Genomic DNA, 461373 nt, shown 5'->3' with positions numbered 1-461373 from the left:
GTCTATTTATCTGCTCTAGCGTGCCTTTTATATCCCTTGTCTTAGAAAATGTCATCGACTGCACCGAGATGGGAGCATCACCCCCTATTAAAACATCACGAATTTTTATCTGTTTAGTTGGATATCTTTGCAAAATTTGCCTTTTAATTTTTTTGGTAATTATAAGAAATTTTCACTTTCAAAAGGCTCAAATTTAAATTATAAACCAAATTAAATTTAAACTGACACAAAACATCTAAGCATACATGCAATTTAATACTTATTAAGCTTAAAGTATATAAAATTAACAGCTGTTTTACTATTTATAAAACTTGATCAGGAGCTTAATATGAACTCGAAATTAGCAAGAAGTGTTACGATTTTAATCTCATTTTTACTAGTAATAGCACTAAGTATATTCTCTTTTGTCTCGTTTAATATAACAAAACAAGAGACAAAGACACTTATATCCTCATCTCAATACAGTATAGTAAAAGATGCGATAGAGTATATGCAAAACTACATGGATTCAAAGCTAAGCATAGTAAAATCAGTAGCTTCTTATATAGAGAGTTCGGAGTATAACGAAGATAATTTTGAGCAGATATTAAAGGTAGGTAGCCAATCTGGTAAATTTGTATCTTTATATGCAGGTTTTGAAAAAGACGGCAGGATGCTACGATCAAATGGAAACCACCAATACCCAAGCCTAAATGGATACGACCCAAGAGCAAGAGGATGGTACAAGCAAGTCGTGTCAGCTAAAGATGCCGTTATCACAGATCCATATATCTCGACTAAAGATCAAAAACTAACTATATCATTCGCAGCCCCTATTAAAAAAGGCGGCAAACTATCAGGAGTTGTATCATCAGATATTACTCTTGAAAGATTGAGCGATGTCATATCAAATATGAAACACTATCAGGATGATTATATTCTTCTTATAGATAAAAATGCGAAAAGCATCATAAATCCAAACAAAGAGCTTCTCATGAAAGAGTCTGAGGTAAATAAAAATTTACTCAACTTCTTTAAGGATAGTTCTACAAAATCAATAACATACGCATTTAACGATAATAACAATGATATGGTTGCAGCGTGCCTAAAAGATGATATTACTGGTTGGTTACTATGCTCTGTCACCACAGCAAAAACATACAATCAAAGCATAGACAATCTATTCATCTATCAGCTGATTCTCTCAATATGCTCTATACTATTTATAGTTACGGCTTTGGTGGTAGTGCTAAATTTAAAACTAAAACCTCTATCCAAGATTAAAGAGGGGCTGTTTGAATTTTTTGCATATCTAAACGATAGCTCTAGGGAGTGCAAGCAAATAACAGTAAAATCAGACGATGAATTCAAACAAATGGCGGATCTTATCAACGAGAATATTAAAAATATAGCAGACGGTCTAAAAAAAGACACTAAAATGATAAATGATGCTAAGATGGTCTTTAAATCGGCATCTACAGGCGATCTGGGTCAAAATATAAATCAAACGCCTAATAATAGAAATTTGGAGGAGTTAAAAGACCTAATTAATAATTTTGTAAATACATTAAAAAACGATATTCACGGAGTAGTTGAAATTTTAGGGCTATATACGAATAATGATTTTACGGCAAGAATTGATATCGGAGACTCCAAAAGCGATAAAAGAAAGCTAGGAGAGGGTATAAATTTCTTAGGCGAAGAGATGAGCAATATCCTTAGAAATTCACTTGAACAAAACAAAATGCTAGAAGAGAAATCTCAGGTGCTAAATTCATTTGTTAACAACCTATCCGAAGGCACAAACAAGCAAGCGGAATCTGTCCAAGAGAGCGTGCTAGCTATCGAAGAGATCAATAATTCCATGCACTCGATAAATGATAAAGCTAACCAAATCATAAATCAAAGCAATGACATAAAAAATATCGTTGGTATCATAAGAGATATAGCCGATCAGACAAATTTACTAGCCCTTAATGCGGCGATCGAGGCGGCGCGTGCAGGAGAGCATGGGCGCGGATTTGCCGTAGTAGCGGACGAGGTAAGAAATCTAGCCGAAAGAACGCAAAAATCACTATCAGAGATCGAGGCAAATATCAATATGCTATCTCAAGGCATAAACGATATGAGCCATAGCATATTTGAGCAGACCAAAGGCATAGATCAGATCAATCAGGCCATAGTCGAGATAGATAATGTAACAAGAGAAAATATTAAGATAGCAAAAAATACTAACGAAATTGCCTCACAGGTAAACGAAGCGGCAAAAATCGCTACGCAGGATGTGCGTAAAAAGAAATTTTAATTTTATTTGCAGGATCCGATTAGGAGAAATTCATCGGATCCATATCCACATCAAAGCCGAAATTTGAGCAAATTTTACCCGCTTTAATAAGAGCTATATGAGAATTTGACCTTAGTAGTATCTCGTATCTATACTTGCCGGAAATCATCTCTATAGCGCATTTTCCATGTCCTACTATCTGCAAATTTGATTCCTCGCTAGCTAGATTATTTAGCTCTTTTAGACACTCATTTAGTCTATCTTTAGCTAAATTTTCATTTTTATCGCTTATAACCGCTCGCAAAAGTCTAGCAAAAGGTGGATATAAGCCATCTCTATAGGACATCTCGTCAACTAAAAACGAATCATAATCCTCTATATAACTTTGAAAAAATTCTTTTTGCAGACTTTGTATCACGACCCTGCCATGCCCTACTCTACCAGCCCTACCAGCAACCTGCATAGCCAGAGCCAAAGTCCTCTCGCGTGCTCTAAAATCAGGGAAATTTAAAAGCTCATCTACACCCATTATTACGGCTAAATCTACATTGTGATAGTCATGTCCTTTGCTTAGCATCTGAGTTCCGACTAAAATTTGCACTTCGCCGTCATTAAATGCTTTTAGACTCTTTTCTAGCTTATTTTGTGTGGTTATCTCATCTCTATCAAATTTAGCTATTTTAATACCTCCAAAAGCCTCCTGAAGCTTCGCCACAAGCTCATCCGTGCCAATCTTTTTGGCCTCTATCATCTCGCTTTCACACTTTTCGCAAGTTTTTAAAACAGGCATCGTAAAAGCGCAGTATTGGCACTTTAGCATATTATACTTTTTATAAAAGCTCATTCCCACACTACAAAACGGACACTTTATCGTATGTCCACAATCCCTGCAAACAAGATATTTAAAATTCGCTCTCGTAGGCACGAATACCACAGCTTGTTTGCCGGCATTTATACTTTTTTCAAGCTCTGATAAAATTATTTGACTTAAGCCGGTCTCACTCTCATCGTATATAAACTCTTTTTCACTCTTATAAAATGTTCCCTTTAGCCTAAAATTTGGCTGCTTAGAGTAAGTTACAAGACTTGGAGTTGCAGAGCCTAAAAGCACTTTTATGTCAAATTTATTAGCTAAAAACAGAGCCAAATCCCTAGCGTTGTAATGCGGATTTTGAGTCGATTTATAGCTCTCATCGTGCTCTTCATCTACTACTATCAAGCCTAAATTCGTAAATGGCAAAAATAGAGCCGATCTTGCACCGGCAATTAACTTTATCTCACCGCTTAAAAATTTAGCCAAAATTTCACTGCGTTTTTTTGAGGTAATCTTAGAATGCCAAAGACCGAATTTATCACCAAAATATCTCTTAAGCCGCTTTTGCATCTGAGGAGTGAGTGAAATTTCAGGCATTAGAAACAAAACTTGCTTGCCTTTATTTAAATACTCTTTGATCAAAGATATATACACTTCACTCTTACCGCTTCCAGTATCGCCAAAAAGCAGGCTAGTTTTATGCTCTTTGGCAAATTTAAGAGCTTCTTTTTGATTATCGCTTAAATTTGGCTCTTTATCAAATTTATTATCATCTAAAATAGGCTTTATGTTATCGTTAAAAGGAGTAAAAAGTCCTATGCTAACACATAAATTTGAAATATAGTAGTATGAGATGAAATTTAGAAGCGAAATTTGAATATCGGTTAGCTTAGCAGGTAAAACTTCTAAAATTTCAAGAGTTTTAAACTCTGGTTTTGATGTTTTTTTAAACACATAGCCAAAAGTTTTTTTGTTTTTTATATTTATAAGAACTTGCTGATAAGGAGCGATTTCATAGCTACTATGATATGTAAGTGGCCTATAGTTTAAGACACTTGGTATTATCTCGTAGTAATTCATTACTCCGTTAGTTGTTTGCAAAGGGAATTATTTGGCTCATTTTCAGCACATCCAAAATAGCCTGTTTTTTTATCATATGAAAATTTTGTAGTTTTTCCAGATAAAGTAAAAACATATTCAAGACCACTCTTGCTCCAACCGGAAGTATCTTTATCTCCCTTTTTCTTAATACCGCCTGATAAAACGTTATCGAATAGTTTAGTACTGGTAGCACTTTTTTCAAGATCAGGATATGTAAAAGTTCCGGATAGCATATTCGTATTTTTTATATTTACTATAGCGCTTCTAATAGATGAGATATCAGCTCTGGCTCTAACAAGTATAGCATCATCTCTTGAGGTAAAAAATCTAGGAACTGCAATAGCAGATAAAACACCTATAATAACTATAACTAACACAAGTTCAACCATTGTAAAAGCTCGCTTCATGGTAGTCCCTTTATAAAATTTATCATATTATATCATCTATAAGCTTATAAATTTAATGGTTTTAAGGGTAAAAAAGATATAAATTTAAAAAGCCCAAGACTTAAAGTCCTAGGCTTATAATATCAACTAATTTTAGTAATTAAAACTTAATTGTTGTAGTGCTTCCTATAGCAATACCTGCTTCTTGTGAAATTGTAGGAGTGCCTCCAGTAGTAGAAGAAGGTGTAACTTTTGAATATGTTCTAGTCATAAGCTCTTTTACAGCACCATTAGCAAGAACTCTTGGACATATATTGCTATCACCCTCTGCACCTTTTGAAAAAGTAATAACTGGTGGATTATCTGCAGTTCCTGCAGTAGCAGTAACTTGCACACATTGTGTGCCAGCGGTATCCATCTGTCCGGTTAATCCTGTTTGATTACCTACAAATTTAACTCCAGTCATATCTTTAAGATTTGTAGCTAGTGCGGCTTGAGAAACATAATATGAACTAATATCACTAACTAAAACACTCATAGCTCTAGCAGTCTTAACAGCCTCTGCATCATCTCTAGAAGCAGCAAGTCTTGGAATAGCTATAGCAGCCAAAATACCTAAAATAACGATCACGAAGATCAACTCAATCATTGTAAAACCTTTTCTCATGTGAGACTCCTTGAATGAATTATACATACATTTATGTATTTTTATGAAATTATAAGTATATAATGCTTAAATAAATATAAATTTTATAAAAATAAAAAGTAAAATTTTAGTTTATCTCTTGGCTGAGTTTTTTAGCAAGATTTTCCAGATCACGTTCTTGCTGGTAGTTTTCGTAGCATTTTTGCACAAAGGCGCTTAACAGCTCTTTCACATCAAGATATTTTTTGCCGCCTAAAAATACCTCCCAGTCGCGCTCAAAGCTCCTAGCAAAGTCATCTTCAAGGCTTATGGTATAGTCTCTTGATGCGATTGTAACTGTTATTTTTTTCATTATTTACCTAAAACGGCTTCGATTTTGCGGACTATATCGTCAGATTCTATATTTTTATTTTTGAGTTCATCTTCAAGGCGTAAAATCTGATTTGTTTTGGCTTCGTTTTGAGCTTTTAGCGCTATAAGCTCATTGCGTAGTGATTCGTTCTCATCGCAAATTTCATTATATTTTACAAGCAGGTCGTTTACTTTATCCGTAAGAGTATTTAATACTTTTTCGTTTTCAAACATAAGATCCCTTTATTTGGTATAATTTCCTCGAATTGTAACATAAAATAAGCTGTTTTTTAAAGAGGACAAATGAAAAATTTTGAAATTTCATCCAAATTTAGCCCAAGTCCCGATCAGGCAAACGCCATAGATGGTATAGTAGAGTCTATCAGATCAGGCTCTAGCTATCAGACCCTGCTTGGAGTTACGGGTTCGGGCAAGACCTTTACTATGGCAAATGTAATAGCAAAGCTAAATATGCCGACTCTCGTAATGACACATAATAAATCTCTTGCAGCGCAGCTTTATAGCGAATTTAAGGGCTTTTTCCCAAATAATCACGTGGAGTATTTTATAAGCTACTATGATTACTATCAGCCTGAGGCATACATACCAAGAAGCGACCTGTATATAGAGAAAGATAGTTCGGTAAATGAAGAGCTTGAGCGGCTTAGGCTCTCTGCTACGGCAAGCTTGCTAAGCTTTGACGATGTGATCACGATAGCTTCGGTATCTGCAAATTATGGCTTAGGAAATCCTAGCGAATATCAAGGGATGGTGCTATATCTAAAGGTAGGAGAAGCCTTAAATCAACGCAAACTGCTTAGTAAACTCGTGGATATGGGATACAAAAGAAACGATGCTTATTTCGATAGAGGAGATTTTCGCGTAAATGGCGATGTAGTAGATATATATCCTGCATATTATAACGACGAGGCACTTAGGATAGAGTTTTTCGGAGACGAGATAGATGAGATGTATCATTTTGATGTTTTGGACAATAAAAGGCTTAAAAGCATAAGCAAATTCACGCTTTACGCAACTAGTCAATTTATAGTCGGAGAGGATAGGCTAAAAATCGCGATTAAGCAGATTGAAGCGGAATTAGACGAGAGGCTAAAGGAATTTAACGAACAAGGCAAGCTTGTAGAGGCTCAGAGGCTAAAACAAAGGGTTGAATTTGATCTGGAGATGCTAAATTCTACCGGAATGTGCAAAGGTGTAGAAAACTATGCTAGACATTTAACGGGACAATCTCCGGGAGAGACGCCATACAGCCTATTTGACTACTACGAAATAAGCGGCAAGGACTATCTAGTGATAGTAGATGAGAGCCACGTGAGCCTGCCGCAGTTTCGCGGAATGTATGCAGGCGATAAAAGCCGTAAAGAGGTGCTGGTAGAGTATGGATTTCGTCTGCCGTCCGCACTTGATAACCGTCCTTTGAAATTTGATGAATTTATCAATAAAAGAGCTAAATTTCTCTTTGTATCGGCCACTCCAAACGAGCTTGAGCTTGAGCTCTCAAAGGGGCATGTGTATGAGCAAATTTTGCGCCCTACTGGACTTCTTGATCCGCAAATAGAAATAAAAGATAGCGACAATCAGGTTGAAATTTTGTTTGATGAGGCAAAGCGAGTGATAGAGCGTGGTGAGCGCGTTTTAGTAACGGTGCTAACTAAAAAAATGGCGGAGGAGCTAAGCAGATATTACACAGAACTTGGCATAAAAGTAAAGTATATGCACTCCGATATCGATGCAATAGAGCGAAACGAGATAATAAGAGGGCTTAGAGGCGGTGACTTTGATATGCTTATAGGCATAAACTTGCTTCGCGAGGGGCTTGATCTGCCGGAAGTCAGCCTAATAGCCATAATGGATGCCGATAAAGAGGGCTTTTTACGCTCTACTACAAGCTTAATTCAAACAATGGGGCGTGCTGCCAGAAACGTAAACGGCAAAGTGATGATGTTTGCCAAAAAGATCACCAAATCCATGCAAGAGGCGATGGATACGACAAATTCTCGTCGCAAACTACAAGAAGAGTACAATAAGGCTAATAATATCACTCCAAAGAGTGCAAGCAGAAATATCGAAGAGAGCCTTCACATAGAGGACGAGGGCGAACTATATAGAAAAAATAAGAATTTAGAAAAGATGCCGGCTGCAGAGCGCGCTAAAATCGTAAAAGAGCTAAGAAAACAGATGCTTGAGGCAGCCAGCAAGCTTGAATTTGAAAAAGCGGCAGCTTTGCGAGATGAGATAGCAAAGCTAAGAAAATTGTAAATTTAAATTTGGGCTTAAATTTAAGCCCAAATTTTAGCTCTCTTTGAGTAGTTTTGAAGCTATATGCTCTCTTTTTGCATTATCATTGTCTTTTTTGGTGGTTTTATAAATTTTGCTTACATACTCCTCAAAAATCTCTTGAGAATTTATGATATTTTCGCCCTCTTTTGCCTTTGTTTTATAATACTCTCCGTCCTTGTGAAGCTCGAATGCAAGCTCGTTATCGCTTAGTTGGATTCTTAAAAACTCTAGCAGTCTATCTTGTAAATTTTGCTCATAAATAGGTGTCATAAGCTCTAATCTGCGCTCCAAATTTCTAGGCATCCAATCCGCACTAGAGATATAAATCTGCGGTATAGCGTGCTTAAAGTATAAAATTCTAGCATGCTCTAAGTACTTGCCGATGATTGAGCGAACGCGGATATTTTCGCTAACACCATTTATGCCTGGTCTTATGCAGCAAATCCCTCTAACGATAAGATCTATACTAACCCCTGCAGCGCTAGCCTCGCTTAAGGCGTTTATAATATCGCTATCTACAAGCGCGTTCATTTTGGCTATTATCTGGCCATCTTTGCCTTTTTTGGTCTCATTTTTTATCATCTCCAAGACTCGCTCTTTAATCTGCATCGGAGACATCGAGAGAGTATTGAGTCTGCGATTTTTAGAAAATCCGGATAAGATATGAAAAAACGTAGTGCTATCGTGAGCAAACTCTGTTTTGCTTGTAAAATAGCTTACATCGGTATAAATTTTAGCCGAACCGCCGTTATAATTACCTGTGCCAAAGTGCATATAAAACTTAAGCTTGTCTCCTACTTGACGGATTACTTGGCTAACTTTGGCATGAACCTTAAAGCCTGCGATTCCATATATCACGTGAGCGCCGGCATCCTCAAGAGCCTTAGCCCAGTGAAGGTTGTTTTCTTCATCAAATCTAGCTTTAAGCTCTACCATCACAGTTACTTGCTTGCCGTCACTTGCGGCATCTATTAAAGACTGAATTATAGGTGAGTTTTTATCCACCCTATAAAGAGTCATTCGTATCGAAATAACCTTAGGATCCTTACTAGCCTCTTTTATAAATTTGACAACAGGATCAAAACTCTCATAAGGGTGCAAAATCAACACATCTTCTTTGTCTATCGCATCAAAAATAGGCATATGCTCACTAAAAGGCAAAAGAGTTCTAGGTGTATATGGCGGAAGTGCAAGATGAGAAAATTCCTTATTTCCCACTATCTGCCAGAGCGAATTTAACGTGAGTGGAACCGTGTACTCATAGATATCTTTGTAAAAAATCTTCATGTGAGTGTTTAGAAACTCGACTATATCGTTATCAGCATCTTTTTGAATCTGCATACGAACAAAGGCGCCTTTTCTGCGAAGTTTAAGCCCTTGCTCTAGTATCATCATAAAGTCGTCAGCCTCTTCTTCTTCGATTATAATGTCAGCATTTCTGGTGACTCTAAACGCCGCAGAGCTAATGAGTCTATACCCCGGGAAAATTTCTTCGGCATGCTCGTGGACTATAGTTTCAATAGGCACATAGACATTGTCCTGCGCTTGATAAAATCTTGGCAACACTCTAGAAATTCTTATCATTCCATATTTTAAAATCTCAGGATGTTCGCTGTCTGCAAGCTTAACAGCCAGCGAAAAGCTAAGATTATTTAAGTGAGGGAACGGATGGGTCGCATCTACTGCGATTGGGACTATTACGGGAAGAATATTTGAAAAGAAATAGTCATCGCATTTTTTTCTAAGAGACTCCGGAATTTCACTATAGTTTTTAATAAATAAATTTTGCTCTCCAAGCTCTTTTAAGGCATCTTTATAGTGTTTTTCCACTATATTAAGCTCATCTTTTATATTTTTTCTAATCTCTCTTAACTGCTCTAACGGTGTCATTTCATCACTTCCGCTTGCAACTATGCCTGCGGCAAAAAGCTGCTTAAGTCCGGCTATCCTGATCATATAAAATTCATCTAAATTTGTCATATAGATAGCTATAAATTTAAGCTTCTCAAGCGGTGGGATAGGTTTTTCACACTGAGCTAGAACACGAGAGTTAAAACGTAGCCAACTAAGCTCTCTATTTATAAAAATACTTTCTTTATCATTCATCATTAATCCTTTTGAATAATATTAATTTTATACAAATTTAATTTTATTCAAGCTTTAATACTAATATTTTTAATAATTTTATTTTTTATTGTGTATAATTATTTTGAGTCAAGTTACCACAAGGAATAAAGATGAACGAATATGTTCTGGCAATCGGACTTTTAATAGCTGTTATGATAGTTTTTTATATTCTCAAGAAGATATCGATAGATTAAAATTTAAAAACCCTGCCTCAAATTTAAACAATTAAGGCAGGGTTTGGTAGATTAGAGTCCTTTTTCTTTTTTATACTCCAAAATCATAGCATAGGCTTCATCTTTTAGTCTTAGTTTTTCGCGTTTCATCTCTTCAATGCGAATGTGATCCAAGTGACTTCTGCCCTCTTCGGCATCTATGATTTTTTGATCCAAATCATTATGCTTATCAAAAATCGAAGCAAATCTCGCATTTGAGACTTTTAGCTCAGTGATTATATCCCTGTATTCGTGTAACATCTACCCTCCTTGAAATATTTATATAATTTTAGCAACTTAACTCTAATAAATGGTTTAAGAGCGATAGTCTGCGTTAATACTTACGTATTTATGACTCAGATCGCAACCGTAAGCACTAAATTGTGCATTTCCAACATTTAGATTGCAACTTATCGTATAGCTTGGTTTTTTCATTACCTGATGAGCTGCGAGTTCTCTTTTTTCATCAAGCTCTTTATGAAATTTATCATAAACCAAGACATCATCGTAATAAATTTCAAGCTTATCTTCATCGCACTCTACTCCGCTTGCGCCTATAGTGGATGCGATTCTACCCCAGTTTGGATCCTCTCCGAAGATAGCGGTTTTAACCAAAAGTGAATTTGAAAGAGCCTTTGCGGCATGCTCCGCCTCTTTTAAATTAAGTGCACCGCTTATATTAAATTCGACCACCTTAGTAGCTCCTTCTCCATCTTTAACAAGCATTAAAGCCAGCTCTTTAGTAATTAGTTTTAAAGCCTCTTTAAAAGCCTCTTTATCATAGACCACGCTCTTTCTTGAGGTTAAAAGCATAACGGTATCATTAGTGGATGTATCGCCATCTACGCTTACGGCATTAAAACTACTCTCGCAAGCCTCTTTTAACAGCTCATCCATATCGGGTTTTGAGATATTGGCATCCGTTAAAATAAAACATAGCATAGTAGCAAGAGACGGATTTATCATACCTGCACCCTTACAGATAGCGGCGATTTTAAACTCTTTTTTATCATCAAATTTCACGCTTACGGCTATCTCTTTTTTAAAGCTATCCGTCGTCATTATGGCACCGACAACTCCATTGGAATCTCTTGAATCAAAATCGAATTTATCAAATGCGGATATAATTTTTTCTTTTTTAAGGCGATATCCTATGACTCCCGTAGAGCTCATAACGGGATTTACTAAATTTATATTTTTACTCAAATTTTTAAAAATTTCATCTATATCGTTTATGCCCGCCTCTCCTGTCATTGCATTTGCGTTTTTAGAGTTTAGCAAGATGAAATTTGTTCTAAAATTCTGCCTTTTTTTTAAAAAATGCCTAATCGGGGCGGCTTTAAATTTATTGTTTGTAAAAACAGCACTTATATCAACAGGCTCACTTGATCTTATAAATCCAAGATCATTACCCTCTTTTTTAAAGCCCGAATTTACCCCGCCAAAATAAAATCCATCTATATTCTCAAGTCCATTTTCAAGACGCTTTATCTCATACATATTTACACTCCTCAGGCTTATGCTTGCTTTTTACTACTTTTTTGGTCATTCGTATAGATTCTGCGGTGCCTATGACAAGCAGCTTCGTGCCTGTACCTATCAAGGTGTCTCCTCTTGGCATAGGAATAAATTTATTATTCATATCCCTTATGCCGACAACATCCGCATTTGTAATATTTCTTAAATTGGTCTCCTTAAGACGCTTAAATCTTATCCAAGAGTAATCAGGCACACTGATCTCTTCGATATCTATAGGGGAGTCCTTTTTGTATAAAAATTGCTCCAATAAATTTTCCATATCCGGGCGCACACTCATCGCACTTAAACGTTGTGCTACTAGTTTGGAAGGGCTTACGACATTATCTGCACCCAATTTTTTAAGGCGCTCTGTATCATCATCATTATCAGAATTTGTCATTATAAAATATGGTTTTTTTCTACCTATCTCTTTTTCATACAGTCTAACAGTGGCGATGAGAGCGATATTATCAGCGATATTTGGACTAAGAGTAATAAGCCCTTTGGCGCTTGAAAGATGAGTTTTTAAAAGTGCGATTTGAGTATGAGGCTGAGACATTATATAATAAGGATATTTATATTTTTCGGCTATCTCGTGCATATCTTCGCGCGGATCAACGACAACAAAAGGGATATGATTATCTCTAAACTGCTTACTAAGTTCTATCGTATATAGACTATGATAACAAATTACAAAGTGATTTTTGAGTCTAGCGATCTTATAGAGCATTCGCCTCTCCTTTAGAATATTTATCAAAGAGCCTTTTTTTAAAACTTCCACTAGAATACCGATAGAAAATGTAAAAACGCAAAATCCAAGCAGAATAAAAGTGATAGTAAAAAGGCGACCGGCGGGTGAAATTGGAGCAACTTCAGTAAAACCTACCGTAGTAAAGGTCATTCCGGCCTGATATATAGCATCAATAAGACTGAAATTATCTATAGCAACATAGCCCAAAGCACCGACCATCATCATTAAAACGACTAGGATAAGCGGTAGGCGAAATGGGCGAAGTTGTTCGTATAGTTCTGTATTTAAATTTATTTCCGGTTTAGAGAAGCTAGACCAGTTGAGGAATTTTTGGATCTTTTTTATAAAAGACATAATCCCTCTTTATTTATAAAGCTTGCAAATTATGAACGCGATTGCTTTCTCATGGTTCTAAGCGTAGAAGCGGCTACCTTAATTCTTCTCGTTGTTCCATCTTCGAGCATTACTCTAATAGTTCTAAGATTTGGCAAAAATCTTCTCTTGGTTCTATTTTTAGCGTGGCTTACATTGTTTCCAACCATAGGGCCTTTGCCTGTGATATCGCATATTTTTGACATATTTTTCCTTCAAAACAAAAATTTCTGCTGATTCTATCCAAAAAAAGCAAAATATTAACTTAAATAAATTTTAGAATATAGGTTATCTTAAAATTATTATATGCAATATTTAAACTCATTTTATGAATATAAAGGATAGAATATTAAAAGATTATTTTTACAAAATTGGCAGATAGATACGATAATGATAAAACAAGAAAGTATGGATGAGTTAATCGCTCAAATACCTGCGATTCCGGCTATTTTAAAATCATGTGAAAATACTCTTGCTTCCGGAGATTTAGCCAAAGCAGCTGCTATTGCCAAAAACGATTTGGCATTAGTAGAATATATGCGCTCTATCATCAACAAGCCGATTTTTGGATTCAAAAAAGAGATCGAAGATATATCTCAAATCTTTTCCGCTCTTGGCGCAGATAGAACTACCGATATTTTATACTCTTATTACGTATTACTAACAACACCTAAAAAATGGAAAATTTTCAATCTAGACACACAAAAATTTGCAAATTTGCAAGCCAATTTTATGATCGATTGGGGAAAGATATTAAAAGAAATAAAGGTAGATAATAAGGATATTTTTAAATCCATAACAATAATACCATCAAGCATATCCGTATGTGAAAAAATATTCTCGGAAAACGCAGAAAATTTAAAATACGTATTAAGAACTAGCGGACTTAGCTACAATACGATTTTAAAGAGAGAAATAGGTTTTGATATATTTGAAATATGTTGCAAGATAGCTGAAAAATGGCAATTAAGTAATATTGTCGTAGATATTTTTAAAAATTTATCCAAAAAAGATGAGCAAACAGCAATAACTAAATATATACATCTACTAATATCTTACGAGCTGTCAAAAACGGAATTTTCAAATTCTGGCTTCGCAGAGATGTTTGAGTTTAATTGCAACGCCTCTCCTGCAGAGCTTGCAACATTTATGAAAGCGATAGAATATGAAACCAAAAATTAAAGATAGTGTAGCAATATTCTATCCTCACGGCTTTTTAGACGGAGACGCATCAAAGTATGAAATATACTTGGCCACTAAGGAGTTAGTCCTTTCAAAAAAAATAGAATGCATACTAATATCCCTTAAAAAAGTTGTATATTTTAATAAAAGAGGCATCAATTCTATCTCTCTGGTAATGTCTGAAATAGCAAAAAAAGTAGACGCTAACGTAGCATTTTGTGACTATGACGAGACAAAATTTAAGGCGCTAAGAGAGATGTCACCTCAAAGCTTAAATTTATCATTTTTTGATAGCGAAGAGGTAGCTATGCTATTTTTTGGAAATACCGAAAAATCAACCAAAGAAAAAAAGATAATCCTATTTCACGAAAATCAAGAGCAAAAAAATCAAATTTCACTAAAGCTTGTCGGAAGAGGCTACATAGTCTATACAGCAAAAGATGTAAACGAGTTTAAAAACTCAGCTAAAAACTATAATATCAAAATTAATTTAACACATATCAATATAAATGAAAAAACCATAGCCGTACAAGTAAGAGAAAATGTCGTTATTTATAAACTTACGGGCTTTATAGACTCAAATTTTGCCGAAAATTTCGATATGTCAGCTCACAATAATTCTCTTAAGATAGGATTTAAATTTTTCGTATTTGACGCTACTAGAGCAAGATCTGCCAATATACACGGAGTTAGTTTTTTGGCTAGACTGTCTACATCAAGCGCGGAATATGGTGCCACTATTGCCATTTGCGGACTTAGCGGCTCAAATACATCCGAAACTCTTAGAAACGACTTAGAGGATTCTGGAATTTTACTATACAATAGCGTCGAAGATTTTTTCAATGATGACGGAAGTATAAGTGGCGGTCCTGGAATGAAAGAGTCAATGCCACATAACATCACTAGAAATTTGGTTCAATTCTTGCCTCTTATTTTAAAAACAACCATAGATACTTTATCCTCTATGGCAAAAATTAAAGTGGAGCGCGGTAAAATTTTTGTTAAAACATTTGACATGAACCAAAAAGTGCTGACAGGATGTATAGCTTTTTACGGAGATATTGACGCTAAAATTTTACTATCTCTTGATAAAAGTATAGTACAAAAGGCTTGTGCTATATTTCTACAAGATGATAAAGAGGCGTCGCTTAACAGCGCTTTTGGTAATTTTATGGTAATAATAGGAAACAAAATTTTATCCATATTAGAGTCAAAAAAGATAAAAGTTGATATAACGATGCCAAATGTTTTTGAAAACTATATTCAAGACGGTGATACCGTTAGTAAAGGCGCTTTTGTTGAGCTTGTTAGCAATGGGACAAAAGGCGCGCTATTTTTAAGTAGATAACAAAGGATTTATATGTACGTTGCTCCGAGTATTTTATCGGCTGATTTTGGAAATTTAAGGGCTGAGATAGAGGCGATCTGCGAGGCCGGGTGTGATCTTATACACATTGACGTTATGGACGGGCATTTTGTGCCAAATTTAACTATCGGACCGCTTGTAGTAAATGCCGTCGCAAAAGCTGCTACAAAGCCACTTGATATACATTTGATGGTACAAAACAATACGTTTTTTGCCGATCTTTTCTTGCCGCTTAAGCCGAAATTTTTAAGCTTTCATATCGAAGAAGAAAAGCACCCGTTAAGACTCATAGATCACATCAGAAAAAACGGCGTAGGACCTGCTATCACGCTAAATCCTCATACACCGATCGAAACTCTTGAGTACATCATAAACGAAGTTGATATGGTGCTTTTAATGAGTGTAAATCCAGGATTTGGCGGGCAAAAATTTATCCCTTCAGTGCTTGATAAAGCTCGCAAACTGCGCGAGATGATAGAGCGCAAAAACGCAAAATGCATGATAGAAGTTGACGGCGGAGTTACGGGACTAAATGTAGCTGAGCTTGACGAAGCGGGCGTTGATATCGTGGTTGCAGGCAATTATATATTTTCATCAAACTCTTATGCCGAGTCTATAAGAGCGCTAAAGCTTGAGTTTTGAACCAAAAGCTAGAAAATCTCATAAACCTACTCTGCAAGCAAAATTTAAGCTACTACGAATTCATAGCAAAAGCAAGCCAAATAGAGGAATTTAGCTCTATCTTTGACGTGCGAGATCTTGCTATGTGGCAAATTTTAGGGCTTGACATCAGACGAAACGGCTCAAACGAGATAGAGCTAAATACAAGAAAAAGAAACATAGACGAGCAGATATTTTGTATTGTGGATATCGAAACGAGCGGCGGCATAAACAGCGGACAGATCATAGAGATAGGCGCGCTTAAAATGCAAAACGGCGAAGAGATAGAGCGCTTTGAAACGCTTGTGCACGCTACCTTTATACCAGAAAACATCTCTGCGCTTACAGGTATACGAGTAGAGGATCTGCAGGGCGCTCCAAGTCTTGCAAGCGTGCTTGAAAAATTTAGACTTTTTCTTGCCGATAGTGTTTTTGTCGCGCATAATGTCAAATTTGACTATGGATTTGTTAGTGCTAGCTTTGAGAAATTCGGGCTTGGTGTTATGCTAAACCGCAAAATTTGCACCATAGATCTAGCGCGCCGAACTATCCCGTCGCTTAAATACGGACTTGGCGCGCTAAAAGAGGTTTTGGGCATACAAAACACTCATCATAGAGCGATGAACGACGCTATAGCCGCAGCTGAAATTTTTAAAGCCGCAGTTAAAAATACTCCAAGTGTAGTAAGATACACGGAAGATCTTATAGAGTTTAGCAAAACCGCAAATACGGTCAAAAGACCGACAGTTAGCGCTCAAACTGTGATAAATTTTGAAGAGTCAATTTTACAGCTCTACTCGCTTTGAATTAATTTAAAATTTATAGAAGAGTAAAATTTAGAGCTTGTAAAATTTAGCTCTCGATTCTCTCGCCGTTTATTCTCACAACTCTAGCAGGTATGCCAACAACGGTTGCGTTATCAGGCACATCTTTAAGCACGACTGAATTTGCACCGATTTTTGAATTTTCTCCTATCGTTATAGCTCCAAGCACCTTTGCACCTGCTGCTATGACAACACCGTTTTTAACGGTCGGGTGACGCTTGCCAACCTCTTTACCTGTACCTCCAAGTGTCACTTGATGATACATCGTAACATCATCTCCTATCTCAGCCGTTTCTCCGATAACTACCCCCATGCCGTGATCGATAAAGAGCCTTGAGCCGATCTTTGCACCCGGATGTATCTCAATGCCCGTTATAAATCTTGAAATTTGAGAGATAAATCGAGCAATAAAAAAGAATTTCTTCACGTATAAAAAATGCGAAAATCTATGAAAAACCACCGCATGAATGCCCGGAGTATTTATAAGCACCGCCCAAAAGCAGCATCCGTTTGCGGCGGGATCTTTCTCACCGACAGTGGCAACCAGCTCTTTTATCTCTTCAATTATCTTCAAATTTTAAGCCTCGTAAAGTGGCGTGCTTAAATATCTCTCACCATTATCAGGTGCGATAAAAAGCACCTTTTTGCCCTCGCCTAGTCTTTTTGCCGTGCGGATAGCTACTGCAAGAGCGGCACCTCCGGAGATCCCAAGCAAAATTCCCTCGCTTTTTGCCAAGACCCTAGCCACCTCAAAAGCCTCTTCATTACTAACTAGCTCTATTGTGTCGATTAAAGAGGTATCAAGTGTATCAGGGATAAATCCCGCTCCTATGCCTTGAATTTTATGTGCGCCTGCCGTATTTCCGGAAATCACGGCGGAATCCTTTGGCTCAACTGCGATTATCTGTGTGTTGTAGCCATTTTCTTTAAGCACCTTAGAAACGCCGCTTAGCGTCCCGCCCGTGCCGACACCGGCTACAAAAGCGTCAAGCTGCTTAAAATCACTCATTATCTCAACTGCGGTAGTCTTTACGTGAGCTTGCGGGTTATAGGCGTTTTCGAACTGACTTAGCATCATATATCCTGGCTGCTTTGCAAGCTCATTTGCCTTTTCGATGGCGCCTTTCATACCCTTTGTGCCCTCGGTTAGCACAAGTCTAGCCCCATAAGCGGCTAAAATTTTACGCCTTTCTATACTCATAGTTTCAGGCATGGTTAGCACGACCTCATACCCAAGCGCGCTTGCCGTCATGGCTATGCCGATGCCCGTGTTTCCGCTTGTGGGCTCTACTATGATATCACCATTTTTCAACGCACCGTCTTTTTGCATCTCAAGGATCATGTTTACAGCGATCCTATCCTTAACCGAACCGCCGGGGTTAAAAAACTCAAGCTTAGCGTAAATTTCAGCCACGCCTGGTTGTTTTAGGCTGTTTAATTTTACTACCGGCGTCTTTCCGATCGTTTGAATTATATTTTCGTATATCATTTAGACTTCCTTTTAAAAAAACATACAATAACAACTTCTTTTTCTATAAAATCCAAAAAAAATTATTATTTAAGTCTCAAATTTGCCCCATACTCTCTATAATTTTTAGTGTTTTTAGGCTATCATTCACATCTGCTCCAGTACTTTGTTCGCTATTCAATAAGCACAAAAAGTCTTCTATCTCGCTTGTTAGCGAGTCAGTTCTTTTGACAAAGATGTTTTGTGTTTTATAAGAGTTCATATTAAATTCACTAAATTTTACGAGGCTCTGATTTAGTAAATCAGCCTCATAAACAACCCCTTTACATGTAACCTCGACCGTTCTTTTTCGCCTATATGAAAGCCAACTGGTAGTGATTAGAGCCATTATATCTCCATCTAGCTCAAACGACAAAACCGCGTTATCTTCAAACTTATCATGGATTTTGCGAGAACTCTTTATATCGGCACTTTTTATCTCTTTACCACTTATAAATCTAATAAGATCAATATCATGTACGGCCAGATCTGTTAGTATGCCTACGTCTGCAATGCGCTGTGGAAATGGAGCATTTCTAGTTACTTGAATACTATAAATTTCCTCGTTTTCAAGCTCTTTTTTTAGCGCCACAATCGCTGGATTAAAGCGTTCAATGTACCCAACAGCTACTTTTATGTTTCGCTCAATAGCCTCCATAAGTAAAATTTTAGCGTCATTGACGTTTGAGCAAACTGGTTTTTCTATGAGTAAATTCAAACCCTTTTCCATGCATTTTAACGCAGCCTCTTTGTGCAAAGAAGTTGGGGTGGCAATGATAGCTGCGTCTAAATTTTCGCTTATTAGCATCTCATCAAGATCAGAATAAATTTTATGTGCAAAATTTTCCTTAATAAAAGGATCGCAAAGAGAGACTATTTTCACACCTGCAACATTTTTTATGGCGCGGTAGTGATTTTTACCCATCACACCGAGACCAACAATAGCAAATTTAAGCATTATTAATAACCTCTATGACATAGTCCTGCTCTTCTTCAGTAACGAATGCTGACATCGGCAATGCCATTATATCTTTCGCCACTGTCTCGCTCACGACAAAGTCACCAGGTTTATATCCAAGACCCATAAAGACTTCCTGCAAATGTAATGGTACGGGATAATAAACCCCTATTGGTACGCCTTTTTGCTCACAGATCTCTAGCATCTTCGCTCTATCTTTCACACGGATACAGTACTGTGCCCATGCCGAAACATTACCTTCTGCAATGCAAGGCACCACAACACCATTTAACTCGTCAAAGTATTTATTGGCAATCTCTTGACGTTTTGCAATTTCAGCATCAAGGTATTTTAGCTTGACATTTAAAATGCCAGCTTGAATAGCATCGAGTCTGCCGTTTATGCCGACGTATTTATGAATATATCGTTTTGATTGTCCATGATTTAATAGTATGCGCATCTTTTCGTTTAGGGCGTCGTCATTAGTAAATATCGCACCACCGTCACCATAGCAACCAAGTGGCTTAGCCGGAAAAAAAGAGGTCGTAGCTATATGAGACAAATTACAAGATTTTATACCGTTTTGACTCGCACCAAAGCTTTGTGCAGCGTCCTCAATAACAGCTATGCCATGCTTTTGTGCGATTGCATTTATTGCTGTCATATCAGCCACTTGCCCAAAAAGAGAAACAGGCACTATAGCTTTGGTTTTTGACGTAACCTTTGCCTCAATTAAATTTGGATCTATGTTATACGTTCTCTCGTCAATATCGACAAATACTGGCTTTGCGCCTAAAAAAGCTATCATCTCAGCTGTCGCGATAAAAGTAAAAGGTGTGGTAATAATCTCATCACCTGGCTTTATATCAAGTGCCATAAATGCAAGTAAAAGCGCGTCGGTGCCGCTACTGCAAGCAATTGCATGTTTAGCACCGCTAAATTTGGCTAAATTTTCTTCCAGCTCTCCAACCTTGCCACCAATATAAACCGAACTATCCAATACTTCTTTTATTTGCTCGTCAATCTCAATTTTGTATTTTTGATACTGAGCCTGTAAATTTATAAAATTTACTTTCATTTTTCCTCCTATTTTATGTATTTTAGTATTTCCTCACCAGCCTCGTCAAATCTTTTGCTATTCAAATGAGCTTTGCCAAACTCAACTATCTTGCCGTGATAGCGAGCAAAAATTTGACTCAGGCTAAGCTCTCTGCCATAAGCTTTACAAACCGCGCTTGTATCGATATCTTCAAACCACTCGCGCGCCTCTTCGTAGCTTTCAAATTCATATCCGAAATGAGCCAAAATCCTAAGCGCGTAGCTATCCACGCACATCACTTCGCGCTCACAAGCATAGCAAAGTATCGCGTCGCAAGTCTCGGCACCTATGCCTCTAATGCCAAGAAGCCACTCTCTGCTAACATCTTGCTTAAAGCTCTCAAAGCTGCCAAATTCCTCGTATATCGCCTTGCAAAGCGAACTTAATCTCTTTGCTTTAGTGTTGTAAAAGCCGCTTGGTTTAATCATAACAGCAATGCTTACCGTGTCTAAATTCGCTAAACGTTCAAGAGTTAAATTTCCGCTATTTTTTAGATTATCAAGCGCTTTTTGAGCGTTTTTCCATGCCGTATTTTGCACCAAAATCGCTCCGACAATCACTTCAAAGCTACGCGAATTTGGCCACCAAAGCTCATCTTGTAAATCCGCTTTAATTCCAGCGTTTAAAAACGTTATTAATAGTTCTTCGCTTCTCAAATTTTACCTACTTATCAAATTTAAGTGCGTTTTGCACCTGCATCTCATCTATGCCGTCTATGACTCTAACTTTAAAAGCGTCTATACACCTGCCCTCTTCGCACTCAAAAACTATCATCTGAAATATCCGCCTGCACCTTTCATTTACCTTAAAAGAGTGCTTAAAGCCCGTTAAAAACGTCTTAATAGGCGCTTCTTTGTCCATACCGATAACTCCGTCAAAGGCTCCGCTTAAACCCACATCGCTTGCATAAGCGGTATGATTTAAAATTTGCAAATCATCAGTGCCAACGTGAGTATGCGTGCCAAATATCGCGCTAACCTGTCCGTTTAGATAGCCAAATATCGCGTTTTTCTCGCTCGTGGCTTCCGCGTGAAAATCAATGAGCACGTTTTGGCTCTCGCACTCCTTTAGCGCGTTTTGCACCTCTAAAAAGGCGTTATTTGTATGAGGCATAGCGTAATGACCCATCAAATTTATGACACTCAAGCTTACTTCGCCTCTTTTTAAATTTATCACGCCTTTGCCAGCAGTTCCTGCGAAGTGATTATACGGACGAATGATCGGCAAGCTATCCATAAGCGAGCCGATCTCTTTTTTATCAAAGCTGTGATTGCCACCGGTTATAGCGTCTATACCGCACTCTAGCAGCTCGGCTGCGTTTTGAGCGCTTAGTCCAAAGCCTCCACTTGCATTTTCACAGTTTGCAATGACGAAATCAAGCCCAAATTTATCCCGCATCTTTTTAACGTTTTCAGAGACGATCTTACGACCGGCTCGCCCTACGATATCACCTATAAATCCCGCTCTCACAAAAGCTTCTCTTTATAAGATAGATAAAACTGCTTTGCGGTTCGGCCTGATCTGCTCGCTCTAAGCGCAGAGTAGTTTTTAGCAAGCTCGTGAAGCATCTGCCTATCGCCCGTGTAGTCTTTAAAATAAAAATCCACGATCTTAAGATACTCGGTAAAGCTTCCCTGATAGAAACTTATCCAAAGACCGAAGCGATCAGATAGCGAAATTTTCTCATCCACACTTTCTGCATAGTGGATCTCGTCGCTAGTTACGCTTGTGCCTTCGTTGTCGCTTTTTAGCTCGCTGATTAGATGTCGGCGGTTTGAAGTGGCGTAGATAAGTACGTTTTTAGGGGCTTTTTCTATCGAGCCTTCTAAAATCGGCTTTAAAAATTTATAGTTCGTATCTCCCGCTTCAAAGCTTAGATCATCGCAGTAGATGATGAATTTGTAATTCGTTCTTCTAACCTCATCGATGATATCAACGATAAATTCAAGTTCATCGCTTCTAAGCTCTATGAGTCTTAAGCTCTCGTTATGAAATTTAGTAAAAACAGCCTTTACCAAGCTGCTCTTGCCGCACCCTCTTGCACCCCACAAAATCGCATGATTAGCACTATTATTTTCAATAAAATTTCTTGTATTATTAACAAGCTGTTCTTTTTGTATATCAATGCCTATAAGCTCATCTATATTCACAAAATCCACATCCTCTACAGCTCTTAAGCTACCATTTTTGCGTCTAAAAACAGCTGCATAGGTTAAGTTCCAATCAATCATCACTTAATCTTTCTTAAAAACACTAAAATTTCCTCGATTATATCGTCATCATCTCTGCTCTTTGATTTAAGCACAGTTTTCTCATCTTTTAAATTTGTCAAAACTATATTTTGGCCGCTGTTTGAAATCAATTTAAAATCAGATTTTGCTGCTAAAATTTTAATAATAATTAACTCCAAAAACTGCTTTGTATATCTATCAATTTTACCAAATCTATCCTCAAGCTCACTCTCTATCTCATAAACTCCACTTACATCCTCGCACTTGCTAAGGCGGCGATAGAGCTCCAGTCTAAGCCTGTCTTCACTTATAAATTCAGGATTTAAAAAGGCATTTATACTAAGTTTTAGATCAACTTTTTTACTTTTAAAGCTTTCGTTGTTTAAAAGATTATTTATCTCCTCTTCAAGCATCTTAATATATAGCGAATATCCTATGGCTTCAATGTGACCACTTTGAGCCTCACCTATGAGATTTCCACCACCTCTAATCTCCAAATCATGATAGGCAAGAACTGCACCAGAGCCCAAAAACGAGTTGCTCTCAAGCGCTACAAGCCGCTTTAAGGCTTCTGGTGTAAGCTCATTTTTATCCTCGACCAAGAAGTAGCAATACGCCTGCTTATCACTTCTTCCAACTCTACCTCTTAACTGATGAAGGTCTGCCATACCGAATTTATTAGCACTTTCTACTATAATAGTATTTACATTTGGAAGATGTATTCCGCTTTCTACGATACTTGTGCATAAGAGTAGATCGTATTCGCCTCTTTCAAATTTCATCATCTCATCTTCGGTAGTCTTAGCATCTATCTTGGAGTGAAGAGTCAAAATTCTCAAATTTGAAAGAATGGATTTTAGCTCCTTTTTAGTCTGCTCCATAGTAGCTATATGATTATGAATATAAAATACCTGTCCGCCCCTTCTAAGCTCCCTTAAAATCGCTTCTTTAAGAGCTTTTTCATCCCACTCTCTTACACTTGTTCTGACATCCAGCCTTGAGCTAGGAGGAGTTTGCAAAACCGAATAGGTCTTTACCTTACTAAGCGCCATATTTAGGCTTCTTGGAATCGGCGTTGCGCTCATTGACAAGATATGAGAAGCGCTTGAAATTTCCTTTAGCTTCTCTTTTTGCTTGACGCCGAATTTATGCTCCTCATCTATTATGATAAGTCCCAAATTTGAAGCTTTCATGCTTAAAAGCGAGTGGGTTCCTACACATATGCAAGGCTCTCCATCATTTAAAGCCTTTGTTAAAACCGATTTTTCTTTTGTAGAAGTAAAGCGATCAAGCCTAAAAACTTTGATGTCAAATTTACTAAATCGCTCTTTTAGGCTCTTGTAATGCTGGGCTGAGAGCAAAGTCGTAGGAACGAAAAATAAAGCTTGAAAGCCTGATTTTACGCATTTAAATATAGCATTCATGGCAACTTCTGTTTTGCCAAATCCCACATCGCCACTTAAGAGTCTATCCATAACTTTTCCGCTTGCAAGATCGCTTGAGATATCGTTTACGGCGCGCTCTTGATCCTTTGTATATTCAAAACCGGCATTTTGCAAAAAAGTAAGATACTCCATATCATCTTTTTTAATGATTTCACCACGTATTAACTCTCTTTGGGCGGCTAAATTTATGATCTTTGATGCGATTACAAATAATTTTTGACGAACTTTTTCTTTGATCTTTGCGAAACTAGCCTTACCAAGCCTGTCAAGTACCGCAATTGAGCCATTTTGCGCTATATATCTATCTATAAGATTTAAATGCTCCACAGGCAAAAGAAGCTTATCCTCATTTTGATAGGCTATGACTACAAATTCCCTTGTAGCGCCTAAAACAGTGATCTTTTCAAGTCCTAGAAATCTACCTATTCCATACTCTTCATGAACTACATAATCATTTATCTTTAATTCGTCTATTACGATACTTGCACGTTTGGCACGCTTTTTTTTCTCAAATTTATTAAGTGAAATAATAATTTCATTGGCAGATGTTAAATTTAAAACCGCCTCACTTTTTATAAAATTTACATTTTTGTATTCGCTTAAATTTAAAGCGTTAAAAAGCCCTTCATTGCGCGCTAAAACCTTAATATTTTTATTAGAATTTAGATCAAAAAAATCTTTATTCGGAGTTACAAAAAGCTCTTTATATTTTTTTGCTTCCGGTAAAATAGGCAAATTTTGAAGCTTTGATGTGTCTCTTTCAAAAAGTTCAAAATCAAATTTTTTAACTAAAGCCGTTTTAAATTCGCTTACATAATCAATAAAATCATCTATCGCCCAAAATCCGAGAGAATTTAGACTGCCTATCAATACATCGGATTGCAAATTCTCTATTTTTTGGCTCACGCTTTCGAATTCACTCTTGCTAAGTCCTGCTATAAACGGCAAAATTTCAACACTATCAAGCTCTGTTTTGTTTGAAATTTGAGTTTGAGGCGAATAGTGGCGTATGCTTTCAATCTCTTGATCAAAAAGTAAAATTCTACAGGGCTCCTCACTACCAACGCAAAAAATATCTACTATTTCGCCTCTTATGCAAAACTCTCCTTCGCTCTCCACGATATCTACAGGCTCATATCCAAATCGTATAAGCTCGTCTGCAAATTCTTGCTGATTTAAAGTGTCGGCAAAATTTAATATACGTTTTTGAAGATGTTTTTTACCGGGCAATTTATTTAATATAGTTAAAATCGGACTTATTAAAACTTTTTTCTTGTTAAATTCATAAAATTTAGACAAAACCGAAGATATTTCAAAAAGTTCACTACTAAAAGAGCGAAGATCATCTCCAAAATTCGCCCTAAAATCAGGCAATCTAAAGGCCTTTATATCGGTGAAATTTAAAGCGTTCTCTATCATTAAAGCTTCTTTGTCATCCTCACATACAAGAAGCTCTATCTCACTTGGATTTAAAAAATACTCATAAATTTTTGCTTGCATTAAAACGCCTTAAAAAAGCTTCGACAAGATAAAAAGAGCCGAAAGCCAGATATAACTCATCTTTATTTTCGTGTAAATTGTCAATATTTGCTAAAAAATCTCTATGCTCTATATTTAACTCATTAAGAGTTTTTCTGATTTCATCGGTAGCTAGCTCACGTTCGCCGCTCTCATATTGATAAATTTCAACTCTTTTTATTATGGGTTTAAGAGTCTTTAATACCGATCTATAGTCCTTATCGGCAAAAGAGTTATATATCAAAACAAGCTTTTTGCCGATAAATTTTTGAGCTATGGCTAGTGCGGCAAGCTCGTTATGACCAACATCCACATATATATTTTCAGCTACTTTTTCGCATCTTCCGCGCAGATTCAGCTCGTCTAAATTTGTTATATCAATCTTATTAATAAGTCTTTTTGAGGCTGCGACTGCAAGAGATAAATTTGATATCAAAAAATATGGAAGCGAAAATTTAATAGCGTATTTTTTGATGTTTTCTATATCATCTTTCTCTAAAATTTCACTTGCAAAATTCACTCTTACTCTTTTAGAAGCTGCTATCAAAAATGCCACATGAGTACTTATGCTATTCATCTCGTCATTTAGTATAGCTTGGGAATTTTCTTGCATAGCTTTAAATTTAGTAGTTGAAATTTGCTCTATTGTGTCTCCTAAAACAGCAGTATGATCAAGCCCAATCGGAGTAAAAACACTTAAAATTTTATCAAAGACGTTTGTAGCATCAAGCTCTCCGCCCATACCGCATTCACAAACAAAATAGTCGCATTCGCTAAAAAGCACAGCCGCAAGTAAGGTAGCATACTCAAAATAGCTAGTTTTGACTTTCAATTCATCGCTAAGCATAGTTTGCAAACGCTCATGAGCCGACTCTAAAATTTGACTACCTACAACATCTCCATTTAGCCAAAATCTCTCACTAAATTCAAATATATGAGGGCTTGTATAGTGCCCAACGCTCTTACCACTTAATCTTAAAATTTGAGCTAAAAATCGTCCGGTTGAGCCTTTACCGTTAGTACCTATAATATGAATGATTTTAAAATGCTTTAAATTATTCTTTATACTATCCCAAGCCCTTGGCATACGAGTATAATCAATCTCTTTGTAAAAAAATGGTTTGTGGCTTAAAAATTCATCCAGCTTCATATCATATTTGGCACAACTTGATTTCTACCGTTTTGTTTAGCTATATAAAGCATCTTATCGGCATATTCAAGAGTTGAGGATGAACTTTTATTAGAGCTTCTTATGGTTACTCCACAACTTATAGTAACATCTATTCGCTCATCTTTATACATAAATTTTGAATTTTCTATAATATCGCGAATTTTGTTTGCAAAATTAACACTATCTACTAAAGAACTTTGAGGAAGTAACATTACAAACTCCTCTCCGCCATATCTTGCTACGAAATCAACTTTTCTTGAGTATTTTTTTAATATCTTTCCAATACTTGCTATTATAACATCTCCTGCGTCATGACCATATGTATCGTTAATCTTTTTAAAATAATCTATATCAAAGAAGCATAAAGAATAGTCGATATTGTATCTCCTATATTTATCTTCCATTCGATCCAACTCTTCCATCAAGGCTCTTTTTGTGGCAGTTTTTGTTAAAAAATCCTCCTTGCTCTCAGCCTTAACCATTGCCAATTCACCCTCAAGACTGCTAATTCTATCTTGAAGCTCTTTTATCCTTTTTTGATCGCTACTTACTTGTAAAGAAAATTGCTCTGTCTCATTGCCTAAAGATTCAGCTATGATAATAAGCTTATCTCTAATACTCTCAAAACCATCTTCTTTTAGATTGATGGAATTTAAATCTTTTTTAATATCTTGCATTTTAGCTCCACTAGTAGAAGAGCTACTCATCATATTTAAAAGCCTTGTATTTATGCCTTCAAGAACATCATTTAAAACAGAAACTTTGCTTGAAATTTCAGCCCTGTCAAGTTCTATACGTCTTTTGATAAGTTTTTGTATATTGTCCTGAGTCTCGTCAGCTTCTAGTAGCTTAGGGTCATTCTTTAAACTAAGTTCAAAACCTGCAATTTCAGCATTCATGCTTTCAGATATAGAAGGGGCAAGAGCACATACTATAATATGTACTATCTTCTGACACAGATGAATAGTGTCACCTGATCTTATAGAAGCATTATCAAGTTCTGTAACAGCCGCTTGTAAATCATCAAAACTTTTAACACCATAAAAACCAAGTCTTCTAATAAATAGATCATCATAATCCGTTAAAAACTCAAACCACTTATCTCTAATTAGATCAATAGATGATATATCAAGTTTTTTACTAAGAGTATCGATACTTAATTCTGCTAATTTTTTAGCTTCTTTATTATGAAGAACAGTCACTGCTTGAAGTATTCTTTTACTCATAAAAACAAGTGAGTGTATAAGCCTGGTTAATTCATTTATATTTGATGAGTTTAATTTAGCCGACATAAATGCAAATAATTCGTCTATATTTTTAACTCTTTTTTGTTTTAGTTGATCTACAAGATCTTCATTTAGCCTAGAAAGATACTTTTCAAGCTTTTGGCAATCAGGACTTACATAGCCATTTTTTTTCGCTACTTCACAAAAAACTTCTGTGTAGTTATCAGGAGTAAGTATTAAATTTCTCTCTTTAATCGTACTAATAGTATCTCTTATAATTTTAGTAATTGTTGATGACATTTTTAAACCCTTTTACTGCAAGCACCGCTAAATACTCTTCAAAAGCCTCCTTTGAAGCCTCCTTTATTGCATTATATCTATCTGTTTCACTGATTACGCTATCTGCATAGCGAATATCCTTTATTTTTTTAGAAATAGTAAAATCATACTCGCCAGTAGTTATACTCTTATGGCTTTTCCCATTTTCCAATTTAGTATCAAATTCCATTTTTAAAACAGCTTTATATAAGGATACATAACCATCTTCATCATAAAGAAGTGCTTGTAAATTTACAGATTTTACAGATGCTATTATCTTTGTTTTTGCATTTTTATCGCCACTAAGTTTTCTATTTAGTCTTGATACTATGCCCTCTTTTATGCTGTCTGCTATCCATACACTGCTTTTTGGATCGGCTCTGTCTATAACCACATGTACATAAACATCTTCGCCCATAATATCTTTTGTAATTTTTGAAAGAGGCTTATACCCGCACCCGATTAAAAAAACAGCGATAAAAATTGCGGCTACAAATCTCATATCTAACCTTTTACCACCAAATTTACAAGCTTTCCTTGCACATAAATTTCTTTTACGAGCTCTTTTCCTTCAAGCCATTTAGATACGGCTTCTTTGGCCGATTTTAAAATTTCAGCTTCGCTAGCGTCGCTTGGCACTTCAACCTCGCCTCTTCTTTTGCCATTTACCGTAATGGCTAAATTTAGGCTATCTTTTTCAAACACCTCTTCTTTTATCTCAATAGTGCCAAAATTTGCTCTGGTAAATAAATTTTCGCTTAACTCGTTTGCGATATGAGGCACGATCGGCTCAAGCAAATTTAGTATGATAAAAAACGCTTCAGTAGTTACATCTTCGTTGTTTTGCGCGTTTACCGCGTTTAAAGCCTCCATGCACGCAGCTATGAGAGTATTAAAAGTAAAGCTTTGAGTATATACCTCTTGAGATTTCTTAAGCGACTCATAGACTTTCGCGCGAGCATATTTTTCTTCTTTATTAAGTTCAGAGTGATTAATGTCAGGAATTTTAGAGCACTTTTTAACGCTTCCTGCTTTATCATAAAGCCTATTTAAAAATCTAAACGCACCTTCAACCGCGCTATCGTTCCATTCAAGCTCTTTTTGAGGAGGTGCAGCAAAGAGTATAAACAGCCTTGCAGTATCGGCTCCGTAGTTTTTAATGATATCGTCAGGATCTACGACATTGCCCTTACTCTTACTCATCTTTTTACCGTCTTTTAACACCATTCCTTGAGTAAGCAACCTCTCAAAAGGCTCATCATCACGCAAATACCCAAGATCTCTGAGCGCCTTTTGGAAAAATCTCGCATATAAAAGATGCAGTATCGCATGCTCTATTCCGCCGATATACTGATCGACGTTCATCCAGTAATTTACGCTCTTTTCATCAAAGGCTTTTTCATTCCAAGTCTTATGATCGCTTGCATATCTGGCGAAATACCAGCTACTCTCAAAAAACGTATCCATAGTATCGGTCTCACGAATTGCATCACCGCCACATTTTGGACACTTAGCATGCTTCCATCTTGGATGCTTATCAAGTGGATTTCCTTCGCCAGTTATCTCAACATCATCAGGTAAGGCTACGGGCAAATTTTTAATATCTTCACAAACTACCCCACACTTATCACAATGAATCATAGGAATAGGCGCACCCCAATATCTTTGGCGAGAAATTCCCCAGTCGCGAATTTTAAAATTTACAACTCTTTTTCCGATCTTTTCGCTTTCAAATTTTTCTATGATCTTAAGCTTTGCCTCTTCATTATTTAGCCCATTTATAAGTGGCGAATTTATACAAATTCCGCTTTCGGTAAATGCTTTTGAGCTGTCCGCTTCGCTATCAATAGGCTTAATTACCCATTTAATAGGCAAGCTAAATTTACTAGCGAATTCAAAATCCCTCTCATCATGCGCAGGAACCGCCATAACAGCCCCGCTTCCATAGTCGGCCAAAACAAAATTCGCCACCCAAACAGGCACTTTATCGCCCGTTAAAGGATGAATTACGTAAATTCCTAAAAAGACACCGTCTTTTTCGCTTGCTTGGCGCTCTCTTGGGCTTTGATTTAGCATAGCTTTTATTTTCTCATTTGCCTCATCGCTTAAATTTCCGCTCTCAAGCAGCTTTTTGACTATCTTGTGTTCAGGAGCAAGTGCAGTATAGCTAACTCCGTAAATCGTATCAGGACGAGTAGTAAAAACCTCAAATCCTTGAATTTCTCCGCCTAAAAGCTCTTTTGAAGCCTCATCAAGGCTAAATTTAAACTCAAGACCAAAGCTCTTGCCGATCCAGTTTTCCTGCATTGTGATTACTTGATTTGGCCACTTGTCTTTTAGCTTTTCAAGATCGGCCAAAAGCTCCTCGGCATAATCGGTTATCTTTAGATAATACCCCGGTAATTCGCGCTGGATCACGCTATTTCCGCATCTCCAGCAGCAGCCATCCTCAACCTGTTCGTTTGCAAGAACGGTTTGATCGTGCTCGCACCAATTTACCACAGCATTTTTGCGGTAAACAAGCCCTTTTTCATACATTTTGATGAAAAATTCCTGCTCAAATTTCGTATAAAGCGGATCGGATGTCGCAAATTCTCTATTTTTAGAAAATGAAAAACCGAGTGACAAAAGCTCAGCTCTCATATAATCGATATTTTCATAAGTCCAAATTTTAGGATGAATTTTATGTTGTATAGCCGCATTTTCGGCAGGCATGCCAAAGCTGTCAAATCCTATCGGATGAAGCACGTTATAGCCTTGCTTTCTGTAATATCTTGCCAGTACGTCGCCTATTGAGTAGTTTCTTACGTGTCCCATGTGGATACGTCCGCTCGGGTATGGAAACATGCTTAAGATATATTTTTTAGGCAGGTTATAATCATCTTTTGGTTCAAATTCTTCGTTTTTTAACCAAATTTCTTGCCATTTTTTCTCAATTTTTAAGGCATCATACTTCAAATTTTCAGCCATTTTATCTCCTAAAATTCTTCTTGGGTCTTACTTGCTTCAACTAAAACAAGCGAAAGTGAAAAAAAGTTTGCGATAGCAGCACCGATTGCAAGCGAGTAAACAACGGTCATATTTCCGGTTGTTTGAAGCACTACAAATGCAGGTATAAGGTGCAAATCAGCAACAAGTGAGCTAGCAAAAAGCTCGGCTGACAAAATATTTTTAACACCGATTTTAAGTAGCGTAGAGACTAAATTTACACTCGCAGCTACAAATAGCGCTATCTCATTTTTATCATACAAAAAACCCGCCGTAGTCGTTAGACTCATCAGCGCAAAAAAGATATAAACAACCTTACCCCAGTTCATAAATCCTCCTTACACCAAGCCTTTTTCAAACATAGCTCTTTGTCTTTCGCGCTCTTTTTTCGCTTTCATCTTTTCAGCCTCTTTTGCTCTATATTTCTCCACGCTAAATTTAAACCAAAGAAGCATCGGAGAAGCTATGTAGATAGAGCTTAGAGTTCCTCCGACTATACCCACTAAAAGCACCAAAGAAAAGCCGTGTATCATATCTCCACCATATAAAAATAGTGTCAAAACAACCATTAAAGTAGTTACAGATGTAAGAATAGTTCTTGAAAGTGTCGCGGAGACAGATTCGTTTATAATCATCTCAAGAGCCGAATTCTTACTTGTGTTTATGCTCTCTCTAATCCTATCAAAGATAATAATCTTATCATTTAAAGAATAGCCTATGATCGTTAAAACCGCAGCCAAAATATCCAAATTTACATCAATCCTAAATAAGCAAATGGCGCCCAAGGCTATTACAACATCATAAGCCTCAGCAAATATCGCAGCCATCGCGAACCTCCATTCAAATCTAAATGCGACATAAATTAAGATACCCAAAAGAGACATAGCTATCGCCATCATTCCTTTTTGTCTAAGCTCATCTCCTACTTTAGGTCCAACCACATCAACACGTCGAACCTCGAAACTACCGGTATCTTTCAACAGTTGAGACACGCTAGTGCCGATATCGCTACCCAAATTTGAGCTTGAGCCAGAAAAACGTATAGTTATCTCTTCTTCTGAGCCAAATTCAGTCACAGAGGCATTTTTTAAAGTCTCATCCTTATACAAAGCTTCTCTAATCTTATCAAGAGGTGCTTTTGTATCATACTTTATCTGAATAAGCGTTCCGCCCGAGAAATCAATACCGTAATTTAGCCCTTTAGTAGCAAGTAAGAATATCGAGCCAAAAAACAAAATAGCAGATATAGCAAGAGCGATATAGCGCTTACCCATAAAATCATAAACATGTGCTTTTGAAAAAATTTGCATTATTATCCTCTCTTGTATCCAAACCAAATTCTGGTATTGCCGCTCTTTTCTATCTTATCCATTATAGTGTCAAACATACCGCGAGTACCTAAAATAGCAGTTAGCATAGATGCTGCTATACCAATACTCATAGTCACGGCAAAACCCTTAACAGGACCTGTTCCATAAGCATAAAGAACAACAGAAGTAATAATAGAGGTTAAATTTGCATCCACAATCGCACTCATTGCGTTTTCGTAGCCTTTTCTCACGCTTAAGGCTACGCCCTGCCCATCTCTTAAAAACTCTCTTATACGTTCGTTTATAATTACGTTCGCATCCACGGCCATACCTACGGTAAGTACTATACCAGCCATTCCAGGCAGAGTTAAAGTAGCTCCAAACATAGCCATAACAGCTATAAGAATAAATATATTTGCCACAAGTGCAATATTTGCTAAAACTCCAGAAAATCCGTAATATGCAACCATAAACACGACAATTAAAATAGAAGCGCCAATAAGAGCCATCATACTCTTATTTATACTATCAGCACCAAGGCTTGGACCTATGCTTCTTTTTTCAAGCATCTTTACAGGTGCTAAAAGCGCACCGCTTCTAAGTGCGATAGCAAGGTCGTGAGCTTCTTCTACGCTAAAGCCTCCGCTTATCTGACCGCTTCCGCCACCTATACGCTCATTTATCACAGGTGCTGAATACACTCTACCATCAAGCACTATAGCAAGTCTTTTGCCTACATTTGCTCCTGTAAAATCTCCAAATATCCTAGCGCCTTCAGCATTTAAAGTAAAATTTATAATTGGAGCGTTGGTTCGCTGATCAAAGGCTACTCTAGCATCCGTTAGCATTGATCCGTCAAGTACCGGGATATTTTTTACAGCATATTTTTGTTGCTCATTTTTAACGTCTGGATATATGATCACTCCATAGCTCTCAGCCTCAGCTCTACTCATCGAATTTGCTTGAGATTGCCTTTTATCATCAAGCGCCATTAATTGCAGATGAGCCGCTTTTGCGATTAGCTCGCGAGCACGCTGCTCGTCAGCCTGAGTCTTTACTCCAGGAAGCTCAACCAGGATATTTTCTTTGCCTTGTCTTGCCACTGTTGGTTCAGCCAAACCAAACTGATCAAGCCTGTTTCTGATAGTCTCAACAGCTTGATTTATCGCATACTCAATAGTTTGCACTTGCTCTGCTTCGGTTAGCCTGATACTATATTTAAGTCCATCTTTTTGAATATCAAGCCCCTGAATCTCTTTTAGCATTCCATCTATCTTATTTTGATCATCGCTATCTAAAAGCTCAAAGCTAACATGCTCTTCTTTTATTTTAAAGTTATCTATCAAGATATCTTCTTTGCCAGCATAGTAATTTATACCTGATGCCACGGACTTTATCTTAGAATGTATAGCCTCTTGAGTTTCTACACCAAGAAGCATATATAAGCCACCTTGAAGGTCAAGTCCTAAATTGATCTTAGATCCGCCTTGTGTCTGCAAAAAAGATGGCATAGAAAACCCTATGCCAAAAATTAGAGCTATTAAAAAGATAACGAGTCTATATGTTACCTTAGCACTACGCATTGACTTTAGTCTCGATTTTTCTGGCAACAAAGTCACGGCTTATACGCACTATTACATCATCGTTAAGTTTAACTTTGATAAAATCATCTTCTGGTTTGATAACCTCGCAGTAAAGTCCGCCAGAAGTAATGATCTTATCACCTTTTTCTAGGGCTGCAAGCATCTTTTGATGCTCTTTTTGCTGTTTTTGCTGCGGTCTAATAACCAAAAAGTAAAAAATCGCGAAAAGCACGATCAGAGGTAGTAATGAAGCTAAAAAATTGCCTTCTTGCATTGTATTCCTTAATGAAAAAATTTTTAATTAAATATTTTAGCACTAAAATTATAAGAAAAGCCTTTTTTAGTGCTTTTTTGATATCAAATTTTATATTTGTATCGATTTTTGACTTAGCAATACTAAATTTCATATCCCCTTTTCTTGCCATTTACGGATTTTATACGCTTCTTAAATTTAACAAATATGAATTTTTTACGACAGGATTTTTTGTAGGAATTTTATGGTTTTATTGGATTAGTTTTAGCCTTGCGTATTACGGATTTGGCTATCTTATTCCGCTTGAAATTTTATTTATCGGCATTGTGTATGGATTTATGTTTTTTATCGCGGCAATTCCTCCTCAAATTTGGCTTAGAGCTATTTTGCTCATTTTAATTTCAAATTTGCATCCTTTTAATTTCAACTGGCTAAATTTTGAGGCGATATTTGTGGTTGGAATTTTTAAGCCAAATTTATACGGTTTTGTCTTTATTTTTGCTGCGATTTTATCGCTATTTTACATAAAAACAAAGCTTAAATTTTTAGCTTTTATCACACTTTTGCTTTTTGCGGTTCAGTATAACGATACTAAGGCTAAAATTTTGCCTTTTGAAGTTGCTCTTGCAAATACAAACGTACCTCAAGCTTTAAAGTGGGAAAAATCGCTTAAAAATGAGTTTATAAACCAAAATTTAAAGATGATAGATGAAGCGATAAACGAAGGCAAAAGAATTATAATCATGCCCGAAAGCGTATTTCCTACATTTATGACGCACGAGCGAAATTTAGTAGCCGAGCTTAAAGAAAAATCTCAAAAGATCGCTATCGTTGTAGGAGCTTTGGCTTATGAAAACGGGCAAAGTTACAACTCGACTTTTTTATTTGATAAAGGCGAGATGAAGCGATTTGATAAATTTGTGCTAGTACCATTCGGTGAAGAGATTCCACTTCCAAATTTGATGAAAAATTTGATAAACGAGCTATTTTTTGACGGTAGCAAGGATTTCAAAAAGGCAAATTCAGTTAGCGATTACGAGATAGACGGAGTTAAAATTCGCAATGCAATCTGCTATGAAGCTACGCGATACGAGCTATTTAAGGGCGAATTTGACGTGATGATAGCTATCACAAACAACGGTTGGTTTGTGCCCTCAACCGAGCCAAATTTACAACGCCTTTTGATTAAATATTACGCCACTAAATATAATAAAACAATTTACCACAGCGTAAACGGCTCAAAAAGCGAGATCATAACCCCAAAAGAAAGTTTGATAAAGAAAATTTTTAGAAGTGATTTATTAAAATTTCTTGCCCGTAGCTAGGACCAAGCAAGAAATTTTGTTTTAAATATTATTTATTTAGATACAAGTGATTTGAAAATTTCTACGGAGTCTAGCTTCTCCCACGGATATTTGGCATTTCCGACTTGACCTTTAGCGGCAACTTTTGCATATAAAAACGTATCCTTACCAGGCTTATCAAGTCCAAATTTTTGAGTTATCCATCTTGGAGTTAGAGGGAAATTTTCCATAACAAAATGCGATAAAACATCATCATTAATGCCATTTATATGTGTTCCCATGGTATCAACACTAACAGAAGTTGGTTTTGCAACACCTATAGCATAGCTTAGCTGCACAATGCACTTTTTAGCAAGTCCTGCTGCAACTATGTTTTTAGCTATATATCTAGCCGCATAAAGTCCGCTACGATCGACTTTAGTGTAGTCTTTTGAACTTTGAGCACCGCCACCTATAGGGGCATATCCGCCAAAACTATCTACTATTAGCTTGCGACCTGTTAATCCGCTGTCATGAAGAGAGCTGTGATTTACATATCTGCCGGTTGGGTTTATATAAATTATTGTCTTGTCTTTATTATATAGCTCTTTTGGAAGACCGGTATCGTCTATAAGCTCTTGAATAAGAGATCTAAGCTCCTCTATCTTCATACTCTCCACACAAGGAGCCGAAACAACAATAGTATGAATATTTTGCGGTCTGCAATTTTCAAAATTATCTTTCGTATCATAATCAATTGTAACTTGAGTCTTTATATCGACACCAAGCTTGTCTGGATTTACTTTAGCAAATTTATACACTTTATCGCAAAGCATTCTTGCGTAAGTAATGGCAGCTGGCATAAATTCCTTAGCTTCGCAACTAGCAAAACCAAACATTATACCTTGATCGCCTGCGCCTATTTCGCCATCAGCCTGATCTACACCTTGATTTATATCGCTACTTTGCTGATTGATACAAACTTTTACCTCTATATCATCAGGATGTAGGCACTGCTCTTTTGTAAAATTTGACTTGCCGTCATAACCGATTTTAGCCAAAGCATTTTTAACTATACCCTCATAATCTTTAAAGCTAAGCTTAACCTTCGAGTTTATCTCGCCACCGATTATAATGTTTTTACCGGCAACAAAAACCTCACTAGCAACCCTACCATTTGGATCCTGCATTAAAATACTATCTACTATACTATCAGCGATAATATCGGCACATTTATCGGGATGACCAGGACTTACTACTTCAGACGTAAATAGGTACATATTTTTCCTTAAATTTTATATTAAATTGCAAAATTGTAGCATTTCATAATAAAATTTATATTAATTTTTTGTTAAATTTTAAAATTTTTCAGAATCTTTTGGCTATACTTAAACCCAAATTTTCAATTTATAAAGGTGTAAAAATGAGTGGATTTAGCAAGATTGCTAAGCGTTTTGCCGATGGAAACCTGATTGTTCAAATCCTAATCGGTATCATTGTTGGTGCTATTTTTGGCTTTTGGGGAAATGCAAGCGGAAGCGAATTTGCAGACAAAATTCTAAACGGCATTTCCGTTCTTGGTAATTTATTCGTAGGTGCTTTAAAGGCTGTTGCTCCTATTTTGGTTTTTGTATTGGTTGCAACCTCGATCATTACTAAAGAATTCGGCGAAGCAAAAGGCATGTCAAAAGTCGTTACGCTATATCTAATTGGAACTTTTTTGGCAGCTGTAGTTGCAGTTGCGGCTAGCTTTATGTTTCCAGTTGAGCTCGTTTTAAAAGGTGTGGAAACAGCGACCATGAGTGCGCCTCAAAATGTAATAGATGTATTAAAAGATCTTATTTTTAAAATGGTTCAAAATCCTGTGCAAGCCCTAAGCACAGGCAACTATATAGGCATTATTACTTGGGCTGTAGGCGGTGGTATAGCCATGAGAGGCTGCTCGAGCGAGACCAAAAAAGTATTTGTGGACGTAAGTGAAGGTGTGACTAAAATAGTTAGATTTGTAATCCGCCTAGCTCCATTTGGAATTTTTGGCCTTGTTGCCATCAGTATCCACGAGACAGGATTTGCGGCTCTAGCTGGATATATGAAACTAATTGCGGTTTTAGTAGGCGCAATGCTATTTGTAGCATTTGTTGTAAACCCTATGATCGTATTTGTAGTAACTAAGAAAAACCCTTATGCACTCATAATGACTTGTGTAAGAGAGAGTGCCGTAACAGCGTTCTTTACAAGAAGTTCAGCTGCGAACATACCTGTAAATATGGCGCTTTGTAAAAAATTAGGGCTTAGAGAGGAACTTTATTCTATATCTATACCTTTAGGTGCTACTATAAATATGGCAGGAGCTGCCGTAACCATCAGCGTTTTAGCCCTTGCTGCAGTAAATTCTATAGATCATATAACTGTTACTTTTGCAGATGCCTTACTCCTTAGCTTTATCTCTGCCATAGGCGCTTGCGGAGCTTCAGGAGTTGCCGGTGGATCGCTGCTTTTAGTTCCTCTTGCTTGCGCTCTTTTTGGAATAAATAACGACATAGCCATGCAAGTTGTTGCAGTAGGTTTTATAATAGGCGTTATTCAAGACTCTGTAGAAACTGCGGTAAACAGCTCTTCAGACGTTGTATTTACAGCGATAGCTTCAGAAACAATGAAATAAAACATAAATTTAGTGTCCATTATTTGGACACTAAATTTGATAATCTCTTTCTAAAAATTTTAAATTTCATTATATTTTGTGTAAAATATCCTAAAAAATTTTAAGGATAAAAATGACAACATGGGATTTAACTCCGCTTTTTAAAAACGAAAAAGAGCTTGAAAAAAGTGCATTAAGCTTAAAAAATGAGTGTGAAAAATTTGAAAAAAAATATTTAGAAGATTTTTTAAATTTAAGCACAGATCAATTTTTAGCGGCATTTAATGAGTATGAACAGCTACTTTCTAAAATTTCAAAGGTTACAACTTATGCATTTTTAGTATTTGCAAAAGATACAAGCAAAGGTGCTTTTTATGCCAAATTTGAAGAGATTGCCACAAAAGCTCATGAAAATTTACTATTTTTTGAACTCAAATTTAATGAATTTGATGACAAAAAGCAAAAAGATATCATTAATACCTCTAAAAACAATGGATACTATCTAAGCAATGTAGCCAAAACTAAAGCACATCAACTAAGCCTAAAAGAGGAGCAAGTTTTACTTCGTACTGCAAACACTCGAGCGGATGGATTTGCAAGGCTATTTGATGAGACGATGAGTAATATGAAGTTTAAATTTCAAGGCAAGCTTTTAAGCGAGGAGGAAATTTTAAGCAAACTTCACGACAAAGATAGAAATATAAGAAAAGCAGCCGCCAAAAGCCTTAGCAGTGAGCTATCTCGTCACCAGCATCTGCTTGGATACATATACAATATGATAAAAACTGATCTAAAAACAAGTTGCGAGCTAAGAAATTTTAGCTCTCCTGAAGAGCCAAGACACGAAAGCAATCAGATCAGCAAAAAAAGTGTAGATGCACTTATTAAAACAACAGAGGCGAATTTCTCTTTAGTTAGTAAATTTTATGACAAAAAACGCAAAATTTTAGGCTTTAAAAAACTATATGACTATGATAGATATGCACCGCTTGATGAGGGTAGAAAATATGAATTTAACGAGTGTAAGGAGATAGTTTTAAAGGCATTTAACGATTTTAGTCCAAAATTTGGCAAAATAGCCCAAAAAGCTTTTGATGAAGGCTGGATAGATGCCTATCCTACGGCCAATAAAAGAGGCGGGGCATTTTCACACTCAGGCTCATTAGATGCTCATCCTTACGTGCTTTTAAACCATGCGGACGGAAGAAGAGACCTGTTTACTCTTGCTCACGAGCTAGGTCATGCGATGCATCAAAATTTGGCATATAGTGTAGGTTATCTTAATTCCGACACTCCGCTTACTACGGCTGAAACAGCTTCAGTATTTTGCGAGATGCTTGTATTTGACTACATTAAAAAAGATCTTTCAAACAAAGAGAAAATATCTTTATTGGCAGGCAAGATAGAAGATATTTTTGCGACTCTTTATAGGCAAATAAACTTCACTACATTTGAACGCCAAGTTCATGCTCACGACGGAGAGATATCGCTTGATGAACTAAACAAAATTTGGCTCAAAGAGAGCGTAAAGATGTTTGGAAAAAGCGTTACTCTAAATGATTATTATAAAATTTGGTGGAGCTACATCCCTCATTTTATCCATACTCCATTTTATTGCTACGCATACTCCTATGCTCAGCTTTTAGTATTGGCTCTTTTTGGGTTATACAAAAGCGGAAAATGTAAGGATTTTGTAAAAATTTACACCGAATTTCTAAGCCTTGGAGGAAGTAAATCGCCAAAGGATATGGTCGCAAAATTTGGGTTTGATATAGAGGACTCGAAATTTTGGAATATAGGCATAAACGAAGTTAAAAAATTAGTCAAAGAATTTGAGGAGTTATAATGCTTGATGAAATTTTAGACGATGAAAAATTCTCACTGCTGATGAAGATGCATGTTTACGAATGTATAGACTACCTGCTTCAAAACAGTCGTCCGTTTTCTGTAATGGCGAACTCGGACTTAGTAAAATTCGAGCCGGAGCTTCCAAAGAGTATAAGCTCTACCTTTACATCTCCGGTGATTCTTTTTACTCTTGATGGATATACATTCTCTAGTGCTAAATTGATGCAAGACAGTCTTAGTTTCGAGGCAGGATTTGGAAGTGATGATTTTGCTTCTCTTGTCAGCTTTCCGCTTGGAGCAGTAGTTCAAATTTTAGTAGAAAATAGCCCGATTTTGATCAATTTTTCTATTCACAAAGAAAAAGAGGCTAAAAGTAAAACTCAAAAATCAATGTCAATCTTTATGTCAAATCCAAAAAATAAAGATTTTTTCAATAAATAAAAACACTTTTGCAGACATAGAATCACTATGTCTGCTATAAAATTCTAGAAATTGAAGCTATTTTTTATCTTTAAAAAGCTATTTAATAGATCTTCATTCTCTTTAAGTGCCGCTACATAAACTGAACGAGTAAGCTTTATTCTATTGATTTTTATTTCAAAAAGTCTCTCATTTTTTAGATGATCTTCAATTAAAAATTTAGGTAAAAAGGCGACATAATCTTCGGCAAAATTATTTAAAATTGCTCTTTTTACCATTATTGAGCCCTCTAGCACATAAGCACTTTTTAAATCATTATAATTTATTCCATATTTTACGAAAATATCATTTAGATAGTACTTCGTGCGATCTTTTATCAATTTGTATTTATACAGATCTTCTGGCTTAATAGAATCGGCTAGTTTTTTATTAGAAACCAAAACAATCTCATAATCAAAAAGCTTTTTTACTATAAGATTTTCATCATAAGATTGATCTAAAACTATTGCAATATCACTTCTTCTATCCTTTAAGTGCGGGATTAGATCGTTTTGCTCTTTTATTCTTATATCAAGCTCCGCATTGGCAGTTTGTGAAATTTTATCAAGTAATAACGGCATAAAAGTTTCTCCGATAAGCTGAGTAGTTGATATTATAAGTGGGGCTTTATCGTTTTTGATATGAGAAATTTCATCTTTAAATCTAAACATTGCACTTTCAAATCTAAGGCAAAGCTTATAAAATTTTTCACCCTCTCTAGTTAAAATTATTCCATTTTTTTTACGCATTATCAGGGTTGCTTGTAAAATTTCTTCCAATTTTTTTATTTGAAGCGTAACAGCCGGCTGAGATATACCAAGAGTCTTTGAAGCCTTAGAAAAGCTTCTCTCTTTAACTATCTCCATAAAGGTGTAAATTTTGCTAAAGTCATTAATCATTTTTATTCTCTCCTTGATAAAGTAATCTATATATTACTTTAAGTTATAAATTATAGCGGACATAATTATATTAATATATACTAAAATTTCACTGAAAGCGAAACAGCGTTAGAAATTAATATAAGCGGCGATTTTTAAGCTTATTGTGTTAAAATCTATAAATAATATATTTTTGGAATTTTAATGCGAGATATCCTAGATAGTTTAAACGAAGAACAAAAAAAAGCCGCTACTCATTTAGATGGGGCAATGCTGATTTTAGCTGGTGCCGGAAGCGGAAAGACAAAGACAATAACTACAAGACTTGCCTATCTTATTAGTGAGGTTGGCATAGATCCTTCTAGTACACTTACTCTTACTTTTACAAATAAAGCCGCTAATGAAATGCGAACCAGAGCCATTAATATGCTATCTGAAAATAACAAAAATTTTACTCCACTGCTCTGCACTTTTCATAAATTTGGACTTTTGTTTTTAAAATTTTATATAGATAGACTCTCTCGTAAAAACAGCTTTGTCATAATCGACACCGATGATAAAAAAAGAATACTAAAAAGCTTTGAAAGCTCAATCGCTACGCCAATACTATCAAGTGAAATATCAAATTTCAAAAACTCCCTTTTAAGCGTAGAAGATGTTATCTCGAGCACCAATTTATTTGGCAATAACGAAAAACACAAAGATGGTTATTACACTAAAATAGCAAACATATACAAACAGTATGAAGAGTATTTAAGCGCAAATAATTTAGTGGATTTTGACGACCTCCTATCTCTGACTTATAAAATTTTGGATAAAAACGAAGGACTGGCAGATGAAATTTCACAAAGATATCGCTATATAATGGTAGATGAGTATCAAGACACCAATGATTTGCAATATAAACTCCTTAAAAAGCTTTGCAAAACCCATGAAAATATCTGCGTAGTAGGTGATGATGATCAGAGTATATATGGCTGGAGAGGCGCAAAGATAGAAAATATCTTAAATTTTAAAAATCAATTTAAAGATACAAAAATAATCAGACTGGAGCATAATTATCGCTCGACAAATTCTATCCTCAAAGCCGCAAATGAGCTGATAGATCACAATAGAAACCGCCTAGGCAAAAAGCTAATAGGCACCAAAGACGGCGGTGAGGATATAGTATTTATGGAGTCAGTTGACGAAACTATGGAGTCTGGCAAGATAGCAAAAAGCATCAAAGAGCTACTTGCAAAAGGCGTAGATGCAAGCCAAATAGCCATATTATACCGTATAAACGCACTCTCTCGCTCCCTTGAAGAGGGTCTTAATAAGGAAAAAATACCGTATAAGATGGTTGGCGGTGTAAAATTTTATGAAAGAGCGGAAGTAAAAGATGTTATTAGCTATCTTAGGCTAGTCGCCAACGAAAACGATGACTTTTCGTTAAAACGCATAATAAACCGTCCAAAACGCGGTCTTGGTAAAGTAAGCATAACCAAGATCGAGAAGATAGCTTATGAAAATAAAATTTCTCTATTTGAGTCAATATCTACTCTGGATGAAAAAGATGAAGCCTTTAGCAAAAAAACAATATCTGCTCTAAACGATTTTACAAGCGGTATAAAAGAGCTAAAGGAATGCGGCTCTTTATATGAACTAATTGATAAGCTAGAGTCTAAATTCGGTATTAAAAAATATTACGAGAGTCTTCCTGACGGTGCTGAAAGAGTAGCAAATATCGATGAATTTTACGCGATGATCAAAGATCAAATCAAGCAAAATCCGGAATTTGAACTAGAAGAGTTCTTAAACGAACTTGCTTTAGCCAGCGAACAAGACGCCATAAGCGATAAGGCTATCTCTATAATGAGTATTCACGCAAGCAAAGGGCTTGAATTTGATCATCTTTTTGTAATCGGGCTTGAAGAGGGATTTTTCCCGCTAATAGGAGACGGAAGCGATATAGAAGAGGAGAGAAGATTGGCTTACGTGGCAATAACAAGGGCTAAAAAAACTCTTGTTCTAAGCTACGTAAATTCAAGATTTTATAAAGGACAAAGAACAAGACTTGAAAGAAGCAGATTTTTAAGCGAGGCCGGAATATGCACGGGAAGCCTAATAATCCAACCTCAAACTACAAGCGAATACAAAAAAGGTGATTTGGTAAAACATAAGATATTTGGCATAGGACGAGTTACGGGCGTAAGTAAAATCAAAAAAGATCTAAAGCTAACTATAAATTTTGGCGGTATAGAGCGCGATATAATGTCAAATTTTGTAGAAAAAGTCGTATGAACGCTCTATTTGTAGCGAATAAACCGATCGCAATCAGCTCAAATCACTTTCTAAATCGTATCAAAAGAAAATATCCAACTAAAAAAGCAGGCTTTTCAGGCACTTTAGATCCTTTTGCCAGCGGTTGCCTGATAATAGCTCTTGGTAACTATACAAAGCTGTTTAATTACATCAGCAAATCTCCTAAAATTTATGAAGCCACGATGTGGATAGGGGCAAAAAGCGAGAGCGGGGACAATGAAAATATAAGCGAAATTGAAATTTTAAATCCTCTTGATTTAAAAACAATTGAGCTTGCTAAAAATTCCTTGCTTGGTAAAATAAGCTATACTCCGCCAAAATTTAGCGCAAAAAACATAGACGGAACAAGAGCTTACAAGCTAGCTAGAGCGGGAGTTGAATTCGAGCTTAAAAAAGAAGAAATGGAAATTTTTAGCTGCGAAATAATGCACTACCGTCATCCGTTTTTAACATTTAAAATTAGCGTAGATGAGGGATCATACATAAGGTCATACGCTCAAATTTTAGCCAAAAAACTGGGAGTAAATGCGACTCTTAGTTCGTTAAAAAGATTAAGCGAAGGCAAATTTAAATTTGAAAATGAAAAGTTTTTAAATCCGCTTGATTTTATAGATCTAAAAACTAATGAGTATTTGGGCGATTTAAAAGATATCGAATTTGGTAAAAAACTTGAATATACAAGTTTTAAAAAGTATGAAGATGGAATATATTTAATAAAATTTGATAAATTTTTTAGTATTATTGAGATAAAAGATCAAACGGTTTCGTACCGATTAAATAAGGTTGAATTATGCTGATACTTTCGCGTAAAGAGGGTGAGAGTATATTGCTTGGAAACAATATAAAAATCACTATCGCAGGGATTTCAAAAAGTGGAGTTAAAGTGGGCATAGATGCTCCTAAAAATATGATGATATTGCGCTCCGAGCTTGCAGAAGAAGTGGCCAACGAAAACAAACAGGCTATAAATTTAGCCGACGAGATAGAGCTTATCGAGCTTAGCCAAAAAATAAAAAAATGAAAAGCTTTGCAAAAATAAATATATTTCTTAAGATAGTCGGAACCCGCGCAAACTATCACGAGCTGATCTCGCGCTTTATTTTAGTAGATGAAATTTACGATGAAATTTGGTTTGAAAAGAGTGAAAAATTCAAGCTTGTTTGCGATAGTGTGGATATAAAAGACAATATTGTATTAAAGGCCAAAAAAGCACTTGAAGACGCTGGATTCAAAAATGAACTTGATAATTTTTTCAGATCGCATAAAATAGTTTTAAAGAAAAATATCCCTATGGGGGCGGGGCTTGGCGGAGGAAGCTCTAATGCGGCCGCTTTTTTAAATTTAGCAAATAGCGAGCTAAATTTAAAAATTTCAAAAGAACGCCTTTATAAGATAGCAAAGAGCATAGGTGCCGATGTGGCGTTTTTCGTAAGCAGATTTAAAAGTGCAAACGTGAGTGGTATAGGCGAGATTGTAAAAGAATTTGATGATGAAATTCCTAAAATTAAAATTTTTACGCCTGATGTTTTTTGCTCCACTCCAGAAGTTTATAAAGAATTTAGAAGAAATTTTATGGATAAAATAGATACAAATTTGGCAAATAAGATGCAACATATAAAAAGTAGCGAGTTGCTCGCAACTTACAAAAATGATGTGTTAAACGATCTTTATGCGCCTTGTTTTAAAATTTATAACGATATGAAAGAGTATAAAGATATGTTTTTAAGCGGAAGTGGAAGCACTGTTTTTAAGGTAATAAATGGGTAAAGATTTAGCAAAAAACAAAAAAGCTCTGCATGATTTTAGTATAATAGAAACTTACGAGGCTGGAGTTGTGCTAAAAGGAAGCGAAGTAAAGGCACTTCGTGCAGGACGGGCAAATTTAAAAGATAGCTTTGTGAGAATTATAAAAGGCGAGATGTTTTTACTAAATGCGCACATAAGCCATCTTAGTACGACACATTCGACATTTCGCCCTGATGAAAGAGCTCCAAGAAAACTACTTATGCACAGAAAGCAGATAGATAAACTCTTTGGAGCGGCAACACAAGAAGGTCTTACTTTAGTTGTGCTAGTGCTTTATCTAAACGATAAAAATATCGTAAAGGCTAAAATCGCACTGGCTAAGGGTAAGAATTTGCACGATAAACGCGAGAGTTTAAAGAAGCGAGAGGCTGACAAAGAGGCTCGCGTGGCAATGAAAAGATATATATAAATTTAAAGGAATAAGATGAAAAAAATATTTTTAGCAATTCTTTGTGTAATTTTTCTAGTTGGTTGCGGTAAAGAGGACGAGACTGCCAAAGCCCCTGCTAAGATAGAAGGATATAAAACAGGCGAAGAGATAAAGCTTGCAAGTGTTTTTGGCAAGGAGCTAACACTTCTTAGGACAGAGGGTGGATTTGTCATAAAGGGCGATGAGAGCAAGGTGATAATGTTTGATATCTTTGGTACATTTTGCCCTCCATGTCAAAAAGAGGCACCCGAGCTAATGGATTTTCAACTAAAAAATGATAAAGATTTTATAATAATTGCACTAACACATTTTGAAAATGTAACAAACCAGCACGTAATAGAAAATTTTGCACAAAAATATAATGCATATTATTTTATCTCAAATAATACTCCTGTAAACGATAAGCTTAGCGCTCAAATTCTAGAAGATATCAAATATCCGCATCTTGAGTCTGTGCCTATAAAAATGGTGCTTAAAAACGGAATCTATCAACCACTAACAGATATTGCCAGCGGAAAATTTGGAGTACATTACTATCTGGGCGGGATTCACTTAGACAAATTGACTCAGGATTTTGAGAGAATTAAAAATGTCAACTAAAACTAGCGAAAGAACGTTGGAAAATACGAGTCTAAAAGAAAAGATTAAATTTCCTAAGAAATTTAAAGTTATTTTATTAAACGATGATGTTACAAGCATGGATTTTGTTGTAGATGTTTTGACACAAATTTTTCATCATAGCGCACAAAGCGCTATTACGTTGATGTTAAAAGTACACAACGAAGGAAGTGCTGTATGTGGGGTTTATATCAAAGAAATTGCTCTTAGCAAACAAAATGAAGTTAGAAAAGTAGCTATCAGCGCTGGATATCCGCTAAGAGTAAATATAGAGGAGGAGTGATGCTGGATGCAAATTTAAGCTATTTTTTGGAAAAAGCAGGACAGTTCGCATACTCAAATTCGCACGAATATTTAACAAGTGAGCATATATTATTTGTATTAATAAATCTAAATGAAGAGAGTAGAGATATGCTTACTCGTGCAGGACTTAAAGATATTGAAGGATTAAGAAACGATCTTAAAAACTATCTTGCACAAAATAACGAACAAGTTACACAAAACAAACAACCTAAAATGACACTACTGCTTGAGCAAATTTTCAAAGAACTTACAGATGAAACAAAGGCGCAGAATAAAAATATAGGAATCAAAGAGCTTTTGTATAAAATTGCGGTCAGCAAAGATAGCTTTTGCTCACAAATTTTAGATTTTTATGGGGTAGATGCACAAAAGATAAAAGAGGAAACAACGGCTGAGAGCGATAAATTTGAAAATTTAAGTAAATTTTCAATAAATCTAACAGCTCTTGCAAAAGAGGGAAAGATTGATCCAATTATAGGCAGAACTCATGAGCTAGAAAGGCTTATGCAGACCCTAAGTCGCCGCAAGAAAAATAATCCTTTATTAGTCGGTGAGGCTGGAGTAGGAAAAACCGCAATAGTAGAAGGATTAGCGCTAAAAATTTCTCAAGATGAAGTGCCCGACAAACTCAAAGGGTCTCAAATTTTCGCCCTTGATCTAGGGGCTATGATAGCTGGCACAAAATATCGCGGTGATTTTGAAAAACGACTAAAAGATGTCATAGATGAGGCTAGTAATCACGAAAATGCGGTACTTTTCATAGATGAGATTCATACAATAATAGGAGCAGGTGCCACAAGTGGTGGAAGTCTTGATATGTCAAATTTACTAAAACCAGCCCTTTCCAACGGCTCACTTAGATGTATAGGCGCAACCACATATACTGAGTATAGAAATTTTTTTGAAAAGGAGAAGGCTCTATCAAGACGCTTTGCCAAAATAGACGTGGAGGAGCCAAGCATAGAGGATAGCTGTGAAATTTTAAAAGGACTTCGTACTAAATACGAGAAATTTCACAGCGTTAAATATAGTGACGAGATTTTAAAACTAAGTGTAGAGCTAGCTAAAAAATATATCAATGATCGCTTTTTGCCAGATAGTGCGATAGACCTTATAGATGAGGCAGGAGCAAGGTTGGCATTAAAAGAGAAAAAAAATGTAAAAGTTAAAAAAAGCGATATAAGCGAAGTTTTAAGCAAGATTGCAAATATTCCTAACACAACCGATGTAAAGACTAATGACATTTCATTTTTAAAAGATCTTGAGAAGAATTTAAAATATGAAATTTTCGGACAAGACGATGCCGTTAAAACTCTAGCCGATGCAATAAAGCGCTCGTATGCAGGACTTAAAAATCCTACTTCACCTATAGGAGTATTTTTATTTACAGGCTCAAGCGGTGTAGGTAAAAGCGAGCTGGCAATATCACTGGCTAGAAATTTAAACATCAATTTTGAGCGCTTCGACATGAGCGAATATATGGAAAAACATAGCGTATCGAGACTAATTGGAGCGCCTCCCGGATATGTGGGCTTTGAAGGTGGGGGTATGCTTACAAATGCGATCAAAAAGCATCCTTATAGCGTAATTTTGTTTGACGAGATAGAAAAAGCGAATGACGAGCTTGTGAATGTCTTTTTACAAATTTTTGATAGTGCTAGTTTAACTGACAACACCGGCGCAAAGAGTGATTTTAGAAATACTATCATCATAATGACATCAAATTTAGGCTCAAAAGAAGCTCCTAAAATGGGCTTTAGCAAAGATGAAAGCAGTCGAAGCGATAGTGCTGTAAAAAGTTTTTTTAGCCCTGAATTTAGAAATAGAATTGATGCAGTAGTTCATTTTAACGATCTTAACGAGGATATTTTAGTTCGAATAACCCAAAAAATAATAGATGAATTAAACCTCAACCTAAAAGAGAAAAAAGTTACAATCAAAGCCGATACAAAAGCCAAAGAATATCTTTACAAAAAAGGCTATAGCAACGAATTTGGAGCTAGAAATTTAAAACGCATAATACAAGATGAAATTTCAACTAAAATCAGTGATGAAATTTTATTTGGAACCCTTAAAAATGGAGGCGTAGTCAATATTGGCATAAAATATGACAAATTAGCGTTTAAATTTGAAAAAATGCAATAGATAATTGAGCCTGGCGAGATAAAGTTGCAAAATAATTTTAAAAGAATTTATCACTTCCCAAACACCCGCCTAGCTCCTGCAAATTTTCCTCTTTGTATGGGTGGTGATTTAAGCGTGGAAGCCTTAACTCAGGCATACGAAAAAGGAATTTTCCCTTGGTTTTTACCACACGAGCCAATTTATTGGTGGTGCCCGGATCCTCGTGCAGTTTTGTTTCCAAAAGAAGTTAGAATCCAAAAAAGCATAAGATCATCTCTTAAAAAATTTATCGTTAAATTTGACTATGACTTTGCAGGATTTTTAAAAATTTGCAAAAACGAACGAGCTGGCAAAGAAGAGACTTGGCTAAGCGACGATATTGTAAATGCTTATATTGCAATGTTTGAAGCGGGATTTGCTCATAGCGTTGAAGTATACGAAGATGGTGAGCTAATAGGAGGACTTTACGGACTCATTTTTGGCAAAGTTTTTTGCGGAGAGAGTATGATAAGCCTAAAAACAGGCGCTTCAAAAGTAGCTCTTATAAGACTTTGCGAAGTTTTGGCTAAATTTGATTTCTTAATAGATTGTCAGGTTATGAATGATCATCTGAAATTTATGGGTGCTGTTAATATGCCAAGAGATGAATTTTTAGATAAATTTGAAATATTAAAAAATAATGATTCCGGATTTAAAAACTTCAAAGATTTAGAGAAATTTTTATAATTTTAGGAACAATATTTGCTTATATCTATAGTGAATTTTAAATAAAAGGCTAAAGATGTTTGCAGGAATTTCAAGCTCTAAATCAAAACAACTTGTAGAAAGCGCACTGGGTAGTAGAAATTTACGCCAACAATTAATCTCAAGCAATATGGCAAATATCGATACTCCGTTTTATAAGGCCAGAGATATTGCATTTGAACAAGCGTTAAGCGAAAGAGCGGCTGAAATTTACGGAAACAAAAAAAATCAGATCTTGCAGCTTGCTCAAACAGATAAAGCACATCTACCAAGAGTTGAATTTCCTAGCTCAAATATGGCTAAAATTTTCTTAAGAGATGGTCATATGGCCAGAAACGACGCAAATACAGTTGATCTTGATGTAGAAACGACAGAGATTAGTAAAAACGCTCTAATGATAACAGCGCTTGATAATGCAATGAAAAGAGATAGCGCGAATTTTAAAAGCGTAATCGAAGCAAGTAGTAAAATTTAAAAGGTAAAAAGATGTCATACTTAAGCGATTTTGATATAAGTGGATACGGACTTAGTGCACAAAGATTCAGGATGAATGTCATTAGCTCAAATATAGCCAATGCACATACCACCAGAACTGCTGAAGGCGGACCGTATCGTCGCAGAGAAGTTATATTTAAGGCTGTGGATTTTGATAGCACACTAAACGAAGAAATAGCTAAAAAAAATAGTATGCTAGAGTATGAAAACCCGCTTGATGACAGCTTTTGGCAAAAAGAAGCAAAACCTGCTATAATGAGCGTTGTAGTTGATAAAGTAGTTCGTGATGATAAGGATTTCAAACTAAAATATGATCCATCTCATCCGGATGCCAATGCAAAAGGTTATGTAGCATATCCTAATATAAATCCAGTCATTGAAATGGCTGATCTAATTGAGGCTACAAGAGCCTATCAGGCAAATGTTTCTGCGTTTCAGAGTGCTAAAGCTATCGCTCAAAGTGCAATAGAACTATTAAGAGGTTGATAATGACAAATATAGATAAAATCGGCTCGGTTGCTTCACCTTTTAAAAAAGAAAGTCTTAATTCTACACAAAATATAGGTGAAAATGACTTTGCAGCCATGCTTGATAACTCACTTAAAGAGCTGAACGAGGTTCAAGTAAATGCCGATAAGGCTATTGCGGATTTAGCTACCGGAGAGGTAAAAGACCTGCATCAAGCTGCTATCGCTATCGGAAAAGCAGAGACCGGCATGAAGTTAATGCTAGAAATTCGCAATAAAGCTCTTAGTGCATACAAAGAGATATCAAGGACACAAATTTAGCCTTAAATGAACTCTAGAAAATCAAAAACTCTAATTTTATTTTCTCTAATCGTATTTGGCATTATCATATTTTTAATCGTAATATTTTATAGAGCCAACATAGAAAGACGCCTGCCAAAACTTGAAACAAGTGATATAAACACGGCTTTAAGAGGAAATATTATCACTAAAGATGGATTTAGTATAGCAAGTAGCCAAAAACTATATAAAGCTATGGTAGATACAAGAAATATCGATCCTGATAAGAAAGATATGTTTATCAAACTTTATTCTTTATATAGTGGCGACAATCCAAAAAGAGTTAAAAAGATACTAGACGGAGCAAAAGGCATAGTAACCTTATCTTACAAGATTGATGCTAAGGGTGCTGCTTACTTAAAAGAATTAACTAGAAAACTATATAGAAAAAAAATTTTTATCCCTTATGAAGATCCAAACACAGGCGTTGCCAGTCTAAGAGGCATGAGCATAATCGAAAGTGGCGAAAGCAGACAATACATTTCAAAAGACGCCCTAACCCCACTTATCGGATATGTTAGAAAAGTAGAAAAAGATAACATTACAAAAGTTGAAGGCGTAAAAGGAGTTGAAAAATCCTATGAATACTACATCTCAGCCATTCAAGATGCAAAACTAATAGGACCAAAAGATATAGGCAATAATATAATTTTGACAAGTGATTCAAATCTTGCAAATAGAGTCAATGGATACGATACGATCTTAAGTATATCGCTTAAATTTCAAACAATGCTTGAAAAAATCATTGACGAGAGGAAGGAATTTCTAAACGCAAAAGAGATAATAGTAGGCGTTATGGATTCAAAAACAGGAGAGATGTTAGCACTTGCTACAACTTCAAGATATGATCCGTCAAACATAAGAAAGCAAGATTATAAGGCACTAAATTCAAGTGCTACGGAATACGCATACGAGGCCGGTTCTGTCTTTAAACCTTTTATGTTCTCAGTTTTGCTAGCCAATAATAAAATAAATCCATTAGAAATGATAAACACATATAACGGAAAATACCAGCTAGGAAAACGAATAATAAGAGATACCCACCCGGAAGCCTATATGACGGCAGAGGATATTATAGTGCACTCATCAAACATAGGCATGATTCAGATCGCTCAAAGACTTGATGGGCATCAAATTTACTCAGGACTTTTAAAATTTGGCTTCACTCAAAAGACAGGAATTGACATGCCTTATGAGCAAACTGGAAATATGCCACCTGTAGCCAAGATGAATTCGCAAATTTATAAGGCTACTATCAGTTACGGATATGGTCTTCAGGCAACTTTTATACAGCTTTTAAAAGCCTATAATGTATTTAATAATAAAGGTATTATGGTAACCCCAAAAGTAGTTAGCTCACTTTATAAAAACGGTAAATTTTATATTGTCAATAAGCCTGAACCAGTAGAAGTTTTAACACAAGATGTGGCAAAAAGAATGAAGCGAATCCTAATAAAGGCCGTTGAAAACGGAACAGGGAAAAAGACAAAAACTGTCGGACTTGAAATAGGCGGCAAAACCGGAACGGCACATATCGCATCAAAAGATGGCGGATACGCCAATAACTACAACGGGTCTTTTTTCGGTTTTGTTAATGATTCGGAAGGAAACAGCTACACCATAGGAGTGCTAGCTAGAGAACCTAAAAAACCATACTACTACTTTGGTGCTCAAAGCGCACTTCCAGTATTCAAACAAACCGTTGATCTAATGGTGGATGAAGGATTTTTAAAGCCTAGCGATATAAACAGAACCAACGAAAATATCGTAAAATCCGCCACTCAAAAACAAAAATTATAATTTTTGCAGGATAGAGCTAAGAGGAGAACCGTTTTGGCTAGCCGATGATAATCTTTGTTGTTTTTGCAATAAAAAGTTATTTTGTAAACTTGCCAGCAGATCCTTTTTAAACTGCTCTAATAGATCTTCAAGTATATTTTTTAGTTCTAAAATTTCATCTTTGCCTTTATTTTTTAAGCCCTCTTCATCAAGCCCCAAGGTCTTTATCAGCTCCTCTTTTTTAGCAACTATTTTCTCTTCGATTTTTGATTGATTTAATTGACTTAAAAATGCCGCAGCGCCTAGATTTATCAAATTTTGTTTAAATTTGTCTAAATCCATACTAATTTTTGAATTTATATTGTCAAAATTTGAGTTGGTATCTTTTAAATACTTTTCAAAATCATCATTATGACTTGATGAGCTTTTGCCTAAATTTAAACGTTTTGCTAAATTTTTTAAAGATAAAAGATATGAATCTATATTTTTAGACTCCATTTGCTTTCCTTATAAATAATTTTATAAAGGGAAAGCAAATTTTATTCCGTTTAAGTTCTAGTTTACAGTGTTGTTGTTTATATAACTTAAGCCGGTTTGAAATATAAATTTGGCAAATTCTTCACTGTCATTAAGACAAGGAACTACGTCGTAATACTCGAATTTAAGCTCATTGGCAACATCCTTATACTCTTTTACGAGCTCAAAAACAGTCTCTGAGTTGTCGATGCAAAACGATATGGGATAAACTAAAGCCTTTTTGTTTTTAATGCCTGTTAAGGCATCGCCTAAAGAAGGCTCCAGCCATTTTACCGGTCCGAGTCTTGATTGATAAGCTAAGCTAATATCCGCGAATTTAATCTCTTTATTGATTAAATTTGAGAGTATTTCTACATGAGATCTTATATGTTTTTCGTAAAGATCACCATTATCTATTGTTTTTTGCGGAAGAGAGTGAGCTGAAAATATCAAGGTAATATCATCAGTGTTGATACCTTTTACACTATTTTTTATACTGTTTAAAACCGCATCATTATATGTTTGATTTTCAAAAAATGGCTCCACAATTTTTACTTTTGACTTCAAATTAAGCTCATTAAACGCCAGATTAAAGTCATCTATACTCGATGAAATAGTTGTCGCAGAGTGATGAGGATATAGTGGAAAAACTACAATTTCATCAAAATTTTCATATTTTTTTAACACTTCTTTGGCAAATGGAGGCGTGTAATTCATCGCGAAATCAACCGCATCAAACTCACTGCTCAAATTTGAAATTTTAGAGCATAAACTAGCTGTTATTTCACAAAGAGGTGACTTGCCTCCGATTTGATTATAGTTGCTTTTGGCAGCCTTTAGTCGTCCTTTTGCGATCATAAAACCAACAAATTTACGTAAAATTTTATTTTTGATACCAAGAATATACGGGTCATTAAACATATTTTTTAAAAAAACTTCAACCTCTTCTATATTGTTTGGGCCACCCATATTTAATAGCAAAAGCAATCTTTTCATACGCATATTTCATATACCTTCAAAGCATCATCAAGCGATGCCAAATTATTAATTTTATTATTTTTACAAAGTTCAAAAAATTCTAAATGAGCCTTTTTAATAGGCGAAATATCACTATCTACTTTTAAATTTTGCTGTCCATAATCAGTGTATTTATTTAATTTCATTCCTATTAAATCTCCAAAATATATCCCGCTATTTGCCGAAACTTCGATTATAAAACGATCTATAGGATAATTTATGGAGTTATGTATGCTCACTAAAGTTTGATTTTTCATTTTTAGCTGACAAAGAGTATTTGTTGGATTCTTTTTATCCTCTTTATGAACTTCAAATTTAGAAAATTGCGCTATATCACTAGCCGCTACAAATCTTGCTAGATCAATATTTTGCAAGATTTCTAAATTTAAATTCCTGCTTAAACAAAAGCCTCTTGTAATATTTATCGAATAAATCTTCTCTTCTCTCTCAAGAGATTTTTTTAAAGATACTATCACAGGATTAAACCTATCAAAAAATCCAGCGACACTCATAACTCCACTTAGATTAGAGTAATATTTCATCTCATGAATTGCACCTGTATTTTTAGCTATAGGATGATGGATAAATATATGTTTGCAGGTTTTCACACACTTTGAAAAAAGCTCAAGATACTGTATTCCATCTGTTATTATAATAGCTTCCGGATCTGCGGATTCAAACAGCTCGTTTAGATCGCTATAAATTTTTATACGCCCAAAAGATTCGCTATTTTTTTGACAATACACACCGACAAGATCGAATTCATCGGACCTTCTAAGTTCATTGCAATGAAACTTTCCGACATCATTAAACCCTATGATAGCAAGCCGTTTTTTCATAAAATTTTTCCGAATTTATCTTTTTTATAGCGATTATAATACAAATTGGTAATTATATAATTAACTTACTTGAAAATTACAAAACACTCTCAATTTAATATTATAATTTTCCACATATTGCACAGTATACAGGTGTCTTAGAATTTATAATTTTTATGCTAAAATCAGAACTATTTTATAAATTTTAAATAGGAAAATTAATGAAAAATTACGATACAAATATTTTTGATGTCAGAGAAGCTTTTTTAAATTTTTTCAGCTCAAAGGGACACGAAATAATACCTTCCGCTCCACTTGTTCCAAATGATGCAACACTGCTTTTTACAAACGCTGGAATGGTGCCTTTTAAAAATATTTTTACAGGTGAGATTCCACGCCCTACCCCGCCGATTCGCACAAGCTGTCAAACTTGCATAAGAGCGGGCGGTAAACATAACGATCTTGATAACGTGGGCTATACAGCACGCCACCACACTTTTTTTGAAATGCTTGGAAATTTTAGCTTCGGAGAATACTTTAAAAAAGATGCGATAGCTTACGGATGGGAATTTGTAACAGAGATATTGAAACTACCAAAAGATCGCCTTTACGTAACAGTTCACGAGAGTGATGATGAAGCGTATGAGATGTGGCAAGAGCATATAAGCAAGGATAGAATTTATAAATTTGGAGATAAAGACAACTTCTGGCAGATGGGTGATACAGGACCTTGCGGACCTTGTTCTGAGATATTTTATGATCAAGGAGCAGAAAATTTTAACTCCGATGAAGACTACATGGGTGGAGACGGAGATAGATTTCTTGAAATTTGGAATCTTGTATTTATGCAGTATGAAAGAGGCATGGACGGAAAGCTAAGCCCTCTTCCAAAACCTTCAATAGATACAGGCATGGGACTTGAACGTGTAACGGCAATAAAAGAGGGGAAATTTAGTAACTACGATAGCTCTCTTTTTATGCCTTATATAAATGAGGTTGCAAGGCTTTGTAAAAAACCTTACGAGTATTCAACCGGAGCAAGCTACCGCGTAATCAGCGATCATATTCGCTCGGTTACTTTTTTGTTAGCTCAAGGAGTAAATTTTGATAAAGAGGGTAGAGGATACGTTCTGCGACGAATTTTACGCCGCGCTGTTCGCCACGGATACTTACTGGGTATAAAAGAGCCTTTTATGTATAAGCTAGTTGATAAGGTATGCGAACTAATGGGCGGACACTACGCTTATCTAAATGATAAAAAAGAGGCGGTTAAAGAGCAGATTAGATTAGAAGAAGAGAGATTTTTTGCAACTATAGCATCGGGTCTTGAGCTATTTAACAGCGAGCTTAAAAATACTAAAGATGTCTTTAGTGGAGAGATCGCGTTTAAGCTTTATGATACTTACGGCTTCCCACTTGATCTTACAGCCGATATGCTAAGGGATAAAAATCTAAAAGTAGATGAAGCAAAATTTGAAGAGCTGATGAATGAGCAAAAAACTCGTGCAAAGGCCGCTTGGAAAGGAAGCGGAGATAAGAGTGCAAAAGGAGATTTTAAAGAGCTTTTAGAAGAATTTGGAGAGAATGAGTTTATAGGATATGAAATTTTGAGCTCAAAAAGCAAAATTTTAGCCTTGCTTGATGAGGATTTTAAAAGGGTTATGAGCTTAAAAGCCGGACAAAACGGTTGGGTAATGCTTAATAAAACTCCTTTTTATGCACAAAGCGGCGGACAATGCGGAGATACTGGAGATATTTTAAATTTTGCAAAAGTGGTTGATACGCAGAAATTTCACGGATTAAACCTATCATCTATAGAGCTAAAAGCAAATTTAAGCGCAGGAGATGAGGTTGAAGTAAAAGTAAGCGACGAAAGAAGCGAAATAGCTCGCCACCATAGTGCAACACACCTACTTCATTCGGCACTTAGAAGCATTCTTGGAACACATGTGGCACAAGCAGGATCAAGCGTAGAAGCTACCAAGCTTAGATTTGACTTCTCTCATCCTAAGGCTCTTACAAGCGAAGAGATAAACAAAATAGAAAATTTTGTAAATAACGCCATAGCCAACGGAGCCGCTGCAAAAACCGAGATAATGGATATAGAAAGCGCTAAAAACAGCGGTGCTATAGCTCTTTTTGGTGAAAAATACGACGATAATGTAAGAGTGCTAAGTTTTGGCGATGTTAGCAAAGAGCTTTGCGGAGGAACTCACGTAAAAAATATTAACGAAATTGGAGTGTTTTTTATAACAAAAGAGAGTGGCGTTAGCGCTGGAGTACGTAGAATAGAGGCAATATGCTCAAAGGCTGCTCTAAATTTCGCAAAAAATTTAAGAGAAGAACTTGAAGAGATAAGAACCGAGCTAAAAAGCATAGAGCCAATGAGTGCAATTAAAAAGCTAAAAAGCGAGATAAAAAATTTAAAAGATGAACTTAAAAACGCCGGCGGATCAAAGGCTATAAACCTAAGTGATATTAGCGGAGTAAAAGTCTGTGTAGAAATTTTAGAAAGCGGAAATATAAAAACTGCAATAGATGAGATAAAAAACTCAAACGAACGAGTTGCGGCTCTATTTATACAGGTTAAAGATGAAAAAATATCTATCGCGGCAGGTGTTAAAAACGCAAACATAAAGGCCGGAGAGTGGGTCAAAATGACGGCTCAAATTTTAGGTGGAAATGGCGGTGGCAAAGATGATTTTGCAACTGCAGGCGGAAAAGATATAAGTCAGTTAGATAGAGCCAAAAAAGAGGCTTTTGAATTTATTAAAGGAAAATTAGCTTAATGCCTGAATTTAACATAGCTTTTGCAAAACTTAGTCATATTTTGCCATTTTTGCATACGGTCGCTACTATAGTATTTGTAGGTTTTCAAGCCAGCTTTTGGTTTATGGCTAAATTTTTTATGAAAGATATTGCGAACAATCATAAAAGATATATTCTAGTAATTTCTGCGCTCAAATACCTCGGATGTGCAGTTTATATATCCTTAGCAGTGATTGTGGCAACTAGTATATTAATAGGCGAAGATGACTACTCTAAAGTTGCAGATCCTATGCTAAATACGATTCTAACTACTAAATGGACCGTGTTTAGCTTCTTGCTAATTAACGTAATATATGTGACTTATAGAATTAATAGAGCGGTAAAATCTATGAAAAAAGGCGAATATATAGAGCTTCACGAAAATTTGATAGTAGTTATATATTACTTTATACCGCTAAATGTCGTATTTGCGCTGTTTGCAACCTATCTTGGCATAGCCTACAGGGCGTTTTGATGATAAATCTAGCATCAAGCTCTATCACAAGAGCTAAAATTTTAGAAGAAAATGGAGTTAAATTCAAGCAATTTTCTTTTGATTTTGACGAAAGCGGAGTTGATAGAAATTTAAAACCCGCAAGTTATGTTTTAAAAGTAGTTCAAGCTAAAAAAGAGCAATTTTTAAAAGAGTATCCAAATTTAAAAAATCTCCTTTTTGCAGATAGTGCAGTCGTATGTAATGGTAAAATCTTAGGTAAGGCAAAAGATAAACAAGAGGCTTTATATATGCTAAATTTACAAAGCGACAATGAAGCTAAAATTATAACAGCCATGATATTTTTAGGTGAAGAATTTGAACTTATTAATATAAGCTCTACAATATATCAATTTGCCAAATTTAGCCAAGATGATTTAAACGAATACATAAAAAGTAACGAATGGCAAGGAAAAGCTGGCGCAATGATGATAGAGGGATTTAATAAAAAATATATATTAAAAAAGATAGGCAACGAAAGCACAGCTAGAGGCTTAAATGTCGAGCAATTAAAGGCCTTTTTATGATTAGATTTTTATCTTCGCTTTTTTTTATAATTTTTATCTCAAGCGGCGCAGCCTTTATATACCTATATTCTCAAATCCAGCCCGATATAAGTGGAATAATAGAATATAAACCAAAGCTTACTACACAAATTTATGACAAAAACGGAAATCTGATAGCAAATCTTTTTGAAGAAAATAGAATTTATGCCAATTACGATGAAATTCCATTTCGAGTAATAGAAGCTTTAGTAGCGATAGAAGATACTAGCTTCTTTGAACACGGCGGAGTAAATCCCGAAGCCATAACAAGAGCAATTATAAAAGATATAAAGGCTGGCAAACTTGTAGAGGGTGCTAGCACAATCACTCAACAACTAGTAAAAAATATGATCTTAACCAGAGAAAAAAAATTTACTAGAAAAATACAAGAGATGATTGTGGCAATGAAACTTGAAAAAGAGCTTACCAAGGAGCAAATTTTAGAAAGATACCTTAATCAAGTATATTTGGGCCACGGATATTACGGCATAAAAGCTGCGGCTAAAGGATATTTTAGAAAAGAACTAAACGAGCTAACCATGAAAGAGATAGCTATTTTAGTAGGCTTACCAAAGGCTCCAAGCGCCTACGATCCTACAAAACACCTTGACCTATCTCTTGGCAGGGCAAATAATGTAATTTGGCGTATGAATATGCTTGGTTGGATAAACGAGGATGAGTATAAAAAAGCCATAGCTGAACAACCTGTAGTATATGATGATACTTTAACTCAAAACGTCTCTCCTTATGTGGTAGATGAAGTTATTAAAGAGGCTTCAAAGATATTTAGTGATATTAGAGTTGGCGGATATACGATAGAGACCAATATCGACCTAAAAGTTCAAAAGATGGCAGAAGATGCACTAAAATTTGGCTATAGTGAAATTTTAAAGCGCGATAAAGACGCCAATGCCTCGGTTTTAAATGGAGCCATCGTAGTAACGGCACCAAAAAGCGGTGAAATTTTGGCCCTAGTTGGCGGAGTTGATTATGCCAAAAGCAGCTACAATAGAGCTACTCAGAGCATGAGGCAGCCGGGATCTAGCTTTAAACCATTTATATACCAAATTGCGCTTGATCTAGGCTATTCTCCGATGAGTAAAGTAGCCGACATATCAAGAGTTTTTAGTTCTGGAAATGAGCAAGACTGGAAGCCAAAAAATTATAGTGGCGGATTTCAAGGCTATATAACGCTAAAAAATGCATTAAGACAGTCAAGAAACCTCGCGACTATAAATTTGCTTAACGAAATTGGACTTGATACGACATATAAGTTCATTAGCGATATGGAATTTAAAAATATATCCAAAGATCTATCTATGGCGCTTGGAAGCTTTGGCATATCGCCTTTGGAATTTGCCAAATTTTACTCTATGTTTCCAAATAGCGGAGAGATAGTTGAACCTCAACTTATACGAAAGATTATAAATCCGCAAAATTTAGAGACAGTATTTGAGCCAAGGCGAATTCAAGCAACACAGCCAGAGCAAGCATATCTAATGGTAGATATACTAAAAACGGTTGTAAATAGCGGTACAGGACAAAACGCAAGAGTAAAAGGCATTCAAATAGCAGGCAAGACAGGCACTACAAACAACAACATAGACGCTTGGTTTTGCGGCTTTACTCCAGAAGTGGAAGTTGTGATATGGTATGGAAATGACAATAATACGCCTATGAGAAAAATAGAGGGCGGAGGAAGAACGGCTGCACCTGTATTTAAGGCTTTTATAGAAGAATATATAAAAGAATTTCCCGAAACAAAGAGAAATTTTATTGAGCCTGAAGGAATATTTCACACAATGTATGAAGGAAAAGATGAGCTATATACCAAAACTTCTCCGCTTCCTAAACAAGACGCACAGGATAATCTAATCAAGCAAGATAATGAAGGAATGATATTTTAGCCTACTCTACGAGCTTAATCTGCTCGGAGCATAGGCTTTTCCAAGAGCTTTCAAAATTTAGCCCGACGCACTCCTCTAGATATGGCTTAGCATCTTGTGGACGTTTTTGCTTAATGTAAATTTCTGAAATTTGTGCTAGTGCCCTTACTCTATCAACAGGCTCAAGCTTAGTTTCTAAAATACTTTTTAAATTATTAAGAGCCTCATCCAATCTATCAAGCCTATTAAGAGCGTTTATATAATCAAATTCCACTTTCGGACTAAAAGTATTGATATTTAGTCTTTTTTGCATATCTATTGCCTTCTTGGCATAGATTACAGTATTTAAAAAGTCTTTGTTCTTTTGTGTGATTTCAGACATCTTTGCATACACTTCAATAATCCTAAAGTCATTTTCCCTCAAATCCTCTATAGCCTTTATCGTGGCCATTGCATCAGGTATTCTATCCAGCTTTATAAGCGCATCAAAGCGGTCGAAAAATACAGGAGATACATCAGCATACTCCTCATTTGCAGCTATTGCCAAGGCTTCATCGGCAACACGAACCACATCTTTATATTTTTGCATTTTAAGCAATACAGAACTTAAATTTACAAGCCACTCAACCCTATCTAACATATCTGGCGATGCTATATTCTCTTTAGCTAGCTCATAAGCACTCTGATGTCTAGACATCCTCATAAAGCAGTTAAATAGCTTAAATTTAGCCTCTATATCAGCTCTTATCTCATAGCCTTCCACTAAATCCACTGCGGCCTTGCAGTTATCCTTTCTTATCATGTCATTCGCCAAAGCAAGAGCTGCGAGGTTTAAATTTTTATCATTTTCAGTGTCGTTTATATCTCTTACGACGTTTGTATATCGTAATACATCATTAAATTTTTTCTCTTTCAGGTATAGAGCAACTTGCTCTTTTAGAGCCTTTTGACCTATATCGTTTTTGCCGTATTTATCCATAAGCAGATCATAGTGTTGATGAAGCTTTGTGGAGTTTATTTCATTTAGCTCAAAAAATAGCCTATCCATACCCTGCTCGACTTGAGCTATATATCCACCCTCTCTAAACTCATTTTGATATTTTTGCAGATATTTATAAGCCTTCTCTACATCTTTTGTGCCGACAAGGCTAAGAGCTAAATTTTTAAGAGCTATCTCATATCTATCATCACTCTTTTTTAAATTTAAGACCAAAATTTCATATATCTTAGAGGCTACGTCATTGATATTTTTATCTCGAAAAATTCCAGCCAAATCCATTGATTTTGAGATATCGTTTAGCAAGTAATTTGGATTGGCGTTTAAAATTTTTAGCATATATCCTTTGGCAATCTCAAATTGAGAATCGTCTATGCTACTATTTACTAAGCTCAAAGACGCTCTACTTGCCACATCAATATTATTAGACGAATAGAGCACATCTTCGTACATCCTAATCGCATCTTGTCGCTTTCCTGTGTTATATATCCTGTCGGCAAACTCCAAGATCGCACTTTTAGTCCAGCTAGAGTCCTTATGCTCATTCATCAATATATCAAGTATATAGTTTGCATCACTTGTCATATCCTGCTTGAGATATGATTTCATGACTAAATAAAGCACTTCAGGATAGTTTTCATCTGAGGCGAATAGCTTCATCCAAGCCCTACCCTCATCTACCATATTTGCGGGCGATAAATTTTCATGGCTATCTTTTGTATCAAAAATTTTATCAAGCGCCCTTAATCTATATAGCATAAATTCGCTTGTAAAAATGCTGTTTTGATGCTTTCTAAGCGCGGATTCGCTGCTGATTATAACATAATCATAATGTTTGCTTTCATACTCTTTTTTAATGCTAAGATATGAATTTATATCGTGACCATCTGGATTTTCGATAGGTGCTTTATTTAGATCAAGAGCTCCTACACTCGGATATTTCATATCTTTAAATGTCGGAGCGAAATTTATTCCGTCTTTTTTTGTCTTATCAAATTCGCTAAAAAGTGGGTCTATGATGATAGAGTAGTGTTTGGATAAATTTTGATCCACCATTATTACACTATCTGTCTTAAATAGTGGTTCTTGATATGCGATTAGCCTTGAGTTGGCTCTTGGCACTATGGTTATCTTTGTTGAGTTTAAATCCTGAGTAAAGTTAATCTCGACCAAAGAGAGAATTTTATCGTCTATCTTTGGTATCGCTTTATCTTTTATCTCGCATGTATAAATTTTATTATCGTAGACTAAAATTTCCTCTTTGCAAGCAAATTCACTATCGTCTTTTAGGTGAAGAATGCTATATGTCACTCCGCCCTCTTTGCCGGAATTTAATACCAAAGAAAAGGCGAAAGCAAGTATCGGAGAAAATAAGAGTAAAAATGTTTTTTTCATATTGACATTATAAAATTTTTAAATTTAAAAACCACTTGCGATCACGAAACTTGCGATAAATTCAAGTAATGAGTCTATCATAAATATAGCTCCTATAGTAGTTATCGCAGCAAACCCTACAATAGCTTTAAGCGCGCCAGATGTATTTGCGATATATAGGTTTTTATCGCTTACAATAGGCTCTTTTAAAAACATCACGACAACCAGCTTTAAATAGTAATATATCGCTATAGCGCTATTTAAAGCCATTATAACAGCCAAAACTACATGATCTCCTGCAATAGCTGAAGAAATCAGATACATCTTGCCCCAAAATACGCTAAAGGGCGGAATTCCGGCTAAAGCAACCATAAAAATCGCCATTATCACCGCATAGTTTGGAAGTGTTTTAATAAGTCCTGCAAATTTCTCGTAAGGATGTTTAAACCTTTTATCCCAGCAGACCGTATCATCGCATCTTGCAACCCAAAGCATAGAAAATGCACCCAAATTTGCAAACAAAAACATAATCCAATAGAAAAATAAAGATACATTTGCTTGAGAAGTTCCTATGACTATGGCACAAAGCACAAATCCGGCATGCGCAATAGAGCTAAACGCAAGCATCCTCTTAACATCTCTTTGAACTAAAGCCATAATATTAGCAAGAGTCATTGTCAAAATGGCAGAAATATATAGCATATAATGCACCCAATATATATCCGAATGAGCAAGCGCCTCAAATAGCCTTAAAGCCACTATAAATCCAGCCACTTTTGGCACTACAGACATATATCCAGCCAAAGGCGAATTGGCACCCTCATAGACATCCGGAACCCATGTATGAAAAGGTATTAAAGAGAGTTTAAATCCAATAGCGCCAAACATAAATACACATCCAAGAGTTGCTATCATACTGCTTTGTAATCCGGACTGCTTTATCGCATCGGCTATTAAATTTATCTCGACACTTCCTGTTGCCATATAAAACATAGCAGCGCCAAATACAAAAAATCCGGAACCAAGCGCCCCCATAGTAAAGTACTTTATCGCAGCCTCTATTGACTTTATTTTATTGTGAAGCGCAATTAGCGTATAAAGCGCCAAAGAAGATGTTTCAAGTCCTATAAATATCAAAATAAGATTATTGCTGCTAACCATAAATTCAAATCCAGCTATCATAAATAAAAATAGCGCATAAAATTCACTTATCTCATATTCAAAAAATCTCTTCGTACTAAGCGAAAGCGGGATAAATAAAGATGAAGCTATCAGAATAATAATCTGAGACAAAACGGATATGCCATCAACTAATAACAGATCAAAAAAACCTTTTGATAGTATATTATGATCTATTACTATTCCGAGGTTTAGCATAATGGCTATCAGACAAAGCACTGTATAAAAGGTCTTTGATAGATCTTTTTTAAATGTGCTTATACATAAAATTAAAAGAGCAAAAAAGATCAAAGAGAGCATTGAGGCGACTGAGGATATATTTAGCCCTGCTAGGCTTATGAATGCCAGCTCATTCATTGTCCGCCTCCTATTCTATTGGAATTTGCAATAAACTCTTTAGTCTCACTTTTTAAGGATTTATTATACATCTTGACCATCATTTGATTTACGCTCATATCTATAGGCTTTAACATAATATTTGGACTAACCCCAAGATAGATAACAAGCAGACAAAGAGGTACAAGGGTGACAAGCTCTCTTAAATTTAGATCATTTAGCTTTAAATTTTCTTCTTTGTCGCATACTCCGTAAAAAACCTTTCTAAAGAGATTTAGCATATATATTGCACCGACTATTATGCCTATGCCGCCTAAGAGAGCGTATATGAAATTTGCTTTAAAAATTCCAACTAGACTTAGAAATTCGCCCACAAATCCTATTGTAAGTGGAAGCCCTATGCTGCCAAGCATAACTACACAAAAAATCAAAGCATATCTTGGCATAACATTAGCAAGCCCTCCAAATTCTGCTATCATCTTAGTATGCCTTCGCTCGTATATCACGCCAACTAGCAAAAACAAAGCTCCACTGACTATACCGTGGCTAATCATCATAAATATAGCTCCACCAATACCCTCTATGTTCATAGCAAAAATTCCAAGCACTATAATACCCATATGTGAAATAGAGCTATAGGCTATAACCTGCTTCATATCGTCTTGAACATAAGCTATTAAGGCTGTATAGATAACCATAACAATGGCCAAAATTGCTACTATATTAAATAGCTCAACACTAGCGTCCGGAAACATAGGAAGAGAAAACCTTACAAAGCCGTAAGTTCCCATCTTAAGCAAGACCGCAGCAAGTAAAACTGAACCTATGGTAGGAGCTTGACCGTGAGCGTAAGGAAGCCAGGTATGAAACGGAAACATAGGAGTTTTTACCGCAAAGGCAATAAAAAATGCTAAAAATAGCCAAATTTGAGTATTTAAAGGAAGTTTTAAATTTTGCCAATCAACTATAGAAAAGCTCCAAAATCCATTTGTCCTATAGTGCAGATATGCCATCGCCAAAATCGCTACAAGCATAAAAACAGAGCCAAAAAAGGTATATATGAAAAATTTAACCGCGGCATAAATTCTATTTCCGCTTCCCCAAGCGCCTATTATATATAACATAGGAAGCAGGCTAAGCTCCCAAAATATATAGAATAAAACCGCGTCAAGGGCCAAAAAGACTCCCATCATAGTCATCTCTAAAAATAGAATCGATATGACAAGGTGCTTTAAATTTCCCTTTAAATTTAAAGATATAAGCCCGATAAAAGTCGTAAATGAGCTTAAAATAACTAAAAATAGAGAAATTCCATCAACACCTACAGTATAGTTTACATTTAAAAACCCAACCAAAGAGAGATGATTTATAAGGCTAAATTCCTCAATGCTTCCACTAAAGCTAAACCACATAAAAAGAGTCAACAAAAACTCTATAAAGGCTATACAAACCCCATAAACCTTAATGCTCTTCTCGTCTATCAAAAAGCCAAGCATTGCAGCAAAAGCCGGAAAAAATATTATCAAACTAAGCATTTATGGCCTTTGTAAACAAAAATGCAAGGGTTAGCAAGATGGCAAATCCAAGCACCATCAATCTAAGCATGACACTTAGATCTCCGCTTTGCATATTGTCTGAAAATTTAGCAAAAGAGTGGATCGTTTTTGCGATAAAATCGACACTTCTATCTATTATGGCTTCATCAAAATTCCTACATATTTTTGCTACCGCCTTATACCCTCTTATAAAAATTCTCTCATAAATTTGAGGTATATAGTATTGTTGCTCTAAAATTTTATAAACCCAAAGCCCTCTAATTTCCTCTTTAAAAATTCCTCTTTTATAGGCAAATATAGCAAAGGCTGTTGAAGCAAATACTATTAAAAGAGTAAAAATCACCATTAAATTTCTAGTACTATCTTTAATATCAAATACATAATCTGGTAAAACTATGGTTGAAATAATCTCGAATTTATGTTCCAAAAAGCCCACCACAAAAGACATTATCACAAGAGGCGCAAGAGAGATTATGCCAGATCTACTTGCCTCATGCGGATGATGCTCAAATTTGCTATCCGTAAAAAACACAAGCATTATTAGTCTAAAGCTATAAAATGCCGTCATAGCAGCTCCTGCTAAAAGCATAGCGTATATGATAAAACTGCCTTCGTTAAATGCCACTTCTAAAATTTTATCCTTAGAGAAAAATCCTGCAAATGGATAAAATCCAGCCAATGCAACAGAGCCAATAACCATAAATATAGCGGTTATCTTCATAAATTTATAAAGTCCGCCCATCTTTTTGATATCAAGCTCATCATTCATCGCGTGCATTACGTTACCGGCGCATAAAAACAATAACGACTTAAAAAAAGCGTGAGTGGTAAGGTGAAATAGCGCTATCCAGTAAGCTCCAAGCCCTGCGGCTACAAACATATAACCAAGCTGAGATAGCGTAGAATAAGCTATTATCTTTTTTAGATCTCTATTTACAAGGGCCATCGATGCCGCAAATATCGCTACAAAAGCTCCAAGATAGGCTATAAAGCTACTAATCTCTGGAGTTATAGCAAAAATTTCATTGGCTCTAATGACAAGATAAACTCCGGCTGTTACCATCGTAGCGGCATGGATTAGAGCCGATACCGGAGTTGGTCCCTCCATAGCATCTGCAAGCCAGGTATGAAATGGAAATTGAGCACTCTTGCCCATCGCACCCACAAATAAACAAGCCGCAATTAGTATTATCAGATAAGAATCGGTACTTGAGACCATATTAAAAACCTCATCATATCTTATGCTTCCAAACTCTTGATATATCAGAAATATTCCTATTAGCATAGCCAGATCCGCTACCCTATTCATTATAAAGGCTTCATTTGCCGCCCAGCTTGCACTCTGCTTTTTATACCAAAAGCCAATTAGCAACCAAGAGCATAATCCTACGCACTCCCAGCCTATAAACAGTCCGATAAAATTATCGCTCATTACAAGTATTAGCATAGAGAAGACAAACAGCCCAAGATAGCTAAAAAATCTATTAAATCCGGCATCATTATGCATATAGCTTATAGAATATATATGCACTACACTTGCTACTATACCAACAACAGACATCATTATGACGCTTACTTCATCTATAATAAAGCTAAATTCGCTCTCGAATCCACCCGCTACGATAAAATCCTTAAGATAAATCTCAATCTCTCCGCCAACTATTACCAAATTTAAAAATATCAACGAAGATACCGTGCTTAAAGTTATAAGAGCAGAGCATATTACTCCCACAAAATTCATCTGTCTTGAGTGTGAAAAGACACCGGCAAATATTGCGGATACAAGCGGTAAAAATAGCGAAGCTAGAAATAAAACAGCTTGATTCACGACTCTCTCCTCATGCTCTTCATGCTTGAAATCTCTATAGAACCTGTCTTTTTATACCAAAGCACTAAGAGTCCAAGCCCTACCGCTACCTCGCTAGCGGCAACAGCTATAATAAAAAAGGCAAAAATTTGCCCTGTCATATCTCCGCTAAATTTAGATATCGCAGCCAAAGCTACATTTGCTGAGTTTAATAAAATTTCAGTAGAAAAAAATAGCATTATTAGGTTAGTTCTTTTTATGATGCCAAAAATACCGAGTCCAAACATAATCGCCGAAACTATCAAATAGTGACTAAGCGTTATCATCGCTATCTCCCATATCCATATCTTTGTGAGCGAGCACTATAGCGCTTACCATAGCAACAAGTAGCATTACAGCCGCCAATTCAAACACAATTAGATATTTTGTAAATAGCAAAATTCCTATCATCTCAACATTACCGACATTTTCTACGATAGGATATTGAGCGTTTAAATTTGATGAGACGATCGGAGCTGCAAATATAAGCACCAAAATAAGAGCAGATAATACGCTAAGAGTGTATATTAGCCTATTTGCTGCCTTGCTTCTATTTTCTACTACATCTTTGCTGACATCAAAAAACATCATCGAAAATGCATACAGAACCATTATTGCTCCAGTATAAACAATTATTTGTACAACTCCTAAAAATTCAGCCCCAAGCAAAAAGAAAAATCCGGAAATAAAGATCATTCCGCCAGCTAGTGCGCTCATAGCATAAAGAACATTTTTACTAAATACGCTTATACCAAAGCATGCTATAGAGGTAGCGGCGAAAAAATAAAAGGCTACTACTTCAAACATCTTTATTTTCCTTTGAAATTTCACTCTGTTTTTGTAGCTCACTAGAAATTTCATCTATATTTATATATGCATTTGGAGTTGCTTTGACAAATTTATCCGCATCCTCTCTTAAGCTACCATATCCAGGAAATTCCACCTGTTCACAAAGCTTATCTCTTGGAGTTAAAAGATCCTCTTTAAAGCCAAAATAAGCTCTTTGCTCGCTTGCGTTTTCATATTCGCTTCCATGCACTATGGCAATTTCCGGACAAACATCGGCGCAAAGCCCGCAATATACACACCGACCATAGTTTATAGAGTAGTTTACAACCCTCTTTCGTCCATTCTCATCAAGCTTAGTTTCCATAGCGATACAGTTACTGACACAAATTTTCTCACAGAGCCCGCATCCTATACATCGTTCGTTTTCACTCTCTACAAATTTCATAAGCTTATGCACGGCCCTATATCTAGGGCTAAGCTGCATCTTTTCAAGAGGATATAAAAGAGTATGCGACTTACCGTTAATCATCTCTTTTAGAACTATCCAAAGCCCCTTAAAAAGCTCAAGTTTAAAGGTTCGCCTTACTAGCCTTTTAAATTTATCAATATTAGAGATCGCTGCATCATCTGTTTTTATAAAAATATAATCTTTCATCTCACACCAACACTAAACCGGTTATCAGGATATTTAAGACAGCCAAAGGCATCAAAACCTTCCAACAAAGCCCCATAAGCTGATCAACTCTGACATGAGGCCATGCAGCCCTACTCCAAAGAAATAAGAAAAATATAAAACTAACCTTTAAAAGTATCATCAGTCCGCCAGGCAAAAACCAAACAGGATTAAATCCGCCTAAAAACACAAGACTTACTAAAAATGAAGCCGTTATCATATTAGCATACTCACCTATAAAAAACATAGCCCAGCGCATACCGGAATACTCTGTGCCATAGCCGGCGATTAGCTCCGTCTCATTCTCGGTCATACAAAACGGAGTTCTATTGGTCTCTACAAACGCCGATATCAAAAATAGTACAAAAGCTAGCGGCTGCTTAAAAATAAGCCAGCCTCCAAGACCTGTATTTTGGTAGTTGTTGATATCTATTAAAGACAAAGAGCCAACCATCATAATCACGCTTAAAAGAGAAAGTCCAGTTACCACTTCAAAGCTAATAAGCTGCATAGAAGCTCTTGCCGCGGCTATAAGCGCATATTTATTGTGGCTTGAAAGTCCAGCAAGAAGCGGGGATAGCACGCAAACCCCTCCAACTCCAAGCACATAAAGCACTCCGACGCCCACATCTGCTAAAATCGGCCTAATTGTGCGTCCAAAAAGTGTAAATTCCGGAAAAAACGGTACTACAGCAAGTGCTGCAAAGGCTCCAACAGCAGAAATAATAGGCGCTATCATAAAGATAGGCTTGTTTGCAAACTGAGGGATGATATCCTCTTTGGTAAAAAGCTTTATCATATCCGCAACAAGCTGTAAAATGCCTCCAGGACCTACCATACTTGGTCCTATTCTACGCTGCATATAGGCTAAAACCTTTCGCTCGGCATAAGTTCCAAGTCCAGCAAGAGTGGCAAAAACAGATATTACAATTAAAGATTTTACGATAGTTTCGACTATAAAAAACCCATCCATCTTATGCCCTCTCTATCTTTAAATTTGCGTATCTGCTGACAAAAAACGGCTCTATATCAATATGATCGTCAAAATCTCCAATATATGCAGCAACACCTTCTAAATCGCTATCCAGTTTTAGCCTAATAGCTAAAGTTAAATTTTCATTTTTTAAATTTACTATCTCGCTATCCTTAAAGCCGTTTTCGTCTAAAAATCCGCTTGATACATACAAGGCTCCAGCCTCATTAAGCTGCGAGGCTAGGTTTGTAAATTTTGAAAATTGATGAATAGGATTTGCTCTATAAATGTTAAATTCAACTTCTTCGCTCTTTAAATTTTTAATATCAAGCCTTGCTTCACTCTTTATTTTTTGAGATTTTAAAAGATATCCTCTTTTGCAGGCTCCCGAATTTTCATAAAAATTATCAAGCTCATCAAATTCCACACTCTCAAATTCAGCAATCTGACCAAGCTTTGGCGTATAGTCAATCGTCCATTTAGACCTGATTCCAAGCTCGTTTGCCAAATCGTTTAGAGTATAGCCTTCATATTTTAAGGCCGCATTTGTAGGTACAACTCGCTTATCATAATTGCTAAATGTCCCCTCCTGCTGGGTAAGTGCCGATGCATCTATATCTCCTTCAAATAGACTCATGCTAAAATCGGCCTTTTCGTTATAGCCAAAGCTAAATCCACTCTGTTCTTCTGATAGCCTACAAATTTTAGCAACCCCTAAAGAATTTGTTCTAGGCGGAATCAAAATCACCTTAAATTTAGTAAATTTGGCTATAAGACCTACAAGAGCTGCTAAAGCGGTGGCATTTTCGTGATAATAAAAATCTTCTCCGATAATTAGCGCAAAACTTTGCTTTTTATCGGTTAAAGACTTTGCCCTATCTTCATCAATTCCTAAATTTAGAGCAAATTTTGAAACCTCTACACTTATCTCCTGCTCTTTTTTCTCATTTATCTGCTTTTTAATAACCTCTTTAATCTCTTTTGTTTCGCCGTTTTCATAGGTAACTTTTTTAATCACCTCTTCTTCTATCTCTTTTGGCTCTAAGATTTCTACTATTTTTTTAGAAGTGATTAAATTTTCTCTCAAAAACCCATCAAGATCACTCTCTAAATTTTCTGCAAAATTTTGCAAAATCCAAAGCAGTATATCAGCTTCTAATCCCGCTTTATGGTGAATAAAAAGTAGATTTTTAGAGTAGTTTTTAATAACCCTATCTACTATAGGATGAAAATAGATTGCCGAGGATTTATTTATTTTAAGTGCGTTATTTAGAGCATAGCTTATATTGGGACTGTCATATCTTAAAAGAGTTCCTACACTTATAATAAAATCCGTTTTATTTAAGCTTTCTACATCGCCGTTATATAGGCTCTCGCCGCCAAACTTAGCAAATTCGTTTAAAAAGTCCTGATATTTTTTAGCCTCGCTATTTACTAAATTTAACCCGAATTTTCGCCTTAAATGCTCTAAAATTAAGGCCTCTTCATTTGTGATAAAGCTATTAAATTTTATATTTTTTACTTCACCGTTTTTAAATCTATCGGCTATCTCTTTAAATTTAATCTCGTCTTTTTTAGCATTTTCATTGGCAAAATCATATCCGTATCTAGCTGCCGTATTTAAAGTAGTAAATTGAAAGTCGTTACTAACTCTATAAATTCTTTTTTTGCGATTTTCTATCCCACTCTCTTTGATGTCGTAATACATCAATTCACAATCGCTTGAATGCGGATTTGAAGCAGGTATCCTGGTTAATTCCCATGTGTTTGAGCTGTATTGAAACTCACTTCCCACAAGAGCTCCGACAGGACATACACTAGTACACTCACCGCAAAACGAGCAGTCTAAATTTGCCGCCACACTAGGCGCTATAAGGCTCTTTTGGAATTTGTTCCAAACAGCAAAAGCATCTTTTGGCATACTGTCTTTTAACTCCTTGGCAGGTTGATCGCCACCTCTTGGAGTGGTTTTTAGCGCACTTTCGCCAATCTTATCAGAACATACGGTAACACACCTCTCGCAAACTATGCAAAGAGATGGATCGTAGTTTATCTTACCCCAATTTTTATGAGGTTTATGAGTATCTTTGATGGCGTATTTTTGACTGTTTACTCCCATGAGCGTAGTAAAATTTTGTAACTCGCATTCTCCGCTTTGATCGCATACTCCACACTCAAGAGGGTGATTTATACAATAAGTTTGCATAATAGCATTACGCTCTACGCTAATTTCATCGGTATTTGTAACTACATTCATACCCTCTTTGACTTTCGTATTGCAGGCATATACTCTCTTTCCATCAGCCTCCACCATACATAATCTGCAGGCTAAAGTCGCCGAACATCCGGTAAGATAGCAGATTGCAGGGATAAATATCCCGTTTTTTCTTGCGGTGCCAAGTATATACTCACCTTCATATGCTTTGCATTCTATGCCGTCTATAAAGAGGGTGATTTGCTCACTCATATTATAATCTCATCCTAAATTGCTAATTTTTGCTACTTTGAAGTTGTAGCCATTAATTTGACTATGTTTAAATATTGCCACAGTTCCTTTCATAGAACTATTTAGTCTAAATTTTCTCTCTATATCAAGTCCATTGGCCTTTATTTTAACCTCATCTCCATCTTTTATTTTGGCCGCAATAGCAAAGCTAGAAGATCCTACAAGCTCACGGCTATCTCCGACAAGCCCGAAGACAACGCTTCCATCAAAGCTCTCAAGTTCCTTTAACTCATCTAAATTTCCGTAAGTCTTAATTTCTTTAATCTTACTATCCGCGACAATAGTATTTAAATTTAGCAAATTTAAACATTCAAATATCATCTTGGAGTCTGGATGTGAGAAGAAAGTGCTGTCTATTATCATATTTTCGCAATCCTTCATAAAAATAGCCAGATCCTCAAACTCCTCTTCTCCGATATTGCACTCTCCGCTTAAAAAGCCTTCATCAAGCTCATCAAAATACTCTTTGACGTCGCTTTCAAATTTTGAAAAATCAAGGCAGTATTTGCAAAGAAGAGCCAAAACATAGCTAATAGATCCTATTTCGCAACGAATTAGATTTTCACTACCCAAAACTTCATCTTCAAAGCAAGAGATATATACAAAATCTTGATTTTTTAGCTCATTTGCCAAGGTCAAATTTTGCAAACTCAGCAAACTAGCAAGACTTAATGTTTTTGCGCCTTTAAACTCTTTAAATTTCATATCTGCCCTTTAATTTTCTTAACGACTATGGTCCAATCCACCTGATTAAATTTAAGCGAATTCATAAGCTCACAGCCCTCTTCTCGTATCAAATTTACGCTTTTTTCGATATTGTCAAACTCTACAGGCTCAAAGAGAAATATACAGACCTCACCGTCATTTAATCTCTTAGCCTGATTGCTTAACTCGCTTAAAAATTCACCCCTTAAATGTCTTAAATCAACTCTTTTCATCTATCGATTTCACCTAAAATTATATTGCTACTTCCTATTATAGTAACCACGTCAGCCACATATTGACCCACTAAAAGCTCTTCGTAAAGCGCACAGTGAAAAAAACTTGGAGCACGAATTTTCAAGCGATATGGACTACTCTCTGCAGTAGAGTAAATATAAAATCCAAGCTCTCCCTTTGGCGACTCGGTAGGATGATAAATCTCTCCGCGCTTTGCCTTAAGCCCTTGAGTAACCAGCACAAAATGCTGCATCAAAGAGTAGTTTTGTGTCATTATCTGCTCTTTGCTGGCACTTACAAATTGAGGCGAATTAGCTAAAATTTCAGGTCCTGAAGTGCTATAAAGCTTCTCGCATTGAAGCAGTATTTTTACACTCTGCCTCATCTCCTCCATATAAAGCTTATATCTTGCATAACAATCACCGGTATTTGAGTATGGCACTTCAAAATCAATCTCGTTATATACCAAATACGGCTCAGCCTTTCTAATATCAAATTCTACACCGCTAGCTCTTAGCATAACTCCTGAACATCCCCAGCTAAGAGCCTTTTCACGGCTTAAAACACCAACTCCCTCAAGTCTCATACGCCAAATTCTATTCTCGCTTAAAAGTCCCTCATAAGTGGCTATATCGCTTGGAAATTTATTACAAAACGCCAGCAGTTCCTCAGTCCAGCCGCTAGGTAGATCAAGAAATACTCCGCCTATCTTAATGCTTGAGTGCGTAAGTCTGGCGCCACAATATTTTTCAATCAAATCTAAAATATATTCACGCTCTCTAAAGGCGTATAAAAATACGGTCATTGCGCCTACATCAAGTGCGTGGGTGGCTAAAAATAAAAGATGCGAGCTTATACGGTTTAACTCCAAAAGCATAGTTCTTATTATCTGAGCTCTTCTTGGAACCTCGATATCACAAAGCTTCTCAACCGCCGCGCACAAGGCATAGTTATTAGCACTTGAAGCTATATAATCAATTCTATCAGTTACCGGCAAAAACTCTTGAAAGGTCATATTTTCAGCCATCTTTTCAACGCCTCTATGCATGAAGCCAATCTCAGGCATAGCGCGCACAACCTTTTCACCGTCAAGCTCAAGCACTAGCTTTAGTTGCCCGTGCGCAGAAGGGTGCTGAGGGCCGAAATTTAGTATCATTTTTCCATTGTTTTCTTCGAATTCTATATTTTCAAAAAACGGTCTAAGTTTGCTAGGATTTTGCATTCTAAGGTCTTTTTTCTAAAATTTTACTTTTATTGCGTTTTACGCGCTTAACAAAGGCTACGCCACCATCTTCTTGATACTCTTGTAAAATTTTCTCGTCTCTTGGCTCAGCTCCACGCTCAACCTCGTGATAAATTCGCCCAAAGTTAAAAGTATCTTTGCTGTCTATTTTGGCACTATCTCTATTCTCAGGACCTATTATCTCGCGATATTCACGACCGAAAATTTTATCAACCTCATACCATCTGGCATGCTCATCTCCATGCAACGGATAGCTCTTTAAAAGAGGGTGCGAATGCCAATCATCAGGCATTATAAGACGTTTTAAATTAGGATGGTTTTGTATAAAAATTCCAAACATATCATACATCTCTCGCTCCGACCAATTGGCACTTTTATAAATTTCAACCACACTTTTAAGCATCTCGCCCTTTTTTACAAAGCACTTTACTCGAGCTCTCTTTTTGTTTGATATCGATAAGAGCTGATAAAAAACCTCAAATCCACCCTTTTTAGATACAAAATCAACAGCCGAAATTTCAGATAAAACCTCGTATCCAAGAGATTTAAATATCCTAAGGGCTTTTAAATTTTCACTACTTTTTACATAGACTACAAATTGACCAAGTTCTATATATGAGTCTAAAATTTCTAAATTTTCAGAGTTTAAAGCCTCTAAATCCTCATTAAATTCACTCTCTTGCGCATTAAATTTCTTAGTTTGCTCGGCAACATAAAATGAATCCTTGTAGTAGTGCTTTTTCTGAGCATTCTTTCTATCTTGATACTCTCTCATCATACTAACCTTTTTGGAGCTTGAGCTCTAAACGAACTCTCTTTGCGAATCTTTTTTTGAAGTATCATTAACGCATATTGAAGAGTTTCTGGCCTAGGCGCACATCCTGGCAGATATATATCAACTGGAATTATACGGTCCACTCCTTGCACAGTTGAATAGGTATTAAACATGCCTCCTGTATTTGCGCAGCTTCCCATCGATATGACCCATTTTGGCTCAGCCATCTGATCGTATAGCCTACGTGTAAATTCGGCATGCTTTTTAGTAAGAGTTCCGGCTATTATCATTACCTCAGAGTGTCTAGGAGAGGCTCTAAAAATCGTTCCAAACCTATCAAAGTCATATCTACTGGCTCCACTTGCCATCATCTCTATCGCACAACACGCAAGCCCATAGCTAAGTGCCCAAAGCGAGTTGCTCCTACCCCATTGTACAAGCTTATCAACCGTAGTAAGCACTACCGGCAAACCGCCATTTTGTGCATAATTTATCTGATGTCTTGCCACGTAAACGCTCCTTTGCCCCACGCATAGATAAATCCTATCGATAAAAGTATGATGAAAAATGCCATCTCAATAAATCCAAATAATCCTAAAATTTTAAAATCCACAGCCCAAGGAAACATAAATATAACCTCAACATCGAAAAGCACAAACAAGATAGCGTATAAAAAGTAGTGAATATTTATCCTGTTTGGCTGCTTGACAACCTCTGGTCCGCACTCATAAATAGATAGTTTTAGACGCTCCGAGTTTTTATTTGCCATTCTGCTACCTATTTTGCTTGATAAAAACACAATTAAGCTAAATACTATAATTGACAAAATAAGTATTACAAAAGCACCAAAATACGAGCTTGCGAATTCAAAATGAGACATCTAATGCCTTTTAAAATTTGTATTAATATAGATTTTATAGAAATTTGTTTTAATAGGCGTTTAAATGTAGATGTTAAAAGCGGTAAGTAAGCTAGCTAGTATAAAATATCTATTTCTCAAGACTAAATTTCACTGCAGCCTTAGCAAGCTCAAGAGTCGCATCAACAAATTTATCTTTTTTCTTTGCATAAGGCAAAAACAGCGGTATTTCGGTACAAGCAGCTATATAAACATCGGCTTGAATTTGATCTATAGTGTCATTAAAAAGCTCGACATACTCTTTTAGCTTATTTGCTTTCGCGCCTTTATAGATACAATCCATTATATTTTCAAGTAAATTTTCTGGGATTTGCACACACTCAAAGCCGTTTTCTACAAGCTTGTTCTCGTAAATTTTAGCCTTTGTAGTTCCTGTTGTCGCTATAACGGCTATTTTTTTAGCATTTGGATACTCTTTTTTAATCGCATCTACGGCAATGCCTGCTATATGAAGTAGATTAATCCCCGTATCTTCTACAAGCCTATCTGCAAAATAGTGAGCCGTATTGCACGCCATGCAAACCGCTTCACATCCTGCGTTTTTAAGCCTTAAAGCAGCCTCTTTCATAAAAGGAAACGGATCTTGCCCACCGTGAAGTATATAGGCGGTTCTATCAGGAATTTGTGGATAATTATCGATGATTATAGGTATATTGTCTTGATCTTTTTTAGCATCTGTAAGTTCAACCATTTTAGCGTATAAATCTATTGTAGCAAGTGGTCCCATTCCGCCTAAAATTCCAACTCTTTTCATCTTATTATCCTTTTAAAATTTAAAAAAGCCAAGAGAGTGTCTCTTGGCTAAATTTATTTTGTTCTTATAGAAGAACAGGAGCTATTAAAAATCCTAGTGCAACAGAGATCGCAACCATGATTGTACCAGGAATAAAGAATGAATGGTTAAATACAAATTTACCAACTTTTGTAGTTCCTGTATCATCCATCGCGATAGCACCTAGTGTTGTAGGATATGTAGGTAGAACGAATAGTCCTGAAACGGCTGCAAATGAAGCAACTAGAATCCAAACGTTTTGTGAATTTTCAGGGCTTGTCATACCAAGAGCAACTGCAATAGCAGGCATCATAACACGAGTTGTAGCAGCTTGAGAGTATAGCAAGGAACTTAGGAAGTAAAGCGCCACAGCCAAAATAAATGGATACTGAGTAACCACGTTTTTAGCTACATCTTTAATGCCTTCAAGGTGACCGTTAACAAATGTTGTTCCAAGCCATGCGATACCGATAACGCAGATGATTGCGTTCATACCGCTTTGGAATGTGCTTGTTGAAAGTAGTTTACCTGTATCAACCTTGCAAAGTACAACAATCATAAAGCCTATTGTTAGCATAAAGCTGATAATTGCGTTATCTCTTGTTAGGATTGGGTTTTGAATCAGTCCTAAACTTTTTGAAATAAGCAATGCATAAGCAACAACTATTAAAACGCCTATACCAAATATTGCAACAGATTTCTTCGCATATGGTTTAAGCTCTTTATACTCAGCATCTTTAACCTCTTCTACTAGACCTTTTGCAAGTCTCTCTTGGTAGATTGGGTCTTTTGAAAGATCTAAATCGTAAAATTTATTTACAAAAAACGCAGTTGCAAGCATAGCAACAAATGTTGTAGAGACGCATATAAATAGTAGCATCGGATAGCTAACACCAAGTGGCTCGACAACACCTGTCATAGCAACGAAAGCAGCTGAAATCGGGCTGGCAGTAATCGCAACCTGAGATGAAACAACAGAAAGTGCAAGAGGTGCTGAGGGCTTAATGTTTTGTCCTTTGGCAACCTCTGTAATAACAGGAAGCATTGAAAAAGCTGTGTGACCTGTTCCTGCAAACATTGTTAGCATATAAGTAACAGTAGGGGCCAAGTAGTTGATTTGTTTTGGATTTTTGCGTAAAATTTTAGATGCAACCTGAACAAGATAGTCAAGACCACCGGCAACTTGCATAGCTGTAATAGCAGATATAACAGAAGCGATGATAAGGACAACATCAATAGGAATACCTTTCATCTCCACCTTCATACCAAGTATCGCTAAAACAACGACACCAAGACCACCTGCGTAGCCAACAGCCATACCACCTAGCTTAACACCTAGGTAGATACCTCCGAATAGGACTATAATCTGCAAAATCAGCATTATATCCATAAAAACTCCTTTATAAAGATTTATTTCAAAACACAAATTTTAAACATAACAAATTTATTTTGGTATGTTTAATGAAGTTTATTTACCCATATGAGGGTTTAGCATATTTTTAGGCTCTAAAATTTTATCGATCTCTTCTTTGCTTAGATAGCCTCTCTCCAAGCAGATATCGCCAACAGCTTTACCTGTTTGAAGAGCTTCTTTGGCAATACTTGCTGATTTTTCATATCCTATATAAGGATTAAATGCCGTAACTATACCGACTGATCCAAGAACTGATTTCAAGCAAGCTTCAGGATTTGCGGTTAGTTTTCTAATAGCTTTCTCAGCTAGAGTTTTCATAGCATTTTCTAGGATAAATATAGAGTTAAATAGCGCATAAGCGATTCCTGGTTCAAACGCATTTAGCTCAAATTCTCCTCTTTCTGAGCAAAGCATAATAGTAACGTCATTTCCGATTACCTCATAGCAAGCCTCACCTACAACTTCAGCTATAACAGGGTTTACTTTACCAGGCATAATTGAACTTCCTGGTTGCATTTGTGGTAAATTTATCTCACCTAAACCGCATCTTGGACCAGAGTTCATTAAGCGAAGGTCGTTTGCGATTTTGCTTAAGCGAACTGCAGCTGTTTTTAATGCGCCACTTACATGAACGAAATCCGCAGTATCTTGAGTAGCAGCTATGAAGTCGTCTGCTGGTTTAAAGTTTACACCTGTAATTTGGCTTAGAATTTTATGAACAGAAGCTTTATAATCTGGATGGCAGTTAATGCCTGTTCCGATAGCAGTAGCGCCCATATTTAGATATGTCATCGATTCACGAGCAGCTGTGATTTTTTCTATATCGCTTTTAATATAGCTCGCAAATGCATTAAATGTATTTCCAAGTGTTGTAGGAACAGCATCCTCAAGCTCAGTTCTACCCATTTTTATAATATCTTTAAAATCTTTTGCTTTTACTTCAAGTTCTGTTTTAAGAAGTTCCATAGCCTTTAAAAGATCTGTTAGTTTTGCATAAGCGGCTACTTTGATAGAGCTTGGGTATGTGTCGTTTGTACTTTGACCTAGGTTTGTATGGTCATTTGGATGAAGGTATTGATATTCGCCTTTTTTATGTCCCATGCTTTCAAGTGCAATATTTGTAATAACTTCGTTTGAATTCATATTTGTAGAAGTTCCAGCACCACCTTGAATCATATCAACAACGAATTGATCTTGAAATTCTCCTGCAATCAATCTATCGCAAGCTTTTGCTATAGCCTCGGCTTTAGCGCCATCAAGTACGCCAACTTCTTTATTGGCTAGCGCAGCAGCTTTTTTAATTTGAGCGAAAGCTTTTATAAAATAAGGATAGTCACTAAGTTTTCTTCCACTCATGTGGAAGTTCTCAAGTGCTCTGAAAGTTTGAACACCATAATAAACGTCGTTAGAGATCTCAAGCTCACCTATGAAATCATGTTCTTTTCTAAAACCCATAACGGTCTCCTTTAAAAAAATTTTGATTACTGAAACTATACTACAAATTTTATAATTTTTAAATTAAACTATTAATTTTTTCTTTATTTTTATTTTTAAAAATATTTATAATTATTAGAAAATAAGCTCATTAATATTAAATAAAGCTTTAAAAAGATTAAATATATTTTGGTTGATTATGACAAACAGACGCTGTGCTAACATTTTTTTGATAATTCATCTATATAATAGCATTTCATGGTAATTACACTTTGAAAATATTTTTAAAATATAATTAAAAATAAAGTATATTTACGTCAACATCGATAATATTATTAATATTAATTTAAAATAAAATATTAGTCTATTTAAAATAGAAATATATAATAATACTTCTTCAATTTGCGATACAATATCAAAATATATGAATATATTGTTAAGATTATTGCAAAGTAACGGATAAGTAACTCTATAAAAATGAAATTTTCATTTCAAAAATGATATAAAAAGTAACCTTTATAACAGTTAAAAATAAAATTTAAAAATTTGAATATTGGTAATTTCATAGTTATGTAGCATAATGAATAATATTTTTTGTAGCAAAAAACCAATATAAAATATTTTGTTTTATATTAATATAAAAAGTTCTTTTTATTAATTAAGTAGTTTAATTTAAAATATAAATAAAAGAGTAGAGGTGAAATTTATAAATTTCACCATTTTTCAAAAAACAATAAATTTTACTTTTTAAGCTCCCTAATACGTGCAGATTTACCGCGTCTATCGCGAAGGTAGAATAGTTTCGCACGTCTTACGCGACCGCGTCTTAACACAGTTATACTCTCAAGGCTGTCGCTGTAGATTGGGAAAATTCTCTCAACGCCAACACTGTTTGCACCGATTTTTCTGATCATAAATGTTTCACCGGTTCCCCTTCCGCGTCTAGCTATACAGACACCTTCAAAGTTTTGAACTCTAGTTTTATCGCCTTCTTTAATGCGAATAGCTACACGAAGTGTATCGCCGGCACGAAATTCAGGCACAGACTTGCTTGCTATTTGAGCATTTTCAAATGCTTCAATATACTTATTTCTCATCTTTTATCCTTCATCAGCGGCTTGTATTTTCGGTATAAATCAGGACGGAAAAACCTAGTTTTGAAGCACGCCATATCATTTTTTAAAGCCTTGATTTTAGCATGATTTCCCTTTAAAAAGTCTGAAACAACATTTAAATTTTCATATATATTTGGCCTGGTAAAAGCCGGAGATTCTAAAAGTCCTTGCTCAAAACTCTCTTCACTTAAACTCTCTTCATTGCCCAAAACTCCGCTTATATTCCTAGATATAGCATCACTCATACAAAGGGCCGGCAACTCTCCACCGGTAAGCACAAAATCGCCTATGCAAAAAACTTCATCTACGTATCTTTCGACAATTCTCTCATCAACCCCTTCGTATCTTCCGCAAATAAAGCAAATATGCTTTTTTTTAGACAGCCTTTTTGCATCTTCTTGTTCAAATTTCTTTGCGGCAGGAGTTAAAAAAACAATATGAGTATTTAAGTTTTTGTCTTTTACAGATTTTATCGCATCTTCAAGAGGCTGAACGCTCATAAGAAGTCCTGCTCCCCCTCCTATCATATAATCATCAACTTTTTTATGCTTATCTTTACTAAAATTTCTTGGATTTACAAACTCAAGCTTTATTAGTCCTTCGTTAGTTGCGCGACCTAAGATAGAGTCCGTAAAATAAGGCTTGATTAAATTTTCAAAAAGCGTGATAAATGTGAATTTAATCATGAATTTTCTAAGATCAAAAAAGCGTTTTTGGTATAAATTATCTTGTTTTGTATATCTATTTTTTCTACGTAGGCGCTTATATATGGTATGTAAAAATTCTTAGCAAGTCCTTTTTGCACAAGCTCATTATCAGTCTTAATATAAAAAAGATGATTTGCACTGCCGTCTTCTATATCCTCAACTACTCCTAAATTTTGCTCATTTTCGTAAATTTTACATCCCAAAATGTCAAAATAAAAAAACTCATCTTTTTTTAGCTTGCAAGTTTGACGAGTAAGTTCTTTAGTGGTATATATAGTGCGATTTGTAAGAGTTTTAGCTAAATCGACATCTTCAAAATCATAAAAAAGGATAGAGCTATTTGCGCTATTAAAGCTTTTTACAACTAGCTCGTTACCGTCTTTATCTATAAATTTCGCATCTTTTTTAAATTGCTTAGGAAAATCGCTTTTGTCGTGAAGCTTAAGAAACCCTTTTAAGCCGACGCTTTTACCAAGTATGCCGACTTCTACCAGATCACTCTTCAAGCGGCTTTACCGTAACCCTATATGAAGTCGCATCTTTTGCCTTGCAACCTATTATTACAGTTTTTATAGCATTTATCATTCTGCCGTCTTTTCCTATGAGTTTACCGGTATCTACCTTATCGGCATAGACTATCACTTCGGCGAAATTTTCTCCCAACTCTACTCTTTCGACTTTTACTTTGTCGGGAAAATCTGCTATAAGTTTTGCGTATTCGCGTAAAAAATCTTCAACCATTGTTATTATTTGCTAGTTATTTTTGCAACTCTATCGCTAAGTTGTGCACCAACACCCTTCCAATAAGCAAGGCGCTCAGCATCAAATTTAACAACTTCAGGCTCAACCATTGGATTATAATATCCTATAGACTCTATCCAGCCGCCGTCTCTTCTTTTTCTGCTGTCTGTTACAACTATACGATAAAATGGTCTTTTCTTGCGTCCCATTCTTGTTAGTCTTACTACTGTTGCCATATCTTGTTTCTCCTTCTAAATTTTTAAATAAGGCTTAAATTTAGGCACAATTATACCCAAATTTAAGCCCATTTTTAACTAGGGCGATTTATCTTGGCTTGAGAGAGTAAATTTCCAAGTCCTCTCATACCATCTTTTCCTGAAAATTTCTTAGCGATTTTTGAAGCGTTTGTAAATTGTTTAAGAAATCTATTAACTTCTACCTGACTAAGACCCGCGCCTTGCGCCAAACGTCTTTTTCTGCTATTGTTTAAAAGATCGGGGTTTTCACGCTCTTTTAAAGTCATAGAATTTATCATGGCTCTTATATGAATTATCTCTTTTGAGTTATCCAAATCTATATCTTTTATCTGATTTGCCACGCCTGAAAGGCCAGGGATCATGCCTATGAGCGATTTCATATTTCCAAGCTTTTTAACACTTTCCATCTGTTCCAAAAAGTCGTTAAAATTAAACTGTCCTTTTTTTATCTTTTTATTAAGTCTTTTTGCCTCTTTTTCATCGATAATAGCGCTTGTTTTTTCAGCCAAAGTCGCCAAGTCGCCCTCACCCATAATCCTGCTTACTATGCGATCAGGTATAAAACTCTCCAAATCAGCTGTTTTTTCGCCAATTCCAACGAATCTAAGCGGTATATTTAGCTGCTTTGCTATTCCTATAGCAACACCACCTTTGCTGTCTGAGTCAAATTTAGATAGCACTACGCCTGTTATCGACAAAGCGTCATTAAAACCCGCTGCGGATTTTATACCGTCCTGCCCGCTCATCGCATCGGCAACATAGAAAATTTCATGCGGATTAAGCTCTGCTTTTATACTTTTTATCTCGCTCATCAAAGCTTCATCTATCGCAAGACGTCCCGCGGTATCAACCAAAAGCACGTCATAAAGTCCGCTTTTTGCCTTTTCAAGTGCCGCTTTTGCTACTTTTATCGGGTTTGTTTCGTTTTCTATACTAAAAAGCTCTATCTCATTAGCTTCGCAAAGTTGGCGAAGTTGCTCAACGGCTGCAAGTCTTTGAAGGTCGCAGGCCGCCACTAAAACTTTCTTTTTTCTAAGCTTTAAATAGCTTGCAAGCTTTACTGTCGTGGTTGTCTTACCGCTACCTTGAAGTCCCGCCATCAAAACCACAGTTGGGGCGACAGGTGCATAGACAAATCCTTGATTTCCAGGAGCCGTTAAAATTTTAGTCAAATTTGATTTTATAGAGTCTAAAAACTGCTTTTGCCCTATACTGCTTTGTTTCAAATCAGCCTCAATCAGCGCCAGCAAATCTTTAGTAACTTTGTGATGAACGTCGGCTTTTAAAAGAGCCTTTTTAAGCACATCAAGAGCGTTTTTTAACGCTTTTTCATCATCAACAAATCTGATTTTACTAACGGCCAAACGAAAAGATTCACTGATTTGTTCAAACACAACTTTACCTTTTTAAATTTATTTGCTAGCCAAATATGGCTTTTGGCTTATCCTAGGCACTTTAAAACACCTAAAATTTTGCCTGTTTATAATTAATTTAAATACATAAGGGACGCATTTTACTAAATTTTAGCTTTATCACTCTTTAAACTTCAAAATTCTTGCCTATCTCAAAGCCAAAATCATTAAAATCACTTCCCAAATTAGCGCTGAATTTATATCCTAAAATTTCTATTTTATACGCATGCAAATACATTCGCTTTGATCTGTTTTTAGCATATTTTTCATCGCCGACTATACCAAATCCGATATGATTTAGGTGCACTCTTATCTGATGAGTTCTGCCTGTTGGGATTTCAACTCTCACCAAGCTTTTTTTGCCCGCCACCATGACAGGTGAAATTATAGAAACAGCCTCTTTCCCATCTTTTGAAATTTTCGAATACGCTCCGCCTTTATTTTTAAGAGTGATTATAGGTTCATCAACTCTCACATCTTCACTTAAAATTCCTTTAACCATCGCGATATACTCTTTTTTCACTCGGTGATGTTTAAATTCCTCAATGGCTTTTTTTTGAAATTCCTCATTTTTAACAAGCAAAAGCACTCCACTAGTCTCTTTATCAAGACGGTGTAAAAGCGGAAATTTGTAAATTTGACTTACTTTTTCGGATGTCAAAAACGCAGGCTTATTGATAGCGATTAAATTTTCATCTTCAAATATCACGCTAGGCTTTGGCATCTTCTGCACGCTAAATTTAGTAGTAACACTCATCATTGCTCTTGCAACTACGATTTTTTGACCCCTTGCGCTTACTAATCCGCTATCTATGAGCTCCTTTGCTTCGTTGTTTGAAATTCCCTCTTGCAAAGCAAGGAGTTTATAAGCTTTTTCCTCTTTCACAACTATCCTTAATGTCTTTTATGATTTCATCCGCACTTCCAAGCGAACGGATTTTACTCTTTTTCAGCTCTTTTTTAAGTAAATCGCCGATATACTCGGCTTTAGTAAATACCACATCATCAACCTGTTCAAAAAGAGCCTTTTGGTTAAATATAAACTCGCCCGTAATTATACTATTTTCAAACTGAACCGCCTCGATCGGATTGTGTCCGCCGACATTTGGCACAAAACTGCCACCCAAAATCACGATGTCTGATATCGCATAGATATTTACAAGCTCGCCCATGGTATCAACAAGAACGCATTTGGCGCTAAAATTTTGAGATTTTGAAAATCTCTCAAAACTAAAGCCGTGATTGCGGGCAAATTTAGCCAAAATTTCACCCGCTTCATCAAATCTCTCAGGGTGGCGCGGAACCAAAATAAGCTTATCGCTTTCTCTTAAATTTATATGATTTAAAAGCAGCTCTTCTTCCCCTTTATGAGTGCTTGCAAGCACTATAATGCGCTCTTTTGGCTTGGTGTAAGCTTTACTAATGCTAGGTAAAAAGGCCGATTTGATATTTCCGTTTATGACTACGTTTTTTGCGCCAAGACTGATTAATCTTTGTTTATCAAGCTCGCTTTGCGCATAAATTTTATCTATAAATTTAAAAAATTCATTATAAAAAAACTTAAATTTCAAGTATCTTTTATAGCTTCTATCTGAAATTCTAGCATTTATCAAAATAACTCTTGAGCCTTTAAATTTAGCCCAAAACACAAGCATAAGCCAAAGTTCTGCTTCAAAGATAACTAAAATTTTAGATCTTTTAAGCCAAAAAGGGATAAAAATTTCAAACGGCAAAAATCTTGTGTTTGGCGTTATCTTTTTAGCTTCGTCAAATCCTGTTTTTGTTATCACGCTTACGGCCATACTCTCAAATTTCTTTAAAAGTGGCGCAATAGAGCGAATTTCACCAAACGAGCAAGCATGAAAATGAATGTCTGCTTCATTAAATTTGGGATTGTTAAAAAGAAAAAATCTAGCGGGAATCGAGCGGTGATATTTTGTTTTAAAAGCGATAAAAAGAAGCGGTAAAGCCCCGATCGCAAATGCAATCAGAGCTAAAATATAATATATTATTACCAAATTTTAGGGCTATTCAGCCGTCTCTTTATATAAAATTCTTCCGCAATGTGGGCAAGTAACGACATCTTCGCCCTTTATAACCGCAGAATAAGTTTTATCATTTATCTGCATGAAACAGCCATAGCATGCTTGTTTTTTTACAGGTACTACGGCGGTGTTGTGAGCCCATTTGCGAATTTTCTCGTAAAATGTAAGAATTTTTTGATTCATATCGCCGATCAGCTTATCTTTTTTTGCATAAATTTCAGCTCTTTCTTTTTCTATCGCACTTACCTCTTGAGCGATGTCGGCTTCAATTTTTTGCAGGCTTGTTGTAAGCTCGGCACTTTTAGCTTCAAGCTCGGTTTTTAGATCGTTTTTATTTGCGATTATCTTTTCAAGCCTTTCAATCTCATCATTCGCAGCCTCAAGTTGCTCTCTGGCAAGCTCATCTTCAAGCTGAAGAGCCTTGATCTCTTTTTCGGTTTTTGCTGCCGAGCTTTTCTTTGAGACATCTTTAATCTTGGCAGAAAATTCAGCGATATGAGCGTTGGTTTGCGATTTTTGAAATTTTAACTCGGCTACGGCTTCGTCAATATTTGAAATTTGCTCGGCAATGCCTGCTTGCTCATCTTTTGTCGCTCTTAAAACACGCTCGACTTTTTCTAGTCTAGGTCCAAATCCGTCAATCTCTTTATCGATTTGGGCAAGATCGACAAGCTGCTCTAAATATTTATTCATAACTTTCCTTTTTGTTTAGCGGTATACAAATGGGTTTTTTGAGTTAGTTATTATAATGAAAACTCCCAAATTTTGCAAATATTTTGCCAAGGATTCCCCAAAATAGCGCTCTGTTTCAAAATGCCCTATGTCTATCAAATTTAATCCGTTCATCTTAGCTTCAAGCGCTTGATGATATTTAAAGTCCCCGCTCAAAAATGCGTCGGCTTTAACTTTTGATATAAGATCTCCGCCGCTTCCAGTGCAGAGTGCAAGACGGCGAATTCTATTTTCGTTAGTAGTTTTTGCAACTCTTAAAGTTTGCAGGCTAAATTTATCCTTTATAAAATCACAAAGCTCTTCAAAGCTAAAATTCACATCCATATAAAGCAAAAATTCATCTTTTTCATACTCTTTAAAACCCAAAATTTCGCTTGCTACATATTCGTTTAGATGGCTTAAATCGTAATTCGTATGAAGGCTTATTAATGAAATTTCTTTTTTTATCATTTGCGTTATGAGCGAGCTTGGATAAAGACTTGAATTTATGCTTTTTAGTCCTTTAAATATCAGCGGATGGTGAGTAATGATAAGCGAATTTGGCTTAACTTTGCTCAAAAGCTCAAAATCAATATCAAGGCTTAGATAAATTTGACTCACTTCATCGTGGGGCGAGCCGATTATAAGCCCGCTATTATCCCAGCTTTCTTGATTTTCAAATGGGCTTAGCTCATTTAAAAATTTATAAATTTCAGCTATTTTCATTTACGAATTCGCCTCTTGCTCATCTATGCTAGCCTTGTAAGTTAGCGCGCACTCTTTGGCCAGCTCGCGAATTTTCAGGATATAATCTTGTCTTTGAGTTACGGAAATCGCTCCACGCGCGTCAAGCACGTTAAAAGTATGTGCCGCAAGCATGCAATAATCATACGCAGGAAGTGAAATTTTAGCCTCTAAGCAGTTTTTGCACTCATTAAAGGCGTTTTCAAACTGATTAAAAAGCATCTTCGTATCGGCAACTTCGAAGTTATATTTACTCCACTCATACTCGCCTTGCTTATGCACATCGCCGTAAGTTACGACATTGCCGCCATTATCGTCCCAAACGATGTCATATACGCTATCAACATCTTGCAGATACATAGCAAGGCGCTCAAGCCCGTATGTTATCTCGGCACTTATTAGATCGCAAGTGATGCCGCCCACCTGCTGAAAATACGTAAATTGCGTCACTTCCATACCGTCAAGCCAAACTTCCCAACCAAGCCCCCATGCGCCAAGTGTTGGACTCTCCCAGTTATCCTCGACAAAGCGGATATCATGCTTTTTAAGATCAAAACCAAGTTTTTCAAGGCTTTTTAGATAAAGCTCTTGGATGTTTTCAGGGCTTGGTTTGATTAAAACTTGAAACTGATAATACGCTCCCAAGCGGTTTGGATTTTCTCCGTATCTACCGTCAGTCGGACGGCGAGATGGCGCTACATAAGCTGTCGCCCAAGGCTTTTTGCCAAGACTTCTTAAAAATGTCGCTTGATGGTATGTTCCTGCGCCTGCGGGCATATCGTATGGCTGAAGTATCACACAGCCAAGCTCTTGCCAGTAGTTTTGCAGTGTTAAAATAATTTGTGAAAATGTCATTTTTATCCTTAATTTGTAGATACATAAATTTCTATTTTGTCTTTTAAATACTTTTCAAAGTCCGTCACGTAGGCTCTTTTTAAATTCGAGTTTTCAAAAAACTCCCAAATTTCACGCCAAAGCTCTGTCACGGCTTTCTCATCGGTGCCTTCTTTGCTAAATACGGCATATTTGCCAACTTCTACGGTAACTTTTTCATAAACTCCGCGCGGCGAGCCTTTGGTGCCAACAAGTAAAGAGTAAGAGCCGTTTACGTCGCTTTCATACTCATGATAAACGGCATAAATTTCATCCGTTCCGTTATAGCTGGAGTTTAAAAATTCTCTCCATAAATCAGCTATTTTACCGCCGCCGTTCATTTCGCTAGCGTTATCCGTACGAATTTTTAGTCCGCAAATTTCAAAGCTTTCTTTTTGCTCTACAATTTGCACTAGCTATCCTTGAAATTTTCCACAGCTTTATTCCACATGAGCTTATATTTACGCTTTAAGAACTCTATCTCTTCGTTAGCCTTTTTAAGCTGTTCGTTAAGCGTATCTATAGTCTTTCTATCATCATCGTAAAGCTCTTGCATAGAAAAAAGCGCCTCTTTTAAAAATTTATTCTCATTTCTTAGAGCATCAAGCGTTTCGTCCTTAGCGTCAAGCACCTTTTCGTGCAAATTTAGGATGGTTCCTATCGTCTTTTCAACGAAGCTAAACCCTTCGCTTGGCTTGCTTGTTATGCTTAAATTTGCGCTTACGCTTGGAACTACGCTCATCGTGCCTTCGTTTGCCTCTATGTAAATTTTGCCGTCTTGCTCTTTTGTATTTAGCACTCCGCGCTTTATCATGCCTTCTATCACTTCACGATCCAAATGCACAAGCTTGCAAAATTCATCGATGCTTAAATAAGTCTGCATTTTTGCTCCTTTTACGCGAGTAAGACCTCCACTTTTTTCGAGTCTTCCTCGACCGCTTTTGCCTTAGCGTCTCTATCGGCTCTTAATCTCTCATCAAGCGAGCTATCATTAAGCGCTAAAATTTGAAGCGCAAGATAGGCCGCATTTACCGCTCCGGCCTTGCCGATGGCAACTGTTCCAACTGGCATGCCCGCAGGCATTTGCACCGTAGAATAAAGCGCATCAACGCCGCTTAATGAGCTTCCGCCCATCGGTATGCCGATAACGGGGCGAGTTGTATTTGCAGCGATCGCTCCTGCCAAGTGAGCCGCCATGCCTGCTGCTGCGATAAACACCTGAGCTCCTCTGCTTTCCGCGCTTGATACATATTCGCTGGTTCTCTTTGGGCTTCTATGCGCCGAAGAGATGATAAGCTCATAGCTTACTTCAAATTTTTCTAAAACTTTCGCCGCTTCGTTTACTATCTCGTAATCGCTCTTGCTTCCCATTATGATCGAAACAAATTTCATCTTATCTCCTCTCTTAAAAAGCTAAATTCAGGCAACTTCACGCCTAAATTCACCTCATTTTCATTTCCGCTATGAATTTCGCTCATCTCTTTGCCTTTTTTCGTGATGAGCTTCTTCAACTCTATAAATTTCTTGCCATCTTTGGAGTAAATTTTACAAATTTCATTTTCCGTTTCGCTTACGTCTTTGCCGATTGGCATTACAAGCTCGTAAGGTCTGTTTAAAACTATCTTAAATTTGCACTTAAAGAACTCTCCATCCTCGCTTATGGCGTTTACTTGATGAGTGCCCTCTTCTAGGCTACTGAAGTGATTTTGCGTACTTGGTCTTTCAAAGGGTCTATGCACTAAGTATCCATCGGTAAAGCCGCGATTTTTAAGCGTATTTAGCTCCGCGTCATAAATTTGCGCGTCAAATTTACCCGCCATAGCGTCATCTATCGCCATTTTATAAGCTCTTGCTGTGCAAGCTGCGTAGTATTCGCTTTTGGTGCGCCCTTCTATCTTAAAGCTATCAACTACGCCTGATTTTATGATATCTTCTATGTGAGCGGCGAGCTTTAAATCCTTTGAATTCATGATATGAGTGCCGTTTTCATCCTCTTCAAGGCGAAATAGCACTCCGCTTTCATCGTTTTTGGCGTAAAGCTCGTATTTAAAGCGACAGTCATTCGCACAGCTTCCGCGATTTGCCATACGACCGCTTTGAACGGAGCTTACCAAACACCGCCCCGAATACGCAAAACACATTGAGCCGTGTACGAAAATTTCGATATCGAGCGTAGGAATTGCCTCTTTTATCTTGATCACATCTTTTAAATTCATCTCGCGAGCCACGACTATACGCTTTGCACCCATATCGTGATAAATTTTAGCATCCAAGAAATTTAGCACGTTTGCTTGCGTAGAGAGGTGAACCTCTATCTCAGGCGCTATCTCTTTGGCTAGACCCATAACGCCCGGCGTTGCGATGATGAAAGCATCCGGCTTCATCGCCGAAATCGTCTTTAAATGGCGCTTTAAAGGCTCTATTTGCGAGTTAAAAGGAAAGGCATTGACGGTAGCGTAAAATTTCTTGCCCTTTGAATGAGTATAATCTATCGCCTCTTCAAAGGTTTGCAAGTTAAATTCTCTAGCCGAGCGGGTTCTAAGCGAGAAACTTGCTACACTTGCATATACGGCGTCCGCTCCGTATTCAAGCGCGATTTTTAGTTTGGTTAAATTTCCTGCAGGACTTAATAACTCGGGTCTTTTCACTTCTTACCCAAACTTTCGATCAAGGCTTCGATATCATCATTACTTACCAAATTTTCAGTAGTCGTATCGCCTGCAATATGTACCGCAGATCCTACGCGCTTTTCATCATCGATCTTGCCCTCAAACAGACTGCTCATATATTTGCTAAGCGCGCGCATCACGTTTATAACGCGCTCTATCTTTTGGCGGTGGATGTCTTGATACTGCATCATATCCATGGTCATCATCACTTCATCTTCGCCCATTTGGATATTTCCTATCACATCCTCAATAGAGTTTAAAAGCTCGGTATTTTTATCAATTGCCTCTTGGAAAGCTCTAATATTAGGGAATTTTTCATGAAGTTTGTTAAAAATTTCTATGTTGTATTTGATACCGTCTTTTACAGTATTGCATCCTCCCTCGGCAGCCATAAAAAAATTATTGATAGCATCAAGCTTATCAAGCATCTGAGTAGCCTTTTCTTCGCTATCTTTAGTTACGTCATCAAGTTGATGAACCATTTTGTGATCATCAGTTGGTGGAGGTGGAGGCCAAGCTATATTTGCCGATACACGGTAGTCTTTGGCGTAGTTTTCGTTACTAAATGAATCATTAATCTCTTGCTTTGTATCTTTGATTTCTATCTCTTTATCTTCTTCTGCTAAAATTTCATCACTATCGTCAAGTCCGCCTGCCATCAGGGCGTCTAACTCTGCTTGTGTCATAAAATCTCCTTAAAATTTAAGCTGATTATATTAAAATTTATCGAAATATTAGTTTAAAAAAGCCAAAATTAACTTTTAAATCATTTTTATCTTTTTTATTTTTAAGGAAATTTATGAAAGTCAATCTGCACAACCACACTCCGCTTTGCAAACACGCAGTTGATGAGCCAAGAGAGTACGTTTTAGAAGCTATCAAATCAGGAACTAAATTTTTCGGCTTTTCAGATCATGCTCCAATGAGATATGATGAAGCATATAGAATGGGCTTTGACGAGATGGATGCATATGAAAATATAGTCTTAAATTTACGTAGTGACTTTAGCAATGAAATTGAAATTTTGCTTGGTTATGAGGTTGATTTTTTAGAGGGCTTTATGGATGATAGAATTTTTACTAGAAAGGTTGATTATCTAATCGGTTCGGTGCATTTTTTGGGCGGCTGGGGATTTGATAATCCCGAATTCATAGGCGAATACAAAAATAAAGATATAGATAAAATTTGGGAAGACTATTTTTATTGCATAGAAAAAATGGCAAAGTGTGGGAAATTTGATATCGTGGGACATCTTGACTTGATAAAAGTCTTTAAATTTTTGCCTAAAAAAGATGTTAGATTAATAGCAAAAAATGCTATAAAAGAAATAAAAAAAGCAAATTTAACAGTAGAAATAAATGCGGCCGGATTTAGAAAACCTATCGGAGAACAATATCCGTCAAATTTGCTACTTGAAGAGATTGTAAGTAACGGCATTACACTTACTTTTGGCTCAGATGCTCACGCAAAAAATCAGGTTGGACTAAACGGACAAAAGTGTGAAGATATAGCTAAAAATTTAGGGATAAACAAATGTGCTTGTTTTAAAAATAGGGATAAATTTTTAGTAGAAATTTGATCATTTTTCAATAGGGTAAAGAATTAGTATTAAATTAAACTTAAATACAATTAAATATGATAAAATTACGAGATTAAATTTTAAGGAGATATAAAAATGGGTAAATTTGTAAAGAGTATCGATCACTTTTTTGAATTTTGCAAAGAAAATGAAGTCAAATTTATAGATTTTAGATACACCGACATAAACGGCGCATGGCACAGCCTAACTTATAATGTAAAGGCGGTTGAAAAAGATCATTTTATCAACGGAATTCCTTTTGACGCTAGCTCTACAGGCGGTTGGCAACCTATTGATAAATCGGATATGATTTTAAAACTTGAGGCAGAAAGTGCGTTTTTAGATCCATTTACAGCAGATATTACCGCTGTAGTATTTTGCGATGTATTTGATATTTATAAAGATCAAATGTATGAAAAATGTCCGCGTTCAATCGCAAAAAAAGCAATGTCATATGTAAAAGAAAGTGGCATGGGGGATGTGGCGTACTTTGGACCAGAAAATGAATTTTTCGTATTTGATAACGTTAAAATCATAGATCAGCCAAACTGTGCAATGTTTGAAGTGGACACTGAAGAGGGAGTCTGGAACGATGCAAGAGACTTTAAAGATAGCTATAATACAGGTCATCGTCCTCGCACAAAGGGAGGATATCTAGCAACCCAGCCTATAGACAGCATGGTAGATTTGCGTGCAGAGATGGTTCAGGTGCTTGAGCAAGTTGGACTTGAAACTTTTGTCGTACATCACGAAGTGGCTCAAGGACAAGGCGAGATAGGCGTGAAATTTGGCACTTTAGTTGAAGCTGCCGATAACGTGCAAATTTATAAATACGTAGTTAAAATGGTAGCCCACCTAAACGGAAAGACTGCTACATTTATGCCAAAACCGCTTTATGGCGATAACGGAAGCGGTATGCACGTACATCAATCAGTTTGGAAAGACGGCAAAAATTTATTTTATGGCAAAGGAAATTACGCAAATTTAAGTGATTTTGCACGCTGGTATATCGGTGGAATTTTACATCACGCAAGAAGCGTGGCGGCATTTACAAATCCAAGCACAAATAGCTATAAACGCTTAATTCCAGGCTTTGAAGCTCCTTCAATACTAACATACTCAAGCCAAAACCGCTCGGCTTCTGTTAGAATCCCTTACGGTTCTGGTGAAAAATCTGTTCGTGCAGAAATTCGCTTTCCAGATAGCACAGCAAATCCATATCTAGCATTTTCAGCTATGCTTATGGCAGGACTTGACGGAGTAAAAAATAAATTTGAGCCTGTTGGGCCTATGGATGAGAACTTATTTAAACTACATCTTGACGAAATTCGTGAAAAAGGTATAGAGCAGTTACCGCATACCCTAAGAGGAAGCCTTGAAGCTCTAATTCGCGACAATGAATACTTAAGTCCTATTATGACAGATGTATTTATAGATGCATTCCAGCACTATAAATTTGAGACGCAAGTTTGGCCTTATGAGGCAAGACCTACAGCATATGAGTTTAAAACTTGCTATTCTTGCTAGAACAAGGGGTAATTCCCTTGTTTAAATTTATAAAATTTAGTGTGTTTTTCGATATTTCTTCATATATTCTTGACAAATAAGTTGTTTTTGCGTATAATCACACTTCATTTTTAAAAAATTGTCTTGTTAGCTCAGTAGGTAGAGCATTTCACTTTTAATGAAGGGGTCGCTGGTTCGAATCCAGCACAGGACACCATTTTAGGTCGCTTAGCTCAGTTGGTAGAGCGCCACCCTTACAAGGTGGATGTCATAAGTTCGAGTCTTATAGCGACCACCATTTATTTTGGTTGCGGCGGTAGTTCAGCTGGTTAGAATATCGGCCTGTCACGCCGGAGGTCGCGGGTTCGAGCCCCGTCCGCCGCGCCATTTTCGTTTTTATTTTTAAGTCTTGTTAGCTCAGTAGGTAGAGCATTTCACTTTTAATGAAGGGGTCGCTGGTTCGAGTCCAGCACAGGACACCATTTTTATTAGGGTTATGACCCTTTCGTCTAGTGGCCCAGGACTCTACTCTCTCAGTGTAGCAACAGAGGTTCGAATCCTCTAAGGGTCGCCACCAAAGGCTAAATTTTAGCTTTTTGTTATTTAATTTAGGTCGCTTAGCTCAGTTGGTAGAGCGCCACCCTTACAAGGTGGATGTCATAAGTTCGAGTCTTATAGCGACCACCATTTATTTTGGTTGCGGCGGTAGTTCAGTTGGTTAGAATATCGGCCTGTCACGCCGGAGGTCGCGGGTTCGAGCCCCGTCCGCCGCGCCATTTTAAAATCTTAGTGTGTGCCTCGTTAGCTCAGCTGGTAGAGCATATCACTCTTAATGATGGGGTCGTAGGTTCGAACCCTACACGGGGCACCATTTTTCTACTGTTTATCCAATTTGGCCCATTCGTCTAGCGGTTAGGACACCAGCCTCTCACGTTGGTAACACGAGTTCGAGTCTCGTATGGGTCACCATTTGTTACTTTTTTAAAGTAACGTTATTAATACTATATATAAATAGTCCCAATTTGTCGGACTTTAGAAAAAATTATATCATAAAGACTTATCTACTTCGGTAGGATAAGTGTAATAATTTATGTAATAATTTTTTCGCTCGTAAAACATTATTACATTTTACGAGTTTGCATTAACATAACAAACCTAAATTTAATTTTTTAAATTAAATACAAAGGTAATGTTATGAAACATAATTCTAACACAAAAAGACCGTTAAACAAAGATCCTGAGGCTTTTTTGAACAATCTGGAATACTACGGTAATGGTAAAGCCGTTAGAGTCGTATTCCTAATAGTACAAATGGACTTTTGGTTGAGGTGCTACCTAGTGGCCGAAAAACTATAAAGTATAGATATACTTCTATAGGTGGCTACAATGTAATTCGTAGCATAGGAGAATGGGGTGTAATTACTCTTGCAGAAGCCGAAGAGAAATGTAGAACCCTAATTAATTCCCATAAGCGTGGCGAATTTGTCTCAAAAGCCCCTGATATATCATTCGCACAAGCTTGTGAAAAAGCATTGACGTGGTACTCATCGGTTAATAATGTCAAGCCTAAAACAGTTGAAACTCATAGAAAAAGACTTCGTGAAAACTCTATATCTCAATTAGGCAATAAAAAGCTATCCGAAATTAACGAAAAAGACATACATAATATATGTAAATCTTGAACATCAAAGAAAGCTAGCCACACTTAAGAGAATTCATCAGCTATTTCGCATGATCTTTGATTATGCCATCAAACACGAACTAATAGAAAATTCTCCTATGGATAAAGTTAGATATGATGACTTTTAATATTCACAAGCACTTTAAAACGCTCTTTCTAATTTTTTCATTGTTGTCATGGATATATTTCCTATCAAAGACTCTAGCTCCAAATAAGACAAAACAAGCTTATGGTTAGAATTTAACAGCTCATTTTGTATGCGAAAAACCTTTGCTTGAGCGTCAAAAAGATCAACTATATCCTTTAGTCCATCGCCGTATGCCTGCTGGACAAAATCTCTATAAACTAATGAATTTTCTAGAGAGGACTTGGTTAATTCTACCTCATCAATTAAATTTAAAAATTCGCTCACAGCTTTTTCTGAATCTACTTGTATCTTGTTTTGCGAATTTTTTGACGCTCTATATTTGACAAATTTAGTAAACGCGCCTCTTCTATTCTCTCAGCAGTCTGACCTCCGGTAAATAAAGGCAACACAAAGCTTATCGTGCTTTGCAATTTATTATTTTCATCTAGTGGGAATTTGCGATCCATGTATCTATCGTTGTAGTAACCCAAATTTAAATTTACGCTAGGCAGATGTTCGCTTTTACGTTTTTTAAGCTCTTCTTCTGATATTTGTGCTAGTATCTCGCTTTGTTTGTACTGCAAATTTTTTGTTATATCATTAAATTGCTCTAATGCGATATTTTTGAAAAAATTCAGATCTAAATTTGAGAGCTTCTCATTTACTTCGATCTGCTTGCCTATAATGCTTGCAAGCTCAAGGCTAGCTATTTGAATTTGTTGTTTGGTTTTATTTATATTTAGCTTTGCTTCATCAAGCCTTACTTTTGATTCCAGCATATCCATTTTATTGCTTAATCCAAATTCTAGCGACTTTTGAATTTTTTTAAACCTCACCTTAGTGACCTCTTCGTACTGCTTGGCAAATTCTAAAGAGCTTAGAGCGTAAGAGTAGTCAAAATATGCTTTTGCCACTTTCTTGGCTAGATCTTGCTCTACAGCCCCACATTTATGAGGTCGCTTCCAAATTCTCTTAGCTTGTCTTGATTAAGCTCATACCAACTAGCCGGCCTAAAAATGATTTGATTTACACTAAGTCCGTATCTTATATAGCTCTCATCTATCTTAAGGTGGTTTTTCTTGTACTTTTGTCCGTTGTAAGACATACCAAAGCTAAGGCTAGAAAAAAACGATGCCAATGTCTGCTTTGTTCTTTCTTTTGTAGCAAAGCCTTCGTATATGTTTTGTTTTAAAGTATGGTCATTACTAAGAGCCATTTCATAAGCTCGAGAGAGGCTAGTATCTTGCGCAAAAACGGTTAAATAACAAAATATAGATAATAGAATTTTACTCTTCATTAAAGACCTTAACAAACATTTCCGAAAAAGGTTTTATCATATAGCTTAGTATCGTTCTCTCGCCTGTTTTAGCAACTACTTCAGCAGGCATTCCAGGAAGCAAGAAGAAGTTATTATCTTCCATCGATTTAAGCCCCTCTGGAGTTATTTCGGCTTTTATCTCATAGTATGCAAAATCTCTTTTATCTACTAAGCTATCAGCTGAAATATATATGATTTTACCTTCCACAACTTTGCTTTGAGATGTGTGAAATGCGCTAAATCTGATATCGGCATTAAGCCCCACCGATACATTATCGATATCAGAAATTCCAAGCTTTGCATCTATGATATTGTCATCATTTTTATGTATTAATAAATATATGCAAAGCTATAGAGTATATTGTTAATATATTTGTTTCTAATAAATTGTGCTTTTACACTTAGTTGTCATAATGACCTTTACAAGCAATAATGCAAATATCGTTATCTTCCATTAAATAGACTAGACGATATTCGCTATCTATACGCCTACTCCAGAACCCTGATAAATTTCCTTTTAATCCTTCAGGTTTTCCAATTCCATCAAAAGGATTTCTGCTTATATCTTTTATAAGCATATTTATACGTTTTAATATACTCTTGTCTTCTTTTTGCCAATACAAATAATCGCTCCATGCATCAGCAGTCCATTTTATAGTTTTTGCCGGCATATTACTCTTCTATTAACTCGTTTTCTATAAATTTTAACTTCCCTGATTTATACTCAGCCATTTTTTCTTCTAAATAAAGCATATTACTTCTTGAGTAAAAAGGATCGGAAACTGATACTTCAAACGGTATCCTCTTTTCTGTTCCTAATTTTTTAAGAAATATATTAATTGCTGTGGACATAGATAGACCAATCTCTTCGCAAACTTTTTCAGCATTCTTTTTAACGTTATCATCTATTCTTAAGCTTATTTGAGCCATATTATTCCTTTTTTTGTTTTATTATAGCATAAGTATATTATTTGTAAAGCAAAAATACAAAATATATTGAGTAAATATATTTTATAATAGTAATTTTATAAAATCAATGCTATCATTTTAAGTGCTAATACATTATACGATAATTGCAATAGTTTTCTTTTCTATTGTATTTTATAGTAATATTAGGATGGCGCAGGAAAACTATTTGTACTCTTTTTTCAAGAGCCCATATCATCTAATAAAAGCTTACTATGCTATTTATTAATATTTTTTACAAATGCGACAAAGAAAATTCTTCTCTCAAGATCGTTTAAACAAACTAGGTTTTATTTTACAAGATACACTTTAAAGAGAATAACTGCTACTCTATGGATGTAGGAGCTGTATTATTTGACAACTTATCCATAATGGAGGTGAAGAGCAAGGAAGTGTTTGCTCTTGAATAAACGAGATTTATATGTTATGAATATCATCTATAGCTTTTCTAATAATATAGGTATAAATATTTATTTATAAAAACTAGAAAATTCATACTATAATTAATTTCTATATTAATAACATATAAAATTTAAGTTATTTTATTTAATAAATCACAAGAGAGTAGTAATGAAAAAAACGTTAATATTTTTTATGTTAATTGCAGTAAGCTTTGGTTATGCAAAAAATACAATTGAAGACAATAAACTTTATAAAGAAAAAATCAAAAGAGAAGAAGCAATAATATCATTCAAGAATCACTTACAAAAAGAGTATGGATTGGATAAAAATACTATATGGTTTGTAGATAACAATAGAAATGATTTGTATAAAAAATTTCCAAGCAAAAACTCTAAAATATCATTAGAGTACAATAAAGAGGAAAAAAATCTATTTGATATGCTAGAAGATGGAATTAGAAAAAGTGATAGCGAGATAGGATATATAGTATTTTACACTGAAGAATTTGATGGAGGGTGTTTGGTATATCCTTATAAATACTATGATGATGATTTAATTAAAGATATATATGAAGATATAACTCTTGATAAACATATAGAACCTAAGCCTAGTAAACCTATTCTATTTTTTAATGCAACTAAAACATCAGAGCGAAAGATAACAAACGAAAAAGAATTTGAAATTTTTTACTATCTTATAAATGTACTTGCTATAAATAGTGATGATAAGATAAGTAATCAAATATCAAAACTACCATTTATAAACCCTGTAACAATATCTAAAGCAGATGGTGAAGATTTAACAGAACAAGAAAAAACTATTTCAAAGAATACATAGAAAGTAGCTCCAAGATAATATCCCAATGAATACAAGAGCATAAAAAGGCTAGAGACATATAGTAATAGTAGCAATAATGTATTTAGTTTAATGTATAAATTAGTTTATATTAAAACAAGTTATTACTTAACGATTTTATTAATATTTTATATAAAAGTCTAAATTTGCCATACTTTTCAAATTTAAGATAATTGCAAAAAATATTAGTATAAAGCTTTTTCGGCAATTATTTTAATTTCAACACATTTAAAGTTAATTTTGTTTTTAGCAAAAGCAATTTTTGTATACAAAAATATATTATAAAAAATATTACACACTAAAATATTACAAAATAATATAAATTACTTATATTTTTTAATATTAATATAATATATTTAGATTATAATTTTATTTAAATTCAATCCAAAAAGGAGTTGACAATGAAAAATATAGGTAAGATATTTTTATCTTTAGTATTTTTATCTTCATGGGTGTTGGCTGCTATCAATCTAAATACAGCCACAAAAGAAGAATTGATGAGCTTAAAAGGTATAGGCGAGGCAAAAGCTGACGCTATCATAGAATACAGAAAAACAAATACTTTAAAAAGCATAGAAGATCTAAAAAATGTAAAAGGAATAGGCGATAGAACATTTGAAAATTTAAAGCAAGATATTTCTGTGTCAGGAAAAACCAAAACATCAGAAGATAAGCTAAATAATAAAATAAAAGAATCAAAAGATACAATTAATAAAAAAATAGATATCGCAAAAGAAAAGACTAAAAATCAAAAAGAAAATATAAAAGAAAAAGCTAAAGAATCAAAATCTATGACAAAAAAATCTAATAACAAAGAAGAGAAAAAACAGCAAGCTAAAGATAAAAAGAAGCTATAAAATAATTAAATATTAATTGTGTCTGTATAATCAGACACAATTATATGTCTTTTCATCTCTACTTCTTTATTCGTCATACCCTTTCATATAAATTTAATTCTTAGCCTATCCAAATTCATTTTAACAATAAGAATTTTATAAAGTAATCATTGAACTTTCTACTCTTATAATATACACATATCTTTTAAATTCCTTATTTATATACTACATATTTCCTAGTCTGAGCATCAGAAAACTCCAGTAGTATATAGTATAAATGCACAAGATTTTATATCTTAAATCAACTAAAATTATTTCATAAATCTTAACAAAAGGTTTAATTATGGCGCTTCTTTAAAGGCTAGTGTCGAAGTGAGTAGATGTTAATATTATTTCAGCTTTTTTATTTATAAAACATTCAAAGCCAATAGGTAATATCAAGCACTATCAATGTTACATAAAACTTCAAGATGAATTATCGATTATCAATAAAGCAATAATAATATTTAAACCAAATTATAAAATAAGCTCAATATTAGTTAAAACTATAAAAACTCATCTTATTTTTCAAGAGGTGAATTAAATATAAAATTTTATAGTGTGTAAAAATAAAATCTAATAATATCAATTAAATAATAGTCCATAAAATCGTAACATCTATACCACAAAAAACGGCGAAAAAAGACTATTTATAACTATTTTATGGATAGAATTATAAAAGATAAAAAATAGGCGATAAAATGGAGCTTAGGCACTTTAAAATCGCATTTTATCGATTAGAATAATAATATCGGTCTATATGGATACGATTAAGAAAGAGGCAACGGAATACATTAAAAACTCTTGTTGAGCCTACAACCATAATAAAAGATAAAAAATAGCTTATGTATTTGACATATTTACCCCCCCCAAGCGATAACGCAATAAATGAAATAAAAAATTAAAGAGTTTTCTAATAAGTGTAAAAGATGCTTTAAAAAAAGAGATCTTTGATAGAGCAAATAGAGACATAAGGGGTTAGGATGGTTTTAAATTTAGGAGGCTTTAAATTTGATTGGATGCAAACGGATAGTATCTCTAAAGAGAGCGAATTTGGTATAAGCTCAAATGATAGAATAAATAACTATCCTTTGCTGTTTCGTGCAAATTTAGGAAGCCAAACGATAACGATAAGCGGTAAAACACTCCCTTATAGCAAAGACAGGCAAACCGGACTTAAAAGACTTTACGAACTAGCAAACGAGGCAACAAGCTATCCTTTAACAAATGGAGCTGGAAAATATTTTGGAAGATTCGTGATTATCAAAATTAGCGAGACAAGATCTATCTTTACAAAAGAAGGTCTTTTTATATCTCAAAGCTTTAGCGTAGAACTTAGGAGAGATCATGACTATATATAGAGCAAAAGATAAAGATAGGCTTGATAAGATAGTCTATAGACATTACGGACATTTAAGATTTTTTGAGCAGGTTTTAGCCCTAAATCCAAAACTAGCCCCGATCTTAAAAACAGGCGATGAAATTTTACTTCCCGATACAAAAGACGAGAAAAAAGAGCAGGCAAAGCTATGGTAAGGGTACCTAATTTTAAACTTATTGCAAGCGGCAAAGATATTACAAATATAATTAAATTAAACCTGATTAGTTTAAGTTACGAAGATAAAGAGAGTAACGAGAGTGACGAGATAAGCTTTAAGGTAAGTGGAATTTATGCTAAGCTAGTATTTGGAGACTCTCTTAGGCTTTGGCTTGGCTATGATGAAAATTTATATCTTTGTGGCTCTTTTAGCGTTCAAACAGCCTCAAGAGACTATAAGGCAAACACAACTGAAGTTAGAGCGACAGCCGTAAATTTTGCAAGCCCTCAAAAGACAAAGAAGAGAAGAAGCTGGGAGAATACTACCATATTTGACATAGCTAAGAAAATTGCTAGTGAAAATTCTCTTAGTTCAAAGTTATTAGGCTCTGATCAAAACATAGCTTCAACTCTTCAAAATGATGTTAATGATATAGAGTATTTATATGGATTATGTTTTGAATACGGCTTTTTAATGGCTATCAAAAACGATACTATTATTATTGCCACCAAAGATGCAAAAGGTGATGATACAAAAACTTCAAATACTCCAAAAAATACTAGTTTGCCAAGTTTTAGCCTGAATTTAGATGAACTATATACCCTTGAGATAACAGAAGCAAACAGAAACTCTTATACGGCAGTAGTAGTTGAGTGGCAAGATATAAGTGAAGGCAAAACAAAAAGCATAAAAGTAGGTTCTGGAGAGCAAGTGTATAAAATGCAAATATCACAGCCAAAAACTGATAATGAAGCTTATAAGATAGCAGAAGCAAAGTTAAATGAGCTTCAACGTGGCGGAATAAACGGAAGATGCGCACTGCCCGGAGCTAATATAGTAGCAGGCGGAAAAATAAAATTTAAAGACGTTATAGGGCTAGAAAGTAGTGAGTTTAGTATAAAAAGCGTGAGCCATAGCCTAAGCAGCACAAACTATTCGATAGAAATTGAGTTTGAGGGATAATAAAAGCTATTAAACAGTCTTTAAAAAGCTTTTAAAGAATAATAAAATTTACGTTAGAAATCAAAGTGAGAAAAGAGCTAATTTTAACTCACTTTGATTTTAAGCGTAAATTCACTTTGATTTGAAAAGCGGTTTTACAATACTTTTTTATAAAACTTATCTTGTATAAATATATAAATTTTGATGTTAATATTTTTTGGCTCTTTTAAAATATAGTGTTGATTATGATATTTTAGATTCCAAAAAATGTAATTAAATATTGTATAAAAGATGATAATGTCCTAAATCAACAATCGATGTCAATAGCTTCTGGATAATTTGTAGTATATCTTTGGCTTTTTAAGGATATAACGATTTAGATTAGTATTTTTGTCAAAAAGTATCAATGAAGTATTTTATAGAGCCTATTTATATAAATATTTTAATGGCTATTTAGATTAGATACTTAATGGATGTTTCAGTAAATTGTAGTGATTTAAATAAGTAGTAGCTTTGTATAAATAACAAAGCCCGCAACGACCTACTTTTCCAACATCCCAGTAAGGGAGAGTATCATCAGCCAGGACGAGCTTAGCTTCTTGGTTCGAGATGGAGCAAGGCGTTTCCTCGTCTGTATAGTCACGGGCAGTGTTAAATAAAGCTTATTGTTATAAACCTTATTTAACACTGTTAAAGTCAGCAAGAGTTTAAATAAACACTGCTTTACTCTTGTAAGGTTTTACCCTTAACAAGGAAGTGATGCTTATTAAAAGATAAGCAGACGACCTATTAGTACTGGTCAGCTAAAGGACTTTCATCCATTACACACCCAGCCTATCAAACATATAGTCTTTATGAGGTCTTAAAAGAAGATTCATCTTGGAGTTGGCTTCGAGCTTAGATGCTTTCAGCTCTTATCACATCCCAACTTAGCTACCGAGCGGTGCCCTTGGCAGGACAACTCGTACACCAGTGGTTGGTTCAACCCGGTCCTCTCGTACTAGGGTCAACTCTCCTCAATCTTCTTACGCCCACGGCAGATAGGGACCGAACTGTCTCACGACGTTCTGAACCCAGCTCGCGTACCGCTTTAAATGGCGAACAGCCATACCCTTGGGACCTGCTCCAGCCCCAGGATGCGATGAGCCGACATCGAGGTGCCAAACCTCCCCGTCGATGTGAGCTCTTGGGGGAGATCAGCCTGTTATCCCCGGGGTACCTTTTATCCTTTGAGCGATGGCCCTTCCACACAGAACCACCGGATCACTAAGACCGACTTTCGTCTCTGCTTGACATGTACGTCTCGCAGTTAAGCTGGCTTATACCTTTATACTCTACGAACGATTTCCAACCGTTCTGAGCCAACCTTTGTAAGCCTCCGTTACATTTTGGGAGGCGACCGCCCCAGTCAAACTACCCACCAGACATTGTCCTGCATGAGGATAACTCATGCCAGTTAGCTATCAGAATAAAAAAGAGTGGTATCTCAACAATGGCTCACTATAAACTGGCGTCTATAGATCAAAGCCTCCCACCTATCCTGCACATCTTTATCCCGATAGCAGTGTCAAGCTGTAGTAAAGGTCCACGGGGTCTTTCCGTCTTGCCGCGGGTAGGAGGAATTTTCACCTCCACTACAATTTCACTGGATCCCTCTTCGAGACAGCTCCCATCTCGTTACGCCATTCATGCAGGTCGGTATTTAACCGACAAGGAATTTCGCTACCTTAGGACCGTTATAGTTACGGCCGCCGTTTACTCGGGCTTCGATCAAACGCTTCGCAGAGCTAACGTCATCAATTAACCTTCGAGCACCGGGCAGGCGTCACACCCTATACATCCTCTTACGAGTTAGCAGAGTGCTGTGTTTTTGGTAAACAGTCGGGAGGGACTCTTTGTTGTAACCTTCTTTGCTTACAGAGTAAATCCTTAACAAAGTTAGGCACACCTTATACCGAAGATACGGTGCTATTTTGCAGAGTTCCTTGAAGAGAGTTCTTCCACGCGCCTTAGAATACTCATCCCACCCACCTGTGTCGGTTTACGGTACGGGCAACTATTACTAAACTTAGAAACTTTTCTTGGCTCGACAGTATCAAGGATTCACACGCTGTTCCGAAGAACTTTGTGTGCCTGTGGGGTCTCGGCTTAAAAAGATCCGGATTTGCCTGGATCTTAACCTACACCTTTCGACCAGCACTACCATCCGCTGGCTCCTCTAACTCTAAGCGTCCTTCCATCGCACATAATAGTTGGCATTGGAATATTAACCAATTTTCCATCGCATACCCCTTTCGGACTTTGCTTAGGACCCGGCTAACCCTACGATGACGAGCATCGCGTAGGAAACCTTGGGTTTACGGCGTTGGGGATTCTCACCCCAATTATCGCTACTCATGCCTGCATGCTCACTTCTATCCGCTCCAGCGCTCCTTACCGGTACACCTTCAACGCTGAATAGAACGCTCTCCTACCACTTGCACTTAATTATTTATACTATCAAATTTATACTGTAAATTTTAGTGCTTAATCTGAAATTTAAAAGAACGGATTAAGCGAAGTATTTTGAGATGGATTTAAATGTTGTGAAGTATTTTTTGATTGAGACTAGCCATATAGGCTGTTGATTGAGAAAAATACAAACTCATTTAAATACGCTCAAAAGACGAGCTAGTATAAATGATTAAGTGCAAGTCTAAAGCTTCGGTACTCATTTTAGCCCCGTTATATTTTCCGCGCAGAATCACTAGACCAGTGAGCTATTACGCTTTCTTTAAAGGATGGCTGCTTCTAAGCCAACCTCCTGGTTGTTTCAGTAACTCCACATCGTTTTCCACTTAAATGAGATTTAGGGACCTTAGCTGTTAGTCTGGGTTGTTCCCCTCTCGACGACGGATTTTATCACTCGCCGCCTGACTGCCATGATTACACACTAGGTATTCGGAGTTTGATAGGGTTTGGTACATTGGTGTATGCCCTAGCCCATTCAGTGCTCTACCCCCTAGTGTTACTACATGACGCTATACCTAAATATATTTCGGAGAGAACCAGCTATCACGATGTTTGATTGGCCTTTCACCCCTATCCACAAGTCATCCCATAGCTTTTCAACGCTAGCGGGTTCGGTCCTCCACTGGCTCTTACACCAGTTTCAACCTGCTCATGGATAGATCACATCGTTTCGGGTCTGCAACATCTGACTAAACGCCCTATTAAGACTCGCTTTCGCTACGGCTCCGGGTTTCCTTAACCTCGCCAGACATCACAACTCGCAGGCTCATTATGCAAAAGGCAGTCCATCACCCTGATAAATCATAGGGCTCTGAATGATTGTAAGCAAATGGTTTCAGGTTCTATTTCACTCTGATCACCTCAGTTCTTTTCACCTTTCCCTCACGGTACTTGTGCACTATCGGTCTAGTAGTAGTATTTAGGGTTGGATAGTGGTCTACCCGGCTTCAGACAGAATATCACGTGTTCCGCCCTACTCAGGATACTGCTAAGTAAAACATCGCTTTCATATACGGGAGTATCACCCTCTATGCTCAACCTTTCCAGATTGTTCTATTAGCTTTGCTTAGTCTATGTTGCAGTCCTACAACCCCGTTAGTAAACTAACGGTTTGCCCTCTTACGCGTTCGCTCGCCGCTACTAGCGTAATCTCGTTTGATTTCTTTTCCTGTTGGTACTAAGATGTTTCAATTCCCAACGTTCGCTCCATATAGGTAGTTAAGTTTGCACTTAACTGGGTTGCCCCATTCGGAAATACCCGGATCAAAGCCCCTTGACGGCTCCCCGAGTCTTATCGCAGCCTGGCACGTCCTTCATCGCCTCTACTAGCCAAGGCATCCACCACTTGCTCTTAGTAGCTTACCTTTTATTATATTAGATTAATATATTCTAATTCGCATCACTTCCTTGTTAAAGGTAATTTATAATTACCAAATTTAAACTCTCATCCCCAAGACGGAAAGCATTAACTGATATATAGATAAGTTTTAAACTCCATATATCTTGTGACGTTAAACTTCTGAATACTGATTATATTCAAGAGATAAGATATTTAAATCTTTAACAAGTCCTGTAAAATTGTTTTATTTAAAAACTTGCTTGTGACTCTTAACAATGATAAATAAAAGAACATTTAGACTTCTCAGTCTGACAAAGTCAGACTTGCGACAAGGAGCTTTGCTCCCTTGACCCACCTAAAGCACACCAACGCTTTAGGCGTTGCCGTATTTAGAAGATAATTCTATTTTTCAAAGTCTAAAGCAAACATTCTTTTTAGAACACTTGATTTAAACCTTGATATCTGTTTAGTTAAACTAACTTTTATTTATTTGCTAATTAATGGTGGGCCTAACAAGACTTGAACTTGTGACCTCACCCTTATCAGGGGTGCACTCTAACCAGCTGAGCTATAGGCCCTCTTGCTTGCTCTTTTGCATTCTATACTGCGTCAAAGCTTGGTCATAACTTCGTCACGTAGTGTATCTACGCTCCTTGTTACTCGGTCACTTTTCCTTGTCTAGAATAAAAATAGCTTCGCACTTAAATTTGGTGGAGAATAGCGGGATCGAACCGCTGACCTCCTGCGTGCAAAGCAGGCGCTCTCCCAGCTGAGCTAATTCCCCTTAACATCCTTACTTCGCATACTAGCAAAGCTAGTATTTACGAGCAGGAGTTTCACTCCCTGCACCCACCTAAAGCTATTAAGGATTTATTCTAAACTTCATTTATCACAAATCGCAAATTTAGGTTTTTGTCTAGGCAATTAAGGAATTAGACAAATTTATTAGCTGTCAATCTTTCAAAACTAAACAAGGATGATTGAGTAGATTAGTTTAATAAGGCTAATCTAAATTTTCCTTTGATGAATATCTTGTGAGAGAATATTCATTGTACTCTAGAAAGGAGGTGATCCAACCGCAGGTTCTCCTACGGTTACCTTGTTACGACTTCACCCCAGTCGCTGATTCCACTGTGGGCGGTAGCTAGTTTAGCATTCCGACTTCGAGTGAAATCAACTCCCATGGTGTGACGGGCGGTGAGTACAAGACCCGGGAACGTATTCACCGTAGCATGGCTGATCTACGATTACTAGCGATTCCGGCTTCATGGAGTCGAGTTGCAGACTCCAATCCGAACTGGGACATATTTTATAGATTTGCTCCATCTCGCGATATTGCGTCTCATTGTATATGCCATTGTAGCACGTGTGTCGCCCCGGACATAAGGGCCATGATGACTTGACGTCGTCCACACCTTCCTCCTCCTTACGAAGGCAGTCTATTTAGAGTGCTCGGCCTAACCGTTAGCAACTAAATACGTGGGTTGCGCTCGTTGCGGGACTTAACCCAACATCTCACGACACGAGCTGACGACAGCCGTGCAGCACCTGTCTTAACATTTCTGCAAGCAGACACTCTTCTATCTCTAGATGATTTGTTAGATATCAAGTCCGGGTAAGGTTCTTCGCGTATCTTCGAATTAAACCACATGCTCCACCGCTTGTGCGGGTCCCCGTCTATTCCTTTGAGTTTTAATCTTGCGACCGTACTCCCCAGGCGGTATACTTAATCCGTTAGGTGCATTACTGCCAAGACTAGCTTGGCAACAACTAGTATACATCGTTTAGGGCGTGGACTACCAGGGTATCTAATCCTGTTTGCTCCCCACGCTTTCACACATTAGCGTCAGTTAAGTTCCAGCAGATCGCCTTCGCAATGGGTATTCTTCTTGATCTCTACGGATTTTACCCCTACACCAAGAATTCCATCTGCCTCTCCCTTACTCTAGATTATCAGTTTCTCAAGCAGTTTAACGGTTAAGCCGTTAGATTTCACTCAAGACTTGATAATCCGCCTACGCGTCCTTTACGCCCAGTGATTCCGAGTAACGCTTGCACCCTCCGTATTACCGCGGCTGCTGGCACGGAGTTAGCCGGTGCTTATTCCTTGGGTACCGTCATAATTCTTTCCCAAGAAAAGGAGTTTACGCTCCGAAAAGTGTCATCCTCCACGCGGCGTTGCTGCTTCAGGGTTTCCCCCATTGAGCAATATTCCCTACTGCTGCCTCCCGTAGGAGTCTGGACCGTGTCTCAGTTCCAGTGTGACTGATCATCCTCTCAGACCAGTTACGCGTCATAGCCTTGGTGAGCCATTACCTCACCAACTAGCTGATACGATATAGCCTCATCCTACACCGAAAAACTTTCCCGACTTAACTTATGTAAAGAAGGAGTATAGAGTATTAGCAGTCGTTTCCAACTGTTGTCCTCTAGTGTAGGGCAGATTAGCTATACATTACTCACCCGTGCGCCACTAAGATATAAGAGCAAGCCCTCATATCTCCGTTCGACTTGCATGTATTAGGCACGCCGCCAGCGTTCACTCTGAGCCAGGATCAAACTCTCCATATAATTTATATGAAGTTTTTAATCAAAAAACTTTTAATTTTATAATCTATTATCTTTTAAATTAGCAAGCTAATTTAAAAGATGATTGTTTTTTAGTTTTTCTACATTAATTACTTTCCAAAGAAAGCCTATTAAAGTAGATGGCTCAATCGATCACTTGTTTAGATTTCAAAGATTGACTAATTAGTTTAACATTGATAAAGTTATAGAACGTAACGATAAAAAAGAAAAAGCTTTATTAACTTGAAAGAAGAAGTTAAAGGTGGTTTCTTAATTCGTGAGCTGGAATTATATAAGAGGGAAGCTTAAAAAATGTTGAAAAAATACAGAATAAATTAAAAATTGTTAATTATATTTAACCGATACAAATCCAGTTTCTGGAGCTATAGTGATTTCTGCTGATTTTTTTTGTGTAGCAAAAGTTATTTTACAGATATCTCCAAATTTCAAAATCCTATCATATCCTCTTTCAGCACCTCCTACACCTCCTCCGGTTTTTGTAGTGCTTACGGATAGCATAGGTCTTCCGAATTCATCAAAAGATATAGTCTGAACATCCTTGCATGCATCAGAAAATTTAACCTCTTGTATACCAAAAGTTTTTCCTATATTAAATTTAGGAGTGATATTTTTACAATAAGATTCACCTCCACTCCAACCTGCGCTCATATATTTAATCGGATTCTGTGGATCTTTTGCAACTTCGTTTTCAGAATTCAAATTTCCACTTACACTTTTATCTATATATATACTATATCTCCATTCTTTAGAACCGCAAACATTTACTTCATTGAATGCTATACTCCATCTTTTTTTATGCCAATCTTTTTCGCTAGGATCAAATTTATTATCCTGCATAGCAAGATGTTGAGTGTATCTTATATGAGATACTATTTGATCAACGGCTTCGGCGAGATTGTCACGCTCAAGTCTTGGTATTGCCATAACAGCCAAAATTCCTATTACAATAATAACAATAACCAGCTCAAGCATAGTAAAAGCTTTTCTCATATATCTTCCTGAATGAGTTTAAATTTAGCAATAGGTTTGCCAAATTTTTCCATAGCTATATTAGCATAATTATCTTTTAAATCTAAATTTATAAGTTTTGTTTTACCATGTTCTATTCCATAAAATTTAAGCCTAAGTGCCAATTTTTCATCGGTTTGAACATTTTTAATATCCATTTCTTTGAGCTTTATTGAAAGTTCTTTTGCAATATGATACTTATAAGCAAAATGTTTTTTAGGATTTTTGGCATATATATAAAAAATTTCATTAAACAATACAAAAACAAAGCTCGCAATCAAAGAAAAAGCAACAAATGAGGTCATAAATTTATAGCTTTTTCTAAAAATTGGTAGCCTAACTCGATATGAGTTTAAAAAAACTCTTACCATAAGAGGAGTTGCTATTACACAAAAAGGTAAAAAATCTTCAATCTCAAGTCTTTGCCTTATAGATGCAACAAGACACAGACAAAAAGACGTTATCACAACAAACCAAAGCAAATTTTTTTGCTCTTTAACCCAAATTCTATACGTGCAATATACAAAATATATAAATACAAACGGCGAAAATACGGCAGCAAATATACTTATTGTATCTAGAAAATATCCTCTTGGCTTGCCACCTGTATCAAAGCCGTATATAGATAAACATACACTAAACAAAATAGCCGATAGCCACGCAATCTGGCCATCTTTTGTATAAATTCCATATATAAAAAGAGCAATAAAATATACAAGGAAAGAGTCGCTAGCAAAAGCAAGCAAAACCAAAACAAGATAAAACGCTACAGTTTGCTTGATCTGATAAAGATATATACCAAGCAATGCAAGCATTATAACTATGCCTGCATCATTTACAAGTATTGCGGATGCAGTTACTCCTGGTAAAAATATAAAGATCAAAACACTTATTACTCGATCAAATTTGCGTTTTAATATAGATTTTGAAATTTTATAAAGTAAAACTATACTGATTATATGAGAAATCAGAAAAGGCAATCTTAAGGCGTAGTCATTTTGACCAAAAACAGATACAAAAAATCTAGATAAAACTCCAGCCATTGAACCGGAGTTATAAAAAATCTCAGCCTCATAGTAGCTAATGCTAAGAGTTGAGACCGCAAAGAGTAAACAACATAGACTAAAACAGCATATAAGAGATATCAAGAAAGATTCTGAATATAAAAAACCTTGTTTTTGCACTATGTTTTACTTTAACAACAATTATATATGAACATCCCAGAAAAATTCAACCCACTCATGCGCCTCTTTTATCTTAAAATCAGGCAACAACAGAGCCTTTGTTTTATAAAACACTGATGCGATTTTAATATCTATATGAGGATAAATTTTTAAGAGCTGCCTCTTAATCTCAACTATACTCTCACCAGTATCTATAATATCGTCAACTAGCAAAATTTTAGTAAATTTAGAAAGGTCAGGGATATTGAAAATTTCAATCGTATCAAGCTTTTTCGTATCCTCGTAATGGATAGAATTTAAAGTGAAAAGATTGCGTTTATTAAGAGCAACAGCCAAAGAGTGTCCTAATGTAAGACCACCTCTAGCAATAGCCAAAATTACATCCGGATTAAATTCATCCCTTACCTCTTTTGCCAAAGCCTTAATATCTTTTTCAAATTCCTCATATCCGTAATATATCATACAAAAACTCCTTAATGAACTAAAAATACTATCAAACCAATAAGAGCAAGGACTATAACACCGAAGTTAATTTGATCAAACTCACGTCTTAAAAGCCTAACCATCAAATACGCTATAAATCCTGCAGATAAACCGCTTGTAATAGAATATGTAAGAGGCATTAAAATTACTATAAAAAATGCCGAAATACCGATTGCTGGATCTTTGAAATTGACATTAGCAAGTTCGCTAAACATAAGCACTCCAACCATTACAAGCACAGGATATACCGCGTTTGAAGGTATCGATTTAAAGAGAGGAAGCATAAATACTGTAAGCAAAAATAAACATCCGCAAAATACCGCCGTAAGGCCAGTTCTTCCGCCCTCTTCCACACCACTTGCGCTTTCTACAAAAGCCGTGGTGGTACTAACTCCTACCAAAGAGCCTGCAACTGTCGCTATAGCATCTGCCTCAAGAGTCTTTTCTAGTTTTCTCATACCTTGCCGATTACTTTCATCAAATATTCCAGCCCTATTACCAACTCCAGCCAATGTACCAACTGAGTCAAAAAGATCGGTAACGAAGAAAGTAACTATAACAGGTAATAAAGCCAATGAAAAAGCACCTACAATATCAAGTTCTAAAAACATCGGAGAAATAGATGCCGGAAGCGAAAAAAACTCGGTCGGATAAGGCGAAATATCAAATATCCAAGCAATAGCAGATGTGGCTATAATGGATAATATAAATGCTCCTTTAATCTTCCATATCCAAAAAGATACAACAAAAAGAAGTCCTATCAGTCCCAAAATTACATTCATATCTTTTAAATTTCCAAGCCCGACTAAGACAGCGTCATTTTTAACTATGATGCCCATCTGCTGAAGCCCGATAAAGCTTATAAAAGTTCCTATTCCGGCACTTATTGCACGTCTAAGATCAAGCGGAATAGACTTAATGACCCAGACTCTAAAATTTGAAAAAGATAGTATAAAAAATATAATTCCAGATATAAAAACCACACCAAGAGCCGTCTGCCACGGCATATTCATGCCAATAACAAGACCGAATGTAAAATAAGCATTTAATCCCATTCCCACACTCATTGCCACAGGTGTATTTGCCCATATTCCGTTAAATACAGTAGCAAAGAATGTAATAAGTGCAGTCGCAGTTATAAGCGCATCTATAGGCATACCAGCCTGACTCATAATAATAGCGTTTACAGGCACGATATACATCATCGTCAAAAATGTCGTAAGACCGGCGCTAAACTCTTTTTTAACGTCGGTATTATTTTCTTTTAACCTAAAATAATCCACCTTTCTCTCCTTAAATTTTTAATATACTTTTATCTCGTTATACATACTATCTCTCTCTACCGGAGTTAGTCCTGAGCTTCGGATAAGATCTATAAAGTTTGTCATGTCCATTCCGCTCGCACTTTTTGCTCCTGCAGCACTCTGAATGCTCTCTTTTTGTATAGTTCCGTCCAGATCATCAGCTCCAAATTCTTGAGCAACCATGGCTAAATTTATAGTAGAAGTCGCCCAGTATGCCTTAATATGAGGCACATTATCAAGAACCAAACGCGATATCGCCATAGTCTTTAAAATTTCGACAGAGCCCATAAATTTGCTAACTTTTATGAAATTATTATCCTTTTGATACACAAGCGGAATAAACGCATTAAATCCATTTGTCATATCTTGCAAATCACGAATTCTAAGCATATGATCTATCCTATGTTTAGGCTCTTCTATGTGGCCAAATAGCATAGTAGCGTTACTTAGCCTACCTCTTTCGTGCCACTTTTTATGAATTTCGAGCCAATTTTTAGAGCCTACCTTGCCTTTGCAAATTTTAGCCCGAATGTCCTCATCAAATATCTCAGCTCCACCGCCAGGCATGCTATCTACGCCGTACTCTATCATCTTGTCTATAACCTCATCGTAGCTTAGTCCATGATGACGAGACAAGAAATCAACCTCTGCGGCCGTTAAAGCCTTAACGTGCAAATTTGGATATATCTCTTTTATCTTTTTAAAAATTTCTAGATACCATTGCCAAGATGTATTTGGATTGTGAGCCGATACTATATGTATCTCTTTTGCTCCATTTTCTACGCTTTTTTCTACTATTTGCATAATCTCATCATGGCTCATTATATATGGATTTGGATTTTTCCTGTGAGATGAGAAAGCGCAAAATTTACATACATCCGCACAGATATTTGTCGGATTAATATGACGATTTAGATTAAAAAAGGCCTTTTTACCATGCAGTTTTTGGCGCTTTAAATTTGCAAATTTACCCAATATAAAAAGATCAAGGTCGTATAGCTTAAAGCATTCACTGGCTTCAAGCCTATCGCCACTTTGTAATTTTTCTATTAAATTTATCAATTTTATAGCCCGTTTTGAATTAGATATTGGCGATTATAGATAAAAAAAGCTTTGTTTTTGCAAAATTTTAGTATTATTTATAAATTTAACTTTTAAAAAGGTTGGCAGAAGGTGGCTTTAAGAAGAGAGAGAGTTAATTTTTTAGAGCTAGAAAACATACGCAAAAAACATCAAAAAAATCTAAAAACAGAAATTTTAAAATTGCAAGGAAAAGGGTTTGCAAATTTTATAGCCAAAGATAGCGATGAACTCATAAAACTATTTACAAATGCTGTGCTTAGCGATATTTTTAGAGATTTTTTACCGGACATAGATCATATCCCACTTTGCGTCATAGCAACCGAAAAATACGGACAAAGTCTCATAAGCCCAAATTCCGTCTTTGAAGTTTTAATCGTATATAAAAATATAGATGGATTTAACATACGCCAAATTTTAAAACTTTTACATCAGGCATTAGAAGACTGCGGGCTAAATTTAAACATAAAGACAATTCAGCTTAATGAAATTTTCGAAAATTTTAAAAACGACTTTAAGGCAAAGGCTTCAATTAGTAAAATTCGCTATATATCCGGCTCAAAAAATATGTACAAACTTGCCAGAAGCGAAATTTATAAAACTAGAGAATTTAATCAAAAAGAGAATTTAAAATACTACATAAAATCTCTTGGAGCTTTTAAGGATATTAAAAATTTAAAGCAAGAGCCGGATCTTAAGAGTGACTTTGGCGGAACAAACGATATTTACTATCTAAATTGCGCATTAAACGGCTTTGATAACGAAATAAGCTTTAGAACGCAGGCACTTAATTTTATAGATGAAAAAGAGCTAAGCGTATTAAATTTAGCGATAGATTTTATATTGTGTATAAAAACAGCTCAAAATTTATCCACGGGCTCTGATATATTTAGCTCCGCTTATATCGACGAAATCACCAATCTAATGCAAACAAAGTCTAAAAAAACTCAAGAAACAGACAGTATAATCTCTCAAAAGTTGCTATCTTGCATGCATACCGTGGCTCTTTATTCAAGGTATCTTACCGCTTCTTTTTATAGATCGAATTTTAAAAGCGAGATGAGTTTTAAGCAGCTAAAAATAGCAAGGCTAAAAAATGGATTTTATAGAATAAAAGATACTCTTTATACTCCGCTTCATAAAAAATCAAAAGGATTAAATGATGTGCTGGTAGAACTTTTAGAACTTAATGATATGGATTATAAATTTGACACAGGAGCTATCTTTTATATAAAAAGAGCTGAAGTTTTAAAAAGCGAGCTTGAAATATATCTAGCGAATTTCAAAAAAATTTTAGAAAGAAAAAATAGCTACTGCCTGCTTAAAGCTCTGCTTGATGCTGAAATTTTGCCAATTTTAGTTAAGCCTATGGAGCACACAAGCCATCTTGCGGTATTTGACGGATATCATAAATTTACGGTTGACGAGCATTGCTTGCTTACAGTAAAACATCTAGAAAACATCAAGGATAAATTTATAAAGAACCTATATGACGAGCTTTGCGGCGAAGGCAAAATAATGCTAAAGCTTGTGGCCTTGCTTCACGATGTAGGCAAAGGACTAACAGGCGATCACAGCGTAGTTGGCTCAAATATCTTTAGGGCTTATGCTGCCAAACTTGAGTTAAGCCAAAAAGCGGTAAATACAGGGGTTGTCTTGGTTAGATACCATACTCTTATGAGCGATGTTGCAAACCGCGAGGATATCTACTCTCAGCAGACTATTTTTAGCTTTATATCAAAGCTTGGCGATAAAAATGTCTTAAAACTTCTGTATATCATTACTTATTGCGTTATCAACGCAACTAACGATAAATTTTATACAGCTTATCTTGCTAAACTTTTACGCGAATTATATCTGATATCTCTTGAAAGCTTTGATGACGAAAATCTACTTGACGAAGCCACAAGAAGAGCAAAAAAAGAGCATAGTCTAAAGAGAAATAGTGAATTTATAGGATTGGACGAGAATTTAAAGGAAAAAATCTTTAAAATTCCGGCAAATTTATTATTTATAAAATATCAGCCCTTAGATATAGTAAATATCGCCTCTTTAGCGCAAAATACGCAAATTTTAGATATAAACACTAAAAATCATCCAAGCTTTATTATCCAAATAGTCTCAAAATTCTATCCGAATCTAGCTATACTTTTATCAAATTTAGCTCATCTTGACCTTGCTTATATGGAAATTTTTGAGCTATTTGACGATAAATTTTATATCAAACTTGATTTTAATAAAAATGTCAAAAATAGCGAGTTAGAGACCATTAGAAATCTGATAGAAATTTCACTTAAAAGCATAGATAAAGCTAGCATTGATAAGCCACTGATTTTAAAAGATGAGCTAAATTTTGATACGAATCATTCAAAAGATTATGCTAAACTTTCGATAAATGCCAAAGATCAGCGTGGACTCATGGCTTATGTGATGGGGGTTTTGGAAAATCTAGACATAAAAATCACTAGTGCGAGAATTCAAACCATAAAAAATCGCACACGCAATCTATTTTTGATAGAAAAAAGCCAAAAGCTATATGCAAACGAGAGTGAAATTTTAAATTTATTGATAAGCGAGTAAAAATGTGTGGAATAGTAGGCTACATAGGTAGCGGTGAAAAAAGAGATATTATTTTAAACGGACTAAAAGAGCTTGAATACCGCGGATACGACAGTGCCGGTATGGCGGTAATGAGCGAAAACGAGATAAATTATTTTAAAGCGGTTGGAAAACTTGAAAATTTGGCTCAAAAGACAAAGGACTTTAGCTCTATAGGCAAAGGCGTAGCCATAGGGCACACTCGCTGGGCTACCCATGGGAAACCAACAGAAATAAACGCTCATCCACATTTTGGCGAGCACTCTTTCGTAGTGCATAACGGAATTATAGAAAATTATAAAGAGATTAAAGATGAGCTTGAGGCTAAAGGCATAAAATTCTTAAGCCAAACAGATACCGAGGTCATAGTTCATCTATTTGAAGCCAATTTAAAAGAGCTTGATGACCTATTTAAGGCGTATGAAAAGACAATATCAAGACTTCAAGGAGCCTACGCGACTCTGCTTATCACAAAGCTTGCTCCTAATAAGATATTTTTTGCTAAAGACGCTGCGCCTATGGCTATAGCAAAAGGCGAAAATAACGAGCTATTTTTCGCATCTTCTGATGCCGCACTAATAGGAATAGCAAAAGAGGTGATGTATTTAGATGACAAAAACTACGGATTTATAAGCATTGATGAGATAAAAATATATAAGCATGCCCAAGCTATCTCACCTGCTTTCGTGCCACTTCCAAGAGACAAGAGCTATGCTCAAAAAGAGGGGTATAGATTCTTTATGGAAAAAGAAATTTACGAACAAAGCACCGTAGTTGCAGAGTGCATGATGGGACGAATCAAAAACAAAAATATAGAGCTTGAAGGACTTAGTAACGAATATCTGGCAAATATCGATGATATAGTGCTTTGTGCATGCGGAACAAGCTATCATGCAGCACTTACGGCCAGCTATCTCTTTGAGCGATTGGCCGACTTAAGAGCAAAAGTAGAAATAGCCAGCGAATTTCGCTACCGTAAGCCAAAGCTAAATAAAAATTCTCTATTTATAGTAATAAGCCAAAGCGGAGAGACGGCAGACACCCTAGAAGCGTTAAAAATCGCAAAAGATACCGGGCTAAAGACTCTGGCGATATGCAACGTCGATAACTCATCCATAGTTCGCTTGGCAGATACTACCTTACTAACTCGCGCCGGTATAGAAAAAGGCGTAGCCAGCACAAAGGCTTTTGCAACCCAACTAATACTTCTATGGATGCTTGCATTACAAAGCGCAAACGCTAGAAAAAGCATAACAAAAGAAGATCTTGAAAGCGAAATAAACGCCCTGCTTCATGTGCCTACCATACTAAATATCAGTACAAATTTACAGGAAAAAATCCGCCGCTTATCTAAACATTATCTTCATGGGCACGGATTTTTCTTTATTGGACGCGATATTTTCTATCCGCTTGCACTTGAGGGTGCTTTAAAACTAAAAGAAATTTCATATCTGCACGCAGAAGGCTATCCGTCAGGCGAAATGAAACACGGACCTATCGCGCTTGCGGACGAGAGATTATTCACTATAGCACTCATGCCAAAAAATAGCCTATACGAAAAGACAAAGAGTAATGTCGAAGAGCTTGCCGCAAGAGATGCCTACATCCTAGCAATTAGTCCGCAAGAATTTGAATTAAGCGATGATTTTATAAAAACAAGCGAACAATCTCATGTTATGAGCGAATTTTTTGAGATGATGATAATACTTCAAATTTTTGCTCTCGAAATCGCCGTTAGACTAGGCAATGATGTGGATATGCCAAGAAATCTTGCCAAAAGCGTTACTGTTGAATAAATTTAATAAAATTGGGAATTTTAGACTATAAAATTCCCGACTAAATTAAAATTTCAGCTAACCTATCTTTTGTAACACTATTTAACTCGCAAATAGTTATAATATCGTTATCTTCGCACATATTTGCATTGATAAATTTAGCGTATTCACCAATAGCGTTTTTGTATCCGGCTCTAAGGCAAGCCCCTTTACCCTCCAAAAACCCTGCACTTCCAAGAATTAAGGATCCCAAGTCAAGCGCTATTTTAAATTTGGTCCTGCTTGCGCTCCTAATCCAACTTAAAAAAATTTCATCATGTCTTAAGCTAAGCACTCCAAGTCCATCCGGAATAATGACAATGTCATATCCATACAGACTCTCACCGTAAATTTGAGGCACTATCTTTAGTCCATGCTCATCTACTATTTCGCTCTTAAAAGCACAAATTTTAACATCGTGCTTTGTTTGTAAATTTGAAAGTAAGCTCCAAATTTCAGCCAAACTTACTAAATTTATCCTATCATACACAACTATTGCTATCTTCATGTTTATTCCTTATTACACATAGTATAGATTTAAATTGATTAAAATTCAAATTTAGATACAATCGCCTCAAAAAAGAGGTAAAAATGATATATCAAGATGAATTTATAAATATCGAGCGCGAAAATAGTGAAATACCTTGGATTAAAATTTTTACAAATACTCCTTACGTTGAACTTAGCGATTGTGATGAAGCTACTCAAAATAGGCTTTTTGAAGCAATTTTAATAGCAGAAAAAACAATGATTAAATTTTATAAACCGAAAAAAATAAATATAGCAAGCTTTGCAAACTATCTTCCAAGAGTGCATTTTCATGTAATGGCAAGATTCGAAAACGATAGCTTCTTTCCAGAGTCTATGTGGGGTAAAAAACAGCGCAAAGGATCAGTCGAGCTGCCAGATTTTAATGAGTTTAAAGAAATTTTAATAAAGAATTTAGAGAATGAATAAGAAACTAGCAATTACTTTTTCTCTAACAGGTCTAATACTATTAATATTTTTAATATTCTATTGGTTTGAATACACAAAAGAGCTAGAAACTGAAAATATAAAGAAATTTTTTGATTTCCAAACCAAAATACTAAACAAAAATATAGAAGAAGAGAAACTATCGGCAATGACAGTGGCGGTACTTTTATCAGAAAATGAGAATATCAAAAACTGCCTTTTACAAAACGATAGAGACGGTTGTCTGCAAGCTTTGGACAAATTTACAAATATATTAAAAAAAGTGCCTATATATAAAAATGTAAAATTTCATATCCATACGGCAGATATGAAAAGCTTTATAAGAAGCTGGACGCCAATGCACGATGACAATCTTTTGGGTTTTAGATACATGCTAAAAGATGTTAGAAATAAAATTGTGGCAAATATCGAGGTCGGACGAGGAGGAGTCTTCATAAGAGCTGTTGCACCAATTTTATCATCAAAAAACAGTTTTTTAGGAAGCATAGAGGTCTTGCTTGGTTTTGAACACCTAAGCGACTTTTTCAAAGATCAAGGCATAGATCTTTTTGTACTCTTAAATAAAAGCCCAAATTCTCCATACCAAAGCCAAGACGATGAAAATATGATAAATGATTTTTATATCATAAACAAAGATTATGCAAATTTGAACATTTTGCCGATTTTACAGACAATCAATTTTAATGGGCAACAGTTCCATAAATTTAACACACACAACTTTGCAATCGAGCCAATGAATGACACTATGGGCAATAAAGTAGGCTATTTTGTAATATATTTTAATTCCGATCAAAAAGAAAGAAATTTATCAAAGCTAAATGTATTGCTTAAGTAGTTAGTCTAGTATATGCTTTGAATAAGGAATAAATTTATATTTAAACACGCTACCTTTTTTGAGCTCACTCGTCACAGAGTATTCAATGCCGTTTTTTATACATATTCCTGCTACTATATTAAGCCCTAGGCCAAAGCCACCTTGCACGCCTTCATCTCTTACGTAGCGCTTCCAAATTTTATTAGCATCCTTAATGCCTTCACCAAAATCTTCTACTTCAAGCACGATCCAATCACTTTGAAGACTTAATTTTAAATTGATAATACTTCCTGTTGGGCTATATTTAATAGCATTGCTAAGATTATTATCTATAAGTCTTCCAGCCTCAATCTTATTCATAAAGACCTTCAAATCAGGCTCTACAAAGTCATAAATTTTAATATTCTTAGACATTGCAAACCCTCTCATATATCTGGCTCGCTCGAGACAAAATTCGCTCAGATTTAAAATTTCAGGTGGAAATAAAATATAACTATGCTTAATGTAATACTCCGTATCTTCGTATGTTATCTGCATCTGTTTCAAAGCCGCTTTTATACGGTTTGTGTATTTATTATCTATTCCAAGCATCTCTAAATTTATACCGATTACGCCAAGTGGAGTTTTGAGCTCATGCATGGCATCGTTAAAAAAATTATTCATATATTTTTTTGCATCTTTGTATGGCTTAATACCGCTTACAAAAGATAGATACAGCGTCACAAATACTACAATCAATGCAAATACAAGAGTTAAAACAGTTACAAATAAAATTCTGGCGCTATTTTGCTTCTTAGCTAAAATCAGATAGTAAAAATCCTGCTCTAACTGAAAATAGCTCTTGTAAAAGAGATAGCCTTTTTCTTGTAAGGTTACGAATTGAAAAGTGCTTGGCATAACCTCTAAATTTGATACTACTTTTTTCTCTTTGTATGTGTAAATTCCATATTTATATATCAAAGATGATGGAATAGTTTGATTATTTTCTAAACTATGACGTATTTTACCCTCGTATTCAAGCAATTCAAACATATTTTTGGAATATTCATCTTTGGCGCTTAAATTTATAATCTCATAGCTTTGGAAAATAAATAAAACCATTATTACCAAAGTAGAAAAAATAGGTATTTTAAGATTATTTAACATCTATTTTATAGCCGAGCCCGCGAGAGGAAACGATAAAATCAGGCTTTGTTTTTTGACGAATTTTAAGAACGTGCATTCTAATATCGGCAGAATCTATCTCTTTATCACCCCAAACTTCAGCTCTTATAGTCTCAACCCCAACGAAACTATTTTTATGATACAGCAAGCACTCTATTAGGTCAAATTCTTTCAAGCTAAGCTCTATGACTTTATCTTTAAAATGCAACTGTTTTTTAATAGTGTCAAGCTTAGAATCTTCATCTATAGTGATTAAATTTTTATCATCTTTTCCGTGATATTTACGCATTAGCTCATTAACTCTAAATTTAAGCTCAGCTAACTCGAAAGGTTTTTTTAGATATTCATTGCAACCAAGCTCGTAGCCGACGGATAAATTATCAATATCAACAAGAGAGGTCATGATCATTATTGGGGTTTGAAGACCGATGTCTTTTGCGTATTTTATAACTTCATGTCCGCTTATATGCGGAACTTTGATATCAAGTATGAGCAGGTGGTAGAAGCTTTTTGATATCTTGTCGCATGCCACCTGCCCATCAGGCGCCTCGTCAACCTCATAGCCTAAGACCTGAAGATACTCCGAGACACTCTCTCTATAATTAAAATCATCCTCTAAAAGTAGGATTCTCACCCTATCAAACTCCTGTAAATACCTGCCCTGCATATACTATATAGTATCTTAGTAAAATTACTCCAAAGATTACTACGATAGAGTTGGCTACGATATATCCTACTCTATAAGCGTGATTTTTAAGAGCGGTAGCTGCTATTAATATTGGAGTTGCAAGTCCAACGCCCACAACGCCTAGCCAGAAGATTATAGCATAATGTCCCGTTGTAAGAGCTTGTTTTGCAGCAACTGCACTTACTCCACCCTCGAAATATAGTCCTATGAAAAGTATCGCTATCAAAGGAATCTCAAACAATACTGCTCTAAGGTCTAGTACTAGTAGATATTTCACATTGTCTTTGTTTATTAAGTGCTTAAAGCATAGTAAACCTACTAAAATATTTGCCGCAACACCCGAACTAAAGCCTGATGTCAAGAATAGGATCGGCAATATAGGCGTATTCCAAAGAGGAAGCTTAGTAATCGCACTTAGCAAGAAGCCTGTATATACTCCAACTCCGATAGCTAGCAAGAACAATATAGTCTCTATAGTCTTAGCCAAAGGTGCAAACGAACGAATAATTCTTGAAACTGGTCGCAAAATACTTAAAATAGAGTGTTTTTCTATCTCTTTTTCAAATATTATAATAGCGAACAAGAATGCAAAAGGTGTATAAACCAAAAGAAGGGCAACACCTATTGACATAACAGACAAGAAGTTATACTTTAGCAAAATCCAATAAAAGCTAAGAGGCTTACCAAGGTCAAATACAAGAAGTGCTAAACCAACACAGATGGTAATAGGCGCGACAATAGCGCCAGCCTTTACCATCGCATCCCAAATAGTGTCGTTTTCTTGCTTATGATAGTTCCACTTAACTAAAAGTGCAACCATCATAGATCCAGCTGAAAGACCCGCCAAAAATAGATAGACCGCAATTGGCCACGGCCAGTAAATTTCGTTATATTGAGCAACGCTTCCCCACATATTATTCATGGCTTCCTCCTTTGCGGTTAGCAATCATGGCTAGTTTAGGTTTAGTTTTAAGCTCTGATTTTGGATAGTAATGAGCTTTTTCTCTTAAAATTTTACTTACTTCACTGTTTTTATCGTTTAAATCGCCGAATGCAAGTGCATCTGTAGGACATACGGTAACACATGCAGGCTGCTCTCCTTGAGATACTCTTGTGTCAAAACAGAAAGTACATTTATCAACTTCTCCTGTTTTTGGCTCTACATATCTAGCATCATAAGGACAAGCAAGAACACAGTATTTGCAAGATACGCAGATACTGTGATCCATCAGTGTTAGTCCGTCAGCAGTTTTAAAGCTAGCTCCGGTAGGACATACGTCTACACAAGGAGCATCTTCACACATTACACAGCTATTTCTTATAAAATCTGTTTTTAAATTTGGGAATGTTCCACTCATCTTTGCATGAACTTGAAGTCTATACACTCCGTTTGGAACGCTGTTTTCACTTCTACAAGCTACAGAACAAGCTTGACATCCAATACAAAGATTTTCATTATGAACCATAGTATATCTTTTCATCTTCTCTTCCTTATGCTTTTACTATATCAACGCCAACGTTTGTAACCATCGTGGCGCATACTGGACCAGCCGCAGGGTCAAGCAATTTGCTTTGGTTTGTCCCTACTCCATCTATTCTTTCAAGACCTGCTGAAACGTGTCCAAATCCGTGATATAAGAATAAAGTATCCTCTCTAATACCTTCTGTTACAAATATAGTTGCTTTGTCTTTTGAGAACTTGTTTTGTAAAAATACCTTATCTCCGGTTTTTACTCCATGTTTTTTAGCTGTTTTTGGATGTATCCACACAGGAGAGTCGCTCATAAGATCATTTAGGAATGGAACGTTTTGAGTATGTCCATTTGTATGAATAGGAGTTTTGCCTGTCATGATAGATAGTTCGTGTCCACCGTAAACGTCCATATCTCTAATGTTATTTTCCATATTTCCTAAACAGCCGTAAGTAGGAAATTGCGCATCAACTTTTTCACTAAACAGTTCGATTTTTCCACTCTCTGTTTTAAATTTCACTTGAGAATCCATAAGTCCGTTTTCGCCTACAAATTTCTCTGCATGAGGGAATTTTTTAACAAAGGCTTTTACGCTATCTGCTTCTCTAAACAAGATTCCAGGAACCTTCCAAGTCACATATCCATCTTTTGCAAGCTGGGCTAGCAGCTCGGCATTTCCTTTAACTTGTTGCATTCTCCACTCATCCATTGTATTATTGGCATATTTTTCATCAATTTTCATGCGTCTTGCAAGCTCTCTAAAGATATCGTAACCGTTCTTTGTATCACCAACCGGATCAATTACCTTATTTCTTATCATATATGCAGGTTTTTGACTTGATTTATCTTCGATCCCCTCATCTCTTTCAAGATAGGTGCTCTCTGGTAAAATAACGTCTGCATAGATAGAAAAGTCGTTCATATAAACGTCAGAGCTTACGATGAAGTCAAGCTTTTTAAGGCTCTCTATAGTCTTATCAGTTCCTGCAACGTTTATCATATGGTTAAATCTGATATTGAACCAACCTTTTATAGGATAAGGTTTCTCACTCATAATTGCATCAGGAATTTCCATTAAAACACCGTGACTTCTAGCTACGAATTTATTTCTTCCGTCTTCCCCTGCAGCATCAAGTCTTGGAGTTTTTGGAACTTTTATGGCCGCATCAGGATTTGTTATAGCAGGTATTAGCTCTTCGCCTACTAAAGAGTTATATTTTTTCGCGTTTTTACCACCAAATAATCCGCCCTTTTTCTCCCAGTTACCCATCATCGCATTTGCTACCATGATGGCTCTTGTTCTTATGTATTCAGCTTTAGCAGTGGTTGTTTTATGTCCAAAGTCAATGATTACTTTTGGAGCGGCTTTCCAAATTTCGCCTGCTATTCTTTCAACGGTTTTAGCAGGAATTCCTGTGATCTTTTCTTGCCACTCTGGAGTTGTATCTTGAGTGCTTTCTACAACTTTGTCAAATCCTATTGTAAATTTTTCTATAAACTCTTTATCGTAAGTTCCGTTTTTGATCCATACGTGAATAAGAGCAAGCACAAACGCTAGGTCAGTTCCTGGTTTTACAGGTAGCCACTCGTCAGCCTTAGCAGCTATAACGCTAAATCTTGGCTCAAGAACTAATAGTTTAGTATCATCTCTCTCAGCCATTTTAGCAACTTTTTTAGTATCTGATATAACGATACCTTCAAAGAGGTTATGGCCAAAATTTACGATATATTTTGCATTTCCAAAGTCTCTTTTTAATCTTCCGTCGCCATACATATGCTCACATACCATTCTGTAAGTTATCGGACAACAGGATAGGTGAGAAAAGCAGTTTGGAGATCCATAAGCGCTCGCAAAAGTCGTCATTAGTTTATGAGTTTGACTTGATTTTGCAGTGAATACAAAGCTCTCAGGTCCATATTTTTCTTTAATCTCAAGCATCTTTTTAGCCACTAGATCAAGTGCCTCATCCCAGCTAGCTTCGCGCCACTTATTTTCACCGCGCTCGCCTACTCTAATGAGAGGCTTAACAAGTCTTTGAGGATCATATAGTTGGCTGTGTCCAGCACCACCTCTTGCACAGACTGAAGTTGCAGTTCCGCTAACCTTACCGTTTCCTTGTATAAAGATGTTTTTACCATCTACTACTCTAGCCTCTATAGGACAGCGGGTAGAGCACATCTCGCAAAAGCTATAAACGGCCTTATCGCTAGCTTGTAAAGCTTTAGCTCCGACAGCGCCAAGCGTACCAGGAGCATATGTCATAGCCATTATTCCGGTCGCAGTAGAAGCTTTCAAGAAATTTCGTCTTGAACTGTTCATGTTTCCTCCTTATTAAGTTTAAGCAGAATAATAAAAGTCCTACGTAAATTATACGTAAATTAGTAATATCATCTTTTAATGATAATTGATAACTATTATCTTATACAAAGCTCGATATATTAGTAATCTTGACAAAAGTAGTATAAATTTTATATATAAGAAGTAATAAATATTATATTCTTAATTTTAAATAAATAAAATATTTATTATACTTTTTACTTTATTTTGTCATATTTAGATTATTCTCTATTTTTAATCAAATAAATAATAACAAATATTATAAATTTATAAAATAAGAACATTCTAAACCCAGATCAACAACTTTGAAACATCATTTTAATAGATATTTATTATAGTAATAGTCGTTCTAGTAATAGAATTTTATTATATAGTAACAAATATTTAAAAAAATACTGCTATAATTTTCGGCAGTTAAAATTCAAAGGATTCTAATGAGAGGCATTCAATCCCTGTTCTTGAGCATGACTTCGGCTATAGTTTTACTATTAATATTTGCTATTGCAAGTGGTGTTGCTACTATTGTAGAGACTGTTTATGATACTAAAAGTGCATGGGCTTTAATATATGGAGCTACCTGGTTTGCGCTTATTCAGTTGCTTTTGGGCATAAATTTGGCATACAATATCTATAAATACAAACTTATGGATATGAAAAAACTGCCAGTATTTATATTTCACCTAAGCTTTTTATTTATGCTACTTGGCTCTGCCATGACTAGATATCTAGGATTTGAAGCAAACATGCATATTAGAGAAAACACTACTCAAGATAGGATGTATGAGATAGGCTCAAGGCTTGAGATGAAAGCCCAAAAAGACGGTAAAGAGTATAAAGTTTCGGTTCCTAAACAGATAAATGCCGTAACTCCTAACGAATTTAATATAGATCTTGACGTTGGCGGACAAAAAGCCAATCTACAATATAAAGCATTTTATAAAAATGCAGAATTTGAATATTATGAGGCCGATAATGGAGATCCTCTTATAGAGATTGTGGTATCAGACAGTCAAAATCGTGAAGATGTAGGTCTAAAGCCTGGAGATATCAGAGAACTTGGTGGAGTAAGCTTTGCTTTTAATACTGAGCCAACTTTAGATAAATTTATTAAATTTGAATATAAAGATGGCAAATTTACAATGACTTCAAATAATAATGTAGGATATTTTATAATGGCTACAAATGAAAAAGGTGAATATGAGGCGAAAAAACCTACAGAATTTGTTCCTATGCAACTATATACTATAGGAGATATAAATTTTGCTCCTAAAAACATCCTTGAAAAAGCTCAAAGAAGACTTGTTAGCAAAGGTGGACAATTTGATGCCTTGGTTGCTGATTTAAGCTTCAATGGAGATAGTAAAGAAGTAGTTCTTTATGAAAATTACGTTATGCCGGTAGTTCAAACTATAGGAGGACAAGAATTTACTGCATCTTGGGGGGCTAGAGAAATACTTCTTCCATTTTCACTACATCTTAAAGATTTCGAACTCAAGCGATATCCAGGCTCAAATTCTCCTATGAGTTATGCAAGTGAAGTTGTAGTTAAAGACCCTAAATCTGGAGATTATGATTATAGAATTTACATGAACCATGTACTTGACCATGCAGGATATAGATTTTTCCAAAGCTCTTACGATAAAGATGAACGCGGCACAATCTTATCTGTAAACAAAGACCCTGGCAAAATTCCGACATACATAGGATATTTTTTACTTGGGCTTGGCTTGTTTTTCAACGTAGTAAATCCACATAGCAGATTTAGAAAACTGGCTAAATATATAAACGAAGACGCAATCAAAAATACAGCCAAAGCATGCATTTTAGCATTTGCATGTATTTTAGCAACTCCAAAAGCAAACGCCATGAATCTTGCTATCAAAATAGACGAAAATCACGCAAAAGAACTTTCAACTGTTATAGTTCAAAGTGCTGATGGACGTATGAAACCTTTTGATACAGTAGCAAGAGAAATTTTAAATAAAGTCTACAAAAAAGACATAATAAACGGAGCAAACGCAAACCAAGTTGCACTATCTATGATGATAGATGCTCCTTACTGGAGAGAGATGCCTATAATAGCGGTTCACAATAAAGAACTAAAAAAAATAATAGGAATAGATGAAAGCGCAAAATACGCTAAATTTAACGATTTCTTCGAATATGATCGCAATACTACAAGAAGCTCTTATAAGCTAACTAAATATGCTGAAACTGCTAGCCGCAAACGCCCTGCAGAACGTGGAACCTTTGATAAGGATGTGCAAAAAGTAGATGAAAGATTAAATATTCTTTACATGGTATTTGTAGGCGAAATTTTTACAATGTTTCCAAAGCTAGATGATCCTAACCACACTTGGTATGCACCTGCAAGCGCTATGATGTATTTTCCTAAGGAAGAGAGAGAGCCAATTAGCAGAATGTTGCAAGAATACTTTGCAGGTGTAAGCGACGCATCAAATAGTGGAAATTGGAGCGTTCCAAATAGGGTTTTGGCAGAAATTAAAACATATCAAGAAGAGCATGGTAAAGCTGTAATACCGAGTAAAGAGCGAGTAGATATGGAAATTTTATTTAATAAATATAAGATTTTCCAATCTTTGATACCTATCTATCTATTTGCTGGATTTGGACTACTATGCTTTGTCTTTATTAAGATGGCTAAGCCGAGACTAAATATAAATTGGATGTTTAAAATCGTATATTCTATAAATATCCTAGCCTTTGTAGCTCATACTGCAGGACTTGCGTTGCGTTGGTACATCTCAGGACACGCCCCTTGGAGTAATGCTTACGAATCTATGATATATATAGCTTGGGCACTTAGTCTTTCAGGTATAGTATTTTCAAACAGAAGCCCTATTTCAATGGCGCTTACCTCGATCTTGGCGGGCGTTACACTATTTGTAGCTCACCTAAGCTGGATGGATCCTCAGATTACGACACTAGTTCCTGTTCTTAAGTCATATTGGCTTACAATCCACGTTTCAGTTATTACTGCTAGCTATGGATTCTTGGGACTTTGCTCTCTTCTTGGTATGTTTGTGCTTGTCTTATTTGCTCTACAAGGCAAAAAAGAGCACAAAGAGATGTCAAGAAATATCTTAGAAGCTACTCGCATAAACGAAATGGCTATGATTTTAGGCCTTAGCCTTCTTACTCTTGGTAACTTCTTAGGTGGTATTTGGGCTAACGAGAGCTGGGGAAGATATTGGGGCTGGGACTCTAAAGAGACTTGGGCCTTGGTTTCTATACTAATATATGCTGCAGTATTACATATAAGATTTGTTCCGAAGCTAAATAATCAATACGCATTTGCCGTTACTTCAATGTTTGCTTACTGGTCTATCATAATGACATATTTTGGCGTAAACTTCTACTTAAGCGGTATGCACTCATACGCAGCCGGTGATCCTGTGCCGGTGCCTGACTTTGTATGGATGAGTGTAGTTGTAATGGTTGCGATATCAATTTTGGCATATTTTAGAAAGCCTGAAAAAATGGTAAAACTATAAGAATGGGTGAAAAATCTCTATTTATTGCAATAATATTAGTAGCAGTATTAGTCTTTATAGGCATACTGCTACTAACTTTTTTTAAACTTAAAAGCAAAAATGAAAAACCGCAAAAACAAACCGCAAAAACAAAAACAAACAATGAAGATATTACGTTTAATCAGCTTTTAGATATCATATCCAATCCAAATTCAACTAAGAACAATCTATTTAGCGCTCTTAAAATTTTTACAAATCAATTTATTATACCGCCTAAGAAAAATGGTCAATTAACAGATGAAGCAAAAACTTATCTTAAATTTGTACTTATAATGGCAAGTCACAAGAATGCCGATGCTAAACTAATAGCCTTTATGAATAATGAACTTAAGAAGAAAAATCCTGAATACGCAAGAGAGATTGAGGTCTACGAAGAACAAGGAAGATTAAGGCGAAAAAGATAATATTGGTTTTCGCCTTTTTAAATTTATCTAATAGAAATCAACCAATCTGTTCCTATTTGAAGTTTAATCAAAGCTCCATAGCACATAGCACTTAAAAGTCCTGCAAAAAAGCCTGCCAGCATATCATCACCCATTACGCCAAGCCCGCCTTTAACATCTCTATCGACTCGGCCGATAATAGAAGGCTTAGCAATATCAAAAATCCTAAAAAACAGAACAGACAGTATAAAACTAAGCCAAGAAGCAGAACTCATTGAAATAGCGAGCCAAACACCGGCTACCTCATCTATCACTATACTTTTATCGTCATGTACGCCTGTTTTTGCTTCGTAGTCGTTTATCACATTTATACTTGCCGCAAAGATCAAAATAGATGCTAAAAAAAGCGTCTGATCGGATAAAAATACAAGTATCGGATAGGCTAATACTGCGGCTACTAGACTAGCTACAGTTCCCGAAGCCTTAGGGCTAAATCCGGTATAAAAAAAGGTCAAAAAAACTTTTTGCATAGATTTCCTTTCACTATGTAAGCGACATAGTCTGATATAGTTGCATCAGCTCTTCATAAAATTCTCGCTCTGTATGTTTCTCCAAAAGTCCGTTGCTAGGAAATAGATCGTCATATAATTTTTGAAGATTTTTAAATCGATTCGGAAATAGCTCACTTAAAATCATCGAGGATATATCGCGCCTCATCAAAATAGCCGGAGGCAAAATTCCCTCATTTAGAAGAGATTTTAATGTGCTTGCGTGATATTTTATGTGATGATGCTGACCATGCGGGCAAGTTTTAGTGCTTACTATCGTTCTACACTCATTGCAATATACAAGCTCTGGCAAAATTACTATCTCAAGCTTTAAAATTTCTTTATATCGCTCAAGCACAGTATGAACCACATTATGATCATAAAACATCCCTATTCCGGCATGATTTTGACCCACTACCAGTTTATCAGCCCCAAGACTATTCGCAGCTATACATTCAAGCGTAGGATTCATATGTGCACTAAATAGATTTGAATTTTCAAAGGGCACTATCACAAGGCGATTTCTAGGTAGATAATTTTGAGCAAAATACTCCATTACTCTTTTTTTAAGATCAAATTTAAGCTGCCAATCACTACTATAGCTTTTGAGTAAAAACAATAGCACAAGATCAGCCTTGTCTATAGTCATTCTAATAAGTCTTTCATGAGCTCTATTAAATGGTTCCGCGGTCAACATTATCGCTGTAATTTTTTGTGCGTTTGATTCCTCTTTAATTCTATTTATTTCCTTTTTTACATCACTAAAAGTAGAGCTATAGATCTCAATTTCGCCACTAACAGCCAGCTCGCCACTTTGATTAACTTCGGTTTGAATCATCTCATTTGCATGAAATATATTATTAGCCTTATTCTTTTGATCAAACTTAAATATAGTATCTACAATAATATTCCCTACGACTTTATTATCTTTTATAAGCTCGATCTTATCACCACCACAAGCACTTCTTAGGCACTCTTGATTTCGCTTTCCAAATGGTGCAAATATAAAGCTATAAGGCATTGGTTCACCATTTAAAAAACCTGTTTCATAGACTTCATTAGCCTCTTTTTCGTCCATTAAGCGGTTAAATTTGCTAAAAATTTGGTTTTGTATTAGCTCAAGTGCTCCATATGCCTCATGATTTATTAAAATCGTATTATTTTTTCTTGACGACATCGTATCTCTTTCTCTTTTCCCAAAGGGATTTTCTAGAAATTCCAAGCTTTTTACTAAGCTCCGTATCAGGATAATTCTCTTGATAGTTGATGATAATATGTTTTATATAGTCATCAATTGTGAGAATTTCGTCTATCTGGAAATTTTTCTCATCAGTAGTGATATTTAAAATTTCAAAATTTGCGCTCTCATTTTGATTTGTAGAGCTTATTATAAGTTTTCTTTTCATAGCCAAATTTAATATCTTATTTTTATCTTCACTTCTTAGCATTTGAAAATTTGAAAAATAAAGAAGCGTTCTTGGATTATTTTTAGCTATAGCTTCAAAGTCAAGATTTTGATCAAGAGGGATAAATTTAAATGACAAATTCAGAGCCTTTGCATATTCAAATACGAAATTATCGGCATTTATTATCTTATTGCATTTTATAAGCATAGGTAACTTAAATTTCTTAAAATCAAAATTTAAGTTAGAAACAGCCTTAAAATGATAGTTTAGATAGTCCTGATATGTCCTTATAAAGCTTTGAAGCCTTTTAAATTCTTCAAAATGCCTTATCTTTCGCACAAGCTCCTCTATCATAAAAGGCTTTTGGATATAGTCGCTTACACCCGCTTTTATCGGATTTGAGACTGTATCATTGCTAATATAAGTAATCAATAAAATTATAATAGAGTCTTTAAATTTATTGATTATCTTATAAAAATCCTCTCCGGGAAGCGTTGCAGAAAGCAATACGACATCAAAATACTCATCTCTAAGCCCCTCTTTAACAGTCCTTGCTATCTCGCACTCATATCCAAGATCCGCAAGTTTAGTAGCCATACTTTGAGCTAGATAAATTTCATTTTCTACTATTAAAACTCTCATTTTTCCGTCCAATCATAATATTTAAGGCTAGCGGTAGCGCTTGCAGCTATCCCCTCACCTCGCCCCACAAAGCCTAATTGTTCAGTGGTTGTGGCTTTTACATTAATTCTACTTGCACTTATATTTAAAGTGTTTGCTATATTACTTGCCATTTTAAGTTTAAATTTACTTATCTTTGGCTTTTGCGCCATTATCGTGATATCAGCATTTACAAGCTCAAATCCAACACCTTGAACAAGCTTATACACTTCTTTTAAAAGCTCAATCGAATCAGCTCCTTTGTATTTAGCGTCAGTATCAGGAAAAAGCTCTCCTATATCACCTAAAGATGTAGCTCCCAAAATCGCATCGATGAGTGCATGAACTCCGACATCCCCATCAGAATGAGCTTTAAATGCAAATTCATGAGGAATTTTCTCTCCGCAGATTGTTATGAAATTTCCATCTTCAAAAGCATGCACATCAAAGCCGTTGCCTAGATAAATTTCATTTTTTGGCGCTTTTAGACAAGGAATTTTGGCCAAATCCTCTTTAAAAGTAATCTTTCTAGCGCTCTCTTCGCCTAAAACGTACCAAATTTTAGCTCCAGCAGCCCTCATAGCTGAGCTATCATCAGTATAAATTTGATCCGATTCAAGAGCTTTTCTAAGAAGAGAGGTTCTTGAAAGCTGAGGAGTTTGAACCAGCTTAACTTTTTGCCTATCGATTATATCGTCATCAAGATATACTGTATCTGCGACTTTTAGCACAGGAACAACACAATCTGCATTACAAATTCCTTCCACTATCTTTGAGAGCAAATTTGCGCTTATACAAGGTCTAGCTATATCACTAACTAACACAAATTCACTACTGACAGCCTTAAGTGCATTTTTTAAACTTTCTTGACGTGTAACTCCACCGCTCACAAAATTATACTGTGGTGCAAATTTACTCATATATTCCGCTTCATTTCCAACTATAATTATCTCTTTAAAAGGATAATGAGAGCTTAAATTTTTGACGGCAAAGAGCCACAAAGGATCACTGCCTACACGTAACCACTGCTTTTTCACGGGCATTTCAAACCTGGTTGAATTTCCGGCTCCAAGCATAACAAGCGATATATCAAACAAATTTTGTCCTTTTTTATGAAAAGTGTTACGATATTATACACCTAAAAAGCTTTTTTTTATCTTTTTTTGAGTAGTATTATTTCTATTTTACTTAGGAGTTATTATAAATGAGAAAAGAATGGATAAAAGAGCGCATAAAAGATAAAACACCGACGCAGATGTATTACGCTAAACGCGGGATAATAACAAAAGAGATGGAGTATGTAGCCAAAGTCGAAAATTTAAGTGCCGAGCTAGTGTGTAAAGAAGTAGCAAAAGGCAGCATGATCATACCCGCAAACATCAACCACACAAATTTAATCCCAATGGCAATAGGAATAGAATCCAAAACAAAAGTAAACGCCAACATCGGCAACTCAAGCCTAGCAAGCAACATAGAAGGCGAGGTAGAAAAGCTTGAAATTTGCCTAAAATACGGCGCAGATACCGTTATGGATCTCTCAACCGGCGGCGATCTGGATGCCATAAGAAGAGCCATCATAGCTAAATCAACCGTGCCTGTAGGAACCGTGCCTATGTATCAGATCATCCATAATGTGGGTAAAATCGAAAATTTAGACATTGACACCATGCTAAAAGTGATAGAAAAGCAAGCTCAGCAAGGAGTGAGCTACTTTACGATACATGCGGGATTTTTGCTTAAATTTATGCCGCTGATCGCAAAACGCAAGATGGGCATCGTAAGTCGCGGAGGAAGCCTCATGGCAAGCTGGATGATGCACTATCATAGAGAAAATCCATTCTACGAAGCGTTTGATGAAATTTGTGATATCTGCGCCAAATACGACGTAGCACTCTCGCTTGGAGATAGCCTGCGCCCAGGATGCTTATATGACGCTACCGATGAAGCGCAACTAAGCGAACTAAAAGTGCTTGGCGAGCTAACGCTTAGAGCATGGGAGAAAAACGTGCAGGTCATGGTTGAAGGTCCTGGTCATATACCTTTAAACGAAATTGAGTATAATATGAAAATAGAACAGGAGCTTTGTCACAATGCCCCGTTTTACGTGCTTGGACCGCTAGTTACCGATATCGGTGCGGGGTATGATCACATCACATCGGCTATCGGCGGGACACTTGCAGCGTATCACGGAGCTAGTATGCTATGCTACGTAACGCCTAAAGAGCATTTAGGCTTGCCAAACGCGGCAGACGTAAGAGACGGCATCATCGCTCATAAGATCGCAGCACACGCAGCAGACGTGGCTCGCGGACGAAAAGGCGCGATAGAGCGCGACCATGCGATGAGCGACGCTAGGTATAACTTTGACTGGAACAAACAGTTTGAACTGGCACTTGACCCTGATAAAGCGCACGAGCTACACGATGAGAGCTTGCCACAAGATGTCTTTAAAGAGGCTGAGTTTTGTTCTATGTGCGGGCCAAAATTTTGCGCCTATAAAATTTCAAGACAGATTGCAAAAAAAGAGTGTTAAAATTATCCAAAAGAAAAAAATAGAAATTTTGCTCCGAGTTTTTTCGGAGCAAAATTAAGTAAAAAATACTTAAAAGTAACGAGGCAAGATATAAATATTACAATTTAATTAAATTTATACGTATAACCTAAATATAAACCCATCTCACTCATATCAGCATCAGAAAATTTTGTAACTCCTAGTTTTGTTCCAAACTCAAATTGATTGTTTTCATCTACACTATAAATTCCACCGAGTTTACCGCCAAAAACAAATCCGCTAGTACTATCATTAAACAAATCACTTTTTGTATCTATTTTAACCAAAGACAATCCGCTATATATACCAAGAGCTAATTTAAAGTCATTTGTCAAACTTGGAGTAAAATCAGAGCCTAATAAAAATTGATGTGCTTTAATGTTAACTGAAACATCTTTTTCCACATCAGATAAATCAACTTTATCTGACATTTTAAAGTTATAATTATAGGCACCATAAACCCTAAAACTATCAAAGTCGTAACCCATTTTTAATCCAAGATTAGGTTTTGTATCTTTTATTTTAAAATCAACCACATCACCAGATACTGTATGTTTAGCAAATCCTCCCTCTATGCCTATAAATACACCATCAGCCATTAGCCCTGAAGCAACTAAAGAGCTAACTAGCAAGCCCTTAATAACAAATTTTTTCATGAATTCTCCTTTAGATAAAATAAGTTTCTGTAATTTTACCCCCCCCCATTAAAATAAAATTAAAAATACACATAAAATATAAAAAATTATTTTTTAATCTTTTTTAGTTGTGATATAATCTTAATTTTAAAATTGTAAGGAGATAAAAATGATAAGCAAAGATGAAATTTTAAATCGTCTCAAAGGGGTTATTTATCCCGGATTTGACAAGGATATCGTGAGTTTTGGATTTGTCAAAAACGTAGAAATCGGCGATAAAATTTTAGTCGAAGTTGAGATCGTAAGCTCAAATCCAGACATAGCAAAAGAGCTAAAAGTCGATATCGCAAGGGTTCTTGGCTCAAATGAAGCGGTTATCAACATCATCCAGCCAAAAATTCCGGACGAAAAGAGCAACAGCCAAAGCGGTAAAAATATCGCTCCTCAGATCAAAAATTTCGTCATGGTAAGCAGTGGAAAAGGTGGTGTGGGCAAATCAACTACAACTCTAAATTTAGCCATCTCTATGGCAAAACTTGGCAAAAAAGTTGGTGTTTTGGACGCTGATATCTACGGACCAAACATCCCTAGAATGCTTGGCGAGATAGGAACGCAGCCACAAGTAATTGGAAACAAGCTAAAGCCTATCTTAACTCACGGAATCGAGATGATGAGTATGGGCGTGCTTATGGATGAAGGCACGAGCCTTATCTGGCGCGGATCTATGATCATGAAAGCTATCGAACAGCTACTAAAAGACGTCATTTGGAGCGAGCTTGATGTGCTATTTTTAGATATGCCTCCAGGAACCGGTGATGCACAGCTAACTCTAGCTCAAAGCGTACCAGTAACAGCTGGAATTTGCGTAACAACCCCACAAATAGTAGCGCTTGATGATAGCAAAAGAGCGCTTGATATGTTTGAAAAACTTCATATCCCGATAGCTGGCGTCGTAGAAAATATGAGCGGATTTATCTGTCCTGAAAGTGGCAAAGAGTATGATATATTCGGCAAAGGAACAACCGAAGAGATAGCAAAAGCGTATAAGACTGAGGTTATCGCCGAAGTGCCGATCGAGCCTGCCGTGCGCGTGGGTGGCGATAGCGGAAAACCGATAAGCTTTTATGAGCCAAATTCGGTCACTGCAAAACGCTACGAAAAAGCGGCAGCTCGCCTTTGGGAGATAATCGAAAATATAAATAACGATGGCGGAGCCGATAACTCATCGATCCAGCCTGTAATGGACGGCAAGAGCGCTTGCTCGAAGTAAAAACAAAAGCTTAAATCCTCTATCTGAGGGTTTAAGCTAACCTAAAATTTCATCTTAAACAATATTTCGTTAAACTTCACAAAAATAATTTCACAAGGAGTACCGATGTCAAAAGAGTTTAAAACAGCCGATGAATTCAAAGAATTTTGCGAAAAAATTAGAGCTAAAAAAGGCTATAAAGACCCAGTTGCGTTCGCTATCGCGCGTGTTGATAGAGGCCAGCTAAATAAAGACAAAATTTTGCAAGCAAGCTACGCGGTGGTAAACTACAAAGAGAGCTTTTTATCAGCCGCAGCGCTCATCTACGCACTTGAAAAATGCGGAGTGGAAGTTGATTTCACGGATAGCGAATTTGTAGCCGAATTTACTCCAAAAGTAGCCAAGAAGGCGAGCAAACTCTTTAACGTATTTGAAAACGAGCTTGAAAAGCATAAAAACGTGCAGGTTTTACACATGATAAAGCACGCCTTTGAAGAGGATTTGGAAAACAACGAGGATAAATTTAAGATCGCTTTTATGTTTGAGGATGCTAAGCCAAAGAGTGTTGAGATCGTATATCTGAAGCTTTATCTACTCTCTTTAAACAAAGCTCCGCTTCGAAGCCTCGTACTTGACGGAGCCTTTGGAGTGCTACCAAACGTAGCATGGACAAGCCGCAACATCCCTATTGAGCTTGAGTGGCTTCGCAAAAACGAAATTTGGCTAAAGATGAGTGGCGGATATCCTGCGATCGTAAGCGTTGATAAGTTCCCGCGCTTTTTAAGCCACATCATTCCAAGCGATAACACGCGAATCTTAGACAGCGCAAAAGTTCGCTTAGGCGCTTCGATACATCCTGGCACGACTGTTATGCCTGGTGCTGCGTATGTAAATTTTAACGCCGGCACGACAGGTTCTGTTATGATAGAAGGTCGAGTAAGCAGCTCAGTCGTAGTTGGTGAAGGAAGCGACGTGGGCGGAGGTGCAAGCATCCTTGGCGTGCTAAGCGGCACAAACGGCAACCCTGTAAGCATCGGCAAAAACTGCTTGCTTGGCGCAAATTCAGTCACCGGAATTCCAATTGGCGATAAGTGCATAGTCGATGCGGGAATAGCGATATTAGAGGGCACAAAGGTGTTTATAAACGAAGCCGAGCGAGCCAAGCTAAACGAAATAAATCCAAATTTCAAATTTGATCGCGAAATTTATAAAGGCTTAGAGCTAGCAAATCTTGACGGACTTCACTTCCGCCAAAATAGCCAAACAGGACAGATCACCGCAAGCGCAAGCAAAAGAGCTATAAAACTAAACGAAGCACTTCATTAAAATTTTCTTTAACCCGCTTAGCCTAAAAGCCGGGCGGGTTAAGAGCTACCTGCTTAAAATTTCTTCTAAAATTTGCTCAAATTCGCGGTTATAAAATATATCATTATGCCCTGCTTCAATCTCGTAAAATTTATCATCGAGCTTTAAATACTTGGCTAGTTTATAGGAGTTTGATATCTCTATAAGATCGTCAAATTTGCCGTGGATTATCGATATTTGCGTATTTGTTGCCTCGTTTATGAACGAAACGGTTGGGATTTTGTACTTCACTATAAATTTTGGCACGAAAAACACCTTTGAACTAGCTAGCTCGTCAAATTTAAAATAAGGCGCTACCAAAACCAATCTAGGCACATCAAATTTGCTCGCGATATTTGACGCAAGCCCGCTTCCAAGCGAGTAGCCAACAAGCGTGATATCCTTTGCGTTAAACTCTTCAAGCACTCTTGTCATCATCGCATGAGCGTCACTCATGAGCTCGGTTTCGTTTCTTATCTCGCCGCTACTTTTGCCGTAACCTCTGTAGTCAAAAACGTAAAAATCATATCCGAGCCTTGTGTAAAACTCGCCAAATTTGCCCCAGCCTTTAAGCGAGCCTGCGTTACCATGAAAAAACAAAACCGCGCCCTTTGGCTTGCTAGCATAAAAATGAAGTCCGTTTAGCACAGCACCATCTACGCTTAATTTTATCTCTTCAAATTTGGCGTTAAATTCGAATTTAAACCCTTCATCAAGCTTGCTTGGCACAAACAAAAGTCGCTCCTGAAAAAAATAAAGAAGCGCTAAAACAAGCAGATAAACTCCAAAAAACAGAGCCAAAAACCTAAATAAAACAGCACTCATCTTAATCCTTAAAACATATCTTGTAGTTTGCCTTTTGCTCGCTTAAAATCTCCTCTAAATTCGCTGCAAGATCGGTCCAGTAAGAGTTGTCACCAAAAAGATAAATTTGCTTATAAAGGCTTAAAGATGTGGGAAATTTCGCCCCATGAAGGCTAAAATTTTATCTTTAAAAGCAGGATACAAATTTAGCCTGTGTATGCGTTGATAGCGAATGAAAAACTAGAAATTTTAGAAGGAGTGATGATGTTTTTTGTTTGAATTTTAGATATTTGCAGTATTTGCTTCTTTTTTTAGCATATTCATATCAACAGCCTCTCCTATTACGCAATTTTTGCCATTTCTTTTCCCAATATAAAGTAGCTTGTCGGCCTTTTGAATAGCTAAAATTATATCAATTTTTTCATTAATTTCAGCATGAACAAATCCAAATGTTATAGAGGTCTCAACCTCTTTTGAATTAAATTGAAACTTGTGATTAAATATTTTTTCTTTAATACGATTTAAAGCTGAATCTGATTTTTTAAAATCAGTATTCAAAAGAGCAATCAAGAACTCTTCTCCTCCCCATCTACAAACGTAATCATCTTTTCTAATACTCGTTCTTATAATATCAGAAACTACTCTTAGAACCTCATCTCCAGCTGCATGACCGAAGCTGTCATTTATATGCTTAAAATTATCCAAATCTCCTACCACCAAACTGACAAAACTACTACTGTTAATTAGTTTTTGACATACTGTATTTTCAAATGCACGCCTGTTATAAAGCCCTGTTAAAGGATCTTTATTTGCAGCCATCTGCAACTGTTCTTGTTTTTCAAGAATATCTATATACACAATTGCATTAAGAATTCTTAATAATTTTGATAAAAATATTAAAGAAATTACAATTAAAGTAAAGTTGAATATATACATAGCTTCTGATTCAAAATCCTGAACAACGATCCTATCTTTAAAATATACATACAAAAATAAATATGCAACACTCTGGGTCAGAGTAACAATATAGCCAAATAATTTATTATTTAAATTTATAAAAAATGCTATAGACACAAGTGCAAGTGTGATATTTTGAAATCCATAACCCCAACCAAGACTTAAAGTGCACATAAAAGAGTGCAAAAATATTTCTATTTGAGTAATAGTTAAAGTTAATTTTACATTTTGATATTTTTTTATGATATATACAGAATATACATACAAACCTATACTGATAATATTCATACATGCAAGATATATTTTGTCTATTAATAAAAATATAAATAAATATAGGACATGAGCTACAATAAGTCCTATTAAAGCAATATAAAATTTTTGATTAATATTTGAATTTTTCAACAACCTATTTAAATTAATACCCATATTCTTAATCCTAATTATAGGACTTGACATATCAAAATATATTTAGAATTAATAAATACGAAGCAATATTTCAATAAAAAATTACTATATTAACATTGCTTTTTTATAATTCTATCTTTTGTGTATTATCTGTATATATTATTAATACACAAAAAACAATATAATAATACATCTTTAGGACTTACATATAGAGGCAATATTTATAAAACATAATACTATACTAAATATTTACAATCTATAATTATATTTTCTAGCCGCTACAAAACCTTTGTAACAGCATACATTACAAAAAATTAAAATATAGAAAATTTTAGAAATTATTTTAAATTTTATATTTTTTATAACATCTGAACTTTTAGAATTATATCATAAAATATTAGAATTATAGCAATATAATAATCTAGCTTTATATTTTATGTTACTAAATTACAAAAAATATTTTTTAAGGTTCATTATTAATTTATATCAACTTTAAACAACTTTTTGGCAAGATATTAAATTATTTAAAATAACGAAATTTAGAGGTAAATTTATGGTTGAGATTAAAAATTTAGTTATGAGATTTAATGCGCAGCTTTTATTTGAAGATGTAAATTTAAAGCTAAATCGCCAAAATAGATACGGACTCATCGGCGCAAACGGAGCCGGCAAATCAACGTTTTTAAAGATTTTATCAGGCGAGCTTGAAGCAAACTCAGGCGACATCATCATCGAAAACGGCCTTCGCGTAGGCACACTCGGACAAGATCAGTTTGCCTTTGAAAATTTTACTATCAAAGACGCTGTTTTATACGGTAATAAGCGCCTTTACGATGCGGTTAAAGAGAAAGAAAAGCTTTATATGAGCGAGGAATTTACCGATGAGATAAATGAGCGCTTAGGCGTTTTAGAGATGATAACAGCTGAAGAAGATCCAAGCTATGAATATGAAACAAGGATAGAAAAAATTTTAAGCTCGCTTGGCTTTAGCGATTTTGATAAACTCATGAGCGAGGTTGAAAACTCCGATAAATTTAAGGTGCTTTTGGCTCAAGTACTCTTTCCAAAGCCTGATATTTTGTTTTTAGATGAGCCAACGAACAACCTTGATATCGAAAGTATAAAATGGCTTGAAAACGAACTTAATCGCCACGAAGGCACGATGGTTGTAATCAGCCACGACCGCCATTTTATAAACGCGGTTTGCACGCATATCTTGGATGTTGATTTTAAGAGGATTCGCGAATTTACAGGCAACTATGACGACTGGTATATCGCATCAACCCTCGTTGCAAAGCAGCATGAGATGGAGCGCGATAAGAAGCTTAAAGAAAAAGAGGAGCTTGAGAAATTTATCGCCAGATTTAGCGCGAACGCAAGCAAGGCTCGCCAAGCTACAAGCCGTCAAAAGCAGCTAAGCAAACTTGATATCGAAGAGATAAAAGTCTCAAGCAGACGCGATCCTAGCATACTTTTTAGAACCAAGCGCGATATAGGAAATGAAATTTTAGAGGTGCGAAGCATAAGCAAGAAATTTGATAAAACGCTTTTTGAAAATTTTAGCTTCAAGCTTGAAAAGAACGATAAAGTGGCTATCATCGGCCCAAACGGTGTTGGCAAAAGCACGCTTTGTAAGATCATCATAGGCGAGATCAAGCCCGATAACGGCGATATCCACATAGGTGCAACCATCGAGCCAAGCTACTTCGCGCAAGATACGACAAATAAAATCTCAGGCGATCTAAAGCTATACGAGTGGCTGCAAGATGAGAAAAATAAAGACTTAGATGAGATCAGAAAGTGCCTTGGCAGGATGCTATTTAGCGGTGCAGAGCAGGAAAAATCGGTAAGTGCGCTAAGCGGAGGCGAAAAGCATAGATTAATACTTAGCAAGATCATGCTTGATCGCGGAAATTTGCTGATATTAGATGAGCCAAACAACCACCTTGACCTTGAGGCGATCATCGCTCTTGGCGAGGCGCTTTATAAATTTAGCGGAAATGTTATCTGCGTAAGCCACGATAGAGAGCTTATAGACGCCTTTGCAAACCGCATTATCCACCTAAAAGGAGATGGCGAGATCGTTGATTTTAAAGGCACGTTTGAAGAGTATATGGAGCAGCTAGAGGTCGGAGTTTAAGCGCATGATAAAAGTTTTGTTCGTATGTCACGGCAATATCTGCAGAAGCACTATGGCGGAGTCTTTATTTACGCACATGATAGCGCAGCGAGATTTATCCACCAAATTTGAGATAGCCTCAGCAGGTACAAGCAGCGAAGAGATAGGCAACCCTGTTCATCACAGCACACAAACACAGCTAAAGCAAAACGGCGTAGCGGTCGTTCCTCATAGAGCCGTGCAGATGAAAAAGAGCGATATAGACTACTACGACTACATAATCGCAATGGACACGGCAAATATAAGAAATATCGAGCGTATAGCGGGACATAAAAGCGAGAAAGTTGCAAAGCTACTCTCATTTGCAGGCTCTAGTGATGATGTCGCCGATCCTTGGTACACGGGTGATTTTGAAACCACATTTAAAGATATCAAGATAGGCTTAGAAGGGTTTTTGTCCGCTTTAAAATTTTAGGCTGAATTTGCCTAGCCTTTAGCTAATGAAATTTTGAAAACCATGCACCGCCTAAAAACTGGCAGTGCATGAAATTTATCTATTTTGCTTTTTCAGCTTTGGCCTGCTCTTCAAGATACGGTATCAAGTAGCCGTAACCCTCTTTTTCCATATCCTCTTTTGGGATAAATTTAAGAGCAGCGCCGTTTATGCAGTATCTTAGCCCGCCCTTATCTCTTGGGCCGTCGTCAAAAACATGCCCAAGGTGCGAATCAGAAAGACTGGTGCGCACTTCAACCCTTCGCATGCCGTAGCTATTATCAGCCACTTCGCCAAGCAAAGAGCCGTCTATCGGCTTGGTAAAGCTTGGCCAGCCCGAGCCTGAATTGAATTTATCATAAGATGAAAATAGCGGCTGTCCGTTAGTTATATCTACAAATATCCCTTCCCTTTTTTCATCATTTAGTTCGCTCGTAAAAGGCCTTTCTGTAGCCGAGTTTTTAACTACATCATAAGACAGATCGCTAAGCTCGCTTTTAAGCTGTGCATCGTTTTTATTTTTATAGTTTTTTAGCTTATCCATATCCATTTTCGTTTCTCTTTTTTTACTGCTTAAAATAGCGTCTTTAGGCGGCAATGTCTCAAATGTCACATGGCAATATCCGTTTGGATTTTTAGTTAAGTAGTCTTGATGATACTCCTCTGCTTTGCTGATGTTTTGTAGCGGCATAACCTCGACAACTATAGGCTTGCTATACTCTTTTTGCTTTTCTTTTATAAAAGCTAAAATTTCAGCCTCGTCCTTTGGATCGGTAAAGTAAATTCCCGTTCTGTACTGAGTTCCGCGATCATTTCCCTGCTTATTTAAGCTAGTCGGATCAATCGTATAGAAAAAATACTTAAGCAAATGCGGCAAATCGATAACATACTCATCATACTCGACATATACGGCTTCGGCTGCATTTGTGTTGCCGTAGCTTACTTGCTGATAGCTTGGATTTGGCACTTTTGAATTCGCGTAAGCGACATAAGTATCTTTCACTCCTGGGAGCTGCTTAAGATAAGCCTCCGTCCCCCAGAAGCACCCTCCCGCTAAAACTATAGTTTTATTTCCCATTTCGGCTCCTTTTGCCCATGTTGATACGGCTGCGACAATCAAAGCCGCAACGATTTTTTTAATCATTTTCTCTCCTCATTTCTAATTTTATTTTGAAATGATATATTAGATTTGTAAAGCTAGTGTTAAATTTATACGACAAATTTATTTGCAAAGAGCGGCAAGGCTAGAAATTTAAACTCCTCAATCTCAAAAACATTTGCAAATTCATAAAATTTACTCATCTCTTCTTCGTTAAATTTAGCCGTCCATATCGCACCGCTACTGTTAAATTCACGCTCGAATTCGTTTAAATTTTGAGAGCTAAAAAAATGCTCAAAACGCGACATCAAAGCAAAAGGAGTATAAAATTTACACTCGTCTTTAAACTCAAATTTTTTAAGCTCCGCTTCATTTATCGCTAAATTTACGGCCGAGCTATAAGCTCTTACAAGCCCGCCTGTGCCAAGCTTGATCCCGCCGAAATAGCGCACTATAAACACGCCTACATTTATCAAATTCGCTCCTCGCAATGCGTTTAAGCTCGGAGCTCCGCTTGTGCCTTTTGGCTCGCCGTCATCGCTTTGATTTTCTACGATTTGACCGTATTTATTTAGCTCGCGGTAAGCCCAGACTATATGCACCGCCTTTGGATGCTCGGTTTTAAGTCGCTCATGGACTGATTTAAACTCGCTAAGCGGTACAAGATAGCTTAAAAATGTAGATTTTTTGATCTCGCTTTTAGCGGTGTAAATTTCAGATGTTGTCTGCATAGCGGATGAATTTCCTAAAAATTTTTAGTTGATTTTAGCAAATTTGTAAAATTTAAAGAAGTTAAAAAGAGTAAAGAGAGCGGAAAATCCGCTCAAATTTGGCAAAATTATTTGCGAGTAGTCGCATCAGGAGTAAATAAAGGCTTATTCATAAGCTTAAAGTCGGCTATGAATTTTTGCCCTTTCTCGCCTGTTATCCACTCGATAAATTTATTTGCATTTTCTACGTCGGTTTTTGCGCAGTGTTTAGGATTTACGGCGATTACGGAGTAGAAATTTTTAAGATCGTCATCGCCTTCATTTACGATTACAAGCGACGGATCGTTTTTCATGTTCGCTTCGTATTTGATATATGTGCCGCGATCGGTAAACGTAACACCTTTTTGCTCGGCAGCCGCATTTATCGTAGCTAGCATGCCTTGACCTGTTTGAGCGTACCAAGCGTCTTTCTCAGGAACTTCGCCTACAACTTTTTTCCATATACTTTTTTCTTTGTTATGAGTGCCTGATGTATCGCCGCGTGAGAAAAATTTAATGCCCTCAGCCTTAATCATCTCAAAAGAACCTTTTATGTCTTTGCCCTGAAATTTAGGCGCGATTGATTTATCGGCGATTAAAACGAAGTCGTTATACATAACAGCCTTGCGCTCAACGCCAAAGCCTTTTTCAACGAATTCTTTTTCAACCTTTGGCGAATGCACGAAAAGTATGTCGGCATCGCAGTTCTCGCCAAGCTTTAGTGCCGCTCCCGTACCTACGGCAGTCCATTTTAGATCCACTCCCGTTTCAGCCTTATAAGCAGGATAGATAGCGTCTAGCAAGCCAGTATTATCGGTACTTGTCGTAGTAGCCATCACAAGATCGCTATCAGCGGCAAAAACAGCAGATGCAACAACAAGTGAGCTTAAGATTAACTTTTTCATTTTTCTCCCTTTAAAATTTTAATAAAGATGTGCTATCATAGCAGATTTTAAATAAATTTAAATCAAATTTGGGAAATTAATTTTGGATTACATCTTAGAAGGGATAATATCCGCCTTCGGCTTGCTTTTAAATGGCGATGCAGAGACTTATTCGGCGATTAAGGCGACACTTTATACATCAAGCATATCGATCATGCTTGCTATCATCTGCGGATTTCCTATCGGCTTTGTTTTAGGATTTTACAATTTCTTCGGAAAGAAATTTCTAAGACTTCTAAGCGATACGGCTCTAGCAGTGCCGACGGTCGCTATCGGACTTATACTTTATGCTTTTATCTCAAGACACGGCCCATTTGGAGAATTTGGGCTTTTATTTACGCTAAAAGCCGTCATGCTAGGGCAGTTTGTGCTAGCCATGCCTATTGTTGTTTCGCTTACCGCAAGCGTTATAGAAAATATGGAGCGCAAGCACTATCTTACGCTAATGAGCTATCGTTTGAGCAAATTTAAGCTCATTCTAGCCGTTCTTTACGAGCTTAGATACTCGCTTCTTGTAGTATTTGCAACCGCTTACGGCAGGATAGTGGCCGAAGTGGGCGTTGCGATGATGATAGGCGGAAACATCAAGTGGTTTACCCGAACTATAACCACTGCGATATCGCTTGAAACAAATAAGGGCGAATTTTCTATGGGTATCGCTCTTGCTTTGGTGCTGATTTTTATCGCATTTGCCGTAAATTTAACCACTCACCAGCTAAAAAGACTTGACAAATGATAAAACTTAAAGACGTGCTCGTAAAATACGAAAACAACATCGTGCTTGATATAAAAAATTTAGAGCTTCAAACAAGAGGTATAACCGCACTTATGGGCAACAACGGAAGCGGTAAAAGCACGCTTATAAGAGTTGTGTCCTTTCTTCAAAAGCCAAATTCGGGTTATGTCGAAATTTGGAAAGAAAGCAAGCCTAGTCTAAAAACCCTGCGTCAAATTTCAGTGCTTTTTCCCGAGCCCATGCTTCTTAAAAGAGGTGTGAGGCAAAATTTCGAGTTTGCGTTAAAAAGTAGAAATTTAGAGCGCGAATTTAACCAAAGAGTTGGCGAAGCGCTCGAGCTTGTAGGGCTTGACGATAGCTTTTTAGATAAGAAAAATTATGAGTTAAGCTCGGGTCAAACTCAGCGCATAGCGTTTGCTCTCGTGCTTGCTTTGCGCTCAAGGCTAAATTTGCTTGACGAGCCGACAAATAGCGTAGATCTAGCCACTTCAAAGCTGTTTGGCAAAGCCGTCAAATATCAACACGAACAGTATAAAAGTGGCTTTATAATCGCAAGCCATGATGAGAAATGGCTAAGCGCAATCGCGCAAGATAGCGTGTTTTTGCATAGAGGCAAGGTGAGTGAATTTGAGATAAAAAATATATTTGAAAATCAAAACGGCTTTTTAAATTTTGGCTCCGAAGTGAAATTTACCCTGCCGCAGGCTATAAAAAACGCGAGCAAAATCGCAATCAATCCAAATAAAATAATCCTAAGCAAAGAGCCGTTTGATGGCGGATTTATCGGGCTTTTACATTCAGTTTCCATCATTTATGGCACATATCTTTTAGCCAAGGTTAAGATCGGAGACTTCTTAATAAAAGCGGTCGTTAGCAGCGATAAATTTATAGATAACAAGCTAGTGACCGGTGAAAATGTCTATTTTGGCTTTAGCGACGAGGCATTTTTAAGTATAGAGTAAATTTATAAGTTCTAAAAGCCGATAAATTTTATTTTTATCATTTTACTGATATGATAATGATTTTTAAATCAAAAAAGGTTAAAAATCAAAAATGAATCCGAAAATTTCCCTTAGTTTTGCTATGAAAATAATAGCTATGATAGTTTTAGGTGCTATATCAAGCGGCTCAAGTATGCTCATACTATTTTTTATAAACAAATACCTACTAGCTTTGACGGAAAAAAATGCTCTTGTTTTAGTTGCTTTTTTTGGACTACTTATAGCATTTCTGGCTTCATCTATCCTATCCAGAATAGCGCTTTCCACCATAGGTAACAACTTTGTTTTTGATATGCGAATGAAGATAGTAAAACGCATCCTAGATACTCCAAACCAAAAGATAGCCGCCATAGGCAAGTCAAATCTGCTAGCCTCTCTTTCAAGCGATATCACAAGCCTTACAAACGGCTTTACAAGGATTCCTGATATCATTCAAGGCTGTCTTGTGATATTTTTTGCAAGTTTTTATATAGCCTATCTGTCGTATGAAATTTTTATATTTTTGCTTATCTGGATGAGCGTTACTATATTTATCAGCAACACATCCATGAAAAATATCTACAAATACTACGGACTTCATAGGCAAAACGAAGATACGTTATATAAGGATTATCAAACCAGTATCGAAGGTCATAGAGAACTAAGTTTAAATTTGGAGCGCTCAAAAAGGCTTTATAACGATAGATTTATACCTAATGCAAAAAATCTTCGCTCAAATATCATAAAAACCGAAATTTTCTCATCATTTGCCAGCAATTGGATTAGCTCTATGATGCTTGGCGCTATCGGTGTAATTATATATGTATGCCTTGCTTATGGAGTTACAACCCTGCAAGACGCGATCACCATAGCCATAACAATACTATTTCTAAGAGCTCCGATTATGATGGTTGTTTCAAGCATTCCGAGCATATTTAAGTCAAAAATAGCCTACGAGAAGCTAAAAAAACTTGATCTGAGCCAATATGAAGCCGAATTTAACATGAGTGAGAATTTCCCGCAAACATGGGACAAACTAAGTCTAAAAAACATAAATTTCAAGTATAGTAGTGACGATGAATTTGGACTTAGCGATATTAATTTTGAGATAAATAGAGGCGAGGTTGTCTTTCTTGTTGGCAAAAACGGAAGCGGTAAATCAACTCTATTTATGATATTGGCAGGTCTGCTTGAGCCAAATAGCGGCGAAATGTATGTGGATGATACACAAATCACAAAAGAAAATTTAAAAGCCTATTCAAATACTATCAGCGCAATTTTTAGCGATTTTTATCTATTTGATGAGGTTTTAAGTGATGATGACAAGTTTATAGACGAGCTGCTTAAAAAGATGATACTGGATAAAAAAGTAAGTGTGAAAGATGATAAATTTAGCACTCTAAACCTCTCTCAAGGTCAAAGAAAAAGGCTTGCCATGGTAGCCGCACTAATAGAAAAACGTAAATTTATAATGCTTGATGAGTGGGCAGCAGATCAGGATCCACAGTTTAGAAAGATGTTTTATAATCAAATTTTAAAAGATCTTAAGCAAGATGGATATACAGTATTTGCAATCAGTCACGACGATGCTTATTTTGACTGTGCAGATAAAATTTACAGTATTGAAAATGGACATTTAAGCAGAATGAAATAGTTTTTGATTTTAATTATTAATTAATAACTAATTTGTTACTATATTGAAGATTTACTAAAATTTAAGGAGAATACATGAAAGAAAGGGCGATTGAGCATATGAACTCGGATCATCATGATACCGTAGTTGCGTTTTGCAAAAGATTTGGTTCTTTTAAAGATGTAAGCAACGTAAAACTAACTGACATGAACGAAGACGGACTTATTATCACATGTGATCAAGGTGAGGTCTTCGCACCATTTTTACAAAAAGCAAGCGACGGCAACTATAAAGATGCCATAATGACGCTTTATAGAAGTATTGATGTCGGAAACGGTCTTGAAAAGATTGAAGCAGGAATGGTTGATTTTGTAGATAGCCTAAAAACTGTTGTTATTTCAAGCGTACATCAAGATATGCAATGCGTTGGCTCTTATGCGCCATTTGTAAAAATTGATGATGCTATATACATCTGCTTAAGTTCAGTAGCTGAGCATTATCACTCAATAAAAGCAAATCCAAATAAAATTTCACTTCTATTTATAGAGGATGAAAGTACAGCAAAAACTATATTTGCGAGACATCGTCTAAGCATAAAAGGCGAGGCTAAATTTATAGAGGATGAGGCGCTTAGAAATGAAATTTTTGATAAATTAGCAGAGAAAAACCCTAAAGAATCAGCTATAAAACAACTTAGAAACATGTCTGACTTTTACATCATAAAAGTTGAGCTAAAAGACGGCAGATACGTAAAAGGATTTGGTGCAGCATACAACTCAAAGGGTCTTAAACTAAGCCAAGCAGCAGGAGAAAGTAACCCTCACAGAAAAAATCCGCACGGCCACAATCCTCACGGACATAACCCTCACAATCCACACCAAAAATAACACTAAAATATTTTCTAATCAAATAATAAAGTCGCCAAAGTTGGCGACTTACTCAATATCAAGTATTACACAAATTAAATTTATCAAATCACATATTTAAAAAATAGTCTCTTTTTATTTATACAATATTGATTTTAATTATCGATTAAGTAATAAAGTTATATCATTTTGCTCAACAAGTTAATAAAAAATAAAAATTGTATTAAAAAATAAAATTATATTAAAAACAAAGGAGTTAGAAATGGACAAAAGTTCAAAGGCGGGTAAGATAGCCATAATTGTATCTTTTGCTGTAGCAATGAATTTGCATGCTGCAGAAAACAAAAACACAAAGCTTGAAAAAACAATCATAACCTCAACAGGCTTTGAAACACAGTTAAAAGACGAGGTAAAAAACGCATATATTATAACCTCTGAAGAGATCAAGGATCGTGGTTATAAAAGTGTAACCGAAGTACTCGAAAGAGCCCCTGGAGTATATATATCAAATGCTGATATATTTGGTAGTGAAAAAATTGATATGAGAGGTCAAGGAGCATATGCGCACACTAACGTTAAAACCCTAATTAATGGAGTAAATCTAAACGTCATCAAAACAGCTCACTCAGGTATAAATACACCATTAAATTTAATAGCTGTTGAAGATATAGAAAAAATTGAGATAATACCTGGTGGTGGAGCCGTACTATACGGAGGAGGAACTGCAGGTGGTGTTGTAAACATAATCACAAAGAAAAAGCCTAGAGATTTTTATTTAAATGCATCATCAAAAATTGCATCATATAACTATAAAGATGCGGTTATAGGCATAGGAGGGCTGGTAAATGATGATCTGTTCTTAAAATTTAGTGCAAAAGCTTTTGACTCAAAAGGATACAGAAAAAAAGAAGAGACAAACGGATATTATATAAACGGCGGAATCAATTATCAAATAAGCGATAATCAAAGCATAGCAATAACCCCTAGCTTTTATTCTCAAAAATATAAAAATCAAAGTGGTGCCCTTACAAAGAAGCAAGTTAATGAGGATCGTCGCCAATCAAGCAAATTATCAGATCCAAAAGTTTATAAAAAATTTGACATTACGCTTGATTATTCTTTAAAACTTAGCGATAGCTATGAAATCAACTTTATGCCATACTACTTATATACAAAATTTAAAAAAGAAAGTAAAAAAGAAGAAGTGTTTTCAGATAAAAAAGTAGGTGCAAATTTAAAAAATAGATTTACTTACGATAAAGGAGAGTTGATATTTGGATACAACTACGAAGATGTCTATGATAAAATACAAAACAAAGATGAATTAGGAAAAGAAATTCACTCGGTATATTTCTTTGAAAAACATAATTTTACAGATGTATTCTCTTTTAACTTTGGCGGAAGATACGAAAGAGCACTGTATGACATAAAAAGACCTTTTAGTCCAAGATTCAAAAGACCTGCCTCTAATAGTAAAAAAAATACTAACTCTTACGCATTTGAAATAACCCCTAACTTTAAATACTCAGATACAGGAAACGTCTATCTAAAATTTGAAAAAGGTTTTGTATCGCCTTCTCCTCAAGAGCTTGTAGATAATATTAAAATTGGTCCTGACAATTACGAATTTCAATTAAATAATCTAAAATCTGAGACTTTTTATACTTACGAAGTTGGCTTTAAAGATATATTTTTTGATCAATTCTTTAGCGCTGCCATATTTTATACTGATACTAAAAATATGATATATAGAAGATGGACAGATTATAATATGGCACATGGCAATTTCGAGGGAAAATGGATAAATATTGATAAAGCAAAAAGATATGGATTTGAAATTTATGCAGAACAATATCTTTTAGACAATAAGTTAAAGCTTACCGAGTCATACAGTCGCGTAAGCACAAAGGCAACATTACAAGATGGAGATAATAATACATATGAAGAAAAAACTACAAGAGGAGAGCTCACAGGAGTAGCAAAAGAAAAATTTGTATTAGGAGCTGATTACGCACCTATTAAGAATCTTAATTTATACGCTGATTTAAAATACTATTCAAAAATTTTAAATCAAAAGAGAGAAAAAATGAGTTCCAAAACATTAGTTGATATATCCGCTAAATATCATTTCACAAAAAATATTTCAGTAGTTGCCGGTATAAAAAATCTATTTGACAAAAAATACTATTCATACTACGAGACTACAGGAAAGGGTTCATACTACCCTGCTCCAGAAAGAAACTACTATTTAGAGTTTAAATATAACTACTAAATTGAAAATGCTTTCAATAAGGCATATCAAAATAAAGATATGCCTTAAAATACTGATTTTAATTATCGATTAATATTTTTGATGCTACAATTCTCACTTGAACCTAAGAAACATATAGTCAAAGAGGAAGCTCATGTATGAATATTTACAAACGGGCGGCATATTTATGTGGCCTATATTTTTCCTATGTATTTTAGCTGTTGCAGTACTACTTGAAAAGGCATTTTATTTTACTTTTATAGAGATAGATTCTACAAGTAATTTTAAAATGAAACTTAGTAACTTAATACTAGAAGGCGACACAAAAAAAATCAGGGATTTTTGTAAAAATTATAAAAACTCCCTTGCAAAAACAACTATAATGGTTCTTGATAATATAGAAAATTTAAACTCCACAAGCAAAACTCAAATAGAATATATCATAGAAGAAGCTGTAACAGTAGAGCTTTCAAATTTAGAAAAAAGAAGCTGGATACTAGGTCTTTGCGCTAGTGCAAGCCCGCAACTTGGACTTTTAGGAACTGTCGTAGGTATGATTAAGGCATTTGAAGGACTTAGCTCAAGCATAAATGCCCCACTCGTAGCCATAGGCATATCTGAAGCTCTTTATACGACAGCTGCCGGACTTATAGTCGGTATTCCATGTCTAGTTTTTCACCTTATGATAAACAAAAAGATAGATTTTATACTAAATGACTTAAACAGATTAATAAGCCTATTTGGCAGATGTTGCGAAAGGAAGTGCTGTGAAGTTTGTCCGTCGTAGTAGGCACAAAAGCGCCAGCATTTCGATGCTAAATTTGATCGACGTTATATTTGTACTGCTTTTGTTTTTTATGGTGACAACAACCTTTAACAAATTTGCACATATAGATATAGCGCTTCCTGAAACTAAATCGAATTTAGAAGACAATGAAAACGATGTAGTCCAATTATTTTATCTAATAGACGGCGGCTTAATACTAAAGATAAACGAGACTGAAAAAATATTAAATAGCGAAATTTTAAAAGATGAAATTTCAAATTTAAGCCCTGCTCATAAAAAAAATATCACTCTAAATGCAGATGAGGCCATAAACTACGGAAAAGTAGTTGATGTGATATCGGTTTTAAAAGATGCAAATGTACAAAATGTTGAATTAAACATCAAGAAAAAATAACATAACCAAAAAAAGGAGAAAATAAAAAATGTTTAGAAAGATAGCGTGTATTAGCATTGCTGCAGCAGTAGGTCTATTTGCAGCAGAGGCTCCAACAAAGCTTGACAAGACAGTCATCACAGCCACAGGATTTGAAAGTCCTCTAAAAGATGAGGTTAAAAATGTCTATATCATCACATCAGAAGAGATAGAAAGTCGCGGATATAAAGATGTAGAAGAGATATTAGAAAAAGCTCCTGGAGTAAATTTTATAAACTCTGGTCTTGGCAAAACAATTGATTTAAGAGGTCAAGGGAAAAAAGCTAATACATCTGTTAAAGTTTTATTAAATGGCATGGCTTTAAACATGCTTGACAGCTCACACCTATTTGTTCCTGTAAACTTTTTAGCTATTGAAGATATCGAACAAATCGAAATCATACCTGGTGGCGGAGCTGTTTTATACGGTAACGGAACAAGCGGTGGCGTAGTAAACATTATAACAAAACAAAAACCTAGAGATTTTTATGCAAACGTCTCAACCAAACTAGCTTCTTACTCTTATAAAGACCTAAATTTAGGCCTAGGTGGAATGGCAAACGAAAATTTATTCTTAAAAGGAAATTTCAAAGCATTTGATGAAAAAGGCTACAGAGATGGCGATAAACAAAGAGGATTTTACACAAGTCTTGGTATAAATTACCAAATTTCAGACAATCAAACACTGGCGATTAATCCAAGCTATTATAAAAATAAAATTGATACTACGGGCCCTATCACTAAAACTCAACTAGAAAAGAACAGAAAACAAGCTGGTGCACCTGAAGAACAAACAACTCATAAAAAAATTGATATTAGTGCTGAATATGCAATAGCGCTTAGTGATAAATTTAAGTTAAATTTTATGCCTTATTATCAAGAAATAAGCATGCGTGCAGCTAATAGCGATTTTACAGACAAAAAACTGGGTGCAAACTTAAAGAGTAGATATGATTACGGAAACGGTGAATTTATAGCAGGCTATGACTACCTTCAAAATAAAGGCATAAGAGAGAGAAATATAAAAATGGGTCCAGTGCTTAACACATACACGCTTATAGATCTTAAAAAACAGACTCATTCGTTTTATGTGTTTGAGAAACATGACTTTACAGATGCTTTTTCACTAACAGGCGGATATAGATTTGAAAAGGCAATGTATGATATTAACAGATATTCAAAGACTACAAATCCTCCTATGCCTCCTGAAATAGTGACAATAGTTGAAAACAAAAATATGAACAACCACGCATTTGAGATAAGCCCTAGCTTTAAATACTCAGATACAGGAAATGTTTACTTTAAATTTGAGCGTGGATATATATCTCCAACACCTACTCAACTAACCGATAAAGTAAAGGTAGCCGGGGTGCCAGAATACAAAATAAATAATCTAAAGCCTGAAATTTTTTACACTTATGAGTTTGGGTTAAGAGATCTTATCTTGGGTCAATACTTTAGTGCTACAGCATTTATCACAACTACAAAAGATGAAATTATACAAGAGAACCTTGGCAAGCACGCTGAAGCTTGGAAATTTTATAATATAGACGAGACAAGACGCTCGGGATTTGAACTTTACTCAGAGCAAAACCTATTTGACAGTCTAAAACTAAGCCAAACATTTTCATACATAGATGCCAAAATCAAAAAAGGTAAAAAAGCCGGCAAAAGAGTTCCTTACGTATCAAAAAGCAAATTTGTATTTGGTATAAACTATGAACCAATTAAAAATTTCAACATATTAACAGATCTTAAATACTACTCAAGCCAATTTGATAGTTATTACAAGACAATAGATGCTAAAACTGTAGTTGATTTTGGATTGAAATATAAACTCAAAAATGGCTTTTCAGTGGCGGGCGGAGTCAAAAATCTATTTAATGAAAAATATAATGATTCTGAAGACAAAACAAACAACAAATACGTTCCAGCAGCAGAGAGAAATTATTACGTAGAGTTTAAGTATGCTTACTAAAAACAAGATGAGTATCCTTTTTGGGATACTCACTATTATTCTTTGCATCATCTCGCTAAGCATAGGCGGAGCCGATATAAGCTACGATGATATTACAAATTTAATCCTTGGAAAAGAGATAGACGAGATCAAACAGGCTATCTTGCTAGAGCTTAGGCTTCCTAGACTTGTTATGGCGATTTTAATAGGCATGTTACTAGCAAGCTCTGGTGTCGTGGTTCAAAGCGTGTTTTTAAACCCGCTTGCAGATCCATATATCATAGGAATAGCTGCAAGTGCGACATTTGGAGCCGTTATAGCATATCTTTTAAAACTGCCGGACATATACTATGGAGTATTTGCATTTTTTAGCTCTGCTGTGCTGTCTCTAGTAATATTTAAGCTATCAAAAAGAGGAAAATCGATAGCCACACTACTTATAATAGGCATAGCATTTTCATCATTTTTAGGCGCTTTTACATCATTTGCCACATATCTAATAGGCGAAGATAGCTTTAGAATCGTAGCTTGGATGATGGGACATCTTAGCGGTGCTACTTGGCAAAGAATTGCATATATAGTAGCTCCTCTTGCTCTTTCAATGACATATTTTTACATGAAAAGATTTGAGTTAAACGTTATTTTAAGTGGAGATGAAGAGGCTCAAAGCCTTGGCGTGGACGTAGAAAAGACTAAGAAATACCTGCTTATCGTCTCATCCTTAGCCGTTGGTTTTTCAGTCGCATTTACAGGGATGATAGGTTTTGTGGGGCTAATCATACCGCACACTCTAAGGATGATATTAAGAACTTCAAGCAACGTAGTATTAATTCCTGTTTCGGCCTTTGCTGGCGGATTTTTCCTACTAGCTTGCGATACTATAGGTAAAAGCGTGCTAAATCCGGTAGAAATCCCAATCGGAGTTGTAACTGCGTTTTTTGGAGCACCGTTCTTTTTGTTTTTAGCTATTAAATCAAGGCAAGGTATAGTTTAATGAGTGTAGTTGTTGAAAATTTAAATTTTACCTATGGAACAAAAGAGATATTAAAAGACATAAGCCTAAATGCAAAAAATGGCGAATTTATAGGCATTTTAGGACCAAACGGATGTGGTAAATCAACTCTTTTAAAAAATATCCTAAGAGTGCTCGCTCCAAAAAGCGGAATAGTAAAAATAATTGACAAACCGCTTAAAGACTACTCTTTAAAAGAGCTTGCCAAAACGCTTGGCTTTGTACCTCAAAAATCGGTTCTATCCATGCCTCTTTTAGTTGAAGATATCTTACTTATGGGAAGATTTTCTCACCTTAAAAGCCAATTTTCAGGATACAGCAAGGAAGATAGACAAAAGGTCAATCAGATTATGGAGCTACTTGACATCTCTCATTTTGCAAAGCGTATCGCACACTCTCTTAGCGGGGGAGAATTTCAGCGTGTTTTACTTGCGCGTGCACTTGTAAGCGAGCCAAAAATTTTACTTTTAGATGAGCCTACATCGGCGCTTGATTTAAACTACGCCATAGAGATTATGAAAATCTGCACTAAGCTTACTAAAGAGCTAAATTTACTCTCCATAATGGTTTTGCACGATCTAAATTTGGCATCTTTGTTTTGCAATGAAGTTTTGATGCTAAAAGATGGGAAAGTAAAATATAAAGGTAGTCCAAAAGAGCTTTATACAAAGGAAATTTTAAAAGAAATTTATGGACTAAACTGCGATGTTATCGAATATAAGGACAATCCGTTTGTGATTGCATTAAAGGATTAATATGAAAAAACTGTTTTTAATTTTAGCGATATTGGCAAGTTTTTTAAATGCCAAAAAGTTGGTCGTCCTTGACCCTGCAGTAGTTGAGATCATTTATATGCTTGAGGCAGAAGATCAAATAGCGGCTATTTCAACTCTTTCTATGTCAAAAATTTGGCCTGAAGAAAAGACTTCAAAGCTAAAAAGCGTAGGCACATACACAAAGCCGAATTTAGAAAAGATAGTCGAAATAAAACCAGATCTTGTAATAGTTAGCTTTCACTCGGTAGATATACAAGATAGCCTTAAAAAATTTAATCTCCCTACACTTACTCTAAAAGCCGATAGTGTCGATGGAATCTATAGTAATATTGAAGAGATAGGCAAAATAACTGGCAAAGAGGAAAAAGCTAAAGAGGTAATAAACAATATAAAAGCTAAATTTAAAAGCTTTGAAGATCCAAGATTAAAAGGCAAAAAAGTCGTATCATTTTTCTCTTCAACTCCTATTACTACTTTTAGCTCATCAACACTACCAGGAGATATGCTAAAAAAACTAGGATTGGTAAATATAGCGGACGGATTAGAGGGTGCAACGCCTGTGGTTTCGCCTGAGTTTATACTATCTTCAAATCCTGATTTTATAGTAATCATAGGCGGAATGGGAAATGGAAGCGATATCTTAAAGACGAGTCCTGCGCTTTCAAAGACAAACGCAGCCAAAAATAATAAGATCATAACAGTTCCATCATCACTTCTACTTCGCGGGACTCCTCGCATAGGAGATGGAGTGGAGCATCTTTATAATTTATTGACAAAGTAAAACAAAGGGGCTAAAATTTATGCGCTACTTTATTATTTCTTTGATTATAAATATAGCAATACTATTTATACCGCTTCAATCAGATGAAATTCTCTCAAAAAAGATAGAGGAGCAGGTTCAAACAAAGGTTGTATTAAATTTTGTCAAAGAGGTAAAAGAGGAGCCAAAAGAGCCTACTCCGCCTATTGTGCCTGAACCTATTATTGAAGAGCCTATAAAGGAACCTGAAATAAAAGAGGTAAAAATAGAACCCGAAATCGTAAAGGTAGAAAAGCCAAAGGAGATTAAAAAACCTAAGCCAAAAAAAGTCGCAAAAAATCCTAAGAAAATTCCTGTGCAAGAACCTGTAGTAGAAGTGCCAAAGGTAGAGCCTATAGAGGTTGCTACCGTAAAAGAAGTTACAGCTCCTACGGTAAAAAAAAAGGAAGTCATTAACAAAGAGGGATTTTGCAAGGAAAATGTAGGATTTAAGATTTTAAAAGAGCCTAGGGCAGATTATCCTAAAAAAGCTTTGATGCTTAGACTTAAAGAGACATTTTACGTGGAAGTTGATTTTAAGATAATAAACGATGAAATAAAAGTTGTCGGCGTTAGAGGAAAAAATAAAATTTTTAACGATGAGGCGGAAAGACTTACAAAAGATATGCAGATAAAGGTTCTAAAAGAACTTAGCCACTGCGTGATAACAAAACCTTATGAGTTTAAGATAAAGGATTAAGTATGTTTAAAGAACGTATAAAGGGACATCATACTGGAGGAGGCGGAAGCAAGCCTGTTCCGGCAACAGAGGAAGAGCTTTTTGAATTTTTACAAGGCACTCCTGAGCGCAAAGACGGTGTGATATATTTTCATATACCGTTTTGCGATAATATCTGTTCGTTTTGCTCGATGAATAGAAGCAAACTTGAAGGAGAGCTTGATACTTATACAGAATTTTTACTAAGCGAAATTGAAAAATTCGGCAAATTTCCATATATGAAAGCCAAAAATATAGAATCTGTATATTTTGGCGGCGGAACTCCTACAGTGCTAAAGGAGAAGCATTTAGATCCGATAATAAACGCCATACATAAGAATTTTAAAATTTCTCCTACTTGCGAATTTAGCCTTGAAAGCACGTTGCACAACCTAAGTCCAAAGAAGCTCAAACTACTTGATAGTCTTGGAGTAAATCGCTTTAGTATAGGAGTGCAAACCTTTTCAGATGACGGTAGAAAACTTCTAAATAGAGTATTTGACAAAGAAGAGGCACTTAAGAGACTAAAACAAATAAGAGATAATTTTGATAAATTCGTCTGCATAGATATTATATACAACTACCCTGGTGAAACCGTAGAAGAAGTGCTTGAAGATGCAAGAATAGTAAAAGAGCTTAAAATAGATAGCGTGAGCTTTTATTCGTTAATGTTTAGTCCTGGCTCGGTTTTATCCAAAGAAATTTCACCGGACTACTACAGTCTTGAAACAGACAAAGAACTTCATCATGGTTTTGCAAATTCTCTTCTTGATAGCGGAGATTACGAGGTTTTAGAGCATACTAAAATAACAAGAAAGAATAGAGATGAGTATAAATATATTCGTCTTGGTCACAAAGGAGAGGATACTCTTCCTATAGGATTTGGAGCAGGCGGCAGGCTTGGTAACTACTCAATGTTTGCAATGAATAAAGATCGCAAAATGATCACAAAAACAAATGAAACACAAAGAAATTTCGGCAAATTTATGAGCCTATTTCAATATCCTAACGTAAAATTTAGCGATATGAGTCAATATATCAAACCTAGCACAATTGAAGAGATCAAAGATTTTCTAAAACTTTGTGAAAAACACAACTATATGAAAGTTAACGATCATGGTGCAACCTTAAATATAGATGGAGTATTTTGGGGAAATACTATGGCGGCTGAAATATCAAAGATAGCAAGAAAGGATTTTGAATGAAAAAAATTGTAGTTTATAGCTCACTAACTGGAAATACGCGCAAGGTCGGCGAAGCCATAGCAGAAGAGATCGGCTGTAAAGCGGTTAATTTTGAAGATGAATGCGTTAATGATTTAAGCGAATTTGATTTCGTGGCGGTTGGCTTTTATGTTGATAAAGGCGGCCCTGACGCACATTTTAAACGCTATATGAAAGAAAAAATTAAAAACAAAAACGTAGGTCTTTTTATAACTCTTGGAGCAGAACCTGAAAGCGAACACGGAACAAAAATGCTTGAAGTCGGTAGAGAAATTTTAGAGCAAAACGGCAATAAAATTTTGCGCGAATTTATCTGCCAAGGCGCGATTGATCCAAAACTTATCGAGCAGATGCGCGAAATGGCCGCAAAAGCTGGAGATAAAGCGCTTCATCCTATTACTCCTGAACGTGAGGCAAGATGGGCAGCTGCGGCAAGCCATCCTGATGCAAGCGATATAGCAAACGCAAAAACTGCATTTAGAGGGATTTAATCCCTCTGCTCTACTCTACGCGCTCTTCACGTCTATAAAATTTTAGCAAACTACACTCAAATTTAACCATCTTAATTTCGCATTTAGTAAGGCTTAGTTAAAATAATCTAAAAAAGGAAAATTTATGATACAAACTTGCCTTTTCCCGGCTGCCGGATATGGAACCAGATTTTTACCCGCGACAAAATCCTTGCCAAAAGAGATGCTCCCGATACTTACAAAACCGCTTATTCACTATGGAGTCGATGAGGCGCTAGAAGCTGGGATGAAAAATATGGCTTTTATCACAGGTCGTGGCAAGCGGGCGCTGGAGGATTATTTTGATATCAGCTACGAGCTTGAGCACCAAATTTCAGGCACAAACAAAGAGTATTTGCTAACCGAAATTCGCGATTTGATGGCAAAATGTACATTTTCATTTACTCGCCAAGAGAGCATGCGAGGGCTTGGAAATGCGATACATACAGGCAAAACCCTTGTAAGAGACGAGCCTTTTGGAGTTGTTTTAGCCGACGACCTATGCATAAATCAAAATGGAGTTGGTATTCTAACTCAAATGGTTAGAATTTATGAGAAATATCGTTGCTCCATAGTAGCCGTCATGGAGGTACCAAAAGAGCAAGTTAGCAGCTATGGTATAGTAAGCGGAAGATTTATAGAAGATGATTTGATAATGGTAGATGACATGGTCGAAAAACCAGATGCCAAAGAGGCTCCTACAAATTTAGCCATCATCGGTAGATATATACTGACGCCTGATATATTTTCAATTTTGGAGCAAACAAAGCCCGGCAAAAACGGAGAAGTTCAAATAACTGATGCGCTAAAAGAGCAGGCTAAAAATGGTATGGTGTTGGCATATAAATTTAAAGGTAGACGCTTTGACTGTGGAAGTGTTGCAGGATTTGTAGAGGCTACAAATTTCTTTTACGAGCTTCATAAAGATGGTAAAAAATAATCTATTCTTTGAAAAAACACCAATATCGGCTATAAAATCGTATGCAAAACGTATGAACGAAGAGCTTGAAAGTGGCGACATAGGATATTATCATCTCCCGGAACTAGGAGGTGATATATTGGCCTCAATAAGTAAGTTTGAAGATAATTTTAAAGATATAAAAAATATAGTTTTAGTTGGAATCGGAGGAAGCTCTCTTGGAGTTAAGGCCTTAAAATGCCTACTTGAATCAAGAAAAAAACCTGATAGTAAAGATCTATATTTTCTAGACAATGTTGATCCGTTTAGCTTTGAAAAAATGTTTGATAAGCTAAAATTTAACGATACTCTATTTATTATAAGCTCAAAATCAGGTACAACGATAGAGACTATTACTCTTTTTAAATGTATTCTTGACCGTTTTAAGCCTAGAAATTTAAATAAAAATTTTCTTATTATCACAGACCCAGGTTCTCCGCTTGAAACTTATGCAAAAGAAAACAATATAGTCTTTTTTAATATTCCTAAAAATGTAGGCGGTAGATTTAGCGTATTAAGTGCGATTGGACTTGTACCTTTGACGCTTTGTGGATATGATACCAAAGCTCTTCTTGATGGGGCAATTGAATGCAAAAAGCAGTTTTTGCAAGAGAACGATAATACTTTAATGTATAAAGCATATCACTATGCAACACATAAAAATGCAAAAATAAATGTAATTTTTAGCTACTCTGATAGATTTTTAGAATTTAATGACTGGTATGTTCAGCTATGGGCTGAGAGCCTTGGAAAAAAAGAAGGTTTTAAAAGATATGGACTGACACCTGTTGGGTTAATTGGTTCAAGAGATCAGCATAGCTTTTTGCAACTTATAATGGATGGCACAAAAGACAAAACCGTTACTTTTATAAAAATTTTAGATCATGACTCTACAACTACTACACCAAATCTAAATTTAAGCCATCTTGAAGAATGTAATTTCGTAAATCATCTGAAACTATCAGATCTAATAAACGCTCAATGCGATGCTACTACTCACGCTCTAATGCAAGAAGGAATAAGTGTGGATCTAATAAGCATAGACAGACTTGATGAATGGCATGCAGGATACCTGATATATTATTACGAACTCTTAACATCTGCCACAGGAATAATGCTAGGCATAAATACATACGACCAGCCAGGAGTAGAGGTGGGGAAAAGAATTTTAAAAACTATGCTTCAAAAGTAGTTTTTAAAATTTAATGCTAAATCTCATTAATAAATACTATATTAAATGTCCATTGATTAACAAATAAACTGTATAATTTAATAATTAGATATTAAACAATAATTTTTATTATTTAGAAATAATTTCTATTTAAGATTTCTTTGCTATAATTTCACTATAAAAATTAAATAAAGGAGACAATATGTCAAAAGTAATTCAACAACTAAACCAAATTCAGGCTGACGCTCATGCGTTATTTATCAAATTTCATGATTATCATTGGAATGTTAAAGGTATTCAATTTTTTAGCATTCATGAATACACAGAAAAAGCCTATAACGAATTGGCAGAACTTTTTGATGAAGTAGCAGAAAGAGCTATCCAACTAGGTGGAAAAGCCATAACAAAACCAGAAGAGCTAAACAAACTATCTCATATCAAACCTGCGGGTAAAGACAGCTATACTCCGATAGAAGTTCTAAAGGGAATTTTAGCAGAGTATCAGCACCTTCTAGCAGAATTTAAAAAGCTTGCAGAAGTTGCAGATGGTGATAGCACTACTGTAGCTATAGCTGAAGACAACATAGCAAAATATGAAAAAGCTATATGGATGCTTAACGCAACACTTGCATAATTTCTTACTCAGATAGGGCGGAAGCTTTCGCTCTATCATTTTCTTCTTACTATTTTAAATTAAATTTTATATTTTATTTGTGTATATTAGGAGTTTATTCTGAGCGAAAAAATCGCCCAGAATATTATAATAATTAGAATGAGTATTTAGCCTCAAATCTAAACTGATTAGACTTTTCTTTATCGCCATCATGGTCTTTATTGGTTAATTTTGAATACCAAGTTGCAAAGTTTAATTTTTTACTATATTTGTAAGAAGCTCTTGCTACATACTCTGTAGATTTATCTTTAACATCTTTGCCAGCTTCTTTTGTCTTAACATCTCCTTTTACATAGTCAAGACCTAGACCAAACTTATCAAAGCCGTAACCAAGTTTTGCATAGAAGAAATTACCTTTTCCTTCAAGAGTAGTATAATCAAAAGTTTGCTCACCCGCATAATTAAAGCCAGCTTGATCATCTATAGTAACAAAACCTACTCCATGATCTTTAACTTTCCAGTTTACATAACCAAGAGCTAGATCAGCACCAAAAAGACCAGTTGTAGCTTCAACTGTATATAAGTTTGTATCTCTCAACACATCCGAACCTAGCTCTTTTTTAACAAACTCTTTTCCTTTATTTTTTACATTAGAGTGTCCATATTGAGCTTGCAAACCAAAATTTATGTCATCGTTAACTTCAAAACCAACAGCTATATCTGCAGCTATAAGATCTGCTATATTTGTAAGACTAGCATACCATAATTTAAAGTCTACAGGATCATAAGAACCCATAGCACCTACTCCATATAGGTTATTTTTTACTATGCCTTGCTTGACATTAGCCATCTTTTCATCTTTGTTTTTGCCTTCAAGGTCTAATTTGTCAGCAATTAATTCGCCAAGACCATTACTTAAACCCCATCCATTTCCTCCTACTTCAAGTGCATCAAATGCAACAGCTGCAAGAGTTAATCCTTGAATATCTTTATTTAAAACTTTTAGACCAGTACCTATCAAATCATCTGTAAAAAATGAACCAATGGTTTGTTTACCAGCTGTTATAGTAGTACCTCCGACTTTATATCCTAGATATAACTCGCTAACCTCGAAAGTTTTATCTGTTACAGATTTATCACCTTCCCCTTTGTCATCAAATCCTTTAGAATTTCCTGAACCATCATTGGCATTATATCTCATGCCTAAAACACCAAAGAAATTATCATCTAAAGCAGCTTTAAATGTTGTTTTTATGGTAAATCTATGTCTAGCAGAGTTTTCTTTTGTAGAATCTGCAAATTTTTTATTCAAGTGGTCATATCTATATCTTGCAAATCCTGAAAGATCTACATTTTTAATAGCTTCTTCAAGTGGTGTTGCACTTGCAACTGTTGAAAAAGCACCTAAAGCAACTAGAGTTGCTAGACTAATTTTAGCTAATTTCATAAGAACTCCTTAAATAAAATTAAAATACCTCGTAATAATATCACAAAAAAACATTAATTAAACTTAAAAATATATGAAATTTAGGGTATAGATTACAAAAAGTTACTGATTGTTTACTAAAATTGAGTAAGAAATCTTATTTTAATATATAAAAATTAAACAACTGGATTATTTTTTGGCTACTTTTAAGTAGCCAAATTTTATTTAAGATAGCTTCCTTGCGAAGGCGCTGTTGAAATATCTGAATTTTGCTCAAAATTTGAACTATTTTTCATCGAATCTTTACCTTTTAGAAAAGTGATAATGGCGCCGAGATCATTATATGAAGTAGTCGATACGACAGGCTTCATCATATGTTTTAGCTTGCCACCGAAGTCTGGATCATTAAGATAACTTGAAAACGCCGCTTCTATATCCTCAGCACTAATCTGAGTGAGCTTTCTTGAAGTCCCGTAAGCTCTTTTTTCTCCATTTTCACCATGACAGCTTGCACAGTTTTTAGCGTATAGCTCTCTTCCTCTTTCTACGCTGTAAGATCTTTTGCTATTTACTCCTATGTTTAAAAACCCGCCGTTGTCTTCGTTTTCAGGGGCTTTTTCATAAACATTTATAGTTACATTGTCTTCTTTTGAATATTTTTCAACTAAAGCTTTTAATTCTTTAGCAAATTCTCCCTTTGCTTCAAACACATAGCTTGGCTCATTAGCATTTAAGCTAGCTAGCAACAATAAAGATGTCATAAATGATAATTTGTAAAAACGCATTCATAGCCCTTTGTTTAGATTTGATTATGAAAATTCATTTTTAGATTATAGCATATTTTAAATTTTATAAATTAGTACATAAAACAATTAAAAAAGCTAAATTTACTTGAGTGAAGAAAAGGGAGCTTTTGCCTCGCCCCCTTAAAAGGAGTTCTAACTTTGATTGCTTGAAAGAATTATAAACCACTTCGGTAAATCAACGGCTAATCAAACCTGATTTGCTCTGTTTTAGGTACTTCAGCTATCTTTTTATTGCCAAAACGCTTTATAATTGGCTTTTTTAGACTCCTGGAATCTAAATTTTTATGCGGTAGATACTTTTTTTGTATGAGAAGCATCTTTTTTATTCTATTATTTACGATAGTTGCATATATAAGATCGCCATAAGAGAACTCGTGACTATCGCCACAAAATATACCGCTTTTAAGCTTATTATTTGAAGTATCGGTGCTATTTATAGTATAACACCATCCTGATTCAGAATATACAAGATCGACTATAACACCCTTTATCATCTGCTCTTTAACAGGAAGAATGATTGGTTTTTCTACTTTTTTTAGCGGAGCAGTATTTACAGAAGTAAAAAAACTGCGAACATCCGCTAAAAAATATAGATAAAATCAGAATTAATACGATTTTAAGCCTGAACATTAAGTACATTGCCACCCAATTTAGCTATTTGCTGATCTATGGCAGCTAAAGTTTTCTCCATTGTTTGCTGGGAAATTTCAGGCAATTTATTTCCCCACATACGCTCGGCTTCTCTAAAGCCATTTAATACACCATCTTTTCCGGCTTGAAGCTTTTCAAGATCGCCTCCAGATCCATTTATCACAAAATCAGCTATTCTATTTGCTGTATTTGTGATACCAAAAAATCCATTATCGCTTATAAGATCGCTAGCTTCATTTTGCGATAAAGAGGATATATCTTTTCCAGAATAGCCGATAGTTTTATAGTCAATATTTTTTAAAATATCCTCTAAATTTTCGGGAATCCTTGACATTTGCTTAAAAAAACCAAAATCTATTGCCGATTGCACACTGAAATTTAACCCGCTTTGTTCAAAAGCTTTATTTTGAAAATCAGAAAAATAGCTATTTGTAACCTGTAAAGCACTTAAATTTGAAACTAAGTCCCTAAATTTAGAACTATTTTCGTTTTGATTTAAACCATAAAAGTTAAAATTACTTGATACGGAATTTATTTGCATAATTCCTCCTTATTATATTTCTTATCATTCTACTATATTTTTTTAAATTTACTCAGCCTCTTTTAGAATGACATTTCTTAAAAGCTCTACTCCCTTTTCTATATCGTCCCATTTTGAAAATTCTGCAGGATTGTGGCTAATTCCGTTTTTTGAAGGAATGAATATCATCGCAGTAGGGCAAATTTCAGCCATATGCATCGCATCATGCCCTGCTCCGCTTGGCATGATCTCATGGCTTAAATTTAACACCTTAGTCTCAGAGGCTATCAAATTTATAAGCCTATCATTGAGTTTGCAAGGAGTATCAAAAGCAAGCTGTTTGATCTCGCATTTTACGACACGTTCCTTTTCTACTCTTGAAATTTCAGCCAATATCTGCTCGTAAGCCTCTTCGCGAGTTTGTAAATTTATGCCTCTTAGATCAACTAGCAGCGTTGTCTCTCCCGGCACTACGTTCATCACGCCAGGTTTTACAGAGCAGTTTCCGGTAGTTGCAACTACGCTATTTTGAGCATTATCTTTTGCGATTTTTTCAACTGCTAAGATTATCTCGGCAGCTGCACAAAGTGCGTCATTGCGGTATTTCATCGCTGTTGTTCCTGAGTGCTGAGGCTGTCCGATAACTCGCACGCTAAATCTATGCGGAGCGGCGATAGCGCTAACTACGCCGATTTGGATCTTTTCATTGTCAAGAAGCGGTCCTTGCTCGATGTGAATTTCAAAAAAGCTCTTATAGTTTGGCTCTAAATTTTTAGCCTCTTCTATCCTTTTTATATCTATTCCAAATTCGCCAAAAATTTCGCCTATCTCTTGACTTCTAAAGTCTTTTACCTCTTTTAGCTTCTCATATCCAAGCTTACCACACATTACCTTGCTTCCAAGAGTTGCGATATTAAACCTGCTTGACTCCTCGCACTCAAACACGATCAGCTCAAGCGGATGTTTTGTTTTGATATTTTCATCATTAAGTGAGCAAATAACTTCGAGTCCGCCAAGCACACCTAAAATTCCATCAAATTGACCGCCATTTATAACCGTATCAAGATGAGATCCAAAGGCTATGGCAGGTAAATTTGGCTCGTTTCCTTCGCGCCTTGCAAAGATATTGCCTATCGCATCTACTCTTACACTAAGCCCAGCCTCTTTGCAGCGTTTTATAAATAGCTCGCGCGCAGCCTTATCTTGAGGAGTGTAAGCAAGACGGCTCATACCTTCACCAAAACTATCATCATTGATTGCATTAATCTCTTTAAAAAGCCCTTTTAATCTATCTAAATTGATACTCATACAAACTCCTTAAATTTAAATTTTAAGTATTTTATATAGTTTAAGTTAAATTTATCTTTATATTTTTATTTTTGTTAGAAGTTATATTAAAAAAGAAAGTTAAATTTAAGCTATTTAACTTTATGATGGATACTACCGCTATAAACTATATCTTTTGCGTGCATATCTTCGTTTGTAAGCACTTCGCTTAGCTTGCCGCTTGCCTTTAGCCTCTCTAAGTCGCCCTCCAAGTCCTCTTGATAGCTATATACCATCGCAACTCCGGCAACTCCCTCTATACGCTCCATAGCCTTAAAAGTTTCAAGCTCATGTTCAAAATTTTCTACGCTTATAAGCGCCACTATCTTTAAATTTTCATGAGCCACAACTTCGCACTCGCTCATTTTACTAAGCGAATTTAAAACATCATCCATTAAATTTTCATCTTTTATATGCACTATAACACTTGAAATATTCATCTAAATCTCCAAAATTTTACTTTTTTCTCATACGCAACGCTTATAAGCGAGCTGTCATCTATAAAACGTATGCCATTTATCGTACTTTGCATAGTTTTTAGTCTTGCCAGCACTCGTTTGCTATTTACTTCAAATACGTCTATATCGCTTAGATCATCACTCATAAATGCTCCAAGTTTGCCGTCATCACTAAGACCTACCGCATAGACTAAGAAATTTGACCTCATCATGCCGATACTACCGCCGATATAAACTCCTGCATGCCTATCCACTCCGCCTGTAATGATAGCGCCGTTTTTATACTCTATGTCATACATATTATCTTTATGAAAGCCAAGCTCGTTTAGCACTTTGCGCTCTTTAGCGTCAAATATATAAACTATCCCGCTCTCACAACCCACCGCTATTTTGCTTCTATCTTCGCTAAGTTCAAAGTCAGATAGCGACGCTATGGAAAATTTTTTGCTAAAATCTATATTGCCCGTTTCTAAATTTAAAAAATAAATTTCATTACTAAGCGAACCGATAATAGCCGTTTTAGGATTTAAAAATAGAGCTTTTTTGATCGATTCGTTATCTAAATTTATAGTTTTAGCCTCTACTCTTTTACCGTCAATCATCTCATAAACATGTAAAAGTCTTTTGCCGTAACTCGTCTCGCTTAGCACCATCAGCACGCCGTTAAGCTCATCTATGCTAAATACTTTTGCAAACTCATCATCGGTAAAATGCGTCTTTATCTTTGGTAAAACTATAGGCTCTAAAAACTCCTCGCTCTTCATATCATAAATATTTACCTGACCGCTGTCGGTACCAAGATAAAGTTTGTCGTTTAAAAGCGAGGAACTTATAACGTTAGAGTGCGCTTCTATGATCTTGTAAGGCTCTTTGATATCAAGAGAAAAAGCCAAATTTAAAAGCACTAAAAAAGCGAGTAGAATTTTCATAAAGCCTCCATTTTGATAGAATTTTTAAAACACACCTCAAGACACTGCGCACATCCCGTGCAGCGTTCGTTTATAACAGGGCGAAAAACGCCAAAAAAGTCAATCGCTCTAAATTTGCATATATCTTGGCAATTATAGCAAATCGTATTATTCCACGCTAAGCAAGAAGCCACATCTATACTAACCTTTGCCTCTATTTTGGCTGGGAATTTTAGACTTAAAACCTCTTTGCCGATCTCTTCGCAAGCTATGGCGCAATCCTTGCAGAAGTTGCAACCTAAATTTTTAAACTCAAAAATAACTCTTTGATTTTCAAATCTCAAAAGCTCGCGCCCGCAAGCCTTTACACAAGGAGCGTGACAATTCACACAATCAAATTCTCCGCAAAAATACGGCGGAGCAATAAAATTAGGCGCCTGCTCTTTGGCGCCTAAAATTTTTGTAAAAAGTCTTCTTCTTGAAAGATTGTTTGCCTCTTGCAATCTTACCTCACACCGTCATTTAGTATATCAAGCAGGTTTGACCTCTCTGCGCCGTCTTTAGTTCTAAACTCAGGTTTGAAGTTATTTTTAAACGGCACGGTCACGTTTGCTTGAGGAGCGTGGCACTGAGTACAGTTAAATCTATCATCGCTTAGCTTATCTGCTAAGTCTTTGTTGTTTCTGATACTATAAAAGTGCGATTTAGGCAGAGGCGTAGCTCCGGCGTCTTTGGCGACATCAGGCATATGGCAGGTTACGCACATATTCATATCTTTGGTAATAGGGATAAGCCCTTCTAGATCATGAGGGATCATCGGAGGAGCGTTTTCAAATGCGCGCTCTATGTTTTTAGCAGTTCCTGCAGGATCGGTTGAGTATTGATACTCCAGTAGCTTGACTGAATTTTCATCCATTACATCAGAGCTTCTTAATCCGCCCAAATCCTTTGGCTTGTTGTCCGCGACCGACGGCGCATTGCACCCTGCAAGGATGATTGCCGCAGCCATTGCACCAAGTGCAAACCTAAAAGTTTTCATTCATTTTCTCCTTAAATTTCTTATGCTAAATTTTAACGCGTCATCGCCGCAAACGTCTACACAGCGTCCGCAGCTGATACATTCGCTAGAGGTTATCAAACCGCTTTCTTTTCCGATTATTCCAAGTACTTGGCTTTCAGGGCATATCACTTTGCACTTCATGCATTTTGTGCAGTTTTGGCTATCATGCTCTACGCGGATAAACGCAAATTTGCCAATCGTCGCATAAAAAGCACCAAGAGGACAAAGCTTTGAGCATATCAGTCTATCGCCCACAAAAGCGTCTATGGCAAACACGCCAAAAGCCACAAATATCCAAAGCGTGCCGCCGTATATGATACCGCGCTGAATTATGCCGATAAAGCTTACTCCCTCAAATGCAGGCGTTTGCATAACCACGGACATAAAAAGCACAAAGGCAAGTATGTAGTAGCGAAAGCTTTTAGAAAACACGACTACTTTTTTATCTTTATCGTAGCCAAATTTGACCCTAACAAATCTTGCAAAATCTGTTATCATATTTACCGGACATACCCAAGCGCAAAATGCACGAGGCGCGATAAGAGCGTATATCAACACTACTATCAAAGCCCCGAGTGCAGCAGAGCCGGCAAGTGTAAAGCTGGCCAAAAACAGCTGCAGCACCGCAAACGGATCGCTAAGCGGGATAGTGCCAAAGATCATAGACGAGCTTAAATTTCCTTGCAAAATTTTAAGTCCGTAAAGATTGCTAACCAAAAACAGAGTCAAAATGGAAATTTGAGTTATTCTTCTAAGCAGTAAGTATTTCATCATATCTCTCCGCTATTAAGGTAGTCTTTGACTTTGTTTTGATCAAGCTTGATCTTGGTGTCTATATCTTTTAGTCTCGTATCATCGTCTTCTATCCAGCCTTTAACGTAGTTGTCATTCACTTCGCCAAGTCCGATCTCTCTTGGAAGCACGAAAATCGCCGCTTTTTTCGTTACGCAGGCGTTTTCGCATTTTCCGCAGCCCGTGCAGTAGTTTGCATCCACCACAGGAAGTAAAAACGCGTGCTTTTCGGTTCGTTCGTTTCTTTTGTATTCAAGAACAAGAGCCTTGTCTATAAGCGGACAAGCCCTATAACAGGCATCGCACTGAATTCCCGCAAATGCTATACAGCTATAAGGATCAAGCACGGCTATGCCCATGCGAGATTTGTTGATATCAAGCTTATCATCAGTGCTAACGAGTTTCACATCAAGAGCGTCCGTCGGACAGGCGACCGTACAAGGGATATCGGTACACATGTAGCAAGGTGTCTCTCTTGGCGTGAAATAAGGCGTTCCAAAGCTTATATTATCGCCAAGCTTTGCTAGGCTTAACGTATCAAAAGGACACGCCTCCACGCAAAGCCCGCATCTTATACAACTAGCCATAAAGCCCTTCTCATCCCTTGCTCCCGGCGGGCGAAGGATGAGAGTTTGAGCCTTAAGATTAGTCTGCGTACTCCAAGTAAAGCCTCCGGCGATCACTAAGCTAATCGCCTTTAAGCCAAATTTGAGTACTTCGCGCCTATCTTTCATATCTACGCCTTATAAATTTTAACCGCGCATTTTTTATAATCGGTCTCTTTTGATATCGGGCAAGTCGCATCTAGGCAGACTTTATTTATAAATACATTCTCATCGAACCAAGGCACATAAACAAGTCCTACAGGCGGCTTGTTGCGTCCTCTTAGATCTACCCTTGCTTTAACCTTACCGCGACGAGACTCAACCCAAACAATCTCGTTTTGCATTACACCAAATTTCTCGGCATCTTGTTCATGCATATAGCAAAGCGCCTCAGGTACCGCACGGTATAGCTCAGGAACGCGCATTGTCATAGTGCCTGAGTGCCAGTGCTCAAGAACACGACCTGTGCATAGCCAAAGCGGATATGTGCTATCAGGCATTTCGCACGGATCCATGTAAGGACGGAAGAAAATTTTAGCCTTGTTATGAAGTGAGAACTTTTCATCTCCGCTTGTCGCCTTAATCAGGTCTCCTCTTGGAAGTTTCGCGTCCTTGTTGCCGTAGAATGCAAATTTCGCTGTCGGGTCAGCTTTTTTCGCATAAGGGTCAAATTTAGTATTAAATCTCCACTGAGTCTCTTTACCGTCAACCACAGGCCATCTTAGTCCGCGAACTCTATGATATGTATCAAAATCAGCAAGATCGTGTCCATGTCCTAGACCAAATTTACGGTAATCTTCCCAAAGGTATTTTTGGACAAAGAATCCATATCCTTTAAATACTTTACCGTCACTTCCAACTACATTTCTATTGTCTCCAAATACTTCAGTGTTGTCATAGTCTTCCATAATAGGATCTTTTGCACCATAACTTCTTGCCTCTTTGTTTGCAAACAACACGTCAAACAATGTATCTTCCTCGCTATAGCCCATCGCTTTAGCCTCTTCTAGCACATTAGGTAATGTTAGCTTGTCATCTACTTTTTGCTCTTTCCATACCTCTTTTAGTTTAAAGCGTTTTGAAAATTCCATCATCTGCCATGTATCAGACATAGCTTCTCCCACAGGAAGAACTTGCTGTCTCCAGTGCTGAGTTCTACGCTCTGCGTTACCGTATGCGCCCCATTTTTCATATATCATCGCAGTTGGCAGGATAAGGTCTGCAACTTTAGCAGAAATTCCAGGATACGGGTCTGAAACGACGATAAAGTTATCCATCTCACGAGCCGCTTTTATCCAGTGGTTTGCATTTGCGGTGTTGTGCCATGGGTTATTTACGTGAACCCAAGCCCATTTTATCTTGCCATCTTCTAAATCACGCATGATTTGGACAAAGTGAGGCCCCGGTTTAGGATTTAGCGTGCCTTTTGGAAGCTTCCAAATTTTTTCTGAAATTTCGCGGTGTTTAGGGTTTGCTACAACCATATCCGCAGGCAAGCGGTGAGCAAACGTTCCAACCTCTCTTGCTGTTCCGCAAGCAGAAGGCTGTCCTGTTAGCGAGAATGCTCCAGAACCTGGAAGCGCTTGCTTGCCAAGCAAGAAGTGGATCATGTAAGCTTGCTCGTTTACCCATGTGCCTCTTTGGTGTTGATTCATACCCATAGTCCAGAAGCTTACGACCTTTCTTTGTTTTTCTATATATAGCTCGGCTAGAGTTTTTAACTTCGCTTTAAATTCCTCTAAATCCTCGTTCGGATCACCTTTTGCAAGTTTAGCAACGAAGTCAAGAGTATAAGGAGCAAGAGCCTTTTTAAACTCCTCAAAGCTTATCTCCCAGTGGTTTCCGGCTTTGGCGTTATTTTTATTTTCCATAACATCGCCGGCTTTTAGTCCAAGATAAGCAAGAGTTATGCCTTCATTATCACTTAGTTTTTTCTTAAGCTCTGTTTCTAATATATCTTTTTCATTTGTGTATTTCGGATGGTTAGGATTATTTCTTAAGCCATATCCTATGTCGGCAGGCCCTGTTGTAAATATACAGTGTTTTTTAACAAATTCTTCATCTATCATCTCAGGGTGGTTATAAACTATCTCACGAGCGATATAGTTAAATATCGCAAGGTCGGTTGATGGCGTAAATATGATCTCGATATCGGCTAAGTGCGAAGTTCTAGTAGAATACGTACTTAAATTTACTACTTTTACTCTTTCAGGATCGGCTAGCTTTCTATCGCTAACTCTCGCCCAAAGCACAGGGTGCATCTCCGCCATATTTGCGCCCCAGCACACTACCGTGTCGGTTAACTCGATATCGTCAAAACAGCCAGAAGGCTCATCTATACCAAATGTCTGCATAAACGCAACAACCGCAGATGCCATACAGTGGCGAGCGTTTGGATCAATGGCGTTACTTCTAAAGCCGGCCTTTATAAGTTTAACGGCTGCAACGCCTTCCATTACGGTATATTGACCCGAGCCAAACACACCTATGCCGTGAGGTCCAAGCTCGTTATAAGCTTTTTTAAACTGCTCGGTCATTACATCAAACGCTTTTTGCCAGCTTACTTGCTTAAATTTGCCCTTTTTATCAAATTCACCCTTTTCATTTACGCGAAGAAGCGGATGTGTGATACGATCCTCTCCATACATGATCTTGGCGTTAAAGTATCCTTTGATACAGTTTAAGCCTCTGTTTACAGGAGCAGCCGGATCTCCTTTAACGGCTACTATTTTGCCGTCCTTGGTTGCAACCATAATACCGCATCCCGTTCCGCAAAAGCGACATGCAGCCTTATCCCAGCGCCAACCTTTTTCGGCATTTGAATTCGCCATCAGATTGGCAGGCATCGCTATACCGGCACTAGCACAAGCGGCGCTTGCGGCGGCACTCTTAATAAAATCTCGTCGATCCATTTTTTCTCCTTAAAATTTTTTAAGTTTTTTCTTAAAATTTTATTTTATATTTTAGATATTAGCTTACAAAAGCTGAGTTTAAATTGATTAAAATCAATTAATTTATTATTTATGTTTACTTAATTAGCCTAGATAGTGAGTTGTATTATTATTTACAGTTTTTAAATAGCTCCTAAAACCTGCAATATATAATTTTTTATATTGATATTTTAATACTTATTCTAATTTTAAAAGGTAAGATATTAATTTTCATAGCTTTATAATCAGTGTATTTTGGTAACACTTTGGTTTTAAAGCTAATATTTTTCTTAGAAAATTATTAATAATTAAAAATAAATTTAGAAATAAAGCTTCATTAATTTAATTTTTTATTCTTAAATATAAAAATTAAATTATAATAAATTTAGATGAATAATATTGAAAAGTAGCTCACAAAATAAAATTTAGCGTGATTTCTCACGCTAAATTTTAAAAACCAAGCTTAACTCCCCCACCTTGATTAAGCTCATAGTTAATCTCTCTTCCTTGATCAAGTCCAATATTGTTATTTGACAGAGGTCTACAAATATCTCCTATTGAAATTTTTCCATCTTTCATCGCAGCATAAGAAATTTTTGGCGTTACACGTGAAATTTCAACACTACCCACACGCCTCTCAACTCTTCCTGTAGTCTCTTTGGTATAGGCATCTTTTAATGCTTTACCAAGAGAGAAACACTCATAAACTTCACCTACAGATAGCTTTTGTGTAAAAACAACTTCAGATGCGCTTACATCTGCAACCTTTAAAGGATATATAGCGTTTACTATATCTTTTACGATACTGTTTGCTATCTCATCTATTACAAGATTTTCTGCTATTAAACCGCTATTTTTTTGGCTAGTTTTAAAGCTTAGAGTGTTTGAAAATTTAATTTGACGAGTAGCAAAAAGAAGTACCTCATAATCAATCACAGTTTCCATATCGTTGCTAACTTTGCCTGTTAGATTGCTTGTTTTTGTTGTAGCGTCCACACCTCTTATCTCAAATAGCAAGATATAATCTGTTGCAAGAGCCTGTCCTAATTTATACTTCTCATCTTTGTGCGTATCTCTATCTCTTATGAAACTCTTTTCTAGTTCATAATAACCCTCATTTTGCCTATCGAGCAGATTAAATTTGCGACTTTCTAGCAACTTAGTTGTTATTCTTTTATGAATTAAATCTCCGATGCTTGCATACTCTATAGGAGATTTATCAAAAAGAACTACACTTCTACGACTATCGGCACTTAAGCCGGGAGCCTTATATTTTTTTGTAGTCGTAGTTTTTTTAATTTCCACAGTTGCAAAATATCTGCCTTGCATATCTTGATCAACAATTAAAACTTCATAAGAATCGGCTCTACCCTTGGTGGCTTTGTTTATTTGTTCGCTGTATGAGTCTGTTATCTTACTACCGCTATTATCGCTTATAGCGAATGTTTGAGAATTTTTTATAGAGTTTATACTAACTCCATTCATTTTGCCTATAGCTTCAATAATAGCGTTATTTACAGCTTCTTCGCGAGTTATTCCAGTACCTTCGCCAGTGCTAGTCTTTGTAGAAGTTTCTACATCTATTTTAGCATCTAAAACGGAAAATAACAAAAAGAAAATTAAGATAATTTTTTTCATGTTTTATTCCTAAAAGTCATCAAGACTATTGACCATTTTTGATTCTCTTGACTTAGAATTTGTATTTTGTTTTGTTTTTGCTGTTTTTTTCTCTTCTTTTGGCTCATTAAAAGTTGTTGCTTTTTTAGAATTTTCATAGTTTTTAAAAGAATAAAATCTAACGACACCAACTCTTTTTATTCCATGCTCATCTTTCACCGACCAGTCTGTAAGAGTTCTTATGCCTGGCAAATCTCCTTTAGCATTTGCTTTTATGTTTTTAAGAGCTTTATCTATGATTTTTTGAGGATCAAAAGTTTCTTGTTTACTTTCTCCGGTTAGCAAATTTCTTGTTTCTTTGATTGACTGCTCTGTATTTTGTCCTGTTTCACCTTCTCTTACAAGATTAATATTGGTTTTTATAAATTCTACAATTGCAGAATCAGCTTTTTGAGATGCAGTATCTTTTGCTATTTGTTCCCTTTGTGCTATAAAGTAAGCCTTGCTATTTGCAGGATATGAAAAACTCCACTGAGAGTAGCTTATAATTATAGGTGCTCCGTTTTGATCATAAACCATACGAATTCCATATTCGTTTAAGAAATCCTCATCTTTTTGTGGTAAATACTCTCTTATTTTTTTACCTTTACCTTTTATGTTTGACTTTCTATTATAAGACATATCTCTTGCAACCTGCCTTGTAATATCTGAAATAACAGCAACTATACCAACCTCATAAACATATTTACCATCATCTACTTCCCTTCTTGCAACATATGTTTTTACAGGAACTAAACCCGACATGCTCCCTGTTGCATTTGTTAGCATTTTTGCAGTAAATTTATCCGCAAATAGAATTTTCTTTCGCTCTTCTGTTAAATTAGTCGGCTCAATTCCTAAGTCCCTCAATGCTTGGTCAAGCTTAGCTCCCGCAAACTGACCTATTTTTGCGATAATTTGCTCCATTGTGCTGCCTTGCGGGAGAGGATCTATTTTGTCTACGCCTGTTGAATCATCATTGATGTATTGATTTAATTTTTGAATACCGATTTTCCCAAAATTATCTTTAATGTATTCAGATTGTAAATTTAAAAGTGCTCTATCATAGGCAATAGATAAACCCTTTGCATGATCAGTGTCACCCGGGTCAAAAGCAACTGCTTCTTTTGCTTTATAAAAAGTTTTAGAAGTGCCAGTTTCATTGTTAGTAATTACTTCTCCCCAAGTTGCATTATCATATTTGTCTGCGATTTCATTTTGAAAGTCTTTGAAAAAATCATCTACTGTTTTTGCTTTTTTTAGAATGCTTGCGTCAGAAAGAGTATTTTGTTCGTCAATATCTTTTTGTTCAATATCTGCTGACTGTTCTGAATTTACATTTATAGAAGTATTTTTAATATTTTTTTCTTGAATAGCTTCGTTTCCATACAAAACCATACTCAAAGCTAAAGCACCCAAAAATATCTTTTTCATATTTTATCCTTATTGAAAATTGAAATTAGTATTAAAACAGTTTTACCAAGTAACTGACTTACTAGAGCCTGTTTTATCTATTGTCTTTTCATCTTCCCAATAAACAAGTCCTGAGTTAAGGTCTGTTAGTCTTAACAAAAAGAAATACTCAACCTGTGTTTTTCCATTGCTAAGCTTTACGTTATCTTGACGAATTTTACCTGCCAAAGAGAAATCAGGAGCCACTAAAGCGCCTTTTTTGGCTATTGTTTTTTGATTAAATTCATCATCTTTTCTCAACTCTCTAACATCATGACTCATAGAATCAAGTGCGCCGCCAGCTGCAACTGCTGAGGTAAGTACAAATTTACCGCTTCTGCGCATTGCTTGAGTTATCTTGGCTGTTAATTTTTCAGTATCTATTCTAAGTGCTGTATCGTTTACGACTCTACCCATAGCAACCACTTTTCTAACACCAGGCTGTAAATTTACAAAAGCAGGATCGCTCAAAAGACTTTGTATCATCGTTTCGGCAGCCGCTTCAAAATCCTCTCTGTCAAGCCCTAGTGTGAGAGCATCACCTTTTTTAACTTGTGTAGCTTTGCCATCAGTATAAACTGGCTGAGAAGTAGCGCAACCTGTCATTAAAAATGCAGCTAAAACTGCCGACATTAAAATTTTGCTTTTCATTTTGTCCCCTTATTGGTAATATAAATTTTAAAAGTTTTTGCATCTTTATTTGAAGCAAGGTACTTAACAACAGCCTCTCTATTTTTATTCAAATAAATAGTTCTGTATTCATCAGTAATAGAATCTCTTAACACAAAACCACCTTCATCAAACCAAGTAAGTTTGTAAAAAATATTTTGTGTACTGGAGCTAAAAAATACTATCTCTGCCTCCAATAAACCATTTTGATTTATCCTATGGCGGACATCTCTAATAACATCCTCTGATATGCCATCTGCCTGAATCAAACTTGTTCCGCCATGTGAAGGCAAAAATATATTCTGAGTTTTTGGCGAGCAACCTAAAAACATCAACACAGCAACTAGTAATATTGAAATTTTCTTCATTTCATCCTACCTTTGAATAATTTTAATTTGTGGTGCACTTTGTGCATTAAAAGATCTTACAAAAACAATAGCATCTTTGTTTTTGTCTATCTCACCAGTTTGTAGTAACACGTTATCAGGAGTCCTTAGCTCGAATTTGCCATCATTTTTCAGAACCGCGACTTGTGCAGTCTTAGGAAGACCTGTCCAAGATCTTATATCAGATTTCGTCACATAAGCTGTTATTAAAGATACCCCTATGCTTAAAAATCCTCCTGTAGGATCATTTTTAGCTACAGCAGCATTAATAACTGTCTTTACAATACCTTGAGCTATAGTTTGAGCAATTATACCAGGAAGTTCTGTCTTAAACTCAGTTGCTATAATGTTATCAAAATTTGCAATTTCATGAGTTTGTACTCCGTTTACGCTAAGCATACCATAACTTGGCAAACGTTTTTTAAGAGTCGGAAAAGATATGCTAGTTGAGGCAAATTGATTTTTTTGAAAATCTATTAAAAATGGAATGGTCAAATTAAAAGAGTCTTTTTCTACACCCATACCATCCTCGTATATCAAGAATATGTAGTTTTCATTATTATTTTTTACAGAATTTGCTCTGCTTTTAAAAATTTTATCAATAGCTTCAAAATTTTTATCATCAGGATGAGCTATGACAATCTCTCTAAATTTATCAGCTGCATTTACATAGTCTTTGTCCATAAAGAAAAATACTGAAGCTAGATAGGTTGCATAAGGATTTGTGAAAACTTCAGAAGCGCTAAATTCTTTGAATAATGTATCATAATAAGCATTAGCCTGCTCCGCATTTTTCATATTTTGTTGATAATTAGGATCTTTTTTTGCTTTTTCAATCTCATCCCTGCTCTTTTCTATTTGAGCTGCAAAATAATCTTTGGCCTTATCCTGTCTTAAAAGAGCTCTATTAAACTCAACTCTGGCATTTTCAAAATCGTTTAAACTCATAAAATTTAGACCCTTGTAGACATTGACCATAATTCTCTCGTATAGGCTTCCATCATAGTCAAATAATGTGTCACTCAAAACTGTTCCTACAACCGTTTTACCAACTTTTGATCCAGTATCCTCTAAATCAACATCAACTTTATAAGATTCCTCTGCAGCATCAAAAAAATAGTTGCTTGCATTATAATCCCCGCAGTTTCTAGTCATAAGTCCTGCATTTACCCCTGTATAAATGACATCATCTTTTTTTTCTACTAAAGCCTTTTTTTCATTTATAATATTTTGATCGCAGACCCCTATTTCCATTGCTTTTTCATAATTCAAATTTGCAGATTTTTGACTCACGCAACCACTAAAGACCAAGACCAACAATAAACCAGATAACAAATGTTTATGATACATTTAATATTCCTTTATATTTTAAATAAATAATAAATGTATTATATCCAAAATGAGTATTAAAATATAATATAAAATTAGGATTAGTTATGTAAAATACTGATATATGTTTTAATTAATTCTAAAAAAATTTTTATAGATATATATGGTAAGTAATTATTTAAAAACTAATGATTTTTGACAATATTTTAATATTTTGTTAGTATTTTTAAATATTACATATTGTTTTGAATGCACTATATCCACAATCTTTTATTTTTTTGAAAATTGTATTTTTTACGTTTAGATATATTTTTACAAAAATCTCTTGATTGTTCCTAAATTGGTCAGAAAAAACATTGTAACAATAGTAATTAAAAACAATAATTTTTTAAAATCAAAACTCAATAAAATCATATAATAAAGTATTAGCTAGAAAAAAAGAAGATATTTAAATACAAAGAAAAATTTAAATGGTGGAGCGAGGTCACTCGAATAGTCCATCTAAATGCCATTAAATAGCTATTTAAAACTTTAAGTTTAAAAAAGTCCCTTAATTAGTCCCTTATTTACTTTTTATTTTAAAACTATGGGCTCCTTATGCTCTGTATTATAACATATTCTGGCATATATAAGGGCTAAGATTTTTATTTTATTTTCATATAAATTAGATGTATTTTTTGCAGTTATACTATTGAATTATTTGCTATTATATAGAAAATGCGTAAGTCTTTCATTATAAAAGTGCTAAAAATTCTGCTACAACTTTGAAAAAACGTTATTAATATCAAAAAGCATCGCAGATAATATAATAAATATTACTAATAAGATAATAAGGTGTAATTTTAGCTTTACATTTGCTTTGCAGATATTAGATTTTAGGAGTTAAGATTTTAAGAATAAAGGATTAAAGAGTTTTAAACTAATTACAAAAAATAGTAGACCAAGTATTATTATATACTATGGTTTTATATCATCGATTTAGGTTTTTCAAAATTTAAAACAATAAAACCTAGATTCTATACAGAACTAGCTACTTCAGTAAAATAAAGTAAATTTGAAAAGTTCTTAATAAATTTTTCATAATTACTTTAATACAATAATTTCTATATATCATACTGAAAGGTTAAATAATAAAAAAATCCATGAGCTTTATAGTTGCTGCAATGATGGTTTTAGGTATAACAGGTTGCGGTGATGAAAAGGTAAGTACGGTAGAGTTTTATGAAAAGAATGATGCCGCAAGAGAGGCAACACGGTTTTTTAAAAAGAGTCGTTTTTTTATATAAAAATCAATAAGTTATTGCAACAGAGCCAATAAGAATTTGCTATAAAATAATTTTTATAGCAACAACTAATGGCAAAAACATAACCGTAAAGTTATATTTTTGCTGACTAAAAAGCACGTATAAATTTTAAAATTATTTATCATGCTAGTGCTTTTTATCCTGTCCGGTAAAGGACCTTACAGCAAGCTCACATGAGCTTGCTAAGTAAGTATTAGCGATATAGCTATAACGCATCGGTGTGATTTACTACATGTAATTGAATTTGACACAGTCCAATCCAAAAGTCAGACTAGTTTTTTATCTCTTGCAATGACTATATTCTAAAAGTCATCATTTATATTTTCTTCAATTTTGTGTTTATAAACAAAATCAATAGTGTTTTCTTAGATGTACTTCAATTATCACTATTTTTTTGCAATGCTTGATATAAAAGAGTGATACAAAAAACCAGACACCTTTTTAATAGCATATTAGACTAATTACTTAAATTCGTCTAAAATCAAATAATCTATAGTGCAATTCCCAGTTCACTTAAAGAATTTAGATGGTCGCCATACCACTGCATTAGCCTACTCTTTTTCTCTTGTGTGCTTCTATTTCTTTCATATGACTGTTTTATAGCATTAGTCTCTTTGTGAGCTAGACACTCCTCTACCGTCTTTTCTGTTATACCAAGAGAGATAAGTTCATCATCATAAAGCGAGCAGATAGTTTTAAAAGTTGCTCTAAAGCCGTGAGCTGTAGCTACTCCATTATATTTATTTTTGTGTCCTAAATTTCCAATAGCCTTGGTAAGAGCGTCTCTATGGATATGACCATATTTAGCCACTACACTAGGAAATACGAATTGACTGTTTTTAGAGAACATATACTGCTCTTTTAAAACAGCTACTGCGTATGTGCTTAGACAGACTATATGTTCCTCTCTCATCTTCATATCAACAGATGGTATTTTCCATAGTCCTTTTTCAAGGTCAATGTCAGCCCACTTTACTGAGACAGTATTTATAGGTCGATTTGCAGTGAGAATTTGCAAATAAACTGCTCGTCTAGTTGAAAGCTCCATTTTATTATCATTTCTAAGATCTGTTAGAAATTCAGCTATTGAAACCTCATCAGATAAAGCAGGTATTCTATTATCAACTCCACTCTTTTTGTTAAACATATGAACAGTAGGAAAGTCATTATGAAGTCTATATGTAGGATCCGTAGTAATATATCCATATCTAAGTGCTGGAGCCAATATGCCTCTTATATCATTTATGATCCTATGAATGGTTTCAAGTCTAGAACTTGTCGGATTTTTTGGATTAAACAGACCAATTAAAACCTTATATAGATCTGAATATGAAATTTGCTTAACATTCATTTCGCCAAATGTCGGTAATATATAAGAATTGTGCCTATTAATCATTCTTTTAATATAGCCTTGTGTGTTTCCTTGTGCAATTTTTTATTAATAAATTCTTCAAACATAGTCTTAAATATATACTTTTTATCATTTTTTTCTAATTCTTTTAAATTTTTATTACCATTTTCCGCAAGAATTTTTAAAAATTTATTAGCGTCTCTTCTGGCTTCATTAACACTATAAATACCTCTCTAAAATCAGATAGCTTATATGCAATTTCTTTTCCAATGGAGTCCTTGTATTTTAAAAAGAAACTTTTCATCCCGCTCGGGTTAACCCAAATACAAAGCTCTTTTGGTTCTCCGACAGACTTTGTATATCTTTTTTCTTTAATATCAAGTTTCCTGATATCTTTATCCAACAAATATACTCTTGACCTGTTTGCCATATCACTCCTTTCATTAGATGACTTTTAAAAAGATGCTAGTCACTTAATGAGTAGCTAGTCACCCAATTAGTCACTTAATAATTTGGAAATGATTCTAACATAAAAACTGGTAATAAGCTACAAAAATGCATAAAATAACTTATTTTAGAGGTTTAAATAAAGTATTAAGAAATAAAACAAAACTTAAGAAATACTAGAAAATAAATAAATGGTGGAAGCGAGGGGGATCGAACCCCTGTCCAAAAACAAACCACACACAGCCTCTACACGCTTAGCAAAAGTGAAAAATTCATCTAGCAAAGCTCACTTTCCAAAACCAAAAGCTAGACTAAGACAAAATTTCAGCTTATAGTTCGTCAGACCACAAACCTACTCTATCTAGGGTTACTCGCTCACGTTTTTAGATAGTATCAAAACAAGCAAGGCTCAACTGAACTTACGCAGCTTTAGCGTAAGCAGGAGCGAATTTAACGTTATTTGCGTTTAATTTTAATTTGAGCTTTTTACGCTTTGCTCAAAGCGACGTGCCACCATGTGCGCTCTGCTCCTGTCGAAGCCAAGTCGCTCCCATAAAAGGTAACTATTGTAGTTTATTTTTATTTTTTTGTCAAATATCAAGCTTTGAAGGAATTTTTACAATCATAGGATTTAAAACACTAAAAAATTCGGCATCAGCCTCTATATCTTCGCGATATTTATTAAACTGATCGCTTACAATAAGCAACCAATCTACGAATTCATCATTAGCAGGCCCTCTTAAATCCCTTGCTTCAGAGCAAATTTCTTCACTAAGAGTAGTAAGTTTTAATATAGGATCAATCTTCATAAATGATGTAGCCGATTTAATATTGTGAAAAATTCTAAATAACTCCTCTATACTACTCTTGTATCTATCCTCCCTAGCAAGATCAATTATGAGAGGTTCCATAAGCTCGCACATCATAGAATAGTGCGTTAAAAATTCTTCAACAATATCATAAGAATAGTCAATTTCAAGATTTTTCAATATCCCCATTTTTATATCCTTAAATATTCAGAGTGATTGTAGCATTTTTTTGATAAAATTAGAAAATTTAACTAAATAAAAAGTGATATAGAAATGCTTTTAAAAGAAAAAAAAATTACAATAACCGACATCAAAAACAAAAAACTAATCCAACCTATAGTTCCCATAGTTGCGATTACAGCTTATGATGCACTTTTTGCTAGGCTTTTTGATGACTATGTTGATATTATTTTAATAGGAGATAGTCTTAATCTAAGCTTCAATGGCAAGAAAGACACATTAAGTGCTTCAACTGAGATTATGATGTATCATACAAAAGCCGTTTGTGCTGGCTCAAAACGAGCTTTTAAAGTCACGGATATGCCATTTGCAAGTTATACAGACGAAAAAATGGCTATAAAAAACGCTTCTAAATTTTTCAGGCAAACAGATGTAGATGCCGTTAAATTAGAGGGTGGACTAAGAGTAACAAAAACTATTAAAAGGCTTTGTGAGGAGGGAATAAGCGTAATGGGGCATATAGGACTTATGCCTCAGCAAGTAAGATTTGAAGGTGGATACAAAGTAAAAGGTCGCATAAGTGATGATGAAAATAGACTTATCGAAGAGGCAATGGCAATAGAGGAGGCTGGAGCATTTTCTATGGTTATTGAAGGAGTTATAGAAAGCGTGGCCGAAAAAGTAGCCAAAAGTGTTAAAATACCGGTTATAGGTATAGGTTCAGGAGTTAATGTAGACGGGCAAATTTTAGTCTGGTCAGATATGCTAGGTCTATTTGAAGAGTTTAAACCAAAATTTGCAAAGCATTATATCGATGGCTCAAATTTAGTTCGTGAAGCGGTGCAAAAATACGCGGAAGAAGTAAAAAATAGGGCATTTCCAAGTGAAGAATACAAATATAAAATTTAGGATAGATAATGAAATTTAAAATTTTAATATTATTTTTAATTTTTACAAGTCAAATTTTTGCTATGCAGAGTGAAATATCGCAGGCTAGAGATGCATTTGAAAAAAAAGATTACAAAAAAGTTAGAGAAATAGTAACTGAAATTTGCAATAAAGGCGATGGATACGGATGTGCCGTTTTAGGAGATATATATTATAAAGGACTAGGCGTAAAACAAGATCACAAAATAGCATACGAGTTTTTTAATAAGGCTTGCGAATTAAAAAATGGGACAGGATGCTTTGATCTGGCTTTAATATACAAAAAAGGCGAAATTGTAAGCAAAAATATAAAAAGAGTTTTTGAGCTTTATTCAAAGGCTTGCGAACTCAAAGAAGACAATGCTTGCACAAATTTAGGCGTTATGTATTATAACGGAGATGGTGTCGAAAAGGATCACCACAAAGCATTTGATCTATATTATAAGGCTTGCGAACTATACAACGGAGCCGCATGCTTTAATATAGCATCCATGATGTACGAAGGAGTATCTACTGAAAAAAATTATAAAAATGCCTTTAAGTTTTTTGATCGTTCATGTTATATGAAAAACGCTCTAGGATGCAATGCGCTAGGCATAATGTATGAAAACGGCTACGGAACAGATAAAAACGTATATAACGCCTATGATTCGTATGCGACAGCTTGTCACATGGGCAATGAAGATGGTTGCAACGCGCTTGGAATCAAATTTGAAAACGGCAAAATAGACGAAAAAAAATATGAAGAGTATGAGTCCATAGCGGCATCTTGCAAAATGGGTGATAAAGAAAGATGCGAGATATTAGCAAAGCTTTTGGAGAAATTTTAAGACGATCATGGATAGAATAGTCGAGATAGAAAAAGTAAGCTTTGAAAGCGAATTTGAAACCTCTTTAAGACCGAGCAAATTTGAAGACTACATCGGGCAAGAAAAGATAAAACAAAATTTAGATGTCTTCATAAAAGCTGCTAAAAAGCGCGGCGAATGCCTTGACCATGTGCTTTTTTACGGACCTCCTGGGCTTGGCAAGACCACTCTTGCGCACATCATCTCAAACGAAATGGGTGTAAGTATCAAGATGACGGCGGCTCCGATGATAGAAAAGAGCGGCGATCTAGCAGCCGTGCTTACAAATTTACAAGAAGGCGACGTGCTATTTATCGATGAAATTCACCGCCTAAGCTCGGCTATCGAAGAGGTGCTTTATCCTGCGATGGAGGACTTTAGGCTTGATATCATCATAGGCTCAGGACCTGCGGCACAAACGATTAAGATAGACCTGCCGAAATTTACGCTTATCGGTGCTACGACGCGAGCGGGTATGATTTCAGCTCCGCTTAGAGATCGCTTCGGGATGGATTTTAGACTGCAATTTTATAGCCATGAGGAGCTAGCCAGAATCGTTCAAATAGCCTCGGTAAAGCTTGGCAAAGAGTGCGAAAAAAGTGCCGCTCTTGAAGTCGCAAGAAGGGCGCGCGCAACTCCTAGAATCGCGCTTAGACTGCTAAAGCGGATTCGTGACTTTGCCGAAGTAAACGACGAACTCATCATCTCGCAAAAACGTGCCAAAGAGGCGCTTGACGCACTTGGAGTAAACGAAATCGGATTTGATGAGATGGATATAAAATATCTTGAAATTTTACTTGACGCTAAACGCAAGCCTTTGGGGCTAAACACAATTGCCGCCGCACTTAGCGAGGACGAAGGGACGATAGAAGACGTTATAGAGCCTTATTTGCTTGCAAACGGATTTATCGAGCGTACGGCAAAAGGACGTATCGCAAGCGGCAAGTGCTACGAGACGTTCAAGCTAAAATTTAAAGAAGACAAAGGACTTTTTGATGGTCAATAATAGTAGAATTTTCTTCGGGATTTTCGTATTTTTCGCAATCTCTTTGGTTATTTATCTATTTAAGCCATTTTTGCTAAATATTTTTATAGCCGCTCTGCTAGCGGTCGCGACATCTAATATAAACGTTAAATTTTTAGAACTTACCAAAAACAGCAAAACACTATCAGCAGCACTTACTACGGCAGTTTTGTTTTTACTATTCATCGCTCCTTTTATCTACGCCGTGATAGAGCTTACAAGACAAGCAGCTGGATTTAATATGAATAACGTTACAAACACTATTGATTACATCAAAAACTATGATTTCGCACTTCCTGCAAGTATAGATTTTTTAGAACCTAAATTTAAAGAGCTGATTGCGAATATAGATATAAAAGCGATCTCGACCAAAATTATTTCAAATTTGGCAAATATTGGTAAATTAAGTGCTAAATTCTTAACCGATATGGTCATAATCGTAGTTTTTGTATTTTTCTCTTTCGTTTACGGAAACGATCTTGTAAGTTATCTAAAAGAGGCTCTTCCTATGCAAAAGGAGGATACTCAATTCATACTTAGCGAAGTAGCAAATGTAATGAGCGTCGTGTTCTTTTCGATAATAGCCAATATGATCTTGCAAGGATTTTTATTTGCCATTATAACGATGATATTTGGATATAACGGCTTTTTAACAGGCATTATATTTGGTTTTTCATCTTTAATTCCAGTAGTCGGCGGGCTACTTGCATGGGGGCCTATCAGCCTATATGAATTTGCCAACGGAAATACGATGGGAGCGATAACAATAGCGCTTTATACTATAATTATGATATCAATAGTGGCAGATACTTTTTTAAAACCATTAATAATTAAATTTATAAATGATAGACTAGTTGAGATTCCAACTAAAATCAACGAGCTTCTTATATTTTTCGCGATGATAGCAGGCATCACAACATTTGGTTTTTGGGGCATAATACTTGGCCCAGCGATTGTGACATTCTTTCTCTCCACAATTAAGCTTTATGTCTTACTTAAAGAGAGATCCTTTGTCTAAATTAGTCACAACCAAAAGATAAACTAAGATTTTCAAGCTCGCTCTTTAGGGCTTTATGTCTATTTGAGAGGCTATTTAGCTGCTCTATTTTAGCCTCTTTTATCTCGCCAAATTCCATTCTAAGCTCATTTATAATTTTGTTTAAAAAGGAGCTATTTGATAGCATCTCATTTTCAAATTCATATAAATTAAGAGATATCAAAACCCTATCAAAAGTCTCTACACTAGTTGGGATAAATAGCGCAAAATGCAGCGGATCTTTTTCGTAAGCAATGGCGGAGTTTTCGATCTTATCTTTTATAAAATGCACAGCAATTTTTATAGCATTTTCATAGCTTGCAACTACTTTTAAATTTAGCTTTTCAAAAAACAAAGAGAGCTTGTGAAGCTTGTTAAATTTAACCGTTTCAAAATCTCTTAATATCAATCTATAAATTTGCCCCGCATAAGTTCTAATCGTGGCAAACTCAGTATCAGAGTGTATAGAAATCTCTTTAATTATATTTTCAAACTCGGATTTATAAATCAGAAATTCACGCTCTAAATTTTTATAAATTTCATCGATCTCAGCCTTAAGCTCATCCTCAAGTATAGATAAATTTCGCCTATAAATTCTAAAAAATTTACTAAGCTTTACATCATTATAAATAAGCTTTGAAAAAATCTCATCACTATCAAAGCTCATCATTTCATACTCTTGCCTTTCGTAAATATCACTCTTTAAAAGCGATTTTTTGGATATAAATTTATACTTTTTTTTAGGCTTTAAACTACTTAAAATTTCATCACTAATAAACTTTGAAATTTCCTTTATTTCATTAAAAGCCGTCTCTGTTTTTGGTTTAAATTTATTTTTAATTCGCTCTAAATTTGCATCAAGTTCAAAATCAAATTTAGTTACAATCTCTTTAGCTTTTTCGTAAATTTCACAAAAATACTCATGCTGATTTATACTTTGAGCCAAAATACTCTCGCATTTTTTTAATACAAATTTCTCTTTTATTTTTTCACTAATAAAGTATCTATCTATAGCATCCAAAACACTTTTGAAATTTGAAACAAGCATTAAATTTTCATCTTGATTTTTTCTAGCCAAATTAGCCTGCTTAGCAGAGATAGCAATAATCTCTTCAAAAATTCCATCAAATGTTATTTTCGCATGAGCCAATACATTTTCGAGCTCAAGATCGCTTAGTTTATCCTTTTGATTTAATACACAAATTGCTGTTTTACCAGTATTTTGCAAGAACTCTTTAAGATCATTTAATTCACTTGCGCGAGCGGCATTTTCTATAAGACTTAGCCAAATAACGCTTGAAACGGAATCCAAAACCTCTTTGGTTATGTTAGTATCCGAGCTTGATAGCGAATTAAGTCCAGGAGTATCGATAAAATTTACAAGTTTTAAAATAGGATTTGGCGCATATATACAAAGCTCCTTAACTTCATCCCCATAAACGCGCTGATCGACGAATTTAGCTATTTCATTCACATTTAGACTAAGCTCTTTGCCATTTTTATAATCCACTCTTAAAGAAAAATTTTCGCCATATTTTATGCGCGTGAGCCTCGCAGTTACCGGTGTAACTCCTGTAGGCAAAATATCAAAGCCCAAAAGAGCATTTAAAAAGGTCGATTTACCACTTGAAAACTGCCCTACAATAGCGATCTGAACAGGCTCGCTTAAAAATAGATCAAGCTTTCTAAGCTCATCTTTTAATTCACTACTAGGGTGAAATTTAGGCTCTAAAAGCGCATTTTCATAAGCTTTAAATCGCCCGTAAAAATCATCTCCGAAAATTTTAAAATATGTCATCTTGTAAGAGGATATAAATTTTTCAAGCATCTTTTAACTCCTCTAAAATAGAGCTCAAATCATCTCTTAATTTTTCAAAATGAATTAAATTTTCGGCTATTTCGCCACCTGTTTTGCTTAAAATTTCACTCTCTTTCGCAAGCCTTCTTTCATCCTCTTCAAAAATTATGCGTCTATGCTGCATTTTTGCGTTAAGCCTCTTTTCAAACTCATCTTTTTCAAACTTAATTAAATTAAATACAAAATTGGCAATCTTTTCATCTTTTAAAAACTCTTCTAAACTTGTATTTATACTATTTTCCAACTCTTTTGAATTTAAAAATTTACAAATTTTTTGCGCTACATCCATATATCCAAAACTGACACCTTGTGCGCTTAGATAATCTCCGATATTAAACACTTTCTCATCTGCATCAATCTTAAAATCTGCAAATTTTAAACTAATATTTGTGGCGCAAGATTTTATGCGTCTTAAAATCTCATTTCGTTTTATTCTAGCTGTAGCCAAAAGGCCGTCATTTAGAGATGTTTGAATGATGTATTTTATTCTATCTTCATCTATATTTTCTTTGCGCCTTTTAGCAAAATCAACTTCATTTAAAATCCTATCTTTAAGAGTTGTGCCGACTAATCTTAAGCTCATTAAAAAATCAGCATCAAGACTATTTATATCAATCTTCTCAAACTCACTAATAACCATATCTTCTATAGCCTTAAACTCTTCGGCAAGGGCGTCTTTTCTCTCTTTTAGATTTTTTAAATTTTGACTTAGCTCTAAATTTGAACCGGTTAAATGAAGCAAGCTCTCTTTAGTCTCTTCTAAAAACTCGCTTGCAACAGAGATAAGCTCTTTTTTGTATGCTTCCAATACAAGCCTTGATTTCTCGCTATGCTGTCCAAAAAATATCTCATAAAGATACTCTTTAAAGCTATCCACTCCGCTATCTTCATCACCTTCAAAAAACTTCTTGGCACTAATTGTAAAGAAATTAATCTCGCTTGAAATTTTATCAAGCCCGTTTGTTTTAAGCTCTTTTTCTAGACTTTTTTTAGTGTAGTTTATTACTTCGCTCAAATCCTGAACCTGCAACAAATCAGCATGTGTAAGAACTACTACAAGCCTAACTATATTAGAGCTTTTAAGCGAATTTATCAAAAACTCTACATCTTTTTGCGTAGCACTTTGACTTACATTCATTAAATGCACCATCAAGTCACACTCGTTCATATACCTTCGCGCAATCTCTTCACGCAAAAACACGACATCATCTATGCCTGGAGTGTCGACTATACATATCCCATCTCTTAAGAGCTCTAAATTTTTATATAGCTCTACAATTTTAACAGCCTTTGAAATTTCATTTTGAGCGGTAGTATAGCCTTTTAATTCCTCGGTTTTTATTTCAATCTCTTTGCCTGCAAAACGCTTTATATCATCATTTATATCTAAATCAAGCTCTCTTAACTCATTTTCGTTCCAAAATTTTACTCTCGCAAAAGAGCTATCAGAATGCTTTAGAATAGTTAAATTTACAGTTTCTGGCACATTTGAAGTACCTAAAACTTTGGTTCCCAAAAGAGCGTTTAATAGAGTAGATTTACCTGCGTTTACAACTCCGGTTACAACTACATTAAATGCAAGTTCGCTATTTTTTTGTTTTGCTTTTTTTAATCTATCTTCAAAATATCTTCCATTACAAAGAGATAAAAGTTTCTCGTAAATAGAATCTAAAGTACTCATCTTAGTATGAAAAAAATCTTTTTGTTCATTGTTTTTGTTTTGGTTTTTAATACCAGAGTTAGCAGATATGGAATTTATAAAATTTTCTAAATTTTCTAACTCTAAAGCAGTTATAATAGCTTCATTTTGAAGTCTTTTAAGGGTATCTAATAGACTATTTTTTGAAATTTTTGAGTTTAAAAGAGCATTTATTATGCCAACTTGAGCGCTTTGGACGCTGTATATGTTAGCTTTCAAATTTAATGCATGTAAAATATCCCTAAATTCGCCAATAGCAATAAATCTATCGTAATTTTTCTGATTGGTAGCCATCAAAACGGCCAGCAATCTCTCATCGCCGATAAGAAGTTTTTTCATATCCAAAAACAACTTATCACTACCCCAAATTTCACTTAAAATTTTATCCATAAATAGCTCTTTAGCAAAGATTATCAATATAAGATTTTAGTATATTTTCACTTAATGGTTGAGAAATAAATAGTATTGTAAATACAAGAGAGCCAAGAGGCTCTCTTAAAATTATTTTACTGTAGCTAGTTTGCGACGCATATATGCGATTTTACTTTGAAGCGGAAGGTGTTTTGGGCAGTTATCTTCACATCCTAGAAGAGTCATACATCCAAATACTCCGTCATCATCGCCTACAAGCTCATAGAAGTCCTCGTCTGTTCTTTTATCAAGCGCATCTATTTTAAATCTTGCTACGCGGTTAAGTCCAACAGCACCGATAAAATCAGGTCTCATTATGGCTGTTCCGCAAGCCGCTACGCAGATTCCGCACTCTATACATCTATCAAGCTCAAAAACCTCTTGCGCTACTTCAGGCTCAACTTTCTCTTCAAGCTTACTTATATCAGTCTCATGATCGGTGTGTATCCAGCTTTCTACGCGCTTACTCATCGCATTCATCCAGTTACCTGTATCCACACTTAGATCTTTTAGTAGCTTAAATACAGGAAGTGGCATAAGCTCTATTACACCGCTCTCATAATCTTTTGTAAGCGTTCTACAAGCAAGCTTTGGCGTACCGTTTACCAGCATTCCACAACTTCCGCAAATTCCAGCTCTACATACGAAGTCAAAGCTAAGATCCGGATCAAATTTCTCTCTAATAACATTTAACGCTATAAACAGCGACATACCCGGAGTCTCCTCCAGCTCATACGAAGCAAAATGTGGTTTTGAAATTTTGCTTAACGGATTATATTTAAATGCTCTAATTGTAATTTTTCTACTCATATCCTATACCTGCTCTTTCATTTGGCGCTTTATATTTTGGTTGTAACTCGTAAGGCATAAGCGCATTTTGAATTTCGTATCTACCCTTACCCTCTGCTTCCATTTTGGCACGAATCTCATCAACTTGTGCTTGGCGGATAGCACTATCAGGGTGCTCTATAATATTTCCTTTAGCTCCATATCCTCTAAATGCTGGTGGAATCTCCATCTTCATAATATCAAGTGGTTCATACTCTACTGTAGGCATTGTATCGCCCTCTTTCCAGCTTGTTATAGTTCTATTTAGCCAATTTAAGTCATCTCTTTTTGTATAGTCTTCTCTATAGTGAGCGCCACGGCTCTCTGTTCTAAGAAGCGCACCATAAGCTATACAAAGCGATAGTTTTAACATTTTTGGCACTCTGTAAGCTTCTTCTAGTTCAGGGTTTCCAAATAGATTTTTATTAGTTACTTTGACGTCAAGAGATTGCTTATAAAGCTCCTCAAGCTTTTTTACAGCCTTTTCAAGCCCTTCACCTGTCCTAAATATAGCTACGTGTTCCCACATAACATCTTTCATTCTATTTTTTATCTCAAATACGTTAAATTTACCCTCTTTTTCAAGGAGGCTATTCATATAATTTATCTGACCTTGAACAAATTTATAGATATTTTCAGTTCTAATATCTATATCGTGATTTGCACAATAATCTGCAAAATAATCACCTACAATCATACCTGCTACAACTGTTTCTGATACGGAATTTCCACCAAGACGGTTAAATCCGTGCATATCCCAGCAAGCAGCTTCTCCTGCACTAAATAATCCAGCTAGAGTAGGGCTCTCGCCTCTAGGATTTGTCTTAATTCCACCCATTGAGTAGTGCTGCATAGGAAGAATTGGCGCCCAACCTTTTGGACCCTCGTCAGCAGGATCTATTCCATTAAAAATTTGGCAAATTTCTTGAACGTCACGTAGGTTTTTCTCGATATGTTCGCGTCCAAGTATGCTAATATCTAGCCATACGTGCTCTCCATAAGGGCTCTTTACACCTTTTCCTGCACGAATATGCTCCATAATACGGCGACTTACGACGTCACGGCTAGCGAGCTCTTTTTTCTCAGGCTCATAATCAGGCATAAAGCGATATCCGTCCACGTCACGCAAAATTCCACCGTCACCGCGGCATCCTTCTGTTAGCAAGATTCCGCTTGGAACAATCGGAGTTGGGTGAAACTGAACCGCTTCCATATTTCCAAGTTTTGCCACACCTGTTTCAAGTGCTATCGCAGCTCCTATACCCTCGCAAACAACAGCGTTTGTAGTATGTTTATATACTCTTCCGTATCCACCTGTGGCTATCAAAGTGCCTTTTGAAACGTAAGCTATAATTTCACCTGTTACTAAATCTCTAACTATAGCTCCGTAGCAGCGGTTATTCTCATGAATTAAGGCTATAGCCTCTTTTCTGTCTTCAATCTCAACATTGTGTTTTAAAGCCTCATTTGCAACGGCAAATAGCATGGTGTGACCAGTAGCGTCAGCCGTATAACAAGTTCTCCATTTTTTTGTACCGCCGAAGTCACGAGAGTGAATTAGTCCATGAACCTCATCTTTTTCTACTATCGTTGTTTTTTGAGCATTGATAATAGCGCTTCTTTCACCTTTAGTAATTCTAGTCCAAGGTACACCCCAAGCGGCAAGCTCCCGAATAGCTTTTGGAGCTGTTTGACAAAACATTCTAGCTACATCTTGATCGCATCCCCAGTCGCTTCCTTTTACGGTATCCGCAAAGTGCACATCCTCATTATCACCCTCGCTCATCTTTGAGTTTCCAAGACTTGCTTGCATACCACCTTGTGCGGCAGCTGAGTGAGAACGTTTAACTGGGATAAGACTTAAAACTATAGTACTAAGACCTTTTTCACCGGCTGCAACAGCAGCTCTAAGTCCGGCAAGTCCTCCACCGATAACTAATGCATCACAATATTTTATATTCATTTCTAGCTCCTATCCATTAATGACTAAGGCCGATCCAGACGAAATCGGCAATTAATGCAATTAAAGCGAGCCCGCCAAAAACGGCAAAAATTATAGTTCTGGCCTTATTTCTTTTTGCTAACATCTCTTGTCTGCTAGCTCCTTCAATACTTACCCATTTAACATACAATCTATACATTCCAACGCCTGCGTGAACTACCATGAATACAAGCAAGGCAAGATAAAAAATTTCTAATCTAGCGAAATTTGCAGCAGAGCTATCAGCGGTAATGTGTCCGCCAAAAACTATATCTACTAAGTGTCCGCTTGCGGCAAAAAATAGTGCAAATCCTGTTAAAAACTGAAACCACCATAGAGTAGTATCAAGGTGTTTCATGCGTTTTTTGTGTCCTATAAACATCAAATATTGTCTAAAATTGGCAGGGAATTTTCTCATAGCCAAAAACGCATGAGCGATAAAGACAACAAAAATTACAGCGGCTATTACGTTTGTAATCCACCAAGTAGCTTCGCCAAACAAAAATTTAGCCTCCGCAAAGCCAACCACGGCATTGAATGCATCTTTACCAAGTAAAATGGTTGAAGTAAATACCATATGACATAGTATAAAACAGGCCAGAATAAATCCTGTTATACTTTGCCACCTGTCCCAGACCGCAGGACAGCGACTCTTTTTGCAGTCAGCCTGCCTTCCTAGAAACCCTTCTATAAGCCCACTCATGAGCACTCCTTAATATATTGTAATTTTTAGCTTTATACAAATTTTGATAAACCTAAAATTTGTATGCAATAATACTACACTGTAACTTTAATTCTTGTTAAATTATTTAGTATAATTTTTTTTTAAAAAGAAAAATATAAAAATTCCGCACAAAAACATTATAAATGATAATATCTGTCCCATTGAAAAATTTAAAAATACAAAACCTATTCCAAAGTCAGGCTCCCTATAAAATTCGCATATAAACCTTGCTATAGTATATAGGATGGCATACATAGCTATAAGCTCTCCATCGAATTTCTTAAACTTTCTATAAAAAAATAATATAATAAAAATGATTATGCCTTCTAGTAATGCTTCATAAATTTGAGATGGGTGTCTAAGCATACCTGCGACATAAATTCCCCAAGGAACATCCGTAGCACGACCGACAAGCTCTTGATTTAAGAAATTCCCAATACGACCGAAAAAATATCCGAGCGGAATAGAAAGAGCGCAAAGATCAAGGAGTGCAAGTGTATTTTGTTTATACTTCCTGCAAAAAGCGATCGTCGCTATCAAAAATCCAATAACCGCACCATGATAGCTCATACCTCTAATTCCTATAAATTCTCCGTTATAAAAAGGATTAAAAATTTGCCAAGGATGAGTTAGATAATAAAAGGTATTTGGATCATAAATGACTATATAGCCGATTCTTGCGCCTAAAATTACTCCAATTTCAACCCAGAAAAAGTAGTTATCAAGTAGAGAATCCGATATATTCATCTTATCAAATTTTACTATCAATTTAGCCACTCCAAGCGCAAGAATAAGAGCTAAAACATACATAATCCCATACCAATGAACGCTAAGTCCAAATATTTTAAAGGCTACCGGATCAAAATTATTATAGATGTTGTTCCACCAACTCATCTAGGAACAACTCTTATCTTAAATATTTTTCCCATTCCTTCGCTAAAATCCTCAAAAAGATAGCCCATAGAGCGATAAAATTTAGTTTTAGCCTCCTTTTGAAGCATTGGATATAACTTTTTGGAGTAAGGTAAAAAATATGAGCTTAAAAATACTCCCAAAATCTCTTCTGTTTTTTTATCGGCCTTAAGCTGCAATACAGAGGATAAAAATGAGAGCTGAGTAGACATGCTATCAATTTCGCTAAGCTTTAAATTTGGCTCAAATTTACATACTTTATAAAGACTTTCAAGTCTTTTTTTGTCACCTTCAAAGAAAAATTCCGCATTAAAATATTTTTTTAAATTTAAAAAATCCCCTTTGATCTCTTCTGCATTCTCCATCTCGATTGACTCTTTATATAGTTTCGAGCCTGTTAAGTTGGCTTCGTTATGATTTTTTATAATCCAATTTGAATTTTTTTTAATTTCATTAAAAATTTTTTCACTTGGATGGTTTGAAAAATTTAGTGCAAAAATTCTGCAAACCACAGAGTAAAATTCGCCAACTTTCATGCTCTAATCCTCTTAAATTTTAGTCATTTTATAACTATTTTAATAAAATTTAGATTTTTTTAAATCTTAGCCTTATTGAATTTAAAACAACGGTAACAGAACTAAAACTCATAGCGATAGCTCCATAAACTGGAGTTAAAACAAGCCCAAATACAGGATATAAAACTCCTGCTGCCACAGGAATAAATATAAGGTTATATATAAATGCCCAAAATAAATTTTCTTTTATCGTTTTCATCGTATGCTTAGCTAAATTTATAGACTGCAATACGCTTTTTAGATCGTTTTTAATTAGCACTATATCGCCAGCATCCTTTGCAATATCAGCCCCACTACTCATAGCTATACCGACATCGGCTTGCTTCAATGAAGGAGAGTCGTTTATACCATCCCCTACAAAAATAACTCTGGCTTCTTTTTGAAGCCTTTGTATGATTTCAAATTTTTCATTAGGCATAACTCCAGCAAAAACCTGCTCTATTCCAAGCTTGCCAGCGATATTTTTAGCCGTAAATACATTATCTCCTGTTAGCATTACCGGAGTTATATCTCTTAATTTTAGCTCATCTATTACCTCTTTAGCACTCTCTTTTAGAGTATCGCTAAGGCTTATAAAGCCTACGTATCTACCTTTAATAGCAGCTAAAACCACTCCATTTCCATCGTTTTGAGCTTTTAGTATTTTTTCCTTTTCTTCATTTGGAATTTCTACATTAAACTCTTTTAAAAATTCCTCATTTCCCACTATTATCTCGTTTTCATCAAGACTTCTAATGCCTCTTCCTGCAATATTTTCAAACCCGCTCTCATTTCCTAAAATTTTAATATCAAGTCTTGTTGCATATTCTACAATGGCCATTGAAATAGGATGTGAGCTTTTTGCCTCTATGGCTGCGATTGGGGCTAAATTTTCTTCATCTATGTCTGTAAAATTTACAGAAATTTTACCATGAGTCAGGGTTCCGGTCTTATCAAAAATAGCATATTTAGCAGTGTGAATGATCTCTATGACTTCGGGATTTTTGACCAAAATTCCATTTTTAGCACCAAGCGAAAGTGATGAGATAATAGCTATAGGAGTAGCAAGCCCTAATGCGCAAGGACAAGAGATTATAAGCACACAAATCGCACTTAATACTCCCTGAGTAGCATTTCCGGTGAAAGCAATCCAAACCAAAAAAGTAACAAAGGATATAACTATCACGGTTGGCACAAATATATTAGCCACCCTATCGGCAAAGCGACTAATAGGCATCTTTTTAGTACTAGCATCGCTTAATAAGTTTAAAATTTGAGCCAGCAAAGTTTGACTTGAAAGTTTAGTAACCTTTATATTAAGATATCCATTGGTATTTACAGTGCCTGCATTTACCTCATCGCCCATCTTTTTATATACGGGCAGACTCTCGCCGGTAAGCATAGAGGTATCTATCTCTGCTCCGCCATTTATAATAACACCATCGCAAGGAATATTGTAGCCCGTTTTTACGACTACTATATCCCCTATTTTAAGATTTGCCACTTCGGTTTCTACAGCTTGACCGTCTGGTTTAAGCACCAAGGCAACCTTTGGCGACATATCCATCAAGCTTTTTAGATAGTCGCCGGCCTTAGCTTTAGAGCGCTCCTCAAGATACTTCCCAAGAAGAACGAAAGTTATTATCATAGCTGAACCCGAAACATACATATGAAGCATATTTTCAGGTATAAGGTTAGGAGCTAAAAATACGAATACCGAATATAAAAATGCCATCGAGGTGCCAAGTGCAACGAGCACATTCATATCGAAATTTCTGTTTTTAAGTGCTCCAATAGCGTGTATAAAGAAATCTTTTCCGCATATCGCAAGAGTGATCAATGCCAAAAACAGCATTATAAAGGCTTTTGGCTCACTCATGTTTCCGCTCATCTCAAGCCACATTATTATCGCGCTAAAAATAGTGGCTGAGATAAAGTTATTTCTCAAATTTTTTATATGAGCGGCTCGTTTTTTCTCGAACTCTCCAAGATCTTTAGCGATTTCATAGCCAAGTTTTTTTATCTTTTCTTCTATTTTGGGACGAATACTCTCATCTTGCACTATAAATTCACCCGTAGCATTAGCGAAATTTACTTTAGCCTCTACTACTCCATCCATCTTTTTTACAGCTCGTTCAATAGCATTCGAGCAGTTTACACAGGTCATGCCTGCGATATTTAATTTGAGATTTTTCTGCATATTAAATTTGCTCGATTACTTTAAATCCGATCTCATCAAGCTCAGTTTTAAACCTTTCAATATCCTTATCTTCTATATCTAGGCTTACTACACGAGGCTCTACGCTTAGATCTACATCGATTTTGCCAAACTCATCCTCAAGCGATCTTTTAATAGTATTCGCACAATTTTCACAATTAATATTTGCGACTCTGAATTTTGCCACTACAACTCCTTTATCATATGGTAATATTTATGAGAATTGATAATTTTGATACAATTTTCCTTAAAACCAAATTTTTCATAAAATTCTTTCGTTTTTATTTTTTCTTCATCTACTATCAATGACACTTTTTTAATGCCTCTTTGGTTCGCTATTTCAAATATAAATTTTATCAGTTCTTTGGCTATGCCACGACCTCTAAATTTTTCATCGACAGCTATACTGTCTATATAAAATTCGTCGTCAAAGCACTCCGCTTCAACATTGGCACTTGGATCTTTTAATCTTAAATGGTTTATTATAGGTTCATCAAGGATCTTTAAATCTCCGCCAAAATACGCGCAAATAGCCCCTACAATCTGATCACTGTCTTTATAGATATATATGTTTTTGTAGCTTAATCTATTTATCTCTTGGGTAAAAAAGGAAGATAAAATTTTATCGCTTTCACTCTTATTTGTAGTGCCGCTGAGACAAAAAGCGATATCTTCCATAGCCAAATTTAGCAACTCGATGCAACGTTTAGAATCTTTTTTATTAGCTCTTATTATCATAATTCAAATTATAAATTCAAAACATAAATTTTTCACAAACAGTATTAAAACTTTAGCTTTTAAAAATGATAAAAAGATTTTTGGCTATAATTGCCAAAAAATTTTTAAGGAATTTTTATGGGAAGAGCATTTGAATATAGGCGAGCGGCTAAAGAAGCACGCTGGGACAAGATGAGTAAAGTATTTCCAAAACTTGCAAAAGCAATTACAGTGGCAGCCAAAGAGGGCGGTTCAGATCCTGATATGAATCCAAAGCTTCGCTCTGCGATAGCTGCTGCAAAAAATGAAAACATGCCAAAAGACAATATAGATGCGGCTATAAAACGTGCAAGCGGCAAAGATAGCGCCGATATTAAAACGATTTTTTACGATGGCAAGGCGGCTCACGGAGTGCAAATCACAGTAGAGTGTGCCACAGACAATCCTACAAGAACAGTAGCTAATGTAAAGGCTATTTTTAGTAAAAACGGTGGAGAAATTTTACCAAGCGGAAGCCTTAGCTTCATGTTTACCAGAAAAAGCGTTTTCGAGCTTGAAAAGCCAAATTTGGAGCTTGACGAGATTGAACTTGAATTAATAGACTTTGGACTAACCGAGCTTGAAGAGGAAGATGGAATTTTATATATTTATGGCGACTACACAAGTTTTGGCACACTTCATGACGGCATAGAAAAGCTTGGACTTGAGGCTAAAAAATCAAGTCTTCAATACATTGCAAATTCGCCTATAAATTTAAACGAAGAACAGATGGAAGAGATAGAAAAACTGCTTGATAAGCTAGAAGATGACGATGATGTCCAAGCGGTATATACAAATATTGAATAAAAACTAATAAGGAAAAATATGAGAAACGAAGAGTTAAAAGTTTACGATATAAATAAAGAAGAGTTGGCGAAATTTAAATTTGCTATTATACATACGCAAAAGGGCGACATCAAGCTTGAACTATTTGGGGAGGAAGCACCTCAAACAGTTACAAATTTCGCAACTTTAGCCAATGACGGCTTTTATAATGGACTAAATTTTCACCGCGTAATCCCAAATTTTGTTATCCAAGGCGGATGCCCATACGGTACAGGTACGGGCGGTCCGGGCTGGAGAATTAAATGCGAGTGCGTAGGTCAAAAGAGCAAACATAAACGCGGTAGTCTATCTATGGCTCACGCAGGACGCGATACCGGCGGAAGTCAATTTTTCGTATGCCATAGCGCACAGCCTCATCTTGATGGAGTTCATACTGTTTTTGGACAGGTCGTAGATGACGAAAGCCTAAAAACACTTGACTCTATAAGAGCTGGTGATAAAATAGACTCTATCGAGATAAAAGATAATTTATAAAAACTATTAAGATTAAAGCTTATAAAGCTTTAATCTTAACTATCTCATAAAATTTATTTATAAATATAACTTTTGCAATAATATTTATTTAATAATTTCTTGGATAAAATATCATTATCTTTAAAAAAAATAATTAATTTAAAGGATTATGCTTGATAGAAAAAGTTTCAAGTGAAGATTCAAAACAACCTCAAATAAAATCCCAAAAAAGTAAATTTAAAAGAATTGTTACAAGCCTTGCGTTCTGGGTAGTTTTAGGTATAGCTGCTGGTATTTTCGTAGGAGTTACCTTCCCTGATCTTGGTGTGGCTAGCAAACCGGGAATAGACTGGTTTATAAGGGCTTTAAAGGCTCTAATAGGGCCTATTATCTTCCTTACTATAGTATCTGGTATTATTGGTCTTGAAAGCATGAAGGATCTTGGCAGTATAGGACTAAAGGGCTTTATCTACTTTGAAATAGTAAGCACGATAGCTCTTGCTGTTGGAATTTTATTTGGAGAAGTATTAAAACCTGGACATGATATGCATTTGGATTGGACTACACTAGATCCAGGAAGCATAGAAAAATACACATATATAGATAAAGATGTTGGCTCCGTCTGGTCAATACTAAAAAGTGCGGTACCAAGCGATCCTATAACGCCTTTCTTGCATTCAAACACATTGCAAGTGCTTTTTATGGCGATAGTTACTGCGATTACTATTTCCTTTTTAAAGAGCGACTACAAAAAGAAAATTTTAAAACCGCTTGAGTTTGTTCAACATTACGTATTAAAGCTTCTTACTATATTAATGTTATTTAGCCCTGTTGCTGCGTTTTCTGCAATGGCATTTTTGATAGGCAAATTTGGTATAGATTCACTTTTAGGAATGATAGAGCTTCTACTAGTAATGGCAGCAGCTAGCCTATTTTTTATTTTTGTGGTTCTTGGCACTATATGCTATTTTGCCAAAGTAAATATATTTAAATTTATGCGCTTTATAGCAAAAGAAGTTTTAGTGGTATTTGCGACAAGCTCGTCAGAAACGGCTCTGGCACCACTTATGCAAAAACTAGAAAAAGCGGGCATCCATAGAGGTGCAGTGGGGCTTATAATACCTACAGGATATTCTTTTAATCTTGATTGCACCAATATATACTTAAGCCTTAGCGTTATCTTTCTGGCTCAAGCTTTTGGCATACCTCTAACTATCGAGCACCTAATACAAATTTTAGTTATATTGATGGTTACAAGCAAGGGTGCAGTAGGAGTTACCGGATCTGGATTTATAGTTTTAGCAGGCACGCTAGCGGCCCTACCTAGCGCAGGCATACCCGTAGTTACGGTAGCAGTACTGCTAGGAGTAGATAAATTTATGTCAGAAATGAGAGCGGTAGGAAATCTATGTGGTAATGCCGTTGGATGTCTAATCATCTCAATTTGGGACAAGAAAGTAAATATGGAGCAATTTCGCTACGCATTAGATCATCCTGAAGAATTTGAATTTCATGCATAATTTTAAGAGGAGAGATTAAATCTCCTCTTAAATTAAATTAGCTATTCCAAATTTCCTCATCTAGCTCACGTTCACTTTTAGCCACAAAAACTGCGCCCATCATATCTCCAACTACATTCATAGATGTTCTTCCCATGTCAAGTATGGCATCAATGCCCAAAATCATACCGTAAGCTATAGCTATCACGCTACTAGCCTCTACTTTTAAACCTACAGATTCAAGAACCATAAGAAGCATTACAGCTCCTGCTCCAGGCACACCTGCTGTTCCGATGGAGGCCAATAAAGCAGTTATTACTACTGTTAATTGCTGAGAAAAATCAAGTGGCATGCCTACTACGTTTGCAATAAATATCGCACAAACTCATAAATATATAGTTGCTCCATCCATATTGATAGTTGAACCTACAGGCAAAGTAAAACCATAAATACTTCTATGTACACCCATATCTTTTTCAGCAGTCTCCATAGAAATAGGCAAAGTGGCTCCAGAAGACCTAGTAACAAATGCAGTAATCATAGGAGGACGCACTTTTTTTATAAAAACAATCGGATTTAGTCCAACAATCAAGCACGCCACACAATAAACTAATGAAATTTGCAAAGCAAGCCCTATATATACGCTTATAGTCACATTAGCCAAAGGACCAAACGCCTCTTCTGCGCCACTTTTTGAAAATACTATAAAAATAAGAGCAAACACACCAATAGGCGCATATTGCATAACCCAACCAACAACTTTAAACATAACGCTACTTACGCCCTCAAAAAACAGATAAACATTATCAGCCGCATTTCTTACAGCCTGACTTTCACTGTCTTTGCAAAAAGCCAAAGCGATTCCAAAGAATAGACAAAAACATATAGTCGGCAAAACCTCGGCATTCGCTATAGAGCCAAATAGGTTAGTAGGAATTATATTCAATAAAATTTCAACCAATCCAGGAGATTTAGCCTCTTTGGCCACTCCTGCGATATGAGCCAACTCAAGCCCTACTCCTGGCTTAAAAATAGATCCAACAAAAAGTCCTATTACTATCGCACAAAGCGAAGTAGCCATATAAAACACTATAATTTTTACACTGACTTTTCCAAGATGTGCAGGAGAAGTACTGCTAGCTCCAACTATCAAAGTACAGACTATGACAGGGATCATAATCATCTTTAAAAGCCTTATAAAGATATCTCCAAAAGGTTTTAATATATCTATCGCGCCTGTCGCATTTTGAAATATCACGCCAAATATAGCACCCAGAATAAGACCTATTAAAATTCTAACCAATAAGTTACTTTTAAAGTAAAAATCCAAAATACTTTTTAGACTCAGTCATAAAAGCCTCCTTGATATTTGATTGCTATCTGATTTTATCCTTATTTGTCTTAAAAGGCTAATGATTTAAAGAAAAATAGAAAAAATTTGAATTTAGTGTTAAAAATAATCTATTTTTCAAAATTTAGTAGAATTTAGCTTAAAAAATATTTTTTATAAAATTTATAAATTTTATTTTAAACTTATTAATTTATTTTAATTTTTATTACACTATAATTTTATAGATTTTTAATCTAAATTTAGGAGGAATAAATGGATATAGTAGAAAGATTTTTGCAATATACAAAAATCAACACAACCACAAATAGAGAAGCTGGTGCTGCTGGTATAATGCCATCAAATCCTGTTGAAATGGAGCTCGCAAAACTTCTTGAAAGCGAGCTAAAAGAGCTTGGACTAAAAGATGTAAAAAGACGCGAAAACAGTATAACAACTGCTATTCTACCTTCAAATTCAAGCAAAAAACTTCCATCTGTAGCATTTTTTGCACACCTTGATACAAGCGCAGAGCAAAAAAACGATACTAAAGCTCAAATAGTAAGCTACAAAGGCGGAGATATAAGTCTTAATAAAGAGCTAAATATCATAATGAAAGAGAGCGAATTTCCAGAGCTTAAAAACTATGTAGGCGATGATATAATAGTAACTGACGGCACTAGCCTACTTGGAGCGGACGACAAGGCGGCAATAGCAAGCATTATGAACGCTTTACAATTTTTTGTACAAAATCCAGATGTCGAGCACGGCGATGTAGTAGCTTGCTTCTTGCCAGACGAAGAGCAAGGTCTTCGCGGAGCAAAAGCACTCAATATAAATGAGATAAATACAGATTTTGGTTACTGTTTAGATTGCTGCGGCATAGGCGAGTTCATATATGAAAACTGGAATGCTGGTGATGCGGTAGTTACCTTTACAGGACAATCCGCCCACCCAATGAACGCAAAAGGCAAACTTATAAATTCACTTCTTATGGCACATAAATTTATCTCTATGCTCCCAGGTGGAGAGGCTCCTGAATATACCGAAAACAGAGAGGGATACTACTGGGTAAAAGAGCTTAGCGGAAATAGTGCAAAAACAGTTTTAAAACTTGACGTAAGAGAATTTAACGATAAAAAATATTCTGAGAGAATGCAATTTTTACAAGATTTAACAGACTCTTGCAATAAAATTTGGGATGCCGGCAGGGTAAATATCAAGCTTTCTGATAGATATAAAAATGTTTACAACTATCTTACAGAAGGCGAAAATAGCCTTCCTATAGTAGCTGCTAAAAAAGCTTATGAAAGCTTAGGTATCACACCAAAAGTCATTCCTATGAGAGGTGGATATGACGGATCAGTAATATCCGAAAAAGGAATTCCTTGCCCAAATATCTTTACAGGTGCACACAACTTCCACTCAATATACGAATACTTGCCAGTTAAATCTCTTCATGCTTCAAGCAATGTCGTTAAAGAGATAATAAAAAATTTAGCAAAATAACAAACATAAAAGGCTGTTTAAGGCAGCCTTTTACTCATCTTAAAAACAAATACTTTAAACTTAGACATTATAAAATATATATAAAATTTGAATTTATAGATTAAGTAGTTTAAAAAAGAGGCGGGAAGGTCCGCCTCTAAAGTATAAATTTTAAAGCATAAAGAATGCTATTACTGCAACAGCTATAGCCATAGCTGGAGCGGTTCTTTTTGCAATCTCAATAGGACTTACCATTGCAAGGCCTGCACAAACGATAGCAGCACCAGCAATTGGAGATGATGAACGACCAAGAGCGCCTGCGATAGCAGCGGCCATACCAAGTTTAGTTTGCTCGAAGCCAAGATCTTGAGCATTTACTGTTATAGCACCGTTAAATGCCATAGTAGCGGCATCGCCTGAGCCTGTAACTACAGCCATTAAGTAAGGTATAAATGTTCCACCTAGTCTTACAAACTGTTCTGAGTGTTTTAGCACGTCAGTGATCGCATCTATCGCGCCGCAAGCCTTAAGACCGGCAACAAAAACACCAGCTGCTATAATAATACCGATAACTTCAGCATAAGCACTTCCCATACCTTTAAAAAACTCTTTAGTAATCTTCTCTGGGCTAGTCCATGTTACAAATACAGCTAAAATTGCACCAAGTAACATAGCCTCAGCAACACCCATCTTAGTCCAAGTTAAAAACGAAATTTTATGTAAATCTGTTCCGCCTATAACAAGAATGATAAGTGGCACTAAAGGCATAAGAGCAAATAAAACATTTACTTTAGTAGGTTCTGCTGTAGCTGCGTCTCCAAGTTTTTGTGAAAAATCTTGACCTTTTTGATAGTCTTTAAACAAAATAGCGGTAACACTTAAAACAACTAAAACGACTATAAATGCCGCCATAGCGTTGGGAAATTGAACCTTAATAACGTCAGGTATGCTTACTTTTGCCATGTTGGCAACAAAAGCATTGTGAGCCGAACCAGGGCTTAAAACTCCACCGAAAGTTCCTGCAAATACAGCAGCACCAGCCATAGCAGGACGAACACCAGAAGCCATAAGAAGAGGTATCATAGTGGCACCAACGGCAGCCGAACAACCTGCGGCAGAAGGGATAGCGATATTAACTAAATATGTAATAACAAAAGTCATAGGAACAAGCAAAAATCCTATATTTTTCATAGGTTTTGTAAGTAGAGTAACAAGGTGCTGATCACACTTAGTAACCTTCATAACATAGGCAAAACCCATACTCGCACAAATAGCCTTGATAAGATTTGCCGATGTCATTGACTTCGTAAACTGAGCAAGCGCATCAAGAGGAGTAAGACAAATCGCGCAAAGCACTAAACCGACACCTATAAGGACGGTTTTGGTCTCTCTCTTTTTAATGAGCAGATATATAACTGCAACTAAGCCTAAAACGGCACATATTAGCTTTAAAGTAGCCATCTTTAACCTTTCTTATAAATTATATAATATTTACATACTGTTTAATTATATTCATCTTAAATTTAAACAAAAATTAAAATCTGTCTAAAATGTAAAACTATCTCCTACTGCGATACTTTCTGTATCTTTTTTGTAGCGCATTTTAAGCACAGCATCATTTCCTAGTATTTTTGCACTATTACCAGATATCTTTAACCCAACTCCTTCAGGTAGAGCATAGATTATACTATCTTGATTTACTATTAAAAATTCTTCCAATCTTTCTTCTCTGCTTTCTCCATTGTGTCCAGCTATTTTTCCACTTATAAAATGAGGATTGATTTGATGAGGAAAGATATTTAGTGCATCAAAAAGTTTTGGCATTATAATAGGCATATCGTTTGTTGTCATTATAGTGCCTCCTGCTACGTTTGCGCCAGCAGACCAGCCAAAATACGGAGTTCCAGCCTCAACCTTCTCTCTTATTGCATCCACTAAATCATATTTATATAGATAATGAAGCAGAACAAAAGTATTGCCTCCGCCTATTGATATTACTTTAGCGTTTTTCACGGCTTGTTTTGGATCGCTAAATCTATGAATTGATTTTATATTTTTATTTTGAAGGCAATCTTGAACTTTAAGCTCATATTCATCGTTTGTACGTCTAACTCCGGCATAAGGAATAAAGAGTATCTCCTCATCTCGAACTCCATGCTCTGTCAAAAACTCATTAATCCAAGGTCTGCAGTGGTTTAAATAACCAGTATCCTTGTAGCCTGAACTGCTTAAAAGCAAAGCTTTTTTCATAATACTCTCCTATAATAAATATTTTAACATTGTTATATTCTAAAAATAACCTTAAATTTAAAAAAACATAAAAAATAATTTTTAAAAATTTAATTTATAAAACGATATATAAATATCGCTTAAAAAAGGGTTAAAAGCTACACTTCAGTAAATATTTTCTTAATAAAAAAATCGAATAAATTTTTAAGCAAAAAGCCATCTTAAAATCATAAATTTCAGCTATCAATTTTAAATTCTTTAAAATTTAGACAAATACTAATTACAAGCTGGCAAAGTCCTGCCGCAAAGAAAAAATATGTAAAATCCAAAAATTTATTATCATTCATAATCATAAGAAAAACAAATAAAACAAGACAAACAATGGGGCCAAAATAAAATCTCTTGTCCAGCCTTGCAAAAGCAATAAAAACCATACTTAAAATTCCAAGCAAAATACTCATGCCTTCTCCTTTATAAATCTGATACTAAGCCATGCAAACGCAAGACAAATAAAAAGGCAAGCGATCGAAATCTTAAAAATTTCAAAATTTGTAAAAGAACCATTTGCTATAGAGATCACAAAAACAACAGCAAAAATTCCGGAAGTGACGACAGAACCTAAAGAGTATCCATATTTTTTGACAAATACTGCGCCAATCAATGAAATAAACGCAAAAGCGATAAAAAAGGCATAAACTTCATATTCGTATCTAATCTCATTTTCATAAGGTATCAATTGGTTTGCAAGCAAATAAACACCAAGAGCAGTAAATAACCCTATAAAAAACGCATTATTAAATACTTTTATCGTATATATCGCAACTTTAGAGTGTTGCTTTTGACTCCATAAATAAGCCCCCGAAGCGCACATAATAAGCCCAAGGCAACCAAATACAAAAAATATAAATCTAACCAACTCTCCGCCAAAACCGCCTATATGAAAAATTCTCATAAACAGCATGACCAAATTGGCTCTAGGAATCTCTCTTTCAAAAACCTCTTCAATTTTTTCTCCGCTTACAGCATCAAAAATTTTAGCTTCAAAACTCAATCCTTTATCTGTAAATGGCTTACTAGGCACAAAATTTAGCTGTACATGAGCTGTATCTTGTACGTTTCTTTGGATAACTATACTCTCAAAATTTTCATTTGAATGTTTATCTACAATATTTTTAATTTGATTGGCGGTAGGAATAAATTTAGCTCTTCTTGCCATCATATTAGCCATAAATTCCATGCTTTTTCCAAACTGCTCTCTCATTTTTGATAAAGATTGCTCAGTGATATTTATTTCTTTATTTTGAGCAAAATTTTGCATTGCCAAAGGCTTCATATCGCTTGACTTTATATTCTGCTTGACTAAATTTTTAGATACTTCATAATCTTTGTTAATAGTTAGATTTTGCTCCGCAATCGCCTTTGCAAGCGCTCTTTGTTTTTTACGCTCCTCGTTTCTAGCCTTAGCCTTAGCATTAAAATCTTGCTGCATACTTGCCTTATTTTGATTGGCCACTTCAGAATATATGCCCTTTAGCATAAACCTCTCCACAAGATAAAGGCCTGAAATAGCAAGCATTAAAAATATTACAAATCCACTGACACTAGCTAGAATATGAGAATCCATCCAAAATGATTTTTTCTTAAATTTGAAAAAGTCTTTTAAAATTCTCTTATGTATCAAAATACCGGACAATAAAACAAAAAGCATAGTTATAGTTATATAGCCGATTATTTCACGTGCAGTTACTCTATTTATAAACCACAAATCATAATGAAGGGCACTTAGAAAGCCTCCTCCGTAAGTGCTTCTACCTCTTATAATCTCGGATGTATCCGGATCTATCTTGACTATTTTTCGGTTTCTTCTATGCTCTCTCACTCTTGCGTCATCATGCCAAGATATAGTTATATAAGGAGCAAATTCACTTGGCGGAGTTATCCTCCAAATATCGGAATTTGGATGATGCTTTTTAAGATATTTAAGAGAAGTATCTACGTATTCACTGTTTTTGTAGTTTAACTTATAGTATTCAGGCTGCATAAACAAAGTTATATCGTCTTTGTAATAAGCCAGAGTTCCACTAAAAAATATAAAAAATATCACCCAAGTAGAAGCGAGTCCAAAGTACCTATGAAAAAGCCTGAGCATTATCATATAGCAACCGCCAAAGTAGTAAATAAAGCCATAAATACAAAAACCAATCTAAGACTTACAATATAGCACAATAAAAACCAAACAGTAAAGATACTCATAAATAAAAAATTTGCGATTACTAACTTCTCATTTTGAACAATATCTAAAAAATTTGGAATTTTTACACTTAAATAATAAGATATAATAAATCCGAATACACAACAAGCAACGGTTCTAATAATAAATTCTTTAGTTCTTGAAAGCAAGAAGTATCCTTAATCTTTAAAAAATTAATTAAAGATTATAAATTAATCTGAATAAAAATCAACTTAACACAATTATGATATTTATTACTATTTTAGCTTATATTTTATTATATAGTATATATGAAAAATACTGGACTAAAACGAATTTATTTAACCAAGATCGTAACTAGTTTTTATAAAATTTTAATAAAAAATATCAATTTTCCTTGTATATAACTAATAGTGCATAGATCTTTTTTGTAAATATTTAATGGATAAAACAGCAACTATTTACACAACTTGCTTATCCAAATCAACAAGCAACTTTACTAAATTTACAGCATCTGCAATCATAGCATCATGTCCTGTATTAATCTCAGCAATATTCCAACCATACTTTTTAGCACGTTCTTTCGCCCAGTCTAGTGGATGATATATAGGATTGGTACAGATTATATAGCTACAGTTAAATCCGGCTCCTGGTTTACTGCTTAGCTTTATTTTCGTATCATAGGTTGACAATGGATGTGGCGTTAAATGTTTTTCTACAAATTCCCATTGTGATTTATCTGTTATACCAAGATTAGCCGCGGTAGGAAGCGGAAATGATAAGCCATTGCTACTTTTCTCGGCTAACTCTCTTTTTTGTTTTACTCCTTCAGCAGGAGTGCAGTCAAACATTGACTCGTTATCCTCTAATATGGCGGCATCTAGATAGATTAATTGTTTTATTTTGTCTTTTGCTAGTTCTGCCACGCCTGAGATAACGGCACCTCCAAAACTATGCCCTACTAAAATTACACTATCAAGATCTTCGTATTTGATAACATTGGCAATATCCTTGATCAATGTATCTATGGTTATTGTTTTGGATATTAGATGTTCTCTTTCGCCAAGTCCTGTCATAGTAGGTGTATATACTCTATAGCCTTTTTCCTCGAGAAGTCTTTTTACCTCTTTCCAGCACCAACCTCCATGCCATGCTCCATGCACAAGAACAAATGTAGTCATAATAAACTCCTTTTAAGAATTTGAGAATAAAGCTATATATACTATCAATATAAAATCTACAATTAAGTATAGTATAGTTTTAAAATACATAATTACTTTAAATAAAAAATTAATATAATATATTTAATAATTATAATACTAAATGTAAATTACATAAATTAAAACTTAAATGAATTTAATCGAGATATAAGCATTTATTTTTTATTTTGCCGGCGAGAGTCGGCAGAGGGATTTTTTATTTTTAAAAAAGTGCTTTGAAATTCCGTATTTTAGGGCTTAGTGGCGGACAGAAAGGGATTTGAATAATAATTAATAAACGCGCATTTATTGATATTTAAATTATTTAAAAATATAAGTGATACAGAAAGTGATACATTTTGGAATCCATATACCAAGGCGCAGTTTTTATTTTAACCATTGAATATTTTTGTTTTTAGGTTTCTCGTAGAAATATATAGATAATTATACAATAATCTAGCTATATATATTAACAACAAGCTAAAAACCAAAACTGTTTGAGTGAATATTTTAATTAGTTTTAATATTATTTTAAAACGTAAAACTATTATACGCTAACTAAGACATACATTGTAATTATTTGCTCATAAACAATTATATTTTTATCTAGACTACTTTCTATAAAAATATCTAAGTTACTAAAAAATAAGGAGAATGGGGTCTTAGGGATGCGCCCCTAACGAGTGATATTTTTGTCTAGCTTGTCGGACAAAAAGTATCCTCGCCGGCATTTATTTCAATATTATTTTCTATAAAACTATCATCTATTATTACTTTTCCGTTTCCTCTTTTGTATGAGTATACATCATTTCCCTTTTCGCCTTTTAAAGTAGCGTTGGACTTAGCGTATATAGTATCTGTATCCCCTGAAGTATAAGAGAACAAGCTCCCTATATCAGAATTAGTCATTTTTGAGCCGTCACTAAATTCCAGCTCTTCTATTGCGTTATTTACAGTAAAGAAATTTAAAACCTCAATAGTGTCATTCGTAGGTTTTATAGTTATAATTAAATTTAATTTATTTTTTCTAAACGATATATCATCTTTTAAGATATCGCTAAATTTGATCTTATCGTTTCCGCTTGTATCATTTATCTTATCGCTTCCATCTCCTTTGTTATAAATATACGTATCATTATCACCTCCGCCTTCTAGATAGTCGCTACCGGTTCCTCCAATTAACGTATCATTGCCTGAATTTCCATAAAGTTTATCATTGCCACTTCCGCCTATGAACGTATCATTTTTATTAAGACCGGTTATGGTATCATTTCCCTCTTTTCCATCCAATGTGTCTTCTTCGTTTGTTCCCACTATAGTGTCATCTCCGTTTGACACCAGAGAGTTTATAATATCACCTGGCTTTAGTTCGGTCTGATCATCAAATTTAATACTTTCTATTTGATTTTGCTCATTAAACCAGCCGGTAATTGTTATATGATTTTTATCATCCATAAAAACTTTTAAAGAGCTATTTTCTTTCATAAATTTAACTTCGTCTTTATCGATACCCTTAAGTTCTAAGCTGTCTTTGCCACTACTATCTTCTATTACATCTACACCGTCGCCTTTATTATATATAGATATCATTACCCGATCCTCCATGCAGAGTATCATTTCCTTTACCACCTTTTATGGTGTCATTTCCGCTATTTGCGAATACTTTATCGTTTCCGTCTTCAGCATCTATAGTTTGGCTTATTTCAGTAGTGTATATATCGTCATCACTATCGCTACCCATCATAGAAATCAGATCGCTTACGTTAAGAGTAGTATTATCGCTAAATTTGATTCCCTCTATCCTATTGCTAAAACTATAGAAATTCTTAATTATGATTTGATTACTCAAAAATCCTTTTGTGTTTGATTTGACAGATATATTTAGATCAACCCCGTTTGTCTTTACTATCAAATCATCTTTATTTATAGTATCATCAAATTCTATTACATCTCTTCAGTTTAAGTCATATATAACATCGACTCCATCACCTTTGCTAAATACATACCTATCGTCCCAATCACCGCCTTCTAAACGGTCGTTGCCTCTCCCTCCTATTACAGTATCGTTTCCATCTCCACCTAATATCTTATCGCTACCGTCTCCGCCGTCTAGCGTATCATCACCGCCGGCTCCTTCAAGTATATCTCTGCCGCCGTTACCGTATAGCTGATTATTTTGATTATTTCCTATCAAGTGTTCATTTTTATCATCGGACTGCAAATTGTCTTTTAAGTTTAATTCCGATGGATCTTTATAAAACACTATTTCCCTTACTCTTTTTAGTCCTTTATCGGTAAGTATTGTCTGATTTGTAGTATTATCCCCTAAGAAAGACTTTGCGTTATCATCTCCGTAAATATATAAATTTACAGTATCATCGGAGTTTTGTCTATAGTAGATATAATTATAGATTTGATCGTTTTTATCTATTTTCATATCGTGGTTTCTATCATATCCGCTCAAAAGAGCATCAAGAGTACTGACAGATATAGATTTTATTGGAGAGTTTTCATCGTTTATCGATATCAGTTCGCCTTCGTTTGTTTTTCCGTCGCTATTTTTATCTATCCATATACTCAATGTAGTATTATCATCTTTATTTATAACTCCGTCTTTGTTTGTATCAAACTCTTTTAAAAGAGAAAAACTATCGATTGATTTATCTCCAAATTTATTAAAATAGTGATTACCTAGAATTTCTCTGCCGCTATCTATCTTTCCGTTTTTATTTATATCATTTACAAGCACACCTTCATCGAGTTTAAACCAATCAATCATTCTTTCTTTAAATCCGTCATTATTCATATCAAAGTATATTTTAGACTCATTAGACGAATTTGTAGAGTATAAAGAATTTGCGAGAACAGCCGAGCCTAGACTTCTAAAGCCTGCACCTTGATTTGCAGAATTTAATTTAAATATCATTACCGAATTTAAATCAGGTTCATCAGGGCACTCTATCTGAGGGATATTAGGAAGGCTGGGTTTTGATGGGGTTGGTATATATACGCTAGAGGAGCCTCCCCATCCTCCGCCGCCTCCTGAGTGATATAAAGGAGAGCTAGGAATACTAAAATTAAGGTTAAAATTAGGACTTATAGGCTTAGGACACTCTTCTTCCGGAAAATCTACTATACTATAAGCGATGCCGCAAAAGCCGAACCAGTAGTTATTTTATTTATTGTATTTATTTTATTTGCTTTATTTGCGATACCCAAAAACATATCCAACAACCCCAAAGCTCCCGCTGCTGCTGTAGCATAATCACCTTCTATCATAGATTTACCAACTCCAAATACTTTTTCTGGATGTGTGGCAAGGAACAAGTTTGTACAAAAATTAGAATCGACTTTAATACCCATATTCAATCCTTTTACACAATGTTATTTGGTTTTTCATTGTTTCTTAAATTTATTAAAACTATTAATATAAAAAATATAAAAGATAATTTGCAGGATAGTTTAGACCACATATAAGCTATATTATTGGCTTTTTTTGAATTATTCATATTATATTTTGTGCTTAACAATGTTCCGTTTAAATCTCTTATCTCTTCAATATAATTCTCTTTGATGCCAAAAATAGTACTATTTTTATTGACGCTATAAATTTTAACCGTATTTCCTAGTTTTATATTTTTAAGGTCTATAGAATGAACTACATATCGAAAATATTCATTATTTGATTTGAGAGTAAGCATAGTAGAGCTATTAAATAGACGCTTATTAATACCACTAATTTCTCCGCTTCTAACCGTCATGTCTTGAATTTCCAAAACAGAATTTAACGACGAAAGATAAAGGTTAAATGAAACAATAAGAGCTATGATCATATATATATATATATATAAAATGCTTTACTCCATTGGCTTCTCTTCGTCTTTCCAAAAATAGGTTGCCAAATCAGCATGAGATAAAGTTTTTGCATTTAACTTACTTTGCAATAAAAATTAATATTAGAGTTTATACCCTGTTTATTGTTAATAATAGCACTACTTATAACATAATACCCAAAATCATTTGGGTCGGTTATGTTTATACTTTGAGCCGTAAGAGTAAAATACTCGCTACCTTCTTTTTGCATATCGTCCGTTATAGCTACACTATGTTTATAAGATGTCTCTCCTGCTTTTATAGTTATAGTAGTATTGTTTGGGGTATAGTCTTCGCTTGCTACGGCAGTACCGTTTGATGTATGCAAACTTAGCTCAAGATCCTCTTCAAGAGGTTTAGATAGAGTTATATCAAATACTACTTCTTGATCAGACTCGTTTACAGTGGGATTTAAGATAGAGATAAGGGGCGTATTTGGATATTCTGATATGGGAAAACCATCACTAAATAATCTATCAAATGCAAAATCAGTCCATAAAGAACCATAATAAGAACCAATAGCAGAGCCTGCAAAAATAACTAATCCTGCTATATACGGATTGGTTATTTTATACTTAACAACAAATTCAAATCCTTTACTGCCGCCCGTAATCAAACCACCGTGATATTTATCATTAAATGGTCTAGCATACACGGTGCCGTCGGGCATAGTTACTTTTAGGTAGCCGTTGGTGATGGTAATATCTTTTACTCCTAATTTTTTAGTAATATCTGAACTATCATCTCCCGATAAATATCTGTATGCTTGTTTTGTGAAATCACCTAAACTCATACCCGTAGCAGACGAGATAAAACTAGACACATATACTCCTGCTGGCCCAGCAACTACACCGCAAGCAAATCCTTGTAAAAAATCACCAGCAATACCAGATAAAAATTCTCCAAAACTTTCACCTTTTTCCGTGCTAAACATATATTCACCAGTAGTTGTAACAATTTTTATAATTTTTCCGCCAGGCAATGGTGTTTTTTGTTTTTTGCATCTAAATACATAGAATCAATTACTCCACTAAAATATGTAAGTGGTTTTTTATTATCATTTACTTTATCTATAATACCTAGATTTCTAACAGCTTGCTCTACTGCGCTTAATACTCTACTAGCTTCTACAATTCTTACTTCACTCATCCTGTCTCCTTTAAAAAAATTATTTATCATCAAGCCAAATATGGCATTCAACTTTATCAATATCAATATTTTTTTGTTTTATAAAAAATTCTCTTAGTAATTTGTAGTCATTATTGCTTTGTATAATAAAATTTATATTTTTTTCGTTTGCATAAATAACTAAATAATCATAAAATGTAAATCTAATTTCCTTTTTAAAAATTAAAAAATATAAAAATTTACAAATCCAAAAAGAAAATATCCCTACAAAAAGTATAAATACAACTTGATAATTACTCATAGAAAAATTTGTAACTAAAATCAAAAATACAGCAAAACATATTATCAAACAAGCAATTATTGTGGAATAAGGGTCATATTTTAAAGCGAATTTATAAAATATATTTTGATTTTCTAACTGTTTTCTATCACGCAAAAAATATGCTCTTTTTACATATAAAATTTCATCTAAAAAAATTGTTTTTATCGGTTTTTTATTCAAATTATTTATTATTTTTGTATTTGTTAATTTAATTAAATATTTTTTATTACGATTACGAATAAAATCAAATATAAATGGCAATCCAAAAACAGGGAAAATAATAAAAAGATGTCTAAATCTAGTTTCGTTTGGTTCGTATAAATACATATAAATCATAAAAACAAAAATACAAAATCCAAAAAATGCCATATAAAATTCTGCTTTATTCTCTACAACCAACGGCTCTTTATCATAATCTCTTTGATTATTGTTTGAATTTAAATTACCACTAGAGTTATTTAAATTATTTTCTCTAACATCTTTATTCCGGTTTTTAAAGTTTTCCAAATTTAATCCTTTCAAATTTTATAGTAAATTTAAATCCCGTCAGTATCGTTTGATAGTGAATTTACTAAATTTGCAAATTTAAACCTACTTTTATGAATTCAAAGAATTTATGCAACAAGTAAATTTAAATTTGCAAATTCATTGTGTTCGTATTTTGCTTCATTATCAAAGATATACTCTACGCTTGTTTCTATTATATTTGCACTTACTTCGAATTCTTTGTCTTCTTGTTTTATATTGTTGTCTTTCCAAGTATGGGTATATTTTTTCTCTTTATCTCCGGAGTTAAAAGTTATCTCTTTTCCGTTTACGGATAAGATTAATGTTTCATCTTTTTTCAATGCTCTATTTAAAGAGATGGTAAATTCCATACTTTGTGATTTTTCTATGGCTGTTTGATTATCAAGCCATACATCGCTAATCCTAGCCTTGTTTCCGTTTTCAAAAACGACATTTGAAATTTGTCTGTGTTCATTGCCGTTTTCATCTATGAAATCGCTGTTTTTGTAATCTAAGTTTATCTCTTTTATAAAAGCCTTCGGAGCAGTAGCGCAATAACATGCTCCAAGAATGTTCGTGATGATGATGTCATAAGCAGGAATCAAAAATAGTGTAACCATTACGACACCTCTGATCCAAATTTTCTGAGTGTATTTTACGGTGATAACTATAACTATGGTGCTAAATGCCAAGTAAGGAATAAATATTATCATGCCCATAGCATCCCCTTTGGAGATATAGTGGAGCGAGGAATGAAATTGGTGTTGGCGTGTTGCATATTAATCCTTTTAAAAAGTTATATGCAAAATTAACCTTAAAGAGCCATTACGATAATAACTAAATAATACTATTATTAATTTTAATAAAATCTTAAATTAAATAAAATAATATAAATATTTTTCTATGCTTACACCAATAGCCAAAACCAAAAACATCCTTTAACTTAGCACAATTTTTGATAAACCTTGCTTTGCCTGTAAAGCTACTCTTTAGAAATTCTTTCTATCTCCTTTAGTTTGTCTATAATAGGAAGCAGTATCTTATCGTTACCATACTCTTTAAAAAGCTCTAGGAATTCTTTAAATACTTTACTTTGTAATTTTGGATTATCGGCAGAGGATTGCAGTTGTGAATTTGTATTGTTATTTATAGTATCGGTATTTTTACTAATTATTAATAAGTATTTGTCGGGAATTTTTCTCTCTTTTCTCCATCTATGTATAGCGGAATTGCTTGTATACCCTAATTTTATAGATAGCTGGTTGTCGTTCTTAACTCCGTAATAATCATACATTTTTTGCATTTTTGTTTGAAAATCATCCATCTTATGCCACCGATACTATAAAATAATAAGTAAAATACTAATTAATTATTGACATATATACAATAAATTAGTATAATGCTAATGTAAAATGTTAAATTATACCAAAAACAAATAAAAGGACCCCCATGCGCCAAATAGGTTTTTTAAAAGATGAAGAGCTAGATAGTAAAAGCGTAAATAATAGTAGTTCAAGCGCCATCATACCTTGTGACTTTACCCATGCGGTTATCATAGGAGAGACGGGATGCGGAAAGACTACTGCTATGATATATCCTAATTTACTAGACCGTATTAAAAGAGGACATGGTGTATTTATAATAGATTATAAGGGATGCGAGCATCTAAGAGTAAAAGCTCTTGCAAAGCAAGCGGGTAGATTAAAAGACGTAGTATGTGTAGGATCAAGCATAGATACCCCTATAAATTTTATAATGGATATGAAGACAAAAGACTTCAAGCAATCTTTAACCGCAAGTATGAAAGAGAGGGATAACTCTTTTTGGAGTGAATTTGGCTCTAATATAGCTACAAATACATTTGAAGTATTAAGAGCTATTAGCCTATATCATAAGATCATAGAGTATAAGGATAGATATCTTGATTTTAACTTTTATATCAAGATAAAATCTCTTGTAAGAACCTATCATGCAAATTTTGCAACCATAGTAGATTTATCTCAAGATATAGAGCGGATGAGAGTATTTATGGATAAGTTAAAAGAGGTTATCTATACAAGAGATAAGCTAAAGCGACACGATAAGATTATGTATGACGAGTTAAAAATAGATACTATGATATTTATTAAAAAGATAAGAGCCTTTTTAAATAGCGTAAATAGGTTTAAAAAATCAGAAGGTTCGGATGACAGGGTGTTTAGTGATTTTAGAAACTACTCTATGATGATGACTCCTTTTTTATCTATGATGAATAACCCCTCTTTAAATTCCAAAGAAGGCTCCATAGCTTCAATGCTAAAACAGTCAAAGATAGTAGTGTTTAATGCAAGCTCCTGCGATAAGGGAGCGCTTAATCTGATACTGGCTAGTTTTTTACCCTCTTTAACAAATAGGGTAAGCGATACTAATAAGATAAACATATCGGTATTTCTTGACGAAGCTGCAAAGCTGCTTAATGAAGATAGCGAACTTGAAGAGAGTATATTAAGAGAAAACAAGGTAGAACTTATCATCTCTTTTCAAAACCCCTACCTAATGAAGCTAGCAATAGGAGAGATAAGATATGAGGCTCTGTTTGGAAATTTAACCAACAGATACTTTATGAAAAACAAAGTAGAGTGCAAGGTAGCAGGAAGAGATATAGAGTGTAGCGGGCTTGATAAATTTGAGTGTATAGATAATAATAGCGATAAGATAAAGCTAGATCCTATGTTTATAGATACCGTAAAAGAAGATGAAGCCCAGATGGAATACGAGAGTATAAATAATATACATCAAAGAGTATTGGGAAGAGTGTTTGAAAATTGTATCATAAAGCAAGATAGCGAACTAATAGAACGGGGTAGAGTAAAGCTTATGAATTTAAAGAACAAGAAAATTCAAGAAAAACCTCTAAGCATGCAGTTTATCAAAGAGCATTTAGATATAGAGTGGTTTGAGTTGTTGTAAATATAATAAAAGCAAAGCATCAACTTAAACGTCAGATAAAGATCATGACTTTAGTCGATACTTTAAAAGCAAGAGTGCAAGGATAAAGTATTGATAAATTTGACTATATAAAAATAGCTTTACCTATCTTTACTATAAACAACTTTATAAAACCCGTAAAGAAGAAAGAAAATAAGAAAATATTTTATAAGAATATCTTTTCCAAAGGCTTAACTATGAAAATCCTACACACTACCGATCTTCATTTTAACGAAGAGTGGTTTAGCTATATTAAATATGTAGAGCCACAGTATGATGTCATCTGTATAACGGGAGATTTACTAGACGGTCTTAATCCTAAAGGACTTGATCTTCAGATAGAGATAACTGCTAAATTCTTAAAGAGTTTAACTAAGTCGACATTTGCATGTAGCGGCAATCATGATATAAGACTGATATGGGATGAGTTCTGGTTAGATGAAATAGAAGGTATTTACTCCGATAACAGTATAGAGGAGATAGATAAGATAAAATTTGGTTGTGCCCCTTATCATAAAGCTAACTATGAGATATTTAAAGAGTGTGATATCTTGCTTTCTCATCTTCCGCCTGCTAGAACTCCTACTGCAATAGGACCAAAGGGAGATGACTATGGAAGTAGGAAGTTATATTACGTAATAGGCAAAGGCATAATATCTCCTAAATTTGTCTTATCGGGGCATATTCATAATCCTATGCAAAAAGAATACAAGCTAAAAGATACGGTTATTTATAATCCGGGGTGTGATAAAGATAGTATAAAGCCTAGGATTATAACTATAAAGATTTAAAGAGTGTATATTAGCCTCTGTATGCATCTAAAGAGTTATAAGATATACGATGAAAAGGTAAGAGTGATAGTAAATTCATACGGATATAAAACTAAAACTATGTCCGAAACTACAAATTATAAAGCAAAAGTAGTGGAAATTTAAAGAAATTTAAGCCATAGATAATATTAGTAGATGTAAAATCAATCCTACCTTTATATCTACACACAAAGAAAAACTTCCACACAAATTTAATATTATAAAAGTTAAAGGATTTAGTTGCATATATATAATATATATGCATACGGCTTTGCTTTGATCCTTGAAGGAAACGGTTATGAGCAGCAGTAACATATTTTTTACATCCGATCTTCATTTCGGGCATAAGAACGTTATGAAATTTTGTCCATGTTTTAGAGGGTTTAACTCGGTAGATGAGATGGATAATAGATTAATTGAGCTATGGAACTATACGGTAGGTGTAAATGATGAGATTTACAATTTAGGAGATTTCTCTTTTTATAAAGATATAGAGAAGTGTATATCTATACTAAAAAGATTAAACGGTAAGCATACTTTAATATTAGGTAATCACGATCTTGCAATAAGAAAGCAAAAAGATGAGCTTTTAGCTATTACTAAATTTGACGATAACAAGCTATTTGAAGAGATAGTTGATTATAAAGAGATAACTTTAAAATTTAAAGATGATAGTTATAGGCTAGTGCTGTTTCACTATCCTATACTAGAGTGGAATGCGGGGCATCACGGATCTATTTTATTATACGGACATGTTCATGACAGCATTTCACCTCTAAAAGGTAAAGCTTTAAACGTAGGATATGATTTGCACGGCAAGATACTTCATCTAAGAGATGTAATATCCTATACAAAGGATCTGCCTCCGTTTGAACATCAAGCCGATAAGAAGTTTAGTACTAACGATACAATAGCTAATAGAGAGATAAAGATAAGAGAGATATTAAGGGCAAATAATGAACGATAAGCTAAGAATAGAATATATAGATGAAGATAGATATAAAAAATATTTGTGTTTGGAGATCTACACGGCTCACTTCATCTATTTGATGAGATGATTAAAAAGATATCCTTAACCAAGGATGATCTAGTAATCATTCTTGGAGATAGCTGCGATAGAGGCAAGGACTCAATAGGGCTATATATAAGATATACCGAGATGATAAAAGATGGATATAATATAAAGCATATAATGGGCAATCATGAGTATATGTTTTTAAATCACTATCTTTTACGAGGAAGTATGACTATGCAGTGGGTAAATAACGGAGGATATAAGACTGTTAAATCGATAGAATATAGAAATTTAACCGTTAAAGATCTAAAATGGTTAATAAGCTACTTAAAAACAATGCCTCATATGATAAGCTCAAAGAGCTATATATTTGTTCATGCTTATTATAACCCCAGCTTAGATGAAACCAAACAAGATCCTGAGCATCTAATGTGGAGTAGAAGTCCTTTTTGGTTAATGAATAATACAGGCAAAGAGATATACTACGGGCATACTCCAAATAGAGACAATAAGATAAAAGTAAGAGAGAATAACTGCTACTCTATGGATGTAGGAGCCGTATTCTTTGATAACTTATCTATAATGGAGGTAAAGAGCAAGGAGGTGTTTTTGGTTGGGTGAAGGCGGTAAAGTGAAAGTTAAATTTTCAAAAGAGAGAAAAATAACATTTTAGACTAAAGTTTTATAAGACACCATACAAAATACCAAATTCATAGTTGGCATCATAAAGCACATTTTTAAATGCTATACTAAATATTTTATAGCACAAATAGCAGCTGGGTGGGCGAGGATACTTTTTGTCTGACAAGTCGGACAAAAATCTCTCGTTAGGGTAGTCCCTAAAACCCTCTTGCATTTTTAAGCAGACAATATCTTGTGTGTTTTTTGGTATAGCATGACTTAGGTCGATGTTATACCAAAAAACCTTCTTTTATAGCATTTTTATAAAGTTCATACAGGATCATGGCCTGCTTTGTAGATGGAAGAATAATTAATCCGCTTGCGACTTTTGATAAAATATCCATTTGCTTCATGGATACTTGGTGTACAATCTCGTCTTTTTTATAATACTCTAAAATCTTATCCCATTCTTTGAATCTAACAACGAATGATTGAATTTCTATACCATTGTCAAGTTTTTTATCTTTTTTTGCTTCTTTTTTTATATACTTTTCTTCCTCTGTACTAGTTAAATTTTCATCGTCAAATTCTAAACTCAATTCAATATCTTTTACGATATCCCAGCATAATTTTTTCTTGCACCATTGACCTATATTTGCATTGCCTTCTGGAGGATTTGTTATGCTGGTATAGATTTTTTCAGAGATGATTGATATTATGTTTTCTATATTACCAGATATTTTCTGTTCATCCCATATTTTAGAAAAATTTAAAAATAATCTATTTTTTTTTAAATAATAAGATAAATATGATATTGTATAAGCTACGCATTGGGCTCTATATCCGCCATTGTACCAAATGGCATTAGAAATAAGTTTTTCGGTCTGCTTAAACATTATAACTCTTGAGATCGCATCTTTAAAGTAGTTATTAGTTATACAAAGGCTATCTTTTTCTAATATTTGGGTAATATGTTTTGCAAAAGCCACAAAACTATATTGTGCGCCTTTTGATACGATTTCTGGTGACTGTTGCCAGGCAATCTCACTCTTGGCCAAAAATGTTTTATCAAGAAGTTGAGATTTTGGATTTTCTATTAAGAATTTCTTTTTATCAGCTTTACTCAGATAGGCCTGCTCATTCAGGTATTCACCTCTTACTCTTTCGTAAAACCAGTGAGTTCTTACTTGCAAACCATCAACAGCAGGAGCCAAATTCCTCTTTGAGTGCTCTTTAAAGTCCTTATGAAAAGGACTATTTGAAAAGAAGTCTGATTGATTTATCTTGTTTTGTGTATTTGCGTATTCGCTCACCTTTGATACAAATTCATCTTGTTTTTCTTCATCAGTAACTACAGACAACTTCATTTGGACATAAATTTTTGATACATCTAATTTTGAGTTTTTACTCGAGGCGTATATAGACGATATTGTCTGACCTCCATTAACTATTTGAAAATTTGATATTTTTGTGATCCTACCATCTTGCAGAACAACGTCACTAGCAGTTGCAGTTATACCATTGTTATATGCAAAAAACATTTCTGGGCTATACTCTATAGTATTCCTCAATCCCTTGTTTACATTGCCACGAAATTGCAAAAAAGTTCTGACATTTTGCTCTAAAAGCTTAGAGCCAAATTTATCATAAATACAAGCTATAGTCTCACCATCTATAACACTAAGATATGAACGGTATTTTTGTGCAGGAGCATCTACTACTAGTGTCGGCAAGTTCACTTCGACATCAAAGCTATTTTTGGAGTTATTTATAGTGTAAATTTTATACAAAAATTCAATATCTATAATACGATATTCTGAATCAATACCGGATAGTGTTTCGTTTGGAATGTTTGCTAAATTCTTAGTAATTTTTCCATCTGTTATGATGACGAATCTGATTTTTTTAACCTCATTTTTTATTAGATATAAATAAATATTATAGGCCATCGAATGATGCTCAAACCCCTCCTCTAAAGTGTCATAAAGTTTTTCACTGCTTTTTAAAAAGAAATTTTTTAACTTTTTAAATTTTGATTCGATTTGCGCTTTTGTAAGAGTTTGTATCTCATCGCTTTGAAAGAAATAGTGCACTAAAAGACTAAGTTTGCCACGCTCTTCATCAAAATCGTATCCGTTTACCTCCATATCTCTTTTATTATATTCAGCAGCCATATAGTCTTGCGATAACTCCCCTTCGCCAACAAGAGAGTCGCAGACAGACTCAAAAAATGCCTCTTGTTTACTTATGCCCCGGCTTTGGGCTTGGCTTATAATATCTTGCATAAAATCTTGATGAAAGTCCTCTAAGCTAACCATATTTTGCCTTTAAAGTTTTATTTGATCTAATAAAAATTCATTACATTTTAGTAAATTTATTGTGTATTTTACGTCATAAATTCTAGGATCTATATCTGTCGCAATAATTTTTGGAAATTTATCATCTACGTTGAAAAATAAAATTTTATCTATTTTGAATTTTTGTAGTTTCGATTTAGAATTTGCTTTGTAACCATACAAAAAAAGCTTTCTATAAAATGCCTCTACATCAGTAATCTTTGTTTCTATACTTTTTACAATATCCTCAATACTAAGTCCTTGAGAATTCACAGATAAAGCATACGCGACCAAGTACAATTTTTCTTTGCTTGTGTGAAGTTGATACGCAGATGAAATTGTTACATTTGGCGATTTTGAAGTTTTATATGTTTTTACCTCAACAGCACAATTATTAAATATAAAATCTTGTTTATCAAAACTTGCTCCAACCCAAGAATCCAATGCATATTCAAAACCAACTTGTTTAGAAGCAATATCACTTAAGAAGCTTAGCTCACCAAACAATCCCATTTGCTTTTCTATTCCAAAATCATCATCAACATTTAAAATAAAAAATTTCTTCCACTTTAAAAGTCGTCTTTCTATATTTTCTATAATGCCTTTTTCATCATTGCAAGTATTTAAAAGTGAAATAATATCACTACAAACCAATGCAAACAGCTTCCAATTAGAATTGTCATTTAGTGCTAAGTAAAACTTAGTAGCATTTTCAAAGTCTTTTCTTAGCGTGTTTAAACCAATAAATTTCATACTTTTTTTACTAGTTTTTTGACAAAAATCTAGCTCAATGCCAAAAGCATATCTTCCATCTAAATCAACCATCCAAAAAATATCATAATTACTGCTACCGCCAACTCTTCTTTTAGTGTTGTTTTGCATATCTTTCCAATGATTAATCATCTTGTTCTTCTAATTCATTAAATTCTAAAAACATCTCCTCTTGGTATACTTTATTAATTAGGTATTTAATGGTTTGAGAGTTGCTATCAACACCATCGTTAGGAAAACAAACACCGTATGCAGGTAGCACGCTGCATTCAAAGCCAATTTGATTATTTTTTGCATCTAATACATGTAGCATTAAAACTGGATTTTTGAGATTTTTTCTTAAAAAAGAAGACCTATCTCCTCTCTTTTCTTTTTTGCTTTGTTCGTAGATTTCATCATCAAGTAATACTTTTTCAGGATCTCCTGCTGATAATTTTCTATTTCCAAGCTCTATATATTTGCCCTTGTCTTGTAACTTTGAGCGTTCTTCCATATTTATCCCAATTCCTTCTGCAAATTCACCTTTGCCTCCATAAAGGACAACATCCCACATTGTATTCTTCTCTTCTAGATAAGTCTTAACAAAGTCTAACTGCATATGAGCTTTTATAACATCAAAGTTATTGATAAAATTTGATATTTTACTTTTGTCTATATTTTTATATATGATAGCACTTCCTTTTTTGTCGCCTTTATCAAGAGATTCTATTAAATTTTTCAAATTATTTAAATTCATCTCATGAAGTCGTGGGTTTTTAGCAAATCTTACGGTTTCTATTAGTTTTCCACTTAAGTCCAGTGAAACATACCTCTCTTCCGCATGTTTCATCTTATTTTTAGCTGTAATTTGTAGTTGACTATTTGGGTCTTGTCTGACAGCTAATCCAAAATTATAAGGTGTCAAACCGTCTTCCGCCATATCTTTAAATTTATACATAAGCTCATTTGTAGCCTCAATAATAAATCTAAAATAGTTTTTAATATCCTCTGGCATATAAATTTTACACAAATCCTCATAGCCTTGCCTATAGCCAAACCATCTACCCATCTGCATAAGAGTATCGTAAAATATTGTACTTCTTATAAAGTAACTTACACTAAGTCCTTCAAGGGTAAAACCACGCGATAAGCTAAGCCCTCCAACTGCAATGACATTTATTCTTTCATCAGTATTATAATCAAGTCGTTTTTTGCTATTTTGGTGAACTTCTATTACTAGAATGCTATTTGCTATTTCGGATAATTTGTTTGAAATATCTTGCCATGAAAATTCTATATTAAATTTTGCTTCAAAAATATCCTTTAAATTTGATATGAAACTACTTTGTTCTGCTGAATTTGAAAGTAAAATATAGGCACTAATATCTTTTTTAAGCGCTTTTAAGTATTCGTTTATCAGGCAAGCAATCTTTTCATGTATATCAGAAAAACGGCTAATATTAACAAGCATACTGTTGTGCTTAACTTGCCCTCTGAGATCTCTTATTGCAACATTTAACATAAATACATTTATAGCCTCAAATAAGCTGTTTGGTAATTCAGATAAAGAATAATCTTTTTTATGTTTTAAAGGAATATGTTCATCATAGTCGTTGATATCTACTAAATATTTGTCAGAACTTTCTATAAAAATTTTTTCAGCACCGAAATAATTACTTGGTGCATCAAGGGCGTAAATAAAATCTCTTGGAAACAAATCTTTCGAAATCCATTCATCCATATCTTTAATCTTTACGCTTTGCTCATCTTCTATCGTATGATCTATAAAAATATTTGCATAAGGGGTAGCAGTATATGCAACGTAGGAGCTTTTTTCAAAGAGTTCCAAGAGAGCCCTTAATTCTTTATTTATAGTAGTTGGATTATCTTCCTCTTTTGTGTTTATGGAAGCATAATCGGACTCATCATCTATTAGTAGCATGGCATGTTTTGAAATTTTACCGCTATAATGAGATTTAATCCACTTTATAACATTAGAAAGTGTGCTTGCATTTTTCTTTATTACCAAAAGTACAGGAGTATTTATATTGTCAAAATTTATACCTTGTGAATTTTTACGTGCATCTCTTGTGTTAAAATCATGTGTTTCTGTTGTTAAACTAATCGGTTGCATTTTATTTGCGTTTTGCAAGTCATTAAGCCCAACCCCGACCATCATTGTATCGTTTTTGCCGACAAAAGCCTGGTTTATACGAACTTGAGTCTGGTTTCTAAGATTGTTTTTGTCTCCAGCTACAACAACTATAAATTTATAGCCCATATCAGCAGCCTTGCATATCAAAGAAGCATAGTTTGAAGTTTTACCAGACTGAACATGTCCTACAACCATACCATATATACTAAACTTATCCTCTCTTGGATCTCCAATTTGATTCATTATAATATCTGTATCATCATCTACTGTTTTAATAACTTGTGGAGACAAGAAGCCCTTATAAAGTTTTTCCAATCTATCCCAATAAAAGTTCATGTTATTAGCTTTTGTATTGATGCTATACCAAGAAGTATTGCGTCGCTTTTGCTCATTGCCTTTTATTACTAGTCCCAAATTCATTCTAACATTAAAATATTTTTCTAAATCATCTTGTAGTCTTTTATAATCACTATCCAAAAAATTGCCATCTTGGTTAAATATATTAGTTTTAACTTCAGATTCAATAATTTTTCTTGTTTTAGTTATTTCACTTTCAATATCACCTGCTTCCAAAACCCCATTTTGTACTGAGTATTTCTCGGTTAAACGTTTTTTTGAAAACTCAAAAACCACTTCATAAAAACTATTTCCCATCAAATAACTCCTTATGTTTTTTAAAAATTTCTATTTTTTTAATCTCATCTTCACTAAGACCTATGCTCTGTAAGTATTTTAGAATTTTAACCGCTTCTTGATTTGAAATAGCATCCTCTTGTTTAAAACTATGCGGATTTTGCTGAACTTGAGCTTGTATTGCTTCGAGTGGAATGTATGCCTGAAGTGATTTTAGATACATTTGTAATATTTCTCTCGATTTTAAATCCAACAAATCCAATAGCTTTTGATACATTGGATTTTCTTTATTTATAGCAAAGTAAAGTTTATTATCCTCATAAACCAAATTCCAAAATCTTGTAATATTCTTATCGTTTATCCTGCGACCGCGGGTAGAAAAAGGCTTCATTCCATCTTTGACAGAATGCAAAGCAACTCTTTTTAATTCATCTTTTAATCCAGGGATGGGATTTGCAATAGATTTTTTTACATCTATATTCCATAGCTCATCTTGATCGTTTGAAATTTCAATTTTTATACGAACAAGTTTTGTTGCGTCACTGGATTTTAAAATTCCCCACCATTTACCATAAACAAGTAATCTGTGAGCCCTATAGAGATAGAAGCCTTGCGATTTTATATAGCCCTCACTTCCTCCATATTTTTCCCACTCAGAAACAGAAACTTTTGAGTGATGCGGCAAAATAAAGGGGGTTATTTTTATTTCCTTATCATTATATTTTATTAACTCGGTTGATTTAATAAAAGTTGCATCATGTGTTGGATTAAAAGGATTAAAAGGCAACAAAAGATTATTGTTTATATATATTTTTATTTTTTCCCCACCTATTCCTTCTAAAAATTGATGAAAAACCAAAGATAAATGATTTCTTAGTGTTTCTAAGTATTCTGAAATTTGTCCAACTTTATCTATTTCTTCCCATATTATAATAGTAGAGTTATTGTTTTCATAAAAATTATTAAAAATATCAATATTTTTATATTCGCTTAGGTCTGGTGTTAAAAGTAGCCATTTATCATTCCTGGAGATATAGTCCAAATCCCATTGCTTGGCAGAAATATCATTATTTTTCTTTGTTACAACGGTGAGTTTTTTGCACTGCGAAAATGAAGCAGTCTTAAGACCTAAGCCAAATTTACCAAGTGCAGCATTATCTCTTTCATCATCTGGATTTTTTGATGATAATCTCATTGCTTCTATTAGTTCATCGTTATTCATTCCTAAGCCATTATCTAAGACACAAAACAATGGTTTAGGATTTTGCACGGCGTAAATTTTTATATTATTTGCACCAGCAGAAATACTGTTGTCAATAATATCGGCAACTGCCACCTCAAAAGTATACCCTATATCACGAAGTGACTTAACGAAATTTGCAACGTTTGGATTAACTTCTATCGGCCGCATCTAATACTGCAACAATCTCTTTTGCAATTTTCTCAACCATTGGCACAACAACTGAATTCCCAGCTTGCCTATATAGTTGCGCTCTTGATATGCCTTCTGGAAGCATGAAGTCTTGCGGAAAGCCTTGTAGATTAAAGCATTCTTTTGGATTAAGTCGCCTTATTATTCCATTGTTTAATATTATAGGTATATTGTGTCCGCCTGCACCCATATTTGCAGTTAGAGTAGGGCAGACGTTTGATTTATTGGAGCGAACATAATAACGCCTATATTGATAGACAGTATTTTCATCTATAACACTATCCATAATTTTACGATGAATTTCGTTGTTTTGATTATTGTATATATCAGAAGGCATAATATGGTTGTCATCCAAAAACGATTTTATATTTTTGAGTGTTTTATTTGTTGGCTTTGGTATTTGAAACTTAGCAGACAGCAAATTATTTCTACTGGTTTCTAATATATTTTCTTTTATTGGTTTGTTGAAGCAGTAATCACTTTCATCCCTAAATCCAACTATATAAATCCTTTCCCTGCCTTGAGGTATGTTTGTATATTTAGACGCATTTAATACAAAAGGAATAAAAGAGTATCCTATATATTTCAACTCTTCTTTTATCGTCTGAAATGTTTTACCATTATTATGAGAAGTCAAAGTTCTAACATTTTCTAAAAAATATGCCTTTGGCTTTAACTCTTTTAGTAATCTAGAAACCTCAAAAAAAAGCTTACCGCGCTCATCTTCAAAGCCTTTACCATGACCAGCCTGCGAAAACGGTTGGCAAGGAAAACCAGCAGTGAGTATATCTATATCGTCTAAATTTTTATTGTTTATATTTCTGACATCATCTTCAATAAGATTGGTATTTTTATGATTTAGCCTATACGTTTTGCAAGCACTACGATCAATTTCGTTTGCCCATACTATATTACAGTTTGAGTTTTTAAAAGCTTGACAAACACCACCGACACCTGCAAATAAGCTACCTACTCTATAAATCACAACCGGCCTTTTATTTTTACAAATTGTATAATAAAATTTTGTTAGAATATACTATTATACTACATTGGATTTAAACTTGTCTTTCGCAATGTATCCAAACAATATTAAACTTATGAAAGTTAGTTTTAAATAGATGTTTTGCTATACTATAAATATTGCCATAAAATATTTTATAAAACATGCTTTTGTCCTTTCTGCCATACCTTCAAAGTTACTTGAATCAAACTCTATTAGGACTCCGCCTTTAAAATACTCTTGTGCAAGCCTACCTACTTCATTACCTATCTCAAATTTTGTATTATCGATATATTTATTTTCAAGGTCACGTCTAAATTTATAAAGCCATAAAGACTTAGGACACTGCAGACCTCTTGTGTATTGTGATTTAGATAGCATTTTAGTCCTTTTTGTTTTTTATAATTATAACAGGTTGGATAGACAAGAGAGTGTCTATTTATTTTATGGTATATTTATCCTACCCAAACCCAATATCACTCATATCTCTTCTTTTGGATATGTCTTTAGATCTGTTTAGCTTTAGCTTGAATAAGTTTCTAGCTTCCCTTTTAATCCAACCAACTCTTGAGATAATATCGAATGACAGTTCTCTAAGGATATCAATCTTTCTTCTAAATCTATCGATGAATTTTGAAATTCTTGTTGCATGAGAGTTTGTTCTTTGAATACTGCCTCTAAGCCGGTCAATCTCTTGTCCAAACTCCTTAATTCCAGCAATACTTGATTGAACAACTCCGTTCTCTCTTTCTCTTGCTTTTCTCTTGTATATAATTCCTCTAATAATTCCTGCTCTAGCAGTGTCATAATACATCCTTGTAGTAAAGATTTTGGTTTTATCATTTATTGTTGTTTGCCACTTATATATTGCTCTATGTAATCTTTCATCTGTTTGTTTTGATCTATTAGTATTGAATTGCTCGATTTCATCTTCCAAATTAAAACTCCTGACATTATTAACAGTATTAGCAGCGCCACTACTGATAGTTTTAATATAAAATTTACGTCTTGGCTCTCTTGAAGATTGTTCTTTAAGCCAGTTGTTTCTTTTTTGTATTTCATTGTTAAGTTTTGTTTTGAGTCTGTTAAGATCTTGATCTCTTTTTGACAGGCTTTGTTTGAATTTGATAATTCTAAATTTCTCAATTGCAACTCCTGAAAAGATGTCTCTAGGTTTGCATATTTCGTTTTCAAAGATGAAACTTCTTGGTTCTTGTTCGCCAGTATTATTTCCATCCCTTGTATCTTTAAACTCTTTTGCTCTTCTTTGTGTCTTTTCTCTGAGTTGCTCCAAGCTTGCAGTGTTGCTAAAGCTTTCATGAAACATATCTCCTTTAAATCTTTTAGCCTTTTTAGAATTAGGTAGCTTGACTGATATATAGTCTTTTCCTATTCTGGTTACTTCTATATTGCTATTTTTAAGGGCTTGTAAGATGTCATCTCTGCAAATAAATTCATTATTGATTAACTTATCTACTAGCATTTTTTCGAGTTCTAGATAATCTTTTACTGTATTTAAATCTTTTCTTGAACCTTGAAGTATATGAGATTTAGAAGGATCTTTTGGATCGGAAAGATTAAATCTTAGATTGGTGTAGTTTTGCCAAGAGTCAACTAACTTTCTATCTACTTTATCATAGTAAGGATTAAAGGCTAGTCCTGTTATTAAGTCTATCTTTGGAATAGCAAAATTTAGTTCAAGCCTTTGTTTGTCGGTATGTTCTACCCATAAGATATTGTATCTATCTTTATATTCTCCAAATAGAAGAGTTTCAAATTTATCTATTACTCTTTGTTTAGTCTTTAGATCAATATCTTTTTCTTCAAACGATAGACAGCCCATACATAGCTTTTGCTTTTTGGTTATGCCTGAAACTATATTTCTGGTTACGCTTTCACTACCTTTTATAACACAAGCGGTTTTGTCTTTTACTCTATGATTTAAAAGATAGTTGATCCCGGATATGCTTCCGCCTTGTTTATTAGAAAAGAATTTAACTAGCACTTTTTATCCTTATCTAACAAACTATTTATAGAATTAGAAATTTCTATAATATGTTTTAAAGCGATAAGGTCGATGCTTTCATTTTTATTGACATATTTGGCTACCTGACCGAGATTGCTTCCTATCCTTGAAATTTGAACTACCATAGCTTTATCGAATTTATGGATAGGGGGTTTGGAGTGAAGGATAGTATGTCTTGTAAACGCTGATTTGTTTAAACCGCACAAAGACGCTTTAGTTTCCAATAAATTCATTTCATTATCGGTTAGTCTAATGGAGATTTTGTTATCTTTGTTGTTTTTGAATTTCATTTAAATATCCTTGTTTATAAGTTTTATATTGTATTTAAAGCTTGGCATCGGCTAAGCCTTTAAAAGAATTTGGCTGCTCTTTAAGCCGTATGGCTTGCGTGTCGTTGCGGGGAAAAACTACATGACCTAGTGTCTGCTGCATGCTACTACTTGCCGTTTTATTCGTGTCGCTACTTTTAATATCATCTATGCCGCGCGCTAAATAACTGTCGTTTAGATTTATCGTAGTATCAGAGTTTAAATTTAGATTTATCGTATCGGTATTGCTTTTTGTATCGCTCTTGTTTTCCTGAGCCTTACCTATACTCTTATCATGGTAACTGTCTTGCTGAGGCGATACGGGTTTGATATTTTCATCATGTACAATAGATGCTTTTTTAGATATGATTTCTTTGTCGCCATTACAATCATCATCTTCATTTGATCTATCTTTTCTCTTTTCTACACTTTTTATAGCTACACTTGATATCTTGGTATTTTCCAAAAAGTCTCTTATATCGCTTTGTGTATAAAATATCGATGATCCCATCTTTCTAAAAGGAAGCAGTCCTTTATTTCTATACCTAGCCTGAATCCTAATGTTTATTCCCAATGCATCTTCTATATCTTTTGGAGTGTATAGAATTAAACCTGCTATCTCTATCATCTTTTGTCCTTTATAGTATTAGTATTTATTGAGGCGATAGAATTTACTTCTAAACTATTTACAAGAGCTTCTATAGAGTCTCTCTTGTAAAAAACTCTTCTTCCCAGTTTAATATATGGAAGTTTTATCCCATCTCCTTTTTTCATACGCCATTTGGCTTGAGTTTGAATAGGCACTCCATACATCAAACAGAATTGTTCTGGAGTAATTAAATTTTCAATCATATATTTCCCTTTTTTTATAATATTTTTGAGCATAGTAGCATGTTTCGTTACAAATTAAAAGGAAAAAGCATTTGAGTGAATTATTTTAAGCTTATTTAAAGCTAACTAAGAATATAATTAGTTGTTTTTAGTATATATTATCTATAATAGAATATCGGTGATAGCGTATTTTTAAATGTAAGTGTGTAATATGGTAACATATACGAAATTCTTTAAGTGATTTTATTGACTTTTTAGATTTTAAACCCAAATTCTCTCAATTTTTCATGCCAATATTCAAAAATTTCTCTTTTTCCGCTTTCGAATTTGGCCCTATGATAACTCTCATCGCTTTTAATAGTCTTTCTAAATCTATGATCTATACAAAGCGACATTACCTCTTCTGTAAATCCAAGTTTTTCAGTGTAGTTTAATTCGCTAATTATGGTTCTAAAGCTGGATCTAAATCCATGCATATCCATCTCGCCATCATATCCAAGCCTTTTAAGGCCCATTCTCATAGAGTTATCACTTATCGGAGCATTATGTTTAGCACCTCTAAATAGATAGCCTTGTTTTATAGTATAGCTTGGAATTGTTTTTAAAAGTTCTATTGCTGTATCGGTTAATGGGATAATAAATTCTTCTTTCATCTTCATATCCTCCGCTCTTATTATCCACTCTTTTTTATCTATACTAATATCTTCCCATCTAGCAAGTCTAGCATTGCTAGGCCTAAGAGCATAAAGCATGGTCCATTTCATACAGCTAAGAACATTTACATCTCCCCAATACTCATTTATACTGGATATTAGAGTCTTAAACTTATCTATATCGGTTATTGCCTTTCTTGGAACAGGGGCTACTTTTATGAAGTTCTTTTCAAAGTTTCTAGATAGTATTCTAGTGGGATTATTTTCAAGATAGCCGTTAATAACTGCAAAGTCAAAGACTTGATTCAGTCTATTAAGTAGCTACTTATAGTATAAAGGGCCAAAAAGGCTTAAAGCTGTATCACTATTCCACGGGTGGAAAAATTTTTAAACTTCGCTACATGGATCAAAAGGGTAACCATACTACAAAAACAATAGGAGCTTGGCAAGAAAAGATTTATGGCATAGCCGAAGCCATTAAGGATTCACTACCTTATCTTAAAGAGCTTAGCAAGCATAATACATTAAAGCCAAAAAGGATAAACAGCTTTTCCGAGCTTTGGAACTTATATAAAGAAGATGCTTTAAAAACTCAAACATTTAAATCGCTTCCCTCAGAGCTATCAAGATTTGAATATAATCTACTTGATCTTATTAAGAATGTTAGTATAGAGGAGATGAATAGTTCAAGAGTAGCTACTCCCATATTTTTAAACGCCTTAAAGAGTCTTCAAACAATAGGCAACCCAAAGAGCGATACGGTTAAAAAGCTTTACCGCTATCAGGAGCAATTAACGCTTTTATCTCTTTTTCGGTTCCCAAGGTAGCCATTTTTATCCTTTTTTCTGTATCACTAGCGATACATTCTTTAAGTGATACAATTAGTAATACATAATTGATGGGAAAATTATACCATATTTTAGGATTTTTTAAGGTCCAATAGAAAGTATATGATATCAAAATAGCGTATTTTAGGGATTAAAAAGAAAGATTTAGAAAAGATTGGAATTGAAATATTTAAATAATGGCGGACAGAGAGGGATTTGAACCCTCGAAGCCCGATTAAGACTTGCACCCTTAGCAGGGGTGTGGTTTCAGCCACTCACCCATCTGTCCATAAAAGAAGAAATGTGATTATATTAAATAGCTCCTGATATGCCGCTTAAATTTTGTCAATTCTAACTAATCTTTCCAGAGCCACCATTTTAGTCTATTTTTATCCGGTTTTGTAGTCCTTGCATAATAATAGATCATACGATCAACATACAAAAAAATACACTTATTACTTCCGCGATCCATTGCGATAGTTTGCCTATAACATATCCTCATGATCGGCATATCTTAGCGAAGCTATATCTGTATATCAAAGAGCTATTAGATCTGCTTCGGTAGATTTTCCGACAAATGGAATTTTTCTAAGCTCACTCATTTACAACTTCTATTTCAGATAGTATTCTTTCGCAAATTTCCCTAGGACTACTATCTTCATATATCGGTCTACCAACTACGATAAAATCGCTATTTTCTTTTTTTGCAGTTTCTAAATCAGCTACTCTGCTTTGATCGTTCGTGTCCTCATTAAAAGGACGAATTCCTGGAGTTAAAGTAAGAAAAAAACGTGATGTTGCATCTTTTATCATATTACTCTCAAATACCGAACAAACCATCCCATCAACACCCACTTCATAAGCACTAACACAAAATTTAAGAACAAAATTTTTTATATCGTCGTTATAAACTATTCTAAAACCATCTTCATTAAAACTAGTAAGAGCCGACACAGCAAGAACTAAGGGACGGTTTTTTAGTAAATTTAAGCGGTTCATGACCTCACTCATCGCCCTTTTTCCTGCACTTGCGTGCACGTTTATCATGTCAACGGGCAAGCTTGCTATCACTTCTGCGGCATCGGCCATCGTGTTTGGTATATCATGCAGCTTAAGATCTAAGAAAATTTTAAAATCATCAATCTTTTTTATATCGTCAATTATCTTAGCTCCGTCTCTTAAATAGCTTCTAAGTCCTACTTTAAGCCATACATCAAGTCCCTTTAGCTCTCTAGCCAAAGCTAAATTTTGCTCCATCGTGGCCATATCAAGCGCTACGCAAAGTTTCATATATCACTCCTTACCGCATCAAGCACACCGTTTATGAATTTCGGCGCAGAGTCGCTACCAAGTTCTTTGGCAAGCTCTATAGCCTCGTTTATCACGACCGCTTTATCGGTGTCCGTAAATTTCATCTCGTAAGCTCCAAGTCGAAGTATCGCTCTTTCTACAACGCCGATTTCGTGGATTTTATACTCTTTTAAGTGTGAGTTAAGCAACTCATCAAGAGCGGTCAAATTTTCATTTACGCCATCATAAAGCGAAGTCGTAAAATTTCTTTGCTCATTTCTTATCTTTTTTTCCTCTAAAAATTCATCCTTAAATTCACTCATCTCGCTACCCATCTCCTGAGCGTAAAGTAGCGATATTACGGCTTGTCTAACCTGATGACGAGTTGCCATTTTAAACCTTTATATTTTTATATAAATTCAAAAGCTCTATCGCGCCGCTCATCGCTTCAAAGCCTTTATTTCCGGCTTTACTGCCCGCTCGCTCAATGGCCTGCTCGATACTATCTACCGTTAGCACGCCAAATGTTACGGGCTTGCCGTATTTAAGAGTTACGTTTGCGATGCCTTTTGTAGTTTCAGCCGAAACATAGTCAAAATGAGGAGTTGAGCCTCTAATAACCGCTCCAACGCAGCATATCGCGTCCCATTTGCCGCTCTCAAGAGCCTTTTCAAGAGCCATAGGGATTTCAAATGCTCCCGGAACTAAAATAAGGCTTAAATTTTTTTCATCTCCGCCGTGGCGAAGAAACGCATCTCTAGCGCCTTCGACAAGCCTATCGGTGATGATGTGGTTAAACCTTGCATTGATAATTGCGATTTTTTCTTTTCCGCTTAGTTTTAAATTTCCTTCGATTATGTTCATAATTATCCCCTTAAAATTTCTTGTATTTTTAAAGTCTGCTCTACAACTCTATCCAGCTCGTCTAAATTTAACATATTTGGTCCATCACACATCGCTTCGCACGGATTTATATGCGTCTCGTAAAAAAACCCGTCCACACCCACACTTGCCGCCGCTCTTGCAAGATACGGCACAAATCTTGCATCTCCGCCACTCTTTTCACCAAGAGCCGAAGGCATCTGAACACTGTGCGTAGCGTCAAATATCACAGGCGCAAATTCTCTCATTAAAACCAAATTTCTCATATCAACGACCAAATTTCCATATCCAAAAGTGCTTCCGCGCTCCGTTAGCCAAATTCCATTTTGTTTAGCCACTTCATATCCATCGCCCTCTACACCGCGAGTTTCAAGCACTTTTTTTACGGAATGTTTCATCGCGCTGGCTGCTAAAAACTGCCCTTTTTTGATATTTACGACCGAATTTGTCTTGGCCGCAGCCACAAGCAAATCGGTTTGACGGCATAAAAACGCAGGAATTTGAAGCACATCCGCAACTTCAGCCACAGGCTTAGCTTGATAGCTCTCGTGAATGTCCGTTAAAATTTTAAAGCCGAATTCCTTTTTCACACGAGCTAAAATTTCACAACCCTTTTCAAGCCCGGGACCGCGAAAGCTATTTATACTCGTACGATTTGCCTTATCAAAACTTGATTTAAAATAAAACTCTATCCTATTATCTTCATTAAATTTCACAAGCCTTTTTGCCACGTCAAATACAAGCTCTTCGCTCTCGATGACGCAAGGCCCTGCGATTAGTATCATTATTTCTCCTTTACCACTATAATTCCGCTAAGAATTACTAGAATTATACCCAAAAATGCAACAGTGTTTGGCAGCCCGTCCCCCATAAAATATCCGATGATAATGGTAAAGATTACGTCGGCGTAGCTTACAGCCGCAACCGTGCCAGCCTTTTTACTTGCCGCATAAGCTTTAGTAAGATACATCTGAAAGTAAAGCCCCGCAACGCCCATTAGAAGGATCAAAAAGATATTTTTAGTATCAGGCAGGACAAATTTGGAAAACAAAAATTCAAACCCGTCTATCCGGATAAACTCCGCCAAAGCCATAAATATGATCGGAAGAGCCGTGCCAAATCCCATAAAAGAAAAGACTATAACGCGCGTGTCATAGCTTTTTTTAAGCTCCCTAACGCTCGTATAAGCCATCGCAGCCCCTACTCCGCTCCAAATTCCAAGCCAATCGGTCTTTGAGATGCCAAGCCCAGGCTGAATGATAAGCAAAATTCCGCCAAATCCGATAAATATCGCCATCCAACCGCGCGAGCTTAGCCTCTCGCCCATAAACATCGCGGCAAGCAGTGCCGTAAATATCGGGCTGGTTTTAGAAAAGGTAAACGCAGCGCCTAAATTTATATGAGCGATGTTATAAAAAAACGCAAAGAGCGCAAGCGTGCCGATAACTCCTCTAAATATGAGCAGATACGGATGTCCGCCCTTTTGATGAGCCGGGCGTTTATAAAGCGAATAAACGATCATCACAAGGCCGATCAAATTTCTAAAAAACACAACTTCGATAGATGGCATATCGGCACTTATGACCTTCGCAAGAGCGCCTGTTATCGCAAAGAGCATGCAAGCGATGATCATATAATACGTGCCCAAATGCCTCATTAGAAATTTATGTAACAACTATTAACCTTCTTTGAAATTTGAGCGTATTGTAGTGCAAAACGGCTTAATTTATAAACATTGTAAGTTAAAAATTTGTATAATAGCAAAATTTAAAGGAATACAAAGTGCAAAAAATCATACTTGTCGGAAAGCCAAACGTAGGCAAAAGCTCGCTTTTTAACCGTTTAGCAAAGAGGCGCATAGCCATCACTTCAGACGTAAGCGGAACTACTCGCGACACAAACAAAGCAGAGATAACGATTGACGATAAAAAGTGTATTTTGGTTGATAGCGGCGGACTTGACGATAGTAGTGAGCTTTTTAGAAATGTCAAAGAAAAAACGCTCAAAGAGGCTCAAAACTCAGATGCGATCATCTACATGGTAGACGGCAAAAATTTCCCTGATGACGAAGACAAGGCGATGTTTTACGCACTTTTAAGACTAGGAATTCCAACCGCACTTGTCATAAATAAAGTAGATAGCAAAAAAGACGAGCAACGAGCTTGGGAATTTGATAGCTTTGGCGCAAAGGATCTGTTTGCCATCTCAGTTACTCACAACGCCGGAGTTGATGAGCTTAGCGAGTGGATTTATAGGCATCTTAAAGATGAGATAAAACCTGATTTGGATGAAGATTTTGATGATTTTTTAGAGACTCTTGACGAAGAAGGCGAGCAAAATTTTGAAGAAAAAAACATAAGAGTTGGCATCATAGGACGTGTAAACGTGGGCAAAAGCTCGCTTTTAAACGCTTTGGTTAAAGACGCAAGAGCCGTTGTAAGCGATGTGGCAGGCACCACGATAGATCCTGTAAATGAAACTTTCGTTTATGAAGATAGAGTGATCGAATTTGTAGATACCGCCGGCATTAGAAAGCGCGGCAAGATAGAAGGCATCGAAAGATACGCGCTTAATAGAACCGAAAGCGTACTTGAAAACACAGATATCGCCCTACTCGTGCTTGATATCTCAGAGCCGCTAACCGAGCTTGATGAGCGTATCGCAGGGCTTGCTAGCAAATTTAACCTCGGCGTGATAATAGTGCTAAACAAGTGGGATAAGAGCGAAGTGGAGTTTGACGAGATGAAAAAGATCATCAAAGATAAGTTTAAATTTCTAACCTACGCTCCAATAATCAGCGTTAGCGCGCTTGGCGGCAAGAGAGTGCATAAAATTTACTCGCTCATTTTTGAAGTTTATAAAAATTTCACTCAAAAAATTCAAACCTCAAAACTAAACGAACTCATCAAAGAGGCGACCAAAATTCACCCGATACCGCGCGAAAAAGGCAAGAGCGTGAAGATTTATTATGCCGTGCAGTTTGGATTTGCACCGCCTAAGATAGCTCTTATCATGAACCGTCCGCGCGCACTTCACTTTAGCTACAAACGCTATCTTACAAACAAACTGCGCGAGAAATTTGAACTAAGCGGCGTTCCTGTCGTACTCATACCAAAAAACAGAAACAGCGATAGCGAGGAAAAAGATGAGCAATAATATAGTCTTAATCGGCTTCATGGGAGTTGGCAAAGGAACGGTAGCAAGGGAGCTTTGCAAAAAACTAAAACGACTTATGCTTGATACGGACGATCTTATCGAAAGCAGTGAAAATCTAAAAATTCGCGAAATTTTTGAGACAAAGGGCGAAGAGTATTTTAGAAAGCAAGAAAGCTTAGTCGCTAAAAATTTAGCCGCTAACGTGCAAAACTGCGTGATAGCAGGCGGCGGAGGCTTTGTAAACGTTAAAAATTTAAACAAAATCGGCACCGTGATATATCTAAAATCAAGCTTTGATGGCATAATAAAACGCATAGAAAATAGCCAAAATGCCCAGAAGAAATTTGCTAAACGTCCGCTTTTAAAAGATAGAGACAAAGCAAAAGAGCTATTTAAAACAAGAAAGAAAATTTACGAGAAAAAAGCCGATATCATAGTTGATGTCGAAGGCAAGAGCGCTAAAAATATAGTTAAAGAGATTGTAAATAAGATTAAAAAATGAACGTATGGTTTAAATTTTACGACTCAAATTTGAGAAAAATTAAAATTTAAGCTTAAAAAAGGATGAAAATTTGAGAGTACTAACAGGACTTCAACCCTCAGGCAAACTCCATCTGGGCAACTATTTCGCCTCGATAAAGCAAATGGTTGATGCGCAAGATAGCAGCGATATGTTTATGTTTATCGCAAACTACCACGCCATGACTTCGGTTAGCGAGGCGAGTAGACTTAAGCAAAATACCTTTGAAGCGGCATGTGCGTTTCTTGCGCTTGGTATTGATCCTAACAAAAGCGTGTTTTGGGTGCAAAGCGACGTAAAAGAGGTGCTTGAGCTATACTGGGTGCTAAGTCAATACACTCCGATGGGACTGCTTGAACGCGCTCACAGCTACAAAGACAAAACAGCAAAAGGCATAAGCGCAAATCATGGGCTTTTTAGCTATCCCGTGCTTATGGCTGCCGATATCTTGCTATTTAGAGCAAACGTCGTTCCTGTCGGCAAAGATCAAATTCAGCACGTTGAGATAGCCCGCGACATAGCTATTAAATTTAACAACGAACATGGAGAAATTTTTACTCTACCCGAAAGCAAAGTCGATGAAAACGTCGCAACAGTGCCTGGAACTGATGGCGCTAAAATGAGTAAAAGCTATAAAAATACGATCGATATCTTTAGCGACGCAAAAACGCTTAAAAAGCAAATTGGCTCAATAGTAACGGATAGCGCAAGCCTAGAAGAGCCAAAAGAGTGGAGAGGCTGTAACGTATATAATATCGCGAAGCTGTTTTTGGACGAGAGTGGGCAAAAAGCGCTTCAGGAGCGTTATGAGCGTGGCGGTGAAGGGCATGGACACTTTAAAATGTATCTAAACGAACTGGTGTGGGAGTATTTTGCTTCAGCAAGGCAAAAATACGAATACTACTTAAGTCATGAAAACGAGGTGAATGAGATATTGTTGGCGGGCGCAAAAAAGGCTCGCGAAGTAGCGCTTCCGCTCATTGAAAGAGTGCGTGAAGCAACGGGAATTTATAGATAGGTATTAGAATGATAAATTTAAAACTACTTGAAACAAACTACGATGAATTCGTATCAAAACTACGAGGGAAAAAGATAAAAGAAGAGGTTCTAAGCGAACTTTTAGCGACTTTTAACGAACTTAAAGCAAAACGCCAAAATTTAGAAAGCCTTCAAGCTATCCAAAACGCTAAAAGCAAGGAGCTTGGTATCAAAGCAAGAAACGGCGAGGACGTAAGCATGCTTAAAGAGGAACTAAATCTAAACAAAGTCGCGATGAATGAAGCCGAAAAAGTGGTTCGCGAGCTTGACGAAAAGCTTGACGGCATAGCGTCAGGCGTGCCAAATATCACCGATGATGACGTGCCTTTTGGAAAAGACGAGGATGATAATGTCGAGCTTAAAAAAGTGCTTGAGCCGCGCAAATTGGACTTTGAGCCAAAGGAACACTACGAGCTTGGCGAGAAGCTTGGTTGGCTTGATTTCGAGCGTGGGGCAAAGCTTGCGGGAAGCCGCTTTACGGTGCTAAAGGGAGACGGTGCAAAGCTTAGCAGAGCGCTTGTTAATTATATGATTGATTTTAACATGGCTCGTGGATTTGAGCTGGTAAACGTGCCGTTTTTGGTAAATTCACGCACGCTTTACGGCACAGGACAGCTGCCAAAATTTGAAGAAGATCTTTATAAAATTCGCGACGAAGACTTGTATCTAATCCCAACTAGCGAAGTTCCTGTTACAAATTTATATAACGACGAAATCATCGATGCCGGCAACCTACCTATAAAGATGACTTGCTACTCGGCTTGCTTTCGCCAAGAGGCGGGCTCTGCGGGCAAAGATACGCGTGGCATGATACGCCAGCACCAGTTTGAAAAGGTTGAGCTTGTAAGCATAACGACGCCTGATCAAAGCGAAAAGGTATTTGAGGACATGGTGGCGTGTGCTAGCGACCTGCTTACTTCACTTGGCTTGCCACACCGACATCTGCTTCTTTGTAGCGGAGATCTTGGCTTTAGTGCGGCAAAAACCATCGACCTTGAAGTTTGGTTGCCGGGGCAAAATAGATACCGAGAGATAAGCTCGGTCTCAAACACTCGTGATTTTCAAGCAAGAAGGGCAAAAATTCGCTTCAAAGACGGCAAGAAAAACACGCTCGTTCACACACTTAACGGCTCAAGCTTAGCGGTAGGCAGAACGCTTATAGCCATCATGGAAAACTACCAAAAAAGCGACGGCACGATAGAAATTCCAGAGGTTCTTAAAAGGTATATGTAGTGGCTGAAGAAAATGTAGTCATACTAGAGGAAGCCGACGAATCAAAAAACGAAAAACCTCAAGATGAAGGGCTTATCTCCCTTGATAGTTTGCAAGAGGAGCAAGCCAAATCAGATCAACCTGAGAAGATCGTTGTCAAAAAAAGCAAAAAAAAGCTTTTAATAATCGTCGCAATTGCATCCTTAGTATCGGCTATACTAATAGCTATAATTTTATTTTTTGTTTTCAAAGAAGATAAGAGTTCAGATATTGATCCGTCTAAACTCGCAAGAGATATCGAAGACCGCTTTGAAATACAGAAATTTGGCGCTTCAAAGATAGATGATATGATACAAAAAGCAAATTTACTCTATGAAAAGGGTAATAAATTTGAAGCGCTTAAAATTTATGAAAACATAGCAATTTTTAACGAGTCTTTATCAAACTACAACTTAGGCGTATCTCAAATGAGACAACAAAAATTTAATGATGCGCTAGAGTCATTTAAAAAAGCGATCAACAATAAAGAAAATATAGCCGTAAGTGCTATAAATGCGGCTGTATGTTCGCTAGAGCTTAATAATAAGCAAAATTTTCAATACTATATAGATTTAGCAAATTCATTTCTTCAAGATGAGTCAGATTCCCCACTTTATAACTACTACTATGCACTTATAAACTACTACAAAGGTCATTATATAGAGGCTTTGCGAGCACTTTCCCATCCTGTCAACGGACACTATAAAGACAAATATGAGTACCTTAGTGCAAAAATTTTAAGTTATTTAAATCAAAACAAAGAGGCTATAGAACTACTAGAAAAACAAAAGGAATTTGATGCAAGCTTAACCCTTGGTATGCTTTACGCTAAAGAAGGGGAATATGATAAGGCTAGAAACAAGTTAAATATCGCTCTTAAAAGCGAAAGTAACACTGATAAAATCGACTCGATACTGGCTTTAATAGACATTAAAACAAATAACTATCCAGCTGCAGCCGATGGATTAAAGATGGTATTTTTAAAAGATCCATTATTCTTAAATAATAATTTTCCGATTAAAACGATACTAAAACCTGAGCTATTTGACGTGAATTTAGCTCAAATGCATTTTAAAAACGATATATTTTTTGATAAGACCAGAAGATATGAGGTCTTGTTTTATTTCGCGCCTTACAAAGTTTTTGATCCCGGTCAAACGATAAACTATATAAGAAAAGGCGGAGTTAGTCTATTTTTAGATGATGCAAGCGCCGCAAGCAACTACCTAAATACAAGCGGAATGATATCAAAAGTGAATTTAGAAATATCAAAAGCCATAGCAAGCGCTTTAAACTACAAACTAAAAGAGGCAAATACGCATTTTGCAAAGCTTATTTCAATCTATCCGGAGCACTCAGTGCTTCACTATAACCTTGCTTTAAGTTACGCTCAACTTGGAAACTTCTCTCTTGCGGCAAAGCACTTTATTACAAGTTATCACCTTGATCCGACAAATCATCTTGCCGGAATATTTGGTGCAATATCAAACGACATAAATAGTATTAATAACACAAAATTTATTAAAGAGATAACTGAAAATTTAGCGCAAGATCCGAATATAAAAGAGGTTAATTTGTATAAGGCCCTAATGGAACTAATTTCTGGCAATCAAAATGCGTTAATAAGATGGCTTGAAGAAGAAAAGGAAGAGAGTGCTATAAATTTAGCATTTGACGCAATAATAGCTAAAATTGCAAATAGAGATGAGGACTTTATCGCAAAGAGTGAAATTTTAAAATCAAAGCTTCCAGATGACGTAATATCAAATATTTTAAGCTTTATATCAAAATTTAAAGATAGTAATATCAAAGAGTATGTGCGCCAAATTCAAATCTATTTTCACAATAAAGAGCTAAATGAAGCAGCTTTTTATCACGGCGCAAACATTATCAAAGAACAATACATCAAACTTCTTCAAATTTCAGGACTACTTAACTACGAGAGAGAAAAGCTTAAAAAACTAATCGCAAACGGTAATCAAAATGATATAAATTTACTACAAACTCTGGCATATATCGATATTTTTACTAACGATTTCGAAGAGAGCTATCAAATATATAACAAAATCATAGATGAGTTTAAGATTACTGACGCAGGAACACTGTTTCTAACATCTGTGGCTGCAATAGGCTCCAATCACTCTCAAAATGCAATCGCTCTTTTGGAACTATCCAAGCTAACCGATCCAAACGCCTTTGAAAGCAGACTAGCACTTGCACTCTTATACCAAGAGATAGGCAATATAGATGCTGCTGTAATACAATACAATCTAATAAAAGATAATAAATTTAAAAGCAAATTTTTTGATTTTACTTTAAAGCATTAACTTTAATATATTGATACAGGTTAAATTGCAATAAAAAATTTAGCAAAATTTTAAGAATTATTTGAATAAATTAATAGTTCACATCAACTAAGCCGCATGCCAAATTTAGCAAACGGCTCATATCGGTAAATTATTTACCCGTTTTAATCCTCTCCACCCAATTGCAACCCTCTTGATTGCCGGCTTGGCAAGCCTGTGTTGAAATTTGCATTAGCCACTCGCAAGCATCAACTCTATGTAATTTGCAAGCTTTGTATGCATACTCCATTGCTTTTTTGGCATCTTGTTGGCTAAGAGCAGCAGCTTCAAAACAACCGTTGCTATATCCGTATTCGCAAGCTTTATCGTAATAATACAGCATTTTTTGCGGATCATTTTTATGAGCGTTTGCCGCCATATAGCAAGAGTGCGGATCTTTGTTTTCGCAAGCTATCTCCTCACTTGCCGTTTTGCCTAGCTTTTCGCAAGCTTTACTTTTTCTGTTGTGCTTGCAAGCGATAGAAAACAGCTCAACCGCCCTTTTCTCATCCTTCATACCGTATTTGTCGGTTTCATAAAGCACGGCTAATTGAGTGCAACCGGCAGGATATTTATCTGGGCAAATTTTCTCTAAAATCTCTTTGCTCTTTTTGATATCTTGTTTCACACCTATACCATCAGCGTAAAAAAAGCCCACCGTAGGGCACATATTATACACGCCCCTTTCGCACAAGCCGTTATAGACCTCAAATGCCTTTTCATAATTCTTCTCTACACCATCACCGTAGTAATACATAGAGGCAAGATATACGCAGGATTCCTGGTCTTTGCCGATATCACAACCTTTTTTTGCATACTTAAACGACGTTTCAAAGTCTTTTTTATTATAAGCAACGACGGCTAACTTGCCGCAACTTGCAGCATCGTTTGCCTTACAACCTGCTTCGTGTTTTTCTGCAAGCTCTTTTGCGTAGCCCTTTTCGCAGCACATTTTGTCTTGATTATTTAAGTCGCAGCACATTTTGTAGAACATGACAGCTTTTTGCGGATCACTTGCTATGCCAGGTCTTCCAAAGTCATAGTGCGAGCCAAGCTGTTTGCAAGATGACCACTGCTTATCATTTACGCAAGCAGCATACTCAAAAGGAATAGACTCTACAAATTTACTGTCTATTCTTAACTCGTTTGCTATTGACGCGTTGGTTCTTGCATGAGCAGATAGTGCAAGAAGTGCGGCAAAAACGATAAAAACCAATTTTTTCATAGCGATCTCCTCGTGTGAAATTTTAATATTGCCATTATAATAGATTTTATTACCAAATATCAATATAATGTGTTATTTCTCATAAGAACATTTGCGGATTAAATATTTTCCGAAAAATTTTATTAATCTAATTTTATTATTTTATTTTTTTAGTTGTTTTTATAAAATATAAGTATTATTTTTTAACAGAGGATAATTAATGACTTTTTCCCAATCTATAAAAAATTGCTTTAGCAATTATGCAACATTTAATGGTAGAGCATCTAGGTCTGAGTATTGGTGGTTCGCGCTTTTTAACGTGCTTATATACATATTTGCAAGCATAATAGACACAACGATAAATTCTGCAATATTTTATACAATATCTGCATTAGCGCTTTTTTTACCAACCATTGCTGTTTCTGTAAGAAGATTACATGATATCAACAAAAGCGGATGGTTTTATCTTCTGTTTCTTATACCTGTTATAGGAGCCATTATACTTCTTATATGGTTTACAAAGCGTGGAACAATAGGTCCTAACCAATTTGGAGACGACCCTATTTTAGAATAATTAATTTATCTCGCAACAATATAATTTGCGAGATAAATTAATCTTAGATTATTTCTATTTGCTTAGATTCTTAATTCTAACGAAGCTATTTAACGCGCCAACATAGGCCTTTGCGCTAGCCATCATAGTATCTATATCAAGCCCATGCCCTATAACAGCGTTATTTTTATCAAATTCAACTTTAACTATAACACTAGCTAAAGCATCCTTACCTTGACTCACAGCGCTTACTTTATAATCTTTTAATACTCCATTTATCTTACTTATGCGATCAATAACCTTAAATATCGCATCTACCGTTCCGTTTCCAAGAGCCGCATCGCTAATAAATTCATCTTTATGTTTTATAGTTACAGCAGCACTTGCAAGTCCTTTATTGCAGTTATTTTGGCTTAAAGTTACCATCTCGTAAGCTTGTGGGATTTTAATAAATTCGCTAGTAACAAGCGCACGAATATCATCGTCAAATACCTCTTTTTTCTTATCTGCAAGCTCTTTAAATTTATCAAATGCTTCATTCAAGGCTTCACTGTCAAGCTCGAAACCAAGACTTATAAGCTTGTCTTTAAATGCGTGGCGTCCGGAATGCTTACCAAGAACCAAGGAATTTTTTTCAAGCCCAATACTTTCGGCTGAAATTATCTCATAAGTCTCTTTGTGTTTTAATACACCGTCTTGATGAATTCCACTTTCGTGAGCAAAGGCGTTTTTACCTACTATAGCCTTATTTGGTTGAGGCTCTATGCCTGTTATGGTCGCCACAAGGCGAGAGCTTGGATAAATTTCCTTGCAAATTATATCCGTATATAGCGGAGCAAATATATCTTGACGAGTTTTTATAGCCATTACAATCTCTTCTAAACTTGCGTTGCCCGCTCTTTCACCAAGTCCATTTAGAGTACATTCCACTTGCCTGGCTCCAGCCATGACAGCAGCTAAAGAATTGGCTGTAGCAAGCCCTAAATCGTTATGATTATGGACTGAAACTATTGCTCGCCCATTGATAAATTTTACCATCTCGCTTATCATTGCCGTAAGCTCGTTTGGTAAGCGATATCCGACAGTATCTGGCAAATTTATTGTTTTTGCACCGGCCTCTATTACGGCTTCACAAATCTCTTTCATAAATCCTAGCTCAGTCCTACCCGCATCTTCACAGCTAAACTCGACATCATCACAAAATGTTTTAGCATATTTTACAGCATCAACTGCACGGCGTATTACTTCATCTGGCTTCATCTTAAGCTTATATTCCATGTGAATCGGACTTGTAGCGATAAACGTATGAATTCTCTTTTTTTTAGCAGGAAATATAGCCTCTCCGGCAGCCTTGATATCTCTTTCTACAGCCCTTGCAAGAGAACAAACCGTAATATTTGAAGACTGCTTTGCAATCTGATTTATCGCATCAAAGTCTCCCGGACTTGCCGCAGCAAACCCGGCCTCCATCACATCCACGCCAAGACGCTCAAGCTGAAGAGCTATTCTTAATTTTTCTTCTGTATTCATTGAAGCGCCAGGACTTTGCTCGCCATCTCTTAATGTAGTATCAAATATAATTATTTTATTATTATCCATTTTGTATCCTTTTTAGATTTTTTGAAATTTATAAATTTAATGAGTAAAAAAGTAAGTAATAGCTGCCTAGCGCAGCAGCAGAGCGTGTTTAATTTGAAAGAAAATTTGTACGAAATATATGCTAGAATCGATGCTCATTCGCTCTCCTTTTTAAATTTCGGATTCTTTTTGATAAACATATAAACAAATCTAACTATACCATAAAAAACATAAATAGTCATCAAAGCCGCAGGAACTTCTATAGGATATATATAGAGCAAAGAACATAAGATAGTTAAAATGATTAAAATTTTTAAGAAATTGGCCTGCTTTAAATCTATTTTTTTAAAGCTTGGATATCGTATATTACTAACCATCAGTACAGAAAGCACGGCTTGAAGTATAAGCAAAAGCCACTCAGCATTTCTAGTAAAGCTATATTCCAAGCTAAGCCCCACCCAAAAAGCGCTTACAATAGCTGCTGTAGGTATAGGAAGACCGATAAATACAGATGGCTCGTATGTGCCCGTCATGACATTAAATCTGGCAAGTCTAATAGCGCCAAAAACCACAAAAAGAGCTGACACAAGAGAGCCTAGTCTGCCAAAATGATGTCCTACTGAAAAATAAAATAGCATAGCCGGAGCTACTCCAAATGCTACAATATCTGCAAGACTATCAAACTCTACTCCAAATTTTGAAGTAGTCTTAGTAAGTCTGGCTACTCTACCGTCAAGTCCATCAAGAATAAGAGAAAATACTATATATGTTATCGCCTTAAAAAATTGTCCATTTACAGAAGCTATAATGCTAATGACACCTAAAAAAGCACTAGCTGCGGTAAATAAATTTGGAAATATATACATAAGTTGAAGTTTATCATTCTCTCTCATTTTCTATCCTCATGGTTAAAAAATCCAATCACACTACTAGTCGCCTTTACTCTATCTCCTATGGCAGCACTTATGCGTGCGCTAATAGGCAGTATCAATACAACTAGCCCATCGGTTAAAAACCCAAATTTATTACCTGATTGCAACTCTTCAAATTTCTCAACAGACAAGCTTCTACTTAAAGCACCTACTATAGTGCGTATAGAAATTTTTAAATTCCCATGCTTACATGTATATAAAGCTCTTTCGTTTAGAGAATTTGAAGACTTTATAGCACTACATAAAAACAAGCCATGTCTTTGCTTTAATTCAATAAGTTTTATATCGCAAGGTGCTTTAAGAGAGCCTGATCCAAAGACTGATTTAGAGATAATAATCTCAATGGAATCATCTCCCAAGTAAGAAATTCTTCTAATACTTTTTACTCTTCCATCAATAGGGCTTAAAATAGCGTATTCATCGCTACTTCCCTTCTCTCTTTTTGGATTTCTAAAGATAAAAAGAGTAATAATAAAAATGACAAAAAACAGAGTCCAAAGAGTGTCAAAAAACACCGACAATAAAAATAAAAGACCAAAAATCAGTATATATTTATAGCCTTGTTTAGCGACAATCTCCATATTCTACTCCGATCTAAGGCTTTGGCTCATCTTTATGCTCTTCGACAAGGCGACTAGGAAGTCCATTTTCCTCTTCATAGGCCTTTATAATCTCTCTAACCTTAGCACCCTCAATAGTCTCTTGCTCATATAAAGCCTCAACCATCTTTTCAATAGCGCCGCTATAAGTTCTAAGAGTCTGCAAAACCTCATTATATCTGGTTTCAAGAGTGCTTTTTACAAAATCATCCACCTTTTCAGCCATCTTGTCACTATAGTCTTTAATGCTTTGACCACCTGTTAAAAACGTATTTCTTTGTTTTTCAAGCACCATAAGACCGGCTACATCACTCATTCCATAAACAGACACCATAGCCTTTAGTATATCTGTAGCGCGCTCAAGGTCATTTCCTGCACCTGTTGAAATCTCTTTTATAAAGACCTCTTCAGCCGCACGTCCAGCTAAAAGAACATCAACACGAGCGATTAGCTCATGCTTTTGCATCATAAATTTATTCTCTTCAGGCGTATTTAACGTGTATCCAAGAGCAGCTAATCCACGAGGAATGATAGAAACTTTTGTTACTTTATCTGCGCCATTTGTTGTTTCAGAGATAAGCGCATGTCCGCTTTCGTGATATGCCACTATACGTTTTTCTTTTGGATTTATACGTCTTGATTTCTTTTCAAGCCCGGCGATAGCGCGTTCAACAGCCTCTACTAAATCTTTTTGCTCAACATGATCTTTATTTTTTCTGCCCGCTAAAAGCGCAGCTTCATTTATAATATTAGCCAGATCCGCTCCGGCAAGTCCTGCAGTCATCCTCGCAATCTCTTCTATATCGGCATTATGATCAAGTTTGATATCTTTCATATGCACACGTAAGATATCGATTCTTCCTTTAAAATCAGGCTTATCAACAAGCACTTGTCTATCAAATCTTCCAGGTCTTAAAAGCGCAGCATCAAGCACTTCAGGACGGTTTGTCGCAGCTAAAACTATCACAGGTGAAGCATCCGAGCTAAAGCCATCCATCTCGGCTAGAAGCTGATTTAGCGTCTGTTCTCTTTCGTCGTTTCCACCTATCATTCCGCTTGCTGCACGACTTTTACCTATGGCGTCTATCTCATCGATAAATACAATCGCAGGAGCTTCTTTTTTAGCGTTTTCAAAAAGATCGCGAACGCGACTTGCACCAACACCCACAAACATCTCTATAAAGCTTGAACCAGAAACCGAGAAAAAAGGCACATCCGCCTCGCCTGCAACAGCTTTTGCAAGAAGCGTTTTACCTGTGCCCGGAGGACCAACCAAAAGCACACCTTTTGGAATTTTAGCTCCTAAATTTATATACCTATCAGGGTGCTTTAAGAAATCAACTATCTCTTTAACTTCTTCCTTGGCCTCTTCAACGCCTGCTACATCGGTAAATTTCACTTTTGGCTTTTCGGAATTTACAAGCTTTTTGGAGCTTCCCATACCAAGTATGCCTCCGCCCATGTTTTTTTGCATTCTACTTGCAAGAAACATCCAAATTCCAAAAAATATAAATATCGGTAGAACCCAAGAAAATAGCAGTTCAGTAAACCAGTTTGTCTCACTATATGCGCCGTATGGTATGTTATTTGCTTCTAGTAGAGGTACCAAAGTAGGATCGTTTACTCTTTTTGCTATAAATACACTTCTGCCATCTCCCATATTACCAAGTGCTTTAATAGATGTTTCTGCAATTCCTACTTGAGAAATTTGCTTGTTTTTAATCATCTCTTTTAATTCAGAATAGGTTACGCTCTTAGTGGCTGCTTGACCTCCAAACGAGCCTCCTATCTCCATATTGTCGGTAAAACCTCTAAATACCAAAATAATAACGATAGCAAAAATAGCAAAAATAAAAATCGGATTCTTATTAAAAAATCCATTATTGCCATTATTATTTGAATTTCTATCTTCATCAAATCTTTTATTGTTCATTATATCCCTTAAAATTATTTTTGAAATACGAAGCTACTCCACTCATTTTGCGTGTTTAATTCAACAAGCTTAAGTGAAGAAAAGGCCTCTAAGATACGCTCTTTATACTTTTCTAGCACACCTGCTAAAATTAGATACGAGCCATCTTTGAGTAATTTTATCAAATCATTTTTTAATATTAATATAACATCAGCTATGATATTTGCCACAACAATATCGTATTTAGCGTCTAAATTTGATATTGAACCGGTCCAAATTTTATTAAATTTAACACCGTTTAACTCTGCATTCTGCTTAGAACTATAGGTAGCTTGCTCATCTGTATCACAGCCATCCACACTGCAGCCCAGTTTTGCCAATGCTATACTTAAAATACCACTTCCGCAACCCACATCAATAGCACTCATTCCATCTTTTGCATATTTTTGCAAAGAACTTATACAAGCGCTTGTGCTCTCGTGATGTCCAGAGCCAAATGCCAAGGCAGGGTCTATTATAATATTTACAAGATCTTCTCTAGGATTTTCCCAGCTTGGACGTATGTAAAATTTACCAATCTCTATAGGCTTAACATTTTTTTTATATTCATTAATCCAATCTTTATTTTCTTTAACCTGCAAATCAAGCTTAAGATCTATCTTCCTACCAAGAGATTTCTCAGCAGCTTTTACATACTCAATTAAGCCAAATTGAATCTCACTAAGATCATCTTCGTCTCTAATTATAAACCCATTTTCAATCTCTTCTATACAGGTTATTCCAAAGGCAAAAACAAGATCTAGTAATAAATCGTGAGCATTGTTAGAAACAACACTTAGCTCATAAAAATTTTCTTTCAAATGAGAATTTTGCATTAACCGATAACGTCTTCTAGCTTCTCTTTTAGAACCTGAGGTGTAAAAGGTTTAACTATATAGTTGTTTACGCCTGCTTTTAGAGCTGTTATAACTTCGGCTTTACCGCCTTCTGTAGTAACCATTATAATAGGCATATCGACATATTTTTCTTCTGCACGAACTTTTTTTACAAGCTCAAGCCCGTTCATTTCAGGCATATTCCAGTCGGTTACAAGTATGTCTATATCGCTGTTTTGAGTTAGTATCTGCCAGGCTTCAAGACCATTTTCAGCCTCTAAAATATCTTGATGTCCAAGCCTTTGTAGAGTGTTTTTTATAATTCTTCTCATCGTAGAACTATCATCTACTACTAGTATTTTCACAATCATTCCTTTTAAAATTTTGGTCTATTCTATCAAATTTTATATTCAAATTAACTTTAATTTTAAATAGTTAATTTAAGCGCCTCTTTGAGATCTATACTGCCTTCATAATAAGCTTTGCCTACTATGACGCCAAATACTTGACCGGTTTTTTGAAGAGCTATTATATCACCGATATCTTTTACTCCTCCGCTTGCTATAGTGTCTATGCCGCTGGATTTTGCTATATCAACTGTAAATTCTACATTAACACCGCTTAGCATCCCGTCTTTACTAATATCTGTACAAATTATCGCCTCTACGCCAGCGCCTGCAAATTTACACGCCAAATCAGTAGCCCTCATAGTTGATACATCAGCCCAACCTTCGGTCGCTACATATCCATCTACCGCATCTATGCCAACGGCTACTCTATATTTTTTAGCTACTTCTTTGACAAAATTAGGATCTTTTAAAGCTATTGAACCAAGAATCACTCTAGTAATACCGCTATTTATATAGCTTTTGATACGATCTTCGTTCCTTATTCCGCCGCCAAGTTCGATCTTTAAATTTGTAGCCTTTGCTATCTTTTCAACTGTTTTTAAATTTATAGCCTCTCCGGCAAAAGCGCCGTCCAAATCAACAAGATGAAGCCATTTAGCACCTAAATCCTCAAACTCCTTAGCAAGCTCTTCTGGTCTATCTGAATAAATCTTAGCACTACTCATCACACCCTTACTAAGTCTTACCGCCTTGCCCTCTTTTAAGTCTATTGCAGGAAAAATTTCCATTAAAGCCTCCCGAAATTTTCTAAAATTTTAAGCCCGACATCCTGACTCTTTTCAGGATGAGGCTGAAAGCCGTAAATATTATCTTTACAAACGGCACTTACGAATTTATGGCCATATTCGCTATATCCAAGAGCAAATTTATCATCGCAAACCACGTGATACGAGTGTACAAAGTATAGATATTCACTACGTTTTAAGTTTCTGTTTATTACCGAATTTTTACTAAAATTTATCGTATTCCAGCCAACATGGGGGATCTTTAAACTATCTCTCATTTTATTTTGATCAAATTTCTTTACTTTGCCTTCTATTATGCCAAGTCCTTTAGACAGTCCAAATTCCTCGCTATCATCAAAAAGTAGTTGCATGCCAAGGCAAATACCTAAAAAAGGCTTTCCACTAGCTGCAAATTCTATTATGGCTTGATCTAAAGACTTAGACTTTAATTTCTCCATCGCCAGTGCAAAAGCCCCAACTCCAGGCAGAATAATCTTATCAAATTTTAAAACCTCATCACAATCTTTTACTAACTTTGCATAAAATCCTAAAAATTTAAAAGCATTAATAACACTTCTTAGATTTCCGGCCTCATAATCAATTATGCCTATGCTTGCACTCATTTACTAGCCTTATTTTTTACAGATATCAGGTATATACTAAGAGCAACCATCAGCATAGCAACTCCAGCTATCAGATAAATAGCGTTTATTATGTGATCAGGAGCCGTTATTGCAAATTTAAATACTAGCATAAGAGCCTCTATGGCAAGCGCAATAATAATAGATCCAATAAATCTAACCATAGTTTTGTTATGATCGGTATCATCATTTTGATTACTTTTGCCAAGCACCTCTTCTTCAAAAATCGCCTTAACCAAGTCAAAAATAGCTAAAGCAAGAGTCAGGACTATGGTTGTTTCAAACATCTCTTCAACATTGATATTCATAAGGCTATTAGATAAAAATCTGCTCACGCCATATATAAACAAAAATGCAGAAACCATAAAAAGAGCAACTGCAAATGCAGAATATATACATTTTAAAAATTTACCAAAATACCCTTCCGCAACTCCAGGGGCAATTAGCTCTAAAACATTATCCAAAGAGATATCAACGCAAACTACAAATTTAAGCTCATTTTTCTCATCATAAATTGGCGTGGAAGCCGTGACACAAAGCTCGTTTGTCAGAGTTGAAGGGTATGGATCGCTCAATATACATCGCTTCTCTCTAACCGCTCTATAATAATATGCCTTATTGCTTCTATTTTCACCTTTGCCTGCGCAATATTCTTTGTTTAGACTCATAGAGTCTTCAATCTGTATTCCGTTGCTATCAAGCACATAAAAAGCATCGAAGCTCTCTATCTCGTGAGCTATCTTATCAAGCCCAGCTTTAATACCATCCAAACTAACGCCCGGAAGCTTATTTGGCAAATTTCTACTAAAAAGATAGCATAGATAGGCCCTTGCCTTATATCTAGCATCAGAAAATCTCTGGATATCCTTTATAAACAAATTTCAACCTTTCAAATTTAGCGCATGATTAAACTCAGGCACTATGTCTTTTAAATTTTTAGCAATATCTTCGCTGTTTAGTAGCTCATCTATCTCGATATTTAGCCTATTTATATCATAAATTTGAGAATCCGTAACAAAAATAGATTCAAATTTAGTCCTTGCATCATCTTTATTTATTAAAAGCTCCTCATATAGCTTCTCTCCCGGTCTTAATCCTACAAATTCTATACCCAAATGCTCTTTATTCGATAAAATCAGCATCTTTTTAGCAAGATCGGCTATCTTTACGGGCTCACCCATATCAAGCACGAACAGCTCTCCTCCTTCTGCTATAGAAGCAGCCTGAAGCACGAGCTGGCAGGCCTCTGAGGTGAGCATAAAGTAACGAGTAATATCAGGATGCGTAACCGTTAGAGGCAAATTTTTAGAAATTTGCTCCTTAAATTTAGGTATTACACTTCCGCTACTTCCAAGCACATTTCCAAACCTGACCGCAACTATCTCGGTATGATTTTTGATATTTGAATTTAGCGCATATAGTTCGCAAACTCTCTTGGCAGCCCCCATAATATTTGTAGGGCGCACAGCTTTGTCAGATGAGATGATGACTACTTTTTTTACACTAAATTCTATAGACATATCAACTACAAATTTAGTTCCTAAGATATTATTTACAACTGCCGCCTTAGGATTGGCTTCACAAAGCGGCACATGCTTATATGCCGCAGCGTGAATTACGATTTGAGGTCTAAACTCATCAAAAACAGCTCTTAAATCCTGCAAATCAGTGATATTTATCATCTTGCTAACGGTCTTATTAGAGCTTGTTATCTCTCCGACTATATATAGATTAAACTCACTATTATCTAGCATTATAAGCTTTTTGACGCCAAATTTCAAACACTGCTTACAAATTTCACTTCCTATGCTTCCTCCGGCACCAGTTACCAAAACAACCTTATCCTCTAAAAAACCTCTAGCCACGCTATCACTCAGGTCCTTTGGCTTTCTGGCCAAAAGATCTTCAATAGATATATCCTTAATTTCTTGCTTACCAAATAAAGAGAAAATTTTAATATCGCGTATTCCGTATCCAGTTAGCTCATCAAAAAGCTCCTGAAGCTCGTCTTGAGATAGTGCAAGAGCGATTATGGCAGTTTTTACATTGTACTCTTTGATGATATTTGAAATTTCTTTTTTAGCCTGAACTAAAAATCCATCACAATAGGTGCCCACAAGGTCGCTTCTTCCATCAACTACGCCTACAGCATAAAAATCTATATAGCCTTGTCTAAGACCTTTTAAAACATGTAAGGCCTTTGAAGTAGCGCCTATCACGATACAAGGCTCGCCTGCATCGGCTTTTTTAGAAAAATCAAGAAACATCCTTTTTGAAATTCTAAGACTTCCTACAATCAAACAAGAGATAACCGCATCTATTAAAATCACGCTTCTTGGAAACGGATTAAATACATCTGAAAATGCAAAAAATATCACCCAAAACGACAAAACGGCAGCTATATGAACTAGAAAAATTTTTCTAGCCTCGTTTAATCCAAAAAACCTCCAAGGCACCTTATAAATTTTAAAAATCCACATAAAAAATAGCTTTAAAAAGAGCACAAGAGAGCCGTTTATATATAAACTATCCTTAAAATATTCAGGTATTATGCCGCTAAATCTAAGCAAATATGCCCAATAAAACGAGGCTACAAATATAAAGATATCAAAGCTTAGAAAAAATATTAGCCTCTTTAGCTTGGTAGCTTTAAACATCTACAAATTTTCCTCCACTATTTTAACAACTAAATCCAAACTCTCATCGCTCATCGAAGTGCCGCTAGGCAGACAAATTCCACGAGAGAAGAGATCTTCGCTAGTGCCGTCTACAAAGCTGAATGCACCTTTAAACAGAGGCTGCAAATGCATAGGCTTCCATAGAGGTCGGCTCTCTATGTTTGATTTAAACAGAGCATCGATAACTTTTAAGTGATCGTTTTTACCTTTAAAAAGCGCTGTTGTAAGCCATCTATTTCCGCGAGAGTTCTTAATCTCGGGCATAAATTCAATTTCCTTTAAACTCTCTTGATACCTTTGAAAAATTTCACGCTTTTTAACTACCCTATCTTCCAAAACCTCCATTTGAGCCGTACCTATGGCACCTAAAACATTGCTAAGGCGATAATTATAGCCATACTCTTTATGCTCATAGTGCAAAAAAGGCTCTCTTGCTTGAGTCGAGTAAAACCTCGCCTTTTCGACTAAATTTTCATCTCCTACTAGCATACCGCCACCAGAGGTTGTAATGATCTTATTTCCATTAAAGCTATAAACCCCAAGCGTTCCAAACGTGCCAAGAGCTTTTTTGTCATAAAACCCGCCAAGAGCCTCTGCGGCATCTTCGACTATGGCGATATTTTCATTTTTACAAATTTCAACTATCTCATTCATCTTGCAAGCCTGACCGTAAAGATGAGTTAAAATCAAGGCTTTTGGTTTTTTAGGAAGCTCTAAAATAGCCTTTTTGAGTAGTTTTGGACTCAAATTCCAACTCTCATCGGAGTCTATAAAGACAGGAGTAGCCTTTTGATAAAGTATCGGAGAAACCGAGGCTATAAAAGTAAAGCTAGAAACCAGGACAAAATCCCCCTGTTCTACGCCTAAAACCCTAAGTGCCAGATGAAGTCCAGCTGTGCCAGAGCTAAGCGCAAGAGCGTCCTTTGCGCCCGTATAAGCCTTGACGCTATTTTCAAATTTATTTACATACTCACCAAGTGGAGCTATATAATTGCTTTTAAAAACTTCCGCTATATACTCTTGCTCTCGCCCACTCATATGTGGCGGGCTTAAAAATACTCTTTGCATTATTCCTTCTTTGTTTCTTCAAATTCTATTATTTTTTATCAAATTTTAGTCCAAATTTCTCATTTTTTTAGCAGGAATTCCGTATGCTACGACATTTTCTTCTATATCTCTTACTACAACACTGCCCGCACCGATTACCGAATTTGCACCGATTTTGATATTTTGTATGACGCTTGATCCAATTCCAACATGACTTAAATCCCCTACTTTAACGCCACCGGCCAGCGCCACATTAGGACTGATATGCGCAAACTCTCCGATAACACAGTCATGCTCTATAACAGCCGCCGTATTTATGATAGCACCCTGCTTTATGATGGCATGAGCGTTTACTACGGCTCTTGGCATGATTACGACTCCACAACAAATTTTAGCACTGCTACTTATAACCGCACTTGGATGAATCAAGCTTACGACATTAAATCCCGCCTTCTGCACGACATCTTGAAGCTTCTTTCTAGTGTTATTATCGCCTATAGCTATGATAATATCGGCCTTTTTAAGCTCTGGGCTAAATTTTAAGATATTTTTACCGTCAAATTTAAAGTCATCCAAAAACCAAATTTTCTCATACCCGCACTCTGCGGCAATATCGGCTACAACTGCGCCATTCCCGCTACATCCGTAAATATAAATTTCAGTTTGTTCCATTAAATTTCTCCGTTGTTGCATGCCCCTCTTTACTCACCCCGCTTCTGTTAAATACCTTTTTAACGGTCATCAAAGCTATTTTAACATCCATTGCAAAGCTTAAATTTTCTACATACTCAACGTCAAATTTAAACTTCTGCTCCCAGCTTATCGCATTTCTGCCATTTACCTGAGCAAGCCCCGTGATACCTGGCCTTACATTATGTCTTTTAGCCTGTCTAGCATTGTAAAGATGCAGATATTCTATAAGAAGCGGACGAGGTCCGATGAAGCTCATATCTCCTTTTAGCACGTTAAAAAGCTGAGGAAGCTCATCTAGGCTAAGGCCTCTAATTGTTTTGCCAAATTTCGTTAGCCTCTGCGCATCCGGCAAAAGCTCGCCACTTTCGTCTCTCTCCTCACTCATTGTCTTAAATTTATAAATTTTAAATATCTTTGCATTTAGTCCTGGTCTAGCTTGAGTAAAGATCACGCTTTTACTTAGTTTAAAATAGATTAAAATCGCAACCACAACCATAATAGGCAAAGCAATAATTATCAAAACAACGGAGCCTAAAATGTCTAAAAACCTTTTAAAAAACGCTTTATACATCGATAAATTTCCTATACGCCTCAATATATTTTTGGACTATATCTCTTTCGTCAAACTCTTTTTCTACTATTGCTCTGCCATTTGCACCCATTTTCTTAGCCAAATTTTCGTTATCCAATAAAATTTCAATCTTTTTGGCTAAATCTAGAGAATTTTTTACTTCGCAAAGCAAGCCGTTTATTCCGTCTATCACAGCCTCATTGCATCCGCTGACATTACTTGCAACTACCGGCACTCCCATACTCATAGCTTCCAAAACAGTCCTAGGAAAGCCCTCGCGGTAACTTGGAAGAGCAAGTAAAAAGCTAGATTTTAAAAGCTCTGCAATATCATCTCTTGCACCTAGATAAAGGACATCCCCGCTCCTTAAAAAGCTCTCATCGGCAGTGCTTTTATTGCCATCAAATCCCTCGCCGACATAGACAAATTGAGTATCGCTGCGGTGTTTTAGGATTTTTGCAGCTTCATAAAACTCTTTAACTCCCTTGTGCCACATAGCACGTCCTATCATCAAAACGACTTTTTTATCGCTTAAATTTACGCCATTTACGATATTTGGATCAAATTTTTTGCTATCCACTCCGACACTTTTAATTTTTATAATCTTTTCCGATTTGATCAAATTTCTTTCCAAAAAATATCTAGGATCAGCCTCATTTACAAATATACAAGCGTCACTTAAATTTAGAGCTCTTTTATAAAGCATCTCTATAGCTAGACGTATCAACCTTGTCTTTAAATCACTATCTACATAAAAGCTTCCAAGCCCTTCGACTAAATTTATAATATGTTTTATACCGGCTTTTTTGGCGGCAAAGGTTCCAAATACATTTGATTTATGTGCCGAAGTTTGCAGTAAATCCAAATTTAAAGTGCGTAAAATTTCGCTAAGTTTATTTGAATTATCTATCACCACAAACGGATTTAAGCTAGCGCGGTCAAGCTCATATGTAACGCAATTAAATTCATTTTCAAGCCGTTTTACATATTCGCCTTTAGGACAAATGGCAAAAACTTCATACCCAAGCTCTTTTAAAGCTCGCATTATAGGGCTTCTAAAATGATAGATGCTCATATCGGCGTGAGATAAAAAACCGATTCTAGCCATTAAAATTAACCTTTTTATTTATCAAATTTAGATTCCATACAATATTATTTCAACAATTTATAAATTTTAACCACACCGTTTAATAAAACCGGCTCAAAGAGCTCTTTATCAAAATTTTCAAATACAAAAAGCTGGATATAAGTCGAGTTTAATGCATTTTCATCAATCACCAAAAATCTCCTATAATCCTTCATATATACAACATAAACTTTCGCACTCGAATCTATCTTATAAGGCTTTACTACAAGCTTGTCTTTTTCATCGTAACTTGTCTCAAAATATGTATTTATAGGCACTATCTCGCCATTATAAATTAGCTTAGAAGCGTCATTTGACATGATAAAACCTCCGCCTATATCAACACCTTCGCTTTTTATAGCATAAGGAGCGCCTATATAAAAAAGCACATTATCATACTCCGCCCCACTAGTTAAATCAAGCCTTGAAAACTGCAAGACGACAGGAAAGATATGTATCATAGAATCCGGAAGATAAAAATATATATCTCTTGTCTTTTTAGGAAGATTAAAACTCTTGTTATTTAGCGAATTTAAAAAGGCATTTGCATTGGTAGCATTATAATCTTGCATCATCTTTGCTAAATTTGAACCAAATCTCTCGGTAAAATTACGCTCCGTATACTCCACTTCAAGACGAGCCATATTGGCTGAGCTGATTTGATTTTCTCCCAGTGCGAAGCTAACTGCGAAATTATCCCTACCAAGGTGCTTTCCGCCGTCAATTAAACTCTTAACATCGGCATAGTAGCGAATCGGATAGCCATAATCCCACCAAGCCAGAGTATAATCCTCTCTATCGGCTATAAGCTTTAGCCTGTCCAGACTCTCAACCTCCTGTCTGGAAAATACCGTAGGCACTTTATATGTATATATGTGAAGCAGGCAAGGCAGAAGCGAAATAATGGATATAGTTAAGATTATACCTCTATTTAGCCATATATTTAGTTTGAATAAATTTATAGCCCAAACAACAAAATATCCAAATCCAATCGCCATAATAGGCACTGAGTATATAGTAAATCTAAGCCCGCCTTTTACAGCTAAAAATCCTAAAAATAGCATAGGAAGAGCGAGAAGAAAAGATCTTTTTTTAAAGCACAATATAATTATTCCGACTAAAGAGGCTGTGAAAGTGATCACATGCCCGCTTATACGCTGTGCAAATACTTCAAATTCGACTATTCCTGATTCCCTTATCGTCTGATTTACGTTAAAGTAGTGAAAGGCTAGTCCGGAGCTTTCGGGAACGCTTCTAAAGACGTAAAATTTAAGTTGAAAAAGTATGGGATTTAGACCACCAGTGATAGCAAAAAGCAAAACAGCAAATAGCCCAAGCGCGGCGATGCTTCTTTGTTTCCATAAATTTGGTCTAAAATATATTAGAAGATAGATAACCAAAATAAGTGAAATTTTAATATAAAAATTTATATAAGTAAGAGCGATGATCATAAAAATAAGCGCTTCGTAATTTAGCTTATTCTTACGATCATAGATCAATGTATAGAGTAAAAACATTCCTATAGTGGCGAAATTTAGCGAGTATGAGCTAGGATACCACCAGTTATAAATCAGCATAAAAATAGGCACAAATATCAAATTTACTCGATTTTTTTGCTCTACCAAACGCACCATAGACCATATGACAAACACAGGCAAGACTATAGTAAGCATATCCGTATCGTAATATCCTGCCATAGTGCGGTTATAGTAACTATTGGCAACGCTAGCTAAAAGAGCAGCTATAAAGCCTGCTCTAGTTACGCCGTATTCGCGTGCTATCAAGATGATAGGAACTACTATCAAAGAGCTAAAAAATACACTCATATACAAAATAATAGTTTCAAATGAAAATGGCAAAATTTTAGCTATCGCATAAGTAAGAGATGATAGTGAGCTTCCGTAGTAGCTAAGGTCATTTGGCTGATGAAAGCCGGCTATCATATCGCGCGCACCTTCGGCGAAAGCATAGCCATCATTTGTGCCGATCATAAGCTGATTATTCCAAAAAAACGACTCATAATCGCTTGCCCAATAGACCCAGTAAAACCTACAGGCAACGCTAAAAATAAATGCCAAAGAGATTAATAAAAATGTCTGTTTTGAAAACTGAATACTCTTTAAACTCTTTAAAAATTCACTTATCATCTCTTCCTTCCAAATATTCAATAAGCTGCCTTGTTATCTCTGTTTTATCAAAATTTTTAATGCGATTATACGCTTTTTTTTCATATTTTTCTCTAAGTTTTTCATCATCAAGTGCTTTTTGCATCGCCTCTTGCATACTTTTTTCATCATCAACGCCTACTAAAACACCAAATTCATCATCACCCAAAAGCTCTCTTGCTCCGCTTTGATGATCTGTTGAGATTATAAATTTCTCGCACACCAAGCCCTCTAAAAGCACATTTGAAAACCCTTCAAAGCGTGAAGCGCAAACCAAACAAGAGGCATTTTTAATAAATTTAAACGGATTTTTCTGAGCTCCCAAAAGTCTAACTCTATCATTTAGTTTAAGTTCATCGATAAGATTTTGAAGCTCTTTATCTAAATTTCCCTTGCCTAAAATTGCAAGAGTGGCGCGAGGATCATCTAAATTTGAGATTATTTTAATCAACATAGCTTGATTTTTTCCACTATCAAGCCTTCCGATATTTATAAAAAACGGTTTAAAATCCTCGCTAAAAGGCTCATTTTCAAGCTCTTTTATGCTTTTTAAATCAACAGCGTTATATAGCACTCTTACCTTTTTTTCATCACAGCCAAAATTCTCAACCAAATCCCTAGCATTCCCATTCGCATTGGCTAAGATTAAATCGGCTCTATTGTAAAGAAGCTTGATAAGAAATTTATTTGCTCTCCCGCTGATTTTTTTGCCGTATATTATAGAGGGACAGCTTCTCTCGCTTATGACCATTCTCCTCTTTAAGCCAAAAATTCTAGCCATTAAAGCGATATAGCAAGGGCGGTTCATCAACACAAAGTGCCTATCTATACTTAAACTCTCGCACAATTTTTTATATTTTAAAGCCAGTTTAGGTAGAGTAAAAAATAGTCTAAATATCTTTTTTATACCGCTTTCATAGGGATTTGAGTTCTCTATGAGGTGAATTTTTACTTGAGGAGGAATTTCATAAGATATGACATCGCTCATAAGAATCAGATGCACTTCATACTCTTTGGCAAGTCCGGTAAGCAAATTTGATACTACTCTCTCAGCGCCTCCTGGCCCCATAGAGTATAGGAATACGGCTAGTTTTATCACTTGACCACTACTTCTTCCACAAAATTTTGCCACTTTTGCATGACATTATCTATCCTAAATTTATCTAAATCTTTTCTTGCGTTTTCTACAAGGGTTTGGCGTAAATTTTCATCTTTTATAAGTCTTGTTAGCTTCTTAGCCATCTCCTCTTTGTTTTCACACTTAAACAAAAGCCCGCTTACCTCATCATTTATAAGCTCTTTTCCGCCAACCGTATCGCTAGAAAGCCTTGCACAGTTAAAATTTGCAGCCTCTATCAATACATTTGAAAGCCCTTCACTACGAGAAGATGATACAAATATTTTAGAGCGCTCATAGTATGGCTCTATCTCCTCGATATGTCCTAAAAATTTGATATTCAGCCCAAGCTCATCGGCTAAATTTTTTAGCTCAGCTCCAGCAGAGCCCTCTCCTGCTATCTTTATCTCCCAACCCTCTAAAATCTCTTTATCTATCTTTGCTAGAGCCTTTAGATATAGATCATAGCCTTTTACAAATTCAAGCCTGCCCACACTTAATATGATATTTTCCTTTGCAAGCCCCTTGGAGTCCTTTAAAAAAAATGGATTATGCAGTATGACCCTATTTTTTACGAATTTATAGTAGTCGATGTCATTTTGAGTTAGCACGCTAAGTCCATCCACATTTCTATATGCGAAATCTCTGATAAATCTAAATTTCAATGCCTTAAGATGCCCGTTTTCATGGTGTTCGCTGGCTATATGTTTAAATCCGAGTCCAAAATTTGCCACCACACAAGCTACGTTAGTCCAATCTATAAAGCTTATTATGACATCTGGCGCAATCTTTTTAAAGCAGCTTCTAAGAGCTGAAATCTTTCTAAATTTATTTAGCACCCTACTTCTGCCGTAAATTTTAAGATGGTGAAAGATAACCTCGGGAGGAAATTTATAATACCCTAAATCTTCCTCAAGGACTGCTATATGCACCTCATTTTGCTTTGCAAACCCGCTAGAAACAGCGCTTAGCACACGCTCTGCACCACCATTTCTAAGTGCCGCTATAACAAACAAAATTCTCAATTCACACCGCCTCTTTAATCATATTAAGCCATTTTTCATATATATTATCCACGCTGAACTCCCAAAGCCCGGCTCTTGCGTTTTTGCAAAGCTCATCTCTTCTCGTCTCATCTTGGATCAAATTTAAAACCATCTCACTCATTATCTTATCATCGTTTATTTCGCATAAAAACCCGTCAAATCCATGCGTTATAAGCTCTTTTGCACCGCTTGTCTTAGTAGCAACCCTTGCACAATCATAGCCAATCGCCTCTATTAGCGTATTTCCAAGCCCTTCAACAATAGAGGTTGAGATTAAAATTTTAGCCCTTTTATAAAGTTTCTCAACATCTGCCACATTGCCTAAAAACTCGACTTGCGCTCCAAGCTCATTAGAAAGTAGCTGCAGTTTTTCTCTCTGCTCGCCATCTCCTGCAACTATAAATTTATAGCCAAAGTCCTTTAAATTTGCAGCCACTCTTACAAACATCGCACAGTTTTTTAGCATATTTAAGCGTCCGACAAAAATCACTAAATTTTCTTTTAAACAGCTTAGTTCATCATCATTGTTACCAAAACCAGGATTATATATAACTTCTACATTTTTACAAAATTTAGAATAATATCCTTTATCCTCTTTTGTCAGTACACTAAGCGCATCTGCAAAAGGATAAAAGATATATTTTAAAGCTTTAATAATCGGTTTTTTTGGGGCATTAAAGCTGGTATGCTCGCTGATTATAACAGGAGTTTTTAAACCCGCACTACTCATTAAAACCAAAATATTAGTACTATCCAAAAAGGATATAACAGCATCAAATTTATCATCTTTTAGCATCTTTCTTAAAGAGGCAAATTTGCTAAAACGCTTCTTTAAATTCCCTAAAAATCCAAAATCTCCTACGCCTTGATTTAAATTTGCAAGCTTTACTTTGCTATCAAGCTCGTAAAACGGCTCACCGCTATCAAATTTAGCCAGCACAACCTCATTATATTGGCTAAATTTAGAAGCGATTATTGAGCATACTCTCTCGGCTCCGCCACATCTTAGAGTTGAGATTACAAATAAGATTTTCATATCCCAAACTTCTCTTTTATCTTTACTCTAAGCTTAGACAGACTTTGTAAAAACGAGCTTGGAAGAGGACTAAGCAGCAAAAATATAAAAGCTTCTTTATTAAATTTTATTCTCAAGCTCTTAAACAAACACTCATACATAAGCGCATAATTTCCTGCTATCTTTGCATAATATGCGGCATTTTTATATTGAAGCGCTAAAAATTCAGGCGCCATTACGCTTGCTATTTCGTGGCATAAATTTGCTGTTTTTAAATAGGCATTAGCAACCTTGCTAGCATATTTAGCGGCATTTACTGTAGCGCTGTCAGAGCGAGCTATCCTATATATGTAAAGAGGTTTTTTGTGATAATAGACTAAATCTTCAAAAAATCTAATATATAGCTCATTTTCTCCCCCAAAACTCTTCTCGTCCAATCGAAAATTCTCTATAAATTTACGAGAAAAAAGCTTAAAATACTCTCCGCTTATCCTGCCGCAATGATAGTCTATCTTGCTCATCTCGCAGCTTTTTTCATATGGATTTCTGCCTGAAATTTTCCCGCTTATTTTTTCATTTAGCTCACAAATACAGTCTGCAAACACAGCATTATATCCTTGTTTTATAAAGTCAAAACACTCGCTAATAGCTGTTAAATACAGCTCATCATCATCGTCAAGCAGGCAGATAAACTCTCCATTGCAATTATCAAAGCCGTTATTTTTATTTCCGTTTGGACCCTTTTCGTGAGTTTCGTTTACCACATATTTCACTCTAGGATCTTTTAAATTTTGACAAAACTCACTCGTGCCATCACTGCTCTTATCATCGGTTATTATGATCTCTAAATTTTTATAAGTTTGATTAAGAGCTGAATTTAAAGCCTTTTTTAATAGATTGATACGGTTAAACGTAGGGATTATGACACTTATTAAAGGCTCATTTATATTCACGTCTTTTCCTTAAAAATTCTCTCATAGCCCTTAAATTTAGCCTCATATCTAGTCGCTAAGATATATTTAAACGATTTAAACAAGGCTTTTAAATTTATCTTGGCATACCCGCGTTCATCACGCTCTGCATTGATATTTGAATCGCTTAGATCAATAGGATGAGCAAAAATATCGCTAAAATACATATTAAGCTTATTTGATGTCAATAGATAACTCCATAAATCGGCTGTGCAAATTGCTCTTTTGTGCGTTTCAAGCAAGGCTTTAGCACTATCTCTTGTCACTATATATGCAGCCGCCCTATAAATACTCACATAAGAGTGCTTTGAAACCAGATAAAAATCATCTTCTAGCCTCTTTCCAAAAGCCGAAAATCTACCCTCAAGTCCATCTTGGCAGCCGCAAATCAAAATTGAGTTTTTATCTATTTTATCCGCTAGTTCAAATGCGTTTTTTATACCCTCATCATCCCCTATAACATCATCTTCAAATATTAGTGCGAATTTAGCACCACTATTTAAAAACTCCTCATAAGCACTCATATGAGAGAGACTACAACCAATCTCGCCGGGACTTAAAAGTCTATTGTATGCCTTAAAGCTCCTAAGCGCGTATCCAAAATACTCCTTGGCACTCATAACCCTGCCGTCAATCGCATCGATAATATTAAATTTATCATAACTTGCAAAGCGATTTTTAAGAGTCTCTCGTCTAGCATCGTCCTTTTTAAGAGAGATTAAAAATAGGCTATTTTCCTGCATTCAAAAGCCTTTTAATTTTAAAAACAATCTTATTTATAACAATTTTTTGTTCAAACCTATTAAATATCAAAAACAAGATAACAACATATCCAAAAATCAAAAATATAACAGAATACAGAATAAATTGTGTCCAATTTTTAATATCAATAAAGCTGCTAAATATAAAAATGGCCGTAGATAAAACTATAAAAATACCTAAATTCTTAAGATATACTCCATAAAATGTCGTTACTTTTAGCTCTAAATTTAAAGCCGCATTTATAAGGTCAAAAAATAGTATGCGAACGCTATAAAAAACAGCTCCTATAATAGCCACCCCATATACTCCGTAATCGCTAAATTTTAAGATCAAAATTTGAGCGATAATGGTGCTAACACCCAAAATAGTATTTGCGATAGCCGGCCTACGAAGCTTATTGGTCGCGCTATCAAGGTTAAAAAGCGCAAAGGCATAGCTTATAAAGATAATCGGAACAAGCGTTATCATCGAAAGATTATATATTAAAGCTATCTCCTCGCTACTCTTAAACGGCAGCCAAAGGGTGTAAAACTCTCGTCCAAATACCACAAAAATAGCTGCCGGAACACTCATTACAAAGGCAATAACTCGCATTGAAAATTTAGTCTCGTTAATCAAAGCTAAAAGATTACTTTTTGAATAAAGCTCTACAAATTTAGGCGCAAAAACCCCGCTAAGCTGAGCCACAAAACTCTCTAAAATAATAGGAGCCGCCTTTGATACGGCAAGAAGTCCGGTTACGTTGGCATTTATAAAGATATTACAGATAAATAGATCCATTCCAGTCATCAACACGCGATTTAAAGCATTAAAACTATTCCAAACGCCAGAGCTTAAAAGCTCTTTTATCTTGTTAAAATCAAATTTAGATATATCAAATTTTAGCTCCGGAGTGATGCGAGCGGATATAAAAATAGTGCTTAAAAATACAAAAATAGAGGCCACAAGTGCGGAAATAGCGATATATGAGATCATCGGCTTAAAAAAATAGAAGAAAAAAACTATCAAAATAGCCAAAATTGCACTTGAAATCGCATTTCTAATAGAGAGTAGATAAAGTTTATTTTTAACAAATGCAGATACGGCAATAACCCCGTTAAATAGTCCTACGCAGAAATTTATAAAGTAAAAAACAAAGGTTAATTTAACATCATTCTCTAAATTTTCAGGCACGTTTAAAACACTACTTAAATTCATTATAAAAATCGCCGAAAACAGCACTATCAGGATAGAAAAAAATATATTTACGCTTAAAACCGAAGAGTAGTAGATATTAGCCTTGGCAATATCGCCTCTATGCCACTCGCAAGCGACAAAGCGACCACTAACCGAATTTATAGCCACAGTAACAACAGAAGCGTATGAAACTACAGCGTTAGAAAGAGCGACAAAGCCATAAGCCTCGTTGCCAAGGCTCTTTAAGATATAGGGGGTTAAAAAGAAATTTATCCCCAAGGATATTATAAAAACTACAATTGAGCTAATCAGATTGATAAGCACTATAGTCTCGCATCGGCGTCCGGATAGATATTTTTGATATCGTAAACTAGGACGTTTTTAAATTTTAGCCCCTTAAATTTATCATGCGCAACAGCGATAATCACACAGTTATAATCATTTTCGTCATAATTTTTTAACGGAGTTATGCCATACTCCCTCTTTACTTCCGCCTCATCCACCCAAGGATCGTATACATCAACTGTGCAGCCAAAATCCTTAAGCTCATCTATCACATCTATAACACGAGAATTCCTAATGTCAGGGCAGTTTTCCTTAAATGTAAGCCCTAAAACAAGCACCTTTGCACTGCTTATTGTTACGCCTTTTTTGATCATCAGTTTTATCACCTGAGATGCCGCGTATTTTCCCATATTATCATTTATCCTACGACCAGCCAAAATCATCTCCGGATGAAAACCAAGCTCTTGAGCCTTATGTGTAAGATAATATGGATCTACTCCTATACAATGACCTCCGACTAGCCCTGGGCGGAAATTTAAAAAATTCCACTTAGTGCCAGCAGCCTCTAAAACAGCCGATGTATCTATATTCATGCGCTCAAATATCATCGCAAGCTCGTTTATGAAGGCGATATTGATATCACGCTGAGTATTTTCTATGACCTTTGCAGCTTCCGCCACTTTTATACTTGGCGCCTTATGAGTGCCTGCCGTAATTATTGAGCGGTAAACCTCATCCACTTTATCTGCGATTTGCGGAGTGGAGCCGGAGGTAATCTTTTTGATTTTTGTTACGGTGTGCTCTTTATCTCCCGGATTTATACGTTCAGGTGAATATCCGCAGTAAAAATCTTGATTAAATTTCATTTGGCTTACCCTTTCAAGTATCGGCACGCAAACCTCTTCGGTAACTCCAGGATAAACGGTGCTTTCATATACTACTATATCGCCTTTTTTTAGCACCTTTGCGACACTTTCACTAGCTTTTATCACAGGGGTTAGATCCGGTCTTTTATTTTTATCTATCGGAGTTGGAACTGTAACGATAAAGAAACTGCAATCTTTGATATCCTCTAAATTTGTGCTAAATTTCATTGAATTTTTTATCGCTTCGTTCATCTGCTCGCTATTTAACTCAAGAGTGCGGTCAAATCCACTTTTAAGCTCCTCTATACGGGTATTATTTACGTCAAATCCGACCACTTCATACTTCTTACTAAAAGCCGCCGCCAAAGGCAGACCCACATAACCAAGTCCTATAACTGCTATTTTCATATATTTCCTTTATTTTTAAACTCTAACACCGATTTGAAAATAAGTAAATCCAAGATCTTTTAAACTTTTTGAATTGTATTGATTGCGACCGTCAAAAATAAGCGGGTTTTTAAGCCTTTTTTTCATCCCATCAAAATCTGGCGATCTAAATTCGCTCCACTCAGTCACAAGAACCAAGGCATCAGCATCGTCTAGAGCGTCATACTTACTCTTTGTATATTTTATTTTAGAATGTGTTAGATATTTTTTGGCCTCATTTACTGCCTTTGGATCGTAAGCCACAATATTTGCACCTGCATTTTCAAGTAAATTTATAAGAGTTAGCGAGCTAGCCTCTCTCATATCATCTGTATTTGGCTTAAAGGCAAGCCCCCAAATGGCAATCTTTTTATCTTTTAAATTTCCGTTAAAATACTTAAAAATTTTATCGAAAAGAACTCGCTTTTGAGCCTTGTTTCTCTCCTCAACCGCATTTAAAAGCTTAGGCTCGAAATCATTTTGCTTAGCAGTATAGATTAAAGCCTCGACATCTTTAGGAAAGCAACTACCTCCATATCCACATCCTGCATAGATGAAGCTATATCCTATCCTAGAGTCGCTTCCTATGCCTTTGCGCACCAAATTTACGTCCGCTCCGACTCTTTCGCATATATTTGCTATCTCATTAATAAAGCTTATTTTAGTAGCTAGCATCGCATTTGCAGCATATTTAGTCATCTCGGCAGATTTTACGTCCATTGCTATAAATCTATCGTGATTTTTCATAAAAGGAGCGTAAATTTCGCGCATAATCTCTTCTGCCCAGCCTCCGTTTGAGCCTACTACTACACGATCAGGCTTTAAAAAATCCTCAATCGCAGCACCCTCTTTTAAAAACTCGGGATTACTTACAACCTCAAATTTTATATCCAAATTTCTCTTTCCTAGCTCATCAGATATTATATTTTGCACCTTTTCAGCGGTACCCACAGGAACGGTTGATTTATCCACCACGATTAATGGCTTTATCATATTTTCGCCTATGCTCTTTGCAACCTGCAATACATATTTTAAATCAGCCTGTCCGTTAGCCCCCATTGGTGTTCCAACCGCTATAAACAGTACATTTGCATGATTTAAAGCCTCTTTTATATCGGTGCTAAATTTAAGAGTTTCGTTAGTAAAGCACTCGGCGACCATCTCGGTAAGCCCCGGCTCATATATAGGCACTATCCCTTGCTTTAAGTCATTAATCTTTTCTTTATTCACATCTACACAAATTACACTATTTCCTATTTTGGCAAGACACGCACCGCTTACAAGACCCACGTATCCAGTGCCTATAACAGCTATTTTCAAAAATATTCCTTGAAGTTTTATTAAGCTTAGATTATACCTTTTTTAAGTTTATTAAATTTTAAATTTAGTTGAATAAATTCAATTCAAAAGATGTGAGATTAAAAGCTTTTACGCTCTTTTCTCCCACTCAAGAGCCGTTTTTATTATAAATTCCAAGCTATCCCTCTTAGGAGTCCAGCCAGTTAGCTTTCTAAGCTTATTTGCGTTTGATATTAATATCGCAGGATCGCCATCTCTCTTGGATGAATTTATAACTTTAAAATCTACTCCGCTCACTCTCTTTGTGGTCTCTATAACGCTTTTTACACTAAACCCGTATCCATATCCTACATTAAAAATCTCACTACTATTGCTATCTATATATTTAAGTGCGGCAAGATGAGCGTCTGCAAGATCATTTACGTGTATATAATCTCTCACGCAAGTACCATCTTTTGTAGCATAATCGTTTCCAAAGATTTTCATATTTTCAAGCTTTCCAAGAGCTGTTTGCGTAGCTACTTTGATTAGATGAGTTGCGTTTGGATAATTTTGTCCTATTATCCCGTCCTCATCGGCTCCAGCCACATTAAAATAGCGCAAAATAGCAAATTTAAAGCTCTTGTTTGCTGCCGCGTAATCTTTTATAATCTGCTCGCTCATTAATTTAGAATACCCATATGGATTTATAGGATTTGTGGGACTTAATTCGCTAACTTCAGGAGTATCGGCCTCACCGTAAACCGCAGCAGTCGAAGAAAATATAAATTTATTTACATTAAATTTCTTGCAGTAAGTTAAAATTTTAGCCACATTTGCAGTGTTGTTTAGATAGTATTTAAGCGGATCTTGCGTGCTTTCAAAGACCTCTATAAAAGCAGCAAAATGTATAATCGCATCAAATTTGCCGTTAGCAAAAATTTGCGTCAGATCATCTTCTAAATTTATATTTATAAACTCAAATTCATATATATTTCTAAGAGTATTTATGGCGACTATCGAGCCCTTTGAAAGATTGTCTATGACAGTTATTTTATGGCCGCCCTCTTTAATAAATGATTTTAGAACATGAGAGCCTATATAGCCCGCTCCTCCGGTTATCAAAATATTCATTAAAAATCCTTATTATAAGATTTAGTAATTTTATCAAATATTCTATTAATAAATAGTAATAAGACATTTGATACATTTAATTACATTTAATATTTATTAATTAATACAATATTTATTTCTAAATAATAAATAAACCTTATAAATAGAGTATATTTAGGCATTTTTAAAACATTATTATTAACTAAATATTTATTATATAGTTACTATTTGTGCAAAAGTTTAATTTTTATTAAACTTTTTCATTAAAAATTGATTTAAGTCAATTAATCTCTCATTTAAATGTAATATTATTACGAAATATTAATCTATCTATAAGGAGGTTTTTTGAAAGTCATAGAAAAAGCTAAAAAGCAACCCTATTTCTTGGCTACATTAATCCTTGTGATTAGCATAGGTGTTGTTTTGGGGCATGGACTTTATACCTTCGTATATGCAAAAGGTTTTTCATATATGAGTGATGATCCATCAGCTTGTAAAAACTGCCATGTTATGAATCAGGTCTTTGAAAGCTGGGAAAGAGGCGGACATCAACACGTTGCAACCTGTAATGACTGTCATGTCCCTCATGACTTCATAGGCAAGTGGATGATGAAAGCTGAGAGTGGTTTTGGTCACAGCTATGCTTTTACTGCTAAAGACAACCCTGTGCCTTTTAGCGCTAATGCAAAGAGCAAAAAGGTAATTCAAAACAACTGTATAGAGTGCCACGGAGAATATGCTGCGACTTCGGTTAATGCCAAAGCTCACGGTGGAGATCCAAATATACAAAACGAATCTTTAAGTTGTGTCTCTTGTCATAGGCAAGTCGGTCACGCTCATAACTATTAAAATCAAGGAGTTACAATGAAAAATAAACTATTGTTTAGTATAATTTTTATTATAGCTGTTATCGGCGGTGCAGGAATGTTCGCACTATTTAGCGATATCAGCGAGAAAAAGGCGCAAGAGAGGCACTACCCTCTAATGCTTAACAAGGTTAGTGACCTAAACCCTGATATCAGAGAGTGGGGCAAAAATTTCCCGACTCAATACGATGACACGGTAGCTATGAAAGATATTTTCTTTGAAACGCCTTTTGCTGGTTCAGTGCCTTATAGCAAGCTTATGAGATGGCCTGCGGCTACGGTTTTCTGGCAAGGATATGCATTTGCGGTAGATTATAACAGACCTAGACTTCATTTTTATTCTCAAATCGATCAAATCGAAACTATGAGAAATAATAAAGAGTATCTAAACGCTCACGGCCTTCCTGCATTTAATGGACAACCTGGTTTTTGTGTAAACTGCCATACAGGTCACCTAACAGCCATAATAAACGATCCTAGCTATACAGTATTACGCACAGATCCGACAGAATCAAGCAAGCAAGATATGCCTTTCTTTGATATTGATAAAGAGAATGGGCAAGCAAGAAAAGAAGCTTGGGCCAAGATGAATGCTATACCATATTTTGATGTAATGAAAATGGTTGAGGAAAAATACGGAAAAGATGCTTATGGAGGCTCTCACTTAGGATCAAGCTGTGCAGACTGTCACCATCCTGATGATATGAGCTTAAGAGTTACAAGGCCAGGATTTGTAAATGCTATGGTTAAGCGCGGATACGAAGCTGATCTAAAACAAGGTATAAAGGCTACAAGAGCTGAGATGAGAAACTATGTATGTATGCAATGCCACGTAGAATACTATCCTGGAAAACAAGCCACTCTAGTATTCCCATGGTCAAAATGGCCTAAGGATGAGCCATTTAAAATAGAGATGTTTGATCAGCACTTCGACGAGATGCATGATAAAGGCCTATTCTTAGCGGATTATAAGCATAAACAAACCGATGCTAAAATGATAAAGATGCAACACCCTGAGGCTGAGCTTCACACTACAAGTATTCACGCCAGAAGCGGAGTAACTTGCGTGGATTGCCATATGCCTTATAAGAGAGTGGGCGCAACTAAGGTTACAAACCATATAGTTCAAACTCCTTTTGCAGATATAACAGCAAGTTGTAAAACATGCCACATGCAAAGCGAAGATGAGCTAAAAGAGAGAATTTCATTTATCCAAAATCGCCATGCTCACGAGCTTAGAAAATGCGAAAATGACCTACTATCTTTAATCGAAGATTTAAAAACAGCAAGAGTTGAACTGGCTAAACATAGTGATTTTTCAGGACTTGCACCTGATGAGCAGAAAAAATCTATAAGCGAAGCTTTAAAAGAACCGCTATGGATGCATAGAAAAGCGCACATCAGATGGGACTTTGCATTTAGTGAGAATAGTTACGGATTCCACGGACCACAAGAGGCTGCTAGAATCATAGGACAATGCCAATCAATCGCAAGAGAGGGGCAACTACACCTAGCCAATACTCTATCTAAATACGGTATAACAATAGCTCTAACACAAACAGCTACCATACCTGAGCCACCTGCAAAAATTGAATTGCACCATGGTCTAGTCGGAACTCCTCCGTCAGACAGACTAAAGAAACTTGACGAAGACGTTAAAAATCTAAATTTTAAATAAGAGATTTAAATACCCTATCCGAACCAATCGGATAGGGTTTTAAAAAATAATATAAAAATAGCCACTAAAGCTTTGATGATTATTTCTTATTATAATGCTCGCAATACCACTCGACAAATTTAGCCACGCCATCATTTACGCTAGTATCTGGCTTGTAGTCAAAATCCTCTATAAGCCCGCTCACATCAGCATATGTAGCAGGCACATCACCAGCTTGCATCGGCATGAAATTTTTCTTTATCTCACGACCTAGCTTTATCTCAATTGCCTTTATATAATCCATCAGTTCTACCGGGTTATTATTGCCGATATTGTAAATTTTATAAGGGGCTTTGGATGCAGCAGGATCTGGCTCTAGTCCACTCCAATTATCATTTGGCTTAGGAGGATTATCTATACACTTTATAATACCCTTTACTATATCATCTACATATGTAAAATCACGCTTCATCTTACCATAGTTAAACACATTTATAGCCTCTCCTTCAAGAGCAGCCTTGACAAACAAAAATAGAGCCATATCAGGACGTCCCCAAGGACCATAAACCGTAAAAAACCTAAGCCCTATAGTTGGCAGATTAAATAGGTGGCTATATGTATGCGCCATTAGCTCGTTGCTTTTTTTGCTGGCTGCATATAAGCTGATTGGATGATTGACACTATCGTGGGTATTAAAAGGCATCTTTTCATTTAGTCCGTAAACCGAGCTTGAGCTCGCATAAACGAAATTTTTTAGCTCAAATTTGCGCGCACACTCAAGTAAATTTACAAAGCCCGCGATATTACTAGATACGTATGCATGAGGATTTATTAAAGAGTATCTAACCCCTGCTTGAGCTGCTAAATTTACTATACAGTCAAACTTAAACTCGTTAAAAAGCCTTTGCAAAACTTCAAGATTCTCTAAATCCGCCTTTATAAAACGTAAATTCGCATATTTATTGGATACTACAACCTCGTTTTCTACAATATTCTCTTTTTTAAATCCCGCAACCTCAAGACGTGCATATTTTAAATTTACATCGTAGTAATCGTTAATATTATCAAACCCGACTACTTCATCTCCACGCTTTGCAAGCGCAAGAGAGAGATGAAATCCAATGAATCCGGCCGTTCCAGTTACTAAAATTTTCATCATTATTCCTTTTAATTCATACCGATTTTGTTAAAATTCGGCAAACTAATTTCACTCATCATCGAGGTTAATTTCCGGCAATCTCTCTTCAAATTTAGGCTGATTTTTAGCCTTTAAATTAATCTCGTTAGCCTTTTTTACCATACCGCCAAGTCCGCTTTTAGCCAAATGATCTTCAAGCTCATCAATGCCTATGCGTTCTGACTCATTATCATCCTCTTCATCTTCATCAAATTCTCTAGCTACTATCTCGTAATCAAGCTCACCCTTTAGCCTTGCAAGTTCCATTTCTATGGCTTCACAAAATACCGGCGTATAACCCATTTGTGAGCATTTTTGAATCAAAAATTCACTCATGTCAGCTAAAAAGCTAGCATAATCGTCTTTTGTTAAATTTCCACGCAAAAGCTCATATTTTAAAAACAGCCAATATGTATTTAAAGTATCAGACTCGCAATATTCATTGATCTTGGCTATCTCACCCGCAAAAAACAGCTGCATAACCTGATCGCCATGAATATCATATTTGCCAGGCAAATTTAGACTCGCGCAAAGAGTATCAAGCTTTAGCCCGCTAACGGCACGAAAATCACTGATATGATCAAGCAAATCCAGATGAAAGCGACCATCATATCTGCTTCTATAATTTTCCCATTTATTTTTATTAAGCTCTTTGTTATCGCTTTCAAAATAGGCAGGGCAGCTTAGATTATAACGCATGGACCGCGTCATAATCATAGGCAGATCAAAACCGCGTCCATTAAAACTAATTAATCGCGGATTATACTCATTGATGAAATTTATAAATTTGGCCAAAATTTCCTGCTCATTTTCACCTTTCATTGTACTAACGCGTAAAAATCTGCCAAATTCATCTGCCATCACTGCAGATATTGCGACTACTTTATGAAACATCACTGGTAAAAACTCGCTTCCGCTAGCCTCTTTTTGATCCCAAAATGCAGATTTACAAACATCCAAATCACTGCCTCTATATCCGTAAACTCTCCTTAAAAGCGCGGTATCAGGAACAGTTTCACAATCAAATACACAAATATAACTTTTAGACACTTCAAACCTTTTTTAGCCAAATATTTGTAAAATGATACCAAAAATAGTGAAATTAAGCGAAAAAATGAGCCAAGATTTAAAGAGCCAAAGCCTTAAAATAGCCATCATAAAACTCTCTGCGCTAGGTGATATAGTACATGCTAGCATAGTACTCGAGTTTATCAAAAAAAATCTAGAATCAGCCAGCATAAACTATGATATTTCATGGATAGTGGATGAAAAATTTGCCGAGATATTAGAAGGCCATGAGCTAATTTCAAATCTTATAAAAATTCCGCTAAAAGATAAAAAATTTCTAAGAACTTATAAAATTTTAAAAGATGCAGGAAAATTTCATATAGCCGTAGACCTGCAAGGACTTATCAAATCGGCAATAGTTGCAAAAATTTTAGATACGAAAATAATTTACGGATTTGATAAAAATAGCGCCAAAGAAAGCCTCGCAAGCACATTTTATACTCATAAATTCTCATGCGACTACAACGAAAACATTATAATTAGAAATTTAAGCCTAACGGCTTTTGCGTTAGGATTTAAATTTGAAAGAGATGAAATTTTAAACAAAAAGCCATGCCTTATGGCTTATGAAAAAGCAGAAAAAAATGAGCCTAAACGCATACTTATAGCGCCTTTTGCAAGCGAAGAGAGTAAGTGCTATGATAAATTTAAAAGAGTTATCAAAATGCTTTCAAACTATAAAGTTCACGTATGTTTTGGTAATAAAAAAGAGTTTGACAAGCTAGAAGAGATCGTAAAATACACAAATGCCGATGTTCTTGAAAAAATGCCCTTAAAAGAGCTTGTTAAATTTATAAATAGCTGCGATCTTGTCATAGGAAACGATAGCGGGATAACTCATATCGCTTGGGCTCAAAATATCCCGTCTATAACGCTATTTGGCAACCGCCCTAGCCAGCGTAATGCCTACACCACAAATAAAAACATAGCAATAGATGCATGCAAAAAAATAGATGCCAGAAAGATAGATAAAAATGACTTTTGCATCCGCGAAATAAAGCCTGAAATCATAGCTGAAGCAGCCGAGAGAATACTAAATGCGTGATATTTTTTATCTTTTAACCTATTGGTTTTTTAAATTTTTGCTCTTTATACTACCGGATTTTTTACTAAGCCCTTTTTTAGATTTAATCGCAAATTTGTTTTATAAATTCGATAAAAAACACAATAAAATCATCATGGCAAATCTAGATTTCGCCTACGAAAACGAGCTTACAAATGAACAAAAAAAGCAGATAGCAAAAAATGTCTATAAAAACTATGCAAAATTCGCAATAAATTTCATAAAAAATCAAAACAGCACAAAAGAAAAGATATTAAAAAAAGTCCGTTTTAGAAATCTTGAAATTTTTACAAACGCTTTAAATTCAGGTCGCGCTATCATAGTACAAACCGCTCATTACGGCGAATGGGAGTTATTTAGCCTAGCTATGGCGGCAAAATTTGGACCGGTAAGCATAGTAGGAAGAGCGCTTGATAGTAGTGTGATGCAAAAAATTCTAAAGGCTAACAGAACTCAGTTTGATATAGAGCTCATAGATAAATCAGGCGGTGCGAAGCAGATTTTAAAAGCTATAAAAGAGAGAAGATTGCTTGGAATTTTAGTCGATCAAAATACTGCTAAAAGCGACGGGATAGAGGTTAATTTTTTTGGCAAAAGAGTGCTTCATACCCCATCGGTTAGCATTTTTGCACAAAAGAGCGATGCCATAATAGTTCCGGCATTTATAAAAATAAGCGATGAAGATAGCAAGATAAATGAAATTTGCTTTTTTGAACCAATTGATATTAGAAATTTTAGCAAGGATGAGGCGATTTTAGAGGCTACCAAAGCCCAAGCAGATGCTACCGAAAAATTTATTAGGCAAAAGCCGGATGAGTACTTTTGGTTTCATAAGAGATTTAAACACTTCAATGAAGAAATTTACAGATGATTAGTGTAGTAATCTTGACATTAAATAGCGAAAAATACCTCTTAGAAGTGCTTGAAAGCGTAAGATTTGCGGACGAAGTTATAGTCCTAGATAGCGGTTCGACAGATAAAACGGAAGATATTTGCAAAGACTTTGAAAATGTAAAATTTTACTATCAAAAATGGCTTGGATTTGGCAAGCAAAAGCAAGCTGGAGTAAATTTGGCTACAAACGATTGGGTGTTTGTTCTTGATAGTGATGAAGTTATTTTAGAGCCTTTAAAAGAGGAAATTTTAGAAATTTTAAAAAAGCCTAAATTTGATGCTTATAAGGTGGCTAGGCTAAATTTCTTTTTTGGCAAAGAGGTACGAAATATGGGACTATATCCTGACTTTACAATTAGGCTCTTTAATAAAAACAAAGCAAATTTTGATGACAAAGAGGTTCATGAAAAAGTTGTTGTAAACGGCACTATCGGTGAGCTAAAAAATCACTTTAAGCACTACGCTTATGAGAGCATAGAGCAGTTTATCGCCAAACAAAATCGCTACTCTAGCCTAGGGGCTAAAGAAAACAGGTTCAAGGCGGTATTTAATCCAGCATGGACTTTTTTTAAACTCTTTGTTTTAAAAGGCGGGTTTTTAGATGGCTGGCGCGGATTTGTCATAGCCAAGCTATATTCGCAATACACATTTTGGAAATATATAAAATGAAAAAAAAGAAAAAATTTAAAATTTTAGTTATGAAATTTAGAAATATAGGCGACGTCTTGTTAACGACTCCGCTTATTGCCAACCTCAAGCATCACTTTCCTGAAGCGCAGATAGACTTTGCTCTAAATAAAGGCTGTGAAGCGATGATAGAGGCAAATCCTAACATAGATAACGTATATGTTTACGATAGAGAGATAGTCAAAAACGAGGGATTTTTAAAAAAACTATGGCTTGAGCTAAAATTTATACACTCAATCAAGAAGCAAAAATACGATATCGCGGTGCAAACAACCACCGGAGATCGCGGAATAATAATAGCAAAATACGCAAAAGCTAAAAAAATCATAGGATTTGAGGGTAAAAACAAGACTATCAATAAATTTATCACTCTTAAAGTGCCAAAAACCACCTCACAACATACGATAGAGCGAAATTTGGATGTACTTAAGGCGCTTAATTTAGAGCCTGCAAGTAAAAAAGTTGAGATATTTTTCGATGAAAATTTAGTAGATAGTTTAAATTTGCCAGAAATTTTCATCCATTTTCACCTCACTAGTCGCTGGATGTTTAAATGCGTAAAAGATGAGATAATGGCCGAGCTTATTGATTTTTGCGAAAACGAACTGGGTGTAAAAGTAGCCTTAACTGCCGATAAAAACGGAGCTGAGATGAAAAAAATAGCTTCGGTTTTGGCTCTTTGCAAATCAACTCCACTAAATTTCGCAGGAAATTTAAGCTTGAAAGAGGTTGCCGCACTTAGTAAAAAATCGGCTCTTTTTGTAGGAGTAGATACAGCTATAATGCATATTGCCGCAGCAAACGATACTCCTGTTATAGCATTTTTTGGTCCAAGCGGAGCCTTTGAATGGGGGCCTTGGGACAATGAGTTGATGCACTCAAGCTATCATGAGCGAAACGGAGTGCAAAGAATGGGCAAACACACGGTTTTTCAGCAAAACCTAGAGTGCGTGCCATGTGGCAAAGACGGTTGCAATGGAAGCAAGATAAGCGAGTGCTTGATGGATTTTGATTTAGAAGCCGTAAAAGAGGAGATAAAAAGAAAGCTAAATATTTAGTCTTTAAATTTTGAGTAAATTTGATATACAGACTCGTTGCCGTAAATAAACAGGCTCTTTTTTAGCCACCAAGATCCTTTTTTGGCTGCGATTCTTCTTATCTCTTCAAGCTTTTTATCGGCCAAATTTACTCCGCGCTTAGTAGTATAAAATATCTCGTATCCAAGATCTTTAGCCTCTCTTAGCCTACTTTCATCATATTCTCCTCTGGGCCAACATAGGTGTTTATCATCAAATCCCAAGCGTTTTTTTATGATGTTTTTACAAATTTGCAAATCCTCTTTAAATGGCAGACTGCTAAAATAATCATCATTATGCGCATTCGTATGAGAGTGAAAGCTAAAGATATCAGCCATCTTGCCTATCTCATCCCAGTTTAAAAATAGCCCCCCCAGGATTTTCGGGAGCCATTTTCTTGGCCTCCTTGTGAGTAAGAGGTGTAAAATCTGCTCTATTTAATGCATTTTGCTCGCTAGCCTTCTCTATCCAAGATGTTACAAGAAATATTGTGGCCTTTAATCCAAATTCTTTTAAAACCGGATAGGCGTAGTAAAAATTATCCCTCCAGCCATCATCAAAGGTTATAAATACGCTCTTTTTTGGCAATTTTAGCTCACCTTTTTTATAAGCTAAAAATTCGCTAGGAGTAAGAGCTTTGTATCCGTTTTTGGCCAAAAAGCTCATCTGCTCTTTAAATTCATTCACACTACTTGTTACAAATCCGCTGTCTTGCAGGATATGGTGATACATTAAAACAACTACGCTCATAAATCTTTCTCTTGTTTTTTAAAAAAGCTTGAACTAAGAATTACAAAAAAACCAGCCATGTAAAAAATATACAATATTCTTAAATTTATAGTTTCGAATAAACCTCTTACTCCAAAATACCCAAAAATAGATATAAAAATAGCACAAAACATTAAATTTTTACTCTGTATAAAATACTTAAAAGAGTAGTAAAGAAGAGATAAAAATGATAGAAATAACATCATAGTTCCAAAAATACCGTAATAATAAAAATTGCCTATAAAAAATGGTTCATCATTAAACCAATATCTTTCGCTAGAATCTTGTCTGATTTGCATTAACGAAAGCGTAACACCTTCATCCATTTTGTCTCTTAAAAACTCATCATACTGCTCCTTGCCGTACCCAAGACCGATTAATCCACGATTACTTGAAACAAATGTTGGCAAACGCTCTTTTATTATCCAATATCTCTCAGGAGTGTTTATTCCTTGAAGTATTTTATAGCTTACCATATAAGAATTTACAGCCAACAATATAAAAATTGTACCACATAAAACTACAAATGCTATAATTCTATTTTTATATTCTATTAAAAAATTTTTATATCCACCAAAAAATAAAAATAAAAAGCAAACAATTTGGACGCCCCAACTACCTCTAACTCCACTCAAAATCTCCATTACTATAACTAATAAAAATAGAAATATCATCAATGTTTTAATTACTTTTTCTTTAAAAACTACAAATCCAATAAGTAAAAATATCATAAATCTATCTACATAATCGGCATAGGAACGTTTAATAATACGGCCTACAGAGTGATCCTTGCTACTAAAATTTGATACATCTACAAAAAGCATCTGTGAATAATAAAGTGTTGTAAACAAAAGAGCAACTATACAGCTATAGAAAAAAATCTTACTTTTTTCACTACCATCACTCCAAACATAAACAATAAATAAAAATGCCAATCCTCTTCCAAATTCGCTAAAAGCATCTGAAAAAGAATCAAATCTACTGTCATAAGGAAATAACGAAACAATAAAAGCATAAACAACGAACAAAATAATAGGGATTATGATATTCTTGCTTATTCTAAAATTGATTTTAAGATTTTTTAATAAATAATCCATATTCATAAAAAGCATAATAAATGAAAAAGTAAGCCCTAGATACAAAGAAATATTCTTTATAGCCGTAAACTTTACATGATGCTCACAGACAATAAAAATAAAAAGAAAATATGCTATACAGTTATCTAAAAACGTGTATATTGTATTTTTTGCATCCATAATCTCCTAAAATTAGAATGTCATTATAACAAATAATTTATATTGGTTATTGTAAAATATTTTTATTTTAAAATTTAAAGGTTATATTTGATATATCTATTGATTTATTTTATTTTTATTCCTATTCTTTTTATACTATCACCGTTTAGAAGCAAGAAAAAGCAAAAATTAGTAATACAGACAGCAAAAATAGGAGATTATGCAAATTCAAGTATTATTTTTGACATTGTAAAAAATTTCGACATAGTTATAGATAGTGTTAATATTGATTTTGCTAATTTTGACTGTAGAATCAATAACAAATTTGAAATAAATACAATAAAAAATAACTTTTTAAAAAAAATACGCTTAGCATTTAGGCTGTATTTCAATGGATATAGCGATGTTTATGTAATGATGCCAAATTCTTTAAATTTATTTCTAGCACAATTTAGCTTTGCTAAAAATATTAAAACAATAGAGCATGAATTTTGCAGTCTAACATTTAAATTACTATCATTTAATATGCAAAAAATTCGACATGATACATCAATTTTAACTTTAATATCGTATTTAAGAATGGCAGACCAGAACATACAACATGATTTTAATCATACCCTTAAACTACGTCATATAAATCTAAAATTTAAAAAAAGAATTCAAGATCCACTTTTTGTACCAAAACAACCAAAAATTAATTGTAGTGAAAAATTCAAAGTCGGAATTAGTTTAACTGCTAGAAATAAAATAAAAACACCACCGAGCACAACATGGAATAAAATTTTTAAAATTTTAAATCAATTTGATGTAGAAGTTTATATTTTTGGAATAAAAAACGAAGATAGCCTCTTAAGAGATATCGATACACAAAATGTAAAAATAATATCTATGGTAGATAAATTAGAACTTAAAGAATTGCCATATCATATATCAAAAATGGACTTGTATATATCAGCAGATACAGGAAACTACTATATAGCAGATTCAGTGAGCACTCCTACAATATGTATGATGGGACCATGTTTTGCTAGTGAACAAAGAGGAGTTTTTAATTCTCTGGTTATTCAATCAAACTTAGAGCCTATCAGCTCAGTATTTCACACCATCAGAGAAATAGATGCTAGCAGATATTTTGAACTCAATAATAAAGACGAAGAAAATATAATAGATTTTATACAATCTATTGATAAACACTATTGTTAAATCAGAGATTTATACAATAAGTCTATGCTTTGTATATAATTTTCTAGACTAAATTGTTTAATTATGGAATAATCCGGTTTCTTAATATTTGGTTTTTTGATATTTTCCAAACATTCTTTAAGGGACATTTTATTTCTATTTACTATATAAAAAATATCTTTCAAAGATGATATTTCATAAATCTCTCTAGCGACTTTTATATCTGAAAATATAATACCGCACCCTTTTGCAAGCCCTTCTATTACAACCCTGGGGAGTCCTTCATCTGTTGAAAAACCTAAGACAAAATCACTTTTTTCATAAACTTCATTCATATTCTCCACAAAACCAATATGTTTTACAACGCCCCTTTTTTTGAGTATTTCAAAATTACTTAATACTTTGCCTTCAAAAACTCCATTTCCAGCAAGTGTTAATATAATATCCTTCCTTTTCATCTCAATCATGGCTTCAAATACTAAATCATGCCCCTTTAGACTTAAAAAGTTGGCAGGCATAACTATATTTATAATATTATCATCACGATTATCACATAAATTGCCATGTATTTCTATTGGATTATATATTACATTTTTATCTATGCAAATTTGAGATTTATAAAACTCGTAAGTAGATTGAGATACACATATTGTTTTGAATTTTAGATCTTTTAATATATTAAGCTTAAAGTTTTCTATCTTAGCATTTTTTCTACAATGCTGAATCACATTTATACCAAGCTCATTGGCAGCTACATTATATGCTATATTTGTAGAAAAATGGTTATTTAAATGAAGTAAATCAGGATTAGCAAACCTTAATAACTCTCTTGCAAATCTTAGGTTTTCTGTATACATCTTTTTATACACAAGCTCTTTTGAAAATATTCTCAATAGTTCTTTTTTAAGTTTACCCATTCTTTTAATATGATTAAAATTCAGATGTTTAGCTCCATGTTCATTTAATATTTGAGATATTTTTTTTGTATTAACTAAATAATCATTTTCAAAATAAGTTAGGATTTCATAATCTTTTTTATCAATCAATGCATCCAAAAGATACAAAAAGCTCTTAGTTCCTCCACCAAATTCAAGCCCTGTATCTACAAATAAAATCTTTTTCAAAACAATTCTTTTATTTTTGAATAAACATCATTGGCATTAATCTGAAGCATACACTTCTGATATTTACATTTTTTTCATATACAAGGCTCACATGTATGAGGTTGTTTTATAAATTTATGTATGCCCACATCAAAATCAGGATTTGAATTAATAGGCTCAGAGGCAGCAAAAAGAGCTACTGTTGGTGTCTTCAAAGCGGCTGCAACATGTAAAGGTCCAGTATCTGGCGTAACCAAAACATCAAGCTTTCCAATAAGTTGACAAGCTTCAACTATATCAAAAAATCCGGCAAAATTTAATATACGTTTTTTCTTTAGTTCGACATCAAAAAATTTACAAAATTCTTCAGTCAGTACTCTTTCTGCTTGATTTCCAGTAAGAACTATTTTAAAATTATCATGATTTAAAAGAAGCTTGGCCAATTCTATCCAGCGTTCTTTAAACCACTGGCGTGAAATTGTGCTAGCTCCCATTTGAAAACCTACTATTTTTTCGTCTTTTTTACGATTTAAAACTCTATCCACGTTCTCAAAACTACTATCTTGTAAAAATAGCTCCATACGAGTATCAAAGCTATTAATACCTACAAATTTAAGCTGTTCTAGCCTATTTAGCACCACATATCTAGGCTCTCTATATGGAGTCGGCGGATTGGAGTGAAATTTATTAAAATCGTTTTTAAGATTAGGAAGTTTAAAAATATATTTTGCTCCGCTTAAAACTGCAAGCGGAGTCGCTTGAGGTTCATTTGAATGAAGTAAAAACGCTATATCTATCTGCTTTGTTTTTAAAATTTTTGCAACAGATAAGAAATTTTTCATCGTCCGTTAAATAGTACAATCTCGTCCAAAAATGGATTATTTTTAAACAGATCCGCATTAGATGGATTTAGAAGAGCTACTACTTTCACATTTGGAAAATTTTGTTTAAAGACTCTAAAAACCGGAGTGCTAAAAAGAGTATCGCCAATAGCAGTATTGCTAAAAAACATACTGTTTTAAATGGCTCATCTACTAAAACACTTTTTTTATCCCTTTTTCGCTAAGTATAAATTTAATAATTCTCTCATAAATTTTCATATAATTTTTCAGTATCCTTTACCGTCTTTTCTATAGAGAAATTTTGCTCCACATACTCTCTTGCGTTTTTACCAAGCATAACTATTAAATTCTTATCCTCTATCAAGCTCTTTAAGGCCTCTTTTAGACTTTCTTTATCTTCACTTTTAAAGATAAGTCCAGTTTTTTTATCTCTTATTGCCTCTATTATCCCGCCAGCATCACTTCCTATGCAAGAAACTGCGCAGCTACTAGCTTCTAAAATAGCAGTTCCTAAGGCCTCCATCTTTGAAGGCAGGACAAATATATCAAAACTAGGCAAAATTTCGCTTACATCGCTTCTATTGCCAAGCATAAATATATTTTGTTTACCATTTGTTATAGCCTTTAAATTATTCTCACCAGGTCCATCTCCCACGATAACTAGGGCCGAGTTTTTAAAATTTAATTCGTTAAAAGCCTCTATTAAAAGCTTATGATTTTTCGCTCCTCTTAGTACCGCAACTATGCCTACCACGACACAGTCTGAGGGCAAATTTAGCTCTTTTTTTATATCTTTTTTTTAAACTTGGATTATACCTATTTGTATCAACTCCGGTATAGACCACATCTATTAAACTCTCTTTGACGCCCTTTCTTATAAGGCTATCCTTGGTTGCTTTAGATACGGCCGTGCTGATATTATAACTAAATGGCGAGCCTGTAGTGGTTTGAAGGTGTCTGGTGGGAACTACTTTTTCCCGGTTAATTTACCCACTATTGCACCGATATTTCCGTCTTTTCCTGAGTGAGTAGAGATAATATCTATATGATTTTTTCACAAAACGGCAAATTTTAAAAATTTCAAAAATATTGTATATCTTTTTTAGATTAAACTTTACAAACTCGCAATCTATCTCTTTTTCAAAGCTCTTTGAGTTCTTATTTAGTCCTTAAAATACTTTAAATTTTGTCTTGTCAAGTCCATTGATAACACGCTGTGTGCGATGCTCTTGTCCACCAAAACCAAGAGAACTTTCAAGTTCAAGAATTTTTATCAATTTATAATCTCATAAATATCTTCAAGTTTTACATTCTCAGCCAAGCCGCTCTCGTCTTGCAAAACATACACATCATCACCCCATGGCTTCCAGCGAGTCAAGTTTGTCTTACCAAATATTACAAATGTTTTTAGACCAAGAGCCGGACCTAAATGCGCTACTCCGCCATCTAGTGTTATTAAAAATTTGGCTTTACAAAGGTAGTTTGCAAGCTCATCCATGCTTGAAGTTTGCAGATAATCAACTCTGGAGAGTCTAGAAGCCCTTTCGCCAAATTCAACATCTTCACTACTTAATACCACATCGGCAAATTTTTCCTTTAAAAATTTAGCAATTTCTTCTATCTTACCTATACTTAACTGATTTTCGCTAATCCTGCTAGATATGTGAAAAAATACAAAATTTTTAAATTTATCGTTCGCATTTTTTGGCAAAAACAGAGTTTTTTCGTTATTATAATAGACTCCAAGAGGCTCCAGGCAGTCAAAGCAAAGCATAACCTCATGAGGTATGTGATTAAATTTAATCTTATCGGTTATAAATTTTTTAGGATATTTATGATCTACTCCAATCACTCTTTTAGCTCTTGAAACTCTAGCAAAAATTGGGGCAGACGGTGAATACGAGCTTCTAAAAATAACTGCTACATCATAATTTTGGCAGTAAATTTGAAATAAAATCTTGCATTTTCCAAGAAATGCCCAAATTTTGTCCTTCCAGCTCTTTTTATGTTTTGGCTTCGTATAGATATAAATTTTATTCAAAAATGGATTTTTAATCACAACGCAAGAATTTAGACTATTTACAACTATATCGATTTTCGCATCCTCAAATTTATGCCTTAACGCCTCAATAGCCGGAGTAGTACAGATTAGATCGCCGATATTGTCATTTCTGATTAATAAAATTTTCATAATGGCGCAATTATAACCAATCTTTTATTAATTTTTTTATAGAATGTTTTTATGAAAAAAATAACATTTTTAAGAATGAGCTCAAAGGCAATCGGAGGGGCGGAAATTTATCTCTCGCGCCTGATTAACACGCTTGAAAATAAAGGCATAAAATGTGAGATAAAAAACCTTAATGCACCTAAATTTTTAAGCTCTTGGATAAAAGCCTTGATATATAATCTTCAAGTAAAATTAAGCAAAAATGATAATTTTTACTTCTCTTTAGAGCGGGTTAGCTCAGCAGACATCTACCGTGCAGGAGACGGGGTGCATAAGGTATATATGAAAAGCAAGAAATTTTGGTTTTTAAATCCTCTAAATTTCGTTATTCCTGCACTTGAAAAAAGATGTTTTTTAAACTCAAAAAAGATAATCGCAAACTCAAATTTTATTAAACAGCAGATAATTGATGTTTATAATATCAACGAAAACAAGATTGAAGTTATATATAACGGAGTTAAACTTCAAGAGGATTTTAATAAAACAGATGCTAAACAAGAGCTTTGCAAAGAGCTTAAATTGGATGAAAAAATACCTATAATACTATTTGTAGGAAGTGGCTTTAAGCGAAAAGGTGCAAAAGAGCTTTTAAATCTTCTTTCTAAAATCAAATCAAATTTTCAAGCGATAATTATCGGCAAGGATAAAAATTTAAACAGCTATATTTCTCTTGCAAAGTCGCTAAATTTAGAAGATAGAGTTAAATTTCTAGGAGCTAGAAAAGATGTTGATAAATTTTATAAAATCAGCGATATCTTGATCTTTCCTACCCATTATGAACCATTTTCAAATGTCGTTTTAGAAGCGCTTAGCTTTAAAAATGCCGTTATCACTACAGCTCAAAACGGAGCCGGTGAGATTTTAAAAAAAGAGTTTGTAATGAGCTCTGCAAATGATGAAAATATCTTAAATTTATTAGAAAAGTTACTAAACGAAAAAGAATTTTTAACCAGTATTCAGAATGATAATTTCAATTTAGCTAAAAATTTCAGCATCGAAAAAAATGCAGAAAAAACTTTGGAAATCATAAATGCGAATCTTCATTGAGCTTCCGACTTGGCTAGGTGACTGCATTATGGCAACTCCAGCAATAGAAAGCATATTGCTTAAATTTCCAAAGGCCAAATTTACATTTTTTGGCTCGTTTGCAGCAACAGAACTTATAAAAAACCATCCGAACTGCGAGCAAATACTGATTGATGACAGCAAAAAAAATAAAAGTCGCTTTCTAAGTATCTTTAAAACCGCAAAAACTCTAGGCAAATTTGATATTGCAATTAGCTTTAGAAGTAGTTTTACAAGTAGATTTTTAATGTTTTTTTTAAGCGCGAAGCGAAAATTTAAATTTAAAAAGACAAAAAACATAACTCATCAAGTAAAAAAATATCAAAATTTCATACAACAATCACTAAATTTAGACATTATACACGATGAATTAAAATTAGATTTTGAGCCTTTTAAATTTGAAAAAAAGAGTATAGGACTAAATCCAGGCGCAAGCTATGGAAGTGCAAAAAGATGGTATCCTGAATACTTTGCCGAGGTTGCTAAAGAGTTTAGCAGTGAGTTTGAAATAGTGATTTTTGGATCAAAAAGCGAAGCCGAGATTTGTAATAAAATTGAGGAAATTTTAACCAAAGAAAATATAGAGTGCGAAAATTTAGCCGGAAAAACCGATATAAAAGAGCTTTGCGAAAAAATCGGCGGAATAGATATTTTCATAACAAACGACAGCGGTCCTATGCATATAGCGGCAGCTTATAAAGTGCCCACTATAGCTATTTTTGGACCAACAAAATTTAAAGAAACCAGTCCTTGGCATAACGATAAAGCACATATCTTGCATCTAAATCTAAAATGTGCGCCTTGCATGAAACGAGTCTGTCCAATTGGAACGCACGAATGTATGAAAGAGCTAAAACCACAGATGATTATAGAGGCTATAAGGAAAAATTTTAAAGAAATTTTAGAAAAAAGAGCATCTATATAGTCAAAAATAATCAGGCGCTCTCTTTTAAAACTCTAAAAAGCGTCATCAATTGCTTGGCAGATAATGTGTCCTATCAGTATATGCATCTCTTGGATTCTTGGAGTATCGCTTGATGGCACAACCAAATTTAACTCACAATTTTCATTCATAGCACCACCGCCTTTGCCACTAAGTCCTATTGTGCGGATATTTAGCTCTTTTGCAACCTCAAGCGCCCTTATTACATTAGAGCTATTTCCGCTTGTAGATATAGCTATCAATAGATCTCCGCTTCGTCCCAAAGCTTCAAGTTGACGAGAAAATACAAACTCATATCCGTAATCATTTCCTATGGCTGTAAGAGCCGAGGTATCAGTCGTTAGAGCAATACCTGCCAAGGCCTTTCTTTCGGTTTTATACCTGCCTGTTAGCTCGGCTGCTATATGCTGTGCATCTCCTGCACTTCCGCCATTTCCGCAAAGCAAGACTTTACCTCCATTTTTCAAGGTCTCCACTGCCATAAAGCAAGCTTTTTTAATATCTTCATGCATCGCAAAAGTTGCCTCTATGGTAGCTCTGTGTCCTTGCATCTCACTTTTTATCATATTATCTATTTGCATTTTGTATCCTATTTACTAAATTAGTCGTGCTTTTTCCTTCTACAAATTCAACGAGCCTCACATCAGAGACTATATTGCTTCCCACAACTTCTTTGCCTTCGTAATCAGCACCCTTAACTAAGATATCAGGCTTTAACGCAGATATCAAATTAATAGGCGTAAGCTCATCAAATATCACTACATAATCAACCACTCCAAGAGCAGCTAAAATAAAGGCTCTATCGTCCTCACTATTTATCGGACGACTCTCTCCTTTTAGCTCTCTTACCGAGCGATCCGAATTTAGCCCTACAACTAAAATATCTCCAAATTCTCTTGCCTTGGCTAGATATTTGGCGTGCCCTTTGTGCAAGATATCAAAGCAACCATTTGTAAAAACCAGTCTCTTTTTACCACGATTTACAAGAACTTCCTTAAGCTCGTCAAGGCTCTTTATCTTATTTTCAAAACCAACACTGGTGCGCCTTCTAACAAGCTCATTTATCTCCTCAAAGCTTGCAGTCGCACTTCCAACCTTGGCCACTACAACAGCGGCGGCTAAATTTGCAGTCTCGATAGCCTTTTGTATATCGTCATTTAGTCCAAGCATATATCCAAGCGTAGCAAGCACCGTATCTCCTGCTCCAGTAACATCAAAAACCTCTTTGGCAAGTGCAGGAAATTTAACCGCTTTGTCATCTTTTAAAAGTGCTATTCCCTCTTCTGAAATAGTGATAACAGAATATTTTAAATTTAGCTCATCTTTTAGCTTTTTAATAGCTTTTTCAAGACTCTCATCGCTATCTATCGCAAAGCCCACAGCTTCACTAGCCTCTTTTTTATTTGGAGTTATTAAAGTTGCATTTTTATACTTTGAATAGTTTTTCCCTTTTGGATCAGCAAGCACCGAAATCCCGGCTAAATTTGCTAAATTTATAAGTTCATTGCAAATTCTAGGTGTTAAAACACCTTTTCCATAATCAGAAAGCAAAACTACGTCATAATTTTTCAAATTTTCTTTAAATTTAGCTATCACCTCATCTTCACAATCTATATCTTCAGCGCTCTCTTTATCGATTCTTACAACCTGCTGATGAGTCGCCATTACACGACTTTTTATAGAGCTTATTCGAGAACTCTCACGTTTAATAAATTCAACCTTTGCCCCAAATTTTTCTAAAATCTCTATAATCTCTTCGCCGACTTCATCTGCACCAACTACACTAATTACACCTACTTTAGTACCTAAAGATAGTAAATTTAGCACCACGTTTCCAGCCCCACCAAGCCTTTTAGTCTCATTTTTTATCTTTACGACCTGCACGGGCGCTTCAGGAGAAATTCTATCGCAACTACCCCAGATATAGTGATCCAGCATCAAATCGCCAACGACTAAAACACGAACTTCACGCATTTAGCTCTTCCTTGAAAATTCTTTTTATCTCAGGAATATAGTCTTTTATACCCTCTTCCAAGCTCCACTTTGGCTCATAATTTAAGGCTTTTTTAGTAGTTTCAATATTGGCTTCTGTATGAAATTGATACGAGTTTATGTATGGATTTTTTATATATTCGCTTCCCAAATTAGCACCAAGCTCTCGCTGCAAAATGTCGGCTATATCTTGAAAGCTTCTAGCTTTGCCTGTGGCTGCATTATAAATTCCGCTTGGTGCATTGATAGCTAGCAAATTCGCATTTATGATATCTTTAATGTATACAAAATCGCGCCTTATCTTATCACTTCCCTCAAAAAGCTTAGGTGCTTTACCGCTTAAAATTTGCAAGCCAAATTGAAGTACTATAGAGGCGGTTTTATTTTTAAAAAACTCACCCTTGCCATAAACATTAAAATATCTAAGACCAACTACACCAACACCCATTTTTGCATACTTTTGTCCCAAATGATCCATCTTTAGCTTGCTAAATCCATATACGTTATTAGGCGCCTCACATTCACCTACTGTTTGAGGGCTTTTAGCGTTTCCGTAAGTTGCCGCCGAGCTTGCATATATAATTTTTGCACTTATTCTTTTACAAATTTCCAATAGATCTTTAAAGCTATTTAAATTTGTACGCATTAGCTCGTCTTGCTCTCTTACAGTGGTGTCAGATATCGCAGCTTCGTGATATATAATATCTGGTTTAAAATTTTCTATCAAAGTTAAGGTCTTAGAGCAATTAATATCACCTTCATAAATTTCACCTTTAAATCCTAGCAAATTTTTAAAATGACCAAAACTCTTTAAATTTCCATTACTAAATATCTCGCTACTTCTAAATTTATCCACAACTAAAACCTCACAGTTTGGATAATTTTGATCAAAATAGTGAGCCAAAGCCGAACCTATAAAGCCTGCACCACCAGTAATAACTATTTTTTTATTATCTAAATTCATTAAATTTCCTTATCTTTTAAACTCTTAAAAACATCGCCCACACTTTTAAATATCACTCCATCAAGCATAAAGCTCATACCGACTCCAGCCGTCTCTGCAGCCTTTATATCACTATCCTTATCGCCTATCATGATTGATTTTTTAAGATCTATATTTAGCTCTTTTGCGGCATCTGTAATCATCTTTGGCTTTGGTTTTCTGCACTCACAATCAGCCTCTGGAGCATGAGGACAAAAACAAATTTTAGAAATATTAATACTATTTTTCTTAAATTCGCGCAGCATAAATTCACTAAGCCTATTAAACTGCTCTAATGTATAATATCCTCTCCCAATTCCTGATTGATTAGTGACTACAACAATGATAAATCCGTTATTTACAAAGTTTTTGACATCATTAAAAATATCTGGTTTAAATATAAAGTTATCAATATCATAAACATATCCAAAATCTTCATTAATAACGCCGTCGCGATCCAAAAATAGGGCTTTTTGAAAATTTGTATTATTCATAAGCAAAATTATACTTAAAATTGCTAAATTTTTAGAAAAATAAGTTTACAGGCTAATATAGCTAAAATTTACCTTTTTATAATATAATACTTTGATTATTTTACTAAAGGGGATTAAAATGAAAAAATTACTTATAGTTTCTGGTGTTGCTGCTTTATTAACCTGTGGCCTTTTTGCAGCTGACGGTGCTACACTTTATAAAAAATGCGTAGCATGCCACGGACCTAAAGCTGAAAAATCTTTCTTAAATAAAGTTCCAGTTCTTACAACTCTAAAGAAAGAAGAGATGGTAGAAGCGCTAAAAGCATATAAAGCAGGCACTCTAAATAAATTTAAATCTGCTGCCATGATGAAGCCGATAGTAGGCCCTATGAGCGAAGCTGATATAGAAGCTGTTTCTGAGTATATTACAACTTTAAAATAACTATTTGGGCGGAATTCCGCCCTATTTTTTCATATTAAAATTTATTTATCTAACAATCTACAACATATTTGGCAATATATGTTAATACTTATTTGTATTTTAAACTTTTATTTATTAATTGCTTTTTTATAATTTCATACAACTTCTCAATTAAGACTAAAACTAATATATCGACTTTAATAATATTTTAGTTTCTTTTTATAATTTATTTTAAGCAAATTAAGAATATAATAACCGATAAATTTTATTAAAGGAAAAAAATGAAAAAGATTATCTTTTTTGTAACTGCCATTGCTTTGGGCTCATCTTTATATGCAGCTGACGGTGCTGAAATTTATAAAAAATGTAACGCCTGTCATGGACAATATGCTGATGCAAAATATGCGAATAAAGTTCCACCGCTTGTCTCTGTATCCAAAGAGGATCGCTTAAAAGCACTTGAAGGCTACAAAGCTGGTACAGCAAACCTATATGGTATGGGTGGCGTAATGAAAGCTCAGATGATGAAATTGAGCATGGACGATATAAAAGCTGTCAATGACTTTATTGAAACTTTAAAATAATGTTATTCTTAATACAGCTACGACATCTAGTTTTAGCAGTAGATTAATCAATCAGGTGGCCTATAGCCTTTTTTGGCCGCCTCTTTTTGTTTTTGCTCCATATTATATGCATCGTTCAAAGCATCTTCATCATCATATTTTGTTCCGTCTAAAAATTTACGATAATCTTCAAATTGCTTAGTCTTTATCCCCCAAAGTAGAGCTACCAAGCCAAAAGCTCCGAGCAGAGTCGAAATCCCTATCATCATAGCTATTATTTCTGTGCTCATCTTTTTATCCTCATTGCATTTGCCACAACTAAAATAGAGCTAGCCGACATAGAGATGGCTGCTATTACAGGTGCGACATATCCAGCCATAGCAAGAGGTATCGTAAGCGCATTATAGATTAAAGATATGGCTAAATTTTGTTTAACTATTTTAAATGTATGACGAGATAGCTTCACAGCCTGTGTTAAAAGTTTTAAATTATCATTTAATAGTACGACATCGCTTCTTTTTAAGCTCACATCTGCGCCACTTCCCATACACACGGCAACATTTGCAAGACTAAGCGCTATTGAGTCGTTTATCCCATCGCCCACCATCACAACTTTTTTGCCGTTTTTTACAAGCTCTTCTACAAATTTTGCTTTCTCATCAGGTAAACATCCAGACTTAAATTTATCTATGCCAAGCTCGTTTGATACGCTTTTAGCTGTAAATTCATTATCTCCGCTTAGCATCATAACTCCGATTCCTATATCTTTTAATATACTTACACACTCTTTAGCTTCGCTTCTTATCGAGTCTATCAGCTCAAATTTGGCAGCGATTTTACCATCTATAGCAAAAAAATAGTTGGTTTTTTCGCTTGTTTCATCTATACTAAAGCCTAGTTCACGCATAAATTTCTCACTACCTCCATGAATCTTTATATCGTTAAATTGTGCGCTTACACCCTTTGCTTGAATACTTTTTACATTGGTTAAATTTAAAATTTTAAGCTTACTAAATTTACTTTTTAAAAATTCACAAACTCCGTTACTAACGGGATGAGACGAGCTTTTAAGAAGAGAATAGAGCAAATTTTGATCAAATTTAAAAAAACTATCAAATTTATGCACGCTAGGTCTACCTTCGGTTAAGGTGCCAGTCTTATCAAATACCACTGTATCGCACTTTGCAAGAACTTCTAGGATCCTAGCCTCTTTAAAAAGTATTCCATTTTTAAATCCTGCAGTAAGCCCAACAAGAGTGCTAACAGGAGTAGCCAGCGCCAAAGCGCATGGGCAAGCTATAATAATAACCGAAATAGAGACAATCAAAGCGTGCTCAAAAGAGCCTTCTTGTAAAAACCAAAATATAAATGTAAGCAGGCTAAGAATCATTATAACACTTGAAAATTTACCAGAAATTTCATTGGCAAGCTTCTCGATATATGGCTTTTTAGTAGTTGCATTTTCCAATAAAATTATGATCTTATTGAGAGTCGAATCGCTAAATTTTACATTCGTGTTATACTCTACAAGCCCATCTAAGCATATAGCACCGCTACTTATTTCGCTTCTTTCTTCTTTAAATATAGCCACACTCTCGCCGGTCAAGCTAGAATAATCAAAACTTGCCGATCCATTTACTATAACTCCGTCTATCAAGACCATTTCGCCAGGTTTTATTACAACAATTTCGCCTATAGCTACATCGTTTACGTTTTTTAGCTCTATTTTTCCATTAATTTTTACGCTAACCTTATTGGCAATCATCGAATTTAAGCCATCAAGAGTATCACAAGCGCGTTTTTTACTCAAAACCTCTAGATATTTTCCGATAAATACAAATGTGATTATCATTGCAACGGAATCAAAATAAACCTCGCCACTCCTTGAAAACATAGAGTAAATTGAGAATATATATGCCATAAGAGAGCCTGAAACAATCAGCAAGTCCATATTTTGAGCTCTATTTTTTATAGCGGCAAGAGCACCTTTGAAAAAATCACTTCCGGTATAAAATAACACTACGCTAGCTAACACAAATTCGGCAAAATTTAAAACTCCCTTTATATCCTCTTGCATGCCGGTAAAATATCCGCCATATTGAGCCACAGCAAGCCACATGATATTCATAGTGCCAAAAATTCCAACTATAAGCTTCGCATAAAACTCGCGTCTCCTAGTCGTGATATGCTCTTCTTGCTTGCTAGGATCATAAGCGTATGCGTCATAACCAATAGATCTAATTAGCTTTAAAATTTGATTTAAACTTATCTCACGCTCATCCCACGCTATCGTTGCTTTATGATTTAAAGCATTTATATTAGCCTCTAAAATACCGGGAGTATTAAATAAAACTTTCTCATTTAACCAAATACAAGCAGTGCAATGAATCCCTTTGATAACAAGCGAAATTTTGCTAAATCCGTTCTCATTTTTTATATAGTTTTGATACTGTTCGCCAAAATTTTCATTTGCACCGGACTCTTTTACGGGCTCTAAGATATTTTTTCCAAGATGTGTATAAAACTCGCTAAAACCGTTATTTTGAAGAAATTTAAAGACATTTTTACAGCCATTACAGCAAAATTTATGCCCATCGTCCTCTATCATTACGTTTTCATCGAAGCTTTGGTGACAATGAGAGCATTTTATTTGAGCCATTTAGTTACATTTTTCTTTCAAATTTAAATTTATAGATTATATGACATTTCATCTTAAATATTTAAGATATAAAAATTAAGCAAACTCTCTATCAATAACGATAAAAATTTTATATCCTGGAAACTGCGCCGAAACGATACCTTCCATCTTGCTTCTAAGCTCGTCTAAATTTCGCTCCTTAAAGCTAACGACGACGTCAAATCTAACCGTTTTTTTAGCGGTATTTATAAAAAATGCGTGCAAATTTAGTATGCTTTTAAACTCACTTAGCAAGTTTTTCACGCACTCTTTCGTGTCGTTTTGCCCTAAATTTACGCTATAAATTCCAAACACAAGATAGATTCTGTATTTGCGGTAAATTTCTATCTGAAGCTCATTTAATCGCTGAGAAATTTCTGAAATTTTCATATGCTCATCAACTTCAACGTTTATAGAGCCCACATAGCGCTCAACACCGTAGTTGTGAAGGATGAGATCATACGCGTCAAGCACTATCTCGCACTCTTTAACGGCTTTATAAATTTCATCGCTTACTTCTTTTTCCACTCGCCCGCCTATGATCCTATCAAAAGTCTCTTTAATCAAAATCACGCCGTTATATATGATAAAAAGCGAAGCCAAAGCGCCTGCATAGCCGTCAACTTGGATATTTGCAAAGTATGAAAGCCCCGCACTAACTAGTATCACGCAAGAGATGATCGCATCTCCCAATGCCTCTTGCCCAACAGCTTTTAAGGCTATAGATTTGGTTAAATTTCCTATCTTTTTGTAATAAAACGCGATAGCAAATTTTACAAATATAGCTATAAAAAGTATCGTTAAAAGTGCCGGTGTAAAGGTCGTAGTAACGGGTTCTATGATGTTTTCTATCGAGGTTTTTAAAAACTCAAAACCAAGCATCAAAACTATGATAGAGACTATAAGTCCTCCGATATATTCAACCCTTCCGTAGCCGTATGGGTGGCTCTCGTCAGGCAGCTTTTGAGCAAGCTTGGAGCCAAAGATCGTTATCAAACTTGAAAATGCGTCGCTTAGGTTATTTACCGCATCAGAGATGATGGCGACAGAATTTGAAGCAAGTGCTATAAAAATTTTAATACTTGCTAAAATAACATTTGTCACTATACCGATAAACGCTGTTTTTATTATCTTTTTTTCGCGCTCGCCATCTTTAAATTGCATCATTTTAGACTCTTATTCTTAACTAATTTTATAGCCATTTTAACATATTAAAAACAAATCAAAACTTGACAACAAAAACAAATTTCTATAAAATACGAGCCAAATAAAGCTTCTTTTGAAACTTAAATCAATCTACAAAAATACCCATACTTTATAAAGAGGATATATGGAAAATAGCACAAATCAAAATGGCGTAAACCAGCCAAATTCAGAGAATACAAAAACTTCCAGAAAATATCAAAATTCACGAACTCACATCCCTGTTGACGGACATAAAATCGAAGAACTTCGCACACTAAGCCTAGAAGAGCTTGTACAGATAGCAAACGGCGTAGGTGTGGAAAACCCGCGCGAATTTCGCAGACAAGATTTGATATTTGAAATTTTAAAAACACAGACCAAGCAAGGCGGCTTCATCCTATTTACGGGAATTTTAGAGATCACAAACGAGGGTTATGGATTTTTACGCTCGGTCGATGCAAATTTAAGCGACAGCTCTAACGACGCTTACGTTTCAAACTCTCAAATTCGCAAATTTGCCCTTCGTGTGGGCGACATCGTAACCGGTCAAGTTAGAGAGCCAAAAGATCAAGAAAAGTACTACGCTCTGCTTAAAATCGAAGCGGTTAACTACATGCCTTTAGCAGAAGCCAAAGAAAGACCTCTTTTTGATAACTTAACTCCGCTGTTTCCTACACAAAAGCTTCATCTTGAATATGATGCAATGAAACTTACTGGCCGCGTGCTTGATCTATTTACTCCTATCGGAAAGGGGCAGCGCGGACTTATCGTCGCACCTCCAAGAAGCGGTAAAACAGAGCTTATGAAAGAGCTTGCTCACGGTATCGCAAGAAACCATCCCGAAGCGCACCTCATGGTGCTTTTGGTTGATGAGCGCCCTGAAGAGGTTACCGATATGCAGCGCTGCGTGAAAGGTGAAGTGTTTAGCTCGACTTTTGATCTTCCTGCACTTAATCACGTGCGAGTTGCCGAGCTCGTTATCGAAAAGGCAAAACGTCTTGTTGAAATGGGCAAGGACGTCATCATCTTGCTTGATAGCATAACTCGTCTTGCGCGTGCTTACAACACCGTAACTCCGCCAAGCGGCAAGGTGCTAACGGGCGGCGTTGATGCAAACGCACTTCATAAGCCAAAACGCTTTTTTGGAGCGGCTAGAAATATCGAAGACGGCGGAAGCTTGACCATCGTCGCAACAGCGCTTATTGACACGGGCTCAAGGATGGATGAGGTTATATTTGAGGAGTTTAAAGGCACGGGAAATAGCGAAATCGTGCTTGATCGCAACATCTCAGACCGCAGAATTTATCCAGCTATCAACATCCTAAAATCAGGCACAAGAAAAGAAGAGCTTCTTCAAAAGCCTGACGAACTTCAAAAAATTTGGGCTATACGCTCTGCGATCGCTTCTATGGACGACGTAGAAGCGCTTAAATTCCTATATGCAAAGATGCTAAAAACAAAAGACAACAACGAGCTTTTATCGATACTAAATGATTAAAATTTGAGCCTTAAAAGCTCAAATTTTAGCTTTCTTTTTTAATTAACCTAAGCTTAAAATTTCAGGTTCGCCAAAAAGCCTATTTGCCTCTTTTAATATCGCTTGATTTTTAGCGTTTTGCAACTCTTCGGGAGATTTTGACTCACTCGTTTCAGGCTTGATAACGGCAGTTTCGCCTATCTTAACTTTGACTTCGGAAATTTCGCTAGGTTTACTTACTTCCTTGCTTTGCCCCTCTATCTTTTCAAGTTCCATATCAAGCAAAGCCATATCATCAACCACTATACCCGAATCCGTCTGAAATTTAAGCGAATAAGAGGTTGTAAAATCCTCGGTATTATCTCTTTTATCGCCAAGATAAGGCTTAAAATTTGACCGAGCTTCTTGGCTGGGCTGGGCTAAATTTGAATTTTGCTCTGTTTCAGGCTTGATCGTAGTTGTGTCACTATCATTTAAATTTGCTTCGTTTTTATCGTCAATTTGAGGCTGAACTTCTTTTGGAGCGATCTTGATCTTTGCATCCGGGCCAAAATTTGTACGCAAAATTTCCATTATCACTTTTGAGCTGGAGCGCAATTTTTCCTGATTTGCCCCGCTTGCGTTTGAAGAAAGGCTAAGGCAGTTATCTTTAAACTCCAAAAATTCGATGCACTCTTTAAAGCACTCCCCAAGAGTATAATCTCTATCGTAAATCTTGTCCAAAAATAGCTCATACGGGCTCTTTGCCACTACTTTAGCAGGTGCATTTACTTGGGCTTTTTGAGGCTGCTTAGCAGTATGTGCGCTTAAATTTAAGCTCTGCTCTTTTATCTCAAAATTTCCTATCATATCATCAATCGGTTTTAAATTTATCGCCTCCATCATCATAAAAAGCATGATACTAAGCACAAAGCCATTATCGCTACTTACGCTTAGCATGCCCTTGGCTTCGGATAAAATTCTAAAAAATCTCTCGTATAAAAGCAGCGAATACTTACTGTTTCCTCCAAGAAAATTCTCTTTTAAATTTGCGATTAGCTCATCGATTATCATCTCGCCGTCATAGCTCTCAAGCTCGCTTACAAGACTGCTCATCGCAGCTCTATTGCCACTCATAACGACTTGCATGATCTCTTCAATGCGCGCAGGATCCAAAAGCCCAAGCATATCAGCAACCACGCTTTGAGTGATATTTGCATGCGAATACACAATAGCTTGATCAAGCAAAGTAAGCGTATCACGAAGCGAACCGGAGCCGCTGCGAGCGAGAATTTCGATAGCCTCACTCTCATACTCCACACTCTCTTTGCTTAGGATGTATTCAAGGTGTTTGATGATGTTTTGTTTTGAAATTTGCTTAAATCTAAAATGCTGAGTGCGCGAAAGCACCGTAGCAGGGAGCTTTAGCGGATCGGTCGTCGCAAGGATAAATTTCACATAGCTAGGAGGCTCTTCAAGCGTCTTTAAAAGCGCGTTAAACGCCTCTTTTGTAAGCATATGAACTTCATCGATAATAAAAATTTTAAACCTAGCTGAGGCTGGAGCGTATTTAGTCTGCTCAATAAGCTCTCTTATATCGTCGATCTTTCGGTGGCTTGCTGCATCCATCTCGATGATGTCGATATGGCGAGATTCGTTTGCCATCTCGCAATGCACACACTTTTCGCAAGGTTTCGCAGTAGGTCCATGCTCGCACACTAGGGCTTTTGAGAAGATTCTAGCGCTTGAGGTCTTGCCGCTTCCGCGAAGCCCGGAGAAGAGATACGCATGCGTTAGGCGATTTTCGCTAAGTGCGTGAGTTAGGCTTTTGCTTACTGATTCTTGTCCTATTAGCTCATCGAAATTTCGCGGGCGATATCTAAGTGCGAGTGCTTGCAACACAAATTTTCCTTATTTTTAAATTTCTAGATTGTAGCCGTTTTTGTATAAATTTTTAATATAGTGAAATTTTTAGATATAATCGCAAAAATTTTAAAAAAGCAGGAAAAAATGAAGAAATTTATACTTCTATCGATGATATTTTTGGCAGGATTTTTACTAAGCGGATGCGAAAGAAACGACTATCAACACCCGCTTTATAGGTCTACACATAAGTAAATTTTAGGCTAAAGCCTAAAATTTGGCTTTATAGATCTCCAAAGAGAGCCTTTAGGTCTTTCATAGTATCATCATTTGAGTTGCCTATCTTGGCTCCTCCGATCTCTACAAGCTCAATTTCAAAGCCACTAAGCATACTTGCTAAGCGTATATTTATACCGCTTTTGCCTATCGCTTTACTCTTTTGCTCGGTCGCGATACTAACCACGGCTTTTTTCTCATCGACTATTTTAACAGAACTAATTATAGCAGGAGCCATTGCACGAGTTATTAATATTGTTGGCTCGCTTGAAAACTCGATAGCATCGATGTTTTCTCCATTTAGCTCTTTTGTCACAGCATTTATACGCACACCTTTTGTACCGACCGTAGCACCAACAGGATCTACGTTTGGAGTGGTTGAGATAAGCGCTACTTTGGCTCTCTCGCCCGGAATTCTAGCGCTTGCAGCGACTAGCACAAGACCATCTTTTATCTCTGGAACTTCGGCCTTTAAAAGAGCTTCGAGAAATTTTGGAGAAGTTCTGCTAAGCTCCACTTTAATACCCTGAGATTTATCTATATACACACCCTTGATTACCGCTTTTACGACGTTTCCTACTTTAAATTTCTCACCCTTTATTCTATTTTTACGAGGCATTACCGCGCGAATTTCATCAATCTCTATAAAAGTATTTTCATCATTATCGACCCTAGTCACAGTTCCAAAGACCATATGACCTATCATCTCTTGATATTTTTGGAAAATCTTCTCTTCAAGTAATCTTTGTATATGATATTCAAGCTCTTTATAGAGAGTTTGAGCGGCTGTTCTACCTAGATTATCGGTATTTAGCTCATAAGTAAGCTCATCTCCGATCTCTACTCCACTATCTATTTTTTTAGCCTCTTTAAGACTTAAAAAGTGCTCATTATCCTCCTGCAATCTCTCATCATCATCTGCAACTATAGTGATTTTTTGATATAAACGTAAAGATTTAGTCGTATTGTCTATAGTAACGTCATATTCATAATTTTCGCCATAAATACGCTTTGCAGTATTTACGATAGCCCTTTTAACACGCTCTTTTACATCTTCTATCTCTAAGCCTTTTTCATTAGCAATCGACTCTATAATATCTACTATTCTCTCCATTATCTCTCCAGTCAAACTATAATAAATTTAGGGAATTTATTTGCGTAGAACTGTATTATACAAAAATGATACTTTTAATAAGTTTAATACCCTTTTTATTATGTTTTTGCTATACTCGTAGATTACCAAAAAGACTTTAAGGATAAAAAATGGAGTTAAAACTAGCCAGAAACGAGATTGACGCCAAACCTAAAACGATATCAATTGATAAAATTGAAGCTGCCGTAAATAAAGACGGGCAAAAAATTTTCTATTTCGACAAAGAAAATAGCCATAAGCAGCTAATTGCTCTAATAGAATATTTTGAAGAAAAAGGACTAAGTGTATATCACAGAACCGTTAAATACGGACTTGATGAGAATGACTACATGTATGAGGTTCATATTCTTTGAGTAACGCTACACAAAAAAAGCTCTTCATACAAACCTTAGGTTGTGCGATGAATGTGCGAGATAGTGAGCATATCATCGCAGAACTTAAGCAAAAAGAGGACTATGAGCTAACCGATAAGATGGAGGATGCCGATCTCATCCTTATCAACACCTGCTCGGTTCGCGAAAAGCCTGTTCATAAGCTATTTAGCGAAGTTGGGGGCTTTGAAAAAGCCAAAAAAAGCGGAGCTAAAATCGGAGTGTGCGGTTGCACTGCAAGTCATCTTGGAAGTGAAATTTTTAAGCGCGCCCCTTATGTGGATTTCGTTTTGGGTGCAAGAAACGTAAGTAAAATTTCACAGGCCGTAAACACTCCGAAATTTATAAGCACGGACATAAATCACGACGAGAGCGAATACGCCTTTGGAGAATTCAGAAGCTCTCCTTATAAATCACACATCAACATCTCTATAGGCTGTGATAAGAAATGCACCTATTGTATCGTGCCGCATACCAGAGGCGACGAGATCTCAATACCTGCAAATTTGATCTTAAACGAAGTTAAAAAAGCAGCAGACGGTGGCGCTAAAGAGATATTTTTACTAGGACAAAACGTAAATAACTACGGCAAGCGCTTTTCAGCCTCGCATGAGAAAATGGATTTTAGCGATCTGCTAGTTAAGATTAGCGAAGTAAACGGAGTTGAGAGAATTCGCTTTACTAGCCCTCATCCGCTTCATATGGATGATAAATTTTTAGAAGTTTTTGTAAATAATCCCAAAATTTGCAAATCAATGCACATGCCACTTCAAAGCGGCAATACAAAAGTTCTTCGCGAGATGAAGAGAGGATATACCAAAGAGTGGTTTTTGGACCGCGCACTTAAACTTCGCTCGATGCGTCCTGATGTAAGCATAAGCACCGATATCATCGTGGCTTTCCCCGGTGAAACGGACGCTGAATTTGAAGATACGATGGATGTGCTTGAGCGTGTTAGATTTGAGCAAATTTTTAGCTTTAAGTACTCCCCTCGACCTCTTACAAAAGCGGCAGAGTTTACAAATCAAATTCCAGATAATATCGCTTCGGCTCGTTTAACAAGACTTCAAAGCAGGCACAATGAAATTTTAGACGCGATAACAGCCTCTCAAAAAAATAAAATTTTAGAGGTTTATTTTGAGGAACTAAGAGCAAACGGCGCAGTTGCCGGAAGAAGCTTTAATAATTTCTTAGTTCAAGTAGATGGCAGTGAAGAGCTACTTGGCAAAACACTAAAAGTAAAAATCACAAATCCAAAAAGAATGGTTCTTTATGGCGAGTTGGTGGGCTAAATTTAAAAGAGCGCTCTTTATAAATTTCACCACTTACGCCATATATTTTCTTGTTTGGCTCATATTTTTAACCTGCAAAAAGACCTACTCCAAGACAAATTTACAAAATTCTCCGTGCGTCGTGCTCTTTTGGCATGGGCGCATAGCCATGATGAGCTTTGCCTACTTGAATTGGTGGAGCAAATTTAAAAGGCACGGCAAAGTAATTATCAGCGATCACAAAGACGGCGAGATAATCGCGAGAGTGATTAAATTTTTTGGCATAGGAACTATCAGAGGAAGCAGCTCAAAAGGCGGCGCAAAAGCTCTTATAAACGCCTTTAAAGAGATAAAATCGGGCAATGATGTGATAATCACTCCTGATGGTCCAAGAGGTCCGCGTCATAGCGTAGCGGATGGAGCTGTCATAATCGCTCAAAAGCAAAATATAAACATCCAAATTCTAAACTATGAAGCAAGTAAATTTTGGCAGTTTAAAAGCTGGGATAAGATGATATTGCCAAAGCCGTTTTCAACTATAAATTTTACCCTTTCAGAGCCTTTTAGTGTAGCAAATTTAAGCCTTGACGATGCTAAATTTTTGATAAAAAATAAGATGAGTGCCGGCGATGAATAGCAAATTTTTCATAGTCGTTTTAGCTACTATTATTTTGATTGCTTGTTGGTTATTTTTTGCTACAAATAGCTCTTACCAAGAAGCAATCAAATCAAGGTTTTATTACGAAGTAGGAAACTACGCAAAATCCTACGAGCTGTCTCAAAATGCTTACAAAAAAGACATATACAACAAAATGGCATATACTGTAATGATGCAAAGTGAGATTTCTTTAAAATATGTAAAATTTATAGATAGTGCGAATGAGTATTTAGAACAAATTTCAAAATTAAGCAAGCAAGAAGAGATAGATAAAGTCGATAAAAATAGAATAAGAATGATGTGTGAAATTGTACTAGAAGATTACGAGCGACTCAAACCATCAAATTTAACAAACAAAGATATACAAAACGAGGCAAAAGAGCTTAGAGATAAGTTTGCCAAGCTTAAAGGCGAACTCTTTTAATTGTATTTAATGGCAATTTTGGATAATATAATCTATTGTTAAAATTTATAGGAGAATTATGTCGTTTTCTATTCGCCGTTTTTTTAGCGTTTTATACCTTAGCGTAGTAATAGAATCCAAACAATGCCTATTTTACGGTATAGTGACAAGAAATGGCAAAACGATAAAGACTATTAAGGCAGAATTTGACAATGAAAATCCAGATATCTTAAATGAAAAAATCATAGACTTTATAAAGCGTCAACAAAAAGAGTACAAATGGGTCTATATAGCCGTATTTTTCGACTATATGGGACAAGGCGCCATTGCTTGCAGAAACGAAGATGAATTTAAATTATTTAACATAGATCCAAAAAATGTAGGATTTACTAAAATTTCTGATGGGTGGTTTGTGTATGCCGATCTAATGGATATTGCGCAGATGAAAGTAAAATTTAAGCCAATCGGCATTGATTTTTTATACTCTCCGATAGCTCTTATGCATAAAGCAATTATTGATAAAAAAGAAAATAAAAAAAATACCCTTTACATATACAGTCACAAAGACTCGTTTGCGCTTTGTATAGCAAACAAAGGCAAATTTAAATTTGCATCTTTTACAAAAACCGGTGAAAGTATCGGAGTTTCGTCAGATGATGATTTAGATTTTAACCAAGAAAAAATCGACGATATAGATGATTTTATCGCTGAAATCGATTCTGATGTAGAGAGTTTAGATGGAATTGATAATCTTGATAATATGCTAAAATCCGGCTCAACGACAGATGAATTTGCTGATCTTGATTACGATATAAATATGCCAGTATCAAAAGACGTAGCCGCCTCCGTATCGATATTTGGACGCGATATGAGTATGTATCAATATATTGTAAACACTCTTAAAGATTTTTATCTAAATCCGATGTATGACGGCGATTTTATTGAGCAAATAGTAATTTTTGATAACATAAAAACAAGCGCTACCTTTCTACACTATTTAGAAACCGAACTAATGGTAGAAACAGCGGCCTATCCTGTCAACACGCTTAAAATGATGACTGAGCTTATGATGAGCGAGGCTAAAGATGACTTATAGATATAGCCTTATAAATCCTGCTAAAAAGCCGTTTTTAACTCTATTTAGTAAAATTTGGTTTATTTTCATAGGTAGTGTTTTTGTCCTTTTATTGACTCTGAATCTATTTTTAGTCTTTAAAAATCACTCACTACAAAACAATATAGAGAACCTAAAAACAAATTACAATACAATCTCAAAAGATATCAAAAATATTGATGAAATCACGGCAAAACTACAAGAGCAACGCGAATGGGCATATGAAATTTTTGCTTCAAATACAATATTAAAACAGAGTCTAAACAATCTTTTTGATCTGGTGCCAGACAGCATAACATTAAACGAAGTAATAATGCATAAAAACTCTCTTGTAATAAAGGGCGTAACGCCAAGCAAAGATACTTACAATATGCTACTTTTAGCCCCTTTAAAATCGATATTTAATACCTCAAATACGACTTTTTATCAGCTTCAAAACGGATGGCTAAATTTCATTAGCACAAACAAGATTGACAATTCGGAAGGCTACAATGAGTAAAGATACAAGCTTAGAAGAGATTGATATAGTCAAACTTTTAATCTATGTTTTAATATTTATCGTTGTATGCCTTGTAATGATATTTGCATTCATTGTGCCAAATATAAAAGACTACCGAGAGGTTCAATACCAAAACCGTATCCAAGCGGCCAGTGTAACAAAGATAAATCAAATTTACAATAGCAAAAATTCAAAACTAAATGATATCAAAGAGAAAGATAGGCTTATATTTAAGGCATTTGATAAAAAATTTAGCGAGGATAACTTCACAAAATTTGCAAAAAATTATTTTAATGATGTAAAACTCAGCCAAATAAACAATGATTCAAACAAAGAGCAATTTTTTAGATATGAACTAAACGTAACTAGCAATATTTTAACTCCGACAAAATTTTACAACTTTATTGACGCTCTTACAAAATACGATAATATTATCAAAGTTGATTTTCCTATACAGATGCGTGAAAATAGCGGCAAGATACACACTACTTTTAATATCAAAGTTTACGGACTTAAGTAGTTTTTATAAAAATTCTCTCAAATTTTCTATTTCAAAACCAATTTGGCATAGATAAGGACGATTTATTTTAGGCACTTTAAATACCCTACAAGCCTCTTTAAATTTTTTATCCATAGCAGCTTTTACAAACGGAGTTATAAAAATAAATTTTGGAAAATATCCTACAGCCACTTTTGCACTAATAACACAATCCGTTTGATTTAATAAGCATCTTTGACACTCTCTTCGTTGGGCCTCGCTCATTACTACGCCTAAAAGCTTACATGCCTTATCAATTCCCCTGATGGCGTTTTTATCATTTTTAACCAGGTATAATCTATCTTTTGGATTTAAAATTTCAGGCTTTAGGCTATCCATATCATTTTCTAAAAACTCAAAACTTTTAGCTACACCACTTTTAAATAGATCCAAAAAAGGCTCGCTAAATTTAGCTCTTATCAAATTTCTTTTAAATCTCATCTCTTCGTTACTATGATCTAAAAAATATTTTAATTTACGCTCATTTAAAAAGTTTAAAAGCTCTGTTTTTCTTGTATTCAAAAGGGGTCTTACAATATTAAATTTATCCCTTCTTTCAAATTCGCTCATTCCAAGAAGCTCATTTAACCCAGCACCCTTGCCAAGCTGCATCAAAAACCACTCGAATTTATCATCAAACTGATGTGCTAAAATAAGATTTGTGTAGCCAAATTCGGTGCAAATTTTTGTAAAAAACTCATATCTAACCTCCCTCGCCCTGCACTCAAAATTTGAGCTTTCAAGGCTCACGCTAAGTTCAAAAATTCTTTTATTAAACTTACTAGCCAGCTCTCTTGCACTTGCAAGCTCCTCTTTGCTTTGCTCCCTTGTATTATAATTAACTATGGCTATGTCAAATGCGATTTTTTGCTCGTTTAGGATATAAAAAAGAGCCGTAGAATCTACTCCATGCGAAAACGCAAGCAGATTTTTACCTTTCTTTAAAATATCTGTCAAAGCCTCGTTTATCATCACCCTATCACTCGTCCAAGCACCTTATCTTTGACTACTTGCGTTATCTCACAATTATAAATTTTACCGGTCTCAAGAGTTTCAAGCTCGCTCTCATTTATTAAAATTTCTCCGTCGATATCCTTATCCCAAAGCAGTTTTTTAGCTCCGTAAAACATCTCGCCTTCGCTGCTAATACCCTCTATGACGACCTCAAATTTCTTGCCAAGCTCATTGGCAAAGCTCTCGTTTACAACTTTTTTAGTTATCTTTTCCATCTTTGAAAGGCGTTTTTCTATAGTCTTTGTAGGTATCTGTTCCATCTCATAAGATAAGGTATCCTCCTCTCTTGAATACGCAAATGCTGAAACACGGTCAAATTTAAACTCGCTTAAAAACTCGCAAAGCTCGTTAAATTCTTCATCGCCTTCACCAGGATGCCCAACAATGACACCAGTTCTAAGAAATGAATTCTCAGCCTCCCTCATCATAGTTAAAAGCTCTTTAATGCGCTTAGCTCCGCTTCCTCTGCGCATAATCTTAAGCATTTTGTCGCTTATATGTTGTATAGGCATATCAAAGTAGTTTTGAAAAACTTTAGAATCTATTATGCGCCTAATTAGCTCATTTGAGGTCGTGCTAGGATATAGATATAAGATCCTTGCACTCCTTACGCCTTCAATCTTCTCAACCGCATCAATAAGCTCTATAAGCCCGTCGCTTTTGGCGTGATCTCTCATAAAAGAGCTTGAGTCCTGAGATAAAAAGCTGAAATCAAAATATCCTTTTTTAACGAGTTTTTTCACCTCATCCACTATATTTTCAAGCGAGCGCGACTTTAGCTTGCCCTTAAATGTAGGAATTGCGCAAAAGCTGCATTTTTGATTACAGCCTTCTGAAATTTTAATATAAGCATGATAGTTTGATCCAGTTATGACCCTCTCTTCATTTGCCTGCAAATAAGTTCCTGGGCTAAATAAATTTTGCTTTTTTAGTATGATTTCATCGATCTTATCATAGTCTCCAACACCTGTAAATAAATCCACCTCTGGAAGCTCTTTCATAAGCTCCTCTTTATATCTTTGCATCAAACAGCCCGTGACTACTAGCAACGAGCCTTTCTTGCGTGCGTCATGAACCTCAAGGATAGAGCGTATGCTCTCTTGCTTAGCAGAGTCTATAAATCCACAGGTATTTATAATTATCACATCTGCAACAGCCACATCATCGGTGATTTCATAGTTTTGAAGACGTCCAAGCATGATTTCAGAATCGACTAAATTTTTATTACAGCCCAGTGAAATTAGATGAAGTTTGCTCATTTTACACCCATAAATTATCAATCAAACGCGCTTTGCCTACATAGGCTGCAACTAAAATTATGCTATTTTTTGGCTCAATCTTTGAAATTTCATTGAAATTTCTATCCACAATAGCCACATAATCAACTTTTAAAGGCTTTAAAATCTCAAACATCTCATCTTTAATCTTGCTTGCAGTTAGCTCATTTTGTTTTATCAAATTTGAAGCTTTCATGATAGCCTTAGAAAGTCTTAATGCTTCAAGCTTTTCGGATTCATTTAAATAAGAATTTCTTGAAGATAGCGCCAGTCCATCTTTTTCTCTTACTATTTCGCAAGGAATTATCTCTAAATTTAAAAACATGGTTTTAACCATATTTTGCACAATAGTTAGTTGTTGGGCGTCTTTTTTACCAAAATAAGCTCGTTTTGCCCTAGTTAGATTAAACAACTTCATTAAAACTCTAAGTACACCGTCAAAATGCCCCGGGCGAGTTTTGCCCTCTAAAATAGAAGCCAAATTTTTAGGTGCGGCTATACAAGGCTCACTCTCAAAGTATAGCTCATCCGCACTTGGTATAAAAATAGCTGCCACGCCACAACTTTTACAAATTTCAATATCTCTAACTTCGTTTTTAGGATACTTGTCCAAATCCTCGTTTGGTAAAAATTGAGTAGGATTAACGAAGGTTGAGACTATAGTTATATCATTTTCGCTTGCGCATCTTTTTATCAAGCTTACATGCCCATCATGCAAAGCACCCATAGTAGGCACGAAACCTATCTCTCCACTAACACTATCTATAAATTTTTTAAGCTCGCTAGCTGTTCTAATTATCTGCATTTTGATTTCTCTTTTTTATATTAAAGTCGCAAATTATATCAATTTTATCTTTACTCAAACCTGACTTTATTCAATTATGCTATAATCATAATAGAAATAATGAATTTGGAGATAAATTTGGATAACTACGAGTACACCGAACTTTTAAAGAGCCTTGATACAAAGGTAAACAATATTGCACTTATAATAAAACCTGAAGAGATAGAAAGAAGATTAAACGAAATAAGCAAACTCGAAAACGATCCTGGCTTCTGGCAAAACATAGCGTTAGCCGGACAAATCGGAAAAGAAAAAACAAAAATAACAAATATTTTAAATAAATTTAAAGATGCTAGAAACGCATTAAATGACACAAAGGATCTTTACGATCTTGCAAATTCAGAAAACGACCTTGATACATTAAATTCACTATATGAAGATGCAAGTAGTCTCGAAGACAAGATAGTAAATTTAGAAATTTCAATGCTACTTAGCGGCGAAGATGATAATAAAAACGCTATCGTTACCATCCATCCTGGAGCAGGAGGCACAGAGAGTAACGACTGGGCAAGTATACTTTATAGGATGTATCTAAGATTTTGCGAGAGAGAAGGGTTTAAGGTAGAGACTCTTGATTTTCAAGAGGGTGATGAAGCGGGACTAAAAGATGTAAGCTTCATAGTAAAAGGCGAAAACGCATACGGATATCTAAAGGCAGAAAACGGCATACACCGTCTAGTTCGTACAAGTCCATTTGATAGCGCAGGTCGTAGGCATACAAGCTTTTCAAGCGTAATGGTAAGCCCCGAAATAGATGATGATATAGAGATAGAAATAGAGGAAAAAGATCTAAAGATAGATACTTATCGCGCTAGTGGTGCAGGCGGTCAGCACGTAAACAAAACCGAAAGCGCAATAAGAATCACTCACGCCCCTACTGGTATAGTAGTACAATGCCAAAACGACAGAAGTCAGCACAAAAACAGGGCAACGGCGATGAAGATGCTTAAGTCTCGCCTCTACGAATTAGAGCTTATGAAACAGCAAGAGGCAAATGCGAACACTCCAAAAAGCGAGATAGGCTGGGGTCATCAAATCAGATCTTATGTGCTTTTTCCATACCAACAAGTCAAAGATAACCGCTCAAATTTAGCTTATTCGCAAACAGATGCGATACTAGACGGTGATATAAAAAAGTTAATTGAAGGCGTTTTAATAAGTCAAAAAAGTATAATATAATAAAATCAGAAAGGAATAAAATGGATTTAGTTGCACTTTTAAATCAGTTAAATTACGAGGCAAACGAGGTAACTCTGGCTCAAATCAAAAGAGTTTTAAACAACTCAAACGGAGTTGAGCCTGAAAGTATTATAACTTTAAACGATCACCTAAAACCACATAGATGCTTTGTCGCTATGAGCGGAAGTGAAGACTACTTCAAGATTAAAAACGTGGCAACTGCAGATGGTATAAAGGCGGAAGTGGAACAAATAATACAAAATTGGGCCAACAAACATAAATTTTCTCTTAGAAAAGTAAATGATACTACTCACTACGTCCTTGGTAAAGTACTTTAAATTTATAAGATAGACTAGGAGTGGATATGAGAAATTTATTATTTTTTTTAGTAGCCATACTAATGGCTGGTTGTGCGGCGAGCAATACATCTAAAGCAAACAATATAAATGCAGATACAGACTTTAATCACAAGGCTATACAGATATTAAAACCAAAATGCGAAGCTGGTAATTTATCTGCTTGCAACGATTTAGCAATAAGTTATCAAAATTTACAAAACCATCAAGCCGCATTTAAGATTTATGACAAAAATTGCAAAATGGGCTACCAAAAATCTTGCACAAATTTAGCAAATATATATATGTACGGCGATCAAATAGGTCTACAAAAAGATATTAAAAAGGGTATAGAAATTCATAAAAATTCTTGTATGAACAACGGTGCTGACTCTTGCTATTATTTGGGTGAATTTTACAGGCTTGGCAGAGATGCAAAAGAGCCTGACTACCAAAGTGCCTTTGATGCATATTCAAGAGGTTGTACTATGGGGGATATAGCATCTTGTACAAATACAGGAGGGCTTTACGAGTTAGGTCTTGGCGTCAAAAAAGATGAATATAGGGCCTTGCAAATTTACAAGTCCTCTTGCTATAGTGGAGATACTTCTGCTTGTGATAATGTGAAAAGAATTAGGGGTTATTAATTCATTATAAAGGGGTTGCCTTTAAGTAACCTCTTTTAACTATTTAAATATTCTATCATTATGCCAAGATTTTAAACTGTGTATGATTGACACTTTTGTGATACTAAATTCTCCTTTATAATATCAAGATAAAAACATACCAACATAAGCATATCGCGAAACAATAGTATATATTTATTATTAAATTAAAAGTCATTTGCATTTAATGCTTTGTAATGCGCATATTATCGATTATAGCTCATAAACAAAACTTTAAAATTATTGACAACAAGTATCGTGATTGATATAATCATGATAAAAAATTAAAGGCAATCAATGGAATTTCTAAAGGAAAACGTTGACTATATCATAATTGGTATTCTGGGCTTTATGAGCTTTTTAGTCGTTTGGTTTACGATAGAAAGACTGATATTTTATGCAAATGTAAAATTGAAACATACAAAAACAAAAATGAGTTAGAAGAGAGCCTTGCAAGCAACCTAGCGCTACTTTATATTATCTATTCAAATGCCCCTTATATTGGACTTTTAGGGACTGTTGCTGGTATTATGATAACATTTTACGATATGGGTATGAGTGGTGGAACAGACACTAAAAGTATTATGGTGGGCCTATCTTTAGCTTTAAAAGCTACAGCACTAGGGTTGCTTGTAGCTATTCCTACGCTTATGATATACAATGCCTTCATGAGAAAAGTTGATGTTCTTTTAAACAGATATAAGGCAAAATATGAAAATGCCTAAAAAAGAGGGATTAAACGTAATTCCTCTAATCGATATTATGCTAGTGCTCCTTGCCATAGTACTTAGTGTATCGACTTTTATTGCCCAAGGAAATATTCCTATAAATTTACCAAGTAGTGAAAGTGCCGAACAAAATGATGAAGATAGAAAAGTAACTGTCACTATAAACAAAGACAATGAATTTTTTATAGATGACATAAAAACTTCACAAGAGAAGTTAAAAGATCGTCTAAATCAAATAGACTCGAGAACTCTAGTTCAGCTAAAAAGCGATAAAGAGAGTAAATTTGAGATGTTTGTAAAGGTAGTAGATATACTAAAAGAGAAAAAGCATGAGAATTTTGCCATTACAACTCTCAGCGAGTAGTAAAACAAATTTAAGCGGATTTGTAGTCTCGGCACTATTTCATACTATTATTATCACAGCTTTTATAAATTTGCCACATCAAATAAATTTAACAGGCAAAGAAGAGATGACAAAAATAAACTTAAACACCATTAATCCTTCACTTCCTCTTCCGCCGGCACCAGAACCAGTGGCAGCTCCACTAGCACCACCTACTCCTACTTTACCCAAACCAGTAGTAGATACTAAACCTATAGTGGAATCTATTGTTGAGCCTATAATTACACCAACGCCAAAACCGGAACTAAAGATAGAGCCTAAGCCTACTAAAAAGTCAAAACCTAAACTAAAAAAACAAACATCAGTAAACAAAACAGAGCCTGCTTCCAAAATCGATGTTCCGTCACAAACAACAACTCAGCCAATCATCCCGGTTAAAGCCGAGACAATAAGTTCTGTTACGTCGGCACCTATAAGTAATTTCTCTACTTCAAAGATAGAAGAATTTAATCTAGCAAATTCTGCAGGAGATGAGAGATTTTCAAAGATGCAAGCAGCCATAAAGAAACATCAAAAATACCCCAAAAGAGCTGTTAAAATGAAGCATCAAGGAGTAGTCGAAATCAGTTTTTTATTTAAAACAAACGGAAGTGTGGATGATATAAAAATTATAAAAAGCTCAGGATATGATAGTTTGGATGAAGCGGCTATTGAGACTATAAGACGAGCCTTTAAGGACTTTCCTATGCTTGATAAAGACTATATAATCAAAATTCCAATGTCTTATAAACTAATTTAAAAATAGACCCGACTTTAGGGTCTAAAAACACTAAAGACTATTCAATTTTTCTTTTTTTATGGCAACTCTTACCTTCGCCACATCCGCAATCTCTTTGCTTAAATTCTTTAACATAAACAAAGTATCCTGCGCCGATAGCTATAACGATAAGAAAAACAATCTCAAATCCGCTCATAAATATCCTTTAAACAAATTTAGGCGAAGAAATCTTCGCCTAAAAAATTATTTCATATCTTTTGCTTGAATCCAAATAACAGCATCTTGGCTCAACTCTTTGCCTTTATACTCTTTATCAGGACCTACTCCAAGAGCTGCAAATCCCCACCAACCTGCTCTTGGGATACCGAATGTAAATTCGCCTCTTTCATTAGCTTTAATGGTAAGTGTTACGAAGCTATCTTGAGGAGCTTCTACTTTGCCTTTTTTGTTTGTCATATTTTTCTTTATATCAACATCATGGTTTAGATACTCTACTTCTATCTCAGCAAATGGAACTGGCTTACCCTCTGATTTAACAATACCTGTAAATGTACTTCCCGCCCAGATCGAGTATGGTTTCATTAAAGGAACAATCTCAGCCTTAAGACCAAGCTCTGCATCCCAATCAGTAGGTGCACCCGCTACGTTTAAAACCATCTTTGTAATTTGCTGGATGTATGACTCTTCGTTAGCTTCATAGTATGGAGCTGGAGTTAGTGCAAAAACATAATCTCCCATACTTCTTGCCTGATAGTCCATCTCATAGCCTATACCCTCATTGTGGCTACCCTTAAATTTCATCTCTTTAAGCTTGCCTTTTAGCTCTGTCTTTTTCTCTTTGTGAAGCACGAAAAAGTCAACTATACCCTCTCTACTCTTATCAAATTGAAGACCCATATCCATAGTATGCTCATCCGCAAAAGGGTGTGTGAAAACAAGCTTTAAAGGAATTGTAGCCGGCTTTTCTAAAGCTGACTCAGGAGTATAAAGCATTTGAAAGTGAGCAAATGCTGAACTAGCTAAAAAACCTGCAACAACTGATGAAATAACAACTTTTTTAAACATTAAATCTCCTTAAAATAAAATTATTGAGCTATATCTTTTGAATTAACAACAACCTCGTGACCTTCGCCGGCAAAGAATTTAGCCTTATACTCACCTTCCGGTTTTTTAAACGTATATGTACTCTCTTTATCAAATTTGCCTTCTATCACGACTTTACCATTTTGGATAACTGTAAATTGAACGCCACTTGCGCTTGAACCATCACTAAAACCGCCTTCGCAAGTAACAGTTCCGTCACCATTGTCAAAGCAGCTCATAAGCGCAGTATGAGCAAAAGCAGATGAGCTCATAAGAGCAACTAAAACAGATGAAAACAGAATTTTTTTCATTTTTTCTCCTTTATTTAGATTTATTAAATTTTACTACCCTTTATACCGCCACTCCAGTTTATTCTCTTTTCAGGAACAAACCATAATATCACAACTATAGCAAGCAATATAAAATAGTACCAACTCATCGCAGCCAATCCACTAATGCCTGCGGCAAGCGAGATGCTAAAGAATATCGATGAGACAATTAGTGCAAGCACAAACGGAAAGAACATTCCAAAGCACATCCATACCCAGCTATTAGTCTGCATCTTAACAACTATCATTGTAGCTATACAAGGCGGAGTAAGCAACATAAATATAATAATAGAGGCGGCATGAAGCGGTGTGTATCCGCTATTTTTAGCCATTCTCTCTTCTGGTCTTAAATTTTCATCCGCATTTGCGGCCTCTACGCTCTCTTTACCAGACTCATAGATGCTACCAAGAGTAGCTACGGCTGATTCTCTAGCTGCAAAAGAGCTCAAGAATGCCACGTTTATCTTCCAGTCAAATCCGGCAAATTGAGATATAGGCTCAAGAGCGCGTCCGGCCATACCAAGCAAAGAGCTTTCTATCTTATCATTCTTTTGCTCTCTAAGGATTCTATTTCTATCTGTTGATAGCTTTCTAAGGGCTGAATTTATCTTTTTAGCCTCTGCATCAGCTTTTGGAACTAAAAATTTATACATATCAGGGTTTTTGGCTTGGTATTTTTCGTCCACATCCTTACTTCCACCCATCTTTTTAGCCCTATATCCATCATATAAATTTAAAAGCTCGGCAACTTCCTCTCTACTATCTACTTTTTCATAGTAGGTTGATTTTTTGACTGCTTTGTCAAATTTTACTAAAGCCTTAGCCTCTTCTTGATTATAATGCTCTTGTTTTTCAGATGATAATCCAGGGAACTGAAGCAGTGCAAATAGTATAACAGCAACAGCAATTACAATAGTACAGACCTTTTTAATATATATCCAAACTCTCTCAAAAGACCTTATAATAACGCCTTTAAACGTAGGCATATGATAAGGTGGAAGCTCCATAACAAAAGGTGCTGTTTCGCGACTTTTTAAAACCGTTGAGGTTAGAAGTTTAGCTATTATCAAAGCCGCTAGAACCGTTACCGTAGAGATATAAAAAAGCATTATGCTCATATCTTTTTGGAAAAAAGCTCCAAGTAAAAGAGTGTAAAAAGGCACCTTGGCAAGACAGTTCATAAGAGGAACTGTGAGTATAGTAGCCATTCTGGCCCTATCATCTGAAATTCCCTTAGTTGACATTACGCCAGGCACGGCACATCCACCTACAAAGGCTCCCCCCAAGACAAGAGGCAGGGTGCTTTGCCCGTGAAGGCCGAATTTTCTAAAAACCTTATCAAGTATAAAGGCCATTCTAGGCATATATCCAACGTCTTCCAATATCGCGATCATAGCAAAGAGAATAAAGAATATCGGAAGGTAGTTTAAAAGTGCAATAGTCGAATTAGTAAGCCACATAGCCATATCTGTTATCATAGGAATTTGAGATATATCTGCAGCTGGAGTTATATCTGATATAAAATTCTTTATCGCTGCAAAAACAGGCCAAGTGTAGTTGGTAAGCTTGTAACCAAAAACAATACTGCTTTGGTAAATAATCACTATAACCGCCAATAAAATAGGGAAACTAAGCCATCTATTTAGGACAAATTTATCAATTTTATCAGTAAATGTCAGCTCGCCCTTTCTTGTCTCATTAACGCATTTATGAAATATAACATCGGCATTTTCATATCTAAAAGATGCCAAAAAGCTCTCTACATCCCTATCAAAGGTATCATGAAATTTATCTCTTTGAGCTGATATTATTTCATCAATATTGCCATTATCAGCTTTTAGCAAATTTACAATGGTCTGATCTTTTTCAAGAGCCTTTAGAACAAGCCATCTTTTGCTAATAGCTAATTCGTCATTGACTTTGATTGTCTTTTCGATCTCTGAGATATAAATTTCAAGCTCATCATAGTTTATCTTAAACTCTTCATAGTTCTTTTTTATCTCATCGGTCTTTTTTAATATATCTAAAATTTCGGTCTTGCCCTCATTTTTGGCAGCACTTGCACAAATTACCGGACATCTTAAAATTTCACTCATTTTTTCCGAGTCTATAGTAATGCCTCTACGTCTAGCAACATCACACATATTTAATATAATTACGACAGGTACGCCTATTTCAAGCAGTTGAAAGGTAAGGTATAAATTTCTTTTTAAATTTGAAGCGTCTACTATATTTAAAATAAGATCCGGATTTTCATTTATAATAGCCTCCTTTGCAACCTTCTCCTCAAGAGAGTATGAGCTAAAAGAGTAGGTTCCAGGCAGATCGATCATCTCGATATCTATATCGCCTACGCTAAAAAAGCCCGATTTCTTATCTACAGTAACACCCGGGTAATTTGCGATATGCTGATGTATACCGCTTATCATATTAAAAATAGTGGATTTGCCACAGTTTGGCTGACCGGCCAAGGCTACTTTTATCTCCATGGCTCAACCTCTATGAGCTCGGCCTCACTCTTTCTAAGAGAGACTAAGTAGTTATGAATTTTTAATTCCAATGGGTCATAAAGAGGTGCCTCTCTGACAACTTCTATCTGAGCTCCTACTACAAAACCCATATCTAAAAGCTTTTGCAAAAGCTTATCTTTAGCATGGAGGGCCTTTATCTTACACGAATTTCCAGACTCTATAAGACCAAGATGCATTTTAATTCCTTTATCAATAACCAATTTCGATATTATATTCTTAAAATGCTTTAATTAAATTAAAAACGATAATACATATTGAAACTTGTAATACAAATTTTTATTGAATAATAAATGACTAAAATAGCGTCTTAGCGATAGTTTTAAATTTTAAATAGTGCTTGTATTGTTTAAAATGCTCTTTGATATGGTTTTTCTACTAGATCCTCTCGGCCTAATTCACTCATAGCAAGCTGAGCAAAATTTGGATTTCTAATAAGCTCTCTTCCATAAGCAACTGCATCGCAAACATTACCCATAAGTAGCGCTTCACCTTGGCTTGCCGTAGTTATCATACCAACTGCAATAACAGGGATTTTTACCGATTCTTTTATGGCTTTTGCGTAATCTGCCTGATAAAGAGGCAAAAATTTAGGCATATTATCAAGCTCTTTTGTGTCAAAAAAACCTCCAGAGGATACATGAATATATGCTGCACCTAAATTTTCAAGCTCACAAGATAGCTTCACGCTATCGTCTAGCTTCCAATCTTTATTTAGCCAGCTATCGGCACTTATCCTAACCCCCACTGGAATATTTACGGCATTTTTAACATCTGTTAAAATTTCACGTAACAATCTCGTACGATTTTCAAAGCTTCCTCCATATTGATCACTTCTATTATTAATCGATGGAGATAAAAATTCACTTATCAAATACCCGTGTGCAGCATGAATTTCTATGATCTCGTATCCTGCCTTTTGAGCTCTAATGGCAGCATTTTTAAAATTTTGTTTAAGATCTTTTATATCATCCATGCTCATCTCTTTTGGGATTTTATAATCATCACTGAATTTAATAGCGCTTGGTGCTATGCTTTGGCTATCGCATGTGCTTTTGCGTCCGGCATGAGCTAGTTGTATAGCTATTTTGGCTCCGTATTTTGCACAATCTTTTACAAGATTTGCATGCTCTTCTATTTGCTCATCGCTCCAAAGACCAAGATCGCTATGAGTTATCCTACCTCGTGGCTCAACCGCGGTAGCCTCTACTATGATAAGCCCAACTCCTCCGAGCGAACGAGCGGCATAATGAAGCTTATGAAAGCACCTTGGCAAGCCATTATCGCCTTTAACCTTATACATGCACATAGGTGGCATAACTATACGATTTTTTATCTCTATATCGCCTATTTTAAATGGAGTAAAAAGTTTTGACATATCATATCCTTAAATATCAAGAGATGAGGCCCTAAATTTATTATTTAGGGCTCATTAAATTTAGTTATTTAGCATCCCATGCTAAGATAGTATTTCCCTCTTCGTCTTTAGCGATATCGCCCATTCCCATTATATTATATCCGCAATCCACATAGTGAATTTCACCGGTTACACCGCTTGCAAGATCGCTTAAAAGATACATAGCGCTCTTACCTACATCTTCTGTAGTCACATTGCGTTTTAGAGGGCTATTTACCTCGTTATATCGCAAAATCATTCTAAAATCGCCTATTCCGCTTGCCGCAAGAGTCTTTATAGGACCTGCAGAGATGGCGTTTACTCTGATATTTTTTGGGCCTAAATCATGAGCAAGGTAGCGCACAGAGCTCTCAAGGGCAGCTTTTGCAACACCCATTACATTGTAATGAGGTATAAATTTAGGTCCGCCAAGATATGTAAGAGTTAGGATGGAGCCTCCCTCTTTAAGCACCGGCATTACAGCTCTTGTAAGGCTTAAAAGCGAATATACGCTAGTTCCCATAGCGATATCAAAGGCCTCTTTCGTAGTCTCTATAAACTCTCCCTCAAGAGCCTCTTTAGGAGCATAAGCTACAGCGTGCACAACAAAGTCTATTTCGCCCAAATCAGCTTTTAATTTATCAGCTATTCCGTCTAAATGAGCAGGATTATTTACATCAAGCTCATATACAAATTTGCTCCCAAATTCCTCAGCTATAGGCTCTACGCGTTTTTTCAAAGCATCATTTAAAAATGTAAAAGCAAGCTGCGCACCTTGCTGATAGCAAGCTTCCGCAATGCCATAAGCTATTGATTTAGCGTTTGCAACACCGACTATTAGACCTTTTTTACCCTTCATTATCATTTTGCTTCCTTTATTAAATTTAAAAAATTATACGCATCCCAACTTGCAGTACCTACAAGAACTCCATTGCAACTAGATATCTTAGCAATCTGCCCAATATTTTTCGCATTTACGCTTCCTCCGTAAAGAAGCGGTACTTTGGTCAAATTTGCTATGAAATTTAAAATTTCCTCTATCTGCTCACTGCTCGCACTCTTGCCAGTGCCTATAGCCCAGATCGGCTCATAGGCGATATATAGATTTTCATAACTTAAATCTATATTATTAAGCTGATTTTTTAAAAACTCTTTAGTTTTGTTAGCCTCATTGGTGGCTAAATTTTCGCCTATGCAGTAGATTATATCCCAGCTATTTTTAGCGGCAAATTCAAATTTAGATCTTAAAAACTCCTCGCTCTCATTTAAAATTTCACGCCTTTCAGAGTGCCCGATGAGAACGGTTCTTATACCAAACTCATCAAGCATGGCTTTACCGATCTCGCCGGTAAAGGCTCCGCTCTCGCAAGGATAGAAATTTTGCGCTCCAAGCTTAAATTTATAATCAGTCTTTTCATAAGCACTAAAAGGCGGAAATACAAATACATTTTCATTTTGATCCAAATTTGAGTTTAAAATTTCAGCATACTCTCTAAAGCTCTCTCTTGTATGATTACACTTTAAATTTGCTGCAAATATCACGACTCACGCGCCTTTCTAAGAGGTTTTATGCCAGGCAATTCTTTACCCTCTATTAGTTCAAGACTAGCTCCTCCACCAGTTGAGATAAAGGTCATCTCATCGGCATCTCCGGCACGTTCGACTACATCAGCGGTATCTCCACCGCCAACTACAGTTGTAGCATGAGTTTCTACGATAGCGTGGCTCATTTTGATGCTTCCCTTGCTAAATTTATCCATCTCAAAAACACCCATAGGGCCGTTCCACCAAATAGTTTGAGCATCGGCTAAAACCTCTTTAAACAATCTTACCGAAGCAGGTCCTATATCAAGCCCCATCCAGCCATTTGGTATCTCTTTGGCAGATACGTATTTAACCGCACTATCAGCAGAAAACGTTTGAGCGGCTACTACGTCTACCGGCAAGTAAATTTTAACTCCAAGCTCTTTGCCCTTTTTCAAAATTTCATTTGCATCCTCTATTAAATCCTCTTCAAGAAGGGAATTTCCTATATTCTCGCCAAGCGCTTTTAAGAAAGTAAACGCCATTCCTCCACCTATTACCAGCTTATCTACTCGAGGAAGTAGATTGTGAAGCGCTTGAAGCTTTCCGCTTACTTTTGAGCCTCCCACGACAGCCACAAAAGGTCTAGAAGGATGCTTGATTAAATTTTGAGCGAAATTTATCTCTTTTTGTAGTAAAAATCCGGCAGCCTTATGATTTTCATCATAAAATTTAGTAATAGCCTCGACCGAAGCGTGAGCTCTATGGCATACTCCAAAGGCGTCATTTATATAAATTTCGCCAAATTTTGCAAGCTCACGAGCCAAATTCTCATCATTTTTTGTCTCGCCCTTTTCAAAGCGAAGATTTTCTATCATCAAAATTTCACCAGCCTTTAGCTCTGCTGATTTTTTGATGGCATCATCACCCACAACATCGTTTGCAAATATTACATCACGATCAAGCAATCTGGATAGTCTTTTGGCAACATTTTTAAGAGAAAATTTTTCTTCAAAGCCGTTTTTTGGGCGACCCAAGTGGCTTGCTAAAACAATACTGCATCCATGATCAAGACAGTATTTTATAGTAGGAATCGCTGAGCGAATTCTGCGGTCATCGGTAATATTTAAAAACTCATCCATAGGCACGTTAAAATCGCACCTAATAAATACTTTTTTCTTAGCTAAGTCAAGGTCGTTTATAGATAAAATTTCACTCATATTAACCCTTTTTTGCGGCTAAAACCGCTAAATCTACAAGGCGCTGCGAATATCCCCACTCATTGTCATACCACGCCATGACCTTTACAAGATCATCGCAAATTACTTGAGTAATATCGCTTGCCACGATAGAGCTATAGCTTGAAGTCATAAAGTCACTTGATACTCTTTGATCGTCATCTACAAGTAAAATTCCTTTCATAGGGCCGCTTGCGGCATCTCTAAAGGCGTTATTAACATCTTCTACACTTACTTTTTTATTTAAAACCACGGTTAAATCGACCATAGAGACGTTTGCTACCGGTACACGCACACTTTGACCATGCATCTTGCCGGCAAGTTGCGGAAGAACCTTACTAATAGCCTTTGCGGCTCCTGTTGTAGTAGGCCCGATATTTAAGGCAGCCGCACGACTTCGTCTAAAATCTTTAGCTTTAACATCAACCAGACTTTGTCCATGTGTATATGCATGAACAGTCGTCATAAGACCCTTTGCTATACCAAATTTCTGATCCAAAACTTTTGCGACCGGGCCAAGGCAGTTTGTGGTACAACTTGCGTTTGATATTATAGCCTCACCTTTGTAAAGCTCCTCGTTTACGCCTATTACGTATGTAGGTGTGTCATCTTTTGCAGGAGCGCTCATCACAACTTTTTTAATCCCATTCTTGATATAAGGTTGGCATTTTTCAGTAGTCAGATAAGCCCCTGTACACTCAAGTACAACATCGGCACCAAAGGCTGCAAAATCAAGCTCATTTGCATCTCTTGTAGAATAAACTCTTATTTTTTTACCGTTAACCTCGATATAGTCGTCATTTATGACCTTTACATCTTGCTTAAACTCCCCATGAACGGTATCATATTTTAAAAGATACCTTGTCATCTCTCTCTTTGCCGTATCGTTTATGGCGACTAGCTCTACGTCGTCACGCTCTAATATAATACGCGCCGCACATCTTCCAATCCTACCAAAGCCGTTTATAGCGATTTTAACCATTCGTACTTCCTTTGATAATGAAATTTGCTAAATTTTACATATAAAGAACTTTAACCCTGCTTTATCAATTAAAATTTTTAATTTATATATTTTTCAACTCAGTTTTACTCTAATTTTGATAAGCTTTATATCTAAATTTTAGCAGACACAAATAGGATATGTTGGGAATGAAGTTGGGATTTTTTGGTGGGAGTTTTGATCCTCCTCATCTTGGGCATGATAGTATCGTAAAGATGGCGATTAATAGCCTTGATATAGATAAACTCATAATAATGCCTACATACATTAGCCCTTTTAAGGCAGAATTTTCAGCACCTCCAGAGCTTAGACTTAAATGGACAAAGGAGATTTGGGGAGATCTGCCAAATGTGGAAATAAGCAGATTTGAGATAGATCAAAATCGCCCTGTGCCTACGATAGAGAGTGTTTTACATCTTTATGATATTTACGATATAAAGAAATTATATCTTTTAATAGGAGCCGATCACTTGGCGACTCTGGATAAGTGGCATAATTTTGAGCTTCTTAGCTCTTTAGTTCATTTTATAGTGGCCAAAAGAGATCATATCAAGATACCAAAAAAGCTTCAAAAGCTTGATATCCACATAGATATCTCATCTTCTAAAATAAGAAGCGATCTGGTACAAGATCAAATTCCTGCTAAAATAAAAGAGGAAGTTATAAAATTTTACCAAGGATTAAAATGCAAGAAAGAATCGACAGAATCATCAAAATTCTAGATGAAAAGAAGGCTGAGTCAATAGAAGTCTTTGATATGAGAGAAAAGGATTATTTCGTAAAATACGTAGTAATTGCAACTACAATGGGAGAGAGGCACGCATACTCTTTAACGGATGATCTAAAGCTCGCGCTAAAACCGCTTGGAGAGGAATTTTTAGGCATAGAAAGCTCGCCTGATTGGGTTGTGCTAGACCTGGGAGATATCCTAATACATCTTCTAAGCCCACAATACCGTGCAAAATACAATATCGAAGAGTTTTTATCAAAACTAAAAGAGCAAAGAAGCTAAGCCTATCTGGCGGTAATTTTTAATAAAACTCTTACCGCCAAAATCCCAAATACTACTCCTATAAAATCGGCTAAAATATCAAGCAGACTAAAATATCTATTTGGCAAAAACGCTTGAACAACTTCTATCTGAACCGCATAGATCATTAGTATAACTATTTTTTGGATCAAGTTTAGCCTTTTTAACCCAAAATTCATAGTGATATAAAGCACAATAAAAGCTAAAAAATGATTTATCTTATCCCAACTGCTTTTTGCAAGCTCAAATTCCACGCTTGTAGTAGCCATATACTCTATAACTACTAATAAAAATATAAAAACAAATATAAAAAATCTCGATAAATAGATCGATTTTAAACTCATATTAGAAATTTAACTAGACAAAAAGCCGATAAAAATAGCCAAACAAACAGAATAAAAGCCAAAATAAATGGCTTTTTGCCGGCATTTTTCAAAACATCTTTTCTTATCGTTACCCCAAGTGCACTCATCGCAATAGTTAATAATAAAATATCTATAAAATAGATAATATCTAGCAAAAAGTCACTTAAGATTCCAATTGAATTAAAAGATACGGCGAATAAAAACCATAGTGCAAAATATGGGAAAGAGGCTCTTATATTTAATAATTTTTTACCATTTGATACTTCTAAATTTAATGAGCTAAGAACTATCAAAAACGGAGCGAGCATCAAGACTCTTAGCATTTTAATTATAACTGCATTTGCCTGAGCCACTTCGCCTATAGCAGATCCAGCTCCTACTACATGAGCCACCTCATGCAAACTAGCTCCGGTAAAAAATCCCATCTTTAACTCGCTAAAAGCTAAAATTTGAGAGCCAAATATAAGAGGATAGACAAACATACCTATCGTGCCAAACACAACCACGGTAGATACGGCTATGGCTATCTGATCGCTTTTTGCTTTTATGACGCTTCCTGCGGCAAGCACTGCAGCAGCACCACATATAGAGCTACCACTACTAATTAGTGCCGCGCTTTTTCTATCAAGACCTATCTTTTGCCCTAAATAATATCCAATGAAAAATGTTGAGAATACGATAAAAAACGATAAGAATATACCTACAACACCGACCTGCGAAATATCTGCGATACTAAGCTTGAATCCAAAAAGAATAATCCCAAGTCTTAAAATTTGCTTTGTACTCAGGGCTAAAACATGGCTTCTTCTTAGCATTAATACATTTTTATAAGAGATATTGCCAAGTATAGCTCCAACAACCACGGCGATTATAAGAGGGCTAATATAAAAAGTGGAAAATGGAGGAATTTTAGATAGCAAAATAGAAAAACTGGCTAAAAATAGTATGATAAGCCAGGATCTAATCTTTCGTTTTTTAGCTAACTTCATTTTAACTTAGCATAAATTTATGGCAAAAGTGCCATAAATTTACATCTTATCTTTTGCAGCTATTCCCATGAGAGAAAGTGCTGTTTTTATAGAGAGTGCAACAACCGCAAATAATTTTAACAACTCATCTTCGTTTTCGCTCCCGACAACGCGATTTTCATTATAAAATTTATGAAAATTAGCAGCTAAAGACTTTAAGTAGTCACAAATTTTTTGCATAGAGCGAGCGTTAAACGCATCTACTAAAACCTCGTTTAAAGCAAGTGCTTCAAAAAGCAGATTTTTAGCATCTTCATTCAAATTTACAAAGCTCGCATTTTTGACATCATCTACAACTTTACCAGCCTTTGCAAAAATTTGATTAACTCTTGCATGAGCATAATTTATGTAAAAAATAGGATTTGAGCTATCCTCTTTTTTAAGCTCATCTACATCAAATTCAAGGTGAGTATCGCTCTTTTTGCTAAGAAATATGAATCTAAGAGCTTCATAACCAATCTCTTCCACAACATCACTCATCAAGACTACATTGCCGCTTCTCTTACTCATCTTAAATTGCTCGCCGTTTTTAAGCAGGCTAACCATCTGCGAGAGTAAAACTTCTAGTCTATTTTCATCATAGCCAAGAAAATGCACAGCCGCTTTCATTCTCGCTATATAACCGTGGTGATCGGCTCCCCAGATATTTATATATCTATCGTATCCGCGCTTAAATTTATCATTGTGATATACAATATCTCCCGCCAGATAGGTTCCGCGACCATCTTCTCGTACTATAACCCTATCCTTTTCGTCTCCTACTAAACTAGAATTTAGCCAAATTTTACCCTCTTGCTCATATATTCCGTTACAAGATCTAAGCCTATCAAGAGTCTCATCAAGCTGATCATAGTAGCTTCTCTCACTTGACCAGTTTTCTATAAAAATTTGCGCATCTGCTAAATTTTGCTTAATAAGATTTAATACAATGTCTTTACCAAAATCAGCAAGCTCCAAATTTCTACTCTGATCATAAAAAATTTCCTTGCCAAATTTTTGTTCCGCAGCCTTAGCTATGTCTAGGATATAATCGCCTCTATAATAAGCCTCCGGATAGACTACATTTTCACTAAAAAGTTCTTCGCGGGCTCTAAGACTTATGGAAATTCCAAGCAGATCTATTTGATTACCAGCATCATTGATATAGTATTCAGTCTTAATATCTTTGCCTATATATCTGCCGACTCTAGCAAGAGTATCTCCAAATACAGCACCTCTTACGTGACCTATATGAAGAGGACCTGTAGGATTTGCACTTACGTATTCAAGTAAAATTTTCTCACTTTCGGCTCCGCCTCTGGCAAAATTTTGAGGGTTTTCTATAGCGGCTTTAGCAAGATTGCCTAAGAAATTTTGTTTTAACTTAAAATTTATATAGCCATTTAATGCGCTTACTTCAAAGATCTCGCTGTCTTGAAATTTGCTAGCAATATCTTGCGCTATGATTACCGGAGATTTTTTAAGCTCTTTTGCCAAAGAAAACGCAAGAGGAGTCGCATAGTGGGCGAGATTTTTATCCTTTGGTTTTTCAAGGACAAAATCAACCTCTATAACTTTTTTTATCTCGTCTATGACTAAATTTTTCAACCCTAAACCTTACGCACTCTTAGTGGTTTCATCTACTTTTGTAGCGGTTATAGCTTCCTCTTTTTTCTCTTCAACTTTCTCTACATTCTCAGCTTTTTTATCATCAGTTTCCATCTCTGATTTAAAGCTTTTTATGCCTTTACCAAGTCCTTTTGCAAGCTCCGGAATCTTCTTTGCTCCAAAAAGCAAAACTATTATAAGTAAAACTATAAGCAATTGTTGGACACTTGGACCCATTTTTTCTCCTTTTAAAATTTTCGTTATATTATCATATTTTTCAAAATTCACGCCAATTATTGATAGTTTCGCGTAAATTTATACTCTTGCTTTTTAACCTAATAACTCTTAAAATTGACTGCAAGTTTTTATAACTCTCTTCAAGATCATCGTTTATGAAAAAATAATCGTATTCTAAGATGTGCTCCATCTCATCAAGAGCGTTTGTTAGACGATGCTCAATAGTTTGTGCGCTATCGGTTCCACGACCCTCTAGCCTACGCTTAAGTTCATTTTGGCTATGAGTTGTAATAAAAACAGAGGTTATAAGCTCACCAAATTTTTTTCTAGCTATATGAAAGCCTTGCACATCTATATCAAATACGGCGATTTTTCCTTCATTAAGAGCTTTTAATACAGGTTTTAATGATGTTCCGTAGTAGTTTTTATGCACATACGCCCACTCCAAGAAACTATCCTCTTCGATACCCTTTTTAAACTCCTCTTCGCTGATATAGTGATAGTTTACACCATCTTTTTCACCATCTCTTATAGCTCTTGTTGTACTTGAAATCGAAAAATAAAGATCGGCTTCCTCTTTTAAAAGCCTATTTAAAAGGGTACTTTTACCACTTCCGCTAGGTCCTGAAATAAGTAAAATTTGCCCCTTCAAACTACTTTTCCTCAAATGTTATATTTATTTTTATATTTAGACCCTTTAAGGCCTCTTTGATAGAATCGGCACTAAGAGCGCCTGTGATCTGCTCTCCTATCTTATGCGCCAGCTCTTTTTTTATAGCCTCAGAGCTACTTACTAAATCGCTTTTTGTAGGTTCTACTATACTGGCAAAATCCTCGTTTAAAGCCTTTGCCAGATCTTCTTCTTTTATATGATCAATGTCGTCATATTCACTAGTGCCGGATACATTTAATTGATCGCTCTTAAATTCACTCTCTTGATCGATAAACGTAAAATCGCCCATCTCATCACTTTCTTTTATAAAATCTTCATTTCCTACTTGATCTTGAGTATCTAAGTTCTTATATTTTTTCAGCATTTCAAAGTGATCGTTTGCGAATTCACTCTCGGATTTATCTTCAAATTCATCTAAATTTAGCTCACTATCTAGGCTATCTATCTCATCTATAGTTTTTCTGATATCGGCAAATGTATCATCTTCTGTTTCAAAATCAACTTTATCATTAACATCTTCAAGCTCCATTTCATCACTTAGCTCTTCGACTTCGCTATGCTCGTTTTCTTCTGATAACTCATCTTTAAGTTGCAACGACTCTTCAATTTCAAAGTCATTTAAATCCGCATTCTCTTTTATATCTTCTTTTTTATCATCATCAAAGCCAAAATCAGATAAAAGATCCTCTTCTCTTGAAGTCATCTGAGCAGGCTCTTCGTCTTTAAAATCATCAAATTCTTCTAAATTATCTTCTTCATTATCTATACTAATATTTTCACTAGTGCTATCTAAATTGCCAACCTCTTCATTTTTGTCCGTCAAGTCCATATCAAAATCATCCAAGCTAAAGCTTTCATCTTCAGTATCTTCTTTAATACCAAATTCATCTTTAAATAGCTCATCGCTAAGTTCATCTACAAATTCGCTATCTTCGATAGAAACTAAAGAACCTTGTTCGTCTTTTAGTTCGCTAAAGTTTTCTTCATCTTTATCAAAATCAGATAAATTTTGATCTTGAGTATGCCCCAAGGATTCTACAATGGATATAAATTCTGTAGGCAAAAAAGGTTTTGGTAAAATCTTGTCCGCACGATCAAATTCTGGAGAGCTTTTAGAAGATAGGTATAAAATTTTACCTGCTATCTCTTCTAAATTTACATCTTGAACAGTAATTTCGCTATCTAAAATTAATATATCAAAAAACCTACCCTTAATATCATCAAGGCTATAAACTTCAATATATTCATATCCGATTTTACTAAGACTAAGCGTTGCCAAACGCGATACTGCAGGATTACTATTGACAAGTGCGACTTTCATCAAGACTCCTTTCATAAAACCTAAAATAGGTATTTTAAGATATTTTTTATTACTCCTAGCTTAGTTAAAAAAGAGTGACGGCATATCGTTAATAACTCTAAACATAAGCTCTTTAAATAGCTCCATCATACCAGCCAGTATGGCTATAAGCACGGCAAATCCTATTGTAATCTTAATAGGATATCCAACTACAAGCAGGTTAAACTGTGGCATAGTTTTCATAAGCATTCCAAAGATAAGATCGGATAGTAAAGAAAGCGCTAAAATAGGAAAGGACATAATAAAGCCAAACATAAAAAGATTTACCATTGATTTTGAAGCATAATGAACTAAATTTGCACTAGGATAAAACTCTCCAAGAGGAATATGATTCAAAGAATTTGCAAAAAATAATAGTAGCATATGATGTCCATCAAAGGCTAAAAATGTCATCAAAGCAAGAAAATTTATGATGTTTGACATAACAGGAGAGGTTATGCCCGTCTGCGGATCAAGTACAGAAGCCATTGAAAAACCCATTACAAGTGATATCTGCTCACCAGCAAGCTGAAGTATAGCAAACACTATTGTAACTAAAAGTCCGGCACACAATCCAAGCATGACCTCGCTTAAAATTTCAACCGCTAGATAGTAAATTTCTGTGTTTGGAGCACTTGCAGCTGGAAATAAAAAAATAGTCAAGAAAAAAGAAAAAGCTGTCTTTACGGTAATTGGAATTTGGTTGTGTCCAAAAAATGGAAAAAACACCATTAGTCCGCCTATACGCGCAAAAAGAAGCATAAAAGTTATGACCCTATCTACGCCAAAAAAGCTGACTATTTCCATTTTATCAGTTTCTTATCCTCTAGTTTATATACATTAGTGCATCTATTTGCAAGCTCGTTATCATGAGTCACCAATACTAGCGCCGCATCATTTTCTTTGATGTAATCAAAAAGCGTGTTCATCACCTCATTTGCGGTCTGTTTGTCTAAATTTCCAGTTGGCTCATCGGCAAAGATAATCTTTGGCTTTTTACAAAGCACACGGGCTATACTAACCCTTTGCTGTTGCCCACCGCTTAGCTCACCCACTTTTTGGTTTATCACTTCTTTGATTTTTAAATTTTCTAAAATTTTATCATCTACATTTTGATTTGACAAAATTCCTGCAAGTTCGATATTTTCAAGTGCATTAAAGCCCTTAAAAAGATAATGAGCCTGAAAGATTATTCCAAAATCAAATCTACGAATTTTTAAAAGCTCATTTTGAGAAAGTGTATAAAGTGACTTATTATCATATACAACCTCACCATTTTGAGGCTTAAGAAGCGTTGAAAGAATGTGTAAAATAGTTGATTTGCCGCAACCGCTAACTCCCAATATAGCAGTGTTTTCACCTGAATTTAGAGTTAAATTCAGATTTTCAAAGAGCGTATAATCATACGCAAAGCCTAGATTAGACGCTCTTAAAATTTCCATTTTTAGCCGATTTGTGCCGCAACTTCTGCTGCAAAATCCTCATTTTTCTTTTCAAGTCCTTCGCCAAGCTCGAACCGAACATATTTAACTATCTCTATCTTACCGCCAAGCTCTTTAGATTTTTCAGCGATTACTTGCTCTACGGTTTTCTTATCATCCATTACATAAAACTGACCAAGAAGTGTTAAGCGCTGATCTAAGACTGTGTTATCAGCATAAAATCTCTCAATCTTGCCAGGTATGATTTTGTCCCAAATTTTCTCAGGTTTACCTTCTGCTTTTAGCTCTTCTTTTATCGCATTTTCAGCTTTTGCCATAACATCATCTGTAAGTTGCAATCTGCTTGCATAGCTTGGAATGTGATGAAGCGGTTTACCAAGGCGAACTAGCTCTTCGTTATCTTTTTCAAGCTCGGCTTTAAGAGCTATAAATTCTTTCTCTACAAAATCTTTATCAAGGTCTTTATAGCTTATAACTTGAGGCTTCATGGCAGCAGCATGCATACATAAATTTCTTATGAAATCTTCTGCCTTTTTCGCTATCTCAGCACTCTCGCAAGCAGCACCGATTAGTACGCCTACACGTCCGTTTGAGTGAACATATCCGTTTACTACGCCCTTATCATCAGCCTTAATAGTCTCAAAGCGGCGAACAACTAAATTTTCGCCTATTGTTGCGATTTGGTTTTTGAAATAATCCTCAAATTTTACGCCATTTATCACACTTACATTTAAGCTCTCAACATCTTGTATTGAATTTGTTTGAATATGAGCTGTTGTATCTTTTGTAAGAGCTTGAAACTGCGCGTTTTTAGCGACAAAGTCTGTCTCTGAGTTTATCTCGCTTATAGTAGCGGTTTTGCAGTGATCGCATACCACTACGCTAACAAGTCCTTCGCTAGCTAGTCTGTCAGCCTTTTTCGCAGCCTGACCAAGACCCTTTTCGCGAAGTATATCTACAGCTTTTTCCATATCACCATTAGCTTCGGCTAAAGCTTTTTTACAATCCATCATTCCTGCTCCGGTAGATTCACGGAGCTCTTTTACCATCTGTGCAGTGATTTCCATTACTCTTCGTCCTCGCCAAATTCATCAGAGAAGTCATCTTCATTAAGAGCCTCTTCCAATACAGCATCTTTTTCATCTTGAGTTACTTGCTCTGAACCATCTTCTGCTACGCCGCCATCTTTTTCAAGTTGTGAACGTCCCTCGATGATAGCCTCGGCCATCTCTTGGCAAAATAGTTGAACTGAGCGGATAGCATCGTCATTTCCAGGGATTGGATAGTCAATTACGTCAGGATCGCAGTTTGTATCGATTGGTGCAACAACTGGGATTTTTAGTCTATTTGCTTCTTGAACAGCGATTTTTTCTTTAACTGTGTCGATTACAAAAATCATATCAGGTATGCTTTTCATATTTCTGATACCGCCAAGATAAGCTAGTAACTTCTCTTTTTTTCTTGTTAGCATCAAAGCTTCTTTTTTGGTTAGAAGATTGATAGATCCATCCTCTTCCATAGCTTCGATAACTTCAAGCTTGCGGATTGATTGGCGGATAGTTCCGAAGTTTGTCATCATACCGCCTAGCCAGCGATGATTTACGTATGGCATACCGCATTTTTCAGCATATTCGCCAACTGTTTGACCGGCTTGCTTTTTAGTTCCTACAAAAAGGATAGTCTTGCCCTCTGCCGCTGCATCACGAACTATGTTGTAAGTGTAGCGGAAGTAACGGATAGTTTTTTGTAGATCTATGATGTAGATACCTTTTCTCTCTCCAAAAATGAATTTTTTCATCTTTGGGTTCCATCTGCGAGTTTGGTGTCCGAAGTGAACGCCACACTCCAATAAATCTCTCATTGTTACCATGAGTTTTCTCCTTGTGCGCCTTTGCGCGAAATTTAGGTTTCTCCTCCACACCCATTAACGACAAATTTGCACCTGTCGCAACCAAATTTTAGGATTGGTGTGTGTGAATTGAAGCTTGGATTATACTGAAAAATTTATAAATTTAAACTAAATTTAATTTTTACGCCAGTCAATCCAAGCCAAATTTTATTCGAATTTATTCAAAAAATCCTTTTTTACAAATCTCGTTATTCTTCATACAAAGCTCACCTTTAGCAATTACGTCATATAGGTTCATATTGTTGTCAAATGCTGCAAAATCGGCATCATTGCCTACTTTTATCTCACCCTTGCCATTTAAATTTAGGAATTTCGCCACATTTTTACCCATTAAAGATACGGCTTGAGATATGTTTAAAACCTTATTTCTAACAACAGCTTGTAAAACATCTAAATTTGATTTACAACTAGCACACCCATAGCCTACTAAAGCTCCATTTTCATCAAATCTCGGCACGCTTCCGTTTCCATCCGAACTCATTGAAATTAGATTTAAATTTAACCCGTTTTCAATTCCATAAGCTATGACTTCATCAAGAGGAGCGAACTGACTTCCTCCAGTTGTAATGTCGATAAATCCACCCATTTTTTGAAAAGCCAAACACTCTTCAAATAAGTCCTTCGTTCTAGCGCAATGCGTAGGTGAAAAATAATTTATCGGGAAGGTATGATCGTTTAAAATTCTAAATACAAAGTCAAGCTTTGTCTTTAAGCCACCCATATGCATATGTAAAATTCCACCTTTCTTAGATATCATTCCACCGATTCTAATCTGAGATAGCATTTTAATCAACTCCGCATCACTTGGATAGCTACTGCGGTTATCAGACATTGCCACTTTACAGCCGATAACCTTATCTATTAGCACTAAATCCTTTGTAATACTGCCTGTAAAAGTTACGCTTGGAGTAGCATAAGAGCCGGTGTGAATAAAAGTTGAAATTCCCTCAAATTCAAGAGCTTTTGCTTTAGAATAAAGATTTTCTAAGCTTCTTGTGCACCCATCTGTACCAAGAGTTCCGACCACAGTAGTAGTTCCATATTTTATAATGTCAGTTAGCTTAATCTCAGGCGTTCTTGAGTGATATCCCGCCTCTCCGCCACCGCCCGTGATATGCACATGCTGATCGATAAGTCCAGGAGTTAAAACCTTGCCCTCCAAGTCATAAACTTCAAGGCCTTCGCACTTAAAATCAAGATCTTTGCCAATGGCTAAAATTTTACCTCCTCCAACTAAAACATCACTCTGTCCCACATGCTCTGGAGTGTATAAATCCGCATTTTTAAGTAATAGCATCCTCTCTCCTTAAATAAATTTGATTTAAAAATCTTTAACTACTTAACTGCACTTCCTCTTCAATTTTCATTAAATTTACAAAAATTCGCTCGATTTCATCTCGCTCTTGTTTGTCTAGTGAAATTTGTTTTAAACTTAATAATTCTTTTACTAAAGCTTCATTTTGCAATCTTATTTCGCCAAATTTTTTAGCGTTTTGCACTATTTTGGCTACTCTTAAATCTTTAATTTTAAACTCTTCATATCCCATATCGGCTCCTAAAAAGAATCAAAATACAATTATAGGACAATAAAACTGAATTATCAAAGGAGATAAAAGAAGCGATCGGAGCTGGTCCGATCGGTAATGAAGATTATTTATTTACTTTTATTACAAGGCTAGCGTCAAGCTCTTCTTTGTCACATTTTTTAGGATCTGCGTAAGCTGTCTCGTGCTTGGCTTGAAATAGCCAATTTCCTTCTTTGATAGCTATAACTTCGATCACGCCTTGAAGGTCGGTCGTGCCAAAAAATGTATATTTACCCTCAGGAAATCCCTCGATCACTCCAGTAACTTTAGCCACTTTCGCAGGTTTGCCGTTAGCGAAAAATTGCAATTTAAAAGGAGTATTAACCTTGATCTTCGTAACATCGCTTAGCGGCACGATCTCTGTGATCTGACCTATCGGCTTGTAGATGAAGTCCTCTACTTGATCGCCTTCTACGATTATGCTTTTCGCCGTTCTAGCGTAAAATCCGCAAGACTCGACATTTTTTACATTCTCTTTATGTCCGTCTTGATGCCACTTTCCGTCTTTATCTTTTGACCAAAATGTAGGTTTATAGTCGCCCGCTAGCACATAAGAGCCTTTTTTGAGCTTTTCGCCTTCATAGTGATAGTTTTCGCCAACTTGCTTAAGAACGGTTTTAGAACCTGTTTTATCCACGATATATAGCGGCTCAAATAATCCTACGCGCTTATCTTCGATCTTTTCAGGCATAGGAAATCCGTGTCCATAACCTATATCTGCGCCAAATTTGTCCGCATTTTTGCCCGTTACCCAAAAATCATGTGCAAAAGCACCGCTTAAAACGCCTGCTACGACTAAAGAAGTTAATATCTTCTTCATTACTATCTCCTTGTTAAAATTGATTGGTCGGGTGGATTATATCATAAGTGATAATTAAAATCAAATATTAAATGCTATCTGTTTGTATTTGTAAAGAAATAAATCTTTTGGATAATATAGGCTATCTCATCATTACAAAGCCTGCAAATCGGCCTGTTTTCTTGTCTCTTCGGTATGAGAAATATCTAGTATCACAATGAGTGCAAATTGGATCAAATTTTATATCTTTAACACCCAGCAATTCAAATTCATCATTTAAAGCTGCATTGATATCGAATTTTCCGTTATTTTTATATCTGTTAAACTTGCCAAGATCAAGCTCACCTATCTCATAGCAGCCGCCTTTGATATTTGGCCCAACAAAGACTTTAAGATCTTGCGTTTTAGAGCTAAATTCTCTTTTCATTTTATTAACTGCATTTGTGCAAATTTGCCCCACTACTCCAGCTCTTCCGGCGTGTATGGCAGCTACAGCCTCGCACACTTCATCGACAATCAAAATAGGCGAGCAGTCAGCCACCAAAACGCAAAGCGCAACGCATTTTAAATTTGTGATTATGCCATCACATGGCGCTATCTCATCGTCTAAATTTCTAATTATCTCTACGCGGTTTGAGTGAATTTGGCGCATAAATTTTAGATTTTTTGCTTCTACGCCAAGATATTTAGCTAAAATTTCTCTATTTTTAGTTACGTTTTTAGCCTCATCTCCAACATGATCGCCCAAATTTAAGCTCTCATAAGCTCCGGTGCTAGCTCCGCCAAATCTATCGCTAAATCCTACTAAAAATTTTCCGTCATCAAGTAAAATTTCACTCATCATCTTCCTTGTTGGCGCTATCTGTTAGATATCTAAAGCCAAAAACAGAGCCTTTATTTAACTCGCTTCTAATTATAAACTCAAATCCGTGCATCTTTAAAATTTGCTTTGAGATATAAAGCCCCAAGCCAAAAGAGTTTGTCTGAATATTGTTTTTAACTTTAAAATATTTTTTAGTTATTAGCCTTATATCTTTTTGCTCGATTCCTGCACCTCTATCCTTTATCAAAATAGAGCTGTCATGAAAACAAATTTCTATCTTATCGTTTGAGTATTTAAGCGCATTTTCTATCAAATTTACTAAAACCTGTTTTATTAAAGCCTCATCCGCAAATATCTGAATTTCATTATTTTCTATATCTATCTCCCTGTCTTTATACTTTTCCAAAAGCTCATTTTTGGCGCCTAAAGCAAGGTTATAAAGATTAAAATTTGTCTTTTTTAAAGACAAAGAATCTGCGGATCTTAGATTTAGTCTATCTATTAAATTTACTATTCTTTGAGAATTTTTAGTGATTTTTTCTATAAATTTAGACCTCAATTCATCGCTTAGATTTTTATCATTCATTAAAGTATGACTTGATGCTTGAATTACTGCTACCGGATTTTTAAACTCATGCGAAATTGAGCTTAAAATGCCTTGAAGCTGAGTATTTCGTAGTTTTATTTTGGCGGATTTTTTAATGTATTTTTTTGATACCTCTCTAATATCAGACGAGAGCTCGCTAAGACTATTTTGCAAACTTAAATTCTCATCAAAAAACATAGCTTCATCACTTTGTGTAAAGCTAGGATTTTTTAAATTTTCTATCTGAAATTTTAATCTTTTAGCATCTTTTTTTATTAAAAAATAGAATATAAAAACAGTCAAAAAAGCTATTATAAATCCTGCTATCAAAATATTTGAGATAAATTTCATGACAAAAATAGAGATAGTAAATATCACCAAAAACATCAGAAATTTTATTAGCATATCTTATAGCCTTGAGATCTAACTGAGACTATATAATCGCTATTTCCAAGCTTTTGCCTTAGCCTTTTTACAGCTATATTTAAAGTCTTTTCGCTCATATACTCACTGCCCCAAATTTTATCCCATAAATAATCTCTGCTTAAAACTATATTTTTATTTATTATAAACTCAGTTAGCAAATTGATCTCAAGCTTTGTTAAACTTACCTCTTGATCGTTTATAAAAACCTGCTTTGATTCGTTATTCACTAAAATATCTTTAAATTTTAAAATATTAGACTGTTTTTTGGTGCGTTTTAAAACCGCCTTTACCCTTGCAATCAAATCATCCATGTCAAATGGCTTTGTAATATAGTCGTCTCCACCTGCTTCAAAGCCTTGAAGTCTATCCTCTTTACTATCCTTTGCACTTAAAAAAATAACAGGGGTATTAAAGCCTTTAGAGCGCAAAGATTTGACAAACTGTGCACCCTCTGCATAGATCAAATTTCTATCTACTATAAGCAGATCAGGCTCCTCTTCTTCTAAAAATTGCTCTACCTTTAATACATTACAAAACCCGACAGTTTCAAACCCCTCTTTTGAGAGATTGTATTCTAAAAGCTCGGCCAAATCCTCTTCGTCATCAATTATTACTATTAGTGCGGACACCCTTACCTCTATTTAAAAAGTTGAAAAATTATATTACAAAATTCTCAAAAACAAATCAATCTCAAAATGTTTCTTAAAAGTTTCCAAAAAATTTTACACTTCTGCCATGAAAATCAAAAAAGGAGAAAAGATGAAAATTTCAAAGGTTTTAATTCTGGCTTCGTTAGTATGCGCCGCTTCCTTGGCAGATCAGATAAAAATCGCGGGAAGCTCGACTGTGTTTCCATTTTCAAGCTATGTGGCTGAAGAATTTAGTGTCGTCAAAAACAAAAAGGCACCCATAGTTGAAAGCATAGGGACAGGAGGCGGATTTAAGGCATTTTGTTCGGCTAGTGGCAAAAACGGCATAGATATCTCAAACGCATCTCGCCCTATGAAGATGAGCGAATTTGAAGAGTGCCTAAAAAACGGCATAGACGATATAAGCGGATATATGATCGGTTACGATGGAATAGTTTTCGCTCAAAACAAAGATAATGGCTCTTTAAATTTAACAAAAGAACAAATTTTCTTAGCACTTGCAAAAGAGGTTCCAATTGACGGCAAACTAGTAGCAAATCAATATAAAAAATGGAGCGATATAGATAAAAATTTGCCTAATAAAGAAATTTCAGTTTATGGACCTCCTACGACATCTGGAACTAGAGATAGCTTTGAAGAGCAACTAATGCAAAAAGCATCAAAAAAATTTAAAGAATATGGCTATAAATCCGGTAAGTACAGCCAAATTAGAGACGATGGAGTCTATATACCATCAGGTGAAAACGACAACCTAATAATCGCAAAACTAGCACAGAATAAAAACGCCTTTGGAATTTTCGGATACGGATTTTTAGCCGAAAACAAGGATAAAATCGTAGCAGTAGCGATAGACTCGGTATCGCCAAACGAAAATAGCGTAGGCGATGGTAGCTATGAGCTTGCAAGAAGCCTATATTTTTACGTAAAAAATAGCAGTAAAGCTTCAAATCCAGATATAAGCGAATTTATAGATCTATTTGTAAGCGAATCGATGATAGGAAATGATGGCGTATTAAAAAGCATAGGATTAATTCCATTAAATAAAGAGCTATTTGCAAAAATGCAAGAAAACGTAAAAAATCCAACGAAACTAACAAAAGACATGGTTAAAAACAGCGAAATACTAAAATAAGGAATTTATTTTGTTGTATCTAATCTTATTTATCCTATCTCTTAGCATCTACTACTTTTACAAAGATAGGATAAGCTCGTTAAATTTAGAGGCGTTTAATCTAAAAAACAGAGGCGTTCAAAAGCTTGTAGTGGCATTTTTGTTTGTATCTTCTATGATAACGATAGTAGCGACATTTATGATACTGTCATCTATCATTCTTGAGGCTATGAAATTTTTTAGCAAAGAGAGTTTTTTTGGCTTTTTGTTTGGCACTACTTGGGCGCCGCACGATGCATTTTTGGATAAAGATGGTCAGTTTGGCTCGGTAGGATTATTTTTTGGAACATTTTATATAAGCCTTATTGCGATAATTACGGCATTTCCGATTGGAATTTTTAGTGCAATATATCTAAGTCAATATGCAAGCAAGAGGGCAAGAGCTACTCTAAAGCCTATTTTAGAAATTTTAGCAGGAGTGCCAAGTGTGGTATATGGCTTCTTTGCAGCTATATTTGTGGCTCCGCTTACAGTTAAGATAGCAGGTTTTCTAGGGTTAAACGCCTCTTATAACAACGCCTTAAGCGCGGGGTTAGTAATGGGAATAATGATAATACCTATGATATCAAGTCTTTGCGACGACTCAATATCTTTGGTGCCAAAAAGGCTTCAATACGGAGCCTTAAGTCTTGGACTAACTAAAGAAGAGAGTATTTGCTTTGTAGTGCTTCCTTCCGCGATGCCTGGCATTATAGGAGCATGTCTTTTAGGGATTTCAAGAGCCTTAGGCGAAACGATGATAGTAGTGATGGCGGCAAGCTTGAGAGTAAATTTAAGCCTAAATCCACTTGAAGATATGACTACTGTTACAGTTAAGATAGTAGAGGTTCTAAGCGGCGATCAGGAGTTTAACAACTCGCTTACATTAAGCGCTTTTGCTCTTGGTATTACGCTATTTGTTCTAACTTTTATAATAAATTTAATAGCCGTTTTAATATCAAGAAATTTCCAAAGAAAATATAAAATTTCAAATTTATAAGGTGAATTGATGATAGGATTAATATCTAAAGAAACACTCAAGACAAGAAGACTAAAAAGCAAAATTTTTAAGCTTGTCTCCATGTCATCATTTGTCTTTTGTGTCATATTTTTGGCGTTTTTTCTATTTTCTTTGATTAGTAGTGGAATTGGTGAATTTAAAAGATACTACATAAATGTAGATATATTAATCACTGAAAAACTTATCCAAAATCCATACTCTTTACCAAACGTAGAAAAAAAATATATCTCTCGTGCCTGGCTTAGAAATTTACCTAATCTCATCAAGCAAGAGGATATAAATATCGGAGAGACTAAAAGCTTTTTGGCTACCGCAAATGCCGATGTGGATGGATTTTTAAAACATAATTTCACTAAATTGAACGGCGAAGAGATAAAAGAGGTAATGAAGCTTCAAAAACAAGGCATTATAGTAAGCAAATTTAATAAGGATTTTTTCACTAGAGGCGACTCAAAGATACCAGAAAATGCAGGATTTTTATCAGCGATTGTGGGTAGCGTATTAGTCATGATAGTGGCTATGGGACTTGCTTTTCCGATTGGAGTGGCAAGTGCAATTTATCTTGAAAAATTTGCAAAAGATAATAAATTTACAAAATTTATCGAGATAAACATAAATAATCTAAACGCCGTTCCTTCAATCATATTTGGACTTTTAGGACTCTCTGTATTTATAAATTTCTTCGGCATGCCAAGAAGCTCTGCACTAGTAGGTGGAATAGTGCTAGCGATAATGAGCCTGCCTGTAATCATAGTAAGCACTAGAAGCGCCTTAAGAATCGTGCCTGAAAGTATATCTCAAGCCGGATACTCGCTTGGACTTACCAAATTTCAAGTAATTTTTGGCCATGTTTTACCAAATGCCTTTGGAGGAATTTTAACCGGTCTTATCATGGCTTTAGCGGGAGCTATAGGCGAAACTGCGCCACTTATGATAGTTGGCATGATAGCCTTTGTGCCTGAAATCGCTACAAGTTTGCTAAATCCATCAACAGTAATGCCGGCTCAAATCTACATCTGGTCATCAAGTCCTGAAAGAATATACATAGAAAAGACAAGTGCGGCAATACTTGTGCTACTTTTTACGGTGTTTGCTCTAAATTTAGTCGCAATAATGCTAAGAAACAGAATAAATAAAAAGGTATAAAATGAAAATCAAAGCAAAAAGCGTGGATCTTAATCTATTTTACGGCGATAAACAAGCTCTAAAAAATATAAATATGGATATTTATAATAAAAAAATCACGGCACTTATCGGACCTTCAGGATGCGGAAAATCAACATTTTTAAGGTGTTTTAATAGAATGAATGAACTTATAGAAGGCGTAAAAATAACAGGTCAAATCATAGTTGATCATGAAAATATTTACTCAAAAGAAATTGATGAGATAGAAGTCAGAAAACGAATAGGCATGGTGTTTCAACAGCCAAATCCGTTTTTAAAAAGCATATATGAAAACATCTCGTATACTCCGCTCGTGCACAAAATGGTAAAAAAAGGTAGCGAGTGCGATGAGCTAGTGGAAGATAGCCTAAAAAAAGCTGGGCTGTTTGAAGAGGTCAAAGACAAGCTAAAAAGTCCTGCAACTTCGCTTAGCGGCGGTCAGCAACAGCGCCTTTGTATAGCGCGAACCATAGCTATTAAACCCGAGCTTATCTTGATGGATGAGCCCACAAGCGCGCTTGATCCGATATCGACAAAGACGATAGAAAAGCTTATGGTTGATTTGAGTGAAGAATTTAGCATAGTCGTTGTTACTCACAACATGCAACAAGCTATGAGAATAGCTGATTTTACTGGATTTTTCCATCTTGGAGATTTAGTTGAATTTGGCGAAACAAAGCAAATTTTTCATGACCCAAAAGAGAAAAAAACAAAGCAATACATTCACGGCAAATTCGGTTGAAATTTCGCTTTAACAGCTCTAATAAAGACTTGCGATATGATCTATCTCTTCCCAGCTCATCTGCTTTTTAAACCCAAGCTGATGAGCCACGTAGCGCGCTAAAAGATCGCTTTCGATATTTACTCTGCGGCCTACTTTAAACTCACTAAAAAGACTCTCGCGAAATGTTATAGGAATGATTGTTAAGCGCACTCCGTTTGGCGTAACCTCATTTATCGTAAGGCTTACTCCATCCACGCAGATACTGCCCTTGTTTGCCATCAGATGCATGATATCTCGCGGCAAATTTATATAAAAATCCACTCCGTTTTCATGTCTAACTATCTTTGAAATTTCACCAAGCGCATCGATATGACCTTGTACCAAATGCCCGTCCACTCTATCGCTAAGCCTCATAGCAGGCTCCATATGAACTCGTCCTTTTAAATTTTCAGTCGCTATAACGGCTCTGGTTTCCGCACTTAGCTCAACGCTAAAGCCGCCATCGAAAAGCTCTATCACGCTTAAGCAAGCGCCGTTTACCGCGATACTGTCGCCTAAATTTGGTCTATGTTTTGCCTTTAGTCTAAGCTTGTTTTGTGAGTAGCTAACAACCTCGCCTATTTCGCGAATGAGTCCGTTAAACATATTTTAGTCCTTCAAATTTGAAAGATTTTACTAAAATTCTACTCACAAACAAGTTAAATCAAATTTTAAAACGGCTTTTCTATCTCGTATAGTAAAATCTTTACGTTTTCAAAACCAAGCACATACAGCTTGTCCTTGCTTACCGCAAGCGAATGAGGCTCTTTCATAAGCGGCATCTCATATACATCTTTAACCTCAAAGCTGTTTTTATCGATACTTAAAAGCGTGCTATACTCTCTACTATAAGCTAAAATTCTATCGCCATCAACGGCAGCACCAACAACGTAATAGTCTTTTAAATTTCTCTTTTCTTTAAGCTTTAAATCCTTAGAAGGCTTGATATAAGCTTCAGAGCTCATCTTTCTCTCGCTTATAAGGAATTTGCTCACAACTACATTTTTAACAACTCTATTTGCGGCACTTACTGTATACATAAATTTTTCATCGGCAGCAAAAGCCAAAGCGTAAGCTTGTTTAGCTCTTATCGTGGTTAAAAAAGGTCTTCCATCTTTGGTATATCTATCTACATTCTTTTCAAAAAAGCTTCCGTAGTTCCCGCTTGTCTCTAAAAACGTTCTATACTGGATGACTTCATCCATAGGCTTTTCAAGCTTTCTTAAACCGTAAGCCGTCTTGTTTTGCCCGATTACTAGCAAATTTTCGCCGGTAAATGCAGTTGCTGTAGTGTGTCCTAAATTCCAACTATTTTGATAATCAACTACTACAAATTTACTAGCCGTATTTAGATCTTTTTAATCTCACTCAAGTCATTCATAAGATCAAGCTTTGTGATGATTGCAGAAAGTGCGCTTAGAGGCTGCTTCCGCTGATGAGAGATATTTGAGAGCATCTCGCCCATACTTGCTAATCGGTTTTGATGTATCATAAACCCGCTCTTTTTGTATGATCTGCTCGGTTTGAGTTTTTACCTCGTTTTTTAAATTTTCATTTGCAAAGGCTAAACTGCGCTCGCTTATCTCAAGCCTTTTAATCAAAACGTTAAAAGCGTAATTAAGTATCAAAAAAGCACTCACAAACATAATAAACCCAACACCGACAGTTACGTAAAAAGCCTTTTTTATATCTTTATTTAGTGCTGACATATCCTCAAAAACTACGATATATCCGCTTTTGCTATCCAAAAAATCTATATTAAATTTATGCATCAAAGTAAGTTTATCTTCAAACATATATAAATTTTCAAAAGATAAAAACGGATTTGACACTCTATCAAGTATGCCTATTTTAGCCTTCTTAAAACCATTAAGCTCAAAATCAAGAACAAATTTAGCCTTGGTATAACCCTCTTTTTCTACAAGATCCAAAAAATGCTTCGCATCAAAAATAAAAACAAGATATCCGTCTTCGTTTTTCGTAGAACTTATAAACAACACCTCATCTTTATGTAGATAAAATCCGTCATTCCATGCCGCTATCATAGGCAAATTTATACTATCATTCATCTTTGTTATGAGTTTAAAATTATTATCAAAAAACGCCATCTGTTTTAGAAAAATATTCTCTTTAGACAAAATTTTATATCTACCCAAACTAAGCATGTAAAGCTCATTTGAAAGAGAATTTCTTAAAGCATGTCTAACTCCCGTAGAGTTAAAATTTGCTTCGGCTCTATTATGTAAAAACTCATTAAGGCTAGATATGTTGCGCTTGATTAGATTTTGAAGTCTAAAATTTGTAGTTTGCATGTTATTTTGACTTATACTCTTCATATTTTCATAGCGAAGATATGAAAATACCGATAAAAACAGGATAAAAATTACCAAAACAACGCTTAGTGTTTTAATTTTTATAGACAGCTTCACTTAAGTATATATCCTAGTCCAAAAGAGTTTTCAAGAGATAAAAATTCACATTTTTTCCTAAGTTCTTTAATTATAGCTTTTAAGCTATCTTTGCTACCTTTATCATACTCGTAAACCGCATTTAAAATTTCATCAAATTGACAAACTCTGCCCCTATTTTCAAGCATAAACTTAAGTAGTAAAAACTCTTTTTTAGTAAGCTTTATCTCTAAATTTTGCTCGGTTTGTATAGACATATTTTCAAGCGATAGAGTGCGAATTTCATCTATTGTTATATCTTTTGGACTGAATTTTTTAGCGCAAGTTTCAAGCATAGATATAAAATTTTGCTTATTAAAAGGTTTTATTAAAAATTTTGTTATATTTAGCTCTACAGCCCTTAAAAGCGTGCTTTTATCATCAAAAGCCGTAAGCATAACTACAACTATATCTTTATCAATTTTTCTTATGGTTTTAAGCGCTTCAAGCCCGTCTAAAATAGGCATAGACACATCAAGTAAAAGCATGTCTGGAGTTGTCTCTTCATAAATTTCTAAAACTTCTTTTCCGTTTTTTGCATAAAAAACTTCTTTAAAAACATATTCAAAAGGGCTATAACCTCGTTTGCGACACTTGGTTCATCTTCTGCATATAAAACGCTTTTTGATTTTAAAATTTCTAATCCCAAATTTAACTCCAAAAATTTGACAGATATTAAAAAACTAATAAATTTGTATAAAATTATAACTAAAATTTTATACAATCTTAATCAGCTAACCTTTATAACTTTTTAGTTAAAATCCCCTTTATTTTTAAAAGGCAAATTTAGTGGATAATTATGATGTAGTCGTAATCGGCGGCGGTCATGCGGGCATTGAAGCTTGCACGGCGGCTGCAAAAATGGGTAAAAAAACACTTCTTATAACAATTCTAGCAGAGCAAATCGGTGCAGCAAGCTGTAATCCCGCAATCGGAGGACTGGCAAAAGGTCATCTCGTAAAAGAGATAGACGCACTTGGCGGAGCTATGGGGTTTGCAACGGACGCTACGGGAATTCAGTTTCGCGTGCTAAATGAGAGCAAAGGTCCTGCGGTTCGCGGTTCAAGAGCGCAAATTGATATGGATAGATATAGAGTCTATATGCGAAATTTGCTTTTAAACACTCCAAATTTAGAAATTTCTCAAGAGATAGCAACTGAAATTTTAACTCAAAACGGCGAGATAACAGGTGTAAAAACACATCTTGAAAATACGTATGGAGCCAAAAAGCTTATCATTACCACTGGAACTTTTTTAAACGGGCTTATTCACGTGGGATTTAACAAGCTTAAAGCGGGTCGCGTTGGCGAGCTAAGCTCTACAAATTTAAGCTCAAGTCTTGCAAATTTAGGGCTTAAAATGGGCAGGCTAAAAACCGGAACTTGTCCGAGGATAGATGCCAAGACGATTGATTTTAGCGTGCTTGAAAAGCAAGGCGGAGATGAAAATCCAAAGCCGTTTAGCTTTAGAACAGAAAATTTTAACCCTACTCAACTGCCTTGCTACATCGCTTATACAAACGATATCACGCACGAGACTATCCGCTCAAATTTCGATAAAGCACCGCTTTTTACGGGGCAAATCGAGGGTGTCGGACCAAGATACTGCCCAAGCATAGAGGATAAGATAAATCGCTTTGCAGATAAAGAGCGCCACCATCTTTTCATCGAGCCTCAAACTCTTGAAGCGACTGAATACTACATCAACGGCTTTTCAACGAGCCTTCCTTACGAAGTGCAAGTTAAGATGCTGCGCTCGGTAAAAGGCTTTGAAAAGGCTCGCATAGTTCGCCACGGATATGCTATTGAATACGACTACGTCGAACCTACCGAGCTAAAACACAGTTTAGAAACCAAAAAGATAAAGGGGCTTTACTTAGCAGGCCAGATAAACGGCACGACAGGATACGAAGAAGCAGGTGCACAAGGGCTCATGGCAGGCATAAATGCGGTTTTAAGTATCGATGAAAAAGAGCCTTTAGTCTTGCGCCGAGATGAAGCGTATATCGGCGTGATGATAGATGATCTGGTCACAAAAGGCACAAAAGAGCCTTATAGAATGTTTACCAGCAGAGCAGAATACCGCTTGCTTTTGCGCGAAGATAACGCGATCTTAAGACTTGGCTCATACGGACGCGAGCTTGGGCTGATAGATGCAAAAACCTACAAAAAAATAGAAAGCATAAGAGCAAATTTGGCTAAAGGGCTTGAAATTTTAGAAAGTCGCGAGCTAACTCCCTCAAAAGAAAATTTAGCCATGCTTGCAAGCTTAAATGAAGATATCATCAGCGAAAAAATAACACTTCAAAAGATAGTCGCCAGAAAGAGCTTTAACGAAGAAAAACTACGCAAACTGGATGAATTCTTTGAAAATTTAGACGAAGCTAGCTTGGAGCAAATTTTAATCGAATGCAAATATAAGCACTACATAAACGAGCAAAAAAACCAAATCGATAAAATGAAAGATATGATGAGCATCAAAATTCCTGAAGGCTTTAGCTTCCGCGGTATCAGCGGGCTTAGTAACGAAGTAGTAGAAAAACTTGAAAAATTTGCGCCGCCTACGCTATTTGCAGCAAGTGAAATTTCGGGCATTACACCTGCTGCGATTGATATTTTACACATTTATATTAAGCAATTTTGTCAAAGTCAAAATAAAATGAGAATAGGAAATAAAAATTGATAATATATACAATAAAAAATGAGAATGAAAATGGGGAGAAACAAAACCACTAGGAATATAATCCCGGAATTTATGGCAAAAAATCCTAAAGATATTTTTGAAATTCTACTCCCAATAAGACTAATGCTTAATAGTGATGATTATGCAAATAATAAATTCAAGGTTATAATAAAAAACCATGAAAAAAATTATACTTTTAGCTACAATCTTTCTCCGGAGCTACTTTTTACTCATTTTCCTGTCAGGAAGTATTTCTTGAATGGGTGTAAAACAACAGAAATAATTAATAATGAGATACAAAGATTTAACTTTAATATCAATACTTATATGATAAATAAAGATAACACATTTAAATTAGAAGAACTGATAGAAGAAAGTGAAATTTTTTATCTTTTTGATAAATTATTAAATCCATATCTAAAATACGCCAAACAAATATATTGCTATTATATTTGTTTTGACAATTTCAATGTAATAATCCCGCACTATGCAGTTGCAATATACTATTATTTCAGATTTACTGGCTTAAGAGAGGCTGTATTTAAAGATCAACTAGACAATCTGCATCAAGGAGCATATATTGAAAACAATAAGGCTACAATTATACTAAAGCAGAAAAAATCAGACGAAGATGCAGCTCATATACATCGCTTTGTATGCCAAGAGTATTCCAAGAAATGTTTTGAGGACATCAGTGCCTACATACAATCCTATCTTAATTATATGAAAAATAAAACAGTGAAAAACATGCCAATAAAAGCAAAATTTCCTATTATGGATGAATTTAGAATTGAATCTAGGGCATCACTCATTAATGATAAGCATGGCAAGCTTACTTATTTCATACATGAAATTACTAATGATTATTCAAGTCTCGGATTCACAAAACTTCTTAAAATAATTCAAAAAGATAATATTATAAAAAGCATGAAAGATTTTTCGTCATTACCCACTGTAAAGTCCATGATGCCACATGACACAACAGAGATACTTAAAGAAGCGCCAGCGACTCGTGCATATTTTTATAACAAAATTTATAAAGACAAAAATTTTTCTTGTGGAAGCTTATGCGGCATAGAAGTAAAAGAAAAAGAAGAAACTATTGATAGCATAATAAAAATATTACAGATAAAAGAATACGCTTTAAACAATACGCCAATAGATCAAAGCACTACCGAATCGCAGATTGAAGGCGTAAACACAATAAGAAAAGTTGTGCTCGGCACAAAACTAAAAGAATATATCATGAAGAAAATTAACGACGAACGCATTAAAAATTTTGAAGCATTCAATAAGTATATTGATTTTTTAAAAGCCGAATGCAACATAGAAGGTTTAGTCAAAAACAATGTTCAAAAGCTACCACAAATCATAGACCAAAAAACCAGAAAAGTTAAACCAAAATGTAAACTAAATCAAAGAGAAAAAGAATACATTACAGCAACATTTAAGTACAATAATTTACATATAGGGTTACTAGATATTGAAAATGGGAAAATTCATCGGCAAGTACTTGGGTGATTATTTCAAACAATCCAGTAACACAAAATACTTTTGATTTTTTTATAAATTTATATTTTATAGATGATATGACAATAGAAAATATAAAAAATATATATAAGAATACTCCTTTAAAATTTGTAACAAAAAATCATGAACACACAAAAGATCTATCAAAAAGAGATTTAATTAGATGGGCAAGTGGACTATTAAGCAAGGTATGAAACTAGATATTGCTTATCTATAAATTATTAAACTATATTATTTGTTTATAAATTCTTACGAATTGCCTATGTACAGTATAGTGGCATCCAATAACATCAGCTACATTTTTTTGATTCACAATCTTATCAATACTTCTTAGATATCTAATCGCAGACACAACTTCGTTTTCACTTATTAATCTGCCTATCTTATTTTGTGGCGGTATAAGACTACCTACTATTTCTTTATACCAGAATGGAATATCATTAAAACCATGTATAAATTCTCTATAGGTTAATTTATTTTGTTTTATGAAATTTAACAAATTATTAGGGTAGTTTTGAAAAAGATAATACACCATCGCGGTCAATACGAAATCTTTTTGTATTGACAAAGTCTTTTTAGAGTTATACAAATTAAGTTTGTTGCAAATTATTTTATACTCATCTAATAAAGGAAAAAAATCAAGCACTAAAGGTCTTATGTTGTTTAGCATGCAACACAATTTGGTAAAAATCTGAAATACAAAAAGTGAATTAATTTTTTGTTTATCAATAATAAAATAACCCCTATTAAGTCCCATTTGAAACCATCTGTCGCGAAGTGGAGTTTTAGGTTTAGTCTCTATGCCATTTGAGTCGATATTTATCATAATACTCTTTGCAAAATCAGCAAATTTATCGCTTTTAGCCGATTTAAACTCGAATTTCTTACTCAGGATCGTCGCTAAATTCATTATCTCTAAATATCTTATAAAAATCCACAAACCAAAACACAAAGCCTATAGTAAGCAATGTCGCAGGCAAATGTATATGAAATCCACTCCAAGCATAAGCGAAAAATCCCCTAAAAATTCCCGCGGTCACAACTAAAACAAACGCTATCTTACTAAGACGCAGAAATTCAAGTTCCTGTCCACTGTGACGAAGTCCGGCGATATTAAAAATAAGCATGATACTAAATACTATGCCGTTAAGTGCAAGGATATGAAGCATATTTGTTTCAAGCCCAAGACTCAAAATTCCGCTTATGCCAAATAGCGTGTAAGCTACCGCCACAAGAAGCTGCATAAGGTAGTAAAACACGATGAAATTATGTCTTAAAAGCTCTTTGTAGTGCCACTCTTTAAGCTTTGCAAATACCGCGGCACCGCACGCTAATGCAGCGTAGCTTATAGCACCGCTTGATTCAAAAAACACGCTTAAGATCAAAAACGCACAAACGCAACAAATGGCGATATTTTTATAGACCAAATTTGGCACAAACACAGCCTCATCCATATCGCTTTCGCGCTTTATCGCCTCTCGTCCAAGCACCATACTAACGCGAAATGATATGAGCAAAATCGCGATGATATGCAGATGAATTTGCAAATTTAAAAACTTCTCTTCACCGCTTAAAAGATAGCAAATTTCAAAGAGCAAAATTCCAAGCAAAAAGCCCATAACCCCGAATTGATCATCGTTTTTATCAAGCCAGATCATATAAGCGCAAAGCATCACCAAATACGCCCAAAAAATCGCCATAAAAAGATGAGCAAACCACAAATTTACGAGTGAAGCAAAGAAACTAAGAGCAAAAATTCCAAACAAAATATGAGCATGAATTTTAAGCGATTTAGTAAAATTCGTCCAGTCCGTAAGTCCCGTAAGCAAAAATCCCGCATAAGCAAGCGCGCCCACAAGGTGTAAAAATATAAATTTATGAAGGCTTATAAAATCAACCGGCGCAAAGAATATAACTCCACCAAGCGCAGCACAAATCGCGCTTGAAAGGAAAAATATCCGCATAGGATAGGTAAAAAAATCATTAATCATAGTAAATTTTCCCCTTAAAATTCTCGTTTATCACGGCGTTTAAGTAATCAAAATTCCTATCTTCAAAGCGCTTTTCAAGCTTTAGCCTACGCTCGATGACAGCACCTTTGCTCTCAAGGAAGCAAATTTCATCGCTCATCTTAGCCGCTTCCATCCTATCATGCGTCACAAGCACTACGCTCATGCCGTTTTTCACGCGGTCTGCGATCATCTCCATCAAAATTTCTTTCATGTCATAATCAAGCCCCGAAAACGGCTCATCCATCAAAAGCAAATCAGGCTGGGTAACGATAGCACGCACGAAGGCGACCCTTTGGCGCATACCGCCGCTTAGCTCATCAGGATATTTTCTAGCGTCCTTTTTACCAAGACCAAGCCTTTCAAAGTAGCTAAGTACTAGACTTTCATCGAGTTTATCCATAACTAAAAGCACGTTTTCAAGGGCGTTTTTCCACTCTAGGAGGCGGTTTTCTTGAAAAAGATAGGTCGTGCGGGCGAATTTGTTGATTATGCGCCCTTTTCTTGGCTCTATGATACCGGAAATTAGCCTAAGTATCGTAGTCTTACCGCACCCGCTTGCGCCAAAAAGAGTTATAACCTCGCCGCTTTTAACATCTAGGCTAAAATTTCTCACTACCTTATCGCGCAAAATTTCATATTCTACATTTTTAAGTTCCAGCATTATCGCTCCTTAGCGCTTCCAAGGCATGAGCGCTATCTTTAAAGGCTCGATGATTAGGTATTCAAAAAGCATGATAAGCGTGATAACAAGTACCACGTAAGCCATCACCTCGGTCGTATCAAGCATAACCCGCGCGCTTGCTATCTTTGCGCCCATTCCTTCATTTGCTCCCAAAAGCTCCGCCATAATGACTATCTTAACGCCCATCGCCACAGCCACACTTAGCGAGCTTATGATATATCCCGTAAGATGCGGGATGTAAAGGTGGCGAATTTTCCTTGCAAGCCCAAGATGATATGCGTCAAACATCTCCTTTAGCTCTTCACTAACACTCATCATGCCAACCGCCGAGCTTGCAAACGTTAACGGCAAAACGGTTATGATGATGGTAAAGATAGTGCTAAAATTTCCAAATCCGAACCAAAATATCGCCATCACTATCCAAATAATCGGCGGCATGGCTAAAAGCACCGTTATAAGCGGCTTTAAAAGTGCGGCAAAGCTCTTATAAGCACCGGCAATAAGCCCAAGCGTGATGCCGATGATACATGCAGTTCCCACACCCACAAGCGATCTAAACAGCGTTACATCAATCTCACTTGCCTTGTATTCAAGCAGAAGCGAATAAGCCTTAAGAAAAACGACCTTTGGAGCAGGCAGCATAAATTCGCCGAATTTTTCACTACCAAGCTGCCAAAGAGCGATCAAAAGACATATCGTGGCAAAGCCGCTAAATCCGCCCCAAAGATAATCAACCACGCGGTTTATCACCGCGCGATCCTTTTTAACGTTATCGATTAAAATCATAAAAATAGGCTCTTATCAGGCATTTTCCCGCCTAAAATTTTTGGATTTAGCTCAAACAACACTTCAAAAAAGCTCATCAGCTCATCAGCCAAATCGCTTGCTTTAGTTACGGTTAAATTTGAACGTTCAAATGCATTTGCAAGAGCCGGCTCAGGCGCAGGCAGATACTGAGCGCCGATCTTGGCGGCACTTTGCTTGTTTTGCAAAATCCACTTAAGAGAGTTTTGCAAGTCATTATGAAATACTTCAAAAACCTCTCTGTTAGCGTTATAATAATCCAAACTCACTATAAGACCTGCTTGCGGGATATATGGTTTTACGCCAAAGCTCTCGCCCCAAATTTCAGGCAGTTCAAAGCCCACACTTACATCCACGCCCATCTTTTTGCCCTTAAGTATGGCAGCCGAGCTCATAGGCTCGATGGATAGTGCAGCGTCATAGTCTTTTTGCAAAAACAGCCCAACCGACTCAGGCGGAGTTTGCACGTAGGTGATGTCGATCTTTGAGATGTCTATGCCGCGCTTTTTGCAAATAGCACGAAGTACGAGATCTGGCATATCGTTCTTAAAAGGCATGATGAGCTTTTTACCGACTAAATCCTCTATGCTTTTTATGCTTGCGTCTTTAACAAGGACGTTTTGAAGTCCGTTTGTCATGATGTTTAGCATGCCAAATTTTATGCCTTGGTTGGCTAAATTTACGCCCACATTACTTGGCGCCGCGGTTAGCTTCATATCTCCGCTTGCCACACCCGCGCGAAGCTGGTCGGGGTTGCTCCAAATTCGCAGTTTCATATCGTGAGTTTTATTAAGCTCGCCTTGCATAGTCGCAACCGCAAGCATAGTGCTTGGGATGGCAGGCATTCCCCAGATATCAAACCTCTCTTTTGCAAACAAATCTGGGGCTAATGCCGTTACTCCAAGAGCTGCGCCTAAACCTAAGAAATTTCGTCTTTTCATCTTTTATCCTTTGTGTTGATCTAAATTTTTAACTAAAATAAAGTCGTAAAAGCAAAGTATCGCGAGATGATTTTTTGAGCTTTGAAGCAAAATTAAGCAAAGCTAGGCAAGATAGCCTGCTGCAGTGCAAATTTTGCAAAATCTCAAAAAAGCGCTTGCTAGACTAGCTTTTATCAAAAACTTGAGTGAAAACTCACAAACACCGTTCTGCCTGGAGCATTTACTCTCCTTGGATCAAGAGCTGCGACATGATCGCCACTTATAAACTCCGCATACTCCTTATCAAAGATATTATTTACGCCAAATCTTAAGCCGAATTTATTTCTAAACTCAACCGCACCGTAAATGTCTATGAGTGTAAACGCTTTTGCCTCTTTGCTGTCTATACCAAGTCCGGTGCTTTTATCAAAATCGCCTCTGTTTTGCTTTGCCACATATCTAAGCGCACTGCCTAAACTAAAGCTTCCAAAGCTTGCGTAGCTCTTGTAATCAGCTGCCAAATTCGCTTCAAACGGACGAATTTGATAAAGGGCTCTGCCGTCTGTTTTGTTTTGTCCGTAGTTGTAAAAAAGTGCTGCTTTTAAGCCAAAATTTTGTAAGAAGTTATAGCTCGCACTTAAATTTGCGCTGTAAATTTTAGCATCAACGTTTCTGGAGATAACGGCGTTTTTGTTCATCGGCATAGTCGCTTTTGAGTGCCTGCGATCATAGATGATGAGATCTTTTACGTCGCTTGCGATAAGATGAGCTTTAATCGCAAAGCTATCCTCGCCCTGCTTTGAGCTTAGGTACTCTTTGAAAAACTCGCTTTTATACTCAAGTCCCAAATTCACGCGGTTGTGGCGCTCGGGTTTTAAGAACGGATTTGATATCCAGCCGTTATCAAGCGGTCCGTAAAGGGTGTTAAAGCGCTCCATATTTGAAGGCATCCTGCTAATGCTCTCAAGTGCCGCGTAGTAAAGATCCTTTTCATTCGGGCTAAATTCGTATTTCAAACTCGCGCTTAAAGCCTTATGCTTGATGTCGCCGTCTAAATTTTCGCCGTAAATTGACTTAACCAGCCCTTTTATTGTTGAAATTTGAGGCATAGGCGCTGAGTATGCGTTGTTCGCCGCGCGCAAATTCGAGCTCATCCACTCGTAGTTAAGCGCCAAATTTAGCTTGTTTGCTTCGTTAAATTTATAAGATATCTCGTCAAACACTCTCACGCTTTGGTTTTTAACATCACCGAAGCGATATCCGTTAAACACCCATTTGCCGCCAACAAATCCGTATCTTTTGCCCTCATGCAAATCACGCTGATAACTAGCTCCTATCATATTGTGAAAATTGCCAAAATCAGCGTCATAGCTAAGCTTCGCGTCAAAAATTTTTCTTTCTATCTCAACTTTAACTTTTTGAGCAGAGTTTCTTAGCTCAAAGTTGTTTGCGTTGCGGTTGATATCTCTTAACATAAGCTCTAAATTTAGCGTATTAGCAAGACTTTCTTCACCAAGTCTTGCGTTAAATTTAGCTATCTTACGCTCGGTTTTAACTGCATCTGTAGGATTATGCGGCTCTTTTTCGTTGTCTATGTTATCACGCAAAAATGTAAAACGAAATTCGCTTATATCGTTTGGTACAAATCCTACTACAGCGCTTTGACCTTGTCTTGAGTAGCCAAAATCAACTTCATTGCCACCACCGTCTTTGTAGCGGTTGCCCTTTGAAAAATTTGCGTTTAAGATGGTATAAAAATTTGCCCCACGGTATTTAAAAAGCGCGGAGCTATAAAAATCTCTACCGTAAAATCCGCCTGAAACGTGGAATTTATCCATCGAATCATCAAGCAGGTCGGTTACGAAAAAATACTCATCCCTATTCGTGCGATCAAACTGATGTGCGGGAAATGCGCTTTGAGCAATATTTGGCGTATATGGCTTAGGTGGCGCGAAATCTTTTAACGGAGCGATATTATCGGGATTTGCGCTATTTGCTACAAGCAAGCTAGCTAACGCAGTACAACTTAAAACTACTCTCATCTTGCGTCCTTTTTGTATGAAATTTATGAGAAATTTGATTTCTTTTAATTTTGATTAAGTATATCATTATTAACTCATTGAAAGTATTGATATGAATCAACGTTGTATTGATAAAATCAATTCATATTGCAGAATCATGTGGTAAAATGCACAAAACAAGCTTAATAATTTGAGATACTAGACTCTAACTCATACTAATATTTAATTACTTTTTACTCAGCTCAAAGCTGTAACAAAATATTAAAAGTCTATTTTCGAGTAAATGTTTTGTGCATTCTGCTATAGAGTGTTTAATTTTTGATAATAGTTTATCATAAAAGCTTTAAAGCAAAATTTTATAAGAACGGCAACCGGCTTGATATAAAAATTTTATTTATCTCTTGTTACTATTAAAAGCATTTTAAATTTATCTTTTATCTTTAGCCCGTGCGGGATCTTGCCCGGCATCACGATACTATCGCCTGCTTTGATATTAAAATTCTCATCGCCTATCGTAAGCGCAAGCTCTCCTTCAAGCGCAACTAGTAGCGCATCTCCCGGCGCAGCGTGAGTGGAAAGCTCCTGCTCTCCGTGAAAACTCATAAGCGTCATCGTGCCGTTTTCGTTTTTTACAAGGGTTTTACTTACGACTTTGCCATCTTGATACTCGATCGCATCCGTAAGAGCGAAAATTTCGGCCTTTGGCAGGTGGTTTATCATTGTATTCTCCTTAAAATCTATTAAAATCATCTTTGTCTTTTCTTTACTCACGACCTTGCGCCACGTCTCTTTTTCTATAATAAAAGCTTCGTTTTGTTTAAGGCTAAATTTCTCATCTTCACAAAAAAGCGAAATTTCACCCTCTAAAATCCACAATAACGAGTCACCAAATCGCTTCTCCTTATCAAGCTCTTCAGTCGTGTCAAGCGCGTAAAGATCAAGGTCTAAATTTTTATTTGAAAATAGTCTTTGGCTTACTATACCGCCGCTTTCAAAGCAAATTTCGTCTTTGATATTGTAAATTTTACTCATTATTTTCCTTTGTAAATTCGTATCAATTATCAAATCAACAAAGGAATTTTAGCAGGCTGAACGATAAATAATCTTGATATGGATTATCTTTTTTTAAAAATTCATAAATAAATTTTAGTGTCAATACTATTTAACCTCTTATTTAAAAACGTTTAGATACAAAGACTAATATTGAGTGAGGTTATTGTAATAACTATAATAACAACTCCTTTCTACTTACAACTTCGCTTGTTCAACTGCCCTATCTTAACAGATTAAGATGGTCTAATTTATAAAGCTAAAAGCTACTATTGCTTTTTATAGATCAAAAATAAACATAACCTATTTAAATTTTAGCTTGTTTTACCATGAAAGTCTTGTGCATATGCTATACAATATCAACAAGAAACATAACGATAATAAATGAATCATTATTTAAAACACTTACTATACTCAAAAAATATTCTGATGCAAAAGTAGAAATTTGCCAATTAACTAATTATGATAAATACGATTGTCCCAATATATACTTATGAAATACTTTTTATTAATTAATATATTTATATATGTTTTATATTTTAAAATCAAGTACTGCAAAAAAGCAGGAACTAAGTCTCCTTATTATCAAATTATCTTGTGCTATTATCATTTTTTAATTTATACATTTGGCTATATAAAAATTTAATACTCTATACAATATAATACCAATTTTCAAAGGATAATAGATGAAAAATCTATTATCATTGTTTACTAAATATGACATGTTTTGTCAAAAAAACCAAATTTAAAAATATTAATATTACAATAAGTCTCGATAAGCACAGGATTTAAAAAGTAAAAATTAATTTAAAAGCAATATAATATTTCACTGATTATTATTAATAAATCCTTAACATGACTTAAAAAAATTTCTATTTTTAATTTACAAAATGAAGTTTTAAACTTTACAAAGATATAATAGATAAAAATTATCATTAGAAAGGAAAATAATGTCCGTAAAACAAGAAAGACGGAATTTTATCGGATTGGCATTCGGTGCGGTTGCGGCCGTAGGTGGTGCTTTTTCGCTTGTAGCCGTCAAAAAAACTTGGGATCCGCTTCCAAGCGTAAAAGCGGCAGGATTTACGACAGTAGATCTTAGCCCAATGAAAGATGGCGAGATGCGCCAGATCGAGTGGCGTAAAAAGCCTATTTTTATCCTTAAAAAAGATGCAAATATGGCTCCAAACGACAAAAGAGATGTGGTGGTTGGAGACTCAAGATACATAGTGGCTATAGCACTTTGTACGCATCTTGGTTGTATTCCTGAGTGGAGAGCAAGCAAGCAAGTCTTTATCTGCGCCTGTCACGCAGGAGAATTTAACGTAGACGGTATCAATACCTTCGGTCCTCCTCCAAGACCTCTTGATATACCGCCGTTTAAGATAGACGGGACTAAGCTAGTACTTGGCGAAACGGGTCCTGAGTATGAAAAACTTGTAGCTCAGGCATAGGAGGAAAATATGGCACAAATTCGTAAATCAACGGGGATAATCGACTGGCTGGATCAAAGAATAGCACTTAATAAAATGATGAAAGTGCTAGTTAGCGAGTACTGGATACCAAAAAACATAAATTTCTTATGGGCTATGGGCGTTATTCTTACGACGCTTTTTGTATTGCTTTTGATAACCGGCTTTTTGCTTATGATGTATTACAAGCCTGATATAAATTTAGCCTTTGACAGCGTAAACTACACTATCATGAAAGAGGTCGAGTACGGCTGGTTATGGCGACATATACACGCAGTTGCCGCGTCTGTGATCTTCTTAATTATCTACATTCACACGTTTACTGCGATTTATTACGGTTCATATAAAAAAGGAAGAGAGCTTATCTGGATAAGCGGTATGTTGCTTTTCATACTATTTTCAGCCGAAGCTTTTAGCGGATATATGCTTCCATGGGGACAGATGAGCTACTGGGCGGCGATGGTTATTACGAACTTATTTGGCGGAATTCCTGTGATAGGAGATGCAGTAGTTGAGTGGATAAGAGGCGACTATGCGGTTAGCGACTCAACCCTAACACGCTTTTTTATGCTTCACGTATGCTTGCTTCCGCTTGTTTTGATAGCGGTTATCGCGCTTCACTTCTATACGCTTAGAATTCCTCATGTAAACAATGAAACAGGCGAGGAGATAGACTTTGATGTAGAGGCTGAAAAATATCTAAAAGGCGATAAAGCAAACGCGAAGGTTATACCTTTCTGGCCGGGATTTTTAGCAAAAGATTTCATGTATATCGGATTTTTCATGATCTTTTTCTTCTATCTTGTGTGCTTTCACTTCAACTTCGCGATGGATCCGATCAACTTTGAGCCGGGCAACCCACTAAAAACTCCACCGCACATCTATCCTGAGTGGTATTTCTTGTGGCAGTATGAAATTTTACGCGGATTTTTCTTTGATATATTTGGCTTCTCTGCTTACAATATCGGTCTTATCGCGTTTGCATTTGCAGGTATCGCGCTATTTTTCATGCCGATATACGACAGAAGCGACGTTGTTGCTCCTGCGCACGAGAGAAAAGGCTTTTTCGTATGGTTCTGGCTACTAGTGATTGACATGATAGTTCTTACGATATTTGGAAAGCTTCCTGCAGACGGAGTTACAATGGGAATTTCAAATTCATGGATAGGATTTTACTCAACGATTACATTCTTTATCTTGCTTCTTGTGGTACTGCCTATCATAACTACGCTTGAAAAGAAAAGGGGTGGCAAATGAGAGAGCTAAAAATTCTTATGGTTGTTGTTGTTCTATCGTTGATAACATACTGGGGCATTGAGCCTTACGCTCACTCGATCATGCATCCTAAGGTAGATCCTGTTAATTACAACTTTGCCGAGGGCGACGTAAAGCAAGCTGAAGTAGTAGTTAGTAAAAGAGAAGCTGATTTAGAGAGCGCAAAAAAGCTTGGAGAGACAGCCAAGATAAAAAATGCGGAAAAAGACTTGCAAGAGGCGAAAGACTCTCTTGAAGAGTACAAAACTTTTTGGGCTGAAATAGGTGCTATAGACTTTAAAAAAGGCAACGCCGAAAAAGGCGCGGAAGTATTTATGAACGCAGGCTGTGCGGGTTGTCACGGACTTGAGGCTGCAGGCATGCCTGCTCCTATGGATAATGCAAGTGCAAGCGAAGCTTATAAGGTAGTTCCGCCTGATCTAAGCACTGCAGGATATCTATATGATGACGCTTTCCTTGCAGCAGTAATAAAAAATCCAAATATAGCGCTAAAACTAAAGCATAAATTTAATGACGAAAATCCTTATCCGATGCCTGCATTTTTCGGAGCCGGCGGTGAAGACATAAACCAAGAGCTTGCCGATATGGTAGCTTATCTTAAGTCAGTAGCGCCAAAAGAGGTAAGTGATGAGAAAGTATTTGCAGACTCTTGCCAAAGATGTCACGACATGAAATACGAAAAACAATATGTCTTTACAAACCGCGTAAATTTAGCCGAATACATGGGGTCAAATCCGCCTGATCTATCTATGATGATACGCTCAAAGGGTGCTGATTATTTGCATAAATTTATCAACGACACACAAAAAATGCTTCCTGGAACGGCTATGCCAAGAGTAGGTCTAAACAAACAAGCTGAAGAGCAAGTCGTAGCTTATATGCAAAAAGCGGGCGATGAGAAAAAAGCCGAAAGGGAGAGCTTGGGAATTTATATCATGATATACTTCCTAATCTTTGGAATCTTTGGCTGGCTGTGGAAACGCAAAGTTTGGAGCGAGCTTCATTAAAATTTAAGAGCCTATTTTTAGGCTCTTTTCTCTTTTTAATCAACTTCATTATCTGATTTTAACTATCAAAATTTATCCAAATTTCTGATATAATTCGCTCAAATTTTAGACAAAGGCAACTCGTGATAACAAACATCTATCTATTTTTAGCTGCGTCATTTTTTGAAATTTTTGGCTGTTTTTCATTTTGGCTATATTTTAGACTTGCTAAATCTTCCGCTTGGCTTGGAGCAGGACTAATCTCACTCATACTATTTGCCTACATCCTAACTAAAATCGATCTTGAAGCTGCGGGCAGAATTTACGCTATATACGGCGGTATCTACATACTATCTTCGTTTTTATGGATGATATTTGTAGAAAAGGAGATGATGAACAGATTTGACATCATAGGGTTAGCTTTTGTGATCTTGGGAGCCGTGATTATATATTTTGGAAACAAACTGGCTTGAGCGTAAATTTTCATTCACGCTCAAATTTTGATTTTAGCTCTATTTTTTCTTTTACGAAAAATATTGCGCTTGCATTGTAGTCTTTATGCAGTACTTTACCTACAAGCTCAGGGGCTATATCTTCATTCACAGGTTTTTCAAGCTTAAATTTACAACCCACTTACCGCTTGAAGTTACTTTAAATTGTGGTTTTTCAATTCATTACAAATAAATTTAAAAACCACAATTTTATATTGTCGTGCAAGTAATCAAAAAATATTATAGAAAGCAAATTTTGGAGTAAATAAAAAAATTTAAAGAGCAAGACTAGGCTATCCTACTTGCCCTCTTGGAAAGCTCCGACAGATAAAATTTTATTCATTCTAGCGCTTAAAATTTGCTCCATATTTTTATTTTCAAGCTTAGCAAGCTCATCTGTAAAATATGTCGTAAGTGCTTTTACAGCACCTTCTTTATCTCTATGAGCACCATTTATCGGCTCTTCGATAACATCATCTATCAAATTTAAGCTCTTTAAATCATCGGCAGTTATCTTCATAGCTTTAGTAGCTTGTTCTTGCTTGCTTGGATCGTTCCAAAGTATCGCAGCGCAACCCTCAGGAGATATAACCGAAAATACCGAATTTCTCATCATAGCAAGCTTATCTGCTACACCTATCGCAAGCGCTCCGCCACTTCCACCTTCGCCGATTACAACAGCTATCATAGGAGTTTTTAAATTTGCAAATTCAAAAAGATTCCTAGCTATAGCTTCGCTCTGTCCGCGCTCTTCCGCAGCTATGCCAGGATACGCGCCCGGAGTGTCTATCAAAAACAGTATCGGCAAGCTAAATTTCTCGGCAAGTTTTGCTACACGAAGAGCTTTTCTATACCCTTCAGGATGAGGCATACCAAAATTTCTCTTAAGTTTATTTTTAGTGCCACGACCTTTTTGCTCACCTATGACGACTACTTTTTTTGAGCCTATATAACCTATATAACAAACTATAGCGTGATCATCACGAAATGCCCTATCGCCGTGAATTTCGTAATAATCCCTCATCATTCCACGTACATAATCAATAGCATACGGGCGATCAGGATGACGTGCAAGGCTCAGTCTTTGATATTCATTTAAATTTTTATAAATTTTAGCAGTCTCTTTTTCTAAATTTTTATTTAAAATTTCAACAGCATGCTCGTCGCCTCTGATTCTAGCATTCGCTATATCATCATCTATCTGTTTTATGCTTTTTTCAAAATCTAAATAACTAGCCATATTAGTCCAATTTTTTAAATATTACCGATCCATTCGTTCCGCCAAATCCAAAAGAGTTACTCATAACTGCTTTTAGTTCAGCTTTTCTTGAAACATTTGGCACATAATCCAAATCACAGTCAGGATCTGGAGTGGTTTGATTAATAGTAGGAGGTATGATTCCGTCACGCAAAGCCATAATAGACACTACGGCCTCTATCGCTCCAGCAGCCCCTAAGCAATGCCCTGTCTGTCCTTTTGTAGAACTTACAGGAGGGCAATTATCTCCAAATAGCTCTTTTAGAGCAGCTGTCTCATTCTTATCGTTTGTAGGCGTTGAAGTTCCATGGGCATTGATATAATCAATTTTTATACCGCCTGACATTTTTAGCGCCCTTTTCATCGCACTTAACGGTCCTTCAAGAGTCGGAGCTGTGATGTGATAAGCATCTCCACTCTCTCCAAAACCAACTATCTCAGCATAAATTTTAGCTCCTCTTGCTTTAGCGCTTTCCAATTCTTCAAGTACCAAAGCCCCGCTTCCCTCACCCATGACAAAGCCGTCACGATCAGAATCAAACGGACGAGAAGCTTTCTCAGGCTCATCGTTTCTGGTTGAAAGTGCCTTCATAGCGGCAAATCCGCCTACACCGACACCGCATATTGTTGATTCTGCACCTACGACAAGCATCTTCTCTGCTTCACCTATCATTATCGTCTTAGCAGCTTCACATATCGCGTGCGCAGAAGCCGCACAAGCAGTAACGCTCGATACGTTCGGTCCTCTAAGTCCATGCTCGATCGATACTAGTCCACCAAGCATATTTACTAGTGCGGAAGGGATAAAAAATGGAGATATTTTTTTAGGACCTTTTTCAAGCAATATGCATGAATTTTTCTCGATATTCGGAAGTCCACCGATACCGGCAGCCGAGCTTATACCAAATTCGCTAGCGTCAAATTGACTAAAATTTGCATCTTGCATAGCTTCGCGAGCCGCTTTGATACCAAGTTGTATAAACCTATCAACTTTCTTTACTTCTTTGCCGTCCATTACGGTTAGCGGGTCAAAGTCAGTAATCTCAGCCGCAATCTGAACAGGAAAATCACTAACATCAAACGAAGTTATCTTTTTTACGCCGGTTTTACCGTCGCATATCGCCTTAAACGAACTTTCTTTATCCAGTCCAAGAGCGTTAATCATTCCAATTCCGGTTACTACAACTCTTTTCAACATATCTCCTTGTTTATATTTATAAAAAGAATTATTTATTCAATTTCTCTATATAAGCTACAACGTCATTGATGCTGATCAGTTTCTCTGCTTCGCTATCAGGAATTTCGACTTCAAATTTCTCTTCTAAAGCCATAACAAGTTCAACAACGTCAAGTGAATCAGCGCCCAAATCTTCAATAATCTTTGATTCAAGCTTAACAGCCTCAGGGCTTACACTAAGTTGCTCAACAACAACATCTCTAACATCATCAAAAACTGCCATTTCAGGTCTCCTTATAAAAAATGTTTCAGATTTTAATATATTTTTGCTTAAATTACATATAAAGTCCGCCGTTTACTTTAAGCACATCGCCTGTCACATAACTTGCGTGATCACTTAGTAAAAACGCAATAGTTTCGGCTACTTCGCTTGCATCTCCAAGGCGTTTTAGCGGGATATTATTTATATAGTTTTGCTTGATCTCTTCGCTTAAAACTTCAGTCATGTCTGTTTGTATAAAGCCCGGAGTTACACAGTTAAAGCGCACGTTTCTGCTTGCCCCTTCTTTTGCAAGGCTCTTTGTCATCGCTATCATGCCGCCTTTACTAGCCGCATAATTAACCTGCCCAGCATTTCCCATTTCACCTACTATGGAAGCTACGTTTACAACCGCTCCAAAGCGCTTTTTGCTCATCACTTTTAAAGCCTCTCTTGAGCCGATGAAGGCAGATGTCAAATTTGCATTTAGCACGTTTATAAACTCGTCCGTTTTCATGCGAAGTACAAGCTTGTCGTTTGTGATACCTGCGTTATTTACCAGATAGCTTAGTTCGCCATCGGTATCAACTATCAAATTTATGCCTTTTATAAATTCATCCTCGTCTGTTGCATCAAATTTTATCACTGCAGCTTGACCGCCGGCAGCTATGATCTCGGCTTGTAAAGCATCTGCAATCTCAGGCTTTGAGCGGTAGTTTATCCATACTTTTAAACCCATACTTGCTAAAACCTTACAAATTTCAGCTCCGATTCCTCGACTTCCGCCAGTTACTAATACATTTTTTCCAGTGAATTTCATATATATCCTTAAAGTCAAAATTTTAATAATTCTACCTTAAAGAACTTGTTTTGGGCTTAATGCCACATCAACTATTTGAAATATTTTCTAGACAAAATATCAAGCATTTTGCCGCCTGGCTTAAGACTAATAGACGAGTGTTTGTGAGCCAAGATAACCGGTACTGAGCCGTTTTGATACATATCTGTTTCAAATTTTATAATCGTAGCAAGGATTGAGTCAAAATTTTTATAATGAGATATCTTTATTTTTTCATTATGAAAATCCTCTGTTTTATTAGAAAATGGATATAAAACGCAAACTACAAATTGTCTATGATCTGAGCTTTTGATGAAAAAATCCTGACCGTAATAAGTTTCTACTCCAAAATGTTTATCCTGGCTATCGTCTTTTTCATTTATAAACTCATACCTATACCTATCATCAATAGGAAAAATTACATTTTGAGAGAGTCTATTTTTCATATTTAAAAAATGTTCCACAATTCTGCCCGTTTTAACAAGACCAATAATTATAGGCTCAGAATATCCGCTATCTACACACTTTCTTTGCATCTCATAATATGCCATCATTAGCGCTCTGTGATATTTCGCACCCTCTCCGTAGATCGCCAAAGGTCCATCTAAAATCACGGCTAATTCCGATAGAAATTTGATGTCATTGTTATAAATGTAATTTAAATAATGAAACAAAACCAAATGTTCTAATAAATTCATAACCCTAGAATAAGTCCCTTGATTCTCACCCGTGTTTGTAAATGGCTCGTGCACTCTTAAAACATCTGTTGCAAAAATTTTATTCTTACAATAAGGACAAATAACATACTCATCGTTAATTTCTATTTCAAATTTGTCATTTTTACCACAATTTCTATTTGGACATTTATCCAGTTTAAAATTTTTCCTACTATTTTTCAACTCTGCTTTTTCTATCCTTAAAGAGAGTTCAAATAGTGAATCTATTAATCTATAGTTGCCTAATTTATACTGCTCGCTTTTAAAAATTTTTAAAAGTCTTTTTCTAAAACTTTCAAATGCAGAAGTATCGCCTTTTTCTTGTACATAAGCACCCGGCAGGGCAAAAGAGAGGCAGCTAATGTCGTCTTGGAGTTTTGCCACTTGCTTAGGATCTATGTATTTATATTTATCGTTAGATGCGATACCATCGTATCTTTGCACATCTAGAAACACAAGCCCTATTTTGATATACCCTAGCTTTCTGCTTGGAAAATCCTTATCGGCTAAAACTTCATAACAAGACCCGTCCAAAGAAAGCACAAATTTTGGCATTTTAGCGTTTTTATAAGTCTTAAAATATGAAGTATGGTATTCGTTTTCTATCAAATCCTTGATATTTTGAACACTCGGTCTTGGCACATCAGGGCAACTTTGCAAAAATTCAATAATATCCGGGTTTTTCATAATATCAAAATGCGAAATTTTAGATGCAAATTCACCGTTAAATGGCATTTTCTATCCTATCAGGATCTGGAGCTGGTATAAAATCCACATGATTTGGCAAATTTTGATATTCAAGTTTTAATTTATTTGGATCAAATAGCTTAATTTGTGTTGGTATGACATAGTTTGACGAAAGGGTTTTTATCCTTGCAAAACCGACATCTTGAGCCTTTTTAAGTGATGGTGTAAAGCTTTTAAAGTCATAATATTTTGATAAAGATTTTAACTCGTCATCGTTGTTTAAGTGCGTTACAAATAAATTTTCGGTATTTGCCAAAATATTTGGATGCACCGATGATGGCTCTTGTGTAGCATAAACTAAAGCTATCCCAAATTTTGCCCCCTCTTTTGCAATCCTAGGCCAAGTTTGGTCTAAATTACTGTTTTTACCTATTAAGTTATGAGCTTCTTCAACATAAAGCACACACTGCATTGCCGGTAAATTTTGATTAACTATATCGATATTTTTCTCAAGAATAAATTTTGCTATTTTCTCTGACATATTTGCCTTCACTGACTGCAACCCAACAGATAGATCCAAAATAACAACTCTGCCTTGTTGGAGATGGTTGAAAATATCCTCTTTTATATTTTTGTTTCCTTTTGGCGAGTGGTATGGTAAGGATTTTTGAAATAGAGACTTTGTGTTTATTGATCTTTCGCTATCGTTTTTGCCTACAATAATATTTAGCATAGCCTCCTCTGCACTATCAAGCCAATTTCTTTTGCTGGATTTACTTTTTAGCTCTTTGTTAATCTTTTTTAGTCCAAGACTAACATCTCTTACCATAGCCAAAAAATCTTTCATATCAAAAGGCTCAAGCCCCTTTGCAGGATCTCCGTATTTATCTTTCATAAACTCAACTTTTTGGTCTTGACTTTTAAGACAAGAAATTTCATTTATATCAAATTTGTCTTGACTTTGTAAGTATTCAAACAAAATAAGCCAAATTTCTTTACTAATTTCAAATCTGCACTTAAGCTCGCCTTGAAAACTAAAGCCCATATTGTGTAGCATACAGTGATAAATTGCCCGTTTTTTATGCCATCTTGTCTTTTCTGATAGTTCTTGCGGCTCATCGTTATTAAACTCTAAGCCAAGAAATTTTTGCATTGAGTCTGATAAGTTATTTTGACTCTGCTCTATATGGCTCTTGATAATCTCAAGTCCGTTTTCAAGAGATGAGTAAAAATCATCTCTTAAATCAAAAAATCCCTGCGTTTCAAGCCCTCTATATCTAACCGTATTATCAAAAAATACATCATTTATAGACGACCCATCATCTTGCCCGTTTGCATTTGCATACTCTCCGTTCATATCAAAAACAAGCTGCCCGATTTTGATCTGAGCCTTTTTAGCTGCCATACAAACTGCAGATATTATCGTTTTGACAGTGTTTGATTTACCTGTTCTTGTCATACCAAAAAACAGCCGTGCGTCTGGATAAAAAATCAGCCGGATGAATTTTGACCTCAACTTCAGAATCTTTATTCAATTTTTGGAGTCTATTTGTGGATGTATAGCGTAAATTTCCTATCAAAAACGGCTCAGGTATATCATGAAAACCCATTTTAGAAGCATCTTTTTTCATCTTTTGCTTTTTATAAGGATCTATATAATTTACAATGGCTTGCAAAACATCTTGCATTGGCTTATATACTTTTATGCCTGCCATTGACTGATAATCCTCTATATCAGCCCCAAACATCCATTTGCCATCTTCCATATAAAAAGAACCGATAATCTCGCACTCAAGCCCTCCAAACTGAAGCCAAGAGTGAGTTATAGGTTCAATATTATCGTGTTCATCGTCAGAATAAATCTCAGGCTTTGATTGATAATGCTCTATTAGAGTTTTTATCTTTTCGCTATCGCCTGGAATTTCACAAGAGCCCAACATTCTAAATAAAAATACAATTTTTTCCTGTTCTTTTGCATTTGAAAAATCATTTGGATTAAAACTAGCACCCAAAAGAAAGCTATTAAGCGGAATTCCACAAACTCTCTCTTTATAAGCATCGTTTGTAAGCACCCAAGCATTTTGATAATCAAGCTTAAAAACATCACCTATAAAATTTTTCTCTGGCTCTTTTATCATCCTAGCTAACGTATTTCGTTTATCAATTTGCTCTTTAACGCCCATTTAAACCCCTTTTATTAAATTTGGCTTATCAATCATCTTTAAATTTTTAAAAATCATTAGCTCACTGCCGATACTTTTTTGTTTTAAGCTAGCCGAGTATCTAAGATTAAAATCAAATTTATCAAATTTCAAATACAGCTCTCTTATCTCATCGCAATTATCATAGGTTACAAGTAAAGGAAGATTTATATCTTTTAAAATTTGCGAAAGTTTTACATGATCATTGTGCTGATAAAAATTTCTATAAAGCTCAGGACCTTTTTTATAATAAGGCGGATCAAGGTAGAGCAACGATTTGCGATTTGCCATTTTAACAATGAGACTTATAAACTCAACCGCATCTAAATTAAAAATTTCAATGTTAGTCTTTTTATCTGCAATTTGTATGATTTTTTGAATTAAATATTTTTTATTAAATCTGCAATCAACAGTATATTTGCTACTTTGTTTCATACCGCCAATTGGCCCGCCTTTTATGATACCTGAAACATTTGTGCGATTTAAAAAAAACGCGGCAAAACCAAGCTCTAAATTTGAGTAGTCTTGTTGATTTTTGATTATCTCTTTTTGGACTTGCCACTCTTTTAAATTTACCTGAGCGTTATTGATTTTAGCAATAAAATTATCTGTATCGTTTAATATACAATCCCAAATAGCATATATAGATCTATCAAAATCATTTATAAAAATTCTATCCACAAGACCATTTAAAACTAGACCAAAGGCAAGTCCTGCTCCACCAGCATAAGATTCTATATAATTACCGCCTATTAAATTATTTTGTCTTAGCAAATTACTAATCCAACTAAACAAAATGCCTTTCCCGCCAGGATATCTTAATGGCGAATATGTTTTCATCAGAAACAAATATCCTAAATCAACGGCTCGTCCATCTCGGCCGGTTTTTCAAGTCCCATTAGCCTAAGAACGCTTGCTGCGATATTATTTAGCCCACCGGTTTTTACTTCTTTCACTCCATCACCCAGCACAAAGCAAAACACATCGTAAGTCGTGTGGTTTGTGAGCATTCCGCTTTTATCTCGCATCTCTTCGCAGTTACCGTGATCACTCGTAATTATCATAGCATAGCCCTTTTCCTCTACCTTAGCGACAATCTTACCAAGCGCGCTATCTACAGCCTCTACTGCTTTTACGCCCGCATTAAAATCGCCAGTATGTCCTACCATATCGCCGTTTGCGAAATTTACTACGATAAAATCCTGCCCGTCATCAATCGCTTTTAAAACCGCATCGCACACACCATCAGCGCTCATTTCGGGCTTTTCATCATAAGTTTTAACTTTTGGGCTTGGGATTAAAATTCTAGTTTCGTTTTCAAGCAGTTCCTCAACTCCGCCGTTAAAGAAAAAAGTCACATGAGCGTATTTCTCAGTCTCTGCCGTGTGAAGCTGGCGAAGTCCGGCACGAGATATAACCTCTGCTAAAGTATTTGTTATCTTATCGTTTTCAAACAAAACAGGAAAGCTAAAATTTGCGTCGTATTCCGTCATAGTTACTAAATTTTGCACTACAAAAGGGCGCTTAAATTCACTAAATTCGCTCACACCAAACGCCGCTACTATCTGCCTCATCCTATCATTTCTAAAATTTATAAACACAACTCCGTCATCTTTGCCAATCCCTTTAAAGCCGTTAAAACTGGCAGGTTTTATAAACTCGTCCAAAACGCCTTCGTCATAGCTATTTTGGATATATTCGCTTGGTTTTAGGCTCTGTAAATTTGCACCATCAATCATAGTCTTATAAGCCTCACTTACCCTATCCCAGCGCTTATCTCTATCCATAGCGTAAAATCTACCGCAAACCGTAGCCACGTTAAATTTCTCTTCAAGCTGCTTCACAAACTCCGCCGCACTCGTAGGCGCTACGTCCCTACCATCGGTTATCGCATGAGCGTAAATTTCACATCCGTTATCCTTAGCAAGTTTGCACATATCATCAAAATGCTCAAGATGAGAATGCACGCCCCCATCGCTATAAAGCCCTATTATATGGATATTTTTACACTTTGTAAAAAGCTCTTTTAGTTTTGCGTTTTGAGAGAGTGAGCCGTCTTTAAACCCAAGCGAAATTTTTACCAAATTTTGATACAAAACCCGCCCGCTTCCTATGCACATATGCCCTACTTCGCTATTTCCCATTTGCCCCTTAGGCAAGCCTACCGCAAGACCTGAAGTCTTGATAAGCGAATTTGGCACATTTTTAAATAGCCAATCATAAGTCGGCTTTTTCGCCGCTGCAAATGCGTTAAATTCTGAGTTTGGATTAAATCCTATGCCGTCTGTTATCACTAAAATAGTTTTTTGTTTCATATTTCATTCTTTAAATTTAGATAAATTTTAAGAGCATTATACTAAAATTACTCTTTTTAAAAATAAAGGCTCACATGTTTTATTATCTTTATGAAATCCTAAATTTTAACATCTTTCAATACATCACAGTTCGCGCAGGCATAGCGTTTTTCATATCTTTTGCACTTACCGTTTATCTTATGCCTAAATTTATCGCTTGGGCAAGGGCTAAAAACGCCAGTCAGCCGATTTACGAGCTTGCTCCAAAAACACACCAAAAAAAAGAAAAAACCCCGACCATGGGAGGCGTAGTCTTTATGCTAACGGCAATACTGGCAACTATCATCTGTGCCAGACTTGATAATAGCTTCGTTATCGCCTCTTTGCTCTGTCTTGCGGGTTTTACGGCGATCGGATTTAAAGACGACATATCAAAAATTCTAGGCGCAAACAACCACGCGGGGCTAAGCCCTAAAGCCAAGCTTTTAGCTCAAATTTTAGTATCTTTTGCGGTTTCAACCGTGCTTTATCTTAGCGGCGATATAGGAACCGAATTTTATGTGCCGTTTTATAAATTCCCGCTACTGGATCTTAAAATTTTTGCCATAGTCTTTTGGACACTAGTTATAGTTGCGGCCTCAAATGCGGTAAATTTAACGGACGGGCTTGACGGGCTTGCGGCAGTTCCTGCAATGCTTTCGCTTGTTACGCTAGGAATTTTTGCCTATATCTGCGGACATGCGCTATTTAGCTCTTATTTGCTACTTCCAAAGATCATCGGTGTGGGCGAAACTATCATCATCGCTTCGGCTCTAATCGGCTCTCTGATGGGATTTTTATGGTTTAACTGCCATCCCGCACAAGTTTTCATGGGTGATAGCGGAAGTCTTAGCATAGGCGCTTACATAGGACTTATGGGAGTTATGACCAAAAACGAAATTTTGCTTATTATCATAGGATTTATCTTTGTAATTGAGACTTTAAGCGTTATTTTGCAGGTTGGAAGCTTTAAAATTTTCAAAAAGAGAATTTTCTTAATGGCGCCTATTCATCATCATTTCGAGATTAAAGGCTGGGTTGAAAACAAAATCATCGTTAGATTTTGGATCATCGCGCTTTTAGCAAACCTCATCGCGCTAACCGCATTAAAGATAAGATAATGAAAAGAAGTTTGTTCGGTTACGGAGGCACAACCAAGGCTATTGCCAAAAACTGCCAAGATGAGGGAATTTGGGATGTATATGATGACAAATTTAGCCAAATTTCAAAGGATGAATTTGGAAATAATCTTTTGCCGGTAAGTGAATTTAATCCAGACAAAAGCGAACTTGAGATCCCAAGCCCCGGCTTTCCTCCGTATCATGAGCTGATTAAAAAATCGCAAAATTTGATAAGTGAATATGATTTTTTCGCATCCAAAATGCCTTTTAGCGTATGGATAAGCGGAACAAACGGCAAAACAACCACAACCAAGATGATGCAACACCTGCTTGAAGACAAAGGCTCGGTAATGGGCGGAAACGTAGGCACTCCACTAGCTGAATTAGATACTAAAGCTAAAATTTGGATACTGGAGACGAGCTCTTTCACGCTTCACTATACAAACCTTGCAAAGCCTGATATATACGTGCTTTTGCCTATAACGCCCGATCATCTTACTTGGCACGGCGATATGGGCTCTTATGAAGCCGCCAAGCTTAAGCCGCTTGGTATGATGAGAGAAAACTCGGTTGCAATATTGCCTGAAATTTACGCTAATACTCCGACTCTTGCAAAGGTCATAAGCTATAAAAACGAAAAGGATTTAGCTAAATTTTGCGGAGTTGCCACAAATGAGATAAATTTCAAAGTGCCGTTTTTAATGGACGCTCTTTTAGCGCTGGCGGTACAAAAAATAATCTTTGATAAATGCGACGCGAATTTACTAAACAAATTTGTGATAGAGAGCAATAAACTTGAAGAATTTAATGACAAATGCGGGCGGATTTGGGTAAATGACACAAAAGCTACCAATATCGACGCGACCATTCAAGCTCTAAAGCGATATGAGAATAAATTCTTGCACCTAATCCTAGGCGGAGATGATAAGGGTGTCGATATGACCCAGCTTTTTGAGGCTATAAATAGCGCAAATACTAAAATTTACGCTATCGGCTCAAATAGCGATAAGATTATGAGGCTAGCTGAGAAATTTCAAATTCCAGCTCTAAAATGCGATTTTTTAGATGTAGCCGTAACACAAATAGATAAAAATTTAAAAAAACCGACTAAGGAAGCAAATTCAAAAGAGGCTCAAATTTTAGACGAGATAGCTCTTCTAAGTCCTGCTGCTGCAAGCCTTGATCAGTTTAATAGCTACGCCGAGCGAGGAGATAAATTTAAAGAATTTGTTGCAAATTTATAAAATTTCATTTTGTATTTAACCTAATTTTAAAATTTAAAAGTGTATAATCACATTTCTTTTTTAGGTGGTTGGATAGCTCAGTCGGTAGAGCAGCAGACTGAAAATCTGCGTGTCGGCAGTTCGATTCTGCCTCTAACCACCATCTACTATTTTTTACAATCTAAAGCACTCTAACAAACCCCCTAAAATACGGACTTTGAGAGATTTTAACACTCTAAAACAATCTAAACTAAACAGGCAAAGCTAAAGATTTAAAAACATTTTAAAATTAAAAATATTTTTGGCAAAATTCTAAAAGTCAAGCGAAAAAATATTTTTAAAACTCACAAAACGCTCTATTCATCGGGCTTACAAAGCACTCCAAAAAATGTTTTAAAACGCTTGAAACGCCTAAAATAGGTATTTTGAAAGCTTAAAAAATACTCTAAAAGAGAAAAATATTTTTAAACCTCATCAAACTCCGTATTTTAGGCACTTAACGAGCATAAGACAGCGATTTTTAAAATATTTTTGATGAGTAATTTGATCCAATAAATTGAAAAAATATTTTTAAATCGTCTCAAATAACGTATTTTAGGGAGTTATGGCGATATGTCAAGAATAGTAAAGCCCCTTACCGATAAGCAGATAAGAGAAACTAAGCCTAAAGACAAAGATTACAAGCTTACAGACGGCGACGACTTAGGGCTAATCGTAAGCAAGACAGGGCGCAAACGCTGGGTATTTGCTTTTATTAGTCCGGACACGGGCAAACCAAACAATACGGGGCTAGGTAATTACCCTACTTTATCATTAGCGGAGGCTAGAGAAAAGCGAACCGAGCTTAAAAAGCTCGTAATGAGTGGGGCAGACCCGATAACAGATAAGAAGCGCGCCAAAGCTCAAAGAATAAGCGATCATAACTGTAGCTTTGAAAAAGTCTTTAATGAGTGGCTGGAACTAGAAGCTAAGAGCATATTGCCACAGACGCTAAAGACAAAGCGAGGGCGCATAGAAAATCACGTAATGCCGATACTAAAAGACAGAGGCATAAAAAGCATAACTCACGCCGAAATAGCGGTAATACTCAAAGAAGTATCAAAGGCAACCCCGCAGACTGCCGAGATAATCAATCAAATTTTAAACCGCGTCTTTTTATTTGCCGTATCAAGTGGCTACACTGATATTAATATTATGGGCAATATTGACGCTAAGTCAATCATACCCAAAACAAAGGTAGAGCATTACGCTAAATTGACCGAGCGCGAGGATTTAAAAGCCTTTTTTAACTCTATTTACGACTACCCACATTTTGAGACGATTAAAAACGCGATGAAGCTATGCCTACACATACCGCTAAGAGCTGCGCCGTTATCGCGCCTAAAATGGAAATATTTTGATCTTGAAAAAAGAATTTTAACAATACCAAGAGCCGAGCAAAAAATTAAGCGTAGCGAAATAGGCGATTTTAAATTGCCGTTAAGCGATGAGGTTATGCGAATAATCCAAGATCAAGCCAGACTAAGCAGAGCATACGAATACGTCTTTATTAATTCTCACTTTACCGACCATATCCACAAAGACACCGCCACGAATGCAATTAAGGGCTTTAATTTTAGAGATAGGCAAACGGGGCGCGTAGTAACCCTGCATAGCCTAAGAGGCATATTTATGACGCAAGCGTTTAACAATATGCAAAAGCACAAAGTAAGCAAAGAAGCTATTAAAAAAGTGCTTGATCATCTACACGGCGATAGAGTGGACTTAAGCTATTCAGAAAAAGCCGACTTTTTAGACGAGCTTAAAATCCTGCTTGACTGGTGGAGCGATTACATATTAGACATAAAAGATAATTAGGGGGGCAAGATATGGCAAAACTAAGCGAAACAAGAGATACACAAGATAACAAAGACAATAAAAGTAACATAACAAAAGAGGCGATAGAGTTAGTTATAACAGACATTCAAAAGGTATTAGCAGGCAATAGACACGACAAAAAAGATTATATTAACGCTTTTAACGATATGCTAGGGTATCGGGTAAATGATAGCTTTGAGGCTGAATTTGGCAATTATGATATTTTTTGGGAGCTTGAAATTTTAACGAAGTTTTATCAGATAGACGAAGCAAAAGACGAAATAATAACAGCCTTTGCGGAGTTTTTTAAAAACATCATAGATACAAAGCAAAGCAAAACCGCCATAGTCATAAGATACGAGAACTATTTAAAAGCTATTCAACTTTTAGAACACTCTTTTTATTTTTATAAAGGAGAGTTTGATAAACAGCACATAATGGATAATTTTGACCTACAAACAGAGGTAAATGGATTTTTTGACGACGAATTCAATTATTTAACACCAATGGAAATAAAAACAACTCTTGCTTTTTTAGAGTTTAAGCAAACATCAGACGAGTATTTTAAACCCTTTAAAGAGCAAAAAGAACGATACGATTTATTAAATAACACACAAGCAATAAGAACAAAATTTACCGACACCCTAGTATTAAAAGCCGATATGTATCAAATTGTCGGAGTTGATAAAAACAAAAAAGCGACACTAGCGAACAAAATTTATAAATATTTTAATCCTAACGACAAAAACGCATAAATAACCTAAAAATATTTTTAGCTATCTATAAAGCCCTAAATAATGGGCTTTTACTTTTTTAAAACTCACTAAAAACACACTAACTTTACAAAAAATACCTCAACACACACTACAAGCCTAAAAATATTTTTCGTTGCGTAGTATTTTAAATCGCGCCATAATTAGCCTAGTTTTGCAAGACTAATACACATATTAAAGGCTAAACGATGAAGCAAACCGAACTAAAACCAAAATACTTAAGAGCGTCGCAAATCGCACAGATTTACGGCATAGGATTAAGCACAGTGTGGTATTTTGCTAAACAAGGCTTTTTAAGACCTATCAAATTCAGCAAAAACATTACCTTTTTTGACCCCTCCGAAGTAGAGGCGTTTTTTATGAGAAAGGGCGCGTAATATGGCTAGGTTTAAAGATGAAGCCGAAGCTGGACTATACGGGCAGTTTCACGCCTATTTACAGCTAAAGCACCCCGATATTTTAAAAGTAGCACTAGAAAGCGGAACGAGTGAGCTACACAAAGGAGTTGATCAGGGGCTAAAGGTAGCCTTTGATTTATTTCATGCTTATACGGAAGCTTTTAAGGGCAAATTTGCAAAAACTGCGGCTAAGCTAGCCGATACCGACGAGGAAGCGCGCGAACAATATGCGAGAATGCTAAAAGAGTGCTACCCTCACATATTCGAGGAAACGCTAAATAGTGGCAATATGAAAACCGCAGATTTTAGCGGAGTAGCTTTTGACTTATTCTTAGCCTTAGTAGAGCAAGGCAAACAGCTCCAAAGCCTACAAGATGAGAATAAAAGGATAATCGAGACCTTTTTTATTCAAAGGAGTGCACACAATGAATAAGTTAAATTTTAAACCTAGCAAAGTGTGCTTTAGCGCAAATGATGAAGTTATGCTAAAGGCTTTTAAAAGGCATTTGCATACCTACAAAGTGGCAAGCATAGACGGAGCCGATCAGTCTTTGCTGGATTGTGCATTTGATTTATTTCACATAGTGCAGAAACAGCGAGAAAGCATTAAGACCCTAGAGGTTAAAGCGGGCATAAGAGAGCCGAAAAAGGACAAAAATGAGAAATAGTAGACATAAAAAGACACTGTTAAAAATAATGCTAGAGCAAGGGCGCGTAACGGCTGGACAAAAAAACTTAGGCATAAGTAACGCTAATCAGTATTTAGGCGACCTTAAACGCGAAGGAGTGATTAAAGACATACAAGCCAACGGGGAGCGTTTTAAATGGTGGTATATCGTCGATTTTGACAAAGCCAAAAAGAGAACAGGAGCTTAAAAATGAGTGCAATAGTAGCATTTAACAATCTAAATTTAGAGGTTATTGAGTATCAAGACACTTGGGCTTTATCAGACAGACAAGTAGCTCAAGGTTTTGGCGTAACCCAAAACGCAATACAGCAACAAAGAACCAAAGGAGCGACCGAATACATAGAGGGAATGCATTATTATTACAAAGATATGTATAACGACGGCAAAGGCGTACTAACAGACACCCCAGTGGGATCTACTAGGGTGTATCAAAAGCCTCAAAAAATGGTATTTTGGACTAAAAAAAGAGTTATTACTCTCGGATTTAAATTGACCGAAACGCCACAGACGATTTTATTCAGAGACTGGGCTAGTGATTACATACTAAACGGGCAAAACAACCCTACAAGCATTCAAGACGTCTTAGCAGACCCGCGAGCGGTAGCCAAAATTCTTTTAGACTACGCCGACACGCAAGACAAAAATAAATATCTCGAAGCTAAAATAAAAGCCGATGAGCCTTACGTGGATTACGGGCGAACGGTGGAAGCTACCGACGGGTGCATTTTAATAGGAACATACGCTAAAACGCTTTGCAATCAACATCAGGGCATAAATACAGGAAGAGCGCGTATTTTTCAAATAATGCGAGAGTTGAAAATTTTGCAATCAAACAACGAGCCTTATCAAGAATATTTAGATAAAGACTATCTGCGCTACATCCCGTGCGTATACAAAAAGCCAAACGGCGAAAAAGTTCAGGGGTTTACTCCGATGATAACACCCAAAGGACAGGTAAGGCTAACCGAGAAAATAATCGGGGCGATAAAAGCTAAAAATATGCCCCGTGAAGTCAAAATTTAAGCAAAATTATAAGGGCGGCTAGTGTCAAGCGACCGCCCTTAATTGTGGTTTTTAAAACGTGGAAATATTACCCTACATTAACAAAATCTTAGCTGAAACTCCAGAAGTAAAAATCGATACTATTCGAGCCAGCTTTTTTAAAAATGCGATTGCACAAAAGCACTTTAGCAAGCTTGATATTTTAAAAAGCATAGCCAAAAATCACGGGCTAAAATGGCGCAAAATGCGAAACAAAAAAGAGATTAAGATCGTGAGCCGTTATGAATTTAGAGGACTGAAAATCATCAATATTTACGAACTAGAGGATATGAGCATATTTTACGCCACTACAAAAAGTCTAAATAACTGCGATAAAAAAGCCGTTATTGAGTTTTACGGACTAAGGCAATATCATAAACCAGCCCCGTCCCTTGACCTCATCACAGAGCTTTTAAGCGCAGTTAATAACGTTTCTAGTATTGATTTATGCTTTGATAGCCAAAAGCCTTTTAATTTAGAAGCATTTGAAATACAAACCTACCAAAACACACACTACATAAAAAACGAGCTTGGAGTGCTTGAACGCGTATATTTTTATGATAAAGCTCTAAAAAATAATCTCAATTTACCACTGTATCGCGTAGAAGCTACTGCGCCGATTATCGATTTTAATAAACCAGCTCCATTAAGCAAGCTTGATCGTCTTGATTTACAATTACGCCGAGCCGTGCGATTTCAAAGAGATAATAACCCTAGCTACTCTTGAAAAGCCTACAAACGCCTCTTACAAAGCGCACAACAACAAAAGAGAGTTAAGGGCATAATCCCTTATTTAACCTCATCGCTTTTTATTCATTTTGTCTAATTTAAACCCAAAAAAACAGATAAAAACCTTAAGCCGTTTTTTGCACCTCTCATTTACTTTAAGTTTTTATAAAAACGGTATAGGAAGCAAAACTAACTTATACAGTAAACGAGAGCAAAAAAGCCAAAATTTACTACTAATAAAAATCAACGCTAGATACTACGCTTTAGGGCTTTGCGCTATGTTACAAATAGAGCCAAAAAATGCACTTTAAGAAATCAAGCCCCTTAGTGTATACCCTACTCATTTACTTTCCCTCTATCAAAATCCTATCCTTTTTAATAATCAACTCTCTCTAACCTTAAATCATACTCGCGCATTTTTTACAAAAATGAAACCCCCACAACAAGAAAAGCGAATACAAAAACACTCTAAAATTTCATAAAAAACAAAAAGGCTTATATTGGAACTAATCCCTCTTGACCTAAAACCTCTTAGCAAGCTTTATGATGTCTTAGATAAGTTTTATCCAAATTGGGAGGCTAGACAAGACGACTACTATCTCACAGAGTTAGCCTTTATGATCCTAAAAGTCTTTAAATGCTCTTACACGGACGAAACCATCATAAATAATCTAAGAACCTGCAAAGTGGATAAATACCAAGACGAGCTAAGCAAAATTTACGAAATGCCATTAGAGGCTTATACGTGGATATGTGATAACAGAATGGCAAAAGATAGAGCAAAGGCATCTAAAAAGAGATATTTAAAAAGGGAACACCTTCCGCAATAAAAAAGCACCATAAAAACGGAGCTTAAAAAGACTAATGTGAAAAAAGGGAACATAAAAAGGAACGATAATACAGAACCAAACCGTAAGGCTATCAAAACAAGCCCAAGAAGCAACGAACGCATATCAAAACACCAAAGGTATTAAAAAGAGCTAAGACCTCATCGGTGGGCTTATTTTGCTTTTAAAGGGTATTGTTAAGTTAAAACCAACTCTTTCAACGCTTTTACTATTCAGTCGGCGGACGGAAAAAGCGATTTTGATATGAGGTAGTGCCATTTTTGCTATGAGGTAACAACAAAAAGGCAAATATTAAAGATTTATTAAAGAGTAGGATTTAAAGGTGGTAGCTACTACCGACACCCTTACGATTATATGTCTTTGCTTTAAAGTAGAGGCAATAAGTGGTAGGGTCGCCCACCATCCCTACACACTGATACGATGCCAGCCGGGGCGAATGGTGCAGATGCACGTTCACTTATTGCTAAGGAGCTATTTTATCAATCTTTAGGGGAAAATACAAGAGAGGTTAAAAAGTAAGTGATGAGGTTAAATATCTTTAGTAAGCTCTTTTATTTTTTCATATCGGTTTGATTTTTCGTAGTTTAATAACCAAGTTTCTACCCAATATGGAATATTTTGAGATGAACCCCAATTATTAACTGAAGTAGGCAAAACCCCCACAAGCTCCGCAAATTCCTTTTTTGTTAAATTAACCCTTTTTAGCAATTCATTAAATTCTTGTTTATCCATATGTTAGCCTTTTATACTTATTTAATTATCGTATTATATCAAAACATATTTAAATAAGTATAGTATTGCTTGACAAAATATTTATATAAGTATATAATTTATAATAAATAAACTTAAATAAGTAGCTTAAAGGAACTAAAATGACTTCATACGACTACGAGGAAACGGCATTGAGAGTTAGCGGATTAAGAGTTATGCTTAATAGCCTTATCGGTTTTGACCTTAGAAACGGCAATTTAACCGATGACAACCTAGACGGCATAGCTCTTTTAGTAAATGAAACCTTGCTATCAATAGAGCAAGACATTAAATAAATTGTGAAATCAACATCAAAGGAGACCAAATGAAACTAACGTTTGAAATAGAGAACGAAGTAGATTTAGTTGATGAGATAATACCTGCACTTAATGCAATATCCCATATTACCCACGCTTTGCCGTATCATACAAAAGGAGTAGGCATTAATCACAACAGAGACTGCGAAACACATTATTTTTTAAGTTGCTTAATAGATGACATAGCAGACGAAATAAAAGCTTATGCAGACAGAAAAACCAAAGAAGCAAAGGAGATTAAATGAAAATCACAACATCAGGACTACAAGCCATTAAGGCAGATTATGCTGAATATGCTATACAGCATAATGACGGAAGCGATGAGGTAAGCGAACAAAAGCTTTATGAGATAGGTTACTTAGCTTATTACAGCTGCAGACAAACGAAAGGAGATTACGAGAGAGCATTAACAAGTAACGGGGTTTTAAGAGCAAGGAGCGAACAAGCCGAGAACAGAGCCGAAGCACTGCAATAGGATAACATAAGGCTCTATCAACTTATCGGCAGAGAAACCGATAAAAATAAACAGCTACAAGACAAGCTAGATAATCTACAATCGGCTCTTTTATTATTTAAAGAGGGCGACATTAACCAAGATGAACTAATAGAAACCTTACTACTAGAAAGCGAGGGTTAAGAGATGAACGCAAATGAAATTTTAAAAGCAGTAGGCAAAGACCTATCGGACACGGAGCAGAAGTTTTTAAAATTATTAGCTACTTACCAAAACGACAAACAAGAGGGCAAAGGGGTAACTTTTGACGTAATGGACTGCGCCTTTGATTTATTCGTAATGCTTGAAAACCTAGCAGGCAATTACAAAGCCTTAAAGGCTAGATATGAGGACTTACAAAGGGCAGTTAGGCTTTATTGCTTAGGCAAGCTTAGCAAAGAGGAGCTATTAGCGGAAATGGTAACGGCAAACGTAGAAATAAAGGATAAAAAATGACCTATCAAGAGTTTAAATTTTATCAATCCATTATCGGTTGCCGTGAGGGCTTAACAATCAAAGACTTTATTATCTTTGTAAGATCATTTAAAGGGTAAGCGATGAGTAAAGAGCATTTTTATCAAGCAAGCAAGGAAGTTTTAAAAGCTAACAATAAGGCTTTTAACGTTAGAGGGCTACTAAAGACGGATAAAGAAAAGGCAAAGCTAACAGCCGGAGCAATGGCAAAAGAGTTTGAAGCCAAAAAAGACTACAACGAAGCACCAAGAGAGCTTATTATTAAAACGAGTGAATATCTGCAAGAGCTAGAAACCCAAAAGGAATTTATGCGGATAGTAAATCAAAATATTGAAGTTGAGAACTTGAAAATATTTACCAAAATATTTATTCTGGAAGTTGAACGCATACAAGACGAAATAATAGGCTTTATTGACAGATACGTATTAGGGGAAGACAATGACAAAACAAGCGAAATACATTAACGCTATGCTAGAGGATAAGAGCGCAAAGGCTAAATTTGCCTACGAGATAGCAAAGCGAGAGGCAAAAGGGTTAAACAAACTAGAAGCCACATACCAAGCAGGCTATCAGGCTTATTGTGCTTTTAACTACTATGCTAAAGAGTGCCAATACCTGGATAAGCAAAACGAACATTTAAAAGAGCTAATCGACAAGCTCGAGCAAGCAAAGCCTAAAGGCTCATATCGGTGGCACGGCGGATCAAGTCAAGCTAGATAGTTTTAACAAGGGGGGGGCAGCAGTAAAGACCCCATCGATTAAGCCTGTTGTACCTTTAAAGGGTGAAAGACCTGAACGGCTTTTAAAAGGTAGATAAGGGAAGCGCCAGCATAAGGGCGATAATCTTATGCTTGGTATCAGCCGAGCATTTAGCATTTCAGGCGGTTTTTAATAAAGCTAAAATGCGATAAAATTCAACCCTTGTGTCACAATGTAAAAATGAACACTAAAATGAGCAATCACAAGCAAAGCAAAGCACGATAATATCGAAGCTAAGATAATGCAGTAATAACAAAATGAGCAACAAAATGAACGCCATTTTGAACGCTAGAGAGCTAATATTTTTCTAAGTGTGGAGTGGTTAGAATATGACAAACGACAAAGGGGCTAGTATGAATACTCTAACACTTACAACTGATAATAGCGACTTCATAGCAAAAGCCAAAGAGGTATTATTAACCCTAGCCAAGTGCGATAATGTCAAAATAAGCTTAGATGATGACCCCCTATCTGCTGAATATGAAAAAAGAGCAGATGAAGCTTTAAGAGGTATCGGGCTTATTAATGAAACAGAAGCTTTGAGTATTGCAAGCAAGATCAAGAGCGGAACTTATGCAAGTAAAATTTAAAGAGCGTTTCTTTGATGAACTCAATACAATAAGCGACTTTATCAAGCTTGATAGCGAAGCAAGGGCGGTTAATTTCGTTGATGAGCTTATGGATAGGTGCTTTGGATTAAAAGAGCTACCAAACGCACACAGACCAAGCCAAAAAGTCAAGCGTGATAATGCAAGAGATTTAATTTTTAAAGGCTACGTTATTCCATACCTGATAAGCAATGATGAAATTTTGATATTAGGCATTTACAAAGGCAATAATTGGGAAGCGCAATGATAGACACTAAAGAGCAAAATTTTATTATTTATTCAACGGGTGATAATAAAGTCAATATTCAAATATTAGCCGACAGAGAAAACGAGACAATATGGCTAAATCAAAAACAGATAGCTGATATTTTTGATACTAGCAAGCAGAATGTATCATATCACATAAAGAATATTTTAGACGAAAGAGAGCTAAACTACGCAACTGTAAAAGAAATTTTGACAGTTCAAGCAGAGGGAAATAGAGAAGTTAAAAGAGAAGTTGAACATTACAATCTTGATATGATAATCGCAGTAGGCTATCGTATAAACAGCGTAAAAGCAACACAGTTTAGGAAGTGGGCTACCGGCACGTTAAAAGAATACATCATTAAAGGCTTTGTGCTTGATGATGAGAGACTAAAGCAAGGCAACAACGTATTTAATAAAGACTACTTCAAAGAATTACTAGAACGCATACGAGCCATAAGGGCTAGTGAAAAGTTATTTTATGAAAAAGTCAGGGATTTATTCGCACTAAGTGCAGACTACGATAAAACATCGCAGACGGCTAAAAATTTCTTTGCTAATATCCAAAACAAATTAGAATATGCAGTAACTAAAAAGACATCGGCAGAGATTATCAAAGAGCGTGCAGATCATACAAAGCCGAATATGGGCTTAACGACATGGAGCGGAAGCGGCAGAGGCAAAGAGCCGATAAAATTGGATGTAGCCGTAGCCAAAAATTATTTATACGAAGACGAAATAAGTAAGCTCAACAGATTAACGGGTATGCTGCTTGACTATTTAGAAACTCAAGCAGAGCAAGGAGTGTTAATCACGATGAGCGATTGGGATTTAAAGCTAGACGGCTTTTTAACTTTTAACGGCTATGAAATTTTAAAAGGTTTTGGTAAATTTAGCTCGGATAATGCAAAAGCTAAAGCAGAGTTAGAATATACAAAATTTAAAGAACTCAAGCAAGATGAAAGCTTTAAAGACGAAGTAAAGCGAATAGTTGCTAAAGGCAAAAAATAAAGCCTATTGTAACGAAGCGTGAAACTAAAAAATGATGAGGTTTCACATTTTAACCTTAATTAAGTTTCGAGCTAAAAAAGTTGTGAAACATATCAAATCTTAAACCAAAACACCTACTTTAAGCTAACGAAACTTAAAAAACAAGTTTGCTTAAATTAAAAATCACGTATTTTAGGATATTCCAAATACTTTGTATTGAAAATTGGAGTTTTCATTACCATATTTTTGGGCTTTAAAAACTTAACTATCCAGAAAATATTTTAAAAATATTTTTTATCATTTTTTAAAGCTAAATAACGAATTTTCAGGCTTTACAATAATATCAGTCGCCTCTAACCACCATTTCTTTTAAAACCCTTATTTCATCGGTATTTTTAAACTTTAAGGTTTGACTAGGTGCCATCTTGGGTGCCATTTATTTATATCTTTATATCTAATAAAAAATACAAATTATTCAAAAACATAGAATTTAATTCAAAGATGTATGAAAATATTTTTGTGAAAATCTAACAATCTAATAAGTTTAATATTTTAGTTTTTACTACAACTCATTAAAATAATAAATATTATCTTATATTAAATTAATATTACTAATTTATGAAAAGTAGACAAATACAGACATCTGTCTTGCATATAGGGCGAGGATACTTTTTGTCTGACAAGTCAGACAAAAATCTCTCGTTAGGGAGTTGCCCCTAAGACCCCATGCCGGCTTATACTTTTAGATCTAAAATCAGCAAAGCTATACTTGATTTAGTTATACAAGTTAAATTTATTGTAATTATTTCATAAAATATGCCCATCATAAAATGGCATTTATTTACCTGCTAAATATAAAGCTTTATTTATAGATCCACTTTACCAAGTTCACTTATGGCATTTTGCAAATTCTCCATTATTTCATCTAAAATGACTTTTGGATCAGGCAAATTTTCTAAGTCTTGCAAAGACTCATCCTTAAGCCAAGTAATGTCAAGGTTCGTCTTATCTCTTGATAAAATTTCATCGATACCAAATTTCTTAAATCTCTCGCTTTCTTTTCGTCTGGTTATATCTTCTGCATTATAGCAATTCATAAAATCCTCTAAATCACTCTCTTTTAAAGGATTTGCTACAAGTGTGAAATTCTGATTCGTGCGAAAATCATAAATCCAAATTTCTTTAGTTGCATACTCATCGTTGCTAACATGCACTTTATCAAAAAACAGCACATTTGCCTTAACGCCTTGTGCGTAAAATATCCCCGTCGGAAGCCTAAGAATAGTATGTAGCCTAAAGCCACCAAGCAGTCTTTGCCTTACTTTTTCACCCGCTCCACCCTCAAAAAGCACATTATCAGGAAGCACCACGGCAGCTCTTCCGCTGATTTTTAGCACACTCATTATGTGTTGTAAAAAATTTATCTGTTTATTTGATGAACTAACTATAAAATCATCTCTTTCATAGCTATCTCGCCCAGTGCTTACCCCACCTTCTGCGTCCATGATTTTAGTTGAAGACTTTTTGCCAAATGGCGGATTTGTAAGCACTATATCGTATCTTTTTTCACCAAGGTTAAGTAGTGAATCTCCCACTTTCACAGGACTTTGCTCACCACCTATATCGTGCAAGTATAAATTCATAGCACAAAGGCTTACAACAAGTGGTGTTATGTCAGTCCCATTTAACAAATTTTGCTTTAAATTTGCTAGTTTTTCTTTGTCTTTACTCTGTTTTTTCATGTATTCAAAAGCCGAGAGCAAAAACCCGCCCGTACCGCACGCAGGGTCGCAAATACTATCATCGATACTTGGTCTCATCACGGCTACGATCGCGTTTATCAAAGCTCTCGGAGTGAAATACTGCCCAGCACCGCTCTTGCTTTCGGTTGCATTTTTTTGGAGTAAGCCTTCGTATATAGCGCCTTTCACATCTACATCAAGCCCCATCCAAGTTTCGTCGTTTATCATACTTACGATTCTTTTTAGCTTTGCCGGTTCGTTGATTTTGTTTTGTGCTTTTTGATATATCGTGCCGATAATGCCGTCCATTTTAGATAGCGCAGCAAGGGCGTTCGTGTATGCTTTTTCCAAGCTTTCGCCATCAAGCGAGCTTAGATACTCCCATGAGCAGTTATGTGGGATTTTTGAATTTGCACCCAAATTTTTGACCTTTTCATCGTCCATTTTTAAAAATATCAGATAAGTAAGCTGCGAAACATAGTCAGTATAAGTAACTCCGCTATCTCTTAGCACGCTTGCGTAATTCCAAACTTTATTTATTAGGTTATTTTCACTCATTTTTGTCCTTTATTAGCTCGCCGTTAAATGCCTTTTGTAATATGCTTTGCTTTAAATTTTCGGCTTTTTGTAGGCTTTGCTCTATCAAATTTAAACTCTTATCAGCCACTTCAAAGCGTTTTTCTATTTCGGAGACGATTAAATTTTGTTCGGATAGTAGCGGAAGCAAAATTTCCCTTTTTGCATACTCTGAGATCCAATATCTCTTGTGTGTATCGCTTTTATGGTATATAGTTTGCATTAAATAAAAAAGAAATTTTATATTTGCATTATCTGAAGGCTTTAAAATTTTCATAGCCGATGATTTGACTTTAAATTTAAAATCTACAAATTTTGTAGCTGTAGTAAAATCATCAAATATGATTACAGGAATATCGGTAAAGATTCCATCTTTTTCATCAGTGTAGCCCAAAATAAAACTTTTACCAGCTGTTAAAACCGGTATCTCATATTCATCACTATATTCCGTGCTTTTAACTATATATTTTGCTGGCTGCTCATACTGTAAAACATCTTCAAATTTAAATTTTTTCCAATGTTTTGGAAAATTATTCATTTATCTGCACCTTTTGCAAGATTAGAAAGCATATCTTTAAACTCGTTTGGCAAATCTTTAATTTTTTTCATCATATCTTCTAAACTTATATCTTTATTATCTTTTGGCATTTTATCCATAAAATCAACAGGATTTTTAGAGATTATATCTATTGTTGATGACATTAATTTTGGCATCAATTCAGGATTTTCTTCTTTTAAATTTTCTATCTGTTCTTTGTAGCTTGCATAAGAACTCGTAACCGCAACCTTATGGGCATACTCTTGAGTTAATCTCATCGCCTCTTTTCGCCTATTAGTACAAAAAATAGCAAGCCAAATAAATGGCAATGAGATTGTGATTTTAGATAAAAAACCAAAAAGTATAATATATATTTTATCTCTTGGCAAAATAGATACATGATATGTTTGGTTTATTTGTCCTTTCATTTCAGCTAACTGGGTAATTGTTGCACTAATATCTTGACTTAAAATTTCATTTACGCCATAAAAAGCCCAAACTGCCACAATAACAACCATAAAAATACTTAAAACAAAACCCGTATTCCACTTCCAAATTTGCTTATCTATAGATTTTCTTTGCTCTTCATAAGAAGCTGCAAGACTTCCGTTTGTGGCTTTTTCATATAAACCTTTTATCTCTTTGTTATATTGGTCAAATCTTGTTTTCATATTTTCTTCATACTTAGCAAGTTCTGCAAACAAGTTATCAAGCTTTTGCTCTAGCCCTCCACCACGCGTATTATCGTCTTTTAATTCGCCAAAAATTTTAATGTAAAATTTGTTTATTTTTTCTATTTTATTAGAATTTTCCGTTATTAGTTTTGTAGTATTTTCTACATCTTGTGAAATTTTGTTTCTAAAATTTTCTATTTCTTGTTCGGTTGAAATATTGCTATCTTCTCTCTCTTCAAACAAGATATTTCTAAAATTTTCTATCTCATTATAGTACTCGTTTAATTTCTCTTTTTGACTAGAACTTTCATTTTTTATATTTTCTATTTCTTTTTTATATTTGGCTATATACTTTTCATCATCTTTGACTTGTTGTAAATTTATGTCATCAAGTGCGTTTTTTATAGACGAGTTGTAACTATTTATCATTTCAGATATGGTTAATTGTGCTAAATTTTTTGGAATATATACATTTGAATATTGTGCTAATTTTATTAAAGCAAAATCAATAAGTTCTGTTAAACGGCTTGTCGTATTATCCCAATCCATAAAGCAATTTTGAGTGTCATAGAAAAAAGCATTTGGCAATAATTTTTCATTTAATAAATTTATATAACTTTCTATATAAGACATAGCCTCTTTATTTCTAGCAAACTGCTCTAACTCATTTTGATTAATATTTTTTTCATCAATATTATTGACTTGCTCCTTCAGTGTTTTAAAATTATTTTTCAGTTGCTTAAGACTATTCATTTTTATCCTTTTTTATTTTTACGCCACTATCGCCAAATTTAACTCATTAAGCAACTTATCAAAATTGCTAAATAGCTTCTTGGCTTTAAATATTCCGCCTTTATCGCCTAAAAATTCTTGTATGTCGTTTGCGTTAAGGTGGGAATTTGTGATGATGTAGTCCTTGATAAGTCTTAAAAACTCAAGCTGCTCTTGGTTAAATTCCATGCCATGCTTTTTCTGCCTGCCAAGCCAAAGCTCAAAGCGTGAATTTGCAACAGAACTAAACTGTACAAGTTCATCATCAATGCCGATGGCAAATTTAACAAGCTGGACTAAATTTGTAAGACATTCGGTGATTTTTACTCTTTTTTCTTTTACTTTTGTAGCTTGTAGTATATAAAAGGCTTCCCAAACTCTTTCAGGGTCTAAAAGCGAACTTTTTAGCCTAGTATCAAGCTCTTTTATGATCTTGTAAGTAAGCGGTTTGCTTTTATAGCTTGTGTTGTAAATTATACTAAGGGCGTCTAATTCATCTTTATTATTTTCAATAAATTCCTTAAAATTGTGTGTCAAAGCATTCGCTTTTTCAAGGCTAAAATCAGCACTCAAAACTTCATCAGTAGAAACTAAATCTATATATATATCTTGGATTTAGAGCTAAGTTCTATTAATAATGCTCTTAAAGCAGGCGAATTAAAAGGTCTTAGGGCGGTATCTTTTAGATCGTTTATCTCATCTTCGCTTTTGTCTTTTGTGTTATCAGGATCAAGAGTGTCTAAAATTTCATTGGCTATATCTGATAGAGTTTTGTCGCCTGTTAGGGTCTTAATCTGATTTATATCTTTTTCGTCTGTATTTGCTTCTATTCGCACAATTCTACCCGCTAAAGTTGAAAGAGTATCATCGCTTATATCACCTTTTGCGACATTTTCTAAAAGCTTTTTAAGACTTAAACTTTTCTTTCTTTCCAGAGGAGCCGATAAGCTCTTTTTGCTTTCAGTAACTCCAACTGCGTCTATTATGTAAAATTTGTCTTTTGAAATTGCGTTTGGAGTAATAGTTTGTAAGTCATTTGCGTTTATTGTCCTAACACCTCTTCCTTTCATCTGCTCATAATAAATAGATGATTTTACATCACGCATAAAAATTATTACTTCAAGAGCTTTGATGTCGGTTCCTGTAGCTATCATATCAACAGTTACTGCTATACGCAATTTTGGATCTACTTTAAAGGCTTTTATTAGACTTTCGGGATCTTGATTTCCGATATTGTAAGTTATCTTTTTACAAAACTCATTTCCTTCGTTAAAAACTTCTCTTGCATATCTTGTGATATTTTCTGCATGATTGTCATCTTTTGCAAAGATTAGAGTTTTTGGCACAAAATTTGGTTCACGTTCAGGAAATAGTTGAGTAAATATAGCGTTTTTATAACACTTTAAAACAGTTATGATTTGATTTGGAGCTAGTACTGAGTAGTCAAGCTCTTTTGATGAGTATTCCATATCCTCATCTAGGCTTTCATATTTTTCCTCTCTTGTCCTTTTGTCCATTATTGGAGTTTCTCCCGCCTCTATAACACTTCCACTTTCGCCTATTTTTGTCCTTATTCTAAAAATATCGCAATCAACATTTATCCCATCGGCGATCGACCTTTCAAGCGGATAAGATGAAACCAAATTCTTATTAAAATAGCCGAGAGTTTGCTTTGATGGAGTTGCGGTTAAGCCTATCAAAAATGCATCAAAATACTCCAAAACCTGTCGCCATTCTCCATAAATACTCCTATGGCACTCATCAACTACTATAAAATCAAATGTTTCGATAGGAAGTTTAGGGTTATATGCTACTTCTTTTGATTTTACAGGTTTAGTCTCAAAGGCTGAAATCTCCTCATCAAGGTCATTATAATTCTCCTCTCCTTGCAGCATAGAGTAAAGTCTTTGAATAGTAGTTATAACAACTTTTGCATCTTTGTCTATATTATTTGAGCTTAAATGCTGAACTATATACACTTCGCTAAATTTGCGGTTTTCGTCGATTAGGTGGAAATTTTCAAATTCTTTTTTAGTCTGTCTGCCAAGGTTATTTCTATCCACTAAGAATAAAACTCTTTTTGCATTTGCAAATTTAATCAATCTATATATAAAATTGCACGCGGTGTATGTTTTGCCCGCACCGGTAGCCATTTGAATAAGTGATCTTGGCTTTAAATTCTGAAGCGATTTTTCAAGAGATTCAATAGCGTTAAATTGACAATCCCTCAAATTAGTTTTTAAAAGTTTAGGTAAATTTTTAAAATTATTTCTTAAGGTACTTGTTTCATTTAAAAGCTTTAATAAAAACTCAGGCTTGTGAAATGAAAAGACCTTTCTTGAACGAGGATTATCATCTCTTAAATACGAAAAATATATCTCTTTTGAGTTACTCTCATAAATAAATGGCAAAGGAAGCCTATGATACCTTACATTACTTGGCAAATTATTTGCGTACTGGCTTGACTGATTTTCTACTCCACTTAGTGATAGTCCAGCCTTTTTGGCCTCTATAACACCGCAAGCTTTTCCATCTATAAAGATCAAATAGTCCGCTTTACTGCCATCTTGCATAACAAATTCACGAACAGCTACTCCAAGAGATGCAGTTCTATCAAATTTGCTCATATCTTGAATGATAAAACCAGCACTTTTAAGCAACTCGTCAATATCTACTCTAGCAATTTCTTCAGGATTCATATTAACAACTTCTTATTTAAAATAGGTCAATTATATCTAAAAACAAAACGGATTAAAAATATATTAATTTAAAATTTAGAGACTACTTAAAATCAACTATTGTTTCAACAAGTTAAATACTATTGTCTAGAGTTAGCATACAGTTTGTATTTCTTATTTCTTTTGATAATAGCCTCTTTGAAGAAATATGATATATAACATCTTGTATGTCTGTGTATATAAACGGCAATATATTGCGCTCATTGTCTTCGCAAAAAAGTCCGTATTTATTTCCTTGTTTAACCAATTTTAATTTATTATCATAAATACTATTATTGATAATATCAAACATTAACTCATTGTTATTAATTATTTCTTGGATACTATCCATACTATTGTATTCAAATGGCAAAATCAGATCATTATAGAAGTTGATAATTCCAAATTTACAATATTTTGAGCTATAAACAAGTCACCACCGAAATAAGTTAAATAATCATATTGGATAGGTATAACTATATTGCATTTATAATTTAAAAGACCGTATTTCTTATCTTTTTCTATAATCGCAAAATTATCAGACTCGTCATCACAATAGTCCATAAAATCATCTATATGATCATATTCACAAGGAATTAAAAGCTTCCCTTGTGAATTATACACACCATTCTTACCATCCCTCTCTACTATCAATAAATCCCCATAAAAAAACTAACATCATCTAGTTCAAACGGAATAACTATCTGATTTTGAGAATTTATAGCACCATACTTATCATTCTTTTTTTGCAATAGCAATATAATTCTTATTAAAAGCTCTTAATTCCTGGTACTCAAAAGGAATGATTACCATGTCAAACAATGTTGCGCCATATTTTCCGTTTCTATTTACTATTTTATACTTATATAGTGGTTCTTTATGCATTTACTCTTCACACATCTTTATAAATTAATATGGGTAATTTTAGCAAAATATCAACCCATGGAGTATTTTGAAAATGTTTTGTTTTATAAAACTCAAAAAATAAGTCAATATACCAATCATTTATTTGCACAAACTTTTTAATTTTCATTTTGAATTTTACCTACTACAATTAAATAGCCATAGAAATTAAAATCCTACCCAAACCCAATATCACTCATATCTCTTCTTTTGGATATGTCTTTAGATCTGTTTAGCTTTAGCTTGAATAAGTTTCTAGCTTCCCTTTTAATCCAACCAACTCTTGAGATAATATCGAATGACAGTTCTCTAAGGATATCAATCTTTCTTCTAAATCTATCGATGAATTTTGAAATTCTTGTTGCATGAGAGTTTGTTCTTTGAATACTGCCTCTAAGCCGGTCAATCTCTTGTCCAAACTCCTTAATTCCAGCAATACTTGATTGAACAACTCCGTTCTCTCTTTCTCTTGCTTTTCTCTTGTATATAATTCCTCTAATAATTCCTGCTCTAGCAGTGTCATAATACATCCTTGTAGTAAAGATTTTGGTTTTATCATTTATTGTTGTTTGCCACTTATATATTGCTCTATGTAATCTTTCATCTGTTTGTTTTGATCTATTAGTATTGAATTGCTCGATTTCATCTTCCAAATTAAAACTCCTGACATTATTAACAGTATTAGCAGCGCCACTACTGATAGTTTTAATATAAAATTTACGTCTTGGCTCTCTTGAAGATTGTTCTTTAAGCCAGTTGTTTCTTTTTTGTATTTCATTGTTAAGTTTTGTTTTGAGTCTGTTAAGATCTTGATCTCTTTTTGACAGGCTTTGTTTGAATTTGATAATTCTAAATTTCTCAATTGCAACTCCTGAAAAGATGTCTCTAGGTTTGCATATTTCGTTTTCAAAGATGAAACTTCTTGGTTCTTGTTCGCCAGTATTATTTCCATCCCTTGTATCTTTAAACTCTTTTGCTCTTCTTTGTGTCTTTTCTCTGAGTTGCTCCAAGCTTGCAGTGTTGCTAAAGCTTTCATGAAACATATCTCCTTTAAATCTTTTAGCCTTTTTAGAATTAGGTAGCTTGACTGATATATAGTCTTTTCCTATTCTGGTTACTTCTATATTGCTATTTTTAAGGGCTTGTAAGATGTCATCTCTGCAAATAAATTCATTATTGATTAACTTATCTACTAGCATTTTTTCGAGTTCTAGATAATCTTTTACTGTATTTATCTCTTTTCTTAAGCCTTGATGTTAATAGCAACTATATATGCATTTCTCTTAATATCTTGTGAAATTTTTAAATTTCTAAAATCTGATATTTCACAAAGTATTTTATTTATAGTTTTGACATATTTATTATAGTTTTTAGAAAAGCCATCCTTATATTTTTCATTCACGTCACCAAAAGGAAAATCTTGTTTTTTAAGCACTTCCAACGAATCAAAAAACTTTTTAAATTCTGTATTTGTATCGTACATGATACTATTGAATTTTGTTACTATGTACAAAAAAGTATGAAAAGCCAAATGACAAATAAATATATCATTGTTTTGTGAATCAGACATTATTTTTAGTATTTCAGTATCACCTCCAAATAGACCTTTTATTTTATTTATTTTTTCAGCATTCACAGCTTTGCCATGTTCTATAATTTCGATAATTCCAGTACTCATATCCATAGTTAAAGTTGGCACAATAATATTAAGAAATTTATCTTTATCAAAATCAATTATTGTAAAATTTCTAAATACATCCAATATGCCTTCTTTAGCATTATTGATTACTTGGTTTGCGTAAAAGGCGCTTATGAAAAATTTTTTATTAATAAAAAACTCGCAAATATGCATATCTATTTCAAGCCTTATCTGATCAAACGCTTTCTCCGGATCATAAATAGCCAGCAAGGCATCTTCAATCGATACAGTTTTCATTGATTTTTTCTATATTGTCTAACATCTCAAGTGCTTTGCAACTATTATTATAAGTATCGTATGTGATATAGTGTTTGTATGTCACGCCATCTCGTTTGTTAGTGAGATGATCTTTGATTAATCGCTATTTGCTCCTAGTTCTTCAAGCGCGGAACCCCTTATATGCCTAGTGGCATGCAGTTTAAAATCATCAAAACCTACAAATTTATCAAGCTTAGCCTTTTGTCTATCTGTATTCTGAATAGGTTCGCCTGTTTTAGGATTTCCAAATACAAGAGCGTGTTTATCGGCTGGTATTTGCAGAATAGCATCTTTTACGAGTTGCGAAAGCGGCTTTTTATAATCATTTCCATTTTTAGTATCTAGCAAATAATATACATCATTTTGCAAATCAATATTTTCCCATTTTAAGCTAGTAACTTCACCTTTGCGCCTGCCGTATAGACACAGCAAGAAAAATCCTCTCCAAAAAGGATCATCTTTATATAGTTCCATAATCGCCATTTTTAGCTTATAGAATTTGTCAACTGCATCTTTTATTATCATTTTTTTGTTTGTGAAGTTACTTTCGTAAGTAAGCTACAAGGATTTACTACTATTAGCTGATTTCTCAGTGCTATATCAAACATCTCTCCTAAAATTCGTCTTGTGTTGTCATATGCCTTACGTTTTGACAATATTTGTATTTTTCCTATTGCTTGATTAAATTTTCCGACATGCATTAAATTATATATGATTTCATCTATCTGTGCAGCTATAACGTCTACAACAATCTCTTTACCAATACCATCTTGTAAATAAGTCTCATAAAATGCAATATCACTAGCGACTGACTTTTTGCTTCTATCCTTTTTGCTTTTCCATATCTCAAATAGATCATTTACTCTGGTAGTGTCTTTAAATTTTAGACCTTTTGCTTGCTTATTTATATTTTCTAACCACTTTACAAACTCTTTTTTGGCTTCGTTCTTATGCTCTCTTTTGCTCCATCCGGCACGCAAATCCAAAATAAGTACTTTCGTAAAGTATTTGCCATTTATAACTTTTCTCAGCAAAAATACATTTGGTTTTGCTTTATGTATAAATAAGCAAGTTTCAACCTTTTCGTAATCACGTTTATTAATCGCCATTTTAACACCTAATACAATAATCCAAACAGCCAAAGCGGTATCTTATTACCGCTTCCAACCTCTATCTCATCGGAAGCTATATATGAGTTTGCAATATCCTTTATCTGATCAAATCCTTTATTTTTCCCACCAACTTCAAATATAAATTTATCATCTATGATAAAATCTCCTTGTTTTGGGATATTTAGCCTATGTTTTATCTTTAGTTGATTAGCAAAAAAAGTCTCTCTTATAGTGCCTACCTTACAATCATTGCCGTAAGCATAAATTAAATTTGTATTATTCATATATATTTTTGCAGGCTTCACTAACTTACTAAGTCCTCTGCTTTGCTCATCTATCATATTGACTAATCTTGCATCATTTAAATAGGCAATATAATCATATAGCTTGGCCCTACTTATCTCTGCAAGAGTTGCAATCTTGGTGTAATTAACTTCAAATGGCTCGCTTTGGCAGACTACTTCAAGCAGTTTTTTAAGCTTATAAGTATATTTTTGCTCAACCAGTCCTAGAGATGTTAGATCAACATCTATGCTTAGGTTAATAGTATTTAACAAACTTTCATAGTATGAGCTTTGCTTATTAAAGTAAAATGGATAATAACCAAATTTAAGATATTTTTTAAATTGACTTAGCTTTATTTTTAAATCATTCGCAATTACCTGATGATCTTTTAGTATAGTTTCTAAACTAAATTTATCTATTGTCATACCGCTTTCAAGCTCTAAAAACTCTCTAAAACTAAGACCTTCTAGACTAAATACACTAACTCTACGCGATAAATCACTCTTTGCATTTAGTATGCTTACGGCAGATGAGCCTGTAAAAATTACGCTCAAAGGACTCATGTCGTATATGGTTTTTAAGTGTGCAGCAAAATCTTCGTATTTATGTACTTCATCCAACAAAAGATATTCTCCGCCACTGTCTACAAACTCAAAGGCAAGTTCACTGAGGCTAGTAGAGCCTAAAAACGGATAGTCAAGACTTATGTATAGAGCTTTTTTGTTTTGAGCTTTTAATTCAATCAATCTTTGAAAGAGCATTGTGGTCTTACCTGTGCCACGAGCTCCTACTACACCGATAAGCTTTTCGCTAAAATCAATTTCATTATATAAATAACGCTTGTATGTCGTATTAAAATTTTTAAGAAATCTATCTTGATACTGCTCTATTAAATTTAACATTTTTATCCTTTTGTGTAATCGTCTATAAGTGTAGACAATATTAAGGCATGGTAGCATGAAAATTTTAAATTGTCAACGTCTATAAACGTTGATATTATAATATAGTATTTTATTTAAATTTTATCCTTAAAATTTCTTGTTTATTAAAGCTACTCATGATATCTCTCTTGCCTATGTTCGAGTAGTTTTAAACTAATCGAGTTCTCATAAACTATTAGTTATTTTTAACAGCCCACATATATTTGTATAATCAAGACCTATGTAGCTTAAGTAAACATAAGTTTGAGCAACGATTGTTTTCTAGACTTATGTATCATTACTTATTAAAAACACCAAAAAACTTTTAATATACTATTTTTTGTCATTATCTATAGGATTGTTTTACATGCATGGTTTACATTCCTAGAATATTTAAGATTGTATTCCAAGTATACTTTTACAACAACCATTAGTACCTATAATTATTATAATATTATTTTTTATTGATCTTAAATCAAATCCGCTATCTTCTTTTGTCATTTCATAGCATCCTATCGCACTTTATGTCTACAAGCTATTTTACGCTATTATGTAGCAAATGCACAAGACTTTTATCTCTCAAATTAACTAAAATTCTGTCATATAAAAGTCAAACAATAAAGGCAAAATATATGGCAGAATCTCATATTATTTCAGATCTTGTTTCTAAACATTCAGAGTTCCAAGGTAGTATTGTTGCTACAACTATTTTAATTGCCTATAAACTGAAAAAACCTAATTAAATATTCTTAATGAAGATTATTCAGTCTTTATGGCAAATGTTGATAATCTAGGCTATCAAGTACAAACAATCAATCGGGTAATTACATTTGTGCCTACTTATAAAATAGTTTTGAATACATTTGAGCAGTCAGATGAAATAGACGAAGATTTCACTCAAATTATTCGTGATTTCAAAGACTATTTAATTACATAAGAACAATGTATTAGAACGGCATTTCTAGGTTAAAGTTAAAACGATGAAAATATCAATTTCAAGCATAAAAGTGAGAATACTGCATTTTCCTTTAACTCTTTTAAAGGCTGTGCAATTCCTACTCATATTCCCAATATCCCTTTGTTATCGCTAATTGAAGACAAACCTCAAAAAGATAAGGAGTTTAGTACTAATTGCTATATAGATTACAAATGGGAATAGTTACTTAAAATCATTTCGCAAAATCACGAAAGTATCAGTAGTTAAATTAAGAGTTTAATCATGGAATTTTAGAGAACATACAGATAATTTTAAGGAAGTTATAAATAAAATAGTATCTTATTCGAATAGTTCAGCTTTATACATTAAGGAATATGAATTAACTGGAGGCGATACTCCTAAACAAAGATTTTTAGGTGATTCTAGCGAATTTCAAACTTATTGAATTACACCAACAGATTTTGATGATTTTGGGTATATACAAACAGCTAAAATAATTACTTCTCTCGCCTAAAATAAGATTACAAAAACCAACACTATTGATTATTAATAGGACTTCAAGAGTTGTGGAAAATATGTAGGTATTGCTGGTTATATTGATGGAAAACAACCAGCTCATAATAATCAAGGAGCTTATTGTTTTGATAATGCTTCACCTGAAAAACTAATCTATTTAACAGCCCTCATCAATTCATATACCTATAGATACATTTTTCAATCTTTAGACAAAGGTTTAAAATTGAGAGAAATTATAACGTCAGATATTTGTTGTATTCCATTTTACATTACCCTATGATAAAAAAAGAAATCGTTATCTTAATGAAAAACGTGTCACAAACGGGGTATTTGGATTTAGCTCTACAAAGGAATAAATTTATTGCAGAAATAGAAAATTATTTTTCTATTAAAATATTAACCAAACTAAAATTTTTTAAAGAGATTAGAATTTTTATGTCCATAAAATGTGAAAAAACATCTAAGTTCAAATATTCAATTTTTAGAAAATGTGAAAAAACATCTAAGTTCAAATATTCAATTTTTAGATCACAAAGTTTGCCTAGAAGATAAAACTTCGAAATATGAGATAAGCATTGTGAAAATGAATTCGCAATCGGAGTGTTCATATAAAGTATTGTGCGGAGGCTACATAATAGCGCATTTTTGTGCATTTACTACACAAAAACGATTTTTAAATTAAAAGTATATTATGTTATAAGTATAAAAATAAGATAATATATAATTTATATATTGATTGGAGCATTTTTATGAAAAGACTTTTTATTACAACCATTTATATGATTATTCCTTGTTTTTTGCATAGCGAGTTATATGCATCAGAAAATAAACAATTAAACACGAGTCAAGAGATTACAACAAGTTCAAATGATATGTCTTTGTATGAATCTGAAAAAAATGCCGATATGAAAACAGATCAAAGTAAAGTCATTGCGCAAACAGAGAGGTTCGAAAAAGATTGCAATAAAGGTATTGGTATTGCTTGTTATAATCTTGGAAATTTATATTATAGTGGGCAAGGTGCAAAACAAGATTTGGAGATGGCAGCTGATCTTTATAAAAAAGCTTGTGATGGCGGAAATTTTGATGGATGCTATAATCTTGCTTATTTATACTATAGTGGTCAAGGTGTAAAACAAGATTTGGAGATGGCAGCTGATCTTTATAAAAAAGCTTGTGATGGCGGAAATAAGGATGCTTGTCAAAATTTTAATTATTTATATGGCATTATACATAATCTAAATAATGACCACAATACATCAGCTGATCTTTATAAAAAAGCTTGTGATGAAGGGGATATGGATGGATGCTATCATCTTGGCAATGCATACTACATTGGACAGGGTGTAAAACAAGATTTGGAGATGGCAGCTGATCTTTATAAAAAAGCTTGCTATGGCGGAAATTTTGATGGATGCTATAATCTTGCTTATTTATACTATAGTGGGCAAGGTGTAAAACAAGATTTGGAGATGGCAGCTGATCTTTATAAAAAAGCTTGCTATGGAAGCAATACTGATGGTTGTAATGGCCTTGGAAATGCATACTATAGTGGGCAAGGTGTAAAACAAGATTTGGAGATGGCAGCTGATCTTTATAAAAAAGCTTGTGACTTAGGAAATATGATTTCTTGTTACAATCTTGCTTATTTATACTATAGTGGGCAAGGTGTAAAACAAGATTTGGAGATGGCAACTGATCTTTATAAAAAAGCTTGTGATGGAGGTATAGGAGAGGATTGCAATACTCATTAAACTTTTAAAAATAAACTATAAAAACTAAAACTCCATCTGATATAAATTGTCATGTATTATGACAATTTATTTTTGCAACTACTGTGAATTATAGTATGCTATATTGATTTTAAGTAGTCATGTGCTAACAGTTTTTTCCTTAAATAAATTTTGATGTTGTAAACATTCTAAGAATATCTATGTTTTTAAAAATATACAAAAATATAACTCTCTATGATAATTAATAGTGTAATTAGTGCTTTTAGGCACAAAACCAAAAAATTAAATAAAACTGAAACATATAATATAAAAGTGATTAAAAATTTAAGATAGTATACAGTCTATCTTTGTTGCAACTTTTTTATTATAAGGATTTGTTTTATGTTTTAAAAATGTAAAAGCAAAACCATCTATGCCGACTTTACAAGTATAACTTAATCACTATAAAAAATTTATCTATTTTCTTGAAGCTTAAGCAATCATATATTTAAACAGAATCATTTAATAATTAGCAATATCTCTCTCAAATACTTCGTCGAGAAAGATATTGCATAAATCAATCATACATTAACCGTTAGTTAAGCCTTTTATGTCTATGTCATTATCTATAACTATAGAAACGGTATTGGTTCCAGTCTCAGTATAAGTAGTACTTCCATCAACGTTAGCTCCAGCTTTCCATTCAATGCCTTTAGCATCTTTAACAGAATCCATATTATCACCCTTGATAATTAAAGTTTTACCGGTTTCTTGATTTATATCCAACACGTCTTGAGTGGTTATATTTAGTTTTGCACTATCTACTCTAGATAAATCAATGGATTTGATATTTTTATCTAACTCAGATACCTTTGATAGATCTATTGTTTTATCACCTTGTATACTATCAATAGTTAAATTGCGTTCTGCATCAATTTTTTGTACTATTACTTGATCATCTATACTCTCTTTGTTTATACTACTAACTTCTGAATCTGTTATTACTACTTTGGATTTAGAATAATGCCCGGTATATAAAGTGCCTTTCAAAGCGGAGTCTTTGATGTGAATTTCCCTATCTCCTGTTCCATTTAAGTCTATTGCTTGATGTATAGTAGAGTTAGAAATTTCTAAATTTACATTGCCTTCAAATGCATGTTCGTGCCAATAGTCACCTTGTTGTGTTATATTTTGCTCATAACCACTTCTAATCTCACCTAAGACTTCAGATTTTGATATATCTATCTTTCCTGCTCCTTTACCGGCTTCTATATATTGCACGGTAGCGTTTGTGAGAGTTATATTATCATCTCCGTCTCTTCCGTAAATATTTTTTTCTACTGTAGCATTATCTACTTTTATGCTGTCATTTCCAGCACCACTATTTATAGAACCAACTTTAGATGAATTGTTAATATCTACTATATCATCTCCTGCGCCTGTAAAAATATTACCTTTAACTTCAGTATTGAGTCCAGTTAACACAACATTATCTTTACCATCTCCGGTATTTATATCATGTGCTATGTTAGCTCCATTCTTCAAAACTATATTATCATTTCCGGTTCCTGTAGAAATAAAATCAATAGTTACTCCATCGATGGTGATATCGTCTGTATTATCACCACCAAATATTCTTGGAGGGGTATCGCCATCTTTTAGCACCAATATTTCTTTGTCTGCATATTCAGGATTGTCTTTACCTGTTTCGTTAGTAATTACAAGCGCTTTTGCACTATCAGAACCAATAATTAATGTTTTATTCTTATTTATATACCAACCGTTCTCTAGAGTAAATTCTCCTTCGGAAACTTTTAAATAAGCTTTATCAAACTCTACACCATTATCTTTTTGTACTTTCTTAGATACAATATCACCTGCAGGAAGTTTAATCCAAGGGGAAATATTTGAAATATCAGCTACATTAAACTCGCCATTAAATGCGGTTTTACTATTTAATGCAACGAAGTAATTAGTTGTCTTTCCATCTATAGCTATTTCAGAATTATCAGCTAAACTTTCACCTTGAATGATATTATTTTCAGATTTCAATGAATCATTATAATTTGCCATCTCTCTTACATAAACAGAAGACGGCAATTCAATCTCTGTTACAGACACATTAATGCTTCCTTTAACAGGATCGCTGCTGTTTCCAGCCTTATCTTGTATAATAGCATCTACAGATGATACTTTACCATCTTGTACAGGAATAGTTGCCTCTACATATCCTTTAGATTTTGCATCAGCATTTATAGCTATCTCTTTGGTTTCAACTTTACCATTGTTTGGATTGGTTATTTGTAATACTACCTTACTACCATCTTCTATATTTGTAGGTAGGGTTATTTTTATACCTGTAGAATCTTTAGAAGAACCGTTTTCTGTATCGTTTAGTGTTCCATCTTTATTTGCATCTTCTGTAAATTCTATACCTGTAGGAGAATTTGGTTTAGTTGTATCTGTATTAATGCTTCCTTTAACAGGATCGCTGCTGTTTCCAGCCTTATCTTGTATAATAGCATCTACAGATGATACTTTACCATCTTGTACAGGAATAGTTGCCTCTACATATCCTTTAGATTTTGCATCAGCATTTATAGCTATCTCTTTGGTTTCAACTTTACCATTGTTTGGATTGGTTATTTGTAATACTACCTTACTACCATCTTCTATATTTGTAGGTAGGGTTATTTTTATACCTGTAGAATCTTTAGAAGAACCGTTTTCTGTATCGTTTAGTGTTCCATCTTTATTTGCATCTTCTGTAAATTCTATACCTGTAGGAGAATTTGGTTTAGTTGTATCTGTATTAATGCTTCCTTTAACAGGATCGCTGCTGTTTCCAGCCTTATCTTGTATAATAGCATCTACAGATGATACTTTACCATCTTGTACAGGAATAGTTGCCTCTACATATCCTTTAGATTTTGCATCAGCATTTATAGCTATCTCTTTGGTTTCAACTTTACCATTGTTTGGATTGGTTATTTGTAATACTACCTTACTACCATCTTCTATATTTGTAGGTAGGGTTATTTTTATACCTGTAGAATCTTTAGAAGAACCGTTTTCTGTATCGTTTAGTGTTCCATCTTTATTTGCATCTTCTGTAAATTCTATACCTGTAGGAGAATTTGGTTTAGTTGTATCTGTATTAATGCTTCCTTTAACAGGATCGCTGCTGTTTCCAGCCTTATCTTGTATAATAGCATCTACAGATGATACTTTACCATCTTGTACAGGAATAGTTGCCTCTACATATCCTTTAGATTTTGCATCAGCATTTATAGCTATCTCTTTGGTTTCAACTTTACCATTGTTTGGATTGGTTATTTGTAATACTACCTTACTACCATCTTCTATATTTGTAGGTAGGGTTATTTTTATACCTGTAGAATCTTTAGAAGAACCGTTTTCTGTATCGTTTAGTGTTCCATCTTTATTTGCATCTTCTGTAAATTCTATACCTGTAGGAGAATTTGGTTTAGTTGTATCTGTATTAATGCTTCCTTTAACAGGATCGCTGCTGTTTCCAGCCTTATCTTGTATAATAGCATCTACAGATGATACTTTACCATCTTGTACAGGAATAGTTGCCTCTACATATCCTTTAGATTTTGCATCAGCATTTATAGCTATCTCTTTGGTTTCAACTTTACCATTGTTTGGATTGGTTATTTGTAATACTACCTTACTACCATCTTCTATATTTGTAGGTAGGGTTATTTTTATACCTGTAGAATCTTTAGAAGAACCGTTTTCTGTATCGTTTAGTGTTCCATCTTTATTTGCATCTTCTGTAAATTCTATACCTGTAGGAGAATTTGGTTTAGTTGTATCTGTATTAATGCTTCCTTTAACAGGATCGCTGCTGTTTCCAGCCTTATCTTGTATAATAGCATCTACAGATGATACTTTACCATCTTGTACAGGAATAGTTGCCTCTACATATCCTTTAGATTTTGCATCAGCATTTATAGCTATCTCTTTGGTTTCAACTTTACCATTGTTTGGATTGGTTATTTGTAATACTACCTTACTACCATCTTCTATATTTGTAGGTAGGGTTATTTTTATACCTGTAGAATCTTTAGAAGAACCGTTTTCTGTATCGTTTAGTGTTCCATCTTTATTTGCATCTTCTGTAAATTCTATACCTGTAGGAGAATTTGGTTTAGTTGTATCTGTATTAATGCTTCCTTTAACAGGATCGCTGCTGTTTCCAGCCTTATCTTGTATAATAGCATCTACAGATGATACTTTACCATCTTGTACAGGAATAGTTGCCTCTACATATCCTTTAGATTTTGCATCAGCATTTATAGCTATCTCTTTGGTTTCAACTTTACCATTGTTTGGATTGGTTATTTGTAATACTACCTTACTACCATCTTCTATATTTGTAGGTAGGGTTATTTTTATACCTGTAGAATCTTTAGAAGAACCGTTTTCTGTATCGTTTAGTGTTCCATCTTTATTTGCATCTTCTGTAAATTCTATACCTGTAGGAGAATTTGGTTTAGTTGTATCTGTATTAATGCTTCCTTTAACAGGATCGCTGCTGTTTCCAGCCTTATCTTGTATAATAGCATCTACAGATGATACTTTACCATCTTGTACAGGAATAGTTGCCTCTACATATCCTTTAGATTTTGCATCAGCATTTATAGCTATCTCTTTGGTTTCAACTTTACCATTGTTTGGATTGGTTATTTGTAATACTACCTTACTACCATCTTCTATATTTGTAGGTAGGGTTATTTTTATACCTGTAGAATCTTTAGAAGAACCGTTTTCTGTATCGTTTAGTGTTCCATCTTTATTTGCATCTTCTGTAAATTCTATACCTGTAGGAGAATTTGGTTTAGTTGTATCTGTATTAATGCTTCCTTTAACAGGATCGCTGCTGTTTCCAGCCTTATCTTGTATAATAGCATCTACAGATGATACTTTACCATCTTGTACAGGAATAGTTGCCTCTACATATCCTTTAGATTTTGCATCAGCATTTATAGCTATCTCTTTGGTTTCAACTTTACCATTGTTTGGATTGGTTATTTGTAATACTACCTTACTACCATCTTCTATATTTGTAGGTAGGGTTATTTTTATACCTGTAGAATCTTTAGAAGAACCGTTTTCTGTATCGTTTAGTGTTCCATCTTTATTTGCATCTTCTGTAAATTCTATACCTGTAGGAGAATTTGGTTTAGTTGTATCTGTATTAATGCTTCCTTTAACAGGATCGCTGCTGTTTCCAGCCTTATCTTGTATAATAGCATCTACAGATGATACTTTACCATCTTGTACAGGAATAGTTGCCTCTACATATCCTTTAGATTTTGCATCAGCATTTATAGCTATCTCTTTGGTTTCAACTTTACCATTGTTTGGATTGGTTATTTGTAATACTACCTTACTACCATCTTCTATATTTGTAGGTAGGGTTATTTTTATACCTGTAGAATCTTTAGAAGAACCGTTTTCTGTATCGTTTAGTGTTCCATCTTTATTTGCATCTTCTGTAAATTCTATACCTGTAGGAGAATTTGGTTTAGTTGTATCTGTATTAATGCTTCCTTTAACAGGATCGCTGCTGTTTCCAGCCTTATCTTGTATAATAGCATCTACAGATGATACTTTACCATCTTGTACAGGAATAGTTGCCTCTACATATCCTTTAGATTTTGCATCAGCATTTATAGCTATCTCTTTGGTTTCAACTTTACCATTGTTTGGATTGGTTATTTGTAATACTACCTTACTACCATCTTCTATATTTGTAGGTAGGGTTATTTTTATACCTGTAGAATCTTTAGAAGAACCGTTTTCTGTATCGTTTAGTGTTCCATCTTTATTTGCATCTTCTGTAAATTCTATACCTGTAGGAGAATTTGGTTTAGTTGTATCTGTATTAATGCTTCCTTTAACAGGATCGCTGCTGTTTCCAGCCTTATCTTGTATAATAGCATCTACAGATGATACTTTACCATCTTGTACAGGAATAGTTGCCTCTACATATCCTTTAGATTTTGCATCAGCATTTATAGCTATCTCTTTGGTTTCAACTTTACCATTGTTTGGATTGGTTATTTGTAATACTACCTTACTACCATCTTCTATATTTGTAGGTAGGGTTATTTTTATACCTGTAGAATCTTTAGAAGAACCGTTTTCTGTATCGTTTAGTGTTCCATCTTTATTTGCATCTTCTGTAAATTCTATACCTGTAGGAGAATTTGGTTTAGTTGTATCTCTAGGATTATCACCAGATATATTATTAGCACCAGAAGCAAATCTATTATTGGTATCGTCTAAATCAAAAAAATTCCTAAACACATTACTTATTTTGCCAGAATCAGTAAAATTTGCGGCTCCAAGACTAGTTCCATCTAAATTTGTGGTTCCTCCACCTGCTGCGGTTTCCTCTAAATTTTGTAGTCCTTGACCCTCTAAAATAGAATTTTGTAGATCGGATATATCTGCCACTACATTACTATTAGAACCAGAATTTAATAAAGACTGATCCAAAACAAACTCATCATTACCTAATATAGTAATTTCAGAACCATCTGGAGTTGCTATCACTGCTTTTGCGTCAGGAGTAAGTGTTACTACTGTTTCTCCTAACATTAATTCATCACCGACCTTCAAGCTTCTTTCATTGCCTTGAATGTCTCTTACTATAACATTTCCGAATACTTGCTTTGCAATTCCTAATAAATTTGCCATATTTTCATCCTTTTTAAATTTTTTGTAGATTATATCAATAATTCAAATAATAAGTATATTGTACTTTAGTACAATCAAAAATTTCTACTCCACTCTATCTTTTTGCCAAAACCAAGTGCGTTGTGAGTAAATTTGATCCACTGCAAACTTATAGCGTAAATTTGAGGCCTCATCGCAAGCGCGTAAGGAAATCGCTTGAAGTAAATTTTGCGCTCATCTTCGCTTGCCTTGCTCATCACGCCTCTAAACTGCACGCCCTCTATCTTGCCCACTATCTTCGTATCAAGCGCAATGGTGCCAGCAACCTCACTTGAAATTTCAAGCGCTTTTATGTGAGTGGTTTTATCATCTCCTGCTACGATAAGGCTAAAATTTTCGCTATCAAAAGCATAAAAACAGCTTGCCGCGTAGGGTTTAGCTTCACTTATCACTGCAAGGCTAAGTAGGTGCATCTTGCTTATAAAATTTAAAATTCTCTCATCCATTAGTTTAAAAATCCTGCGAAAAACGCCGAAACCTGAGCGAAATTTAGCGCTATATAAGAAGCAAGCAAGATCCAAAAAACAAGCAAAATAAGCTCAATTTTTAAGAAATTTCCTTCAAATTTTTTAAATACTAAAGTTGCAGCCAGTCCGCCTAAAACGCCGCCGATTAACGAAAAATAGTGAATTGCGGAAGGCTTTACAAATTTAGGCAAAAGATCTTTAAAAAATAGCGCAAACATAACAAACGCAAGCAAATTTGCAAGCAGCAAATAGTAAGCGACAACAGGAATTTGCGGATAAAATTTATGCAGGATAAAACTAAGACAAGTTATCGCGATAAGCGCAAAAACCCTTGCTCCAAAGCAGCACATTTTAAGCCTTTTTTGTTTAATTTTACAAAAAAGGCTATTAAGTTTGGTTGATATTTGACGATTTAAAAAACAAAAAAGGATTTTTATGCATATTAGCTCAAACTACGCAAATTTCAACAACTTTGACTTCAGCTTTAAAACTAGCAGCGGAGATGAGATCAAATTTTCAATGTATGATAACAAAAGCCTTGAGTACGCAAGCTCTCGCTCCTCAAACACGCAAAGCCGCTCTTTAACGCTAACGCACGAGTACGGATACAACTTTTCTTATGTCGGAAACGGGCTTGATGAAAATGATAAAAAAGAGCTTGCCAAAGCCCTTGAAAGCATAGCTCCTAGCATAGATGAGTTTATGAAAAATGTAAAAGCGGGCGAAACTCCTGCGTTTGCTAAGCTTACAAATCTCGCAAATAGCCTGAAAAAAGAGCTTCCTACCATCAAAGACATGAATCACAAAAATTTCGTTAGAGAAGGCACTTTAAAGCTGTTTGACGAACTGCTTAAACAAAATAAAGCCGATTTGAACGTGCTTGAAAACTCTAAAAAGCTGTTTGATAGCCTTATAGAGCAGCTTGATAGCTTCAAACTATACGTTTAACTCGAATTTAGCGTTTGCAATGTAGCTGTTATTAAATTTTCGTTATAATCTCACAATTTGAAAATAAGGAATTTTTATGAACGCACAAGAGATGATAGCGCAAATGCTAAATTTGCAGCAAATTTTAAACGACGAAACTAACGGCACAGGCTGGGAAGAGGGTGTAAATAAAAACGGCAAGCTGATAAACTGGAGACGCTGCATATATATGGAGTGCGCTGAGCTCATAGATAGCTTTGCTTGGAAGCATTGGAAAGACATAAACGCACCTACAAACAAAGAAAATTTACGCGTTGAAGTGGTTGATATATGGCACTTTTTGATGAGTCTTATGCTTGAGCAGTACAAGATAAAAAACCTAGGCGGTATAGCAAAACTAAGCGAAGCAATATGCGCTTCAAGCGGGTTTAACGAATTTTGCAAAGACGCTTACAATATCGAAGACGAGAGCATTTACGAAGTGATAAACGATATAGAGATGCTTATACACAAATCAAGCGGTTTTGAGTTTCAGCTTTTTGATCTGCTTAAAGTGTATTTTGCGATGAGCCTAAAATGTGGCGTAAATTTACACTCTTTATATGAGTGCTATATCGGTAAAAACGTGCTAAACCGCTTCCGCCAAAACAACGGCTACAAAGACGGCACTTATAAAAAAGTCTGGAACGGCAAGGAAGATAATGTCGTCATGAGCGAAATTTTAAAGCTAAATTTAAACGGCGTTGAAGAGATATACAGCTATCTTGAAAGCGAGTATAAAAAAGTAAAATGATAAGAAATTTTAACCTCGCCGTTAAGGACTTTTTAACGGCTAAATTTCTTATCCTTTCGACCCTGCCGCTTGTGCTTAGCATTATCATTTTAGGTGCGCTTATGATATTTGGTGGCAAGGAAATTTACACAGCCTTAAGCATGGGTGCCGCAAGCGGGGATTTTAGCTTTTTAGACGAAAGTGCTCATCCTTATATCACCGCGATTTTATCATACGGCGTTACGAAGTGGATAGTTTCTGCTCTCTTTTATCTGACGGGTACATTTTTCGTGCTTATACTTTCGGTTTTTATAGCGCTCATCGTGGCAGGGTTTTTAACTCCGGTAGTAACTGACGAGATAAACAAAAGACACTACAAACTGCCCAAATTTGAAAACATATCGCTAGCCAGATCACTAAAACTTATGGCGATCGTAATAGGCAAATTTAGCCTGCTTTTTCTCATAAGCCTCCCGCTTTTATTTGTGCCGATCTTAAATTTATTCATCATAAACGTGCCGTTTTTTTATCTTTACTATTCGCTTTTATTTATCGATATCGGCTCAAATACTCTTAGTAAAAACCGCTTTGAGATAGCTCTGCTTGACATGGGTGGATATGAGTATAAATTTACCGCTCTTATATTTTATCTGCTTTGTTTGATACCGCTTGTCGGGCTATTTTTGCAAATTTTCTTTGTGATTTACTTTTCGCACTTTTTCTTTCAAAAAGAGCAAATTCATCTTTAAATTTGCTACAATTTGCATTGACTTAAGTCATCTTGGCTTTTTAAATTTCAAGTTAAAATAAGCAAAATTTCAAAAAGGATTTATAATGAAAATAAACGGAATGTATGTGTGTAACGTCTGCGGAATAACCAGCGAAGAAAACTCAAACGCCGTATTTATCCACGCTCACAAAAACGGTCAAGAAGTTGAAATTTGCGCCGCTTGCATTCCAAGCGTAGTGCATGGCTCAGGAGTAGTCGTTAAGTCAAAAGAAGAGTTACTTGACGATATGGATTAATTTTAGGATGAAAGATGGCAACTTGCACTACCACCTCAAAGATAAACTGCGATATCAAAAGAGTTTGGCAAGTTGTCACCTCTTTTAAAGAGTGTGTGTGGCGCAGCGATCTAAAAGAGACTAAAATTTTAGATGAAACTCATTTTGTAGAAATTTCAAAAAACTCTCGCCAAACAAATTTTAAAATAACTCTTTGTAAACCCTACGAAAGGCTTGAGCTAGAGATAGAAAATGAGAGCATAAAGGGATCTTGGATAGGAAATTTCAAAGAAGAAAACTCACAAACTATCTTAAATTTCACAGAAAACATAAAGCCTAAAAATATCTTTCTAGCACCGATTTTATATTTTTATCTAAAAAAACAGCAAAATTTGTATATTTCAGACTTAAAAAGAGCTCTAAACTGCTAGAGTTTGGCTCTTTGGCTTAAAGCGGATAAGTTAAACAACAACTTAGCTTTACACTCTCAACGAAGCTCACATCAAGCGGAGTATCGTAAAGCTGGCTTAAATTTTCGCTTTTTATTATCTCATTTACACTCCCGCATTCAACCTCTCCACCGTTTTTCACAAGCGTTACAACTCCGCCAAGCAAGATGGCAAAGTCTGGATTATGCGTGGTTAGGATTATGGTGTAGCCATTTTCATTTGGATAGCATAAAGAGCAACTATGGGGTGTTTGATACACAAAAGCTGATCGTTAAGCCTGCATACAATACGCTTAGTGTTGAGTTTAAAAAACTTCAAAAGAAACTAGGTATTAAGCCTCAAACATTACACGTTACTCGCCATACATTTGCAAGCATGCTTATGAACGCTCAAATCCGCCCTACTTTAGTTCAAAATTTATTAGGGCATCAAGATTTATCTATGACGGCTCATTATACTCATTTTATGCAAGATGAAGCCGATAAATATAATCTTGAAACAGCCCTTAAAATATCTTAATTTTTATAGCTTTGGCACACTTTTTGGCACACTAAATTTTAAGATGCCTAAAATACGTGCTTGGGATGTGGTTATTACAAAAATGCATATTAAAATTAGCTGTGAATTAAAACCCGTGCAGCCTCTTTAACTCTTCATCGATTGGCTTTTTATGCCCGTCTTTTGTGACACTTACGTAAGTTGCGATCGCGCTTGTAACGTGTATGCACTCGCGAAAGCCATCTTTGTTTAGTCTTAGAGCCGTTACTTCTATCTGCGTTTTTATTGAAGTTTTGCCCACTGCAAGAATTTTTGCATAGCAGCTAACCACATCTCCGATAAAGACAGGCTCTTTAAAGATAACCTCTTGCATAGATATCGTCACAACCCTTTCAGGCGCTACTTCACGCGCGGCGGTCGCTCCCGCAAGGTCGATCTGGCTCATTATCCAACCGCCAAATATATTGCCCGCAGAGTTTGTATCCTTCGGCAGCGCAACCAGCTTAATACGCGGCTCACCCATTGAACTTAACATTGAATTCATTAAATTTCCTTAAATCATTTTTTCCAAAATTGTAGCAAAATTAGCCCAATAACTAAATATGTAATAAAAATATAATTGGCTAATAATTTTATATCTTGCTACTCCATCTCTCCCACTCACCGCTTTCATCGACTTCATTGCCTATCTGCTTATACTTATTGTAATAAAATTCAACAAATTCTTTAGTTTTTTCATCAATAGGCAGATAGCTAATACCGTCATATTTGCAAAATTTAGCTAAAAACTCGCCTGCTTTTGCTTTTTTTGCATAATGAAGTGCTAAATTTTTATAGTTTTGCATACAAATTTCTCTAAATTTCTCATAGCTTTGAGGAGTGAAATTTACACTAATGCTGTCATTTTTAAAACTTAAAACTCCTGCCTGAAAAAGTAAGCTAAGATGAATGAGTCCTTCGCAATAATACGCCCTCACCTCATCAACCTCTCTCCAAGCAATAAGCCCTACCGAACGCGCTATAAGCTCGTGAAATACTGGCATCTTATACTCTTCATCCTCATGTAAAAAGAAGTTCACAAGCCCACCGGTAGTAGCCTTATACTCCTCTATAAATTTAAAGAGTCCATCTTCATTCATAATCTTTTCACTATCTTCATTTATAAATAAAATATGTCCGAATTCATGACCTATAGTTGAAATTTCATAGACCTTTTTCCAGACTTCAGGTTTTGTAAATAGAATTTCTCTACCAAAATTTAAAAACTCTTTATCAAAAATTTCACTTGAGAGTCTCATAAAAGGCCTAGATTTAGCACTCTCATATACATGATCAACAAATGCGAAAATCTTCTTGCCACATTTTTTGCTTACCAGTTCATCATTTGGCACTACTTGAGCCGAAAAAAGTCCGTTAAGTTCCGCTCCATAATAAATCATAGGATTTGAAATATATACTTGAGTTCTTTTTACATTTACATTGACTTGAGTATTTAAAACCTCGTCTTTGACACCAATATCTTTGCAAATTTGATCATAACTCTCTAAAATTTCATCCTTAAATTTATTCTCGTCAAAACTACTACTCTGAGCCAATCTAATATCCCATTCAAGAGCGACGGTATGAGTATAACTATCCTCATAGTATTCAAGAGGATGTCCTACTTGCAATGGCGATCTAACATCCATCCATGCGATCTCAGCTTCTTGCCAAGCGGCTATAACTCTTTCGTTTTCACGTTCGCAAAAGGCATTTTTTAGCTTCTTAAAATAATTAACATAGGCTTTTTGCTCACTATTTATAGCCAAATTTTCAAGCCTATCTATCATAATTTCAAATTTTTCTTTAAGTGCATTAACTTCATTATCAAATGCTAATGCATAAGGTTTAAAATCATATTTTCCATCTGTTTTTATAACGGCTCCGTAGCTTCTATCAGCTTTTTGTCCGTTTAATTCAGTATGAAAAAGTCTATTATCATCTATAAATTTTAAAGCCTCACTCATATCGGAGAATTTGTCTTTAAATTCACTATTTGTAGTTTGTAAAATCAATTTATCCCAAGCTATTTGCCAATCATTGATAACTAGCCCTAATTCATGCACTCCATCAAGCAAAACCATATAAAAATCATCTAAAATTCTCTCTGCTCTTATCCTATCTATAAGCTTTTGATGTCGCTTTTCATAAAATTCTTTTACATAGATAAACATAAGATCCTTGATCTTTCTTATCTCATCCTTGCTTCGTTCAAGCTTTTTTAGCTCATTTTCTAACGGCTCTTCCTTAAGATCCACAATACGCCTTAAAAGCGCTATTTTTTCACTTTTAGTCCCTTTAAAATTGGCTATTTTTAGAGCTTCATCCAAAATTTCATTTTTATCAAGCCTCTTATAAAGTCCGTTTAGTTCATCTTTGCTATCTTTAATAATTTGTGAAATTCTTGCAAAATCATTCATTATTATCCTTTGATTTTTTATTTTAAATATTGTAGCTTAAATTGATTATGTTTATCAAGTAAAATTTGAATATAAAATAAGATTTCAACCTATTGATAAGATTGCGCAGGCTGCATAAGCTCTATTGCTTCTTTGATTGACTGGGTAGCTTTTATACAGACATTATATCTGTCGCTTAAAGTATTTATTCTCTCAAGACCCTTATTAAAGGCATCTTTCATCTTTTTGACCTCGGCTTGCTCATGTTTGTTATTTTCAGCTCTGGCGTCTAATATTCTAAACATCTCATAAGCTGTTTTCTTATACTCTTCGCAAGGATCATTAGGCTCTGATACAATGGCAACGCCAAATGCTAAGACCGAAGTTATCATTAAAAATAGAATTTTTTTCATATTTTTCCTTTTAATTTTTAGCACTATGATAACATAAAACAGTTTAGAGAGTTTAGCCCAAGAAACCTTGGGCTAAATTTTTATAGAGATTGGATGATGGTAGGTTTTGAGAATGCTTTTATAGGTTTAATCTCGCCTTTAAATTTCTCAACCTGTGCTAGAGTTGTGTGAGCTGTGTTGCTTTGAGCTAGCTTACTTGTACCTTTGTCACGAGTTAATACGTTTACGCAACCATGTTGGCAAAGGCTCTTTTCTCCCCATTTTTCAGGATCATACCATGCACCTTCACATATTGCAGCAACCTTTTCTTGGATAAGATCAGTTATAAGAACGCCTGCTAAAATTTCACCGCGATCATTAAATACTCTTACGATGTCACCATTTGCAAGACCTCTTGCTTTAGCATCTTTTGGATTCATCAAAATAGGCTCTCTACCGCTAACCTCAGCAAAATTTCTAATAATAGAGTTATTTAGTTGAGAGTGTAAGCGATATCTTGAGTGAGGGCTCACTATATGTATTGGATATTTTTTAGCCTTTTCACTACCAAGCCATTCAAACGGCTCTAGCCAAGTAGCATGACCAGGGCAGTCATCATAGCCATACTTAGCTACTGCAGGAGAAAAAATCTCAATCTTGCCAGATGGTGTTCCCAGGCGATTTTTTACAGGATTTTCTCTAAATGCCGCTAGTCTAGTGTATAGCTCTGTCTCTTTTTTATCTTGTTCAAATCTTACAAAGCCCTTTTCCCAGAACTCTTCAAATTTAGGCATTTGTACATTGAGATTTTTTGCTTGAGTTGCTGCATCGTTATAGAATTCTTTAACCCAATCAAGCTCTGATTTTCCCTCTGTAAATACTTCGCCAACGCCCCATCTTTTACAAATTTGCTCACAAATCCAAAAGTCGCTCTTGCTCTCTCCCATAGGATTAATGATAGGTCTATATGCTACGATATATTCGCCGTTTGGAGCGGTTTGGTTGATGTCGTTTCTCTCAACTTCGATAGCCACAGGGAATACTATATCAGATAACCTTGCTGTACTCGTCCAATAAGGCTCTGCGGTGATAACTGTCTCAAATTTCTTCCATTGTTTAACGATATTATTTACATCTTGGTGACGTGTAAACATCGAACCTGATGCATTATAAGCGACTCTCATATGTGGAAGCTTTATCTTTTTACCGTTATGATCTATTTCTTTGCCTGGATTTTCAAGTGCTTCGATAGAGCGTGATGAAGGAATAGTTACATTTTTAAATTTTTTCCAAGGAGAGTCTGGCGTCTCATATTTTTCACTGATTCTTGTGCTAAGACCCTTTAAAACCGGAGCTATCTTATCTCCGGCGCCGCCTGAGTTATATCCTAAACTAAACTCGAACCCAAGACCCTCCTTACCGATATGTCCTAGCATAGCGTTTAGAGTAACTAAAGCCCAGAAAATTTGCTCTCCGTGGTCTGCTCTTTGAAGTGCACGACCTATTAAAATAGTAGTAGGCTCTTTTGCTAGTTTTTCTGCGAATTTAGCTATATATTCAGGTTGAACACCACAAATTTTACTAGCCCACTTAACATCTTTAACAATCTTATCCTCCACACCAAGCAAATAGTCTTTAAATTTATTAAATCCAACCGTATATTTTTTAATAAACTCAGCATCATAAAGATGATTTTCATATAAGTGGTGGCACATTCCAAGCACCATTGCGGTATCGGTATTTGGTACAACTATTATAGGTTCAGAGCCTAAATAGCGAGCAGTATCGTTAACCATTACGTTTACGCTATAAGTTTTTATGCCTGATTTTTTAAGATCTATGATGCCAGGATAGTTAGAGTGAAGTGGAGGAATAGAACCTATTTGATTTGTAACTATCGGATCGGTACCCCAAAATACTACGTTTTTAGCATTTTTAACAACGGCTTTCCATTTGGTTGGTGTATCATAAACCGAACCGCTTCCCAATACATAAGGCATTATAGTAAGACCTGCTCCCGTCGAATAATCATCAGTCTCCTCAACATATCCGCCAAGAATTTTTAACATTCTGTGAGCTACGGTTCTGCCCCAGCCTACTTTACCGCTACCGCCCCACCAGTAGCACTCGCCGTAGATACTTTCAGGGCCATATTTGTCGAAATTTTCTTTTAAAGCCTTAGCGGCAAGATCAAGAGCTACATCCCAGCTAACTCTTACAAACTCTTCATTACCTCTTAATTCACTTTTTGCAGGACCTTTAGCCTTTAGATAGCTTTTTCTTACCATCGGATAAAGAACTCTGTTTTCGTTTTGAATCACATCCGGCAGCGAATAATTCATAGTATTTGGGAATTTATCACCTTCAAAATCACTTACAGAAACGATCTGCTCTGAATTTATATTGGCCCAAAAAGTTCCAAATCTATTTGCTCCAAAAACTTTCTTATTGTCAAAAATAGTTTTTGTAACACCATCAATCCTGCTAGCACTCAAAGAGCTAGCTCCAAGAATAGCTGAGGTCTTTATAAAATCTCGTCTTTTCATATTCTCCCCTTTTCTAAATATTGGTTTCTTTAATTTTAATAACTTTCTTTAGCGTTATGCTGCAAATATTTTGTGATTAAATTTAAACTATTTTCATCTATTGCAGTATAACCGGCATCAATCATGCCTTGCAGGCTTGCAGGCCACTGATTAGCTGTAAAATCATTAGGCTGATGCAGTCTGTGACAGGCAGAACAGCTCTCTTCGTATATTTTTTTTGCTTGGTCGTACAAGGCATCCTCATCGGCTATTATAAGCTTTGAATCAACCTCATAAACACCGCTTACTTCATGCCAAATTTCACCATAATCATCTTCTAATTTCTTATTAAAAACAAAATTACCGTCAACATCTTCATTAAAAACAACAAAAACTTCAGCATTTGGGATACTTCTTTGGATTCTCTCTTTATAATTATCCGCAACTACTCCTTGTATTTTTATCCTAGTTAAAGATTGTCCTTTTTCTACAATTTCAACAGGAGTTAAAACCTCTATTTTTCCTATGTCTTTGCCGTTTAAAAAAATTGCAGTTGTTTGAGATATAAAATCCCCTGCAAACATCGAACTAAAAGCCGTAGCGGTAATCATCAAAGATATAAGTTTATTTTTCATAAAATTTCCTTAAAAAATAAAGTTAATGAAATTTTATTAAAATTGAACTTAAAATTACATTGATATATTTAGTAGTTTTATAATTTATTGAATATATATGAAAAAGATGAATTACTAACTTATTTTTTAAGTATATAAAGAAGTTCGTTTACATGCAAATTTCTACTGTTTAGATTTCTGCTTCCACGAAATGTATTATATTTTTTTTCTTTTAGCTCCACTTTACCAAATTTTTTAAGGTTTTTATCAAAACTCTCCTTGGAAATAAAGCCTTCCGAGTTAAAAGAAATTAGCACAAATTTAGCTTTCAACTTACCAATCAGCTCAAAAAACGCTTCAGCTGTGTTTGCTCTTTGATTATAAACGGAGCGATTCCAGTTTTTAGCTATGCCAGAAACTTTTGAAATTTCACTTGGGTGTTCGTATTTGGCGATTAAATTTAGCATGAAGTAGTTTGAGCCGTAAGGGTGTTGATTATAAGGCGGATCAAGATAGACTAGATCGATCTTATCAAGCTCACTAGCCAGTAAATTTGCGTCCTTTTGCATAACTTCAAATTCGACGTTGAAATTTGAAAAAACAGGCATTTTAAGCTCGATAGGAGTTAAAATTCTCTTTAATGCATTTCTTCCTTCGCCGCCAAACTGCCCTATTTTATCTTTGTTTTTATAAAAGCCCTTAAAAACTCCACTTGTATTTGCATGTACGCTAGCAGAGTGCAAAAGTGGAGCCAGAAAAAACGGCTTCAGCTGCTCATCCAAAAGCTCAATGCTAGCCCTTGCTGTATCGATATAGCGCGCATTATAAGGAGTATAAAAAACTCTATCGTTTGGGGTTATATTTGCCTCATCTTTTGGCGAGTAAAGCTCAGTAATAAAACCGCTTTTAAGCTCGCTTTTTATCTCTTTTTTTATTTTTGCTAGGCTAGTTTTAAGCTCAGCTTTAAGCTCAGGTGTTAAATTTGCAAGGTAGCATTCGTTGGTAATTTTGGAGTACAGCTCAAGGTCGTTTGCAACGATAAAATTTGCGTGCTGCTTTAAAAACCTAGCTACGATTCCAGAGCCCGAAAACATATCACAACAGCTTATTTTATCTTGCTTAAGCTCGCTTTTGGCATGCAGTATACCTTGCTCTATAAAGCCAAGCAAAGAGCGCTTGTTACCAAGATAGGTTAAAATTTGCTCGGTTAAAAAAGCCTTGTTTTCACTTAAATTTTCAGGCTTTGCACAGCTAATCATCCGCGTCAAATTTCGCTCACAAACCCATAGCTTTTAGATCAAGTTTGATTTCGTCGTTGTTTATGATGCCAAGTCCGCTTTTTAAAATTTTATCGGCTATCGAGTGCGCTTCATCAAGCGAGTGCATCTTATATGTACCGCATTGATATACGTTTAGCTCTGGGATTTCGCTTTGGTTTTTAACGTTTTTAACATCTTGCATAGAGGCTAGCCACGCCTGTCTTACTGTATCTTCGCTAGGAGTGCCGATAAGACTCATATAAAAGCCAGTTCTGCAACCCATCGGAGAGATATCGATGATCTCAACTCCGTTGCCGTTAAGGTGATCTCTCATAAATCCTGCAAAGAGGTGCTCAAGAGTATGGATGCCCTTTTCAGGCAAAATTTCCTCATTTGGCTTGCAAAATCTAAGATCAAATACGCTTATATCATCGCCTTTTGGCGTTTTCATCGTTTTAGCTAGGCGAACTCCGGGTGCATTCATCTTTACGTGATCTACACAAAAACTATCAAGTAGCGGCATATCTATCCTTTTTTTTCGTAAGATTGTAGCGAAAATTTGATAAAACCTCAAAGAAAAGCAGCTGTTGCAAATCTGGTTTTACGTTTTTAGATTAAAATAATTCAATAAAATTCAGTGCTTAGAAATATTTGAAGCAATTAAATTTAAAATAAAAATATACAAAAAGCTTGCTCCAGCTAATAGGGCATAGATAATGTTTTGATGGGGCTCATTTGTTACAAAAAACAATTTTAATAAATATATTTGAGATAGCAGACAAACACCAGTAGATAATAATGAAAATAATATGAGATAGAATAATGAAAATTTTTTTAAAAATGTAAAAAATTTAATAAAAATATAAGATGCCAAAAAATAAAAAATGATCTGTAGTAGATCTGTTTCTTTGTTTTGACTAGCTGAATTAAAATCTATATTAGCATCCGCAAAAGCAATTGCAACTATGGGCAATGAAGATAAAAACCCCATAAATATAGCCCATTTAATAGGGTTTTTCTCTGAAAATTCTTTAAAATTTAGTAACATAAGCAAAAATAACTATTTTCTATCACTATGCCATATAGCAATCGAACCCGGATTAAACGGATCTTGAGAAAATCCAATCTCCAATACTGCACCATCCACTTCTATTATCTTGTTTTTAGAAGCTTGCTTTAGCATATCTGTAAAATTGACATTCCAGCCTTGCTGCACCATAAATTCCATATGTTTTTGACTTATAGGACCCGTTATATGCATCTGAAAACCAAATGGTTCAAGATGTACACATCTAACGTGTTTGGCACATTTAGATACAACTTCAAACCAATTATCTGGAATTTGCATTACCTGCTCAATAGAGTGGCAAGTAAATAAAAATACTCGCTCACCAAAGTCAATATCTAACTTCGGCTCAAGATGGTTAAAATGAAAAAATTTAGCATTCATATTTGGAGTTGCTTTAGCCAGTTTGCTGGCAAGTTCCACACCACTTTTTGTAAATTCTCCACCATAATACGGGATATCAGCAGATCCGCCTCTATAAAATAGTTCAAACAAATTTCTTCCATATCCACATCCAAGTTCAACAATAGAATCATAAGGCCCCGTCTCATCAAAAATATCGATAAGCATATCGACAAAGTTAAAATTTGCATAAAATGGTATTATAATCTCATTACCCCTAATAGAGCTTAGTCGCATTATAGGAATATTAATCGATTCAGATATCACATTTGTAGGATCTCCCTTAATCCTTTCCCATGATATCACTTCATCACCTGTTATTGATATTCGATATTTACGCTCTTTCTTTTCAAGCTCTTTAATTGCTTGGTAGCCATTCATCCCGCGGCTTAAGCACTCGCTCATAAACTCTGCTCTTATTTTCCAGGCTTTTTCATAAAATTTTTGCCACTTTAAATTCTGAAATGCCATTCTTGCTCCAAATGTTTAATATTTAAAAATATTTTAGCTACAAAAGGCTTAAATTTAGTATTTTTTAAGTAGATTAATATAAGATTTATTTTAAAAAGGTCCCCTGAATAGGGGAAGATGTTTTATGCGAAATTTGGTTTTATCTGCTCGATCCAAGCCAGAATTCTTGGCTCTGTTTGATCGCTTTCATTGTCGGCATCAAGCGCAAGTCCTACAAATTTACCACCGCGAACAGACTCTGAACTCTCAAAGCTATATCCGTCGGTTGATACGCTACCTACGACCTTTCCACCTTGTTTTACGACGTGATCGTAAAGCTTGCCCATAGCGTTGCAAAACTCATCGCTATAGCTCTCGCTATCGCCCATTCCAAATACTGCAACAGTCTTACCACTAAGCTCAAGTCCTTCAAAATCAAACGCGTCCCAATCATCTTGCAAGTCGCCACTCCCCCAAGTAGAGGTGCCAAGGATGAGCTTATCAAAGCTATTGATCTTATCCGCATCACAATCGCTTACGTTTAAAAGCTCGTTTTCAAGCCCTAAATTTTCAGACAAAAATTTTGCCGCCTCTTCAGTATTTCCCATACTGCTTCCAAAAATTATTCCTATCATAAACTTTCCTTAAATTAAAATACGTTATGAACGATGGTGTAAGGAACGAGCTTAAGCCTAGCCTCACCGCCATAGTTTCCGCAACAAGTATTAACCTCTATGTGCTTTAAGAAGTTTGTGTTGCGCGGAAAAACAACAAACATCCTATCAAATCCGTTCTCGTCAAGAGCTTTAAAAGCCCTTGCGATTTCGTAATTTGCCAGATGAAACCTATCTTTTGAAATCTCCTTAAAGCTAGGCAAAACTCCAAAAATTTTTCTGCCGTTATGCTCCGCAAAGATTATGCCGTCTTGAAAATAAACATTTTTATCAAGATGTTTTTTACGGATTTTATCATAAACAAACTGAGAAAACATTATATCCGCATCAAAACAAATTCCGTTTTGTGATTTAAGTAGCATGAGCAGCTTTGCGGCAGGGTGTTTAGGAGTACCTGCTATAACTGGAATTTCATCTAAATTTCCATTTTTAAAAGCATGGATTATAGTATTTGAAGCCACACAAAAGCTAGTTGGTTTTTTAAAGCTTTGATGTTTAAATTTGCATAACTCATCAACTCTTTTTAAAAAGATATTTTGCAAGCCAAGCCCGAATTTATAATAATTTTTAGGGATTTTTAGCTCATCTTCTACGCATGAGTTATACAAATTTATAAAAATTTTTGCTTTTTTTACCCTATCAAGCTTTGAAAAAATATTTGGAGTTATTTCTCCAATATCTAATAAAAAGCCGAATTTCATTTAGCAATCTTTTGATTTGCATTTGAATTCCTTGTCTAGCCCAAAGACCTTGCAGTATTCGCAAAATACGCAACTAACGCTTCTTTTTGCGCATACTATCGGGATATTTCGTTTTTTGGCTTGAGTTTTTATTGTCTTCATTGTGTTGTGATTTAAAAAGCTCGTTAGCATCACAACGCACTCTGTATCTTGAGGGATTGGTTTGCGATTTACTCTGTTTTCGTTTCTTGCATCCCAGTGCTCTATCTTCTCTGCGCCCAAATCTTTCAAAACCGCTTTTATCGGCGTTATCTCGTCGGCTCCGATTACTAAAACTGACATATAAACTCCTAGCTTTTTATTTGTCTTGATATCGATTATTATAAACTATCTTTGCTAAATTATTTCTTAGTTCTGATATCTATTATCAGTTTAGTGTAAATTTGTAACATGAATTTTAGTTTGTAAATTTTGTAGCTATTCTTAAAATTTATACTTGAATTTATTGTTTATTTTAGCAAGTCATGTAAATTAAAAGTCCGAATCTATATAGAAAAAATGCTAAAATTTTAATCACAAAAGCATTTATTTTTGGCATTTAAAGAGTAAATTTGACTGCACAAAAGCACAGTCAAATTTATATATTGTTAGTTTTGGGTTTGGTTTTCTTCTTTAACTTCAACCTCATCGCTAAAATCAGCCACCGATAGGCGTTTTAGCTGGCGGTATCGACGTTTAGCGTCATCTTCATTTTTCTTTAAAAGCGCATCTGCGTGCTCTGGATTTGTCTTTTTAAGCGCGCTATATCTAACCTCATTTAGCAAGAACTCTTCATAAAGGCTCCAGTCAGGCTCTTTAGATGTCATCTTAAGCGGATTTTTACCCTCTTTAGCAAGCCTTGGATCATAGATATATGTAGGCCAGTAGCCGCATTTTGTCGCAAGCTCTGCTTGGTTGCCAGAGTAGCTAAGTCCACCTTTGATACCGTGAGCTATACAAGGCGAGTAGGCTATCACGAGGCTTGGTCCGTCATACGCTTCAGCCGCTAAAATCGCTTTTATCGTATTTGCTTGGCTTGCGTTTGAGTTGATTTGAGCTACGAAAATGTTTCCGTAGGTCATAGCGATATAGCCTAAGTCTTTTTTCTGAGCCGGCTTTCCTGAAGCGGTAAATTGCGCGATAGAGCCTGCGCGGCTTGATTTTGAGCTTTGACCGCCGGTATTTGAGTAAACCTCAGTATCAAGCACAAGCACATTTACATTTTCTCCGCTTGCAAGTACGTGATCAAGTCCGCCAAATCCTATATCATACGCCCAGCCATCACCGCCAATGATCCATTGAGATTTTCTAATGAGATATTTTTTCAGGCTTAAAATTTCTTTTACGCCCTCAACTTCTAAATTTTGCTCTAAAATCGGCACTAAAATTTTAGCTATCTCTTTAGTTTTAGCGCTATCGTTTTTAAATTCACACCAGTCAGTATAAAGTGCGCTAAGTGCGTTTGGAACGCTATTTTTTGTGCGAAGCATGATATCTTCTATACGGTGGCGGATAGTTTGAGTAGCCACCTCCATGCCCATACCAAATTCAGCATTATCCTCAAACAGCGAATTCGCCCAAGCTACGCCGTGCCCGTCTTTATTTGTAGTGTATGGAGTTGAAGGCGCGCTTCCTCCATAAATCGAGCTACAACCTGTCGCGTTTGCCACTATCATATGATCACCAAATAGCCTTGTAACAAGCCCTAGATAAGGCGTCTCTCCACATCCCGGACAAGCAGCATGGAACTCAAAAAGAGGCTGAGCGAAGCTTGAGCCTTTAACGCTTTCTTTGCTCATCAGATCATCTTTATAAGTTACATTTTTAAATAGATAATCCGCGTTTACCTGCTCATTTTTCTCTTGCTCTTCTTCAAAAGGCACCATTACAAGGGATTTTTCCTTGCTTGGGCAGTTTTGCGCACACAGCTCACATCCTGTGCAGTCTAGGATACTAACTTGAATTTTATATTTTAGCCCTTTTAGCTCCTTGCCTTTTGCGTCTAAAACGTGATCTTTTACAGTTTTAGGAGCCGCTTCAAGCTCGTTATCATCGATCAAAAACGGACGTATAACAGCATGAGGACATACGAAGGCACATTGGTTGCATTGGATACAATTTTCCTCGATCCATTTTGGCACCATGACACCTACACCGCGCTTTTCATAAGCCGTAGTTCCTGACTCAAAGTGTCCATCTTCATAGCCCAAAAACGCCGATACAGGCAAGCTATCACCCTTAGCCGCATTTATCGGTTTTACTACCTTTTCGACAAAATCGGTTCCGATATATTGTTCTTTCGTATCGCTCTCATCGCTTAAATTTGCCCAAGCAGGATCTACAGGCACTTTTACAAGCTCACCGGCACCCATATCGATAGCCTTGTAGTTCATCTCAACTATCGCTTCGCCTTTTTTGGAGTAAGCTTTGTGAGCGTATTCTTTCATGTATTTTTGAGCATCTTCAAAAGGTATGATGTTAGCAAGCTTGAAGAAGGCTGATTGCATAATGGTATTTGTACGGTTCTTAAGCCCGATATCGTGAGCTAGCTTTGTAGCGTTGATGATGTAGAAATTTACATTTTTGCGAGCCAAGATTCTCTTAACTCTGTTTGGAATTTTAGCGATGGTTTCATCTGCATCCCAAATTGAGTTTAATAGAAACGTTCCATTTTGTCTTATGCCGTCAATTACCTCATAAAGCTCAAGATAAGCCGCCACCGAGCAAGCCACGAAGTGCGGGTTTGAGACAAGATAGGTTGATCGGATAGGATTTTTGCCAAATCTTAAATGCGAGCGTGTGTAGCCACCTGATTTTTTACTGTCGTATGCGAAATAAGCCTGCGCGTAAAGATCGGTCTTATCACCGATAATCTTAATCGAGTTTTTGTTGGCTCCAACGGTTCCATCCGCGCCAAGTCCGTAGAATAGACACTCTTTTACGCTATCGTCACTTAGTGAAATTTTCTCGCCCACTTCAAGAGATGTGAAAGTTACGTCATCTACGATTCCTACGGTAAAGCCGTTTTTAGGCTCATCAAGTTTTAAATTTTCAAATACCGCGATCATTTGCGCAGGATCGACATCCTTTGAGCTAAGCCCGTATCTACCGCCAACTATGATAGGCTGAGTCTTGCTTCCGTAAAACGCAGCTTTTATGTCAAGATATAGCGGTTCGCCCAAGCTGCCCGGCTCTTTTGTGCGGTCTAAAACGGCAATTTTCTTAACCGAATCAGGCATAACGTCAAATAGATATTTTAAGCTAAACGGACGATAAAGATGAACTTTGATAATACCAACTTTCTCGCCATTTGCTCTTAAGTGATCAACTACCTCTTCAAGCGTTTGCGTAACCGAGCCCATCGCTATAACCACACGCTCGGCATCAGGATCGCCGTAGTAGTTAAACGGCTTATATTCGCGCCCTGTTATCTTTGAAATTTCAGCCAGATAATCAGCCACGATATCAGGCACCGCATCATAAAAGCGGTTAGTTAGCTCTCTGGTTTGAAAGTAGATATCATCGTTTTGCGCCGTTCCTCTGGTCTTTGGACTTTCCGGATTTAGCGCTTCGTCTCTAAATTTTTGCACCGCCTCTTTATCAAGAAGCCTATCAAAATGTGCATAGTCCATAACTTCTATTTTTTGAATTTCATGGCTTGTTCTAAACCCGTCAAAAAAGTGTAAAAACGGCACCCGTCCTTTAATCGCAGCAAGGTGAGCAACACCCGCAATATCCATAACCTCTTGAACCGAACCGCTTGCAAGCATAGCCCAGCCGGTTTGGCGACAGGCATAGATGTCTTGATGATCTCCAAAGATAGAAAGCGCTTGAGCCGCGATAGAGCGAGCACTTACGTGGATAACTCCAGGAAGTAGCTGGCCTGAAATTTTATACATATTAGGAATTTTTAAAAGCAGACCCTGAGAAGCCGTGTAAGTAGTAGTAAGCGCGCCTACTTGAAGCGAGCCGTGAACAGTTCCTGCGGCTCCGCCTTCGCTTTGCATCTCGACAACTTTAACCGGCATGCCAAATAAATTTTTCTTGCCTGTAGCCGCCCAAGCATCGGTATAATCAGCCATCGGAGAGCTTGGAGTTATCGGATAAATTCCTGCAACTTCCGTAAAGGCGTATGAAGCATACGCAGCCGCCTCGTTGCCGTCCATAGTTTTCATAATTTTACTCATTTATTTGCCTCATCTTTATCATAAAATCTTTTATTATAAAACGAAATTCCAAAATATATGATTAATCGAGAAAATTATTGAGTATTTTAAGATGAATTAAAAGTATAAATTTATTACTAATGAATACTAAAATGGATTTACAGCTTAAATTTTTAATAAATTTATTCTATAGTTTTGCTATAAACTCAACTGCCTGAAGTGAATTTTCAAAGATATGATTTGAACATTTTTTTAAATTTTGTAAATCTTGATAACCGCACAAAAGAGCCAAGCCTTCTATACCAGCTGATTTTGCTGCCATCATATCCATACATGTATCACCTATCATAAATGCAAGTTTTTTATTTTGCTCATTATCTTTACCTAGATTTTTAAGAGCTAAATTAATAGGCTCAGGGTTTGGTTTAGGGTGCACTATATCATCTCTGCCAACTACTGTTTTAATAAATTCTTTAATACCCAAATGTTCAAGTAAATTTATAGAAAATTTAGAAGTTTTTGTAGTAACAACTCCTACATCAGCAATTTTGCTAGCAAGCTCTACAGCCTCTTTAGCAAAATCCAAGAGAGTTGTTCGGTCTAGATAAATTTGTTTATAGCAAGCCTTATAAGCATCGATATAATTTTGAATCAAATCTTTATCTACTCCAAGATCGCCAAACATAACATCAAGAGGATGTCCGACAAGAGACTTTACTGCATCGTGGTCTGGCGTCTGCTTATTATGGACTTTAAATGCTGTATCAAACCCTGTTAAAATAGCTGGAGTAGAGTCTATAAGTGTGCCATCCAGATCAAAAAGTATCGTTTTTTTCATTTGTTTTCTTTAGTTAAAAAGTAGATAAAAAATTAGGCTTTATCGTTATATAGCGATAAAGCCTAAATAGTGTAGTCTATTATAGTCTAAATTATTTATTAAATTTAGCTTCAACGCGTCTATTTTCAGCACGTCCTTCTTTTGTTTTATTGTCAGCTACTGGTTTAGCCTCACCATAACCTACAGTTGTAATCTTGCTTGAGCTTACACCAAGATTCTCAAGAGCTTTAGCAACAGCATTTGCTCTCTTCTCCGATAATTTTAAGTTGTAAGCTTCGGCACCAGTACTATCAGTATGGCCTTCTAAAACTACACGGTAGCTTGGATTTTCACCCATAAACTCAGCAACTTTTTTAATCTCATCAAGATATTTTGGTGTTATTTTATAACTATCAAATGCAAAATTTACACCTAAATCTCTAAGTACAATAACTTTCTCACAACCGGTTTCATCAACTACAACACCCGCTGGAGTATTTGGGCATTTGTCAACATCATTTAAAACACCATCATTATCATCATCAAGATTTACAACTTTTGGCATTATTGGTTTTTCTGGAGCAGCTACAACTACTGGAGCGGATTTCTCGATAAATCCTACAGCAAAGCCAAGTGTATAGAATAGATTGTGATCTCCGTGCTCAAATTTGATAGCATCTACAGCCTCTACCCGAAGCGCAAAGTTATCTGTAACTTTATATTTTAATCCTAAACCATATTGTCCGAATCCGCCATCTTCATTATCTACAAATTTAGCGGATACATCTTCCCAGCCAGCACCAACTAGTCCGTAAAGTGAAAAATTATTAGTTAATCCAAAATCCTTAATAACGTTTACAAAGTATCTTGCTGCATTACCTTTTACACCAAACTCTTTAATATTGTTTGAGTAATTAAAACCAAGTTCAACTTGATCTAATAATGAATTTTCAAGATTTCTTCCGACTCTTAAGCCTATAGTAGCGTGTTCATTTGTGCCAAGATTTCCTTCTGGATGAACTCCTCCTATAGTTGGAGTTAACTCGTAGTTATATGCTGAATCAGCAGCAAAAAGAGCTGTAGCAGCAATTAAAGCAATAGCAATCTTTTTCATAGAATATCCTTTCTTATGATTTTTTAATAAAACCATAAATATTATTTTATATATATTTAATAAATTTTATTTAAATACTTCATTTGTACTTATAAATATTTATCAAATACAAAGAAAATTCTCAAAGTCTTTGCTTTGAGAATTAAACTAAATGGGATCTCAGATATACCAAGATCCACAAAAATATATTAACGTTTAGAAAATTGCGGACTACGTCTTGCTTTTCTCTTGCCGAATTTCTTACGCTCAACTACACGAGAGTCACGAGTTAGTAAACCTTTTGGTTTAAGAACCGCTCTAAAATCACCGTCCATTGCAGCTAAAGCACGTGAAATTCCGTGTCTTAAAGCCTCAGCCTGAGCTGAATATCCGCCTCCTAAAGTAGTAGCAGTAACATCCACAAGGCTCTCTTGCTTAGTAACTAGAAGAGGTTGAACAACCTTTAGCTTGATAGCCTCATGCCCACCAAGCCAGCTATTTAGATCCATTCCATTTACTACGATTTTGCCGCTTCCTGACTTTATCCAAACTTTAGCGACAGCAGTTTTTCTTTTTCCAGTTGCATAAACTTTTGCCATAATTATTTTCCTTCTTTTTTAGCGATTTGAGCTGTATGAGGATGTTCGCTACCCGCATAAACTTTTAGTTTTTTTATCATCTCTCTACCAAGTTTTGTCTTTGGAAGCATTCCGCGAACCGCAAGCTTAAATAGCTTCTCAGGTTTATTGGCTACCAAATCGCCAAATTTCTCACTTTTTGTACTTCCGAAATAGCCAGAATGTCTGTGATATAGCTTATCTTCAGCTTTGTTATTTCCTGTAAATTCTACTTTTGAAGCGTTGATGATGATAACATAATCTCCACAATCAACGTTTGGAGTAAAATTTGGTTTATTTTTGCCACGAAGTATTGTCGCAACTTCGGTTAGCAATCTACCAAAACGCTTGCCTTCCGCATCAAGGACAATCCAATCTCGTTTAACCTCGTTTGGCTTTGTTGTTTGTGTCATTTTTTTACCTTTGCCAATAATTTTAGAACGTGATTTTATTTAAAAATAGCTTATATAAACCTTAATTTAAGTAGTTTTTAAATTTCAATATATTGAATTTTATTTTTTAGAGCGTAAAATAATACAGCTTTTATCTTAAGATTTGGATAAAATTTACTTATAGCATCTCTATAGTTCGTTATTTGAGATATGTTTTCATCGATACTATTATCGCTTGTCTTATAATCTATTATACAAATTTCATTATCATCAATGCACATAAGATCGATCTGCTTTAACGAGCCATTAAATTTCAAAGGCTGTTCTTTATATATCTTTTTATTGGTAGTAAACTCTATAAATTTCTCGTCTTTTATTAAATTTAATCCTCTTAAAAATAGCTCTTCAAGCTCATCATTAGAAAGAAATTTATGAAATTTATTAAACATAGCAGATCTTGCCACCCACAACGCTCTCTCATCAAATTTAGCCGTCATCTCAAAGAGATAGTGAAATGCTAAACCTAGATATATGGCATTTTGATTTTTTGCCATACTATCTTTTTTATTATCAATATCCTGCCTTGCAACCTTGATAATATCTATATCTTTGCTATTTCTTACTTGTTGAATTTCATCTTTTTTACTAGGTATAATTTGACCAAAAGTAAATTCTTTCAAATCAAGATACTCTACAATTTCCTGACTACTTTTTAGCTCATAAGCGGTAAAAAAACTAGGATTTCTTCCATCTGGATTACTTTTTTTAATAACAATAAGACCACAAATAGCTCTAGTAAAAGCTACGTAAAGTTTATTTAAATTCTCTTCTTTTTCAAGCTCTTTGGCTCTATTTTTAAGGTTCTTAAAATCCTCATCAAAACTCTCTTTTTTGATATTTTGCTTTATCTTCCAGCCATCTTTCACATCATATTCGGCTAAAAAACTGGAACTATCGCTTTTAGAACCTCCTATCTTGTCGCATACTATGACATTTTCAAACTGAAGCCCTTTTGATTTATGCACAGTCATTATTTTTACGCCTATACTATTTTTAGCGCTTATTACGGCATCAAAGCTATCGAGATTAAAAATAAAATCCGCTAAATTTTTAAATTCTCTTGCAAGTTCAAAAAGCCTTAAAATATCGATATTTGAAATATCAATATTTAGTTTTTTAGCAAGATAATTTAGGCTTAAAAAAGCTGGTTTAGATGGGTTGATATCAAGTAAATAAATTTTGGTGTCAAGCAAAGCTTCTACGTTTAACTTATAAATTGGATCATTAAAAAGACAAAATTTAGCATACTCTACTATCGCTCTTACATAAGGACTTTGAAGCAAAGAAGACGTGCTTTCCGATACAGAATTTATACCTGCGCTTTCAAGAGCGGCTGAAATAGAGTTTATATCCTCATTTTTCCAGCAAAGCACAGTGATATCATTATCTTTGACTCCGTTTTCAAGTAAAAATTTAACTTGATTTAGTAATTCAATAACTATATCATCATTGCTTACTACTCGCAAAAACCCGTAATCATCGCTATCTGGCTTAAAATATTCACACCAAGAATCAACTCTTAAGTTTAAAATCCTATCATCTTTTTTAGTGCTTGCGAGCTGCTCTTTGAAATCTGAAATTTTGTCCTTAAAAATTGCATTTGTAAATTTTACTAAAGCGGCAAAACTTCTGTAATTTGTATAAAGACTTGAGCTTTTTATCTGTATAAAATCATCTTGCAATTTAGCAAAAAGCTCCTTTTTACCACCTCTAAATCTATATATACTTTGCTTGATATCTCCTACGTAAAAAAAACTTCCAAGTCCGTTCTGTCCGTATCCTGATAAAATTTCAGATATCAAAGGAAGCATTATCTCGTATTGAGTTACGTTAGTATCTTGAAATTCATCAATTAAAAGATGATTTATCCGTCCATCAAGCCTAAAATAAAGCACTTGTGCATCGAAATTTTTGCAAAGAAGTTCATAAGTTAATCTTGAAATATCACTAAAAGTTAGACTGTTTAACCTTCTATTAAGTGCTAATTTGACACTTTTATAAATCTGTAAAAATTTATTAAGTTCGCTTAGTTTGTAAGCTTCAAGCTCGTCAAAATATAGCTTTAAATTCGCCTTTAATTCCCAAAAAAGCTCATCAAGCTCAGGCGAATAAATTTTAGAATATGTGCGGTAGTTTAAACTATCCCTTTCTACAAAAGCACTCTCAAGCAGCCTGATTGGTTTTTTTGGCTCAAAACTCTTTAGAGCCTGGTCGCTTGCATCTTTTTTTAATGCATATTCATATAAATTTCTAAGGCTGTTTTCTACCGCAACTTCGCTTGGGAATTTAGAGTTTTGCACACACTTTATCTCGCTAAAATTATCATAAAACATCTCAAGCGCATCAAAAAAGCTATTTTTACTATTTTGAGCCGATATGATAAGGTTGGCAAGCGCTTTTAAGAGAGCCTTATCTTTTGAAATTTCAAGTGCAAACTCGGCTCTTTGCAGATTTTCTAAGCCAGAAACTATTTTAAAATCAGAACTTAGCCCCATATTTAGACTAAACTGTCTTAAAATCATCGCAAAAAACGAATCAAAGGTAGTAATTTTAAGATTTCCTTCTAAAAATTTAGCCAACCTTGCATCTCTTAGCCCTAAAATTTGCTCTTTGCTTTGATTTAAAATTTTAGATATCTCTTCTAGCTCACTTAGTTTTTTTTCAAGATTTAAAAATGTCTCTACGACACGCTCTTTCATCTCATTTGCAGCCTTTCTGGTAAAGGTCAAGGCTACAATTTCATTAATATTTGCACCGCTTAATATAAGCGCGATAAATCGCACACTAAGAGCGAAGGTCTTACCGCTGCCAGCACTTGCTTCTAGGGCTAAAAATGGCTTCATAGTTCGCCCTTACAAATGATTTTGTACTCGCAATATCTGCATGCCACACCTACATTGCGACTAAAATTTATCTCACTTTTGTTTATTTTTTTAAGATTTTCAAGTTCTATTCGTAAATCTTCTATACTTGAAGCAGATTTAACTAACTCCATATCGCTTTTTAAATCATAGTAAAAAGCCTCGCATTTAGCTCCCACAAGAGCCTCATAAAAAGGAAGTTGCAATGATTTTTTATCAAAACTTCCACTCTTGTAATCAATTAAATTTATATCGCCATCTCTCTTATCTATCCTATCGATAAAACCTGTCAACATTATTCCTTCAAAGCTGCGACTAAGCTCTTTTTCACAGGCTTTAACTCTCCAACCCTGAACAAATCTATCTTGCTCTTTTTTGGCAAATTTTTCAAAATTTATCATCAAAATTTCAAAATCAAGAGGCGAGACTTCCTTACTACTTAAAATTTTTTCAAATTCAACCAGATCAAATTTTTCAAATTTATTATAATACTCGCAAAGCGCCGTATGAACAGCATTTCCAAGTGATGTATTTTGGCTATCTTGAGGCATCAAAGCTGGCTTAATTCCTAAAATTTTAGAATAATAATATTTCCTAGGACATGTTAAAAATGTGTTTAGCTTAGAAAATGAGAGTGGCATGGCAAAAAAATCATGCCTTAAAATTACTTCATCATCAAACGCCCTTAGTCTAGTTCCATCTTGCACTCGCGATAAAACCTTAGCATACTCGTCATCTCTAAAATTTATATCCTTAATAGCTATAAACTCATTTAGAAATCTTGAAGGGATTTTTTCCTCATTTACTAGATAACAAATCGCTGTTTTTTTGGACTCATTTATGAGATTTTCATAATAAAATCTTTGTAAATTTTCTCTATCTATATAGCTTATAAGACCTGCTTTTTCTCTAACCTTTGAGTTTAAAAACATCTCGTTTACGCTACGTTTTGGTATCAAATCGTCGTTAAAATCAACAATAATAACACCGTCAAATTTCATTCCGCGACTCTCCAAGATACCTATTACGTTTATCTTGCCACCGCCTATGTCGTCAAGTTTGAGAGTATTTAGCTTCATAAGGAAAATTTCACAAATTTGTCTTAGCGTAAAGTTAAAATATCTAGCCAAATTTTCTATATAAAAAAGCTCTTCGAAAACTAAATCTTCGACATTTTTATCATCTTGCAGAGATAAAATTTCATTTATAAGCTCTTTAAAAAAATTAAATTTGCAACTCATTTCAAAGTGATTTTTAAATTTATTAAAAAGCTCGTTTTTAACTCCAAAAGAGTCTAAAATAAACTCAAATTCATTAAATTCAAATCTGTTTTGAGTGTCTAAATTTACTCTTTTTTTATCGTTTATTGCAGTTACAATATATTCTATAGTTTGAAAAAACTTTGTATTTTTAAAGCTCTCTCCCATAGCAAAGTTAAAAATTCGGTTAAAATCGTGCATTGCAAGAAGCTCGCTAAAGCTCTCATCCGGCAAAATCACTGCTATTTTTTCAGGCTCAATCCCATCTCTTATAAACTCGCTTGCTTTAGCCATAACATAAGCACACTCAAGGCTAGCTGTAGCAAAAGATCTGGTCTGAACCTCTCTTTTTTTATTGACAGTTCCGATATTTTTAAGTGTTTTATCGCTCAAATTTAGTTCAAATTTTGAATACTCGGCAAAATTGTTAATTCCTGAAACTTGAGAAATTTTATCTACTAATTTTTTATTAAATTTACTTGTTTGAAATATGATTTTAAGAGTGGTAAGAGATGAAACTTTATTTAAAATTTCCCATTCAAATTCACTTAAAAATCCGTCTATTTCTATGATAATCTCGTCAAATTCACTGATATAATCTTCATTTAGATTATAAATTTCAGGCAAAACTATATCATCGTATAAATTCTCTTTTTGAAGTAGCTCTTTATATCTATTTAGCACGGCTTCAAGTATAGTCAAATGCTCTTCAAAATTGGCGTAAATATCGCTAAATTTAATATCTTCTATGCTCTTTTTTTGAATTGCAAGCTCTTTAAAAAAGCTAAAAAGATAGTCATTATTTTTTAAAAATGCAAAAAATTCATCGGGTATTTTAAGCTGCTCTCTAGCCTCTTTTACGCTCGCACTAGCTCTTTGCATAAGCACCAGCAAATATACGCTATCGGCTTCAAAACGATCTTTTACCAAAACCGCCTTTTTTTCAAATTCGGCTATAGTAATCGCCTTGGGTATTAACTGCTCTTCAAATTTTGAGTTAAAATCACGAATTTTACGTGAGTTTGTAAAAACAAAAAGTCTATTTAAATCTATCACTTCGCTTCAATTTCAAATTTATAAAATCCGGTATCGGTGCCGTCATTTAGCTTTAAAAGCAGCTGCCATCTACCTTTTTTAGTTAATTTTACACTCTTTGTAATTAATTTTTGATTTTGCCAAATCGCCTCTAAAATTTGATTTAGCTCATTAGTTTCTGGTCTGGTTAATAAAATTTGAGTGTTAAGATTAGCAGATTTGTTATCTTTTGGAGTTACGGTAAATTCAAATATAGCTTTAAGAAAATCGTTATGTTTTTCTAGATTTACACTATTAAAAACGACACTGAATTTAGAATCAAACTTCTTTTGACTTTCGTGAATTTTATTGATATTCTCATCTACGTTTTGATATCTGTCCATATAAAAAGTATCCATCTGAACGGGATTTTTAAGCGCAATCATAATCGTAGCTATACAGGCTATTACGATAGCTATGATAGAGAACACGATAGCGTATGGCCAAAATGTCTTTGTATTATTTTGCATTTTTATTCCTAAATTTCTTAACTGACATCACGACTATCACAAGAATTATTGAACCGTATACGAAAAATCTGATGATCTCAAGAAAAATTTTATTTGAACTACCTAGCGCATTTTCTAGTTTAATGCGCTTTGACGAAGCTATCTGCTCAGCTAAATCAGCATATCCGTTAAGCATAGCGGCATTATAAATATCTTTGCCATTTTTTGAAGTAAGTATTGGTAAAATCGAACCACTAGATGGGTACGGACTTAAAATTCCCTCTTTATTAAAAAGCTTAAGAGTTTCATTATCGGCAAAAATTTCAACTTTATGTTCAAATTTAGACAGCATCAAAAATGCAAAAGGTGGCTTTAAATCTAACTCGCTAAAAGCCTCTTTTAAATTTTTTCCATTTAATTTATCAAATACGCCTATGCCTACATAAATACCCGATTTTTCAAATAACTCGTCACCTATAAGCTCTATTCTTTCAGCAACTTTATCACTTAAAATTTTTTGATTTACGAGAACAATATCTTTTGAAAAGGTAGAAGTTAAAAGTAAGGTAAGGGCGATAAGTACGCCCTTAAAATTTATAAATTTCATCCTATAAACAAGTGGTTAGGAGTTAAAACCGCCCATGCACAAATTATAGCGGAGATGACAAGTCCTATGATTATAATCTTCTCTAAAATTGCCGACATCTCTACTCCTTTATCTTTATATGCTTGGCGTTATCTACATTTTTCATCTCAATAGCGCTTGGATTTTCGATAGCATATGGCTTTTGAGCTACCTCTTGTTGAGCCTTAATGCCAAGATATGTAAGTACGGCTAAGATAGTTAGTAAAAGCACGGTAGCGATAAGCATTCCCGTTGCGCCATTTAGTGCAAAAACGTTTCTATTTGTATTTTCCATCATAGCTCCTTACTTCGTAAGCGATAAGATATATTCGCCTACAGCCTTTTGCTGCAATGCGTTAAGTCTTCCGTCGTCAAATTTAGGCATAGCGCCTATAGCACCCTTTTTACCACGTTTTAGCACATCTACTACAAAATCACTTGTACCATATTTAGTAAGATCAGGACTCATGCCATCCATTCCCTTACCATCATCTCCATGGCAAGATGCGCAAATCGCAAACTGAGCCTTGCCTGCTTCAACTAAATTTTCATTTGTAGTCTTTTTAATACCTGAAAGCTCTTTAGCCACGTAAGCTGCTATGGCCTTAGCTCCCTCTTCATCAGCCATTCCAGGAGGCATTTCCCCCATTGGGTAATCAAGCCCTTTTGAGCCTTTTATAATAGCATCCACTATACCCTGCTCGCTTCCCCAAATGTTTAAATCGGCAGCTTTACCGTTTATTCCATCAGCCGTGATTCCGTGACATGCAGAGCATTGAACTAAAAATATACCCTCACCCATTGCATGAAGAGTTTTTATATCAGGATTCGCCCACTCTTTCTCAAATTTAGCGTTCATAGCCTTTACCTCTTCGTTATATTCTCCGATTTGAGAATATGAGTTAAGAGGATAACCGACCAAATAATACCAGATCGCCCATACTATGGTAAGTACAAATATCAAGGCCCAGCCTACCGGAATAGGATTTTTATACTCGCCTATTCCATCCCAATTGTGTTCGCTAAGCTCGCCTTCGGATTTGCTATCCTTTATCTGTTTTACATATTTTCCGACAACAAATAGCGTAAGCAATATGATAGCTAATGCGCCGATAAGCGAGAGTAAATTAATATTATCTTCTAAATTAAACCATTTCATACTCAACTTTCCTTTTTAACATTCTTACTCGTAGATACAGACTCTAAAATTTCATCACTCAAATCATCTTTTAATACCAAATTTGAGTACTTTTCATAGTTTCTTCTGCCTGTTCTTTCTGATTTATACAAATGATAGCAATAGCTATATAGCACAATTACTAAAAAAACAGTAAAGAAGAAAAATCCGTAACCTTGAATCTCTCTTAAAGCCTGCATATCCAAGATTTTACCTTATTTCAAGCTATTTAAGTATGCGATTATGGCGACGATCTCTCTTATCTCGCCTCTTGCAAACGCATCTTTTACTTCTTGATTTTTCATCTCATCGACTATCATTTGAGCCTGCTCTTTTACTATCGCTTGAGTCTCTTCCCAGGTACCAAGCTTAGGCATTCCCTCCATATCATAAGGAACATTAAATACCTTTTTAGTAGTCAAAGCTTCGCCATAAGCTGTCTCAATATCGGCATTGTTTTTAAACATATGTTTATAGGCTGGCATAAGAGAGCCTGGAACTACAGATGCAGGCTCTAGCATATGATTTTCGTGCCAATCGGTTGTGCGGTAATTTCCGACACGTTTTAGATCAGGACCTGTTCTTTTAGAACCCCAAAGATGAGGGCGATCGTAAGCATATTCGCCACTTAAAGAGTACATACCGTATCTATCGGTCTCACTCTTAAAAGGACGAATCATCTGTGTATGACAGGCGTTACAACTATCCTTCATATATATGTGTTTGCCGGCAAGCTCTAAAACTGTAGGAGGCTTTATGCCCTCAAGAGGTCTAGCGCGATTAGCGAAATCAGGTAAAATTTCGATAATTCCAGCATATGCTATAACTATAAAAACAGCAACGGCAAAAAAGAATGGATTTTTTTCTAACCAACTGAACATCTCTACCCCCTTACGCCCGCAGGACTTGCGCTAAATGGCTCTTTAGTAAGTTCTTTAGCCGACATTGACTTATATATATTGTAAGTAAATATAAAAAATCCTACTAGATATAAAAGACCGCCTATAGCCCTGATCCAGTAATATGGAATAAGTACCGTAACAGTATCTATAAATGAATATGCAAGATTACCAAACTGATCTGTAGCTCTCCACATCATACCCTGAGTAATTCCGGCTATCCACATTGATGCAAAGTATAAAACTATACCTGTTGTTTGGATCCAAAATTGAACTTCCATCAATGATTTTGAGTAAATTTCACGCTTCATTACGCGAGGAGTCATATGGTAAAGTGCCGCCATAGTCATAAATCCAACCCAACCAAGGGTGCCATCATGAACGTGTCCAGGAATCCAATCTGTAAAGTGTGCAAGAGCATTTACTGACTTAATAGATAAAATTGGTCCCTCAAGAGTTGAGAACATATAAAACGTAGAAGCTAAAATCATAAATTTAATTAACGGATTTTCACGTATCTGAACCCACTCGCCCTTCATTGTTAAAAGCATGTTTATCGCAGAACCCCAAGATGGCAGTATAAGAACTACTGAGAATACAGATCCCATAGTCTGCATCCAGTCAGGAACGGTAGAATAAAGAAGGTGGTGTCCACCGGCCCAAAGATACACAAACATAAGTCCCCAGAAAGCAAAAAGCGATAACTTATATGAGAATACCGGCTGTCCGCTCTCTTTTGGAAGGAAATAATAAATTTGAGCAATTATTGCAACCGTAAATACGAAAGCAACAGCGTTGTGTCCATACCACCACTGAACTAAAGCATCGTTTGTGCCTGCATACATAGATACCGAGTGCCACCAATCGCCATATCCTGAAATAAGCTTTGTAGGTACAGACATATTATTAAATAGATACAGCATGGCAACGCCAAGGAAAGTCGCTATATAATACCAAAGTGAGATATAAAGAGTCTTTTCACGGCGAATTCCAATAAGACCGAATATGCTAACACCCCAAAGCACCCAAACAAGAACCACTCCTATATCAAGAGGCCATTCAAGCTCGGCATACTCCTTTGAAGTACTAACTCCTGCAAATAGACTTATGACTGCAAGCACCATCACAATCATATATAGATAGAAGTGAAATTTGCCGATAAACATTAAAAACGGCGATTCGTTCATAGACACCTTGAGTACTCTTTGTCCTATATAGTACCAGGTCGCAAATATACCAGAAAGCATAAATCCAAATATAACTCCTGATGTATGAAGCGGTCTAAGACGACCAAAAGTCCCATACTCTCCAGCAAGATAATTTAGATCAGGATATGCCATCTGAAATGCTATTATTACGCCGATAGCCATACCAATGATGCCAAATAGTATTGTGGCAAACATAAAGTACTTAGCTACGGTATAATCGTAGTTTAATGCATTTGATGGTCGCATCAAAACCTCCTTTTCAAATTTGTAAATAAAAATGTAACTAAAATGGTATTTTAAATTAAAAAATATATATCTACTCTTAAATGAGGAAAAAATTTATATATTTAATTAAAATTTAAAATTCATTTTAAATCTATCTTGTACCCAAGGCCCGGAATATTCTTTATTAGCTCAGCTCCGACCTTGTCCCTAACTCTCTTTACAAAGGTTCTTATGGCAGCATCATTTACCTTCTCGCCTACCCATACGATACTTTTTATCTCCTCTATCAAAACCAAAGTCCCAAGTCTTTTAACAAGAAGTGAGACAAAAGAGAGCTCTTTTTTAGTCAAAGCTATCTCTACTCCATCTTTTACCAAGACTCTTTTTGTTTGATTGAATGAGTATCTGTCAGTAATTTTTATTAAATTTGCACCCTCTATTTTTGACTGGGCTATATTTATAAGAGTTGCAAAAAGCTCATCCATATCAATAGGTTTCATTAAATATTTATCGATACCGACATCAATAGCTTTTAGCAATCTCTCCTTTTCACTAAATGCACTTAAAATAACGATAGGAGTGTTTTTAGAGATGCTTTTAATCTCTTTTGACATGTCAAGTCCGTCCATTATGGGCATAGCAATATCTGTCACCACAATATCTGGATTAAATTTCTTAAATTTCTTTAATCCCTCATCGCCATTGCCAGCTAAAATAACTTTGCTAAATTCATTTGCAAGAATTTCGCCCATAGACTCTCTAGCCCCACTTTCATCCTCTACTAAAAGTATTGTAAGCTCTTTTAAATTTCCTACCACCATCTATCCTTTATCCGTATATGGAATCTTTATTGTAAAACAAGCTCCAAATTTATCATTTTTTACACTAACTTTTCCATTCATATTTTCAATTATCATCTTAAGCATATACAGTCCTATTCCAGTACCAGAACTTGGATGCTTAGTCGTGAAATATGGCTCAAAAATCTTATCCATTATCTCATCTTTTATTCCACCGCCATTATCGCCTACTGCAATAACTACAAATTTATTCTCTTTATATATAGATATTGTAACAGTTTTTTCATTATTTACATCTTTCATTGCATCTTTTGCATTAGAAAGAAGAATTATTAATGCTTGAGAAAGCTGAGAATTAAAGCCCAATATCTCGCTCTCATCTTTTATAGAAAAGTCTATGCTAATGTTCTCTTTTTCATATGTACCTTGGACCATTTTCATTGCGTCTTTCACAGCAATTGACGGCAAAAAATACTCTTTTTCTCGGTTTATTGCAAAAAAATTTCTAAAATCCTCTATAGTCTGAGACATATTTTTAATGATTCGTTTTGAGTCCTCATAATCTGTCTGAAATTTTGACATGTTTTGAGCTAAAAAGGCCTCTTTCAGCCTAAAAAGCATTATACTAAGCTCGTTTAATGGTTGTCTCCATTGATGAGCTATGTTGGCTATCATCTCGCCCATTGATGCTAATCTTGATTGAAAAAACAGCATCTGAGTCTTTTCTTCATTCTTTTTTATTTCGGCTTCAACTAGGCATTGTAAATTTTGATTTAAATTTAATAGCTCGGCAGTCTGTTCTTTAACTCTATTTTCAAGGTTTTGATTTAAATCCTCAAGCTCTATTTTTGTCTTTAAAAGCTCGTTATTTAAATTTATAACATCGGTCACATTATGTCTAATAGCTACAAATTCCTCAATCTCTCCATTTGGATCCAAAATAGGAATAATCGTAGTATTCAGATATATATCTTTGCCGTCTTTAGTAAGATTTCTAACGATACTTTTATGAACTTTCTTGGCTAAAATCGTATCCCACAAAATTTTAAAAGTCTTTTTAGGCACATCGGGATGACGAACTATATTATGATTTGCTCCTATGAGCTCCTCTCTACTAAATCCTGAAATTTTGCAAAATTCGTCATTTACAAAAGTTATAATACCGTTTATATCAGTTTTTGAAACAATATTGCTAGCCTCAATAGCATCTTGATACTGTCTAAATCTAGTCTTTATATCATCCATTTGTTGCCATAAACCCTATAAAAGATATATAAATACCGTAAATAATTACAACCAGCCCGGATAGATAGAGCATAAAATTTCTAAATTTATCGTTTAAAAATTTTAAAATCAAAGCGTAAGAACTCATCATAACCAAACTAACCATACCAAAAATAGCCATCACTAAAGCGCCATTTATTGCACTTCCTGTCGAGATTGCAATGGCTAAAAAATAATACACTACTCCACAAGGCATAAATCCATTTAAAAACCCAAGCATCAAAAAACCAAATTTCATATTCTTTGAGATTATCATTTTGATTTTTAAATTTATAAATTTATAAAGAGCGGAATTTCCCTCTAAAAAATTTAAAATTTTGCCACGTTTTATAAGAGCAATACCCAAAATAACTAAAAAAACACCAATTATAAAGAGAAAATAGCCTCTTACTTTAAGAGATAGAGCAAAAAAGCTGCCAAATGCGCCAAAAAGCGCTCCAAGCAAGACATATGCACTCACTCTAGCCGCATTATACCCGACTATCGCAAATATATTTTTTGCTTTATTTTTTTGATTTACAAGAATCGAAAGAGCCACCATAAAGCCCCCGCACATGCCTATACAGTGTCCTATGGAGCTAAAAAAAGCAACGCTTAAAATAGATATTAGTGTGGCTTTATCCATATAAATTTAGGATCTATTATCTAGCATCTTTTTTAAATCATTAGGATTTGAAATTTCTGTTGATATAGCAGCTCTTATCTCGCCTTTTTCACGAATAAGCATGGTTAAAAATCTAGTATCTATATCATAAACACCAAATTTTCCATTTTCTCTAAAAAACTCATCCAAATCTTTTGTAGCTCTAAAATTTGATGGCATCTTATTAAAAGATCGTATTAAAATAGAGCCAGCGTAAATTTTATCGCTGCTAGAATCTTCATTATTTGTGCCAACTATACCGATTTCAGGAGACGTAAAAACTATGAATTTTCCATGATAACTAGGATCTGTGATGATTTCTTGGTATGCCGTAAAGCTTGTATTAAAAACCATATTAGCAACCGCGCTTCCGCCTTTTCCAAAAGCTTTAGCCTCTAACAATACGCCGTTTTCAAGATATATATAAGCTTTCATTACAGCATTCCTTTTTTTCTTAACTCTTCTTCATAAAGTCTTTCAAATACTATATCGTACTCTTCGGTTCCTGGTATAAGCTTTCTTTTGTAGCTATCGATTTTAGAAATTACAACATCCTCAAGCTTTTCATAGATTTTTATATAGTCTTCAATGGAGCCGTAAATCACATTTTTTACTCTATTTTCAGACACGCTATAGTCCATCAACCCTTTTTTCCAAGCGGCTTCAAGAATTAAGTGAGCGATATTATTAAATCTATCTTCATAGGCTAAAATTACATTAAAATCCTTTGCAAGCTTTTTCTTGACAAGCCAGAACATATTTTTTCTATCTACTTGCATAAATTCCATCTCGTTTTCATTCTCTTCTAAAACCTGATTTACTCGCTCTTCAAGAGCCTTTTCACGCTGTAAATCACTATCTAATATCTCTTTTGCAAGCGCACAGAGTGGTTCAATGCCTTGATTTAAAGTAACAAATCCTGAATTTAATAGATCAATTGCAATCTTGTGCGATATATATGGAGTGTGTGGCAGTTTAATACGCATTTTTACCTCTCTTTTTTTGTTTGGATTTTAACTAAAAAAAGGTAAAAAAAGGTTAAATTCTAACTCATAAGAAACACAGATATTTATAAAACTATAAATTTAGTAAATTGCCGGCCGGTCCTTCAATCTTAGCGGGAGAGTCGATTTGCCTGTCTTTATCTTCTTTTCCAAAAGGGGGACCTTGCTTGATTAGAAGAGTTATTTCAGACGCCACAGCAGGCTCCATTTTAGCCATTATAGAAGAGATTTTTTTAGGAGCCAAAGCATACATTATACTTGCAGCACTTATCCTGTCCATAGCGCTTAACACATCTGCCGCGGCTTGATCTTTCATCTTGCCGTATGCTTCACCAACCTTATCAGTCGTCATTGTTTTAATCTGAGATAAAATTTCATCATTTCTTTTTACTAAATTTTCAATCCGCGCTTTTTGCTCATCTATCTTAGCTAAAGTCGCATTTATATCACTCTCTTTTTTACTGAGCTGAGCACTTCTCTCTCTAAAAATAGCCTCGCTTGATGCTCTAAAGGCTTCAAGTCCTTGTTTCTCTTCATCTATCCTCTCAATCTCTTTTACAAGTTCGCTCTTTCTAGCCTCAAATATAGAGACACAATCGACAGGAACCTCGGCTCCAAAAAGAAATAATACGAATACAGATAAAGATAAAATTTTTCTCAACTTTCACTCTCTTTTAAATATGTATATCTCATGGTAGCAAACTCATCAAGAGAATTTTGCTCAAGCTTTTTAATTCTAGCAAGCTCCACTTTAAACTCTTCGCTCTCAAGATATTTCATCTTCTCATATTCCAAGCTTGCGTTTTTATACTGATGCTCAAAGTGCATTATGCTTTTCTTAACAAGTTCAAGCCTTTGAGAAAGTATGTCTTTCTCTTTTCTAATCAAATTTAAAAACTCCAAAGAACCCTTTAACTCCGTAAATTCACCACTTGAAGGTAACTTAAAGGAAGCTATTTTCAAATTTGCATCATTAATAAAATTTTCTATCATACCAGCTTCAGACCTGCTTTTAGCAAGCCTGAGAGCGATTTTGTCCAAATTTTGTTTTTTTACCTTTACGATTTGGGTAAATTTACTCTTCATCTAATAATAGTATCTTCTCTTTCAGGGCTAGTTGATATTATACCAACTCTTGTGCCAGTTAGCTCTTCTATGCGATTGATATAGGTCTTTGCATTTTGTGGAAGATCGTCAAATTTACGAATTCCCTCAACCTTATCCCATCCATCAAGCTCCTCATATATAGGTTTGACATTCTCAAGATCGGTAGGAAAATAATCTATAATATCACCATTATATTCGTATGCTTTGCAAATTTTTACTTTTTCAAAGCCATCCAAAACATCTAACTTCATAAGCGCAAATTTATCCACCCCATCAAGTCTTGCAGCATATTTGACCGCCACCGCATCAAACCAACCGCAACGTCTTCTTCTGCCTGTAGTGGTGCCAAACTCCTTGCCAAGCTCGCACATCATATCGCCATCTCCACCTAAATCCTCAGTAGGAAAAGCCCCATTTCCGACACGAGTCGTATATGCCTTAATTATGCCTATTACTTCACCGACCTCTTTTGGGCTAATTCCTATTCCGCTACAGCTTCCAGCACTTATAGTATTTGAGCTGGTTACATAAGGATATGTACCATGATCTATATCAAGCAGAGTTCCTTGAGCACCCTCAAGCATTATTTTTTTATTCTCATCAAGCGCTTTCCAAACCATTTGAGTAGTATTTGCGATAAATTTTCCAAGCTCTTTTTTATATAGTTTTAGCTCATCCAAAAGTTCATTTTTACTAGGAATAACAACGCCTAAAGTATCAAGCAAGCTCTTGTTCTCGCTAAAATCATTCATTAGATCATCGCAAAGCTTTTCAGGATTTAAAAGCTCTCCCATTCTATGACCGCTTCTACTTATCTTATCGGCATACGCAGGTCCTATTCCTTTTCCTGTAGTTCCTATCGCATTTTTGCCCTTTAGACGTTCTTTTGCCTGATCAATTAAGGAGTGATGACGTAAATTTAAGTGCGCCTTATCGCTAATAAAAAATCTTCCTTCAAGAGCCTCAAACTGCTTAATCTCTTTAATCAAAAATTCAGGACATACAACAACTCCGTTGCCTATTATATTTATAATATTTTTATGCAAAACTCCGGAAGGAACCAAATGAAGAGCATATTTTACACCATTAGTCCATATTGTGTGACCGGCATTATGACCGCCTTGGCATCTACAAACCATATCGTAGTTGGCACTTAGCATATCTACTATCTTGCCCTTGCCTTCATCTCCCCATTGCACGCCTACTATAAGATCAGCTCTTTTCATCTTAAATCCTTCAATAAATTCTTTATATATTTTTATCTTTTAAATTTTCAAGCAAGGCATCGACATAGACACCAAAACCGCTACTTTTAATACCGTCTATCTCGTAGTTACCACCACCGCTTAAGATATCGTTACCGCTTAAAAACCTAAAAAATAGTTTATCGTAATATCTCATCTTTGAATAATATAGTGGAACTATTCTTAAATTTTCGCATTGCGACAGCTCTGCCACTCTTTTTATCTCACTAAGAGGCTCTTTTAGCTCATCTGGAACAATACTATAAATTTCATCTATCTCTTTTACGCTATTTACAAAAGCAAGTTTTTTGAGCCACTCCTCTTTTTGATTCAAAATTTTCTCTATCTCTCCATGCTCAAAGATGGATATAGGCAGATTTAAAAGCCTGCAAACTATACGAGGGATCTCTATATGACTTATTTGAAGATGAGGCTTAAGTCCTAACTTATCAAATAAATTTTTAACCATTTTTACGCTTATGGCAAGATCTGTTTCGCCTATCAGCTCTGCGCCTATTTGATAAAATTCACTACTAGGATATTTAAAAACGGGCTGAATGTAAAACCAGCGTTTTGGCTCAGTATCTTTAAGCCTTCTAAGCACTATTCTCACGACATCTACGGTACTATCAGCTCTTAAACTTACTTGGTTATTGGCATGATCACTAAATCTAAGTAACTGGGTTGGAGATACACTTAGGTGCTGATGATATGAAAAATATGGAGTTGCAATCTCCTGAAATCCATTTTCTAGTAAAATTTTGCTAGCCAAATTTTCAATATCTCTTTTTAAGGTCGCTATCTTTCCGAAGTATAATCTGCTTCCAATAGGAATTTCATGTTCATATACTTTGCCGTCAAAATTTTTAAATTCCATAAATTTTTAATCCTTATTCTACAGTCAAGATATTGTCACGCTTCTCTTTTAATTTAATAATAAGCTTTGATATACTCTTGCCTTGTTCTATATTTGCTAAAATTTGCATAATTACACCTGTTGTCTCAACATGAATAGACAGTTTATAAAAATCTGAGATATGCCTTCTATAAGGCTCAACCATCAAATTGCTATATTCTTTAGCGAATTCTTTTGTATCAAATCTATGAAAATTAGAAGCACTTAGCATATCAAGCAAATTCTTTATCCAGCCTTTATGCATAACAGCCAAATTACACCATACAAGCTCACTTTCATTAAGAGCCTCTATATGCTTTAATTTGTCTGGAATTTTATATGTTGCAAACCAATGTTTAATACTTTCAAGCTTCATAGGGGGAGCTATATAGCCACCTTGAAGGTTACTATACCCTGCTCTTATAAGCAAATACATACTATCATGAGTCTCTACACCTTTAGCAATAACATCTTTTAAAAATATATTAGATAGCGTAAGGATTGACTTTAATATAATCAAGCTATCAGCCTCCTTTACAACCCCAAGGCTTAAATATTTTGAAACTTTTATTTTATCCGCATATATATTTTTTAAATCCTGAATAGAAGTAGATTTTGAACCAAACTGATCAATAATAATAGTCACGCCATATTTTTTGTATATATTCAAAATTTCAGCACTATCAATAGGTTGTTTAAAAGAAGCAGAATCTTTAATATTAAATTCAAGCACATGTAGATTATTATAAATTCCACTTTCAGCAATATTTTTAAACTTCTTTATAAAATCGGACCTATGGATAAGCTCTAATGTTACATTTACGCTAAAATTTAAATCAAGTCCATATTTTGTACGCATATAAGATTGATCTTTTAATGCCTTATCTATATTCCAAAGCACCAAATCGTCATATATATAACCATTTCCTATAAGAGGTAAAATTTCTTCACACAATATAGCACATCCAGTCTTTTTTGCTATAAATGTTTCAAGCCCAACTATCTTATTGGATCTTATATTTAATATAGGCTGATACAAAAGAGAGAATTCATCATTTAAAAGACTCGAAGAAATTCTATCAGATAAAGCATATTGATCCCTAAAATACTTATCTGCTTCAGGGTCAAATATGTAGTATTTATTTTTACCTGATAGTTTTGATTGATACATAGCCCAATCGGCCTGCTCTATAAGAGTATCTTGATCTATTTCGATCTTTTGAGGATATAGGCTCGCACCAACACTAGCGCTAACTCTTAAATGTTTATTATTTATAACAATATCCCTATTTGCTACTCTTAATATATCTTCTAATATATCATTAATCTCATTTTTATAAGTTAAATCATTTATAATAGCTACAAATTCATCTCCGCCAATCCTTGCCAATACATCATTTTCTTTGAGCGCAATACTAATATTTTTTGAAATTGCAACCAGCAATCTATCTCCTACAGAGTGTCCATACAAGTCGTTTATAGGTTTAAAATCATCTATATCTATATATACAACAGCTATAGAAGTCTTTGTGCTTACAGTATTTATCATTGAGTCATTTAATTTTTTTAAAAATAAAAATCTATTAGGCAGTCTTGTTAGAATATCATAATAGGCTATCTGCTCCAAGTTTTCTTCTTTTTCTTGAGCATGCGAAATATCTGAAAAAACAGCTATAAAATTTTCTATATTTCCATCTTCTGCATAAACAGTACTGATGGTTAGAAGCTCTAAATACTTTTTACCGTCTTTCTTCTTATTCCATATATGACCTCGCCAATATCCTTCATTTATAATACTACGCCATAAATTAGCAAAAAATTTACTATCGTGAGTACCTGAATTTAATAAATTTGAAGAGCTGCCTATAGCCTCTTCCTTGGAATATCCAGTTATTTTAACAAAAGCATCGTTTACATCTATAAATTTAGCATCAGTACCAACTATAGCCATAGCTTCTTGAGAATTTGAGAATAAATTTGAAATTATTTTTTTATATTTATATGCATCTGATTTGTCTTTAAAATTATCAATCAAATATTTATTATCATCATGCAAAATATTAGTTAAAGAATTATGATTTGCATCCATTTTGTCTATAATGGAACTATCCACAAAATAACCTATAACTTCATCTGCATTCTTATTATCACTAGATACAAATTTTAAAAAAACATTACAAGTTATGATTTCTAAATTTTTCTTTAGTATTCTTATAGGTGATAAAAATTCATAGTCTCGTTTTATGACATTGGTACTAAATAGCCTAAATTTAATATTAAATTCATTAACAAATTTATCAAAATCTACAGGATGCACAATATCTTTAAAATTAAAATTTTCTCCAAGCATCTCCTCAGATTTATAGCCCAATATAAGCTCTGTATTGATAGATACACTTAAAATATCTTCAATAAAACCATTTTTCCATGATATCTTAAATATCGGAGAGTATATATTAGCTTCATTTTCTCTTTCAAAATTTCTCTTATTTATTTTATCCCAAGTAATATCTTTAATAAGACAAAAACCCAATTTATTATCATCTACTTCTATATTTTTCTTTTTTATCAAAACATCTTTTATGATTCCATTGGAAATTATATGCTTGGACTCATAAGCTACCGTATTATCACTATAGTCACAAGTAATAAGGCTTGCTTCATCTGTATTATTGGCATCGAGATCCTGTAATTTTTTACATAAAATTTCATCTCTAGACAATCCATAAAATTCTAAGGCTTTTGTGCTAGCTTCTATAATATCTCCAGTTTTTGCATCAATCAAAAGTATGATTAAAGGACCTTGCTCAAAAAGATATCCAAATTTTTTCTCATATTCTAAAAAGTTAGTTTTTTTATTCTGAAAATTTTCGTAAATTTGCACAACAGAATCAACTATTTCATTAAAATCATTTATATATCCGGTACTTATATATTGACTAATATTCTCCTCTTTTTCAAGTTTTTTTATAAGTCTTTTAATAAATAATATAGGCTTGATTATGCCATTTATAGCAAACTTAACATCTATAAAAACCAAAAAGAGTCCTATTGTAAAAAATGCTACACATATACTCAAAAACAACCAGTTAGAATATAAAATATTACCAATAGAGCGATAGGTTACAACCGCTGCTCTAGCTTGCTGGATATATTCAACCATATAAATATCAAAGTTTTCCTGGCTCCAATTTATTTGAATATCATTTTTCTCAGTGTAATCAATACTAACTTTATACAAATCAAATATTGCTTTTTGCTTAAGAACCAGATCAATATCTTGATGAAATAAAATTCTTCCATCTTTATTTATAATAAAAGAGTTTGCTCCAATTGAATTTTGCATATGCAACAACTCATCATATATATAATTTAACTTAACTTCTGCAATTAAAATTTTTCCATTTCCAAGATCTTTCACAATAAATCTAGTTGGAATATCGCCATGATGAAAGTCAAATTGAGACCTAAAAAATCCATTTACAAATTTATCTTTCCATGGTTTTGTCTTAAAAAAATGTAAATACTCTTTATTTGCATCTCTGTGAGAAAAAGCAGAAATTTCAATATCTCCATCAATAGTGGCAACATGCATAGCATAGTATTTTTTGTGATTAGACATAGAATATTCAAGAATAGCTCTTATATTGGCATCATCTGATGTTACATATCTACCAATAAGAGTAAGCTCATCGTTAACAGTTTTTACATTATTTAAAATAATATTTCTAAGCTCTTGGTTGCTTAAAAACATATTTTCGCGAATTTCATTAAATTTAATATTTATAGCAAAAGCTATAATACAAAATATTGCAATAATTGTAATTAAATTTGCGAAATAAACTCTATTTAAAATATTATAAGACAAGCTTTTATTGTTACCGCTTGAAAAAATCATACTTTATAAAAACCTTCCAATTTTATCTAGATAAGTATTATTGTATCATTTTTTTTATTTTTATCTAATATAAGAGGTAATAAAAACTGATTGAGAATAAAAAAATCCACACTTAATATGGCGAGAGGATGAGAGAATCGAACTCCCCGCAGAACGGTCAACCGCCCCGCCATCGGATTTGAAGTCCGCGAGCGCCACCAGATCGCTTTATCCTCCATGAGAATAGTATTTTATCAAATTTTATATAAATTTTAGTTTGATTTTTATAGTATTTATGCAAAAATCATTTAGGTTAGTTATGAATATTTGGCTAATTTTTAAAAAGATTACTGTTTTGTTGCCTATATTTTTATTAAGCGGCTGTGTTGAGATGATTACTAGCCCTGTTTCTCCTATGACAGGAGTAAATATATATGACGCTTACGCCATATCTCAGGACGAAAGAGGAATATACTCAATCGCAAGAGACAAATTTGTAAAAAGTAAAATTCAAAGCAAAATTCTATTAAGCTCAGGGCTTAGCAATATCAGTATAGATGTGGAAAGCTTTTACGGAAATGTATATTTAATAGGCGTTGTGCCAAATATAAAACACAAAGAGAAACTTATAGAGTTGGCTAAAAACACGGAAGGCGTAAATAAAATTTACACATACATAAGATTTCCAGAAGATGCAAAAGAGTGCAAAAGCAATGTGAGTATAATGCTGGCTCTAAAAAACAGCCTATTTAAAGATAGTATAATAAGTGGCACTAGCATAAGAGTAAGCGTAGTGCAATGCAATGTAGTTTTTACCGGAATCATTACAAGTATAGAACAAGAAAAACACGCCATCTGGTATGCCAAGCATATAGATGGAGTTTATGACGTATACTCTTTTTTAAGAGTGCTTAATTAATTTCTCGCCATAAAAACTATGAATCAATGCAGGAAGCAAAATAAGCGCTCCAAGTAGCATCATCGCCATAACAAGATCGGTTAACACTCCAAAATATATAGTAGGGATAAAATTGCTAGTAACCATTACGCTAAAGCCCAAAAATATAGCAAAAGATGTGTAATACATAGCATAGCCTATGCTTGCGTGAGAAGCTTTTATGCTCTCTTTAACACTCTTGATTCTGTTTTCTATTTTAAATCTATGAATATAGTGGATCATATCGTCAACCCCTATTCCTATACTGATAGAAGCTATAGTAATACTCATGATGTCAAGTGGGATTTGCGCCACTCCCATAACTCCAAACACTATACAAAGCGGAATTATATTGGCAACTATACTAATTAAAGCCAGCTTTATACTTCTAAAGATAATGCAAAATACTATAAAAAGAGTCAAAAAAACAAAGCCAAATGAGTCGATTTGAGAAAAAATGAGACTTTGAAGCATATTATTATAAAGCACCATTGCACCGCTTATCTCAACTTTTACATTATCATTTTCAGTAATTTTTAAAAGATCATTTTTAAGCTCTTTTAAAAACTCGTCCCGTCTTAAATTTTTATCCGAATCTATAGTGCGAAGCGAAAATCGTACCTGATTATCCTCAATGCTTACAAAAGGACTTAAAATTATATTTTTATAAGTTTGAGGCATCTGTTCATACATTACGCTAAGTAAAAAATCATCCGCCTCACCCTTATTTAAAATTTCTATAACATCTAAAAGAGTGCCCAAACTAGAAACTTTGCCTACAAATTCCTTATTCTCAAGATACTCATGGACCTTCTTTACAACTCCCATTTTATAGCTATTAAACCAATATTTTGCATCATTTGCACTAGCTTCAAATTCAGCCTCAAATTCGTCTTTTATCTCACTTGGAGCACAAGTTTGGTCATCTTTTTTGAAAGTTATCAAAACATCTACAGGCACGGTTCCACCAAGTTTTGTGTCAATTACCTGCATGCCTTTAAAAATTTCAGTAGAGCTCTTAAAATATTCAATAAAGCTATTTTCAACTTTTAATTTTGAGATTCCATAAATTCCAAAAGCTAGCATAAGAGCACTTATGCCATAAACTGCGAATTTGTAATTTATAGCAAAATTTGCACAAATCTTAGTAAAGCTAAATTTATCTTCAAACGTCCTAATAGGCTGAAGTTTCTTTAAATTTGAAACAACCGAACCAAATATTAAAAATGCCAAAACAAAAGATACCGAAATAGAACTACTCATCATAATTCCAAGCATAATAACCGGCTTTATGTCTGAAAATGCAAGGGATAAAAAGCCTATTACGGTAGTAAAAATTGCAAAAAATGATGGATTTATCTTATCTCTTAAGGTAATATAGACTAGCTGACGCTGGTTTAACTTGGGTTTTGTTAAACAAAATTCCCTATAACTTACAATAAGATGTATGACTACAGATATGGTTATAATAAGCTGAAGCGCTACGAAATTTGAGGATATTACAGTGATTTCCCAACCCAAAAAGCCAAAAATGCCTGTTGCAAAAATAACACTTATAATACAGATAAATATAGGCAAAACTATCCAACGAAACTGCCTAAAAAACAGCCAAAGACTAAAGATAAGCAAAAGAGTAACACTAATACCGTATATATAAAGATCCGATTTCACATACGATACCATGTCACTAGCAATCATATTAACTCCGCCTAAAAAAAGCTTCTCATCATCTTTAAATTTTTTAATTGCCTCTCGTACCTGCTCTACACTTCTTTGCTCAACTACTCTAAGCTGATCACGATAGGCTTTAAACTCTGAGCTAATAAGCCTAAGCTGTTTTTTTTCATCACTACTAATAGTGCCGTTTAACTCTTTATTTAAAAGCAAATTTCTAGAATTTAATATACTATTATACTGCTCGTCGCTCTTTAAATTTAAAATTATTGCAGTAGTTTTTAAATCACTACTCACAAGTGAATTTGAATACAAAGGAGAGCTTGCAAATTCCTCTCTTGCAGCGGTTTTATTGATATCCTTATCATTTAAAGCTGGAATCTTGTCAATAATATCGCTAAGTGATTTTGCCGAACTTTGAAGCAATGGAACATTTAAAATAGATACAATGCTATCGACAAGCTCGTTTTTGGCAAATTCATCAGATAAGAGTCTAATTTTTTCGATAGTTTTATCATCTAAAAGATCATTTTTAGGAGTATAGGCGACTACAAGATAATTTGGACTTGCATATCGCTTAGCAACATCTCTAAACAGAGCCAAATCCTTATCGTCTTCAAGCAACAAGGTCTCTGTAGATGCATCCACGGCAAGCTTAGTAGAAAAATAGCCAAGTATAACAGTTAAAGCAAGCACTATAGAAAGTATTTGCTTCGGATAAAAAACTATAAATTTAAAGATTTTTTTCATAAAGCCTATTTGCTGTCTTCAGGTAAATTTACCGTTTCAAGTATATTTATTAAATCCTCAAAAGTTCCGTTTTCAAGAAGACTACCAAACTGACTTCTGTATGTCTGCACTATACTAACTCCGAGTATATCAAGATCATATATCAGCCAGCCTTTCTCCTTTGCATTATAAAATTTATATATGAAAGGATGCTCTTTACCGGAGCTAACAACGTCTCCATTAAGCCAATATCTATTTTCATTTGGCTTTGTAACATCTTTTAAATTTATAGACTGATCAGTATAGCTTAAAAGCTTATCTACATAAGAGTTTTTAAGCCTAGATTCAAAGACTTTTTCAAACTGCTCTTTTTGAGCTTCGCTAAGAGTATTATATCGCTTTGAAAGGCTAATTTTAGCCATTTGTTTATAATCAAAAAAAGGATCAAAAATTTTAAAAATTTTAACAGATTTTTCATCTTTATTTAAATTTTGATCCTTCAATACCACTATTGCATCATCTGTGGCTTTTTGAATGCTTGGTTTTATTTCACTCTCACTAATCGCAAAAAGCGATACTGAAAAAAACAGAAAAAATACAAATTTTAAAAAATTCATCTCTACTCCTTTATTAAGTAGTTTCTGCGCTGCTCATAAGCATCGCGCAAAAACGGATATAGATCTATGGCGTCTTTTTTTAGTCTGTTGTATGCATCAACATCTAAAGAGATATTATTAGATTTTTGATAAATTTTTATCCCATTTGAAGACGTTTGAGGCTCTATATATGTGATAGGGTTTGACAAATAATCCCCTGCAAGACCAAAAATATCACGTAAATTTGAAGGTCCTAAAATTGGTAAAACTATATGAAAACCGCTTCCAACTCCCCAATATCCAAGCGTTTGACCAAAGTCTTCATTATGGCGCTGTAAATTATAATATTTGGCCCCATCCGTAAGTCCGCCAAAACCTACTATAGTATTAGCAATAAATCTTAAAGCCTCTTCTCCGGCAAACTTAAATTTAAATTGCAAAATATTATTTACAAATCGAATAGGAAACATTAAATTATCAAAAAAATTATCAATAGCCTCTCTGGCAGGATGCGGGACAATATAATTATACCCTTTGAGTGTTGGATTTAATAAATTTTCATACAAAAAATCATTGACATTAGTCATAGTCCTATTATATCTGGACAATGGATCAAAAACTTCTGTCCTATCTTTGAATTCATCATCAAATTCACTCATATCATTTGCAAATAAAATGATAAAACTGAGTAAAAAAGAGAAAATAAATTTCATCTACACCTTTCAAAAAGATTAATAATATCAAAAAAATTATAACAAAATTTGCAATTTTATAATTTTGTCGCTTTTAAATTTATAAAATCTTAAATACACAAAAATAACACTTTAAAAAATTTTCAGTTTATTTTTATATATACTATTTTATACTTAAAAAATTATATTTTTATATCACAACCTGATAATAGAGGAAAATTCATGAAAGCCGATGTAAGTTTAGAACTATTTTTAGATAGTGGAGTGCCTGTTTTAGCTAAACATATAAACCTTCTCAAGGCTGTAGATGAAACAAAAAGCATAACAAAAGCGGCCGAGTTTGTAGGAATTTCATATAAAAATGCCTGGGATAGTCTTGACGCGCTAAATAACCGTTCGGAAAAACCGCTTATATCAAGAGCGCAGGGCAATAAGAAAAATAGCGGAAGTGAGTTGACCGAGTATGGAAGAAAGATGATAAGCGTGTACGAAGCTATGCTTGCATCTCAAAAAGTATTTTTGGAAAAAGTATGTTCAAATATTGATATCTCAACTAATGAAATAGTAAATTTACAACGTATGAGCATGAATTTGAGTGCTAGAAATCAATTATCATGCGAGATAATTAAAATTAAAACAGGAGCCGTAAATTCAGACATAATAGCCAAACTATCAAATGGCGAAATTTTACATGCCGCCGTTACTGTAGAATCAGAAAAAAATTTAAATTTAAAAGTCGGCAAAAAAGTAGTATTTATATTTAAAGCTCCAAGCGTTATGCTTGCTAAGGACGAAAATCTAAACATAAGTGTGGCAAATCAGCTAAAAGGCAAGGTGATAGAGGCTAAAATCGGCTCGGTAAGCGCTGAAATAGTCCTTGAGATAAACAATCATCAAACCATCACCGCAATCATAACAAAAGATAGCGCAATGGAGATGAAAATAGGCGTTGGCGACGAACTAACAGCCGTAATCAAATCAAGTCAAATCATAATAGGAGTATAAAAATGAAAAAAACTTTCTTTTCGTTAGTTTTAGCGGCAATCGCGACTTTTAATCTAAACGCTGGCGAGATCAACGTATTTGCCGCAGCAAACGTAACTTATGCGTTTGATGAGCTAAAGGCTGAATTTGCCAAGACAAATCCGGACACAAAAGTAACCGTAACGCTTGGCGGAAGCGGCGCTTTGACAACTCAGATCAAAAACGGTGCGCCTGCTGATGTGTTTATGGCGGCAAATATGAAATTTGTTGAAAATCTCGATGAAGCTGGCTTTTCTGCGACTCGCCCGATAGTTTATGCTCAGGGCATGCTTGCGCTATTTAGTATCCGCGACATAGATTTTACAAAAGGCATCAAAGCGGTTGAGGGATTAAAAGCCGTTGCTATCGCACTTCCTGAGTCAGCTCCTTACGGTAAGGCAAGTATTGAAGCGCTTAAAAAAGATGGAATTTTTAATAAGGTTGAAAAAAACATCATCTACACAAAATCGATTTCAGAGGCTCTAAGCTCGGCTCTTAGCGCAGCGGATGCGGGATTTATAGCGGCTAGCGCGATGTACGATCCGAAAATGGCCAAGTATAAAGAGGGTAAAAATTTCATCTTAGTTAATCCTGCTCTTTACACTCCGATCGATCAAGGCGTAATCCTTCTAAAACGCGGCGAGAAAAATCCTGAGGCTAAAGCATTTTACGACTTTATCCTAAGCGAAAGAGCAAAAGAGATCTTTAGAAAATTCGGATATAACATATAATGTTAAAGGCCCAAGTTTCAAATATCATCAGTAGCGAAGATGTAAATATCTTTGAATTTACGTCAGGCGATATGAATTTTTGCATGCTTGGACTTGAAAATTTGGACAAATTTAAAATCGGCGATAGTGTCACACTAGGCTTTAAAAGCTCGGATGTCATCATCGCAACGACTCCTTTGAAAAACTGCTCGCTTACAAACGAGATAAAAGCGACAATCTCAAATTTAACCAAAGGCAATATCACAAGCGTTTTGCATTTAAAGTCTTTAAATTTCGAATTTGAAAGCATAATAACGACAAAATCTTGCGAGAGGTTAAATCTTAAACAAAATGACGAAATTTACGCTTACGTAAAAGCCACTTCACTTTATATCAGCGGTAAAAATAGTGATTAAATGTAGATGTAAAAAGATATTAAACGGCTCTAGCGGACAGTTTTGCCTTGATATTGATCTAGATATCAAAAAGGGCGAATTCGTAGCACTTTACGGCAAAAGCGGTAGCGGTAAAACCACTCTTTTACGCTTGCTAGCAGGCTTTGAAACCCCAGATAGCGGCACGATAGAGGTTAGAGATAAGCTCTTCTTTGACGGAGTTAAGGCTCTGCCGCCTCAAAAGAGAAATATCGGATTTTTGTTTCAGGATTACGCTCTTTTTGAAAATATGAACGTGCTTAAAAATCTGCTTTTTGCAAACAACGACTTAGAGCTTGCAAACCACTTGCTTGATCTAGTCGAGCTAACATCACTTAAAAACGCTCAAATTTCAAAGCTCTCAGGCGGTCAAAAGCAGCGTGTGGCGCTTGCAAGGGCACTTATGCGAAAGCCTGAAATCATGCTGCTTGACGAACCGCTTTCTGCGCTTGATATATCTATGCGCGAGAAGTTGCAAGACTATCTGCTTAAAATTCACCGCGAATTTGATATGACGACCATCTTGGTAAGCCACGACATAGCTGAAATTTATAAACTTACTTCAAAGGTATTTGTCCTAAGCGAAGGTGTGATAGAGCGCTGCGGAAGCGCCGGCGAGATATTTTTAAAGCATTCAAATTCTCAAAAGCTTAGCTTTCATGCCAAAATTTTAGAAATTCAAAAGCGCGACTGCATTTATGTGGCGATCACTCTTGTCGGACAGCAGCTTTGCGAAGTAGTCTTAAGCCATCAGGAAGTGGCAAATCTAAAAGCGGGCGATGAGGCTACGCTTAGCGCAAAAGCATTTGCGGCAACTCTTAGAAAAAGCAAAAGCGATGTTTGATATATCAAGTATTGATTTTACGCCGTTTTATCTATCGTTAAAACTAGCTTTTATCACGACGATTATATTGTTTTTTGCCACGCTGCCGCTTGCCTACTGGCTAAGCAGATCAAATTTCAAAGCCAAACCGATAATCGAGTCCATAGTGGCTCTTCCGCTTGTTTTGCCACCATCGGTGCTTGGATTTTACATGCTTGTATTTCTTTCGCCGTACAATTTCTTTGGAAAATTTATGGAAGAAAATTTCGATATACGCTTGGTTTTTAACTTCTCAGGACTTGTTATAGCAAGCTGTATCTACTCGCTTCCGTTTATGTTTCAGCCGTTGCAAGCCGGGTTTTCAAGCCTACCAAAGAGCCTTTTTGAGGCTAGCTACTCGCTTGGTAAAGGCAAATGGGCTACTATGTTTTTAGTTGCGTTGCCAAACATAAAACCTTCGCTATTAACTGCGCTTATCGTTAGTTTTGCTCATACTTTGGGCGAATTTGGCGTGGTGCTGATGATCGGAGGAAGTGTCGGAGACAAGACAAAGGTTGCAAGTATCGCGATTTATGAAGCGGTTGAGCTGATGGACTATACGAAAGCGCATGTTTATTCCGCACTCATGCTGATAATCAGCTTTGTGGTGTTATTTTTAGTCTATTTCTTTAACGCTAAGCAGAAAAAAGCCTAAATTTAAGCTCAAATTTTACTGATTATAGCTTTACCAGCGCAGCTTTAATGAAAATTTATGCTATCATAAAATCAAATTTAACTAAGGATAAAGCATGGCTGTAAAAGATATAAACGGAAACGAAGTTGATTTTTTAAACCTGATTAAAAATAAAAACTGCGTTGTTATCGCCTATCCAAAAATGGGCGAGAGCGGGAAATTTCTGCCTGAAGAGCTAAAACAAACTAAAGGCTTAACGGGTTGCACAAACCAATGCAAAGCTTACCAAGCAAATCTTAGTGAAGTAGCTAAAATTGGCTTTGAAGTTATCACGGTTGGAGCTTTAAGTATAGAAAAAACAAAAGAGTTTAAAGAGGCTTTAGGAGTAAATTTTAGCTTTTTTAGCGATCAGGATTTCGAGCTTGAAAAGGCGCTAAATTTAGAAACTTTTAGCACGGGTGATGGCAAGAAATTTTATCACCGCCAAACTCTCGTCGTAAAAGACGGTAAAATCATAAAAAGATTTAATAGAATAAGCGAACCAGAAAATGATGTAAAAAATGTCATAGAAATAATAAAAAGTCAAATATAGGCAAAATTTAAATATTAAAGATTTCAAAACCAAATTTTTTATATAATCCAAATAAAATTTAGGCGGGTTATGAATCTTTTTTCTATAGAATTTGCGGTATCTTTCTTTATTTTTTGGTTGTTTTATTATTTTTTCAACTCAAATATAAAAGCTCAAAAATGGCTAATCCTTGGCTTTTCATATCTATTTTTAGGACTGGCTGGACTTAAATTCCTAATTATAAATATAATTTTTAGCCTGATTATATATAAATTTGCGAAAAAAATTTATGATACAAATTCCTCTTCTAGTCTATTTTTAGGTATTGTTTTTGTAGTTTTAACTCTTGCATTTTTCAAATATAACGGTTTTTTTGAACTTAATTTCGGAACTATAAAATTTGAAAACATAGCTCTGCCCCTTGGAGTTTCGTTTTACTCATTTATGAGTATAATCTTACTTGTAGATAGCTATAACCAAGAAATAGATAAACCAAATTTGCTCGATACTCTTTTGTTTTTGAGCTTTTTTGCAGTTATTATCTCAGGACCAATTTTAAAGCCTAAGCCATTTTTTGAAAAGCTAAACTCTAAAAAAGAATTTAGCGAAGAGAGTAAGATATTTACCCTACTTACGCTAGCAATTATTAAAAAATTACTAATAGCAAACCATCTTTTTGATATTATAAATCCTATCTTCCAAGCGCCAAATTCACTTGCAACATCAGAACTTATAGCCACTCTATTTGGTTATTCAATTATGCTTTATTGCGATTTTAGTGGATACGTGGATTTTGTTTTAGCTTTGGGATTGATGTGCGGATTTAATCTACCAACAAATTTCAATCGCCCTTTTGCAGCCTTAAATTTAAAAGAATTTTGGCAAAACTGGCATATATCTTTAATGAATTTTTTTAAAAACTACATTTACATACCCCTTGGAGGCAGCAGGGGTGGAACGCTATTAACTCAAATAAATGTATTGATAGTATTTTTTATATCTGGAATATGGCATGGAGCCGGGATAAATTTCTTAATCTGGGGACTAATGCATGGACTTGGAGTTATTTTTTTAAACTTAACAAAGGAATTGGATCTGCTGGTGTTTGATTGTTTAAAAAGATTTTTTACAT

General features: G+C 35.3%; 464 protein-coding genes, 14 tRNA genes, 3 rRNA genes, 1 other RNA gene and 3 pseudogenes (2 of these 485 only partly in view). 170 read left to right on the top strand and 315 right to left on the bottom strand.

Features of this window, described 5'->3' with window-relative positions:
- Window positions 1–136, bottom strand: the 5' portion of a protein-coding gene (ispG, locus tag CDOMC_RS03570) for a flavodoxin-dependent (E)-4-hydroxy-3-methylbut-2-enyl-diphosphate synthase (protein ID WP_257793020.1). The gene continues 926 nt to the left of window position 1, outside the view; the window shows 136 of its 1062 coding nt (coding positions 1–136); the start codon lies at window positions 134–136; the stop codon falls past the left edge of the window.
- Between the two features lie 192 nt (window positions 137–328).
- Here ispG and CDOMC_RS10325 point away from each other — a divergent pair.
- Window positions 329–1060: pseudogene (locus CDOMC_RS10325) on the top strand (cache domain-containing protein); the annotation flags it as partial.
- 9 nt (window positions 1061–1069) lie between these two features.
- Window positions 1070–2284: a methyl-accepting chemotaxis protein gene (locus CDOMC_RS10320; protein WP_442861616.1), complete on the top strand. Its 1215-nt coding sequence runs from the start codon at window positions 1070–1072 to the stop codon at window positions 2282–2284.
- 19 nt (window positions 2285–2303) lie between these two features.
- Here the strand turns inward: CDOMC_RS10320 and CDOMC_RS03560 are convergent, their stop codons facing one another.
- The 5 genes from CDOMC_RS03560 to CDOMC_RS03540 all read right to left on the bottom strand — a co-directional run bounded on the left by CDOMC_RS03560 (window position 2304) and on the right by CDOMC_RS03540 (window position 5795).
- Window positions 2304–4157, bottom strand: a complete 1854-nt coding sequence (locus CDOMC_RS03560) for a primosomal protein N' (RefSeq protein WP_172127981.1) — start codon at window positions 4155–4157, stop codon at window positions 2304–2306.
- Window positions 4157–4585 carry a type II secretion system protein gene (locus CDOMC_RS03555; protein WP_172127979.1) on the bottom strand — a complete coding sequence of 143 codons (429 nt, stop codon included), beginning with the start codon at window positions 4583–4585 and terminating at the stop codon, window positions 4157–4159. Before CDOMC_RS03555 ends, CDOMC_RS03560 begins: the two co-directional genes overlap by 1 nt.
- Window positions 4586–4724: 139 nt before the next feature.
- Window positions 4725–5231: a type II secretion system protein gene (locus tag CDOMC_RS10140; RefSeq protein ID WP_236861344.1), complete on the bottom strand. Its 507-nt coding sequence runs from the start codon at window positions 5229–5231 to the stop codon at window positions 4725–4727.
- Between the two features lie 106 nt (window positions 5232–5337).
- A complete protein-coding gene (locus CDOMC_RS03545; RefSeq protein ID WP_172127977.1) occupies window positions 5338–5562 on the bottom strand; it encodes a hypothetical protein in 225 nt (74 codons plus the stop codon).
- Window positions 5562–5795: a hypothetical protein gene (locus CDOMC_RS03540; protein WP_172127975.1), complete on the bottom strand. Its 234-nt coding sequence runs from the start codon at window positions 5793–5795 to the stop codon at window positions 5562–5564. Before CDOMC_RS03540 ends, CDOMC_RS03545 begins: the two co-directional genes overlap by 1 nt.
- Window positions 5796–5864: 69 nt before the next feature.
- Here CDOMC_RS03540 and uvrB point away from each other — a divergent pair, with 69 nt between their 5' ends.
- Window positions 5865–7841, top strand: a complete 1977-nt coding sequence (gene uvrB, locus CDOMC_RS03535; protein ID WP_172127973.1) for an excinuclease ABC subunit UvrB — start codon at window positions 5865–5867, stop codon at window positions 7839–7841.
- A gap of 33 nt (window positions 7842–7874) precedes the next feature.
- Here uvrB and CDOMC_RS03530 read toward each other — a convergent pair whose 3' ends face one another.
- From CDOMC_RS03530 to rpmB, 5 genes are all read right to left on the bottom strand, one after another.
- On the bottom strand, window positions 7875–9968 hold the full coding sequence (locus CDOMC_RS03530) for an RNA degradosome polyphosphate kinase (protein ID WP_172127971.1): 2094 nt from the start codon (window positions 9966–9968) through the stop codon (window positions 7875–7877).
- A gap of 266 nt (window positions 9969–10234) precedes the next feature.
- Complete coding sequence (locus CDOMC_RS03525; RefSeq protein WP_169973716.1) at window positions 10235–10462, bottom strand: YdcH family protein; 228 nt, start codon at window positions 10460–10462, stop codon at window positions 10235–10237.
- A 54-nt stretch (window positions 10463–10516) separates the two neighbouring features.
- Entirely contained in the window at window positions 10517–11701 is a 1185-nt protein-coding gene (gene argJ / locus CDOMC_RS03520) for a bifunctional glutamate N-acetyltransferase/amino-acid acetyltransferase ArgJ (RefSeq protein WP_172127969.1), read from the bottom strand.
- Window positions 11694–12824 (bottom strand): potassium channel family protein, encoded by a 1131-nt coding sequence (locus tag CDOMC_RS03515; RefSeq protein ID WP_169973712.1) that lies wholly within the window; start codon window positions 12822–12824, stop codon window positions 11694–11696. The genes argJ and CDOMC_RS03515 overlap by 8 nt, the downstream gene beginning before the upstream one ends.
- A gap of 29 nt (window positions 12825–12853) precedes the next feature.
- Window positions 12854–13048 carry a 50S ribosomal protein L28 gene (rpmB, locus tag CDOMC_RS03510; RefSeq protein WP_169973710.1) on the bottom strand — a complete coding sequence of 65 codons (195 nt, stop codon included), beginning with the start codon at window positions 13046–13048 and terminating at the stop codon, window positions 12854–12856.
- Between the two features lie 184 nt (window positions 13049–13232).
- Here rpmB and CDOMC_RS03505 point away from each other — a divergent pair, with 184 nt between their 5' ends.
- The 4 genes from CDOMC_RS03505 to CDOMC_RS03490 are packed head-to-tail and all read left to right on the top strand — an operon-like array spanning window position 13233 to window position 16856.
- Window positions 13233–14024, top strand: coding sequence for an HDOD domain-containing protein (locus CDOMC_RS03505; RefSeq protein WP_172127967.1), 792 nt, complete (start codon window positions 13233–13235; stop codon window positions 14022–14024).
- On the top strand, window positions 14008–15372 hold the full coding sequence (locus tag CDOMC_RS03500) for an STAS domain-containing protein (protein WP_172127965.1): 1365 nt from the start codon (window positions 14008–14010) through the stop codon (window positions 15370–15372). The genes CDOMC_RS03505 and CDOMC_RS03500 overlap by 17 nt, the downstream gene beginning before the upstream one ends.
- Before the next feature lie 12 nt (window positions 15373–15384).
- Complete coding sequence (gene rpe, locus CDOMC_RS03495) at window positions 15385–16032, top strand: ribulose-phosphate 3-epimerase (protein ID WP_172127963.1); 648 nt, start codon at window positions 15385–15387, stop codon at window positions 16030–16032.
- The gene (locus CDOMC_RS03490; protein WP_172127961.1) at window positions 16029–16856 is read left to right on the top strand and encodes a 3'-5' exonuclease; all 828 of its coding nucleotides are present in this window, start codon (window positions 16029–16031) and stop codon (window positions 16854–16856) included. Before rpe ends, CDOMC_RS03490 begins: the two co-directional genes overlap by 4 nt.
- Window positions 16857–16902: 46 nt before the next feature.
- Here CDOMC_RS03490 and epsC read toward each other — a convergent pair whose 3' ends face one another.
- The 16 genes from epsC to yajC all read right to left on the bottom strand — a co-directional run bounded on the left by epsC (window position 16903) and on the right by yajC (window position 34502).
- Window positions 16903–17439 carry a serine O-acetyltransferase EpsC gene (gene epsC, locus CDOMC_RS03485; RefSeq protein ID WP_442861615.1) on the bottom strand — a complete coding sequence of 179 codons (537 nt, stop codon included), beginning with the start codon at window positions 17437–17439 and terminating at the stop codon, window positions 16903–16905.
- A 12-nt stretch (window positions 17440–17451) separates the two neighbouring features.
- Window positions 17452–18363: a cysteine synthase A gene (cysK, locus tag CDOMC_RS03480; protein WP_172127958.1), complete on the bottom strand. Its 912-nt coding sequence runs from the start codon at window positions 18361–18363 to the stop codon at window positions 17452–17454.
- Window positions 18364–18439: 76 nt separating this feature from the next.
- Window positions 18440–19339, bottom strand: a complete 900-nt coding sequence (locus tag CDOMC_RS03475; protein ID WP_172127956.1) for a Gfo/Idh/MocA family protein — start codon at window positions 19337–19339, stop codon at window positions 18440–18442.
- Window positions 19332–20417, bottom strand: a complete 1086-nt coding sequence (locus CDOMC_RS03470; RefSeq protein WP_172127954.1) for a DegT/DnrJ/EryC1/StrS family aminotransferase — start codon at window positions 20415–20417, stop codon at window positions 19332–19334. The genes CDOMC_RS03475 and CDOMC_RS03470 overlap by 8 nt, the downstream gene beginning before the upstream one ends.
- 8 nt (window positions 20418–20425) lie before the next feature.
- Complete coding sequence (locus tag CDOMC_RS03465; RefSeq protein ID WP_172127952.1) at window positions 20426–21094, bottom strand: 3-methyladenine DNA glycosylase; 669 nt, start codon at window positions 21092–21094, stop codon at window positions 20426–20428.
- Between the two features lie 7 nt (window positions 21095–21101).
- Window positions 21102–21908 (bottom strand): TIGR00282 family metallophosphoesterase, encoded by an 807-nt coding sequence (locus tag CDOMC_RS03460; protein ID WP_172127950.1) that lies wholly within the window; start codon window positions 21906–21908, stop codon window positions 21102–21104.
- Window positions 21905–22669, bottom strand: coding sequence for an ATP-binding protein (locus CDOMC_RS03455; RefSeq protein WP_172127948.1), 765 nt, complete (start codon window positions 22667–22669; stop codon window positions 21905–21907). The genes CDOMC_RS03460 and CDOMC_RS03455 overlap by 4 nt, the downstream gene beginning before the upstream one ends.
- Window positions 22669–25614, bottom strand: coding sequence for a transcription-repair coupling factor (mfd, locus tag CDOMC_RS03450; protein WP_172127946.1), 2946 nt, complete (start codon window positions 25612–25614; stop codon window positions 22669–22671). Before mfd ends, CDOMC_RS03455 begins: the two co-directional genes overlap by 1 nt.
- Window positions 25595–26782, bottom strand: a complete 1188-nt coding sequence (locus CDOMC_RS03445; protein ID WP_172127944.1) for a Mur ligase family protein — start codon at window positions 26780–26782, stop codon at window positions 25595–25597. Before CDOMC_RS03445 ends, mfd begins: the two co-directional genes overlap by 20 nt.
- Window positions 26779–28329, bottom strand: coding sequence for a GGDEF domain-containing protein (locus tag CDOMC_RS03440; RefSeq protein ID WP_172127942.1), 1551 nt, complete (start codon window positions 28327–28329; stop codon window positions 26779–26781). Before CDOMC_RS03440 ends, CDOMC_RS03445 begins: the two co-directional genes overlap by 4 nt.
- On the bottom strand, window positions 28310–28849 hold the full coding sequence (locus CDOMC_RS03435; protein WP_172127940.1) for an LPS assembly lipoprotein LptE: 540 nt from the start codon (window positions 28847–28849) through the stop codon (window positions 28310–28312). The genes CDOMC_RS03440 and CDOMC_RS03435 overlap by 20 nt, the downstream gene beginning before the upstream one ends.
- Before the next feature lie 2 nt (window positions 28850–28851).
- The gene (gene leuS / locus CDOMC_RS03430) at window positions 28852–31317 is read right to left on the bottom strand and encodes a leucine--tRNA ligase (protein ID WP_172127938.1); all 2466 of its coding nucleotides are present in this window, start codon (window positions 31315–31317) and stop codon (window positions 28852–28854) included.
- A gap of 8 nt (window positions 31318–31325) precedes the next feature.
- Window positions 31326–31664 carry a DUF6394 family protein gene (locus CDOMC_RS03425; RefSeq protein ID WP_172127936.1) on the bottom strand — a complete coding sequence of 113 codons (339 nt, stop codon included), beginning with the start codon at window positions 31662–31664 and terminating at the stop codon, window positions 31326–31328.
- Between the two features lie 9 nt (window positions 31665–31673).
- On the bottom strand, window positions 31674–32645 hold the full coding sequence (secF, locus tag CDOMC_RS03420) for a protein translocase subunit SecF (RefSeq protein ID WP_172127934.1): 972 nt from the start codon (window positions 32643–32645) through the stop codon (window positions 31674–31676).
- Window positions 32646–32647: 2 nt separating this feature from the next.
- Window positions 32648–34228: a protein translocase subunit SecD gene (gene secD / locus CDOMC_RS03415; RefSeq protein ID WP_172129631.1), complete on the bottom strand. Its 1581-nt coding sequence runs from the start codon at window positions 34226–34228 to the stop codon at window positions 32648–32650.
- Window positions 34221–34502 (bottom strand): preprotein translocase subunit YajC, encoded by a 282-nt coding sequence (gene yajC, locus CDOMC_RS03410; RefSeq protein WP_172127932.1) that lies wholly within the window; start codon window positions 34500–34502, stop codon window positions 34221–34223. The genes secD and yajC overlap by 8 nt, the downstream gene beginning before the upstream one ends.
- 11 nt (window positions 34503–34513) lie before the next feature.
- Between yajC and CDOMC_RS03405 the strand changes: the two genes are divergently transcribed.
- Window positions 34514–35806, top strand: a complete 1293-nt coding sequence (locus CDOMC_RS03405; protein ID WP_236861343.1) for an apolipoprotein N-acyltransferase — start codon at window positions 34514–34516, stop codon at window positions 35804–35806.
- Between the two features lie 32 nt (window positions 35807–35838).
- Here CDOMC_RS03405 and metK read toward each other — a convergent pair whose 3' ends face one another.
- Window positions 35839–37044 (bottom strand): methionine adenosyltransferase, encoded by a 1206-nt coding sequence (metK, locus tag CDOMC_RS03400; protein ID WP_172127928.1) that lies wholly within the window; start codon window positions 37042–37044, stop codon window positions 35839–35841.
- A gap of 143 nt (window positions 37045–37187) precedes the next feature.
- Between metK and sstT the strand changes: the two genes are divergently transcribed.
- The 3 genes from sstT (at window position 37188) to CDOMC_RS03385 (ending at window position 40694) form a co-directional block, all read left to right on the top strand.
- Window positions 37188–38426 carry a serine/threonine transporter SstT gene (gene sstT / locus CDOMC_RS03395; protein ID WP_172127926.1) on the top strand — a complete coding sequence of 413 codons (1239 nt, stop codon included), beginning with the start codon at window positions 37188–37190 and terminating at the stop codon, window positions 38424–38426.
- Between the two features lie 112 nt (window positions 38427–38538).
- Window positions 38539–40251: a M3 family oligoendopeptidase gene (locus tag CDOMC_RS03390; RefSeq protein WP_172127924.1), complete on the top strand. Its 1713-nt coding sequence runs from the start codon at window positions 38539–38541 to the stop codon at window positions 40249–40251.
- On the top strand, window positions 40251–40694 hold the full coding sequence (locus tag CDOMC_RS03385; protein WP_172127922.1) for a hypothetical protein: 444 nt from the start codon (window positions 40251–40253) through the stop codon (window positions 40692–40694). Before CDOMC_RS03390 ends, CDOMC_RS03385 begins: the two co-directional genes overlap by 1 nt.
- Window positions 40695–40738: 44 nt before the next feature.
- Here CDOMC_RS03385 and CDOMC_RS03380 read toward each other — a convergent pair whose 3' ends face one another.
- Window positions 40739–41611: a LysR family transcriptional regulator gene (locus tag CDOMC_RS03380; protein ID WP_172127920.1), complete on the bottom strand. Its 873-nt coding sequence runs from the start codon at window positions 41609–41611 to the stop codon at window positions 40739–40741.
- Between the two features lie 183 nt (window positions 41612–41794).
- Here CDOMC_RS03380 and CDOMC_RS03375 point away from each other — a divergent pair, with 183 nt between their 5' ends.
- From CDOMC_RS03375 to CDOMC_RS03315, 13 genes are all read left to right on the top strand, one after another.
- Window positions 41795–43873, top strand: a complete 2079-nt coding sequence (locus CDOMC_RS03375; RefSeq protein WP_172127918.1) for an ATP-dependent helicase — start codon at window positions 41795–41797, stop codon at window positions 43871–43873.
- Entirely contained in the window at window positions 43870–44691 is an 822-nt protein-coding gene (gene truB / locus CDOMC_RS03370; RefSeq protein WP_172127916.1) for a tRNA pseudouridine(55) synthase TruB, read from the top strand. The genes CDOMC_RS03375 and truB overlap by 4 nt, the downstream gene beginning before the upstream one ends.
- On the top strand, window positions 44685–44915 hold the full coding sequence (csrA, locus tag CDOMC_RS03365; RefSeq protein WP_170019121.1) for a carbon storage regulator CsrA: 231 nt from the start codon (window positions 44685–44687) through the stop codon (window positions 44913–44915). The genes truB and csrA overlap by 7 nt, the downstream gene beginning before the upstream one ends.
- On the top strand, window positions 44912–45661 hold the full coding sequence (locus CDOMC_RS03360; protein WP_172127914.1) for a 4-(cytidine 5'-diphospho)-2-C-methyl-D-erythritol kinase: 750 nt from the start codon (window positions 44912–44914) through the stop codon (window positions 45659–45661). The genes csrA and CDOMC_RS03360 overlap by 4 nt, the downstream gene beginning before the upstream one ends.
- Window positions 45654–46109: an SsrA-binding protein SmpB gene (gene smpB, locus CDOMC_RS03355; RefSeq protein ID WP_172127912.1), complete on the top strand. Its 456-nt coding sequence runs from the start codon at window positions 45654–45656 to the stop codon at window positions 46107–46109. Before CDOMC_RS03360 ends, smpB begins: the two co-directional genes overlap by 8 nt.
- Before the next feature lie 15 nt (window positions 46110–46124).
- Window positions 46125–46730: a TlpA family protein disulfide reductase gene (locus tag CDOMC_RS03350; protein ID WP_172127910.1), complete on the top strand. Its 606-nt coding sequence runs from the start codon at window positions 46125–46127 to the stop codon at window positions 46728–46730.
- The gene (locus CDOMC_RS03345; RefSeq protein ID WP_172127908.1) at window positions 46720–47031 is read left to right on the top strand and encodes an ATP-dependent Clp protease adaptor ClpS; all 312 of its coding nucleotides are present in this window, start codon (window positions 46720–46722) and stop codon (window positions 47029–47031) included. Before CDOMC_RS03350 ends, CDOMC_RS03345 begins: the two co-directional genes overlap by 11 nt.
- Entirely contained in the window at window positions 47031–49196 is a 2166-nt protein-coding gene (locus tag CDOMC_RS03340) for an AAA family ATPase (RefSeq protein WP_172127906.1), read from the top strand. Before CDOMC_RS03345 ends, CDOMC_RS03340 begins: the two co-directional genes overlap by 1 nt.
- A 96-nt stretch (window positions 49197–49292) precedes the next feature.
- Entirely contained in the window at window positions 49293–49901 is a 609-nt protein-coding gene (gene aat, locus CDOMC_RS03335) for a leucyl/phenylalanyl-tRNA--protein transferase (protein WP_218975688.1), read from the top strand.
- 55 nt (window positions 49902–49956) lie between these two features.
- On the top strand, window positions 49957–50394 hold the full coding sequence (gene flgB, locus CDOMC_RS03330; protein ID WP_172127902.1) for a flagellar basal body rod protein FlgB: 438 nt from the start codon (window positions 49957–49959) through the stop codon (window positions 50392–50394).
- An 11-nt stretch (window positions 50395–50405) separates the two neighbouring features.
- Entirely contained in the window at window positions 50406–50900 is a 495-nt protein-coding gene (flgC, locus tag CDOMC_RS03325) for a flagellar basal body rod protein FlgC (protein ID WP_172127900.1), read from the top strand.
- A gap of 2 nt (window positions 50901–50902) precedes the next feature.
- Window positions 50903–51202 carry a flagellar hook-basal body complex protein FliE gene (gene fliE / locus CDOMC_RS03320; RefSeq protein ID WP_172127898.1) on the top strand — a complete coding sequence of 100 codons (300 nt, stop codon included), beginning with the start codon at window positions 50903–50905 and terminating at the stop codon, window positions 51200–51202.
- Between the two features lie 6 nt (window positions 51203–51208).
- Window positions 51209–53020: a peptidoglycan D,D-transpeptidase FtsI family protein gene (locus tag CDOMC_RS03315; RefSeq protein ID WP_172127896.1), complete on the top strand. Its 1812-nt coding sequence runs from the start codon at window positions 51209–51211 to the stop codon at window positions 53018–53020.
- On the opposite strand, the gene CDOMC_RS03310 is transcribed toward CDOMC_RS03315, so the two are convergent.
- The 3 genes from CDOMC_RS03310 to CDOMC_RS03300 are packed head-to-tail and all read right to left on the bottom strand — an operon-like array spanning window position 53015 to window position 55371.
- Window positions 53015–53497: a response regulator gene (locus CDOMC_RS03310; RefSeq protein ID WP_172127894.1), complete on the bottom strand. Its 483-nt coding sequence runs from the start codon at window positions 53495–53497 to the stop codon at window positions 53015–53017. The two genes, CDOMC_RS03315 and CDOMC_RS03310, sit on opposite strands and share 6 nt — an antisense overlap.
- 57 nt (window positions 53498–53554) lie before the next feature.
- The gene (gene hemH / locus CDOMC_RS03305) at window positions 53555–54511 is read right to left on the bottom strand and encodes a ferrochelatase (RefSeq protein ID WP_170019175.1); all 957 of its coding nucleotides are present in this window, start codon (window positions 54509–54511) and stop codon (window positions 53555–53557) included.
- Window positions 54508–55371, bottom strand: coding sequence for a Gfo/Idh/MocA family oxidoreductase (locus tag CDOMC_RS03300; protein ID WP_172127892.1), 864 nt, complete (start codon window positions 55369–55371; stop codon window positions 54508–54510). Before CDOMC_RS03300 ends, hemH begins: the two co-directional genes overlap by 4 nt.
- 200 nt (window positions 55372–55571) lie before the next feature.
- Between CDOMC_RS03300 and alaS the strand changes: the two genes are divergently transcribed.
- The 4 genes from alaS to CDOMC_RS03280 are packed head-to-tail and all read left to right on the top strand — an operon-like array spanning window position 55572 to window position 61103.
- The gene (gene alaS, locus CDOMC_RS03295) at window positions 55572–58139 is read left to right on the top strand and encodes an alanine--tRNA ligase (protein ID WP_172127890.1); all 2568 of its coding nucleotides are present in this window, start codon (window positions 55572–55574) and stop codon (window positions 58137–58139) included.
- Window positions 58139–58633, top strand: coding sequence for a 3-isopropylmalate dehydratase (locus CDOMC_RS03290; RefSeq protein ID WP_172127888.1), 495 nt, complete (start codon window positions 58139–58141; stop codon window positions 58631–58633). Before alaS ends, CDOMC_RS03290 begins: the two co-directional genes overlap by 1 nt.
- Window positions 58633–59178: a septum formation inhibitor Maf gene (maf, locus tag CDOMC_RS03285; RefSeq protein ID WP_172127886.1), complete on the top strand. Its 546-nt coding sequence runs from the start codon at window positions 58633–58635 to the stop codon at window positions 59176–59178. Before CDOMC_RS03290 ends, maf begins: the two co-directional genes overlap by 1 nt.
- A complete protein-coding gene (locus tag CDOMC_RS03280) occupies window positions 59178–61103 on the top strand; it encodes a transglycosylase domain-containing protein (RefSeq protein WP_172129630.1) in 1926 nt (641 codons plus the stop codon). Before maf ends, CDOMC_RS03280 begins: the two co-directional genes overlap by 1 nt.
- A 1-nt stretch (window position 61104) precedes the next feature.
- Here CDOMC_RS03280 and CDOMC_RS03275 read toward each other — a convergent pair whose 3' ends face one another.
- The 34 genes from CDOMC_RS03275 to CDOMC_RS03110 all read right to left on the bottom strand — a co-directional run bounded on the left by CDOMC_RS03275 (window position 61105) and on the right by CDOMC_RS03110 (window position 92767).
- Complete coding sequence (locus CDOMC_RS03275) at window positions 61105–63474, bottom strand: tetratricopeptide repeat protein (protein WP_185768475.1); 2370 nt, start codon at window positions 63472–63474, stop codon at window positions 61105–61107.
- A 24-nt stretch (window positions 63475–63498) separates the two neighbouring features.
- On the bottom strand, window positions 63499–64989 hold the full coding sequence (nuoN, locus tag CDOMC_RS03270; RefSeq protein ID WP_172127882.1) for an NADH-quinone oxidoreductase subunit NuoN: 1491 nt from the start codon (window positions 64987–64989) through the stop codon (window positions 63499–63501).
- The gene (locus CDOMC_RS03265) at window positions 64986–66503 is read right to left on the bottom strand and encodes an NADH-quinone oxidoreductase subunit M (RefSeq protein ID WP_172127880.1); all 1518 of its coding nucleotides are present in this window, start codon (window positions 66501–66503) and stop codon (window positions 64986–64988) included. The genes nuoN and CDOMC_RS03265 overlap by 4 nt, the downstream gene beginning before the upstream one ends.
- Window positions 66496–68352, bottom strand: coding sequence for an NADH-quinone oxidoreductase subunit L (gene nuoL / locus CDOMC_RS03260; protein WP_172127878.1), 1857 nt, complete (start codon window positions 68350–68352; stop codon window positions 66496–66498). The genes CDOMC_RS03265 and nuoL overlap by 8 nt, the downstream gene beginning before the upstream one ends.
- Window positions 68349–68657, bottom strand: a complete 309-nt coding sequence (nuoK, locus tag CDOMC_RS03255; RefSeq protein WP_172127876.1) for an NADH-quinone oxidoreductase subunit NuoK — start codon at window positions 68655–68657, stop codon at window positions 68349–68351. Before nuoK ends, nuoL begins: the two co-directional genes overlap by 4 nt.
- Window positions 68644–69177, bottom strand: a complete 534-nt coding sequence (locus tag CDOMC_RS03250; protein WP_172127874.1) for an NADH-quinone oxidoreductase subunit J — start codon at window positions 69175–69177, stop codon at window positions 68644–68646. Before CDOMC_RS03250 ends, nuoK begins: the two co-directional genes overlap by 14 nt.
- Window positions 69170–69814 (bottom strand): NADH-quinone oxidoreductase subunit NuoI, encoded by a 645-nt coding sequence (gene nuoI / locus CDOMC_RS03245; RefSeq protein ID WP_172127872.1) that lies wholly within the window; start codon window positions 69812–69814, stop codon window positions 69170–69172. The genes CDOMC_RS03250 and nuoI overlap by 8 nt, the downstream gene beginning before the upstream one ends.
- 1 nt (window position 69815) lies before the next feature.
- Entirely contained in the window at window positions 69816–70805 is a 990-nt protein-coding gene (nuoH, locus tag CDOMC_RS03240) for an NADH-quinone oxidoreductase subunit NuoH (protein WP_172127870.1), read from the bottom strand.
- 1 nt (window position 70806) lies between these two features.
- Window positions 70807–73260 carry an NADH-quinone oxidoreductase subunit G gene (locus CDOMC_RS03235; RefSeq protein WP_172129629.1) on the bottom strand — a complete coding sequence of 818 codons (2454 nt, stop codon included), beginning with the start codon at window positions 73258–73260 and terminating at the stop codon, window positions 70807–70809.
- Between the two features lie 21 nt (window positions 73261–73281).
- Window positions 73282–74016: a hypothetical protein gene (locus CDOMC_RS03230; protein WP_172127868.1), complete on the bottom strand. Its 735-nt coding sequence runs from the start codon at window positions 74014–74016 to the stop codon at window positions 73282–73284.
- Window positions 74013–74249 (bottom strand): NADH-ubiquinone oxidoreductase subunit E family protein, encoded by a 237-nt coding sequence (locus CDOMC_RS03225; protein WP_172127866.1) that lies wholly within the window; start codon window positions 74247–74249, stop codon window positions 74013–74015. The genes CDOMC_RS03230 and CDOMC_RS03225 overlap by 4 nt, the downstream gene beginning before the upstream one ends.
- The gene (gene nuoD, locus CDOMC_RS03220) at window positions 74246–75472 is read right to left on the bottom strand and encodes an NADH dehydrogenase (quinone) subunit D (RefSeq protein ID WP_172127864.1); all 1227 of its coding nucleotides are present in this window, start codon (window positions 75470–75472) and stop codon (window positions 74246–74248) included. The genes CDOMC_RS03225 and nuoD overlap by 4 nt, the downstream gene beginning before the upstream one ends.
- A gap of 1 nt (window position 75473) precedes the next feature.
- Window positions 75474–76268 (bottom strand): NADH-quinone oxidoreductase subunit C, encoded by a 795-nt coding sequence (locus CDOMC_RS03215; protein WP_172127862.1) that lies wholly within the window; start codon window positions 76266–76268, stop codon window positions 75474–75476.
- Entirely contained in the window at window positions 76268–76777 is a 510-nt protein-coding gene (locus CDOMC_RS03210; protein WP_172127860.1) for a NuoB/complex I 20 kDa subunit family protein, read from the bottom strand. Before CDOMC_RS03210 ends, CDOMC_RS03215 begins: the two co-directional genes overlap by 1 nt.
- The gene (locus tag CDOMC_RS03205; RefSeq protein WP_172127858.1) at window positions 76759–77148 is read right to left on the bottom strand and encodes an NAD(P)H-quinone oxidoreductase subunit 3; all 390 of its coding nucleotides are present in this window, start codon (window positions 77146–77148) and stop codon (window positions 76759–76761) included. Before CDOMC_RS03205 ends, CDOMC_RS03210 begins: the two co-directional genes overlap by 19 nt.
- Before the next feature lie 109 nt (window positions 77149–77257).
- Window positions 77258–77941 carry an aspartate/glutamate racemase family protein gene (locus CDOMC_RS03200; RefSeq protein WP_172127856.1) on the bottom strand — a complete coding sequence of 228 codons (684 nt, stop codon included), beginning with the start codon at window positions 77939–77941 and terminating at the stop codon, window positions 77258–77260.
- 64 nt (window positions 77942–78005) lie between these two features.
- Window positions 78006–79349, bottom strand: coding sequence for an anaerobic C4-dicarboxylate transporter (locus tag CDOMC_RS03195; RefSeq protein ID WP_170019148.1), 1344 nt, complete (start codon window positions 79347–79349; stop codon window positions 78006–78008).
- 78 nt (window positions 79350–79427) lie between these two features.
- Window positions 79428–80828: an aspartate ammonia-lyase gene (locus tag CDOMC_RS03190; protein WP_172127854.1), complete on the bottom strand. Its 1401-nt coding sequence runs from the start codon at window positions 80826–80828 to the stop codon at window positions 79428–79430.
- 719 nt (window positions 80829–81547) lie between these two features.
- Complete coding sequence (gene rplS / locus CDOMC_RS03185) at window positions 81548–81904, bottom strand: 50S ribosomal protein L19 (protein ID WP_172127852.1); 357 nt, start codon at window positions 81902–81904, stop codon at window positions 81548–81550.
- Window positions 81901–82605 carry a tRNA (guanosine(37)-N1)-methyltransferase TrmD gene (gene trmD, locus CDOMC_RS03180; protein WP_172129628.1) on the bottom strand — a complete coding sequence of 235 codons (705 nt, stop codon included), beginning with the start codon at window positions 82603–82605 and terminating at the stop codon, window positions 81901–81903. Before trmD ends, rplS begins: the two co-directional genes overlap by 4 nt.
- Window positions 82605–83135: a ribosome maturation factor RimM gene (gene rimM, locus CDOMC_RS03175; RefSeq protein WP_172127850.1), complete on the bottom strand. Its 531-nt coding sequence runs from the start codon at window positions 83133–83135 to the stop codon at window positions 82605–82607. Before rimM ends, trmD begins: the two co-directional genes overlap by 1 nt.
- Entirely contained in the window at window positions 83125–83370 is a 246-nt protein-coding gene (locus tag CDOMC_RS03170; RefSeq protein ID WP_169973604.1) for a KH domain-containing protein, read from the bottom strand. The genes rimM and CDOMC_RS03170 overlap by 11 nt, the downstream gene beginning before the upstream one ends.
- Before the next feature lie 5 nt (window positions 83371–83375).
- The gene (gene rpsP / locus CDOMC_RS03165; protein ID WP_169941939.1) at window positions 83376–83606 is read right to left on the bottom strand and encodes a 30S ribosomal protein S16; all 231 of its coding nucleotides are present in this window, start codon (window positions 83604–83606) and stop codon (window positions 83376–83378) included.
- 74 nt (window positions 83607–83680) lie between these two features.
- Window positions 83681–85021 (bottom strand): signal recognition particle protein, encoded by a 1341-nt coding sequence (gene ffh, locus CDOMC_RS03160; protein WP_172127848.1) that lies wholly within the window; start codon window positions 85019–85021, stop codon window positions 83681–83683.
- Window positions 85022–85166: 145 nt separating this feature from the next.
- Window positions 85167–85925, bottom strand: a complete 759-nt coding sequence (locus CDOMC_RS03155; protein ID WP_172127846.1) for an RluA family pseudouridine synthase — start codon at window positions 85923–85925, stop codon at window positions 85167–85169.
- The gene (gene waaA / locus CDOMC_RS03150; RefSeq protein ID WP_172127844.1) at window positions 85903–87057 is read right to left on the bottom strand and encodes a lipid IV(A) 3-deoxy-D-manno-octulosonic acid transferase; all 1155 of its coding nucleotides are present in this window, start codon (window positions 87055–87057) and stop codon (window positions 85903–85905) included. The genes CDOMC_RS03155 and waaA overlap by 23 nt, the downstream gene beginning before the upstream one ends.
- Before the next feature lie 9 nt (window positions 87058–87066).
- Complete coding sequence (locus CDOMC_RS03145; RefSeq protein ID WP_172127842.1) at window positions 87067–87777, bottom strand: zinc ribbon domain-containing protein; 711 nt, start codon at window positions 87775–87777, stop codon at window positions 87067–87069.
- Window positions 87778–87792: 15 nt separating this feature from the next.
- Window positions 87793–88521, bottom strand: a complete 729-nt coding sequence (locus tag CDOMC_RS03140; protein WP_172127840.1) for a Nif3-like dinuclear metal center hexameric protein — start codon at window positions 88519–88521, stop codon at window positions 87793–87795.
- The gene (gene glyQ, locus CDOMC_RS03135; protein ID WP_172127838.1) at window positions 88522–89394 is read right to left on the bottom strand and encodes a glycine--tRNA ligase subunit alpha; all 873 of its coding nucleotides are present in this window, start codon (window positions 89392–89394) and stop codon (window positions 88522–88524) included.
- Between the two features lie 8 nt (window positions 89395–89402).
- Window positions 89403–89825, bottom strand: coding sequence for a GyrI-like domain-containing protein (locus tag CDOMC_RS03130; RefSeq protein WP_172127836.1), 423 nt, complete (start codon window positions 89823–89825; stop codon window positions 89403–89405).
- A complete protein-coding gene (locus tag CDOMC_RS03125) occupies window positions 89825–90295 on the bottom strand; it encodes a DUF3972 domain-containing protein (protein ID WP_172127834.1) in 471 nt (156 codons plus the stop codon). Before CDOMC_RS03125 ends, CDOMC_RS03130 begins: the two co-directional genes overlap by 1 nt.
- A gap of 11 nt (window positions 90296–90306) precedes the next feature.
- Window positions 90307–90804, bottom strand: a complete 498-nt coding sequence (gene purE / locus CDOMC_RS03120) for a 5-(carboxyamino)imidazole ribonucleotide mutase (protein ID WP_170019159.1) — start codon at window positions 90802–90804, stop codon at window positions 90307–90309.
- On the bottom strand, window positions 90801–92060 hold the full coding sequence (locus CDOMC_RS03115; RefSeq protein ID WP_172127832.1) for a peptidase U32 family protein: 1260 nt from the start codon (window positions 92058–92060) through the stop codon (window positions 90801–90803). Before CDOMC_RS03115 ends, purE begins: the two co-directional genes overlap by 4 nt.
- Window positions 92057–92767 (bottom strand): chemotaxis protein, encoded by a 711-nt coding sequence (locus tag CDOMC_RS03110; RefSeq protein WP_172127830.1) that lies wholly within the window; start codon window positions 92765–92767, stop codon window positions 92057–92059. The genes CDOMC_RS03115 and CDOMC_RS03110 overlap by 4 nt, the downstream gene beginning before the upstream one ends.
- Before the next feature lie 113 nt (window positions 92768–92880).
- On the opposite strand from CDOMC_RS03110, the gene CDOMC_RS03105 reads away from it, so the two are divergent.
- From CDOMC_RS03105 to CDOMC_RS03050, 12 genes are all read left to right on the top strand, one after another.
- Window positions 92881–93660, top strand: coding sequence for a histidinol-phosphatase (locus CDOMC_RS03105; protein ID WP_172127828.1), 780 nt, complete (start codon window positions 92881–92883; stop codon window positions 93658–93660).
- 96 nt (window positions 93661–93756) lie between these two features.
- Complete coding sequence (glnA, locus tag CDOMC_RS03100; RefSeq protein ID WP_172127826.1) at window positions 93757–95187, top strand: type I glutamate--ammonia ligase; 1431 nt, start codon at window positions 93757–93759, stop codon at window positions 95185–95187.
- A gap of 120 nt (window positions 95188–95307) precedes the next feature.
- Window positions 95308–95383, top strand: a tRNA-Lys gene (locus CDOMC_RS03095).
- Window positions 95384–95388: 5 nt separating this feature from the next.
- Window positions 95389–95464 (top strand) — tRNA-Val (locus tag CDOMC_RS03090).
- A gap of 12 nt (window positions 95465–95476) precedes the next feature.
- Window positions 95477–95553 (top strand) — tRNA-Asp (locus CDOMC_RS03085).
- A gap of 19 nt (window positions 95554–95572) precedes the next feature.
- Window positions 95573–95648, top strand: a tRNA-Lys gene (locus CDOMC_RS03080).
- Window positions 95649–95664: 16 nt separating this feature from the next.
- A tRNA-Glu gene (locus tag CDOMC_RS03075) sits at window positions 95665–95740 on the top strand.
- Window positions 95741–95777: 37 nt separating this feature from the next.
- Window positions 95778–95853: transfer RNA gene (locus CDOMC_RS03070), tRNA-Val, on the top strand.
- 12 nt (window positions 95854–95865) lie between these two features.
- Window positions 95866–95942: transfer RNA gene (locus CDOMC_RS03065), tRNA-Asp, on the top strand.
- Between the two features lie 19 nt (window positions 95943–95961).
- Window positions 95962–96037: transfer RNA gene (locus CDOMC_RS03060), tRNA-Lys, on the top strand.
- A gap of 23 nt (window positions 96038–96060) precedes the next feature.
- A tRNA-Glu gene (locus tag CDOMC_RS03055) sits at window positions 96061–96135 on the top strand.
- Between the two features lie 359 nt (window positions 96136–96494).
- A complete protein-coding gene (locus tag CDOMC_RS03050; RefSeq protein WP_172127824.1) occupies window positions 96495–96848 on the top strand; it encodes a hypothetical protein in 354 nt (117 codons plus the stop codon).
- A 141-nt stretch (window positions 96849–96989) separates the two neighbouring features.
- Here the strand turns inward: CDOMC_RS03050 and CDOMC_RS10235 are convergent, their stop codons facing one another.
- From CDOMC_RS10235 to CDOMC_RS03020, 6 genes are all read right to left on the bottom strand, one after another.
- Complete coding sequence (locus tag CDOMC_RS10235; RefSeq protein WP_172127822.1) at window positions 96990–97259, bottom strand: TolC family protein; 270 nt, start codon at window positions 97257–97259, stop codon at window positions 96990–96992.
- Between the two features lie 14 nt (window positions 97260–97273).
- A complete protein-coding gene (locus CDOMC_RS03040) occupies window positions 97274–97888 on the bottom strand; it encodes a TolC family protein (RefSeq protein ID WP_172127820.1) in 615 nt (204 codons plus the stop codon).
- A 20-nt stretch (window positions 97889–97908) separates the two neighbouring features.
- Window positions 97909–98271 (bottom strand): TolC family protein, encoded by a 363-nt coding sequence (locus tag CDOMC_RS03035; protein WP_172127818.1) that lies wholly within the window; start codon window positions 98269–98271, stop codon window positions 97909–97911.
- Window positions 98261–98557: an HlyD family secretion protein gene (locus CDOMC_RS03030; RefSeq protein ID WP_172127816.1), complete on the bottom strand. Its 297-nt coding sequence runs from the start codon at window positions 98555–98557 to the stop codon at window positions 98261–98263. The genes CDOMC_RS03035 and CDOMC_RS03030 overlap by 11 nt, the downstream gene beginning before the upstream one ends.
- 136 nt (window positions 98558–98693) lie before the next feature.
- Complete coding sequence (locus tag CDOMC_RS03025; RefSeq protein ID WP_172127814.1) at window positions 98694–98963, bottom strand: Txe/YoeB family addiction module toxin; 270 nt, start codon at window positions 98961–98963, stop codon at window positions 98694–98696.
- Between the two features lies 1 nt (window position 98964).
- Complete coding sequence (locus CDOMC_RS03020; protein ID WP_172127812.1) at window positions 98965–99222, bottom strand: type II toxin-antitoxin system RelB/DinJ family antitoxin; 258 nt, start codon at window positions 99220–99222, stop codon at window positions 98965–98967.
- A 606-nt stretch (window positions 99223–99828) separates the two neighbouring features.
- Between CDOMC_RS03020 and CDOMC_RS03015 the strand changes: the two genes are divergently transcribed.
- From CDOMC_RS03015 to CDOMC_RS02995, 5 genes are all read left to right on the top strand, one after another.
- Window positions 99829–100497 carry a hypothetical protein gene (locus tag CDOMC_RS03015; RefSeq protein WP_172127810.1) on the top strand — a complete coding sequence of 223 codons (669 nt, stop codon included), beginning with the start codon at window positions 99829–99831 and terminating at the stop codon, window positions 100495–100497.
- A gap of 419 nt (window positions 100498–100916) precedes the next feature.
- Entirely contained in the window at window positions 100917–101372 is a 456-nt protein-coding gene (locus CDOMC_RS10315) for a ComEA family DNA-binding protein (RefSeq protein ID WP_172127808.1), read from the top strand.
- Window positions 101373–102373: 1001 nt separating this feature from the next.
- Window positions 102374–102751 (top strand): phage tail protein, encoded by a 378-nt coding sequence (locus tag CDOMC_RS03005; RefSeq protein WP_172127806.1) that lies wholly within the window; start codon window positions 102374–102376, stop codon window positions 102749–102751.
- On the top strand, window positions 102738–102926 hold the full coding sequence (locus CDOMC_RS03000) for a tail protein X (protein WP_236861341.1): 189 nt from the start codon (window positions 102738–102740) through the stop codon (window positions 102924–102926). The genes CDOMC_RS03005 and CDOMC_RS03000 overlap by 14 nt, the downstream gene beginning before the upstream one ends.
- Window positions 102920–103891 carry a phage late control D family protein gene (locus CDOMC_RS02995; RefSeq protein ID WP_172127804.1) on the top strand — a complete coding sequence of 324 codons (972 nt, stop codon included), beginning with the start codon at window positions 102920–102922 and terminating at the stop codon, window positions 103889–103891. The genes CDOMC_RS03000 and CDOMC_RS02995 overlap by 7 nt, the downstream gene beginning before the upstream one ends.
- Before the next feature lie 507 nt (window positions 103892–104398).
- Here the strand turns inward: CDOMC_RS02995 and rrf are convergent.
- From rrf to mqnE, 10 genes are all read right to left on the bottom strand, one after another.
- Window positions 104399–104517, bottom strand: a 5S ribosomal RNA gene (gene rrf, locus CDOMC_RS02990).
- 122 nt (window positions 104518–104639) lie between these two features.
- Window positions 104640–107746 (bottom strand): 23S ribosomal RNA (locus CDOMC_RS02985).
- A gap of 475 nt (window positions 107747–108221) precedes the next feature.
- A tRNA-Ile gene (locus CDOMC_RS02980) sits at window positions 108222–108298 on the bottom strand.
- Window positions 108299–108428: 130 nt separating this feature from the next.
- Window positions 108429–108504: transfer RNA gene (locus CDOMC_RS02975), tRNA-Ala, on the bottom strand.
- Between the two features lie 276 nt (window positions 108505–108780).
- Window positions 108781–110291: ribosomal RNA gene (locus tag CDOMC_RS02970) — 16S ribosomal RNA — on the bottom strand.
- The 16S, 23S and 5S rRNA genes sit together here with 2 tRNA genes alongside, the layout of an rRNA operon.
- Window positions 110292–110633: 342 nt before the next feature.
- On the bottom strand, window positions 110634–111299 hold the full coding sequence (locus tag CDOMC_RS02965; RefSeq protein WP_172127802.1) for a prepilin-type N-terminal cleavage/methylation domain-containing protein: 666 nt from the start codon (window positions 111297–111299) through the stop codon (window positions 110634–110636).
- The gene (locus CDOMC_RS02960; protein WP_236861340.1) at window positions 111296–112360 is read right to left on the bottom strand and encodes an ArnT family glycosyltransferase; all 1065 of its coding nucleotides are present in this window, start codon (window positions 112358–112360) and stop codon (window positions 111296–111298) included. Before CDOMC_RS02960 ends, CDOMC_RS02965 begins: the two co-directional genes overlap by 4 nt.
- A gap of 162 nt (window positions 112361–112522) precedes the next feature.
- The gene (locus CDOMC_RS02955; RefSeq protein WP_170000905.1) at window positions 112523–112963 is read right to left on the bottom strand and encodes a phosphoribosyltransferase; all 441 of its coding nucleotides are present in this window, start codon (window positions 112961–112963) and stop codon (window positions 112523–112525) included.
- Window positions 112964–112974: 11 nt separating this feature from the next.
- Entirely contained in the window at window positions 112975–114267 is a 1293-nt protein-coding gene (locus tag CDOMC_RS02950; RefSeq protein WP_172127798.1) for an NCS2 family permease, read from the bottom strand.
- Window positions 114268–114285: 18 nt separating this feature from the next.
- On the bottom strand, window positions 114286–115350 hold the full coding sequence (mqnE, locus tag CDOMC_RS02945; RefSeq protein ID WP_172127796.1) for an aminofutalosine synthase MqnE: 1065 nt from the start codon (window positions 115348–115350) through the stop codon (window positions 114286–114288).
- Between the two features lie 111 nt (window positions 115351–115461).
- On the opposite strand from mqnE, the gene CDOMC_RS02940 reads away from it, so the two are divergent.
- Together CDOMC_RS02940 and glmS are read left to right on the top strand one after the other, a co-directional pair.
- Complete coding sequence (locus CDOMC_RS02940) at window positions 115462–117948, top strand: HD domain-containing protein (RefSeq protein WP_236861339.1); 2487 nt, start codon at window positions 115462–115464, stop codon at window positions 117946–117948.
- 2 nt (window positions 117949–117950) lie between these two features.
- Window positions 117951–119762: a glutamine--fructose-6-phosphate transaminase (isomerizing) gene (gene glmS, locus CDOMC_RS02935; protein ID WP_172127794.1), complete on the top strand. Its 1812-nt coding sequence runs from the start codon at window positions 117951–117953 to the stop codon at window positions 119760–119762.
- Window positions 119763–119802: 40 nt separating this feature from the next.
- Here glmS and CDOMC_RS02930 read toward each other — a convergent pair whose 3' ends face one another.
- Window positions 119803–120288 (bottom strand): DJ-1/PfpI family protein, encoded by a 486-nt coding sequence (locus CDOMC_RS02930; RefSeq protein WP_172127792.1) that lies wholly within the window; start codon window positions 120286–120288, stop codon window positions 119803–119805.
- Between the two features lie 83 nt (window positions 120289–120371).
- On the opposite strand from CDOMC_RS02930, the gene CDOMC_RS02925 reads away from it, so the two are divergent.
- Window positions 120372–120737 (top strand): HIT family protein, encoded by a 366-nt coding sequence (locus CDOMC_RS02925; RefSeq protein ID WP_172127790.1) that lies wholly within the window; start codon window positions 120372–120374, stop codon window positions 120735–120737.
- Window positions 120730–121590, top strand: a complete 861-nt coding sequence (locus CDOMC_RS02920) for a cache domain-containing protein (RefSeq protein WP_170000899.1) — start codon at window positions 120730–120732, stop codon at window positions 121588–121590. Before CDOMC_RS02925 ends, CDOMC_RS02920 begins: the two co-directional genes overlap by 8 nt.
- Here the strand turns inward: CDOMC_RS02920 and CDOMC_RS02915 are convergent, their stop codons facing one another.
- The 5 genes from CDOMC_RS02915 to phsA are packed head-to-tail and all read right to left on the bottom strand — an operon-like array spanning window position 121591 to window position 127213.
- Window positions 121591–122670 (bottom strand): sensor histidine kinase, encoded by a 1080-nt coding sequence (locus CDOMC_RS02915; RefSeq protein ID WP_236861338.1) that lies wholly within the window; start codon window positions 122668–122670, stop codon window positions 121591–121593.
- A 34-nt stretch (window positions 122671–122704) separates the two neighbouring features.
- Window positions 122705–123367 carry a response regulator transcription factor gene (locus CDOMC_RS02910; RefSeq protein ID WP_172127786.1) on the bottom strand — a complete coding sequence of 221 codons (663 nt, stop codon included), beginning with the start codon at window positions 123365–123367 and terminating at the stop codon, window positions 122705–122707.
- A gap of 4 nt (window positions 123368–123371) precedes the next feature.
- Window positions 123372–124343: an NrfD/PsrC family molybdoenzyme membrane anchor subunit gene (gene nrfD / locus CDOMC_RS02905; protein WP_172127784.1), complete on the bottom strand. Its 972-nt coding sequence runs from the start codon at window positions 124341–124343 to the stop codon at window positions 123372–123374.
- A complete protein-coding gene (locus CDOMC_RS02900; protein WP_172127782.1) occupies window positions 124336–124902 on the bottom strand; it encodes a 4Fe-4S dicluster domain-containing protein in 567 nt (188 codons plus the stop codon). Before CDOMC_RS02900 ends, nrfD begins: the two co-directional genes overlap by 8 nt.
- Window positions 124903–124912: 10 nt before the next feature.
- Entirely contained in the window at window positions 124913–127213 is a 2301-nt protein-coding gene (gene phsA / locus CDOMC_RS02895; RefSeq protein ID WP_172127780.1) for a thiosulfate reductase PhsA, read from the bottom strand.
- A 452-nt stretch (window positions 127214–127665) separates the two neighbouring features.
- On the opposite strand from phsA, the gene ccsA reads away from it, so the two are divergent.
- Both ccsA and CDOMC_RS02885 read left to right on the top strand, forming a co-directional pair.
- Complete coding sequence (ccsA, locus tag CDOMC_RS02890; RefSeq protein ID WP_172127778.1) at window positions 127666–130746, top strand: cytochrome c biogenesis protein CcsA; 3081 nt, start codon at window positions 127666–127668, stop codon at window positions 130744–130746.
- A 2-nt stretch (window positions 130747–130748) separates the two neighbouring features.
- Entirely contained in the window at window positions 130749–131189 is a 441-nt protein-coding gene (locus tag CDOMC_RS02885) for a fatty-acid--CoA ligase (protein ID WP_172127776.1), read from the top strand.
- Between the two features lie 23 nt (window positions 131190–131212).
- On the opposite strand, the gene CDOMC_RS02880 is transcribed toward CDOMC_RS02885, so the two are convergent.
- The 4 genes from CDOMC_RS02880 to CDOMC_RS02865 are packed head-to-tail and all read right to left on the bottom strand — an operon-like array spanning window position 131213 to window position 134879.
- Complete coding sequence (locus CDOMC_RS02880; protein WP_172127774.1) at window positions 131213–131698, bottom strand: phosphatidylglycerophosphatase A family protein; 486 nt, start codon at window positions 131696–131698, stop codon at window positions 131213–131215.
- Between the two features lie 13 nt (window positions 131699–131711).
- Window positions 131712–132893: a sulfate adenylyltransferase gene (locus CDOMC_RS02875; protein ID WP_172127772.1), complete on the bottom strand. Its 1182-nt coding sequence runs from the start codon at window positions 132891–132893 to the stop codon at window positions 131712–131714.
- Complete coding sequence (locus CDOMC_RS02870) at window positions 132874–133764, bottom strand: response regulator (RefSeq protein WP_172127770.1); 891 nt, start codon at window positions 133762–133764, stop codon at window positions 132874–132876. The genes CDOMC_RS02875 and CDOMC_RS02870 overlap by 20 nt, the downstream gene beginning before the upstream one ends.
- Window positions 133761–134879: a bifunctional 2-C-methyl-D-erythritol 4-phosphate cytidylyltransferase/2-C-methyl-D-erythritol 2,4-cyclodiphosphate synthase gene (locus CDOMC_RS02865; protein ID WP_172127768.1), complete on the bottom strand. Its 1119-nt coding sequence runs from the start codon at window positions 134877–134879 to the stop codon at window positions 133761–133763. Before CDOMC_RS02865 ends, CDOMC_RS02870 begins: the two co-directional genes overlap by 4 nt.
- Window positions 134880–134986: 107 nt before the next feature.
- Here CDOMC_RS02865 and thiC point away from each other — a divergent pair, with 107 nt between their 5' ends.
- Window positions 134987–136315 (top strand): phosphomethylpyrimidine synthase ThiC, encoded by a 1329-nt coding sequence (gene thiC / locus CDOMC_RS02860; protein WP_172127766.1) that lies wholly within the window; start codon window positions 134987–134989, stop codon window positions 136313–136315.
- Between the two features lie 104 nt (window positions 136316–136419).
- Here the strand turns inward: thiC and CDOMC_RS02855 are convergent, their stop codons facing one another.
- Entirely contained in the window at window positions 136420–136989 is a 570-nt protein-coding gene (locus CDOMC_RS02855) for an outer membrane beta-barrel protein (protein ID WP_172127764.1), read from the bottom strand.
- A 148-nt stretch (window positions 136990–137137) separates the two neighbouring features.
- Here CDOMC_RS02855 and CDOMC_RS02850 point away from each other — a divergent pair, with 148 nt between their 5' ends.
- A complete protein-coding gene (locus CDOMC_RS02850) occupies window positions 137138–138238 on the top strand; it encodes an Mrp/NBP35 family ATP-binding protein (protein WP_172127762.1) in 1101 nt (366 codons plus the stop codon).
- 105 nt (window positions 138239–138343) lie between these two features.
- Window positions 138344–139543 (top strand): 2,3,4,5-tetrahydropyridine-2,6-carboxylate N-succinyltransferase, encoded by a 1200-nt coding sequence (locus tag CDOMC_RS02845; RefSeq protein ID WP_172127760.1) that lies wholly within the window; start codon window positions 138344–138346, stop codon window positions 139541–139543.
- 45 nt (window positions 139544–139588) lie between these two features.
- Here the strand turns inward: CDOMC_RS02845 and CDOMC_RS02840 are convergent, their stop codons facing one another.
- A complete protein-coding gene (locus tag CDOMC_RS02840) occupies window positions 139589–140386 on the bottom strand; it encodes an alpha/beta hydrolase (protein ID WP_172127758.1) in 798 nt (265 codons plus the stop codon).
- 261 nt (window positions 140387–140647) lie between these two features.
- Complete coding sequence (locus tag CDOMC_RS02835; protein WP_172127756.1) at window positions 140648–141748, bottom strand: GGDEF domain-containing protein; 1101 nt, start codon at window positions 141746–141748, stop codon at window positions 140648–140650.
- A gap of 532 nt (window positions 141749–142280) precedes the next feature.
- Here CDOMC_RS02835 and CDOMC_RS02830 point away from each other — a divergent pair.
- Window positions 142281–143867, top strand: coding sequence for an ABC-F family ATP-binding cassette domain-containing protein (locus CDOMC_RS02830; RefSeq protein ID WP_172127754.1), 1587 nt, complete (start codon window positions 142281–142283; stop codon window positions 143865–143867).
- A gap of 4 nt (window positions 143868–143871) precedes the next feature.
- Window positions 143872–144321 carry a low molecular weight protein-tyrosine-phosphatase gene (locus tag CDOMC_RS02825; protein WP_172127752.1) on the top strand — a complete coding sequence of 150 codons (450 nt, stop codon included), beginning with the start codon at window positions 143872–143874 and terminating at the stop codon, window positions 144319–144321.
- A 79-nt stretch (window positions 144322–144400) separates the two neighbouring features.
- Here CDOMC_RS02825 and msrB read toward each other — a convergent pair whose 3' ends face one another.
- The 3 genes from msrB to tupA all read right to left on the bottom strand — a co-directional run bounded on the left by msrB (window position 144401) and on the right by tupA (window position 147092).
- A complete protein-coding gene (gene msrB, locus CDOMC_RS02820) occupies window positions 144401–145483 on the bottom strand; it encodes a peptide-methionine (R)-S-oxide reductase MsrB (protein ID WP_172127750.1) in 1083 nt (360 codons plus the stop codon).
- A gap of 65 nt (window positions 145484–145548) precedes the next feature.
- Complete coding sequence (locus CDOMC_RS02815; protein ID WP_172127748.1) at window positions 145549–146169, bottom strand: IMPACT family protein; 621 nt, start codon at window positions 146167–146169, stop codon at window positions 145549–145551.
- 107 nt (window positions 146170–146276) lie between these two features.
- The gene (gene tupA, locus CDOMC_RS02810) at window positions 146277–147092 is read right to left on the bottom strand and encodes a tungstate ABC transporter substrate-binding protein TupA (protein WP_172127746.1); all 816 of its coding nucleotides are present in this window, start codon (window positions 147090–147092) and stop codon (window positions 146277–146279) included.
- Between the two features lie 82 nt (window positions 147093–147174).
- Here tupA and tupB point away from each other — a divergent pair, with 82 nt between their 5' ends.
- The 17 genes from tupB (at window position 147175) to CDOMC_RS02725 (ending at window position 164553) form a co-directional block, all read left to right on the top strand.
- The gene (tupB, locus tag CDOMC_RS02805; RefSeq protein WP_170020235.1) at window positions 147175–147867 is read left to right on the top strand and encodes a tungstate ABC transporter permease TupB; all 693 of its coding nucleotides are present in this window, start codon (window positions 147175–147177) and stop codon (window positions 147865–147867) included.
- Window positions 147864–148829: a tungstate ABC transporter ATP-binding protein TupC gene (tupC, locus tag CDOMC_RS02800; protein WP_172127744.1), complete on the top strand. Its 966-nt coding sequence runs from the start codon at window positions 147864–147866 to the stop codon at window positions 148827–148829. The genes tupB and tupC overlap by 4 nt, the downstream gene beginning before the upstream one ends.
- Before the next feature lie 121 nt (window positions 148830–148950).
- Window positions 148951–150501 carry a cyclic peptide export ABC transporter gene (locus tag CDOMC_RS02795; RefSeq protein WP_236861337.1) on the top strand — a complete coding sequence of 517 codons (1551 nt, stop codon included), beginning with the start codon at window positions 148951–148953 and terminating at the stop codon, window positions 150499–150501.
- A 74-nt stretch (window positions 150502–150575) separates the two neighbouring features.
- Window positions 150576–151367: a HugZ family heme oxygenase gene (locus tag CDOMC_RS02790; RefSeq protein ID WP_172127740.1), complete on the top strand. Its 792-nt coding sequence runs from the start codon at window positions 150576–150578 to the stop codon at window positions 151365–151367.
- Window positions 151368–151608: 241 nt separating this feature from the next.
- The gene (locus tag CDOMC_RS02785) at window positions 151609–153618 is read left to right on the top strand and encodes a TonB-dependent receptor (protein WP_172127738.1); all 2010 of its coding nucleotides are present in this window, start codon (window positions 151609–151611) and stop codon (window positions 153616–153618) included.
- 133 nt (window positions 153619–153751) lie between these two features.
- The gene (locus tag CDOMC_RS02780) at window positions 153752–154384 is read left to right on the top strand and encodes a MotA/TolQ/ExbB proton channel family protein (RefSeq protein WP_172127736.1); all 633 of its coding nucleotides are present in this window, start codon (window positions 153752–153754) and stop codon (window positions 154382–154384) included.
- A complete protein-coding gene (locus tag CDOMC_RS02775) occupies window positions 154365–154778 on the top strand; it encodes an ExbD/TolR family protein (RefSeq protein WP_169973189.1) in 414 nt (137 codons plus the stop codon). Before CDOMC_RS02780 ends, CDOMC_RS02775 begins: the two co-directional genes overlap by 20 nt.
- 28 nt (window positions 154779–154806) lie before the next feature.
- Complete coding sequence (locus CDOMC_RS02770; protein ID WP_172127734.1) at window positions 154807–156774, top strand: TonB-dependent receptor; 1968 nt, start codon at window positions 154807–154809, stop codon at window positions 156772–156774.
- On the top strand, window positions 156764–157747 hold the full coding sequence (locus tag CDOMC_RS02765; protein WP_172127732.1) for a FecCD family ABC transporter permease: 984 nt from the start codon (window positions 156764–156766) through the stop codon (window positions 157745–157747). Before CDOMC_RS02770 ends, CDOMC_RS02765 begins: the two co-directional genes overlap by 11 nt.
- On the top strand, window positions 157747–158520 hold the full coding sequence (locus CDOMC_RS02760; RefSeq protein ID WP_170020219.1) for an ABC transporter ATP-binding protein: 774 nt from the start codon (window positions 157747–157749) through the stop codon (window positions 158518–158520). The genes CDOMC_RS02765 and CDOMC_RS02760 overlap by 1 nt, the downstream gene beginning before the upstream one ends.
- 1 nt (window position 158521) lies before the next feature.
- Window positions 158522–159322, top strand: a complete 801-nt coding sequence (locus CDOMC_RS02755; protein ID WP_172127730.1) for an ABC transporter substrate-binding protein — start codon at window positions 158522–158524, stop codon at window positions 159320–159322.
- Between the two features lie 19 nt (window positions 159323–159341).
- Window positions 159342–160040, top strand: coding sequence for an energy transducer TonB (locus tag CDOMC_RS02750; RefSeq protein ID WP_172127728.1), 699 nt, complete (start codon window positions 159342–159344; stop codon window positions 160038–160040).
- Window positions 160041–160042: 2 nt separating this feature from the next.
- A complete protein-coding gene (locus tag CDOMC_RS02745; RefSeq protein WP_172127726.1) occupies window positions 160043–161263 on the top strand; it encodes a radical SAM protein in 1221 nt (406 codons plus the stop codon).
- Complete coding sequence (locus CDOMC_RS02740) at window positions 161260–161772, top strand: flavodoxin family protein (RefSeq protein WP_172127724.1); 513 nt, start codon at window positions 161260–161262, stop codon at window positions 161770–161772. The genes CDOMC_RS02745 and CDOMC_RS02740 overlap by 4 nt, the downstream gene beginning before the upstream one ends.
- Before the next feature lie 124 nt (window positions 161773–161896).
- On the top strand, window positions 161897–162730 hold the full coding sequence (galU, locus tag CDOMC_RS02735) for a UTP--glucose-1-phosphate uridylyltransferase GalU (protein WP_172127722.1): 834 nt from the start codon (window positions 161897–161899) through the stop codon (window positions 162728–162730).
- Window positions 162717–163940, top strand: a complete 1224-nt coding sequence (locus CDOMC_RS02730) for a glucose-6-phosphate isomerase (protein ID WP_172127720.1) — start codon at window positions 162717–162719, stop codon at window positions 163938–163940. Before galU ends, CDOMC_RS02730 begins: the two co-directional genes overlap by 14 nt.
- A gap of 181 nt (window positions 163941–164121) precedes the next feature.
- Window positions 164122–164553, top strand: coding sequence for a Dps family protein (locus tag CDOMC_RS02725; RefSeq protein WP_172127718.1), 432 nt, complete (start codon window positions 164122–164124; stop codon window positions 164551–164553).
- Between the two features lie 133 nt (window positions 164554–164686).
- On the opposite strand, the gene CDOMC_RS02720 is transcribed toward CDOMC_RS02725, so the two are convergent.
- The 17 genes from CDOMC_RS02720 to CDOMC_RS02640 all read right to left on the bottom strand — a co-directional run bounded on the left by CDOMC_RS02720 (window position 164687) and on the right by CDOMC_RS02640 (window position 181527).
- The gene (locus tag CDOMC_RS02720; protein ID WP_172127716.1) at window positions 164687–165979 is read right to left on the bottom strand and encodes a major outer membrane protein; all 1293 of its coding nucleotides are present in this window, start codon (window positions 165977–165979) and stop codon (window positions 164687–164689) included.
- Window positions 165980–166179: 200 nt separating this feature from the next.
- A complete protein-coding gene (locus CDOMC_RS02715; RefSeq protein WP_172127714.1) occupies window positions 166180–166743 on the bottom strand; it encodes a c-type cytochrome in 564 nt (187 codons plus the stop codon).
- 203 nt (window positions 166744–166946) lie between these two features.
- The gene (locus tag CDOMC_RS02710) at window positions 166947–167258 is read right to left on the bottom strand and encodes a hypothetical protein (protein WP_172127712.1); all 312 of its coding nucleotides are present in this window, start codon (window positions 167256–167258) and stop codon (window positions 166947–166949) included.
- A gap of 122 nt (window positions 167259–167380) precedes the next feature.
- Window positions 167381–167956, bottom strand: a complete 576-nt coding sequence (locus CDOMC_RS02705) for a hydrogenase-4 component G (protein ID WP_172127710.1) — start codon at window positions 167954–167956, stop codon at window positions 167381–167383.
- Window positions 167957–168004: 48 nt separating this feature from the next.
- Window positions 168005–169243 carry a Zn-dependent hydrolase gene (locus tag CDOMC_RS02700; RefSeq protein ID WP_172127708.1) on the bottom strand — a complete coding sequence of 413 codons (1239 nt, stop codon included), beginning with the start codon at window positions 169241–169243 and terminating at the stop codon, window positions 168005–168007.
- A gap of 110 nt (window positions 169244–169353) precedes the next feature.
- Window positions 169354–169701 carry a chaperone NapD gene (locus CDOMC_RS02695; RefSeq protein WP_172127706.1) on the bottom strand — a complete coding sequence of 116 codons (348 nt, stop codon included), beginning with the start codon at window positions 169699–169701 and terminating at the stop codon, window positions 169354–169356.
- On the bottom strand, window positions 169698–170648 hold the full coding sequence (locus CDOMC_RS02690) for a WD40 repeat domain-containing protein (protein WP_172127704.1): 951 nt from the start codon (window positions 170646–170648) through the stop codon (window positions 169698–169700). Before CDOMC_RS02690 ends, CDOMC_RS02695 begins: the two co-directional genes overlap by 4 nt.
- Window positions 170645–171130: a 4Fe-4S ferredoxin gene (locus tag CDOMC_RS02685; protein WP_172127702.1), complete on the bottom strand. Its 486-nt coding sequence runs from the start codon at window positions 171128–171130 to the stop codon at window positions 170645–170647. The genes CDOMC_RS02690 and CDOMC_RS02685 overlap by 4 nt, the downstream gene beginning before the upstream one ends.
- A 2-nt stretch (window positions 171131–171132) precedes the next feature.
- Window positions 171133–171666, bottom strand: coding sequence for a nitrate reductase cytochrome c-type subunit (locus CDOMC_RS02680; protein WP_170019438.1), 534 nt, complete (start codon window positions 171664–171666; stop codon window positions 171133–171135).
- Window positions 171667–172458 (bottom strand): quinol dehydrogenase ferredoxin subunit NapH, encoded by a 792-nt coding sequence (gene napH / locus CDOMC_RS02675; protein WP_172129625.1) that lies wholly within the window; start codon window positions 172456–172458, stop codon window positions 171667–171669. It lies immediately after the preceding gene.
- Window positions 172458–173213: a ferredoxin-type protein NapG gene (gene napG / locus CDOMC_RS02670; RefSeq protein WP_172127700.1), complete on the bottom strand. Its 756-nt coding sequence runs from the start codon at window positions 173211–173213 to the stop codon at window positions 172458–172460. Before napG ends, napH begins: the two co-directional genes overlap by 1 nt.
- Before the next feature lie 2 nt (window positions 173214–173215).
- Window positions 173216–175996, bottom strand: a complete 2781-nt coding sequence (napA, locus tag CDOMC_RS02665; RefSeq protein WP_172127698.1) for a nitrate reductase catalytic subunit NapA — start codon at window positions 175994–175996, stop codon at window positions 173216–173218.
- A 468-nt stretch (window positions 175997–176464) separates the two neighbouring features.
- Complete coding sequence (locus tag CDOMC_RS02660; RefSeq protein ID WP_172127696.1) at window positions 176465–177652, bottom strand: hypothetical protein; 1188 nt, start codon at window positions 177650–177652, stop codon at window positions 176465–176467.
- Between the two features lie 9 nt (window positions 177653–177661).
- Entirely contained in the window at window positions 177662–179104 is a 1443-nt protein-coding gene (locus CDOMC_RS02655; protein ID WP_172127694.1) for a DUF6844 domain-containing protein, read from the bottom strand.
- Window positions 179105–179146: 42 nt separating this feature from the next.
- The gene (gene lpoB / locus CDOMC_RS02650; protein WP_172127692.1) at window positions 179147–179773 is read right to left on the bottom strand and encodes a penicillin-binding protein activator LpoB; all 627 of its coding nucleotides are present in this window, start codon (window positions 179771–179773) and stop codon (window positions 179147–179149) included.
- Complete coding sequence (locus CDOMC_RS02645) at window positions 179770–180159, bottom strand: DUF1425 domain-containing protein (RefSeq protein ID WP_172127690.1); 390 nt, start codon at window positions 180157–180159, stop codon at window positions 179770–179772. Before CDOMC_RS02645 ends, lpoB begins: the two co-directional genes overlap by 4 nt.
- A 6-nt stretch (window positions 180160–180165) precedes the next feature.
- Entirely contained in the window at window positions 180166–181527 is a 1362-nt protein-coding gene (locus CDOMC_RS02640) for a hypothetical protein (protein ID WP_172127688.1), read from the bottom strand.
- Window positions 181528–182648: 1121 nt separating this feature from the next.
- Here CDOMC_RS02640 and CDOMC_RS02635 point away from each other — a divergent pair.
- Entirely contained in the window at window positions 182649–182792 is a 144-nt protein-coding gene (locus CDOMC_RS02635) for a hypothetical protein (protein WP_172127686.1), read from the top strand.
- A 508-nt stretch (window positions 182793–183300) separates the two neighbouring features.
- On the opposite strand, the gene CDOMC_RS02630 is transcribed toward CDOMC_RS02635, so the two are convergent.
- The 4 genes from CDOMC_RS02630 to CDOMC_RS02615 all read right to left on the bottom strand — a co-directional run bounded on the left by CDOMC_RS02630 (window position 183301) and on the right by CDOMC_RS02615 (window position 185606).
- A complete protein-coding gene (locus tag CDOMC_RS02630; RefSeq protein WP_172127684.1) occupies window positions 183301–184206 on the bottom strand; it encodes a tyrosine-type recombinase/integrase in 906 nt (301 codons plus the stop codon).
- Window positions 184207–184342: 136 nt separating this feature from the next.
- Entirely contained in the window at window positions 184343–184591 is a 249-nt protein-coding gene (locus CDOMC_RS02625; protein ID WP_172127682.1) for a DUF4102 domain-containing protein, read from the bottom strand.
- Between the two features lie 209 nt (window positions 184592–184800).
- Window positions 184801–185160, bottom strand: a transfer-messenger RNA (tmRNA) gene (ssrA, locus tag CDOMC_RS02620).
- A 38-nt stretch (window positions 185161–185198) separates the two neighbouring features.
- Window positions 185199–185606, bottom strand: coding sequence for a phosphorelay protein (locus CDOMC_RS02615; protein ID WP_172127680.1), 408 nt, complete (start codon window positions 185604–185606; stop codon window positions 185199–185201).
- Between the two features lie 84 nt (window positions 185607–185690).
- Between CDOMC_RS02615 and panB the strand changes: the two genes are divergently transcribed.
- From panB to CDOMC_RS02595, 4 genes are read left to right on the top strand one after another with little or no spacing between them, the layout of a single operon-like run.
- Window positions 185691–186506, top strand: a complete 816-nt coding sequence (gene panB, locus CDOMC_RS02610) for a 3-methyl-2-oxobutanoate hydroxymethyltransferase (protein ID WP_172127678.1) — start codon at window positions 185691–185693, stop codon at window positions 186504–186506.
- An 8-nt stretch (window positions 186507–186514) separates the two neighbouring features.
- Complete coding sequence (locus CDOMC_RS02605) at window positions 186515–187354, top strand: tetratricopeptide repeat protein (RefSeq protein ID WP_172127676.1); 840 nt, start codon at window positions 186515–186517, stop codon at window positions 187352–187354.
- Between the two features lie 7 nt (window positions 187355–187361).
- Window positions 187362–188378 carry a Holliday junction branch migration DNA helicase RuvB gene (ruvB, locus tag CDOMC_RS02600; RefSeq protein WP_172127674.1) on the top strand — a complete coding sequence of 339 codons (1017 nt, stop codon included), beginning with the start codon at window positions 187362–187364 and terminating at the stop codon, window positions 188376–188378.
- On the top strand, window positions 188368–189414 hold the full coding sequence (locus tag CDOMC_RS02595; RefSeq protein ID WP_172127672.1) for an AI-2E family transporter: 1047 nt from the start codon (window positions 188368–188370) through the stop codon (window positions 189412–189414). Before ruvB ends, CDOMC_RS02595 begins: the two co-directional genes overlap by 11 nt.
- Before the next feature lies 1 nt (window position 189415).
- On the opposite strand, the gene CDOMC_RS02590 is transcribed toward CDOMC_RS02595, so the two are convergent.
- From CDOMC_RS02590 to CDOMC_RS02545, 10 genes are all read right to left on the bottom strand, one after another.
- A complete protein-coding gene (locus CDOMC_RS02590; protein WP_172127670.1) occupies window positions 189416–191260 on the bottom strand; it encodes a dynamin family protein in 1845 nt (614 codons plus the stop codon).
- A complete protein-coding gene (locus tag CDOMC_RS02585) occupies window positions 191253–193379 on the bottom strand; it encodes a dynamin family protein (protein WP_172127668.1) in 2127 nt (708 codons plus the stop codon). The genes CDOMC_RS02590 and CDOMC_RS02585 overlap by 8 nt, the downstream gene beginning before the upstream one ends.
- Before the next feature lie 111 nt (window positions 193380–193490).
- Complete coding sequence (locus CDOMC_RS02580; RefSeq protein ID WP_170019382.1) at window positions 193491–194210, bottom strand: fumarate reductase iron-sulfur subunit; 720 nt, start codon at window positions 194208–194210, stop codon at window positions 193491–193493.
- Window positions 194203–196191, bottom strand: coding sequence for a fumarate reductase flavoprotein subunit (locus tag CDOMC_RS02575; RefSeq protein WP_172127666.1), 1989 nt, complete (start codon window positions 196189–196191; stop codon window positions 194203–194205). The genes CDOMC_RS02580 and CDOMC_RS02575 overlap by 8 nt, the downstream gene beginning before the upstream one ends.
- A gap of 16 nt (window positions 196192–196207) precedes the next feature.
- Complete coding sequence (locus CDOMC_RS02570; protein ID WP_172127664.1) at window positions 196208–196912, bottom strand: fumarate reductase cytochrome b subunit; 705 nt, start codon at window positions 196910–196912, stop codon at window positions 196208–196210.
- Between the two features lie 102 nt (window positions 196913–197014).
- Window positions 197015–197827: a prolipoprotein diacylglyceryl transferase gene (lgt, locus tag CDOMC_RS02565; protein WP_172127662.1), complete on the bottom strand. Its 813-nt coding sequence runs from the start codon at window positions 197825–197827 to the stop codon at window positions 197015–197017.
- Complete coding sequence (locus CDOMC_RS02560) at window positions 197824–198381, bottom strand: hypothetical protein (protein WP_172127660.1); 558 nt, start codon at window positions 198379–198381, stop codon at window positions 197824–197826. Before CDOMC_RS02560 ends, lgt begins: the two co-directional genes overlap by 4 nt.
- Before the next feature lie 49 nt (window positions 198382–198430).
- Window positions 198431–200599: a heavy metal translocating P-type ATPase gene (locus CDOMC_RS02555; protein ID WP_172127658.1), complete on the bottom strand. Its 2169-nt coding sequence runs from the start codon at window positions 200597–200599 to the stop codon at window positions 198431–198433.
- Window position 200600: 1 nt separating this feature from the next.
- The gene (locus CDOMC_RS02550; RefSeq protein ID WP_172127656.1) at window positions 200601–200804 is read right to left on the bottom strand and encodes a heavy-metal-associated domain-containing protein; all 204 of its coding nucleotides are present in this window, start codon (window positions 200802–200804) and stop codon (window positions 200601–200603) included.
- The gene (locus CDOMC_RS02545) at window positions 200804–201355 is read right to left on the bottom strand and encodes a GNAT family N-acetyltransferase (RefSeq protein WP_172127654.1); all 552 of its coding nucleotides are present in this window, start codon (window positions 201353–201355) and stop codon (window positions 200804–200806) included. Before CDOMC_RS02545 ends, CDOMC_RS02550 begins: the two co-directional genes overlap by 1 nt.
- 117 nt (window positions 201356–201472) lie before the next feature.
- On the opposite strand from CDOMC_RS02545, the gene CDOMC_RS02540 reads away from it, so the two are divergent.
- The 3 genes from CDOMC_RS02540 to CDOMC_RS02530 all read left to right on the top strand — a co-directional run bounded on the left by CDOMC_RS02540 (window position 201473) and on the right by CDOMC_RS02530 (window position 204192).
- Complete coding sequence (locus CDOMC_RS02540; RefSeq protein ID WP_172127652.1) at window positions 201473–202180, top strand: YebC/PmpR family DNA-binding transcriptional regulator; 708 nt, start codon at window positions 201473–201475, stop codon at window positions 202178–202180.
- Window positions 202181–202198: 18 nt separating this feature from the next.
- Complete coding sequence (locus tag CDOMC_RS02535; RefSeq protein WP_172127650.1) at window positions 202199–202693, top strand: peptidylprolyl isomerase; 495 nt, start codon at window positions 202199–202201, stop codon at window positions 202691–202693.
- A gap of 194 nt (window positions 202694–202887) precedes the next feature.
- A complete protein-coding gene (locus CDOMC_RS02530; RefSeq protein WP_169973270.1) occupies window positions 202888–204192 on the top strand; it encodes a cation:dicarboxylate symporter family transporter in 1305 nt (434 codons plus the stop codon).
- A gap of 37 nt (window positions 204193–204229) precedes the next feature.
- On the opposite strand, the pseudogene CDOMC_RS02525 reads toward CDOMC_RS02530, so the two are convergent.
- Window positions 204230–205519 (bottom strand): annotated as a pseudogene (locus tag CDOMC_RS02525) (dicarboxylate/amino acid:cation symporter).
- Window positions 205520–205774: 255 nt separating this feature from the next.
- Between CDOMC_RS02525 and pepT the strand changes: the two are divergent.
- Entirely contained in the window at window positions 205775–207007 is a 1233-nt protein-coding gene (gene pepT, locus CDOMC_RS02520; protein WP_172127648.1) for a peptidase T, read from the top strand.
- Window positions 207008–207157: 150 nt separating this feature from the next.
- On the opposite strand, the gene dcuC is transcribed toward pepT, so the two are convergent.
- The 16 genes from dcuC to CDOMC_RS02440 form a co-directional block, all read right to left on the bottom strand.
- The gene (gene dcuC, locus CDOMC_RS02515; RefSeq protein WP_172127646.1) at window positions 207158–208447 is read right to left on the bottom strand and encodes a C4-dicarboxylate transporter DcuC; all 1290 of its coding nucleotides are present in this window, start codon (window positions 208445–208447) and stop codon (window positions 207158–207160) included.
- An 84-nt stretch (window positions 208448–208531) separates the two neighbouring features.
- Window positions 208532–209236, bottom strand: coding sequence for a dipeptidase PepE (gene pepE / locus CDOMC_RS02510; RefSeq protein ID WP_172127644.1), 705 nt, complete (start codon window positions 209234–209236; stop codon window positions 208532–208534).
- Window positions 209237–209451: 215 nt separating this feature from the next.
- A complete protein-coding gene (locus CDOMC_RS02505) occupies window positions 209452–209676 on the bottom strand; it encodes a hypothetical protein (protein ID WP_172127642.1) in 225 nt (74 codons plus the stop codon).
- Entirely contained in the window at window positions 209673–211364 is a 1692-nt protein-coding gene (locus CDOMC_RS02500; RefSeq protein ID WP_172127640.1) for a PepSY-associated TM helix domain-containing protein, read from the bottom strand. Before CDOMC_RS02500 ends, CDOMC_RS02505 begins: the two co-directional genes overlap by 4 nt.
- A gap of 2 nt (window positions 211365–211366) precedes the next feature.
- Entirely contained in the window at window positions 211367–211615 is a 249-nt protein-coding gene (locus CDOMC_RS02495; RefSeq protein ID WP_172127638.1) for a hypothetical protein, read from the bottom strand.
- 270 nt (window positions 211616–211885) lie between these two features.
- Window positions 211886–212605, bottom strand: a complete 720-nt coding sequence (locus CDOMC_RS02490) for an alpha/beta fold hydrolase (protein WP_172127636.1) — start codon at window positions 212603–212605, stop codon at window positions 211886–211888.
- A 714-nt stretch (window positions 212606–213319) separates the two neighbouring features.
- On the bottom strand, window positions 213320–214213 hold the full coding sequence (locus CDOMC_RS02485) for a calcium-binding protein (RefSeq protein WP_172127634.1): 894 nt from the start codon (window positions 214211–214213) through the stop codon (window positions 213320–213322).
- The gene (locus CDOMC_RS02480) at window positions 214197–214535 is read right to left on the bottom strand and encodes a calcium-binding protein (protein ID WP_172127632.1); all 339 of its coding nucleotides are present in this window, start codon (window positions 214533–214535) and stop codon (window positions 214197–214199) included. The genes CDOMC_RS02485 and CDOMC_RS02480 overlap by 17 nt, the downstream gene beginning before the upstream one ends.
- Before the next feature lie 42 nt (window positions 214536–214577).
- Window positions 214578–215549, bottom strand: a complete 972-nt coding sequence (locus CDOMC_RS02475; RefSeq protein WP_172127630.1) for a hypothetical protein — start codon at window positions 215547–215549, stop codon at window positions 214578–214580.
- Window positions 215550–215755: 206 nt separating this feature from the next.
- On the bottom strand, window positions 215756–215986 hold the full coding sequence (locus tag CDOMC_RS02470) for a hypothetical protein (protein ID WP_172127628.1): 231 nt from the start codon (window positions 215984–215986) through the stop codon (window positions 215756–215758).
- Window positions 215987–215997: 11 nt separating this feature from the next.
- Window positions 215998–216456 carry a hypothetical protein gene (locus tag CDOMC_RS02465; protein WP_170018797.1) on the bottom strand — a complete coding sequence of 153 codons (459 nt, stop codon included), beginning with the start codon at window positions 216454–216456 and terminating at the stop codon, window positions 215998–216000.
- A 95-nt stretch (window positions 216457–216551) separates the two neighbouring features.
- The gene (locus CDOMC_RS02460; RefSeq protein ID WP_172127626.1) at window positions 216552–217430 is read right to left on the bottom strand and encodes a Calx-beta domain-containing protein; all 879 of its coding nucleotides are present in this window, start codon (window positions 217428–217430) and stop codon (window positions 216552–216554) included.
- A gap of 26 nt (window positions 217431–217456) precedes the next feature.
- Window positions 217457–217645 (bottom strand): hypothetical protein, encoded by a 189-nt coding sequence (locus CDOMC_RS02455; RefSeq protein WP_172127624.1) that lies wholly within the window; start codon window positions 217643–217645, stop codon window positions 217457–217459.
- A gap of 19 nt (window positions 217646–217664) precedes the next feature.
- Complete coding sequence (locus CDOMC_RS02450) at window positions 217665–218453, bottom strand: hypothetical protein (protein ID WP_172127622.1); 789 nt, start codon at window positions 218451–218453, stop codon at window positions 217665–217667.
- 107 nt (window positions 218454–218560) lie between these two features.
- Window positions 218561–219172, bottom strand: a complete 612-nt coding sequence (locus CDOMC_RS02445) for a hypothetical protein (protein ID WP_185768474.1) — start codon at window positions 219170–219172, stop codon at window positions 218561–218563.
- A gap of 263 nt (window positions 219173–219435) precedes the next feature.
- Window positions 219436–219777, bottom strand: coding sequence for a hypothetical protein (locus CDOMC_RS02440; RefSeq protein ID WP_172127620.1), 342 nt, complete (start codon window positions 219775–219777; stop codon window positions 219436–219438).
- 125 nt (window positions 219778–219902) lie between these two features.
- Here CDOMC_RS02440 and CDOMC_RS02435 point away from each other — a divergent pair, with 125 nt between their 5' ends.
- From CDOMC_RS02435 to CDOMC_RS02420, 5 genes are all read left to right on the top strand, one after another.
- Window positions 219903–221402, top strand: a complete 1500-nt coding sequence (locus tag CDOMC_RS02435; RefSeq protein WP_172127618.1) for a type IV secretory system conjugative DNA transfer family protein — start codon at window positions 219903–219905, stop codon at window positions 221400–221402.
- A gap of 215 nt (window positions 221403–221617) precedes the next feature.
- Window positions 221618–222211 carry a metallophosphoesterase family protein gene (locus CDOMC_RS02430; protein WP_172127616.1) on the top strand — a complete coding sequence of 198 codons (594 nt, stop codon included), beginning with the start codon at window positions 221618–221620 and terminating at the stop codon, window positions 222209–222211.
- 21 nt (window positions 222212–222232) lie between these two features.
- On the top strand, window positions 222233–222355 hold the full coding sequence (locus CDOMC_RS10255) for a hypothetical protein (RefSeq protein WP_257793015.1): 123 nt from the start codon (window positions 222233–222235) through the stop codon (window positions 222353–222355).
- Between the two features lie 172 nt (window positions 222356–222527).
- A complete protein-coding gene (locus CDOMC_RS02425) occupies window positions 222528–223196 on the top strand; it encodes a phosphoesterase (protein ID WP_172127614.1) in 669 nt (222 codons plus the stop codon).
- 45 nt (window positions 223197–223241) lie between these two features.
- Window positions 223242–223865, top strand: a complete 624-nt coding sequence (locus CDOMC_RS02420; protein WP_236861336.1) for a metallophosphoesterase family protein — start codon at window positions 223242–223244, stop codon at window positions 223863–223865.
- A 290-nt stretch (window positions 223866–224155) separates the two neighbouring features.
- Here CDOMC_RS02420 and CDOMC_RS02415 read toward each other — a convergent pair whose 3' ends face one another.
- The 11 genes from CDOMC_RS02415 to CDOMC_RS02365 form a co-directional block, all read right to left on the bottom strand.
- On the bottom strand, window positions 224156–226183 hold the full coding sequence (locus CDOMC_RS02415; protein WP_172127612.1) for an AIPR family protein: 2028 nt from the start codon (window positions 226181–226183) through the stop codon (window positions 224156–224158).
- A gap of 9 nt (window positions 226184–226192) precedes the next feature.
- A complete protein-coding gene (locus tag CDOMC_RS02410; protein ID WP_257793014.1) occupies window positions 226193–227104 on the bottom strand; it encodes a PD-(D/E)XK motif protein in 912 nt (303 codons plus the stop codon).
- Entirely contained in the window at window positions 227097–229760 is a 2664-nt protein-coding gene (locus CDOMC_RS02405; protein ID WP_172127608.1) for a Z1 domain-containing protein, read from the bottom strand. Before CDOMC_RS02405 ends, CDOMC_RS02410 begins: the two co-directional genes overlap by 8 nt.
- Window positions 229750–231075, bottom strand: coding sequence for an ATP-binding protein (locus CDOMC_RS02400; RefSeq protein WP_218975687.1), 1326 nt, complete (start codon window positions 231073–231075; stop codon window positions 229750–229752). The genes CDOMC_RS02405 and CDOMC_RS02400 overlap by 11 nt, the downstream gene beginning before the upstream one ends.
- A 55-nt stretch (window positions 231076–231130) precedes the next feature.
- The gene (gene dcm / locus CDOMC_RS02395) at window positions 231131–232156 is read right to left on the bottom strand and encodes a DNA (cytosine-5-)-methyltransferase (RefSeq protein ID WP_236861335.1); all 1026 of its coding nucleotides are present in this window, start codon (window positions 232154–232156) and stop codon (window positions 231131–231133) included.
- 141 nt (window positions 232157–232297) lie between these two features.
- Entirely contained in the window at window positions 232298–232552 is a 255-nt protein-coding gene (locus CDOMC_RS02390; protein ID WP_172127604.1) for a hypothetical protein, read from the bottom strand.
- A 79-nt stretch (window positions 232553–232631) separates the two neighbouring features.
- The gene (locus CDOMC_RS02385; protein WP_172127602.1) at window positions 232632–234176 is read right to left on the bottom strand and encodes a relaxase/mobilization nuclease domain-containing protein; all 1545 of its coding nucleotides are present in this window, start codon (window positions 234174–234176) and stop codon (window positions 232632–232634) included.
- On the bottom strand, window positions 234170–234487 hold the full coding sequence (locus tag CDOMC_RS02380; RefSeq protein ID WP_172127600.1) for a plasmid mobilization protein: 318 nt from the start codon (window positions 234485–234487) through the stop codon (window positions 234170–234172). The genes CDOMC_RS02385 and CDOMC_RS02380 overlap by 7 nt, the downstream gene beginning before the upstream one ends.
- 34 nt (window positions 234488–234521) lie before the next feature.
- Window positions 234522–235133 carry a helix-turn-helix domain-containing protein gene (locus CDOMC_RS02375; RefSeq protein WP_172127598.1) on the bottom strand — a complete coding sequence of 204 codons (612 nt, stop codon included), beginning with the start codon at window positions 235131–235133 and terminating at the stop codon, window positions 234522–234524.
- Window positions 235130–235357 (bottom strand): helix-turn-helix domain-containing protein, encoded by a 228-nt coding sequence (locus tag CDOMC_RS02370; RefSeq protein WP_218975686.1) that lies wholly within the window; start codon window positions 235355–235357, stop codon window positions 235130–235132. Before CDOMC_RS02370 ends, CDOMC_RS02375 begins: the two co-directional genes overlap by 4 nt.
- 233 nt (window positions 235358–235590) lie before the next feature.
- On the bottom strand, window positions 235591–236100 hold the full coding sequence (locus tag CDOMC_RS02365) for a site-specific integrase (RefSeq protein WP_172129622.1): 510 nt from the start codon (window positions 236098–236100) through the stop codon (window positions 235591–235593).
- Between the two features lie 290 nt (window positions 236101–236390).
- On the opposite strand from CDOMC_RS02365, the gene CDOMC_RS02360 reads away from it, so the two are divergent.
- Window positions 236391–236816 carry a hypothetical protein gene (locus tag CDOMC_RS02360; protein WP_172127596.1) on the top strand — a complete coding sequence of 142 codons (426 nt, stop codon included), beginning with the start codon at window positions 236391–236393 and terminating at the stop codon, window positions 236814–236816.
- A gap of 198 nt (window positions 236817–237014) precedes the next feature.
- Here CDOMC_RS02360 and CDOMC_RS02355 read toward each other — a convergent pair.
- The 6 genes from CDOMC_RS02355 to CDOMC_RS02330 form a co-directional block, all read right to left on the bottom strand.
- A tRNA-Ser gene (locus tag CDOMC_RS02355) sits at window positions 237015–237105 on the bottom strand.
- 305 nt (window positions 237106–237410) lie between these two features.
- Window positions 237411–238106: an orotidine-5'-phosphate decarboxylase gene (pyrF, locus tag CDOMC_RS02350; protein WP_172127594.1), complete on the bottom strand. Its 696-nt coding sequence runs from the start codon at window positions 238104–238106 to the stop codon at window positions 237411–237413.
- On the bottom strand, window positions 238103–238498 hold the full coding sequence (gene nusB, locus CDOMC_RS02345) for a transcription antitermination factor NusB (protein WP_169940121.1): 396 nt from the start codon (window positions 238496–238498) through the stop codon (window positions 238103–238105). The genes pyrF and nusB overlap by 4 nt, the downstream gene beginning before the upstream one ends.
- Before the next feature lies 1 nt (window position 238499).
- Window positions 238500–238970, bottom strand: coding sequence for a 6,7-dimethyl-8-ribityllumazine synthase (gene ribH / locus CDOMC_RS02340; protein ID WP_169940120.1), 471 nt, complete (start codon window positions 238968–238970; stop codon window positions 238500–238502).
- Between the two features lie 2 nt (window positions 238971–238972).
- Window positions 238973–239773, bottom strand: a complete 801-nt coding sequence (gene kdsA / locus CDOMC_RS02335; protein ID WP_172127592.1) for a 3-deoxy-8-phosphooctulonate synthase — start codon at window positions 239771–239773, stop codon at window positions 238973–238975.
- Window positions 239773–240663 (bottom strand): DMT family transporter, encoded by an 891-nt coding sequence (locus CDOMC_RS02330; RefSeq protein WP_172127590.1) that lies wholly within the window; start codon window positions 240661–240663, stop codon window positions 239773–239775. The genes kdsA and CDOMC_RS02330 overlap by 1 nt, the downstream gene beginning before the upstream one ends.
- A gap of 107 nt (window positions 240664–240770) precedes the next feature.
- Between CDOMC_RS02330 and der the strand changes: the two genes are divergently transcribed.
- From der to CDOMC_RS02305, 5 genes are all read left to right on the top strand, one after another.
- A complete protein-coding gene (gene der, locus CDOMC_RS02325) occupies window positions 240771–242144 on the top strand; it encodes a ribosome biogenesis GTPase Der (RefSeq protein ID WP_172127588.1) in 1374 nt (457 codons plus the stop codon).
- Window positions 242134–242646, top strand: coding sequence for a shikimate kinase (locus CDOMC_RS02320; protein WP_172127586.1), 513 nt, complete (start codon window positions 242134–242136; stop codon window positions 242644–242646). The genes der and CDOMC_RS02320 overlap by 11 nt, the downstream gene beginning before the upstream one ends.
- Window positions 242647–242716: 70 nt before the next feature.
- Entirely contained in the window at window positions 242717–243682 is a 966-nt protein-coding gene (gene trpS / locus CDOMC_RS02315) for a tryptophan--tRNA ligase (protein ID WP_172127584.1), read from the top strand.
- Window positions 243683–243690: 8 nt separating this feature from the next.
- Window positions 243691–244935 (top strand): serine--tRNA ligase, encoded by a 1245-nt coding sequence (gene serS / locus CDOMC_RS02310; RefSeq protein WP_172127582.1) that lies wholly within the window; start codon window positions 243691–243693, stop codon window positions 244933–244935.
- Window positions 244935–247280 (top strand): GTP pyrophosphokinase, encoded by a 2346-nt coding sequence (locus tag CDOMC_RS02305; protein ID WP_172127580.1) that lies wholly within the window; start codon window positions 244935–244937, stop codon window positions 247278–247280. Before serS ends, CDOMC_RS02305 begins: the two co-directional genes overlap by 1 nt.
- A 130-nt stretch (window positions 247281–247410) precedes the next feature.
- Here CDOMC_RS02305 and CDOMC_RS02300 read toward each other — a convergent pair whose 3' ends face one another.
- Window positions 247411–248523 (bottom strand): tetratricopeptide repeat protein, encoded by a 1113-nt coding sequence (locus CDOMC_RS02300; protein WP_172127578.1) that lies wholly within the window; start codon window positions 248521–248523, stop codon window positions 247411–247413.
- Between the two features lie 199 nt (window positions 248524–248722).
- Between CDOMC_RS02300 and CDOMC_RS02295 the strand changes: the two genes are divergently transcribed.
- Window positions 248723–249076: a DUF805 domain-containing protein gene (locus CDOMC_RS02295; protein WP_172127576.1), complete on the top strand. Its 354-nt coding sequence runs from the start codon at window positions 248723–248725 to the stop codon at window positions 249074–249076.
- A gap of 54 nt (window positions 249077–249130) precedes the next feature.
- On the opposite strand, the gene CDOMC_RS02290 is transcribed toward CDOMC_RS02295, so the two are convergent.
- The 24 genes from CDOMC_RS02290 to galE form a co-directional block, all read right to left on the bottom strand.
- Window positions 249131–250654 (bottom strand): 2-isopropylmalate synthase, encoded by a 1524-nt coding sequence (locus tag CDOMC_RS02290; protein WP_172127574.1) that lies wholly within the window; start codon window positions 250652–250654, stop codon window positions 249131–249133.
- A gap of 134 nt (window positions 250655–250788) precedes the next feature.
- Complete coding sequence (pssA, locus tag CDOMC_RS02285; protein WP_172127572.1) at window positions 250789–251526, bottom strand: CDP-diacylglycerol--serine O-phosphatidyltransferase; 738 nt, start codon at window positions 251524–251526, stop codon at window positions 250789–250791.
- A complete protein-coding gene (locus CDOMC_RS02280; protein WP_172127570.1) occupies window positions 251523–252146 on the bottom strand; it encodes a phosphatidylserine decarboxylase in 624 nt (207 codons plus the stop codon). The genes pssA and CDOMC_RS02280 overlap by 4 nt, the downstream gene beginning before the upstream one ends.
- A 13-nt stretch (window positions 252147–252159) precedes the next feature.
- On the bottom strand, window positions 252160–254097 hold the full coding sequence (ftsH, locus tag CDOMC_RS02275) for an ATP-dependent zinc metalloprotease FtsH (protein ID WP_172127568.1): 1938 nt from the start codon (window positions 254095–254097) through the stop codon (window positions 252160–252162).
- A 14-nt stretch (window positions 254098–254111) separates the two neighbouring features.
- Window positions 254112–254936, bottom strand: coding sequence for a 50S ribosomal protein L11 methyltransferase (locus CDOMC_RS02270; RefSeq protein ID WP_172129621.1), 825 nt, complete (start codon window positions 254934–254936; stop codon window positions 254112–254114).
- Window positions 254937–254950: 14 nt separating this feature from the next.
- Window positions 254951–255316: a chemotaxis response regulator CheY gene (locus CDOMC_RS02265; protein ID WP_172127566.1), complete on the bottom strand. Its 366-nt coding sequence runs from the start codon at window positions 255314–255316 to the stop codon at window positions 254951–254953.
- A 62-nt stretch (window positions 255317–255378) separates the two neighbouring features.
- Window positions 255379–256089 (bottom strand): 1-(5-phosphoribosyl)-5-[(5-phosphoribosylamino)methylideneamino]imidazole-4-carboxamide isomerase, encoded by a 711-nt coding sequence (gene hisA / locus CDOMC_RS02260; RefSeq protein ID WP_172127563.1) that lies wholly within the window; start codon window positions 256087–256089, stop codon window positions 255379–255381.
- Window positions 256089–256709 (bottom strand): imidazole glycerol phosphate synthase subunit HisH, encoded by a 621-nt coding sequence (hisH, locus tag CDOMC_RS02255; RefSeq protein ID WP_172127561.1) that lies wholly within the window; start codon window positions 256707–256709, stop codon window positions 256089–256091. Before hisH ends, hisA begins: the two co-directional genes overlap by 1 nt.
- Window positions 256706–257605 (bottom strand): PDC sensor domain-containing protein, encoded by a 900-nt coding sequence (locus CDOMC_RS02250; protein ID WP_172127559.1) that lies wholly within the window; start codon window positions 257603–257605, stop codon window positions 256706–256708. Before CDOMC_RS02250 ends, hisH begins: the two co-directional genes overlap by 4 nt.
- 3 nt (window positions 257606–257608) lie before the next feature.
- On the bottom strand, window positions 257609–259384 hold the full coding sequence (locus CDOMC_RS02245) for a UDP-N-acetylglucosamine 4,6-dehydratase family protein (RefSeq protein ID WP_172127557.1): 1776 nt from the start codon (window positions 259382–259384) through the stop codon (window positions 257609–257611).
- On the bottom strand, window positions 259385–260473 hold the full coding sequence (locus CDOMC_RS02240) for an aminotransferase class V-fold PLP-dependent enzyme (RefSeq protein WP_172127555.1): 1089 nt from the start codon (window positions 260471–260473) through the stop codon (window positions 259385–259387).
- A gap of 45 nt (window positions 260474–260518) precedes the next feature.
- Window positions 260519–261124 (bottom strand): acetyltransferase, encoded by a 606-nt coding sequence (locus CDOMC_RS02235; RefSeq protein WP_172129620.1) that lies wholly within the window; start codon window positions 261122–261124, stop codon window positions 260519–260521.
- Window positions 261111–261716 carry a sugar transferase gene (locus CDOMC_RS02230; RefSeq protein ID WP_172127553.1) on the bottom strand — a complete coding sequence of 202 codons (606 nt, stop codon included), beginning with the start codon at window positions 261714–261716 and terminating at the stop codon, window positions 261111–261113. The genes CDOMC_RS02235 and CDOMC_RS02230 overlap by 14 nt, the downstream gene beginning before the upstream one ends.
- On the bottom strand, window positions 261709–262824 hold the full coding sequence (locus CDOMC_RS02225; protein WP_172127551.1) for a glycosyltransferase family 4 protein: 1116 nt from the start codon (window positions 262822–262824) through the stop codon (window positions 261709–261711). The genes CDOMC_RS02230 and CDOMC_RS02225 overlap by 8 nt, the downstream gene beginning before the upstream one ends.
- A gap of 44 nt (window positions 262825–262868) precedes the next feature.
- Window positions 262869–264989: an STT3 domain-containing protein gene (locus CDOMC_RS02220; protein WP_172129619.1), complete on the bottom strand. Its 2121-nt coding sequence runs from the start codon at window positions 264987–264989 to the stop codon at window positions 262869–262871.
- Entirely contained in the window at window positions 264979–266106 is a 1128-nt protein-coding gene (gene pglJ, locus CDOMC_RS02215; RefSeq protein WP_172129618.1) for an N-acetylgalactosamine-N,N'-diacetylbacillosaminyl-diphospho-undecaprenol 4-alpha-N-acetylgalactosaminyltransferase, read from the bottom strand. The genes CDOMC_RS02220 and pglJ overlap by 11 nt, the downstream gene beginning before the upstream one ends.
- Window positions 266103–267149 carry a glycosyltransferase gene (locus CDOMC_RS02210; protein ID WP_172127549.1) on the bottom strand — a complete coding sequence of 349 codons (1047 nt, stop codon included), beginning with the start codon at window positions 267147–267149 and terminating at the stop codon, window positions 266103–266105. Before CDOMC_RS02210 ends, pglJ begins: the two co-directional genes overlap by 4 nt.
- A gap of 1 nt (window position 267150) precedes the next feature.
- Entirely contained in the window at window positions 267151–268206 is a 1056-nt protein-coding gene (locus CDOMC_RS02205; RefSeq protein ID WP_172127547.1) for a glycosyltransferase, read from the bottom strand.
- Window positions 268203–269138, bottom strand: a complete 936-nt coding sequence (locus CDOMC_RS02200) for a glycosyltransferase family 2 protein (protein ID WP_236861334.1) — start codon at window positions 269136–269138, stop codon at window positions 268203–268205. Before CDOMC_RS02200 ends, CDOMC_RS02205 begins: the two co-directional genes overlap by 4 nt.
- Window positions 269135–269899, bottom strand: a complete 765-nt coding sequence (locus CDOMC_RS02195) for a glycosyltransferase family 25 protein (protein ID WP_172127545.1) — start codon at window positions 269897–269899, stop codon at window positions 269135–269137. Before CDOMC_RS02195 ends, CDOMC_RS02200 begins: the two co-directional genes overlap by 4 nt.
- Window positions 269886–271418, bottom strand: a complete 1533-nt coding sequence (locus CDOMC_RS02190; RefSeq protein WP_172127543.1) for an MATE family efflux transporter — start codon at window positions 271416–271418, stop codon at window positions 269886–269888. Before CDOMC_RS02190 ends, CDOMC_RS02195 begins: the two co-directional genes overlap by 14 nt.
- On the bottom strand, window positions 271418–272653 hold the full coding sequence (gene tviB, locus CDOMC_RS02185) for a Vi polysaccharide biosynthesis UDP-N-acetylglucosamine C-6 dehydrogenase TviB (protein WP_172127540.1): 1236 nt from the start codon (window positions 272651–272653) through the stop codon (window positions 271418–271420). The genes CDOMC_RS02190 and tviB overlap by 1 nt, the downstream gene beginning before the upstream one ends.
- Window positions 272654–272668: 15 nt before the next feature.
- On the bottom strand, window positions 272669–273991 hold the full coding sequence (locus CDOMC_RS02180; protein WP_172127538.1) for a UDP-glucose dehydrogenase family protein: 1323 nt from the start codon (window positions 273989–273991) through the stop codon (window positions 272669–272671).
- Window positions 273992–274099: 108 nt separating this feature from the next.
- Window positions 274100–275083: a UDP-glucose 4-epimerase GalE gene (gene galE, locus CDOMC_RS02175; RefSeq protein ID WP_172127536.1), complete on the bottom strand. Its 984-nt coding sequence runs from the start codon at window positions 275081–275083 to the stop codon at window positions 274100–274102.
- 324 nt (window positions 275084–275407) lie between these two features.
- Here galE and nrfH point away from each other — a divergent pair, with 324 nt between their 5' ends.
- Both nrfH and CDOMC_RS02165 read left to right on the top strand, forming a co-directional pair.
- A complete protein-coding gene (gene nrfH / locus CDOMC_RS02170; protein ID WP_249321525.1) occupies window positions 275408–275911 on the top strand; it encodes a cytochrome c nitrite reductase small subunit in 504 nt (167 codons plus the stop codon).
- Between the two features lie 15 nt (window positions 275912–275926).
- Window positions 275927–277606, top strand: coding sequence for an ammonia-forming cytochrome c nitrite reductase subunit c552 (locus CDOMC_RS02165; RefSeq protein WP_172127534.1), 1680 nt, complete (start codon window positions 275927–275929; stop codon window positions 277604–277606).
- Window positions 277607–277685: 79 nt separating this feature from the next.
- Here the strand turns inward: CDOMC_RS02165 and CDOMC_RS02160 are convergent, their stop codons facing one another.
- Complete coding sequence (locus CDOMC_RS02160) at window positions 277686–278741, bottom strand: NAD-dependent epimerase (RefSeq protein WP_172127532.1); 1056 nt, start codon at window positions 278739–278741, stop codon at window positions 277686–277688.
- A 51-nt stretch (window positions 278742–278792) separates the two neighbouring features.
- On the bottom strand, window positions 278793–279812 hold the full coding sequence (locus CDOMC_RS02155; RefSeq protein ID WP_172127530.1) for a 3'-5' exonuclease: 1020 nt from the start codon (window positions 279810–279812) through the stop codon (window positions 278793–278795).
- A 31-nt stretch (window positions 279813–279843) separates the two neighbouring features.
- On the opposite strand from CDOMC_RS02155, the gene waaC reads away from it, so the two are divergent.
- From waaC to rfaQ, 4 genes are read left to right on the top strand one after another with little or no spacing between them, the layout of a single operon-like run.
- Window positions 279844–280875 carry a lipopolysaccharide heptosyltransferase I gene (waaC, locus tag CDOMC_RS02150; RefSeq protein WP_236861333.1) on the top strand — a complete coding sequence of 344 codons (1032 nt, stop codon included), beginning with the start codon at window positions 279844–279846 and terminating at the stop codon, window positions 280873–280875.
- On the top strand, window positions 280868–281764 hold the full coding sequence (locus CDOMC_RS02145; protein WP_172127526.1) for a lipid A biosynthesis lauroyl acyltransferase: 897 nt from the start codon (window positions 280868–280870) through the stop codon (window positions 281762–281764). Before waaC ends, CDOMC_RS02145 begins: the two co-directional genes overlap by 8 nt.
- Window positions 281761–282456, top strand: a complete 696-nt coding sequence (locus CDOMC_RS02140; RefSeq protein ID WP_172127524.1) for a glycosyltransferase family 2 protein — start codon at window positions 281761–281763, stop codon at window positions 282454–282456. Before CDOMC_RS02145 ends, CDOMC_RS02140 begins: the two co-directional genes overlap by 4 nt.
- Window positions 282453–283532, top strand: a complete 1080-nt coding sequence (gene rfaQ / locus CDOMC_RS02135; RefSeq protein ID WP_172127522.1) for a putative lipopolysaccharide heptosyltransferase III — start codon at window positions 282453–282455, stop codon at window positions 283530–283532. Before CDOMC_RS02140 ends, rfaQ begins: the two co-directional genes overlap by 4 nt.
- Here rfaQ and CDOMC_RS10295 read toward each other — a convergent pair.
- The 3 genes from CDOMC_RS10295 to CDOMC_RS02125 are packed head-to-tail and all read right to left on the bottom strand — an operon-like array spanning window position 283529 to window position 285574.
- On the bottom strand, window positions 283529–283888 hold the full coding sequence (locus CDOMC_RS10295) for a polysaccharide deacetylase family protein (protein ID WP_336244376.1): 360 nt from the start codon (window positions 283886–283888) through the stop codon (window positions 283529–283531). The genes rfaQ and CDOMC_RS10295 overlap by 4 nt on opposite strands.
- A gap of 10 nt (window positions 283889–283898) precedes the next feature.
- Window positions 283899–284300 (bottom strand): polysaccharide deacetylase family protein, encoded by a 402-nt coding sequence (locus CDOMC_RS10290; protein ID WP_336244375.1) that lies wholly within the window; start codon window positions 284298–284300, stop codon window positions 283899–283901.
- Window positions 284297–285574, bottom strand: a complete 1278-nt coding sequence (locus tag CDOMC_RS02125; RefSeq protein WP_172127520.1) for a hypothetical protein — start codon at window positions 285572–285574, stop codon at window positions 284297–284299. The genes CDOMC_RS10290 and CDOMC_RS02125 overlap by 4 nt, the downstream gene beginning before the upstream one ends.
- An 87-nt stretch (window positions 285575–285661) precedes the next feature.
- Here CDOMC_RS02125 and CDOMC_RS02120 point away from each other — a divergent pair, with 87 nt between their 5' ends.
- Window positions 285662–286756 (top strand): glycosyltransferase family 9 protein, encoded by a 1095-nt coding sequence (locus tag CDOMC_RS02120; protein ID WP_172127518.1) that lies wholly within the window; start codon window positions 285662–285664, stop codon window positions 286754–286756.
- Here the strand turns inward: CDOMC_RS02120 and CDOMC_RS02115 are convergent.
- From CDOMC_RS02115 to CDOMC_RS02100, 5 genes are all read right to left on the bottom strand, one after another.
- Window positions 286753–287859 (bottom strand): glycosyltransferase family 4 protein, encoded by a 1107-nt coding sequence (locus CDOMC_RS02115; RefSeq protein WP_172127516.1) that lies wholly within the window; start codon window positions 287857–287859, stop codon window positions 286753–286755. The two genes, CDOMC_RS02120 and CDOMC_RS02115, sit on opposite strands and share 4 nt — an antisense overlap.
- A 74-nt stretch (window positions 287860–287933) precedes the next feature.
- Complete coding sequence (locus CDOMC_RS02110) at window positions 287934–288680, bottom strand: glycosyltransferase family 9 protein (protein ID WP_236861332.1); 747 nt, start codon at window positions 288678–288680, stop codon at window positions 287934–287936.
- Window positions 288677–288850 carry a glycosyltransferase family 9 protein gene (locus tag CDOMC_RS10130; RefSeq protein ID WP_236861331.1) on the bottom strand — a complete coding sequence of 58 codons (174 nt, stop codon included), beginning with the start codon at window positions 288848–288850 and terminating at the stop codon, window positions 288677–288679. The genes CDOMC_RS02110 and CDOMC_RS10130 overlap by 4 nt, the downstream gene beginning before the upstream one ends.
- Window positions 288851–288924: 74 nt before the next feature.
- Window positions 288925–289434 carry a glycosyltransferase family 4 protein gene (locus CDOMC_RS10125; protein WP_236861330.1) on the bottom strand — a complete coding sequence of 170 codons (510 nt, stop codon included), beginning with the start codon at window positions 289432–289434 and terminating at the stop codon, window positions 288925–288927.
- A gap of 519 nt (window positions 289435–289953) precedes the next feature.
- Window positions 289954–290871 carry a glycosyltransferase family 9 protein gene (locus CDOMC_RS02100; protein ID WP_172127514.1) on the bottom strand — a complete coding sequence of 306 codons (918 nt, stop codon included), beginning with the start codon at window positions 290869–290871 and terminating at the stop codon, window positions 289954–289956.
- Window positions 290872–290922: 51 nt separating this feature from the next.
- On the opposite strand from CDOMC_RS02100, the gene CDOMC_RS02095 reads away from it, so the two are divergent.
- Both CDOMC_RS02095 and waaF read left to right on the top strand, forming a co-directional pair.
- Window positions 290923–291957, top strand: a complete 1035-nt coding sequence (locus CDOMC_RS02095) for a glycosyltransferase (protein WP_172127512.1) — start codon at window positions 290923–290925, stop codon at window positions 291955–291957.
- A complete protein-coding gene (waaF, locus tag CDOMC_RS02090) occupies window positions 291941–292900 on the top strand; it encodes a lipopolysaccharide heptosyltransferase II (RefSeq protein WP_172127510.1) in 960 nt (319 codons plus the stop codon). Before CDOMC_RS02095 ends, waaF begins: the two co-directional genes overlap by 17 nt.
- A gap of 32 nt (window positions 292901–292932) precedes the next feature.
- On the opposite strand, the gene gmhA is transcribed toward waaF, so the two are convergent.
- From gmhA to CDOMC_RS02070, 4 genes are read right to left on the bottom strand one after another with little or no spacing between them, the layout of a single operon-like run.
- On the bottom strand, window positions 292933–293499 hold the full coding sequence (gene gmhA / locus CDOMC_RS02085) for a D-sedoheptulose 7-phosphate isomerase (protein ID WP_269467714.1): 567 nt from the start codon (window positions 293497–293499) through the stop codon (window positions 292933–292935).
- The gene (rfaE1, locus tag CDOMC_RS02080) at window positions 293486–294892 is read right to left on the bottom strand and encodes a D-glycero-beta-D-manno-heptose-7-phosphate kinase (RefSeq protein ID WP_172127508.1); all 1407 of its coding nucleotides are present in this window, start codon (window positions 294890–294892) and stop codon (window positions 293486–293488) included. The genes gmhA and rfaE1 overlap by 14 nt, the downstream gene beginning before the upstream one ends.
- Window positions 294885–295874 (bottom strand): ADP-glyceromanno-heptose 6-epimerase, encoded by a 990-nt coding sequence (gene rfaD / locus CDOMC_RS02075; RefSeq protein ID WP_172127506.1) that lies wholly within the window; start codon window positions 295872–295874, stop codon window positions 294885–294887. Before rfaD ends, rfaE1 begins: the two co-directional genes overlap by 8 nt.
- A complete protein-coding gene (locus CDOMC_RS02070) occupies window positions 295874–296386 on the bottom strand; it encodes a D-glycero-alpha-D-manno-heptose-1,7-bisphosphate 7-phosphatase (protein WP_172127504.1) in 513 nt (170 codons plus the stop codon). Before CDOMC_RS02070 ends, rfaD begins: the two co-directional genes overlap by 1 nt.
- Window positions 296387–296504: 118 nt before the next feature.
- Between CDOMC_RS02070 and CDOMC_RS02065 the strand changes: the two genes are divergently transcribed.
- The gene (locus CDOMC_RS02065; protein ID WP_172127502.1) at window positions 296505–296810 is read left to right on the top strand and encodes a c-type cytochrome; all 306 of its coding nucleotides are present in this window, start codon (window positions 296505–296507) and stop codon (window positions 296808–296810) included.
- Window positions 296811–297070: 260 nt separating this feature from the next.
- Window positions 297071–297373 (top strand): c-type cytochrome, encoded by a 303-nt coding sequence (locus CDOMC_RS02060; protein ID WP_172127500.1) that lies wholly within the window; start codon window positions 297071–297073, stop codon window positions 297371–297373.
- Window positions 297374–297420: 47 nt separating this feature from the next.
- Here the strand turns inward: CDOMC_RS02060 and ccoS are convergent, their stop codons facing one another.
- The 3 genes from ccoS to CDOMC_RS02045 all read right to left on the bottom strand — a co-directional run bounded on the left by ccoS (window position 297421) and on the right by CDOMC_RS02045 (window position 301196).
- Complete coding sequence (gene ccoS, locus CDOMC_RS02055; RefSeq protein ID WP_172127498.1) at window positions 297421–297642, bottom strand: cbb3-type cytochrome oxidase assembly protein CcoS; 222 nt, start codon at window positions 297640–297642, stop codon at window positions 297421–297423.
- The gene (locus CDOMC_RS02050; RefSeq protein ID WP_172127496.1) at window positions 297639–300011 is read right to left on the bottom strand and encodes a heavy metal translocating P-type ATPase; all 2373 of its coding nucleotides are present in this window, start codon (window positions 300009–300011) and stop codon (window positions 297639–297641) included. The genes ccoS and CDOMC_RS02050 overlap by 4 nt, the downstream gene beginning before the upstream one ends.
- A 75-nt stretch (window positions 300012–300086) precedes the next feature.
- On the bottom strand, window positions 300087–301196 hold the full coding sequence (locus tag CDOMC_RS02045) for a cation diffusion facilitator family transporter (protein WP_172127494.1): 1110 nt from the start codon (window positions 301194–301196) through the stop codon (window positions 300087–300089).
- 163 nt (window positions 301197–301359) lie between these two features.
- Here CDOMC_RS02045 and rho point away from each other — a divergent pair, with 163 nt between their 5' ends.
- Complete coding sequence (rho, locus tag CDOMC_RS02040) at window positions 301360–302712, top strand: transcription termination factor Rho (RefSeq protein ID WP_236861329.1); 1353 nt, start codon at window positions 301360–301362, stop codon at window positions 302710–302712.
- A gap of 42 nt (window positions 302713–302754) precedes the next feature.
- Here the strand turns inward: rho and CDOMC_RS02035 are convergent, their stop codons facing one another.
- Window positions 302755–304572, bottom strand: a complete 1818-nt coding sequence (locus CDOMC_RS02035) for a DNA polymerase III subunit gamma/tau (RefSeq protein ID WP_442861611.1) — start codon at window positions 304570–304572, stop codon at window positions 302755–302757.
- Window positions 304573–304632: 60 nt separating this feature from the next.
- Here CDOMC_RS02035 and CDOMC_RS02030 point away from each other — a divergent pair, with 60 nt between their 5' ends.
- On the top strand, window positions 304633–304788 hold the full coding sequence (locus CDOMC_RS02030; RefSeq protein ID WP_185768473.1) for a hypothetical protein: 156 nt from the start codon (window positions 304633–304635) through the stop codon (window positions 304786–304788).
- A 28-nt stretch (window positions 304789–304816) separates the two neighbouring features.
- Here the strand turns inward: CDOMC_RS02030 and nusA are convergent, their stop codons facing one another.
- The gene (gene nusA, locus CDOMC_RS02025) at window positions 304817–305923 is read right to left on the bottom strand and encodes a transcription termination factor NusA (protein WP_172127492.1); all 1107 of its coding nucleotides are present in this window, start codon (window positions 305921–305923) and stop codon (window positions 304817–304819) included.
- A gap of 149 nt (window positions 305924–306072) precedes the next feature.
- Here nusA and CDOMC_RS02020 point away from each other — a divergent pair, with 149 nt between their 5' ends.
- From CDOMC_RS02020 to CDOMC_RS01990, 7 genes are read left to right on the top strand one after another with little or no spacing between them, the layout of a single operon-like run.
- On the top strand, window positions 306073–306315 hold the full coding sequence (locus CDOMC_RS02020) for an HP0268 family nuclease (RefSeq protein ID WP_172127490.1): 243 nt from the start codon (window positions 306073–306075) through the stop codon (window positions 306313–306315).
- Between the two features lie 47 nt (window positions 306316–306362).
- A complete protein-coding gene (miaB, locus tag CDOMC_RS02015) occupies window positions 306363–307625 on the top strand; it encodes a tRNA (N6-isopentenyl adenosine(37)-C2)-methylthiotransferase MiaB (protein WP_172127488.1) in 1263 nt (420 codons plus the stop codon).
- A complete protein-coding gene (locus tag CDOMC_RS02010; RefSeq protein ID WP_172127486.1) occupies window positions 307606–308241 on the top strand; it encodes a lysophospholipid acyltransferase family protein in 636 nt (211 codons plus the stop codon). Before miaB ends, CDOMC_RS02010 begins: the two co-directional genes overlap by 20 nt.
- Window positions 308234–308686, top strand: a complete 453-nt coding sequence (locus CDOMC_RS02005; protein ID WP_172127484.1) for a hypothetical protein — start codon at window positions 308234–308236, stop codon at window positions 308684–308686. Before CDOMC_RS02010 ends, CDOMC_RS02005 begins: the two co-directional genes overlap by 8 nt.
- A 58-nt stretch (window positions 308687–308744) precedes the next feature.
- Window positions 308745–309761: a hypothetical protein gene (locus tag CDOMC_RS02000; protein ID WP_172127482.1), complete on the top strand. Its 1017-nt coding sequence runs from the start codon at window positions 308745–308747 to the stop codon at window positions 309759–309761.
- Window positions 309751–310278 carry a hypothetical protein gene (locus CDOMC_RS01995; RefSeq protein WP_172127480.1) on the top strand — a complete coding sequence of 176 codons (528 nt, stop codon included), beginning with the start codon at window positions 309751–309753 and terminating at the stop codon, window positions 310276–310278. The genes CDOMC_RS02000 and CDOMC_RS01995 overlap by 11 nt, the downstream gene beginning before the upstream one ends.
- Entirely contained in the window at window positions 310271–310798 is a 528-nt protein-coding gene (locus CDOMC_RS01990) for a hypothetical protein (protein ID WP_172127478.1), read from the top strand. The genes CDOMC_RS01995 and CDOMC_RS01990 overlap by 8 nt, the downstream gene beginning before the upstream one ends.
- Window positions 310799–310801: 3 nt before the next feature.
- Here the strand turns inward: CDOMC_RS01990 and tilS are convergent, their stop codons facing one another.
- The 3 genes from tilS to panC are packed head-to-tail and all read right to left on the bottom strand — an operon-like array spanning window position 310802 to window position 313912.
- Window positions 310802–311788: a tRNA lysidine(34) synthetase TilS gene (gene tilS / locus CDOMC_RS01985; RefSeq protein WP_172127476.1), complete on the bottom strand. Its 987-nt coding sequence runs from the start codon at window positions 311786–311788 to the stop codon at window positions 310802–310804.
- The gene (rimO, locus tag CDOMC_RS01980; protein WP_172127474.1) at window positions 311788–313089 is read right to left on the bottom strand and encodes a 30S ribosomal protein S12 methylthiotransferase RimO; all 1302 of its coding nucleotides are present in this window, start codon (window positions 313087–313089) and stop codon (window positions 311788–311790) included. The genes tilS and rimO overlap by 1 nt, the downstream gene beginning before the upstream one ends.
- Before the next feature lies 1 nt (window position 313090).
- Window positions 313091–313912: a pantoate--beta-alanine ligase gene (gene panC, locus CDOMC_RS01975; RefSeq protein WP_172127472.1), complete on the bottom strand. Its 822-nt coding sequence runs from the start codon at window positions 313910–313912 to the stop codon at window positions 313091–313093.
- A gap of 117 nt (window positions 313913–314029) precedes the next feature.
- On the opposite strand from panC, the gene prfB reads away from it, so the two are divergent.
- The 6 genes and pseudogenes from prfB (at window position 314030) to CDOMC_RS01945 (ending at window position 318000) form a co-directional block, all read left to right on the top strand.
- A complete protein-coding gene (gene prfB, locus CDOMC_RS01970; protein ID WP_172127470.1) occupies window positions 314030–315130 on the top strand; it encodes a peptide chain release factor 2 in 1101 nt (366 codons plus the stop codon).
- A 20-nt stretch (window positions 315131–315150) separates the two neighbouring features.
- Window positions 315151–315468 (top strand): type II secretion system protein, encoded by a 318-nt coding sequence (locus CDOMC_RS01965; protein WP_172127468.1) that lies wholly within the window; start codon window positions 315151–315153, stop codon window positions 315466–315468.
- Between the two features lie 26 nt (window positions 315469–315494).
- Entirely contained in the window at window positions 315495–316112 is a 618-nt protein-coding gene (locus CDOMC_RS01960) for a tetratricopeptide repeat protein (protein WP_172127466.1), read from the top strand.
- A 315-nt stretch (window positions 316113–316427) separates the two neighbouring features.
- Window positions 316428–316855 (top strand): annotated as a pseudogene (gene exbB, locus CDOMC_RS01955) (TonB-system energizer ExbB).
- The gene (gene exbD, locus CDOMC_RS01950) at window positions 316842–317222 is read left to right on the top strand and encodes a TonB system transport protein ExbD (protein WP_172127464.1); all 381 of its coding nucleotides are present in this window, start codon (window positions 316842–316844) and stop codon (window positions 317220–317222) included. Before exbB ends, exbD begins: the two are co-directional and overlap by 14 nt.
- On the top strand, window positions 317188–318000 hold the full coding sequence (locus CDOMC_RS01945; RefSeq protein ID WP_172127462.1) for an energy transducer TonB: 813 nt from the start codon (window positions 317188–317190) through the stop codon (window positions 317998–318000). Before exbD ends, CDOMC_RS01945 begins: the two co-directional genes overlap by 35 nt.
- 37 nt (window positions 318001–318037) lie before the next feature.
- Here the strand turns inward: CDOMC_RS01945 and CDOMC_RS01940 are convergent, their stop codons facing one another.
- The 10 genes from CDOMC_RS01940 to gap form a co-directional block, all read right to left on the bottom strand.
- Window positions 318038–318175 carry a FeoB-associated Cys-rich membrane protein gene (locus CDOMC_RS01940; RefSeq protein WP_172127460.1) on the bottom strand — a complete coding sequence of 46 codons (138 nt, stop codon included), beginning with the start codon at window positions 318173–318175 and terminating at the stop codon, window positions 318038–318040.
- Between the two features lie 47 nt (window positions 318176–318222).
- Window positions 318223–319044, bottom strand: coding sequence for a DUF4198 domain-containing protein (locus CDOMC_RS01935; protein ID WP_172127458.1), 822 nt, complete (start codon window positions 319042–319044; stop codon window positions 318223–318225).
- A 20-nt stretch (window positions 319045–319064) separates the two neighbouring features.
- Window positions 319065–319373, bottom strand: a complete 309-nt coding sequence (locus CDOMC_RS01930) for a hypothetical protein (RefSeq protein WP_169972866.1) — start codon at window positions 319371–319373, stop codon at window positions 319065–319067.
- A 23-nt stretch (window positions 319374–319396) separates the two neighbouring features.
- Complete coding sequence (gene feoB / locus CDOMC_RS01925; protein ID WP_172127456.1) at window positions 319397–321880, bottom strand: ferrous iron transport protein B; 2484 nt, start codon at window positions 321878–321880, stop codon at window positions 319397–319399.
- Window positions 321871–322098: a FeoA family protein gene (locus CDOMC_RS01920; RefSeq protein WP_172127454.1), complete on the bottom strand. Its 228-nt coding sequence runs from the start codon at window positions 322096–322098 to the stop codon at window positions 321871–321873. The genes feoB and CDOMC_RS01920 overlap by 10 nt, the downstream gene beginning before the upstream one ends.
- Window positions 322099–322268: 170 nt before the next feature.
- A complete protein-coding gene (locus tag CDOMC_RS01915; RefSeq protein WP_172127452.1) occupies window positions 322269–323297 on the bottom strand; it encodes an NADH:flavin oxidoreductase/NADH oxidase in 1029 nt (342 codons plus the stop codon).
- 64 nt (window positions 323298–323361) lie between these two features.
- Window positions 323362–324180: an enoyl-ACP reductase FabI gene (gene fabI / locus CDOMC_RS01910; protein ID WP_172127450.1), complete on the bottom strand. Its 819-nt coding sequence runs from the start codon at window positions 324178–324180 to the stop codon at window positions 323362–323364.
- Window positions 324177–324857, bottom strand: coding sequence for a triose-phosphate isomerase (locus tag CDOMC_RS01905; RefSeq protein WP_172127448.1), 681 nt, complete (start codon window positions 324855–324857; stop codon window positions 324177–324179). The genes fabI and CDOMC_RS01905 overlap by 4 nt, the downstream gene beginning before the upstream one ends.
- The gene (locus CDOMC_RS01900; protein ID WP_172127446.1) at window positions 324854–326059 is read right to left on the bottom strand and encodes a phosphoglycerate kinase; all 1206 of its coding nucleotides are present in this window, start codon (window positions 326057–326059) and stop codon (window positions 324854–324856) included. Before CDOMC_RS01900 ends, CDOMC_RS01905 begins: the two co-directional genes overlap by 4 nt.
- 1 nt (window position 326060) lies before the next feature.
- The gene (gene gap, locus CDOMC_RS01895) at window positions 326061–327059 is read right to left on the bottom strand and encodes a type I glyceraldehyde-3-phosphate dehydrogenase (protein ID WP_172127444.1); all 999 of its coding nucleotides are present in this window, start codon (window positions 327057–327059) and stop codon (window positions 326061–326063) included.
- A gap of 158 nt (window positions 327060–327217) precedes the next feature.
- On the opposite strand from gap, the gene nadD reads away from it, so the two are divergent.
- Complete coding sequence (gene nadD / locus CDOMC_RS01890; protein ID WP_336244372.1) at window positions 327218–327799, top strand: nicotinate (nicotinamide) nucleotide adenylyltransferase; 582 nt, start codon at window positions 327218–327220, stop codon at window positions 327797–327799.
- The gene (gene rsfS, locus CDOMC_RS01885; RefSeq protein WP_172127442.1) at window positions 327763–328089 is read left to right on the top strand and encodes a ribosome silencing factor; all 327 of its coding nucleotides are present in this window, start codon (window positions 327763–327765) and stop codon (window positions 328087–328089) included. Before nadD ends, rsfS begins: the two co-directional genes overlap by 37 nt.
- Before the next feature lie 2 nt (window positions 328090–328091).
- Here rsfS and CDOMC_RS01880 read toward each other — a convergent pair whose 3' ends face one another.
- The 16 genes from CDOMC_RS01880 to CDOMC_RS01805 form a co-directional block, all read right to left on the bottom strand.
- Window positions 328092–328451 (bottom strand): VanZ family protein, encoded by a 360-nt coding sequence (locus CDOMC_RS01880; protein ID WP_172127440.1) that lies wholly within the window; start codon window positions 328449–328451, stop codon window positions 328092–328094.
- Complete coding sequence (locus CDOMC_RS01875; protein WP_172127438.1) at window positions 328448–329461, bottom strand: YeiH family protein; 1014 nt, start codon at window positions 329459–329461, stop codon at window positions 328448–328450. The genes CDOMC_RS01880 and CDOMC_RS01875 overlap by 4 nt, the downstream gene beginning before the upstream one ends.
- 39 nt (window positions 329462–329500) lie before the next feature.
- A complete protein-coding gene (gene argS, locus CDOMC_RS01870) occupies window positions 329501–331087 on the bottom strand; it encodes an arginine--tRNA ligase (RefSeq protein WP_172127436.1) in 1587 nt (528 codons plus the stop codon).
- 9 nt (window positions 331088–331096) lie between these two features.
- On the bottom strand, window positions 331097–331324 hold the full coding sequence (gene tatA, locus CDOMC_RS01865) for a twin-arginine translocase TatA/TatE family subunit (protein WP_169972840.1): 228 nt from the start codon (window positions 331322–331324) through the stop codon (window positions 331097–331099).
- 40 nt (window positions 331325–331364) lie between these two features.
- Window positions 331365–331976 carry a guanylate kinase gene (gene gmk, locus CDOMC_RS01860; protein ID WP_172127434.1) on the bottom strand — a complete coding sequence of 204 codons (612 nt, stop codon included), beginning with the start codon at window positions 331974–331976 and terminating at the stop codon, window positions 331365–331367.
- Between the two features lies 1 nt (window position 331977).
- Window positions 331978–333318 (bottom strand): hypothetical protein, encoded by a 1341-nt coding sequence (locus CDOMC_RS01855; protein WP_172127432.1) that lies wholly within the window; start codon window positions 333316–333318, stop codon window positions 331978–331980.
- Between the two features lie 60 nt (window positions 333319–333378).
- Window positions 333379–334143, bottom strand: a complete 765-nt coding sequence (gene fliR, locus CDOMC_RS01850; protein WP_172127430.1) for a flagellar biosynthetic protein FliR — start codon at window positions 334141–334143, stop codon at window positions 333379–333381.
- A complete protein-coding gene (locus CDOMC_RS01845; RefSeq protein WP_172127428.1) occupies window positions 334134–334778 on the bottom strand; it encodes an ABC transporter ATP-binding protein in 645 nt (214 codons plus the stop codon). Before CDOMC_RS01845 ends, fliR begins: the two co-directional genes overlap by 10 nt.
- A 2-nt stretch (window positions 334779–334780) precedes the next feature.
- The gene (tsf, locus tag CDOMC_RS01840; RefSeq protein ID WP_172127426.1) at window positions 334781–335845 is read right to left on the bottom strand and encodes a translation elongation factor Ts; all 1065 of its coding nucleotides are present in this window, start codon (window positions 335843–335845) and stop codon (window positions 334781–334783) included.
- Entirely contained in the window at window positions 335845–336648 is an 804-nt protein-coding gene (gene rpsB / locus CDOMC_RS01835; RefSeq protein WP_172127424.1) for a 30S ribosomal protein S2, read from the bottom strand. The genes tsf and rpsB overlap by 1 nt, the downstream gene beginning before the upstream one ends.
- Before the next feature lie 196 nt (window positions 336649–336844).
- A complete protein-coding gene (gene iadA, locus CDOMC_RS01830; RefSeq protein WP_172127422.1) occupies window positions 336845–337984 on the bottom strand; it encodes a beta-aspartyl-peptidase in 1140 nt (379 codons plus the stop codon).
- Between the two features lie 34 nt (window positions 337985–338018).
- Entirely contained in the window at window positions 338019–338234 is a 216-nt protein-coding gene (locus tag CDOMC_RS01825) for an acetyltransferase (RefSeq protein ID WP_172127420.1), read from the bottom strand.
- Between the two features lie 103 nt (window positions 338235–338337).
- Window positions 338338–339093 (bottom strand): DUF4198 domain-containing protein, encoded by a 756-nt coding sequence (locus CDOMC_RS01820; protein ID WP_172127418.1) that lies wholly within the window; start codon window positions 339091–339093, stop codon window positions 338338–338340.
- Between the two features lie 121 nt (window positions 339094–339214).
- On the bottom strand, window positions 339215–339913 hold the full coding sequence (gene pgeF / locus CDOMC_RS01815) for a peptidoglycan editing factor PgeF (RefSeq protein ID WP_236861328.1): 699 nt from the start codon (window positions 339911–339913) through the stop codon (window positions 339215–339217).
- A complete protein-coding gene (locus CDOMC_RS01810; protein WP_172127414.1) occupies window positions 339906–340886 on the bottom strand; it encodes a sensor histidine kinase in 981 nt (326 codons plus the stop codon). The genes pgeF and CDOMC_RS01810 overlap by 8 nt, the downstream gene beginning before the upstream one ends.
- A complete protein-coding gene (locus CDOMC_RS01805) occupies window positions 340880–341536 on the bottom strand; it encodes a response regulator transcription factor (RefSeq protein ID WP_172127412.1) in 657 nt (218 codons plus the stop codon). Before CDOMC_RS01805 ends, CDOMC_RS01810 begins: the two co-directional genes overlap by 7 nt.
- 130 nt (window positions 341537–341666) lie before the next feature.
- Between CDOMC_RS01805 and CDOMC_RS01800 the strand changes: the two genes are divergently transcribed.
- From CDOMC_RS01800 to pstB, 4 genes are all read left to right on the top strand, one after another.
- Window positions 341667–342689: a substrate-binding domain-containing protein gene (locus tag CDOMC_RS01800; protein WP_172127410.1), complete on the top strand. Its 1023-nt coding sequence runs from the start codon at window positions 341667–341669 to the stop codon at window positions 342687–342689.
- A 154-nt stretch (window positions 342690–342843) separates the two neighbouring features.
- Window positions 342844–343707: a phosphate ABC transporter permease subunit PstC gene (gene pstC / locus CDOMC_RS01795; protein WP_172129613.1), complete on the top strand. Its 864-nt coding sequence runs from the start codon at window positions 342844–342846 to the stop codon at window positions 343705–343707.
- Window positions 343708–343716: 9 nt separating this feature from the next.
- Entirely contained in the window at window positions 343717–344874 is a 1158-nt protein-coding gene (gene pstA, locus CDOMC_RS01790; protein ID WP_172127408.1) for a phosphate ABC transporter permease PstA, read from the top strand.
- 7 nt (window positions 344875–344881) lie between these two features.
- On the top strand, window positions 344882–345634 hold the full coding sequence (gene pstB / locus CDOMC_RS01785) for a phosphate ABC transporter ATP-binding protein PstB (protein ID WP_236861363.1): 753 nt from the start codon (window positions 344882–344884) through the stop codon (window positions 345632–345634).
- A gap of 18 nt (window positions 345635–345652) precedes the next feature.
- On the opposite strand, the gene CDOMC_RS01780 is transcribed toward pstB, so the two are convergent.
- The 5 genes from CDOMC_RS01780 to CDOMC_RS01760 form a co-directional block, all read right to left on the bottom strand.
- Complete coding sequence (locus CDOMC_RS01780) at window positions 345653–346261, bottom strand: riboflavin synthase (protein ID WP_172127404.1); 609 nt, start codon at window positions 346259–346261, stop codon at window positions 345653–345655.
- 65 nt (window positions 346262–346326) lie between these two features.
- A complete protein-coding gene (locus CDOMC_RS01775) occupies window positions 346327–346917 on the bottom strand; it encodes a hypothetical protein (protein WP_172127402.1) in 591 nt (196 codons plus the stop codon).
- A gap of 123 nt (window positions 346918–347040) precedes the next feature.
- Entirely contained in the window at window positions 347041–348045 is a 1005-nt protein-coding gene (locus CDOMC_RS01770) for a hypothetical protein (protein WP_172127400.1), read from the bottom strand.
- Window positions 348046–348080: 35 nt separating this feature from the next.
- Window positions 348081–348614, bottom strand: coding sequence for a response regulator transcription factor (locus tag CDOMC_RS01765; RefSeq protein ID WP_236861362.1), 534 nt, complete (start codon window positions 348612–348614; stop codon window positions 348081–348083).
- Window positions 348615–348616: 2 nt separating this feature from the next.
- A complete protein-coding gene (locus tag CDOMC_RS01760) occupies window positions 348617–348763 on the bottom strand; it encodes a hypothetical protein (protein ID WP_185768471.1) in 147 nt (48 codons plus the stop codon).
- Between the two features lie 128 nt (window positions 348764–348891).
- Between CDOMC_RS01760 and mnmG the strand changes: the two genes are divergently transcribed.
- Genes mnmG through CDOMC_RS10075 form a run of 3 tightly spaced genes read left to right on the top strand, consistent with a single transcriptional unit; the run spans window position 348892 to window position 352508 of the window.
- A complete protein-coding gene (mnmG, locus tag CDOMC_RS01755; protein ID WP_172127396.1) occupies window positions 348892–350784 on the top strand; it encodes a tRNA uridine-5-carboxymethylaminomethyl(34) synthesis enzyme MnmG in 1893 nt (630 codons plus the stop codon).
- A 24-nt stretch (window positions 350785–350808) separates the two neighbouring features.
- Window positions 350809–352305 (top strand): hypothetical protein, encoded by a 1497-nt coding sequence (locus tag CDOMC_RS01750; protein WP_218975685.1) that lies wholly within the window; start codon window positions 350809–350811, stop codon window positions 352303–352305.
- Entirely contained in the window at window positions 352302–352508 is a 207-nt protein-coding gene (locus CDOMC_RS10075) for a hypothetical protein (RefSeq protein WP_218975684.1), read from the top strand. Before CDOMC_RS01750 ends, CDOMC_RS10075 begins: the two co-directional genes overlap by 4 nt.
- Window positions 352509–352540: 32 nt before the next feature.
- On the opposite strand, the gene CDOMC_RS01745 is transcribed toward CDOMC_RS10075, so the two are convergent.
- The 7 genes from CDOMC_RS01745 to CDOMC_RS01715 all read right to left on the bottom strand — a co-directional run bounded on the left by CDOMC_RS01745 (window position 352541) and on the right by CDOMC_RS01715 (window position 359785).
- The gene (locus CDOMC_RS01745) at window positions 352541–353224 is read right to left on the bottom strand and encodes a hypothetical protein (RefSeq protein WP_172127393.1); all 684 of its coding nucleotides are present in this window, start codon (window positions 353222–353224) and stop codon (window positions 352541–352543) included.
- On the bottom strand, window positions 353199–354305 hold the full coding sequence (locus CDOMC_RS01740) for an NnrS family protein (RefSeq protein WP_172127392.1): 1107 nt from the start codon (window positions 354303–354305) through the stop codon (window positions 353199–353201). The genes CDOMC_RS01745 and CDOMC_RS01740 overlap by 26 nt, the downstream gene beginning before the upstream one ends.
- Window positions 354298–354987, bottom strand: a complete 690-nt coding sequence (locus CDOMC_RS01735; protein WP_172127391.1) for an ABC transporter ATP-binding protein — start codon at window positions 354985–354987, stop codon at window positions 354298–354300. The genes CDOMC_RS01740 and CDOMC_RS01735 overlap by 8 nt, the downstream gene beginning before the upstream one ends.
- 9 nt (window positions 354988–354996) lie before the next feature.
- On the bottom strand, window positions 354997–355794 hold the full coding sequence (locus CDOMC_RS01730; protein WP_172127390.1) for an ABC transporter permease: 798 nt from the start codon (window positions 355792–355794) through the stop codon (window positions 354997–354999).
- Window positions 355791–356753, bottom strand: a complete 963-nt coding sequence (locus CDOMC_RS01725) for an ABC transporter substrate-binding protein (protein ID WP_172127389.1) — start codon at window positions 356751–356753, stop codon at window positions 355791–355793. Before CDOMC_RS01725 ends, CDOMC_RS01730 begins: the two co-directional genes overlap by 4 nt.
- 173 nt (window positions 356754–356926) lie before the next feature.
- On the bottom strand, window positions 356927–358774 hold the full coding sequence (locus CDOMC_RS01720; protein WP_172127388.1) for a TonB-dependent receptor domain-containing protein: 1848 nt from the start codon (window positions 358772–358774) through the stop codon (window positions 356927–356929).
- A 369-nt stretch (window positions 358775–359143) separates the two neighbouring features.
- Window positions 359144–359785: a cupin domain-containing protein gene (locus CDOMC_RS01715; RefSeq protein ID WP_172127387.1), complete on the bottom strand. Its 642-nt coding sequence runs from the start codon at window positions 359783–359785 to the stop codon at window positions 359144–359146.
- A 968-nt stretch (window positions 359786–360753) separates the two neighbouring features.
- Between CDOMC_RS01715 and CDOMC_RS01710 the strand changes: the two genes are divergently transcribed.
- The 4 genes from CDOMC_RS01710 (at window position 360754) to CDOMC_RS01695 (ending at window position 364009) form a co-directional block, all read left to right on the top strand.
- Window positions 360754–361257, top strand: a complete 504-nt coding sequence (locus CDOMC_RS01710; RefSeq protein ID WP_172127386.1) for a Rieske 2Fe-2S domain-containing protein — start codon at window positions 360754–360756, stop codon at window positions 361255–361257.
- A gap of 9 nt (window positions 361258–361266) precedes the next feature.
- Entirely contained in the window at window positions 361267–362532 is a 1266-nt protein-coding gene (locus CDOMC_RS01705; protein ID WP_172127384.1) for a cytochrome b, read from the top strand.
- The gene (locus CDOMC_RS01700; protein ID WP_172127382.1) at window positions 362529–363557 is read left to right on the top strand and encodes a c-type cytochrome; all 1029 of its coding nucleotides are present in this window, start codon (window positions 362529–362531) and stop codon (window positions 363555–363557) included. Before CDOMC_RS01705 ends, CDOMC_RS01700 begins: the two co-directional genes overlap by 4 nt.
- Before the next feature lie 122 nt (window positions 363558–363679).
- A complete protein-coding gene (locus CDOMC_RS01695; protein ID WP_172127380.1) occupies window positions 363680–364009 on the top strand; it encodes a YnfA family protein in 330 nt (109 codons plus the stop codon).
- 10 nt (window positions 364010–364019) lie between these two features.
- On the opposite strand, the gene CDOMC_RS01690 is transcribed toward CDOMC_RS01695, so the two are convergent.
- The 10 genes from CDOMC_RS01690 to gpmI form a co-directional block, all read right to left on the bottom strand.
- The gene (locus CDOMC_RS01690) at window positions 364020–364169 is read right to left on the bottom strand and encodes a hypothetical protein (RefSeq protein WP_172127378.1); all 150 of its coding nucleotides are present in this window, start codon (window positions 364167–364169) and stop codon (window positions 364020–364022) included.
- A 156-nt stretch (window positions 364170–364325) separates the two neighbouring features.
- Entirely contained in the window at window positions 364326–365267 is a 942-nt protein-coding gene (gene accA / locus CDOMC_RS01685) for an acetyl-CoA carboxylase carboxyl transferase subunit alpha (protein WP_172127376.1), read from the bottom strand.
- 1 nt (window position 365268) lies between these two features.
- The gene (locus CDOMC_RS01680; protein ID WP_172127374.1) at window positions 365269–366480 is read right to left on the bottom strand and encodes a beta-ketoacyl-ACP synthase II; all 1212 of its coding nucleotides are present in this window, start codon (window positions 366478–366480) and stop codon (window positions 365269–365271) included.
- 31 nt (window positions 366481–366511) lie between these two features.
- Window positions 366512–366745: an acyl carrier protein gene (acpP, locus tag CDOMC_RS01675; RefSeq protein ID WP_172127372.1), complete on the bottom strand. Its 234-nt coding sequence runs from the start codon at window positions 366743–366745 to the stop codon at window positions 366512–366514.
- Window positions 366746–366797: 52 nt separating this feature from the next.
- On the bottom strand, window positions 366798–367541 hold the full coding sequence (gene fabG / locus CDOMC_RS01670) for a 3-oxoacyl-ACP reductase FabG (protein WP_172127370.1): 744 nt from the start codon (window positions 367539–367541) through the stop codon (window positions 366798–366800).
- 71 nt (window positions 367542–367612) lie between these two features.
- Complete coding sequence (locus CDOMC_RS01665; protein WP_172127368.1) at window positions 367613–369010, bottom strand: DNA double-strand break repair nuclease NurA; 1398 nt, start codon at window positions 369008–369010, stop codon at window positions 367613–367615.
- Window positions 369000–370421: an ATP-binding protein gene (locus CDOMC_RS01660; RefSeq protein ID WP_172127366.1), complete on the bottom strand. Its 1422-nt coding sequence runs from the start codon at window positions 370419–370421 to the stop codon at window positions 369000–369002. The genes CDOMC_RS01665 and CDOMC_RS01660 overlap by 11 nt, the downstream gene beginning before the upstream one ends.
- Window positions 370405–371145: a hypothetical protein gene (locus CDOMC_RS01655; RefSeq protein ID WP_172127364.1), complete on the bottom strand. Its 741-nt coding sequence runs from the start codon at window positions 371143–371145 to the stop codon at window positions 370405–370407. Before CDOMC_RS01655 ends, CDOMC_RS01660 begins: the two co-directional genes overlap by 17 nt.
- A complete protein-coding gene (locus CDOMC_RS01650) occupies window positions 371146–372003 on the bottom strand; it encodes a DNA adenine methylase (protein WP_172127362.1) in 858 nt (285 codons plus the stop codon).
- Between the two features lie 14 nt (window positions 372004–372017).
- The gene (gene gpmI / locus CDOMC_RS01645) at window positions 372018–373478 is read right to left on the bottom strand and encodes a 2,3-bisphosphoglycerate-independent phosphoglycerate mutase (RefSeq protein WP_172127360.1); all 1461 of its coding nucleotides are present in this window, start codon (window positions 373476–373478) and stop codon (window positions 372018–372020) included.
- 74 nt (window positions 373479–373552) lie between these two features.
- On the opposite strand from gpmI, the gene mraY reads away from it, so the two are divergent.
- From mraY to CDOMC_RS10120, 12 genes are all read left to right on the top strand, one after another.
- The gene (gene mraY / locus CDOMC_RS01640) at window positions 373553–374617 is read left to right on the top strand and encodes a phospho-N-acetylmuramoyl-pentapeptide-transferase (RefSeq protein ID WP_172127358.1); all 1065 of its coding nucleotides are present in this window, start codon (window positions 373553–373555) and stop codon (window positions 374615–374617) included.
- The gene (gene murD / locus CDOMC_RS01635; RefSeq protein WP_172127356.1) at window positions 374617–375861 is read left to right on the top strand and encodes a UDP-N-acetylmuramoyl-L-alanine--D-glutamate ligase; all 1245 of its coding nucleotides are present in this window, start codon (window positions 374617–374619) and stop codon (window positions 375859–375861) included. Before mraY ends, murD begins: the two co-directional genes overlap by 1 nt.
- 66 nt (window positions 375862–375927) lie before the next feature.
- Window positions 375928–376003: transfer RNA gene (locus CDOMC_RS01630), tRNA-Phe, on the top strand.
- 449 nt (window positions 376004–376452) lie between these two features.
- Window positions 376453–377697, top strand: coding sequence for a tyrosine-type recombinase/integrase (locus tag CDOMC_RS01625; RefSeq protein WP_172127355.1), 1245 nt, complete (start codon window positions 376453–376455; stop codon window positions 377695–377697).
- Window positions 377698–377708: 11 nt separating this feature from the next.
- Window positions 377709–378452 carry a hypothetical protein gene (locus tag CDOMC_RS01620; RefSeq protein ID WP_172127354.1) on the top strand — a complete coding sequence of 248 codons (744 nt, stop codon included), beginning with the start codon at window positions 377709–377711 and terminating at the stop codon, window positions 378450–378452.
- Window positions 378453–378658: 206 nt separating this feature from the next.
- The gene (locus tag CDOMC_RS01615; protein WP_170020669.1) at window positions 378659–378847 is read left to right on the top strand and encodes a helix-turn-helix transcriptional regulator; all 189 of its coding nucleotides are present in this window, start codon (window positions 378659–378661) and stop codon (window positions 378845–378847) included.
- A 1-nt stretch (window position 378848) separates the two neighbouring features.
- Window positions 378849–379301: a hypothetical protein gene (locus CDOMC_RS01610; RefSeq protein ID WP_172127353.1), complete on the top strand. Its 453-nt coding sequence runs from the start codon at window positions 378849–378851 to the stop codon at window positions 379299–379301.
- Window positions 379294–379536, top strand: coding sequence for a hypothetical protein (locus tag CDOMC_RS01605; protein ID WP_172127352.1), 243 nt, complete (start codon window positions 379294–379296; stop codon window positions 379534–379536). The genes CDOMC_RS01610 and CDOMC_RS01605 overlap by 8 nt, the downstream gene beginning before the upstream one ends.
- Window positions 379526–379744, top strand: coding sequence for a hypothetical protein (locus CDOMC_RS01600; RefSeq protein WP_172127351.1), 219 nt, complete (start codon window positions 379526–379528; stop codon window positions 379742–379744). The genes CDOMC_RS01605 and CDOMC_RS01600 overlap by 11 nt, the downstream gene beginning before the upstream one ends.
- A gap of 2 nt (window positions 379745–379746) precedes the next feature.
- Window positions 379747–380580: a phage antirepressor KilAC domain-containing protein gene (locus CDOMC_RS01595; protein ID WP_172127349.1), complete on the top strand. Its 834-nt coding sequence runs from the start codon at window positions 379747–379749 to the stop codon at window positions 380578–380580.
- A 58-nt stretch (window positions 380581–380638) separates the two neighbouring features.
- Complete coding sequence (locus CDOMC_RS01590) at window positions 380639–381325, top strand: aspartate carbamoyltransferase (protein WP_236861327.1); 687 nt, start codon at window positions 380639–380641, stop codon at window positions 381323–381325.
- 502 nt (window positions 381326–381827) lie between these two features.
- Window positions 381828–382157 carry a hypothetical protein gene (locus CDOMC_RS10120; protein WP_236861319.1) on the top strand — a complete coding sequence of 110 codons (330 nt, stop codon included), beginning with the start codon at window positions 381828–381830 and terminating at the stop codon, window positions 382155–382157.
- A 546-nt stretch (window positions 382158–382703) separates the two neighbouring features.
- Here the strand turns inward: CDOMC_RS10120 and CDOMC_RS01580 are convergent.
- Window positions 382704–382907 carry an XRE family transcriptional regulator gene (locus tag CDOMC_RS01580; RefSeq protein ID WP_172127348.1) on the bottom strand — a complete coding sequence of 68 codons (204 nt, stop codon included), beginning with the start codon at window positions 382905–382907 and terminating at the stop codon, window positions 382704–382706.
- A gap of 140 nt (window positions 382908–383047) precedes the next feature.
- Here CDOMC_RS01580 and CDOMC_RS01575 point away from each other — a divergent pair, with 140 nt between their 5' ends.
- The 9 genes from CDOMC_RS01575 (at window position 383048) to CDOMC_RS01535 (ending at window position 386833) form a co-directional block, all read left to right on the top strand.
- Window positions 383048–383221, top strand: a complete 174-nt coding sequence (locus CDOMC_RS01575; RefSeq protein ID WP_172127347.1) for a hypothetical protein — start codon at window positions 383048–383050, stop codon at window positions 383219–383221.
- 29 nt (window positions 383222–383250) lie between these two features.
- Window positions 383251–383487 (top strand): hypothetical protein, encoded by a 237-nt coding sequence (locus CDOMC_RS01570; protein ID WP_172127346.1) that lies wholly within the window; start codon window positions 383251–383253, stop codon window positions 383485–383487.
- Complete coding sequence (locus tag CDOMC_RS01565; protein WP_172127345.1) at window positions 383484–383717, top strand: hypothetical protein; 234 nt, start codon at window positions 383484–383486, stop codon at window positions 383715–383717. Before CDOMC_RS01570 ends, CDOMC_RS01565 begins: the two co-directional genes overlap by 4 nt.
- Window positions 383718–383882: 165 nt before the next feature.
- A complete protein-coding gene (locus CDOMC_RS01560; protein ID WP_172127344.1) occupies window positions 383883–384191 on the top strand; it encodes a hypothetical protein in 309 nt (102 codons plus the stop codon).
- 101 nt (window positions 384192–384292) lie between these two features.
- Window positions 384293–384673 (top strand): hypothetical protein, encoded by a 381-nt coding sequence (locus CDOMC_RS01555; RefSeq protein ID WP_172127343.1) that lies wholly within the window; start codon window positions 384293–384295, stop codon window positions 384671–384673.
- A complete protein-coding gene (locus tag CDOMC_RS01550) occupies window positions 384648–384929 on the top strand; it encodes a DNA/RNA nuclease SfsA (RefSeq protein WP_172127342.1) in 282 nt (93 codons plus the stop codon). The genes CDOMC_RS01555 and CDOMC_RS01550 overlap by 26 nt, the downstream gene beginning before the upstream one ends.
- A 392-nt stretch (window positions 384930–385321) precedes the next feature.
- Window positions 385322–385558: a hypothetical protein gene (locus CDOMC_RS01545; protein WP_172127341.1), complete on the top strand. Its 237-nt coding sequence runs from the start codon at window positions 385322–385324 to the stop codon at window positions 385556–385558.
- Entirely contained in the window at window positions 385542–385823 is a 282-nt protein-coding gene (locus tag CDOMC_RS01540; protein WP_172127340.1) for a type II toxin-antitoxin system RelE/ParE family toxin, read from the top strand. The genes CDOMC_RS01545 and CDOMC_RS01540 overlap by 17 nt, the downstream gene beginning before the upstream one ends.
- The gene (locus tag CDOMC_RS01535) at window positions 385808–386833 is read left to right on the top strand and encodes a virulence RhuM family protein (protein WP_236861326.1); all 1026 of its coding nucleotides are present in this window, start codon (window positions 385808–385810) and stop codon (window positions 386831–386833) included. Before CDOMC_RS01540 ends, CDOMC_RS01535 begins: the two co-directional genes overlap by 16 nt.
- An 845-nt stretch (window positions 386834–387678) precedes the next feature.
- Here the strand turns inward: CDOMC_RS01535 and CDOMC_RS01530 are convergent.
- The 12 genes from CDOMC_RS01530 to CDOMC_RS01485 all read right to left on the bottom strand — a co-directional run bounded on the left by CDOMC_RS01530 (window position 387679) and on the right by CDOMC_RS01485 (window position 398989).
- On the bottom strand, window positions 387679–389112 hold the full coding sequence (locus CDOMC_RS01530; RefSeq protein ID WP_172127339.1) for a type I restriction-modification system subunit M: 1434 nt from the start codon (window positions 389110–389112) through the stop codon (window positions 387679–387681).
- A complete protein-coding gene (locus CDOMC_RS01525) occupies window positions 389105–389668 on the bottom strand; it encodes a restriction endonuclease subunit S (RefSeq protein ID WP_172127338.1) in 564 nt (187 codons plus the stop codon). Before CDOMC_RS01525 ends, CDOMC_RS01530 begins: the two co-directional genes overlap by 8 nt.
- The gene (locus CDOMC_RS01520) at window positions 389665–391095 is read right to left on the bottom strand and encodes a hypothetical protein (RefSeq protein WP_172127337.1); all 1431 of its coding nucleotides are present in this window, start codon (window positions 391093–391095) and stop codon (window positions 389665–389667) included. Before CDOMC_RS01520 ends, CDOMC_RS01525 begins: the two co-directional genes overlap by 4 nt.
- A gap of 18 nt (window positions 391096–391113) precedes the next feature.
- Window positions 391114–391686 carry a type I restriction-modification enzyme R subunit C-terminal domain-containing protein gene (locus CDOMC_RS10070; protein ID WP_218975683.1) on the bottom strand — a complete coding sequence of 191 codons (573 nt, stop codon included), beginning with the start codon at window positions 391684–391686 and terminating at the stop codon, window positions 391114–391116.
- A gap of 23 nt (window positions 391687–391709) precedes the next feature.
- A complete protein-coding gene (locus tag CDOMC_RS01515; protein ID WP_218975682.1) occupies window positions 391710–393812 on the bottom strand; it encodes a type I restriction endonuclease subunit R in 2103 nt (700 codons plus the stop codon).
- Window positions 393813–394205: 393 nt separating this feature from the next.
- Window positions 394206–394484 carry a WG repeat-containing protein gene (locus CDOMC_RS01510; RefSeq protein ID WP_172127336.1) on the bottom strand — a complete coding sequence of 93 codons (279 nt, stop codon included), beginning with the start codon at window positions 394482–394484 and terminating at the stop codon, window positions 394206–394208.
- Entirely contained in the window at window positions 394481–394582 is a 102-nt protein-coding gene (locus tag CDOMC_RS10065) for a WG repeat-containing protein (protein ID WP_218975681.1), read from the bottom strand. Before CDOMC_RS10065 ends, CDOMC_RS01510 begins: the two co-directional genes overlap by 4 nt.
- 327 nt (window positions 394583–394909) lie before the next feature.
- Complete coding sequence (locus CDOMC_RS01505) at window positions 394910–395932, bottom strand: hypothetical protein (RefSeq protein ID WP_172127335.1); 1023 nt, start codon at window positions 395930–395932, stop codon at window positions 394910–394912.
- Window positions 395933–395976: 44 nt separating this feature from the next.
- Window positions 395977–396669, bottom strand: coding sequence for a hypothetical protein (locus CDOMC_RS01500; protein ID WP_172127334.1), 693 nt, complete (start codon window positions 396667–396669; stop codon window positions 395977–395979).
- 117 nt (window positions 396670–396786) lie between these two features.
- On the bottom strand, window positions 396787–397215 hold the full coding sequence (locus CDOMC_RS01495; protein WP_172127333.1) for a tyrosine-type recombinase/integrase: 429 nt from the start codon (window positions 397213–397215) through the stop codon (window positions 396787–396789).
- Entirely contained in the window at window positions 397212–397799 is a 588-nt protein-coding gene (locus CDOMC_RS01490; RefSeq protein ID WP_172127332.1) for a hypothetical protein, read from the bottom strand. The genes CDOMC_RS01495 and CDOMC_RS01490 overlap by 4 nt, the downstream gene beginning before the upstream one ends.
- An 8-nt stretch (window positions 397800–397807) precedes the next feature.
- Window positions 397808–398989 (bottom strand): ATP-binding protein, encoded by a 1182-nt coding sequence (locus CDOMC_RS01485; protein ID WP_172127331.1) that lies wholly within the window; start codon window positions 398987–398989, stop codon window positions 397808–397810.
- 790 nt (window positions 398990–399779) lie between these two features.
- Here CDOMC_RS01485 and CDOMC_RS01480 point away from each other — a divergent pair.
- A complete protein-coding gene (locus CDOMC_RS01480) occupies window positions 399780–399944 on the top strand; it encodes a hypothetical protein (protein ID WP_185768469.1) in 165 nt (54 codons plus the stop codon).
- A 1265-nt stretch (window positions 399945–401209) separates the two neighbouring features.
- Window positions 401210–402214: a tetratricopeptide repeat protein gene (locus CDOMC_RS01475; RefSeq protein WP_172127330.1), complete on the top strand. Its 1005-nt coding sequence runs from the start codon at window positions 401210–401212 to the stop codon at window positions 402212–402214.
- Window positions 402215–402760: 546 nt separating this feature from the next.
- Here CDOMC_RS01475 and CDOMC_RS01470 read toward each other — a convergent pair.
- The 3 genes from CDOMC_RS01470 to CDOMC_RS01460 all read right to left on the bottom strand — a co-directional run bounded on the left by CDOMC_RS01470 (window position 402761) and on the right by CDOMC_RS01460 (window position 409763).
- Window positions 402761–408907, bottom strand: a complete 6147-nt coding sequence (locus CDOMC_RS01470) for a hypothetical protein (protein ID WP_172127329.1) — start codon at window positions 408905–408907, stop codon at window positions 402761–402763.
- Window positions 408908–408981: 74 nt separating this feature from the next.
- Entirely contained in the window at window positions 408982–409392 is a 411-nt protein-coding gene (locus CDOMC_RS01465; protein WP_172127328.1) for a hypothetical protein, read from the bottom strand.
- A complete protein-coding gene (locus CDOMC_RS01460) occupies window positions 409392–409763 on the bottom strand; it encodes a hypothetical protein (protein ID WP_172127327.1) in 372 nt (123 codons plus the stop codon). The genes CDOMC_RS01465 and CDOMC_RS01460 overlap by 1 nt, the downstream gene beginning before the upstream one ends.
- A gap of 85 nt (window positions 409764–409848) precedes the next feature.
- Between CDOMC_RS01460 and CDOMC_RS01455 the strand changes: the two genes are divergently transcribed.
- From CDOMC_RS01455 to CDOMC_RS01435, 5 genes are all read left to right on the top strand, one after another.
- Window positions 409849–410361 (top strand): ATP/GTP-binding protein, encoded by a 513-nt coding sequence (locus tag CDOMC_RS01455; RefSeq protein ID WP_172127325.1) that lies wholly within the window; start codon window positions 409849–409851, stop codon window positions 410359–410361.
- A gap of 76 nt (window positions 410362–410437) precedes the next feature.
- Window positions 410438–411133: a dUTPase gene (gene dut, locus CDOMC_RS01450; RefSeq protein WP_172127323.1), complete on the top strand. Its 696-nt coding sequence runs from the start codon at window positions 410438–410440 to the stop codon at window positions 411131–411133.
- Entirely contained in the window at window positions 411130–411861 is a 732-nt protein-coding gene (locus tag CDOMC_RS01445; protein WP_172127321.1) for an EI24 domain-containing protein, read from the top strand. Before dut ends, CDOMC_RS01445 begins: the two co-directional genes overlap by 4 nt.
- A gap of 85 nt (window positions 411862–411946) precedes the next feature.
- The gene (locus tag CDOMC_RS01440; RefSeq protein WP_172127319.1) at window positions 411947–412138 is read left to right on the top strand and encodes a hypothetical protein; all 192 of its coding nucleotides are present in this window, start codon (window positions 411947–411949) and stop codon (window positions 412136–412138) included.
- A 14-nt stretch (window positions 412139–412152) separates the two neighbouring features.
- Window positions 412153–412548 (top strand): polyketide cyclase, encoded by a 396-nt coding sequence (locus CDOMC_RS01435; RefSeq protein ID WP_172127317.1) that lies wholly within the window; start codon window positions 412153–412155, stop codon window positions 412546–412548.
- A gap of 16 nt (window positions 412549–412564) precedes the next feature.
- Here the strand turns inward: CDOMC_RS01435 and CDOMC_RS01430 are convergent, their stop codons facing one another.
- Entirely contained in the window at window positions 412565–412825 is a 261-nt protein-coding gene (locus CDOMC_RS01430; RefSeq protein WP_172127315.1) for a hypothetical protein, read from the bottom strand.
- Between CDOMC_RS01430 and CDOMC_RS01425 the strand changes: the two genes are divergently transcribed.
- The gene (locus CDOMC_RS01425; protein ID WP_172127313.1) at window positions 412813–413085 is read left to right on the top strand and encodes a tyrosine-type recombinase/integrase; all 273 of its coding nucleotides are present in this window, start codon (window positions 412813–412815) and stop codon (window positions 413083–413085) included. The genes CDOMC_RS01430 and CDOMC_RS01425 overlap by 13 nt on opposite strands.
- A gap of 106 nt (window positions 413086–413191) precedes the next feature.
- Here CDOMC_RS01425 and CDOMC_RS01420 read toward each other — a convergent pair whose 3' ends face one another.
- From CDOMC_RS01420 to CDOMC_RS01240, 37 genes are all read right to left on the bottom strand, one after another.
- Window positions 413192–413599: an acyl-CoA thioesterase gene (locus tag CDOMC_RS01420; protein ID WP_172129610.1), complete on the bottom strand. Its 408-nt coding sequence runs from the start codon at window positions 413597–413599 to the stop codon at window positions 413192–413194.
- A gap of 97 nt (window positions 413600–413696) precedes the next feature.
- On the bottom strand, window positions 413697–415523 hold the full coding sequence (gene ciaB / locus CDOMC_RS01415) for an invasion protein CiaB (protein ID WP_172127311.1): 1827 nt from the start codon (window positions 415521–415523) through the stop codon (window positions 413697–413699).
- Between the two features lie 89 nt (window positions 415524–415612).
- The gene (locus tag CDOMC_RS01410) at window positions 415613–415915 is read right to left on the bottom strand and encodes a hypothetical protein (protein WP_172127309.1); all 303 of its coding nucleotides are present in this window, start codon (window positions 415913–415915) and stop codon (window positions 415613–415615) included.
- Between the two features lie 80 nt (window positions 415916–415995).
- Window positions 415996–418440 (bottom strand): molybdopterin-dependent oxidoreductase, encoded by a 2445-nt coding sequence (locus CDOMC_RS01405; RefSeq protein WP_172127307.1) that lies wholly within the window; start codon window positions 418438–418440, stop codon window positions 415996–415998.
- A gap of 35 nt (window positions 418441–418475) precedes the next feature.
- Window positions 418476–419054 (bottom strand): hypothetical protein, encoded by a 579-nt coding sequence (locus CDOMC_RS01400; protein WP_172127305.1) that lies wholly within the window; start codon window positions 419052–419054, stop codon window positions 418476–418478.
- 119 nt (window positions 419055–419173) lie between these two features.
- Complete coding sequence (locus tag CDOMC_RS01395; RefSeq protein WP_172129609.1) at window positions 419174–420292, bottom strand: DNA adenine methylase; 1119 nt, start codon at window positions 420290–420292, stop codon at window positions 419174–419176.
- A 16-nt stretch (window positions 420293–420308) separates the two neighbouring features.
- Entirely contained in the window at window positions 420309–420815 is a 507-nt protein-coding gene (gene luxS, locus CDOMC_RS01390; RefSeq protein WP_172127303.1) for an S-ribosylhomocysteine lyase, read from the bottom strand.
- 111 nt (window positions 420816–420926) lie between these two features.
- Window positions 420927–421340: a hypothetical protein gene (locus CDOMC_RS01385; RefSeq protein ID WP_185768468.1), complete on the bottom strand. Its 414-nt coding sequence runs from the start codon at window positions 421338–421340 to the stop codon at window positions 420927–420929.
- Between the two features lie 12 nt (window positions 421341–421352).
- Window positions 421353–422231: a class I SAM-dependent methyltransferase gene (locus CDOMC_RS01380; RefSeq protein WP_172127299.1), complete on the bottom strand. Its 879-nt coding sequence runs from the start codon at window positions 422229–422231 to the stop codon at window positions 421353–421355.
- Between the two features lie 122 nt (window positions 422232–422353).
- Window positions 422354–422845 (bottom strand): flavodoxin FldA, encoded by a 492-nt coding sequence (gene fldA / locus CDOMC_RS01375; protein WP_172127297.1) that lies wholly within the window; start codon window positions 422843–422845, stop codon window positions 422354–422356.
- Window positions 422846–422859: 14 nt separating this feature from the next.
- On the bottom strand, window positions 422860–423585 hold the full coding sequence (locus CDOMC_RS01370; protein ID WP_172127295.1) for a hypothetical protein: 726 nt from the start codon (window positions 423583–423585) through the stop codon (window positions 422860–422862).
- Window positions 423586–423906 (bottom strand): DUF2325 domain-containing protein, encoded by a 321-nt coding sequence (locus CDOMC_RS01365; protein WP_172127293.1) that lies wholly within the window; start codon window positions 423904–423906, stop codon window positions 423586–423588.
- A 305-nt stretch (window positions 423907–424211) separates the two neighbouring features.
- A complete protein-coding gene (nifJ, locus tag CDOMC_RS01360) occupies window positions 424212–427790 on the bottom strand; it encodes a pyruvate:ferredoxin (flavodoxin) oxidoreductase (protein WP_172127291.1) in 3579 nt (1192 codons plus the stop codon).
- A 166-nt stretch (window positions 427791–427956) separates the two neighbouring features.
- Window positions 427957–428607: an HAD family hydrolase gene (locus tag CDOMC_RS01355; protein ID WP_172127289.1), complete on the bottom strand. Its 651-nt coding sequence runs from the start codon at window positions 428605–428607 to the stop codon at window positions 427957–427959.
- A 91-nt stretch (window positions 428608–428698) separates the two neighbouring features.
- Window positions 428699–429700, bottom strand: a complete 1002-nt coding sequence (locus CDOMC_RS01350) for an OmpA family protein (protein ID WP_172127287.1) — start codon at window positions 429698–429700, stop codon at window positions 428699–428701.
- A 188-nt stretch (window positions 429701–429888) separates the two neighbouring features.
- Window positions 429889–430278 (bottom strand): 30S ribosomal protein S9, encoded by a 390-nt coding sequence (rpsI, locus tag CDOMC_RS01345; RefSeq protein ID WP_169975796.1) that lies wholly within the window; start codon window positions 430276–430278, stop codon window positions 429889–429891.
- A gap of 2 nt (window positions 430279–430280) precedes the next feature.
- Window positions 430281–430709 carry a 50S ribosomal protein L13 gene (gene rplM, locus CDOMC_RS01340; protein WP_172127285.1) on the bottom strand — a complete coding sequence of 143 codons (429 nt, stop codon included), beginning with the start codon at window positions 430707–430709 and terminating at the stop codon, window positions 430281–430283.
- A gap of 77 nt (window positions 430710–430786) precedes the next feature.
- Entirely contained in the window at window positions 430787–433591 is a 2805-nt protein-coding gene (locus tag CDOMC_RS01335; RefSeq protein WP_172127283.1) for a RecB-like helicase, read from the bottom strand.
- A complete protein-coding gene (locus CDOMC_RS01330; RefSeq protein ID WP_172127281.1) occupies window positions 433588–435924 on the bottom strand; it encodes a PD-(D/E)XK nuclease family protein in 2337 nt (778 codons plus the stop codon). Before CDOMC_RS01330 ends, CDOMC_RS01335 begins: the two co-directional genes overlap by 4 nt.
- Window positions 435921–436412, bottom strand: coding sequence for a FixH family protein (locus tag CDOMC_RS01325; protein WP_172127279.1), 492 nt, complete (start codon window positions 436410–436412; stop codon window positions 435921–435923). The genes CDOMC_RS01330 and CDOMC_RS01325 overlap by 4 nt, the downstream gene beginning before the upstream one ends.
- Window positions 436402–436998 carry a hypothetical protein gene (locus CDOMC_RS01320; RefSeq protein WP_172127277.1) on the bottom strand — a complete coding sequence of 199 codons (597 nt, stop codon included), beginning with the start codon at window positions 436996–436998 and terminating at the stop codon, window positions 436402–436404. Before CDOMC_RS01320 ends, CDOMC_RS01325 begins: the two co-directional genes overlap by 11 nt.
- A 100-nt stretch (window positions 436999–437098) precedes the next feature.
- Window positions 437099–437311, bottom strand: coding sequence for a DUF4006 family protein (locus CDOMC_RS01315; protein WP_172127275.1), 213 nt, complete (start codon window positions 437309–437311; stop codon window positions 437099–437101).
- Between the two features lie 9 nt (window positions 437312–437320).
- Entirely contained in the window at window positions 437321–438175 is an 855-nt protein-coding gene (locus tag CDOMC_RS01310; protein WP_172127273.1) for a cbb3-type cytochrome c oxidase N-terminal domain-containing protein, read from the bottom strand.
- A 2-nt stretch (window positions 438176–438177) separates the two neighbouring features.
- Window positions 438178–438393, bottom strand: a complete 216-nt coding sequence (locus tag CDOMC_RS01305) for a cytochrome c oxidase, cbb3-type, CcoQ subunit (RefSeq protein ID WP_170020528.1) — start codon at window positions 438391–438393, stop codon at window positions 438178–438180.
- Window positions 438394–438408: 15 nt separating this feature from the next.
- On the bottom strand, window positions 438409–439074 hold the full coding sequence (ccoO, locus tag CDOMC_RS01300) for a cytochrome-c oxidase, cbb3-type subunit II (RefSeq protein WP_172127271.1): 666 nt from the start codon (window positions 439072–439074) through the stop codon (window positions 438409–438411).
- 2 nt (window positions 439075–439076) lie between these two features.
- Window positions 439077–440546, bottom strand: a complete 1470-nt coding sequence (gene ccoN / locus CDOMC_RS01295) for a cytochrome-c oxidase, cbb3-type subunit I (protein WP_172127269.1) — start codon at window positions 440544–440546, stop codon at window positions 439077–439079.
- 119 nt (window positions 440547–440665) lie between these two features.
- Window positions 440666–441343 (bottom strand): response regulator transcription factor, encoded by a 678-nt coding sequence (locus tag CDOMC_RS01290; protein WP_257793011.1) that lies wholly within the window; start codon window positions 441341–441343, stop codon window positions 440666–440668.
- 3 nt (window positions 441344–441346) lie between these two features.
- Window positions 441347–442570, bottom strand: a complete 1224-nt coding sequence (locus tag CDOMC_RS01285) for a PAS domain-containing sensor histidine kinase (RefSeq protein ID WP_172127265.1) — start codon at window positions 442568–442570, stop codon at window positions 441347–441349.
- The gene (locus CDOMC_RS01280; protein WP_172127263.1) at window positions 442563–443234 is read right to left on the bottom strand and encodes a sulfite exporter TauE/SafE family protein; all 672 of its coding nucleotides are present in this window, start codon (window positions 443232–443234) and stop codon (window positions 442563–442565) included. The genes CDOMC_RS01285 and CDOMC_RS01280 overlap by 8 nt, the downstream gene beginning before the upstream one ends.
- Window positions 443235–443240: 6 nt before the next feature.
- The gene (locus CDOMC_RS01275) at window positions 443241–443687 is read right to left on the bottom strand and encodes a carbamoyl-phosphate synthase domain-containing protein (protein WP_172127261.1); all 447 of its coding nucleotides are present in this window, start codon (window positions 443685–443687) and stop codon (window positions 443241–443243) included.
- Window positions 443687–444238 (bottom strand): DUF507 family protein, encoded by a 552-nt coding sequence (locus CDOMC_RS01270; protein ID WP_172127259.1) that lies wholly within the window; start codon window positions 444236–444238, stop codon window positions 443687–443689. Before CDOMC_RS01270 ends, CDOMC_RS01275 begins: the two co-directional genes overlap by 1 nt.
- Before the next feature lie 91 nt (window positions 444239–444329).
- The gene (locus CDOMC_RS01265; RefSeq protein WP_172127257.1) at window positions 444330–444917 is read right to left on the bottom strand and encodes a MotE family protein; all 588 of its coding nucleotides are present in this window, start codon (window positions 444915–444917) and stop codon (window positions 444330–444332) included.
- Window positions 444914–445342, bottom strand: coding sequence for a flagellar export protein FliJ (locus CDOMC_RS01260; protein ID WP_172127255.1), 429 nt, complete (start codon window positions 445340–445342; stop codon window positions 444914–444916). Before CDOMC_RS01260 ends, CDOMC_RS01265 begins: the two co-directional genes overlap by 4 nt.
- On the bottom strand, window positions 445339–446589 hold the full coding sequence (locus CDOMC_RS01255; RefSeq protein ID WP_172127253.1) for an adenylosuccinate synthase: 1251 nt from the start codon (window positions 446587–446589) through the stop codon (window positions 445339–445341). Before CDOMC_RS01255 ends, CDOMC_RS01260 begins: the two co-directional genes overlap by 4 nt.
- 22 nt (window positions 446590–446611) lie before the next feature.
- Window positions 446612–447484, bottom strand: a complete 873-nt coding sequence (locus CDOMC_RS01250) for an ATP phosphoribosyltransferase regulatory subunit (RefSeq protein ID WP_172127251.1) — start codon at window positions 447482–447484, stop codon at window positions 446612–446614.
- A gap of 13 nt (window positions 447485–447497) precedes the next feature.
- A complete protein-coding gene (locus CDOMC_RS01245) occupies window positions 447498–451400 on the bottom strand; it encodes a sensor domain-containing protein (RefSeq protein WP_172127249.1) in 3903 nt (1300 codons plus the stop codon).
- A gap of 118 nt (window positions 451401–451518) precedes the next feature.
- Window positions 451519–451616 (bottom strand) — tRNA-Sec (locus CDOMC_RS01240).
- An 82-nt stretch (window positions 451617–451698) separates the two neighbouring features.
- Here CDOMC_RS01240 and CDOMC_RS01235 point away from each other — a divergent pair.
- Window positions 451699–452298 carry a BON domain-containing protein gene (locus tag CDOMC_RS01235; RefSeq protein WP_172127246.1) on the top strand — a complete coding sequence of 200 codons (600 nt, stop codon included), beginning with the start codon at window positions 451699–451701 and terminating at the stop codon, window positions 452296–452298.
- Here CDOMC_RS01235 and CDOMC_RS01230 read toward each other — a convergent pair.
- From CDOMC_RS01230 to CDOMC_RS01220, 3 genes are read right to left on the bottom strand one after another with little or no spacing between them, the layout of a single operon-like run.
- Window positions 452281–454740: an efflux RND transporter permease subunit gene (locus CDOMC_RS01230; RefSeq protein WP_172127244.1), complete on the bottom strand. Its 2460-nt coding sequence runs from the start codon at window positions 454738–454740 to the stop codon at window positions 452281–452283. The two genes, CDOMC_RS01235 and CDOMC_RS01230, sit on opposite strands and share 18 nt — an antisense overlap.
- 5 nt (window positions 454741–454745) lie before the next feature.
- Window positions 454746–455336, bottom strand: coding sequence for an MlaC/ttg2D family ABC transporter substrate-binding protein (locus CDOMC_RS01225; RefSeq protein WP_172127242.1), 591 nt, complete (start codon window positions 455334–455336; stop codon window positions 454746–454748).
- Window positions 455337–455338: 2 nt separating this feature from the next.
- Complete coding sequence (locus CDOMC_RS01220; protein WP_172127240.1) at window positions 455339–456028, bottom strand: MlaA family lipoprotein; 690 nt, start codon at window positions 456026–456028, stop codon at window positions 455339–455341.
- 201 nt (window positions 456029–456229) lie between these two features.
- Here CDOMC_RS01220 and CDOMC_RS01215 point away from each other — a divergent pair, with 201 nt between their 5' ends.
- The 7 genes from CDOMC_RS01215 to CDOMC_RS01185 form a co-directional block, all read left to right on the top strand.
- Window positions 456230–457012: a TOBE domain-containing protein gene (locus tag CDOMC_RS01215; RefSeq protein WP_172127238.1), complete on the top strand. Its 783-nt coding sequence runs from the start codon at window positions 456230–456232 to the stop codon at window positions 457010–457012.
- 2 nt (window positions 457013–457014) lie between these two features.
- Complete coding sequence (modA, locus tag CDOMC_RS01210; RefSeq protein ID WP_172127236.1) at window positions 457015–457761, top strand: molybdate ABC transporter substrate-binding protein; 747 nt, start codon at window positions 457015–457017, stop codon at window positions 457759–457761.
- Window positions 457761–458156 carry a TOBE domain-containing protein gene (locus CDOMC_RS01205; protein WP_172127234.1) on the top strand — a complete coding sequence of 132 codons (396 nt, stop codon included), beginning with the start codon at window positions 457761–457763 and terminating at the stop codon, window positions 458154–458156. The genes modA and CDOMC_RS01205 overlap by 1 nt, the downstream gene beginning before the upstream one ends.
- Window positions 458149–459018: an ABC transporter ATP-binding protein gene (locus CDOMC_RS01200; RefSeq protein ID WP_172127232.1), complete on the top strand. Its 870-nt coding sequence runs from the start codon at window positions 458149–458151 to the stop codon at window positions 459016–459018. Before CDOMC_RS01205 ends, CDOMC_RS01200 begins: the two co-directional genes overlap by 8 nt.
- Window positions 459011–459691 carry a molybdate ABC transporter permease subunit gene (modB, locus tag CDOMC_RS01195; RefSeq protein ID WP_172127230.1) on the top strand — a complete coding sequence of 227 codons (681 nt, stop codon included), beginning with the start codon at window positions 459011–459013 and terminating at the stop codon, window positions 459689–459691. The genes CDOMC_RS01200 and modB overlap by 8 nt, the downstream gene beginning before the upstream one ends.
- 94 nt (window positions 459692–459785) lie before the next feature.
- The gene (locus tag CDOMC_RS01190; RefSeq protein WP_172127228.1) at window positions 459786–460262 is read left to right on the top strand and encodes a redoxin family protein; all 477 of its coding nucleotides are present in this window, start codon (window positions 459786–459788) and stop codon (window positions 460260–460262) included.
- Window positions 460263–460331: 69 nt separating this feature from the next.
- Window positions 460332–461373, top strand: the 5' portion of a protein-coding gene (locus tag CDOMC_RS01185) for an MBOAT family O-acyltransferase (protein ID WP_172127226.1). The gene runs 296 nt beyond the window's last position; only the first 1042 of its 1338 coding nucleotides appear in the window; the start codon lies at window positions 460332–460334; its stop codon lies beyond the right edge, outside the window.

The organism is Campylobacter sp. RM16192 (assembly GCF_004803855.2).
In the GTDB taxonomy this organism is placed as follows: Bacteria; Campylobacterota; Campylobacteria; order Campylobacterales; family Campylobacteraceae; genus Campylobacter_A.
Note: the sequence above shows the minus strand (reverse complement) of the source record. Positions and strands in the feature narration are given on the sequence as shown.

Coding starts and splice junctions, on each gene's coding strand:
- CDOMC_RS10320 (WP_442861616.1), top strand. CDS start 1,070: ATGGTTGCAGCGTGCCTAAAAGATGATATTACTGGTTGGTTACTATGC.
- CDOMC_RS03560 (WP_172127981.1), bottom strand. CDS start 4,157: ATGAATTACTACGAGATAATACCAAGTGTCTTAAACTATAGGCCACTT.
- CDOMC_RS03555 (WP_172127979.1), bottom strand. CDS start 4,585: ATGAAGCGAGCTTTTACAATGGTTGAACTTGTGTTAGTTATAGTTATT.
- CDOMC_RS10140 (WP_236861344.1), bottom strand. CDS start 5,231: ATGAGAAAAGGTTTTACAATGATTGAGTTGATCTTCGTGATCGTTATT.
- CDOMC_RS03545 (WP_172127977.1), bottom strand. CDS start 5,562: ATGAAAAAAATAACAGTTACAATCGCATCAAGAGACTATACCATAAGC.
- CDOMC_RS03540 (WP_172127975.1), bottom strand. CDS start 5,795: ATGTTTGAAAACGAAAAAGTATTAAATACTCTTACGGATAAAGTAAAC.
- uvrB (WP_172127973.1), top strand. CDS start 5,865: ATGAAAAATTTTGAAATTTCATCCAAATTTAGCCCAAGTCCCGATCAG.
- CDOMC_RS03530 (WP_172127971.1), bottom strand. CDS start 9,968: ATGAATGATAAAGAAAGTATTTTTATAAATAGAGAGCTTAGTTGGCTA.
- CDOMC_RS03525 (WP_169973716.1), bottom strand. CDS start 10,462: ATGTTACACGAATACAGGGATATAATCACTGAGCTAAAAGTCTCAAAT.
- argJ (WP_172127969.1), bottom strand. CDS start 11,701: ATGTATGAGATAAAGCGTCTTGAAAATGGACTTGAGAATATAGATGGA.
- CDOMC_RS03515 (WP_169973712.1), bottom strand. CDS start 12,824: ATGTCTTTTATAAAAAAGATCCAAAAATTCCTCAACTGGTCTAGCTTC.
- rpmB (WP_169973710.1), bottom strand. CDS start 13,048: ATGTCAAAAATATGCGATATCACAGGCAAAGGCCCTATGGTTGGAAAC.
- CDOMC_RS03505 (WP_172127967.1), top strand. CDS start 13,233: ATGATAAAACAAGAAAGTATGGATGAGTTAATCGCTCAAATACCTGCG.
- CDOMC_RS03500 (WP_172127965.1), top strand. CDS start 14,008: ATGAAACCAAAAATTAAAGATAGTGTAGCAATATTCTATCCTCACGGC.
- rpe (WP_172127963.1), top strand. CDS start 15,385: ATGTACGTTGCTCCGAGTATTTTATCGGCTGATTTTGGAAATTTAAGG.
- cysK (WP_172127958.1), bottom strand. CDS start 18,363: ATGATATACGAAAATATAATTCAAACGATCGGAAAGACGCCGGTAGTA.
- CDOMC_RS03475 (WP_172127956.1), bottom strand. CDS start 19,339: ATGCTTAAATTTGCTATTGTTGGTCTCGGTGTGATGGGTAAAAATCAC.
- CDOMC_RS03470 (WP_172127954.1), bottom strand. CDS start 20,417: ATGAAAGTAAATTTTATAAATTTACAGGCTCAGTATCAAAAATACAAA.
- CDOMC_RS03455 (WP_172127948.1), bottom strand. CDS start 22,669: ATGATTGATTGGAACTTAACCTATGCAGCTGTTTTTAGACGCAAAAAT.
- mfd (WP_172127946.1), bottom strand. CDS start 25,614: ATGCAAGCAAAAATTTATGAGTATTTTTTAAATCCAAGTGAGATAGAG.
- CDOMC_RS03445 (WP_172127944.1), bottom strand. CDS start 26,782: ATGAAGCTGGATGAATTTTTAAGCCACAAACCATTTTTTTACAAAGAG.
- CDOMC_RS03440 (WP_172127942.1), bottom strand. CDS start 28,329: ATGTCATCAACAATTACTAAAATTATAAGAGATACTATTAGTACGATT.
- CDOMC_RS03435 (WP_172127940.1), bottom strand. CDS start 28,849: ATGAGATTTGTAGCCGCAATTTTTATCGCTGTTTTTTTAATCGGGTGC.
- leuS (WP_172127938.1), bottom strand. CDS start 31,317: ATGGCTGAAAATTTGAAGTATGATGCCTTAAAAATTGAGAAAAAATGG.
- CDOMC_RS03425 (WP_172127936.1), bottom strand. CDS start 31,664: ATGAACTGGGGTAAGGTTGTTTATATCTTTTTTGCGCTGATGAGTCTA.
- secF (WP_172127934.1), bottom strand. CDS start 32,645: ATGCAAATTTTTTCAAAAGCACATGTTTATGATTTTATGGGTAAGCGC.
- secD (WP_172129631.1), bottom strand. CDS start 34,228: ATGCGTAGTGCTAAGGTAACATATAGACTCGTTATCTTTTTAATAGCT.
- yajC (WP_172127932.1), bottom strand. CDS start 34,502: ATGCAAGAAGGCAATTTTTTAGCTTCATTACTACCTCTGATCGTGCTT.
- CDOMC_RS03405 (WP_236861343.1), top strand. CDS start 34,514: ATGAAAAAATTTTTAATTAAATATTTTAGCACTAAAATTATAAGAAAA.
- metK (WP_172127928.1), bottom strand. CDS start 37,044: ATGTACCTATTTACGTCTGAAGTAGTAAGTCCTGGTCATCCCGATAAA.
- sstT (WP_172127926.1), top strand. CDS start 37,188: ATGAGTGGATTTAGCAAGATTGCTAAGCGTTTTGCCGATGGAAACCTG.
- CDOMC_RS03390 (WP_172127924.1), top strand. CDS start 38,539: ATGACAACATGGGATTTAACTCCGCTTTTTAAAAACGAAAAAGAGCTT.
- CDOMC_RS03385 (WP_172127922.1), top strand. CDS start 40,251: ATGCTTGATGAAATTTTAGACGATGAAAAATTCTCACTGCTGATGAAG.
- CDOMC_RS03380 (WP_172127920.1), bottom strand. CDS start 41,611: ATGATTAATGACTTTAGCAAAATTTACACCTTTATGGAGATAGTTAAA.
- CDOMC_RS03375 (WP_172127918.1), top strand. CDS start 41,795: ATGCGAGATATCCTAGATAGTTTAAACGAAGAACAAAAAAAAGCCGCT.
- truB (WP_172127916.1), top strand. CDS start 43,870: ATGAACGCTCTATTTGTAGCGAATAAACCGATCGCAATCAGCTCAAAT.
- csrA (WP_170019121.1), top strand. CDS start 44,685: ATGCTGATACTTTCGCGTAAAGAGGGTGAGAGTATATTGCTTGGAAAC.
- CDOMC_RS03360 (WP_172127914.1), top strand. CDS start 44,912: ATGAAAAGCTTTGCAAAAATAAATATATTTCTTAAGATAGTCGGAACC.
- smpB (WP_172127912.1), top strand. CDS start 45,654: ATGGGTAAAGATTTAGCAAAAAACAAAAAAGCTCTGCATGATTTTAGT.
- CDOMC_RS03350 (WP_172127910.1), top strand. CDS start 46,125: ATGAAAAAAATATTTTTAGCAATTCTTTGTGTAATTTTTCTAGTTGGT.
- CDOMC_RS03345 (WP_172127908.1), top strand. CDS start 46,720: ATGTCAACTAAAACTAGCGAAAGAACGTTGGAAAATACGAGTCTAAAA.
- CDOMC_RS03340 (WP_172127906.1), top strand. CDS start 47,031: ATGCTGGATGCAAATTTAAGCTATTTTTTGGAAAAAGCAGGACAGTTC.
- aat (WP_218975688.1), top strand. CDS start 49,293: ATGGGTGGTGATTTAAGCGTGGAAGCCTTAACTCAGGCATACGAAAAA.
- flgB (WP_172127902.1), top strand. CDS start 49,957: ATGTTTGCAGGAATTTCAAGCTCTAAATCAAAACAACTTGTAGAAAGC.
- flgC (WP_172127900.1), top strand. CDS start 50,406: ATGTCATACTTAAGCGATTTTGATATAAGTGGATACGGACTTAGTGCA.
- fliE (WP_172127898.1), top strand. CDS start 50,903: ATGACAAATATAGATAAAATCGGCTCGGTTGCTTCACCTTTTAAAAAA.
- CDOMC_RS03315 (WP_172127896.1), top strand. CDS start 51,209: ATGAACTCTAGAAAATCAAAAACTCTAATTTTATTTTCTCTAATCGTA.
- CDOMC_RS03310 (WP_172127894.1), bottom strand. CDS start 53,497: ATGGAGTCTAAAAATATAGATTCATATCTTTTATCTTTAAAAAATTTA.
- hemH (WP_170019175.1), bottom strand. CDS start 54,511: ATGAAAAGATTGCTTTTGCTATTAAATATGGGTGGCCCAAACAATATA.
- CDOMC_RS03300 (WP_172127892.1), bottom strand. CDS start 55,371: ATGAAAAAACGGCTTGCTATCATAGGGTTTAATGATGTCGGAAAGTTT.
- alaS (WP_172127890.1), top strand. CDS start 55,572: ATGAAAAATTACGATACAAATATTTTTGATGTCAGAGAAGCTTTTTTA.
- CDOMC_RS03290 (WP_172127888.1), top strand. CDS start 58,139: ATGCCTGAATTTAACATAGCTTTTGCAAAACTTAGTCATATTTTGCCA.
- maf (WP_172127886.1), top strand. CDS start 58,633: ATGATAAATCTAGCATCAAGCTCTATCACAAGAGCTAAAATTTTAGAA.
- CDOMC_RS03275 (WP_185768475.1), bottom strand. CDS start 63,474: ATGAAAAAAACATTTTTACTCTTATTTTCTCCGATACTTGCTTTCGCC.
- nuoN (WP_172127882.1), bottom strand. CDS start 64,989: ATGAATGAGCTGGCATTCATAAGCCTAGCAGGGCTAAATATATCCTCA.
- CDOMC_RS03265 (WP_172127880.1), bottom strand. CDS start 66,503: ATGCTTAGTTTGATAATATTTTTTCCGGCTTTTGCTGCAATGCTTGGC.
- nuoK (WP_172127876.1), bottom strand. CDS start 68,657: ATGATAACGCTTAGTCACTATTTGATAGTTTCGGCGATTATGTTTGGA.
- CDOMC_RS03250 (WP_172127874.1), bottom strand. CDS start 69,177: ATGTTTGAAGTAGTAGCCTTTTATTTTTTCGCCGCTACCTCTATAGCA.
- nuoI (WP_172127872.1), bottom strand. CDS start 69,814: ATGAAAGATTATATTTTTATAAAAACAGATGATGCAGCGATCTCTAAT.
- nuoH (WP_172127870.1), bottom strand. CDS start 70,805: ATGGATGGGTTTTTTATAGTCGAAACTATCGTAAAATCTTTAATTGTA.
- CDOMC_RS03230 (WP_172127868.1), bottom strand. CDS start 74,016: ATGAAATTTAAAGAGTTTAAAGGCGCAAAAACATTAAGTCTTGCTAGT.
- CDOMC_RS03225 (WP_172127866.1), bottom strand. CDS start 74,249: ATGAAAAGAGTTGATTTAAGACATTTAAGGGGTGAATTTTTAAGCGAG.
- nuoD (WP_172127864.1), bottom strand. CDS start 75,472: ATGCAAAATCCTAGCAAACTTAGACCGTTTTTTGAAAATATAGAATTC.
- CDOMC_RS03215 (WP_172127862.1), bottom strand. CDS start 76,268: ATGAGAGAGTATCAAGATAGAAAGAATGCTCAGAAAAAGCACTACTAC.
- CDOMC_RS03205 (WP_172127858.1), bottom strand. CDS start 77,148: ATGTCTCATTTTGAATTCGCAAGCTCGTATTTTGGTGCTTTTGTAATA.
- CDOMC_RS03200 (WP_172127856.1), bottom strand. CDS start 77,941: ATGAAAAGAGTTGGAATTTTAGGCGGAATGGGACCACTTGCTACAATA.
- CDOMC_RS03195 (WP_170019148.1), bottom strand. CDS start 79,349: ATGGATATAATGCTGATTTTGCAGATTATAGTCCTATTCGGAGGTATC.
- CDOMC_RS03190 (WP_172127854.1), bottom strand. CDS start 80,828: ATGGGTTTTAGAAAAGAACATGATTTCATAGGTGAGCTTGAGATCTCT.
- rplS (WP_172127852.1), bottom strand. CDS start 81,904: ATGAGAAATAAGTATATTGAAGCATTTGAAAATGCTCAAATAGCAAGC.
- CDOMC_RS03170 (WP_169973604.1), bottom strand. CDS start 83,370: ATGGTTGAAGATTTTTTACGCGAATACGCAAAACTTATAGCAGATTTT.
- rpsP (WP_169941939.1), bottom strand. CDS start 83,606: ATGGCAACAGTAGTAAGACTAACAAGAATGGGACGCAAGAAAAGACCA.
- CDOMC_RS03145 (WP_172127842.1), bottom strand. CDS start 87,777: ATGAATAAATATTTAGAGCAGCTTGTCGATCTTGCCCAAATCGATAAA.
- CDOMC_RS03140 (WP_172127840.1), bottom strand. CDS start 88,521: ATGAAAATAGCTGAAATTTATAAATTTTTAAATGAGCTAAGCCCATTT.
- glyQ (WP_172127838.1), bottom strand. CDS start 89,394: ATGACATTTTCACAAATTATTTTAACACTGCAAAACTACTGGCAAGAG.
- CDOMC_RS03125 (WP_172127834.1), bottom strand. CDS start 90,295: ATGCAGACTTATTTAAGCATCGATGAATTTTGCAAGCTTGTGCATTTG.
- purE (WP_170019159.1), bottom strand. CDS start 90,804: ATGAAATTTGTTTCGATCATAATGGGAAGCAAGAGCGATTACGAGATA.
- CDOMC_RS03110 (WP_172127830.1), bottom strand. CDS start 92,767: ATGACACAAGCAGAGTTAGACGCCCTGATGGCAGGCGGACTTGACGAT.
- CDOMC_RS03105 (WP_172127828.1), top strand. CDS start 92,881: ATGAAAGTCAATCTGCACAACCACACTCCGCTTTGCAAACACGCAGTT.
- glnA (WP_172127826.1), top strand. CDS start 93,757: ATGGGTAAATTTGTAAAGAGTATCGATCACTTTTTTGAATTTTGCAAA.
- CDOMC_RS03035 (WP_172127818.1), bottom strand. CDS start 98,271: ATGAAGAGTAAAATTCTATTATCTATATTTTGTTATTTAACCGTTTTT.
- CDOMC_RS03025 (WP_172127814.1), bottom strand. CDS start 98,963: ATGCCGGCAAAAACTATAAAATGGACTGCTGATGCATGGAGCGATTAT.
- CDOMC_RS03020 (WP_172127812.1), bottom strand. CDS start 99,222: ATGGCTCAAATAAGCTTAAGAATAGATGATAACGTTAAAAAGAATGCT.
- CDOMC_RS03015 (WP_172127810.1), top strand. CDS start 99,829: ATGAAAAAAACGTTAATATTTTTTATGTTAATTGCAGTAAGCTTTGGT.
- CDOMC_RS10315 (WP_172127808.1), top strand. CDS start 100,917: ATGAAAAATATAGGTAAGATATTTTTATCTTTAGTATTTTTATCTTCA.
- CDOMC_RS03005 (WP_172127806.1), top strand. CDS start 102,374: ATGGTTTTAAATTTAGGAGGCTTTAAATTTGATTGGATGCAAACGGAT.
- CDOMC_RS03000 (WP_236861341.1), top strand. CDS start 102,738: ATGACTATATATAGAGCAAAAGATAAAGATAGGCTTGATAAGATAGTC.
- CDOMC_RS02995 (WP_172127804.1), top strand. CDS start 102,920: ATGGTAAGGGTACCTAATTTTAAACTTATTGCAAGCGGCAAAGATATT.
- CDOMC_RS02965 (WP_172127802.1), bottom strand. CDS start 111,299: ATGAGAAAAGCTTTTACTATGCTTGAGCTGGTTATTGTTATTATTGTA.
- CDOMC_RS02960 (WP_236861340.1), bottom strand. CDS start 112,360: ATGGCTGGAGTTTTATCTAGATTTTTTGTATCTGTTTTTGGTCAAAAT.
- CDOMC_RS02955 (WP_170000905.1), bottom strand. CDS start 112,963: ATGATATATTACGGATATGAGGAATTTGAAAAAGATATTAAGGCTTTG.
- glmS (WP_172127794.1), top strand. CDS start 117,951: ATGTGTGGAATAGTAGGCTACATAGGTAGCGGTGAAAAAAGAGATATT.
- CDOMC_RS02930 (WP_172127792.1), bottom strand. CDS start 120,288: ATGAAGATAGCAATAGTTGTGTATGATAGGATAAATTTAGTAAGTTTG.
- CDOMC_RS02925 (WP_172127790.1), top strand. CDS start 120,372: ATGATATATCAAGATGAATTTATAAATATCGAGCGCGAAAATAGTGAA.
- CDOMC_RS02920 (WP_170000899.1), top strand. CDS start 120,730: ATGAATAAGAAACTAGCAATTACTTTTTCTCTAACAGGTCTAATACTA.
- CDOMC_RS02915 (WP_236861338.1), bottom strand. CDS start 122,670: ATGGTTTTATTTATTTTCCAAAGCTATGAGATTATAAATTTAAGCGCC.
- nrfD (WP_172127784.1), bottom strand. CDS start 124,343: ATGAATAATATGTGGGGAAGCGTTGCTCAATATAACGAAATTTACTGG.
- CDOMC_RS02900 (WP_172127782.1), bottom strand. CDS start 124,902: ATGAAAAGATATACTATGGTTCATAATGAAAATCTTTGTATTGGATGT.
- phsA (WP_172127780.1), bottom strand. CDS start 127,213: ATGAACAGTTCAAGACGAAATTTCTTGAAAGCTTCTACTGCGACCGGA.
- ccsA (WP_172127778.1), top strand. CDS start 127,666: ATGAGAGGCATTCAATCCCTGTTCTTGAGCATGACTTCGGCTATAGTT.
- CDOMC_RS02885 (WP_172127776.1), top strand. CDS start 130,749: ATGGGTGAAAAATCTCTATTTATTGCAATAATATTAGTAGCAGTATTA.
- CDOMC_RS02880 (WP_172127774.1), bottom strand. CDS start 131,698: ATGCAAAAAGTTTTTTTGACCTTTTTTTATACCGGATTTAGCCCTAAG.
- CDOMC_RS02875 (WP_172127772.1), bottom strand. CDS start 132,893: ATGTCGTCAAGAAAAAATAATACGATTTTAATAAATCATGAGGCATAT.
- CDOMC_RS02870 (WP_172127770.1), bottom strand. CDS start 133,764: ATGAGAGTTTTAATAGTAGAAAATGAAATTTATCTAGCTCAAAGTATG.
- thiC (WP_172127766.1), top strand. CDS start 134,987: ATGAGAAAAGAATGGATAAAAGAGCGCATAAAAGATAAAACACCGACG.
- CDOMC_RS02855 (WP_172127764.1), bottom strand. CDS start 136,989: ATGAAAAAATTTGTTATTAAGGGCTTGCTAGTTAGCTCTTTAGTTGCT.
- CDOMC_RS02850 (WP_172127762.1), top strand. CDS start 137,138: ATGATAAGCAAAGATGAAATTTTAAATCGTCTCAAAGGGGTTATTTAT.
- CDOMC_RS02845 (WP_172127760.1), top strand. CDS start 138,344: ATGTCAAAAGAGTTTAAAACAGCCGATGAATTCAAAGAATTTTGCGAA.
- CDOMC_RS02840 (WP_172127758.1), bottom strand. CDS start 140,386: ATGAGTGCTGTTTTATTTAGGTTTTTGGCTCTGTTTTTTGGAGTTTAT.
- CDOMC_RS02835 (WP_172127756.1), bottom strand. CDS start 141,748: ATGGGTATTAATTTAAATAGGTTGTTGAAAAATTCAAATATTAATCAA.
- CDOMC_RS02830 (WP_172127754.1), top strand. CDS start 142,281: ATGGTTGAGATTAAAAATTTAGTTATGAGATTTAATGCGCAGCTTTTA.
- CDOMC_RS02825 (WP_172127752.1), top strand. CDS start 143,872: ATGATAAAAGTTTTGTTCGTATGTCACGGCAATATCTGCAGAAGCACT.
- msrB (WP_172127750.1), bottom strand. CDS start 145,483: ATGATTAAAAAAATCGTTGCGGCTTTGATTGTCGCAGCCGTATCAACA.
- CDOMC_RS02815 (WP_172127748.1), bottom strand. CDS start 146,169: ATGCAGACAACATCTGAAATTTACACCGCTAAAAGCGAGATCAAAAAA.
- tupA (WP_172127746.1), bottom strand. CDS start 147,092: ATGAAAAAGTTAATCTTAAGCTCACTTGTTGTTGCATCTGCTGTTTTT.
- tupC (WP_172127744.1), top strand. CDS start 147,864: ATGATAAAACTTAAAGACGTGCTCGTAAAATACGAAAACAACATCGTG.
- CDOMC_RS02795 (WP_236861337.1), top strand. CDS start 148,951: ATGAAAATAATAGCTATGATAGTTTTAGGTGCTATATCAAGCGGCTCA.
- CDOMC_RS02790 (WP_172127740.1), top strand. CDS start 150,576: ATGAAAGAAAGGGCGATTGAGCATATGAACTCGGATCATCATGATACC.
- CDOMC_RS02785 (WP_172127738.1), top strand. CDS start 151,609: ATGGACAAAAGTTCAAAGGCGGGTAAGATAGCCATAATTGTATCTTTT.
- CDOMC_RS02780 (WP_172127736.1), top strand. CDS start 153,752: ATGTATGAATATTTACAAACGGGCGGCATATTTATGTGGCCTATATTT.
- CDOMC_RS02770 (WP_172127734.1), top strand. CDS start 154,807: ATGTTTAGAAAGATAGCGTGTATTAGCATTGCTGCAGCAGTAGGTCTA.
- CDOMC_RS02765 (WP_172127732.1), top strand. CDS start 156,764: ATGCTTACTAAAAACAAGATGAGTATCCTTTTTGGGATACTCACTATT.
- CDOMC_RS02760 (WP_170020219.1), top strand. CDS start 157,747: ATGAGTGTAGTTGTTGAAAATTTAAATTTTACCTATGGAACAAAAGAG.
- CDOMC_RS02755 (WP_172127730.1), top strand. CDS start 158,522: ATGAAAAAACTGTTTTTAATTTTAGCGATATTGGCAAGTTTTTTAAAT.
- CDOMC_RS02750 (WP_172127728.1), top strand. CDS start 159,342: ATGCGCTACTTTATTATTTCTTTGATTATAAATATAGCAATACTATTT.
- CDOMC_RS02745 (WP_172127726.1), top strand. CDS start 160,043: ATGTTTAAAGAACGTATAAAGGGACATCATACTGGAGGAGGCGGAAGC.
- CDOMC_RS02740 (WP_172127724.1), top strand. CDS start 161,260: ATGAAAAAAATTGTAGTTTATAGCTCACTAACTGGAAATACGCGCAAG.
- galU (WP_172127722.1), top strand. CDS start 161,897: ATGATACAAACTTGCCTTTTCCCGGCTGCCGGATATGGAACCAGATTT.
- CDOMC_RS02730 (WP_172127720.1), top strand. CDS start 162,717: ATGGTAAAAAATAATCTATTCTTTGAAAAAACACCAATATCGGCTATA.
- CDOMC_RS02725 (WP_172127718.1), top strand. CDS start 164,122: ATGTCAAAAGTAATTCAACAACTAAACCAAATTCAGGCTGACGCTCAT.
- CDOMC_RS02720 (WP_172127716.1), bottom strand. CDS start 165,979: ATGAAATTAGCTAAAATTAGTCTAGCAACTCTAGTTGCTTTAGGTGCT.
- CDOMC_RS02715 (WP_172127714.1), bottom strand. CDS start 166,743: ATGCGTTTTTACAAATTATCATTTATGACATCTTTATTGTTGCTAGCT.
- CDOMC_RS02710 (WP_172127712.1), bottom strand. CDS start 167,258: ATGATAAAGGGTGTTATAGTCGATCTTGTATATTCTGAATCAGGATGG.
- CDOMC_RS02705 (WP_172127710.1), bottom strand. CDS start 167,956: ATGCAAATAAATTCCGTATCAAGTAATTTTAACTTTTATGGTTTAAAT.
- CDOMC_RS02700 (WP_172127708.1), bottom strand. CDS start 169,243: ATGAGTATCAATTTAGATAGATTAAAAGGGCTTTTTAAAGAGATTAAT.
- CDOMC_RS02695 (WP_172127706.1), bottom strand. CDS start 169,701: ATGAATATTTCAAGTGTTATAGTGCATATAAAAGATGAAAATTTAATG.
- CDOMC_RS02690 (WP_172127704.1), bottom strand. CDS start 170,648: ATGAAAATTCTACTCGCTTTTTTAGTGCTTTTAAATTTGGCTTTTTCT.
- CDOMC_RS02680 (WP_170019438.1), bottom strand. CDS start 171,666: ATGAAAACTTTTAGGTTTGCACTTGGTGCAATGGCTGCGGCAATCATC.
- napH (WP_172129625.1), bottom strand. CDS start 172,458: ATGAAATACTTACTGCTTAGAAGAATAACTCAAATTTCCATTTTGACT.
- napG (WP_172127700.1), bottom strand. CDS start 173,213: ATGAAAGATAGGCGCGAAGTACTCAAATTTGGCTTAAAGGCGATTAGC.
- napA (WP_172127698.1), bottom strand. CDS start 175,996: ATGGATCGACGAGATTTTATTAAGAGTGCCGCCGCAAGCGCCGCTTGT.
- CDOMC_RS02660 (WP_172127696.1), bottom strand. CDS start 177,652: ATGAAAAAAATTATCTTAATTTTCTTTTTGTTATTTTCCGTTTTAGAT.
- CDOMC_RS02655 (WP_172127694.1), bottom strand. CDS start 179,104: ATGAAAAAGATATTTTTGGGTGCTTTAGCTTTGAGTATGGTTTTGTAT.
- lpoB (WP_172127692.1), bottom strand. CDS start 179,773: ATGAAAAGCAAAATTTTAATGTCGGCAGTTTTAGCTGCATTTTTAATG.
- CDOMC_RS02645 (WP_172127690.1), bottom strand. CDS start 180,159: ATGAAGAAAATTTCAATATTACTAGTTGCTGTGTTGATGTTTTTAGGT.
- CDOMC_RS02640 (WP_172127688.1), bottom strand. CDS start 181,527: ATGTATCATAAACATTTGTTATCTGGTTTATTGTTGGTCTTGGTCTTT.
- CDOMC_RS02635 (WP_172127686.1), top strand. CDS start 182,649: ATGAGCTTTATAGTTGCTGCAATGATGGTTTTAGGTATAACAGGTTGC.
- CDOMC_RS02630 (WP_172127684.1), bottom strand. CDS start 184,206: ATGATTAATAGGCACAATTCTTATATATTACCGACATTTGGCGAAATG.
- CDOMC_RS02625 (WP_172127682.1), bottom strand. CDS start 184,591: ATGGCAAACAGGTCAAGAGTATATTTGTTGGATAAAGATATCAGGAAA.
- CDOMC_RS02615 (WP_172127680.1), bottom strand. CDS start 185,606: ATGGGGATATTGAAAAATCTTGAAATTGACTATTCTTATGATATTGTT.
- panB (WP_172127678.1), top strand. CDS start 185,691: ATGCTTTTAAAAGAAAAAAAAATTACAATAACCGACATCAAAAACAAA.
- CDOMC_RS02605 (WP_172127676.1), top strand. CDS start 186,515: ATGAAATTTAAAATTTTAATATTATTTTTAATTTTTACAAGTCAAATT.
- ruvB (WP_172127674.1), top strand. CDS start 187,362: ATGGATAGAATAGTCGAGATAGAAAAAGTAAGCTTTGAAAGCGAATTT.
- CDOMC_RS02595 (WP_172127672.1), top strand. CDS start 188,368: ATGGTCAATAATAGTAGAATTTTCTTCGGGATTTTCGTATTTTTCGCA.
- CDOMC_RS02590 (WP_172127670.1), bottom strand. CDS start 191,260: ATGCTTGAAAAATTTATATCCTCTTACAAGATGACATATTTTAAAATT.
- CDOMC_RS02585 (WP_172127668.1), bottom strand. CDS start 193,379: ATGGATAAAATTTTAAGTGAAATTTGGGGTAGTGATAAGTTGTTTTTG.
- CDOMC_RS02580 (WP_170019382.1), bottom strand. CDS start 194,210: ATGAGTAGAAAAATTACAATTAGAGCATTTAAATATAATCCGTTAAGC.
- CDOMC_RS02575 (WP_172127666.1), bottom strand. CDS start 196,191: ATGAATATAAAATATTGTGATGCATTAGTTATCGGTGGAGGACTTGCC.
- CDOMC_RS02570 (WP_172127664.1), bottom strand. CDS start 196,912: ATGAGTGGGCTTATAGAAGGGTTTCTAGGAAGGCAGGCTGACTGCAAA.
- lgt (WP_172127662.1), bottom strand. CDS start 197,827: ATGAGTTGGTGGAACAACATCTATAATAATTTTGATCCGGTAGCCTTT.
- CDOMC_RS02560 (WP_172127660.1), bottom strand. CDS start 198,381: ATGAAAGTTGGCGAATTTTACTCTGTGGTTTGCAGAATTTTTGCACTA.
- CDOMC_RS02555 (WP_172127658.1), bottom strand. CDS start 200,599: ATGCAGAAAAATCTCAAATTAAATATCGCAGGCATGACCTGTGTAAAC.
- CDOMC_RS02545 (WP_172127654.1), bottom strand. CDS start 201,355: ATGATAATAAGAGCTAATAAAAAAGATTCTAAACGTTGCATCGAGTTG.
- CDOMC_RS02540 (WP_172127652.1), top strand. CDS start 201,473: ATGGGAAGAGCATTTGAATATAGGCGAGCGGCTAAAGAAGCACGCTGG.
- CDOMC_RS02535 (WP_172127650.1), top strand. CDS start 202,199: ATGAGAAACGAAGAGTTAAAAGTTTACGATATAAATAAAGAAGAGTTG.
- pepT (WP_172127648.1), top strand. CDS start 205,775: ATGGATATAGTAGAAAGATTTTTGCAATATACAAAAATCAACACAACC.
- dcuC (WP_172127646.1), bottom strand. CDS start 208,447: ATGGCTACTTTAAAGCTAATATGTGCCGTTTTAGGCTTAGTTGCAGTT.
- pepE (WP_172127644.1), bottom strand. CDS start 209,236: ATGAAAAAAGCTTTGCTTTTAAGCAGTTCAGGCTACAAGGATACTGGT.
- CDOMC_RS02505 (WP_172127642.1), bottom strand. CDS start 209,676: ATGAGTATTTTGCTTGGAATTTTAAGTATGGTTTTTATTGCTTTTGCA.
- CDOMC_RS02500 (WP_172127640.1), bottom strand. CDS start 211,364: ATGCTCAGGCTTTTTCATAGGTACTTTGGACTCGCTTCTACTTGGGTG.
- CDOMC_RS02490 (WP_172127636.1), bottom strand. CDS start 212,605: ATGACTACATTTGTTCTTGTGCATGGAGCATGGCATGGAGGTTGGTGC.
- CDOMC_RS02485 (WP_172127634.1), bottom strand. CDS start 214,213: ATGATATCTATATATAATAAAGGCGACGGTGTAGATGTAATAGAAGAT.
- CDOMC_RS02475 (WP_172127630.1), bottom strand. CDS start 215,549: ATGATATTTAAATTAAATTCTGCAAATCAAGGTGCAGGCTTTAGAAGT.
- CDOMC_RS02470 (WP_172127628.1), bottom strand. CDS start 215,986: ATGGGTATTAAAGTCGATTCTAATTTTTGTACAAACTTGTTCCTTGCC.
- CDOMC_RS02465 (WP_170018797.1), bottom strand. CDS start 216,456: ATGATCATAGCTCTTATTGTTTCATTTAACCTTTATCTTTCGTCGTTA.
- CDOMC_RS02460 (WP_172127626.1), bottom strand. CDS start 217,430: ATGTTTAGCACGGAAAAAGGTGAAAGTTTTGGAGAATTTTTATCTGGT.
- CDOMC_RS02455 (WP_172127624.1), bottom strand. CDS start 217,645: ATGAGTGAAGTAAGAATTGTAGAAGCTAGTAGAGTATTAAGCGCAGTA.
- CDOMC_RS02445 (WP_185768474.1), bottom strand. CDS start 219,172: ATGGGCATGATAATATTTATTCCTTACTTGGCATTTAGCACCATAGTT.
- CDOMC_RS02440 (WP_172127620.1), bottom strand. CDS start 219,777: ATGGATGATTTTCAAACAAAAATGCAAAAAATGTATGATTATTACGGA.
- CDOMC_RS02435 (WP_172127618.1), top strand. CDS start 219,903: ATGCGCCAAATAGGTTTTTTAAAAGATGAAGAGCTAGATAGTAAAAGC.
- CDOMC_RS02430 (WP_172127616.1), top strand. CDS start 221,618: ATGAAAATCCTACACACTACCGATCTTCATTTTAACGAAGAGTGGTTT.
- CDOMC_RS10255 (WP_257793015.1), top strand. CDS start 222,233: ATGCATCTAAAGAGTTATAAGATATACGATGAAAAGGTAAGAGTGATA.
- CDOMC_RS02425 (WP_172127614.1), top strand. CDS start 222,528: ATGAGCAGCAGTAACATATTTTTTACATCCGATCTTCATTTCGGGCAT.
- CDOMC_RS02415 (WP_172127612.1), bottom strand. CDS start 226,183: ATGGTTAGCTTAGAGGACTTTCATCAAGATTTTATGCAAGATATTATA.
- CDOMC_RS02410 (WP_257793014.1), bottom strand. CDS start 227,104: ATGATTAATCATTGGAAAGATATGCAAAACAACACTAAAAGAAGAGTT.
- CDOMC_RS02405 (WP_172127608.1), bottom strand. CDS start 229,760: ATGGGAAATAGTTTTTATGAAGTGGTTTTTGAGTTTTCAAAAAAACGT.
- CDOMC_RS02390 (WP_172127604.1), bottom strand. CDS start 232,552: ATGCTATCTAAATCACAATACACAAGAGGTCTGCAGTGTCCTAAGTCT.
- CDOMC_RS02380 (WP_172127600.1), bottom strand. CDS start 234,487: ATGAAATTCAAAAACAACAAAGATAACAAAATCTCCATTAGACTAACC.
- CDOMC_RS02375 (WP_172127598.1), bottom strand. CDS start 235,133: ATGATAGAGATAGCAGGTTTAATTCTATACACTCCAAAAGATATAGAA.
- CDOMC_RS02370 (WP_218975686.1), bottom strand. CDS start 235,357: ATGATTGAAAATTTAATTACTCCAGAACAATTCTGTTTGATGTATGGA.
- CDOMC_RS02365 (WP_172129622.1), bottom strand. CDS start 236,100: ATGAAATGGACCATGCTTTATGCTCTTAGGCCTAGCAATGCTAGACTT.
- CDOMC_RS02360 (WP_172127596.1), top strand. CDS start 236,391: ATGGATCAAAAGGGTAACCATACTACAAAAACAATAGGAGCTTGGCAA.
- pyrF (WP_172127594.1), bottom strand. CDS start 238,106: ATGAAACTTTGCGTAGCGCTTGATATGGCCACGATGGAGCAAAATTTA.
- nusB (WP_169940121.1), bottom strand. CDS start 238,498: ATGGCAACTCGTCATCAGGTTAGACAAGCCGTAATATCGCTACTTTAC.
- ribH (WP_169940120.1), bottom strand. CDS start 238,970: ATGAACATAATCGAAGGAAATTTAAAACTAAGCGGAAAAGAAAAAATC.
- kdsA (WP_172127592.1), bottom strand. CDS start 239,773: ATGATACTAATCGCAGGGCCTTGCGTCATCGAGAGCGAAGAGCTTGTA.
- CDOMC_RS02320 (WP_172127586.1), top strand. CDS start 242,134: ATGAGCAATAATATAGTCTTAATCGGCTTCATGGGAGTTGGCAAAGGA.
- serS (WP_172127582.1), top strand. CDS start 243,691: ATGATAAATTTAAAACTACTTGAAACAAACTACGATGAATTCGTATCA.
- CDOMC_RS02300 (WP_172127578.1), bottom strand. CDS start 248,523: ATGAAAAAATTGGTTTTTATCGTTTTTGCCGCACTTCTTGCACTATCT.
- CDOMC_RS02295 (WP_172127576.1), top strand. CDS start 248,723: ATGACTTTTTCCCAATCTATAAAAAATTGCTTTAGCAATTATGCAACA.
- CDOMC_RS02290 (WP_172127574.1), bottom strand. CDS start 250,654: ATGGATAATAATAAAATAATTATATTTGATACTACATTAAGAGATGGC.
- pssA (WP_172127572.1), bottom strand. CDS start 251,526: ATGAGAGAGAATGATAAACTTCAACTTATGTATATATTTCCAAATTTA.
- CDOMC_RS02280 (WP_172127570.1), bottom strand. CDS start 252,146: ATGGAGATTGTCGCTAAACAAGGCTATAAATATATACTGATTTTTGGT.
- ftsH (WP_172127568.1), bottom strand. CDS start 254,097: ATGAACAATAAAAGATTTGATGAAGATAGAAATTCAAATAATAATGGC.
- hisA (WP_172127563.1), bottom strand. CDS start 256,089: ATGGAAATTTTTCCTGCAATAGACTTAAAAGAGGGCAAGGCGGTAAGA.
- hisH (WP_172127561.1), bottom strand. CDS start 256,709: ATGAGTGCAAGCATAGGCATAATTGATTATGAGGCCGGAAATCTAAGA.
- CDOMC_RS02245 (WP_172127557.1), bottom strand. CDS start 259,384: ATGTTTAAAGCTACCAAGCTAAAGAGGCTAATATTTTTTCTAAGCTTT.
- CDOMC_RS02240 (WP_172127555.1), bottom strand. CDS start 260,473: ATGCAAAGAGTATTTTTAAGCCCGCCACATATGAGTGGGCGAGAGCAA.
- CDOMC_RS02235 (WP_172129620.1), bottom strand. CDS start 261,124: ATGGAACAAACTGAAATTTATATTTACGGATGTAGCGGGAATGGCGCA.
- CDOMC_RS02230 (WP_172127553.1), bottom strand. CDS start 261,716: ATGTATAAAGCGTTTTTTAAAAGGTTTTTAGACATTTTAGGCTCCGTT.
- CDOMC_RS02225 (WP_172127551.1), bottom strand. CDS start 262,824: ATGGCTAGAATCGGTTTTTTATCTCACGCCGATATGAGCATCTATCAT.
- CDOMC_RS02220 (WP_172129619.1), bottom strand. CDS start 264,989: ATGATAAGTGAATTTTTAAAGAGTTTAAAGAGTATTCAGTTTTCAAAA.
- CDOMC_RS02205 (WP_172127547.1), bottom strand. CDS start 268,206: ATGAAAATCTTATTTGTAATCTCAACTCTAAGATGTGGCGGAGCCGAG.
- CDOMC_RS02195 (WP_172127545.1), bottom strand. CDS start 269,899: ATGCAGGAAAATAGCCTATTTTTAATCTCTCTTAAAAAGGACGATGCT.
- tviB (WP_172127540.1), bottom strand. CDS start 272,653: ATGAAAATAGCAGTTATAGGACTTGGTTATGTGGGTCTGCCTTTGGCG.
- galE (WP_172127536.1), bottom strand. CDS start 275,083: ATGAATATTTTGATAACCGGAGGAGCGGGCTATATAGGCTCTCATGTT.
- CDOMC_RS02165 (WP_172127534.1), top strand. CDS start 275,927: ATGAAAAATAAACTATTGTTTAGTATAATTTTTATTATAGCTGTTATC.
- CDOMC_RS02160 (WP_172127532.1), bottom strand. CDS start 278,741: ATGAAAATTTTAGTAACTGGAACGGCCGGATTCATTGGATTTCATCTC.
- waaC (WP_236861333.1), top strand. CDS start 279,844: ATGATACCAAAAATAGTGAAATTAAGCGAAAAAATGAGCCAAGATTTA.
- CDOMC_RS02145 (WP_172127526.1), top strand. CDS start 280,868: ATGCGTGATATTTTTTATCTTTTAACCTATTGGTTTTTTAAATTTTTG.
- CDOMC_RS02140 (WP_172127524.1), top strand. CDS start 281,761: ATGATTAGTGTAGTAATCTTGACATTAAATAGCGAAAAATACCTCTTA.
- rfaQ (WP_172127522.1), top strand. CDS start 282,453: ATGAAAAAAAAGAAAAAATTTAAAATTTTAGTTATGAAATTTAGAAAT.
- CDOMC_RS10295 (WP_336244376.1), bottom strand. CDS start 283,888: ATGGCTGATATCTTTAGCTTTCACTCTCATACGAATGCGCATAATGAT.
- CDOMC_RS10290 (WP_336244375.1), bottom strand. CDS start 284,300: ATGAGCGTAGTTGTTTTAATGTATCACCATATCCTGCAAGACAGCGGA.
- CDOMC_RS02125 (WP_172127520.1), bottom strand. CDS start 285,574: ATGGATGCAAAAAATACAATATACACGTTTTTAGATAACTGTATAGCA.
- CDOMC_RS02110 (WP_236861332.1), bottom strand. CDS start 288,680: ATGAAAAATTTCTTATCTGTTGCAAAAATTTTAAAAACAAAGCAGATA.
- CDOMC_RS10130 (WP_236861331.1), bottom strand. CDS start 288,850: ATGTTTTTTAGCAATACTGCTATTGGCGATACTCTTTTTAGCACTCCG.
- CDOMC_RS02100 (WP_172127514.1), bottom strand. CDS start 290,871: ATGAAAATTTTATTAATCAGAAATGACAATATCGGCGATCTAATCTGT.
- CDOMC_RS02095 (WP_172127512.1), top strand. CDS start 290,923: ATGAAAAAAATAACATTTTTAAGAATGAGCTCAAAGGCAATCGGAGGG.
- waaF (WP_172127510.1), top strand. CDS start 291,941: ATGCGAATCTTCATTGAGCTTCCGACTTGGCTAGGTGACTGCATTATG.
- gmhA (WP_269467714.1), bottom strand. CDS start 293,499: ATGCAAATAGATAATATGATAAAAAGTGAGATGCAAGGACACAGAGCT.
- rfaE1 (WP_172127508.1), bottom strand. CDS start 294,892: ATGCGTGAAGTTCGTGTTTTAGTCGTTGGCGATTTGATGCTGGATCAC.
- rfaD (WP_172127506.1), bottom strand. CDS start 295,874: ATGAATTTAGATAATAAAAAAATAGTTATTACTGGTGGTGCAGGCTTT.
- CDOMC_RS02070 (WP_172127504.1), bottom strand. CDS start 296,386: ATGAATAATACAAATTTTCAAAAAGCCCTATTTTTGGATCGCGACGGC.
- CDOMC_RS02065 (WP_172127502.1), top strand. CDS start 296,505: ATGAAAAAATTACTTATAGTTTCTGGTGTTGCTGCTTTATTAACCTGT.
- CDOMC_RS02060 (WP_172127500.1), top strand. CDS start 297,071: ATGAAAAAGATTATCTTTTTTGTAACTGCCATTGCTTTGGGCTCATCT.
- ccoS (WP_172127498.1), bottom strand. CDS start 297,642: ATGAGCACAGAAATAATAGCTATGATGATAGGGATTTCGACTCTGCTC.
- CDOMC_RS02050 (WP_172127496.1), bottom strand. CDS start 300,011: ATGGCTCAAATAAAATGCTCTCATTGTCACCAAAGCTTCGATGAAAAC.
- CDOMC_RS02045 (WP_172127494.1), bottom strand. CDS start 301,196: ATGATGCAATTTAAAGATGGCGAGCGCGAAAAAAAGATAATAAAAACA.
- rho (WP_236861329.1), top strand. CDS start 301,360: ATGGAAAATAGCACAAATCAAAATGGCGTAAACCAGCCAAATTCAGAG.
- nusA (WP_172127492.1), bottom strand. CDS start 305,923: ATGGAGAGAATAGTAGATATTATAGAGTCGATTGCTAATGAAAAAGGC.
- CDOMC_RS02020 (WP_172127490.1), top strand. CDS start 306,073: ATGGAGTTAAAACTAGCCAGAAACGAGATTGACGCCAAACCTAAAACG.
- miaB (WP_172127488.1), top strand. CDS start 306,363: ATGAATGTGCGAGATAGTGAGCATATCATCGCAGAACTTAAGCAAAAA.
- CDOMC_RS02010 (WP_172127486.1), top strand. CDS start 307,606: ATGGCGAGTTGGTGGGCTAAATTTAAAAGAGCGCTCTTTATAAATTTC.
- CDOMC_RS02005 (WP_172127484.1), top strand. CDS start 308,234: ATGAATAGCAAATTTTTCATAGTCGTTTTAGCTACTATTATTTTGATT.
- CDOMC_RS02000 (WP_172127482.1), top strand. CDS start 308,745: ATGTCGTTTTCTATTCGCCGTTTTTTTAGCGTTTTATACCTTAGCGTA.
- CDOMC_RS01995 (WP_172127480.1), top strand. CDS start 309,751: ATGACTTATAGATATAGCCTTATAAATCCTGCTAAAAAGCCGTTTTTA.
- CDOMC_RS01990 (WP_172127478.1), top strand. CDS start 310,271: ATGAGTAAAGATACAAGCTTAGAAGAGATTGATATAGTCAAACTTTTA.
- tilS (WP_172127476.1), bottom strand. CDS start 311,788: ATGATAAACGAGGCTTTGACAGATATTTTAAAGAAAGGTAAAAATCTG.
- rimO (WP_172127474.1), bottom strand. CDS start 313,089: ATGAGCAAACTTCATCTAATTTCACTGGGCTGTAATAAAAATTTAGTC.
- panC (WP_172127472.1), bottom strand. CDS start 313,912: ATGCAGATAATTAGAACAGCTAGCGAGCTTAAAAAATTTATAGATAGT.
- CDOMC_RS01965 (WP_172127468.1), top strand. CDS start 315,151: ATGGATTTAGTTGCACTTTTAAATCAGTTAAATTACGAGGCAAACGAG.
- CDOMC_RS01960 (WP_172127466.1), top strand. CDS start 315,495: ATGAGAAATTTATTATTTTTTTTAGTAGCCATACTAATGGCTGGTTGT.
- exbD (WP_172127464.1), top strand. CDS start 316,842: ATGAAAATGCCTAAAAAAGAGGGATTAAACGTAATTCCTCTAATCGAT.
- CDOMC_RS01945 (WP_172127462.1), top strand. CDS start 317,188: ATGAGAATTTTGCCATTACAACTCTCAGCGAGTAGTAAAACAAATTTA.
- CDOMC_RS01940 (WP_172127460.1), bottom strand. CDS start 318,175: ATGAGCGGATTTGAGATTGTTTTTCTTATCGTTATAGCTATCGGCGCA.
- CDOMC_RS01935 (WP_172127458.1), bottom strand. CDS start 319,044: ATGTTTAAAAAAGTTGTTATTTCATCAGTTGTTGCAGGTTTTTTAGCT.
- CDOMC_RS01930 (WP_169972866.1), bottom strand. CDS start 319,373: ATGAAAAAAATTCTGTTTTCATCTGTTTTAGTTGCTCTTATGAGCTCA.
- feoB (WP_172127456.1), bottom strand. CDS start 321,880: ATGGAGATAAAAGTAGCCTTGGCCGGTCAGCCAAACTGTGGCAAATCC.
- CDOMC_RS01920 (WP_172127454.1), bottom strand. CDS start 322,098: ATGCATCTTGGTCTTATAGAGTCTGGAAATTCGTGTAAGATAAAGGCC.
- CDOMC_RS01915 (WP_172127452.1), bottom strand. CDS start 323,297: ATGTCAAAACTTTTTACTCCATTTAAAATAGGCGATATAGAGATAAAA.
- fabI (WP_172127450.1), bottom strand. CDS start 324,180: ATGATAATGAAGGGTAAAAAAGGTCTAATAGTCGGTGTTGCAAACGCT.
- CDOMC_RS01900 (WP_172127446.1), bottom strand. CDS start 326,059: ATGAGTGAAATTTTATCTATAAACGACCTTGACTTAGCTAAGAAAAAA.
- gap (WP_172127444.1), bottom strand. CDS start 327,059: ATGGTTAAAATCGCTATAAACGGCTTTGGTAGGATTGGAAGATGTGCG.
- nadD (WP_336244372.1), top strand. CDS start 327,218: ATGTTGGGAATGAAGTTGGGATTTTTTGGTGGGAGTTTTGATCCTCCT.
- rsfS (WP_172127442.1), top strand. CDS start 327,763: ATGCAAGAAAGAATCGACAGAATCATCAAAATTCTAGATGAAAAGAAG.
- CDOMC_RS01880 (WP_172127440.1), bottom strand. CDS start 328,451: ATGAGTTTAAAATCGATCTATTTATCGAGATTTTTTATATTTGTTTTT.
- CDOMC_RS01875 (WP_172127438.1), bottom strand. CDS start 329,461: ATGAAGTTAGCTAAAAAACGAAAGATTAGATCCTGGCTTATCATACTA.
- tatA (WP_169972840.1), bottom strand. CDS start 331,324: ATGGGTCCAAGTGTCCAACAATTGCTTATAGTTTTACTTATAATAGTT.
- CDOMC_RS01855 (WP_172127432.1), bottom strand. CDS start 333,318: ATGAAAGTCGCACTTGTCAATAGTAATCCTGCAGTATCGCGTTTGGCA.
- fliR (WP_172127430.1), bottom strand. CDS start 334,143: ATGGAAATAGTCAGCTTTTTTGGCGTAGATAGGGTCATAACTTTTATG.
- CDOMC_RS01845 (WP_172127428.1), bottom strand. CDS start 334,778: ATGGAAATTTTAAGAGCGTCTAATCTAGGCTTTGCGTATGATTATACG.
- tsf (WP_172127426.1), bottom strand. CDS start 335,845: ATGGAAATCACTGCACAGATGGTAAAAGAGCTCCGTGAATCTACCGGA.
- rpsB (WP_172127424.1), bottom strand. CDS start 336,648: ATGGTAACAATGAGAGATTTATTGGAGTGTGGCGTTCACTTCGGACAC.
- iadA (WP_172127422.1), bottom strand. CDS start 337,984: ATGCTATTACTTAAAAATGCGGATTTATACACTCCAGAGCATGTGGGA.
- CDOMC_RS01825 (WP_172127420.1), bottom strand. CDS start 338,234: ATGGGATATGAAGAGTTTAAAATTAAAGATTTAAGAGTAGCCAAAATA.
- CDOMC_RS01820 (WP_172127418.1), bottom strand. CDS start 339,093: ATGAAGAAGATATTAACTTCTTTAGTCGTAGCAGGCGTTTTAAGCGGT.
- pgeF (WP_236861328.1), bottom strand. CDS start 339,913: ATGAGTGAAATTTTACTTGATGACGGAAAATTTTTAGTAGGATTTAGC.
- CDOMC_RS01810 (WP_172127414.1), bottom strand. CDS start 340,886: ATGCTAATAAAATTTCTGATGTTTTTGGTGATATTTACTATCTCTATT.
- CDOMC_RS01800 (WP_172127410.1), top strand. CDS start 341,667: ATGAAAATTTCAAAGGTTTTAATTCTGGCTTCGTTAGTATGCGCCGCT.
- pstC (WP_172129613.1), top strand. CDS start 342,844: ATGATAACGATAGTAGCGACATTTATGATACTGTCATCTATCATTCTT.
- pstA (WP_172127408.1), top strand. CDS start 343,717: ATGATAGGATTAATATCTAAAGAAACACTCAAGACAAGAAGACTAAAA.
- CDOMC_RS01780 (WP_172127404.1), bottom strand. CDS start 346,261: ATGTTTAACGGACTCATTCGCGAAATAGGCGAGGTTGTTAGCTACTCA.
- CDOMC_RS01750 (WP_218975685.1), top strand. CDS start 350,809: ATGAAAATGGGGAGAAACAAAACCACTAGGAATATAATCCCGGAATTT.
- CDOMC_RS01745 (WP_172127393.1), bottom strand. CDS start 353,224: ATGAATTTAGCGACGATCCTGAGTAAGAAATTCGAGTTTAAATCGGCT.
- CDOMC_RS01740 (WP_172127392.1), bottom strand. CDS start 354,305: ATGATTAATGATTTTTTTACCTATCCTATGCGGATATTTTTCCTTTCA.
- CDOMC_RS01735 (WP_172127391.1), bottom strand. CDS start 354,987: ATGCTGGAACTTAAAAATGTAGAATATGAAATTTTGCGCGATAAGGTA.
- CDOMC_RS01730 (WP_172127390.1), bottom strand. CDS start 355,794: ATGATTTTAATCGATAACGTTAAAAAGGATCGCGCGGTGATAAACCGC.
- CDOMC_RS01725 (WP_172127389.1), bottom strand. CDS start 356,753: ATGAAAAGACGAAATTTCTTAGGTTTAGGCGCAGCTCTTGGAGTAACG.
- CDOMC_RS01720 (WP_172127388.1), bottom strand. CDS start 358,774: ATGAGAGTAGTTTTAAGTTGTACTGCGTTAGCTAGCTTGCTTGTAGCA.
- CDOMC_RS01715 (WP_172127387.1), bottom strand. CDS start 359,785: ATGAGTAAAATTTACAATATCAAAGACGAAATTTGCTTTGAAAGCGGC.
- CDOMC_RS01710 (WP_172127386.1), top strand. CDS start 360,754: ATGTCCGTAAAACAAGAAAGACGGAATTTTATCGGATTGGCATTCGGT.
- CDOMC_RS01705 (WP_172127384.1), top strand. CDS start 361,267: ATGGCACAAATTCGTAAATCAACGGGGATAATCGACTGGCTGGATCAA.
- CDOMC_RS01700 (WP_172127382.1), top strand. CDS start 362,529: ATGAGAGAGCTAAAAATTCTTATGGTTGTTGTTGTTCTATCGTTGATA.
- accA (WP_172127376.1), bottom strand. CDS start 365,267: ATGGCTAGTTATTTAGATTTTGAAAAAAGCATAAAACAGATAGATGAT.
- acpP (WP_172127372.1), bottom strand. CDS start 366,745: ATGGCAGTTTTTGATGATGTTAGAGATGTTGTTGTTGAGCAACTTAGT.
- fabG (WP_172127370.1), bottom strand. CDS start 367,541: ATGAAATTCACTGGAAAAAATGTATTAGTAACTGGCGGAAGTCGAGGA.
- CDOMC_RS01665 (WP_172127368.1), bottom strand. CDS start 369,010: ATGCCATTTAACGGTGAATTTGCATCTAAAATTTCGCATTTTGATATT.
- CDOMC_RS01660 (WP_172127366.1), bottom strand. CDS start 370,421: ATGACAAGAACAGGTAAATCAAACACTGTCAAAACGATAATATCTGCA.
- CDOMC_RS01655 (WP_172127364.1), bottom strand. CDS start 371,145: ATGGGCGTTAAAGAGCAAATTGATAAACGAAATACGTTAGCTAGGATG.
- CDOMC_RS01650 (WP_172127362.1), bottom strand. CDS start 372,003: ATGAAAACATATTCGCCATTAAGATATCCTGGCGGGAAAGGCATTTTG.
- gpmI (WP_172127360.1), bottom strand. CDS start 373,478: ATGAAACAAAAAACTATTTTAGTGATAACAGACGGCATAGGATTTAAT.
- mraY (WP_172127358.1), top strand. CDS start 373,553: ATGTTTTATTATCTTTATGAAATCCTAAATTTTAACATCTTTCAATAC.
- murD (WP_172127356.1), top strand. CDS start 374,617: ATGAAAAGAAGTTTGTTCGGTTACGGAGGCACAACCAAGGCTATTGCC.
- CDOMC_RS01625 (WP_172127355.1), top strand. CDS start 376,453: ATGTCAAGAATAGTAAAGCCCCTTACCGATAAGCAGATAAGAGAAACT.
- CDOMC_RS01620 (WP_172127354.1), top strand. CDS start 377,709: ATGGCAAAACTAAGCGAAACAAGAGATACACAAGATAACAAAGACAAT.
- CDOMC_RS01615 (WP_170020669.1), top strand. CDS start 378,659: ATGAAGCAAACCGAACTAAAACCAAAATACTTAAGAGCGTCGCAAATC.
- CDOMC_RS01610 (WP_172127353.1), top strand. CDS start 378,849: ATGGCTAGGTTTAAAGATGAAGCCGAAGCTGGACTATACGGGCAGTTT.
- CDOMC_RS01605 (WP_172127352.1), top strand. CDS start 379,294: ATGAATAAGTTAAATTTTAAACCTAGCAAAGTGTGCTTTAGCGCAAAT.
- CDOMC_RS01600 (WP_172127351.1), top strand. CDS start 379,526: ATGAGAAATAGTAGACATAAAAAGACACTGTTAAAAATAATGCTAGAG.
- CDOMC_RS01595 (WP_172127349.1), top strand. CDS start 379,747: ATGAGTGCAATAGTAGCATTTAACAATCTAAATTTAGAGGTTATTGAG.
- CDOMC_RS01580 (WP_172127348.1), bottom strand. CDS start 382,907: ATGGATAAACAAGAATTTAATGAATTGCTAAAAAGGGTTAATTTAACA.
- CDOMC_RS01575 (WP_172127347.1), top strand. CDS start 383,048: ATGACTTCATACGACTACGAGGAAACGGCATTGAGAGTTAGCGGATTA.
- CDOMC_RS01570 (WP_172127346.1), top strand. CDS start 383,251: ATGAAACTAACGTTTGAAATAGAGAACGAAGTAGATTTAGTTGATGAG.
- CDOMC_RS01565 (WP_172127345.1), top strand. CDS start 383,484: ATGAAAATCACAACATCAGGACTACAAGCCATTAAGGCAGATTATGCT.
- CDOMC_RS01560 (WP_172127344.1), top strand. CDS start 383,883: ATGAACGCAAATGAAATTTTAAAAGCAGTAGGCAAAGACCTATCGGAC.
- CDOMC_RS01555 (WP_172127343.1), top strand. CDS start 384,293: ATGAGTAAAGAGCATTTTTATCAAGCAAGCAAGGAAGTTTTAAAAGCT.
- CDOMC_RS01550 (WP_172127342.1), top strand. CDS start 384,648: ATGACAAAACAAGCGAAATACATTAACGCTATGCTAGAGGATAAGAGC.
- CDOMC_RS01545 (WP_172127341.1), top strand. CDS start 385,322: ATGAATACTCTAACACTTACAACTGATAATAGCGACTTCATAGCAAAA.
- CDOMC_RS01540 (WP_172127340.1), top strand. CDS start 385,542: ATGCAAGTAAAATTTAAAGAGCGTTTCTTTGATGAACTCAATACAATA.
- CDOMC_RS01530 (WP_172127339.1), bottom strand. CDS start 389,112: ATGAGTGAAAATAACCTAATAAATAAAGTTTGGAATTACGCAAGCGTG.
- CDOMC_RS01525 (WP_172127338.1), bottom strand. CDS start 389,668: ATGAATAATTTTCCAAAACATTGGAAAAAATTTAAATTTGAAGATGTT.
- CDOMC_RS01520 (WP_172127337.1), bottom strand. CDS start 391,095: ATGAATAGTCTTAAGCAACTGAAAAATAATTTTAAAACACTGAAGGAG.
- CDOMC_RS01515 (WP_218975682.1), bottom strand. CDS start 393,812: ATGAATCCTGAAGAAATTGCTAGAGTAGATATTGACGAGTTGCTTAAA.
- CDOMC_RS01505 (WP_172127335.1), bottom strand. CDS start 395,932: ATGCTAGTAGATAAGTTAATCAATAATGAATTTATTTGCAGAGATGAC.
- CDOMC_RS01500 (WP_172127334.1), bottom strand. CDS start 396,669: ATGAAAACTGTATCGATTGAAGATGCCTTGCTGGCTATTTATGATCCG.
- CDOMC_RS01495 (WP_172127333.1), bottom strand. CDS start 397,215: ATGATAATAAAAGATGCAGTTGACAAATTCTATAAGCTAAAAATGGCG.
- CDOMC_RS01490 (WP_172127332.1), bottom strand. CDS start 397,799: ATGGCGATTAATAAACGTGATTACGAAAAGGTTGAAACTTGCTTATTT.
- CDOMC_RS01485 (WP_172127331.1), bottom strand. CDS start 398,989: ATGTTAAATTTAATAGAGCAGTATCAAGATAGATTTCTTAAAAATTTT.
- CDOMC_RS01480 (WP_185768469.1), top strand. CDS start 399,780: ATGGCAAATGTTGATAATCTAGGCTATCAAGTACAAACAATCAATCGG.
- CDOMC_RS01475 (WP_172127330.1), top strand. CDS start 401,210: ATGAAAAGACTTTTTATTACAACCATTTATATGATTATTCCTTGTTTT.
- CDOMC_RS01470 (WP_172127329.1), bottom strand. CDS start 408,907: ATGGCAAATTTATTAGGAATTGCAAAGCAAGTATTCGGAAATGTTATA.
- CDOMC_RS01465 (WP_172127328.1), bottom strand. CDS start 409,392: ATGGATGAGAGAATTTTAAATTTTATAAGCAAGATGCACCTACTTAGC.
- CDOMC_RS01460 (WP_172127327.1), bottom strand. CDS start 409,763: ATGTGCTGCTTTGGAGCAAGGGTTTTTGCGCTTATCGCGATAACTTGT.
- CDOMC_RS01455 (WP_172127325.1), top strand. CDS start 409,849: ATGCATATTAGCTCAAACTACGCAAATTTCAACAACTTTGACTTCAGC.
- dut (WP_172127323.1), top strand. CDS start 410,438: ATGAACGCACAAGAGATGATAGCGCAAATGCTAAATTTGCAGCAAATT.
- CDOMC_RS01445 (WP_172127321.1), top strand. CDS start 411,130: ATGATAAGAAATTTTAACCTCGCCGTTAAGGACTTTTTAACGGCTAAA.
- CDOMC_RS01440 (WP_172127319.1), top strand. CDS start 411,947: ATGAAAATAAACGGAATGTATGTGTGTAACGTCTGCGGAATAACCAGC.
- CDOMC_RS01435 (WP_172127317.1), top strand. CDS start 412,153: ATGGCAACTTGCACTACCACCTCAAAGATAAACTGCGATATCAAAAGA.
- CDOMC_RS01420 (WP_172129610.1), bottom strand. CDS start 413,599: ATGTTAAGTTCAATGGGTGAGCCGCGTATTAAGCTGGTTGCGCTGCCG.
- ciaB (WP_172127311.1), bottom strand. CDS start 415,523: ATGAATGATTTTGCAAGAATTTCACAAATTATTAAAGATAGCAAAGAT.
- CDOMC_RS01410 (WP_172127309.1), bottom strand. CDS start 415,915: ATGAAAAAAATTCTATTTTTAATGATAACTTCGGTCTTAGCATTTGGC.
- CDOMC_RS01405 (WP_172127307.1), bottom strand. CDS start 418,440: ATGAAAAGACGAGATTTTATAAAGACCTCAGCTATTCTTGGAGCTAGC.
- CDOMC_RS01400 (WP_172127305.1), bottom strand. CDS start 419,054: ATGAAAAATAAACTTATATCTTTGATGATTACCGCTACGGCTTTTAGT.
- CDOMC_RS01395 (WP_172129609.1), bottom strand. CDS start 420,292: ATGATTAGCTGTGCAAAGCCTGAAAATTTAAGTGAAAACAAGGCTTTT.
- luxS (WP_172127303.1), bottom strand. CDS start 420,815: ATGCCGCTACTTGATAGTTTTTGTGTAGATCACGTAAAGATGAATGCA.
- CDOMC_RS01385 (WP_185768468.1), bottom strand. CDS start 421,340: ATGTTACTAAATTTTAAAGAATTTTCAGAGAAAAACCCTATTAAATGG.
- CDOMC_RS01380 (WP_172127299.1), bottom strand. CDS start 422,231: ATGGCATTTCAGAATTTAAAGTGGCAAAAATTTTATGAAAAAGCCTGG.
- fldA (WP_172127297.1), bottom strand. CDS start 422,845: ATGATAGGAATAATTTTTGGAAGCAGTATGGGAAATACTGAAGAGGCG.
- CDOMC_RS01370 (WP_172127295.1), bottom strand. CDS start 423,585: ATGAAATTCGGCTTTTTATTAGATATTGGAGAAATAACTCCAAATATT.
- CDOMC_RS01365 (WP_172127293.1), bottom strand. CDS start 423,906: ATGTCAGTTTTAGTAATCGGAGCCGACGAGATAACGCCGATAAAAGCG.
- nifJ (WP_172127291.1), bottom strand. CDS start 427,790: ATGAGTAAAATTATGAAAACTATGGACGGCAACGAGGCGGCTGCGTAT.
- CDOMC_RS01355 (WP_172127289.1), bottom strand. CDS start 428,607: ATGAAAAAAACGATACTTTTTGATCTGGATGGCACACTTATAGACTCT.
- CDOMC_RS01350 (WP_172127287.1), bottom strand. CDS start 429,700: ATGAAAAAGATTGCTATTGCTTTAATTGCTGCTACAGCTCTTTTTGCT.
- rpsI (WP_169975796.1), bottom strand. CDS start 430,278: ATGGCAAAAGTTTATGCAACTGGAAAAAGAAAAACTGCTGTCGCTAAA.
- rplM (WP_172127285.1), bottom strand. CDS start 430,709: ATGACACAAACAACAAAGCCAAACGAGGTTAAACGAGATTGGATTGTC.
- CDOMC_RS01335 (WP_172127283.1), bottom strand. CDS start 433,591: ATGAAGCCATTTTTAGCCCTAGAAGCAAGTGCTGGCAGCGGTAAGACC.
- CDOMC_RS01325 (WP_172127279.1), bottom strand. CDS start 436,412: ATGCAAAATAATACAAAGACATTTTGGCCATACGCTATCGTGTTCTCT.
- CDOMC_RS01320 (WP_172127277.1), bottom strand. CDS start 436,998: ATGAAATTTATAAATTTTAAGGGCGTACTTATCGCCCTTACCTTACTT.
- CDOMC_RS01315 (WP_172127275.1), bottom strand. CDS start 437,311: ATGGAAAATACAAATAGAAACGTTTTTGCACTAAATGGCGCAACGGGA.
- CDOMC_RS01310 (WP_172127273.1), bottom strand. CDS start 438,175: ATGAAATGGTTTAATTTAGAAGATAATATTAATTTACTCTCGCTTATC.
- CDOMC_RS01305 (WP_170020528.1), bottom strand. CDS start 438,393: ATGCAGGCTTTAAGAGAGATTCAAGGTTACGGATTTTTCTTCTTTACT.
- ccoO (WP_172127271.1), bottom strand. CDS start 439,074: ATGTTCAGTTGGTTAGAAAAAAATCCATTCTTTTTTGCCGTTGCTGTT.
- ccoN (WP_172127269.1), bottom strand. CDS start 440,546: ATGCGACCATCAAATGCATTAAACTACGATTATACCGTAGCTAAGTAC.
- CDOMC_RS01285 (WP_172127265.1), bottom strand. CDS start 442,570: ATGGATGATATAAAGACTAGATTTAGACAGTATCAAGATGCTATTGAG.
- CDOMC_RS01280 (WP_172127263.1), bottom strand. CDS start 443,234: ATGGATAAAGCCACACTAATATCTATTTTAAGCGTTGCTTTTTTTAGC.
- CDOMC_RS01275 (WP_172127261.1), bottom strand. CDS start 443,687: ATGAAAGCTTATATATATCTTGAAAACGGCGTATTGTTAGAGGCTAAA.
- CDOMC_RS01270 (WP_172127259.1), bottom strand. CDS start 444,238: ATGCGTATTAAACTGCCACACACTCCATATATATCGCACAAGATTGCA.
- CDOMC_RS01260 (WP_172127255.1), bottom strand. CDS start 445,342: ATGAAGAGTAAATTTACCCAAATCGTAAAGGTAAAAAAACAAAATTTG.
- CDOMC_RS01255 (WP_172127253.1), bottom strand. CDS start 446,589: ATGAAAAGAGCTGATCTTATAGTAGGCGTGCAATGGGGAGATGAAGGC.
- CDOMC_RS01250 (WP_172127251.1), bottom strand. CDS start 447,484: ATGGAATTTAAAAATTTTGACGGCAAAGTATATGAACATGAAATTCCT.
- CDOMC_RS01245 (WP_172127249.1), bottom strand. CDS start 451,400: ATGATTTTTTCAAGCGGTAACAATAAAAGCTTGTCTTATAATATTTTA.
- CDOMC_RS01235 (WP_172127246.1), top strand. CDS start 451,699: ATGAATATTTGGCTAATTTTTAAAAAGATTACTGTTTTGTTGCCTATA.
- CDOMC_RS01230 (WP_172127244.1), bottom strand. CDS start 454,740: ATGAAAAAAATCTTTAAATTTATAGTTTTTTATCCGAAGCAAATACTT.
- CDOMC_RS01225 (WP_172127242.1), bottom strand. CDS start 455,336: ATGAATTTTTTAAAATTTGTATTTTTTCTGTTTTTTTCAGTATCGCTT.
- CDOMC_RS01220 (WP_172127240.1), bottom strand. CDS start 456,028: ATGAAATTTATTTTCTCTTTTTTACTCAGTTTTATCATTTTATTTGCA.
- CDOMC_RS01215 (WP_172127238.1), top strand. CDS start 456,230: ATGAAAGCCGATGTAAGTTTAGAACTATTTTTAGATAGTGGAGTGCCT.
- modA (WP_172127236.1), top strand. CDS start 457,015: ATGAAAAAAACTTTCTTTTCGTTAGTTTTAGCGGCAATCGCGACTTTT.
- CDOMC_RS01205 (WP_172127234.1), top strand. CDS start 457,761: ATGTTAAAGGCCCAAGTTTCAAATATCATCAGTAGCGAAGATGTAAAT.
- modB (WP_172127230.1), top strand. CDS start 459,011: ATGTTTGATATATCAAGTATTGATTTTACGCCGTTTTATCTATCGTTA.
- CDOMC_RS01190 (WP_172127228.1), top strand. CDS start 459,786: ATGGCTGTAAAAGATATAAACGGAAACGAAGTTGATTTTTTAAACCTG.